At 44.3% G+C, this 461,373-nt stretch carries 379 protein-coding genes, 1 tRNA gene, 3 rRNA genes, 6 pseudogenes and 1 riboswitch (2 of these 390 cut by a window edge); of the genes and pseudogenes, 233 read left to right on the plus strand and 156 right to left on the minus strand.

Features of this window, described 5'->3' with window-relative positions; all coding sequences use genetic code 11:
- The 4 genes from adk to SPEA_RS08090 all read left to right on the plus strand — a co-directional run.
- Positions 1-268, plus strand: the end of a protein-coding gene (gene adk, locus SPEA_RS08075) for an adenylate kinase (RefSeq protein ID WP_041410885.1). It extends 377 nt beyond the left edge of the window; the window shows 268 of its 645 coding nt (coding positions 378-645); the start codon falls outside the window, past its left edge; the stop codon is at positions 266-268.
- Positions 269-438: 170 nt separating this feature from the next.
- Positions 439-1,434, plus strand: a complete 996-nt coding sequence (hemH, locus tag SPEA_RS08080; protein WP_012154778.1) for a ferrochelatase — start codon at positions 439-441, stop codon at positions 1,432-1,434.
- Positions 1,435-1,697: 263 nt separating this feature from the next.
- Positions 1,698-3,002 (plus strand): inosine/guanosine kinase, encoded by a 1,305-nt coding sequence (locus tag SPEA_RS08085; protein ID WP_041410886.1) that lies wholly within the window; start codon positions 1,698-1,700, stop codon positions 3,000-3,002.
- A gap of 108 nt (positions 3,003-3,110) precedes the next feature.
- Positions 3,111-3,665, plus strand: coding sequence for a sugar O-acetyltransferase (locus tag SPEA_RS08090; protein ID WP_012154780.1), 555 nt, complete (start codon positions 3,111-3,113; stop codon positions 3,663-3,665).
- A 114-nt stretch (positions 3,666-3,779) separates the two neighbouring features.
- Here SPEA_RS08090 and SPEA_RS08095 read toward each other — a convergent pair whose 3' ends face one another.
- Positions 3,780-5,108: a dicarboxylate/amino acid:cation symporter gene (locus SPEA_RS08095; protein ID WP_012154781.1), complete on the minus strand. Its 1,329-nt coding sequence runs from the start codon at positions 5,106-5,108 to the stop codon at positions 3,780-3,782.
- 217 nt (positions 5,109-5,325) lie between these two features.
- Between SPEA_RS08095 and SPEA_RS08100 the strand changes: the two genes are divergently transcribed.
- Positions 5,326-7,749, plus strand: coding sequence for an Ig-like domain-containing protein (locus SPEA_RS08100; protein ID WP_012154782.1), 2,424 nt, complete (start codon positions 5,326-5,328; stop codon positions 7,747-7,749).
- A 231-nt stretch (positions 7,750-7,980) separates the two neighbouring features.
- Here SPEA_RS08100 and astB read toward each other — a convergent pair whose 3' ends face one another.
- Entirely contained in the window at positions 7,981-9,318 is a 1,338-nt protein-coding gene (gene astB, locus SPEA_RS08105; protein ID WP_012154783.1) for an N-succinylarginine dihydrolase, read from the minus strand.
- A 336-nt stretch (positions 9,319-9,654) separates the two neighbouring features.
- On the opposite strand from astB, the gene topA reads away from it, so the two are divergent.
- The gene (gene topA / locus SPEA_RS08110) at positions 9,655-12,345 is read left to right on the plus strand and encodes a type I DNA topoisomerase (protein WP_012154784.1); all 2,691 of its coding nucleotides are present in this window, start codon (positions 9,655-9,657) and stop codon (positions 12,343-12,345) included.
- A gap of 160 nt (positions 12,346-12,505) precedes the next feature.
- On the opposite strand, the gene SPEA_RS08115 is transcribed toward topA, so the two are convergent.
- A complete protein-coding gene (locus SPEA_RS08115) occupies positions 12,506-13,282 on the minus strand; it encodes a hypothetical protein (RefSeq protein WP_012154785.1) in 777 nt (258 codons plus the stop codon).
- Between the two features lie 228 nt (positions 13,283-13,510).
- Between SPEA_RS08115 and cysB the strand changes: the two genes are divergently transcribed.
- On the plus strand, positions 13,511-14,485 hold the full coding sequence (gene cysB / locus SPEA_RS08120) for an HTH-type transcriptional regulator CysB (RefSeq protein WP_012154786.1): 975 nt from the start codon (positions 13,511-13,513) through the stop codon (positions 14,483-14,485).
- 95 nt (positions 14,486-14,580) lie between these two features.
- Here cysB and SPEA_RS08125 read toward each other — a convergent pair whose 3' ends face one another.
- A complete protein-coding gene (locus tag SPEA_RS08125) occupies positions 14,581-15,957 on the minus strand; it encodes an L-serine ammonia-lyase (RefSeq protein ID WP_012154787.1) in 1,377 nt (458 codons plus the stop codon).
- Between the two features lie 391 nt (positions 15,958-16,348).
- Between SPEA_RS08125 and nagZ the strand changes: the two genes are divergently transcribed.
- The 3 genes from nagZ (at position 16,349) to SPEA_RS08140 (ending at position 18,549) form a co-directional block, all read left to right on the plus strand.
- Positions 16,349-17,356, plus strand: coding sequence for a beta-N-acetylhexosaminidase (nagZ, locus tag SPEA_RS08130; protein WP_041411349.1), 1,008 nt, complete (start codon positions 16,349-16,351; stop codon positions 17,354-17,356).
- A gap of 73 nt (positions 17,357-17,429) precedes the next feature.
- The gene (gene ycfP / locus SPEA_RS08135) at positions 17,430-17,969 is read left to right on the plus strand and encodes an alpha/beta hydrolase YcfP (protein WP_012154789.1); all 540 of its coding nucleotides are present in this window, start codon (positions 17,430-17,432) and stop codon (positions 17,967-17,969) included.
- A gap of 304 nt (positions 17,970-18,273) precedes the next feature.
- On the plus strand, positions 18,274-18,549 hold the full coding sequence (locus SPEA_RS08140) for an acylphosphatase (RefSeq protein ID WP_012154790.1): 276 nt from the start codon (positions 18,274-18,276) through the stop codon (positions 18,547-18,549).
- On the opposite strand, the gene SPEA_RS08145 is transcribed toward SPEA_RS08140, so the two are convergent.
- The 3 genes from SPEA_RS08145 to SPEA_RS08155 form a co-directional block, all read right to left on the minus strand.
- Entirely contained in the window at positions 18,546-19,553 is a 1,008-nt protein-coding gene (locus SPEA_RS08145; RefSeq protein ID WP_012154791.1) for a peptidoglycan binding protein CsiV, read from the minus strand. The two genes, SPEA_RS08140 and SPEA_RS08145, sit on opposite strands and share 4 nt — an antisense overlap.
- A gap of 2 nt (positions 19,554-19,555) precedes the next feature.
- Positions 19,556-23,029 (minus strand): transcription-repair coupling factor, encoded by a 3,474-nt coding sequence (mfd, locus tag SPEA_RS08150; protein ID WP_012154792.1) that lies wholly within the window; start codon positions 23,027-23,029, stop codon positions 19,556-19,558.
- Between the two features lie 90 nt (positions 23,030-23,119).
- Positions 23,120-23,704 (minus strand): hypothetical protein, encoded by a 585-nt coding sequence (locus SPEA_RS08155; protein ID WP_012154793.1) that lies wholly within the window; start codon positions 23,702-23,704, stop codon positions 23,120-23,122.
- A 218-nt stretch (positions 23,705-23,922) separates the two neighbouring features.
- On the opposite strand from SPEA_RS08155, the gene SPEA_RS08160 reads away from it, so the two are divergent.
- From SPEA_RS08160 to lolE, 3 genes are all read left to right on the plus strand, one after another.
- Positions 23,923-25,146: a lipoprotein-releasing ABC transporter permease subunit gene (locus SPEA_RS08160; RefSeq protein ID WP_012154794.1), complete on the plus strand. Its 1,224-nt coding sequence runs from the start codon at positions 23,923-23,925 to the stop codon at positions 25,144-25,146.
- 110 nt (positions 25,147-25,256) lie between these two features.
- Positions 25,257-25,955 carry a lipoprotein-releasing ABC transporter ATP-binding protein LolD gene (gene lolD, locus SPEA_RS08165; RefSeq protein ID WP_041411352.1) on the plus strand — a complete coding sequence of 233 codons (699 nt, stop codon included), beginning with the start codon at positions 25,257-25,259 and terminating at the stop codon, positions 25,953-25,955.
- Complete coding sequence (gene lolE, locus SPEA_RS08170) at positions 25,952-27,205, plus strand: lipoprotein-releasing ABC transporter permease subunit LolE (RefSeq protein WP_012154796.1); 1,254 nt, start codon at positions 25,952-25,954, stop codon at positions 27,203-27,205. Before lolD ends, lolE begins: the two co-directional genes overlap by 4 nt.
- Before the next feature lie 54 nt (positions 27,206-27,259).
- Here lolE and SPEA_RS08175 read toward each other — a convergent pair whose 3' ends face one another.
- Positions 27,260-27,640 carry a SpoIIAA family protein gene (locus SPEA_RS08175; RefSeq protein WP_012154797.1) on the minus strand — a complete coding sequence of 127 codons (381 nt, stop codon included), beginning with the start codon at positions 27,638-27,640 and terminating at the stop codon, positions 27,260-27,262.
- A gap of 339 nt (positions 27,641-27,979) precedes the next feature.
- Here SPEA_RS08175 and SPEA_RS08180 point away from each other — a divergent pair, with 339 nt between their 5' ends.
- From SPEA_RS08180 to SPEA_RS08205, 6 genes are all read left to right on the plus strand, one after another.
- Entirely contained in the window at positions 27,980-28,894 is a 915-nt protein-coding gene (locus SPEA_RS08180; RefSeq protein WP_012154798.1) for a M14 family metallopeptidase, read from the plus strand.
- 176 nt (positions 28,895-29,070) lie between these two features.
- Entirely contained in the window at positions 29,071-29,283 is a 213-nt protein-coding gene (locus tag SPEA_RS08185; RefSeq protein WP_041410887.1) for a hypothetical protein, read from the plus strand.
- Between the two features lie 262 nt (positions 29,284-29,545).
- A complete protein-coding gene (locus SPEA_RS08190; protein WP_012154800.1) occupies positions 29,546-29,785 on the plus strand; it encodes a hypothetical protein in 240 nt (79 codons plus the stop codon).
- 333 nt (positions 29,786-30,118) lie between these two features.
- On the plus strand, positions 30,119-31,168 hold the full coding sequence (locus SPEA_RS08195; RefSeq protein ID WP_012154801.1) for an HlyD family secretion protein: 1,050 nt from the start codon (positions 30,119-30,121) through the stop codon (positions 31,166-31,168).
- A 78-nt stretch (positions 31,169-31,246) separates the two neighbouring features.
- On the plus strand, positions 31,247-32,305 hold the full coding sequence (locus SPEA_RS08200; RefSeq protein ID WP_012154802.1) for a DUF2955 domain-containing protein: 1,059 nt from the start codon (positions 31,247-31,249) through the stop codon (positions 32,303-32,305).
- On the plus strand, positions 32,277-32,738 hold the full coding sequence (locus tag SPEA_RS08205) for a MarR family winged helix-turn-helix transcriptional regulator (protein WP_012154803.1): 462 nt from the start codon (positions 32,277-32,279) through the stop codon (positions 32,736-32,738). The genes SPEA_RS08200 and SPEA_RS08205 overlap by 29 nt, the downstream gene beginning before the upstream one ends.
- Positions 32,739-32,871: 133 nt before the next feature.
- Here the strand turns inward: SPEA_RS08205 and SPEA_RS08210 are convergent, their stop codons facing one another.
- Positions 32,872-33,432 (minus strand): VOC family protein, encoded by a 561-nt coding sequence (locus tag SPEA_RS08210; protein ID WP_150102214.1) that lies wholly within the window; start codon positions 33,430-33,432, stop codon positions 32,872-32,874.
- Positions 33,433-33,508: 76 nt separating this feature from the next.
- Positions 33,509-33,991, minus strand: a complete 483-nt coding sequence (locus SPEA_RS08215; RefSeq protein ID WP_086024358.1) for a L,D-transpeptidase family protein — start codon at positions 33,989-33,991, stop codon at positions 33,509-33,511.
- A 72-nt stretch (positions 33,992-34,063) separates the two neighbouring features.
- Here SPEA_RS08215 and SPEA_RS23430 point away from each other — a divergent pair, with 72 nt between their 5' ends.
- From SPEA_RS23430 to SPEA_RS08225, 3 genes are read left to right on the plus strand one after another with little or no spacing between them, the layout of a single operon-like run.
- On the plus strand, positions 34,064-34,192 hold the full coding sequence (locus SPEA_RS23430; RefSeq protein ID WP_263053341.1) for a hypothetical protein: 129 nt from the start codon (positions 34,064-34,066) through the stop codon (positions 34,190-34,192).
- Positions 34,193-34,237: 45 nt separating this feature from the next.
- Positions 34,238-35,071: an ion transporter gene (locus tag SPEA_RS08220; RefSeq protein ID WP_012154806.1), complete on the plus strand. Its 834-nt coding sequence runs from the start codon at positions 34,238-34,240 to the stop codon at positions 35,069-35,071.
- A gap of 27 nt (positions 35,072-35,098) precedes the next feature.
- Entirely contained in the window at positions 35,099-36,649 is a 1,551-nt protein-coding gene (locus SPEA_RS08225; RefSeq protein ID WP_012154807.1) for an MATE family efflux transporter, read from the plus strand.
- A 41-nt stretch (positions 36,650-36,690) separates the two neighbouring features.
- Here the strand turns inward: SPEA_RS08225 and SPEA_RS08230 are convergent, their stop codons facing one another.
- Entirely contained in the window at positions 36,691-36,924 is a 234-nt protein-coding gene (locus tag SPEA_RS08230; RefSeq protein ID WP_012154808.1) for a DUF2986 domain-containing protein, read from the minus strand.
- A 293-nt stretch (positions 36,925-37,217) separates the two neighbouring features.
- Here SPEA_RS08230 and yqfB (SPEA_RS08235) point away from each other — a divergent pair, with 293 nt between their 5' ends.
- The 4 genes from yqfB (SPEA_RS08235) (at position 37,218) to SPEA_RS08250 (ending at position 42,841) form a co-directional block, all read left to right on the plus strand.
- A complete protein-coding gene (yqfB, locus tag SPEA_RS08235; RefSeq protein ID WP_012154809.1) occupies positions 37,218-37,532 on the plus strand; it encodes a N(4)-acetylcytidine aminohydrolase in 315 nt (104 codons plus the stop codon).
- A 187-nt stretch (positions 37,533-37,719) separates the two neighbouring features.
- Entirely contained in the window at positions 37,720-38,364 is a 645-nt protein-coding gene (locus tag SPEA_RS08240) for a TetR/AcrR family transcriptional regulator (RefSeq protein ID WP_012154810.1), read from the plus strand.
- A complete protein-coding gene (locus tag SPEA_RS08245; protein WP_012154811.1) occupies positions 38,364-39,719 on the plus strand; it encodes an efflux RND transporter periplasmic adaptor subunit in 1,356 nt (451 codons plus the stop codon). Before SPEA_RS08240 ends, SPEA_RS08245 begins: the two co-directional genes overlap by 1 nt.
- Positions 39,716-42,841 (plus strand): efflux RND transporter permease subunit, encoded by a 3,126-nt coding sequence (locus SPEA_RS08250; protein WP_012154812.1) that lies wholly within the window; start codon positions 39,716-39,718, stop codon positions 42,839-42,841. Before SPEA_RS08245 ends, SPEA_RS08250 begins: the two co-directional genes overlap by 4 nt.
- Positions 42,842-43,345: 504 nt before the next feature.
- On the opposite strand, the gene SPEA_RS08255 is transcribed toward SPEA_RS08250, so the two are convergent.
- Positions 43,346-44,158: a 5'-methylthioadenosine/adenosylhomocysteine nucleosidase gene (locus tag SPEA_RS08255; protein ID WP_012154813.1), complete on the minus strand. Its 813-nt coding sequence runs from the start codon at positions 44,156-44,158 to the stop codon at positions 43,346-43,348.
- 330 nt (positions 44,159-44,488) lie between these two features.
- Between SPEA_RS08255 and SPEA_RS08260 the strand changes: the two genes are divergently transcribed.
- Complete coding sequence (locus tag SPEA_RS08260; protein WP_012154814.1) at positions 44,489-44,899, plus strand: hypothetical protein; 411 nt, start codon at positions 44,489-44,491, stop codon at positions 44,897-44,899.
- Positions 44,900-44,999: 100 nt separating this feature from the next.
- Here SPEA_RS08260 and SPEA_RS08265 read toward each other — a convergent pair whose 3' ends face one another.
- From SPEA_RS08265 to SPEA_RS08280, 4 genes are all read right to left on the minus strand, one after another.
- Entirely contained in the window at positions 45,000-45,962 is a 963-nt protein-coding gene (locus SPEA_RS08265; RefSeq protein ID WP_012154815.1) for a TerC/Alx family metal homeostasis membrane protein, read from the minus strand.
- Between the two features lie 415 nt (positions 45,963-46,377).
- Positions 46,378-46,803: a hypothetical protein gene (locus tag SPEA_RS08270; RefSeq protein ID WP_223296581.1), complete on the minus strand. Its 426-nt coding sequence runs from the start codon at positions 46,801-46,803 to the stop codon at positions 46,378-46,380.
- A 249-nt stretch (positions 46,804-47,052) separates the two neighbouring features.
- Positions 47,053-47,484, minus strand: coding sequence for a GFA family protein (locus tag SPEA_RS08275; RefSeq protein WP_041411354.1), 432 nt, complete (start codon positions 47,482-47,484; stop codon positions 47,053-47,055).
- Positions 47,485-47,822: 338 nt separating this feature from the next.
- On the minus strand, positions 47,823-48,266 hold the full coding sequence (locus tag SPEA_RS08280) for a universal stress protein (protein ID WP_012154818.1): 444 nt from the start codon (positions 48,264-48,266) through the stop codon (positions 47,823-47,825).
- A gap of 746 nt (positions 48,267-49,012) precedes the next feature.
- Here SPEA_RS08280 and SPEA_RS08285 point away from each other — a divergent pair.
- Positions 49,013-50,275 (plus strand): dicarboxylate/amino acid:cation symporter, encoded by a 1,263-nt coding sequence (locus SPEA_RS08285; RefSeq protein ID WP_012154819.1) that lies wholly within the window; start codon positions 49,013-49,015, stop codon positions 50,273-50,275.
- Between the two features lie 69 nt (positions 50,276-50,344).
- Here the strand turns inward: SPEA_RS08285 and SPEA_RS08290 are convergent, their stop codons facing one another.
- Positions 50,345-51,121 carry a slipin family protein gene (locus tag SPEA_RS08290; RefSeq protein WP_012154820.1) on the minus strand — a complete coding sequence of 259 codons (777 nt, stop codon included), beginning with the start codon at positions 51,119-51,121 and terminating at the stop codon, positions 50,345-50,347.
- Between the two features lie 10 nt (positions 51,122-51,131).
- Positions 51,132-52,628: an NfeD family protein gene (locus tag SPEA_RS08295; protein WP_012154821.1), complete on the minus strand. Its 1,497-nt coding sequence runs from the start codon at positions 52,626-52,628 to the stop codon at positions 51,132-51,134.
- A gap of 622 nt (positions 52,629-53,250) precedes the next feature.
- On the opposite strand from SPEA_RS08295, the gene SPEA_RS08300 reads away from it, so the two are divergent.
- The 10 genes from SPEA_RS08300 (at position 53,251) to SPEA_RS08340 (ending at position 65,711) form a co-directional block, all read left to right on the plus strand.
- Positions 53,251-54,612 (plus strand): Na(+)-translocating NADH-quinone reductase subunit A, encoded by a 1,362-nt coding sequence (locus SPEA_RS08300; protein ID WP_012154822.1) that lies wholly within the window; start codon positions 53,251-53,253, stop codon positions 54,610-54,612.
- On the plus strand, positions 54,612-55,826 hold the full coding sequence (locus SPEA_RS08305) for an NADH:ubiquinone reductase (Na(+)-transporting) subunit B (protein ID WP_012154823.1): 1,215 nt from the start codon (positions 54,612-54,614) through the stop codon (positions 55,824-55,826). Before SPEA_RS08300 ends, SPEA_RS08305 begins: the two co-directional genes overlap by 1 nt.
- Positions 55,816-55,974 carry a hypothetical protein gene (locus tag SPEA_RS23250; protein ID WP_190272097.1) on the plus strand — a complete coding sequence of 53 codons (159 nt, stop codon included), beginning with the start codon at positions 55,816-55,818 and terminating at the stop codon, positions 55,972-55,974. The genes SPEA_RS08305 and SPEA_RS23250 overlap by 11 nt, the downstream gene beginning before the upstream one ends.
- Positions 55,974-56,753: a Na(+)-translocating NADH-quinone reductase subunit C gene (locus SPEA_RS08310; RefSeq protein WP_012154824.1), complete on the plus strand. Its 780-nt coding sequence runs from the start codon at positions 55,974-55,976 to the stop codon at positions 56,751-56,753. The genes SPEA_RS23250 and SPEA_RS08310 overlap by 1 nt, the downstream gene beginning before the upstream one ends.
- A 3-nt stretch (positions 56,754-56,756) precedes the next feature.
- Positions 56,757-57,380 (plus strand): NADH:ubiquinone reductase (Na(+)-transporting) subunit D, encoded by a 624-nt coding sequence (locus tag SPEA_RS08315; protein ID WP_012154825.1) that lies wholly within the window; start codon positions 56,757-56,759, stop codon positions 57,378-57,380.
- Between the two features lie 8 nt (positions 57,381-57,388).
- Positions 57,389-57,997, plus strand: a complete 609-nt coding sequence (gene nqrE, locus SPEA_RS08320) for an NADH:ubiquinone reductase (Na(+)-transporting) subunit E (protein WP_012154826.1) — start codon at positions 57,389-57,391, stop codon at positions 57,995-57,997.
- A 55-nt stretch (positions 57,998-58,052) separates the two neighbouring features.
- Complete coding sequence (nqrF, locus tag SPEA_RS08325) at positions 58,053-59,270, plus strand: NADH:ubiquinone reductase (Na(+)-transporting) subunit F (RefSeq protein ID WP_012154827.1); 1,218 nt, start codon at positions 58,053-58,055, stop codon at positions 59,268-59,270.
- Between the two features lie 638 nt (positions 59,271-59,908).
- Positions 59,909-63,064, plus strand: coding sequence for an NAD(P)-binding protein (locus SPEA_RS08330; protein ID WP_012154831.1), 3,156 nt, complete (start codon positions 59,909-59,911; stop codon positions 63,062-63,064).
- 129 nt (positions 63,065-63,193) lie between these two features.
- Positions 63,194-63,493, plus strand: coding sequence for a hypothetical protein (locus SPEA_RS08335; RefSeq protein WP_041410890.1), 300 nt, complete (start codon positions 63,194-63,196; stop codon positions 63,491-63,493).
- A 412-nt stretch (positions 63,494-63,905) separates the two neighbouring features.
- Positions 63,906-65,711, plus strand: a complete 1,806-nt coding sequence (locus SPEA_RS08340; protein WP_012154833.1) for an aryl-sulfate sulfotransferase — start codon at positions 63,906-63,908, stop codon at positions 65,709-65,711.
- 156 nt (positions 65,712-65,867) lie between these two features.
- Here the strand turns inward: SPEA_RS08340 and trpA are convergent, their stop codons facing one another.
- The 6 genes from trpA to SPEA_RS08370 form a co-directional block, all read right to left on the minus strand.
- Complete coding sequence (gene trpA, locus SPEA_RS08345; protein ID WP_012154834.1) at positions 65,868-66,677, minus strand: tryptophan synthase subunit alpha; 810 nt, start codon at positions 66,675-66,677, stop codon at positions 65,868-65,870.
- A 10-nt stretch (positions 66,678-66,687) separates the two neighbouring features.
- A complete protein-coding gene (gene trpB, locus SPEA_RS08350; protein ID WP_012154835.1) occupies positions 66,688-67,917 on the minus strand; it encodes a tryptophan synthase subunit beta in 1,230 nt (409 codons plus the stop codon).
- Between the two features lie 96 nt (positions 67,918-68,013).
- Positions 68,014-69,441 carry a bifunctional indole-3-glycerol-phosphate synthase TrpC/phosphoribosylanthranilate isomerase TrpF gene (trpCF, locus tag SPEA_RS08355; protein WP_012154836.1) on the minus strand — a complete coding sequence of 476 codons (1,428 nt, stop codon included), beginning with the start codon at positions 69,439-69,441 and terminating at the stop codon, positions 68,014-68,016.
- Between the two features lies 1 nt (position 69,442).
- Positions 69,443-70,519 (minus strand): anthranilate phosphoribosyltransferase, encoded by a 1,077-nt coding sequence (gene trpD, locus SPEA_RS08360; RefSeq protein WP_012154837.1) that lies wholly within the window; start codon positions 70,517-70,519, stop codon positions 69,443-69,445.
- Position 70,520: 1 nt separating this feature from the next.
- Positions 70,521-71,135 carry an aminodeoxychorismate/anthranilate synthase component II gene (locus SPEA_RS08365; RefSeq protein WP_012154838.1) on the minus strand — a complete coding sequence of 205 codons (615 nt, stop codon included), beginning with the start codon at positions 71,133-71,135 and terminating at the stop codon, positions 70,521-70,523.
- Complete coding sequence (locus SPEA_RS08370; protein WP_012154839.1) at positions 71,132-72,715, minus strand: anthranilate synthase component 1; 1,584 nt, start codon at positions 72,713-72,715, stop codon at positions 71,132-71,134. The genes SPEA_RS08365 and SPEA_RS08370 overlap by 4 nt, the downstream gene beginning before the upstream one ends.
- A 697-nt stretch (positions 72,716-73,412) precedes the next feature.
- Between SPEA_RS08370 and SPEA_RS08375 the strand changes: the two genes are divergently transcribed.
- The 5 genes from SPEA_RS08375 to SPEA_RS08395 all read left to right on the plus strand — a co-directional run bounded on the left by SPEA_RS08375 (position 73,413) and on the right by SPEA_RS08395 (position 76,684).
- A complete protein-coding gene (locus tag SPEA_RS08375; RefSeq protein WP_012154840.1) occupies positions 73,413-74,147 on the plus strand; it encodes a DUF1538 domain-containing protein in 735 nt (244 codons plus the stop codon).
- Positions 74,147-74,932 carry a DUF1538 domain-containing protein gene (locus tag SPEA_RS08380; RefSeq protein WP_012154841.1) on the plus strand — a complete coding sequence of 262 codons (786 nt, stop codon included), beginning with the start codon at positions 74,147-74,149 and terminating at the stop codon, positions 74,930-74,932. Before SPEA_RS08375 ends, SPEA_RS08380 begins: the two co-directional genes overlap by 1 nt.
- Positions 74,922-75,272 (plus strand): P-II family nitrogen regulator, encoded by a 351-nt coding sequence (locus tag SPEA_RS08385; RefSeq protein ID WP_012154842.1) that lies wholly within the window; start codon positions 74,922-74,924, stop codon positions 75,270-75,272. The genes SPEA_RS08380 and SPEA_RS08385 overlap by 11 nt, the downstream gene beginning before the upstream one ends.
- Complete coding sequence (locus tag SPEA_RS08390; protein ID WP_012154843.1) at positions 75,269-75,676, plus strand: CBS domain-containing protein; 408 nt, start codon at positions 75,269-75,271, stop codon at positions 75,674-75,676. Before SPEA_RS08385 ends, SPEA_RS08390 begins: the two co-directional genes overlap by 4 nt.
- A gap of 198 nt (positions 75,677-75,874) precedes the next feature.
- Positions 75,875-76,684, plus strand: a complete 810-nt coding sequence (locus tag SPEA_RS08395) for a RecX family transcriptional regulator (RefSeq protein WP_012154844.1) — start codon at positions 75,875-75,877, stop codon at positions 76,682-76,684.
- Between the two features lie 33 nt (positions 76,685-76,717).
- On the opposite strand, the gene SPEA_RS08400 is transcribed toward SPEA_RS08395, so the two are convergent.
- The gene (locus SPEA_RS08400; RefSeq protein ID WP_012154845.1) at positions 76,718-77,302 is read right to left on the minus strand and encodes a hypothetical protein; all 585 of its coding nucleotides are present in this window, start codon (positions 77,300-77,302) and stop codon (positions 76,718-76,720) included.
- Positions 77,303-77,654: 352 nt separating this feature from the next.
- Between SPEA_RS08400 and SPEA_RS08405 the strand changes: the two genes are divergently transcribed.
- Positions 77,655-78,206, plus strand: coding sequence for a YbhB/YbcL family Raf kinase inhibitor-like protein (locus SPEA_RS08405; RefSeq protein WP_012154846.1), 552 nt, complete (start codon positions 77,655-77,657; stop codon positions 78,204-78,206).
- Between the two features lie 166 nt (positions 78,207-78,372).
- Here the strand turns inward: SPEA_RS08405 and SPEA_RS08410 are convergent, their stop codons facing one another.
- The 3 genes from SPEA_RS08410 to SPEA_RS08420 all read right to left on the minus strand — a co-directional run bounded on the left by SPEA_RS08410 (position 78,373) and on the right by SPEA_RS08420 (position 82,884).
- Positions 78,373-78,729, minus strand: coding sequence for a glutathione S-transferase N-terminal domain-containing protein (locus tag SPEA_RS08410; RefSeq protein WP_012154847.1), 357 nt, complete (start codon positions 78,727-78,729; stop codon positions 78,373-78,375).
- A gap of 88 nt (positions 78,730-78,817) precedes the next feature.
- Positions 78,818-79,474 (minus strand): Type 1 glutamine amidotransferase-like domain-containing protein, encoded by a 657-nt coding sequence (locus SPEA_RS08415; protein ID WP_012154848.1) that lies wholly within the window; start codon positions 79,472-79,474, stop codon positions 78,818-78,820.
- Between the two features lie 188 nt (positions 79,475-79,662).
- Complete coding sequence (locus tag SPEA_RS08420) at positions 79,663-82,884, minus strand: DUF748 domain-containing protein (protein ID WP_012154849.1); 3,222 nt, start codon at positions 82,882-82,884, stop codon at positions 79,663-79,665.
- A 365-nt stretch (positions 82,885-83,249) separates the two neighbouring features.
- On the opposite strand from SPEA_RS08420, the gene SPEA_RS08425 reads away from it, so the two are divergent.
- From SPEA_RS08425 to SPEA_RS08440, 4 genes are all read left to right on the plus strand, one after another.
- A complete protein-coding gene (locus tag SPEA_RS08425; RefSeq protein WP_012154850.1) occupies positions 83,250-83,957 on the plus strand; it encodes a DUF445 domain-containing protein in 708 nt (235 codons plus the stop codon).
- A 173-nt stretch (positions 83,958-84,130) separates the two neighbouring features.
- Positions 84,131-84,493: a VOC family protein gene (locus SPEA_RS08430; RefSeq protein WP_012154851.1), complete on the plus strand. Its 363-nt coding sequence runs from the start codon at positions 84,131-84,133 to the stop codon at positions 84,491-84,493.
- Positions 84,494-84,689: 196 nt separating this feature from the next.
- A complete protein-coding gene (locus tag SPEA_RS08435; protein ID WP_012154852.1) occupies positions 84,690-85,034 on the plus strand; it encodes a 5-carboxymethyl-2-hydroxymuconate Delta-isomerase in 345 nt (114 codons plus the stop codon).
- Positions 85,035-85,409: 375 nt separating this feature from the next.
- Positions 85,410-86,132, plus strand: coding sequence for a DUF3313 domain-containing protein (locus tag SPEA_RS08440; RefSeq protein WP_012154853.1), 723 nt, complete (start codon positions 85,410-85,412; stop codon positions 86,130-86,132).
- 94 nt (positions 86,133-86,226) lie between these two features.
- On the opposite strand, the gene mnmC1 is transcribed toward SPEA_RS08440, so the two are convergent.
- Positions 86,227-88,152 (minus strand): FAD-dependent 5-carboxymethylaminomethyl-2-thiouridine(34) oxidoreductase MnmC1, encoded by a 1,926-nt coding sequence (gene mnmC1 / locus SPEA_RS08445; protein ID WP_012154854.1) that lies wholly within the window; start codon positions 88,150-88,152, stop codon positions 86,227-86,229.
- A gap of 230 nt (positions 88,153-88,382) precedes the next feature.
- Here mnmC1 and fabB point away from each other — a divergent pair, with 230 nt between their 5' ends.
- Both fabB and SPEA_RS08455 read left to right on the plus strand, forming a co-directional pair.
- Complete coding sequence (fabB, locus tag SPEA_RS08450; RefSeq protein WP_041411358.1) at positions 88,383-89,594, plus strand: beta-ketoacyl-ACP synthase I; 1,212 nt, start codon at positions 88,383-88,385, stop codon at positions 89,592-89,594.
- Between the two features lie 138 nt (positions 89,595-89,732).
- Positions 89,733-90,092 (plus strand): nuclear transport factor 2 family protein, encoded by a 360-nt coding sequence (locus SPEA_RS08455; RefSeq protein WP_012154856.1) that lies wholly within the window; start codon positions 89,733-89,735, stop codon positions 90,090-90,092.
- Positions 90,093-90,238: 146 nt separating this feature from the next.
- On the opposite strand, the gene SPEA_RS08460 is transcribed toward SPEA_RS08455, so the two are convergent.
- Complete coding sequence (locus SPEA_RS08460; RefSeq protein WP_012154857.1) at positions 90,239-91,192, minus strand: LysR substrate-binding domain-containing protein; 954 nt, start codon at positions 91,190-91,192, stop codon at positions 90,239-90,241.
- 144 nt (positions 91,193-91,336) lie between these two features.
- Here SPEA_RS08460 and SPEA_RS08465 point away from each other — a divergent pair, with 144 nt between their 5' ends.
- Together SPEA_RS08465 and SPEA_RS08470 are read left to right on the plus strand one after the other, a co-directional pair.
- Entirely contained in the window at positions 91,337-92,503 is a 1,167-nt protein-coding gene (locus SPEA_RS08465; RefSeq protein ID WP_012154858.1) for a DSD1 family PLP-dependent enzyme, read from the plus strand.
- A gap of 1 nt (position 92,504) precedes the next feature.
- Entirely contained in the window at positions 92,505-93,446 is a 942-nt protein-coding gene (locus tag SPEA_RS08470; protein WP_012154859.1) for an ornithine cyclodeaminase family protein, read from the plus strand.
- A 220-nt stretch (positions 93,447-93,666) separates the two neighbouring features.
- Here the strand turns inward: SPEA_RS08470 and SPEA_RS08475 are convergent, their stop codons facing one another.
- Positions 93,667-94,098 carry a GNAT family N-acetyltransferase gene (locus SPEA_RS08475; RefSeq protein WP_012154860.1) on the minus strand — a complete coding sequence of 144 codons (432 nt, stop codon included), beginning with the start codon at positions 94,096-94,098 and terminating at the stop codon, positions 93,667-93,669.
- A 350-nt stretch (positions 94,099-94,448) separates the two neighbouring features.
- On the opposite strand from SPEA_RS08475, the gene SPEA_RS08485 reads away from it, so the two are divergent.
- Complete coding sequence (locus SPEA_RS08485; RefSeq protein WP_041410892.1) at positions 94,449-95,579, plus strand: 4-phosphoerythronate dehydrogenase; 1,131 nt, start codon at positions 94,449-94,451, stop codon at positions 95,577-95,579.
- 2 nt (positions 95,580-95,581) lie between these two features.
- Complete coding sequence (locus SPEA_RS08490) at positions 95,582-96,598, plus strand: aspartate-semialdehyde dehydrogenase (protein WP_012154862.1); 1,017 nt, start codon at positions 95,582-95,584, stop codon at positions 96,596-96,598.
- Positions 96,599-96,652: 54 nt separating this feature from the next.
- Here SPEA_RS08490 and SPEA_RS22730 read toward each other — a convergent pair.
- Positions 96,653-97,887, minus strand: a protein-coding gene (locus SPEA_RS22730; protein ID WP_086024287.1) for an IS3-like element ISSpe1 family transposase whose coding sequence is annotated in 2 segments (ribosomal slippage) — positions 96,653-97,530 and positions 97,530-97,887 — 1,236 coding nt in all. Because the reading frame shifts where the segments join, the coding sequence is not laid out codon by codon here.
- Between the two features lie 202 nt (positions 97,888-98,089).
- Between SPEA_RS22730 and SPEA_RS08505 the strand changes: the two genes are divergently transcribed.
- The 6 genes from SPEA_RS08505 (at position 98,090) to purF (ending at position 106,115) form a co-directional block, all read left to right on the plus strand.
- The gene (locus SPEA_RS08505; RefSeq protein ID WP_012154863.1) at positions 98,090-100,963 is read left to right on the plus strand and encodes a FimV/HubP family polar landmark protein; all 2,874 of its coding nucleotides are present in this window, start codon (positions 98,090-98,092) and stop codon (positions 100,961-100,963) included.
- A gap of 163 nt (positions 100,964-101,126) precedes the next feature.
- Entirely contained in the window at positions 101,127-101,912 is a 786-nt protein-coding gene (gene truA / locus SPEA_RS08510; protein ID WP_012154864.1) for a tRNA pseudouridine(38-40) synthase TruA, read from the plus strand.
- Positions 101,913-102,009: 97 nt separating this feature from the next.
- A complete protein-coding gene (gene folC / locus SPEA_RS08515) occupies positions 102,010-103,275 on the plus strand; it encodes a bifunctional tetrahydrofolate synthase/dihydrofolate synthase (RefSeq protein ID WP_012154865.1) in 1,266 nt (421 codons plus the stop codon).
- The gene (locus SPEA_RS08520) at positions 103,268-103,897 is read left to right on the plus strand and encodes an SPOR domain-containing protein (protein WP_012154866.1); all 630 of its coding nucleotides are present in this window, start codon (positions 103,268-103,270) and stop codon (positions 103,895-103,897) included. Before folC ends, SPEA_RS08520 begins: the two co-directional genes overlap by 8 nt.
- Before the next feature lie 115 nt (positions 103,898-104,012).
- Complete coding sequence (locus tag SPEA_RS08525) at positions 104,013-104,501, plus strand: CvpA family protein (protein ID WP_012154867.1); 489 nt, start codon at positions 104,013-104,015, stop codon at positions 104,499-104,501.
- A 99-nt stretch (positions 104,502-104,600) separates the two neighbouring features.
- On the plus strand, positions 104,601-106,115 hold the full coding sequence (purF, locus tag SPEA_RS08530) for an amidophosphoribosyltransferase (protein WP_012154868.1): 1,515 nt from the start codon (positions 104,601-104,603) through the stop codon (positions 106,113-106,115).
- Positions 106,116-106,152: 37 nt separating this feature from the next.
- Here the strand turns inward: purF and SPEA_RS08535 are convergent.
- Both SPEA_RS08535 and SPEA_RS08545 read right to left on the minus strand, forming a co-directional pair.
- Positions 106,153-107,381, minus strand: a protein-coding gene (locus tag SPEA_RS08535; RefSeq protein WP_086024290.1) for an IS3-like element ISSpe3 family transposase whose coding sequence is annotated in 2 segments (ribosomal slippage) — positions 106,153-107,030 and positions 107,030-107,381 — 1,230 coding nt in all. Because the reading frame shifts where the segments join, the coding sequence is not laid out codon by codon here.
- A gap of 152 nt (positions 107,382-107,533) precedes the next feature.
- Positions 107,534-107,803, minus strand: a complete 270-nt coding sequence (locus SPEA_RS08545; RefSeq protein WP_049767958.1) for a hypothetical protein — start codon at positions 107,801-107,803, stop codon at positions 107,534-107,536.
- Positions 107,804-107,993: 190 nt separating this feature from the next.
- On the opposite strand from SPEA_RS08545, the gene SPEA_RS08550 reads away from it, so the two are divergent.
- The 4 genes from SPEA_RS08550 to SPEA_RS08565 all read left to right on the plus strand — a co-directional run bounded on the left by SPEA_RS08550 (position 107,994) and on the right by SPEA_RS08565 (position 115,435).
- Positions 107,994-110,012, plus strand: coding sequence for a DNA topoisomerase III (locus SPEA_RS08550; RefSeq protein ID WP_012154870.1), 2,019 nt, complete (start codon positions 107,994-107,996; stop codon positions 110,010-110,012).
- 94 nt (positions 110,013-110,106) lie between these two features.
- On the plus strand, positions 110,107-110,985 hold the full coding sequence (locus SPEA_RS08555; protein ID WP_012154871.1) for a helix-turn-helix domain-containing protein: 879 nt from the start codon (positions 110,107-110,109) through the stop codon (positions 110,983-110,985).
- Positions 110,986-111,150: 165 nt separating this feature from the next.
- On the plus strand, positions 111,151-113,229 hold the full coding sequence (locus tag SPEA_RS08560; RefSeq protein WP_012154872.1) for a hypothetical protein: 2,079 nt from the start codon (positions 111,151-111,153) through the stop codon (positions 113,227-113,229).
- Positions 113,230-113,398: 169 nt separating this feature from the next.
- Positions 113,399-115,435: a glycoside hydrolase family 97 protein gene (locus tag SPEA_RS08565; protein WP_012154873.1), complete on the plus strand. Its 2,037-nt coding sequence runs from the start codon at positions 113,399-113,401 to the stop codon at positions 115,433-115,435.
- Positions 115,436-115,562: 127 nt separating this feature from the next.
- Here SPEA_RS08565 and SPEA_RS08570 read toward each other — a convergent pair whose 3' ends face one another.
- Positions 115,563-117,434, minus strand: coding sequence for a methyl-accepting chemotaxis protein (locus SPEA_RS08570; RefSeq protein ID WP_012154874.1), 1,872 nt, complete (start codon positions 117,432-117,434; stop codon positions 115,563-115,565).
- Positions 117,435-117,709: 275 nt separating this feature from the next.
- Positions 117,710-118,603: a LysR family transcriptional regulator gene (locus SPEA_RS08575; protein ID WP_012154875.1), complete on the minus strand. Its 894-nt coding sequence runs from the start codon at positions 118,601-118,603 to the stop codon at positions 117,710-117,712.
- Positions 118,604-118,848: 245 nt separating this feature from the next.
- On the opposite strand from SPEA_RS08575, the gene SPEA_RS08580 reads away from it, so the two are divergent.
- Positions 118,849-119,943, plus strand: a complete 1,095-nt coding sequence (locus SPEA_RS08580; RefSeq protein WP_012154876.1) for a UDP-glucose--hexose-1-phosphate uridylyltransferase — start codon at positions 118,849-118,851, stop codon at positions 119,941-119,943.
- Positions 119,943-121,127: a galactokinase gene (gene galK / locus SPEA_RS08585; RefSeq protein ID WP_012154877.1), complete on the plus strand. Its 1,185-nt coding sequence runs from the start codon at positions 119,943-119,945 to the stop codon at positions 121,125-121,127. The genes SPEA_RS08580 and galK overlap by 1 nt, the downstream gene beginning before the upstream one ends.
- Before the next feature lie 83 nt (positions 121,128-121,210).
- On the opposite strand, the gene SPEA_RS08590 is transcribed toward galK, so the two are convergent.
- Positions 121,211-121,405: a DUF4250 domain-containing protein gene (locus SPEA_RS08590; protein ID WP_012154878.1), complete on the minus strand. Its 195-nt coding sequence runs from the start codon at positions 121,403-121,405 to the stop codon at positions 121,211-121,213.
- 224 nt (positions 121,406-121,629) lie between these two features.
- Complete coding sequence (locus tag SPEA_RS08595) at positions 121,630-122,931, minus strand: alpha/beta fold hydrolase (RefSeq protein WP_012154879.1); 1,302 nt, start codon at positions 122,929-122,931, stop codon at positions 121,630-121,632.
- 304 nt (positions 122,932-123,235) lie between these two features.
- On the opposite strand from SPEA_RS08595, the gene SPEA_RS08600 reads away from it, so the two are divergent.
- From SPEA_RS08600 to SPEA_RS08610, 3 genes are all read left to right on the plus strand, one after another.
- The gene (locus SPEA_RS08600; RefSeq protein WP_012154880.1) at positions 123,236-123,880 is read left to right on the plus strand and encodes an MBL fold metallo-hydrolase; all 645 of its coding nucleotides are present in this window, start codon (positions 123,236-123,238) and stop codon (positions 123,878-123,880) included.
- Between the two features lie 427 nt (positions 123,881-124,307).
- Positions 124,308-124,796 carry a DUF1097 domain-containing protein gene (locus tag SPEA_RS08605; protein ID WP_012154881.1) on the plus strand — a complete coding sequence of 163 codons (489 nt, stop codon included), beginning with the start codon at positions 124,308-124,310 and terminating at the stop codon, positions 124,794-124,796.
- Between the two features lie 300 nt (positions 124,797-125,096).
- Positions 125,097-126,545, plus strand: coding sequence for a methyl-accepting chemotaxis protein (locus tag SPEA_RS08610; protein ID WP_012154882.1), 1,449 nt, complete (start codon positions 125,097-125,099; stop codon positions 126,543-126,545).
- Between the two features lie 165 nt (positions 126,546-126,710).
- Here SPEA_RS08610 and xthA read toward each other — a convergent pair whose 3' ends face one another.
- The 4 genes from xthA to SPEA_RS08630 form a co-directional block, all read right to left on the minus strand.
- The gene (gene xthA / locus SPEA_RS08615) at positions 126,711-127,517 is read right to left on the minus strand and encodes an exodeoxyribonuclease III (RefSeq protein ID WP_012154883.1); all 807 of its coding nucleotides are present in this window, start codon (positions 127,515-127,517) and stop codon (positions 126,711-126,713) included.
- 18 nt (positions 127,518-127,535) lie between these two features.
- Complete coding sequence (locus tag SPEA_RS08620) at positions 127,536-127,835, minus strand: YciI family protein (RefSeq protein ID WP_012154884.1); 300 nt, start codon at positions 127,833-127,835, stop codon at positions 127,536-127,538.
- Positions 127,835-128,380, minus strand: coding sequence for a septation protein A (locus SPEA_RS08625; protein ID WP_012154885.1), 546 nt, complete (start codon positions 128,378-128,380; stop codon positions 127,835-127,837). Before SPEA_RS08625 ends, SPEA_RS08620 begins: the two co-directional genes overlap by 1 nt.
- A gap of 155 nt (positions 128,381-128,535) precedes the next feature.
- Entirely contained in the window at positions 128,536-128,841 is a 306-nt protein-coding gene (locus tag SPEA_RS08630; RefSeq protein ID WP_012154886.1) for a hypothetical protein, read from the minus strand.
- Positions 128,842-129,064: 223 nt separating this feature from the next.
- Here SPEA_RS08630 and SPEA_RS08635 point away from each other — a divergent pair, with 223 nt between their 5' ends.
- Entirely contained in the window at positions 129,065-129,502 is a 438-nt protein-coding gene (locus tag SPEA_RS08635) for an energy transducer TonB (protein WP_012154887.1), read from the plus strand.
- 57 nt (positions 129,503-129,559) lie between these two features.
- Here SPEA_RS08635 and SPEA_RS08640 read toward each other — a convergent pair whose 3' ends face one another.
- The gene (locus tag SPEA_RS08640) at positions 129,560-130,963 is read right to left on the minus strand and encodes a multiheme c-type cytochrome (RefSeq protein WP_012154888.1); all 1,404 of its coding nucleotides are present in this window, start codon (positions 130,961-130,963) and stop codon (positions 129,560-129,562) included.
- Positions 130,964-131,395: 432 nt separating this feature from the next.
- Between SPEA_RS08640 and rnm the strand changes: the two genes are divergently transcribed.
- The 5 genes from rnm to rluB all read left to right on the plus strand — a co-directional run bounded on the left by rnm (position 131,396) and on the right by rluB (position 135,259).
- Positions 131,396-132,274 carry an RNase RNM gene (gene rnm, locus SPEA_RS08645; RefSeq protein WP_012154889.1) on the plus strand — a complete coding sequence of 293 codons (879 nt, stop codon included), beginning with the start codon at positions 131,396-131,398 and terminating at the stop codon, positions 132,272-132,274.
- On the plus strand, positions 132,271-132,891 hold the full coding sequence (locus SPEA_RS08650) for an L-threonylcarbamoyladenylate synthase (RefSeq protein ID WP_012154890.1): 621 nt from the start codon (positions 132,271-132,273) through the stop codon (positions 132,889-132,891). The genes rnm and SPEA_RS08650 overlap by 4 nt, the downstream gene beginning before the upstream one ends.
- A 117-nt stretch (positions 132,892-133,008) precedes the next feature.
- The gene (locus tag SPEA_RS08655) at positions 133,009-133,797 is read left to right on the plus strand and encodes a segregation and condensation protein A (protein WP_012154891.1); all 789 of its coding nucleotides are present in this window, start codon (positions 133,009-133,011) and stop codon (positions 133,795-133,797) included.
- Positions 133,798-134,394, plus strand: a complete 597-nt coding sequence (gene scpB / locus SPEA_RS08660) for an SMC-Scp complex subunit ScpB (RefSeq protein WP_012154892.1) — start codon at positions 133,798-133,800, stop codon at positions 134,392-134,394.
- On the plus strand, positions 134,387-135,259 hold the full coding sequence (gene rluB, locus SPEA_RS08665) for a 23S rRNA pseudouridine(2605) synthase RluB (protein WP_012154893.1): 873 nt from the start codon (positions 134,387-134,389) through the stop codon (positions 135,257-135,259). The genes scpB and rluB overlap by 8 nt, the downstream gene beginning before the upstream one ends.
- 119 nt (positions 135,260-135,378) lie before the next feature.
- Here the strand turns inward: rluB and SPEA_RS08670 are convergent, their stop codons facing one another.
- Positions 135,379-136,116, minus strand: a complete 738-nt coding sequence (locus SPEA_RS08670) for a YciK family oxidoreductase (RefSeq protein ID WP_012154894.1) — start codon at positions 136,114-136,116, stop codon at positions 135,379-135,381.
- A gap of 262 nt (positions 136,117-136,378) precedes the next feature.
- Here SPEA_RS08670 and SPEA_RS08675 point away from each other — a divergent pair, with 262 nt between their 5' ends.
- Together SPEA_RS08675 and sohB are read left to right on the plus strand one after the other, a co-directional pair.
- A complete protein-coding gene (locus tag SPEA_RS08675; RefSeq protein ID WP_012154895.1) occupies positions 136,379-138,877 on the plus strand; it encodes a VolA/Pla-1 family phospholipase in 2,499 nt (832 codons plus the stop codon).
- 150 nt (positions 138,878-139,027) lie between these two features.
- Positions 139,028-140,056: a protease SohB gene (gene sohB / locus SPEA_RS08680; RefSeq protein WP_012154896.1), complete on the plus strand. Its 1,029-nt coding sequence runs from the start codon at positions 139,028-139,030 to the stop codon at positions 140,054-140,056.
- A gap of 1,103 nt (positions 140,057-141,159) precedes the next feature.
- Here sohB and SPEA_RS08690 read toward each other — a convergent pair.
- On the minus strand, positions 141,160-141,492 hold the full coding sequence (locus tag SPEA_RS08690; protein ID WP_041410895.1) for a hypothetical protein: 333 nt from the start codon (positions 141,490-141,492) through the stop codon (positions 141,160-141,162).
- Positions 141,493-141,713: 221 nt separating this feature from the next.
- Entirely contained in the window at positions 141,714-142,025 is a 312-nt protein-coding gene (yqfB, locus tag SPEA_RS08695; RefSeq protein WP_012154897.1) for a N(4)-acetylcytidine aminohydrolase, read from the minus strand.
- A 442-nt stretch (positions 142,026-142,467) separates the two neighbouring features.
- On the opposite strand from yqfB (SPEA_RS08695), the gene SPEA_RS08700 reads away from it, so the two are divergent.
- The 4 genes from SPEA_RS08700 to SPEA_RS08715 all read left to right on the plus strand — a co-directional run bounded on the left by SPEA_RS08700 (position 142,468) and on the right by SPEA_RS08715 (position 148,626).
- Entirely contained in the window at positions 142,468-143,505 is a 1,038-nt protein-coding gene (locus SPEA_RS08700) for an IS110-like element ISSpe4 family transposase (protein WP_012154898.1), read from the plus strand.
- Positions 143,506-144,759: 1,254 nt separating this feature from the next.
- Positions 144,760-145,461, plus strand: a complete 702-nt coding sequence (locus SPEA_RS08705) for a hypothetical protein (RefSeq protein WP_012154899.1) — start codon at positions 144,760-144,762, stop codon at positions 145,459-145,461.
- 937 nt (positions 145,462-146,398) lie between these two features.
- Entirely contained in the window at positions 146,399-147,367 is a 969-nt protein-coding gene (locus SPEA_RS08710; protein WP_012154900.1) for a dihydrodipicolinate synthase family protein, read from the plus strand.
- 230 nt (positions 147,368-147,597) lie between these two features.
- Positions 147,598-148,626: a helix-turn-helix domain-containing protein gene (locus SPEA_RS08715; RefSeq protein ID WP_012154901.1), complete on the plus strand. Its 1,029-nt coding sequence runs from the start codon at positions 147,598-147,600 to the stop codon at positions 148,624-148,626.
- A gap of 17 nt (positions 148,627-148,643) precedes the next feature.
- Here SPEA_RS08715 and SPEA_RS08720 read toward each other — a convergent pair whose 3' ends face one another.
- The 5 genes from SPEA_RS08720 to SPEA_RS08735 form a co-directional block, all read right to left on the minus strand.
- Positions 148,644-149,831 (minus strand): SO2930 family diheme c-type cytochrome, encoded by a 1,188-nt coding sequence (locus tag SPEA_RS08720; RefSeq protein WP_012154902.1) that lies wholly within the window; start codon positions 149,829-149,831, stop codon positions 148,644-148,646.
- Between the two features lie 150 nt (positions 149,832-149,981).
- The gene (locus tag SPEA_RS08725; protein WP_012154903.1) at positions 149,982-152,636 is read right to left on the minus strand and encodes a parallel beta-helix domain-containing protein; all 2,655 of its coding nucleotides are present in this window, start codon (positions 152,634-152,636) and stop codon (positions 149,982-149,984) included.
- 346 nt (positions 152,637-152,982) lie between these two features.
- Positions 152,983-153,426 carry a DUF481 domain-containing protein gene (locus SPEA_RS23435; protein WP_263053342.1) on the minus strand — a complete coding sequence of 148 codons (444 nt, stop codon included), beginning with the start codon at positions 153,424-153,426 and terminating at the stop codon, positions 152,983-152,985.
- Positions 153,359-154,084: a DUF481 domain-containing protein gene (locus tag SPEA_RS23440; protein ID WP_263053343.1), complete on the minus strand. Its 726-nt coding sequence runs from the start codon at positions 154,082-154,084 to the stop codon at positions 153,359-153,361. Before SPEA_RS23440 ends, SPEA_RS23435 begins: the two co-directional genes overlap by 68 nt.
- Positions 154,085-154,220: 136 nt before the next feature.
- Positions 154,221-154,850 (minus strand): arylesterase, encoded by a 630-nt coding sequence (locus SPEA_RS08735; RefSeq protein ID WP_012154904.1) that lies wholly within the window; start codon positions 154,848-154,850, stop codon positions 154,221-154,223.
- Between SPEA_RS08735 and SPEA_RS08740 the strand changes: the two genes are divergently transcribed.
- A complete protein-coding gene (locus tag SPEA_RS08740; protein ID WP_012154905.1) occupies positions 154,831-155,574 on the plus strand; it encodes an ABC transporter ATP-binding protein in 744 nt (247 codons plus the stop codon). The two genes, SPEA_RS08735 and SPEA_RS08740, sit on opposite strands and share 20 nt — an antisense overlap.
- A complete protein-coding gene (locus SPEA_RS08745; protein ID WP_012154906.1) occupies positions 155,565-158,018 on the plus strand; it encodes an ABC transporter permease in 2,454 nt (817 codons plus the stop codon). Before SPEA_RS08740 ends, SPEA_RS08745 begins: the two co-directional genes overlap by 10 nt.
- Positions 158,019-158,106: 88 nt before the next feature.
- Here SPEA_RS08745 and SPEA_RS08750 read toward each other — a convergent pair whose 3' ends face one another.
- Both SPEA_RS08750 and folX read right to left on the minus strand, forming a co-directional pair.
- Positions 158,107-159,012: a TIGR01777 family oxidoreductase gene (locus SPEA_RS08750; protein ID WP_012154907.1), complete on the minus strand. Its 906-nt coding sequence runs from the start codon at positions 159,010-159,012 to the stop codon at positions 158,107-158,109.
- A 61-nt stretch (positions 159,013-159,073) separates the two neighbouring features.
- Entirely contained in the window at positions 159,074-159,445 is a 372-nt protein-coding gene (folX, locus tag SPEA_RS08755; RefSeq protein WP_012154908.1) for a dihydroneopterin triphosphate 2'-epimerase, read from the minus strand.
- Positions 159,446-159,534: 89 nt separating this feature from the next.
- Here folX and SPEA_RS08760 point away from each other — a divergent pair, with 89 nt between their 5' ends.
- Together SPEA_RS08760 and SPEA_RS08765 are read left to right on the plus strand one after the other, a co-directional pair.
- The gene (locus tag SPEA_RS08760; protein WP_012154909.1) at positions 159,535-160,683 is read left to right on the plus strand and encodes an AI-2E family transporter; all 1,149 of its coding nucleotides are present in this window, start codon (positions 159,535-159,537) and stop codon (positions 160,681-160,683) included.
- Positions 160,684-160,704: 21 nt separating this feature from the next.
- Positions 160,705-161,616 carry a class I SAM-dependent methyltransferase gene (locus SPEA_RS08765; protein WP_012154910.1) on the plus strand — a complete coding sequence of 304 codons (912 nt, stop codon included), beginning with the start codon at positions 160,705-160,707 and terminating at the stop codon, positions 161,614-161,616.
- Between the two features lie 566 nt (positions 161,617-162,182).
- Here the strand turns inward: SPEA_RS08765 and SPEA_RS08770 are convergent.
- From SPEA_RS08770 to ackA, 3 genes are all read right to left on the minus strand, one after another.
- A complete protein-coding gene (locus SPEA_RS08770) occupies positions 162,183-162,647 on the minus strand; it encodes a hypothetical protein (RefSeq protein ID WP_012154911.1) in 465 nt (154 codons plus the stop codon).
- Positions 162,648-163,276: 629 nt separating this feature from the next.
- A complete protein-coding gene (gene pta / locus SPEA_RS08775) occupies positions 163,277-165,424 on the minus strand; it encodes a phosphate acetyltransferase (protein WP_012154912.1) in 2,148 nt (715 codons plus the stop codon).
- Positions 165,425-165,526: 102 nt separating this feature from the next.
- Positions 165,527-166,723, minus strand: a complete 1,197-nt coding sequence (ackA, locus tag SPEA_RS08780; RefSeq protein WP_012154913.1) for an acetate kinase — start codon at positions 166,721-166,723, stop codon at positions 165,527-165,529.
- Between the two features lie 195 nt (positions 166,724-166,918).
- Between ackA and yfbV the strand changes: the two genes are divergently transcribed.
- Positions 166,919-167,362 (plus strand): terminus macrodomain insulation protein YfbV, encoded by a 444-nt coding sequence (gene yfbV, locus SPEA_RS08785; RefSeq protein WP_012154914.1) that lies wholly within the window; start codon positions 166,919-166,921, stop codon positions 167,360-167,362.
- 25 nt (positions 167,363-167,387) lie between these two features.
- Here yfbV and pflA read toward each other — a convergent pair whose 3' ends face one another.
- From pflA to SPEA_RS08800, 3 genes are all read right to left on the minus strand, one after another.
- A complete protein-coding gene (gene pflA, locus SPEA_RS08790) occupies positions 167,388-168,128 on the minus strand; it encodes a pyruvate formate lyase 1-activating protein (RefSeq protein ID WP_012154915.1) in 741 nt (246 codons plus the stop codon).
- Positions 168,129-168,192: 64 nt separating this feature from the next.
- Positions 168,193-170,475: a formate C-acetyltransferase gene (gene pflB, locus SPEA_RS08795; RefSeq protein ID WP_012154916.1), complete on the minus strand. Its 2,283-nt coding sequence runs from the start codon at positions 170,473-170,475 to the stop codon at positions 168,193-168,195.
- Positions 170,476-171,028: 553 nt separating this feature from the next.
- Positions 171,029-172,561, minus strand: a complete 1,533-nt coding sequence (locus SPEA_RS08800; protein WP_012154917.1) for a DUF3360 family protein — start codon at positions 172,559-172,561, stop codon at positions 171,029-171,031.
- Positions 172,562-173,470: 909 nt separating this feature from the next.
- Between SPEA_RS08800 and focA the strand changes: the two genes are divergently transcribed.
- Entirely contained in the window at positions 173,471-174,952 is a 1,482-nt protein-coding gene (gene focA, locus SPEA_RS08805; RefSeq protein WP_012154918.1) for a formate transporter FocA, read from the plus strand.
- A 51-nt stretch (positions 174,953-175,003) separates the two neighbouring features.
- On the opposite strand, the gene SPEA_RS08810 is transcribed toward focA, so the two are convergent.
- Positions 175,004-175,909: a LysR family transcriptional regulator gene (locus tag SPEA_RS08810; protein WP_012154919.1), complete on the minus strand. Its 906-nt coding sequence runs from the start codon at positions 175,907-175,909 to the stop codon at positions 175,004-175,006.
- Positions 175,910-176,324: 415 nt separating this feature from the next.
- Between SPEA_RS08810 and SPEA_RS22735 the strand changes: the two genes are divergently transcribed.
- From SPEA_RS22735 to yfcC, 3 genes are all read left to right on the plus strand, one after another.
- Positions 176,325-176,528 (plus strand): DUF997 family protein, encoded by a 204-nt coding sequence (locus SPEA_RS22735; protein ID WP_083766676.1) that lies wholly within the window; start codon positions 176,325-176,327, stop codon positions 176,526-176,528.
- Positions 176,521-177,954: a sodium/pantothenate symporter gene (gene panF / locus SPEA_RS08815; protein ID WP_041410896.1), complete on the plus strand. Its 1,434-nt coding sequence runs from the start codon at positions 176,521-176,523 to the stop codon at positions 177,952-177,954. Before SPEA_RS22735 ends, panF begins: the two co-directional genes overlap by 8 nt.
- 79 nt (positions 177,955-178,033) lie before the next feature.
- Positions 178,034-179,578, plus strand: coding sequence for a putative basic amino acid antiporter YfcC (yfcC, locus tag SPEA_RS08820; RefSeq protein ID WP_012154922.1), 1,545 nt, complete (start codon positions 178,034-178,036; stop codon positions 179,576-179,578).
- 162 nt (positions 179,579-179,740) lie between these two features.
- On the opposite strand, the gene SPEA_RS08825 is transcribed toward yfcC, so the two are convergent.
- Both SPEA_RS08825 and SPEA_RS08830 read right to left on the minus strand, forming a co-directional pair.
- On the minus strand, positions 179,741-180,733 hold the full coding sequence (locus SPEA_RS08825) for a TDT family transporter (protein ID WP_012154923.1): 993 nt from the start codon (positions 180,731-180,733) through the stop codon (positions 179,741-179,743).
- 175 nt (positions 180,734-180,908) lie between these two features.
- Positions 180,909-181,982, minus strand: coding sequence for a methyltransferase (locus SPEA_RS08830; protein WP_012154924.1), 1,074 nt, complete (start codon positions 181,980-181,982; stop codon positions 180,909-180,911).
- A 172-nt stretch (positions 181,983-182,154) separates the two neighbouring features.
- Here SPEA_RS08830 and SPEA_RS08835 point away from each other — a divergent pair, with 172 nt between their 5' ends.
- A complete protein-coding gene (locus SPEA_RS08835) occupies positions 182,155-182,832 on the plus strand; it encodes a TetR/AcrR family transcriptional regulator (protein WP_012154925.1) in 678 nt (225 codons plus the stop codon).
- Positions 182,833-182,863: 31 nt separating this feature from the next.
- On the opposite strand, the gene cysK is transcribed toward SPEA_RS08835, so the two are convergent.
- Positions 182,864-183,832, minus strand: coding sequence for a cysteine synthase A (cysK, locus tag SPEA_RS08840; protein WP_012154926.1), 969 nt, complete (start codon positions 183,830-183,832; stop codon positions 182,864-182,866).
- A 237-nt stretch (positions 183,833-184,069) separates the two neighbouring features.
- Here cysK and SPEA_RS08845 point away from each other — a divergent pair, with 237 nt between their 5' ends.
- Together SPEA_RS08845 and SPEA_RS08850 are read left to right on the plus strand one after the other, a co-directional pair.
- A complete protein-coding gene (locus SPEA_RS08845) occupies positions 184,070-185,344 on the plus strand; it encodes an RDD family protein (RefSeq protein ID WP_012154927.1) in 1,275 nt (424 codons plus the stop codon).
- Positions 185,345-185,542: 198 nt separating this feature from the next.
- Positions 185,543-186,745 (plus strand): response regulator, encoded by a 1,203-nt coding sequence (locus SPEA_RS08850; protein ID WP_012154928.1) that lies wholly within the window; start codon positions 185,543-185,545, stop codon positions 186,743-186,745.
- A gap of 124 nt (positions 186,746-186,869) precedes the next feature.
- Here SPEA_RS08850 and SPEA_RS08855 read toward each other — a convergent pair whose 3' ends face one another.
- Positions 186,870-189,206 (minus strand): carbohydrate binding family 9 domain-containing protein, encoded by a 2,337-nt coding sequence (locus SPEA_RS08855; protein ID WP_012154929.1) that lies wholly within the window; start codon positions 189,204-189,206, stop codon positions 186,870-186,872.
- Positions 189,207-189,417: 211 nt separating this feature from the next.
- The gene (gene cysZ / locus SPEA_RS08860) at positions 189,418-190,191 is read right to left on the minus strand and encodes a sulfate transporter CysZ (protein ID WP_012154930.1); all 774 of its coding nucleotides are present in this window, start codon (positions 190,189-190,191) and stop codon (positions 189,418-189,420) included.
- Positions 190,192-190,381: 190 nt separating this feature from the next.
- On the opposite strand from cysZ, the gene SPEA_RS08865 reads away from it, so the two are divergent.
- The 13 genes from SPEA_RS08865 (at position 190,382) to SPEA_RS08925 (ending at position 208,468) form a co-directional block, all read left to right on the plus strand.
- The gene (locus SPEA_RS08865) at positions 190,382-193,804 is read left to right on the plus strand and encodes a chromosome segregation protein SMC (RefSeq protein WP_012154931.1); all 3,423 of its coding nucleotides are present in this window, start codon (positions 190,382-190,384) and stop codon (positions 193,802-193,804) included.
- A 23-nt stretch (positions 193,805-193,827) separates the two neighbouring features.
- The gene (gene zipA, locus SPEA_RS08870) at positions 193,828-194,805 is read left to right on the plus strand and encodes a cell division protein ZipA (protein ID WP_012154932.1); all 978 of its coding nucleotides are present in this window, start codon (positions 193,828-193,830) and stop codon (positions 194,803-194,805) included.
- 78 nt (positions 194,806-194,883) lie between these two features.
- A complete protein-coding gene (gene ligA, locus SPEA_RS08875; RefSeq protein ID WP_012154933.1) occupies positions 194,884-196,890 on the plus strand; it encodes an NAD-dependent DNA ligase LigA in 2,007 nt (668 codons plus the stop codon).
- Positions 196,891-197,020: 130 nt separating this feature from the next.
- On the plus strand, positions 197,021-197,497 hold the full coding sequence (locus SPEA_RS08880) for a DUF2919 domain-containing protein (RefSeq protein ID WP_012154934.1): 477 nt from the start codon (positions 197,021-197,023) through the stop codon (positions 197,495-197,497).
- A 577-nt stretch (positions 197,498-198,074) separates the two neighbouring features.
- Positions 198,075-199,271 (plus strand): cyclic di-GMP phosphodiesterase, encoded by a 1,197-nt coding sequence (locus tag SPEA_RS08885; RefSeq protein ID WP_012154935.1) that lies wholly within the window; start codon positions 198,075-198,077, stop codon positions 199,269-199,271.
- A gap of 116 nt (positions 199,272-199,387) precedes the next feature.
- Entirely contained in the window at positions 199,388-200,272 is an 885-nt protein-coding gene (locus SPEA_RS08890; protein ID WP_012154936.1) for a Rossmann-fold NAD(P)-binding domain-containing protein, read from the plus strand.
- Between the two features lie 54 nt (positions 200,273-200,326).
- Positions 200,327-200,959, plus strand: a complete 633-nt coding sequence (locus SPEA_RS08895) for a thiol:disulfide interchange protein DsbA/DsbL (RefSeq protein WP_012154937.1) — start codon at positions 200,327-200,329, stop codon at positions 200,957-200,959.
- A 300-nt stretch (positions 200,960-201,259) separates the two neighbouring features.
- Entirely contained in the window at positions 201,260-202,153 is an 894-nt protein-coding gene (locus SPEA_RS08900) for a PP2C family protein-serine/threonine phosphatase (protein ID WP_049767959.1), read from the plus strand.
- Between the two features lie 403 nt (positions 202,154-202,556).
- Positions 202,557-202,823 carry a DUF4212 domain-containing protein gene (locus tag SPEA_RS08905; protein ID WP_012154939.1) on the plus strand — a complete coding sequence of 89 codons (267 nt, stop codon included), beginning with the start codon at positions 202,557-202,559 and terminating at the stop codon, positions 202,821-202,823.
- A 39-nt stretch (positions 202,824-202,862) separates the two neighbouring features.
- Positions 202,863-204,581, plus strand: coding sequence for a sodium:solute symporter family protein (locus tag SPEA_RS08910; RefSeq protein ID WP_012154940.1), 1,719 nt, complete (start codon positions 202,863-202,865; stop codon positions 204,579-204,581).
- 540 nt (positions 204,582-205,121) lie between these two features.
- On the plus strand, positions 205,122-206,969 hold the full coding sequence (locus tag SPEA_RS08915) for a DUF294 nucleotidyltransferase-like domain-containing protein (RefSeq protein ID WP_012154941.1): 1,848 nt from the start codon (positions 205,122-205,124) through the stop codon (positions 206,967-206,969).
- A 62-nt stretch (positions 206,970-207,031) separates the two neighbouring features.
- Positions 207,032-207,718 (plus strand): exonuclease domain-containing protein, encoded by a 687-nt coding sequence (locus SPEA_RS08920; RefSeq protein ID WP_012154942.1) that lies wholly within the window; start codon positions 207,032-207,034, stop codon positions 207,716-207,718.
- Positions 207,719-207,886: 168 nt separating this feature from the next.
- Positions 207,887-208,468, plus strand: a complete 582-nt coding sequence (locus SPEA_RS08925; protein WP_012154943.1) for a lecithin retinol acyltransferase family protein — start codon at positions 207,887-207,889, stop codon at positions 208,466-208,468.
- A 95-nt stretch (positions 208,469-208,563) separates the two neighbouring features.
- Here SPEA_RS08925 and SPEA_RS08930 read toward each other — a convergent pair whose 3' ends face one another.
- The 5 genes and pseudogenes from SPEA_RS08930 to SPEA_RS08950 all read right to left on the minus strand — a co-directional run.
- On the minus strand, positions 208,564-209,628 hold the full coding sequence (locus SPEA_RS08930) for a ketoacyl-ACP synthase III (protein ID WP_012154944.1): 1,065 nt from the start codon (positions 209,626-209,628) through the stop codon (positions 208,564-208,566).
- Positions 209,629-209,728: 100 nt separating this feature from the next.
- Positions 209,729-210,400, minus strand: a complete 672-nt coding sequence (locus SPEA_RS08935; RefSeq protein WP_012154945.1) for a GntR family transcriptional regulator — start codon at positions 210,398-210,400, stop codon at positions 209,729-209,731.
- Between the two features lie 107 nt (positions 210,401-210,507).
- Positions 210,508-212,073, minus strand: a complete 1,566-nt coding sequence (locus SPEA_RS08940) for an aldehyde dehydrogenase (NADP(+)) (RefSeq protein ID WP_012154946.1) — start codon at positions 212,071-212,073, stop codon at positions 210,508-210,510.
- 43 nt (positions 212,074-212,116) lie between these two features.
- A complete protein-coding gene (locus SPEA_RS08945; RefSeq protein ID WP_012154947.1) occupies positions 212,117-213,118 on the minus strand; it encodes a 4-hydroxyproline epimerase in 1,002 nt (333 codons plus the stop codon).
- A gap of 95 nt (positions 213,119-213,213) precedes the next feature.
- Positions 213,214-213,468: pseudogene (locus tag SPEA_RS08950) on the minus strand (dihydrodipicolinate synthase family protein); the annotation flags it as partial.
- A 200-nt stretch (positions 213,469-213,668) separates the two neighbouring features.
- Here SPEA_RS08950 and SPEA_RS08955 point away from each other — a divergent pair.
- Both SPEA_RS08955 and SPEA_RS08960 read left to right on the plus strand, forming a co-directional pair.
- Positions 213,669-214,709 carry a proline racemase family protein gene (locus tag SPEA_RS08955; protein ID WP_012154949.1) on the plus strand — a complete coding sequence of 347 codons (1,041 nt, stop codon included), beginning with the start codon at positions 213,669-213,671 and terminating at the stop codon, positions 214,707-214,709.
- Between the two features lie 34 nt (positions 214,710-214,743).
- Positions 214,744-216,006, plus strand: coding sequence for an NAD(P)/FAD-dependent oxidoreductase (locus tag SPEA_RS08960; protein WP_012154950.1), 1,263 nt, complete (start codon positions 214,744-214,746; stop codon positions 216,004-216,006).
- Positions 216,007-216,125: 119 nt separating this feature from the next.
- Here SPEA_RS08960 and SPEA_RS08965 read toward each other — a convergent pair whose 3' ends face one another.
- Both SPEA_RS08965 and SPEA_RS08970 read right to left on the minus strand, forming a co-directional pair.
- The gene (locus SPEA_RS08965) at positions 216,126-217,352 is read right to left on the minus strand and encodes an FAD-dependent oxidoreductase (protein WP_012154951.1); all 1,227 of its coding nucleotides are present in this window, start codon (positions 217,350-217,352) and stop codon (positions 216,126-216,128) included.
- Between the two features lie 43 nt (positions 217,353-217,395).
- Complete coding sequence (locus SPEA_RS08970; RefSeq protein WP_012154952.1) at positions 217,396-218,925, minus strand: phytoene desaturase family protein; 1,530 nt, start codon at positions 218,923-218,925, stop codon at positions 217,396-217,398.
- A 222-nt stretch (positions 218,926-219,147) separates the two neighbouring features.
- On the opposite strand from SPEA_RS08970, the gene SPEA_RS08975 reads away from it, so the two are divergent.
- Complete coding sequence (locus tag SPEA_RS08975) at positions 219,148-219,372, plus strand: hypothetical protein (RefSeq protein ID WP_012154953.1); 225 nt, start codon at positions 219,148-219,150, stop codon at positions 219,370-219,372.
- A 110-nt stretch (positions 219,373-219,482) separates the two neighbouring features.
- Here the strand turns inward: SPEA_RS08975 and SPEA_RS08980 are convergent, their stop codons facing one another.
- Both SPEA_RS08980 and SPEA_RS08985 read right to left on the minus strand, forming a co-directional pair.
- The gene (locus SPEA_RS08980; protein WP_041411372.1) at positions 219,483-220,679 is read right to left on the minus strand and encodes an APC family permease; all 1,197 of its coding nucleotides are present in this window, start codon (positions 220,677-220,679) and stop codon (positions 219,483-219,485) included.
- Positions 220,680-220,925: 246 nt separating this feature from the next.
- Positions 220,926-222,230, minus strand: coding sequence for an aminopeptidase P N-terminal domain-containing protein (locus tag SPEA_RS08985; protein ID WP_012154955.1), 1,305 nt, complete (start codon positions 222,228-222,230; stop codon positions 220,926-220,928).
- Between the two features lie 165 nt (positions 222,231-222,395).
- Between SPEA_RS08985 and gmhB the strand changes: the two genes are divergently transcribed.
- The 4 genes from gmhB to rrf all read left to right on the plus strand — a co-directional run bounded on the left by gmhB (position 222,396) and on the right by rrf (position 228,860).
- Positions 222,396-222,950, plus strand: coding sequence for a D-glycero-beta-D-manno-heptose 1,7-bisphosphate 7-phosphatase (gene gmhB, locus SPEA_RS08990; RefSeq protein ID WP_012154956.1), 555 nt, complete (start codon positions 222,396-222,398; stop codon positions 222,948-222,950).
- Between the two features lie 876 nt (positions 222,951-223,826).
- Positions 223,827-225,369: ribosomal RNA gene (locus SPEA_RS09000) — 16S ribosomal RNA — on the plus strand.
- Between the two features lie 348 nt (positions 225,370-225,717).
- Positions 225,718-228,612 (plus strand): 23S ribosomal RNA (locus SPEA_RS09005).
- A 132-nt stretch (positions 228,613-228,744) separates the two neighbouring features.
- Positions 228,745-228,860 (plus strand): 5S ribosomal RNA (gene rrf, locus SPEA_RS09010).
- The 16S, 23S and 5S rRNA genes sit together here, the layout of an rRNA operon.
- Positions 228,861-229,164: 304 nt before the next feature.
- Here the strand turns inward: rrf and SPEA_RS22740 are convergent.
- The 4 genes and pseudogenes from SPEA_RS22740 to xapA all read right to left on the minus strand — a co-directional run bounded on the left by SPEA_RS22740 (position 229,165) and on the right by xapA (position 233,265).
- A pseudogene (locus SPEA_RS22740) lies at positions 229,165-230,090 on the minus strand (IS630 family transposase).
- Positions 230,091-230,219: 129 nt separating this feature from the next.
- The gene (locus tag SPEA_RS09025) at positions 230,220-231,098 is read right to left on the minus strand and encodes a DMT family transporter (RefSeq protein WP_012154959.1); all 879 of its coding nucleotides are present in this window, start codon (positions 231,096-231,098) and stop codon (positions 230,220-230,222) included.
- Between the two features lie 59 nt (positions 231,099-231,157).
- Positions 231,158-232,420: a NupC/NupG family nucleoside CNT transporter gene (locus tag SPEA_RS09030; RefSeq protein WP_012154960.1), complete on the minus strand. Its 1,263-nt coding sequence runs from the start codon at positions 232,418-232,420 to the stop codon at positions 231,158-231,160.
- An 11-nt stretch (positions 232,421-232,431) separates the two neighbouring features.
- Entirely contained in the window at positions 232,432-233,265 is an 834-nt protein-coding gene (xapA, locus tag SPEA_RS09035; RefSeq protein WP_012154961.1) for a xanthosine phosphorylase, read from the minus strand.
- A gap of 204 nt (positions 233,266-233,469) precedes the next feature.
- Between xapA and SPEA_RS09040 the strand changes: the two genes are divergently transcribed.
- Positions 233,470-234,447, plus strand: a complete 978-nt coding sequence (locus SPEA_RS09040) for a LysR family transcriptional regulator (RefSeq protein WP_012154962.1) — start codon at positions 233,470-233,472, stop codon at positions 234,445-234,447.
- A 61-nt stretch (positions 234,448-234,508) separates the two neighbouring features.
- Here the strand turns inward: SPEA_RS09040 and SPEA_RS09045 are convergent, their stop codons facing one another.
- Positions 234,509-235,183 (minus strand): YccT family protein, encoded by a 675-nt coding sequence (locus tag SPEA_RS09045; protein ID WP_012154963.1) that lies wholly within the window; start codon positions 235,181-235,183, stop codon positions 234,509-234,511.
- 160 nt (positions 235,184-235,343) lie between these two features.
- Here SPEA_RS09045 and SPEA_RS09050 point away from each other — a divergent pair, with 160 nt between their 5' ends.
- Together SPEA_RS09050 and corA are read left to right on the plus strand one after the other, a co-directional pair.
- Positions 235,344-235,715 carry a hypothetical protein gene (locus tag SPEA_RS09050; RefSeq protein ID WP_223296608.1) on the plus strand — a complete coding sequence of 124 codons (372 nt, stop codon included), beginning with the start codon at positions 235,344-235,346 and terminating at the stop codon, positions 235,713-235,715.
- A gap of 110 nt (positions 235,716-235,825) precedes the next feature.
- Positions 235,826-236,773: a magnesium/cobalt transporter CorA gene (gene corA / locus SPEA_RS09055; RefSeq protein ID WP_012154965.1), complete on the plus strand. Its 948-nt coding sequence runs from the start codon at positions 235,826-235,828 to the stop codon at positions 236,771-236,773.
- A gap of 74 nt (positions 236,774-236,847) precedes the next feature.
- Here the strand turns inward: corA and SPEA_RS09060 are convergent, their stop codons facing one another.
- The 4 genes from SPEA_RS09060 to SPEA_RS09075 form a co-directional block, all read right to left on the minus strand.
- On the minus strand, positions 236,848-237,162 hold the full coding sequence (locus SPEA_RS09060; protein WP_041410900.1) for a DUF3135 domain-containing protein: 315 nt from the start codon (positions 237,160-237,162) through the stop codon (positions 236,848-236,850).
- A gap of 93 nt (positions 237,163-237,255) precedes the next feature.
- Complete coding sequence (locus SPEA_RS09065; RefSeq protein WP_012154967.1) at positions 237,256-238,515, minus strand: cyclic di-GMP phosphodiesterase; 1,260 nt, start codon at positions 238,513-238,515, stop codon at positions 237,256-237,258.
- Between the two features lie 365 nt (positions 238,516-238,880).
- Positions 238,881-239,654 (minus strand): hypothetical protein, encoded by a 774-nt coding sequence (locus SPEA_RS09070; protein ID WP_012154968.1) that lies wholly within the window; start codon positions 239,652-239,654, stop codon positions 238,881-238,883.
- A gap of 143 nt (positions 239,655-239,797) precedes the next feature.
- Positions 239,798-241,849: an alkyl/aryl-sulfatase gene (locus SPEA_RS09075; RefSeq protein WP_012154969.1), complete on the minus strand. Its 2,052-nt coding sequence runs from the start codon at positions 241,847-241,849 to the stop codon at positions 239,798-239,800.
- A gap of 220 nt (positions 241,850-242,069) precedes the next feature.
- On the opposite strand from SPEA_RS09075, the gene SPEA_RS09080 reads away from it, so the two are divergent.
- On the plus strand, positions 242,070-242,972 hold the full coding sequence (locus SPEA_RS09080) for a LysR family transcriptional regulator (protein WP_041410901.1): 903 nt from the start codon (positions 242,070-242,072) through the stop codon (positions 242,970-242,972).
- Positions 242,973-243,141: 169 nt separating this feature from the next.
- Here SPEA_RS09080 and SPEA_RS09085 read toward each other — a convergent pair whose 3' ends face one another.
- The 7 genes from SPEA_RS09085 to SPEA_RS09115 form a co-directional block, all read right to left on the minus strand.
- Positions 243,142-244,284 (minus strand): OmpP1/FadL family transporter, encoded by a 1,143-nt coding sequence (locus tag SPEA_RS09085; RefSeq protein WP_012154971.1) that lies wholly within the window; start codon positions 244,282-244,284, stop codon positions 243,142-243,144.
- Positions 244,285-244,351: 67 nt separating this feature from the next.
- Complete coding sequence (locus tag SPEA_RS09090; protein ID WP_012154972.1) at positions 244,352-247,477, minus strand: efflux RND transporter permease subunit; 3,126 nt, start codon at positions 247,475-247,477, stop codon at positions 244,352-244,354.
- Positions 247,477-248,583, minus strand: a complete 1,107-nt coding sequence (locus SPEA_RS09095) for an efflux RND transporter periplasmic adaptor subunit (RefSeq protein ID WP_012154973.1) — start codon at positions 248,581-248,583, stop codon at positions 247,477-247,479. Before SPEA_RS09095 ends, SPEA_RS09090 begins: the two co-directional genes overlap by 1 nt.
- A 57-nt stretch (positions 248,584-248,640) precedes the next feature.
- Positions 248,641-249,441, minus strand: coding sequence for a hypothetical protein (locus SPEA_RS09100; protein WP_012154974.1), 801 nt, complete (start codon positions 249,439-249,441; stop codon positions 248,641-248,643).
- A 326-nt stretch (positions 249,442-249,767) separates the two neighbouring features.
- Positions 249,768-250,949, minus strand: a complete 1,182-nt coding sequence (locus SPEA_RS09105; RefSeq protein ID WP_012154975.1) for an anaerobic sulfatase maturase — start codon at positions 250,947-250,949, stop codon at positions 249,768-249,770.
- A 78-nt stretch (positions 250,950-251,027) separates the two neighbouring features.
- Positions 251,028-251,660 carry a response regulator gene (locus SPEA_RS09110; RefSeq protein ID WP_012154976.1) on the minus strand — a complete coding sequence of 211 codons (633 nt, stop codon included), beginning with the start codon at positions 251,658-251,660 and terminating at the stop codon, positions 251,028-251,030.
- A gap of 106 nt (positions 251,661-251,766) precedes the next feature.
- Positions 251,767-252,960, minus strand: a complete 1,194-nt coding sequence (locus SPEA_RS09115) for a GAF domain-containing sensor histidine kinase (protein WP_012154977.1) — start codon at positions 252,958-252,960, stop codon at positions 251,767-251,769.
- 154 nt (positions 252,961-253,114) lie between these two features.
- On the opposite strand from SPEA_RS09115, the gene SPEA_RS09120 reads away from it, so the two are divergent.
- The 10 genes from SPEA_RS09120 to SPEA_RS09165 all read left to right on the plus strand — a co-directional run bounded on the left by SPEA_RS09120 (position 253,115) and on the right by SPEA_RS09165 (position 264,565).
- The gene (locus tag SPEA_RS09120; protein ID WP_012154978.1) at positions 253,115-254,641 is read left to right on the plus strand and encodes an arylsulfatase; all 1,527 of its coding nucleotides are present in this window, start codon (positions 253,115-253,117) and stop codon (positions 254,639-254,641) included.
- 101 nt (positions 254,642-254,742) lie between these two features.
- Entirely contained in the window at positions 254,743-255,705 is a 963-nt protein-coding gene (locus SPEA_RS09125; RefSeq protein ID WP_012154979.1) for an AAA family ATPase, read from the plus strand.
- 17 nt (positions 255,706-255,722) lie between these two features.
- The gene (locus tag SPEA_RS09130) at positions 255,723-256,643 is read left to right on the plus strand and encodes a DUF58 domain-containing protein (protein ID WP_012154980.1); all 921 of its coding nucleotides are present in this window, start codon (positions 255,723-255,725) and stop codon (positions 256,641-256,643) included.
- Position 256,644: 1 nt separating this feature from the next.
- Complete coding sequence (locus SPEA_RS09135; protein WP_041410902.1) at positions 256,645-257,130, plus strand: DUF4381 family protein; 486 nt, start codon at positions 256,645-256,647, stop codon at positions 257,128-257,130.
- A complete protein-coding gene (locus SPEA_RS09140; protein ID WP_012154982.1) occupies positions 257,124-258,110 on the plus strand; it encodes a VWA domain-containing protein in 987 nt (328 codons plus the stop codon). The genes SPEA_RS09135 and SPEA_RS09140 overlap by 7 nt, the downstream gene beginning before the upstream one ends.
- Positions 258,103-259,797, plus strand: coding sequence for a VWA domain-containing protein (locus tag SPEA_RS09145; RefSeq protein WP_012154983.1), 1,695 nt, complete (start codon positions 258,103-258,105; stop codon positions 259,795-259,797). Before SPEA_RS09140 ends, SPEA_RS09145 begins: the two co-directional genes overlap by 8 nt.
- Positions 259,797-261,035, plus strand: a complete 1,239-nt coding sequence (locus tag SPEA_RS09150) for a BatD family protein (RefSeq protein ID WP_012154984.1) — start codon at positions 259,797-259,799, stop codon at positions 261,033-261,035. The genes SPEA_RS09145 and SPEA_RS09150 overlap by 1 nt, the downstream gene beginning before the upstream one ends.
- Before the next feature lie 132 nt (positions 261,036-261,167).
- Complete coding sequence (locus tag SPEA_RS09155) at positions 261,168-261,575, plus strand: hypothetical protein (RefSeq protein WP_012154985.1); 408 nt, start codon at positions 261,168-261,170, stop codon at positions 261,573-261,575.
- 4 nt (positions 261,576-261,579) lie between these two features.
- Positions 261,580-263,313, plus strand: coding sequence for an alkaline phosphatase family protein (locus tag SPEA_RS09160; protein WP_012154986.1), 1,734 nt, complete (start codon positions 261,580-261,582; stop codon positions 263,311-263,313).
- 556 nt (positions 263,314-263,869) lie between these two features.
- Positions 263,870-264,565 carry a 2OG-Fe(II) oxygenase gene (locus tag SPEA_RS09165; protein WP_012154987.1) on the plus strand — a complete coding sequence of 232 codons (696 nt, stop codon included), beginning with the start codon at positions 263,870-263,872 and terminating at the stop codon, positions 264,563-264,565.
- An 87-nt stretch (positions 264,566-264,652) separates the two neighbouring features.
- Here the strand turns inward: SPEA_RS09165 and SPEA_RS09170 are convergent, their stop codons facing one another.
- Both SPEA_RS09170 and SPEA_RS09175 read right to left on the minus strand, forming a co-directional pair.
- On the minus strand, positions 264,653-266,005 hold the full coding sequence (locus SPEA_RS09170) for an ATP-binding protein (protein WP_012154988.1): 1,353 nt from the start codon (positions 266,003-266,005) through the stop codon (positions 264,653-264,655).
- A complete protein-coding gene (locus tag SPEA_RS09175) occupies positions 265,996-266,670 on the minus strand; it encodes a response regulator (RefSeq protein ID WP_012154989.1) in 675 nt (224 codons plus the stop codon). The genes SPEA_RS09170 and SPEA_RS09175 overlap by 10 nt, the downstream gene beginning before the upstream one ends.
- Before the next feature lie 284 nt (positions 266,671-266,954).
- Between SPEA_RS09175 and SPEA_RS09180 the strand changes: the two genes are divergently transcribed.
- From SPEA_RS09180 to SPEA_RS09190, 3 genes are read left to right on the plus strand one after another with little or no spacing between them, the layout of a single operon-like run.
- Positions 266,955-267,809 carry a putative selenate ABC transporter substrate-binding protein gene (locus SPEA_RS09180; protein WP_012154990.1) on the plus strand — a complete coding sequence of 285 codons (855 nt, stop codon included), beginning with the start codon at positions 266,955-266,957 and terminating at the stop codon, positions 267,807-267,809.
- A 48-nt stretch (positions 267,810-267,857) separates the two neighbouring features.
- Positions 267,858-268,661, plus strand: coding sequence for an ATP-binding cassette domain-containing protein (locus SPEA_RS09185; protein WP_049767998.1), 804 nt, complete (start codon positions 267,858-267,860; stop codon positions 268,659-268,661).
- A 22-nt stretch (positions 268,662-268,683) separates the two neighbouring features.
- On the plus strand, positions 268,684-270,213 hold the full coding sequence (locus SPEA_RS09190) for a PhnE/PtxC family ABC transporter permease (protein WP_012154992.1): 1,530 nt from the start codon (positions 268,684-268,686) through the stop codon (positions 270,211-270,213).
- Between the two features lie 87 nt (positions 270,214-270,300).
- On the opposite strand, the gene SPEA_RS09195 is transcribed toward SPEA_RS09190, so the two are convergent.
- Positions 270,301-270,645 (minus strand): hypothetical protein, encoded by a 345-nt coding sequence (locus tag SPEA_RS09195; RefSeq protein WP_012154993.1) that lies wholly within the window; start codon positions 270,643-270,645, stop codon positions 270,301-270,303.
- A 399-nt stretch (positions 270,646-271,044) separates the two neighbouring features.
- Positions 271,045-271,212 (minus strand): annotated as a pseudogene (locus SPEA_RS23500) (alpha-amylase family glycosyl hydrolase); the annotation flags it as partial.
- Between the two features lie 330 nt (positions 271,213-271,542).
- Between SPEA_RS23500 and SPEA_RS09200 the strand changes: the two are divergent.
- The 3 genes from SPEA_RS09200 (at position 271,543) to SPEA_RS09210 (ending at position 274,134) form a co-directional block, all read left to right on the plus strand.
- The gene (locus SPEA_RS09200) at positions 271,543-271,893 is read left to right on the plus strand and encodes a phasin family protein (RefSeq protein WP_012154994.1); all 351 of its coding nucleotides are present in this window, start codon (positions 271,543-271,545) and stop codon (positions 271,891-271,893) included.
- Positions 271,894-271,988: 95 nt separating this feature from the next.
- Positions 271,989-273,743: a class I poly(R)-hydroxyalkanoic acid synthase gene (phaC, locus tag SPEA_RS09205; protein ID WP_012154995.1), complete on the plus strand. Its 1,755-nt coding sequence runs from the start codon at positions 271,989-271,991 to the stop codon at positions 273,741-273,743.
- A complete protein-coding gene (locus SPEA_RS09210; protein WP_012154996.1) occupies positions 273,733-274,134 on the plus strand; it encodes a MaoC family dehydratase in 402 nt (133 codons plus the stop codon). The genes phaC and SPEA_RS09210 overlap by 11 nt, the downstream gene beginning before the upstream one ends.
- A 469-nt stretch (positions 274,135-274,603) precedes the next feature.
- Here SPEA_RS09210 and SPEA_RS09215 read toward each other — a convergent pair whose 3' ends face one another.
- Positions 274,604-275,371: a hypothetical protein gene (locus SPEA_RS09215; RefSeq protein WP_012154997.1), complete on the minus strand. Its 768-nt coding sequence runs from the start codon at positions 275,369-275,371 to the stop codon at positions 274,604-274,606.
- Between the two features lie 393 nt (positions 275,372-275,764).
- On the opposite strand from SPEA_RS09215, the gene SPEA_RS09220 reads away from it, so the two are divergent.
- Together SPEA_RS09220 and SPEA_RS09225 are read left to right on the plus strand one after the other, a co-directional pair.
- Positions 275,765-277,498 carry a sensor histidine kinase gene (locus tag SPEA_RS09220; RefSeq protein WP_012154998.1) on the plus strand — a complete coding sequence of 578 codons (1,734 nt, stop codon included), beginning with the start codon at positions 275,765-275,767 and terminating at the stop codon, positions 277,496-277,498.
- Entirely contained in the window at positions 277,495-278,847 is a 1,353-nt protein-coding gene (locus SPEA_RS09225; protein ID WP_012154999.1) for a sigma-54-dependent transcriptional regulator, read from the plus strand. The genes SPEA_RS09220 and SPEA_RS09225 overlap by 4 nt, the downstream gene beginning before the upstream one ends.
- Positions 278,848-278,903: 56 nt before the next feature.
- Here the strand turns inward: SPEA_RS09225 and SPEA_RS09230 are convergent, their stop codons facing one another.
- On the minus strand, positions 278,904-279,548 hold the full coding sequence (locus SPEA_RS09230; RefSeq protein WP_012155000.1) for a LysE family translocator: 645 nt from the start codon (positions 279,546-279,548) through the stop codon (positions 278,904-278,906).
- A 210-nt stretch (positions 279,549-279,758) separates the two neighbouring features.
- On the opposite strand from SPEA_RS09230, the gene nadE reads away from it, so the two are divergent.
- Entirely contained in the window at positions 279,759-280,589 is an 831-nt protein-coding gene (gene nadE / locus SPEA_RS09235) for an NAD(+) synthase (RefSeq protein WP_012155001.1), read from the plus strand.
- A gap of 116 nt (positions 280,590-280,705) precedes the next feature.
- Here nadE and SPEA_RS09240 read toward each other — a convergent pair whose 3' ends face one another.
- On the minus strand, positions 280,706-281,185 hold the full coding sequence (locus SPEA_RS09240; RefSeq protein ID WP_012155002.1) for a DUF6942 family protein: 480 nt from the start codon (positions 281,183-281,185) through the stop codon (positions 280,706-280,708).
- 86 nt (positions 281,186-281,271) lie between these two features.
- On the opposite strand from SPEA_RS09240, the gene SPEA_RS09245 reads away from it, so the two are divergent.
- Positions 281,272-282,711 (plus strand): alpha/beta hydrolase, encoded by a 1,440-nt coding sequence (locus SPEA_RS09245; protein WP_012155003.1) that lies wholly within the window; start codon positions 281,272-281,274, stop codon positions 282,709-282,711.
- A 124-nt stretch (positions 282,712-282,835) separates the two neighbouring features.
- Here the strand turns inward: SPEA_RS09245 and SPEA_RS09250 are convergent, their stop codons facing one another.
- Positions 282,836-284,998 (minus strand): sensor domain-containing diguanylate cyclase, encoded by a 2,163-nt coding sequence (locus SPEA_RS09250; protein WP_012155004.1) that lies wholly within the window; start codon positions 284,996-284,998, stop codon positions 282,836-282,838.
- A gap of 440 nt (positions 284,999-285,438) precedes the next feature.
- On the opposite strand from SPEA_RS09250, the gene SPEA_RS09255 reads away from it, so the two are divergent.
- Positions 285,439-285,663, plus strand: a complete 225-nt coding sequence (locus SPEA_RS09255) for a cytochrome c3 family protein (protein WP_012155005.1) — start codon at positions 285,439-285,441, stop codon at positions 285,661-285,663.
- Between the two features lie 136 nt (positions 285,664-285,799).
- Here the strand turns inward: SPEA_RS09255 and SPEA_RS09260 are convergent.
- The 3 genes from SPEA_RS09260 to SPEA_RS09270 form a co-directional block, all read right to left on the minus strand.
- A tRNA-Pro gene (locus tag SPEA_RS09260) sits at positions 285,800-285,876 on the minus strand.
- A 134-nt stretch (positions 285,877-286,010) separates the two neighbouring features.
- Positions 286,011-287,795, minus strand: a complete 1,785-nt coding sequence (locus SPEA_RS09265) for a DUF3413 domain-containing protein (RefSeq protein WP_012155006.1) — start codon at positions 287,793-287,795, stop codon at positions 286,011-286,013.
- 83 nt (positions 287,796-287,878) lie between these two features.
- Complete coding sequence (locus SPEA_RS09270; RefSeq protein ID WP_012155007.1) at positions 287,879-288,094, minus strand: YejL family protein; 216 nt, start codon at positions 288,092-288,094, stop codon at positions 287,879-287,881.
- Between the two features lie 464 nt (positions 288,095-288,558).
- Here SPEA_RS09270 and yejK point away from each other — a divergent pair, with 464 nt between their 5' ends.
- The 3 genes from yejK (at position 288,559) to SPEA_RS09285 (ending at position 291,627) form a co-directional block, all read left to right on the plus strand.
- The gene (gene yejK, locus SPEA_RS09275) at positions 288,559-289,587 is read left to right on the plus strand and encodes a nucleoid-associated protein YejK (protein ID WP_012155008.1); all 1,029 of its coding nucleotides are present in this window, start codon (positions 288,559-288,561) and stop codon (positions 289,585-289,587) included.
- A gap of 284 nt (positions 289,588-289,871) precedes the next feature.
- Positions 289,872-290,747 carry a 6-carboxytetrahydropterin synthase gene (locus SPEA_RS09280; protein ID WP_012155009.1) on the plus strand — a complete coding sequence of 292 codons (876 nt, stop codon included), beginning with the start codon at positions 289,872-289,874 and terminating at the stop codon, positions 290,745-290,747.
- Between the two features lie 82 nt (positions 290,748-290,829).
- On the plus strand, positions 290,830-291,627 hold the full coding sequence (locus SPEA_RS09285; protein WP_049767999.1) for a M23 family metallopeptidase: 798 nt from the start codon (positions 290,830-290,832) through the stop codon (positions 291,625-291,627).
- Between the two features lie 76 nt (positions 291,628-291,703).
- Here the strand turns inward: SPEA_RS09285 and SPEA_RS09290 are convergent, their stop codons facing one another.
- Positions 291,704-292,210, minus strand: coding sequence for a DUF2062 domain-containing protein (locus SPEA_RS09290; protein ID WP_012155011.1), 507 nt, complete (start codon positions 292,208-292,210; stop codon positions 291,704-291,706).
- Between the two features lie 31 nt (positions 292,211-292,241).
- On the opposite strand from SPEA_RS09290, the gene SPEA_RS09295 reads away from it, so the two are divergent.
- The 5 genes from SPEA_RS09295 (at position 292,242) to SPEA_RS09310 (ending at position 301,243) form a co-directional block, all read left to right on the plus strand.
- Positions 292,242-294,680, plus strand: coding sequence for a DNA internalization-related competence protein ComEC/Rec2 (locus SPEA_RS09295; protein ID WP_012155012.1), 2,439 nt, complete (start codon positions 292,242-292,244; stop codon positions 294,678-294,680).
- A gap of 32 nt (positions 294,681-294,712) precedes the next feature.
- A complete protein-coding gene (gene msbA, locus SPEA_RS09300) occupies positions 294,713-296,536 on the plus strand; it encodes a lipid A export permease/ATP-binding protein MsbA (RefSeq protein ID WP_012155013.1) in 1,824 nt (607 codons plus the stop codon).
- Positions 296,537-297,529 (plus strand): tetraacyldisaccharide 4'-kinase, encoded by a 993-nt coding sequence (lpxK, locus tag SPEA_RS09305; RefSeq protein ID WP_012155014.1) that lies wholly within the window; start codon positions 296,537-296,539, stop codon positions 297,527-297,529.
- An 11-nt stretch (positions 297,530-297,540) separates the two neighbouring features.
- Positions 297,541-297,714 (plus strand): Trm112 family protein, encoded by a 174-nt coding sequence (locus tag SPEA_RS22745; RefSeq protein ID WP_012155015.1) that lies wholly within the window; start codon positions 297,541-297,543, stop codon positions 297,712-297,714.
- A gap of 445 nt (positions 297,715-298,159) precedes the next feature.
- A complete protein-coding gene (locus tag SPEA_RS09310; RefSeq protein WP_012155016.1) occupies positions 298,160-301,243 on the plus strand; it encodes an Ig-like domain-containing protein in 3,084 nt (1,027 codons plus the stop codon).
- A gap of 139 nt (positions 301,244-301,382) precedes the next feature.
- Here SPEA_RS09310 and SPEA_RS09315 read toward each other — a convergent pair whose 3' ends face one another.
- From SPEA_RS09315 to SPEA_RS09355, 11 genes and pseudogenes are all read right to left on the minus strand, one after another.
- Positions 301,383-303,722: a hypothetical protein gene (locus tag SPEA_RS09315; RefSeq protein WP_190272099.1), complete on the minus strand. Its 2,340-nt coding sequence runs from the start codon at positions 303,720-303,722 to the stop codon at positions 301,383-301,385.
- An 850-nt stretch (positions 303,723-304,572) separates the two neighbouring features.
- Complete coding sequence (locus SPEA_RS09320) at positions 304,573-305,364, minus strand: thioredoxin domain-containing protein (RefSeq protein ID WP_012155018.1); 792 nt, start codon at positions 305,362-305,364, stop codon at positions 304,573-304,575.
- Positions 305,365-305,406: 42 nt separating this feature from the next.
- Positions 305,407-306,777, minus strand: coding sequence for a sigma-54 interaction domain-containing protein (locus tag SPEA_RS09325; RefSeq protein ID WP_012155019.1), 1,371 nt, complete (start codon positions 306,775-306,777; stop codon positions 305,407-305,409).
- Positions 306,778-307,035: 258 nt separating this feature from the next.
- Positions 307,036-309,351: a hypothetical protein gene (locus tag SPEA_RS09330; protein ID WP_012155020.1), complete on the minus strand. Its 2,316-nt coding sequence runs from the start codon at positions 309,349-309,351 to the stop codon at positions 307,036-307,038.
- 336 nt (positions 309,352-309,687) lie between these two features.
- Positions 309,688-311,127, minus strand: a complete 1,440-nt coding sequence (locus tag SPEA_RS09335; RefSeq protein WP_012155021.1) for a hypothetical protein — start codon at positions 311,125-311,127, stop codon at positions 309,688-309,690.
- A gap of 274 nt (positions 311,128-311,401) precedes the next feature.
- Positions 311,402-314,479: an efflux RND transporter permease subunit gene (locus SPEA_RS09340; RefSeq protein WP_012155022.1), complete on the minus strand. Its 3,078-nt coding sequence runs from the start codon at positions 314,477-314,479 to the stop codon at positions 311,402-311,404.
- Positions 314,476-317,784 carry an efflux RND transporter permease subunit gene (locus tag SPEA_RS09345; RefSeq protein WP_012155023.1) on the minus strand — a complete coding sequence of 1,103 codons (3,309 nt, stop codon included), beginning with the start codon at positions 317,782-317,784 and terminating at the stop codon, positions 314,476-314,478. Before SPEA_RS09345 ends, SPEA_RS09340 begins: the two co-directional genes overlap by 4 nt.
- 106 nt (positions 317,785-317,890) lie before the next feature.
- Positions 317,891-318,952, minus strand: a complete 1,062-nt coding sequence (locus tag SPEA_RS09350; protein ID WP_041410903.1) for an efflux RND transporter periplasmic adaptor subunit — start codon at positions 318,950-318,952, stop codon at positions 317,891-317,893.
- 461 nt (positions 318,953-319,413) lie between these two features.
- Positions 319,414-319,560 (minus strand): annotated as a pseudogene (gltA, locus tag SPEA_RS22950) (citrate (Si)-synthase); the annotation flags it as partial.
- Positions 319,561-319,713: 153 nt separating this feature from the next.
- Positions 319,714-319,859 (minus strand): annotated as a pseudogene (gltA, locus tag SPEA_RS23075) (citrate (Si)-synthase); the annotation flags it as partial.
- A 161-nt stretch (positions 319,860-320,020) separates the two neighbouring features.
- A complete protein-coding gene (locus SPEA_RS09355; protein ID WP_012155026.1) occupies positions 320,021-321,310 on the minus strand; it encodes a citrate synthase in 1,290 nt (429 codons plus the stop codon).
- A gap of 411 nt (positions 321,311-321,721) precedes the next feature.
- Between SPEA_RS09355 and sdhC the strand changes: the two genes are divergently transcribed.
- From sdhC to SPEA_RS09410, 10 genes are all read left to right on the plus strand, one after another.
- Positions 321,722-322,117, plus strand: a complete 396-nt coding sequence (gene sdhC, locus SPEA_RS09365) for a succinate dehydrogenase cytochrome b556 subunit (protein ID WP_086024305.1) — start codon at positions 321,722-321,724, stop codon at positions 322,115-322,117.
- Complete coding sequence (gene sdhD / locus SPEA_RS09370) at positions 322,111-322,458, plus strand: succinate dehydrogenase, hydrophobic membrane anchor protein (protein ID WP_041410905.1); 348 nt, start codon at positions 322,111-322,113, stop codon at positions 322,456-322,458. The genes sdhC and sdhD overlap by 7 nt, the downstream gene beginning before the upstream one ends.
- On the plus strand, positions 322,459-324,225 hold the full coding sequence (sdhA, locus tag SPEA_RS09375) for a succinate dehydrogenase flavoprotein subunit (RefSeq protein WP_012155029.1): 1,767 nt from the start codon (positions 322,459-322,461) through the stop codon (positions 324,223-324,225). It begins immediately after the preceding gene.
- A 12-nt stretch (positions 324,226-324,237) separates the two neighbouring features.
- Positions 324,238-324,945 (plus strand): succinate dehydrogenase iron-sulfur subunit, encoded by a 708-nt coding sequence (locus SPEA_RS09380; RefSeq protein ID WP_012155030.1) that lies wholly within the window; start codon positions 324,238-324,240, stop codon positions 324,943-324,945.
- Positions 324,946-325,152: 207 nt separating this feature from the next.
- Positions 325,153-327,975, plus strand: a complete 2,823-nt coding sequence (gene sucA, locus SPEA_RS09385; RefSeq protein WP_012155031.1) for a 2-oxoglutarate dehydrogenase E1 component — start codon at positions 325,153-325,155, stop codon at positions 327,973-327,975.
- A gap of 32 nt (positions 327,976-328,007) precedes the next feature.
- Positions 328,008-329,204 (plus strand): 2-oxoglutarate dehydrogenase complex dihydrolipoyllysine-residue succinyltransferase, encoded by a 1,197-nt coding sequence (gene odhB, locus SPEA_RS09390; protein ID WP_012155032.1) that lies wholly within the window; start codon positions 328,008-328,010, stop codon positions 329,202-329,204.
- Between the two features lie 78 nt (positions 329,205-329,282).
- Positions 329,283-330,449 (plus strand): ADP-forming succinate--CoA ligase subunit beta, encoded by a 1,167-nt coding sequence (gene sucC, locus SPEA_RS09395; protein WP_012155033.1) that lies wholly within the window; start codon positions 329,283-329,285, stop codon positions 330,447-330,449.
- Positions 330,449-331,321 carry a succinate--CoA ligase subunit alpha gene (sucD, locus tag SPEA_RS09400; RefSeq protein ID WP_012155034.1) on the plus strand — a complete coding sequence of 291 codons (873 nt, stop codon included), beginning with the start codon at positions 330,449-330,451 and terminating at the stop codon, positions 331,319-331,321. The genes sucC and sucD overlap by 1 nt, the downstream gene beginning before the upstream one ends.
- 255 nt (positions 331,322-331,576) lie before the next feature.
- A complete protein-coding gene (locus SPEA_RS09405) occupies positions 331,577-331,885 on the plus strand; it encodes a hypothetical protein (RefSeq protein WP_012155035.1) in 309 nt (102 codons plus the stop codon).
- Positions 331,886-332,277: 392 nt separating this feature from the next.
- Positions 332,278-333,198 carry an AEC family transporter gene (locus SPEA_RS09410; RefSeq protein ID WP_012155036.1) on the plus strand — a complete coding sequence of 307 codons (921 nt, stop codon included), beginning with the start codon at positions 332,278-332,280 and terminating at the stop codon, positions 333,196-333,198.
- Here the strand turns inward: SPEA_RS09410 and SPEA_RS09415 are convergent, their stop codons facing one another.
- The gene (locus SPEA_RS09415) at positions 333,199-334,851 is read right to left on the minus strand and encodes an FMN-binding glutamate synthase family protein (protein WP_012155037.1); all 1,653 of its coding nucleotides are present in this window, start codon (positions 334,849-334,851) and stop codon (positions 333,199-333,201) included.
- Between the two features lie 152 nt (positions 334,852-335,003).
- Between SPEA_RS09415 and SPEA_RS09420 the strand changes: the two genes are divergently transcribed.
- Positions 335,004-335,504 carry a GNAT family N-acetyltransferase gene (locus SPEA_RS09420; RefSeq protein ID WP_012155038.1) on the plus strand — a complete coding sequence of 167 codons (501 nt, stop codon included), beginning with the start codon at positions 335,004-335,006 and terminating at the stop codon, positions 335,502-335,504.
- 69 nt (positions 335,505-335,573) lie between these two features.
- On the opposite strand, the gene fur is transcribed toward SPEA_RS09420, so the two are convergent.
- Complete coding sequence (gene fur, locus SPEA_RS09425) at positions 335,574-336,005, minus strand: ferric iron uptake transcriptional regulator (protein ID WP_012155039.1); 432 nt, start codon at positions 336,003-336,005, stop codon at positions 335,574-335,576.
- 268 nt (positions 336,006-336,273) lie between these two features.
- Between fur and cobB the strand changes: the two genes are divergently transcribed.
- Both cobB and SPEA_RS09435 read left to right on the plus strand, forming a co-directional pair.
- Positions 336,274-336,999 (plus strand): Sir2 family NAD+-dependent deacetylase, encoded by a 726-nt coding sequence (gene cobB / locus SPEA_RS09430; RefSeq protein WP_012155040.1) that lies wholly within the window; start codon positions 336,274-336,276, stop codon positions 336,997-336,999.
- A 72-nt stretch (positions 337,000-337,071) separates the two neighbouring features.
- Positions 337,072-337,536, plus strand: a complete 465-nt coding sequence (locus tag SPEA_RS09435; protein ID WP_012155041.1) for an AAA family ATPase — start codon at positions 337,072-337,074, stop codon at positions 337,534-337,536.
- Positions 337,537-338,122: 586 nt separating this feature from the next.
- Here SPEA_RS09435 and fusA read toward each other — a convergent pair.
- Together fusA and bioA are read right to left on the minus strand one after the other, a co-directional pair.
- A complete protein-coding gene (gene fusA / locus SPEA_RS09440; RefSeq protein ID WP_012155042.1) occupies positions 338,123-340,207 on the minus strand; it encodes an elongation factor G in 2,085 nt (694 codons plus the stop codon).
- A gap of 412 nt (positions 340,208-340,619) precedes the next feature.
- A complete protein-coding gene (bioA, locus tag SPEA_RS09445; protein WP_012155043.1) occupies positions 340,620-341,960 on the minus strand; it encodes an adenosylmethionine--8-amino-7-oxononanoate transaminase in 1,341 nt (446 codons plus the stop codon).
- A gap of 249 nt (positions 341,961-342,209) precedes the next feature.
- On the opposite strand from bioA, the gene bioB reads away from it, so the two are divergent.
- The 22 genes from bioB (at position 342,210) to SPEA_RS09555 (ending at position 366,432) form a co-directional block, all read left to right on the plus strand.
- On the plus strand, positions 342,210-343,262 hold the full coding sequence (bioB, locus tag SPEA_RS09450) for a biotin synthase BioB (protein ID WP_012155044.1): 1,053 nt from the start codon (positions 342,210-342,212) through the stop codon (positions 343,260-343,262).
- Positions 343,263-343,538: 276 nt separating this feature from the next.
- Positions 343,539-344,732: an aminotransferase class I/II-fold pyridoxal phosphate-dependent enzyme gene (locus tag SPEA_RS09455; protein WP_012155045.1), complete on the plus strand. Its 1,194-nt coding sequence runs from the start codon at positions 343,539-343,541 to the stop codon at positions 344,730-344,732.
- 84 nt (positions 344,733-344,816) lie between these two features.
- Positions 344,817-345,587, plus strand: coding sequence for a methyltransferase domain-containing protein (locus tag SPEA_RS09460; protein WP_012155046.1), 771 nt, complete (start codon positions 344,817-344,819; stop codon positions 345,585-345,587).
- 27 nt (positions 345,588-345,614) lie between these two features.
- On the plus strand, positions 345,615-346,280 hold the full coding sequence (gene bioD, locus SPEA_RS09465; RefSeq protein WP_012155047.1) for a dethiobiotin synthase: 666 nt from the start codon (positions 345,615-345,617) through the stop codon (positions 346,278-346,280).
- 325 nt (positions 346,281-346,605) lie between these two features.
- Entirely contained in the window at positions 346,606-347,469 is an 864-nt protein-coding gene (htpX, locus tag SPEA_RS09470; RefSeq protein ID WP_012155048.1) for a protease HtpX, read from the plus strand.
- A 289-nt stretch (positions 347,470-347,758) separates the two neighbouring features.
- Complete coding sequence (gene cctA / locus SPEA_RS09475; RefSeq protein WP_041411402.1) at positions 347,759-348,106, plus strand: tetraheme c-type cytochrome CctA; 348 nt, start codon at positions 347,759-347,761, stop codon at positions 348,104-348,106.
- Between the two features lie 314 nt (positions 348,107-348,420).
- Complete coding sequence (locus SPEA_RS09480) at positions 348,421-351,336, plus strand: molybdopterin-dependent oxidoreductase (RefSeq protein WP_012155050.1); 2,916 nt, start codon at positions 348,421-348,423, stop codon at positions 351,334-351,336.
- On the plus strand, positions 351,311-352,285 hold the full coding sequence (gene cobA / locus SPEA_RS09485; protein ID WP_012155051.1) for a uroporphyrinogen-III C-methyltransferase: 975 nt from the start codon (positions 351,311-351,313) through the stop codon (positions 352,283-352,285). The genes SPEA_RS09480 and cobA overlap by 26 nt, the downstream gene beginning before the upstream one ends.
- Positions 352,278-353,600 (plus strand): hypothetical protein, encoded by a 1,323-nt coding sequence (locus tag SPEA_RS22395; protein ID WP_049767960.1) that lies wholly within the window; start codon positions 352,278-352,280, stop codon positions 353,598-353,600. Before cobA ends, SPEA_RS22395 begins: the two co-directional genes overlap by 8 nt.
- On the plus strand, positions 353,588-354,178 hold the full coding sequence (locus tag SPEA_RS09495; protein WP_012155053.1) for an ANTAR domain-containing response regulator: 591 nt from the start codon (positions 353,588-353,590) through the stop codon (positions 354,176-354,178). Before SPEA_RS22395 ends, SPEA_RS09495 begins: the two co-directional genes overlap by 13 nt.
- A gap of 377 nt (positions 354,179-354,555) precedes the next feature.
- Positions 354,556-357,225, plus strand: coding sequence for a nitrite reductase large subunit NirB (nirB, locus tag SPEA_RS09500; protein WP_012155054.1), 2,670 nt, complete (start codon positions 354,556-354,558; stop codon positions 357,223-357,225).
- Positions 357,222-357,602 (plus strand): nitrite reductase small subunit NirD, encoded by a 381-nt coding sequence (gene nirD, locus SPEA_RS09505; protein ID WP_012155055.1) that lies wholly within the window; start codon positions 357,222-357,224, stop codon positions 357,600-357,602. The genes nirB and nirD overlap by 4 nt, the downstream gene beginning before the upstream one ends.
- A 1-nt stretch (position 357,603) precedes the next feature.
- Positions 357,604-359,070, plus strand: coding sequence for a NarK family nitrate/nitrite MFS transporter (locus SPEA_RS09510; protein ID WP_012155056.1), 1,467 nt, complete (start codon positions 357,604-357,606; stop codon positions 359,068-359,070).
- 4 nt (positions 359,071-359,074) lie between these two features.
- Positions 359,075-360,865, plus strand: a complete 1,791-nt coding sequence (locus SPEA_RS09515; protein ID WP_012155057.1) for a bifunctional protein-serine/threonine kinase/phosphatase — start codon at positions 359,075-359,077, stop codon at positions 360,863-360,865.
- A 99-nt stretch (positions 360,866-360,964) separates the two neighbouring features.
- Complete coding sequence (locus SPEA_RS09520; RefSeq protein WP_012155058.1) at positions 360,965-362,107, plus strand: tetratricopeptide repeat protein; 1,143 nt, start codon at positions 360,965-360,967, stop codon at positions 362,105-362,107.
- 292 nt (positions 362,108-362,399) lie between these two features.
- Complete coding sequence (locus SPEA_RS09525; RefSeq protein ID WP_012155059.1) at positions 362,400-362,951, plus strand: curlin-associated protein; 552 nt, start codon at positions 362,400-362,402, stop codon at positions 362,949-362,951.
- 113 nt (positions 362,952-363,064) lie between these two features.
- Positions 363,065-363,700: a LuxR C-terminal-related transcriptional regulator gene (locus tag SPEA_RS09530; RefSeq protein WP_012155060.1), complete on the plus strand. Its 636-nt coding sequence runs from the start codon at positions 363,065-363,067 to the stop codon at positions 363,698-363,700.
- Positions 363,697-364,158: a curli production assembly/transport protein CsgE gene (locus SPEA_RS09535; protein WP_012155061.1), complete on the plus strand. Its 462-nt coding sequence runs from the start codon at positions 363,697-363,699 to the stop codon at positions 364,156-364,158. Before SPEA_RS09530 ends, SPEA_RS09535 begins: the two co-directional genes overlap by 4 nt.
- A 12-nt stretch (positions 364,159-364,170) precedes the next feature.
- On the plus strand, positions 364,171-364,578 hold the full coding sequence (locus SPEA_RS09540; RefSeq protein WP_012155062.1) for a curli assembly protein CsgF: 408 nt from the start codon (positions 364,171-364,173) through the stop codon (positions 364,576-364,578).
- A 2-nt stretch (positions 364,579-364,580) separates the two neighbouring features.
- Positions 364,581-365,429 (plus strand): CsgG/HfaB family protein, encoded by an 849-nt coding sequence (locus tag SPEA_RS09545; protein ID WP_012155063.1) that lies wholly within the window; start codon positions 364,581-364,583, stop codon positions 365,427-365,429.
- A 202-nt stretch (positions 365,430-365,631) separates the two neighbouring features.
- Positions 365,632-365,970, plus strand: coding sequence for a hypothetical protein (locus SPEA_RS09550; protein ID WP_012155064.1), 339 nt, complete (start codon positions 365,632-365,634; stop codon positions 365,968-365,970).
- 132 nt (positions 365,971-366,102) lie between these two features.
- Positions 366,103-366,432 carry a hypothetical protein gene (locus SPEA_RS09555; protein ID WP_150102218.1) on the plus strand — a complete coding sequence of 110 codons (330 nt, stop codon included), beginning with the start codon at positions 366,103-366,105 and terminating at the stop codon, positions 366,430-366,432.
- 67 nt (positions 366,433-366,499) lie between these two features.
- Here the strand turns inward: SPEA_RS09555 and SPEA_RS09560 are convergent, their stop codons facing one another.
- A complete protein-coding gene (locus SPEA_RS09560) occupies positions 366,500-366,913 on the minus strand; it encodes a helix-turn-helix domain-containing protein (protein ID WP_012155066.1) in 414 nt (137 codons plus the stop codon).
- 196 nt (positions 366,914-367,109) lie between these two features.
- On the opposite strand from SPEA_RS09560, the gene hinT reads away from it, so the two are divergent.
- The 23 genes from hinT (at position 367,110) to SPEA_RS09675 (ending at position 388,572) form a co-directional block, all read left to right on the plus strand.
- Complete coding sequence (gene hinT / locus SPEA_RS09565) at positions 367,110-367,466, plus strand: purine nucleoside phosphoramidase (RefSeq protein ID WP_012155067.1); 357 nt, start codon at positions 367,110-367,112, stop codon at positions 367,464-367,466.
- Positions 367,463-367,969 carry a PaaI family thioesterase gene (locus tag SPEA_RS09570; protein ID WP_012155068.1) on the plus strand — a complete coding sequence of 169 codons (507 nt, stop codon included), beginning with the start codon at positions 367,463-367,465 and terminating at the stop codon, positions 367,967-367,969. The genes hinT and SPEA_RS09570 overlap by 4 nt, the downstream gene beginning before the upstream one ends.
- On the plus strand, positions 367,962-368,462 hold the full coding sequence (locus tag SPEA_RS09575) for a PaaI family thioesterase (RefSeq protein ID WP_223296609.1): 501 nt from the start codon (positions 367,962-367,964) through the stop codon (positions 368,460-368,462). Before SPEA_RS09570 ends, SPEA_RS09575 begins: the two co-directional genes overlap by 8 nt.
- A gap of 56 nt (positions 368,463-368,518) precedes the next feature.
- Complete coding sequence (locus tag SPEA_RS09580; RefSeq protein WP_012155070.1) at positions 368,519-368,908, plus strand: YcfL family putative periplasmic lipoprotein; 390 nt, start codon at positions 368,519-368,521, stop codon at positions 368,906-368,908.
- Positions 368,909-369,033: 125 nt separating this feature from the next.
- A riboswitch (TPP riboswitch) is annotated at positions 369,034-369,164 on the plus strand.
- Positions 369,165-369,216: 52 nt separating this feature from the next.
- Positions 369,217-371,355 carry a TonB-dependent receptor gene (locus SPEA_RS09585; RefSeq protein ID WP_012155071.1) on the plus strand — a complete coding sequence of 713 codons (2,139 nt, stop codon included), beginning with the start codon at positions 369,217-369,219 and terminating at the stop codon, positions 371,353-371,355.
- A 60-nt stretch (positions 371,356-371,415) separates the two neighbouring features.
- Positions 371,416-371,676 (plus strand): YkoF family thiamine/hydroxymethylpyrimidine-binding protein, encoded by a 261-nt coding sequence (locus tag SPEA_RS09590; protein ID WP_012155072.1) that lies wholly within the window; start codon positions 371,416-371,418, stop codon positions 371,674-371,676.
- Between the two features lie 120 nt (positions 371,677-371,796).
- Positions 371,797-372,459: a nicotinamide riboside transporter PnuC gene (pnuC, locus tag SPEA_RS09595; RefSeq protein WP_012155073.1), complete on the plus strand. Its 663-nt coding sequence runs from the start codon at positions 371,797-371,799 to the stop codon at positions 372,457-372,459.
- A complete protein-coding gene (locus SPEA_RS09600; protein ID WP_012155074.1) occupies positions 372,460-373,521 on the plus strand; it encodes a phosphotransferase in 1,062 nt (353 codons plus the stop codon).
- Between the two features lie 320 nt (positions 373,522-373,841).
- Positions 373,842-374,435, plus strand: coding sequence for an HvfX family Cu-binding RiPP maturation protein (locus SPEA_RS09605; protein WP_012155075.1), 594 nt, complete (start codon positions 373,842-373,844; stop codon positions 374,433-374,435).
- Positions 374,436-374,657: 222 nt separating this feature from the next.
- Positions 374,658-375,206, plus strand: a complete 549-nt coding sequence (locus SPEA_RS09610; RefSeq protein WP_012155076.1) for an NAD(P)H nitroreductase — start codon at positions 374,658-374,660, stop codon at positions 375,204-375,206.
- Between the two features lie 123 nt (positions 375,207-375,329).
- Positions 375,330-375,929, plus strand: coding sequence for a GNAT family N-acetyltransferase (locus SPEA_RS09615; protein WP_012155077.1), 600 nt, complete (start codon positions 375,330-375,332; stop codon positions 375,927-375,929).
- A gap of 213 nt (positions 375,930-376,142) precedes the next feature.
- Positions 376,143-376,547: a hypothetical protein gene (locus SPEA_RS09620; RefSeq protein WP_012155078.1), complete on the plus strand. Its 405-nt coding sequence runs from the start codon at positions 376,143-376,145 to the stop codon at positions 376,545-376,547.
- Positions 376,548-376,819: 272 nt separating this feature from the next.
- Positions 376,820-377,209: a hypothetical protein gene (locus SPEA_RS09625; protein WP_012155079.1), complete on the plus strand. Its 390-nt coding sequence runs from the start codon at positions 376,820-376,822 to the stop codon at positions 377,207-377,209.
- 449 nt (positions 377,210-377,658) lie between these two features.
- Positions 377,659-378,345: an ABC transporter ATP-binding protein gene (locus SPEA_RS09630; protein WP_012155080.1), complete on the plus strand. Its 687-nt coding sequence runs from the start codon at positions 377,659-377,661 to the stop codon at positions 378,343-378,345.
- Positions 378,335-379,426, plus strand: coding sequence for an HlyD family secretion protein (locus SPEA_RS09635; RefSeq protein ID WP_012155081.1), 1,092 nt, complete (start codon positions 378,335-378,337; stop codon positions 379,424-379,426). The genes SPEA_RS09630 and SPEA_RS09635 overlap by 11 nt, the downstream gene beginning before the upstream one ends.
- Positions 379,423-380,589 carry an efflux RND transporter periplasmic adaptor subunit gene (locus SPEA_RS09640; protein WP_012155082.1) on the plus strand — a complete coding sequence of 389 codons (1,167 nt, stop codon included), beginning with the start codon at positions 379,423-379,425 and terminating at the stop codon, positions 380,587-380,589. The genes SPEA_RS09635 and SPEA_RS09640 overlap by 4 nt, the downstream gene beginning before the upstream one ends.
- Before the next feature lie 77 nt (positions 380,590-380,666).
- Positions 380,667-381,875, plus strand: a complete 1,209-nt coding sequence (locus SPEA_RS09645) for an efflux RND transporter periplasmic adaptor subunit (RefSeq protein ID WP_041411422.1) — start codon at positions 380,667-380,669, stop codon at positions 381,873-381,875.
- A gap of 50 nt (positions 381,876-381,925) precedes the next feature.
- Positions 381,926-383,185: an ABC transporter permease gene (locus SPEA_RS09650; RefSeq protein ID WP_041411424.1), complete on the plus strand. Its 1,260-nt coding sequence runs from the start codon at positions 381,926-381,928 to the stop codon at positions 383,183-383,185.
- A 231-nt stretch (positions 383,186-383,416) separates the two neighbouring features.
- Positions 383,417-384,085, plus strand: a complete 669-nt coding sequence (locus SPEA_RS09655) for a potassium channel family protein (protein WP_041410907.1) — start codon at positions 383,417-383,419, stop codon at positions 384,083-384,085.
- Between the two features lie 10 nt (positions 384,086-384,095).
- Positions 384,096-385,247 carry an AI-2E family transporter gene (locus SPEA_RS09660; RefSeq protein WP_012155086.1) on the plus strand — a complete coding sequence of 384 codons (1,152 nt, stop codon included), beginning with the start codon at positions 384,096-384,098 and terminating at the stop codon, positions 385,245-385,247.
- Positions 385,248-385,875: 628 nt separating this feature from the next.
- A complete protein-coding gene (locus SPEA_RS09665; protein ID WP_012155087.1) occupies positions 385,876-386,928 on the plus strand; it encodes a DUF2157 domain-containing protein in 1,053 nt (350 codons plus the stop codon).
- Positions 386,928-388,082 carry a DUF4401 domain-containing protein gene (locus SPEA_RS09670; protein WP_012155088.1) on the plus strand — a complete coding sequence of 385 codons (1,155 nt, stop codon included), beginning with the start codon at positions 386,928-386,930 and terminating at the stop codon, positions 388,080-388,082. The genes SPEA_RS09665 and SPEA_RS09670 overlap by 1 nt, the downstream gene beginning before the upstream one ends.
- A complete protein-coding gene (locus tag SPEA_RS09675) occupies positions 388,072-388,572 on the plus strand; it encodes a GDYXXLXY domain-containing protein (protein WP_012155089.1) in 501 nt (166 codons plus the stop codon). The genes SPEA_RS09670 and SPEA_RS09675 overlap by 11 nt, the downstream gene beginning before the upstream one ends.
- Before the next feature lie 582 nt (positions 388,573-389,154).
- Here SPEA_RS09675 and SPEA_RS09685 read toward each other — a convergent pair.
- From SPEA_RS09685 to SPEA_RS09705, 5 genes are all read right to left on the minus strand, one after another.
- Entirely contained in the window at positions 389,155-389,475 is a 321-nt protein-coding gene (locus tag SPEA_RS09685) for a YdbL family probable chaperone protein (RefSeq protein WP_012155090.1), read from the minus strand.
- Between the two features lie 24 nt (positions 389,476-389,499).
- Positions 389,500-389,700 carry a YnbE family lipoprotein gene (locus tag SPEA_RS09690; RefSeq protein ID WP_012155091.1) on the minus strand — a complete coding sequence of 67 codons (201 nt, stop codon included), beginning with the start codon at positions 389,698-389,700 and terminating at the stop codon, positions 389,500-389,502.
- 111 nt (positions 389,701-389,811) lie between these two features.
- Complete coding sequence (locus SPEA_RS09695) at positions 389,812-393,126, minus strand: intermembrane phospholipid transport YdbH family protein (RefSeq protein ID WP_012155092.1); 3,315 nt, start codon at positions 393,124-393,126, stop codon at positions 389,812-389,814.
- A 139-nt stretch (positions 393,127-393,265) separates the two neighbouring features.
- Positions 393,266-394,264, minus strand: coding sequence for an FUSC family protein (locus SPEA_RS09700; RefSeq protein WP_012155093.1), 999 nt, complete (start codon positions 394,262-394,264; stop codon positions 393,266-393,268).
- A 366-nt stretch (positions 394,265-394,630) separates the two neighbouring features.
- Positions 394,631-395,476 carry a D-hexose-6-phosphate mutarotase gene (locus SPEA_RS09705; protein WP_012155094.1) on the minus strand — a complete coding sequence of 282 codons (846 nt, stop codon included), beginning with the start codon at positions 395,474-395,476 and terminating at the stop codon, positions 394,631-394,633.
- Positions 395,477-395,694: 218 nt separating this feature from the next.
- On the opposite strand from SPEA_RS09705, the gene SPEA_RS09710 reads away from it, so the two are divergent.
- Together SPEA_RS09710 and yjjG are read left to right on the plus strand one after the other, a co-directional pair.
- Positions 395,695-397,485, plus strand: coding sequence for an acyl-CoA dehydrogenase C-terminal domain-containing protein (locus SPEA_RS09710; protein WP_012155095.1), 1,791 nt, complete (start codon positions 395,695-395,697; stop codon positions 397,483-397,485).
- Positions 397,486-397,808: 323 nt separating this feature from the next.
- On the plus strand, positions 397,809-398,501 hold the full coding sequence (gene yjjG, locus SPEA_RS09715) for a pyrimidine 5'-nucleotidase (RefSeq protein ID WP_012155096.1): 693 nt from the start codon (positions 397,809-397,811) through the stop codon (positions 398,499-398,501).
- Between the two features lie 24 nt (positions 398,502-398,525).
- Here the strand turns inward: yjjG and SPEA_RS09720 are convergent, their stop codons facing one another.
- The gene (locus SPEA_RS09720; RefSeq protein ID WP_012155097.1) at positions 398,526-399,137 is read right to left on the minus strand and encodes a DUF938 domain-containing protein; all 612 of its coding nucleotides are present in this window, start codon (positions 399,135-399,137) and stop codon (positions 398,526-398,528) included.
- Between the two features lie 131 nt (positions 399,138-399,268).
- On the opposite strand from SPEA_RS09720, the gene SPEA_RS09725 reads away from it, so the two are divergent.
- From SPEA_RS09725 to SPEA_RS09735, 3 genes are all read left to right on the plus strand, one after another.
- The gene (locus SPEA_RS09725) at positions 399,269-399,634 is read left to right on the plus strand and encodes a hypothetical protein (protein ID WP_012155098.1); all 366 of its coding nucleotides are present in this window, start codon (positions 399,269-399,271) and stop codon (positions 399,632-399,634) included.
- Positions 399,635-399,713: 79 nt separating this feature from the next.
- The gene (locus SPEA_RS09730; protein WP_012155099.1) at positions 399,714-400,010 is read left to right on the plus strand and encodes a hypothetical protein; all 297 of its coding nucleotides are present in this window, start codon (positions 399,714-399,716) and stop codon (positions 400,008-400,010) included.
- Positions 400,011-400,184: 174 nt separating this feature from the next.
- Positions 400,185-400,367 carry a hypothetical protein gene (locus SPEA_RS09735; protein WP_041410909.1) on the plus strand — a complete coding sequence of 61 codons (183 nt, stop codon included), beginning with the start codon at positions 400,185-400,187 and terminating at the stop codon, positions 400,365-400,367.
- A gap of 71 nt (positions 400,368-400,438) precedes the next feature.
- Here the strand turns inward: SPEA_RS09735 and SPEA_RS09740 are convergent, their stop codons facing one another.
- The 4 genes from SPEA_RS09740 to SPEA_RS23445 form a co-directional block, all read right to left on the minus strand.
- Positions 400,439-402,628: a M3 family metallopeptidase gene (locus SPEA_RS09740; RefSeq protein ID WP_012155100.1), complete on the minus strand. Its 2,190-nt coding sequence runs from the start codon at positions 402,626-402,628 to the stop codon at positions 400,439-400,441.
- Between the two features lie 459 nt (positions 402,629-403,087).
- The gene (locus SPEA_RS22400) at positions 403,088-404,527 is read right to left on the minus strand and encodes a YadA-like family protein (RefSeq protein ID WP_012155101.1); all 1,440 of its coding nucleotides are present in this window, start codon (positions 404,525-404,527) and stop codon (positions 403,088-403,090) included.
- A gap of 86 nt (positions 404,528-404,613) precedes the next feature.
- Entirely contained in the window at positions 404,614-404,925 is a 312-nt protein-coding gene (locus tag SPEA_RS09750; RefSeq protein WP_049767961.1) for a hypothetical protein, read from the minus strand.
- 183 nt (positions 404,926-405,108) lie between these two features.
- On the minus strand, positions 405,109-405,240 hold the full coding sequence (locus SPEA_RS23445) for a hypothetical protein (protein ID WP_263053344.1): 132 nt from the start codon (positions 405,238-405,240) through the stop codon (positions 405,109-405,111).
- Positions 405,241-405,809: 569 nt separating this feature from the next.
- On the opposite strand from SPEA_RS23445, the gene SPEA_RS22405 reads away from it, so the two are divergent.
- Together SPEA_RS22405 and SPEA_RS09760 are read left to right on the plus strand one after the other, a co-directional pair.
- Positions 405,810-406,427: a helix-turn-helix domain-containing protein gene (locus tag SPEA_RS22405; protein ID WP_190272100.1), complete on the plus strand. Its 618-nt coding sequence runs from the start codon at positions 405,810-405,812 to the stop codon at positions 406,425-406,427.
- 342 nt (positions 406,428-406,769) lie between these two features.
- Positions 406,770-408,344 carry a methyl-accepting chemotaxis protein gene (locus SPEA_RS09760; protein ID WP_012155103.1) on the plus strand — a complete coding sequence of 525 codons (1,575 nt, stop codon included), beginning with the start codon at positions 406,770-406,772 and terminating at the stop codon, positions 408,342-408,344.
- 257 nt (positions 408,345-408,601) lie between these two features.
- Here the strand turns inward: SPEA_RS09760 and rarD are convergent, their stop codons facing one another.
- A complete protein-coding gene (gene rarD / locus SPEA_RS09765; RefSeq protein WP_012155104.1) occupies positions 408,602-409,543 on the minus strand; it encodes an EamA family transporter RarD in 942 nt (313 codons plus the stop codon).
- A gap of 553 nt (positions 409,544-410,096) precedes the next feature.
- Positions 410,097-410,198, minus strand: a pseudogene (locus tag SPEA_RS23505) (alpha-amylase family glycosyl hydrolase); the annotation flags it as partial.
- A gap of 450 nt (positions 410,199-410,648) precedes the next feature.
- Here SPEA_RS23505 and SPEA_RS09770 point away from each other — a divergent pair.
- The gene (locus tag SPEA_RS09770; RefSeq protein WP_012155105.1) at positions 410,649-413,048 is read left to right on the plus strand and encodes a TonB-dependent receptor; all 2,400 of its coding nucleotides are present in this window, start codon (positions 410,649-410,651) and stop codon (positions 413,046-413,048) included.
- Between the two features lie 461 nt (positions 413,049-413,509).
- On the opposite strand, the gene rihA is transcribed toward SPEA_RS09770, so the two are convergent.
- Both rihA and ggt read right to left on the minus strand, forming a co-directional pair.
- Positions 413,510-414,478: a pyrimidine-specific ribonucleoside hydrolase RihA gene (gene rihA, locus SPEA_RS09775; RefSeq protein ID WP_012155106.1), complete on the minus strand. Its 969-nt coding sequence runs from the start codon at positions 414,476-414,478 to the stop codon at positions 413,510-413,512.
- Between the two features lie 253 nt (positions 414,479-414,731).
- Positions 414,732-416,438: a gamma-glutamyltransferase gene (ggt, locus tag SPEA_RS09780; RefSeq protein WP_049768002.1), complete on the minus strand. Its 1,707-nt coding sequence runs from the start codon at positions 416,436-416,438 to the stop codon at positions 414,732-414,734.
- A gap of 287 nt (positions 416,439-416,725) precedes the next feature.
- Between ggt and SPEA_RS09785 the strand changes: the two genes are divergently transcribed.
- Positions 416,726-417,946, plus strand: coding sequence for a GNAT family N-acetyltransferase (locus SPEA_RS09785; protein WP_012155108.1), 1,221 nt, complete (start codon positions 416,726-416,728; stop codon positions 417,944-417,946).
- A gap of 70 nt (positions 417,947-418,016) precedes the next feature.
- On the opposite strand, the gene SPEA_RS09790 is transcribed toward SPEA_RS09785, so the two are convergent.
- The 4 genes from SPEA_RS09790 to SPEA_RS09805 form a co-directional block, all read right to left on the minus strand.
- Entirely contained in the window at positions 418,017-418,304 is a 288-nt protein-coding gene (locus SPEA_RS09790; protein WP_150102219.1) for a hypothetical protein, read from the minus strand.
- A gap of 134 nt (positions 418,305-418,438) precedes the next feature.
- Entirely contained in the window at positions 418,439-418,774 is a 336-nt protein-coding gene (locus tag SPEA_RS09795; protein ID WP_012155110.1) for a hypothetical protein, read from the minus strand.
- Positions 418,775-419,032: 258 nt separating this feature from the next.
- The gene (locus SPEA_RS09800; RefSeq protein WP_012155111.1) at positions 419,033-419,410 is read right to left on the minus strand and encodes a hypothetical protein; all 378 of its coding nucleotides are present in this window, start codon (positions 419,408-419,410) and stop codon (positions 419,033-419,035) included.
- Between the two features lie 55 nt (positions 419,411-419,465).
- On the minus strand, positions 419,466-420,086 hold the full coding sequence (locus SPEA_RS09805) for a LysE family translocator (RefSeq protein ID WP_012155112.1): 621 nt from the start codon (positions 420,084-420,086) through the stop codon (positions 419,466-419,468).
- A 1,141-nt stretch (positions 420,087-421,227) separates the two neighbouring features.
- Here SPEA_RS09805 and SPEA_RS09815 point away from each other — a divergent pair.
- From SPEA_RS09815 to SPEA_RS09825, 3 genes are all read left to right on the plus strand, one after another.
- Positions 421,228-422,043, plus strand: a complete 816-nt coding sequence (locus tag SPEA_RS09815; RefSeq protein WP_012155113.1) for a restriction endonuclease — start codon at positions 421,228-421,230, stop codon at positions 422,041-422,043.
- Between the two features lie 171 nt (positions 422,044-422,214).
- Positions 422,215-423,867 (plus strand): ATP-binding protein, encoded by a 1,653-nt coding sequence (locus SPEA_RS09820; RefSeq protein ID WP_012155114.1) that lies wholly within the window; start codon positions 422,215-422,217, stop codon positions 423,865-423,867.
- The gene (locus SPEA_RS09825; protein WP_041410912.1) at positions 423,864-425,699 is read left to right on the plus strand and encodes an AAA family ATPase; all 1,836 of its coding nucleotides are present in this window, start codon (positions 423,864-423,866) and stop codon (positions 425,697-425,699) included. Before SPEA_RS09820 ends, SPEA_RS09825 begins: the two co-directional genes overlap by 4 nt.
- Before the next feature lie 807 nt (positions 425,700-426,506).
- On the opposite strand, the gene hppD is transcribed toward SPEA_RS09825, so the two are convergent.
- Entirely contained in the window at positions 426,507-427,547 is a 1,041-nt protein-coding gene (gene hppD, locus SPEA_RS09830; protein ID WP_012155116.1) for a 4-hydroxyphenylpyruvate dioxygenase, read from the minus strand.
- Between the two features lie 89 nt (positions 427,548-427,636).
- Positions 427,637-428,797 (minus strand): homogentisate 1,2-dioxygenase, encoded by a 1,161-nt coding sequence (locus SPEA_RS09835; protein ID WP_012155117.1) that lies wholly within the window; start codon positions 428,795-428,797, stop codon positions 427,637-427,639.
- A gap of 155 nt (positions 428,798-428,952) precedes the next feature.
- Between SPEA_RS09835 and SPEA_RS09840 the strand changes: the two genes are divergently transcribed.
- Entirely contained in the window at positions 428,953-429,852 is a 900-nt protein-coding gene (locus SPEA_RS09840; RefSeq protein WP_012155118.1) for a LysR family transcriptional regulator, read from the plus strand.
- A 401-nt stretch (positions 429,853-430,253) separates the two neighbouring features.
- Positions 430,254-430,613: a DUF6508 domain-containing protein gene (locus SPEA_RS09845; protein WP_012155119.1), complete on the plus strand. Its 360-nt coding sequence runs from the start codon at positions 430,254-430,256 to the stop codon at positions 430,611-430,613.
- A gap of 152 nt (positions 430,614-430,765) precedes the next feature.
- Here the strand turns inward: SPEA_RS09845 and SPEA_RS09850 are convergent, their stop codons facing one another.
- Together SPEA_RS09850 and SPEA_RS09855 are read right to left on the minus strand one after the other, a co-directional pair.
- Entirely contained in the window at positions 430,766-431,758 is a 993-nt protein-coding gene (locus tag SPEA_RS09850; protein WP_012155120.1) for a cytochrome-c peroxidase, read from the minus strand.
- Positions 431,759-432,011: 253 nt separating this feature from the next.
- The gene (locus SPEA_RS09855) at positions 432,012-432,242 is read right to left on the minus strand and encodes a PGPGW domain-containing protein (protein ID WP_012155121.1); all 231 of its coding nucleotides are present in this window, start codon (positions 432,240-432,242) and stop codon (positions 432,012-432,014) included.
- 337 nt (positions 432,243-432,579) lie between these two features.
- Between SPEA_RS09855 and SPEA_RS09860 the strand changes: the two genes are divergently transcribed.
- On the plus strand, positions 432,580-433,293 hold the full coding sequence (locus tag SPEA_RS09860; RefSeq protein WP_049767962.1) for a substrate-binding periplasmic protein: 714 nt from the start codon (positions 432,580-432,582) through the stop codon (positions 433,291-433,293).
- 147 nt (positions 433,294-433,440) lie between these two features.
- On the plus strand, positions 433,441-434,283 hold the full coding sequence (locus SPEA_RS09865) for an alpha/beta fold hydrolase (RefSeq protein ID WP_223296583.1): 843 nt from the start codon (positions 433,441-433,443) through the stop codon (positions 434,281-434,283).
- A gap of 9 nt (positions 434,284-434,292) precedes the next feature.
- On the opposite strand, the gene SPEA_RS09870 is transcribed toward SPEA_RS09865, so the two are convergent.
- The gene (locus tag SPEA_RS09870; RefSeq protein WP_012155124.1) at positions 434,293-434,700 is read right to left on the minus strand and encodes a YccF domain-containing protein; all 408 of its coding nucleotides are present in this window, start codon (positions 434,698-434,700) and stop codon (positions 434,293-434,295) included.
- 377 nt (positions 434,701-435,077) lie between these two features.
- Between SPEA_RS09870 and SPEA_RS09875 the strand changes: the two genes are divergently transcribed.
- The 3 genes from SPEA_RS09875 (at position 435,078) to SPEA_RS23080 (ending at position 436,522) form a co-directional block, all read left to right on the plus strand.
- Positions 435,078-435,995, plus strand: a complete 918-nt coding sequence (locus tag SPEA_RS09875; protein ID WP_012155125.1) for a pyridoxal-phosphate dependent enzyme — start codon at positions 435,078-435,080, stop codon at positions 435,993-435,995.
- Positions 435,996-436,016: 21 nt separating this feature from the next.
- Entirely contained in the window at positions 436,017-436,160 is a 144-nt protein-coding gene (locus SPEA_RS23255) for a hypothetical protein (protein WP_012155126.1), read from the plus strand.
- Positions 436,161-436,354: 194 nt separating this feature from the next.
- Positions 436,355-436,522, plus strand: coding sequence for a hypothetical protein (locus SPEA_RS23080; protein WP_190272101.1), 168 nt, complete (start codon positions 436,355-436,357; stop codon positions 436,520-436,522).
- A 207-nt stretch (positions 436,523-436,729) separates the two neighbouring features.
- On the opposite strand, the gene SPEA_RS22960 is transcribed toward SPEA_RS23080, so the two are convergent.
- Positions 436,730-436,903 carry a hypothetical protein gene (locus tag SPEA_RS22960; RefSeq protein WP_012155127.1) on the minus strand — a complete coding sequence of 58 codons (174 nt, stop codon included), beginning with the start codon at positions 436,901-436,903 and terminating at the stop codon, positions 436,730-436,732.
- A gap of 504 nt (positions 436,904-437,407) precedes the next feature.
- Between SPEA_RS22960 and SPEA_RS09880 the strand changes: the two genes are divergently transcribed.
- A complete protein-coding gene (locus tag SPEA_RS09880) occupies positions 437,408-438,298 on the plus strand; it encodes a hypothetical protein (RefSeq protein ID WP_012155128.1) in 891 nt (296 codons plus the stop codon).
- 367 nt (positions 438,299-438,665) lie between these two features.
- On the opposite strand, the gene SPEA_RS09885 is transcribed toward SPEA_RS09880, so the two are convergent.
- From SPEA_RS09885 to SPEA_RS09905, 5 genes are all read right to left on the minus strand, one after another.
- Entirely contained in the window at positions 438,666-439,178 is a 513-nt protein-coding gene (locus SPEA_RS09885) for a hypothetical protein (RefSeq protein ID WP_041411437.1), read from the minus strand.
- Positions 439,179-439,317: 139 nt separating this feature from the next.
- Complete coding sequence (locus tag SPEA_RS09890; protein ID WP_150102220.1) at positions 439,318-440,175, minus strand: phage exclusion protein Lit family protein; 858 nt, start codon at positions 440,173-440,175, stop codon at positions 439,318-439,320.
- 150 nt (positions 440,176-440,325) lie between these two features.
- Positions 440,326-441,108 (minus strand): hypothetical protein, encoded by a 783-nt coding sequence (locus SPEA_RS09895; protein WP_012155131.1) that lies wholly within the window; start codon positions 441,106-441,108, stop codon positions 440,326-440,328.
- Between the two features lie 166 nt (positions 441,109-441,274).
- Positions 441,275-441,637: a hypothetical protein gene (locus SPEA_RS09900; RefSeq protein ID WP_041410914.1), complete on the minus strand. Its 363-nt coding sequence runs from the start codon at positions 441,635-441,637 to the stop codon at positions 441,275-441,277.
- A 533-nt stretch (positions 441,638-442,170) separates the two neighbouring features.
- Positions 442,171-442,377 carry a helix-turn-helix domain-containing protein gene (locus SPEA_RS09905; RefSeq protein ID WP_012155133.1) on the minus strand — a complete coding sequence of 69 codons (207 nt, stop codon included), beginning with the start codon at positions 442,375-442,377 and terminating at the stop codon, positions 442,171-442,173.
- 128 nt (positions 442,378-442,505) lie between these two features.
- On the opposite strand from SPEA_RS09905, the gene SPEA_RS09910 reads away from it, so the two are divergent.
- Entirely contained in the window at positions 442,506-443,045 is a 540-nt protein-coding gene (locus SPEA_RS09910; RefSeq protein ID WP_012155134.1) for a VspR family transcription factor, read from the plus strand.
- A 5-nt stretch (positions 443,046-443,050) separates the two neighbouring features.
- Entirely contained in the window at positions 443,051-444,469 is a 1,419-nt protein-coding gene (locus SPEA_RS09915; protein WP_012155135.1) for a DEAD/DEAH box helicase, read from the plus strand.
- A 154-nt stretch (positions 444,470-444,623) separates the two neighbouring features.
- On the opposite strand, the gene SPEA_RS09920 is transcribed toward SPEA_RS09915, so the two are convergent.
- The 7 genes from SPEA_RS09920 to SPEA_RS09950 all read right to left on the minus strand — a co-directional run bounded on the left by SPEA_RS09920 (position 444,624) and on the right by SPEA_RS09950 (position 453,891).
- Positions 444,624-445,436 carry a hypothetical protein gene (locus tag SPEA_RS09920; protein ID WP_012155136.1) on the minus strand — a complete coding sequence of 271 codons (813 nt, stop codon included), beginning with the start codon at positions 445,434-445,436 and terminating at the stop codon, positions 444,624-444,626.
- A 339-nt stretch (positions 445,437-445,775) separates the two neighbouring features.
- On the minus strand, positions 445,776-446,201 hold the full coding sequence (locus tag SPEA_RS09925) for a hypothetical protein (protein ID WP_041410915.1): 426 nt from the start codon (positions 446,199-446,201) through the stop codon (positions 445,776-445,778).
- Between the two features lie 83 nt (positions 446,202-446,284).
- The gene (locus SPEA_RS09930; RefSeq protein ID WP_041410916.1) at positions 446,285-446,653 is read right to left on the minus strand and encodes a hypothetical protein; all 369 of its coding nucleotides are present in this window, start codon (positions 446,651-446,653) and stop codon (positions 446,285-446,287) included.
- A gap of 740 nt (positions 446,654-447,393) precedes the next feature.
- Positions 447,394-447,777 (minus strand): DUF6262 family protein, encoded by a 384-nt coding sequence (locus tag SPEA_RS09935; protein WP_012155138.1) that lies wholly within the window; start codon positions 447,775-447,777, stop codon positions 447,394-447,396.
- A 1-nt stretch (position 447,778) separates the two neighbouring features.
- Entirely contained in the window at positions 447,779-449,821 is a 2,043-nt protein-coding gene (locus SPEA_RS09940; RefSeq protein ID WP_012155139.1) for an integrase, read from the minus strand.
- On the minus strand, positions 449,821-452,511 hold the full coding sequence (locus SPEA_RS09945; protein WP_012155140.1) for a hypothetical protein: 2,691 nt from the start codon (positions 452,509-452,511) through the stop codon (positions 449,821-449,823). Before SPEA_RS09945 ends, SPEA_RS09940 begins: the two co-directional genes overlap by 1 nt.
- Positions 452,512-453,891 (minus strand): tyrosine-type recombinase/integrase, encoded by a 1,380-nt coding sequence (locus SPEA_RS09950; protein ID WP_012155141.1) that lies wholly within the window; start codon positions 453,889-453,891, stop codon positions 452,512-452,514. It lies immediately after the preceding gene.
- Between the two features lie 125 nt (positions 453,892-454,016).
- Between SPEA_RS09950 and SPEA_RS09955 the strand changes: the two genes are divergently transcribed.
- Entirely contained in the window at positions 454,017-454,739 is a 723-nt protein-coding gene (locus SPEA_RS09955) for a mechanosensitive ion channel family protein (RefSeq protein ID WP_012155142.1), read from the plus strand.
- Between the two features lie 89 nt (positions 454,740-454,828).
- Complete coding sequence (locus SPEA_RS09960) at positions 454,829-455,773, plus strand: chemotaxis protein CheV (protein ID WP_012155143.1); 945 nt, start codon at positions 454,829-454,831, stop codon at positions 455,771-455,773.
- 61 nt (positions 455,774-455,834) lie between these two features.
- On the opposite strand, the gene SPEA_RS09965 is transcribed toward SPEA_RS09960, so the two are convergent.
- Both SPEA_RS09965 and SPEA_RS09970 read right to left on the minus strand, forming a co-directional pair.
- Entirely contained in the window at positions 455,835-456,479 is a 645-nt protein-coding gene (locus SPEA_RS09965; protein WP_012155144.1) for a hypothetical protein, read from the minus strand.
- A gap of 86 nt (positions 456,480-456,565) precedes the next feature.
- The gene (locus tag SPEA_RS09970) at positions 456,566-456,925 is read right to left on the minus strand and encodes a DUF2750 domain-containing protein (RefSeq protein WP_012155145.1); all 360 of its coding nucleotides are present in this window, start codon (positions 456,923-456,925) and stop codon (positions 456,566-456,568) included.
- A gap of 364 nt (positions 456,926-457,289) precedes the next feature.
- Here SPEA_RS09970 and SPEA_RS09975 point away from each other — a divergent pair, with 364 nt between their 5' ends.
- From SPEA_RS09975 to ushA, 5 genes are all read left to right on the plus strand, one after another.
- On the plus strand, positions 457,290-458,480 hold the full coding sequence (locus SPEA_RS09975) for a lytic murein transglycosylase (RefSeq protein ID WP_012155146.1): 1,191 nt from the start codon (positions 457,290-457,292) through the stop codon (positions 458,478-458,480).
- A 128-nt stretch (positions 458,481-458,608) separates the two neighbouring features.
- Positions 458,609-459,091 carry an FKBP-type peptidyl-prolyl cis-trans isomerase gene (locus SPEA_RS09980; protein WP_012155147.1) on the plus strand — a complete coding sequence of 161 codons (483 nt, stop codon included), beginning with the start codon at positions 458,609-458,611 and terminating at the stop codon, positions 459,089-459,091.
- 73 nt (positions 459,092-459,164) lie between these two features.
- Positions 459,165-459,383: a DUF3389 family protein gene (locus SPEA_RS09985; RefSeq protein ID WP_012155148.1), complete on the plus strand. Its 219-nt coding sequence runs from the start codon at positions 459,165-459,167 to the stop codon at positions 459,381-459,383.
- Positions 459,384-459,495: 112 nt separating this feature from the next.
- Positions 459,496-460,176 carry an alpha/beta hydrolase gene (locus SPEA_RS09990; RefSeq protein WP_012155149.1) on the plus strand — a complete coding sequence of 227 codons (681 nt, stop codon included), beginning with the start codon at positions 459,496-459,498 and terminating at the stop codon, positions 460,174-460,176.
- A 370-nt stretch (positions 460,177-460,546) separates the two neighbouring features.
- On the plus strand, positions 460,547-461,373 hold the start of the coding sequence (gene ushA / locus SPEA_RS09995; protein WP_012155150.1) for a bifunctional UDP-sugar hydrolase/5'-nucleotidase UshA. 892 nt of this gene lie beyond the right edge of the window; only the first 827 of its 1,719 coding nucleotides appear in the window; its start codon is at positions 460,547-460,549; the stop codon falls past the right edge of the window.

A 461,373-nucleotide genomic window follows, 5' to 3' on the forward strand; every position in this document is an offset into this window, starting at 1 on the left:
CCCAGGTTCTGGCCGTGTTTACCACATCGTTTTCAACCAGCCTAAGGTTGAAGGTAAAGATGACGTGACTGGTGAAGACTTAGCAATCCGTCCAGATGATGAAGAGTCTACTGTACGTAAACGTCTTGATATCTACCATGAGCAAACTAAGCCACTAGTAGAATACTACGGCGCGGTTGCAGCTAAAGGCGATGTGACTTACAACAAGTTCGACGGTACAAAGTCTGTAGCAAGTGTAAGCGAAGAGATTGTTACAGTACTAAGCTAAATTAGTACTAAGCTATCTTTAAGTCGCTTGATACTTGGCTAAATAAAGCCTAAGTAACAATGTGTTTATGAGCTAGTTCTCATATTTTAAAAAGCCCATGTAAATGGGCTTTTTTTATGCTTTTTGCGGTGATAGCCTGACCTGAATATCTTGCCAAAAAGAGAATTCATGTGAGTGACTTAGCCCCGCCGTTTGGTGTGTTACTAGTAAACCTAGGTACCCCTGATTCACCTACCGCTCCAGATGTTAAAAAATTCCTTAAGCAGTTCTTGAGCGACCCCCGAGTGGTCGACCTTTCGCCTTGGATCTGGAAGCCGATTTTGAACGGTATCATTCTTAATACCCGTCCAGCCAAAGTCGCTAAACTCTATCAGTCTATCTGGTGGGATGAAGGTTCACCTTTGATGGTAATAAGCCAAAAACAGCGCGATAAACTTAAAACGTCATTACATGAGTCACTCGGACAAGCCATTCCAGTGGAACTTGGCATGAGCTATGGCAATCCGTCATTGCAATCGGGGCTCGACAGCTTAAAGTCTCAAGGGGCTGAAAAGATCTTCGTTCTGCCACTTTACGCACAATACTCATGCTCTACCGTTGCCCCAGTTTATGATGCAATTGCACAGCTTTTAAAGTCTGAACGCAACATCCCAGAAATGCGCATTAACAAGCAGTATTTTGATCATCCAGCCTACATTAAGGCGTTAGCTGAGTCGGTTAAGACCCATTGGCAACTCAAAGGTCAGGCTGATGTGCTGCTGATGTCGTTTCATGGTGTGCCGCTTAGATACATTACTGAGGGCGATCCTTATCAGGCTCAGTGTCAATCGACTGCTGAGCTGGTGGCAAAGGAGTTGGGGTTAACACCTGAGCAGTGGCGAGTCTGCTTCCAATCTCAGTTCGGTAAAGAGGAATGGATAAAGCCCGCTACTGATGAGTTGCTAGAGTCTTTGCCTAAACAAGGGGTTAAGTCAGTGGATATCATGTGTCCTGCATTTTCATCCGATTGCTTAGAAACCTTGGAGGAGATCTCTCAAGAGGGCAAAGCTGAGTTCTTATCGGCAGGGGGAGAGCGCTATGAATTTATTGATTGTCTCAACGATGCACCGGCTCACATTAAGCTATTAGCTAAGCTGGTTGAAGAGCAAACTAGAGGCTGGTATTAAATATTCTGACTTCTATAGTGATTTCAGCTAGCGAAAGAGGTGGGGTGTGGTAAAATCCCCCACCTTTTTTGGCATCTAGCCCTTTAAATTCACTATTTTGCTTAAGATGTGACTAAGCTAAAGAAATAGTGGGGGTAGAGTTTTTATTATGGCCAGTTGCTAGAAGTGCAGAGTTTGCTTGTTCGTATTGAATAAACAGCTTGAGATAACTTACCCGTTTTAATTTATATTTTGCATGGATGCCGAATGAAAGAGAGCTCAATATGAAGTTTCCAGGTCAGCGTAAGTCTAAACATTATTTTCCAGTTAAAAACCGCGATCCACTGCTTGCACAGTTGATCCAACAGCCTCTACCGATTTCAACCTACATCTCTGGTATCGATCAGACGCTTGTAGACATTGAGGCGAAAGTGGAAGATGAGTTATTGAGCCGCTACGAGCTGCCTAAAGGCAACTCAACCTTGATCGATGATGACAAGGCCCATGCACTTTATACTGAGCTTAAAAGCAATGAATTGATCAGCGACGAGTTTGCTGGTGGCACTATCGGTAACACAGTACATAACTACTCAATTCTAGCCGATGACCGCTCTGTGTTATTTGGCGTAATGAGCAAAAACATTGAGGTGGGGAGCTATGCATATCGCTACCTTTGTAATACTTCTTCTAAAGTTGATCTAAACTATTTGCAACCTGTAGCGGGTCCAATTGGTCGCTGTTTCACTCTTATTTCAGAATGCGGTGAGCGTACTTTTGCCATCAGTAAAGGCTCAATGGATCAGCTTACACCTGAATATATCGATAAAGAGGTGGTTCAAGGTGGATCGGCGCTCATTCTAACCGCCTACTTAATGCGCGCCAGTGGTGATGATCAGATAACTGAAGCTGCGATGACGGCAATCAGTTACGCTAAAGAAGCAGAGGTGCCTGTTGTTCTGACACTAGGTACGCGTTTCTTAATCGAAGAAGATCCAAAATGGTGGCAGGAGTTCATCAAAGAGCACGTGACTATTTTGGCGATGAATGAAGATGAAGGTGAAGCATTAACAGGCTTTAGTGATCCACTGCAAGCCAGTGAAGCTGCGCTTGAGTGGTGTGACATGGTATTGACTACAGCGGGTCCTTTAGGTCTTTACACTGCAGGTTACACAGAAGACTCAGAAAAGCGTGAAACTAGCCATACCTTGCTGCCAGGTTCAATTCCTGAGTTTAACCGCTACGAGTTCTCTCGTCCTAAATTAAAGGCTGATTGCGATTCACCTTTAAAGGTGTACGCGCATATCTCTCCTTATATGGGGGGGCCAGAGATTATTCGTAACACTAACGGTGCAGGCGATGGTGCATTAGCAGCTTTGCTGCACGACTTAGCGTCAAATACTTTCCATAAGACCAATGTTCCGGGTTCGAGCAAGCATAAGCGTGATGGTTTGTGTTACTCATCGTTCTCGCAAATTTGTAAGTATGCTAACCGCGTGGCTTATGAAGTGCTGGCTCAACATAGCCCACGACTCTCTCGAGGCCTACCAGAGCGTGAAGACAGCTTAGAAGAGTCATACTGGGAAAGATAACCCTAAGTAGCGCCTATAGGCGGCTATAAGCAATATAAAGGCATAACTTGGTGATCAGGTTATGCCTTTTTTGAATCTACTCTAACATAACAATAAAAAAGTGATGATATGACCGAATACGAAAAAATGCTCAATGGTAAAATCTTTGCCGGTGCGGATCCTGAAATTTCAGCTGTACGAGACAATGCCTATTTATTGCAAAAGCAAATCAACAATAGTCTAGGTTTTAGCGAAACCCTGTGCTTGATAAAGCAATTGCTCAACAGTATTGGTGAGGGCTCGATTGTACGAGAGCCGTTTAATTGTGAATTTGGCAAGCAGATTACGATTGGTAACGGTAGCTTCATTAATATGGGGGCTGTGATGCTCGATGGCGCGAAAATTACCATAGGTAATCAGGTTATGGTGGGACCAAGTTGTCAGTTTTACACCGCATCCCATGCTATAGATTATTTAAGTCGTCGCAGGTGGGAGACTTTTTGCTTACCGATCACCATTGAAGATGATGTCTGGATTGGTGGCAATGTGGTGATCAATCAAGGTGTGACTATTGGTGCACGTTCTATCGTTGCTGCTGGATCTGTTGTAAATAAAGATGTACCTGCAGACTGTATGGTCGGCGGTGTACCCGCAAGAATATTGAAGCAGCTTAATGTTGCTTAATAGATGATGCGATAAGCTAGCAGTTTGCCAGCGTAAAATGGCTGCCTTAACTAGCGAAAGTAAGTCATTAAAAAGGCGTCCAATTGGACGCCTTTTTAGATTGAACCTAGCTTTTTACTTGTTCAACTTCATTTCTTCAGCATGAACTTGAGCGTTGAAACCTGGAGCGACTTTACCCGCTTGAGTATCATTGAAGATCTCTTCGTTAAACTCATTTTCAGATTTAGCAATCACCACAGTTGCTACTGTATCACCGGTTACGTTAACCGCTGTACGCACCATATCCAGCAGTCTATCTACACCAATAATCAGCGCGATACCCTCAACAGGCAGACCGACTTGGTTCAGTACCATGGCAAGCATGATTAGACCCACACCAGGTACACCGGCAGTACCGATAGAGGCAAGCGTTGCTGTAACAACAACCATAGCGTAATCGGTAATTGTTAGCTCGATACCAAAGACTTGGGCAATAAAGACGGTCGCAACGCCTTGCATGATCGCGGTGCCATCCATGTTAATAGTCGCACCAAGTGGCAGGGTGAAAGAGGCAATCTTATTATCCACGCCCATACGGTGCTCTGCAGTCTCAATAGTCACAGGCAGCGTCGCGTTTGAACTCGCTGTACTAAATGCAAATAGCTGTACGTCACGGATTTTACGGATAAAGGTGAATGGGTTGAGCCCAGAGAACACTTTAAGCAGCACCGGGTACACCACGAATGCATGAACAAGTAACACACCTAGTACTACGAAGAAGTATTTAACGACACTGCCAAAGGTTTCCATCCCCAGTGTGAGCGCCAATTTTGCCATCAGGGCAAACACGCCGTAAGGAGCAAGTTGCATGATAAGTGTTACAACACGCATGATCACTTCGTTAAGGTCGTTAAACAGTGCTGCGACACGCGCACCACGTTCACCAATATGCGAGATAGCAAAACCAAAGATCACCGCAAAGATGATGATCTGCAGCATATTACCTTCACTCATCGCATGCAGTGGGTTGGTAGGCACAAGATTAATAAGTACATCAGAAAGGCTTGGGGCCTGCTTGACGTCAAACTGCATTCCTTCAGTCACCATACTGGCATTGCCAGGGTGGATAGCAATGGCAACTAGAATCGCCATTGAAAGGGCAATGGCTGTGGTGAATAGATAAAACGCGATGGTCTTGCCACCTAAGCGACCTACTTTAGAGGGTTCACTTAGCGAACAAGTACCACAGACTAATGAAACAAAGACAAGAGGAACAACAAGCATTTTCAAGCTTGAGATAAAGATAGTACCGATTACATTTAGCACACCCTCAGTGATGTACTCTTTGATAAAGTCACTCTCTGGAAACAGATTGCGTAGTAAGAGTCCGAGAATAATACCGGTAAACATACCGATAATTATCTTACTCGTGAGGCCGAGTTTTTTAGTTTTCGTAGCAGACATAGTGCTTCCTGTATAATTTTTATGCTTTTCAATTTGCGTTCTAAAGCCTAGCAAGAAAGTGACACCGAGGAAATGGGGTAAAAGTTAAGTTTTACCGGGTTCTCGCAAATAAATAGATGTTTATTGTGGAAAAGTTATGGGAAAATTGTGTAATGTAAGTTGCTAGGTGGCAGAAGTGTTGCCGAAAATAATAATCTGAGTAACAGGGAGTCTGACAATGAAGTCAGCTTATAGCATTTTTATTGCTTTTATATGGTCATTTATTCTCGTTGGTTGTAGTGGCGGAGGGAGTATTTCTGAAGACGATGATGGTGGAACGACTCCAGATCCAACAACTATTTCAATAGCGTTAAGTACGACAAATTCACTTATTTCGGTTGCAGAAAATGCACAGATTACAGCTAAGGTGACCGATTCAAATGGAGCAGCAGTTAGCACGTTAGTCTCATTTTCATTAAATAATGCAACCTACGGCTCTTTTGATCCTGCAACTGGTGAAGTCTCTACTGATAATGAAGGCAATGCAGTCGTTACCTTAAACACAGCTTCTATTAATACAGGAGCCACGGTTACAGCAACAACTTCTACTGGAGAAGCCGCCAGTATTAATGTCACTATGGTCGGTGATGGTGGTGATGCGGGTAATGGTGCATCGGTAGCCATCAGCTTAGTTGATGAAAATGATCAGCCTACATCAGGGATCAGTAGTCTATCTCCAGGTTTCTTGGTGGCGACAGTGACTGGGCTTTCTAAAGAGACGATTGTTACCTTTTCTACAAGCCGCGGTGAGATCCCTATTAATACCGCAGTAACCGAAAATGGGGTCGCTCGAGCACAAATACTCGCCGGAGCTGAACCTGGGGCAGCCAATGCTACAGTAACGATTTTAACTGGTGAAACAGCCAGTCTCCCCTTTACTATTGGAGCAACAAACGTCCTTATGGGAAGTGGTACGCCATTTGAGTCAGGTGTAGCTTCAATTAATCCAGTCAGTGTATCTGCTGGTGGTACCGCAAGTATTTCGGTTACCTTGCAAGACGATCAAGGCAAGTTGTTCACTGAACCCGCAGAAGTAATCTTTTCTTCTATCTGTTCAGCTAAAGCATCACCTGAAGCTGAAATTAGTTCACCTGTTATTGCCGTTAACGGTGTTGCGACCAGTACCTATCTTGCAAAAGGGTGTGTTGGAGAGGATAGTGTTAATGTTAGTGCCAATGTAGGTGGTAAAGCATTAACGGCTTCTGCTAAGTTGACAGTGCTGCCAGCCAGTATTGGTAGTATCTATTTCGTCGAGGCTCTGCCCGAGAATATTCGTTTAAAAGGCACTGGTGGTGCTGAAGCATCGACAGTTAAATTTAAAGTACTAGATAGTAACGGTAATCCAGTTAAAAACCAGCAAGTGAACTTTTCTCTAAATACAGAAGCTGGAGATATTGAAATTGATCCCGCTAATGCAACAACGGATGCAAATGGTATTGCACAGACAGTAGTGAATTCAGGTACGGTTGCAACATCTGTGAGAGTGACTGCCATTGTTGATGGTAAAACGCCTGAAATATCTAGTCAGTCAAACTTACTGGTGATTTCAACTGGTTTGCCAGATCAAGATAGTTTCTCTTTATCAGTTGATAATGCGAGTCCCGAAGGCTGGGATTACGATGGCACAGAAGTTAACGTTACTGCTAGGCTTGCCGATGCCTTTAATAACCCAGTACCAGATGGAACGGCAGTTTCGTTCACTACCGAAGGTGGTTCTATTGATCCTTCTTGTGTAACGTTAAATGGCACTTGTTCTGTAAAGTGGACCAGTCAAAACCCAAGACCAACTGGTGCGGTTCTCGATAGTGCTCCTTCGGAAACACCAAAGCTTGGGCAACCATATGGCGGGCGTGTCACTATTCTCGCAACCGCTATCGGTGAAGAATCCTTCCCTGATACGAACGGTAATGGTCGCTTTGATGCCTCCGAAGTTACTGATTTTAATAGCAAGCATGATGTATCAGGTAATAGCTATGATCTAACAGAAGCATTTGTCGATCATAACGAAGACACAGTCTATAACCCTGAAACAACTGGTGAAGACGGCGGTGATTTAGAAACATTCGCGGACTTTAACAATAATAGTGTTTTCGATGGTGCAGATGGTCTATATAACGGTAGTTTATGTGCACTTGATGTAAACGGTACAGCTCATTCTGGCTGTTCAACGACAAATAAATCATTAAACGTTAGAGCGAGTGCCGTGATCGTGATGGCAGGCAGTCACGCTTATTCATCGACTCCGGTTATCTCAGATAGCTGTATTGATAAACCTGGTGAAGTCGATGCTTGTGATGGCCTTAACGATAATAATACGCTAGATATTTTGGGTAAATCGACAGGTGGCGTATCGATTATAGTAAGTGATCTACACAACCAACCGTTACCTTCTGGTACCATTTTGACCTTCAAGCCATCAGTTGGCAGTTTGGCAAGTAATGGCACATTTACTATTCCTTCGACTAATAAAAATGGCGCCTTGCCGTACAGTGTTGTGATCAAAGGTGCTGATGACCCTGAGTCAGGTACGCTAGTTATTGAAGCTGTTACGCCAAATGGTGATTTAACACTGATTGCGACAATATCAATGACCATTCATTGATGCATAATAACTGCTACGTGTGAGTAATAAGCTTCACCTAAAAAGCCCTGCGATAGCAGGGCTTTTTTTCAGCTCAAACCATCTGTTTCAGTGGCAGCTATCAATTAGGTGTTGCTCGCTTCATATGGAAGTTGTTTGATACGCCGATGGAATGAACCGCTGTATAGCCACATATGAAAAAACCACCGTAATGGTGGTTTTTTTTATGTCTACTTAAGATCAGTAAAAAGCTTATCTCTGGAACTGATAAACACTGCCTAGCTTCATAATTTGTGTTAGCTCATCGAGCGCTGTTCGCGATTCTATGACTAACTGCGGGTCGGCTAAGTCCTCAACTAACAAACGATCACGGTAATGCTTATCTACCCACTGATTTAAGCGAGTGAACAGCGCGTCATTCATTAATGTATGTTGGTTAACCGCGGCAACTTCATCTTGGTTCATCGCTACACGTAAACGCAGGCAAGCTGGCCCACCACCATTTTGCATGCTCTGCTTCACATCGAAGTAGAGCACTTGCTTGATTGGGGTATCGAGTGTCACTAATTCATTTAGATAAGCAAAAACTGCTGGATTTTCTTGACAGTTTGTTGGCGCAATAATCGCCATTTCGCCTGAAGGTAAGGTCACTACCTGGGTATTAAATAGGTAACTCTTAACCGCATCTTGAATCGCCACCTGAGAGGTAGGCACTTCAACGAAGTGTAGGGCTGAGTCACCAAACTTGTTTTTGATTTCAGTCAGTTTTGCCTGTGTGTTTAAAAAAGCTTGCTCATGATAGAACAACACATTTTGGTTACCTACGGCAATCACATCGTTATGGAACACGCCTTGGTCAATCACATCGGGGTTCTGCTGAATATAAACCGTGCCGTTATCATCTAATTGATGCAGACGGGCAACCGCTTGTGATGCTTCGAGTGTCTGACGAGCTGGAAACTTTTGCGGCTTTGGCGCAGATGGATTGGTGGCCTCCTGACCATAGACAAATAGCTCAACACCAGCATGTCCATACTCACTGCATAAACGCGTATGGTTAGCCGCGCCTTCATCACCAAAGCTGGTATGTTCTGGAAGATGTTGGTGATGTTTGAAATAACGGCTATCGTTAAACGTAGCTTGAAGTATGTTACCTGTCGTCGTAGGTTCAATACTGCGGTGTAACTTGTCGACAAGATTGGCCGGGGTAAAGTGTAATTTACCGTCATGGGTATCAGCGCTAGGAGATACGGTGGCAGCGTTAGCGGTCCACATGCTTGATGCACTGCAGCATGCACGTAGAAGCGCAGGAGCTTCTTTCGCAGCTTTATTAAGGATTTCAGCATCTGTGCCAGAAAAACCAATTCTGCGTAGTGTGTGTAAGTCTGGGCGCTCTTGAGGGGCAAGCATTCCTTGAACTAAACCGAGATCGGCTAGCGCTTTTGCTTTTTTGAGTCCTTGTTTAGCAGCATCTTTTGGGCTTGAGGTTGCGGCGGCGTTATTTAATGAGGCGACGTTGCCAAATGATAAACCTGCGTAATTGTGCGTTGGCCCAACGAGTCCGTCGAAATTCGCTTCAAAATGCTTCATTCTTGTTTTCCTTAAGGGTAGCTCAGGTTGTAATATCTTTTCTGAGTTGTAATTATTACGGTCAGTATACTTAAGCGACAGTGCCGCACAAGCGAGTTTAAATTGACAAAAACACTGAATTTGAATTGAAATGCACACCGATGACTTGCTTGATGACTAATAATGAAATATTAGTTTTTAAATACGCACTATTTTTTTTCACATTTATTTCAAAAATGGTTAAAAATTGATACTCCAGTACAAATAAAAGAGGGATTAGCTTGAAACTCTGTACACAACCCTCTATATATGGAGCCAAATTTCCGATTTTTGAGACTCGTTGGCGCAAATTAATCTATGGGTAAATCGCTAGTAATCGTCGAATCACCGGCCAAAGCCAAGACTATTAATAAATATCTAGGCAAAGATTTCATCGTTAAGTCGAGTGTAGGTCACATCCGTGATCTGCCAACATCATCGAGTTCAGACGCTAAAGTTGTCAGTAAGACAGCTGCTGAAGTCAAAAAGATGTCTCCAGAGGAGAAGGCTGAGTATAAGAGTTTAAAAGCGAAGCAAGCTTTAGTTGCGCGCATGGGGGTCGATCCAGAAAAAGGCTGGAAAGCAAACTATCAAACCTTACCAGGCAAAGAAAAAGTCGTTAAGGAACTCCAAACTCTGGCAGCGTCTGCTGACCATATCTATCTCGCAACCGATTTGGATAGAGAGGGAGAGGCGATAGCTTGGCATCTACAGCAAGTGATTGGTGGAGATGAGTCACGTTATCAGCGAGTAGTTTTTAACGAAATTACCAAGACAGCGATTCAAGATGCATTTAGCCAGCCATCGGTGCTAGACACCAATATGGTTAATGCACAACAGGCGCGTCGCTTCTTAGACCGTGTTGTTGGCTTTATGGCTTCTCCACTATTATGGAAGAAGGTCGCCCGCGGTCTGTCTGCTGGGCGTGTACAGTCTGTTGCCGTCCGCCTTGTGGTTGAACGCGAAAGTGAGATTAAAGCCTTTGTGCCAGAAGAGTTCTGGGATGTTCATGCTGAACTCAATACCTTAACCGACGACCTGCTAAAAATGCAGGTGGTTAAATTCCAAGGTAAAGCATTCAGCCCTGTCAACGAAGTCGAAGCGCAAACTGCAGTTAGTCAGTTATCTCAGTCCAGCTTTGTGGTTGCCGCTCGTGAAGACAGAGCGACATCGAGCAAACCATCGGCACCTTATATTACATCGACGTTACAGCAAGCTGCGAGTACGCGCTTAGGCTTTGGTGTGAAGAAGACTATGATGATGGCACAACGCTTGTATGAAGCGGGCCACATCACTTATATGCGTACCGACTCGACTAACTTAAGCCAAGAAGCGCTCGATAACGTGCGTGACATGATTGGTAAAGAGTATGGCGACAACTACCTGCCTGAATCACCTATTCGTTATGGCAGCAAAGAAGGCGCACAAGAAGCCCACGAAGCGATTCGTCCTTCAAATGTAAAAGTGAGTGCAGCGTCGCTATCAGACATGGAGCGGGACGCACAGCGCCTATACGAGCTTATTTGGCGTCAGTTTGTGTCTTGTCAGATGACACCTGCAAAATATGATGCGACTCGCCTGACTGTAAAGGCAGGTGATTATGAGCTTAAAGCAACGGGTCGTACGCTTCGTTTCGATGGTTGGACGCGCGTTCAAACTGCCATTAAGAAGAAAAATGAAGAAGACAACACTTTGCCATACGTGGCACAAGGTGATGCCGTCACGCTAAAAGAGCTACTACCTAAGCAGCACTTTACTAAACCTGCACCACGTTACAGTGAAGCGTCTTTGGTTAAAGAGTTAGAAAAGCGTGGTATTGGTCGTCCATCTACTTACGCTACGATCATTTCAACTATCCAAGACCGTGGTTATGTGAAAGTTGATAACCGTCGCTTCTTTGCAGAAAAGATGGGTGAAATCGTTAGTGATAGCTTAGTGGGTAGCTTTGAAGATCTAATGAGCTACGACTTCACTGCTAGCATGGAGCAAACATTAGATGATGTTGCTCAAGGTAAGCTTGAGTGGAAAAAAGTACTCGATGGTTTCTATAAAGACTTCACTAAACAATTAGAAGTCGCTGAATTACCACCGGAAGAGGGCGGAATGCGCCCGAACGAAATGGTGATTACCGATAACATCAAGTGTCCAACCTGTGGCCGCCCTATGGGCATTCGTACCGGTACGACTGGTGTATTCCTAGGTTGCTCTGGTTATGCATTACCACCAAAAGAGCGCTGTAAAACAACGTTGAACTTAACGCCTGGTGAAGAGGCTGTGAGTAGCGGTGAAGACGCTGAAACTGAAGCTCTACGTGCTAAGCATCGCTGTGGGATCTGTGGCACAGCCATGGATAGTTACTTAATCGATGAAGCTCGTAAATTACACGTATGTGGTAACAACCCAACATGTAATGGTTATGAGGTAGAAGCGGGTCAGTTTAAGATTAAAGGTTACGAAGGGCCTATTATTGAGTGCGATCGTTGTGGCAACGATATGGAGCTTAAAAACGGTCGTTTCGGTAAGTATTTTGGTTGTACAAACACTGAGTGTAAGAACACGCGTAAGCTGCTTAGGAGCGGTGAGGCTGCGCCACCAAAAGAAGACCCTATTCACTTACCTGAACTTAAGTGTACTAAGTCTGATGCATATTTCGTGTTAAGAGATGGTGCGGCGGGGATCTTCCTTGCGGCGAGCACATTCCCTAAATCACGAGAGACTCGTGGCCCGTTAGTCGAAGAGCTAGTGAAGTACCGTGAGCTGTTATGGCCTAAGTACCAGTATCTTGCCGATGCGCCAGTGGCTGACGATGACGGTAATCTTGCATCTGTACGCTTTAGCCGTAAGACTAAAGAGCAGTACGTTGCAACAGATGTTGATGGTAAGGCGACTGGCTGGACATCAAAGTTTGTTGATGGCAAGTGGGTGACAGAGGCAAAAGCCAAGCCTAAGCCTAAGGCCAAAGCAAAACCTAAAGCCAAGCCAAAAGCTAAGGCGACCAAAGCCGAGTAATTGACTTAAAGTGCAACAAAAAGTCATAAAAAAGCCCCGATAATTCGGGGCTTTTTTTTGTGTTCATCTTTAGGCTAGTAATTGTTTCTAGTTACGGTTTATTAAAAATGTTTAGTATAATTATCAGTCAAGCTACTTAAATCAAACAGAAGCTTTTTGGTTACCATTTCTTCTTTGGCTGGAACAAGACATCGATATCATCGTCATCTTCTTTAGCTTTGATACGTATGGGCTGAGCCGACATCTGGGCGCCAGTGATCTCTTCAAGCATCGCCTTGGCTTCTTCTACTTTTAGACCGATAAACGGATCATTTGGGGTCTGTGCTTTAATCGTATGCAGGGTCGCTAAGGCCTTAGTGACCATCTGTTTGGCCGAGCCATACTGCTTCATAAAGCAGGCTGCTCGGCTTCTCCCTAGCATAGAGTCAACGTTGATACGTAGCTGCAAGCTATCGATACGCTGCTCCTCTTGACTAAAAACGCTCGGCTCAACTTTGCCCTTGTTATGTTCGGCACGAAGAATAGCTTTCATCTTTTTAAGCGTTTGTACCAGAGTCAGGATTTGGCGATCACTGTCAGGCAAGCGAAATAATTCGATAGCTGGCGCTGGCTTTGGTGCAGACTGCAGTGCTTGGATCTGGCCACGTAAATCAATTAAACGACGTTCGTAATCGCTAGTCTGGTTGCGAGCAAGCGGTAGTGCACTGGTCAATGCATCTTCAACTCTTCGGTACAGAACAAGAATGACACTCGAAGAGCAAGGGATGAGTCCAGTGTTGGATAACACTTCTTCAGTTTCATCTATTATTGCGCGATGACGTGCCAGTTCACTACGCCTTTCTGATTCGACACGCGCTTTATGTTGCTGAATGATGCTAATGCCGATCACCAAGAGTAATAAGGTGCCGAGTAAGATCAAGACTGACGCAAATATCATAGCAAAACCAATAAGTGTACAATTCGACTAATGCTACTATAAATCAATATTCTAGGGTAGTAATCTTCATCATGCATTATTCTATAATCTCTTCGCAGAGATTAACTATTGTGCTATATTCCATTTGATTTAATTATAGCGTTGTACTATAACCAATAATTATACTCGAATGGATCATAACTCATATATTTAGACAGGTTTTTAGCCTGCCCATCACAAGGATATAAGATGAAGTTGCAGCAACTTAGATATATTGCTGAGGTTGTAAATTACAATCTCAATGTTTCTGCTACTGCAGAAAATCTGTATACATCTCAGCCGGGTATAAGCAAGCAAGTAAGAATGCTTGAAGATGAACTTGGGATCCAGATTTTTGGCCGCAGTGGTAAACATTTAACCCATGTTACGCCTGCTGGCCAGCAAGTGATCAATATCGCCAACGACATCTTAGGAAAAGTTGAAAGTATTAAGAAAGTGGCTGAAGAGTATACTAAGCCAGATCAAGGCGAGCTCAACATCGCGACCACAGATACTCAAGCAAGATATGCTTTGCCGCATATCATCCAAGGTTTTATTGATCGCTATCCAAAAGTTAACTTGCACATGCATCAAGGCACGCCATCACAGATCAGTGAGTTGGCCGCGAGAGGTGACGCTGATTTTGCTATAGCGACTGAAGCTATGCACCTCTATAGTGACTTGATCATGTTGCCTTGTTATCACTGGAATCGTTCGATTGTGGTTACGCGTGATCATCCGCTGGCGGCGAGAAGCAATATTAGTATCGAAGATCTCGCACGCTTCCCATTGGTCACTTATGTATTTGGCTTTGACCGTGCTTCAGAAATCGAAAAGTCCTTTAATCGCGCTGGGCTAGAGCCAAGAGTGGTCTTCAGTGCGACCAGTGCCGATGTACTTAAAACCTATGTGAGACTTGGGTTAGGGGTGGGTGTGATCGCTTCTATGGCGATTGACGAGCATATGGATAAAGATTTAGTGGCAATTGATGCAAGCCATCTATTTGCCCATAGCACCACTAAGATTGGCTTCAGAAAGGGTAACTTCCTGCGTACTTATATGTATGACTTTATAGAACATTTTGCGCCACACTTGACTAGACCTGTAGTTGAGCAAGCCGTTGCACTGAGAGACGCACAGCAGATTGAAGCTATGTTTGAAGATATAGAACTTCCCGTTAGGTAGTTATACTGAGAGCTGTCACTGATAATAAAAAACCTCGCAATAGCGAGGTTTTTGTTTTTAAGTGCTTTGGTAAAAAGTGAGCCCAAAGACAGTAATTAGCACTCGACGATATTCACCGCAAGACCACCTTTGGCAGTCTCTTTATACTTACTACGCATATCTTTACCTGTATCCATCATGGTCTTAATCACCTTATCGAGTGAGACTTTATGGTTACCATCGCCGCGCATTGCCATACGTGAAGCGTTAATCGCTTTTACCGCCCCCATAGCATTACGTTCAATACAAGGAACTTGTACAAGGCCGCCTACAGGGTCACAAGTTAAGCCTAGGTTATGCTCCATGCCGATTTCAGCTGCATTCTCAACATGTTCAACAGTGCCGCCCATGATCTCAGTCAGAGCCGCTGCAGCCATAGAGCAAGCTACGCCAACTTCCCCCTGGCAACCCACTTCAGCGCCAGAGATAGAAGCATTCTTCTTATAAAGAATACCAATGGCAGCAGCCGTCAGTAGATAGCGATTGCAAACGTCTTGGTCAACTTCTTGAACGAACATGTCGTAATAACATAATACCGCAGGAATAATCCCTGCTGCGCCGTTAGTCGGTGCGGTAACAACACGATCGCCAGCGGCATTTTGCTCGTTAACTGATAGGGCAAATAGGTCGACCCAATCCATAGCGGTTAGCGGATCGACGCAGTTCTTGCCTTCGGCTTTTAAACGACGATGTAGCGAAGGTGCACGGCGTCTCAGTTTTAAGCCTCCAGGAAGGATGCCTTCCTTTTGGTAACCGCGCTCAACACAGGTCTTCATGGTTTGCCAGATTTGCCACAATTGATCATTGATCTCGTCGGCGTCGGCAATGCTAAGTTCATTCATCATCATAAGTGATGAAATGCTGAAACCATTTTCAGTACAGAGCTCAAGCAGTTGTTGCGCTGAATCAAAGTCAAAAGGGGCTGATTGAATCGGTGCTGCCGGGGATGCATCTTGTGCTTTGATTTCATCTTCATCGAGAATGAAGCCACCCCCTACAGAGTAATAGGTGCGATCATAGATGCACTCGCCGTCTTTATAGGCATATAAGGTCATGGCATTGGCATGAGCTGGCAGGCTTTTGCGCCTGTGGTAGGTGATACCGTCTGCGCGAGTAAAGAGTACTTTTCGTCCGCTTGCAAGTGTTAGCAGCCCGGTGTTTTTTACTTGCTCTAAAATGGCATCAATGCTGTCAGTATCTACTGATTCTGGCGCCTCTCCCATAAGCCCTAAAATGACGGCTTTGCCAGTGCCGTGACCTACCCCTGTTTGCCCTAAAGAGCCAAACAGCTCTGAACGTAATTCATCAACGCTATCGAGAATATTTAACTGCTGCAGTTGCTCAATAAAAACGTTGCCCGCTTTCATTGGACCTACAGTATGAGAACTTGACGGCCCGATGCCGATTTTGAACATGTCGAATACACTAATCATGCTAAACCTTTATTGCTCTAGTCGTTATAGTTATGACCAACTTCACTAAGAGATGAGGTAATGGAGGAATACCCATTATCTTGGTATATTTCACTTATTGAGCGTGAAAATACTATGCTTGATGTTAATCTTAGTAGCTTGAATTAATTGGTGTTAAAAAGTATCCCATACTTTAGGTTTTTCTCTATCATTAGTTTTTTGTATGCAATTTCTACACATTAGATAATCTAATTACATTTTGGTTGGTTTAATGCTGTTTTTTTGTTTTTAAATTTGTGCTAGCTGCTGTTTCACATGCATTTATTTAAGAATTTTGCGTTCAAGCGATAGAATGTGTTTTTTAAGTTTTGCTAGGTTAGATTTTCAAGAGATTAAAAATTTAGAGGGTTATATGAGTTATTTGATGTTAGATATCGAGTCAACGGAGCTGAGTGCTACGGAATCATCGCAGTTAACTCATCCCATGATAGGCGGCTTAATTTTGTTTAGTCGTAATTATGTCAGCAGGACTCAGTTAATCACCCTCATTAAGTCAATACGCGCTATTCGCCCTGATATTCTGATTGCAGTCGATCATGAAGGTGGCAGAGTGCAACGCTTTCGAGAAGGGTTTACTGTGTTACCTGCAATGGGAGATATTCTTCCTGCAGCCAAAGGAGATATGACGCAGGCCAAGAGCTGGGCTACCGAGCTAGGTTACTTGATGGCGATAGAACTGCTTGCTGTTGACATCGATTTAAGCTTCGCGCCGGTATTGGATTTAAACGGTGTTAGCCAAGTGATAGGCACTAGAAGTTTCAGCCCTGACAAGGGGGAGGTTGCCGAGCTTGCTAGTGCTTTTATTGATGGCATGGAGCAAGCGGGTATGTGTGCCGTGGGTAAGCATTTTCCAGGGCATGGTAGCGTTGAAGCCGACTCTCATATTGCTAAGCCGGTTGATGAACGTACTCAAGATGAGATTTTTGCCAATGATATGCAGCCGTTTAAAACCTTAATCGCTAAAGACCGTTTACAGGGCATCATGCCAGCGCATGTGATTTATCCTAAGGTGGATAGCCAGCCTGCAGGTTTTTCTCCATTTTGGCTACAAGAGGTACTGCGTAAGCAGCTAGCCTTCAACGGCGTCATTTTCTCCGATGACTTAGGTATGAAAGGAGCGGCAGTGGCCGGTGGTTACACGGCTAGAGCGCAGGCAGCACTCGATGCCGGTTGTAATATGATTCTAGTTTGTAACGATAGCCGCGGAGCGACTGAGGTGTTAGATGGCGTTAATTGGCCCTCTGAAGATCAAGGCTTGAGTGCTAGCCTGTTAAAACCAGATCAGAGCCGAGTGGCCAAGGCCTTAGAAGACAGCGCTCGCTGGGAGCGGGCTATGGCCATCGCTCAAAGTTTGATTTAGCGCAAAACACAAGTTAGTTTGGCTTGCTAGCTTAGCAGTTAATAATATACGTGAAATTTTTAGGAGGACGAGAATGATCCTTTATCTTCATGGGTTTGATGCAACAAGCCCTGGCAATCATGACAAAATGCGTCAGTTGCAGTTTATTGACGATGACGTGCGCTTGGTAAGTTATAGCACCTTACACCCTAAAAACGATATGCAGTACTTGCTGAATGAAGTCAGCAAGCAGATCGCCTCTTCAGAGGATAAGTCGCCTTTGATTATTGGAGTAGGCTTAGGGGGATATTGGGCCGAGCGTATCGGTTTTTTAAATGGCATTAAATCGGTTCTGATTAATCCTAATTTGCTGCCTCAAGATAATATGGTCGGTCAGATTGACCGTCCAGAAGAGTACGCAGATATTGCGAACAAGTGCGTTAAAGATTTTCGCGCCTTAAATTCCGGCAAAGCACTGTGCATCTTGGCACGTCAGGATGATGTTAATGACAACGCCAATGTTGAGTCCACACTTAAAGATTATTATTCGATAGAGTGGGATGAAGAGCAGCAGCATAAGTTTGTCTCGCTAGCGAGTCAGCTGCAATGTATTAAGGCATTTAAAGCGAACTAGTCTCAGTTTGAGTCTTGTTAGAGCCACCAATGGTCATTAGATTATTGGTGGTTTTTTATTTTCAGCCCTAAACTACCTACCTCAGAAGGTAGATTCTTTACATTGATAGCCTCAAAGGAGCTATTCATACTGTAGGCAATTCACTTTGAATACATCAGGGGGAGCTTATCTTTGCTCATTGGGGGGCTTTAGGCTATGTTATTTCTTATACAGATTGATATTCGATTGTTTTGAATCAGAAATTGCTGCTATTTACCAAGATTCGACTGCTAGTGTGTTGAGTTGGTCGTACAAGGAATGTGTTATGAAGCGTGTCATCATTAAAATTTACGGTAAGGTACAAGGGGTTTCTTATCGTGATAATGCACTTGTTCAAGCCAATACTCTCGGTGTGACGGGGTACGTGAGTAACCTAAGCGATGGTTCGGTGCAAATCTTAGCTCAAGGAGGTCATCCTGCTGTGGATAAGCTGATTAGTTGGTGTTATATCGGCGCCCCAGCATCTAGGGTTGACGAGGTGGTTGTAGAAGAGGACGAGGCAGATGAGATCTACCTCGATTTTTCAATTATCCAGCTCTAATATGTAGCCTGTGGCAAGGTCGCGATTTCATCTGTTGACTTGTCAGTCATTGCACTCGGATGTTCCATTTTTCGAATCTGAATGATCATGCCCATTTTGGGGTGATCAAAGTAGTGGACTTCATCACTACGCACTCTGCGGTTTTGCTGCATCTCAATGGCATAGAGATAAGGTTTCGTCACTTCTTGACCCACCGTTTCATCTACACCGCCTTCTTCACGAGCGCTCATTAACGGCTCATTTTGTGTCAGGGTTATCGTCTTACTGCCTTCTTCGCGTAAGGTGAAATTAGTTTCAATAAACAGGTAATGCTGCAAATAAATATTTACCGTCCCATCGAGCTTCCAGATCGGTGTTTTGGTATCGTTTGAGAATTGACTCTGCATAAAGTCGAAGTTGCCAAACTCTGAAGCGCTAGTGTTAACCTCAATTGGTTGCCCGTTAAACTCATATTGCTCTGAGTAGTCATGCCCCGAGTATAGTTTGACAGGGATCGCTTGGCTGCGAGGGAGCATTGATTGTTGCCATGTCATATGCAAAAGGCTAGACGTGCCTTTTTCGCGAGAAATGGTCGCGATAATATCTTTGAATTGGCTTTGACTTTCAGCGAGTAACACCGCGCCATCACCTAAATGCGCAACGGCAGGCTGTGGGGCCGCAATTTGCATCGGTACATCGGCTAAAGCCTTATGGTTCGCTTTGCTAAGTTGCTCATTACAGTTCACGCTATCGGTTGCCCAATCGCTTGAAGTACAACCGTTAAGTCCCATGCTAACGGCTGTTAAGTCGGTGCTGACCATTGGAGTAATAAAGTCGACAGTCTTACGTGTACGAGCCTGTGCGACTTTAGCTGGCCACTGTTCAACGCTCGGTGCATCGCGCTCAAAGAGATAGACTTCGACCTCAAACCAACGTTCTTCTGCAGCGTTAGCGCTCACAGATAAGCTGGATAAAAGGCTAACAGCTAAAGCTGCGCTTAGCTTGTTTTTAGATAGTCTTAACACGGTTATTCTCCAAGACGATGTTGAAACAACTGCTCAATTAACAGTTTAAGTAGTGCGAGCCTGTCTTTCGCTGTTTCAGAAGGCATTGCAAATTTTAGCTTATTGGGGCCGTCCATTCGATATACTTGGGGCTGGCTCTGTAGCAAACCGATGATGAAGGTTGGATCAACCTTATTGTTTTCACCGAACTCTATACTACCACCTTTAGCGTGCATTTCGATTTTTCTTAAGCCTAACTGTGTGGCCAAGTGCTTATAAAGTGTCATCTCCATAAGATTCTTAGTCGCATCGGGTAACATACCGAAGCGGTCAATCAATTCAACTTTCATTTCATCGAGCGCTTTTGCGGTTTCGCAGTTAGCAATTCGCTTATACAGAGATAGACGAATATTCACGTCACCCACATAATCTTCAGGCAGTAGCGCAGGAATTCGCAGCTCGACTTCACATTGATGACGCAGCATCTGGTTTAGCGACGGCTCTTTACCTTGCTTAAGTGATTTCACCGCATCTTCTAACATTTCCATGTAGAGGGTAAAACCAATCTTGGAGATATGACCACTTTGTTCATCGCCAAGCAGCTCGCCTGCGCCGCGAATTTCCAAGTCTTGGGTTGCAAGCATAAAGCCCGCACCGAGATCTTCTAATGCACCGATGGCTTCTAGACGCTTGCGGGCATCTTTGGTCATACTTTTTGGATGAGGCGTCATCAAATAAGCATAGGCTTGATGATGAGACCGTCCTACACGGCCACGTAACTGATGCAACTGAGCCAGACCAAAGTTATCGGCACGCTCAATCACTATGGTATTGGCCGATGGCACGTCGATACCGGTTTCAATGATGGTGGTACACACCAACACGTTAAAGCGTTGATGATAAAAATCTGACATTACTCGCTCAAGCTCACGCTCACGCATCTGACCGTGGGCTGTCACTACTCGCGCTTCAGGCAGGAGTTCGCTTATCTCAGCCGCGCGTTTTTCGATGGTTTCGACGCTATTGTGCAGGAAGTAGACTTGGCCACCCCTTAAGATCTCACGAAGCAAAGCTTCACGAATGGTGGCTTCATCGTATTCTCTAACGAAGGTTTTGACAGCGAGTCGTTTAGCCGGAGGAGTGGCTATAATCGACAGATCACGCATGCCCGACATTGCCATATTCAAGGTACGTGGGATTGGCGTGGCGGTTAAGGTTAAAATATCGACATTGGCTCTGAGCGCCTTAATCTTCTCTTTCTGTCTTACCCCAAAACGGTGTTCTTCATCGATGACTAGCAAGCCTAAGTTTTCAAACTTGGCCTCAGACTGCAGCAGTTTATGAGTACCGATCACGATATCGACTTTACCATCGAGCAGCTCTTTCATCACTTGAGTCTGCTCTTTCGCAGTCTTAAAGCGCGACATTACCTCAATCTTGAATGGCCAGTCGGCAAATCTGTCTTTAAAGTTCTCGTAATGCTGCTGAGCGAGTAGGGTAGTAGGCACTAAAATGGCGACCTGTTTACCATCGTTTACCGCGACGAAAGCGGCGCGCATGGCAACCTCGGTCTTACCAAAGCCCACATCACCACAAACCAGTCTGTCCATGGCTGTAGGTGAGCGCATATCTTCCAGAACAGCTTCGATGGCAGTCTCTTGGTCAACTGTCTCTTCATAGGGAAAGCTATTGGCAAACTGCGCGTACTCTTCTAGGTCGATTCGACAAGCTTCACCGGGTCTTGCTTGTCTGCGAGCGTAGACATCCAGTAGCTCGGCGGCGACATCGCGAATCTTCTCAACCGCTTTTTTCTTGGCCTTAGCCCAGCTTTCATTACCGAGTTTATTGAGCGTCGCCTCTTCATCGGGACCAACGCTATAACGGCTGATTAAATTAAGTGCTGCTACGGGCACATACAGCTTATCGCCACCTGAGTATTCAAGCACCAAATACTCGGCGACTAAGCCGCCAGTATCTAAGGTTTCTAAACCTTGATAGCGCGCTACACCATGATCTAAGTGAACAATAGGTTGACCCACTTTGAGCTCGGCCAAGTTTTTAACCAGAGCATCTGAGCTGATCTGACGCTGTTTATCACGGCGGCGACGCTGTGAGATCCGTTGACCAAATAGCTCAGTTTCACAAATTAAACTGAACTTGCCGCCGGTTTTCTTCTCAATGATGCAGCCTTGAGCAAGAGGAGACACTATCAGTCCTACTTTTGCCTTGCTGGCTACAAACTCGTCGAAGTGATTAAACAGCTTAGGCTTAATGTTGATCTTGCTAAGTAGCTCTAAAAGCGCTTCGCGGCGTCCCTCAGATTCGGCGCTAAATAACATTCTATCGCCAAGTGCTGCGTATTTTTCCAGCTCGGCTAACGGCTGTTTGAGTTTATGGTTTGCGCCAATTTCCGGTAACTTACTGGCTTTAGCATGGGCTGCCGTGCCTGTGTAGGCTTCATCTTTAAGCCCAAAGCGAGGATAGCCTTTAAAAGCTGAGAAGATCTGCTCGGTAAGCAAATATAACTCTTGTGGCGTCAGTAGCGGCCTTAATGGGTCGACACGCCTGTCTTCATAACGCACTTCGACTTCATGAAGGTGTGAGTGAGTCGCCGCTTCAATATCGCCTAGGGTGATCAGCTGAGTATTACTCGGCAGATAATCAAACAGAGTCGAGGTCTCATCAAAAAACAGTGGCAGATAGTTTTCAATACCGGCCGGCATGGTCTTCTTACTGACCATCTGATAAATCGAGCCAGGCTCTTTGACTAATACCTCGAAGCGGCGGCGGTATCTTTGTCTAAAGCCTTCAATCGCCGCGTCATCGGTAGGGAACTCTTTCGCCGGTAACAGACGAATTGCATTTATCTCTTTACTCGAGCGCTGAGTTTCTGGATCGAAATGTCGAATGGTTTCCACTTCATCGTCGAATAACTCGATTCTAAAGGGTTGGCTCGATCCCATAGGGAAAATATCGATGATAGAGCCACGCACGGCAAATTCGCCATGTTCATAAACTTGCTCAACCACATGATAGCCAGTGTTAATGAGCTGTTCACGAACATCCATTAGGCGGTATTTGTCACCTTTTTCCAGCATCAACACGTTACCTGTTAGGAACGATTGTGGCGGCAGGCGCACCATGAGTGTAGTGATCGGGACAATGACAACGGCGTGTTGCGCCTGAGGAATACGCGATAACGCTTCAAGTCGCTGTGAGACTAAGTCTTGGTGCGGTGAGAAGCTGTCGTAGGGAAGTGTTTCTCTATCGGGAAAAAGCCAGATCGGTATTGATTGCTCACTGAGCAGGTAGCTAAGCTCAGTTTCTAGGCTGATTGCGTTAGGCGTATCCGCGGTCACCACTAAGGTCACCCCTAGATGTTGCTTAGCAATATTCGCGATGGTTAGCGCTTGTGCCGCGCCGCCCAGTGTACACAGCGTTTGGGCCAGTTTGGCACTCTTGACCGCTGGTGGAGTCAATACAGAAAAAGAATTCATTAAGGCGAGGAAACAAGTCCAGATAGCAGTAAACTTGCTAAGTATTGTAGAGGCTTGTCTCAGCGCATGCCAGTGAAAATTCTTTTTAGGTTAGCGTGATAACTGTCGTAGCTTGAGTTGTTTTTGCTGCAAACTTAGGCTGGCTTTAACCAACTGTTCAACGTCGCTATCTTGGATCACACTAAAGCTTAGCTCCACTGCATATTGCGCCGTGTTAGGATCATCAGCGTTTTCGATCGGTGAGCAGCCATTGACTTTAGCTAAGCAGAGCAGGGCGACTAGCTCTTCTTTGATGTGTAGCGTCACCTGGTACTCTTGCCCGAGTACTAAAGGCGATGGGCTAATCAGCGTGATGCCGCTGCCACCAAATTGCTTGCCGATGTAATGGGTGCCTTGGTATTCCTCTTTCGCCATGATGTGTTGTAGCACCATGTCGATTTTACGCGATTGCAGCTTTAAAAATTCCACGACGGTTTTTGCATCGTCATCGAGATGACGCAGCTGTAATAGACAGTCTGATTCGAGAGCCTTCACGTCACTAATCAGCTGTAAGCTAGTCGGAAACATAAAGCTCAACTGCTCAGCTGATGGCAGCGGCTTGGCTTCGTCCCAAGGACACAAATAGACATCAAATGGGTGATTAATACTAAAATAGGCGCTAGAGTCAGTTAACAATGGGGTTGCCTCTTGTTTTTAGGGGGCTAATACCCCTATTATCGTGCGCATCTTTATGATTTAGCAAGGTTAGACATTCAAATGTCTGACTGTTTAAGCGAGTATTGGGACTTTTTTGTGAAGCCTTGAGTAATACTTGTCTCGTTTCAGTCGCCGTTAACACAAAGTTATAATGGCAATTGAGCTCTGCATCATTTGATTTTATTTAGGTTTTTTTAATGAATCTTTCATTATCGTTTTATATTGGTTATCGCTACTGGCGATCCCGTAAAGCCAACGCATTCGCATCATTTATTACTATTTTTTCTGTTTCTGGCATTTTACTCGGTGTAGCGGCATTGATTGTGGTCAGTTCGGTGATGAATGGCTTAGAGAACCAGCTTAAACAACGAATTTTAGGGGCTGTGCCGCAATTAACCGTGCACTCGCAAACGGCCATCGAGAATTGGCCAAGCCAAGTGGAGAAACTAAGCCAACTTCCGGGCGTTCAGGGCGCAACCCCAAGTATATCGACCCAAGCCATGGTGCAGTCGCCGAGTAATATAGGCGCCGCGCAGGTGTATGGCATCTATCCTGAGCAGGAAAAAACACTACTAAATACCACTAAGCGAGTTTACTCGGGAGATTTTGATGCCTTAGAGTCGGGGAAATACCGGGTTATTTTAGGCGCTGAGTTAGCCCGAACACTCGACGTTGCGCCTGGGGATAAAATTCGAATTCTTAGTGGTGATGGCGTTGTGTATACGCCATTGGGGCCGGTGCCGAGTCAACGTAAGTTCACCGTGGCGGGTGTTTTTGAAATGGGCTCACAAGTCGATGCGACTCTGGCCTATGTTCATCATGATGATGCTCAGCGACTGATGCGTCAAAAGGCGGGAGAGGTCAAGGAGCTGCGTCTATATCTCGATGATCCTTTCAATGCCGCCAAAATGGCGCCAGAGGTCGTTGCGCAATTTGCCACTCCCGTGACGACGACCGATTGGCGTGACACCTATGGACATCTGTTTGGGGCGGTGAAGATGGAAAAGAACATGATGTCTTTGATGCTTAGTCTCATTATTGCCGTTGCAGCCTTTAATATCGTTTCCGCCCTGGTGATGATGGTGGTGGATAAAACTACGGATGTTGCGGTACTCAAGACCCAAGGTCTGACGACGGCGAATGTGATGGGCATTTTTATGATCCAAGGCTCACTCAACGCGGTCATAGGTCTTATATCCGGCGTGGCAGTCGGCAGTTTATTAACCCTCAACCTCAACACCATAACTCAGGCTCTTGGGATCTCTATCTTGGGTGCAGGGCAGAATCTGCCTGTTCAACTTGAGTTGAGTCAATTGACTTGGATTGTTGTCGGCACCTTAGTGATGACATTGGTGGCCACTGTTTATCCTGCAATTAGAGCGGCTAATGTGCAGCCAGCGGCCGCACTCAGGTATGAGTAGCTTAGATACGAGCAGCGGGGATATGAGTAAGCGGCGATATGAATAAGCCAGAATACAAATTAGCGGTGATACGAGTCGGCCACGAATAAGATATGAATAGCGAGTTAAAAATGAATCAAGAATTACTGCTACAAGTTAGTCACGTTAGCAAACGTTATCAAGAAGGCTCAGTCGATACCCAGGTTTTACATGACGTTGAGCTACAAGTCTTTAAAGGCGAGCAATTAGCGATTGTGGGTAGCTCAGGCTCGGGCAAGAGTACCTTACTGCATATTATGGGGACCCTAGATAGCCCAACGAGTGGTAGCGTGACCATGTTAGGCGAAGACTTATATAAACTGTCGAGCCAGCGTCAAGCACAGATCCGCAACGAGAACCTTGGCTTTATCTATCAGTTCCACCATCTGTTACCGGAATTTACTGCTCTTGAAAATGTCTCAATGCCAGCGCTTATTCAAGGTAAGAGTCGAAAGCAAGTAGAGGCCAAGGCCAAATCCCTGCTTGAGCGAGTGGGGCTAGCCCATCGACTGAGTCATACTCCGGCCGAGATGTCGGGCGGTGAACGCCAACGAGTGGCGATAGCAAGAGCCTTGATTAATGATCCTAAGTTAGTTTTGGCCGATGAGCCGACAGGTAATTTAGATGCGAATAGTGGCGAAGCCGTTTATGAGCTGATCACCGAGCTTGCGGCGCAGCTTGGCACCGCATTTGTTGTGGTCACCCATGATCAAAGCTTAGCTGCCAGAATGGATAGACAGCTGCATATGAAAGATGGCCACCTAGTGCAAGCTGAGGAACTAACTGCATGAAAGCCTTGTTAGCGATGTGGGTGGGCTGGCGTTTTTACTTTGCCCGCCAATCGAATCGATTTATTAGCTTTATCTCTTTCGCCTCAACGGCAGGCATTGCTCTTGGAGTTGCTGTGCTGATTGTGGTGCTCTCGGCTATGAACGGCTTTGAAAAAGAGTTAGAGCAGCGTCTATTAGGCGTGGTGTCCCATGGTGAGCTAATTGGCGTTAACGAACCTATTCATCAATGGCAATCGATAGTCGAAGATGCTAACAAGATCCCCGGTATTGCCGCCGCAGCGCCGTTTGTGCGTATGCAGGGGCTCGTGCAGAAGGTTGGCGGCTTTCAAGGCCTGACCGTGCTAGGGGTCGATGTCGACACAGAGGCGAACGTTTCCAATATTAAGCAATTTATGTCACCTGAAAGCTGGCAGAGTCTTGCTCAGCAGGGCAGCAATAATATCGTCTTAGGTAAAGGCTTGGCTAAGAGTCTCGATTTAAAAGTTGGTCAGTCCCTTAGCTTGTATATGCCCAATATTAATAACCAGTCACAAAATAGGATCGGCGCGGCAAAGAGTCACCGTTTTGTGGTCTCGGGGATTTTTGAACTCGGTGGTGAGCTGGATATGACCACGGCTTATATTCCGATGCAGTATGCAGCTAAGACCTTAAAGCTTGGCGACAGTGTTTCTGGCGTGCGCATTAAAGTGGACGATGTGTTTGCCGCACCAAGGCTCATTCGCGATTTAGGTTATAGCCAACAGCAGTATGTGTATATTTCAGACTGGACTCGCACTCAAGGCCACCTGTATCAAGATATTCAGTTGGTGCGCATGGTGATGTACTTAGTGTTGGCGCTAGTGATAGCGGTGGCTTGTTTTAATATCGTGTCGACTTTAGTGATGGCGGTGCGTGACAAGCAGTCTGAAATTGCGATTTTACTTACCATGGGCATGAAGAAAGCCTCAATCATGCTGATTTTTATCGTTCAAGGGGCGTTTAATGGCATTTTAGGTTGCGCAATCGGCGGCGTGTTAGGGACGTTAATCGCGCTAAACTTAAGTGCAATAGCCCGTGGCATAGAGTCGTTATTCGGGATCCAACTGTTATCTGCCGATGTCTATTTTATTGACTTTTTACCCTCGCAGCTTAAAGGCGGCGATGTGGTGACGGTTATCGCACTAGCCTTTGTGATGAGCGTTATTGCGACTCTATATCCCGCATGGAAAGCCAGCCAGACCCCGCCAGCAAGAGCATTAGCGGGCCGTTAGAGGTAATTGATAAATACAGATAAAGCCAGCGGATGCTGGCTTTATTTCTAACTGCTATTGCTTAAGCCAGTCAAGGGCGTCGGATTCATTGTCAAAGTAGCGCGTCTCTCCCGCAATAAACCAGTTTCCTATTTTTGAGGCAAGCTCTTGCCAGCCCTTATTACCATAGAGCGCAATTTTAACGAATTGATTGCCATGCTTAAGTCCTAGCTTTAAATCATCCCAAGCGGCGCTCAGCTCCCAACCTTCAAGCTCTGTCGCATCAAAAAATGCCTTGATTTTCGGATGTTTCACTTCAGATAGTGCTGACTCTATTACCGGTGTCATAGCGAGGTAATCGCTATGGGTTAACTTGCCTTTGGCTTTGAGTGTGAGAAAAAACTCATCATTGATTCTCTCGATGCCGATGGAAAATCCGTGTCTTAGGGCTGTCATTGCTACTCTCCTTAGTTAGATTTCTGAGTTGTGTTCTTGATTAAATGTCAGGTTTGTTAATTCATTAGTTTGTATAAGCAAGATTCAAGTCGTTAGCGGCTAATCGCATTGCTATCAAATGGTATCGCGTTTATGCTTTCGGGCAGTTTAGTGACCCGTGTTAGAGCAAACCTGCTTTTGGGTGCGAGCTTAATATTTGAGCTTAATATTTGAGCTTAATATTGGAGCTTAGTATTAGAGCTTAGTATTCGGGCTTAAGGTTTGGGTTCGGGTTTGAGTTTGGGTTTGAGTTTAGGTATAGAAGAGCTTGGAGATAAAACCAAGTCAAAAGGAGTAATAATGGATCAGCAAGCATATGCAATCGGTGTGAAGGGACAGAAGTGGGGCGGGGCAGAGAAGGCTCAGTGGTTTAACGCCCAAAAAATTAAACGCTCATATCAAGAGGAAGTCGTGAGCAAAATCCTTGGGCTTAAGGACCGTTTTGAGCTTGCACAGTACGGCTCTCTTTCCTATGACGTAGAGCGCTATCCTTTGTTTGCTGTGAAGTCGTTAAACTGGGATATGAGCAAGCCAACCATATTAGTGACGGGTGGTGTCCACGGCTACGAAACCAGTGGTGTTCAAGGCGCTATTCGTTTTATCGAAACCCAAGCGGCAGATTACGCTAAGCACTTTAATATAGTTGTGGCGCCTTGTATCAGTCCTTGGGGTTATGAAACCATTAATCGCTGGAATCCAAACGCTGTCGATCCTAACCGTTCTTTCTATCAAGATAGCCCTGCAGAAGAGTCTGCGGCCTTGATGACGCTTTTAGCGGGACTCGGAGCTGAGGTTTTTGCCCATATCGATCTACACGAAACCACAGATACCGATAACAGCGAATTTAGACCCGCATTGGCAGCGCGTGATGCCGTAGAGCACACAAACTGGAATATACCAGATGGCTTTTACTTAGTCGGTGACACCATTAATCCACAAGATGCATTTCAAACGGCAATGATCAAATCGGTCGAGCAGGTGACGCATATCGCGCCTGCCGATGAAAGCGGCAAATTAATCGGTGTTGAACTCGCTCAGTTTGGCGTTATTAACTACGCGACGAAAGCGTTAGGATTATGCGCGGGCGTGACTGATGCAAAATATGTCACTACAACAGAGGTCTATCCTGATAGTCCGCTTGCCGATGATGAGAACTGCATTCTGGCACAGGTTGCTGCGATAACGGGTGGGCTGGACTACTTGTTAACGCTGTAATTTCGAGTTTGAATATTAGTTTTTAAAGCCCTATTACCAAGGCCTCGTCATTTAGACGAGGCTTTTTTGTCTATATCTTGGCTGGTTGTTATGCAATACATTTGAAATCAAAGACCATTTTCAGTTAACCTGTTTGCAACAATAATTAGAAATATCAAGCAAAAGGAAATTTGCAAATGAGTATCAATGCAAGCCTATTAGGTGAATTTATCTTCCAGATCCTGTTAATCGCAATGTTAGTTATTGGCGGGATAAGCTTCTACCTAGGCAAACGTAAAACAACGACTCCTACACTTGTCGCGATAATCGGCACCATGCTGTCAATCATTCCCCCGCTAGGATTGATTTATGTCGCTGCTCTAGCGTTTAAAAAAGACATTCAAGCTTAGTGAAAATAATAAAAGCCTCTCAGGGGAGTTGATCCTATGTTTCTTATTTGCAGCTTTCATTTAATTTGTGGCTGATTTAAAGGAGTGGTCATGAGCATGGTTCTAGCTACAGCAGCTTTTGCGTTATCTCTTTCTGTACTTGCTCCCTTAATCCACAATAAACAACAAGCAAACCAAGAGATAGTCACTTGGTTTAAGCAATATCTATAACTTAAAACGAGCATTAAGTGGATCATTAACAGAAATGAGCAAGGAAAGCGCGATGAGAGTATTCTACGAGCTCTGGTTTTGGTTTGGCTTAATCATTTGCCCAATCATTTTTATTGCGAGTGTCTTCAATACTGGTCGATTACTCGGTCATTTGATTTATCGCTCTGAACCATTATTACAAGCATTGAGTACTGAGCCTCTTGAGTTAGTGGCGAGCTTAAGTCTTGTTATTTGCACTGGGTCTGAGTTTTATCGGGCATTTAATCGTGCAAAAGAGAGGAGCACTGCCTAAATTGCGAATAACAATCTGCCTGTTAGTGGCGAGATCGGCTAAGCAGGGCTTGGTTTTGGCAATATCCTAGACGGTAACAGCCTTTAATCAGTTAATAATTCTTAAAAGCGCAGCTTAGATAGTTGCGTTTTTTTTTGGCTTAAATTTAGGTGAACACAGCTTTGTTGCATAGGCAACAAAATGGGTGTATGCTTATTAATGTTGCATGCACAACAAAGCTCGTTACTAAGATAAGAGCTAAGGAAAGAGCTAAGGAAAGAGCGAGCAAGATTAAGTCTAGGCTGCAGTGAAACAGGCTAAAGATGCTAGAGCAGCGATATTTGCGGAGAGAAGATGAAAGATAAAATATACCAATATATTAGCTATGCAGTACTGGGTTTAGCCGTACTGTTTTCGCTGTTTTTGGTCACAACAGACAATATCGCTCCCTTCACGACACAGGCTGCTGTGCAAAAGAACGTGGCGACAATTGCCGCCGAAGTTGAGGGCGTTGTGACTCAGGTTTATGTCAAAAATGGCCAGCAAGTGAGTAAAGGGCAAGCATTATTTTCAATCGATCAAAGCCGATACCTTATTGCGGTAAAACAAGCACAGGCTGAGCTTGACCAAGCACTGGAGTCCAATTCTGCAAAAGGACAAGAGCTGGTCTCGGCTGAGCAGCTTACCTCCCAACGAGCCTTAGAGAAATTGAATGCCAGCCGTAAGATGAAGCGATATGAGTCATTATTGAAGCAGGGTACGGTTACTCAGCAAGAGTTAGAAGATACACAGCTGGCTTATAAAGTATCTGTCAGCACTGAGTCAGCGGCCAAAGCCGAAGTGAAGCGTATTCAGGTTGAGCTGGCAACAGAGCAAGATAATGCAGCGATTGAACTCGCTAAGGCTAAGCTGGCTCAGGCTCAACTCGATCTTGAACATACCGTCATTAAAGCCAAGCTTGCGGGTTCAGTGAGCAATTTGCAGCTGCAAACGGGAAGCTACTTAGCTGCAGGGGCCAGTGCAATGTTTGTAGTCAGTGATCAAGACACTTGGCTCAGTGCGGACTTCAATGAAAAAGGCATTGCTCACCTTAAAGCTGGCGCCCGAGTAGCTGTGGTTTTCGATGCACTGCCGGGCAAAGTGTTTCAGGGAAAAATACTTAATCAAGACAGTGCAATTTATGATGCATCGAGTCAGCTCGGTCAGCTAGCCGATGTGACTAACAGTGATCGCTGGATCAGAGAACAGCAGAAAATTCGCACTCGCATCAGCGTCAATGAGCAAAACCCGCAACTGATTTCGGGTTCTAGAGCCAGTGTGATGGTAGAAAATGGTAATTGGCTGGTGGATACTTGCGCCAAGCTCTGGATGCACTTAGTGAGCTATTTTCACTATATATATTGAGGCTAGCTAATTGCCCATTTATTAAACTTTAGTGGGGAGCCCTAATGTATTCATCAAAGAACATCTGTGGATTTGAGAATGTTTGAGCCTATAGCAAACAGTATAAAGGCCTGTTTTAAATCAAGCTCTGCTTTTGGTTTAAATGAGAGAAATGAAGCGATTAGAGTCACTCTAGTTATTACATTTTGCATGTTGGTTGGCAAAGTTTTTAATTTTGATTCTAGCGTTTACCTTGCGCTGTATCCAACCATCGTCATGACCAAAGTAAAAGACTACTGCTGGAGCAACCTAGTTCGCACTTTCGCTCCCACATTAGTGTGTGCCTGCGTGGCGTTGTTAGTTGTTGAACTGTTTCAGTCTCATCCTTTTGTTGTTTGGAGCATAAGTTTAATCTTTATTGATTGGATGCGTAAAAAAGCCGATACCCCCGCTAAGCGTGGAGGAATGATCATGCCGGTTTTTAACTGGATCTTGATTGTCATTTTTGCGCAATTTAGTAGCCAGAGCATGCCCGATAGAATCGGCGAAATTCTATTGTCTATGGTGATCACCGTGTGTGTAGCAAAGGCTGCCGTGTGGCTGTTCCCGGTAAACAGCAAGATAAGCCCTATGGCACTTAAGCCGCAAAGAGTGACCTATCAGCAAAGGCTTGTCACTATAGGCCTGATTGGCGCAGGAATAGCGTTATTAATGAATATCAATCTGCTGTCGGCAACTTTCTGTATGGTGCCAGTGATTGCGGCGGCAACCCAGAGTGATCGCCGTGCCTATAAAGAGGTGGTGTCACGCCGATTTATCACCCAAATTGGCGGCTGCGCCGTTGCTGTGTTAGTGAGTGTTTTACTGGCGGGTCATCAAGCGATTATAGGTTATTACGCGCTGATTGTTGCTGGTGCCATTTTTGCAATTGCTGCGATGATGGTTACAGGGCAAAATGCTCAGCGAGACATTCACGCTGATGCGCTTTTAGCCACAGTGCTGCCAATTCAACTCTATATCGCTACTATGAGTATGGGGTTAGAGAGTATCTTTCTCAGAGCGTGGGAATTGGCGGTAACCTTGGCGATATTATTTCTATTATTTCAGTTGTCGAACAAAAGAGAACACAATGTTACAAACAAGCCAGATAGTGCCTGAACTCGAAGCAAGTGCGTCATTTATGATGGGATTAGCCTATAAGCAATTTAGAACTCTGGCTAACCAAGCCTTATTGGCCAAACTTGGGATCAGCTTGGAGATGTTAGGGGCGTTAAAGGTGTTAGCCCATGGCGGTGAGATGCCTCAGCAAGGACTTGCTGAGGGGTTACTGCGTGAACGTTCTGCCACTAAGCGTTTAGTGGATAATTGTATAAAGCGCGAATTGGTGACTAGCTTTAAAAGTGAAACCAATAAAAAAGCTAAATATTTAATGATCACCGATAAAGGTTTACTGATAAAAGATCAGGCCGGCGCAATATTGTCCGAGATTATTGAACAGTTTTATGAGCCCCTAAGCACCCAAGAGCGAGATACCTTATTAGTGCTTTGCCGTAAGTTGATTAAAGACGATATTTATTTGGGCAATGATTAATGTTATCGGCAAAATTTTGGAGGACCTAGGACCTAGGACCTAGGACCTAGGACCTAAAAGCTGTTAGCACTCGAGTCTAGAGCCTAAAATCTATAACGTCTTATTCAGCCTAGAACCTAAAATCTACAACGTCTTATTCCGCTTCAGAAGCGATAACCGCTTTAATGCCCTGAGAGTGAACTTTGACGCAAATGCCATCTCTCTTAAAGGCGATAGTCGGATTCGCTAATCGCTCTTTATCACCTTTAGGTGAACTCATTTTCACCTTAATCTCGGTTTCCCCCGATAAAACAGCGGCAAGTTGCGGTGCATGAGCCAATAACGCTTGGCTCAGTGTGTCGCAATCTTTAGCGCCGCAGTCGAGCACCAACTCAATATGCTCCCAACCTTCGACAGGATAGACTTTGTCACTTGGGTAGGGCAGCTCGACACATTCAATCGCACTATCACCCATAATTAAAGGTGTATTTAGCTCAATGATTAGAATTGGGCGGCCGTTTATCATATTGTCTGAAATGATGTTACCGACCTTGGCAAACTCATGGCGCAGTTCATCTGCGGCCTCAGCGCTATTAACGCGAAGTGCGCTATGGTCACATTCAAGTTTGAGTGAGTCTAGGCCTAACTCTTGAGTAAATGCTTGTATGCGCTGGCTAAATGTCGGCCAGCTGCTAATTAATTCTTGGTAAGTCATAGGGTGTGCCTTAACGAAAATGGGCATGGAATAAAAAGTGGAAAAATAGCTGTTAATGGGAACAGTGACTGGCTCTTTAAGGCCAGATCTCAATTGGGGTGCCGGGCTCAATCGCTCGCCAAAGCTCGTCCATTTCGGCATTGGTGATCGCGATACAGCCATCGGTCCAATTATACATCTGGGCTTCTTCTGGAGTTAGGCTGGAATTTGGGTTTTCACCGTGGATCATGATCTGTCCGCCAGGGCTAATACCGAGCGCGTCAGCACGTAATTTGTCTTCATCATTTGGGTAGGAGATATGGATAGCGCGGTAGTAAGCACTATCCGACTTCTTATAATCCAGTATATAACGGCCTTCAGGGGTGCGTTGATCGCCCTCGGTCAGCTTGTGACCCACAGGATTATCCCCCATGGCGATGCGGTATTTCTTGAGCACCTTGCCTTGGCGAAGTATTGCCATGCTTGCTTCAGACTTGGTCACCACCACTAAGTCGGCTTTACCACTGGCCATAGCACTCGCAAATGTGGCGCTTGAAAAAAGGGTGCTTGAAATTAGCATCAGCAAACTGAGCGATAAAACAATAAAACGCATGAAAAACCTTGAGCGAAACGGCTAAAAAACGATGAGTGAATGGCTTCATATTACCTTAAAATCGCACTGGTGTTGATGGTAAAGGCTAAGATTATTTTTGAGCTCACCGAGTATGCGTGTCACACTATTCATATCACCAATCTTAAATGCCTTGATAAGTCAGATTAAACTGACCAAATCATCGCTAAATTTTTGCAAGGATTTGTTGTAAAAATGGCAACAGAGAAAGATCCAGAAAGTTCGTTAAAGCTTAAATTACGCCGGGTAATTTTCGGTACCGATACCCCTGCAGGGCGTTATTTTGATATCAGTTTAATGGTTTGTATCGTGATGAGTGTGCTGCTCGTCTTTCTTGATACCGTCGCCTCGGTTCATGAGCGTTATGGCGATATGATTGTCATTATGGAGTGGGGCTTTACCTTTATTTTTACCATAGAGTACATATTAAGACTCTACTGCTCGGCCAAGCCACTCAGTTACGCCAGAAGTTTCTATGGCGTGGTCGATCTGTTATCGGTATTACCGACTTATTTAGCCCTGTTCTTCCCTGGGGCAAGCTTCACCATGGTCATTAGGATCCTACGTCTATTTAGGATTTTTAGGGTGTTGAAACTGCTACGCTATTTAAGTGAAGGTAACCTGCTACTGCGTGCCATGATGCAGTCTAGCCGTAAGGTGTTTATCTTCTTTTTCTCGGTGAGTCTCATCGTTGTGGTGCTCAGCGCGGTGATGTACGTGGTTGAAGGACCTAACAATGGTTTTACCTCGATTCCTAAGTCGATTTACTGGACCATTGTGACCATCACCACCGTAGGTTATGGTGACATTACTCCGGGCACGCCGCTGGGACAGGCGATTGCGGCATTTACTATGTTGCTGGGTTACTCGATTATAGCTATCCCGACGGGTATTTTAACCGCCGAGATTTCACAAGAGATTGGCCGTACGCGAGATTTAAGACGCTGCAGTAACTGCCTGAAAGTTGGTCATGAAAATAATGCGCTCTACTGCGATCATTGCGGCAGTGAATTAGAGAGTGAGCTGTAAAAATACAATTAAAGGATTAGAGGTGTTATGGCTGTAGCCAAGTTTGTACAGGGATCGATTCTGCGCCATATTTTTGTGATGAGTTCCACCGCGGCTATCGGTATTTCGGCGCTGTTTGTGGTCGACTTATTGGATATATTCTTCCTCAGTTTACTGGGGGAGCAGGAGCTTGCCGCGGCAGTTGGCTACGCTGGCACCATCTCATTCTTTACCACTTCAATAGGCATCGGCCTCTCTATTGCTCTTGGGGCTTTGGTGTCGCGCTCAATTGGCGCTAAAGAGAGTGAAAAGGCTAAGCGATTACTATTAAACAGTCTCGTTGTGACCTTGTTAATGAGCCTGTTTGTCGCATTTAGCGTGTATATGTTTATTCCAGAGCTGTTGAGACTGGTGGGCGCGACAGGCAGAACCGCCGAGCTTGCCGAGAGTTATCTTAATATTCTGGTGCCTTCCTTGCCGCTTATCTGTCTAGCGATGGCGCTCGGTAGTGCCTTGAGGGCGGTGGGCGATGCCAAGTTGTCTATGGTGTCGACCTTAGTCGGTGGTGGCGTAAATGCGGTTTTTGACCCGATATTTATCTTCATGTTTGCCATGGGAATTGAAGGTGCAGCCGTAGCTTCAGTAATGGCTCGTTTTGCCGTGTTTGCGGTTGCGGCAAGGGGCGTTGTGGTCAAGCACAACCTATTGGGTCGCTTTAATTTTGATCACTTTGTTGAAGATTTATCTCCTATCTTTGCTATCGCAGGTCCCGCTATGCTCACTAACGTGGCCACCCCTATCGGTAATGCGGTGGTGACTCGCGCCATCGCAGATTTTGGTGATAGTTATGTGGCTGGCTGGGCAGTGCTTGGGCGCCTCATTCCGGTGTCGTTTGGTATGATCTTCGCCTTATCCGGGGCCATCGGGCCGATTGTTGGCCAGAACTATGGCGCGTTGCAGTTTGAGCGGGTGAAAGAGTCGCTCACCCGAGCGATCCAATTTTGCGCCGTCTATGTATTGGCTGTGTCGCTGCTATTGTTTTTAACACGCCATCAAATAGTAAGTGTGTTTGATATGAAAGGTGATGCGGCGGATTTGATCTTGTTCTTCTGCTCGTTTATCGCGGTGTTCTTTATCTTCTCAGGTGTTTTATTCGTCGCCAATGCCTCATTTAATAACTTAGGCAAGGCCAAGTATTCGACTCTGTTTAATGTGGGTAAGGCAACATTAGGCACCATTCCATTCGTTTATTTTGGTGCTAAGTGGGGCGGGGTTTACGGCGTGTTGATTGGTCAGGCGGTAGGCTCGATTATTTTCGGTATCGCGGGTGTGCTTGTGGCGTACCGATTGGTTGAACGGGTTAAGGCGGCAGCTGTTGTAACTGTTGCTGATGACGTCGCTGATTTCGCGAAGGACACGGCTAAAGATAAGACGAAAGATAAGAGCGAGTTTGATGAGGAGCTAAGCTTGAGTGGTCAAAGTCCACTTTCTTCCTCTTGTGCCAACATGGCAATAGTCAATGAGGAGCAAGACTGTGTGGGAAGTAATGAAGTAGCTGAGCTTATTGGCGTTAAAGAGGAGAGTACTCCTAGCAAATAAGCTCAATCAAACGAGAAACATTGCGCGGGTTTTGCCGATATTTAGTTAGCTGACGCCGCTTTTTCTTCGTTTGCTTCTACTGGCGCGTCATTTGTCGCATCAGTTGTCTCTTGTGCTGTAGTCGCTTGCTCTGCTGCTTCTGCTTCAAGTTTTGCTTGTTGCTCTGCACGCTCTGCTTTAGACACGTATTTTTTGATCGTAGGCGCAGTGTGCTTATTAAGGCGAGCCTTAGCACGTTTTGCAGTCTTTTTGATCATCTTCTGTTTTCTGTTCATGAGTTCTCTACGATATGCCTATTAATAACGTCTATATGATGACTATTGTGACACATTCTGCGCCAAGCTAGAAATCGGAGCCGAATTTTACCTTAAACAAGGCACAACCGCCACTGCAGTATTGTGATTAACAATATTGGCAACTTGTTTTGGCTTACCTTAGGTTGAACTAAAAATGGGCGAGACTCGGCATGGACTAAAAATGATGTACCAAATTTTGCGATAGGATTAAAATGGCGCAAAGCATCAATAGTGGTGCACGATAAAGCATAAAGATGAGTAATAAAACCAGCATGAATCCACCGAATAAGATCACTTTTTTCAGCCGCTTCGAAGCCGATATTCTTGCGGGCAAGAAAACCATTACTCTGCGCGATGAGTCCGAGTCTTTCTATCAGGCAGGCCAGCGGGTGAGTGTGTCAAACTTAGAAGATGGCCGCTGTTATGGTGAGCTCGATATTCTGTCGGTTGAACAAGTGGCTTATGACGACTTAGATGACACACATGCAGAACAAGAGAATATGAGTCTTGCAGAGCTTAAGACATTAATCCGCCAGATTTATCCTGGGATCACCTCTATGTATTTGATCCGCTTCTCATTAGTCTAATCATAACGGCTCGTGAGTGGAGCAAGTTCGTTAGCTTTAGTTCAATAATATTTTACAAACTCACTCGTTAATTTAACGTAGTGTGCAGTTATTCAAAACTCTGGTTTTTGAATAACGATACTTCATGCAAAAAAACATGGTAGACAGTAGACTTGCGCTATTCGAGTGAATAGTGCGATCTGGTGTCATGTCTGAGAAAACTCCCCCAAAAGGCATTGCTGAACAAGCGACGGAAAAAGCCGCCGAACAAAATGTTCGAGTAGCGCTTATCCGTGCTGCTAACCAATGCTTTACCGCTTCAGATTATGATAGCGTCAGCATTAGGAAAATTGCGCAGCAGGCTGGCGTTAACATGGCGATGATCCGTTATTACTTTGGTAATAAGTTAGGACTATTTGAAGCCATGGTGACTGAGCAGATCCATCCTATCCATCAAAGGGCTAAGACGCTGCAAAAGCATCAAGCTAAGCCTACGATCGCAGATCTGATCAATGAGTTTTACCAAACCATGATCCCTAATCCAGATTTCCCCCGTTTTTTATTTCGCTTAATGAACTCAGATGGCTCAAGTGAGGCTAAAGAGGTTATTTTTAAACTCTTTACGCCTATTGTTGAGCTGACGCCTATGCCCAAAGCGTTACTCGAAGAGTGCGGTGACTTCGACCCTATGATGGTGAAGATGTCGTTACTCAGCCTTATGATTTTTCCCTTTGTCATGCCGTTATCAATGGCAAAACTGCACGGTTATCAACTTAATGATGAATTTTATACTCAATTGGCCAAACACAATATTGCACTTATCCAGCACGGACTCTTTGGAGGTCAGCAATAATGTCGGCATTTAAGGGGAAGCGATGGTATTTCTTTCCTGCGGTCGCCGTGGGTTTTGTGGTGTTGGTGTTAGTGGTCAAGTTGCGTAGCCACCCACCATTAGAGTTGCAGGCAGAGCCGAGTAAGTTGGTCGAGGTGATCTCTCTAGAGAAAAGCCCTGTGGTGGTACAAGTCGATGCCTTTGGCCGTGTAAGTCCTAAAATTCAATGGCAGTTACTGCCTGAAGTCGGTGGCCGCGTGGTGTACAAGCACCCAGATCTTGCCGTGGGGAAAATCCTTGCCAAAGATACCTTACTGCTGGCTATCGATCCGCTGGATTATCAAATTCGTCTGGCTCAAGCTCAGGCTGATCGTAAGGCCCTAGAGGGTCAGATAGAAGGTAAGAAGCTACAACTTGAAAACCTTAAGTTATCGCTTGAGATTGAAAATAATCGCTATGACTTAGTCAAATCTGACTTAAAGCGTAAAGAGACACTGCGTAAGCAAAATCTTATCTCTCAGTCTGAACTCGATGGCGAGCGGCAGAACCTACTGGCTCAGCAGCAAAAGCTACAAGAGTTAGATAATAGTCTGAACTTGATGCCAAACGAGACGCAAATTCTTCAAGCTCAACTGCTGCAAGCGATTGCTCGTGAGCAGGAAGCACAGAGTCAGTTAACCAAGACGGAGATTCGCCTGCCATTTGAAGGCCGTGTGGCCGAGGTCAATGTTGAAGGTAGTCAGGTGGTATCGCCGCAGCAGGTGCTTGCACGCATCAATGGCATCGAGGTGATGGAGGTCGAGGCGCAGGTGTCGCTAGGTGATGTGATGACACTGATGAAAACAGTTAACAGGCCACAAGGGCAAGATAAGCAATTACCCCGAGCTGAAGCCTTGGGCTTAACCGCCGAGATCACCCTAAAAGGTGCGACTTACTCCTTTAGTTGGCCGGCTGAAATTACCCGTATAGGTGAAACGGTCGATCCTACCTTGGCCACGGTAAATATTGTGCTACAGGTAGAGCAGCAGTACCGCGAGCTTAAAATTGGTCAGTCACCACCATTGGTGAATGGCATGTTTGTTAGTGCCCGAATTAAAGGCGGCGAGCGTGACTACTGGATGGTACCCGAGCGAGCACTACACGGTGAAAAACTCTATATCAAGGATCAAGACAATCGCCTCGAACTTGTGGATGTTCAGGTGCTGTTCCGTCAAGAGGGGCAAGCGGCGGTGCAGGGCAATCTCGTTGAGGGCATGCAGTTAGTATTAACTGACCTTATTCCAGCGGTTAACGGCATGGCGCTACGCATTCGAGCAGATGACGCGACAGGAGCTGACCTGAGTACTGAACAAGCGGCTGGGGAGATGCTGCCGTGATTGGATTTTTCGTTCGTCACCCCACGGCGACGTCTTTGTTGATGTTGGCCTTTATCGTACTGGGTATTAAAGCGCTGCCAGAGCTTAAGCGCGAGACATTTCCTGAGTTTTCCAAGAGCTATATTACCGCTCAGGTGGTTCTCCCAGGCGCATCGCCACAAGATGTGGAGGAGAACCTTTGCCTAAGAATGGAAGATGCCGTCGACAGTCTTGGTAGTATTATCGAGACCAAGTGTGACGCATTAGAGGGCGTGGCGCGTATGACGCTCAAGCTCGATGATAAGGCAGATTTGAGTCGCAGCCTAGTGGATGTGCAAACCAAGATCTCCGCTATCAAGGACTTCCCAGCCGAAATTGAGCCGCCAATTGTCGAAGAGTTAGACTTTAACGAGCGCATTATCGATATCGCGGTATCGGCATCGACCAGTAAGCCTGAGCTTAAAGCTTATGCAGAGGACTTAAAGCGCCGTTTAAAACTCGATACCAGCATTAGTCAGGTTGAGATCTCGGGTTTTTCATCCCACCAGTTACTGGTGGAGGTGTCGCTCGGTGCTATTAAGCGTTTAGGCATGAGTGTTGCCGATGTGGCTAAACAGATAGAGCAGCAAAACGTGCAGTTGCCAAGCGGTACGGTTGAGACCCCAAGCAAGAATATTCTCATTCGCTTCGATCAGCGCGAGGTTGAGCCAGAGCGTCTTGCTAATATCGTCATTCGCTCTGATGCGCAGGGCGGAGTGGTGCGTCTTCGTGATATCGCCACCATCACCGACAGATTCGAGCTTGATGAAGAGAGTATTCGTTTCGATGGTGAGCAAGCGGCGATTCTGACTGTGTTTAAGAACAAATCACAAGACTCACTGCGCCTTAAAGAGGAGATCATCGGCTTCTTAGACGCCGAGAAGCTGCGTACGCCTAACGGCATCACCATTAGCACCTCTAACGATTTGAGCTCACTGCTGTGGGACCGCCTAACCATGCTGGTTAAGAATGGTTGGCAAGGTGTGGTACTGGTATTCTTGTGTATGTGGCTGTTCTTCAGCCTGCGTTACTCATTCTGGGTGGCCATGGGGTTGCCAGTCGCCTTTATGGGCAGCCTGTTCTTTATGGCGCAGCTGGGTTTAACCATTAACATCATGACGCTGGTGGCGTTTTTGATGGCTATTGGCATTATGATGGACGATGCCATCGTCATCGCCGAGTCGATAGCGGCTCATATTGAACGTGGCATGAACAAGGCCGACGCAGTTATTCAAGGCGTTAAGCGAGTGCTTCCGGGCGTGGTGTCATCCTTCTTAACCACGGTATTTATCTTCTCCAGCATCGCCTTTATGGAAGGTGATATGGGCAAGGTGCTTAGGGTTATTCCGCAAACCTTGCTGCTGATCTTAACCGTCAGCTTAGTCGAAGCCTTCTTAATTTTACCGAATCACTTGGCCCATGCAGCGAAAGGGAAAGAGCGTAAAACCAGCCGCTTTAAGCAAGCCTTCAATCAAAAGTTTGAATATTTTAGAACCGTGCAGTTAGTGGCGGCGGTAGAGTGGGTGATCAACTGGCGCTACGTGTTTATGGGCTCAATGGTAAGCCTGCTGTTTATCTCTATATCGTTAGCCGCGGGCGGCGCGATTAAGTTTGTCGGCTTTCCTGAGCTCGATGGCGATGTTGCCGAGGCGCGAATTATCTTGCCGCCGGGCTCAACGCTTGAGCAAACTGAGCTGGTGGTGAATCGTATTGTCAGTGTGGCTAAGGCGTTAGATGCTAAATACAGTGACAAAGAGGACGGTCAGCGTCTTGTTCAGCACATCACCGAGCGCTTTAACTTTAACGCCGATGCGGGGGAAAGTGGCGCTCATGTGGCCACGGTAAAAATCGATTTGTTGAGCGCGGAGGTGCGTCAAACTCTGATGAGCACCTTTATTCGCGAGTGGCAGCAAGGCGTGGGTGAGATGGTTGACCCGATTGCGATCGTATTTAAGCAGCCCAAGATGGGGCCTGCGGGGCGCGCAATTGAAATTCGTGTGCGTGGGGATAATTTAGATCAGCTTAAATCCGCCTCAATTGAGGTGCAACAATACTTGCAAGGCTTCAACGGCGTATCTGGTGTGATGGACAGTATGAGACCGGGTAAAGCGGAAATACTGATGACACTTAAACCCGGTGCCGAGGCATTCGGCGTTAACGGTATGATGCTTGCCAGTCAGCTTCGCGGTGCTTATTTCCACCAAACTGCCGATAATATTCAGGTGGGGCCAGAGAGCATTCAAATCGATGTGCAGCTTGATAAAGCCGATGCCGCTAAACTTGAGAACCTAGCTAACTTTCCTATTAGCATAGGAAGTGCTGGTGAGCAGGTTCCCTTATCGGCAGTCGCTAATTTTGAGTGGCAGCGAGGCTATGTGAAGATCTCCCGTCTCGACGGAATGCGTTTTGTCACCATCACCGGCGAAGTGGATACTCACTTAGCGAACGCCAGTGAAATCAATAATGCATTCAAAGATGAGCTATTACCCGAACTTAAGCAGCGCTACCCTGGGATCAGGGTAAGCTACGAGGGCGAAGTGAAAGAAAGCAAGACCACGCAAAACTCCATGGCAAGTGGTTTTATCGTTGGCTTACTCGCAGTTTTTGCCATCTTAAGCCTGCAGTTTAAGAGCTACATCGAGCCATTAGTGGTGATGGCGGTCATTCCACTCGGTTTGATTGGGGTGTTATGGGGCCATCTGTTACTGGGTTACTCCATGAGTATGCCGTCAATATTAGGCTTTGTGGCACTGGCGGGCGTTGTCGTCAACGATTCCATCTTGCTGGTGCAATATATTCGCTACCACGTAGAAGAGGGGCAATCGGTGCATCAAGCGGTAGTAAGTGCTAGCAAAGAGCGTTTTAGAGCGGTGTTTATTACGTCCTTAACCACTGCTGCGGGTATGTTGCCTCTGCTACTTGAGACCAGTATTCAGGCGCAGGTACTGCAGCCATTAGTGGTGTCTATGGTGTTTGGTATCTTCGCTTCAACTGCGCTGGTACTGTTTATGGTGCCAGCTTGTTACGCGATTTTAGAGGACTTTGGTAAGGTTAGCTTTAGTCAGGCCTGCAGGACTAAAAATACTAAGGCATTAGAGGCTTAATCTAGTCTCTGAACAGATAACAAAAAGGCGTTAACCGTTATGGATAGCGCCTTTTTAATTTTCAGCCCTAAACCACCTACTTCAGTAGGTGGTTATCATCAATTAGGCTTTGCCTGAAATATCTTCAATGAATTCGGGGAGTAAGGCTATGTTTAACGACTTATTCGCACGCTGACTTTTGTTGAAAGAAAAAGGGCCCATGGAGGCTCGCTTATCGCATCCCTGCGATACACGGCTTATAAGTTCATTTAAACATAGCTTGTTAGCTCAAGTGATGTATGAGCTTTGCTAATAGTGGGGTGCAAGCTTCTAAATCAGGGAAGATTTAGTAGAGCCTATAGGGATATATTTACGGCGTCTTGCTAACGCACGGTAGGAAAGCTCCCTTTTAGGGAGTCTTATTTGGAACAGATAGCAAAGCCACCTTCTTCAGAAGGTGGATTCTTTGCAAGCGAGTTCAGAATAAGCCTGATATAAATAAACGAACTAGTTGCTTACTGCTTATTACATCTGACTAAGCATATTTAGTGTGATTGCGACCGAGTTATCGGCGGTGACTTGCTTAGCTTCTTCATAGACTAAGTGCGCCGAGCCATCGGCTTTGTCAGAGATAGTGCGAATGACAACTAGCGGAATATCAAACATATCGGTCACCTGAGCCACTGCGGCGCCTTCCATCTCGACGGCGATAGCGCTGAACTCTTTAAGTAACATGCTCACCACGGCTTTATCGGCAATAAACTGATCGCCAGTAGCGATAATGCCTGTGTGTACGCGAGCCTTACCTACCGACTCCACTGCCGCATTAAGGGCTAGTGCTTGTAGTTTTTTATCAGCATAGAAGAGGCGGTCGTCATAACCATCGAGCAGCCCTTTTGGCGCGCCAAAGGCGGTTAAGTCGACGTCGTGCTGCACAAGTGCAGTCGAAATCACCACATCGGCAACATTGAGGTCCGGCCCTGCTGCGCCAGCAATACCGGTGAAAATAATACTGTTTACGTCAAAATGATTAATCAATACATAAGTGGTGATAGCCGCATTAACTTTACCTACGCCTGAGCGAGCAACCACTACAGGTTTACCTTGGATAACACCCGTGTAGTAAGTATTCTTGGCAATGGTGTGGGTTTGACGCTGCTTTATCTCAGGCAGTAGCTTTTCAATTTCTGCATCCATAGCGCCTAAAATAGCGATAGTTTGCGATTTTATTTCGGTTGGGGTTTTTGAAACGGGTTTAACATCAGAATTAGTATTTGCAAATGCATTGATAGAGAACAGTGGGTAGAGTAATGCGAAAATAGCAAGAGTGGTGCGCATCTTAGCGGCATTCCAATAGTCATAGATGCGCGCATCATAATGAGATCCGCAAATGGAGTAAATGGATTTTTTACGTATCTTTTTCTAACATGAACTTAATAAGGCGGTAGCCAATTTGGCTGTTGGGACGTTGTATTTTCGCTCTTGTAGTGGCAGATAGTATTCAGAGTCGCTCGATTGATAACGATAATTTGAACTGTTCATCTATAAAGTACGATGGATATAATTAAGCTGTTGTGTTGCAAAGTCTGACTCGCTATTGAAGTTGAGTTTGAAATTTTTGCACTTAGGTATATTAACGATTCAGCTGCAGTGATGTGAATACAAAATATGAAGTTATTTTTGAAGAAATTAATGTTACTGGCGGGCTGGATTCTATTAAGTTTTAATCTGGGGGCCGATGCCGGCGATAGCGCTGTTTACGGCTCATTAATGCCTTTTGGGCCATCATTTATGGCTGGAGAGTACGTTAGCTTTGGCTTTTGGTCTAATGACATTGAACTTTATATGATGCTTTTTTGGTTTTTAGGCTTAATTACCTTCCTATTGAATCGTAAATTATTAGTTCTCTATATTTCAGCGTTAATTTTTACTCAAATAATATTTATAAAAACGGTTAATGATGAGTTATTAACATTGACTGGTTACGCGTTACTTATTCCAATAGAAGTGTGCTATTTAATTACCTGTTTTTTATTACTGAAAAAGCATCCAGTCGAGAGTATAGACAGCTATGTTTAACCGCTTATATGTGGCCTCTCAGCTCTCGTACCACTATGCGATGGGCGGTCACTGTAGTATCAGTAACTGCCCATCATTTTTCCTATTTAGCCTATAGCCTTTATTGATTTACTTTTTTCAATTGGTGTTGCTTCCAAATAGAGGCTCCAATACCTGCTGTCAGCGAAGCTAAAATAACCCCTAGAGAGACAGGGGTTGCAATAGCAAACGGCGTATCAATCAGCAGCATCTTGGTACCAATAAAGCAAAGCATGAATGCTAATGTATGATGTAAATAAGCAAATTTGGTCAACATTCCGCCGAGAACAAAGTACAGCGATCGTAGACCTAATAAGGCAAAGACGTTCGCAGCAAGTACCAAGTACGCCTCCTGTGTTACCGCAAAGATAGCTGGGATTGAGTCGAGGGCAAACATTATATCTGTCATTGCTATGACCGTGACGACCACTAGCATCGGCGTGGCTAATATGCCGATGCCGTCTCGGATAAAGAGCTTATTCCCATGGTAGTCAGGGCTGATCCGCATAAATTTCTTCACCAAACGGACGGCGAAACTATCTGAAAACGATGAGTTGTCTTGATCATGCTGACGCCACATTTGCACACCAGTCCAAATCAAGAAGAAGCCGAACAGATAAAGTATCATGTGGAACTGTGCAATAAGCGGAGCGCCGACGGAAATCATGATGCCGCGTAATACTAAAGCACCCACGATACCTAACATCAAAATCCTCGGGACGTTTTTATCGGGTACGTTGAATTGAGTAAAGATGAGTGCGAAAACAAATAGATTATCGACACTCAGAGATTTTTCAAGAAGATAACCAGTAATAAATGCCGTGCTAGCTTCGCTTGAAGAAAGCTGACTAGTTGGCGACATTTCTGGCCAAAAAAGGTAAATAGCGCCAGCAAACAGAAAAGCCAGCGAAAACCAGAATACACTCCAAACGGCAGCAGAACGAAAACTGATCTTACCTCTTGTGAGCAATAAATCGATGCCAAGCATCAACAGAGTAAGTATGACTAGGCCTTGATAACCTGAAAAGAGTTCACTTAAGAACATGATACCTCCGACTGGCGGATGGTACAGGAAAGTTGGATACACCTGACCAACCGCATAGCTAAAATAATAAAAGCAAATACGCGTTGTTGGTCTTGTCAAAACACATTATTTAACGTGTTCTCGCGGGCCGGAAGCTAAAGCAACGGAATGACGACTGCGCGACAGAATGACTACTCCCCAAAACGCAGGCATCTTAGTCCTTTTCAGTTAAAGAGAAAACTAAAAAATGGTAAATGAAGGGTAAATAATAAAGGGCCGATTAATTAGGAGTCGCTATTCATTTCAACGCGAGTTGGTTGGCTCTATAAAAATGGAGACTTCAGAGATCTATACTGATAGCAATAAAGAAACCACCAACTGAAGTAGATGGTTTAGGGTTGAAAGTAACGGTTTGATCACATGTTTAATAGAAGTATTAAGAATCAAACTTGGCCAGATCCGCTTCATCGGCGCCATCATTACACTCTCCGCGTATGGTACCGCGGTCCGCTTGAATGCTGCGATAAAGCTCGATATAGCCATCGCGGCAATAGCCGTTCATCTTGATGGTTTGTTGCAAACCATGCTCAATCTGCGCCGTCCAGACACTTAAGTCTGGCCCTTGGTATCGTTTGTTAGAGCGAGAGCGCTTCTTCTGGTTTGAGCGTACCTCGTGGGGCAGAGCTTGGCTTTGTGGTGATTCCATGGTGAGAATCGCGCGATAGGTAAATAGCTTTAAGCCATTACTTTTGATATCGGTTCTAAAGGAGTCGGATACTTGTCCTGCAAACTCTTCAGGATTGATCTCGGGCTGACTGCTGCAAGCACTGAGTAAGCTACTGAGTGCCACAATTAAAGACAAAGTCGTAAGCCGTGATGTTAAGCGCATAGGTGTTTATTGTTCTAGTTTTTAATTTATACGCGCCAGCATAACGTATATTTAAGTCAGTTAGCAGTGAGATTACAGGATTTTACAGTTCATGGTCTTATAAGGCACTAGGAACGAGGGCATTCGCAGGCTCACTGCTAGGGCGCTGCGCTTCTAGAACCGAAGAAAAGATAAACCTAGTATCAGTTTAGATGCTGATTTATTTTGCCTAAGCTAGAACTTTTAGCCTCTGTTTTGACTATACCTTGGGCATTCATCTTGAATGTTAAGCCATTCAAGTTGGCTGTCGGTGTAGATATGGTAATTAGGCTTGATGATATTCGGCTTATCGAGAGTACTAATACTCAAGGTGAAATATTGCGGGTAACGAAGATCACGAAAGCTCACCTGACTGCCGCAATGCTGGCAAAATCCTCGCCTCACATGTTCTGATGAGGCGTATTCTTTCGGTAGCTCGGTTAACCAGGTAACTTGTTCGCGTTTAAAATCCATCCATGCACCGACCACTGAACCTGTGCTTTGTTGGCAGTGACGGCAATGGCAAAAGTCGGCATCGAAAGGCATGCCAGTCACGTGATATTGTAGCTTGTTGCATAGGCAGCCTCCTTTGAGGTGCTCTGTTGCCTTATTTTTTAAATTGCAATTACTAGCCATTTTAGCCACACGAACGATATTAGTAGAATATCGATAGCTAAACATAACGGTGGTTTAGATGCTAGAGCGGACTTCGTCCTGTTAGGAACTAGGGCGTTCGCAAGCTCACAGCGAGGACGCTCCGCTTCTAGGAAGTGCTAAGGTCGGACCCCAAATCACTCACTCCTTTGCAATTAAAGCTAGCTAAGCATTTATTGCTGAGAGATACAAAGTTGGGATTTTTGTCCATCAAAGGGGACTTTTTGTGTCAAGCTTAACCTTTTTTTGTTTCCCTTGAGCGAAGCTTCGTCTTAGCTTTTGCTAGAACCTAGAACCTAGAACCTAGAACCTTGTTTAAATCACTTAACCACCAACACAGGGCACTTAGCCTTGTTGGCCAGCTTTTCGGAGACGTTAGGATTGAGCATATGAGAAAGACCTGTATGGCCATGGCTGGCGATCACGATCATGCCAACGTCACTCTCGATACTGTCCTCTAAGATCTGTGCAAAGGTATCTCCACTTCTAACGGCGGTTTTGACTTGGAGCGTGCTAGTTAATTGTGGTTCAATTTCTTTTACTAGAGCATCGAGTTTTTCGTTTGAATAGGCTTCAAGTTGAGTTTCCAGTTCTGCAACGCTTTCTACTACTATGTCGTAATGGTGTTCGCCGTAAGGTTTACTCATGACATGTAATAAACGAATATTCACTTGATACAAGTTTGCCATCTCAATGGCGTAGCCTAGGGCGTGGGAGGCCGTTTCAGAAAAGTCTGTTGGGCATAAGATCTGGCGAGTACGCATAAAAATACCCTCTGTAAAAATAAGGAGTAAAGTCTCATGAATAGTCACTTTATACTCTTTTATGGAGGGAGGACAAAGCGACTAAGTGCATAGTTAATAATAGTCAGGATGTAGGCTGTTAGCCTCAGAGATGGTCGGAAATAATGCTAGTTGTTAGTGGTGGCTCTGTTATTGATAGATTCGTCATTAATAGGGTTTCTGTGCTAATGGTTGGCTGTGTCACTGATACTATCTATCGGTTCAATTCCACCTGTTTAATTTGATCAGTTAAATTCTATTTGTTTACGCTTAACCCGCATCCAGGCAGCGCAATCGAAGTGGTCGTTTTTTCCACTGCTAGGACACCTTTGACGACTAGAACCCCTTTGACGAGTAGGACACCTGTGACGGCGAATAAAAAAATAGCAACTTTACCGGCCTTGGGCTTAAATAAATTTGGGTTAATTTGATGACGAGTTAAGGCATTGCTAGTTATTGTGTTATTTATCTGTGTGCAAAGTTGCTCTGTAGTTGTTATGACTCTATATTTTGTAACACTGAATTTTGATTAATGAATTTTCTGTTTTTTATAGCTGATTTTTTTGAGGATTATTCAATCTAGGTCGAATATATTTTGCTAATTATCGAATTTGGTTATAACTCGTTAGTGAATCACATTAATTGCCAATTCAGCGTGATACTTTGTTACTAAATAATCAAAGGGGTATTTATGCCTCTTAATAAAATATGTCTGTGATGGAGCTAGGGTGTTGAACACAAAGAAAAAGTTTTATAAGAACATTGGATTCCAAGTGGTTGTCGCCATGGTGCTGGGTGCGCTCGTGGGTGTGATGATGGGAGAAGATGCTTCTATCTTCGCTCCGCTAGGAACATTTTTTATCCATTTGATTAAGATGTTGGTGATCCCGTTAGTTGCCGTTTCGATTATTGCCGGTGCTGCGAGTTTAGGTGCGGGTCCGTCGGCGGGTAAAGTCGGTATCGGTACTATCAGTTTCTTCATGGCAACTTCAGCATTGGCTGTGACCTTAGCACTTGTTATGGGTGAGTTTTTCCAGCCTGGTGTTGGCATGGACTTCTCACAGCACAGTGTTGGCCTCGCTGCGGTCACTGCAGAGCAGGGCGCTTTGCCTGGTGTGGCTGATACCATTATTGGTATGATCCCTACTAACGTGTTTGAAGCGCTTACTGGCGGTAATATCTTACAGATCTTAGTGTTCTGTATCTTCTTTGGTATCGCACTGACTAAAGTGAATCAAGAGGCTGCTAAGCCGATTACTTCAGCACTTAATACCATAGTTGAAGCCTTTATTTGGATGATTAACATTGTGATGTTGATTGCTCCAATCGGCGTATTTGGTCTAATGGCAGATTCAGTGGGTACCTTCGGCTTCCAGTCATTGACTGTTGTGTTGAACCTATTCCTAGTTTATGTCGCGGCTATCTTGATCTACGGCTTTATCTTCTTCCCACTGATGGTTAAGTTCTTCTCAAATGTTCCGGTTGGCAAGTTCCTATCGGCAATGAAGAAGCCTCAAGCATTGGCTATGTCTACTGCTTCATCTATGGCGGCGTTGCCAGTTAACATCGAAGTGTGTGAGAAAGAGCTTGGCGTATCTAAGTCTACAGCTGCATTTGTACTGCCTTTAGGTGCAACCATTAACATGAGCGGTAACGCGATCTATTACGGTCTAGTTGCGGTATTCTTCGCTCAGATGTTCAATGTTGAGCTAGGTCTTGCGGCTTATGTAGCGATTATCTTCACCTCTACACTGGGCGCCATTGGCCAAGCGGGTGTACCGGGTCCATCGTTCCTAGTGATTGCGGTATTAGTTGCGGCAGGTATTCCAATTGAAGGTCTACCATTATTGTTTGCACTTGACCGCGTGTTTGACATGATCAGAACCACGTTAAACATTACTGGCGATGCGGTTTGTGCTGTGGTTATCGATAAATTTAACCCAGAAACAGAGATTGTAGCTGAGCCTGCTCAAGTAAAAGTTAACAGCTAACGCTTCACCTTTTACCGCTAAAAGCCCTCGATTATCTAGTGATAGTTGAGGGCTTTGTTGTATCTAGAGTTAGGGCTTTTTGTCTTGTTTGCCTAGCACGCCCTTCAGCAGGTCCATAGGCAGGGGAAACAGTATGGTAGAGTTTTTCTCCCCTGCAATCTCGGTAAGGGTTTGCAGATAACGCAGCAATATGGCGTTAGGCTCGGTTGATAGTTTTTCCGCGGCTTCGACTAATTTTGCCGAGGCTTCCATCTCACCGGATGCATGGATCACTTTTGCTCGGCGAGTACGCTCGGCTTCGGCTTGTCTCGCGATAGCGCGGATCATGGTTTCGTTCAGATCCACATGTTTGATCTCGACGTTGGAAACTTTAATGCCCCAACCATCGGTTCGGGTATCGAGAATGGCCTGAATATCGGTATTGAGCATCTCTCGATTGGCCAGCATCTCATCGAGTTCATGTTGACCGAGCACCGAACGTAAGGTGGTTTGTGCCAGCTGTGAGGTGGCCTGTAAGTAATCCTCGACATTGATAATGGCTTTTTGAGCATCGATCACCCTAAAGTAGATCACCGCATTGACCCGTACAGAGACGTTATCGCGACTGATCACGTCCTGAGTTGGCACATCCATCACCACGGTTCGTAAGTCGACTCGCACCATCTGTTGAACAATAGGGATCACTATGATGAGTCCTGGCCCTTTCACCTGATAAAAACGGCCTAAAAGGAAGATCACGCCACGCTCATACTCCCTTAAGATCTTAAACATACTGACGAGCAAGCCAACGAGTAGGAAGGTCAATATGCCTATAAAAATGCTGCCATTACTGACGATGGGTTCCATATTCGGTTCCTTAGCTATTTAGTGCTTCTTGATTAGAAACTGGAGTCAGTTCGACCTCCAATGAAAGGTCGTGACGTACAATAACCGTCACTTGCTGCGCTTTTTTAAGTGCTGAGTCTGAGCTTGCCGCCCAGACTTCTCCATGGAGCAACACAAAGCCGTTATGACTAAGGTGTCGGTCGTTAAAAGCGCTGCTCATTAGCACCTTCACCTCTTCAGTTGAGGGCGTAAAGTCATCGACTACAATTGCAGTTTGGCCCACTATCTGACCATCACCACTGACGATGGGCGATTTTCGATTTCGCCATAATGTGCCAAGCACTAATAACGACATTAAGGCGACAGCGACCGATACCGCGGCGACGAGTGGCAGAGAAAGGGCAAAGTGATCGGTTTCGGTATCGAGTAAAAACAGCGAGCCGATGGCAAAGGCAGCAATACCTCCAATGCCGAATATGCCAAAGCTGGGGGCAAAAGATTCGATAGTGATCAACGCCAGTCCCAGCAGTAAAAGCCCCAGCCCTGCATAGCTAACCGGCAACATCTGAAACGCATATAAAGCAACCAGTAAGCTAATGGCACCTGTGATCCCTGCAATTCCAATACCTGGGCTATAGAACTCCAGTAAGATGCCGTAAATTCCGATTAACATTAAAATGTAAGCCACATTGGGGTTGGTTATGGTGGAGATAATACGGTTACGCCAATCGGGTTTTAAATAATGTAGTTCTGCATTGTCTAATGCCAATGTCAGTTGTCGATTTTCTATCTCAACTTGCCAGCCTGTAAGCTCGGCGACTAGCCGCGGCGCATCAGGGCTGATGAGATTAATGACATTCATTTCGAGGGCCTCTTTTGCGGTGAGGGTCGCCGCTTCTTTTACGGCGAGTTCCGCCCATTGCTCATTACGGCCGCGAAGCTGTGCAAGTGCACGTATATAGGCGATTGCATCGTTGAGGATTTTCTTCTCCATGGCACTGGGTGTGGCGGGAGCTGGCTCTTCATCATCTTTTTGATCTGGTTTTGGTGCCGGTGTTGGGGCACTTCCAGGGCCAATGCTGACGGGCGTTGCCGCGCCTAAGGTGGTGGCATCTGCCATGGCAGCGATATGACATGCGTATAGAATATAGGTGCCCGCGCTCGCGGCTCTTGCGCCGGGAGGCGCGACTAAACAGGCGATGGGAATAGAGGAGTTTAAAATGGTTTGATTGATATCTCTTAGGCTGGAAACAAGGCCACCAGGCGTATCCATCACGATAACAATGAGTTCTATTTCGCCATTTCCTAGTGCTGCGCTTGCGTTTGCCTGCTCGATACCGTGGGTTAAGTATTCGCTGGTTGCAGGGCCTATGGCCCCCTCAAACTCCAAGACCAATACTTGCGGCCGAGTTTCAATGCTTGGCTCTTGAGCTGTACTGGCGTAGCTTTCGGCGCAACAAAATAGCAGTTGCAGTAAAGCTGTAACCAAGAGTAATGATATATAGGCGGGCAGTCTGTTTGATAGCAAAATAAGTAACCAATATTCAGCCTTATGGTTAAGTTTAGTGCAGCTTTAGCTGCATTGATGCTGAGATTGTCGTTTAGATTGAATTGTTGAACTACTTGGCACTTTAAAGTGACTCAATAATGCAAGTCATGATTGATTTAAAACTGGGGGGAGTAGTTAGTCGTTACGACAACAAAGTGCCAAATTTTGTAAATTTGATTGGGAAAGGATCATGAATTTTTATCTTGATAATGGCTATGGTTCACGTTTCTGTTTGTGTTTTTTTATTTGTGTAATATTACAAGTTGTTGGTTTGGTTGTTAACTTGTTTTAATTGCCTTTAGACTTGGGCATCTTTGGTTCTTTGGTTTCAAGTGTTTAATTTTAATAGGCTTTAATTTTGACTGACTGTTGCCCTGGTGTTGAGGGTTGGAGGGCGCGGCAAAAGTCATTTACGTGATAAAACTACATAAATGCTTATTTACGCTATGATTTTGAATCTGCATCACGAAATATAGCCGTATGTTGGTGTTTTTTGTAGGTAACTTACAACTTTGGCAGGAAAGTGTGAACTCAAACTCGGAATATTAGTTAACAAACATTTACTATTGAGCATCCAAAATTTTAACGGTTGATTTTAGTGATGGCAGGTTACTCAAACCAAGTGATAACGATAAAAAAGGGCCTAGATGTGCCCATAGCCGGTGAGCCTTCTCAAGTGATCCATGATGGACCTAAAACGTCTCATGTTGCTTTGCTCGGAGAGGAATATGTTGGCTTAAAACCAACTATGTTGGTTGAGGTGGGAGAGTGTGTTCAAAAGGGCCAAGCGCTTTTTGAAGATAAGAAGACTCCTGGTGTCATCTATACTGCTCCCGCGAGCGGTAAAGTTATTGCTATTAACCGAGGCGAACGCAGACTTTTCCAATCAATCGTTATTGAATGTAATGGTGCCGAAGCAAAGCATTTCACGCCATGCAAAGATATCGCGTCTTTAAATCGTCAAGCCGTACAAGATAAACTCGTAGAGAGTGGTTTGTGGACCGCACTGCGCACCCGTCCTTTCTCGAAAGTTCCTCAATTAGATAGCAGCCCAGCCGGTATTTTCGTTAGCGCAATGGATAGTAATCCATTGGCCGCAGAACCTAGACTGGTGATTGCTGAACAGACTGAAGCCTTTGCGGCCGGTTTACAGGTATTGAGTCTGCTTACCGATGGCAAGGTTCACCTATGCCAAGAGCAAGGCGAGCCACTACCTGGTAACGACTTACCTAAAGTCAGTAATCACTACTTTGCCGGTGTGCATCCTGCTGGCATAGTTGGAACTCACATCCATTTCGTTTTACCTGCAAGCCTTGAGCGCCCTGTGTGGCACCTTGGTTATCAAGACGTAATCGCCTACGGCAAGCTATTCCTAACGGGCGAGATTTATAGCGACCGTATCGTGGCACTGGCTGGCCCTGATGTGGTTAATCCGCGTCTTGTGCGTATTCAAGCAGGTTCAAAGCTATCAGAAGTGACCGTTGGCGAGCTAAAAGAAGGCTTCTCTCGGGTCGTTTCGGGCTCTTTGTTGTCTGGTCATACAGCAACTGGACCGCTTGATTTCCTTGGTCGTTTCCATAATCAAATCAGCGTATTGCAAGAAGATGCTAAGCATCATCTATTACCTTGGGTACGTGGCGGCTCAAAGAAATTCTCCATTACCCGCGCGGTAACGTCTCGTTTAAAAGATGCTAAACAGCTATTTGATTTCACCACTCACACTGGTGGTTCAGCGCGCGCCATGATGGCATTTGGTCAGCTCGACCGCGTGATGCCACTGGACATCTTACCGACTCTCTTAGTCAGAGACTTAGTGGTACGTGACACTGATGAAGCGCAGCAGCTCGGTGCGTTAGAGCTTGATGAAGAAGATTTAGCATTGTGTACATTCGTGTGCCCTGGCAAGTACGATTTCGGTAAAGAACTACGTGCTTGTTTAGAGATTATTGAGAGGGAAGGGTAATGAGTCAGCAAGATAAAAAGCCTGATATCCAAGAGGATTATTATGCGCCGGGTAATTCAGTTAAGGGCTATTTAAGTTCTCTACTGATTGCTCACGGACGCAGTACCCAAGGCAAAGTTCATATTCGTGATGCGATCGATGTAAAACGTACCATGACAATTGTGGGCTTGTGTTTATTGCCTGCGATTTTATTTGGTATGTACAACATTGGTCTACAAGCGCAGATAGCAGTGGCTTCAGGCCTAGCAACGGCAGATGTTTGGCAATTAGCCATTTTTAACTTTGTCTTTGGCGGCCTTAGTGATCAAACAGGCTTTATTGGCTTATTCCTTTATGGTCTGAGCTTTTATGCACCTATCTACCTAACGGCATTAGCTGTTAGTTTATTTTGGGAAATGGTGTTTGCCAAAGTGCGTGGCCAGGAGCTTCATGAGGGCTTCTTCGTTACTGCGTTACTGTTTACCTTGATTTTGCCAGTGTCTACTCCACTTTGGTTAGTGGCTATGGGTATCACCTTTGGCGTGATCATGGCGAAAGAAGTCTTCGGTGGCATGGGCTACAACTTCTTAAACCCTGCGCTTGCTGGCTTGGCGTTTATCTATTTTGCCTATCCATCGCAAGTCACCGCGGTAAGTCAGCTGGTAGCGGTTGACGGTTTCTCTGGTGCAACCACCCTGATGCAGACTGCAGCGGGTAAGCTGAGCTTTGCTGATTATGCTTGGTTTGATGCCTTTAGCGACCCTAACTGGTGGAATGCCTTCTTTGGTTTTACCGTTGGCGCAATTGGTGAAACTAGCACTCTGGCATTATTGATTGGTGGTGGCTTCCTTATTCTGACTCGTTTGGCAGATTGGCGTATCGTGGCTGGCGTGCTTTTTGGCATGATCTTAACCGCTACCATGTTCAACGTTATCGGTTCAAGCAAGAATGAATTATTTGCTATGCCTTGGACATGGCACTTGGTCACAGGTGGTTTTGCCCTAGGTATGATGTTTATGGCCACCGATCCGGTGACCACCTCATACACCCGCAAAGGTAAAGTGGCTTACGGTCTGCTGATTGGCTTTATGACTGTGCTTATTCGTGTGGTTAACCCGAAAATGCCAGAAGGCATCATGCTTGCTATCTTGTTCGCTAACCTTTGGGCACCCATTTTCGACTATCTGGTAGCCAAGGCAAACATCAAGAGGAGGCTTAAACGTCATGGACTTTAGAGCTAATTCGATGCATAGAGGCAGCGCTTCATTTTCAGCATTGCCAGTGATGTTAATTGCCAATATTTGGGAAGCGATATTTGAGTACATCATCTATCGAACGCCAAAGTGTGCGAGTCGTCAGGTCAATACGGAGAAGAAAGCGTAATGGCACTTAAGAAAGATTCTTTTATGGGCACCATGATTTTTACTGTGACCCTATGTCTACTGTGCTCATTTATGATCACAGGTACGGCTGAAGTACTCAAAGAGCGCAAGTTAGTGAAGAAGCGCGATGAGTTGATGCGCAATGTGTTAATCGCGGCGGATGTCGATCTAAGCGGCGATAAAGACTTCAGAGCCTTGTTTGCTAAAGACGTTAAGCCACTGTTGGTGTCACTCGATAGTGGTGACGTTGATACTAGCGGTGTCAATGTGATGGACTATGACCCACGTATGGCGTCTATCAATCCTGAAACATCGATTAAGCTTGAGAAGAAGCAAGACAAAGCCAAGATCAAAACCCGCGCGAATCAAGTTCGTGTGTTTAAAGTCTTTGATGACAGCGGCAAGTTAACCAGTGTTGTGTTGCCGATTTATGGCAAAGGTTTGTGGTCGATGGTTTATGGTTTTATCGCGGTTAAGCCTGATCTAAATACCATCGAAAATGTGGTGTTTTATGAACATGGTGAAACGCCAGGGATCGGTGACTTCCTTAACGATACTGAGTGGACAAACCAATGGCGTAACAAGCAGATCTTCGATGAGAAGGGTAAAGTCTCTTTCAAAGTCGTTAAAGGCGGCGCAAAAGAGGGCGATGTTCACGGTATTGATGCGGTGAGCGGCGCAACCATGACAGGGCGCGGCGTACAAAGGTCGATTCAGTTCTGGTTTGGTAGCGAAGGTTTCGAAGCTTTCTTTAAAAAATTAAAAGCGTCGGAGGTATAAAGGATGAGTACTCAATCTATTTCGACTCGTGAAATGTTAATTGGGCCAATTTTCACTAATAACCCAGTGGCCATGCAAGTTTTGGGTGTCTGCTCAGCGTTAGCGGTCAGTAACTCGATGCAGACTGCATTGGTGATGACGTTAGCCGTGACTTTTGTATTGGTGTTTTCAAACCTGATTATCTCAAGTATACGTTCACTCATTCCAAACAGCGTACGTATTATCGCTCAGATGACGGTGATTGCATCTTTGGTGATAGTGGTGGATATGGTGTTGCAAGACGTGGCCTATGAACTGTCGCGTCAGTTATCAGTATTTGTCGGTCTGATCATCACCAACTGTATCATCATGGGCCGTGCAGAAGCCTTTGCCATGAAGAATCCGCCGCACTTAGCAGTGGTGGATGCGTTTGGTAATGCCATTGGATATGGCGTGATCTTACTGGGCGTGGCATTTGTTCGTGAGTTATTGGGTAGCGGCACACTGTTTGGCCATGAGATCTTACAGACTGTGGAAAATGGCGGTTGGTACTTAACGAACGAGATGTTCAAGTTACCACCGAGTGCGTTCTTCTTAATTGGCCTGATGATCTGGTCAATTAACGTCATTCAACGCAAGCGAGGTTAAGAGGCTTTATGGAACACTATATAAATCTGTTTATACAAGCTGCGTTTATCGACAACATGGCACTGTCATTCTTTATGGGCATGTGTACCTTCTTGGCTGTATCTAAAAAGGTCTCGACTTCTTTTGGCCTAGGTATTGCCGTGATCGTGGTCATGACCTTAGCGGTGCCTCTTAACCAGTTGATCTATGCCAATGTGTTAGCGCCTGGTGCACTTGCTTGGGCTGGGTATCCTGCGCTGGATCTAAGCTATTTGCAGCTCATCACCTTTATCGGTGTTATTGCTGCGTTAGTGCAGATATTAGAGATGTTCTTAGACAAGTACATCCCAGCTCTATATGACTCGTTAGGTATTTTCCTACCGCTGCTAACGGTCAACTGTGCGATTTTCGCTGGGGTTATCTTTATGGCGAACCGTGATTACAACCTTGCCGAATCAACGGTATTTGCTATGGGATCAGGTTTTGGTTGGGCAATGGCGATTGTGATGCTAGCGGGTCTGCGCGAGCGCATGAAGTTCCATGCAATTCCACAAGGTTTGCAAGGTATAGGTATTGTGTTTATTACCACAGGCTTGATGGCGTTAGGCTTTATGGCTTTCTCCGGAATTTCTATTTAAGGGCGATTTCGCATAAACCCCTTAATGAAAACGAATTAAACAAAAGGTAGATTCGATGGAAATGGCAATTGGTATCGGTATGTTCACCTTCGTGGTCAGCATATTGGTTATGGTGATTTTATTCGCCAAGAGCAAACTGGTTTCTACGGGTGACGTTAATATTCGTATTAACGACGATCCAGATAAGAGTATTTCGACCCAAGCGGGTGATAAATTATTAGGCGCGTTAGCGGGCAAGAATATCTTTATCCCATCGGCCTGTGGTGGCGGTGGTACATGTGGTCAATGCCGCGTAAAAGTTAAATCTGGCGGCGGTGAAATTTTAGCCACAGAACGTGACCATATTAATAAGAAAGAAGCCAAAGAAGGTTGTCGCTTAGCGTGTCAGGTATCGGTTAAAACCGATATGGAACTGGAAGTTGAAGAAGAGATCTTCGGCGTAAAGAAATGGCAGTGTGAGGTTATTTCAAATAATAACCAAGCGACTTTTATTAAAGAGTTACTGCTTAAATTGCCTGAAGGCGAAGACGTGCTGTTTAAAGCGGGCGGCTATATTCAAATTGAAGCACCGGCTCACGAAGTGAAGTATGCGGATTTTGATATCCCAGCCGAGTATCGTGATGACTGGGAAAAATACGACCTATTCAAGCTAGTGTCAAAAGTTGACGAAGATGTGCTGCGCGCATACTCAATGGCGAACTACCCAGATGAGAAAGGCCGCATCATGCTTAACGTGCGTATTGCTACGCCGCCAAGCGACAATATCGCTCCAGGTAAGATGTCATCGTACATTTTCAATCTAAAAGCGGGTGATAAAGTCACTATCTCTGGTCCATTTGGTGAGTTCTTCGTTAAAGAAACTGACGCTGAAATGGTATTTATTGGTGGTGGTGCGGGTATGGCGCCAATGCGCTCACATATCTTCAATCAGCTTAAAGGTGTTAAAACCAAGCGTAAGATGAGCTTCTGGTATGGCGCGCGCTCAACCCGTGAAGTCTTCTATCAAGATGATTTCGATACCTTAGCGGCAGAGAACGATAATTTTGTTTGGCATGTGGCATTGTCAGATCCATTACCAGAAGATAACTGGACGGGTTACACGGGCTTTATCCATAACGTGCTTTATGAGAATTATCTTAAAAATCACAAAGCACCGGAAGATTGTGAGTTCTATATGTGTGGCCCTCCAATCATGAACTCGTCAGTTATTGCGATGCTCGAAAGCCTTGGAGTAGAGCCAGAGAACATATTACTAGATGACTTTGGTGACTAGCCTTTAGCATGACTGGATAATACAGATGTAGGGTTATATCAATGTGCGGCCCTACATCAATGATGAACTCGTCAGTTATTGCGATGCTCGAAAGCCTTGGTGTAGAGCCAGAGAACATCCTATTAGATGACTTTGGTGACTAGTATTACTGAATGATAGGGAAATGATGTAGGGCTATATCAATGTGCGGCCCTACATCAATGATGAACTCGTCGGTTATCGCCTTGCTAGAAAGCTTAGGCGTCGAGCCAGAGAACATTTTACTCGATGACTTTGGTGACTAGCCTTAGCATGACTGGATAATACTGATGTAAGCCTATATCAATGTGCGGCCCTACATCAATGATGAACTCGTCAGTTATCGCTATGCTCGAAAGTCTAGGTGTTGAGCCAGAGAACATTTTACTAGATGACTCTGGTGACTAGCCTTAGGTTCGAATGAGAGCCCCATAAAACGCAGCCTACAGGCTGCGTTTTTTTTATGTGTTTTTTTACTCTCAAGCTTTTTCTGACAACTTTTCAGCGAAAAAAAATGATGGTGTGTTGATTCTTTATCCATGTTTTAATTGCTTATTATATGCCCCACACATTTTTAACATGCGTTTTAGATATGTTTTGGAATTTACAGGAAGTAAGCAATGGAAGCACTGCACCCCAATTTTATTTATCCACCAGGTTCTATGTTAATGCACTCACCGTTAGTGCTCAGTAAAGCCGATATGTATGGCTTTTTCTTAAAAGGAAAGCTGGAAAACTTACAAAGATCCATTGATACCTGCCTTAATCAAGTCGCAGGAAGCTCTATGTATTTTAAGGTGTTATCACCTTATGTATTGACCAGTTTTACTCGGGTCGATAAGGCCTATTCCGAAAATCCACAAGATAGAGCCAAAGGCTGGATCCAAGAAACGGATATTGTCACTTGGGTGATGGTAGGGCAGCAAAATAGCAGTGACAGTGATGATATTAGTCATGTGTATTTTCATCCACTGCATATCTTCGTCAATGACGCTATGGCATTAATCAATGGCCGAGAGCTGTTTGGTTACCCTAAATACATGTGTGAGTATGAGATGCCAGAGGCGGGAGAGCCACTAACGAAGTTGAGCCTATCAGCCAAAAGTTTTAAGCATTTCTCCCCTGAAACAGAGTTAGCTATGCATCCTCTATTAACTGTGGATTGTAACGCTAAAGATGAACAGCAATTGTCAACGATAGAGGCGATTACTCAGACTGGGCAACTCTTTAAAGAGCAGACAGACTTTATCCCTGAACTGGACAAACTCGGCGAGGAACAGCTCTATAGTCTGCTATTTAAGCCTGCAATCGATCAAGTATTTTTAAAGCAACTTCCCGATGGATCGGGAGACAAAGCCGTATATCAGGCGATAACGGCTTCACCTGCAAAAATTAATAAAGTGCACTCAGTGTCACTGCTTGAAAATGATTTGCTGGCAACGATTTTCGATAACGACTCTTTCCCTTTCAAAGAGTCGTTAGGGGTTGAGTTAGGCGAGCAAAATGTCTTGCTACCCTATCATGTGAATTTTGACTTTGAGGTGCCTCAGGGCGAGGTACTGGTCGATAACTCAATAGTTAAAAAAGAGAAGATTGCCATTTTGGGCGGCGGCGTCTCGGCCATCACCGCCGCGATGTGCCTGACTGAGCAGCCCGGTTGGCAAAACCGCTACGAAATCGATATTTACCAAATGGGCTGGCGCATAGGAGGCAAAGGTGCAAGTGGTCGAAATGCCGAAATTGGTCAGCGGATCGAGGAGCACGGACTGCATATCTGGTTTGGTTTCTATCAAAATGCCTTTAGCTTGATGCGCCAAGCCTATGAAGAGCTAGGCCGACCGAAAGGCGCCCCTTTGGCCACATTCCTTGATGCCTTTAAACCCCATAATTTTATTGTGTTACAAGAGAATGTTGGTGGTGATTCTGATAGCTGGCCAATTCAATTTCCTGAGCGCAGTGGCTTGCCGGGAGATAGCACCCAAGTGTTAACGCTTTGGAAAGTGGTGAAAGCGGCATTTAGCTGGATCCGTCATTGGTTGACTGAGATGGACGATCTACTCGATGCCATCGATAACGAGGCCAAAGAGTCGGCTCGTCCCGTGCATTGGTTTAGTAAAGAGTGGTTCGCCGAGCTTAACGACAAGATTGAAGACTCAATCGACGATGCAAAAGAAAGTGTAACTGCACTGGCAGACAAGTTGGAGTGTCACTTTAATCAGATGATTGGCCGCGATTGCTTGGAGCATCATCACGATACTGAGGATGAAGGTGGCTTTGTCGAATCCGCTGTCGATGCATTTAGAGCGCGTCTAGAGGAACGTTTTGTCGACAGGCTCGAAAGCAATGATGAGCTTAGACGCTTGTATATTGCAGCAGATCTAGGTTTGACCATACTCAAAGGTATGTTTGCCGATGATGTGTTTAAGCACGGCTTCGATGTAATCAATGACTATGATTACCGCGAATGGCTAACCAAGCATGGCGCAAATCAAGATTTCACTGTCGACTCCGCGCCGGTACGCGGTTTTTATGATTTAGTTTTTGCCTACGAGCAGGGCAACTTCGATAAGCCTAACCTCGAGGCGGGTACCATTATTCGGTCCATGTTACGTATTGCTTTTTGTTACCAAGGAGGCGTGATGTGGGAGATGCAAGCCGGGATGGGGGATACGGTATTTACGCCTTACTATGAGGTACTGAAACGCCGTGGGGTTAACTTCCACTTCTTTAATAAAGTAGACAAGCTTGTCTGCAATAATTCAAGCATTGAAGCGATTGAAATTACGGAGCAAGTTGCCTTAAAACCAGAGTGCCAAGACTATAACCCTTTTGTCGATGTCAAAGGCTTAGATTGCTGGCCAAGTGTGCCTAACTATGAGCAGCTTGATCCACAGCAGGCTCAGCTTCTACAAGATAATAATATTAATCTAGAGCATTTTTGGTGTAATTGGGATGATGTATATCAGCAGCATTTCAATCAGCCTTTGCCACAGAAACGTTTAGTAAAAGGGCAAGATTTCGATAAAGTAATTTTCGGTTTATCCATTGGTTCCGTGCCCCATGTTGCCAGTGAAGTCATGGCGCAAAGTGAGGCGTTATCGCAAAGTGTCGATAAGGTCAAAACGGTTGCCACTCAGGCGTATCAATTATGGATGGATCAAGATTTAACTGGGATAGGTTGGCCGCTTCGCCCAGACAATGGAGAAGAGCCAGTGCTTTCAGGCTTTACCGAGCCTTTCGATACATGGGCGTCTTTGACTCACTTGATTGATAAAGAGGACTGGCAGGGCGCTCAGCCCAAAAACGCCAGTTATTTCTGCTCGGCCTTACCCGTCGATAATTATCCGCCAGCAACCGAGTTTGGGTTCCAAGGGCAAAAAACCTTAGAAGCTAAACTGGGAGCGATTTCTCAGCTAGAAAATGAAATCCATAAATTGTGGGATAACGTGCCTTCACCTGAGGGGGAATCGAGCTCGGATTTTCCATGGCAATGGCTACATGATGACAGTGAGGCACAAGGCAAGGCTAGGTTTGATAGTCAATATTGGCGCGCTAATGTCGACCCGTCTGAGCGTTATGTGATGTCGGTTAAGGGTAGCACTCAATACCGAATCGACACTGACGGTACCGGCATAGATAATTTGTTCGTTACAGGTGACTGGATCAAAACAGGGATTAACGCAGGCTGCGTTGAAGCAGCTACCATGGCGGGCATGCAAACATCTAAAGCGATTTGTGGTTATCCAGAGATCATAAAAGGTGAAAAGGACTTTTAATCATTGTTAATCATCTTTGGTAATAGCCATTGTTAATAGTCATGCGCAGCTCAAGCGTGTGACTATTTAAAAGCTGGTGATAGCAGGCTTATCTGCTATCACTAGATCAATTTGGAGTGAGTGATAGCTATGGCAGAAATGTCGATAATAGGCTTAGTGTTGGTGGTTGTCTTACTGGGATATTTATCTATTTATCCTAAGCTTGCTGGCAATGATTTCAACAAGATTTCATTGTGTGATATCGCAAGCTCAAGCTTTGTGATGATACTGGTTGGGCTTAAGTATTGGGGCTCTGGATATGAATTCAGTTTACTCTTGTTTAGTGCGAATTGGTTCTGGTTTACATTGATTGTGTACGCGGTAATTGAAGTGCCAGTTGCGGTTTGGTATTTCAAAAAGCATGCTGTTGTCATAGACATTAAAAAGTAACGTCAATTCACTATCAGCAAACTTTTTACAGAAGCTTCGAACAGAAGCTTTTAACTGGAGCGTTTAAACTGGAACTTTGTACTGGAGATTTTAACTAGGGAGGACAGGTTTGCCGATAAGTATAGTGGTGCTTTTAGGGGAAAAGCGCCATCGGCGAAAACATATTGAGCAACAAGGTTTAAAATGCTTTTATAAGTCGTGAAAAACGACTTTCGATAGTGATTAACTAGAGGCGTGTTATTGATGCTTCAATATCGTAAAAGTTGCATCTAAATCAAACTAAAAATACAAACCGTGATCGCTAATCCAAACTCGAAATATACTCGCTATAGTGTTAATCAGACGGCAGTTTTTATTGTACTTGCTGATTATAATCTGCCTCAGTTTTTGACTCGCTGAGAATATCAATTAAATGTCTAAACCCTCGTTAATTCTATCGGCAATAGCCCTATCTCTTAGTCTTTGTAGCAGCCAAGTTTTTGCTTCTATCGATGGCATGAAACCTAAGCCTGTTGAAGGGGCTCCTTTAGGTTATATCATTCATAACCCATATGAAAATGCGCCACTCACCGCTTTGGTGACCCTAGCTGGTCATACCATTTCTGGCGTTGAAGTGACTGTACATGCCAATGATGCTGATGGCGTGAGTTTGACATACCAAGTTGATGATATGCGGGTGATGGACGAGGGTGGAGTACCCATTTTTGGCCTTTACCCTGCATTTATGAACACCTTTACCGTGAAGTGGACGGAAAATGGTGAACAAAAGTCTCATGATTATAAGATGCTAACGCCTGATATCGATATGGGATTTTCTGAAAGCCAGTGGGCGAAAGCACCACTTGTTGAAGTTGAGCATGTTGATGCAGACTTTAAAGACAGACTGTACTTTGTAAACTGGACCAATGCCGACGGCAAAGCCGCGCCACTGATGCACAACAATTCAGATGCACCAGGGGCATTTTCTTGGGATGGCAAACCGGGTTTCTTTATTATCGATACAGCGGGTGATATTCGCTGGTATATGAACCCTTACACGACTCATGATGCCAAAACCTATGACAATGCGGGCTATGCCATGGGGATGAACGTCACTAAAGACGGCAACATGGTATGGGTACAAGGTCAGGGCTGGAAGAAAATGTCGATCATGGGGCGGATGATCTCTGAGCATAGTCTTCCGGGTAACTTTATTGACGCCTCTCATGAGGGAATTGAAGGCGCGAACGGTAATATATTTATTCGTGCAGCAGCCAAAGATTACCGCACAGCAGATGGCCGTTTGGTCAATACTATTCGCGACCAAATTATCGAAGTTGACAACACAGGCAAGCTGGTGGATTACTGGGACTTAAATACTATTTTAGATCCTATGCGTGATGCGGCTCTGCTATCGCTCGATGCGGGCGCGGTTTGTTTAAACATCAACCTTGACGATGCCGGTCACCAAACCACAGAAGAAGATTTAGCCAAAGCGCCTTACGGTGATATACACGGTGTGGCAACTGGTCGTAACTGGGCCCATGTTAACTCTATTGAGTATGATCCAACTGACGACAGCATCATTATCAGCTCACGCCATCAATCGGCTGTAATTAAGATCGGCCGCGACAAGCAAGTAAAGTGGATCTTAAGTGCCAGCAAAGGCTGGAGTGAGAAGTTTCAAGATAAGCTACTTAAACCTATTACAGCTGATGGCAAGCCAATTTGGTGTAACGAGAAGGGCGCATGTCAGGACAAGGATTTTGATTTTAGTTGGACTTCACACACTGCCTATTTAGTCCCAGAAAAAGGCACATTAACAGTGTTTGATAACGGCGATGGCCGTGATTTAGGTCAGCCGATGTTTGCTAACGAAAAGTACTCTCGCTCTGTAGAGTACAAGATTGATGAGCAAAACATGACGGTTCAGCAAGTATGGGAATACGGTAAAGATGAGCTAGGTTATGCAGGTTACTCACCAGTGACTTCTATCGTTAAATACCAAGCAGATAAAGACAGTATGATGAGCTACTTTGCTTCTGCAGGTTTATTTGGTTTAGGTGGTGGTTACGGCAACCTGAAGATGGATGACACTACAGGTAAGGTGCAATCGATTCTGGTTGAACACAGATATGGCGAAACAAAGCCAGCGGTGCGCATCAATATCGATAGCCATGATATGTTTGCTACGGGCTATCGCGCTCAGGTTATTCGCGCTAATGAAATGTTGAAATAAGAGTGAGATGTTAAAATAAGAGCGAGATGCTTAAATAACAGTGAGATACTGAAGTAACCGGTTATTAAATCGAGCACACAAACAAAAATAGCGCCTTAAGGCGCTATTTTTATATCTGTAACTCTTAGCTAAAGCAGAGCAAGATGCAGCGGTGCTTTAACGAGCGGTTGCCGCTTTCATATTGCGAGTAAATTCAGCAAGGGCGCTTAACAGTGCCGCTTCATTGTCTTTATTCGCCTCGATAATTTTGACTACCGCAGAGCCTGAAATCGCGCCCGCGGCTCCAGCATCGATAGCGGCTTTGACCTGACTCGGCTCGGCAATACCAAAACCTAGTAGTGGCGGCGCACCATTAAACTCTTTTAGACGATTTAGAATATCACTGATTGGCATACCGGCCTTTGACTCCGTACCCGTCACACCAGCGCGAGATAACAGGTAGGTATAACCTTCACCTTTTTCACTTACCTGTTTTAATGTTTCGCTGTCGGCATTTGGCGGCGCGATAAAGATTGGGCACACGCCGTGGGCTTTTGCCGATTCGATAAATGGTGCTGCTTCCTCTACTGGCACATCGGCAATCAGTACCGAGTCAACGCCAGCGGCTTGGCATTTGGCGTAGAAGGTATCGATGCCATTGGCGAACACTAAATTGGCGTACAGTAGTAGGCCAATCGGTAAGTCAGGATATTTAGCTCGAATAGCCGTGAGCATTTCAAAGCACTGAGTCGGTGTAGTGCCAGCAGCTAAAGAGCGTAGGTTAGCGCCTTGAATAACCGGGCCATCGGCGAGCGGATCTGAAAACGGGAAGCCGAGCTCTAGGGCGTCGGCACCGTTTTCAACTAAGGTGTCGATGATTTTAAGTGATAGCTCAGGCGATGGATCGCCTAAGGTCACGAATGGCACAAATGCGCCTTGCTGTTTCTCATTTAGGGCGGCAAAGGCTGCCTGGTAACGTTGACTCATTGCCACTCTCCTAGTTGTTCTGATTGTTAGTTTGTTGCTGTTCAGCTTCTTGTTGCTCAACTTTTTGTTGCTCAAGAATGTCCGCAACCGTGAAGATATCTTTGTCGCCGCGGCCAGACAGGTTAACCACTAAAATGGTCTCTTTGGTGGCTTCTTTTGCAAGTTTTACCGCATAAGCTAGGGCGTGAGCCGACTCAAGTGCGGGGATGATCCCTTCTGATCGTGCCAGTAATTGGAAAGCTTCTAACGCTTCATCATCGGTGGCTGACTCGTAAGTTGCGCGGCCGGTTGCGGCAAGGTGTGCATGCTGCGGCCCAACAGATGGGAAATCCAGACCGGCGGATACAGAGTAAGACTCTTCAATTTGCCCTTCGCTGTCTTGCATAAGTGGCGCTTTCATACCAAAGAAAATACCAGTTTTACCATGCTTTAGTGGCGCGCCGTGCATTGGAGTATCGATGCCTTTTCCTGCAGGCTCAACACCAATTAGTGCCACCTCTTCTTCGTCAATAAAGTCGGCAAACATACCAATCGCGTTAGAACCACCGCCGACACAGGCAATAACCGCATCAGGTAGGCGGCCTTCACGCTCAAGAATTTGACTCTTAGTTTCTTCGCCAATCATACGTTGGAATTCACGTACAATTGTTGGGAATGGGTGCGGACCTGCTGCAGTGCCCAGTAGGTAGTGGGCTTTATCATAACTACCAGACCAGTCACGCATCGCTTCGTTACAGGCATCTTTCAAAGTGGCCGAGCCAGAGGTCACTGGGATAACTTCTGCGCCCATTAGCTTCATTCTAAATACGTTTGGTGATTGACGTTCAACGTCTTTCGCGCCCATATACACCTTACACTTAAGGCCTAGCAATGCGCAGGCAAGGGCTGTTGCCACACCGTGTTGACCCGCGCCAGTTTCAGCGATGATCTCTTTTTTACCCATACGTTTAGCCAGTAATGCCTGACCTAATACTTGGTTAGTCTTGTGGGCGCCGCCGTGTAGCAAATCTTCACGTTTTAGATAGATCTTAGTCAGCGGATTAGGGCTTAAGTTGCGCGTTAAGGTCAACGCCGTTGGACGACCGGCATAGTTCTTTAAAAGCTCGGTAAACTCCTGCTGAAAGCTCTCGTCTTCTTGGGCTTCAATAAAAGCGGTTTCTAGTTGCTTAAGCGCTGGCATTAAAATTTGCGGTACGTACATACCACCGTATTCCCCAAAGTATGGGTTTAACTTGCTCATATTCTTGTCCTTTATGACTAATTTTTTACCACAGGCCGATTTTGCATGTGGGGATAATAGGGTTTAGAAACTAGCTTTTTACAGCTGCTAATAAAATCAGTACTGGCGCAACTGGTTAAATGCCGCTGCTACTTTGCTTGGGTCTTTAATACCAGGACTTTGCTCAAGGCCAGAGTTAAAATCTAAGCCGTAGAAACCTTGGCTTGCTGCATCAATGGCATTCTCTGGGCTTAAACCACCGGCAAGTAATGCAGACTCTTTGTTTGGTAGCATCTTTTGCCAATCAAAAGCTTGGCCCGTACCGCCAAATTGACCATCTGATTTACTGTCAAACACCACGCGATCAACGCCTGCAGGAATAACTAATTCATTGTCACTTGCCACATCTACCGCAACCGCTTTCCAAATTTGAGTCTGGCTATTGTTTGTGGTCAATATTGCTTTTAATGCATCAATTTCGAGTGCGGTTTCTTTACCGTGTAACTGCACGGCAAACAGGTTTAGTTCAGTAGCGAGCTTGGCGATCACATCGGCCGCTTCATTAACAAACACGCCAACTAAATTGAGTTTAGTGCCGCTTTGCTTTAACTGCGCAACCAGCTTATTAGCCTGCTCAGGCGTTACCGCGCGTGGTGATTTTTGAGCAAAGATAAGGCCGCCATAAATGGCACCAGCCTTTGCGGCTGCTATCATGTCTTCCATGCGGGTTAGGCCGCAGACTTTGTTATGGCCAAAGGTCAGTGTTCGGCAGGCAAGGTCTAAATCATCTTCTGCCATTAACGAGCTGCCGACTAAGAAACCATCCACTAGCGGGCTTAAACGGCGAACTTGAGCTTGGTTATAAATACCAGATTCGCTGATCACCACTCTGTCGGATGGAATATGCGGCGCCAGCGCCTCTGTGGTTGCAAGGTCGGTAGACAAGTCGCGCAGATTACGGTTATTAATGCCGATAATCTTGGCATTAAGCGCAATGGCGCGCGTGAGTTCTGCTTCATTACTCACTTCGGTCAAGATATCGAGTTGATATTTCGCCGCTTCGGTGGCTAGGGCTTGATAACGGCCGTCATCGAGTACCGATAGCATTAACAAGATTGCGTCAGCGCCTTGGTGAGCGGCCAATTTGACTTGGTACTCATCGACGAAAAAGTCTTTACACAAAATCGGCTGGCTAACGCGAGCACGAACCCTTGGAATATAGTCCATGTCGCCTTGGAAGAACTGCTCGTCGGTTAATACTGAAATACCTGCGGCGTAGCGGTTATAAACATCAGCTATAGCATCAACATCAAACACATCCCGAATTAAGCCTTTTGATGGGCTGGCTTTTTTACACTCTAGAATAAAACCTGCATTTGGCGCTTTAAGTGCATCAAATAAACTTCTGTCAGACACTTTTGGCGATAAGTCCTTTTCAGGAAATCGCTGCTTGAGTGAGGCGATATGTGCCGCCTTAGTATCGACAATTTTAGTCAGTACATTGCTTTCTTTTATTGCTGGTTCTTCTCTTAAATCCGTGCTCACATTAGGCTCCTTTGCCAGCTTGGCTAGCGTTAGCCAGCTGGGTCAATAATTTGTAGGCTTTGCCGCTGTTAATGGTCTCGAGTGCTAACGCTGTGCCAGATTTGATGTCAGTGCAAATGCCTGCCACATAGAGGGCGCAGCCTGCATTGATAGCAACCGCATTCATATGGGCAGCTTTTCCTTTGCCTTGCAATATGGCGCGGGTGTAATCAGCATTTTCTTCAGGTGCGCCGCCTTCTAAATCAGTAAGCTTAGCCTCTGGTACGCCAAGCATGGCTGGAGTAATACGGTACTCGCTGATAGCGCCATCTTTAAGCTCATGCACTAAGGTATCGCCGTGAAGCGCGACTTCATCGAGGCCGCTACCGTGCACCACCATGGCGCGTTTAATACCGAGTGCTTTTACGACTTGTGCGATGGGGGCTACCAGCTCTGGGCTATACACACCAAGCAGCATAAAGTCTGGGCGAGACGGGTTAATGAGCGGCCCCAACACATTAAATAGAGTACGGGTTTTTAGTGCCTGACGCACAGGCACCGCGTGGGCCACGCCGCCATGATAGTGTGGCGCAAACAAGAAGCACAGTCCTAGCTCGTCTAAGCAGTCACGTGCCGTTTCTGGTGCCATGGTTAAATCGATACCAAATTGCGCCAGTAAGTCTGATGAACCCGATTTGCTCGATACGCTGCGGTTACCGTGTTTAGCCACCTTAGCTCCAGCCGCCGCGGCAACAAACGCCGCCGTGGTAGAGATATTGATAGTGTTGTGACCATCGCCACCAGTGCCTACAATATCGACAATGCCTTGACTGACGGTCGATTCACTCGGCGTCGGAAAGGATTTTGCAGCCGTACGAAGTGCATCGGCCGCACCCGATATTTCATCGATGGTTTCGCCGCGCATTTTCATGGCGACTAACATTCCTGCCATGGTGACTTCATTCATCTCACCTTGAATGATACGGCTAAATAACGTTTTTGCATCAGTGCGGTTTAGGCTTTCACCGCGATAAAGGGATTCGATTAACGTTTCAGAGCTTTTAATTTCAAGCTGCTTGATTTCGGTTTGAGTCATCATCTTATCCTTTGATGTTGTCTTGGCTATCTTGTGCTAAAGCACTGGCGAGGTAATCTAAGCTCTGTACCAATAACTGGCTGCCTAAAGTGGTTAAAATTGATTCCGGATGGAACTGAAAACCCACCGCTATATCTTCGCGGTGAATAACCGCCATTGGCATCTCTTCTGTAGTGGCGATAACGTCTAAGCAATCCGGCACTTTGGTTGCCACAAGGCTGTGATAACGGGCAACGGGAAGCGGCGAGGGTAAACCGCTAAAGATATCTTGGCCGTTATGAAATGTCGGACTCGCTTTGCCGTGTACCACTTGAGCTGCACGCTCAACTTTACCGCCGTAATGCTCAACTAAGGCTTGGTGCCCAAGGCAAATACCCAGCATTGGTACTTTGCCTGCAACACACTCAATCAGAGCCATTAATGAGCCTGCTTCGTGAGGTGCTCCGGGACCTGGCGACAGTACAAGTGCGGCGGGTGTTGTTTCGTTTAATAGTTTACTGGCGATAAAGTCAGCGTCGACGTCGTTACGATAAATGACTACTTCATAGCCTAAGCTTCTAAACTGATCCACTAAGTTGTAGGTGAATGAGTCGAAGTTATCGAGTAGATAGATTTTCATAGTCCACCTCCCATTTTTATAGCTGAAATAACGGCTTGTGCCTTTTGGCGCGTTTCATCGGCTTCGGCTTGTGGGTCTGAGTCGTACACCACGCCAGCGCCTGCTTGAATAAAGGCTGTGCCATCTTTGACAAAGGCAGAGCGGATAACAATGCAGGTATCCATGTCACCTAGGCCATTTAAGTAGCCGACAGCGCCACCGTAGCTGCCGCGACGGGTTTTCTCTGCACCGCGAATAAGCTGCGCCGCGCTCACTTTTGGGGCGCCAGTTAAAGTGCCCATATTCATGCAAGCTTGGTAGGCATGCAGTGCATCTAAATCGGTTCTAAGCTGGCCAGTGACTCGGCTAACGAGATGCATAACATGGCTGTATCTATCGACTTTTAATAACTCTGGCACTTTGCGGGTACCACTTTGGCTGATGCGGGCGATATCGTTACGAGCCAAGTCTACAAGCATGATATGTTCGGACAACTCTTTCTTGTCTAAGCGAAGCTCAAGCTCGTTACGGCTATCGAGATCGAAATCGATTTCACCGCTGGCAGTTTTGCCGCGCTTTCGCGTTCCGGCAATCGGGTAGATCTCGACTTGGTTGCTTGCGGCCTCATACTTGAGCGCGCTCTCTGGTGAGGCGCCAAACAGGGTGAAGTCATCGCCGCGAAAGTAGAACATGTAAGGGCTTGGGTTGGTCAGTCTTAATGCGCGGTAGGCGCCTAATGTATTGGGGCAAGGCAGGCTAAAACTGCGTGATGGCACTACCTGGAAAATATCACCTGCGATGATGTGCTCTTTAAGGCCATTGACTGTGTCTTTAAAGTCGCTGTCTGAGATATTCACTTGCGTTTCAGCTTCAACGGCTTGTAACTCGGCAATGGGAGCCAATGACTGGCAAGCTTGCTGTAGCTCAGTCATACGCTGAGCGAGTGAGTTTGTAATGCAATCGACAGCGCTTTGGACTGGCTGAACAAATTGGTGAGTGACGATTTCAGCGCTTTGCTGCTGATGATCCACTAGGATTAACGTTTCGGCGAGATAAAACAGGTAATCAGGGCAGGTGTTATCACCTTCAGGCACGCTTGGCAGTGGCTCAACGGTATCAATCAAATCATAAGAGAGCACGCCGCCTAAAAACAGATCTTCAAACTCGGGGCTTTCATCGCAGCGGATATGCTTAACCAACATTCTTAAGCCATCAAGCGGAGAGGTTGACTTTAAACGCGCATCCTCATCGAGTTGGTTAGACTCTTTTTGCAGGGTAAGGCTTAAGCTTGACTCATCACAGTGGTTTATTTCCGTGGTCGGAAAATCTTTTTCGAAGAAGGACTTTATTGGTGAGAGCAGAGTCTTACCATTATCTGTTAATGCGTTAAATTGAAGTTGGTAACCGTCACAGCGGATCTGCATGGCTGCGTGAGTCAGCACGATACTCTTTAAGTGGTCCTTGCTATCAATTTCAGCAGATTCCAGCAGCATAGTGTGAGGGGCGTTCTGGGTCACATGCTGGTATAAGCTAAGCGGATCTTCATGATACGCCAACGCCTCTTTTTGAGTGACGACTTTAGCGATAGTGTCGGTTGTCATGCTTATGCTCCTGCCTTGTAGGGTAACGCATTATTCATTATTTTATCTCACTTTATCTTTAAGCCTGCTGCTCTGGGTTTTCTCTCTTCTTGCCGATTTATTTTCGCTTAGATACAAGAAAGCCCGCAGTGTATGCGGGCTTTCTTGTTGAATCTTGTCTCAGTTTTCTGAGCACACAGTTCCACACCACCCGCTAATTTGGGAAGTGCCACCACCAATTAATGTTTTGGAAAGTTGTTAACTGTGTCATTTAAAATTCATCTTGTTTGTTTCAATGACTATATAAAAACATTTGCGGGTGAAAGCTGTCAATCGAATATTTCTACTTTTGAATGATTTTCACTAATTGAGTGATTATTTTCCTTGGATTTTATCTTTATGGAGAAGTTTTAGTGTTTTTTGAGTGGATTTTGCTAAAAACTGGCTTTATAGACTTTGAGCGTTTGTGTCTATTTGACGGTTAAATGATTGGCTCGTGCGTTAATTAGACACTCTTGAGGAAGCGGGCCAGTTCTTAATGTATGTATAGTTGATCATAATGTAAGCATTTGTATGCTTTTACTGCCTAACAGTTTAACGATTGCGACGATATAGGTGATATTTGATCCAGCTCAAACTTGTTGTGGTGATTGTTAGTTATTTGTTGTGATCCATGCTGATTTTGGCACACTAAAAATGTGGCCCAAAAGGAATGAGTATGGCTTCAATCAATCAGCTGTTAAAAGCACTGTTCAATAGTTTCAAGGATCTGATCCCTATTATATTAGTGGTCTGCTTTTTCGAAATATTCGTCCTACAGCAAGCGCCGGAGAATCTGTTTTCGATTCTAATTGGCCTTGTCTTCATCGTAGTCGGTTTAACCTTTTTTGTTTTCGGTCTCGAAATGGGATTGTTTCCTATCGGTGAGTCGCTTGCTCAAGCGTTGGCTCGTAAAGGCAGCGTTTTCTGGTTGGTGGTTTTTTCATTTTCATTGGGCTTTGGCACGACATTAGCCGAACCCGCTTTAACCGCTGTTGCTAATGAGGCTGCAGAAGTGGCGGCTGAGGCTGGAGCAATAAAAACCTCAGAGGAAGCGATGGATAGCTACGCCATGGGGCTAAGGTTAACTGTGGCGTTATCGGTTGGCCTCGCTATTTTGCTCGGGGTGGTGCGGATCTTAAAAGGTTGGCCCATCCACTATCTCATTATCTCGGGTTACATCATCGTCATGGTGCTGACCTCATTTGCTCCTGAAAATATTATCGGTATTGCCTATGACTCAGGCGGGGTGACGACATCGACGATTACCGTGCCACTAGTGACAGCGCTCGGTGTAGGTTTAGCCTCTGTGATTAAGGGGCGCAATCCTATGCTTGATGGTTTTGGCTTAATTGCCTTTACCAGCTTAATGCCGATGATTTTTGTACTAATTTACGGAATGGTGGTGCTCTGATGGAACTGCTTGAGCAAGTGCTTGATACTCTACTGGTAACCATACGTGATGTGGTACCCATTGCGATTATCTTATTTGGCTTTCAGCTCGGGGTGCTTAAAAGGCCCGTGGCGAATTGGCGCCGGGTTGCCGCTGGCTTTGTTTATGTGATTTTAGGGCTCAGCTTCTTCTTAGTAGGCCTTGAGATGGCCCTGTTTCCCATCGGTGAGAGTATGGCTGAGCAACTGACCTCCCATGAGTTTATCCATGAAGGGGATTTGCAAAATACCGTCAACGCTTGGCAGGACTATTATTGGGTTTATATCTTCGCCGCGGCGATAGGCTTTAGTACCACGATTGCAGAGCCATCACTTATCGCGGTTGCGATAAAGGCTAACCAAGTATCCGGTGGCACCATAGGCATTCAAGGCTTGCGTATATCAGTGGCAATTGGGGTTGCCTTCGGTATTGCGCTAGGGTGTTTCCGTATTGTGGTGGGGGATCCTATTCATTACTACATTATGGCTGGTTATGTGCTGGTGGTGATCCAGACCTTTTATGCCCCCAAAATGATTGTCCCGCTTGCCTATGATTCGGGCGGTGTGACCACCTCTACCGTAACCGTGCCGTTAGTGGCTGCGTTAGGCTTAGGTTTAGCAACCAATGTCGAGGGACGAAACCCGCTTATTGATGGCTTTGGCCTGATAGCCTTTGCTAGTTTGTTTCCAATGATCACTGTGATGGGCTATGCCCAGTTAGTGGAATTTAAGAACAGAACCCAAAAGGAGCGAGATAATGCGCTTTAAATTGATTCTAGTGTTTATTGATGATGCCTGTACCGATGCGATCTTAGATGCGGCTCGTAGTAAAGGCGCTACTGGCGCCACAGTGATTAACCATGCTCGTGGTGAAGGTCTTAAGCAGCAAAAGACATTCATGGGTTTGTCGTTAGATGTTCAGCGAGATGTAGTGTTGCTGCTGGTTGAAGAGCATCTATGCCGAACTATTTTAGAAACGGTCAGTGAAGTCGGTGAGTTTGATCGTGACTCGGGCAAAGGCATCGCCATTCAAATTGATGTGGAGGACGCCGTCGGAGTCGCTCATCAGGTACAAAAGCTAAGCCATGATATTGAGGATCAAATATGAAGAACGAAAAGCTAGTCAGAAATCATGATGTCATGAGTCAAGATTATGCCATGATCGATGGGTTGCAAACCGTGGCTGAAGCGATTGAACACGCGGTGAAAAACAAGGTTAACGTGTTATTCGTGAACAAGCGCCATGATGATGACGAGTATGGCATGGTACTAATGAGTGACATTGCCAAAAAAGTATTGGCACAAGACAGATCGCCTGAGCGAGTCAATGTCTATGAGATCATGGTTAAGCCCGTGCTATGTGTGCCAGGGAGTATGGATGTACGATACAGTGCGCGCTTATTTGATAGGTTCGGTATTACAAAGGCGCCAGTGGTTGAAGAGGGGAGAATTGCAGGACTGGTGAGTTATCACGAAATCGTGCTCAAAGGCATGATTAATAAGACAAGCTAAGCTCACTATCGTCGAGTATAACCGAGCAGGCTATCCACTCGGTTTACCGGCTTTAGCTTTTTAGGCCCGATCTGAAAGTGCTTGAGGCGCTCGCATATAGCTGCTAACTCGGCTTACCACTTCTAACCTGGGCTCCTCAAGAATGCAGGCTTCTGCTACACTGGCTTTGGTCACTTTTTAATTTAAGTTCAATTCGTTATGCAGCGCCCACCATTACGTCAAGCCAAAACCATCGATAATGTGTTTAATAGTGCTTATTGGCATTTGAGCCAGCAGGATTTCACTATTAATGAAATTCGCACCAAACTCGAACGTAAAACCGAAAACCAAGAATGGATCGATACCGTCCTTGCTAGACTCATCGAGGGGGGCTACCTAAAAAATGATTTTGACTTTGCCGTGCGTTATTGCGAGCTAGCTTTTAGTCATGAACTCGGTGCTGGGGCAATAAGGCGCAAACTACAACAGCGAGGCGTATCCCTTACAGATATTGATAGCGCAATAGAGCGGGTAACTGATGAGCAAAATGTCGATGGTTATGAGATGGCAACATCTAGGCTGCTCAGCAGATTTGATAACTTTTATGGCACCAATAAAGAGAAGGTGTATGCACAAATGACGGCAAAAGGCTTTTCTCGAGTAGAAATTGATCACGCATTAGCAGCGCATCCGATGCGTGAAACTTTGCGCAGTAAAATGGCCGTTAAAGCTGACAAAGCGGACTTAAGCACCGAAATTATTAAGTTATATAGCAAGGGAAAAGGTCAAACCCTTATTCAACAGGAGCTTAAGCAGCGACTGATTGATTTAAGCGATTTTGAAGACACCCTGTACCAATTGACGCTTGCTGGAGATGTTGATTTTTATCAAAGCTGTAAAGTTGAACTAGCTAAGAAGCGCTATGACTTATCGGATTATAAAGATAAGTCGAAAGCCTATGCCTATTTATCACGTAAGGGCTTCAACAGTGATGAAATCAAAGAGGCGATGAGGCTGGATGATGAGTAATCTACTCAAAATAACTTGTTGTAGGTAAAGTTTCTATATTGAGTAGTCGCTATGTTGGTTCAGCCATAATTTACTCATATGGCGTAGTAGTTTGTTGATGCGCTCGGCTTGGTATTTATCATTTAACTTGGTATTTAGCGCAGGGATCGGCACGCTTCGGTCTGTAAGGCGGTGGAAGATTGTTGAAAAAAGCTCTGTCATGCAGATTTCATATTCATTGCTGGCGTATAACCGATCCCACTCTATGCCTGCCTTAGTGGAAAAGATTAGAGTCAACAATTCAATGTCTTGGGAGAACTTTTTAATTTGTTCTGTACCCATACAGTGTTCCTTTATTAAATCTAAGAATAGATCGAGACATTCTCCTCTGGGAATAACATCAAATAGATCGCCTATGCGACGGGCTTTATGTTTTTTTTCTGAAATGACTTCAACAATTTGAGTATAGTAATCTTCAAATTTATGGACGATAAGGCGATCGAGTACTCGTTCTCTCGTGGGCGGTACATTGGTAAAATGTCGATGAACATGGTCACAGAAGTTGGCCGCATCTAAGTTTTCGATGAGTGTTGAGGAAATTTTTGAGCCGATATCATTAGGTAAGGCGTTGGCTTCCATTACCTTTTCTATACCTAAGGATATATAGGAGTCGAATTGTCGAGGAAGTCTGCTATTGCAGGGATACGGGCAGAAATCTTTTTTTGAACATTTCAAATTGATTACTCCATCCTTGAGTATCTAGATTCATCCTACCTAAAGCTATAATACACAGACTTATTCCCGTCAAATAATAACTATTTTGTGCACCTAGTATCAGAAGCATCACCATATTTATCAGTTTACTCTGAAATCTAAGTATCTAAAGCCGAAAATCTAAGTCACGGCATCTGAACTTAAAATAGTCAGATTTTCGACTATGCTTATTGAGCTGTGAACTAGTCATATCAAATTGATAAAGGTAGGTAAATCTATGAGGCTCAATCAAACCCTGTTACTGGCACTGTTTTGCTTGCTGGTATTCCCAAGCCAGGCCATAGAGCTTAACAGTATTGATATCAGCGAAGGCAAGACGCTCAAGAAAGCCCAGATATTTAATCAATGGGGCTGTAGCGGGGAAAATAGTTCTCCTGAACTCAGTTGGAGTGAGATCCCTATAGGCTCGAAAAGTTTTGCTGTGACCATGTACGACCCAGATGCACCAACAGGCAGTGGCTGGTGGCATTGGCTGGTTGTTAATTTACCCGCTAACACCCAAGGCTTGCCTGCAAACTCGGGGGTAAAAGGAGGGGCGAATCTTCCAGAGGGGGCGAGTATGGTCAATAATGATTTTGGCTTTAAGGGATTTGGCGGCGCCTGTCCGCCAGCAGGTTCTGCGCCACACAATTATCAGATCACCGTTTATGCACTGGATGTCGCTCATATTGAGTTGCCAGATAACGCAACGGCGGCATTGGCGGGATACAATATCTATCAACATCTTCTCGGTAAGGCTACATTGACTGCGCCAACTAATGCTAGATAGGCTTTGTGCTTATTAATTAAAGCTGTTAGCGCAGAAGTAGGCTGAGCGAGATAGCGAGAAATTGATATGAAAAAGGCAGCATATATATGCTGCCTTTTGCTTTTAGCTCACTGTCCTTTCTTGAGAACTGTTGACACCGATTAGGACAAGATATGAGGTTTACTGGTTAAGCAAATTTCTTATCGAGAAAGCTGATGATCTCTGATGACTCATACATCCAAGTCGACTGACCATTTTCTTCAATCTTCATGCAAGGAACCTGTAGCTTTCCACCTTCGTTTAGCAAAGTGGTCTTGTGTGGCTCTTGCTTGGCATCGAGCGTGACGATATTTAAGCCTTGGCGACGCAGTGAGCGGCGAACTTTGACGCAAAATGGGCAAGCCTTATATTCGTAAATAGTCATGCTGCTGGTTGCGCTGTCGATTTTTTGTTGTTCTTCTTGTGGACGCTTTAGTTTTTTAGGCGCAAAAACAAAGTTTAAAAACAAAATGATACGGCCTAATACCCAACGAATGATAAACATTAACTACCTCTGATATATTGATACTCGCGCAGATTTTAACTCAAGCGTTACAGGGTTGAAAGTATTGATTAAAAAATGAGTTTCATTTTCACAGCAAGTGCCAATGACATTGACCCAGTTGCTTTAGTTCCTTGTCTATAGACAAGAGTGCTGCATCGTCTGGACATAGGCAGATCTGCTGGCTAAATCTTGCAAGCTGCTGTTGAAAAGGCTCGCTCAGTGGCTGCTCTTGGCTAACGTGAAGCTCAATGTGAGGGGCAAATAAAAAATCCACTAAATTAAGTGCGTTTAAGTCTTCGAGTTCGCAGTTATTGATATCGCCGCAAAGGCTGGCGCTGGCTATCGATGGTGTCATTATCATCGCGCCAGCACTCACGCCGACTAGAGCGCCACCATTTATGGCATATTGGCGCAAAACCGGCAGTAGCTTTCTGGATTTTAGTGCTTTTAAGAAACGGTAGGTGTCGCCCCCAGACAGCTGAATGGCGTCACAGTCTAGCAACTGGTCTAGCGCATGTTGTGAAAAGCCAGCTTCCAATTCGAGGTAGACGCTGAGCTCTGCACCACACGTTTTATATAGCATTTTGGTCTGTTGAAAGTATTCTCTTTGCGGATCCGGTTGTGATGCGATATAGCCAACTTTTAGCGGAGACTGGCTTTTGATACTAACGAGTGATTGGAGTAGTGCATTGATCGCCGCTTGGCCATTTTCAGTATTGGGATCACTCAGTAGAGCGAGTTTCATATATTCAGTCCTTTGAGCGTTTGTGGCTGTATGACAAATGATTTTTGTGTGTATCGAGAGCAATGCTTAACTCGTACATTGACCTTAACGGATCCATGTTTATTAAAGCGAAAGCTAAATTCATCGTTGAAGCTGAGCTCGATAGGCACACTAAAATGAGTGTGCCTAATCAAGATTGGATTTCAGTTTTACTTGGCAGATAAGCTTAATAATGCTTGGCTTGCTCCGGTGTTGAGTTCCACTCGGCTATCGAGCAGAAATATTCTTTCTGGTGCGATATTCCTGTTCTCAATTAAGTAGGTTTTGACTGCCGTGGCACGTGTTTGTGCAAGCTCTCCGAGAGTTTCTTCGGCTACACGTTGTGCTCCTAAGGTAAAGTTATAAAGGGCAATGTGCCAGCGCTGAGATAGTTGCTCATCATTAAGCTTGTCTTCACCTTGATGCTCAGCCTCTATCTTGTCTTTCACCGCTTGAGCCGAGCTACCCAGTTCAGTTTCATAGAGTTTAATGAGTGCATCAGATAGCGGCCCAGATGTTGGAAAGCTGCTTGGCGAAAGATCCGCTGGGACACTTGTGATATCAAGCTTGGCTGTTTGAGCGAGTTTACTCTTAAGTTGCTGCTCACTGAGGGCTTGACTGTCTTCAAGCATATTAACGCCGCCTTCAACATTGAGGGTTAGCATAGGTCTGTCACTCAGTCCTTTAGCTAATTTATCTAAGGTTTCTTGCTCTTTTGCATCCAGAGACGCAATACCCGGCGCAAAATTGATCTTGTCTAATTCGCCTTCATCGGCGCCAAGTAAATTAGCGAGCAGGGTAAACGGAGCGGTTACCACCTTGGTGATCACGTTGGTAAAGGCTGTCATCACTATGCTGCCGATGCTAAAGCTTGGGTCGTCAATATCGCCAGAGACCTGCAGACCTAAATCAATCACGCCATGTCTGTCTTGCAATAGAGCAATGGCTAAGGTGACAGGTAAGGTGGTGGCTAGGCTGCTGTCGCTAGGTTTACCCAGTTTTAGCTGGTCGACGATTAAATGGTTATCACCAACAAGTTGGTTGTTATCGAGTTTATAGTTGAGATCTAACGATAATAGGCCTTTATCTATGTAATAACCTGCGTAGGTGCCTGAATAAGGATTAACAGATGTGAGCTCGACATGTTTAAAGCTAAGGGCTAAGTCTAAGTAAGGCTGCTCCAGCAAGGGATTGATATCGCCTTTTAGGGTGACAGGCGCGTAGCGATCGATTTTACCCTTAAGATCCACCGATGCAGTTTGGTTACTGCTTGAAGATAGTTTGCTTACCTTACCGTCTAAATGCTCGATACTGGCGGCAAAATTAGGTGTTAATGAGTTATCAGCGAAGAAGGTTGAGCCATCATTAAAGCTAATTTGATTGATGGTTAACGCCAAAGATTTCTCCGTTGTTTTGTCTGCTTGTTGAGTCGACACGCTGGCCGTGACCGCAGCTTTTTGTTGCCCCTGTTTGGTGGCCGCTTTTGTGTTAGCCCTGTTTTTGTCAGAAGTCGCTTGTACCACAATTAAATCACCGATGTTGGTGCTCTTATCTTTGGCGATAATGATACGACCATAGGGCTTGTTAAGGGTAACTAGGTCGATATCGAGGCGGTTATCCTGCTTATCAAATTCTAGGTGATTGACTTCCAGTGCTTTCCATTTGAGTAACTCTTTTTTCTGCACAGTATCTTTAATCAGTAGATCGTTAACGCTTAAGTTACCGATATAGCTTAACTGCTCGGTTTTAGCATTGATAACCAGTTCGCCTTGAGTATTGAAATCACCTTGCTGGAGCTGGATATTCACATAAGGTTTCAGGTAACTCTGTATTTGCGGCAGGGCAAACTCGGTTACCGAGACTTTGGCATTCACTAACTGCTTTAATGCATCTATGCTGCCGCTAGATTGAACTATCCCCTCTTGGTTGACGTTAAGCGACAGTTGATAGTCGATGGGGTTGGCAAGGCTAGCGTCGATTGCGCCAGTGGTTAAGTCAATATCATCTATCTGCCAAAGGGTGTTTTTAGTCACCAATTGCTCTGTCAGGTTGACTTGATAATCCTTAAGTTTGATAGCCTTAAGCACAGCAGTCCAACTTTGCTTGGCCGTTTTCGCAGTATCGTTATTGGCTTGTTTAGCAATATTGGTATCAACTCTAGTATCAGCTGGTTCTATTGACTCTGAGCTCGTTGCCTCAGAGCTATTTTTCTCAGACTTAGTTATTTCTGGCTTAGTTATCTTAGGCTTAGGAGCCTGTGCCTGGGTGAACACAGGTTTTTCATTGATTGGCGTAAAGAGCTTGCTAAGGTCGATGCCGTCTTTATTTATTTTGGTGTTAAGCACTAAACCGTGAGTATCTAAGGTTTCAGCTGTGACCGTTTGCTGCTGAAGATCGAAAGCTATTCCTTTAAGGGCGGTCATAGGCAGGTTAATAATCGACTGTTCTTGATAGTCAAAATTAAGCTCGTCGAGTTTTACTAGACCAAGGTCGGTAGTGACTTCGAATTTATCATTTTGGATCTGTAGCTGATAATTGCTCGATAGACTCAAACGCCCAGAGGTCAACACTGGCGCAAACTGCTCAGAGATGAACGACCAAAATTGTGGCAGTTGAATGTTAGTGAGTTGCACATCGCCGACAATATTAAGGGGAGACAGTTGCACTAGGCCCTGAGTAGCTATTTCTCCGCCATTACGCCCGACCACATGAATTGCATAGTGGTTAGTTTGCTGCTTGTCACCTAAGTTTTCCAGTGTCGATTTGATGACATGATTCGAGTCGAAAAATTTTACATTGAGGTTAAGCTCTGGATAGTGCAATTGACTATTGGTCACGTGATCAATAAAACTCAAATCGGCGTTTACAATCGCTAAGTTAGTGACGATAAAATGAGGAAGTCGACTGGACTCGGTTGACTGCTCACTTTGTTCTGTTTTAGGGCGATTTGCTAATGTGTCGATAATATCTGAAAAATTAAAGCGTAAGCTTTGAGGTGCTTTTATTCGCTCAACGTTTATCGAAGGCGCCGCTAAGGTGACGTCTGCAACACTAAATGCTGTATTGAATAGCGAGTTCCAAAATTGGTACTCAAAACTGAGTTGCTTAAAGCCGACAAAGGGCTGGTTGTTCGTTTCGTGAAGCTCGAAGTTATCAACGGCAACCTCAAGAGTGAATGGGTTAATTTTCACTCTTTCTAATGTTACCGGTCGCTGCAGTAATTCTGATAATTGCTTAGGTGCCTGCTTAACAATAATGTAGGGAACCAAAAGGCCTAAAACGGCGGTAAAGCTCAAGTAAATGGCAGAGACTATGAGCAGCAGGCGCTGGTATCTAGGGCGTTGTCGATAGCCGTTGAGTACAGGTTTAAGAAATTTTGAGATAAAAGACATACTGACCTTCGTCGAATTAAATGTGGCAGAGTGTTTGTTGCTTGGACAGTAAGGCTTGCCTCAAGCTTGATACACCTATTTTAATTTTAGGTTCATTATCATGGAAATGAAGCTGGTATTATATTCTTTCTGGTGTTTTTAGTGAAAATATTTGTTACTTCGCTATGTGGAGGGGCTAGTAGGCTCTAGGGCTGGGCTGTTGTTAATCTGAGACTTTAGCTCTAGCGGATAATCATTTTGCGATAATGCTGGCGTTAACCGTCGCTATTCGGATCAAGCCTATAAGTGAAGTGACAAGTCTATTGCTTCCACTCTTTCTTGATTGGTACCATAGCGCGTTTTCAATCTTGCTTTGGGGAATTAGCTTGAATAAGAGTGTTATTACTAATCTGCTTGCGGCCATTCTTGTTGCTGTAGGTTACTTGTTTGCCTTACCAATCGTACTGACCGTCGGACTCTTTGCACTATCTGGGGCGGTGACTAACTGGTTAGCTATTCATATGTTGTTTGAGAAGGTGCCAGGTTTATATGGCTCAGGTGTTATCCCATCTCGATTCGAAGAGTTTAAACAAGCTATCGCGAACTTGATGATGAAACAGTTCTTTACTGAAGAAAATATTGACCGGTTTTTATCGGGTGAAGGTGGTATTGAAAAGCAACTAAACTTACAACCGGTTATCGATAATATTGATTTATCGCCCGCATTTGATGCCTTGGTGACGACCGTTGAGCAATCCTCATTCGGCGGGATGTTAGCTATGTTTGGTGGCTCTGACGCCATAACGCCGCTACGTGAACCTTTTATTGAGAAAATGAAGAGCTCTTTGAGTGAAATCGCCCAAAGTGAAGACTTTTATGAGTTACTAAAAGCCGAACTAGAGCAACCCAATATGATTGCGGATATGCGCGCAAAAGTGGAAGAGATTGTGACTCAAAGACTCGATGAGTTAACACCGCAACTTGTTAAAGAAATCGTGCAAGAGATGATCCGTGAACACCTTGGTTGGTTAGTGGTGTGGGGCGGTGTCTTTGGTGGCTTAATAGGCCTAGCTGCGGCGCTTATTCAGGGGTAATGTTCGCCTGAAATTTAGGTGTTAACACTGATAAAATTAAAGAGAGCTTCGGCTCTCTTTTTTGTTGCTGTCATTGACACGTATTCGCTACAAACTCTGGGGCTGTTATCTAAAGCAGAATATGTTTTAATCAATAGCGAGTTGGAATGACCCCATGATCACAGGAGTGACAGATGCAGCAACAGCAAAACCAACACCATAGCATTAACTACCTTGAGATCCCGGTGAAGGATATTGATAAGACGAAGACTTTTTTTAATCAAGTTTTCGGTTGGGAGTTTATCGATTACGGCCCAGATTATAGCTGCTTTGTCGATGTGGGCATCACGGGGGGCTTCTTTGCCAGCGACAAGTCTTTTACATCTGCCTCTGGTAGCCCTTTGATTGTGATCTACTCTGGTCATTTAGAAGAGTCACAGGCCAAAGTGGTAGAGGGAGGAGGTCAGATTTCTCAAGCAATTTTCTCGTTTCCCGGTGGACGTCGATTCCATTTTCTCGACCTCAATGGCAATGAATACGCCGTTTGGTCTGAGTGAGTCGCTATCACGCCTAACGATGGATTCCCAGTAGCGACTAACATAGGTTCTAGCAGCAGGCTTTTATTCACTGAGTGCTAGCAACTGATTTTTAGGATCAGTTTTTAGACGACTTAGTTTTTTAAATTAGCTTTTAGAATTAGCTTTTAGAATTAGTTTATTAGCAAAAGATGACCAGTAAAGAGAAGAGCAGCATATGCCACATTGTACGATTGAATATTCCGCCCCACTAGCCGAAGTGCTATCGATTGAAGCGCTAGTCAGTGCAATTCACCGAGGCCTGAGTGAAACTGAGTTATTTGAACCGCAAACGATAAAGACGCGGGCCCTTCGTTGTGATTTCTTTCAGGTTGGCGAAGAGGAGGGCGCTCAATTCATTCATCTTAATATTGCTATCATGCCTGGGCGCAGCGATGAGCAGAAAGCTATGCTGCTTGAGCGAGTCTATGATGCTATCGCCCTAATAACCTCAACGGTGAATAGTGTGACTTTAGAAGTAGTGGATATTAAACAGCAGCACTATTTTAAGGCACTAAATTAACCGCGAGTGTTTAAGGTCTTATCAATACTGCGTCATTACCGCAGTCATCGCGACAATAAAAGTCACTCAAATGAGTGGCTTTTTATATATTGAGTGTCTGTCCCGTCCTGAGATAAGTTGACACTTTGTAGACTTTATTATGACAACTCAAATCCCTACCCGCATTAAGCGAACACAAGGTGATCATTGCTTAGGTTTAAAATTGTAGGTGCCGTTGAACAAGGCGATATACATTTTCCATAACCAATTGATTGTTTTAGTGGCTTCATTGACTCCCGCTGTATTTCTATCCATATTTAATGCTAACTAAATTAGTGGCTAATTGTTCAACAGGTGCTTGAAGCTAACGGATTAAATATTAAGGGATGAATGAAAATGATTCGAATGACAAATGTGTGTAAGGGCGGCGGATTTTTAAAGGCAGTCATAGTTATGGGCATACTAGGGTTAACAGCCTGCAGCTCTGAGCCCGCAAGCCTACAACAAGGGCCCGATGCAGAGATGACCAAAGAGGGTTTAGTCAGAGTCGACCATTCTAAGTTGGACCTCTCTTATGCTCGGCCCGATGTCAACTGGGCTAACTACACTAAGCTCTATTTTGAGCCAGTTAAAGTCACCAATGATCATCCTGCCGATTACCAACCACCTAAGATAGATAAAAGAGCCGATGGCCTCAATGCAACTTATGAGTTGCCTCAAGAAGCACTGGCTAAAATGTCAGAGCAGTTTAGCCTAACGGTAAAAGAAGTGTTTAACAGTGAGCAACCATTTGAGCTGGTGGCCCAACCGGGCCCTAACACCTTAGTCATTGAAGCGGCGGTTACTGACATTCGCCTCAGTGCACCTCTAGAGTCCAGTCGAAGAAGCTTCAGCTCGATGGGGCGTACGTATACAGAGAATTCAGGCTCTATGATGTTACTCGCGGTGATTAAAGATGGAGAAACCGGTGAGGTGTTAGCCAAGGCTGCGGACAGAGGGCAAGGGTTTAATCAGTGGAGTCAAAATACTCAAGTGTTTAACTGGGGCGATGTCAAAACCGTTTACCGCAGTTGGGTGAATGATTTTAAGAACGCTCTTATGAATGCAGGAGCCGAATAGAACTCGTAAGGGAAAAACAAAGCGCCAATTAGGCGCTTTTGGGGTTTATAACTCGGGTTTATAGACTTGAGTGTGAAGGCAGACAAGCTGTGATCTAAACCTCGACACCCACCTCTAGCGCTTTGCCTTTGAGTAGTTTTCGCATCCACATTCTATTAGGGTTGAGTAGTGCCACAAAATCACGACTAATAGGCATTAAATCGCCACAAATCTGCGCTGCGAGCGATTCTGCGGCGAGTGGCCCAGAGCTTAAGCCTCGCGAGCCTAATCCTCCCAGCACATACAGACCTTGATGAACTGGCGCATTATGGCTTTGCCAGTATTTACGGCTCTGCGGTGTTAACTGATGATCTTGATATAGAGTCATAATTGAGTCGATATCGGGGGCGGGACCCATCATAGGAGCATGATCGCGGGTTACCATACGTACGCCAACACGAGCGCTATGGCCAGATACATCAATGTCTTCCACCCACTCTTGGCCAACATAACTATGTTGAATTTTATGTAAGTTTTCGACCTGCTCATTCGGGCAATAATCAGTATTTGGCGCATTTTTAACGTAGCTTGCGCCTAGGCAATGTAATGTATTGTTGCTCGGTGTCATATAGCCATGGGCGCACAAAACACTGCTAAGTTTTGAAAGTTTAGCTCGAGAAGGCACATGACTGACTTGACCTCTAAATCCCGTAGCCTGTAGGTATTGGGTTTGCGGGAATTGAGTTATCGACTTACCGTTAGCAAGGATAAGCGCCTTAAAGGAGCCAAAGCGTTCGGTGTTACTAGTTAGCTCCCAGCCACCATCCTTGTAGTGAATATCGGTTATTTGTGTATTGAGTTTAAGTGATGCACCAGCAATCGCCTTAGCCTGATTAAATGCCGCTCGGGTAAAGTCTTGTGGAGACACCCAGCCACCCATAGGGTAGAAAATACCTCCATCATCAATCTTCAATCCAGCAATGCTAGAGGCCTGCTCGGCTGTAATTGCCCGGGCGATGCTCGGCTGCCAGTTTTGACCATTAATAATCTTAGCCACTCGCTTGCGGCTGCGTTCATCATGCCCGGTGTGCACTACGCCGCACAGGTCAAAATCAATTGGGTGTCCTTGCGCTGCTAGGCTCTTGAGTCTTTGTAAGCTAAACAGGTAGGCCTGCTGAAAATACTGGCTTAAGGTGTTGTTATCTGGCGTGAGTAACGGATAGATCGCCCCTTGCTTGTTGCCAGAGGCGGCTTGCGCTAGGGCATGGTCTTCACAAAAAAGTGTGACTTGCTGTCCTCGCTCGGCTAAGGATAAAGCCAAACACGCGCTGGCGACGCCGCCGCCAATAATGGCGATGCCTAGGTTGCTGCATGTTGCATGGGTTGTAACAGCAGCAGAACAGATTGGGTAGGGGGCTTGCAACGCTCGGCTCTGCGCACGCATCGCGGCTCGTTCTTGAAAACAGATCTCATCGCCGCTCTGTATATTTCCTGGAATGTTGTCAGCATAGCGATAAAGCCCCACTTGCTCGGCCTGAGTATAGAGTTCTAGCTGAGAAACTTCGGTAAATGTATCATCAAGGCTGAACTGGGCATCATTTTTACTTAATTTTGCTAGCTGCCAAAACAGTATTTGCCTTAACTGAGTTTGGTCTGCATCACTTGTAACGTGCCAGCCGTCGACAAAACCATCGTTAACCATAGGCAAAGCCTGCAGTTGGGTGAGGTATTGGCCGAGATAAAAATCGATAGTGAGTTTGCAATTACTAACGATGACTCGCTGACAGCCTTCTATTGCGGTTAAAGAAATGCTCCCCTGAGGACATAGCAGTGTCGTTAACTCTTCATTAGCAAGTAAGATACCTGAGGTATCGCTTATATCGACAAACAACTTCAGCGTAAGCTGCTTGTCTTTATGGTGAGCGAGTAGAGTTATCAGCTGTTTAAGTTTGGTAATGCTACCTAAACCTAACTGGCCAATGACCACATTTTTAGTGGTTTGACTGTCGATGATCTGCTTGAGAATTTTACTTACTGTCATGGTTACGTCTTTAATGTTAAATTAAGCACTCACAAATATGCTTTATAATCGGTTTTACTTGCGGAAATTGTACATTTTTATGGGCATATTTTGGCAAAGATTATACGTAAGGTCTCATAATGAGCATTATTTTTGTGTTCCTTATGGAAAGCTGACCACTTAAATGGATGAAAAGCGATACCATTGGTGCAGCAAAATTGGTACTAGATGTACAAAATGGAAAGTTAATAATGAAAAGAGTCGTGATCACTGGACTTGGTGTCGTATCAAGTATCGGTAACAACAAGCAAGAAGTCACTGAATCATTAAAAGCGGGTCGTAGTGGTATTACCCACTCTGATCAGTTTGAAGAAATGAAGCTGCGTAGTCATGTTTGGGGCGACATTAAGATTGACCCATCAGAATATATTGACCGTAAAGCACTGCGCTTTATGGGTAATGCAGCAGCTTACGCACATATCGCAATGCAAGAAGCGATTAAAGATGCAGGTTTAGTTGAAGAGCAGTATTCAGACCCTCGTGTCGGTATTATCGTAGGCTCGGGCGGCGCATCTTCAGCAAATCAGGTTCAAGCTGCTGACACGTTACGTGAAAAAGGCGTTAAGCGCGTTGGTCCATATATTGTGCCGCGTATTATGTCGAGCACAGCAAGCGCATGTTTGGCTACGCCATTTAAGATTAAAGGCATGAACTACTCAATCAGTTCTGCTTGTGCAACTAGCGCACACTGTATCGGCCACGCGGCTGAACTTATCCAGATGGGTAAGCAAGATATGGTATTTGCTGGTGGTGCAGAAGAAGTGGATTGGACGCTTACCATGGGCTTCGATGCTATGGGCGCACTATCGACTAAGTTTAATGATGATCCCACTAAAGCATCTCGTACCTATGATGCAGACCGTGATGGTTTTGTTATCTCTGGTGGCGGCGGAATCGTGGTTGTTGAAGAGCTAGAACACGCTCTTGCACGTGGCGCAAAAATCTACGCTGAGATCATCGGTTATGGCGCATCATCAGACGGCTATGACATGGTTGCTCCATCAGGTGAAGGTGCGGTTCGCTGTATGCAGATGGCTCTTGCCGATGTAGACACACCAATCGATTACATCAATACTCACGGTACATCAACACCTGTGGGTGATATGCGTGAGCTTGAAGCACTACGTGAAACCTTTGGTGATAACCTACCAGCTATCGCATCGACTAAGTCTCTAACGGGTCATGCACTGGGCGCGGCGGGTGCACACGAAGCGATTTATAGCTTGATCATGATGGAAAGTAGTTTCATCGCACCAAGCATCAACATTGATACTGTCGATGAAAAAGCCGAAGGCATGCCAATTGTGACTAAAATGACTGAAAAAGAGCTCAATACTGTGATGAGCAACAGTTTTGGTTTTGGTGGCACAAACGCAACTTTGGTTATGCGTAAGTACAAGTAAACTGTACTTATACTCAGCAAAGATAGATTGAAAAGGAAGCCTAGGCTTCCTTTTTTTGTGTCTTGTTTTGCTGTCCAGCCCCAATTGACAGGATCCCTTCTATAGTTAGTTTGTAATAAATTATATAGGAGAGAGCAAATGCATTTAGCAGATATAGTGCAACGTGGCTGGCAAGCCGTCGGTGCCGGAGATTTTGACACCTTGGTGGCTGACTACGTTGAGAATATGTCATTCATCATGCCGGGGCAAAACGATGTACTTGAGGGGCGACAGGCTTTTCGTAGTGCGCTGGACTCTCTTGGTCAAATTCTTCCCCCTGGTTTTGAAATTACACAGCTTCATCAGATAGAAGGAGAGAATGAAGTGGTTTCAATCCTTGAGTGGAAATCCAATAAAATAGCGGGATCTCAACTGTGTGTTTTGTTTAAGTTCGAAGCGAGTAAAATCTACGAAGAAAGGTGGTTCGTAGACACTGAGCAGTGGAAGAATGCTTTCTAAAACAGTCAAAAATGTGCGCTAAAATCAAGTTAAAACAAGAATTAATCAAAAGTGCTGATGCTCAGTTATCGCCGTCTGTTGTATTAGTTTCGTTGTATTAGCTCTACTTTATTTGGCGGCTTTAGTCGTTCAAATGTATCGATTGCTTACTTCCAAGGAAGCGGGGTTAGTCGCTGTTTGAGGAGCTGAATAAAGCCAGAAATACGAGCCGAACGTTCTTTCTCTGGACTACTTAATAACGCAACTATATTGGCGTTCGGTAGTGAATAATCGGCTAATATACGCACAAGTTCACCGTTGTTGATCTGCGGCTGCACATCCCACTCAGATCGCATAATGACGCCTAACCCTGCCATAGCCCAATCTTTAATGACGCGGCCCTCGTTGCTTGCCAGTGTCGGCGTGATCCTGATCATTTCAAGTTTGTCATCGGTTGGCTTGTCGTTGGAAAGCTTGTCATGTGACAATTTCTCATGTAACAGCTTGGTAAACGGCCACAAGGTCACATCTTCGTTGTTTTCCCTTAATGCGATGCATCGATGTTTGAGTAGCTCTTGAGGCTCCTTTGGTTCTCCCATTTGCTCAAGGTATTTTGGGGAGGCACAGACAAATCTTTGGTTTTTAGCCAAAGTTATCATTTTCAATGAGGAATCATTGAGCGCACCTATATAGATAATGATGTCCCATTTATGATGACTAGACCAATTGGGGTTATCGGATAACTCAAGTTCGATATCTAGCTGAGGATGTAGGAGCTTGTATTCGCCAAGCAAGGGCGCGATATAATCATTACCAAAACCTAAGGGGGCTAATACTCTCAGCTTGCCACAAACATGCTCCTTAAGCTCATCCAGCTGTTCTTGTAGTTCATCGAGTCCACGCAGAATAGGCAAGCCTTTATCCAGTAAAAGTTGTCCTTCTTCCGTTAGGCTCACGACTCTTGAGGGGCGCTGAATAAGTTTGATCGACAGTTTTTTTTCAATATGTTGCAATCTAAGCGTTACCGACGGCGGAGTAATATTTAACGTCCTAGCCGCATCGGCTAGGGTTTTATGGCTGGCGATTGTGGTGATGAATCTTAGATCTTCTGTGGTGATCATTTAGTTTTAACCTAATCTATACCTTAATAAGTATTAATGTAAAACAAAACAAACTTCTTGGATACTCTTGTTCTACACGCTGGTTTGATATTGCTCACGTGCATCAATCCAGATATGACCTATTGATGGATCAGGAAAATGATCATGTTAGCTAATGAAAGCCAAAACCCAGAATTATTGAGAAAGTACCAGAGTCTTGATACGCCTTTCTTGTCGGTTGATAAACAAATCGTGCTAAAAAACTTAGCTAGATTGCGTAATAAGATAGATGGGTTAGGAGCTGAATTAAGACCTCATTTTAAAACGGTAAGAGCAATTGAAGCTGTTGAGCATTTATTACCGCAAAAAATATCCCCAATTACGGTGTCGACGGTAAAAGAAGCCGAGGCGCTGGTAGAAGAGGGCTATAGCAATATCGTTTATGCGGTGGGTATTTCAGAGGGGAAATTACCTAGAATTTCTCAGCTTATTGCGAAAGGTGCAAAAGTACGAGTATTGCTAGACACCCTAGAGCAAGCTCAGTTTGTGAGCCAATATAGTGAACAGCACTGCTGCGTTATTCCAGCAATGATTGAAGTTGATTGTGACGGACACCGAGGCGGCATTCATCCTGATGACCCTCTGCTAATCGAAATCGCCAATATATTGCATCAAGGCGTAGCGAGCTTTCATGGCGTACTTGCTCATGCCGGTGAGTCATATCTTTGTTTCGATCCAAAGTCATTAGCAGAAGCTGCCAATAATGAAGTTAACATGACGCTAAAAGCGGCTAATAACCTTCGCGCGGCAGGGATCCCTTGTGACATAGTGAGTATAGGATCAACGCCTACCGCTCATAGTTATCAAGACTTAAATGGCATCACCGAAGTGAGGGCCGGGGTGTATGGTTTCTTCGACTTAGTCATGGCCGGAATAGGCGTCTGTCAGCTAAAGGATATCGCTGCTAGCGTAGTGACCACCGTCATCGGCCATAACAGAGAAAAGGGCTGGATATTTATCGATGCAGGCTGGATGGCACTGTCTTTAGATCGCGGCACAGCGGGTCAACCCAAAGATTGCGGTTATGGTTTGGTTACCGACTGCAATGGAGCAGTGCTTGATGGACTACAGGTTATTTCTGTTAATCAGGAGCACGGCATTATAGGTGCGGTTGATAATAGTGACTTGAGCCTAGATAACTTCCCTGTAGGTAGTCGATTACATATTTTACCTAATCATGGCTGCGCCACAGCCTCCATGCATCAGCACTACCATGTGTTTGATACAGCGAATGAAACCTATGAGATCTGGAATCGAATTCAAGGCTGGTAACATGCAATATTTAAATGAAGCGCAAACCGCAAAACTGATCACTCATCAACTGGCCTACTCAGCTGTTAAAGAAGCGTTTATAGCAGCCACCACAGATGAAGCAACTTTGTTTCCTGTGGTCAATGCATCAGGCCCTCAAACCGACTCGATGTTTTCAATGAAGTCAGCGTCAACGGCGACACTAGTTGGTTGGAAAACGGGGAGTTACTGGCCGGGTAATCAGGCTAAAAACATACCCTGCCACGGCACCAATGTGTTCTTATTAAGCCCTGAAACCGGTGAGCTGGTTGCTGTAGTTGCAGCCACGCAAGTCAATGCTTATCGCACAGCGGCAGCAGACGCAGTTGCAGTCGATTACCTAGCGCGAAAAGAGGCGACTGTATTGACGGTATTTGGCAGTGGGCACCAAGCAGAGTACGAAGTATTAGCCATCGCGGCAGTGCGTGATATTACTAAGGTGATTGTTGTTGGCCGAGATAACGATCGCTGCCAAGCATTCATTAAGCGTCTAGTTGATAAAGGCTTACAAGCAGACTGTACCGTTGCCAGCGCCCAATACGGTTGCGAAAATGCAGACATTATCGTGACCGCTACCACTGCCACTGCGCCGCTATTTAAGGCTAGCTGGGTTAAAGAGGGCACCCATATCTCCGCCATGGGGGCTGATAAAGTCGGTAAACAGGAGTTACCAGTGGAGCTTTATCAAGGCGCCAGTTTATTTTGTGACTACCGAGCGCAGTCGGTGGTTATTGGCGAATTTCAGCACTCAGAAAATGGGCAAGTGACAGAGATGGGCCACGTCATAACTAGCCATTCAGCAGGGCGTATTGATAGCGCTGAGATTACTATTTTTGATAGCTCTGGCATCGCTATTCAAGACCTGTTTGTTGCCGCGAAACTGCTACAGCTGAGTGAAGAGCTAACTGAACGAGTGTTCGATTAATATTAAGGTCAAAGGGCCAGTAGCAATTGCTGCTGGCCTTTATTGTTCATGAATCCTCCGAAAGCTAACATGGAAGAGACTAACTCCCACATTGATACTCTCCTTTATCTGGTTACACCTGACTACAATGATTAAGCCTAGATTAATGAGCAAAAATTACTGCTTAAAATGATTGACGCAGGAGTAAAAGTGAACTGTTTTGGCCTGATTTATTTACTTGCTATACGCAATTAAGAGCTAATTCTTTTTTTAGCCAACAACGACTATGCTCTTTAGGGTAGTTTTCAAGTTTGCCAAAAATTTCATAACCTTGTTTTATATAAAAATCAGCCGCTTGGTAACTAAAGCTTGTTAAATGAGAATTTTTACAGCCATTCTCTGCAGCAGCGCCTTCTATTTTGTTTAGTAACTGTATTCCAAACCCTTGGCCTCTTACGCTTTGTGATATCCATAATGAATCAATCCAAAGCCAACCAAAATTATCGTAATTCCCCTGTATTCCTCCTACAAGTTCGCCCTTTTCATTATGTAATAAAAAACATAATTCATGACGACCCGTATCACCAACGATAGGCTGTGTGAAACTTTCAATTCCATCCCAAAGAGCATGTTGCTCTTCATCTGATAATTTATTCTTACGAACTATGTTCAACTTCAATTTCCTAGACCTTTTTTTGATAACTTTTATTGATAGCTTTTGCTTATAACAGCGCTTTAGCGCTAATTCCGATAAAACGCTCGCTAGATATAGCGTGCGAGTAAAACTTATTGTGTTATCACAATTGCTTAACAACTTATCATTGGACGCTTAGGTGAACAACTTAAAGCTTATGCGGATAAACTAAGAATTTATTGATTACATGCCAAAAGTGAGCTGGATATTTTCTGGGTATATACAAATAGACAGGATGAAAGCCTTTATTTTCAATCCTTGTTTCTAATAAATAGCCCATCTTGCTAGAATGCAGCCCATACTCATTCAGCACACTTTTGGAAACCATGATGAAGATCCTTGCCGATGAAAATATGCCTTATGTTCAACAGTTATTTGGTGACTTAGGCACGATTGAAACCGTAAACGGTAGGGAGCTAACGCCTGAGCAAGTTAACGATGCCGATGTGTTACTCGTTCGCTCTGTGACTAAGGTGAATCAAGCCTTATTGGCAGAGAATAACCAACTTAAGTTTGTTGGCAGTGCCACCATAGGCACAGATCATATCGATGTTGAATACCTTGCAAGTCGCAATATTCCCTTCTCTAATGCGCCGGGCTGTAACGCCACCGCTGTGGGGGAGTTTGCCTTTATCGCCATGCTTGAGCTTGCACAGCGCTTTAATAGCCCGCTAAAAGGCAAGGTGGTTGGTATTGTTGGTGCTGGCAACACTGGCACAGCGGTAGCTAAATGCCTTGAGGCTTATGGCATTGAAGTTCTGCTTAATGACCCATTGTTAGAAGAGAGTGGCGATCCTCGTAGCTTTGTATCACTCGATACCTTAATCGAAAAGTGCGATGTGATTAGCTTGCATGTACCGATAACTAAAACCGGTGAGCATAAAACTTGGTATCTGTTCGATGAGTCGAGACTTAATAAGCTAGCTGAAAACTGCTGGCTGCTTAATTGCTGCCGGGGCGAGGTGATTGATAACTGCGCCTTGATTAACTTCAAGCAACAGCGAGATGATGTAAAAGTGGTGCTTGATGTGTGGGAAGGTGAGCCTAATCCTATGCCAGAGTTGGTGCCTTATGTGGAGTTTTGTACGCCCCATATCGCTGGCTACTCGTTAGAGGGCAAAGCGCGCGGCACCTATATGCTCTATCAAAAGTTAGCTGAGGTGCTGAAGATTGAGGCCGACAAACAGATGGACTCGTTACTGCCGCCGCTCTGGAGTGAGCAGGTTAACGTACAAGAAATCAGCGATGAAAGAGCACTTTTGCAGCTCGCGAGATTTGTATACAATTTGCGCGATGATGACGAATTATTTCGAAAAATGTTTCTAAATAAGCAGGGGTTTGATCATATGAGAAAAAATCACACCCATCGCCGCGAATTTAGTGCATTAAAGGTAGGCAACACGGGGCAAACTAATGTAAATTGGTTATCCAATTTAGGGTTTTCAGGAGTCGAGCTGTAATTATGTCGCAGGAATTTAATGTTGTCGTATTAGGTGCATCGGGCGCAGTGGGTCAAACAATGATTGAGATCCTCGAAGAGCGTAACTTTCCGGTTGCTAATTTATTTCCATTAGCCAGCAGTCGCAGCGCCGGTAATACGGTCAGCTTCCACGGTAAACAGGTCGAAATTTTAGATGTAGACACCTTTGACTGGTCACAGGCCCAAATCGGTTTCTTCTCTGCAGGTGGTGACGTATCAGCTAAATGGGCTCCCATTGCTGCTGAAAACGGTTGTGTTGTTATCGATAACACCTCTCACTTCAGATATGACATCGACGTGCCATTGGTGATCCCAGAGGTAAACCCTGAAGCGATTGCCGATTTCAGAAACCGTAACATCATTGCTAACCCTAACTGTTCAACCATTCAGATGTTGGTTGCGCTTAAGCCTATTTATGATGCATACGGTATTTCGCGTATTAACGTGGCGACTTACCAGTCTGTATCGGGATCGGGTAAGCAAGCTATTGAAGAGTTAGCAGGCCAGTGCGCTAAGCTTTTACAAGGTTTACCTGTAGAGCCTAAGACTTATCCTAAGCAAATTGCGTTTAACGTATTGCCACAAATCGATAAGTTTATGGATAACGGCTACACCAAAGAAGAGATGAAAATGGTGTGGGAAACGCAGAAGATCTTTGGTGATGACAACATCGTTGTGAACCCAACGGCTGTGCGTGTACCAGTATTTTACGGTCACTCAGAAGCTATTCACCTAGAGACATTACAACCTGCTGATGCCGAAGACATTAAATCCGTATTACGTGGTGCCGACGGTGTAGAACTATTCGAAGGTGATGAAGATTACCCAACTGCGATAACAGAAGGCGCAGGTACCGATCCTGTTTATGTTGGTCGTGTGAGAAAAGATATCTCCCATGAGAATGGCATAAACCTTTGGGTTGTATCAGATAACATTCGTAAAGGCGCAGCACTTAACAGTGTGCAAATCGCTGAAGTTTTGATTAGAGATTATTATTAATTTCTAGTTCGAACCGACTAAGTGTCCCGTCCTGAAATAGGTTGACGGTTTTTACTAGACCAGTAGCTTCTGCTGCTGGTCTTTTTTATGCACTTGATTAGGTGTTTTCATACCCAAGCTTAAGTGCGGTCTCAGCTCATTGTATATAAAAATTGACTCCTCAACGAGTTGCTTTAACTCATTAAGGTTGCAGCAAGGAGATAATAGAAACTCTTGCTTTAATATCCCATTTATACGTTCTGCTAGTGCGTTTTGGTAGCAGTCATATCCATCGGTCATTGATGCGCGGATGTCACTTCTTTGCAACGCTAACTGATAAACGGCAGAGCAATACTGTAACCCTCTGTCTGAGTGATGCACTGCTCGATGTTGATACTGCCGATTACTTATCGTCATTTCTAACGCTTTGACTACGTCTGTAGCTTTCATTTCATTACTTAATTCATATCCCATTATTTTACGACTGAACGCGTCAGTTACCAATGATAGATAATGTATGCCTTGCTCTGATTGCACATATGTTATATCACTAACAAACACCTCTTCAGGTGCTGTTGGCACTAACTCTTTCAGTAAATTTGGATGTTTCTTCATCCAATGTTTACTGTTAGTCGTCTTGGTATAATTACGCTTAGGTTTGACTAACAAGCCTTCACTTTTCAAGTAACTAAAGAAGTTATCGCGCCCAAGTTTAATCCCTTTCTCGATGAACTTAGGTTTAAGTAAAAAGTAGAGTTTCTTGCCACCAATCCGAGGCATAAACCGACGGATATCTAGTATCATCGCTCTTACAGGGGCTAACTCCATTGCTCTACAATTCGCTCTTCGTTCTCTTTGATAGATAGCTTGTCTTGTTATACCCAGAAGCTTACAAGCGCGATTTAAGCTCGTTACTTTCTGTTTTTGAAGACTTCTCGCTCCCTGGCTAAGTACTTTTTTCTAAGGCCAGCTCCATATTCTGCATCAATAATATCAACGGCTTCATTGAGTAATAGATTACGTAAGTGCTCATCTTCCAGCTCTTTTTCAAGGCGCTTAATCTTTTGAGCTGGGGTTTCTTTAGCTTTAGTTGTTTTTGGCATAGTCATTCTCACTGGTTGAGTCCAGTCCATCTTACCGTGCTTTCTAAGCCAAGTAAGTACCGTGGAGCGACCTTGGATGCCATAGGTTGTTTGAGCTTGTTTATAAGTCATATCGCCTTTTTCTACGGCAGCTACAACTTGTAATTTAAAGCCTAACGAATAATCTCGCTGTGTTCGCTTAACGCGGGCTGGTATTGGTGTAGTCATTATAAAGTCCTAAATGTGTAAACACATTTCAGGACAAGACAAAGAAAACATAAAAAGCCCGCTAATTGCGGGCTTTTTATGTTTTAAAGATGTGAACAGTAGCAGGGCAACAGAATCTAGTTTATAGTAATCTCAATAAATACAATTGCCTAAAGCTCGTCACCAGGGTGGTGACTCCAGAGTGCTTTAAAGGGAAGGATTGATGAACTTTCGCACATCGCATCTTGTCGGCTTAATAGCCACGGGGTTAGTGGCTATTGCTGCCCCTTCGATTAACCCGGTTGCTGCTGAGCCATTAAAAATTACAGGGCCAGATGGCCAAGTAAGACTCAATGAGCAGAATAGTCAAAGCATTCGTCAATACGGTCCGACAACCTCGGCAGATACTTTCTGGAGTATTGCGCAGGCCGTAAAGCCTGATAATAGTGTCACCGTTTACCAAGTGATGACGGCACTATATGACGCCAATCCCCACGCATTTTCAAGTAAAAACTATAACAGCCTAGAACGCGGCATGATTTTGTTGGTGCCGACTAAAGCTGTAATGCAGCAGACCTCTCAAATTGACGCCAAAGCACGCGCCGAGCGTAACGATCGTAACTGGTCAACAGCTGTCGCTAAATCGAGTGTGGCTCCTAAAACCGTCGTTCAAAAAACTGTGCCTCCAGAGGCTGTTGCTGCAAAGATTGAAGCGCAAAAAGTGACAGTTGCTAAACCCTCCGTTGGCGTAAAGTCAAATCCAGTGATTGCAGAGTTATCGGCAGAAGTTGATGCCCTAACTAAACAGATGGAAGAGATCCAAGCACTAAACCTCGAGCTAACTGATGAGCTTGCAAGGGCAAGCGATGAAATAGTGGTTGGCTCAACGGATACCGAGGCGTTTCAGCAACAAATCACCCAGCTTAAAGAAGAAAATGCGCTGCTAAAGCAGGCACTACAAGATACTAAATCTGAGAATGAAGCTTTAAATCAACAATTACAGCTTAAGCAGCAACAGCTTGCCGCATCAAGTGCACCTGAGCAGGAGCCAACGTCGGATCTTTGGCGAACCTTAATGGATAACCCATTGCTATTGATGCTTGGTGCGGCATTACCCGCTTTAATCGTAGTGGCGCTGTTTTGGTTGTTTATTCGCCGCAGAAGTGATGCGAATTCTGAGCAGCAGGAGAGTGGAGGCGCTGCTGAGAACGAACTAAGTGGCATGAAAGATGACACTGCCATCGAAGATAAGTCTGACGATGCCGACGGATTAGCGGTTCATTTAGATACTGACGACGCTGCAGTGCAGGCTCCATTGCAGGAGCTTGCGGTCGTAGGTGCTGTAACTCAGGCAGAGCAAGAAGAGCAAGATATTGTTGTTGAAGACTCTCATGATGAAGGCCAGTCATTAGACGATCTGTGGGCCGAGGCGATGGGTGAGCAAGAGCAAGATGGAGCCAATGATTTTGATGCGTTTCAAAAGCAATCTAAGTCGCCAGAAGAAGAGGACTTGGACTCATTGCTTGCAGGTTTCGATGAACCTGCAGAGCAAGCTGACGAAGACCTATCTCTGAATGAGAAGCCTTTTGTTGCTGAAGACGATGATTTAGATGCACTGTTAGCAGGGTTCGATGAACCGGCAGAGCAAGCTGACGATAATGAGCAGTCTTTTGTTGCTCAAGGTGTTGCTCAGGGCAGTAGTCAAGAAAGCGCTCAAGACGATACTCAAAATGACGATTTAGATGCGTTGCTAGCAAGCTTCGATGAACCTGCAGAGCAGGCTGTTGGCACTCAAGAAGATGATATCGATGCTTTGCTTGCCGATTTTGATTCTGAAAATCAGCAGCTAGAGGAGGCTCATGAGCCAGAAGTTAAGGTCGCCGAGGATGACTTAGATGCGTTGTTAGCAGAGCTTGATGATAAACCTCATGACGAATACAACGCCGACGCGCTTTCAGATGAGATGGCCGCCGAACTCGAGCTTGGTTTCGAGATAGCTGCAGAGCTTGATTTATCAGAGGATGACGCACAGCAAGCTAAGCCTGATAGTGAGCTAGACAGTGAACTTGATGCGCTGCTTGCAGAGTTTGACTCTCCGGCAGATGTTAGTGATATCGAGCAGGAACAAGAGCTACAACAGGCTAGTGAAACTGAGCTTGCTATAACTGAGCCTGCAATTGATGAGACGCCAGTTGAGATAAAAGAGGCGTCAGCGGCAATCACTAAGGATTCAAGTAGCTTAGATTTCGACTTGAGTGATTTTGAGCCAAGTAGCCTGACAGCAAATACTGATAGCCGTGATGCTGAGCCTAGCAATAATCACGATGAGGAGTTGCTAGAGTTTACTCTGCCAGAACCAGAACCAGAACCAGAACCAGAACCAGAACCAGAACTATCTTCGGAGTTAGATCCTCAAGTAATCGAAAAGACCGATAAAGAGAGTGGTTTCTTCGATGATCTTAAAGGCAATAAGAAAACTGAGGAAAACAGTTTAGATTGGGAAAGTATTGCCGCTCAGAGTGGTAATGATGATCCAGCTGAACTTGGCGCAGAATTAGCTTTTGCAGCAACTGAAAAAGTTGAAGTGTCTGATGATGAGCTGTTAAGCGGGTTAGTCTCGAAAGGTGCAGCGCAAGATACAGCGCTTGAGCTTGACGCCGATGAGACATTCTCACTCGACGATGATAGTAAGATGACCGTTGACGAGGCGCTAGCCGCTCTGGATGCTGAAGAATTAGGTGCCAAAGAACTGAGCAAGAGCGCGGTTGCTATGCACGACTTAACTAGCTTCCAGAAAGATAATGGCTTTATTGATATCGATAGATTGTTGAGCGAAGCCGATGAAGATAGCGGCGAAATCGATCTTTATAAGGAACTTGATGTCGACATGGGCGAGTTAGATTCGCTAAAGGGCAGTACTCCTATGGTCGATGTCGATGATGAAGAAAACTCGGTTAACGCTAAGTTGGATTTAGCCCGCGCCTATATTGAGATCGATGACAGTGACAGTGCGCGAGCACTACTAAAAGAGGTCGAACTCGATGGTAATGATCGCCAACAGGCCGAAGCCTTAGGTTTACTCAAAGAGTTAGTGTAAATTCCTCAACTAAAATCGGCGCCTTTGGCGCCTTTTTTATACTTATCGTTTGCCTTGAGTATGCTAGAATCGCCGGCTATTAAAAGATTTTGTCTATCCGACTGCATTGCCTTGAAAACACAGGCAGTCGAATAACAGTTTAACTGAGTTATAGAGGTGTGGAATGCGGGTTGCGCTAGGTATAGAGTACGATGGTAGTCAATATTTCGGATGGCAACGTCAGGCGGAAGTTGACACAGTGCAAGAGCGATTAGAAAAAGCGCTTTCTATTGTTGCCAACGAACCTATTGCAGTGCACTGTGCTGGCCGAACTGATGCGGGCGTCCACGCGACAGGTCAAGTGGTTCACTTTGAAACCAATGCGATTAGAAAAGAGACGGCTTGGACACTAGGCGTCAATGTTAACCTGCCTGACAATATTGCTGTGCGCTGGGTTAAAGTCGTTGATGATGAATTTCACGCACGTTTTACTGCTACGGCAAGACGTTATCGCTATATGATTTACAATCACCAGCTTCGTCCAGGCATTTTGCGTAGCGGTGTCAGTCATTACCCAGGTGATATCGACGAGTCTAAGATGCATCAAGCCGCGCAGTACCTTCTCGGTGAGCAGGATTTTACTAGTTTTAGAGCTGTTCATTGTCAGTCTAATACGCCGTTTCGCTGCGTGCATGAAGTTAACGTGACGCGTCAAGGGATGTATATCTGTGTCGATATTAAGGCTAATGCTTTCTTACATCACATGGTGCGCAATATTGTAGGCTCTCTGTTGGAAGTCGGTTTAGGTAATCAGTCTGTCGAGTGGATTGAACAGCTACTGGCGCTTAAAGACAGAAATAAAGCCGCAGCAACTGCCAAGCCTAACGGCTTGTATTTAGTGGACGTGACTTACCCTGAAAGCTACCAATTGCCTAAGTTGTCACTTGGCCCATTATTTATGTTGGACTAAGGCATGTTTAATGAGAGTTAAGGATAATCTTAACGGTAAAGGTTTGGGCCTTTACGTTTTAAATGGATAAAAGTTTGTGATTGAACAAGACACATTAATGCCAGTAGCACCAAAGTCAGGTGCTACGTTAAACCGCTGGTTAGATTTCTTATTGGCAATTCACCCAACTGAAATTGATATGGGACTTGCACGGGTATCAACTGTCGCTACTAGAATGGAATTGAACCATTTAGGCGAAACCAAAATAGTCACTGTTGCAGGCACTAATGGTAAAGGCACTACCTGCGCCATGATCGAAGCTGCGTTACAGCTATCAGGGAAAACGGTAGGCGTATACAGTTCACCGCATTTACTGAACTACAATGAGCGCGTGCGGATTAATGGTATTGATGCTACTGATACAGCTTTAGTCGGTGCCTTCGAAGCCATTGAAGCTGCTCGAGCCGAGATCTCATTAACCTTCTTTGAGTACGCAACGCTAGCTGGTCTTTATCTCTTTAAAGCTGCCAAGCTTGATGTGGTATTACTCGAGGTAGGTTTAGGTGGTCGCTTAGACGCAACCAACTTAATCGATGCAGATATTGCAGTCGTGACTTCTATCGATCTTGACCATCAAGAGTACCTTGGTGATACGCGAGAGTTGGTTGGCGCAGAAAAAGCAGGAATATTTAGACAAGGGCGCCCTGCAATTGTAGGTGAGCCTGATTGTCCACAATCGGTACTTGATGCGGCCAATCGAGTCGGTGCATCGCTTTATCGAGTTAATAGTGAGTTTAGCTACCAGTGCACTAACGAGGATTGGCATTTCAAAGGTCAGCATTTCGATTTATCGCATTTGCCACTGCCATATTTGCCTCAACCTAATGCCGCCACAGTTATTGCGGTACTAGAGCACCTTTTTCCAACTATTTCCGCCGAAATTATTGCTAAAGCCGTCGGTAACACTCAGCTCGCTGGACGTTTAGAAACTCTTAATCCGTCACCTAAAGTTATAGTCGATGTCGCCCATAATCCTCACGCTGCACGTTATTTAAAATCACGTTTAGCTGCGATGGTAAAAGGGCGTTTATTTGCACTTTGTGGCATGTTAAAAGATAAAGATGCTCGCTCGGTACTACTTGAGCTATCAAGTGATGTTGATAAGTGGTTTTTATGCGACTTATCGGTCCCACGTGGCGCATCGGCAGCAGAGTTAAACGCACTAATGCCGCAAGATGTAGACGCTGCCACTTATCAGCAGATGAGCGATGCTTGGCAAGCGATCAAAGCGCAATTGCACAGCGATGATATCGTTATTGTATTTGGCTCATTTTACACTGTTGCGGGTTTTAAAGAGTTGTTTAAGGGAGAGAAACTTGTCTAGTCAATTTCAAAACCGTCTTGTTGGTGTCATCGTGATTGTGGCATTAGGGGTGATTTTTTTACCCGATATATTAGATGGTAAAAAGCAGCGAGAAGAAGAGCAGTTTGCTGAAATACCTTTGAGACCCGAGATCCAAGAGAGCACCTTGCCAGCTCAGAAAATTGAAACGGTCGATCTTGCTGTGAACGATGGTTCAAACGCTGATGGCGCTTCATTGGATAACGCCACTCATTCTGGCGATGAGGAACGTTCCGGTAATGGCGATCGTTCCGGTGATGCCTCTTGGCACATAGCCGAAGAGGGCGGGCAGCCAACAAAGCCGCAACAGTCAAAGCCTGCAGTTAAGTCGGTAACTAAACCGGCACTTGAATTAAAGAACGCTTGGACGATTCAACTTGGCAGCTTTAATAATGCAGCCAACGTTAGAGGGTTAGTTAAACGCCTTCGCGATAATGGATTTACCGCCTATACCTTGCCGACTAAACCCGTCGATGGTCAGTTAACTAAGGTATTTGTTGGGCCTAACGTTTCTAAAGATAAGTTGAGCCGTATGCAGAATGATATTGAAAAGCTGACGCAGCTAAAAGGTCGTGTAGTTACTTATAGCCCTGTCGAAAAATAATAAATCGTGATTGTCTTTGTTTGAGAAAAAGTTATTTCGCCGTGAAAGCGTGAGAAATAACTCTGTCTCTGTTAGAATCGCGCCGTCTTAAACCCTATGCTGGATTATCTCTTAAATGGTTTGGATTGATTACGCCATCATTATCGTTATCGGACTATCAACTTTGATCAGTTTGGTCCGTGGTTTTGTAAAAGAAGCCATGTCTCTCGTTGTTTGGTTCGCCGCTTTTTTTATTGCCAGCCAGTTTTACCTCAAACTCGCCTTGCATCTTACCCAGATGCAAGATGAAATGGTTCGAAATGGGGTCGCAATTGCCATTTTGTTCGTTTCAACGCTTATTCTAGGCGCTCTCGTTAATTACCTAATAGGTCAATTGGTTTCTAAAACAGGATTGTCAGGCACTGATAGAGTGCTCGGCTTGTGTTTTGGTGCCCTTAGAGGCGCATTAATCGTAAGCGCGTTACTGTTTTTTATGGATGCTTTTACCGGAGCACCCAACACAGATTGGTGGCAGGATTCTACACTCGTGCCCGAATTTGGAGTTGTGATCCAGTGGTTCTTTGACTACTTGGAAAACACCTCGAGCTTTGTACCCAAAATATAAAATGCACTAAAGCATTACTTGGTTTTAGGTAGAGACGTCAGTCTCACCTAAAGCAAAAATATTAAATAATAGAACATCTTACAATGAGGAAGCTTACCCATGTGTGGTATTGTCGGAATAGTTGGCCAGTCATCGGTTAATCAAACCATTTATGATGCACTGACTGTGCTCCAGCATCGTGGACAGGATGCTGCTGGCATTGTGACCGTCGATGGCAGCGCGTTTAGATTGCGTAAAGCCAATGGTTTGGTGAAAGACGTTTTTGAACCAAAGCATATGCAGCGTCTACAAGGCAATGCAGGCATAGGTCACGTTCGTTACCCTACGGCAGGAAGCTCTAGCGCTTCTGAAGCTCAGCCGTTTTATGTTAACTCTCCTTTTGGTATTTCATTGGCGCACAATGGTAACTTGACCAATACGGTTGAGCTGCATGAGCGTTTATTGAAGCAGCGCCGTCATGTTAATACCACATCAGACTCTGAAGTGTTACTTAACTTACTCGCCGATGAACTTCAGCAATCTACAACAGATGATCTTAGCGCTGAAGATGTGTTTAATGCTGTTGCCAAGGTGCATGATATTACTCGTGGTGCCTATGCGGTAGCTGCCATGATTATCGGCCAAGGGCTAGTTGCTTTTAGAGATCCATTTGGTATTCGTCCGTTAGTGCTAGGTAAGCATGAAACGGCGTCAGGCACCGAATACATGATCGCATCTGAAAGCGTTGCGTTAGATGCGGTGGGTTTTGAGTTTATGCGTGACGTAGCGCCTGGTGAGGCGGTTTATATTACCCTTGATGGTGAGCTATATACTCGCCAATGCGCACACTCGCCAAGCTACTCTCCTTGTATCTTTGAATTCGTATATTTTGCTCGTCCTGACTCAACCATTGATAACATTTCTGTTTATAGCAGCCGTGTTAATATGGGCACCATGTTGGGCGAAAAAATTAAGAGAGAGTGGGAAGATCATGATATCGATGTAGTTATCCCGATCCCTGAAACCTCTTGCGATATCGCACTCGAAATTGCACGTCATATGGATCTGCCATACCGTCAGGGCTTCGTTAAAAATCGCTATATCGGCCGTACTTTTATCATGCCAGGTCAGCAAGAGCGTAAGAAGTCTGTACGCCGTAAGCTCAACGCGATTGGTGCAGAGTTTAAAGGCAAGAACGTATTACTTGTTGATGACTCTATTGTGCGTGGTACCACGTCTGAGCAGATCATCGAGATGGCACGTGATGCTGGCGCTAATAAAGTGTATTTCGCGTCAGCAGCACCAGAAATTCGTTTCCCGAATGTGTACGGTATCGATATGCCAACCACAAATGAACTCATTGCCCATGGACGCGATGTTGAAGAGATCAATAACTTAATCGGCGCCGACGGCATGATTTTCCAATCGCTACCGGATTTAATTGAAGCGGTACGTAAAGAAAATCCAAGTATTAAGCGTTTTGAAACCTCTGTATTTGACGGTAAGTACGTCACCAATGACGTAAATCAAGAGTACTTAGATTACATTACACAATTGCGTAACGATGATGCTAAGGCAAATCGTAGCAAAGATATTGGCACTAACTTAGAGATGCATAACGTCTGTCATCCTTAAGCAAGTGTCTAGTCCTAAAATAGGTTGACGGTTTTTATTAAGCCAGTTGGAACTCCCGACTGGCTTTTTTATGTACTTCATTAGGGGTTTTCATCCCTAAACTAAGATGCGGCCTTAAATGGTTATAAGTCTCTATCGACTCTTTGATTAACATATCGAGCTCCTTCATCGTACGGCAGCGATAAAGCAAAAACTCGTGCTTCAAAATCCCATTAACCCGCTCTGCAAGTGCATTTTGGTAGCAGTCATATCCATCTGTCATGGACGGAGTAATACCATTTGCCGCTAACGTCTCCTGGTACTCAGCTGAGCAGTACTGCATCCCTCTATCTGAGTGGTGAATGGCATCGCCTGTTGTCTGACGATTCTTTATCGTCATATTCAATGCTTTGACCACGTCACAAGCTTTCATTTCATGGCTTAACTCATATCCCATTATCTTTCTTGAGTACGCATCTGTTACCAGAGACAAATAGTGCGTCCCCTCATCTGATTTCACGTAGGTGATATCGCTAACGAGCACCTCTTCAACACGCTTGACCGCTCTGTCTTTTAGTAAGTTGGGATACTTTCTTAGCCAGTGATGGCTATTGGTCGTTTTAGTGTAATTTTTTCTGGGTTTTACCAGCATATTTTGTTGCTTCAAATACTGAAATAACCCATCTCTACCGAGCTTTATCCCTTGTTCTATCAGTTGTGGCTTGATGAGCTGGTAGAGCTTGCGCGTCCCCACTCTAGGCATAAACTGGCGCCAATACATGACCATCTTCATCACAGGTTTAAGCGTTTCAGCTTTTGCCGTTCTGCGTTGTTTCCATTGATAAATTGCTTGTCTAGATAAGTTGAACTGCCGACTCGCTGTGGCTAACTTTATGGTGCCTTTTACTTTGGCGAACCAGAGCGTTCGGCTAAGTACTTTTTTTCTAAATCGATGCCGTATTCGTTTTTAAGCAACTCGACCATATCGCCATAAATCATGTTTTTCATTTCTAGATTAGAGACTTGCTTCTCCAATCGCTTAATTTTCTGGGCTGGCGTTTCTTTAGATTTAGACATAGGAGAGTGCTCAATAGGCTGGGACCAGTCTAATCTACCATGCTTTCGTAACCATGTAAGGACGGTACTTCTTCCTTGGATACCATAGTGGTCTTGAGCTTGCTTATAGGTCAGCTCGCCTTTTTCTACTTGGCTGACGACGGCTAATTTAAAGCCTAATGTGTAATCACGCTGAGTACGTTTATTGCTGATAGAACCTGAAGGTTTCATAGATAAGTCTCCAATGTGTCAACTTATCTCAGGACGGGACAAAGTTGTTATGTTTAAAAGCCGAGCATCTGCTCGGCTTTTTTGTTTTCAGTCTAAAACACCGGCTTCATATCGATCAACTTCTTATACTGATTGGTATTATTACCTAACGCTTAAATCAGCTGGGTTAACCAGACTAGCATCCAGCTAGCAAATAAAAAACTATACGACTTCTTGTTAAAGCCGTGACCTAATTTTAGACCGAATAAGATACTGATACAGGTTAGAGGGACTAATGCGCTGCTGAGTAACACTGGAACCTGGTTAACTGTTGAGTGAAAAAATGGAGCGATAATTAACAGCCATGATGTGACAAGTAGTAAGTGGAAAAGCATAAGTTTATCGAGTCTAATTCCTCGGTGACTTAAGGTTGCTAGCATCATTATTTCTCCATAGTTAAGATGAGAGAATTAAAACACTTAATGAGAACTGTTCTCAACAAGATTTACATTGGCTGAGCAAAACTTACTCATGCAGCGAATAATGCCTTTTGAGGGACGGCTTTCATTTGCACCATTTAGCGCTTCGATGTACAGTTACTGTTAATTTATACAGTAATCCTAATTTTTCTAAATGATCTTATATATTGCTGAAAAACCCAGCCTTGGTAGAGCTATTGCCGATGTGTTGCCTAAACCCTTAAAGAAAGGTGATGGCTTTATTCGCGCCGCAAATGGCGATTGTGTCTCTTGGTGTGTCGGTCATTTACTCGAACAGGCTGAACCAGATGCATACTCACCAGAGTACAAGTCATGGAAGTTCGAGCATCTGCCAATCGTGCCAGAGACCTGGAAGATGAAGCCTAAATATAAGATGCGCGGCCAGATAGCGGTGCTGCGAGGCTTAGTCAAAGAGGCGAGCCAGCTCGTAAATGCCGGCGACCCGGATAGAGAAGGGCAGCTATTGGTCGATGAGATCATTGCCCACTTAGGCGTAAAAGGCCCAAAATTGCAAAACGCGCAGCGTCTACTCATCAGTGACTTGAATCCACAAGCGGTGAAAAGGGCATTAGGGCAGTTACGCTCTAACCGCGAGTTTATTCCTCTGTCGACCTCAGCCTTAGCGCGCTCTCGCGCCGATTGGCTCTATGGCATGAATATGACCCGGGCTTACACCATTCAAGGGCGCAAAGTCGGCTATCAAGGCGTGCTGTCTGTTGGGCGGGTGCAAACTCCTGTGCTGGGCTTAGTGGTTCGCCGCGACGCCGAAATTGCCGAGTTTATCTCTAAACCTTTCTATGAGGTGTTGGCGCATTTAGCGACCGATAATCAGCAGCGATTTAGTGCAAAATGGCAACCAAGTGAGGCCTGCCAGCCTTATATGGATGAAGAGGGGCGAGTACTCTCAAAAGGGTTAGCGCAAAACGTAGTCGGGCGTATAAATGGCCAAAACGGCACCGTAGAAAAGGTAACAGCACAAGATAAGAAACAAAATGCACCTTTGCCTTATAGCTTATCGGCACTGCAGATTGATGCGGCTAAACGCTTCGGTATGAGTGCAAAGTCAGTACTCGATACCTGCCAGTCTTTATATGAAAAACATAAGCTTATCACCTATCCCCGTTCAGATAGCCGTTATCTACCTGCTGAACAACATGCTTTGGCTCCGAGCGTCATAGGTGCCGTACTGAATGGTGCCAGTGAGTTAGTGTCAGGCATAGAGCAACCTAATAGCAAGCTTAAATCTAAGGCGTGGAATGATAAAAAGGTTGAGGCTCACCACGCGATAGTGCCGACCGAGAAGACCGCTAATTTACAAAACTTAAATCAGGCTGAGAAGCAGTTGTATCTACAGGTTGCTCGTCAGTATTTGATGCAATTTTATCCTGCGTATCTTTATAAAGAGACTCAAGTTGAGATAATCATTGCAGGTGGCTTATTTAAAACCAAGGCCAAACAAGAGGTGGCATTGGGTTGGAAGCAACTGCTTAAGCAAAATAAAGAGAAGAGCCAAAGCGAAAAGCAACAAACTGATGATGACGAGTATCTAGCCAACATTCCCGCCCTAAAAAAGGGCCAAATTCTGTTATGTGAGCGCGGTGAGTTACTGGAGAAACAGACTCAGCCACCAAAGCACTTTAGCGATGCCACTTTACTGGGCGCGATGACAGGGATCAGCCGTTATGTGACCGACAGTGAGATCCGCAAAATATTAAAGGAGACTGATGGGCTCGGTACCGAGGCGACTCGCGCTGGGATCATCGAGTTGTTGTTTAAGCGAAACTACCTAACGCGTCAAGGTAAGTCTATTTTAGCGACAGAGGTAGGCAAGGGTTTGATAAACAGCTTACCCCTGAGTGCGACCACACCGGACATGACGGCACTTTGGGAAAATAATCTCGATGCTATTAGTCGTAAAGAGGCTAAATATCAAAGCTTTATGGCGCCTTTATTAATATCACTGCAGCAGCTTATCGAGCAGGCTGGGGCGCAGTTACCCACCTCGTTGCAGGGCGTTAAATCTCCTGATAGCGGCTTTAAAAAGCGTCGTTACTCGGGCAATAAGAGTGCGGCTACGACAAAATCGGCTACAGCTAAGAAAGCGTCAGCTAAAAGAGTGAGTACGACTAAGGCTAAGAGAGCGACCTCCTAAATCATCAGCTTGAGTTCTTGTTTAGTAACTTTCAATTGTTTAACAAAGGCCTATGGGGTAGCTTGGTATCTAAAGCAACTATGGAGTGAGACAGATGTTTGAATGGGTTGAGAAGATCTCCTTTAACGAAGCCAGTCCATTAGCAGTGCAAGCTCAAGATACTCAATTTGGCTTACATCGTAAAAAACCCGCTGTAATGCCCCATAGTCATTGGCATGGCCATATAGAGATCAATTACCTGTTTGATTGCTCAGCCGATTATCTGATTAATGGCCAAGAGATCACTGTGCCTGAGGGGCGGATGATCATCTTTTGGGCCTCTTTCCCCCATCAAATGGTCGCTTCTCGTGGCGACGGCGAGCTAGTCAATATCTATATCCCGTTGCAATCCTTTTTGACATGGATGCTGCCAAGTAGCTTTGTGAGTCAGTTGCTGCACGGCGAGGTTATCGTGTCTGACAGCTTATATGCTTGCGATAAAGAGCTGACGCAGATCTGGGAAACCGATATTAAACGAAATGCCCCTTTACTAACCAGCCAGGTGATTAACGAGATCCGCGGCCGAATTCGACGCATGTCGATAGAGGACTACAGCACCTTCGAGCTAGCGAATCGAGTGGCGAAACAGGAAGATAAACCCGTGTTTGGTGGCTTAAACCATATCCAAACCATGTTGCGTTATATTGCCGACAATTACGATCAAAAAATTACAATTGAAAATGTTTCAACCTCTACTGGCTTACATAAAAACTATGCCATGAAGTTGTTTAATCGGGTGATGAAAGTGTCGATTAAGCAATACATTAACCAGCTTAGGCTACAGCATGCCCAGGCGCTCCTTATCGATACCCAAAGTCCTGTGCTCAATATTGCACTGGAAGCGGGCTTTGGCTCAGTTAGTCGCTTCTATGATATTTTTCAGCGAGAATTTGGCATGTCGCCACTTGAATTCAGACGAAAAGTAAATTGCTGAAGTGATTTTCTAGGAAGGCTTTAGGGCTTTCTAGTAAGAGCACTCGTGACGGTTCGTGCTTCAATCAGTTTCAATAAATATATTAGTTTTAATAACCTGTACCGCCCCGTCAGGATTATTGGCTAAGAAGCTGACTCGAATCACGTCAAAAATAACGAGAGATCTATGAGAAATCTATTTATCACCTCTGCTTGTGCCATCGCCATATTATCTGCCTGCTCCAATGACTCCCAATCAGTTGCTCAAGCCGAGCAAGAGCAACTCATAGCTGAACAGCTCAAGGCAGAGCAAGCTAAGGTGTATCTAAATGGCTTAGCCGATACCTTGACCGACCGCTGGCAGCAAACTGATGATGGTCTAGTGTGGAATGTGAAAGATAGCCATGAAGATCATATTGAAATGAGTGGCGAACAAACCTCTGCCATTATCTATTATGGCAGTGATGCCGATGGTGCTCTGACCCTGAGTCGTAAGCTCGTGTGGCCTATGCTACGCACCATCCCAAATGATACCCACGCTAGCCTTATTCATGATTTCCCACTCTCCGTTTCTCCTAGTATTGCCGTTAATGGTCTGGCGGTCGTTCAAGAGTTGTTAACCCAGGCAAGAATCGATGGCCGACTCTCACTTACCAGTCAAATTGCTGAAGGGGTTGAACTGATGCGCCTGTTATCGCCAAGCACCACGCAACCAGTGATGATTGAAGCATTAAGCTTTAAAAATAGCGGTGTCGATGATGTTGAGTTGGCGCTAGGGGAGTTAGATTATCAAATCGACACCCCTAAAGAGCAGGGGGTATACGGTAGCTATAAAATCCAGGCCACAAGCGACAGAGCTGGGATATTTAAATTAGCTCCGAATGAGGCCGTTACGGTTTATCTCGAGTTTAAAGCCACCAAAGCGGGACAAACTACCGAGTTTGATGCGGTCAAAGAGCTTGAGCTACGTAAAGACTATGTGGCGAGCCTGAATAATAATCTGCAGTTGGTCACACCCGATGAGAACATCAACAAGATGTTTGAATTTGCAAAAATTCGTAGTGCGGAATCGATCTTTAGAACTAAGGGCGGCTTGATGCATGCACCTGGTGGCGGACGCTATTACGCCGCTATTTGGGCTAACGATCAGGCTGAATATATCAATCCCTTCTTTCCATTTTTAGGCAATGATGTGGGTAATGAGTCGGCAATCAACAGCTTTGAGCATTTTGCCCGCTTCATGAATGATGAAGGCAAAGCCATTCCGTCTTCAATTATCGCCGAAGGGGATGATATTTGGAACGGCGCGGGCGATAGAGGCGACTGCGCCATGATAGCCTACGGCGCCAGCCGTTTCGCATTGGCTTACGGTGATGAGGAGCAGGCGAAAGCCTTGCTGCCTTTAATCGATTGGTGTATCGATTATAGTTACGCTAAGCAAACAGCAGACGGCGTGATTGCATCCGACAGTGATGAACTCGAAGGGCGATTCCCCGCAGGTGACGTTAACTTAAGCACCAATATGTTGACCTACGGCGCTTTGGTGTCATCGAGTCATTTGAATAATGAGCTAGGGCGAACTGCACTTGCGGCAGATTATCAACAGCGTGCGGTTAAGCTTGCAACAGATATCGAGGGTTACTTTGGAGCCAATGTTCAAGGCTTCGATACTTACCAATACTATCAAGGCAATGACAAGCTAAGAGCCTGGATTGCGCTGCCATTCTCTTTCGGTGTTTTTGACCGCAAAGATCAGACCCTTGCAGCAGTTTTGTCTGAGCATTTATGGAGTGCCGATGGGATCTACAGTGAAGCGGGCAACAAAACCTTTTGGGACAGAGCGACACTCTATGCGTTTAGAGGCATTTTTGCGGCTCAAGAGACGGATACCGCAATGCGCTACTTTAAGTACTACTCACGTAAGCGTCTACTTGGTGAGCACGTACCCTACGCGGTGGAAGCTTGGCCAGAAGGCGACCAACGCCATCTATCGGCTGAGAGTGCACTTTATGCCCGAGTGGTTACAGAAGGTATTTTTGGTATTGAGCCGACAGGCTTTAAACGCTTTGACGTTGCGCCATATTTGCCTACAGGCTGGGATAATATGTGCCTGAAGCATATTCGCGCGTTCGAGAGTAACTTTGATGTCTGTGTGAGTCGTGCTGAAGATGCCGATAAAGGTTTTAATGTCACGATTGAGCAGAAGCAAGGTGAGTTGCAGCAGATCAATTGGGACGGGCAATCTCCTATCAGCGTTAGTCTATAAAGGTACTATCAAGATTAGCCTATAAAGATGCTAAGCAGAGTAGGTTAAGTCGCAATGGCTTAACCTACTCGGTCTAAAGCTTTGACGCTTATCTTTGACACTGACCTTCGATACTCTCCTTTAATACTTACCTTAGATGTATTGACTCATGCTTACTTAAGAGAAGCCTATGAATACCCAACTCCTTAAATTATCGGCACAATTGTGCTCCATTATCTGTTTGGCCCTTGTGCTGTGTGTGCCGGCTCATGCGGCTAATCTGGCTGATATAGCAGATAAGACGGCGCCATACACCTTAGCCTCACCTAATGGGCAGTTACAGTTAAGTGTCACTAGAACGGCCGCTCAAGGCGTCAATTACTCGCTGCGCGTGTCAGGTAAACAGGTTTTACAAGATGCGGTAGCCGACATCACGCTTCAAGGCATGAAAACGAGTCTGACAAAGGCAAAACTTATCGATATTACTCGCCAGAGTATTGATCGAGAATTAGAGCCCCATGTGCAGCAAAAGTCAGAGCGAATTCGTGAGCACTATAACCAGCTAACATTACGCTTTGATAATAAACTGACTCTGGCTTTTCGACTCTTCGATCAAGGTTTAGCCTATCGCTTTATCACTGAGCAAAGCGGAGAGTTAGTGGTAGAAGCTGAAACCGTGGCGGTAAATTTTGCTGGCGATCACTCGGTGTTGTTTCCAGAGGAAACCAGCTTTATTAGCCATAATGAACGGCTCTATTTGCCTAAGAAGCTTTCCGAGATCAGCTCGAAGCAGTTTGCTAGCTTGCCACTATTAGTCGATGTGGATGGTATTAAGCTGGTTATTACCGAAACGGGGCTAAGGGACTATCCAGGGCTTTGGCTTGAGGGCAGTGACAAGCAGGGCTTTAATGCCCGCTTCCCAGCGGTTGTGCTGGGCAGTGAGCTTAAACAAGATTCTGACAGAAACGAGAATATCCTCAAACGTGCAGACTTTATCGCTCAGAGGCAGGCGATAGACGTCGCATCGCAATCGGGTCAGTTTCCATGGCGCGTGTTTGCCATTGCTCAAAATGATGCAGAGTTACTCACTAATGAGCTGTCTTATTTGTTGGCCGATGAGCTGGCTATCGATGCGTCTTGGGTAAAACCTGGGCAAGTGGCGTGGGATTGGTGGAACGCTAATAATGTGTTTGGAGTCGACTTTGAGGCCGGCATTAATACGCAAACCTATAAGTACTATATCGACTTTGCGGCTAAATACGGTATCGAATACATAGTATTAGATGAGGGCTGGCACCATTTAGACAGTGTGCTTAATGTTGTCGATGACATCGATGTGCAAGAGATTATTGCCTACGGCAAGAGTAAGAATGTCGACGTGATCCTCTGGGTGATCTGGAAGACACTCGATAATGAGCGAGAGCAAGCCTTAGCGCAATTCGAAGCCTGGGGCGCCGCGGGGATAAAGGTCGACTTTATGCAAAGAGACGATCAAGCAATGGTTAACTATTACTGGAAGATCGCCGAGCAAGCGGCTAAGCACAAGCTGCTGGTGGATTTTCATGGCTCATATAAGCCTGCAGGCCTGCGACGCGCTTATCCTAACGTGATCACTCGAGAAGGCGTGCGTGGCCTTGAGCACAATAAATGGGCAGATTACATCACTGCAGAGCATAACTTAACGCTACCGTTTATTCGCCAGTTAGCAGGCCCAATGGATTATACCCCTGGCGCTATGGTTAACGCTCAGCCTGAAAACTTTAAGATTAACTTCAATCGTCCTATGAGCAAGACGACAAGAGTACATCAATTAGCCATGTATCTGGTGTTTGAAAGTCCATTGCAGATGCTTGCCGATACGCCATCACACTATCTTCGCGAGCATGAAAGCACCGAATTTATCACGAGTGTGCCAACGGTTTGGGATGAAACTCTAGTGTTATCGGCCAAAATTGGTGACCACATTATTATTGCGAGGCGCTCCGCTGACAAATGGTTTATTGGCGTGATGGGCAATTCACAAGCTCGTGAGTTTACGCTTGATTTGAGTTTTCTTGCTGATAGCGCAAGTCAGGTATATCAAATGAATAGTTTTGCCGATGGCCTTAATGCCGATAAATATGCCAGTGACTATCTGAGTAAAAGTGAGCAGGTGACAGCTAAGGATAAAGTAAAGATAACCCTTGCACCAAGTGGTGGTTGGGTAGCGAGCTTAACGCCACAGTAACAGTAATAGTGACAGTAATAGTAACAGAAAAGAACTGAAGCTTTAGAACCATAACAAAAAGGGAAGCCTTAGCTGTGTTCACAGTCTAGGCTTCCCTTTTTTTATTTATTGCTGGTTGTCTTGTCTTTTACAAGATAAAGGTATCGACCTTTGAATTTAGATTATCGGCTCTATCTTTTAACGCTTGGGCTTGATTCAGATGCTCAAGCGCCGACTCGGTAATGTCATCTGTGACATCCTTAATCGCGACGGTGTTTTGGGTGATCTCATTGGTCACCTGAGTTTGCTCCTCGGCCGCAGTCGCTATTTGACTTGCCATATCTGAGATCACATTGACCGCCTGAGTGATCTCTTCAAGTGCTTTGCTGGCGGCGTTGACATCGGTGACACTGTCGCTCGCCAAGCCTTGGCTACTTTGCATCAAGAGTACCGCTTTTTTAGTGGTGCTTTGCAAGGTCTCGATAGTGGTGTAGATCTCTTGAGTTGAGTCCTGAGTACGGCGTGATAAGACTCTGACTTCATCGGCAACAACCGCAAAGCCACGGCCTTGCTCGCCGGCGCGGGCCGCTTCAATCGCAGCGTTTAATGCTAATAGGTTAGTTTGCTCTGCAATGCCTTGAATGGTAGTTAAAATACCAGAGATGGCTTGAGCATGTAGATTGAGCTCACCAATAACATCCGTAGCTTCACCTACTTCATTTGCCAGCGAGTTAATTGTGCTACGAGTCTTATCGACTAAGCCTTTGCCTTCTTCACTACTTGTTGCCGACTGCTGAGCTGCGGTAGCAGTATTCTCCGCATTAGCGGCGATTTCATGGGTGGCACTGGCCATTTCGGTTACGGCTGTTGCAACCATAGCCACTTCTTGCTGCTGGCGTTGTAACTCATCTACTGTCGTTTGATTGGTCGCCAAGCTGTGCTGGGCATCGCTATCTAACTCACCAGCTAGCTGTCGAATATGACTAATTAGTTGGTGTTGGCTTGCCACAAACCGGTTAAAGCTTGCAGCTAGTACAGCCACTTCATCCTGAGTATCTACTTCGATGCGTTGAGTCAGATCGCCATTACCGTCAGCAATATGGGCTAAGGCTTGTGATACTCGGCCAAGTGGCGCGAGTAAAATGGTTAAGAACCATGAGATAGCTAGGACGCTAAAGACGAGAGCAAGTGCTGACAAGCCAAGTTGGGTCAGCAGTAATTTACTTAACGGCGCTTCTAAGGTTTCTTTATCGAGAACAAAGATAAGTTCCCAGTCAGTATTTGGGATCTCAGAGCCCCACACTAGCTTGTCACGCCCTTCACTTTCAAAATAAAGCGGTAATAAGCTATCTGTTTGGCGGCTTTTAGAAGGGAGTTGAGCGTTAAGCTGACGGTCGATATTCTGTATTGGCCCCATTGATTTAGCATGGTCTTTATACGCGATAACGGTGCCATCTTTATGCATCATAATGGCGTAGCCCTTCGCAGGTAACTGCATATTGTTAACGCTATCCACTAGGCTAGCAATCGACAAGTCGCTGCCAACCACACCACCTTTAGCGGGTTGTGCCATAGTGACGACGAGAATATTGTAGGCAACATCGATATAAGGTTTGGTTAGAATTGAAGTTTGCTTGGCGATGGCTTGTTGATACCAGCCGCGGCTGCGAGGATCGTAACCGCTACGATCAATGCTAGGATCTGAATCTAACATTTGGCCTGATTGAGAACCGAAATAGGACAATTGAAAAGGGCCTGATAGTTGAGCCTGTTGCAGAACATTTAGGCTATCGCCATCAACTTTTTCAGCAATTGCGGCTACGATTCTTTTACGATCGGCTAGCCACTCTTGGATCTGTTTTGCTTGTTGCTCACCAAGTTGGCGCACTTGATCGGCACTGCTTTTCATTAACAGTTGCTTTTGGCTCGAATAACTTTGCCATGATAGCAGTCCTATTACGACGGAAAAGGCTAGCACAACTGATAGAAGGATCTTTGTCTTGAGCGAATATGAGTTCATTTCAGGTCTAATTTTGGCTTGAGGTGAAAAGTAGGCTTGTAAGCTATAAGGCGACTGAAGTAGTGGGAAACTGAAAGTTAACCACTCAACTTTACTATTTTCGCATACTTAGGCAGTGAGTAAATAGTGTATCAGGCCTAATTTTGTAAATAAATTACATAGTTGGACTTATTTAACGCTTCTCGTACTGAATCAAGTAAAGATCAAACCTAACCAATTACCATCTTTAACAATACATAATGCCTACGCTAAGAATATAAGATTAGCCTGAGTTGTTATGGTATTGAGTGACTCGCTTTTAAAATGTTTTTCACGGCAAGATAACGCGCAGCTAGCTCACGATTTCGTTTAGAGACTAAATACAGTGACTCAGTAACGGCTGTATCTGGGCTATGTACATGCAGCTGATCTCTATCGGCAAAACTGTCTAATGCACTTTTTGGGAGTACGGTAAAACCTAGTCCTTGGGAGATTGGCAACAAGATCTGACTGAGCTGATTAACATAACTGGTCATGGGGAGTTGGTTGATATTCACCTGTGCAAGCTCTGGATTTGCGCATAGTTCGAAGTAGCGTGATAAGTAGTGCGCAGCATCAGGGTGATTAACAACTCCACATTGCATTAGGCATTGAGGATCAATCACTCTATTTTGATACTGCTTTGGCATGATAAGACAAAGTGGTTCAAGACCTATGGCTTCAAAGTTGAACTCACCTAAGTTTGGGAGTTGGGTGACTACGCCGATGTCGATTGTTCCTTCGGTAATATCTTTTAGTATTCTATAGTTTGGTGCCGCCTCTAAATGCATAGCCAGCGCCGGATGTTCCTGCTGCAGTTTGAGTAACTTTGGGTAATACAGAAGTGCTAAAGCGCCTGAACAAGATAAACGGCATTGGCCCGAGTAAGGATCATCAAAGGCTAGATTTTCTATTAGTTCAATTTCTTGCTGCGCCATCCGTTGAGCGTGCTCGTAGACCAGCCTGCCTTGCTCAGTAATTTCAAACTGCTTATTCACTCTTTTAATCAGAGAGTAGCCACAGGCCTGCTCAAGCTTTTTAATCTGTTGGCTGACTCCGGGTTGGGTCATAAACAGCTTTTCTGCGGTTTGAGTGAAATGGCCTGTCTCGATAAGGGTTGTAAAAGTCTTTAACCAAATAGGGTTGAGCATAGGGTTCTCCGAGCTTACAGCCGTCTTGCTAAGCATACAGTCCAAAATCAATGATAACAAAAAATTATCAAAATAAGAGAATAGGATAACCCTATATTTATGTTGGTGTTTTTTGATTTAATATACTCATCATTGCTTGAGTCGCTAAGGTGAGAGTTTTATAGGAGTTAAAAGCACCTTTTCGGGAATGACTCTTAGGCTCAACTAGCTGAGCATACGGGGTATTCATACTCAGCCTATCAATCATGGTCATGACGCAAATAACTGATGTAAATTTTGATCCCAGTGAGCACTCTCATCGACGCTATAACCCATTAACGTCAGAGTGGGTATTACTCGCTCCCCATAGAGCAAAGCGTCCTTGGCAGGGACAGGTAGAAGCACCAGATACCTCTTCATCACCTAGCCATGATAGCGGCTGCTTTTTATGTGCCGGTAACACTCGGGTAAACGGCGAGACCAATCCGAATTATCAATCCACCTTCGTATTTAAAAATGACTTCTCAGCTTTAGTGCCCGATACGCCAGAGTCAAGTGATGATGATCCGCTGTTTCGATTTAGCACCGAGAGAGGTGAGAGCCGAGTGATCTGTTTTTCCCCGGATCACTCTAAGACCTTACCTCTACTCTCAGTGGCTGAGTTAGAGTCGGTGATCAGTACGTGGCGTGAACAGAGTGCTGAACTTGGACGCGATTACTCTTGGGTGCAAATTTTTGAGAACAAAGGTGCTGCCATGGGATGCTCTAATCCCCACCCTCATGGGCAAGTATGGGCGCAGCAACAACTCCCAAGCCTAGTGCAGAGTAAGCAGCGCAATTTATTGGATTATGCCCAAACCCATGGCAGTAACTTACTCGCAGATTACGTGGATAAAGAACTGGAGCGTCAAGAGCGAATCGTTGTTTGTAATGATGACTGGCTGGTGGTGGTGCCTTACTGGGCTGCCTGGCCCTTTGAAACCTTGCTGTTACCACGCTTTGATATCCAACGTATGACGGATTTAAATCAATCGACTCAAACCTCGTTAGCGGAGATCATAAAGCAGCTAACGACCTGTTATGACAATTTATTTCAGTGTTCATTTCCTTACTCTATGGGGTGGCAAGGGGCGCCATATGATGGATTAAAACACAATGAGTGGCGCTTACATGCTCATTTCTACCCACCTTTACTGCGCAGTGCTAGCGTTAAAAAGTTTATGGTTGGCTATGAAATGCTCGCTGAAACCCAGCGCGATATTACGCCTGAGCAGGCCGCGTCACGCCTACGGGGTGCCCGTGGTATTCATTACAAATTGAAGCCATACAAATTGAAGCCATGCAAATTGGAGCAAGAGTAATGGATGAACTTACAATACGCGATAGGTTCAAGCAGCTCTACCAAGTCGAGGCCGACATAGTCGCCTATGCACCTGGGCGGGTTAATATTATTGGCGATCATACCGATTATAACGATGGCTTTGTATTGCCTGCCGCCATTGATATGGGGACCTATGTTGCGGCGCAAAAGCGTGATGATCTTGGTATTAATGTGATAGCAAATGATCTTAATGGCGTGAGAGTTAGCTTTAGTCTGGATGCGATTAGCTTTGACGAGCAAGTAGGCTGGGGTCATTACGTTAAAGGTGTAATACAAGCCTTATTAAGCCATTTTGATTCACTCGATAGCCCCTTTAGTAAACCTATTGATAGAACTGGAACGATGCAAGGTTGCAACCTCTTGATCAGCGGCAACATTCCACAGGGAGCAGGGTTAAGCTCGTCGGCTTCTCTCGAAATCGCACTGATCAAAGCCATTACTCAGCTATATGACCTTCCTATGGACGGTATTGGTGCTGCATTGATTGGTCAGCAAGCCGAAAATGTTTATGTGGGTTGTAACTGCGGCATCATGGATCAGCTTATTTCGGCATTGGGACAAGATCATCAAGCCATGCTGCTCGACTGTAATGACTTAAGTTATCGTTACGTCACCATTGATGAATCGTTGCAAGTGCTGGTGATTAACTCCAATGTCCAGCGCCAGCTCGTGGGAAGCGAATACAACGATAGGCGAGAACAGTGCAATCAAGTCGCGCAATTTTTTAATCAGTCTTCGTTACGCCATATCAGTATACAAGAGTTAGAGGCGGCAGAAGGGGATCTTCCTGAGCTGTTATTTAAGCGTGCACGGCACGTGATCCTAGAAAGCAGTCGAACCTTACAGGCATTTGAGGCGCTAGCCTTAGGTGATATTGCTAAGATGAGTCAGTTAATGCAAGACTCGCATGCTTCCCTGAGAGAAGATTTTGAGGTGACCACTGCAGAGGTCGATTACCTGGTTAACTGTGTTTCTGAGGTTATTGGCAGTCATGGCGGCGTGAGAATGACAGGTGGGGGCTTTGGAGGCTGTGTTATTGCTCTAGTGCCCCATGGTCTGGTCGATGCTGTTACAGCTGTGATTGAGCGTGATTACCACAGAGAAACCGGTCTCAAGGCCGATATATATAGCTGCTCGGCTAAAGCGGGCGCCTTTAGCGCTTAAGGGGGAGCGCTTAATGGATAGTTCTTAAGGGGTGGTTCTTAAGAGAGAGTGTCTCAGGATTTAATTAGTTAAATGTTGTTGTATCAACGAGGCTTATATTGGTTGCAGCCTGGGTCATACTCAAATCCGCTAGCGGCCAATTTTTGCTCTAACAGTTCACTCGATATATCAAGATCATAAAACAGCGCCTGCTGATCTTTACAGTTTAAACGCAGGTGCTCATTGGCAATGCCGACTAAAATCTCGGCGGGTAAGGTGTCGAGTCGGTTATTCTTCATAAATATCTCCTCAAGGTGATAATGTGCCGTAGGAATGGCTAGATTTTCGCGGTCATTCCTTCAAAGCTATTATCAAAAGTATGGGTAAAAATGGTGGAATTTCCAATGCGGCTAAGAAGGGCGAATTTTGAGGCAAAAAAAAGCAAGCCTTGATAAGGCTTGCGAAAGTGATACAGGTGAGGAACAGATTACATAATGTCCCATTAAGCTTAAGAGTTTATTAATTAACGCAGCTTTTCCCCGCGATTAATTGCAATTAATCTATCAAGAATATGCTCGCCATCCATGCGGATCCCGTTGTGTTCATATTCAGAGGTTAGCCAATATTTGAGCTTACCGACTTGTGCCGTCGTTTCTAGGCTGTACTGCATCTCAACGAACATATCTTCACTGTATATCGCGGCGGCAACAGGCACCTGATTATCGGCAAGTTTGTCGACTTGATATAGGTTCGGCCAGTCCTGTTTCTCGGCCAGTTTCTTCGCTGCTTGCTGTAGCGGCTTGAGATTATTGAATTGCTCGAACATCCACGGATAGACCATTTCGCCGGTAAACAGGAATGGCTTATCGGTTTGATAATTAAATTCAGGATACTGCTGCCTAACGCGATGCGCCGCCCAGTTAGACGCCGATTGTTGGCAATAGATAGATTCATGCAACAGGGCAAATATGGGGTTAGTGTTGAAATCGAGTAGTTGGCAGAAGTGCGCCAAGAAAAGAGGATTAACTTGTGTCCCAGTCGCCGTTTCGATTAACGCTTGTTCTAGTAGGTAATAGACGCTTTCAGGACCTTGCTCCATACCGATATTGATCCCAAGCAATTGCAACATCTCAACCGTTAGACGTTCGCCAGTGGCAAGGAAAACTTCGTTGTCTTGGATATGGCTTGCTAGTGCTTTAACCAAATCCTGAGCATCGCTAAAACGGTTAAAAAAGTCTTGGTTTTTTGCCTGTACGCGCTTGTAAGTTGCTTGATATACCTCATCTGCGCTGCGGGTTAGTGACGGAATACCACCGGTTATATAGGCTTCCGCTAATCCTTCGGGTGCATCATTTAAGTATTTGAGTACGCAAAAACCACCAAAACTTTGTCCGAGAATCGTCCACTTTTCGTCATTGGTGAGCTGTTTTCGAATAGTCTCTGCATCACGAATGATATTGTCGGCTCTAAAATGGCTTAGGTACTCGGCTTGCTCGCTGGCAGGTAAGTGCGCCAAACTAGCAAAACTCACCGGTGTCGACAGTCCAGTGCCGCGTTGATCGAGTAGCAATACACGGTACTCTTTGAGGGCTCGCTTTATCCAGCCGCCGTTTGCCGCAGGACGGACCGCTCCAAACCCAGGGCCGCCTTGAAAGAACACAATAAAAGGTAGGGCTTTATCTTGATTTTCAGGGCTTGAGATCTCGCGGACAAATATTGAAATTTGCTCGCCATCAGGATTTTGATAATCAAGAGGTAAACTAAATTGGTGTTTACGGGCAATCATGCCAGAAAAAGTAAGTGATGCAGAAAATTCAGAAGTCATAGAGTCGACCTTTTATTAGGAGTTCTTGTTAGGTTGCAACTTAAGGTTGCGGCATCAGTCGGACAATCACTTGCCCCAATGACAGCGAACGAATAACAACGATTCTATATCAATTTTTGTAGGCAATGCAGTGTTTATGCTGATGGAAAGCAATCGCTACAAACCGAGATTGGATTAGGCAAAAATTTAATGCAGATTTTGTGAGCGTTAGATCAAATTATCCTAATTATAGATAGTCGAAGCGGCCAACATGGCGTAATCTTTATCCATTCACAGCGAAACATAGAGCCTTAGGTGATTTTCGATGAAGTATCAGTTAATACCCGTCACCCCATTTCAGCAAAATTGTAGTTTAATCTGGTGCGACCAAACCATGAAAGCGGCGGTAGTCGACCCAGGTGGTAATATCGAGCGTATTCTAGAAGAAGCAGCCAAAAATAAGGTGGTGGTGGAAAAAGTATTACTGACTCACGGCCATATAGATCATGTTGGCGCGGCGAAATCATTAGCCGAACAACTCAATGTGCCCATTATTGGTCCTCATAAAGCCGATGAATACTGGCTAGATAGCTTACCGAAACAGAGTCAGCATTTTGGTTTTGTGCATTGTGACGCTTTTGCGCCAACGCAATATCTCGAAGATGGCGACGACGTCACTGTAGGTAATCAAGTCTTGAAGGTACTGCATTGCCCAGGTCATACACCCGGCCACGTGGTGTTTTTTGCCCAATCGGCAAAGTTAGCCTGGGTCGGTGATGTGCTGTTCAGAGGCTCCATCGGTCGAACAGATTTCCCGTTATCGAATCATCAAGATTTGATTGATTCGATCACCCAAAAACTGTGGTCATTAGGCAGTGACGTCCAGTTTATTCCTGGTCACGGTCCACTATCGACTTTTGGCGATGAGCGAGTACAAAACCCCTTTGTAGCCGATCAATTATTCAGCTAGTCGCGAGTTGAGTCGCTTAATTTTGGCTTGTTGTAAAAAAATCGCGTAACAAAGTTTTGAAACGCTAAATACCGTTAACAGCCCCTCGTAAAGCGAGGGGGCTGTTTTATATCAGGACTTCTCTTTCCTCAAAGCTGCTTGACGTTTTAATCCATCAACCCCACCAAGCTAAATTTGAATCGCAATCACTGCCAGCTAATAAGTTTTACTTTTGTGTTTTCACTTTTTGTTAGCGATAAATTAGTTTTTTTACTACATATTTGGCATTTTTGTGCGATTTATCGGCAGTTGAGGTGGATAGTTGGGGCTAGATCGTGTTTTTTTACATATAAAAAAGGTAATTTAGCTCACCTGATACTAATCGACTCAATGTTAGTGGATTGTTTGAGTGGATTGGTCGAGTGGATTTAATGTAAAGAGGTTAGCTATGGAAAATCGTTGGCAGATTGCTATTTCAGCTGGGTTACTCGCAGCAGTGTGGGCCGGTGTAGCCGATGCACTTCATCTTGTGACATGGATAGGTTTTCTAAGCTGCAGCACTTTCTTTGCTCAAACCCATTCAGGTATAAAGGGCATGCTGATGGCGATGACGACTAACATGTCAGGTGTTTTCTGGGGTTGGTTAATCATATCGGGTAGCAGCTTCTTCGTATCGCCTTTGGTGGGGTATACCTTTACCGGGATAGCAACTGCGGCGATGTGCTTACAAGCGAGTTACCAAAAGCTGGCATTTATTCCAGGCGCCTTTATCGGTTGTTGTATTACCTTTGCTATGGGCGGTGATGTCGCTGCGATTCTTCCGCCACTGTTACTTGGGGCTGTGCTGGGTTATAGCATGAGTTTACTCACGGGGCAGCTGATTAACCTTACTCAGAAAATGCAGGGCAATGTAGGTGCAGAGGTTGAAGAATCATAGCGAGTATTGTTGCTGTGAGTTTTACTCAGTCAGATTTAAATTTAGTGTGTGAATAATTATAATAATAGTTACGTATGCCTCTTACCTCGCTCCATTTTAGTCAGGACTAACTCAGGGCTAAGTCAGGGATTAAGTCAGGGACTAAGTCAGGATTAAGTCAGGATTAAGTCAGGATTAAGTCAGGATTAAGTCAGGATTAAGTCAGGATTAAGTCAGGATTAAGTCAGGATTAAGTCAGGACTAAATTAGGGCTAAGTGAGATTTAAGCGCTATACGTAAGGCTAAGCCAAGGAAATCATAATGAAACAGATTAGTTTTCGTAAAGTCGATGCTGTACTAATCAAACTTAGCTTGAACGGAAAATTTTGGGCGATTTGTACCATGGTGGCAATGATCACCGCAGCAATCGCCACGCTCAATTACAACAATACCCAATCGTTAATTGAATCCTCTTCTTTAAACCGTGCTCAGTCGAGTGTTGATGCCTATGCGGCAATCGCAAAATCTCAAGCGCTGACAGGAAGCGCTCTGGCCGAATTTGCTCAACAAGCAGGCCTCAAAATCTCTGGCAGTTCAATTACCCAGCGACGCAATGACTTGCTGACCGTCAGTGCTCAAGTCGACGATAAGGCGTTAACGGCTCAAGTTGACGTAACGAGCTGGGAGCAAGAGGCACTAGCTCATGCTAATAAGATGCTGCTGTTAGCCTTTGCAGGGTTATTACCGCTGTTTTTGGTCAGTTATTGGGTGTCGACTTCACTCGGTGGCGGCTTATGGGATATGTACATGGCCATCAAACGTTTGGCCGACGGTGATTTAAGTCAAAGACTTAATTTCTTTGGTAAAGATGATTTTAGCCTTATTGCCCGTGAGATTGACCGAAGCGCCGATAATATGAGTGAGATGGTGCAGGCAATTTCACGCAATGCACAGACCCTTAATGAGGCGGCTGATGAGTTTACTCAGCAAGCGGGACATAGCGTAGAACTAACCGATTATCAGCATCAGTTTCTCGATACAGTTGCCGTCGCCATGGCCCAGATGACGGCAGCGGTGGAAGAAGTTTCACACAGTGCTTCTAATACCTCAGATCAGACTCAGCAAAATGCGGCGCAGGCTGCCAATAGTCAGACATTAATTACAGAAGCGGTTGCGCGTATTGCCGTGCTAAGCACAAAAATCTCAGAAGCTTCTGTATCGGTACAAGATCTGTCTCAAGCGGCGTCAGATATTGGCGCGGTTGTGACAACGATCAACAGTATTTCAGAGCAGACTAATCTGTTAGCACTTAACGCTGCTATCGAAGCGGCGCGGGCTGGTGAGCAGGGCAGAGGCTTTGCCGTTGTCGCCGATGAGGTGAGAACGCTTGCGAGCCGAACCCAGCAAGCGACGGTTGAGATCCAATCTATGATTGAAGGATTACAAACGGGCACCGGCAAGCTTTCAAATATTACCAATGATATCGTATCGCAGGCAGATAAGGGCAGGGCGGCCATAGAGTCAGTAGGCCAAGATGTGGATAGTATGGCTGAGTCTATCAGCATAGTATTTGATATGAGCTCGCAGATAGCGGCATCATCAGAGGAACAAAGCGCGGCTTCACGTGAAATTGCAACTCAGTTAAATGATATTCGCGCCCAGGCTGAAACGATTAAGCAAACGGCTCAGAGTTCGGTGGATCTGGCGACTAATTTGACGGATTCATCCAGAGGCTTAGAGCAGATTTTAGGCCAATATAAGATCAGCTAAGGCTTATTTGCTTTGTAGTAATCGCTATTGTTGATAAATAAGATTGATGAACAAGTCTAATTGTTAAGCTTTTGAATATGTTAAAAAAATGCCAGCTATTGCTGGCATTTTTTATGTTGATCAGATTTGAATGAGCTAGCTTATAGCAATCAGCTTAAAGCTTAATTAACTAAAAGTGCTCCAAATCGGCGCATGATCAGATGGCTTGTCGATGCCGCGTAGATCGTAATCAACATCCGACTCAGTGAGGCGCTCAGCCAATGTCTTGGTAGCCAAGACAACGTCGATGCGTAGGCCGCGATTATCGACAAAGCCTTTACTGCGATAGTCAAACCAAGAGTAACGTTCACTACGCTCTGGGTGGAGTTCACGGAAGGTATCGACTAAACCCCAATCCATCAAGGTTTTTAGCCACTCACGCTCTTCCGGTTGGAAGCTACACTTGCCAGTTTTAAGCCAGCGTTTAGCGTTAGGCTCGCCAATACCGATATCTAAGTCCACAGGAGAGATGTTGATGTCGCCAATAATAGCGATATCTTCGTCACTGCTGTGATATTCATTCAGATAAAGCATTAAGTCTTTGTAGAACTTACGCTTAGCCGGGTACTTGGTTTCATGGCTGATGTTATCGCCTTGAGGGAAGTAACCATTGAGTACGGTTAATGGACGGCCGTTTTCTTGGGTAAAGGTGCCCATGATCATCCGGCGCTGTGCATCCTCTTCATCGGTCGGAAAGCCTTTCTGTACCTTTATAGGCTCAAGCTTAGACAGCATGGCAACGCCATAATGGGCCTTACCGCCATGGTAATGCACCTTGTAGCCCATGGCTTCAACGTCAGCGAAAGGAAACGCTTCGTCATGCACCTTAGTCTCTTGCAGGCCGATAATGTCTGGTTGATGGCTATCAATCAGCGCTTGAAGTTGGTGCAGTCTTGCTCGCAATCCATTGATATTAAATGAAACAATCTTCACTTTATGGTCCTTTTAAATTTACGGTAGCACAAGTTTGTAAGGCTTAACGATAACGCTTTCATATACGCCTGCAGCGATATAAGGGTCGGCATCGGCCCAGCGCTGTGCATCTTCGAGTGAAGCAAAATCAGCAACAACAAGAGAACCGGTAAAGCCTGCTTCACCAGGATTTTCACTGTCAATCGCTGGGTGAGGTCCGGCAATCAGTAGACGCCCTTCGTCAGCTAAAAGCTGTAGGCGCGCCAAGTGATCGGCACGAACTGATAAACGTTTCTCTAGGCTATTTTCAATATCTTGCGATGAAATCATGTACCACATTATTTAAGTTCCTTACGATCTTCTTCAGACATGTTTTTAAACAGGTAGACGACGGTTAACACGGTATTGATAAGCGTCAGTGCGGTTAAACCAAATACCTTGAAGTTAACCCAAGTTTCTTGAGATAAGCTAAAGGCAACATAGATATTTACTAGGCCACAGACTACGAAAAAGCTGACCCAGTACCAAGTCACGCGAGCCCATATTTTATCTTCGACGATAAGTTCTTTACCAAGCATGCTCTTGAGCAGTGGCTTGTTCATTATCTGGCTAACACCTAAGGCGATGGCAAACAGGGCGTAGACTATGGTGACCTTCCATTTAATGAAAGAGTCGTCGTGCAATATGAGCGTGAGTGAGCCAAATACCGTCACCATCACAAACGTAATAAGGTGCATTTTCTCAAGCTTCTTATATAGCAGGTAGCTGATGACAAGTTGCAGTGCGGTTGCCGCGATTAACGCGCCGCTGGCAATATAGATATCGAAAAATTTATAGACGGCGAAGAAAATGACAAGAGGTAAAAAGTCGAGCAACTGCTTCATAGGCTTGTATCAGTTTAAGATTCAAAAAGTGAGGCTGAGTGTAGCATGCAAGTAGGCGGGGAAAAAGTGAAAGCCGATAGCATCGGCTTGGATTAGAGCGGACGTTATTAGCTTTGTTGTTTCGTTAAGCTAAAGTTTTGATGCGTGATATCTGATTACTCTGCTAACCAATCATCAACCAGCTTTCGTTTCTTCTTTTTTAGATCATGTGAAGCCTTGTCTTCAATTTTTTGTAACTGATTCTCAGCATAGTCGCCCTTTTTTACGGTATTGATATTCGCTTGTACCTTATCCAGTTTACGTTCAGCTTTTTTTACCTGCTTCTTATACTGTTTTTTGGTTTTATTGATGTCTCTATTTAGATGCACCGCTTGCTTGACAATATTTTGGGCAAAAACAGGTGTTGTTGTGGTGACCAGCGTCGAGAGTAGGCTCAGGGTAATAATGAAGATTTTATACATAAGATTATTCAGTTATGGGAGTGATAGGAGTGATGGGCATTATCTAAGCTGCAGCAGAAAGTTTGAATACTGCAATAAGCATAGTGGTTATAAGCAGCGGTAATTAAACGAATAGGTTTATTGTGTTATTGCCATAAGTGCAAAATTAGTTTTGCTTAAGCACTTGATTTAAACGGTTTAGGCCATTAGGTTGGCGAGTGCAATAATAAACAAAGGAATGTATATGAAAGTGATAGGTTTAGCGATTTCTGCGCTGCTCTTCGTACCGCAAGTGAGTCAGGCTAAAAACATTTACGGTGAAGTTTTACTGACTGATGTCGAACCGAAAACACAAAAGGTTTGGCACAGAGAAGGCAATAAATCGCCCCACTATCCCGTTGCACTTGCTCAAGCAAAGTTGCAAGGATGCACCGTATTGTCTTTTGATATTTCAGAAGAGGGATACACTGAAAATGTAGAAGTTGTAAGTTCCATTCCGAATAAACACTTGGGCAAGTACACTAAAAAAGAGATTAAAGGTTGGCGTTGGCAGCAGTTAGATCCACTGCAAAGCGCGATGTCTGAAAAGAGAACTCTTAGATTTGATTATTGTCTAGGGCTAGAGTCAGCTGAACAGTCATTAGCGCAATGTCAGCAGCAAACGCAATTAAATTGCGGCTAGTCTAAAGTACTCACTCTTGTCACCCCAAACATTGATTTGAGGTGACAAGCTCAATGATTACTTAAGTGTAACCCCTTGGTAAGTTTGGCTTAAGTTTGCCATTTCAACCGATGGAACAATCACTTTATCTTCGAGTAACAGATCGGCAACGCTCTGATCGAATGAACGATAATGTAGCTTGGTCTCTACGCTGTAGTCCGTAGTCCCTGCTGGCAAAGTGAACGGATACTTAACCGTTTTCGAGCCTTTTGCTGGGATGGTGTTTTGCACAGAGAAACTCGCGACTCGCCATGGTTTGTGCTCAGGTTTGCCGTGAACATCAACCGCGGTATCTTGGAAAATGACCGTACCTTCTGGCAAAGCGTTATCGGCAGTTAATGAGCCTGAACGCAAGATCTCTTTACCCGCATTATCACGGATAATGACCTCAAGCCAGATCTGGCGAATAAAGGTTAAGCTCGTAGGTAAGTCATGGCCCGCACGGCGGTTAAATACGGTAACTTCAAGTACTGGCGCAGTGCTAGTTCCTGATACCTTGGTTTCTAAAGCTGCAGCGGTTTTGAGGCGTTTAATGGCCTCATCGGCATGAGCCTGACCATTCTCCACACCGAGTAGTGGAGCAATCACAGCATTACCACCCACAAACCCATGGTCGTGTACTAGGCCACGAGTTTTTCCTCCTAAAGCAGCCTTACCACCTAAGCCATGCTCTTTGAGTTGTTTAGCCGGTAGCATTTCATCAGCTACGCGAACAGCAGTTTCTACTGGCACCATATGGCAATCTTGACATTGAATATCAGCGGCTGCGTAAGGTGATTTTTTCCATTCTTCATAAGTATGCTCTAAAGCAAAGTTATCGTGAACTGGATTAAACACGTTATGACAGTTTGCACAAAATTCAGACTTGGTATGCAGCTCTGAATACTCGGCTTTGTGGCCGCGGGGCTTAGCATCATCAAACGGTCCGCGCTTAATTTTATCATTGGCAATAACCAGTGATGCGTTGCCATGCTCCGCTGTGGCGGTGTGCGTTGCGTTAGTGTCAACAACGCTATGGCATACTTCACAAGATACGCCCTGATTAGCGATAGCTTGAGTGGTAAAGCCGCCAAATTTTCCTGATTCAGACTTGAATTCCACGGTTTGGGTTACTGTGCCGAGTACGGTATGACAACCACCACAGAGATTTTTTGCTGCGCCATTAGTTTCCTTTTCACCCATTGCCCATTCCGCCTGGAATACTGGGTCGATAAATGCGATGGAGTGCATTGAGCCCTGCCAGCCTTGCCATTGGCGAGGGTGGCAGCCCTTACAGCTTTTTGCATCTCGCCATTGTTTTAATTCGGGCTGTTTTTCTCCCTCCATACTCAAGTAGGAAGGAGCGAATGCCATCTCTTTTTCGGCATGTGCTAGCAAAGGCATAGCGCCTATTAGAACTAATGCTAGGTATGTCTTTTTCATTTTATTTTTTACTCGGTAACAAAGGGGGAACTCTTAATAGCCCAACTGCGTAATAAGCGATTATTCGCGAGGCTTGATATATGCCATTTTGGCGAACGCATAGTAAGCAATTCTTTGTAATCAATCTGCCGTCTAACCGGCATAAACCCATTGAATTATCATGAATTTGTTGCGTTTGCTCAAGAAATTGAATAAATGAAATGTCTTAATTAGCGAGGAGGGATGCAGGTTTTAACTGAATGCAGAAAGATTATGTTAAAAGCAGGTTTGTTTAGGGGGATATTGAAAATCTTATATGAAGTAATAGTTTATTTATCACTTTCTAGTGAGTTGTTACTCCTTGGGGGCCAATATCGCTTTGGATAGTTAGCTAAGAGTAAATTACTAAAAACCGGATTAAAATCACCTTTCATCGACAAACTCAAGTATCATATGCCCATGAACGATGAAAATATCACAGACTTTAAATTGGTTGATTTACATAGCCACACGACCGCATCAGATGGTCAATTAACCCCGTCACAACTCATTGAGCGCGCAATAAGTAAAGGCGTGCACATGTTTGCCATTACCGATCATGACACCACTGATGGCTTGATAGAGGCTCATGAGTTTAATCGAGCCCATGAGACCCCACTAGAACTGATTAATGGCGTTGAGATCTCTACTCGATGGAACAATTTCGATATTCATATCGTTGGGCTTAATCTTGATATCGATAATGTCGAGTTGGCCGCATTTTTAGTGAATCAACGTGAGTTACGATCGAGTCGAGCCAAACAAATTGGCGAGCGACTTGCGAAGGCTGACATCAAGGGCGCCTATGAAGGGGCTAAAAGCTTCGCTGGCGATGCCGCTATTAGCCGAGGACACTATGCTCGTTGGTTAGCCGAACAAGGCTACGCGACCACTACGGCCAATGTGTTTAAGAAGTATTTGGCTCGAGGTAAGACGGGTTATGTGCCTAACAATTGGCAGGACATGGCTAGCGCCATTGAGATAATTCATCAAGCGGGTGGGGTGGCAGTGTTAGCGCATCCTAGCGGTTATAAGCTATCTGCAAAATGGCTCAAGCGTTTAGTTCGTGAGTTTAAAGAGTCGGGCGGCGATGCGATGGAAGTCGTACTCGGTCAACAAACAATAGACGATCGCAACAACCTGATCGCGCTGAGCATCAAAAATGGCCTGACATGCTCGTTAGGTAGCGATTTTCATTTCCCAAGTAGCTGGATTGAGATCGGTAAAAATATGTTCCAACCCCAAGGAGTGGATTGGGTTTGGCAGTCAGATAAATGGAAGGTAGTACAATGAGTCAGTTTTTTTATATGCATGAGGAAAATCCTCAAGCACGCTTAATTAGTCAAGCCGTAAACGTGATTAAAACGGGGGGGGTGATTGTTTACCCGACCGATTCGGGGTATGCATTAGGCTGTTTGATTGGCGATAAAGATGCGATGAGTAAAATTGCTCGTATTAGACAGATCGACAATGACCATAACTTCTCGCTTATGTGCCGTGATCAGTCTGAGCTTGCTACTTACGCCCGTGTCGATAATCAAGCCTATCGTTTGCTTAAGCAAAATACACCGGGACCTTACACGTTTATTTTTATGGCATCGAAAGAGGTGCCTAAACGTCTGCAGAACCCGAAGAAGAAGACTATCGGTATTCGTGTCCCAGACAACGTGATTGCGTTGGCACTGTTAGAAGCTCTAGGCGAGCCTTTGATGTCTACCAGTCTTATTTTGCCAGGCAAAGAGTTTACCGAGTCTGATCCTGAGCACATTCGTGACATTCTAGAGCATCAAGTCGACTTGATTATTCATGGTGGTTATTTAGGCGAGAAGCCAACTACCGTTATCGACCTATCGGATGGTGAAATAGAAGTCATTCGTGAAGGTGCAGGCGACGTCACGCCATTCCTCTAGAATTATCGCCGTTGTTAGTATTAGCGCTTGTTAAAATCAAATGGCAACGGCAATTGCTTTAATCAAATAGCATTTACAGGTATAATCGCGCGTTTGCGAAAATAGAGGGTGTTACGGATGGAGGGCGTTCAGCAAAAATTGCCTTTAGCCGTTGTTCGAGGTGAGCCGTTTAAGGTGATGCCGAAAGACCTTTTTATTCCTCCAGAAGCGCTGGAGGTTTTTCTAGAGTCTTTTGAAGGACCATTAGATCTTCTCCTTTATTTAATCCGCAAACAGAAGCTTGATGTTGTTGATTTGCCAATTTTTTCTGTGACGCAACAGTACCTAGAATACGTGAATTTACTTCAAGGTGCGCGTGTTGAGCTTGCAGCTGATTATCTGGTTATGGCTGCAACCTTAGCTGAGATTAAATCTCGCTTGTTACTGCCTAGACCCGAGATTGAGCTTGAAGATGAGGAAGATCCTCGGGCACAGCTAATCCGTCAGTTAAAAGCTTATGAGGTGATTAAAGAAGCGCAGGAAAAGTTAGATGAGTTGCCTAGGATGGAGCGAGACCTGTTTCAGGCCAAAGCCATTCCTGCTGACAACATTAAACCTGAGCTACTGCCTCCTGAGGTATCGCTTACCGAGATTGCTAGAGCATTTTCATCAGTATTAAAGCGTATTGAAGCAACTGAAAATCATCATGTGGTGCGGGAAGTCTTATCGACTCGTGAGCGTATGACGCAGATTTTGGCTAAGCTCAACGCCGAAACTTACTTGCCATTTGAGGCCCTATTTGAATTTGAAGAGGGGCGAAGTGGTGTGGTAGTAAGCTTCTTAGCATTGATGGAGCTGGTTAAGGAATTGCTGGTTGAGCTTGTACAAGCTGAGCCATTTTCAACTATACATGTTAGGGCGTACTGATTGTCTCAGATAAATCCAGATCAGCTTAAACAGTTAATTGAGGCTAGCCTATTTGTGCTGGCCAAGCCGATGACGATAAAAGCATTAAAAGAGACGGTATTGTCTAGTTTTAATGTGTCGCGGGCTAAAATTAAGGCATGTATCGAAGAGTTACAGCTCGATTATGAAAATCGAGGTGTACAATTAGTAAAGGTTGCGGGAGGGTATCGATTTCAGACATTGGCTGAATTGAGTCCTTTTTTACAGCCGCTATGGCAAGAGAAAGCACCGAAGTATTCGCGTGCAACCTTAGAAACCCTGGCGGTGATTGCCTACCGTCAACCTGTCACACGAGGTGACATAGAATTTGTTCGTGGGGTTGCGATTAGCAGCCACATTATCAAGAGTTTAAACGATAGAAATTGGATAAAAGTAGTTGGCCATAAAGAGGTTCCGGGTAGACCGGCACTTTATGCAACCACCACCGAGTTTCTAGCTTATTTTGGCATTGACAGTATTGCGGATCTACCGCCTCTGTCAGATGCCAAATCATTGGACGCGCTGTTCCATGTTGAGAGCGGCGTGACCGAAAAAACAGAAGAGTCTACTAATGAGTGAAAAATTGCAGAAAGTCTTGGCCCGTGCAGGCCATGGCTCCCGTCGTGAGATGGAGGCATGGATTGCTGCAGGTCGAGTTAGTGTTGACGGCGAAATTGCAAGCCTAGGTGATCGCGTTGAATCTGACGCAAAGATCCGTATCGATGGCCGTACAGTTTCAATTCGTTCTGAAGAAGATGTGGTTTGTCGTGTTATTGCATACCACAAACCTGAAGGTGAAATCTGTAGTCGTAAAGACCCAGAAGGACGCCCAACGGTATTTGACCGTCTACCAAAAACTCGCGATTCACGCTGGGTTGCTGTAGGACGCTTGGATATCAACACATCAGGTTTATTGTTGTTTACCTCTGATGGTGAACTAGCAAACCGCCTAATGCACCCATCAAATGAAGTGGAGCGTGAATACGCTGTACGTACGTTTGGTGAAGTGAATGACGCTTGTATCCAACGTTTACGCATGGGCGTAACGTTAGAAGATGGCCCAGCAAACTTTGACAAAGTTAAAGCTGCTGGTGGCGAAGGCATGAACAAGTGGTGGCATGTCAGCTTAGCTGAAGGCCGTAACCGTGAAGTTCGTCGTCTATGGGAATCTCAAGAGGTTCAGGTAAGTCGTCTTATCCGTATTCGTTACGGTATGATTGAACTGCCTAAAGCTCTGCCACGTGGTGGTTGGATTGAGTTGCCAATTGAAGAAGTTAACTACTTACGTAAAACAGCGGGTATGGAAGAGGAAACTCGTACATTGCTGGGCACTGATAAACACAGTGTTGCACGTAATAAAGTACGTAGCGCAAAAATCAAGCGCGCTGTACATAAGCATAAAGTTGCTACAGGTAAGCCAAAGCCAACGCGTCAGCGTAGCTAATTGCTAACCAGCCTATCGACTAGAGATAGTCGAACAAAACGCATTTAAAAGGCCGCTATTTTAGCGGCCTTTTTGTATATAATGTCTTGTCCTGAAATGTGTTTACAGTAAAGAGCAGTTTATTGCGCGTTTAACTGCTGACCATTTATATCTTTTGAGTCTTCACCCATTAGATACAGGTAAGTTGCCATGATCTCATCTGGTGCTTTTAGCGTTTGCGGATTCTCAGCCGGGTAGGCATTTGCGCGCATGCCAGTGCGTGTGGCGCCCGGGTTGATGCTATTAACGCGTACATTGGTATCTTCATATTCGTGAGCAAGAGATTGCATCATGCCTTCGGTGGCGAACTTAGAGATAGCGTACTCGCCCCAGTATGCACGTCCCTGACGGCCCACACTACTTGAGGTAAAGAGTAGCGAAGCACTTGGAGACTTACGCATCACAGGTAGCAGAGCCTTAGTCAGCATGATCTCTGCAATGACATTAACCTGCATAACTTCATTTACCGTGCTCATTGTCATGTGCTCAAACGGACCCAATACACCTAATACGCTGGCGTTATGTAATAGACCGTCTAGCTGACCAAACTGCTCTTCTATGGTGTCGGCCATATCTTTATAGTTCTGTTCAGTCGCACCCTTAAGATCAAGAGGAACAATCGCAGGAGTAGGGTAACCCGCTTGTTCAATTTGGTCATACACAGCTTCTAATTTCTTAACTGTCTTGCCTAACAAGATAACTGTTGCACCATGTTTTGCAAAAGCGATAGCCGCGGCCTTACCTATGCCGTCTCCTGCGCCAGTGACTAAAATGGTCTTGTCTTTTAATAGATCTTTTGCTGCTTGATATTCCAACATGAGTTAATACTTCCTCAGAGCGCAAACGCCCGTCACTTCTAGAGTCGCTGATATGATAAACAGCTGTTTTAAACAAACGATTAATCTTTGCTCGCTCAATTACCGATTGGATGTAACAAAAATGTAGCTAAGTCAATAATTTTACGTTAACTTGAACTCAGTTAAGGACTAACAATAAGTCCTCTTGGTCATACTCTGCTGACTATTGTGACCAATTTCTAAGTGAAAACAAAATTATTACAACAAGATTTGGGGAAAAAAGATGAAAAAACTCTTTTTGGGCGTAGCAATCACCTCTGCATTAGGTTTAACCGCTTGTAGTGAAGACAGTTATAATGAATTAGTGGATAAAACTGAGCCTTTGGTTCCTCAGTCAGTTATCGTTTTTGATCCGGGAAATGGTGAGTTACCACTACCCAATGATATTCTCTTTAGCGGCACGACCGATGGCACTATTAACATTCCTAAAAGTGATGATCCCACAGCGCCAAGTGAAGAGAACGGCGATTATACTGATCCGAGTATCGCACTCGGTGCGCTAGATGGTTGGTCGACAACGGCGCCAATCAGTATTGAAGTCGCCCCAGCCATGGATAACGATGGCGCTATGCTGACGCTAAGTAAAGCATCGGTTGAGCAGCCTGGCGCAGTCAAGATGTTTGAAGCCACGGTTGGTGGCGCCTTATCATCGGATCCAGAGTGTAAAGCACTGCCAGATATTACAGCCTGTAAGGTTGGCGCAGAGCTGCAGTTTGGTGTGGACTTTGTGAGCACCACTTCTGGTAATACCATCGTCATCGTTCCATTAAAGCCGCTTAAATCTAATCAATCTTATGTTTATGCTACAACCGGTCTTATCCAAGACTCTGCGGGTCGATCTATTTCTCCGTCTTCAACATATGGCTTATTAAAGCTTGATATCGAAACCAAGCCACTACAGACTCCCGAGCAACTCGCGCTGCAAGCGGCAGTAAACAGTTATGAAAAAGGTATGGCTGGAGCGGGAGTTGACTCTGAATCAATAAGTTATTCAGGCCTGTTCACCACTCAGTCAGTCGCCGATGTGTATGAAGTATCAAAACTACTGATCGCAGGTGACCCTGACTATATGCCAGAGTTTGTACAGATGCCAACAGACAGTGGCTATACATTAGCACAAGCTTTGATGATGCCAGAACAGCACCCAGCATATGAAGGTGCAAGTAAGGTCAATGTTTGGTCTGCTGCAATTAAACTACCTGTTTACGGTGATTGTTCATCTACTGAATGTCTAGATGCTGAAGGTAATCCAACGATTAATGGTATCTGGTCTGCGGCTTATGACAGCCCGGTCTCAGTGTTAAAAGCCCTTGAAAGCGGCACCTTGAGTCAAGAGAGCTATTTCACTCAAGCCATTGAGAATGGAATAGAGGATCCAATTGCTGCGCTGAGCGATCCTGCTCAACTGGCGGGTAAGCATTGGATGTTAGATGATGGCACTGCCGTTGATAAAGCAAGACACCTAACTAAGTTTAACCCCATTCCAGAGGTTAAAAATTACGAAGTAGTACCAGTGCAAATGACAGTGCCAAACTATGCGCCTGCTCCAGCAACTGGCTGGCCAGTGACAATTGCCATGCATGGTTTAGGTGGCGGTAAAGAGATGGCGTTTGCTTTCGCGGGCACTTATGGTGAACTTGGCGTAGCCACAATCGCAATTGATATGCCACTTCACGGCGCTCGCTCATTTGGTAAGGGCTTACTGGTTCCTGGTGCTTATACTGTTTCGGCAACGGATCCTGCCTATGGTGCAGTTATTGGTGACGATGTTCTTTTCTCAATGGGTGACCCGTTAGCTTTCATTAATATCGGTAGTACATTGACTGTGCGTGATAACTTCCGTCAGGCGACATTTGATCATTTAGCCCTTCGCGCCGCGTTTACCGGTTATGCTGGCAAGCTAATGGAGTTACAAGCGCCTCAATTATTTGATATTAATAAATTTAGTGCTCAAGGCTTGAGTCTAGGTGCTATCGTTGGCACTAACTTTGCCACTTACGCTAGCACAGGCCTGACTCATCCATCTGGAGCTGATTTAAGCCACGTTTATAAACTTAATGCTACGTCACTCGTCGCCCCATCGGGTGGATTTGCTGGAACCTTTATCGGCTCAGCGACATTTGGTCCTATGCTGTTTGAAAACATAGTGGCGACAGAAGCATTTATGGCGTTAGTCGATGAAGCGAACAAAGATTTAGGTTATCTACCTGATACGCCTGAATACGATGCGTTAGTTAAGTCCGTGTATGATGCATTTTTACCGACATTTGCTTTTGCGGTTCAAACGGCTGTTGATAGTGCAGATCCGATTAACCACGCAGCTATGCTTAAGTCTACTGGACTTCCACTTCACTTAATTGAAGTTGTCGGTGATGGAGCAAACAGTCTTCCTGATCAGACACTACCTAATAGTGTTGCAGGTTTCCCTACTTCAGGTACAGAACCTTTGATTGCAAACCTAGGGCTTGCATGTATTGATAGCACAACTGTTGGCTCAGGAGCTGTACGTTTCTCTAAAGGCCATCACAGCTCGCTAGTTGACCCATCGCCAGTTGATGGAGTTACAGATGGTTTTGAAGATATTGCAACGGTAGAGATGCAAACTCAGGCCGCTTTCTTCTCACACAGTGCAGGGATCCCTACAGCCGATAGCCCGACTATTTATCTAGGTCTAGTCACAGAGGAAGCTGCACAATATGTTGTGGCACCCTGTGCCCAGTAATTTACATAAAATTACGCACAGTAAAACCTAGAATTGTGTAAAAAAAGACCCAGCGAAAGCTGGGTTTTTTATTGCCATGTTTTATTGGTAAATAGACTGCTAGAATAGCTCCAAATTGAAGAGAGTGAATTGGTCTAGCTGGAGAGTATTTTGGAATTCCTGTACGAATATGGTTTATTTTTGGCCAAAGCGGTCACTATCGTCGCTGCGATTATTGCGGTAGTGATTGTTGTCTTAGCGTCTTCTATGAAGCAGAAAGCTGAAAAGGGCGAGCTTAAGTTAACCAACCTAAGCGAAAACCTAGCATTATTGAAGCATGACTTAAAAGAAGAGTTATTATCTAAAAAAGCATTCAAGGCCTATGAGAAGCAATTAAAGGCTGACGAGAAAGCCAAAGAGAAAGAGCAAAAAGATCAGGTTGAAGAAGCTGAGCCTAAAGTGTTTGTTGTCGACTTTAAAGGTAGCATTGATGCTGGCGAAGTGGCATCACTGCGTGAAGAGATCAGCGCTATCTTAGCTATCGCAGATAAGGGCGATGAAGTTATTGTTAATGTTGAGAGTGGCGGTGGCATGGTTCACGGTTACGGTTTGGCATCTAGCCAGCTTGACCGTTTAAGACAGGCTGAGATCCCTCTGACTATCTGCGTTGACAAAGTGGCCGCCAGTGGCGGTTATATGATGGCCTGTGTTGCCAACAAAATTTATTCAGCTCCTTTTGCTATCGTAGGTTCTATCGGCGTGGTGGCTCAGGTACCTAACTTTAATCGTTTATTGAAGAAGCACGATATCGATTATGAGCAACACACAGCAGGTGACTTTAAGCGTACTCTGACTATCTTTGGTGAAAATACCGATGAAGGGCGTGAGAAGTTCCAAAAAGAGTTGGAAGAGACTCATGTGCTGTTTAAAGCGTTCATTGCCAAGTACCGTCCTGATTTAGATCTTGATAAAGTGGCGACAGGTGAGCATTGGTATGGCCAACAAGCAATTGAGCTTGGCCTTGTCGATGAAATCGCCACAAGTGATGATGTCATCATGAAGCTTGCTAATGAGCGTACCGTGATTAAGGTGCAGTATCAGCTTAAGAAAACATTATCAGATAAAATTGCCCATGGTGCATCACTATCTTTTAATTCTATTTTCAATAAATTTGCTGAGAAGAACCAGCCACTCAAGTAATTGAGACTCGGTTTACCACCAGAAAAAACCTGCACTTTGCAGGTTTTTTTATGCTTAGAATTAAGTGGGTTAATTAGCTATGCCATTACACTAGAACCATAATTCGTTATTGGACAAAAGTGACTTAAAGTTTTTAGTTCGAAAACCTCTAAAGCGTTTTAAGCAATCAAGCGGTGCTTGATAAAAGTCGTGGCGCTTCGCCCACACCCGAGCAAGGAGGACTGCTCGTCCTTATCCTCCTTGCATCCACCATGACGCCCCGACGAAGTTACATGCATTAGATACGAGCCTTATACTTATTCGAAATAGTCTAACGCTTCCGATGGGGCATCCTGCCCCGCGAAAGCTATGCCCACATCCATGTGGGCATTACGACTATTTCTTCAACGTATTTCGGCAACTTCGATGGGGAAAGGGTGTTTTCTGCAGGCCTAAATGCGCTATTAGGGTTTTGAGTTATGACTATAGCCCTAGCTCGTTTTTGGACAAAAGTGAGCTAGGAATTTGATTTTAAGCATGTCAATTAGATGTGCACTAACGCCCTTATAATAAGTGAACCAAGCGCTGGCGGGCGATTAGCACAGCAAACGGCATGACAGCCTTGAGTGAGTCTTGATTTATAAGCTTGTTAGCCATCTCTGACTATTTCAGATATATTAAGTAATGAAGAACCAAACAGCCCCAAATACCAACCAACTAATAGCCAGCATTCGTAATATCACTGTGTAATATGTGCTAAATTTAAAACTGAATGATATATGATTTAATAACAACATTATTGGTATTATTAGAATATCATAATTGCCATACCTGTACGGATTCGAAGAATCAAGACTTATACTTAACGTCCAAAAAAGGTATAACAATAGAATAGTGAGAAAGCCAAATTTATATATTTTATTTTCTGCAATCAGTCCTTTAGGTTTTTCCGTAAAAATAGCGATTAGTTTCTTCAACTCTTAGTCCCTCTAGATTCAATCTTAAATGGAAATTAAAACGAATTCACAATAGTGGCTAACGCCCACGTTAAGGGGCTTTTTATTAGTTTGCTAAAGTTGTGTAACGAAGCGAAACCGAGCAAACTGTAAAAAGCCCCGCTTTAGTTACTTGTTAGGTGCCTTATGCGATATTGCATTGATAATTAGTGCTTTATCGTTAATTAACACCTCAACAACTTCTGCTGAAAGAAGGTTTTTGTCTTTTTCTTTTTGTGTCATTTCAGTCTCAAAACCATTTTCTAAATATTTAATAGTGTTGATATTTTTAATGTTGAGATTATTTGAATTAAAGTGATTTACGATTAAAGCACTTAACGAATCAATTTTTAGCTCTTTCATTGAAGCTTCAGAATATTTTGTAACTCCTTCAACGGATCCGCTAGCTTGTATGTTAAAGCTAATACATAATAAAAATAAACTAATAATAATTGCTTTCATTTTGATTTCCTTTTCTTTTCAGTTATAGCATTGCCAGAATTAGCAACACCCGTTGACACCTAACGCCGTGTTAAGGGGCGAAATACACTACGCCCCAGAACTAAAACTTTGTGATTAAACACTTAATTCAAATTTGACGCAAAATCGCCAAGCGTTTTGAGTCCCTCTTAAACACTTTGTTATGTGCGAAATATTATGACCGACTCGGCTGCACCAAAAATTTAGCGAATCACCTTAAACCTAATAAAATACAAGCTATTTTCGGTGGGGTAAATCTTGCGCAATATCCACTTGAGCATAAACACAAACGGTAAGTTCTCTGCTTTAGCATGCTCTCGGTTTAACTCTGCGAATTTTACAGGTTCTACGCCTAGAATCTCGATATCGCAGATTTTTCTACCTTCTTCATGAGTGCTCGCTTCAAGAAGTTGTCCGACATAATAGTGACTCTCCGTTTTATCACGAATCGTAGCTACCTTTTTACCCGAGGTTATCTGTCGTTCCATACGTTCGAAAAAAGTTATTTTATCCAATAAGTTACCCTACTATCTCAAAACGCGCTTCTAGCACATAACAGCTTATTATCCAGCGCCTCGGATAAATCCCTGCACTTTATTAATTTACATCAAAGCTAGCAGCGTAACTCGTTGATGTAAAGAAGTTAACCCTCTGGAATTAACAAAATTACAACTTACCATCCCGCAAAGTAATGCAGAACATTTATCGGGTCTCTTGTTAGATTAAATCGGAAACCTAGCTGTATGATAAGTAACTGTTATTTCAAATGTTAAAAAATTATCGATGCAACTATTTCACTTTCTAGCATCGATAAATCTGTCTCATTCATCAAGGTCATTATACCTGTACAAAATTACCTTAAATAAGCGCACGAACTATCCCGTGTAGATAATTGGACTCCCCACTCTTTAATTCGTTACGGTATAAGTCAATTCTCACGAGATTTCGGAGTTTAAAATGAAAGGTACGATTGTTGGCGTTGATCTGGCTAAAAATGTAATTCAAGTTTGTGTCTTCACAAATAACAAGGTGCACTCAAATACTGAAATGACACCGAATGAATTTATCGACTGGCTGGCTAACTTTGCCACCGTAACCATCGTGTTCGAAGCTTGTGGAATGTCTAATTACTGGAAACAAAAAGCAATGACGTTTGGCCATGAGGCTAAGTTAATTTCAGCAAAGTTAGTCTCAGCTGTCAGGCAAAATCAAAAAACAGACAAAAATGATGCTTTAGCGATTGTTCAGGCGGCACTCTTGCCCGAGGTCAACTTCATCACGGGTAAATCAGTCGAGCAGCAGCAACTGCAATCTATTATGAGACTACGAGAGCTGGCTATTAAACAAAAAACGGCGATGACTAACCAGCTCACTTCATTATTAGCAGAGTTTAATCTGATGACGTCAACCAAACATGGCGGCTTACGCGGTGTGATTGAATCAACGTTAGAAGACGCTGAAAATGATTTTTCTTCTGAGTTTCGTAACGCTCTTGCGGCGGCCTGGCAACAGTATTTAGCTGTCGTCACATCTATAGCAACTTATGACCAGTGCTTGGAAAAGTCACTTAACACTCATCCTGAGGCTAAAAAACTATTAAAAATTGAAGGGGTGGGTACTCTCAATGCTATTAATCTTTATATCGCATTAGGTTGCGCTGATATTGGTGTTGTTTCCACAGGAAAAGATGCATCTGCCTGTATTGGATTAACGCCGATTCAATATTCTTCAGGTGGAAAGGCCAAACTGGGGTCCATAGGAAAACACGTTAAGAATAGCATTCTCAGAAGCCAGTTAATCACAGGTGCGTTGTCAGCGGTTAGTCAAATGGTCAAAAGAGAACCCAAAACGACGAAGGAGCGCTGGGTTCAGGCTTTGGTTGAGCGACGGGGTAAGAAATGCGCCGCGGTGGCGTTAGCCAATAAGACGGTCAGAACTGCCTATGCCATGCTTACACAGGGTACAGAATATAAAGCAGAGTTAATTTCAGCGTAAAAGCGTTCAAACAACAAAAATGCACAATCGAAGATTAAAATCAGCCAGTTAAGGTAGCCCGTATCAAAGAGTCTTGAACTCGTCGTGTAGAATTATCAACTGGTTCGCGTAAATATCATAGAGCCTGAGTTCGCTACTCAATTGAGAGCTCGTACATAAGTTCGCATTTATTCTTTAAGAGTGCCTGTTTGTTGTTGACACAGGGGAGTCCACATAAGATACGGCTGCGGGCTTCGATTTCAGGGTGAGTGATAACGAAGTTATCAAGCTTTCGAACGAGAGGCTGGATGCCGAACTGGCCTTTAAACACGGATATTGTTTGTCATCGCAGAGTTTACAGGGAACCTTTCCGTTATAAAGAAGTGCAGCGTCTCGCAGAAGTGACTGCACATACCTCGCTGGAGGCGATTGATAACCATGAAGCGAAAATGTAGAACACACTCCCCCGTAGCAACAAGCACAAAGATAAATGTAATCAGCCTTCATTCGAAGGCTAACCAACTTTGGGGCAAAAGCTATTCACCACAGAGGACACGGAGATCACGGAGAAGATCAACATCGAGGCCTGTAAAGCTCTTCATCTTTACCTCCGTGAACTTGGTGAAAGCACAGCACTCCGTGGTGAGATTAGTGCTTTGTAAAAAATGAAGTTAACGTTAAATTTAAGCGTTAGCTAAACACACTTTGGGGCATTTCCAATTTAGCAATAGAACCAGTATGTCTAAGCTAAAACACCAATTACGCACGCGGGCTTCGATGATAGAGCCGTGCAATGACATCCACGTCACTACGGAATTTATGAATCAGTTCACATCAGATTTCATTCCAGAGCTTACTGGAGTTATTCTTTCATGAACCAAAGCAACGTCTGCACATGCCCGGTGGAGGCGAGTGATAGCTATTAAGCTAGCAAGCAGAAATAGCTTCATCGTAGCCCAAGGAAAAAATAACCTACCTTCATCGAAGGCTAACTAACTTTGGATGTGCGATTTGTTAGGCCTCAATCAACGCCAATCTATATAATTATCGTCAATTGTTGAAGCACCGAAAGAACGTAATTTTTATGCAAAAAAACTGAAGCTAAAACATAACTTAACTCAGCATATAGCCTCGGCTTCCCCCATGAATTCTCAGAAGCTAATAAACTCCACCCAACCACTTATTGTCGACATTATAGTGGGAATTCATAGTATTTATGTGACAAAAAGGCTAGCCCAACGTAAGGTTGTCGACAAAACAACAAAAGGGAACTTTATGAATTTATACAGCACGCTTGGTTTTTTGAACACAATCTTTATACTCATTAGCTTAATCGGTGTATTTTCTCAACTACAAAAAATATGGAAGAGAAAGAAGGATCTAGAAACAAAAGATAATAGTTCTGAACTACTATCTTTAAATCAATTCTCGGTAAGTTTTTTGGCCTACTTTTCGTTTTTCATCTACGGGTATAGTATCGAACCATTTAACCATTATATCGTTTGGCCTCGGCTTATAGCATCATTACTAGTGGGTCTTATATTATTTGAAATTTGGCAAGACCGAAAAAATAAGTCATCTACAGCTTGTTTATCAGTTGCTATAGCGATCTTCATTCTAGGTAGTTTAGGGCTTAGCTTTGGTAACATTTATACCGACGAAAGCAAATTAATTTCAAGTAGCCTAATTGTTGTTGTCACCTTGCTAATTGCTCAAGGCTATTATCACCAGATTATGTTGATTGCTCGCTCAGGACAAACAGGAGCTGTCGATCTAAGAATGAGTCAATTCATTCTAATGATGGATATCTCAACTATAGCTTTTGCTCTCAGCATGGGATTGAGCGATGGTTGGCCGTTATTCGTTCTTGCAACAGTCAGTGGAATTACTAAACTGAACATCATGTTCTTATTTCGCTGGGTTAGGCTAAGTAAAACCGCTCAGCAACGTAGAAATGCATATTTAGCATTAACTTAACAACAGCATATTGCGGCTTTGTTTCCTAAATTGAATTAACGAACAAAGCCCTCAAATATTCGATCTCTTAACAGCTAAGTAAGTTTCAGACGAGTGTGAAAAGGTGAAAAGCGGGTATTTATGCCTAACCAAAAATAATCAGCAATTGTCATTTATCGATTAGTAAAAGTAGGTCAACTGCCTTTTTACTTATCAGTAGTACTTATCGCCAGTAACACGTAATGGGGGCATTTCCGTGTTAGGTACCAGACAATACAAATCCAAATAAGTACACCAATTACCTAGTGTAGATACAGCTGAAGCCGTCGAAAACAGGGTGAGAGATAACGAAGTTATCAAGCTTTCGAACGAGAGGCAGGATGCCGAACTGGCCTTTAAACACGGATGTTGTTTGTTTTCGTTGAGCCTACAAGGCCAGTTCAGTTCCATACTGAATTTGGCATTCCCTCCGTCCATGGAGGTTAGACGTACTAGCGGCGTGCTTCAGAAGTGTCTGCACATCCCCCGCTGGAGGCGATTAGCAACCATGAAGCGAAAATGTAGAACACACTTCCCCGTAGCCACAGCTCAGAAAAAATGTAATCAGCCTTCATTCGAAGGCTAACTCACCTTGTTGTACTTAGTGAAAGTCTAGCGCTTCGTGGTAGAGTTAGCCTGTAGCTGAATATGTAAACAATTCAGTGGCTAAGAAATTAGGGCTTACCTGTGGGTAAAGTGAAGCCTTATGTTAGGAACGAGAAGCATGGAAACTCGGACATGACGAAACAACATCCATGTTTAAAGCCCTGTTCGGCATCGAATGAAGGAACATATTCGCATATTGTTTGTTACCAATAAGGCCCTAGGTTTGCCGAAGGGGTTTAACTTATGCGGTTTATTTGGTATATTTTATACAATGAGTTCTATGTGATGTAATTTTTAATAAAAAGGTAATATGATGGAAACAAATAACACAGATTGGCGCTATACGGTTATGCCGGCCGTGTTTACATGGCTAAAAGAGTCAGAATCCGGTGCCGTTGAAATAGACCTTGAAGCAACCCAAAAATACGCTGCAGATATTTTAAACGTGCAAGGCAAGGGCGGAAGCAGAATGGGGGGGCTTGTTGGCTCTGGCACTCTAGGTGAGAATAGCTACCTAAGCTCTGATCAGCGTCTTTCTTTACTTAAAGCCCTTTCTGATGTTGCTAAACAATATAATGTTCCATTAATCAGTGGCGCTGCGGCAGAAACTAAAGAAGATCTTGCCAAAATCGTTACAGAACTTGCGACGGTTGGCGTGGATACCGTGATGGTGATGCCACCAAAAACTAAGGAAGCTCCTTCTGATGAAGACATGTACGCGTACTATGAGCTTTCTGCAATAGCTGCAAAAGAGGCTGGCATAACAATTATGCCTTATAACAACCCTGATGCAGCCGGATATCATGCGCTTTCAACAGATATTCTTAGAAAACTTGCTGCTCTACCTGAAGTTACGGCTCTTAAAATATCGACGACAGATGTTTCAACTATTGAAACGCTGATGTTAGAGAACAAAGATTTAAAAATTCTGGCAGGTGTTGACACTGTAACTGTACATGCAGGACTTGCTGGAGCATGCGGTGGCATTACAGGCGTAGGTTGTGTATTCCCAAAAGCCAGTGTATCTATGCAAGAGTATGTTAATAATGGAGAATGGGCTGAGGCAAACAAAATTTCTCAGGCTATGAATTCTATATCCTATCTTGATGCTCAGCCATTGCTTATGGAATATCTTAAGTTTGCTTTTGGAATTCACCACAATGACGCTGATGGCGGTCTTCGTACCCTTGGTAAGAAGTTAACTCAAGAGCAAATTGATGATGTCCGCGCAAGATATCTTCTAGCGAAAGAAAGACTTGAAGTTCTGGGTTTAGCTGACTAATCCTTTCAAATCTTCAAAAAGAGAAAGCTCCGTTTTACGGGGCTTTTTTGTTTGCCTTCGGAATTTAAAAGCGTGCTTAATTTAGAGTGGCTTTCAAGATATTCCTTTTTAATTCTTCTAGCCTTCATTCGAAGGTAAGCATGTTTTTTAAGCTTAATTTCATAAAAGGCTATTAATTCTTATTTAGATCCGCTAAAAATATTGTCACCTTTCAACTGTTATTGAGTGTAATGCAACAAGCCTGTAGCTATAAACCGCATATGAGAGTCGGCGACCAATCCTATCCAGCCTATGAACTGAAAAACCTCATAGGTTACCTTAAGTTGTATTTTTCTCATGAGCTTGTTGAGCAGCTTTATACTGATATTGGAATCGGTGAAGCAGAGCTCATGCTGAGTCAACATGTGTATGTGTGGCAGGTTGATTATGCCATGAGTTACATTCGTAACTTAACTCAAGATGCTGAAGTGGCGGCCAAGGCCGCATCGGCTTATAAGGTTAACGATCTCGAACCCTTGTTGCCCCATTTAGCCCAATTTAAGACGTTAGGTGAATGTTTGCAGTTTGCCGTTTCTCACCCAGAATTGGTTGGCAGTTTTTCTGATACCCTACTTAGAAATAATGATGGCTGTTTGCACGTCAGATGGTTAAACACCAATCGTGTCGATATCGAGCGATACAGCTGCCAATTTCAGCATAGTGTCTGTTCACTGTTAGCCTTTGCTAAGGAGCTGACAGGTGAGGCGATAAGCGTCTCACATCTCGCCCTTGCTGAGCCTTATCGTGAAGCTAAATTTTTAACGGCGCAGTCGGGAACTGAGATCGTATTTGATGCGGAATTTTTCGAGTGGTCGATTGAACACCGCTACCTAGCGCTACCCATTACCTTTGAGTTTGTTGCTGAGCAGGGCGAGCGTTGTATTGATAACTCACGCTCCTATATTGCAGAGCTATTGGCGATTCTACGACAGCAAGCCCCTGCATTACCAAACATGGAGGAGATGGCTGGCTTGCAAAATATTAGCGCTAGAACCTTAAGGCGTAGATTGGCCGCTGCCAACACCAGCTACCAGAAACTGGTGGACCAAGTGCGCTGTCAGATGGCGATTGACTTGATTCTAACTAGCGACTATTCAATCGATGAAATTTCCGATCTCATGGGGTTTGGCGATGTTAGCCATTTTAGACAGAGCTTTAAGCATTGGATTGGTCATCCCCCCGGACACTTTCATAGGCTTAATCGCCCTTTAACGAATTAAAGGGCGCAGTCATTACTTTATTGCTGACAATTACCAAGCTCAGGCGCCATTTCATCAATCCACAGCTCTATGAGTGCTACAGCGTCTGTATGAGCTATGCTACGGCCTATTGGCGGCATTCTATCTTTAGGCTCATTGAGCTCTTGCCTGTAAACCACAATAGAGTGTTCACCATCTGCGGGAATAATGTCATAGGACAAACCCTTTGCGCCGCCATCCCACCCCGGCGGCTGCTTACAAATACCATACTCGAAGCTGGTATGGTCCACGTAAAATCCCAGCCTTAATCCTGAAATGCTGGCAAAACCTTGTGGGTTATGGCAATGGGCGCAGTTAATATCTAAATATCCTTTTGCCCTGATTGTTAATGGTGCAGACTCATCAAATATATCATAGGCTTTGCCAACTTGTGCAAGCTCAGGCAGGTCCGTGAGCAGACCGAGTTGTTGCCATAACATTAGCTGATTAATCTCACTGCCTCGATAAGACACAGGTCTATTGAGTAGGTGAGCCTTTAAGCCAATGGGATCAATACTACTGCTATTATCACCACCCGTTTGATGACAGAGCTTACATTCGGCTCGACTCGGAACATGGTAAGCAAAACTTTGGCTCTCGCCTTTGTGGTTAAGGGTATGAGCTATATCCATACCAGCTTGTTGAAGAGTCGCTTCGCCGTCTTGCCAGATGTAAGGCAGCGTCGTCCAGCCTGCCTCTCGGTGGATCAGTAGTCGTGTTTCAATTAATACTTCATTACCAGCACCCGTTACCTGTGTATCGAAAGGCAGGGAAAAGGTTTTGACTAATACCGTCCCCACTGGCATATCGAACGTCTCTGTGGCGTTATAGCTAAGGCTTTTGCCTTCAGGCACATAGATGAAGCGGTGTTTACTGGCGTAGTTAGAGAAGAGTTGAGTCGATAATTGATACGGGACTCCAGGTAAAATGGGAGAGCTAGTTGGAATGCTTGAGTCGACAAACAGACCATACTGGGCCAATGACTCACAATCCTCATTCATTAAGGCGTCCCAGTTTACCTCGCTGGTGCTCGCTTCGCAGGCGGAGCTCGGATCGGGTGTTGGGTCAGGAGTGGGATCAGGAGTCACGCTCGGCACTTCGCCTTGAACAGCTGTGTCAGCTTGTTCATCTGAGCCACCACAGCTAATTAACGACATAAGTAGCATAAGTAGAGTTAGTTTACGCATACATCACCTACGGCTGTTATACCAATTTGAATTGATTCTAGAGTTAGAAAAAGGCCGGGAGTCCCCGGCCTTTTTATCGATAAGAGCGTTTATGGCTCTTAGTTTTTGATACTAGCTGTGCAAATTAGCAGTGCAAATTAGCTTTGCATGCTAGTTAGAGCAGCTTGCTTGAGGTAGGCGCTTAATCCACTCGTTGATAAGGGCGACACCCTCTGCGTGAGATAAGCTACGACCAATCTCTGGCATTCTGTCACCTGGATCATTTGTCTCCATTCTAAAGTGCAGAATCGACTCCTCAGGCTTACCCGGTACGATATCGTAGCCAAGTGATCCACCGCCATAAGCGACGGGAGACTTACAGGTACCGTGAGATAGACCCGCATCTTCATCGTAGGCTCTCCAGTACTCAAGTTTCAAACCTGTGTTAGAGGCATTACCTTCAGGACGGTGACAATGGGCACAGTTGATGTCTAAGTATCCCTTAGCCGTGTTCATCAGTTCAGTGTCAGACATTGCGGCAAGGTTGATCTCATCGCCATCGTTATAGGCTGGTACTGCATCAACATTTGCTAGCTCTGGTACGCCTTGCAATATGCCAGCTGCTTGCCACTTTAGTAGCTGGTTCATGGTGCCATCACTATAGGTGTAATCCTTATTGAGGTTACGAGCCTTAGTGCCGATAGGGGCGAACTTAGCAGGGCTGTCAGCATCGGCTTTCAACTGATGGCACTGTTTACACTGGTTCATGCTTGGTACGACATAGTCAAACTCCATGTCTGTGCCATTGTGCATGACGCTTTTACCTTGGATAGCTCCAGCTTTAGCTAGTACAGCGTCAGATTTTTCGGCATTCCAGACATAGGGGAGGGCAGTCCATCCGGTTTCACGCTTGATCAATAGGCGAGTTTCAACCAGTTCTTCGTTCGCAATGCCACGTTTGTTGGTGTCAGCTGGTAGAGCGAAAGACTTGACGATAACGCTACCTACAGGGAACTCGAATGACTCGTGCTCTGAGTAGCTGGCTTTTTGACCTTCAGGTACAAATACATAGCGATACTTACTCGAATAATCGGTAAATAGCTGGGTATTCATATCGTAAGGCATACCGCCCGAGTTGGGCGCATCCGCAGGGTTCTTCATGTCAGCGAATAGATTGTAGTCAGACAGGTTAGGGCAGTTGGCTTTTAGTAATGCGTCCCAAGAGGCATTAGAGCCCTCGGCCATACACAGACTAAGATCGCCATCACCATCTAGGCCACCTTCGTTTTCGCCGATGCTGCCACCGCCGCCAACTTGATTACCGCCATCACAGCCTTCGGTTTCGTCATCGACGCCACAACCGAAGATTTGCTCTCCAAAGGTCACGGTATGTACAGGCAGACTCACCTGCTGGCAATCCATGATGTCGCTTTGGGTTTTCTCAAATAGAAATTCAGGGCTGGCCATATCGGTATTGTCATTTGCGTATAAACGTCCAAACGAGACATCACCATTATTGCTGGCACAGATATTATCGCTACCATCTGCTGCAAATGGCAGTTCTTTAAGCCCTAAATAAGCCGCAGTACCATTGTTAGAAAGTAGTTCACCTAAGCCATCGTAAAGTACTCCAGGGAACTGACCGTGGGTAAACAGGTAGCCTTTGATAATATCATCGATAAGATAACCGTTTGGCTTTTGGCCATAGCCTTCAATCACATTATCGTGAATATAGATATTGCGTGGGGTTGGACGCCAGCCATCTTCGATGGGTTGACCTGGCTGGCCATAGTTGGCGACAAAGGTTGAGATATCAGGTTCGGCGATGAAGAAACTTGAGATAGTTACACCCATGGTATCGTGGTTGGTTATCTCGTTGTTGAAGATCTCCACGTCATCGGTCGAGAGGATAATCATACCGGTTCCGGGCGGAACAATATGAACCCCAGCTGGGTTGGCTGAAGCGTTAGCAAAGTTTTTAGTATTGTTGTCAAAGATCTTGTTATTGAATATACGTACGCTCGAGCCGTATCTGTGGTTACCAATAGGTAAATCGAATACCAAAATACCACCGGTATTGCCCATGGCTTCGTTGTCATAGACATCGGCGTATTTTGAGTTTTCAATCTCAATACCAGCAACGTTTTCTTTAGCGATATTGCGACGCACCACAATATATTCGGATTGACCCACGTAAATACCTGCATCGGCACTACCACGAACATAGGTGTCTTCGATAAGAATGTTTTCACATTCTACCGGGTAGAGGCCGTATGCACCGTTGCCTTCATCCAGCTCACCTTCCCAAACAGTCGCTAGGCGGCGAAGGATGATGCCGTTGGTGTTTTTAAGCTTAATGCCGTTGTTCTTGGCTTCATTTACCGACAGGTCTTGAATGATAATGTTGAGCGCGTTCTGAACAAAAATACCGTCGCCCGAGTTAGCTTTAGAGAAGTCTAGAACCGTCTCTTCCATGCCGTAGCCCATGATAGTCACGTTTTTTGCGTAACTGCCGTCGCCGTCTACATCGCCATCAAATAGGAGTGTCGATGCAATTTCAAAGTTACCTTTTGGCAGCACAATGACATCGTCACTCTGTGCGTTGATCAAGGCTTCTTGAATACGTATGGTTAAGTTTTCACCCGCTTCAATCATGATGGCACCATCAGGGAAGGTAGGGCCGGGTTCTGGCGTCGGTGCGACAACAGCAGTGTCATCTTCGACTACGTTGGGTTCGTCATCGTCTGATGAACAAGCTCCTAGGCTTATTGCTACAGCACTGGCTATCAAGGTAGGCATAAGCCATGAAGGTTTCTTGTTGAGCATAGCGTCTCCAAAATTATTTTTATTATGCGACTACTAGATTGCACTGGCGTACAAGATAAGCAATGTGAAATGTGGACAACAATTCATTAACATTGTGTTATCAATTGTTTTTTTTGGACGGATTAAACGAAGTGGAATGGCTTAACTACTGAAAAATAATGTGAACAAAGTCACATTAAAACGCGCGTATGGAAATGTAGAGAACTAAAAAATCACTTCAACAATTTACCGACTAGTGACTGGTATAGTGGGCAAAAAAAAATCCCTGCCATGGCTCATAGCAGGGATCTTGTTTGACGTTTAAGCTTTGCTTACCTGTGTTTAAACTTAAGGTGAAGCAACGAAATTATAGATCGATACCAAAACCGACTATAAACTGATAATCGTCTTGCTTAGGCATAAAGCCGCTAGAGTCTGGCTGTGGATTATTGATGCGGTCCCAAACTACAGAAAGGTCTAGGTCAAACATGCTGGTTAACTCTATCTCTAGCGTTGCAATAGCATGATGAGTGTAGCCACCCGATTTTTCATTACCATACTGGATACGGTATAGGGTGTTGAAATCGATATCGCTGGTGATCTCGGTATCATAAACCGTTTCAATTACCATGGCGGCACTACCATCATCAATTTTCTCGCCCTCAGCTACTTCATCAAAACGCGTGTAGGTATATGCAGGACCGCCACTGATACTCCATTCGGTTTTGGAGTTATCTATGATGTTATAACCGAGAACCGAGTGTGGTTCGATAATCGATGTTTGAGAAGGGATCTTTATAGATCTCAGCAAACACAGGTCTTAGGTAGAATTGCTTTGAAATAAACCAGTCAAAGTTAGTGTTGATACGGTGATTATTGATGCGGTTTTCGCCATCGGTCTTAGAGTAGTTACCGATATAATCTAGGTTAAAACGCGACTCTGTGGTGCGGCGAATGGTTTTGGCCAGTGCGCTATAATCGATTTGATCTGTATTACCACTGCGAAAATTGGCACCTAAAGTTATCTTACTCGACCAATAGTTGGCTTCCGATTGATCGCCGGCAATAATCGTCATGATTTGTGAGTTATCGAACTCTTCACCATTAATATACGACTTACCATTTTCTACCAGAAGGCGGCCTGTTTTAGTACTAAGATCGGTGAAACCTATGCTGACTAGTCGGCTACTCTGTAGTACTTTTACGTCTTCCCAGTCGATATAGAGAGTATCGAGTTCATCACTTTCAAACTCTAACTTATCATCATAAAGGTTTTTAATTTCGCCTTTTAAGAGTTCCAGTGAAGTCAGTTGTAACCAATCGTATTTTACATCTGCCGGTGGATAAAGATCCGCCGGTGTTACTGACTGCTGAGGAGTGACTTGTGTGGTTGTGATGTCTTCTGCAGAAAATGCAGAACTAGAGTAAATAGCCGCAAGGCAGGTCGCGGTGATAAGTGTATAGCGCATCTGTTATTCCATTAAATCGTCCTGAATTACAACTGTCCTATGGCTGACTTTATTATGTTGAGATCAGCTTTGAATAAGATACGAACTTGCGTGTCAGGTTAAGTATTAAACAATTGGTACAATGATTTAATGATGATTATAAAGCCTGCTCAAACCATGGCAACATAAACTCGGCAATTGCTGGTTGCGCTTTTTGATTAGGATGGATGCCATCTCTTTGCATTAAAGTTGAATCCGTGACGATTTGCTCCATGAAAAATGGCATCAGGGTAACCCCATGCTCTTCTGCAAGTTCTTTATAAACAGTACTAATTTGCGATGCGTATCTTGGGCCATAGTTAGGTGGCACCATAATTTCGCTCAGCAAAATTGTGATCTGCTGAGCTTTGGCAAGCTCAATAATTTTTGTAAGATTGTTTTTCAATTGCTTCGGGGGAAAACCACGCAAACCATCGTTGCCGCCGAGTTCGACTAATAGCAGCTTAGGCTGCGCAGAATCAAGCAGTGCGGGTAGTCTACGCAAACCGCCAGCCGATGTTTCACCGCTCACCGAACCATTTATGATGCTGTGTTCGGGCATTTTTTCTCGTAATAGTTGTACCCAACCTTGATCTTCAGGCATGCCATAACTTGCACTTAGGCTATCACCTAGGATTAATATAGGGGCAGCATTCAGCCCAAAACTGCTGAAAACCAATAATAAGAGCAAACCGCCGAGTCGGTTTTTGAAGTCGAAGAAGGATCCTATGTCTGAAAATAGTGCCATAACCGTAAGTCACCTAGTTAAATCAGTTGTTACTCAAGAGGGAGAACTGACTATCCTCAACGGCATTAATATGGATGTCAAGCATGGCGAGAGTGTGGCTATCCTTGGACCTTCCGGTTCAGGTAAATCGACCTTGCTCGGATTGCTTGCAGCACTCGACTCACCATCGAGTGGTTCAATAAAGCTCGATGGTGTCGCGTTAGAACAGTTAAACGAAGAGTCGAAGGCTGCACTGCGAAAGCAAAAAGTGAGCTTTATTTTTCAGTCTTTTATGTTGGTCGATACATTAAATGCGCTTGAGAACGTGATGCTGCCAGCCGAGCTCGCTGGTGTGGCTAAGGCGAAAGAAAAGGCCGAGGCCATGCTAGAGCGGGTGGGCTTAAGTCATCGACTGACTCATTTTCCGAATCAGTTATCTGGCGGTGAGCAGCAAAGAGTGGCGATTGCCAGAGCCTTTATTTGCGAGCCTAAGGTGCTGTTTGCCGATGAGCCGACAGGGAATCTAGACTCGGCCAATAGCGATAAGATTGCCGACATGCTGTTTGAGCTGAATCGAGAGAGTGATACGACTTTAGTACTCGTCACTCATGATATGGAGCTTGCGAGCCGCTGTCAGCGCCAATTCATCATGGATTCAGGCCGCTTGAATGAAAAACTTACTGAGCAGCCGCTTAACCTGAAAACGGCTACAGAGGTAACAGAAGAGGCTAGCGCATGGAGTTAAGTTTAGCTTGGCGATTGTTTAAGAGGGAACTATCTCAGGGGCAACTGTTGTTGATCATTCTTGCTATTACCTTGGCGGTATTATCGGTGACAGGCCTTGCGAGTGTCAGCGAGCGTTTGCAGTTAGCAATTAATGGTCAGGCGTCTAAGTTTATTGCAGCCGACCGCATTATCGATTCGCCCAATGAGATAAACCCTCAAGTGCTGCAGTTAGCAGACAAAAATGGTCTCTCTCGCGTTGGCAGCATGCAGTTCAACTCTATGGTTTATGCTGGCGATGCATTCCAATTGGTCACAGTAAGAGCGGTTGAGCAAGGATACCCACTCAAGGGGGATATTGAGCTAAGTGGCGGTAAAGCTCAGGGCTTACCTAAGGCCAATACCATTTGGTTTGAAACTCGCTTAGGCGGGCTATTAGGTTACCCCGAGCAGATTGAACTCGGTAATGCTAACTTTGCTCTATCTCAGGAGATCATTCGCCTTCCTGATGCGGGCTTTAATCCGTTTGCGTCATCTCCCGTGGTGTTGATGCGTATCGAAGATGTGGCGCAAACTCAAGTGATCCAGCCTGGAAGCCGCGTCACCTATCGATACCAGTTTACCGGTGATAGCCAGCAGCTAACGGCATTTGAGCAACAAGCAAAGCCGCTGCTGAACACTAGTCAGCGCTGGGTCGATGTGCAATCTGGGGACTCGCCAATTGCAGGGGCTGTAAAACGTGCAGAGCGATTCTTATTGTTAGCCAGTCTGTTAGGTATTGCGCTTGCCTGTGCGGCCATAGGTATTGCAGCGCAAAGATACTGTCAGCGCCATTATGACGTGGTGGCCATGCTGAAAACCTTTGGCGCTTCGGCGAAGCAGATACGAGTGCTATTTGGTACGCATCTGCTGCTGGTTACCGCCGTTGGCGTGGTGCTTGGCTTGTTAGGAGGTTTTGCCCTTGATAGGGGGATCACTGCATTCTTACCGGCAGAGATAGCTTCATATTCGCCACCGATTATGCGGCCAATTATGCTTGGTTTAGGCACTGGCTTTATCAGCGCCTTTATGTTCTCGGCATACCCACTAATGCGCTTGTTGGCAATTCCGCCTCTAAGGGTGTTACAACGTCAGCTAGAGGGGCTGCAATTAGGCATGTGGTTGCATCTTATTTTAAGCCTGAGTGCTATGGCACTACTGGGTTACCTCTATTCACAAAGCTTGGCATTAACCTTAACCGTTGTTGCAGCGGTATTGCTGCTTGGCGTGTTATTGAGTGTATTGGGCTTTTTCATGATCCGTTTGGGCCATAGTGTCGGCATGAAAACCACTAATCCTTTGCAGCTGGCGCTCGCAGGCCTTAGACGCCGAGCCAAACAAAATGCGGTACAACTGGTCGGATTTAGTAGTGCCTTAGTATTGCTGCTGACGATTTTGGCGCTAAGGCAAGACTTGTTACAGGAGTGGCAAAAGCAGCTACCTGAAAACTCGCCAAATTATTTCTTGGTTAATATTGCGCCAGAAGAAACGCAAACAATTTCAGACTTCTTGGCGCCTCACCTGAAATCATCACCGATTATTTATCCTGTCATTCGCGGTCGTTTAACCGAGATAAATGGTGAGGAGTTGATCTCTAGCGCGCAAAAGCAAGATGGGCTAGAGGGGAGAGTCGGGATTTCCCGTGAGCTTAACCTAACCTATCAAGAAAGCTTACCGCCCAATAACGAGATCTTAGAGGGCAGCTTTAATCAAGATAAGTTTGATGTCTCGGTAGAGTCTGGCGTGGCAGAAAGGCTTGGCTTATCGATAGGCGACAACTTAACTTACACCATAGATAACCAATCGCTAACGGTTAAGGTTGCCAGTATTCGCGCGGTGCACTGGGAAACATTGCAACCCAATTTCTTTATGATTTTTACAAAAGAGGCGTTAGCATCCTTTGCCTATACCTCGATGTCGAGTTTTCACTTAGATGACTCTCAACGAGGGCTTATTCTGGATTTGATCAAGCAGTTTCCGACTGTATCTATCATTGATGTCGGCGCGATGGTGAGTCAGCTCAGGCAAATAATCGATCAAGTCTCACTGTCATTGTCTCTGGTGTTGGTCTTAGTGTTGCTGGCGAGTGCGCTCGTGATGATAGCGCAAACAGAAGCGGGCATGGCGACAAGACAAAGAGAGCTTGCGGTATTGCGTACCTTTGGCGCATCTGGATGGCTGCTGCGCGCTGCTACAGGGCTTGAGTTTGCTTTGTTAGGGACCATAGCGGGTATTTTAGCGGTGGTTGTCGCGGAGTTCACTCTATACCTGTTAAAGACTCAGGTGTTTGAGCTTAATGTATACATGCATTGGCCGTGGTGGGGGATAGCTCCGTTATGTGGCGGTTTGGTGGTTGCTTTGCTGGGAATATGGCGTTGTAGGCAACTATTAAATAAGTCCTGTGGTGAGTTACTTAAAGCGCACTAATATAATGTTAACTTGTCATCAAAAAGGGATAGCTTAGCTATCCCTTTTTGATTTTTAATCTGTCAGCCGTTTATTTAGCAGGGTAATATTAACTGAATAACTGTTTGAATGCGGCCTCAAGCTCTGGGTACTTAAACTCGAATCCCGATGCCAAGGTGCGTTTAGGCAAGACATATTGCCCTTCAATTAATAGGCTCGACATCTCACCTAGAATGAGTTTTAAGGCAAATGCCGGCACCGGAATAAAAGCCGGTCGATTGAGTGCCTGGCCAAGGGCTTGGGTAAACAGACTGTTGCTAATTGGATTGGGGGCGCAGCCGTTATATACGCCCTCACAATCAGGGTGATTGAGTAGGTGGATGAACAGGTTAACCAGATCGGTTTGATGGATCCAACTCATGCCTTGCATCCCATCGGCAATTGGGCCGCCAAGACCTAATTTAAATGCCGGGAGCATCTTAGCCAAAGCGCCACCATGAGTGCCAAGTACCAGTCCAATACGAATAATACATACTCGGGTCTGCTCACTCTTTGCCTTTAGTGCGCCATCTTCCCAGCGATGACAAACTTGATGGGTAAATTCAGATCTATTAGTACGACTGGGCTGATAGCTCTCATCGACACTGTTTTGCTCTTGATTACCATAATAACCTACGGCAGAGGCGCTTATCAGGGTATGAGGTGGTGTGGCGCTTTTTAGGATCAGTGAAGAGAGTTGCTCGGTGATCGACCAACGACTTTCGCAGATAGCAAGCCGTTGCTTTCCGGTCCAGCGTTTTGAGGCGATGGGCTCTCCGGCCAAATTAATAACCGAATCGAAGGTATCTAAGTCGTTGAGTTCATCCAATGAATTTAAATAACGATGCTTAGCGCCCAGTTTAATGGACGCATGCAACGGATCACGGCTGAGAATGGTTAATTGATGTAGAGGTGCTAGGGCGCTGACCAGTTGTGTACCGATAAATCCACTGGCGCCAGTCATTAATATATTCATAGGCTCAAATAGATACAATGTAAGTTAAAGGTCTTGCTGTCAGCACGCTAGATTGTGACTGTTAAAGCGGTGCTTTTTGATAGCACAGCTCTAGTGAGACAGAATCTGCAAACCGCAGCGCGTATGGCTTGTCAATTTCGACCTTGGCAAAATCAACCCACGGATGTTCACTTGCGATCTCCAATACTTGGCCTGTCAGGTTTTCAAGTAAAGAAAAGCGGTTGTTTTCAACTAAAGCAATGATCTTTTTCGTAATCGTGCGATAATTCAGAGCATCATCCATATTGTCACTGTTTCTGGCCTTATCTGCACAGTAATGAATAACAGTATTTATGGTGACATCTTGCTTATTTTGTATTTCGTCTTCTTTGATCCCAATGTAGGTGCGTAGCCTTAGGTTTTTTATACGGATCACGGCGATTTCTGGTTTCATATAAAACGATGTCCCTATTGCAGTGTATGTTAGAAGCAGTTTATATAACCCTATCAATATTATAGTGAATCAAGAAGGATTTTATTGTAATGAGACGATTTGAGAGTCAAGGCGTAGCCTTTAAAGGCTTCGCTATTTCAGCGTTTATTGTTGTTATTTTAGCGGGTATTAAAGCCGCGAGCCCGATTGTTGTGCCTTTTGTACTGTCAGTGTTTATCGCAGTGATCTGTAATCCAATGATCAGTTGGATGACGCGTCACCGTGCACCCCGTGGTCTGGCCGTGCTGTTGCTGATGGTTTTTATCGTGTTGATGGGGTTATGGCTAGCCTCGGTGGTGGGGACTTCGATTAATGAATTTTCGAAACAACTGCCATTGTATCGCGATCAATTAATTGAGCAGTTTTCCTGGGTTGTAGAGAAACTAGCGGCGTTTAATATTCAAATCTCAAAAGAACAGATTTTGGCTTATTTTGACCCCGGCGTAGCCCTGTCGATGACCACTAACATGTTGTCAGGCGTGGGTAGTGTGATGGCAAACTTGTTCTTAATTATTTTGACCGTAGTCTTTATCCTATTTGAGTCGAATGGATTCTCGACCAAGATGCACCTAGCGTTAGACGATCCAGATATGCGCTTAAAGCAGGTTGACCGATTCTTAAATTCTGTTAATCAATATATGGTGATTAAGACGTTAGTCAGCTTAGCTACGGGCCTTATTATTGGTGTTGGTCTTTACTTTATCGGTGTCGACTATGCCTTGTTGTGGGGCGTTATCGCATTCCTGTTTAACTATATTCCAAATATTGGTTCTATTATTGCTGCAATTCCATCGGTACTGTTGGCGTTTATCCAATTAGGCCCTGGAGCTGCTGGTGGGGTTGCGTTGTTGTACTTAGGTACAAATATGGTGATGGGCAATGCGGTTGAACCACGATATATGGGTAAAGGCTTAGGCCTGTCTACCTTAGTGGTATTTCTATCATTAATCTTCTGGGGCTGGTTATTAGGATCAGTTGGCATGTTGTTATCGGTGCCATTGACCATGATTGTTAAAATCGCCTTAGAATCTAGCTCAGGTGGCCGTTGGTTAGCAGTATTACTTGGAGACGATGTATCTGAAGAACAGTTACAAGTAGCGAAAGTTATCGCTAATGCTCCAGTGGAGAGTAAGCAGCTAGAAAACTCTCAATTAGAGCAATCTCGAGTAGAGAGCGAGCAGCAAGACAGTAATTCGTAAAAATAGTGAAAAGTGAGTTTGATGCAGTTATTTATTGAAGCAGTAAAGCAGGTTGATTTTCCTGAAGACGTGACTCGTTTATTTCATGGGCGAGGAGGGCGTTTTTCTGGCTGTGAACACTTGTGTTTGGATTGGTATTCACCTGTGGTGCTATTGACCAGTTTTAAGGTATTAGAAAGTGCAGAGCGTGATGCGTTATGTGCGGCTATTGAGCAGCGTTGGTTTGAGCTTAGAGGCGATGAGCCGCTCAATCTGGTTTTTCAATATCGTCGTGGCGGTGAAACTCACACCGAAATACTTAAAGGTGAAGTCCCAGTAAAGCATATCGTAACTGAAAATGGTGCTTGTTTTCAGGTGCATTTGTTACGCGGTCAAAACCACGGCTTATTTCTAGATATGGCAAACGGTCGTCAATGGGTACGTGAACACAGTGCCCAGAAGAAAGTACTGAACCTATTTGCCTATACTTGTGGTTTTTCAGTTGCAGCACTGCAAGGTAAAGCTGATGAAGTTGTGAATATCGACATGAGTAAAGGGGCGCTGTCTATTGGAAAGCAAAACCATATACTCAACGATTTCAAAGCTGGTGCACGCTTTCTTGGTCATGACATATTTAAATCATGGGGTAAGCTGACAAAGTTAGGGCCTTATGATTTGATTATTGCCGATCCACCAAGCAATCAAAAAGGCAGCTTTGTTGCGACTAAAGATTATGCTCGTTTGCTCAAGAGACTTCCTGAGTTGTTAAGTGATGACGGCGATATGCTGCTTTGCTTAAATGCGCCAGAGTTGAGTATCGAGTTCTTAATGGATCAGGTAAAAGAGTACAGCCCAAGCCTAGTGTTTTGTGAGCAGCTTGAAAATCCAGCTGTGTTTGCAGACGTGGATCCTAACAAAGCCCTTAAAGTGCTGCGATATCGAAAGCAGTGCTAGCTAGTTAAAGTGAGTTTCTTGAAGGCCAAACATGATGTTTGGCCTTTTTTATGGCTTATCTTGTTGGTATATTTTTTCGACGTTAAAAAGCCCCTGTTAAGTATTTTTTTGAATTAAAAACTGAAAGTCTTTCATCTTGCATGACGTTTTGACTGGTTATTTCATGGTTTTATGTGAGTTTTAGCTGTTTTTTGTATCGCATTCTGAAAGTTTTTTGTAAGTCGGTTGGCAAAGCTGTTATAATCGCCATTAAAGACAATGCATAATTGGCATGTTTTAAAAAAAGGCAAAATGTCACACTATTGATGACATGCCTTTGTCCCCTACACCTTAATCAAAGATCCGGAGTCATTATGGAAATTCAGGAATATGAAGGCGCATATTACCAACTACAAGATGAGATGTTAGAGTCTCTACCAGTTGAGATGGATGAAGAAGCATTTTTAGATTAAGGAAAATCGCTTAAAGCCAGTAGATACTGGTTTTAATACTAAAATAGCAACCACTTGGGTTGCTATTTTTTGTTAGGGGCTTGAAAGCGTCACTGCAGAGTATACCTGTTGGTATTAACCGTTCACCTGACGTTTCTCAGGCATGATCTCGACTATTATCCATTTATCATTGCGTTTATGTAGGCGTATAGTCCGATCATCAATCCAATCCTGGCCACCGCGTAGTCCTTTAATTTTTACTATGACAGTCACATCGTCGGTAAACTTACGAAAGAAATCGATATCAACTTCATCAACTTCAAGCTGTACATCTGTCATCGATAGGTTTAATACATAGCGCTGTACCGATGAGGCAATATAATAGTGGCCTAAGATCTCTTTGAGCGAGTCATTGACATAGAGTTTGGCTTTTTCTACATCCCTATCAACGTAAATGGCGTTTAAAAAGCCCAGAGAGCTTAACTCGGGTGAACGAAGTGATACCTTATCTGAACTGTGTGTATCATCGCTATGCTGTTCTGAGGGGCTACAAGCGGCTAGCGTTAAAAGCACTGCTGCAAAAAGTACAGATTTAATCATAATATCGAAGATAATGAATTTTATGCAGTATCACGATTATTGTAGATTAACGCAAGATTTTCATTTTGATCGAGTGAAAAGCTTGACCTCGAGAAAGATCTAAGGCATATCTGTATGAATAACTTATTTAGGTTATCCACAGAATCTGTGGACAAGTATGTTGACGACTATTTTTAACTTGGGTAAGTTGCTGATATATAAAAAGTAAATCTGCTGGTTATTTTTTGTCACATTTCTGCGTAATGCTGTTTCCCCTTAAATTTGTCTCCCATAGCCCTTCGATATTACGCCCGGTAAAGATCTAGCGATCATTTAGCGTACACTCTCTGCTAGTGCTCTTGTGTCTTGGATATTACTGCTTTCGATAGTTTGGTTTTGTTATAGCAGTTAACCCTTTATTTCTGTTGTTACTAAATTTCTGCTAGATCTGTTTGAATCGATTAGCTGTGTGAGTATTTATAGCAATCAGTATAAGAAGAGACTGTGGCGTCAATAGCTAAAAGAATGGTTGTTCCCTTGTGAAGCTATTCAACGCAGAAGTCGTTATCGCTAACTAAAGGCGTAGTCGTCAGATACAAAAAAGCCTGCGTCAGCAGGCTTTTTTTCAAGGATTAAAACAAACGGGCTAATTAAGCTTGTTCGTTTTGTGCCGCTTGAATCGCAGTTAGAGCGATAGTGTAGACGATATCGTCTACTAGCGCGCCGCGTGATAGATCGTTCACTGGCTTACGCATACCTTGAAGCATAGGACCAATAGAGATCAAATCAGCACTACGCTGTACCGCTTTGTATGTTGTGTTACCCGTGTTTAGATCTGGGAATACAAATACTGTCGCTTGACCAGCTACAGGGCTGTTAGGCGCTTTAGAGCGAGCAACGTTTGGCATCACTGCCGCATCGTACTGTAGTGGACCGTCGATCATTAGATCTGGACGTCTTTCTTGAGCAATACGAGTCGCTTCACGTACTTTATCTACGTCAGAACCTGTACCTGAACTACCTGTAGAGTAACTGATCATTGCAACACGTGGCTCAATACCGAATGCAATTGCAGATTCTGCAGATTGAATCGCGATATCGGCTAACTGCTCAGCGCTTGGATCTGGGTTAATCGCACAGTCACCGTAAATGTATACTTGATCAGGCATTAGCATGAAGAAGATAGAAGATACTAAGTTTGAACCTGGTGCAGTTTTGATTAACTGTAGTGGTGGACGAATTGTGTTAGCTGTAGTGTTAACCGCACCAGAAACAATACCGTCTACTTCACCTTGAGCAAGCATCATAGTACCTAGTACCATGTTGTCTTCTAATTGCTCTTTAGCAACAACTTCAGTTAGGCCTTTACCACGACGTAGCTCAAGCATAGCTTCAACGTAACGGCTACGAGATGCTTCAGGATCAACGATTTCAACGCCGTCGCCTAATACAACACCTTGCTGGCTTGCAATACGTTCGATCTCTTCGCGGTTACCTAAAAGCACGCAACGGGCAATACCACGTTCAGCACAAATAGCTGCAGCTTCGATAGTTCTTGGCTCGTCACCTTCAGGTAGTACAACTGTCTTACGCGCAGCACGAGCAAGTTCAGTTAACTTGTAACGGAATGCTGGTGGCGATAAACGGTGTTCACGTGGTGAGTTCTTAGTGATGCTTTCAACCCAGTTTTGGTCGATATGGCTAGCAACAAACTCTTGTACTTGTTCAATACGTACAGCGTCATCTACAGGCACTTCGTGATCGAAACGCTGGATATTTAAAGCTGTCTGCCAAGTGTTAGTATCGATTAAGAATACAGGTAGACCAGTTTCGAAAGCTTGTTCACAAAGCTCCATGATCTGTGGCTCAGGCTCATAACCACCAGTTAGTAGCAATGCGCCGACTTTAACGCCGTTCATTGATGCTAAACATGCTGATACGATAACGTCTGAGCGATCGCCTGAAGTCACTAGTAGTGAGTCAGTTTTAATATGAGTAACCATATTAGGGATGCTACGTGCACAGAAAGTCACTTTACGCATACGGCGAGTGTTCATCTCACCAGCGTTGATGATTTTAGCGCTTAAGTGCTTAGCTAGATCTGATGCACGAGGTGCAACAAGGTCTAGGTTGTAAGGCACGCTACCTAAAATACGTAGTGGGCTCTTACCTGGCAGCTGGAACATGCTTGCCGAATCAGGGCGTGGCATTTCGTCGTGATCAAATACTTCAGATAAATCAGGACGTGCACGGCCTTCGTCATCTACTGGCGCGCCAATTTTGTTGACGATAGCACCAATTAGACGTTTGTTTTCAGAGCCACCCCAAGAGTTATGAGAAATCTCTAGGCGGTTCATTAATGCTGTTGCACTTTCGTTGCCAGGTGTAGCAACAAAAATGATGTCTGCATCAAGTGCTTTAGCGATTGCATGGTTAACATCGCTAGAGAAAGGATGGTTACGAGTTTGAACCAAACCTTCAACGATCAAAGTTTCTGTATCATCAGCACATTCAGTAGCGCGAGCAATAATCTGCTCCATCAACACGTCAGTTTGATCAGCACGAATTAGCTTTTCTGCGTGTTCCATCTCGAATGGCTCAAGTGGATTAACGGTTGGAGACTTGCTCAAAATTGTCGTAGAGCGCTCTGGACCATTGTCGTTTGGACGTTGTTGGGCGATTGGCTTGAAAAAGCGTACTTTAACGCCATGGCGCTCAAGTGCACGAACCATACCTAGGCTGATGGAAGTTAAACCAACGCCAGTACCCACTGGAATGAGCATAATGTTACGAGACATATTGACCTCTTGAAACTCGGTGATGCCATACAAAGTATGACTAAAATCTTTACTGCGCTAACTGCAGCTAATACTGAGTATTAGCTGCATTTTCTTGCATTATTACTTGATTAGCTCGATTGCGTCTTGCGCAATAACCCACTCTTCATTAGTAGGGATAACCATAGCAACAGTACCTTCGTCGGTAGTGATCTGGCCACCGTTACCGAAACGAGCTGCAGCGTTACGCTCTTTATCAACGTTGAAGTTGAAGATCGCTAGAGAGTTAAGTACTTTCTCACGGATTAGGTCAGAGTTTTCACCGATACCGCCAGTGAACACTACAGCGTCAAGACGCTCTAAAGGTACAGTGTAAGAAGCGATGTACTTAGCTAGACGGTAGCAGAAGATTTCTAGTGCTAGCGTAGCGCCTTTATGACCACTTCCGAAACCTTCTTCGATGCCACGGCAATCGTTAGTAAGCTCAGAAATACCTAGCAGACCACTTTGCTTGTTCAGTACAGATTCAACTTCATCTAGTGTGTAACCTAAACGGTTAACTAGGTGGAAGATAACTGAAGGGTCAAGGTCACCACAACGTGTACCCATTACCAAACCTTCTAGTGGAGTTAGACCCATAGAAGTATCAACACTCTTACCGCCTTTAATAGCAGTAACTGATGCGCCGTTACCTAGGTGAGCACAAATGATGTTTGTGTCAGCTTCGTCTTTACCTAGTGCAGCAGCTGCTTCGCGGCTGATGAATAGGTGGCTAGTACCGTGCATGCCATAGCGACGGATCGCGTTTTCGCGGTATAGCTTGTATGGAAGTGCGTAGATGTATGCTTTTTCTGGCATAGTCTGGTGGAACGCAGTATCAAACACGGCTACTTGTGGTAGGGCAGGGAATGAAGCTTGCGCAGCACGAATACCGATTAGGTGAGCTGGGTTGTGAAGAGGTGCTAAAGTTGCACAATCTTCAATACCGTGAATAACTGATTCGTCAATAATTACTGAGCGAGTGAACTTCTCACCGCCGTGTACAACACGGTGACCAATTGCTTGGATCTCTGCTGCGATTTCTGGGTGAGCACCTAGAATGTCGTTAACAATGTATTCAACTGCTTCTCTGTGAGCAGTGAAAGCACCTAGGCTCGCTTCACTCTTTTGGCCGTTAACTTTCCACTTGATTCTAGAATCTTCTAGACCAAAACACTCAGCTAGACCTGAAATTTGGTCATCGCCAGTAAGCGCATCAATAACGGCAAACTTTAGAGATGAACTACCACAGTTAAGCACCAATACTAGTTTGTGTGACATGTTTAAACCTTTCGCAATAAATGGTGAAGTCGTCTGACTCACCGAATAACAAAACTTCATATGGCAACTATAGCCGAAGTCGTAAAGTATGCTCTTTTAAGGAGCAAAATTTGTGTCTTACTCAGTGCTAGCCCTTGGGACAAGCTGAGTGTTTATGCTAAAGTTAGGCTGTATTATTATTTATAGGTGCCATCTTTGAGCATTCAAGTTCTCAAAACCTTAGGTGTAGGTCGTCGTTATATGAAGACCTGGCCTATGGTTCGACAACTCAGTTATTACTTTCCTGAGTATCGCGTTATGCGAGCCACTAAACTTGCATTGCCGTTAATGCCATTTTTGGCTTTATTAGCGGCAGCAAGCCAGTTATACCTACATGGCTGGAGTTATTTACCCCAAGCGATAACGATTGCATTGTTCTTTATCAGTTTACCTATACAAGGCTTACTCTGGTTAGGTTGGCGTTCTCGCCACCCTTTACCGTTATCTTTACTCGACTGGGGCAACCAGTTATCAACTAAGTTAATGCAAATGGGCATTCACTGTCAGCCGCTTGGTGCTAAGGCGTGTTATTTCGATATGGCGCTAATTCTAAAAGCGGCCTTCGAACGCCTAGATGCCAGCTATTGGGAAGAGCTCTAGCTGATTGTTCTAATATTTTACGCGGTTAATAAACCGCGTTCATTCCCATATCGGTAAAGACTTTCTTAATTTGTTCCATGGTTTCAGTACTTGGCGGTGAGATATTATTAAGCTCATAATCCATACCCATGGCTTCCCATTTATGCTTGCCTAGCTCGTGGTAAGGGAGTAACTCGACCTTTTCCACGTTTTTCATTGGTTGAATAAATTCAGCTAAGGCTTGTGCTGATGGGATATCGTCGGTGTAACCACCAACAACCACATATCGAATCCATGCTTTTTGCCCACGCTTGTGCAAGTGTTCTGCAAACTGCAGCGTACGCTGGTTACTGACATTAGTGAGATCAATATGCTTTGCATCATCAATCTGTTTAATATCGAGCATCACCAAATCTGTGTTATCGAGTAGTTCATCGATAATCGGTGTGTGTTTACGAACAAAGCCGTTGGTATCGAGACAGGTATGGATACCTTCTTTCTTACAGGCTTTGAAAAGTTCAGCTACGAAATCAGCTTGGATAATCGCTTCTCCGCCGCTTGCGGTCACACCACCGCCACTGGCTTCAAGAAAAGGTCGATAACTAATGATTTGACTCATTAAGTCATCGACTTTCATTTCTTTACCACCGTGTAAGTCCCAAGTGTCGCGGTTATGGCAGTATAGGCAGCGCATTAAGCAGCCTTGCATAAAGGTGATAAACCGAATGCCAGGACCATCTACTGTTCCAAAAGATTCTATTGAATGAATCCGACCGATAACTGCCATTTAAACTCCTGTTTAGCTGATGCTTGCTTAAGCTAGCATCAGCTCAATCGACACTTAATTAAACTTACAGACCTTTAGTGAAGGTACGGGTAATAACGTCTTGCTGCTGTTCTGGTGTTAGAGAGTTAAAGCGTACTGCGTAGCCAGAAACACGGATAGTTAGCTGTGGATACATATCTGGATTAACCACTGCATCTTCAAGCATTTCGCGGTTCATAACGTTAACGTTTAAGTGTTGACCACCTTCACGGTTCTCGTTGTGAGCGAAGTAACCATCCATAAGCGCTGCAAGGTTTGTCTTACGTGCATCATCATCTTTACCTAGTGCGTTAGGTACGATTGAGAATGTGTAAGAAATACCGTCTTGAGCGTGAGCAAATGGTAGTTTAGCTACAGATGTTAAAGAAGCGATAGCGCCTTTTTCATCACGACCGTGCATTGGGTTAGCACCTGGAGCAAATGGTGCACCAGAGCGGCGACCGTCAGGTGTGTTACCTGTCTTCTTACCGTAAACCACGTTAGAGGTAATGGTTAAGATAGACTGAGTTGGGATCGCGTTACGGTACATCTTCATGTTACGGATCTTCGCCATGAAGCGCTCAACCAATTCAGTAGCGATATCATCAACACGTGAGTCGTTGTTACCGAACTTTGGATAGTCGCCTTCGATGTCGAAGTCTACAGCAATACCGTTTTCATCACGGATTGGCTTAACAGTTGCGTACTTAATCGCTGCTAGTGAGTCAGCAGTGATAGAAAGACCTGCGATACCACAAGCCATAGTACGACGTACGTCTCTGTCATGAAGAGCCATTAGTGCTGATTCATAAGAGTACTTGTCGTGCATGAAGTGGATAGCGTTTAGTGCAGACACATATTGTGTAGCTAACCAGTCCATCATAGTGTCTAAACGACCCATAACGTCATCATAGTTCAATACTTCGTCTGTGATTGGCGCAGACTTAGGACCGATTTGAGCGTTAAGCTTTTCGTCAACACCGCCGTTGATAGCGTAAAGCATAGTCTTGGCAAGGTTTGCACGCGCGCCGAAGAACTGCATGTGTTTACCAACAACCATTGGGCTTACACAACAAGCGATAGCGTAATCGTCAGATTCGAAATCTGGACGCATTAGGTCATCGTTTTCGTACTGGATAGAGCTAGTATCGATAGATACTTTAGACGCGTACTTCTTGAAGTTTAGCGGTAGTTGCTCTGACCATAGAACCGTGATGTTTGGCTCTGGGCTAGGACCCATGTTGTACAATGTGTGTAGGAAACGGAAGCTAGACTTAGTAACCAATGTACGGCCGTCTAGACCCATACCAGCGATAGACTCAGTAGCCCAGATTGGGTCGCCAGAGAATAACTCATCGTATTCTGGAGTACGTAGGAAACGAACCATACGTAGCTTCATTACGAAATGGTCAACCATTTCCTGAGCTTGTTGCTCAGTGATCACGCCATTCTTGATGTCGCGTTCAATGAAGATATCTAGGAAGCTAGAAGTACGACCTAAAGACATAGCCGCGCCGTTCTGGCTCTTAACTGCAGCTAGGTAGCCGAAGTAAGTCCACTGGATAGCTTCTTGAGCGCTAGTCGCAGGTAGAGAGATGTCGAAGCCGTAGCTTGCTGCCATCTTCTTCATTTGACCTAGTGCTTTGTGCTGCTCAGCAATTTCTTCACGAAGTTGCATAGTGTAAGACAAGTTTTCGCCAGTTTCGAAATCAGACTGAAGAGAAGTGAACTGAGCAAACTTGTCCGCCATTAGGAAATCAATACCGTATAGCGCTACACGACGGTAGTCACCAATGATACGACCACGGCCGTATGCATCTGGTAAACCAGTCAATACGCCAGACTTACGACAACGCATGATTTCTGGAGTGTAGATATCAAACACACCTTGGTTGTGTGTCTTACGTAGCTCTGAGTATACGTATTTTACGTCAGCGTCTAGTTCACGGCCGTATGCAGCGCAAGAACTTTCAACCATACGAATACCACCGTTTGGCAACATAGCGCGCTTAAGCGGAGCTTCTGTTTGCAGACCAACGATAGTTTCTAGATCTTTAGTAATGTAACCAGCTTCGTGAGAAGTGATTGTTGATACGCGAGATGTATCAAAATCTACAGGAGCGTGAGTGCGGTTCTCTTCCTTAACGCCAACCATAACTTTGTCCCAAAGTTCGGTTGTTGCTTCAGTAGCACCAGCAAGGAAAGACTCGTCGCCTTCATAAGGAGTGTAGTTAGCTTGAATAAAGTCACGCACATTGACTTCAGTTTTCCAATCGCCAGCGGTGAAACCTTCCCACGCGGTTGCAAACTGTTCAGTTTTTTCGGTCATCGTACTATTACCTTCTGTTTGAGATAAGGTTATTGGGTATCGATATAGGCTCAAAACGAGGCGTGCGATACACCAATAGTTAAGTCTTAAACGCCCCAACAGGCCAAAGGCCTCATAACGCTTGGTGCGTTTTCGAAGTGAATTCACTTCATATAATCTGTTTGGTTTGTAAGTCTTTCATTCCTCAGCACTCATCTCTGGCTGAAGGCTAAAATTGGTAAGACCAATTAACCATGAGTATATTAACATAAGCAGAGATAAGCTGCATCTTAATACGGTTAGTTTGGCCTGCAATTTTTAAAAACTGTCGTCCATGCATCAGTTTTTAACCAAAACGGTATTTGGTTCTAACACTAATGTCTGTTGCAAGAACAGTGATAGCTAAATAAGTTATCAACAATTAAACATTTGGCCAAAATCACCAACAATCACACTTTAAGGTGTTTGCTAGCCGTTTGATGACAAAGTGTTTTAATATGTTCTGCTACCTATTATCGGTAACATTGATGATAGTGTTAGGAAGCGAGAAGAGTCACTCTTCTCGCTATCTATTTTATAAAAGAGCTGGGATACCAGTGATCATACCCACTGCAAGCATAGCCGCTAAACAGATCACAAAAGCAAGACCTGGAATAACGATACGGTCAACCACAGATAGTGATTTAGCACGCTCTTTGTCACCGATCAGTCCGTTATTGTCTAGGAACATAGTTAATGCCCAAGCCAGAACTGGGTTTGCAACAAACGCGGCAAAAATACAGATACCGGCAGATTGGCTGCTCTTAGTGTCCTTCACCATCTGCATACCCGCTTCAAGTAGAGGCAAGAATACGCCAACAAGTAGTGCGATAGACATTACTGGTTGCCATACTGCGATATCCATAGGGTAACCAATAATAGCGACGATGATACACAGGGTACCCAGTAAGATTGCACCAGCAGGAATTGGACGTTTTGCCGTTGCTGCAGGGATCATATAAGTTCCCCAAGATGAAGTAATGTTACCACCACCTACAGCTGTACCAACGATTTGACGCAGTGAACAGGTAGTCATAGTGTCATCAACGTCCATTAATACCTTCTCTGCGCCTTTAGGGTAGTTAAGCTCTTGGAAAATACGGTGCCCTAAGAAGTCTGGAGACCACATAGCAACGGCCAAGATTGCAAAAGGTAGAGAAGCAATGAAATGTTGTAGGTTAGGTAAGCCTAACTGCCAACCATGTTCCGTAGAACCCCACCAGTACACAGGGTTTAGGTTCGGAATCCCAGGCTCAGTCACAAATTGTAGATCTAGGCCTGCACCTAAGCCGAATGCCATCGCTACTGCAGCAATAGAACACAGTGGAATTGCTAGCCAACGCTTACCAATCTTTGCTAAAACGGCATATAAGACCACATTGGCAAGTAAGATAAAGAAGGCTACATAACCTAAGCTGTAATCCAGGTTATGTTTAGACTGTAGGTTACTAGCCCAATCAAATAGAGAACTAATTTGACCTTCAGCGCCCATAAAGCCAAGGAAGACTAATAGGCCGCCTGCAACCCCGCTGCTGGTCAGGTTGACTAAGCGAGAACCACCTTTTACATAGCTTAATATGAGACCAAACACGCCCAGTAAGATCGCCAGAGCTAATGGATGTGCGCCAGCCAAGGCAATCGCACCGATAAGAGGGATCATCGGGCCATGGTTACCAGCTAAGTTAGCTTTTGGGTTAAAAAAGCCTGAGCTGAGGATACAGAATAGTAGCGCTGGAATAAGCATTTCAACACGAACAACCTGAGTCGCAAATTCTGCGCCTAGGTTAATATGATCCCATCTTTCGCTAAGACCCGCAGCCCAAGCTGCCATAACGGCCGAGTACATAACGGTAATACCAATAGTACCTGCAATAGCTGGGACAAAATCTTCCCATTCAAAACGGAAATCACGACCTGGAAGGTTTAGACCCCAACGTCTAGGCTTCATGATTTTCAGCTCATTGTCTAAGTACTCTTCACGAGTTTCAAACTCAGACGCTGGACGGTGAAGCTCGCGATAAGATTTCGTCGAGTCTTCCATTTGTTCGTTTTTCACTGTTTCTGACATAATTTCTCATTCTCCGAGAAGAACATAGTGATTCATCTAATGCGATGACAACTTTTAGTGGTCCTTGAGTATTAACTTTAGTATTAGGCGCTCGCTTAGCTGCACCATTTACTGAGTTAACTTACCTGCACAATGTGACAAAAACAGGAAACCTGATTTTGTCGGCTATACAGTTGTGTTCCCTTACAATTTTAATTTAATTGGTAAGACCAATTTACCTTATAAATATTAACACATAGGGCGACCGTCTTCATTAAGTATCAATATTATTGAATTAGGTGTTTAAGCTATTTGAGATCCAGTTAACAACTTATATAGGGATCGCTAAACAAATAAGGAGGCGGCATATATATTGCAAAGGCTTGCTGTCGCGGTTTTGCATGCATCTGCGATACATGGTCGAAAATGGGTTGCTTTTGCGTGCCTAATCACACCCTTGCCTGTGTGTGCGATCCGGCCTGGTGTTGTGGTGCCGCGGTGTGTGCCCCTGGTCACACTTATTCGTTTTTGGCACTTAATAGTTTAGATAGCTAACTTGGTTTTTCCATCTTTAGTCCTGCAGTCATTAAACTTCAAAAATGCTTATACGATCACGAAGTTTGCTGTTATCAAGCTCGACACATCCAAAATGCTTTCATTGTGTTAACCCGTTGTTAATTTTTGGGTGGGTGCAACCTGCGCCTAAGTCGCTGTAAAATAAGACTTTGCCGTCTTCCTCCCTCATATGTGTGAAACCTTAAATTAACCGCAGGTATCAAGAAGTTTGATACCAATCATGATTATTATCAAATTTTATCGGTTGGTATTTCTAAATATACTTGTGAGCACCAAATAACGGTTAGTTGATATAAAGGAGGAATAGAGTAATGAAAATAACAGACTTCTACGTTTCTAGTTGGAGTGGAATAAATGGCGTCTAATCAAGTGGTTAAAGAACAGGTGCTAGTAAACCCTTTACAGCAAAGAGCTGAGAGCCCCAGAGCCGAACTACTAAGTCTATACCAACATGCCGAGTATTATGGCAAGGCAAAGGTGATTAAATCGGCATGGCAGTCCTTTGGTTTAGCTGCATTTGCTGGTGCTTTTATTGCCTTGGCGTTTGTTTTTTATATCACAGTGACAACGGGAAGTGATGGGTCGTGGGGCTTAGTGCGTCTAGCGGGGGGACTCGCATTTAGTTTAGGTCTGATGTTAGTGGTTATCTGTGGCGGCGAGCTTTTTACCAGTACCGTTCTGAGTAGCGTTGCCTGGGCTCAAAAGCTTGTTACAACACGAGACCTTATTAAATGTTGGGCTCGAGTATACCTAGGTAACCTCATCGGCGCCGTGATCATGTTGAGTTTGATTATGTCTGCTCGAATGTACGAACTCGACGGGGGCCAGTGGGGGATCAATGCACTAAAAATAGCACAGCATAAGCTGCACCATAGCTGGGGGCAGGCCTTCGCTCTCGGTGTGTTGTGCAATATGTTGGTTTGCTTGGGCGTGTGGATGACTTTTTCGAGTCGTGACGCACTTACCAAGGCGATCTTACTTATGCTTCCCGTAGCTATGTTTGTCAGTAGTGGTTTCGAGCACAGCATTGCGAACCTGTTTATGGTGCCTCTTGGGATCACCATCCATCAGTTTGCCGATCCCGCCTGGTTTGAAGCGCTAAACATTAGTCGCGATACGTTTGCGGATCTGACTCTTAGCAATTTTATTTTTAGTAATCTTATTCCTGTGACCTTAGGAAATATCGTCGGTGGTGGCGTTTTTGTTGGCTTAGGCTACTGGCTTATCGAAAAGTCAGATCAAAGCGCGAATGCTTCTTTTACTCATCGTGTACCAAAACTTGAAACATCGGCTCAAATACATCAAATACCAACTTCTGGAGTACTCATCAAAATGCCTAAAACAATAAAAAAACTATCAGTAAAAGATCTTATGGATCCAACGCCACTGACTCTCTCTTCTGAGCTGTCTGTCTATGCTGCGTTGAGCTTACTTGCAGAAAATGAGTGTCGTAGTGCACCAGTCCTCGACGAAAAAAAGCGTTTGCTTGGTTTTATCTCACAGCAAGATCTACTTCGTAGCCTTTGGTCTGAAGAGTTTGCCAGAGGTGTTTCATGTAAGGTTAGTGATCTGATGCAAACGGAGGTGATGACGTTATCGCCACAGGACTCAGTTGCTGAGCTGATAGAGTTAATGGTTGTCGATAGAAGTAAGTTATTCCCGGTGAACGAGCAGGGGATCTTAACAGGGAATACTTTTAAAAGTTATGAGGAGCGACTACGCAGTGCGTCGCCAAATAAGCCTAGTGTTTTTCCTGTTTTAGATAATGGCCTACTGTGTGGGGTGATCACGCGTGAGGCGATAGCCAAAAAAGTGTGCGACATTTATAGAGTCTAAATCTTTAGGCTAAAAAGATAAAACGGGACGATGATTATCGTCCCGTTTTTTTTACTTCTTTATCTGCCGATTACGGCACAATCTTTTTGCCTCTGTGATAAGACAGTCCCGTAAAGGGTTTTCACCTGAGTCTGCCCGCCAGATGAAGGAAAGGTGACGCTGCATGTTAATTTGGGGGGTAGGCAGGATAACCAACTCACCGCTAGCAACTTCCTTCTCAACATCCAGATAGGGTAGGCTGCTAATATATTGTCCATTTTTAACTAAAGCCTTTAAGACCGGAACCTGTTCGTATTCCTTCCACACATTAAGCTTTTCGATAATACCGTGAATAGCCCCTTCGAATATTCTTCTTGTTCCGGCACCTTGCTCTCGTAAAACCCATTTTGCTTGCTCTAGTTGAGATAAACTAGCGCTTGCATGTTTGGCATAGGGGTGATTGGGTGATGAAATGACTACTAGGTGATCATCAATCCACTTCTCTTTATGTAATCTAGAGTCGTCATTTCTCCCCTCAATAATCCCGAGATCGAACTCATAGTTGAGTAAGCCTTCAATCACATTTTCGGTGTTTTCTACCGAAAGTTCTATTCTTAGCTCAGGAAAATCAGTATCAATTCTACTGATGAGTTCTGGGATCAAATGTTCAGCAGCGGTTTGGCTTGAGCACAACCTGAATTGACCGCTAATAAGGTGCTGTTCATGAAGACCTAATTCGATATGTTGGGCCTCTTGCAGTAAGCGTCTCGCTTTGGGACGTAACCAGTTTCCCCAATGGCTTAATGTTAGCCGATTTCCTTGGCGGATAAACAGTGGACGCCCTAGCAGATTTTCCAATTGTCCAAGCGACATACTGACTGCCGATTGGGTCATCGATAATTTTCTTGCTGCAGCACTGACACTTTCTAGGCTCGCTACGGCGTCAAAAACGGTGATTTGCTTGAGTGAATACTTCATCTGTATACCTACGGCTTCCCTATATGAAAATAACGACAATTGAAACTATCAATAAAATTGATGGTTCAGGCGTCGATTTTAAAGTGTGTATAGAGGTGTAACAAGTAGAGTCAGGCTTGCTATAGTAGAAGTTAGAGCAACCTCACCCTTTTTAGGTAGATAGCAGATGACTTAAGTTTGTATTAAAGTTTTTTCTCGGTTTATCTGTGGGTTACGTATTTCGTATTTTTAGATTACGGAAGTGGATAAGCGGGCTTTTTGCATTTTTACTGTGAGTTGATGCAATTATCTTGGTACTCTTTTGACTCCTTATCATGTTTCTGATTTTTGCTTTCAAGCTGTGTCTAGCATCTTATGCCATTATTGATTAAAATTACCCGCTTGAAAATCCATTCTTAGCTGTGACCTTCCACTTATGAGTTTGCTGACCAAAATCTCATTAATACTAACTTTTAGCTACTTTGCCTTCTGGTGTTTTGGCCCCCTCTGGCTCAATGAACTGGGCAATTGGTTTGGCTTACCCCTGTGGTTTTGGTTTTCCTGTATCTGCGCGCCGCTTCTATTGATAGTGAGTCTTAGCTTTTTGCTCAGCAAAGTTGTAGAGAATGACGATGACTAGTCTGTTGCCTGTGTTAATTTATCTGGTTTTAAGCTTGGTTATCACTCGAGTCTGGAGTGCGCGTCAATCTCAGCAGCTCTGTGACGATAAAGCTCAGCGCTTCTTCATTGGTGGTGCTTTTCTTAGCGGCCCATTATTAGCATTAACTCTGGTAGCAACCTATACCAGTGCTGGTTCGTTTATTGGTGGTCCAGGAGCGGCTTATAAATTCGGTTTGGGGTGGGTTTGGCTAGCCGTGATCCAGGTGCCAGTGGTTATTCTTACCTTGGGTGTGTTAGGGCCTAAGTTTCTCGCGCAAAAAAAACAATACAGCACCATTATTGAATGGCTAGACCACCGTTTTCAAAACAACTGGTTAAGTGCTATTGCCATGTTGAGCTTGGTCGTTGGTTTTGTGGCGATGATCTCGGTGCAGTTTATTGGCGGCGCACGATTACTCTCTGGCGTCACTGGGATCAGCTATGAATTAGGTTTAGGGGTATTCGTGCTTACGGTCTTAGCCTATACCTTAACCGGTGGTTTCAGGGCGGTCGTACTCACTGACGCTTTGCAAGGCATGGTGATGCTATTGGGATTAATCATCCTATTGCTCGTCATTCTTACTCAGCCCGACCTAAGCGCTCAACTTGCTCAGCAGACCGCTAAAACGCCGCAGTTATTAAGCCCTCATGGTGTTGATGACTTTTTAGGCTGGCCTATGATGTTGTCATTTTGGGTGTTAATTTGCTTCGGCACTATGGGATTGCCGCATACGATTGTTAGGCTGCTGGCGGTTAAAGATCGCCAGTCATTAAAAAAAGGCATGCTTTGGGGCACCATAATCTGCTTTTTGATGACACTGCTTCCGCATTTGTGTGGCTTCCTCGGTCGGGCGCTGTTTCCTGACTTAACGGTACCCGATCAGATAATGCCGACCCTAATCGCTCAGCTCATGAGCCCATTTTGGGCGGGTATTTTACTCGCCGCACCGATAGCCGCAGTTATGTCATCAGTTGACTCTATGTTGTTACAGTCGGCAGTGAGCATTGTGCGTGATGGCATGGTCAAAGCTAGACCACAGATGGGGGCAACTATACAGGTGCGTTTGACCCAAGTGGTGATGCTGCTTATTACGGCATTAGCCTGCTTCTGGGCTGTAAAGCCTCCGGATATGATTGTATGGATTAACCTAGCTGCCTTTGGTGCCCTGCAAGCGGTATTTTTATGGCCTATCATAGCGGGATTATTCTGGCCAAGTGTTAATGGGCATACGGCTCTAGTTGCTATGTGCAGCGGTATGGTTAGCTATTTAACTCTTCAGTTGCAGACACCACTGATTTTCAACATACATCCGATTGTTCCCGCATTGCTATTTTCGTTACTGATGTTGGTTACTAGTCACTTAATTAGCAAATCCTTTGTTAAGGGTTCTATTGAAACTCGTTAAAATTGATGGCAGCCTTGGCTAGCCAAGGGCCAGCCATTGGTTTATATTTGCCGCCATATAATAATAAAATGGTGGCGAAATGGACCCTGTTAACTCTTTTAATACGCTTGAGGATCAGCCTGTTACTGCAAAAGTAACGTGGAAAATGCCTGATACCTTAGTCATTATCTTCTTCGTTGCCATTGCTGCGGCCCTTCTGACTTACTTTGTACCTATTGGTTCTTTTCAAACTCAAGATGTTACTTACGTTGTGGATGGAGTGGAAAAGAGCCGTAGTGTGATAGATCCCGATTCCTTCGCCTACGAGATCAACGATAGCGGCGAGCCTATACTACAACCCGTTGCGTTTTTTGAAGGACACGGTGGAGTAGGCTTCTTTAACTTTGCCTTCGAAGGACTGGTGTCAGGCTCTAAATGGGGCAGCGCCATTGGCGTCATCATGTTTATGCTCGTTATTGGTGGTGCCTTTGGCATAGTGATGGCAACGGGCACCATAGATAACGGTATTTTAAAGCTTATCGATCGCACCCGCGGCAACGAAGCGCTGTTTATTCCAGTGATTTTCACTCTATTCTCTCTTGGCGGGGCCGTATTTGGTATGGGGGAGGAGGCTATCGCGTTTGCGATTATTATCTGCCCGCTGATGATCCGCTTAGGTTACGATGGCATTACTACAGTGATGGTGACCTATGTTGCAACTCAGATAGGTTTCGCTTCGTCTTGGATGAATCCCTTCAGTGTCGCTATCGCCCAAGGGATCGCTGGCGTACCTGTGTTATCGGGTTCTGGTATGCGTTTTGTTATGTGGGCCAGTTTTACCCTGATGGGGCTTATCTTTACCATGCGCTATGCCGCTAAAGTTAAAGCGACTCCTACGCATTCTTTTAGTTTCCAGAGTGATAGCTACTTTAGAGAAAATCTAAAAGATTCCAAACTGGAAAGCCGTTTTAACTTCGGTGATATCTTGGTATTGCTCACCATTTTCGCAACGGTTGCGTGGATCATCTGGGGTGTGATTGCCAAGGCTTGGTTTATCCCCGAGATTGCCAGTCAATTTTTCACCATGGGAATTATTGTCGGCATTATTGGCGTTGTTTTTAAGCTTAACAATATGGATATTAATACCGTGGCGAGTAGCTTTAAGCTGGGCGCCGCGACTATGCTTGAACCTGCCGTTTTGGTGGGGTGTGCGTCGGGGATCTTGTTGTTGCTTGGGGGCGGTGATGCCTCAACTCCCAGTGTGCTTAATACCATACTCAGTAAAGCGGGGGAGTTTATCGGTCAGCTACCAAGCGTGATGTCTGCTTGGTTTATGTACGTGTTCCAATCGGTGTTTAACTTCTTTGTGACTTCAGGCTCAGGGCAGGCGGCACTCACCATGCCATTAATGGCACCCCTTGCCGACTTGGTTGGCGTGACTCGCCAAGTGGCAGTGTTGGCATTCCAATTAGGCGATGGCTTTACTAACATATTGGTACCGACATCGGCATCCTTGATGGCAACATTAGGCGTGTGTCGTGTTGACTGGGGGCAGTGGCTTAAGTTTATCTGGCGCTTTATGCTGACACTGTTTGTGGTTTCAAGTGCAATCGTGATCGGCGCGCACTACATGGGCTTTAGTTAACTATTAGATTTAGTTAATAGTATTCAGTTAGTAATGGTATTCAGTTAGTCCCAATTCTAGAACAGCAGTGTTTAAATCATAAAAAACGGCATCCTTGGATGCCGTTTTTATTCTCATAATTGAAGGCCGATAATTTTACCTTCAACAAGCAGTTTAATACCGTTAACTCTTAATCATTGCTGTGCTGGCAAGAATACTCGATTTGTAATGGACCAAATATCTGAACGCTACATAGCCAACCACAAGTGTCGCTATGATTAACTCAACTTTTGCCGTGATCAGTAGGTCAAAAGATAAGGTGCTCATACCGTATGTGGCGACAAGCCAATGTACAGTCTTAAACAAAGCGGTTGCACCAATAACCATTGGGAAGGTGAAAGCCGCATATCCTGGTGAAAATGGCAGTCTGAGTAAGTGAAAGAAAGCCAGATAGATAACGCTGGTCATCAAGAGTGCGAGAGTAAGCAATACCCCTACGACAATGATTGATGGCTCACTGGATATGGTTAAGTATCCTGCTAAAGATAAGCTCGCTGGTGCGGCTAGAATCGCGATAGTGGGTTTTGCTGCATCGGCAATTGGCTCACAGAAAATCAATCGATAAAGCATAACGGGTAGCATCACCAGATAACTCACCATACCAAACGTGAGAATTGCATCGGCTAGCCATTGATATTGCATTTCAGAACCGTGAGGGAATGAGACTGCTGCAACGATGATCCCGATAGGCGGTACGAACCAACTTGGTACCATATGATCAAGCTTAAAGTCGATGGCGCGGTAATAGACAAACATAGATAAGAACACAATATGAATGGCGATAGCGACCAGCCATAATCCCACTGCCACGGCGTGATTAAATTGCCCAAGAGCTGCCGATACCACCATCAGTCCCATTGCAAAGGTGGGAATAACGCTGCCAACGACGGGATGAGTGAGTTCTTCAATGAGCACTCTTGGGTGAAGCACAAATTTCATCACTAACATAAGTAGCATCACAGCAGCGATTGATGCGCCGACTAATTGGCCATTACCATCCATGCTAGGCACCATACTTTCCCATGCCCAGCCTAAGCTACCGATAGCTAAAGCCAGTCCTGCCATAGGACTTGGTAGGCGTGACACTCTGTGTCTTAGTTTATTGTTAGTCGTCATTACGTTTTCCTCGAACCAATCTTTATGCCGCTATACTATTCCGTTCGCTTGATAATTAAAATTGAAGTTAAATTAAGCTTAGCTTCAATTTAATTTAACCTTGAAATACAAACGTTAAATTTTAGCCCGAGTGCTAGTGATTGAGCTCTAGTGATTGAGCTCTAGTGATTGAGTTTCAAGGTTTGAGCTTGCAACGTAGCAAGGTATGGCCAAGGCCGATATTGTCGATATCTTCATCGACGAACAGTCCTGCTTGACTGATCAGCTTGAGCAAGGTTTTACTGTGATACATGCGGCTGTTGCCATTGGCGATAGCAGTAAAATATAGCGAGGTCGCGTTGACGCAATAGGCGCCAGCTTCAAAGGGTTGACGATCCCAAAACGTTTCTAAGATACAAAGCTCACTGCTAGATGTCATAACCGATGCGGCGCGTTTTAAAATGCTGAGGATTTCAGACTCTGAGAAGCAGTCTAAGAACTGACTCATCCAGTAGAGATCACCATTTTCACAAAATGCCTTAGTTTCATCGAGTAGATCGGTAACGAAAGGTTTAATTCTCTCAGAGACTCCAGCTTTTTGAGCATTTTCCATAGCAACATGCAGTTGTCCTGGCAGGTCCATGATGGTCACTTGAACCTGACTGTCAAAGCCTGTGCAGGCGAGAGCCCATTTACCGGTATTGCCACCTACATCGACAATTTGTTTAGGCTTAGATTGAAAGATAAGTGGCAACAAAGACTCAAATGCATGATCTGAGTAGTAGTGATCGAATTCAAACCAGCTCTTTTTTATTTCATCGGGTAATTGGCTCAATCCAGGGTAGATGGTTTGCCAATCGCCTAGGCTAGCTAATCCTTTTGGTTTGCCTTCAATAAGCGATGCCTCTAACTCAAATAGGCCCTGATAACAGACATCATGAGTGAAGTTAAGGTTGGTCTTTGCCATATCATCATGTAGCAGAAAGTGGCCAATCTTATCGAGCACGTATTTGTCATCATTGAGATACAGTAGCCCCATACTTAGGCCCATATCCACAAGTACTCCTACGGCATATTCAGATAGCTTTGATTGCTGGGCTAATTGGCTAAGGCTACTGCCGGCGTTACCGCTGTCAGAGATAAACTGCAGTAAGTTAAATTTTAATAAGCAGCGTGCAACCTGAAAACTTATGGGAGCAAAAGCGATTTTTTGTGCTTCAAATTTTGCGTCAAATGCACTGATCGAGAGGGGAGAGCGATAAAAAGACATAAGTTAAACCAAGGTAAGCTTAGAGAGTATTAGTGGAGACAAATTTTACATGTTACAGTTTGTTAATTGTTTGAACTTGATCCGACTTCACGCGGTTAAATGTGACTTTAATCGCCTCTAAGTGGGGTTAGACCATATTATCTGGATATTTATTAGTCTAAAGGGAAGCGTTATGTTTGTACCTCTGACCTATGTCGGACATCAGTCAAACCGTAGCGATGGCCAAGCACGCCGTATTGAAATATTAGAAGCAACATTACGCTTAATCGTAAAAGAGGGGATCCGCGGGGTTCGTCATCGCGCGGTCGCTACCGAAGCTAATGTGCCATTGTCGTCAACAACTTACTACTTTAATGACATTAAAGATCTCATCAGTGATTCGTTAACCTACTTTGCCGAAAAGACGCTGTGGATGAATAAGGCGTTAGAACATAAGAGTTACGCCTTGGTTGAGAGTGTGAGGCTAGAACAACAGACGGCGGATGAGTCGCAGATGAAGGCGTTTATTATCGACAATCTCAGTCAATTTATCTGTGAGCATATTAAAGATCAGTTAGCTCATCGAGACGACAGGATTTTGGAGGTCGCGTTTCATGAAGAGGCGTTACGTAACCCGCAATTGGCAGCGGCAATCACTGCATTAGATAAAACCTTTCTAGATAGTATTAAACATTTTTTTGCTGATATGGGGTCAATTTCGGCTAATGCTGACGCACATCAGGTGTTAGCTATAATTAAACTGCTCGAGTACCAGTACCTTATTCGAACAAATATCGATGATCATGCTTTGCTAGAGATAGTCAGCTCAACGGTCTCGCATATTGTGATGGCAATAAAAAACCCAAGCTAAGGCTTGGGTTTTTTATTAAACATGGCGCAAATTATTGAACGTTTTCAGCGTCGCTAAATTCACCTTGAAACAGTACTGAAGATAAGTAGCGTTCTGCAGCAGAAGGTAAAATAACCACAATGTTTTGCCCTTCAAATTCAGGCAATGCAGCGATACGGTTAGCTGCCACAACGGCGGCGCCTGAAGAAATACCCACAAGGAACCCTTCTTCTTTCATTAAGCGCTGAGCCATCTCGATAGACTCTTCATTGGTTACGGCTTCAACACGATCGACAAGATTAAGATCTAAATTGCCAGGAATAAAACCAGCGCCAATACCTTGGATTTTGTGTGGTCCAGGTTGTACAGTTTGGCCCGCAAGCGTCTGCGCAATAACTGGTGAGTCTGTTGGCTCAACCGCAACCGAAGTGATCGCCTTGCCTTGAGTGTTCTTAATGTAACGGCTAACACCGGTAATGGTGCCACCTGTACCTACACCGGCAACAACAACATCGACTGCACCGTCGGTATCATTCCAGATCTCTGGGCCGGTCGTTTTCTCATGAATTTCTGGGTTAGCAGGGTTGTTGAACTGCTGCAGTAAGACGTACTTTTCTGGGGCAGTCTGTCTGATCTCTTCAGCCTTATCAATCGCGCCTTTCATACCTTTAGCGCCATCGGTGAGTACAAGATTTGCACCAAGGGCTTTGAGTAACTTTCTACGCTCTAAACTCATGGTGTTTGGCATAGTGAGGGTTAACTTATATCCGCGAGCAGCGGCAACATAAGCGAGTGCGATACCCGTGTTACCCGATGTCGGCTCAATGAGCTCTTGCTCCTGAGTGAGAATGCCTTTTTTCTCAGCATCCCAGATCATATTGGCACCGATACGGCACTTAACGCTGAAGCTTGGGTTACGCGCTTCTACTTTTGCAAGCACTCTACCATTACTTACGCGGTTTAGGCGGACAAGAGGGGTGTTACCAATTGTTTGTGAATTATCTTCGAAAATTTTGCTCATGGGTTGCTTGCTCCTTTAAATGCACAGCTAAATCATAATAGGCTTTGGCAGCAATAGAAGTGATAGTTTGTTCTTCGTTATTCTATTTAGTTATTAAAGGGTTTGCTGTTATTCATAAAGGGCGGGTTCGCTGGGGATATGCCGTGTTAACATAATGTTACTTAACTAAGCTGCCCCGATTTTATTTCCTTTGCAAGTGGGTTTTAGGCGGGGAAATGCAGATAAAGAGAAGAATAGATGAGCCAACAGCAGATAACTAAACATGACGATCCTAAGACATGGGTAACGCCTTTTGCCTTCGATCTTGATCCTAATATTCTTTATATGCCATTAGCAAGTCCATCCAAACGCGGCTTAGCCATGTTGATTGATGGCCTCTTAGTCGCAGTCTTAGCCGAAAGTGCCGGCTGGATCTTTATCCTACTGGTGCTCGGTACTCTTTTGATCCAAAAGCAGAGTAAAGCAGTGGGTAAGTTGTTTAAGTGGGGGTTGTACTTGCTGATGCTAATCGGCTTGATTTCGGCGTTAGTAGGCTACTTTGGTGACGTCACCTCAAACTTGAAAACAAGTAACGCAGATAGTGATAGCAATATAGTGCTACCAGAAAACGACAAAGGTGGTTTGGCTACTCTGGCTGAAATAGCGGGTTACGTGCCCGCAGTTATTGTCGCGAGTCAATGTGAAGATTTTGCCTGCGCACAAATCAATATAGAGAAGGTAGAGACTGCATTATCGTACTCAAGCCTCAATGCTGAAGAGCAGAGCAACATTATTAATGAGTTAGTGGTTGAACTGCCATTAACCGCAGCAGAAAAGCAGCAACTTTATGTAACAAAAGAGCCGCTCGCTGCCGTTTCTGTAGAAACTGACATCGAAGCGAGTGCAGATATAAGCTCTGATCCGCGTACGGTTCCAAACAGCGATAAAAATAATGATACAAGCAGTCAGTCACTCGACTTCAGCAGTAAGGTGGAGCCTGCGCTTAGCACTAGTCCTGTTGTTGCAGCATTAGAAACTCGAGTGCATGAGCTTGAACAAATAGCGGCGAAGTTAGAGCAAGATATAGAAGAGAAAAATGCCGCCAAAGAGGGGGAGATCTTTACTAACAGCGAAGAGACGACTAGTCCGTTGGCATGGTTAAATGGATTACTTAATGATCTCGGCTTGGGTTTTGGCTGGGCAGCTTTCTATTTTACCGTGTTTACAGCATGGTTCGACGGTCAAACTCTAGGCAAGAAACTGTTTGGCATCCGTGTCATCCAACTCGATGGCGTTAAAATTTCACTCTGGGCTGCATTTGGTCGCTATGGTGGTTATGCCGCAGGGTTTACTACGGGACTGTTGGGCTTCTTTCAAATCTATTGGGATGCCAATAGGCAGGCTATTCAAGACAAGATCTCTGCAACGGTAGTAATCGATGTACGCAAGAGTAAGCATGAAGCAGCGCAGGAACATGCACCTATTGATAACATCTCTAATAACTTATCAATCGAAAGTAGTGCAAACATTTGACATTAGCTATACCGTTTTTTATCAGTAAGCATTAAGCTTGTCACCAATAAGAAGCGCATAAAACAATATGCGACGGGATCAATTTCCTATTTCAACATGCAAACTTAGCTCAATTAACTCCGGTTATTTGTTATCGAGAGTCTGATAAGTGGCTCGCGAAGTGAGGTGGAGAAACTATATAGGAACAAGGAGAAAAGTTTGCGGATTCTAGTGGTCGAAGATAGCAAAACGGTTTCGCGGGTGATGCGCCATTTGCTTACTCAAGAGCTGAGTTGTGAGGTGGATGTTGCGCCAGATATGGGCAGCGCAAAAGAGTTGCTGGCCCAAAATGAGTACTTTGTCGCGATTACAGATCTGAACTTACCAGATGCTCAAGAGGGAGAGATTGTTAAGTTTGTATTGGCAAAACAGATCCCCTGCATAGTGTTAACCGGAAGCTGGGATGCCGAGCAACGAGAGCGTTTACTTCAGCTGGGTATCGTTGATTATGTCTTTAAAGAAAATCGTTTTAGCTATGAATATACTGCCAAGCTGGTTAAGCGTTTACGCCGCAATCAAAGCGTAAAGGTACTGGTTGCCGATGACTCGCTTGTGAGCCGTAAATTTATCCGAAGTTTATTGGAGCAGCACCTTTTTCAAGTCATCGAGGCTGACGATGGTATTTCAGCGTTAGAAACCCTTAATGATAATCCAGATATCAAACTACTTATCACAGATTACAATATGCCTGGCCTAGATGGATTCGGGCTTATTATTAAAGTTCGTGAACAGTTTAGTCGTGAAGAGTTAGTGATTATTGGCTTATCGAGTGACAGTGATGAAAGCCTCTCTGCCCGTTTTATCAAAAATGGCGCAAATGATTTTCTACAGAAGCCTTTTGTCCACGAAGAGTTTCACTGCCGGGTGTTGAACACGTTAGATGCACTGGACATGGTGACACGGCTTTGGGAGCAGGCAAACCTAGATTATCTGACTAATGTTTATAATCGCCGTTATTTCTTTAATTTATACCAAGAAAAGCTAACGGAAATTGCGCAGAAACAGGGGACACTGTCTCTGGCATTATTGGATATCGACTTTTTCAAGAAGGTAAACGATAGCTATGGTCATGACGTGGGTGATGAAGTCTTGATTGAGTTTTCCAATCGATTACAGCAATCTTTCTCACAGCACTTTAACGTTGCACGTATTGGCGGCGAAGAGTTTGTGGTCGGATTTAAAGGCCTTAACGTCGAAAAGGCTTATGCGCTATTAGATAGTTTTCGTATGCAGCTCGAAGCCAACCCCATTGAAACCTCTAAGGGCATGCTGAATATTAGCGTGAGTAGTGGAGTGGCGGAGTTTACCCATACAGAAAATGTTGATGAGCTGCTTAATCGTGCCGACATAGGCTTACTATGAGGCTAAATCGGCTGGACGTAACCTAGTCTGTATTGCTGAGTGTTAATTGGTTTCTGTGCTAGATAAAGAAGATAAAAGCAGCCAAATGGCTGCTTTTTTCATTATGACGGAACTCACTGGAGCGCTAGAGTAACCAGGCGTAGCTGACTTTCATAAAGTAGGTTTCTTCAGTCTTCATCAATGAGTCGATGGCGTCATCGGCTTTTATACCATCGGAGTAACCTAAATAAAATACACTTTGTGGGTTGAGTTTATAGCCGTAGAGGATCTCATTACCTAATTGCTGATAGTGCTCATTTGGCGTGCTGTATCGATACAAGCTGGGATCGCGTTCGATATCGGTGTAGACACTCGAAATGCGAATAAAGTTGTGAATATCGATATACCAGCTAAGGCGTAGGTCACTTAAGTTTGCAGTAAATAAGCGGCCGTCATCCACGTCCATTGTGCGGTACACATGGGATAGATCCAGTGCAATAGAATCGGTGACTTTCCAGTTGATACCTGGGTTAAACATCACCTTTGTGCCTAGCTGATCATTGGCAAAATCGATGTCATCGCCATAGTTGATATCCAGCTCTAAAAACAGTGTTCGGCTGGGCTTAATATTGGAGTAGAACCAGCCCATGGTCTCGCTGAACATCTGCGTGTTACCGTCAATGGCGAGTGAGGCACCGTTGTGACGCCTACCAACTCGGTCGCGATTAACTAGACCAAAGGCGGTGTAGCTTTGCCACTGGCCTTGAAATTCCATTTTAGCTTCGGCCTCTTGCTCTAACTTTTCACCGGCTTGGTTATGGCTAATATCCCAATCGCCACGCAGCTCTACTTGGTTAAAGAATCCTGATTGCGGATACCAGGTGTAGCCACCGCCGGCAACAAATTTTGTAAAATCCACATTCTCTACGAAACCGAGATCGGCCCGAAAGTCTTCGCCAACTGATAGGTATTGAGCGAACACGTCCCAGCTACGAGTTTCGTGTTGATATTTAAGTAGATACATATCATCACCGAAGGCACCTTGTTTGTTAGTGCGTAGCACGCGCTCATTAATGCCACAATTGTCAAGATCACAGTTGTTCTGCGGTAAACAATCATCGTTGCTGCAAAACGCTTTATAAAGATCGCTGGGGTACTCTGTATCCGATAGTACATACTGGGCAGCGAAGGTATCATGTTCCGTTGGCTGGTATTTAGCATCGAGACTGGTGACATAGTTATGGTAATCATCACTCTTCTTGGCCGTCACTAACGCGCCAATTGACAGCGGTTTACCCAGATCTAAGCGATAACGACCTGCGAAATTTTGGCTCTTGTTATCGATACTCGCGATGTCAGAACTTAAGTTACCTGGCACCAAAAAGTTGGTGTTGGTGTCATCAGTGATTAATGTCGCAAATGTATGGTCGCCGACTTTACTGGTCAGTTTGAGACCGTAATCTGGCGCGACAATATTACGGGTATGCAGCAAATTTAGCTGAGTATCGAAGTAGTCTTTATTATCGAGAAAAAAGGCGCGTTTCTCTGGATAAAATAGCGCGAAGGTCGAGTTAATATCTAACTGGCCCGCATCGGCTTCGACTTGAGAAAAGTCAGGGTTAATCGTGGCGCTGAGTAGGGTACTGGGGGTGATCCCCCAACGCACGTCTAAGCTAGGCTCAATGTTATTCTCACTATCCCAATCACTGTTCTCTTTATGGGGGCGTCTACTATTACGATTAACCACGAAGGAGGGGGTAATTTGTAAGTCGTTACCCTGTTGGATATTGGCAAGGCCAGTTGCGACTCCTAACTGGCAGAGTTGACAGTTATTATCTCTATCTATCTGATGGCTTGAAATGCGATGTTCTTCGTTTCTAGGGTAGAAACGAATAAACTCTACTCCCCATTTTTGCTCGCTCTTAGGAGCAAAGTTAAGCAGTCTTAAGGGGAGCTCTATCTCTACTTGGTAGCCTGTGTCGGTTCGCTTGGCTGCGCTGTACCAAATACCATCCCAAGCATCGCTCTCACTACCTGTTAGCTCGTTTTCTATCGAGTCCATTTGTACACCATAGGCGTTGACAAAAAACTGATAGGCTAATCTGGCATCATTGAAGGTATCGAGCTTTATACCAACAAGATCATCCCCCCAGACGCTGTCTCTGTCACTTAAGTTAGCGCGAATATGTTCAGGGTTGGGATCTTGTGCGCTAAAGGCCAAGAATAGGCTCGATTCGGTGGCATAGACTTTAACCTCAGTTTGCACTGGCGCGGCAATGTTTTCGCCGGGGCGAGTCTCAAACTGTAAATTTGTCGTCGCGGCTTGCTGCCATTGAGGCTCGTTAAATTCGCCATCGACTTGAATTGCACCCTCAAGGGTAGGGATATGAATATTGAATTGAGATGTTTGCCCGGCATGGCTTGCACTCGAGCTAAAAGCACTAAAGAGGAGTGCTAAGGGTAAAAAGCATTTTTTTATCATTTGTTGTAATTGTTATTGTGCTGTTATTTGTTGCGATTGTGCCAGATTTAAGCCTCTGTTTGGACAGTAATTGCTAGAGGATATTGTTACAAAGCTTGTCGTGGTAACCATTTAGCGACATTACTTATATCGGATAAGACGCGTTCAGATACAAAAAAGCCATGTCGAGACATGGCTTGGTTATTTAAATGAAGATGCTTCGCTTTAAGCGTTATTCAGGCGCTATCGCATCGTTCTTATAGGCGGTGCGATATTTATCAACCCACATGGCAGTTGCGCCACAAATAGCCACAGGCATCACTACAAAGTTAACGATAGGGATCATAGAGAACAGCGTTACCGCCGCGCCAAAGCTAAAACTGCTGCCCTTGGTCTGATTGAGGGCGAACTTCATATCGGGAAAGGGAACCTTATGGTTATCAAATGGGTAATCACAATATTGAATAGCCATCATCCAAGCGCTGAATAGGAACCACAAAATAGGCGCGACAGTTTGGCCGATAAAAGGGATCCAAAACAGCAGTAAAAACACGATGGCGCGTGGCAGATAGTATTTAAGCTTTATCCACTCTCGTCCCATTATCCGCGGAAGATCTTTAATCAGATCGATGCCGCCACCTGTGTTAAGAGGCTTACCGGTTAGTTGTTGCTCGACCTTCTCGGCTAGCAGGCCATTAAAAGGCGCGGCGAGCCAATTCATTACCGAGCTAAAGACAAATGACAGCACGAACAGTAATGTAATGACAGCGAGTGGCCAGAGTATAAAGTTGAGCCAGCTTAAATAGTCAGGCAGTTGAGTAGAAAGCCAGTTGAACACGTTATCTAATTGGCTTATGGCAAAATAGATCAGTCCAGAAAATAACAATAAATTGATTGAAAGCGGAATAAAGACGAATCTTCTAAGCCCTGGTTGTTTAATGAGGCTGAAACCATCGAAGAAATAATTAACACCGCTTTTTTTTTGTACGTGTTTGGTTTTATTCATAGATATATTAGGTTGTTAAAATTACGCATTAGTACGATTGTGAGTCAGTCGGTATTTAATCACAAGTTAAAAGCGCTTAATCAGCGATAAAAGCGTTACAAAATACAGTGAGCTTTGGTAAAGTTAAGCTATATAAATCCCCTCAAACTCAGTCGCTATTTACTTAGCGAGGAAATGACCAAACGGCACCATGAGACTTAAACAGATTAAACTTGCCGGATTCAAGTCATTCGTCGATCCAACTAAAATACCTTTACTTAATCCTTTAAGCGCCATTATTGGGCCGAACGGCTGCGGCAAATCGAATGTTATCGATGCGGTGCGCTGGGTATTGGGTGAAAGCTCTGCTAAGCATCTGCGTGGTGATTCCATGGCCGATGTTATTTTTAATGGCTCAACGGCCAGACGCCCAGTATCGGTTGCCAGTGTCGAGCTGTTATTTGACAACCAAGATGGCCGTCTAGCTGGGCAGTACTCCAGCTATCAAGAGATTGCCGTCAAGCGTCAAGTCAGCCGTGATGGCGACTCAAATTATTTTCTCAATAACCAAAAGTGTCGCCGTAAAGATATTACCGATCTGTTTATGGGCACAGGCCTTGGTCCTCGCAGTTACGCGATTATTGAGCAGGGTACGATTTCAAGATTAATCGAATCTAAACCGCAAGAGCTGCGTGTCTTTATCGAGGAGGCCGCAGGGATCTCTCGCTACAAAGAGCGTCGCCGCGAGACTGAAAACCGTATTCGACACACACGTGAAAACTTAGCCAGACTCGGTGATATTCGTTCAGAATTGAGTAAGCAGCTAGAGAAGTTAGCCGAACAAGCCGAAACGGCCAAAAAATACCGCGAGTTAAAGCAAGCGGAGCGTAAATACGATGCCGAGTTATCGGTATCGCGTTTCGATGAGTTGCAGCAACAAACCGCGAAATTAGACGAGCAATTAAGTAAGCTTGAACTGCAACAAACCGAGCTTTTAGCTAAGAAACAAACTCTTGAATTAAGCCTAACTGAGCTTAATTTGAAGTTAAGCGAGTTAGATACTCAAGAAGCACATCAAGTAGAAGATTTCTATCTCACCAAGACCCATATTGCCAAGCTTGAGCAATCGCTTAAGCATCGTCAGCAGCAAGATGAAAGCCTGACGCAACGACTGCAGGAGCTATCTGAGCAAGTCAGTGCTTACCGTGCAAAGTTAACCGAAGATCAAGCTAAACAGACCCTACTGACAGAGCAACAAGCGCTTGCGTTACCCGATGCCACGCTTATACGCCAGCAGTTGGCAAAACATGATGCCGAGTTGATATTGGCTAATGAGTATTTTGACAAGGTAAGTGAGCAATTACACGACTTAAACGAAGCCTATAGCCAAGCTCATCACGCATTTGAGATGAATCGTAATCAGCTGAGCCATAATGAGGCCGATATCGGCAACAAGCAAAGGCTGGTGGCTCGCCTAGAGGAACAAGTGCTTACCACTTCGTCTGAGCTTGAGAAAATCAACGCTCAAGACTTCGCTGCGCAGGTAAGCGAGTTAACTGGAGTTATCGAGCAAGAGCAAGAAGTGCTCGACGAGTTGAATTTTGAGTTACAAACCAAGCAATTAACCGAGCAAGATTTATCTGCCGAGCAAGACTCGCTTAAGGTAAAGCTCGCCGATGAGCAGGGCCGTTTATCGGTTGTGACTCAACTATTGCCAGCCGATAAAGCGGGCGATACCGATGAGCTTTGGCAAGTCATCGAGGTGACTCCTGGCTGGGAAGCCGCCGTGGATATGCTGCTATCAGGACTGCTAAATACTCAAGTATTGTCTGAAGTGAGTGATATAAGCGACCCAGAACAAACAGGCTTTGAGACTGGCGTTACCGAATTAAGTGTGATTAAAGCTCCGGTCAACCTCGCGCCTTGGCTACAACATGTGACTTGGCTAGCGAGCAAAGAGCAGGCTATCGGCCAAAGATCGTCACTGAAACCGGATGAACTGATCGCTACCGCAGACGGTTATCTTGTCGGCGTCGATTTTGTTATCGAGAAGACTCAGGCGGCGGGCTCTATTGTCGAGCTCAAAAACGAGCAGATAGCCCTGCAGGAAAGTGTTGATTTGAACCAGTCAGCTCTGGTGAAGCTAAGTGAGACCTTGGTTAGTTTAAAGGGGGACATGGCCCCCTTGGTTAGTCAAATTCAGCAAAAGCTGCAGTTTATTCAAACTCAGCAGATCCAACTTGCGGCGCTGAGCTCTCAGCTGCGCTCGCAGCAGCAGTCGGTGACACAAACTGTGTCAAGACTGGCTAAAGTTGAACAAGAGCTCAATGAAGCACAACAAGAATTGCAGGCGTTGCAGCTCAGTGTTGAGCTGCGAGTGCAGCAGCAACAGCACTTTAGTGAGGCACTCGAAAAAGCACAAGCAGCTAAAACGGATGGGCAAGCACTTAAAGCCCAAGCCTTGGAAAAAGTCACTCAGCTTAAACCGCTGCGTCAACAGTTAGATGCCCAAGTGGCGCAGACGGCTGCGAGTGAGCAGAGTTTGCACACACAGATGATGCTGATTGAGCAACAGGTTAATCAGCACCAGCAGCGATTGCTGGAGCTAGAACAAAGCCAAACTGTGCTAAAGCTGCAACTCGAGGCTAAAGATAACGCGTTGCAGGAAGGGGAGTCACAACCTCTTAAAGATCAGCTTGAACAAGCCCTGCAGGCACAGCAGCTAAAGCAAGATGCACTGACGGCCTTAAGACTGGAACAAGCAGAGCTGCAGGAACTGTGCGATAGTGCAGGAACGAATAAAAAACAACAGCTTGCGAAGCTAGAAGACTTGACTCAATCCTCTGGCACGTTAAAGTTACGCCGTGAAGGATTGAAAGGGCAGATTGACAGTCAGCAACGAGTATTAATTGAACAAGATGTTGATGTTAAACAGGTATTATCCTCATTAGATGGAAGTAAAACCTTAGTTTGGCGTCAAAAAGAGCTAGAGCGATTACGGGCACAGATAGAGCATTTAGGTGCGATAAACTTAGCGGCAATTGAAGAGTTTGATTTACAAAATCAACGCAAGTTATATTTAGACAGCCAAGATGAGGACCTTAATGCCGCACTATCGAGCCTAGAAGAAGCGATTCGTAAGATAGATAAAGATACTAAAATTCGATTTAAAGATACGTTTGATAAAGTGAATGCAGATCTCGGCGTGCTGTTTCCAAAAGTATTCGGTGGTGGCAGTGCATATCTAGCCTTAACCGGTGATGACCTGTTAGAAACGGGAGTCAGCATCATGGCGAGGCCACCGGGCAAGAAGAATAGCACTATTCACCTTCTTTCTGGTGGAGAAAAAGCGCTAACCGCTTTATCATTGGTATTTGCTATTTTTAGATTAAATCCAGCACCTTTTTGTATGTTGGATGAAGTTGATGCGCCTTTGGATGATGCCAATGTCGAACGTTTTTGTCGTTTGGTAAAAGAGATGTCCCAAAGCGTACAATTTATATATATTAGTCACAACAAGATCACCATGGAATTGGCCGATCAACTTATTGGTGTGACAATGCATGAGCCCGGTGTTTCTCGCATTGTGGCTGTCGATATTGATGAAGCGGTGGCATTAGCTGACGCAGGATGAACATAAGAAATACAGGGTAACTAATGGAAAATTTTCAACTGGTATTGCTTCTTATAGGTGTGATAGCCATTATCGGCGTGCTTGTACACGGTTTTTGGTCCATTAGAAAACAGCAACCTAAGGAATATAAGCAAAGCCCCATGGCGGATATAAGTCGTGAGCGTCGAGATGCTCAAGGCTTCGATAACGATGGCATTGGTGCGGTGAGAGTTGTTAAAAATACCCAGCAAGATGATGAGCCTGAAACGATAGATGATGAACAGCGTGATCCTCTGGCAACTGAAACGGTTACTGATGCATTCGAGTTAAGTGGAACTCCGGCCACCAAAGTGAATAAGACACGTGTAGAACCTTCTCTTATACCTCAAGAGTCGGTATTCGCCACTGACATGCCTGTTCAAGAATCTTTGTTTGGTGCAGATGAGATTAGTGTTGCCGCTCCTGTTATCACCGAGCAAGCAGTGAGAACAGAGCCAGAGCCCCGGTTACAACCAGTATTTAAACCAGAGCCACAATTAGAGCCTGTTGAACTTAAACCTGATCCTATTGTTGAGCCAGCGCCGAAGCAGGAACAGACTGAAGAATTGGGTGAACCACGCGATGTATTAGTATTGCATGTGGTCGCTAAAGAGGGCGAAGAGCTTAGCGGAGCAGAACTGTTACCTTGTTTGTTGACCTTGAACTTCAAGTTTGGCGAAATGAATATTTTCCATCGTCATGAAGATAATGCCGGTACAGGTAAGGTATTATTCTCTATGGCTAATATGGTAAAACCTGGGGTATTTGACCCAGACAATATGGAGCAGTTTAGCACTCAAGGTGTGGTGTTATTTATGACGCTGCCTTGTTATGGCGAAGCGTTAATGAACTTCTCTATCATGCTAAACTCTGCTCATCAGATCGCAGATGATTTAGGCGGTGTTGTTCTCGATGGTGGCCGAGATGAATGGCTAGAGAGCACCAAGCAAAACTATATCCAGCGGATCAGGGCTCAGGCCTGATACGAAAGATAGGTTTTTGAAACGTAAACAGATTTGAAAGGCCGCAGCAGCGGCCTTTGTTATTATTCGGATAATATAATGCCAGCTATTCAAAACGAAATTGCTCAGCTAACTGCTGAACTCAATCAACATAACTATCGCTATTATGTCGATGACAGTCCTTCTATTCCCGATGCCGAGTACGACCGTTTATTGAATAGGCTTAAAGCCTTAGAGACTGAGCATCCAGAGTTTTGTCGACCTGACTCGCCAACACAAAGAGTTGGAGGCGAGGCATTAGCTAAATTCGAGCAAATTAAACACTTAAAGCCAATGTTGAGCTTAGATAACGTGTTTGATGAGCAAGAGTTCACTGCATTCAATCAACGGATCGTCGATAAAACAGGCAAAGACTTAAGCTACTGCTGTGAGCCTAAGCTTGATGGACTCGCGGTGAGTATCGTCTATCGTGATGGCGTATTTGAGCGAGCCGCTACCCGCGGCGATGGCCAAACTGGCGAAGACATTACTGAGAACGTTCGCACCATTAAATCGATCCCGTTAACACTACGTGGTGATAACTTCCCGCCATTGGTTGAGGTGCGCGGTGAGGTGATTATGCCTCATAAAGCATTCGATGCTCTCAACGAGCGCGCTCGAGTAAAAGGGGATAAGCTATTTGTTAACCCTCGCAATGCTGCCGCTGGTAGTTTACGCCAGCTCGATAGTAAGATCACCGCCAGTCGCGCCCTTGGTTTCTATGCCTACGCCTTAGGTGTGGTAGAGCCTGAAACATGGGAGCTTGCTGATAGTCATTATGGTCAACTTGAGCAGCTGCGATCATGGGGCGTTCCTGTGAGCCAAGAGGTTAGGGGGTGTGAGACCGTTGCCGAGGTGATGGCTTATTATTACGATATTCAACAGCGCCGTAGCAGCCTTGAGTTTGAAATCGATGGTGTGGTCGTAAAAGTCAATCAAATAGCCCATCAGCTCAGCCTAGGTTTCGTGGCCAAGGCGCCGCGCTGGGCGACAGCGTTTAAATTTCCGGCCCAAGAAGAGATGACCCTACTAGAAGGTGTCGATTTTCAAGTGGGGCGTACAGGCGCCGTCACACCTGTGGCTAGGCTGAAACCTGTGTTTGTCGGTGGCGTTACCGTATCGAATGCAACACTCCATAATGCCGATGAAATTGCACGACTCGGCGTTAAGGTCGGTGACACCATCATCATCCGCCGCGCCGGTGACGTGATCCCACAAATTGTTGCCGTAGTGGCAGAAAAGCGTCCAGATGATGCTAAAGATATTGTTTTCCCTGCTCATTGTCCTGTGTGCGACAGCGAAGTTGAGCGTGTAGAAGGCGAAGCCGTGACTCGTTGCACGGGGGGATTATTCTGTGAAGCCCAGCGTAAGGAAGCTATTAAGCACTTTGCTTCACGTAAGGCGCTGGATATCGATGGTATGGGCGATAAAGTTGTCGAGCAACTTATCGATAAAGAGTTAGTTGAGAGCCCTGCAGATCTTTTTAGACTCACTGCATCGGCCATGACTATGCTTGAGCGTATGGGAATGAAGTCGGCAACTAAGTTAGTGGCCGCGATAGAAGTGGCAAAACAGACGACGTTTGCACGATTCCTTTATGCATTGGGTATTCGCGAAGTGGGTGAGGCAACCGCAGCTAATCTTGCTGCCTACTTTAAGACATTAGAAGCCCTTAAGGCGGCCAGTGCAGAAGAGTTCATCAAAGTCGATGATGTTGGCACTATTGTGGCGGCGCACCTAGCGCACTTCTTAGCTCAGCCGCATAACCTTGAGGTTATCGACAAGCTAGTTGAGGCCGGGATCCATTGGCCTGCTGTTGAAGAGGTTGCTGAAGAAGACCTCTCGCTTAAAGGGCAGACTTGGGTATTAACAGGCACCTTGACCCAGCTAAACCGTAATGATGCTAAGGCTAAATTGCAGGCATTAGGGGCAAAAGTGGCAGGGAGTGTGTCGAAAAATACCGACTGTCTAGTCGCTGGCGCTGCAGCGGGTTCTAAGTTGACTAAGGCACAAGAGCTTGGCGTCAAGGTTATCGATGAAGAAGCCTTGATTGCAATTCTCTCATAACTGCTCGACTAAATTAAAAAAGCTCCTTAGGGAGCTTTTTTAGTGAATGCTTGAAAATCTTTGATTTGTCGCCATATCTAGTTTACTCCCGATCGATATTAGTCGAAATCAGTTAATCAAAGGAAATGGTTTGAATTTTAGTAATATCACCTGGCTTGACGACAAAGGTCATGTAAAGCCGCCTTTAATGCTCTATCTATTGTTGGTGTTTATCGCACGAGGTTGGTGTGTGTTCGTCGCCTCTTTAACTCAGGCCAGTGATAGAGCCGCATTAGTTGAGCTGTTTTATCCGCAAAAGAGCGATTTCTTAATGGCGTTGGCGGCAGGCTTTGGGGCTGTCATTGTTTATGCTGCGGTGATTGCTGAAAGAAAACGTTCTCCTAACTGGGTCAGACCACTCTTTCCCTATATGAGATGGGCGCTAGTATTACTCTTGATCATAGATGGTGGCTTGCTGACTCAGCGCATTTTACACTCCTATTATATGTATAGCTGGAGCATAGGTTTAGATGCACTGGTACTATTTTGGAGTAGTTTGTATTTGTACCAGTCGAAGCGCTTGAAGCTCTATTTTAGTGACTGGAAAGAGAACGACGGTAAGAAATAAGCTAAAAAAAAGACGCTGCAAGCAGCGTCAAAAGAACCTTTAATTCAGAGAGTCACTCTGTATTGGTGATCCGTAGATTTACGATAAAAACCTTCTAAAGCTAAGCAACAATCATACTGCGATTACGACTTAAACTGTTAAAGGACAATTGACAGTATTGCTTCCTAAACATCATCTTCGGGGCGACCGATCTTAAGAAACAGTTTCAGTATAGGTGTGTTGGATATTGTATGCAATTTTTAAGTTTGATAATTTGACTTAAAAAGAGACAAATAACGAATATCTTATTCTAAATCGTCTATATTAAAATCACACTAACGCGTTTAATGACTTGTTTATGTATTTTAGCGTGTCATTTTTCTCTCTTTTGTCATAAAGTTGACGCTACCAAGTCAGATTAGTACTCAATAAGGATATTTGATGTACTACTGAGTCGAACATTTTTTTATCGATCAGCAAGCGTTGCTAGGGCCACTGAACCGAAAATTAATTTTGTAAGACAAGGGCGTAGGAAGCTCAATGCCTAACTTGACTAGCGGTAAACCATAAGCTTAAAACGAATGTTGGAGTGACATAGATGTCAAAGGCTGCACAGATGCAAATTCCTTTGTCAGAGTTGAAAGTGGGTATGACAGTGAAGTTACCACTTTCATGGACGGATCATCCTTTTCTATTCAATCAAATTGAAATAGAGAAAACGGCGCATATTGAGTTAATTAAGACATTAGATGTGTCTTTTGTTTACCTTATTGCTGGCTGTGAACTGTTAACCCCCCAGGCGTCCCCCAAAGTCGAAGTGACTCAAGTGATGCCTGAGCAGCTAGCTGCCGATTCCCAAATTTTAGTCAGAAAATCCATTCGCCTTGGTCAACAAAGATTTACTAAGGGGGCCAGCGACTGCCGCGCGACATTTTCAAAGATAGGTTCAGATCCTCAAGGCGCATATCGTAGTGCTGCAACTCTAGTCGAAGACTTGATGGACCATCTAAAAGAAACCGACTGTCCCCACTTAGCACTGGTTAACCCAGGTGAAGATATCTCTGTTAATCAGCATGGAGTGTCGATAGCGGTTTTATCTATGATGATAGGCCAAGCATTGTCCATGAACCATTCACAGTTACGTGATATTGCCATGGGCGCGCTGTTTCACGATATTGGTAAGCAGAAGGTGCCAGATGTGATCCGGCGTAAGAAAGGTCTGCTCACGGAACATGAAATTAACTTTTTAAATATGCACCCGAAATATGGCTACGATATGCTTGATAAGTCAGGGCTATTTCCTAGTGAGGTATTAGACATAATTTTGCATCACCATGAATGGGTCGATGGTAGTGGTTATCCTGATGGCCTAAAAGGCAAGCAGATCCCATTAACGACTCAGGTGGTGAGCTTAGTTAATGACTTTGACCACATACTAAGATCGGAGGAGGGACTAGCTCCTCAGGTCGCACTGGGTTACTTGTTTAAAAATCGTACGGGTAAACACGAAGCACAGTTGATTTCAACCTTAGTCAAAGTTTTAGGGATCTATCCTCCTGGTACTATGGTGCAGCTTAGTGATGGTGATATTGCCAAAGTCATGTTAACCACTTCCCAAGTGCAAAAGCCGGTAGTATGGAGTTGCTCCATTGACGGGCAGAAGGCAAGGTTACGCTTTTTAGCTGAAGAGCCTCATGAGATCATAGGCGTACTAAAGGTTGATGAGCTATCAACTTCTGCAGTTAAAACTCTCGATGGCAATGCAACAGTCAGTTTTTATTTTAGTAGTTTGTAGCCAAAGACTCGTAGCTAAAGACAAATTTAGCTAACAAACCGAGTTTACTTCTGCGTACATGCACTTCACTATGTTGCATATCTAAATCAAAAATTAACGATCTAAAGAGTAAGAGCATGATTAATTCTGTCTGTATTGTTGGCTGTGGCTGGTTCGGTTTACCTCTGGCTAAAGCCCTCAACGATCGTGGTGTAAAAGTGTATGGCAGTAAACGCGTTCAGTCCGAGGCGTTATTGTTAAAAGAGCAAGGAATTGAAGGTTTTAGGCTCGACTTAGATAATGATGAACAGTTAATACAAGATAAAACCGAGATATGCGAAGCCTTAAAAGCAGATTGTCTGGTTATTAATATCCCACCTGGACTAAGAAAAGATCCCCAAGCTTACCTACAGCGACTGACCAAACTCAAGCAGCTAATTACTGTTCATAACTACAAGAAACTCATCTTTGTGAGTACTACAGGTGTTTATCCGCAAGTTGATAAAGTACTTGCTGAACGCGATGCCATCGCTCACTCAGAGATAAGCGATAAGCTGTTACAGGCAGAAGCTATGTTCGCAGACTTAGATAATAGCATTATTGTTCGTTTTGCAGGTCTTGTAGGTCCTAAGCGCCATCCAGGGCGTTTCCTTGCTGGAAAAGTAGACCTTCCAAGTGCCAGCGGCGCGGTTAATTTAGTTCACTTAAATGACTGCATCCTTGCGGTTTCCGCACTATTGTTTAATGGGGGGGCGAGCGACGTTTATAATGTCTGCGCACCAGTGCACCCAACACGGCAAGCATTTTATACTCACGCCGCGAAAACGTTAGGTTTATCTGAACCACAATTTCTAGACGATGGTCTGATAACGGGTAATAACGCTGAAGTTGCTCTTGATAATGGCAGTCTTAATCACGGAACACAGATCAGCGGCAAACAGATCAGTAGTGAGAGACTGTGCTCTGAGCTAGATTTTGAGTTCCAATTTAGTGACCCTATAGATATGCTGTTAGCATGCTAACCAGTTAAGCTCGTTTATAACTCCAGAATTAATCGAATGAACGAAAGGATCGATATGAAGTTTTTCAAACAATCACTTAGTCGCACTTTTATTGTCTTTGCTCTGTTGCTAGCTCCTCTGCACAGTGCATGGGCGGCGCAATATAAAGAGGGCGTTGATTACGTCAAAATAGCAGGGATCCCAGAGAGTCATAAACCTGTGGTTAGAGAATTTTTCTCATATAACTGTGGCTTTTGCTATCGCCAAGATCCTTTCTTCGAGCAAACGGCACACCTCTTAGAAGGTGACATTCAATTTGAGCGAACCCCTGTTGGTGCGGGACGTTCAAGCTGGATATTAAGCCAAGAAGCCTACTATCTCGCGCAAAAATTCAATGTAACTAAGCAGGTGCACGGGAATATCTTCACCCGTATCCATGAAAAAGAGGGCGCCTTTACCCGTTCAGATCAGTTAAAGGACTTTTTTGTTAGCCAAGGGCTTAATGAGGCCGAGGTGGAAGCGGCGATGAACTCTACCGATGCTAAACTTGCTCTGATGAACTATGACACTCAGGCTCAACTTGCCGAAATTCGTGGCGTTCCTTCGCTTGTGGTTAATGGTCAATACCTTATTAAGGAGCAAGGAAAGACTCCGGAGGATCTAGCCGAGCTAGTTCGTTACTTAAGCTCGCTCGAGCAGCCTAAGTAGTTAATAGATGAGTCTGATGTAAATGGAGCTTATATAAAAGCACGTATAAAAGTCGCTAAGATATAAGACATCCGAATGTAAGATCAAAGTTACTTTGTTCCAATTAAACAGCCCACTTAAATGTGGGCTTTTTGTTTTCAGCCCTTTTTGTACCACTGCAAGTTGCTTAGTCTCGGTAGCTGTTTCAGCATCTGTCTTAGTGAATGCGGCGGATAATGGGCATTGATATACCATAAAGTAGGTGGTTACGTTATATTGACAGCATTGGACTCATCAAGAGTTTTATTGAAAGAGAATGCTATGCAACTAGAGACGATAAAAGAGCATATCCAGCTATGGCTATCCCGCACCGTTGGTATTGGCGCGGTAAATGAACTGTTCGAATCTTCAATCGCCATGAGCTGTGATATCGGCAATATCAGGCCAGAAAATCAAGATCGTGTGGTATGTGTGCAGGTACAAGTAACTGCATCAGACTCTTTTGTTATCGGAGTCTTGTGTGACGGCATGGGGGGCATGGCTTCTGGTGCTAATTGTGCCAGTCTCAGTATTGCTTCATTTGTCGGTAGCTGCATCAACAATCTGCAACTGCCTGTGGCGGAGCGATTGTTAAAGGCTGTAGAAGAGGCAAATTCCGATGTTTATTCATTATATAACAGTAATGGCGGTGCGACCTTATCGGCTTTTCTTTACGATAGCGACGGACACTTTGAAGCCGTAAATGTTGGTGACAGTCGTATATATGCTAATTTCGCCCACGGTATTAAGCAGTATTCTAAAGATGATACTTTTGCTGGCCAATCTGCAGATGCAGCAGGCGTCCATTTAAGTAAAGGCTTGTTGCAATATGTTGGAGTCGGACCAGATCTAAAAGCACAAATTGTAAGGCTTCCAAAGTACCGCAATATTAAGCGACTAATTTTGACATCTGATGGTGCTCACTACATTGAAGCTAATACGTTTAAGCAAATACTTAATCAGAAGTTATCAGCATCTAAGCTTTGTAGCAGACTCATTCAAGTGTCTAAATGGTGTGGTGGCTATGACAATACTTCAGTGTTAATTGCCAATGATTTACTAAACATTTTTTCTGAGCCAGATAAAACATCGTTACCAGTAGGGACGGTTAAGCTTTGGGACCCGTTTGGCGAAATACAATTCATCGGAGCGATAGCACTAGCTAACAAAGACTAACAGTCGGAAATCCATAAAGCCTAATAGGCTATTTATAAATGGCTATATGTGTTTTGTGCTGACGCTGGCTGTTTTCTGAATTCTATTGCGCTTTTTTCCTCCATTTTATTTTCCTTCTGACTCGAACCTCTCTATTGGCAAACGAAGCGAATCTGTTTGCCCAAACCTCTTCATTCGCTACACGTTTTTGCTTTTTCTATTACTACCTTGGTCTAAGGTTTTGTTTGAAATACACTCAGGGTTTACGTTAGCGTTAACATGTAACTGTCTGTTAATAGGGTGTTTTTACGTTTCGCCTGTTTAGGCTTCCGTTGGCGTTAGACTAAGGTCGCGATTGTTGTTCCCTCTGTGCTTGTTAGATTAACTCATGACTTAATATAAAAATCAGCACATGGGAGTCACTATGAGTTTTGAAAACAATGAGAAGGCAGAGGGATATTGGCGTGAGAATTTGCGTCTAGTACTTGGCTTACTAGCCATCTGGGCGGCAGTGTCATTTGGCTGCGGTATTTTATTAGTAGATGTGCTCAATGAGATCCATTTCATGGGGTTTAAGTTGGGATTCTGGTTTGCACAACAGGGTGCTATGTATGTGTTTGTGGCATTAATTTTTGTCTATGTCGCTAAAGTAAATGCATTAGACAAAAAATACGATGTTCACGAAGACTAAATCCAAACCGGCCCAACCTATACAATAAGGAATCATGAGATGGATGTACAAACACTAACATATCTGATTGTCGGGTTTACATTTGCCCTATATATCGGAATCGCGATCTGGTCTAGAGCCGGATCAACTAAAGAATTTTATGTTGCAGGTGGTGGTGTTCACCCTGTAATGAACGGCATGGCAACGGCAGCTGATTGGATGTCTGCTGCGTCATTTATCTCGCTAGCAGGTATTGTTTCTTTCGTCGGTTACGACGGCTCTGTTTACTTAATGGGTTGGACGGGAGGCTATGTACTATTAGCCCTCTGTATGGCCCCATATCTACGTAAGTTTGGTAAGTTTACCGTACCTGACTTTATCGGTGATCGTTATTACTCTCAGGCTGCACGTACTGTAGCAGTCGTATGTGCCATCTTTATCTGCTTTACTTATATCGCAGGTCAGATGCGTGGTGTGGGCGTAGTATTCTCAAGATTCCTCGAGGTCGATGTTGATACCGGTGTTTATATCGGTATGGCGGTTGTATTCTTCTACGCTGTTTTAGGCGGCATGAAAGGGATTACTTATACACAGGTTGCGCAGTACTGTGTACTTATTTTCGCATTCATGGTACCAGCAATCTTCATCTCAGTGATGATGACGGGTCATATCATTCCACAAATTGGTTTTGGTGCAGAGCTAATTGATGCAGCGGGTAATGGTACGGGGGAATATCTGTTAGATAAACTCGATGGATTGTCGACAGATCTCGGTTTCTCGCAGTATACCGAAGGCTCTAAGAGCATGATTGATGTGTTCTTTATTACGGGGGCTTTGATGTTCGGTACAGCGGGTCTACCACACGTTATCGTACGCTTCTTCACTGTACCTAAAGTGAAAGATGCTCGTGTATCAGCAGGTTGGGCGCTAGTGTTTATTGCTATTATGTACACTACAATTCCAGCGCTTTCAGCTTTCTCTCGTGTAAATATGATTGAAACCATTAATGGTCCAGAGTCTACAGGTGTCGCTTATGAAACTGCACCAGATTGGATTAAGAACTGGGAGAAGACAGGTCTAATTACTTGGGATGATAAGAACGAAGACGGCAAGATTTATTACGCAAAGGGCCCTGAAAGCGAGATGAAGATTGACCGCGATATCATGGTTCTTGCAACTCCAGAAATTGCTAACCTTCCTGCATGGGTGATTGCATTGGTCGCTGCTGGTGGTCTTGCTGCTGCGTTATCAACTTCAGCAGGTCTATTACTGGTGATTTCAACTTCGGTATCTCATGACCTATTGAAGAAAAACTTTATGCCTGATATCTCCGATAAGAAGGAGCTAATGTATGCCCGTATTGCTGCTGCGGCTGGTATTGTGATGGCAGGTTACTTCGGGATTAATCCTCCAGGCTTTGTTGCGGCGGTAGTTGCGATTGCATTCGGTTTAGCTGCGTCGTCACTGTTCCCTGCAATTATCATGGGTATTTTCTCTAAGACTGTGAATAAAGAAGGTGCTATCTCAGGCATGATTTCTGGTCTGCTATTTACTGCGTCTTACATCGTTTACTTCAAGTTTGTAAATCCAAGTGCTAACACGGCTGATAACTGGTTATTTGGCATTTCACCTGAAGGTATCGGTCTAATGGGGATGGTGATTAACTTTGCTGTGGCATTTGCTGTAAGTAAAGTGACTGCAGCTGTACCACAAGACGTTGTTGATATGGTTGAGTCAATCCGTTTCCCTAAAGGGTCGGGTGAGGCGCAAGATCATTAATTCGAGCTAGTAACATAGCAATGTAAAAGGGCGCTTCGGCGCCCTTTTTGTTTTCAGTCCTAAACCACCTACTTCAGTAGGTGGATTTCATCAATTAGGCTCTGCCTGAAGTACGTTCAATGGCATTGCGGAGTAAGGCAATGTTTAAGGACTTATAAGCACGCCGACTTTTGTTTGAAAAGAAAGTGTCCATGGAGGCTCGCTTATCGCATCCATGCGATACACGGCTTATAAGTTCATTTAAACATAGCTTATTAACTCAAGTGATACGTGAGCTTTGCTAGTGGTGCGGTACAAGCTTCTAAATCAGGGATGATTTAGTAGAGCCTATAGGGATATATTTACGGCGTCTTGTTAACGCACGGTAGGAAAGCTCCCTTTTAGGGAGTCTGCTTTATAACAGATGGGCAAAGCCACCTTCTTCAGAAGGTGGATCTTTTACTTTTTTACTCATAAACAATCTGGCCTTTAGTCGAATAGAGTAGGCAGGTAAAACCGCGATATAGTGACTTATTACCGTTTAATTGTGGGAGTGGCTTAATGGATGCCAGTGAATTACAGCCTATTTTACAGTTCTTACAACAAAGAGTGCCGTTTGATTCTCTAAATGCTGGGGCGTTATCACGCTGCTGTCATGGCTTGACTATAGGTTATTACAGTAAAGCCTCCAGTTTTGTTCCGCTAGATCCCGCTAACCCTCAGCTTTATATTGTCCGTAGTGGTGCATTTGAGGTTCGTGACAGAAATGGCGAGCTACTCGATAGGTTAGGAGAAGGCGACTATTTCGGATTTCCATCGCTTTTGTCTGGCGAAGAGGCCAGTAATCGGGTCGCTATCTTAGAAGATGGTCTGGTGTATCACCTGCCACCGGTTATATTTGATTTTTTGCGTCAGGAGAGCCGCGAATTTGATCGGTTCTTTAATCGTGCCTTTGCCAAGAGACTGCGTCATCAGGGACGATTTAAGGCTAAAGAGCTCACCACGACGAGCAGAGTCTCGACGCTTATGTCTAAGTCGCCGCAGACCATAGACATGAAGGCCAGTGTGGCGCAGGCTAGTCGATTAATGCGTACCTCTCGAGTCTCATCTGTGTTAGTTATTGATAATAACAAGCTGGTGGGGATCTTAACCGATAGGGATTTGCGTAACCGTGTATTGGCCGAAAACCACGATGGTAGCCTACCCGTACATCAGGCTATGACGACCACACCTGTGTCGATAGAGTCGAACTCATTGGTGTTCGAGGCCATGTTATTGATGAGCGAGCACAATATTCATCATCTCCCCGTCGTCGATAATGGCGTGACAACGGGGGTGGTAACCAGCACCGATATTCTACGAGGCCAGAGTTCTCAACCTTTATTGCTAATTGGAGAGATAGAGCGGCAAAAAGATCTACAAAGCCTCATTCAAGTCAGTAAGCAAATTCCCCTGCTGCTACAAAACTTAATTAGCGCAGATGCCAGAGCCGAGGAGATAGGAAGGGTGTTAACTTCAGTCACCGATGCCCTGACAAGGCGTTTAATCGTACTCAATCAACAAATTCTTGGTGAAGCGCCTATGGCTTTTTGTTGGTTAGCTTTTGGTTCGCAAGGAAGGCAAGATCAAGCCGCTTGCTCAGATCAAGACAACGGATTACTGCTTGCCCATGAGCCTGATGAAGCGGCTGAAGGCTACTTTGACGCCTTGTCGCACGCCGTATGTAAAGGCCTAGATGAGTGCGGTTATATCTATTGTCCAGGTGACATCATGGCGCAAAATCCTAAATGGCGCATGTCTCTGGATAAGTGGAAGCAAGTCTTCGAACGCTGGGTCAATACCCCAGAACCTATGGCCTTGATGCATGCCAGTATCTTCTTTGATATGCGCAGTGTCTATGGCCCGCAAACGCTATTTGATGGCTTACAAGATGCTGTGCTGAGTAACACCAAAGACAATGATATCTTTCTTGCTGGATTAACTGGGAACTCCCTGACAAGCTCACCACCATTAGGATTTTTTAGGAAATTTGTACTAGAAAGAGACGGCAGTGAAGTGAAAGGCATCGATTTAAAACATAAAGGTAATGCGTTGATAACCGATATTGCGCGAGTGTATGCGCTTTCTGCTGGGATTAAAGAGGTCAATACTGCCAAACGCATCCGGGCCTTAATGGACCAAAGTATCATTAATCGTAAAGATGCGCTTAATTTGGCCGATGCCCATGAGTTTATTGCGCATATGCGCTTGTCTAACCAAGGCTACCAATATACTCAATCTTTACCTGTGACTAACTACTTGATGCCTCAGAATCTTTCTTCCTTGGTTAGGCATCAACTAAGGGATGCATTTAAAGTGGTTCACGACGGCCAAGTTGGACTAAAGCTTAAAATGATGCGCAGTTATTAATGGTTAAGAGGTTTATCCATGTAACAAGATTGGGACTATTAATTTAGGTTGTTACTTTGAGAATGGAAAATTTGAGAAATTTATACTTAAAAACACGACTACAGTTTAATGCCTTGCTATCTCAAGATACCGTGATTAGTGGTTATCATCGCGCATTAGTGACACAGATCTCTAAGCCTTTATCGCAACTGCCCTTGATGGCAGTGGATCTGGAGATGACAGGGTTAAATAGCCAGTTCGATCAGATCTTGAGTATCGGTCTGATACCCATTCGCAACGGTTTACTGCAAGTATCCCACTCGAAGCATCTGTTGGTGAGCATAGATGGCAGCGTCGGTGACAGCGCGGTGATCCATGGAATTGTAGATAACCAATTAACCCAAGCTGTTAGCCCTAAACTGGCCATGGCGTGGTTTTTAGAGCAGACCCAGGGCCATGTGCTCGTAGCTCATCATGCACCGTTAGATCTTTGCTTCTTAAAAGCCGAAATTCAGCGCTGTTACGGTCAGACGATTCAGTTTGTTGCTATCGATACCATGGCTGTTGAGAAGAGGCGTCTGCTGATGCAGATTGATGTCATCAAAGAGGGGAGTTTAAGGCTCGATGCCTGTCGTCAACGCTATGGGCTACCTGTTTACGCAGCGCATAATGCGGCTATAGATGCGCTTGCCTGTGGAGAATTATTGCTGGCGCAGATAGCAGCAATTGCGGGAAACGATGAATTAAGTTTATTTGACTTATTAAATTAACGCTCATCTCATCAGATTACGTAAACCTCTACTTAGCTAACTACTGTCTTATTTACAGACATCATCTCTTAATCATGGTTTTAGTTACATTTTTAGTATTTTTCTTCGACAGACACTCAGATAAGTTATCTATAGTTAATTCATGCACGCCCTTAACTGGAGGATTAAATGGCATTTCCATTAATTTGGTTAGGCGCCGCAGCGGTTGGTGCGGCAATTATTGCCGAAGAGCGAGATAAGCAAAAAAAAATTGCGATGAAGCGTAAGCAAGGAAAGGCAAAAAGTGAGCATCTACAGGGGCAATCGGCAGAGCTTGCTCCTAGCATCTGGAAAACTGGCGACAAGATGGTTGCACCTGAGCCTGGCGGGATTGTTTGTTGTTTCGTATTTGGCGTGATTGAGCATACAGGTATTTGGCTTGGTGATAATACGCTGGTGGAACTTCATGGCAGTGGTTTGGTACGCGCAGTATCGATAAAGCGTTTCTTAGCAGGACGCACCGGAAGCCGTATCTATCAAGCTTGCAATCATCAGCATCAAGCCTTAATTGGTGCTCAAGTGCTCGATAGAGCAAAGCAGTCAATTTTTAGTTATCGAGACTATGACTTGTTTGATAATAACTGCCACCGTTTTGTCTGGTATTGTTTAAGTGGTGAAGAGCAACCTTTATCAAGCTTTAGTAAGCTTAACGATAAAATCGGCAACCACTTTTCTGAAGCGGTTTACTGGGATGAAGTGGATTTATACTGATTGGCATTAAATTACATTAAGTCAGCGTTAAACGCCCATAAAAAAACACCGATATGACTCGGTGTTTTTTTATTAATGCAATGCAAACTATAACGTTAGCCGCAGAAATGCTTAACCGCTTTCGCGACGAGCTCAATACCTGTTTTATCACAAGGAGGTAGCTCTGCATCGCTAGTATTAATTGGTGTGACTCTGTCACCCCATTTAATCAATGCCGCAGCAGACGTTAGACCTGCACCAAATGCACAAGATAGAATAGTTTGGTTAGGTTGAATTTTACCTTGCTCTAGGGCGTCACAGATTGCAATCGGAATGGTCGCTGCAGAGGTGTTACCGTAGTTGGCTATGTTCACAACCGCTTTCTCTTTCGGGATCTTCATGCGGCTAATTAACGTATCGATAATACGCTCGTTCGCCTGATGAGGAATAACCCAATCGATCTCTTCTTTATCGATACCGCACTTTTCGATAACTTTAGCGCTTAACTTACCCATGCCTGCGATAGCGCGTTTAAAGATCTCTTGACCGTTAAATTCTATGTAGAAATCTAAAGATGAAGCTTCAAATCTATCCATAGCCGTACCAAATCCAGCTTTAAGGATATCACGGCCATCTGGGTCGTTATTTAGCTCATAACCCAATACACCAATCGCTTCGTCAGTTGCTTCTAGCACGACAGCGCCAGCGCCATCACCGAAAAGTACGGCAGTGTCGCGACGAGACCAGTCTAAGAAAAATGAAAGACGCTCGGCACCGATCACAAGTACTTTCTTACACTGACCGCTCTTGATCTGTGAACTACCTAAGCCTAGGCCATATAAAAAGCCACTACAGGCGGCGTTGATATCAAAAGCTGCACAGGTTGCACCCACTTCAGCCTGTACGGTAGAAGCAATATTCGGGATCAGGGTATCTGGGGTCGCCGTGGCAAGAATAATCATATCTAGTTCACTACCATCGATCCCCGCTGCTGCGAGTGCTCGTTTGGCGGCAACAGAGGCCAAAGCCGACGTATCAACGTGGCTAATGTGTCTTTGGCTAATGCCTGTGCGCGGTTTGATCCACTCGTCTGAGGTTTCAATAAAAGTGGCAAGATCATGGTTTGTTAGGGTGGCAGGCGGAACACACTTTCCCCAACCAGTAATAGTGGCGTACTGCATCTAGGTATTCTCTATCAATTAAAAAGGCAGAACCTGAGCTCTGCCTTATGGGATCTGTATAAGTGAAGTTTAGCAAAAATCATGCTAATCAAACTGTGAGTTAGTCGTCTTGTTGGCTAACTAATACGCGGATCGCTTCGGCAGCGTGTATGATATGTGCGCGTAATATCTCGACAGCTTTTTCAACATCTTTCTTCTTACAATATTCAAGTATTTCACGGTGATCTTGTTGAGCCTTAGGTACACCGCTTGCAAGAAATAGTTGTAATCGAACGTAACGGTCACAACTCGTATTTAATCCTTGAACAACTTCAAGCGTGTGGGGACGATTCGCCGCACTGTAAAGGCAAGTATGGAATTGTGAGTTTAACCCACTCCAGTTTTCAACTTGATCTTTATCTTGGAAAGCTGCATCCATTTCTTGCAGAATACTCTCGGCTTGATTGAGATCTTCTTCACTTAAGTTAGGTATCGACTTCGCGAGCAAGTCGCCTTCGATCAGTGCTCGTAATTCAAAAAGTTCGGTAACATGCTCAACAGACAAGAGTGTTGCTGTTGCGCCTTTATGGGCTTCAAATTTCACTAAGCCTTCGGCTTCCAGTTGCAATAAGGCTTCTCTTACCGGAATTCGGCTAACATTTAGTTCATCAGCTAAGGCGCTTTGACGTAACGGTTTTCCCGCCGCAATTTCACCGGAAAGGATTTTTTCCCTAAGCACCACAACCACAATTTGTGTGCGAGTTTTATGGACGATAGGTGTTGTTCTGCTCATAGTTCCCGATTTTTTTGTTATTTATACAAGTTGATCCGTCCTAGGTTACCGCTAATGCCATTATAATGAAAGGGAAACCATAGGTTTCCCTTTCACATTTGACATACTTAAAACGTGATGACGCCAGTTTGGCCTTCAATAACGCGAGTCGGTAATAGCGCTTTTGGCATATTCTGATAACAAATAGCTCGCTCGAATCGTGCCATTGCAGCTGAACCGACTGAGGTTGTACGGCTATCGGTACTGGCTGGGTATGGGCCACCGTGGTTCATTGTGTGGCACACCTCAACGCCTGTAGGCATCTGGTTGAAAATTAAACGGCCAACATTGAAGGCTATAGCTTCAATTAGGGTTCTATTTTCTGTGATTTCAGACTCTAAACCGTGTACTGACGCGGTAAGCTGCCCTTCAAGTTGTTCGGCAATAGACTGCATCTGTGCGCGATCATCACACTCAACTAGCACTGCACATGGACCGAACACTTCCTGCTGAATGTCATTTGATGCGATAAAATCTGCAGCTGTCACTTTTAATGCAGTTGGGCGGGTAAAGTGGTTAGCTGGCGAAGACTCACCTTGAGCGATAAGCTCTACTTTTGGATTGGCTACTAGCGCTTCAATTTGCGCTTGATATGTGCTGGCGATTCCAGCTGTCAGCATGCTAGCCGCGCTTTGAGATGCGATATCTTGTGCCAGAGTTGCCTTGTAGCGGTTAAGTGCTTCACCTTTTACAGCGACTATCACTCCAGGGCTAGTACAGAACTGCCCGTGTCCCATCAACATAGATTGAACTTGAGTCGATGCTAAGCTTTCAGCTTGCTCTTCTAAGATCTCAGCTAAGATAAATTGCGGGTTGATTGAACCTAACTCGCCATAAAATGGGATAGGTTCAGCACGTGCGGCACATAGATCAGATAAGATGCGGCCTACCTTGAGTGAACCAGTAAAGCCTACAGCCTTGATGGCAGGATCTTTGACCAGTGTAGTTGACACCTCAGGTGCAAAACCTTGTACCAGATTAAATACGCCGTTTGGCATATCGCACTTAACTGCAGCACGCTCGATTGCGCGGCTGACTAATTCACTGGTTGCGGCGTGTGCAGGATGGCCTTTAACTACAATCGTACAGCCAGCAGCGAGGGCCGATGCTGTGTCGCCACCCGCAGTTGAAAATGCAAGTGGGAAGTTAGATGCACCAAAAACAGCAACAGGGCCTAGTGGAAGGGTTGTCAGTCTTGTATCTGGCTTTGGTAGTGGCTGTCTTTCTGGGTTAGCCAGATCCACATAGCGGTTATCAATTGGGTTTCTAAGGTTGCCAGCGAATAATCTTAGTTGACCACAAGTACGCCCTGTCTCGCCTTGAAGACGCGCCATTGGTAGACCGGTTTCCAAGTGAGCCGTCTCGGTAATTGCTGCTATGTCAGCTTGAATTTCATCGGCAATCGCTTCAAGAAATTCTGCGCGACGAGTCGGCGCTAGGCTACGGTATTGAACAAAAGCTTTCTTAGCCGCAGCCGTTGCACTTTCAACCACAGCCTGGCTTGCGTTTGCAAAGCGCCATGTGAGTGCTTCGTTGGTCACAGGATTAGTACTGTTAAAGTCGGTTGATTCGTTAGTCCATGCACCATTGATAAAATGTTGGCCTGAAATTGCAACTTGGGTTAAATCTGTCATGTTTGCTCCTGAGTGTTAAAGCTCAATTAGAAATTCTATAGGGTTACACTACCTGGAAACCGAATGCATATGGGTCGTTATCATCTACAGTAATGGCATTCTTGCCGATGATCCGTGCCCAGCCTTTGATACTTGGCATTATCGCCTTGTGATCGCCGACTGTCGTTTCAGCTTCGATACGGCCGACAAATTGGCTGCCGATAATGCTTTCATGGGTGTATTCATCGCCAACGCTCAACAGACCTTTGGTATAAAGCTGTGCAAGACGCGCGCTGGTGCCTGTTCCGCAAGGCGAACGGTCGATAGCTTTATCGCCGTAGAAAACGGCATTAGCACCGTCGGAACCATCGCTGATGGTATCTCCAGTCCAAAGCACGTGGCTAACGCCGTTCACGGTTGGGTCATCTGGGTGTATGCAGCTCAATTGTTGCTGCGCCACTTCTCTAACTATCGGACTCCACTTTAAAATATCACCTGCACTCCAGTGACGAAGGCCCGGAAAGTTTGCTTGGGGATCGACGATAACGTAATAGTTACCACCGTATGACACATCGACCTTGAGCGTGCCGAGTCCTGGAATGTCTAGGATTTGATCTTGATGAGCTAAGTAAGCAGCAACATTATAAATTTTCACCCAATCAACTTTTTCACCTGTTTGTTGGTAGTCGATTTTTATCTGTCCTGCTGGAACATCGATAATCAATTGCCCAGGTGTCTTTGCTGTAAGTAAGCCCGACTCAATAGCGGCCGTGATAGTGCCTATGGTGCCATGACCGCACATAGGTAAGCAGCCACTGGTTTCGATAAAAAGGATTGAGGCGTCGGCGCTGTCTGAACAAGGAGGGTAAAGAAAAGCACCTGACATCATGTCGTGGCCGCGAGGTTCAAACATCAAGGCTTTACGGATCCAATCATACTCACGAAGAAAATGTTGGCGTTTATCGCTCATGTTATCGCCGAGAAGGTGAGGATGGCCGCTGGTAACTAATCTGACTGGGTTGCCACAGGTATGAGCATCAACGCAAAAAAACGTGCCTTTTAGCATGTAAAACACTCCATTGTTATCGTTATTGATAAAGTGATCAAAGCCAGTCGTTTAATTTGCATTAAACGGCTGGCTTTATAAACATCAAACTTTAATTAGTCGATGTTGTACGTGTCTAAATCGATGCGAGCCTCAAGTGCATGAGCAATCACTTGCTGAACTTATGCACGCTCTTCACCGATAAGTGTAAGACGAGGTAGACGTACGTTTTCGCTACCTCGGCCAACGATTTGCTCTGCAAACTTGATACATTGAACTAGCGTCGGGATAGTATCTAGACGTAGTAGTGGCATAAACCAAGGGTAGATTTCACGCGCTTCTTCAATACGACCAGCGCGAGCTAGCTTGTAACACCTTGGCAATTCACTTTTATATTAAGCCTCTATTACTGCTATGCAGCGTTTGGAGTTAGGCGTTGATTGGTATATTGTATACGCATGTGTTCAAATTGAAACCCTTTTGTTTAGGGAATGTATCTGAATTTTTACTACTAAAATCACAAGAATTATTGTATACAATATCCAAATGTTAACTCTGGAGCAATAAAAATATGCAGTCGATCACTATAACCCCTGATTTATCGAGCAATTTCAAAGATTTTGTCACCATAGATGCTCACACCGAAGGGGAGCCGTTGAGGGTTATTATTTCGGGATATCCAGAGATCAAAGGTTCAACCATCTTAGAGAAGCGCCAATATGTGCAGCAAAATCTTGATACTTATCGCAAATTGTTAATGCATGAGCCAAGAGGTCATGCAGATATGTACGGTGCACTTATTACTGAAGCTGTTACCGAAGAGGCCGATTTTGGTGTGCTTTTCCTGCACAATGAAGGTTATAGCAGCATGTGCGGACACGGAATTTTGGCCTTAGTTAAGGTGATGTGCCAAACCGATTCTATCGATTTAGGGCTAGAGCCACGCACCATTAAAATCGATTCACCAGCGGGTTTGATTACCGCCAAGGCTTATCGAGATAGCCAAGGGAAAATTCAAGCCAGCTTTAAAAATGTCGACTCTTGGGCCGATGCATTAAATTGCAGTGTTAACGTCGAAGGCTTTGGCGAGGTTAACTATGATATAGGCTTTGGTGGAGCGTATTATGCGTATGTCGACGCTGACGAGCATGGTATAAGCTGTGGTCAAGATAATGTTGCACAGCTTATCGATGTAGGAAGGCGAATTAAGCATGCTGTGATGGCATCACATACGTTAGTGCATCCGCTTGAAGAGGACTTGAGCTTTTTATATGGCACCATCTTTACCTCTAAGAAGGTGACCAATCCTGAGGCGCACTCCCGCCATGTGTGTATTTTTGCTGATGGGGAGGTGGATCGTTCACCTACAGGTACAGGGGTTTCTGCTCGGGTGGCGCTACTATACGCTAAAGGCGAGGTAGCCTTAAATACACCGATAATGATTGAAAGCATTGTGGATGGCAGAATGATTGTTAGTGCATCGGCTGAGTCAGAGTTTCACGGCAAGCAAGGGGTGATCCCTGAGGTTTCTGGTCGCTCTTTTATTACCGGTAAGCACCAGTTCTTTATCGATCCTGACGATGTGTTCCAAAATGGCTTTATGTTGCGTTAATCGTGTCAAAGATAATTGAGTGGAGAAAAAGCTTATGAATAATGCTCAACCTGACACACTGACCGTTGTAGGTGCTGGAATTGTGGGATTAGCCGCCGCAATTGAATTACAGCGGGCAGGTTTTAACGTTACAGTGGTGGATAAAGAGGGGGCCGGCACGGGAGCCTCTAAGGGCAATGCGGGTCATTTTGCAACCGAACAAGTATTCCCTTTAGCTGATCCGGCCATGTTACCTAAACTACCGGGCATGCTGCTGGACCCACTAGGGCCGTTTCGCATTCAACCTAGATACTTTTTAAAGGCGTTACCTTGGTTTTTGCGTTTTTTACACAATATGCTGCCTTCACGAAGAGTTCAGAATAGCCGAGCGATTAAAGCACTTAATCAAGATTCAATCGCTGCGATGAAGTCCCTTACTGCGTTTTGTGGCTGTGAAGAGCTGCTCACCTTGAACGGTAGCTTGCTGGTATTTGAAGGTACTCCGTTGCAGGAAGTACAGAAAGAGTTTCGCGCTTATGCCGATGCAGGGGTGGAACTGCAGTTACTTTCTGGAGACGAAGTCAGAGCGCTAGAGCCATCCTTGACGACTAACATCACCAATGCCCTGTACTTTACTCATGTTGGTCATACAGAAGATCCCTATCGTTTATGTTTGGCACTTGAATCCAAATTTAAAGAGATGGGCGGGAAGGTTGTTACCGAAGAGCTAGTTAAGATCAATACCTCTAATACAGATCCGAGCATTACCTTAGAGACTAACTCGGGTAGCCATAAAACCGAATGCCTGATAATCGCATCGGGGGCTTGGTCGAAACCTTTTGCTAAGCAGCTGGGGTACTCGGTACCTTTGGAATCAGAGCGGGGCTACCATTTGATGATGCCACAGCTTAGCCGTTTGTCACGTCCGGTAGCTTCTTATAACCGTAAGTTCATCATCACTCCTATGCGTGATGGCACTCGGCTAGCGGGCACCGTTGAGTTTGGTGGATTAAAAGCACCATTAGTCGAGGCGAGAGCAAATTGTTTGTTTCCTCATGCTAAAGCACTGCTGCCAGAGCTGTTTGCTGATGCGACAGTTGAGGACGGTGTGCGTTGGATGGGCTTTAGACCTTCTATGCCTGATAGCCTGCCAGTTCTAGGGCGTAGTCAAAAGCAATCTAATGTGTTCTTCTCATTCGGTCATCAACACTTAGGGCTGACTTGGTCGGCGATTACGGCAAAGTTATTGGCCCAAGAGGTGCTAGGTAAACAAGCCGATATTGACTTAAGCCCCTATAGAATCGATAGGTTTAGTTAGAGCCTGCTATATGCTGTTTTGTAGACGTTGATTTAAAAATGGAGTTTTAAATGAATAAGTTTTAAAAGTTAATCTTTATCGAGAGTAAGCAGAACAACTAGCATATTTCTAATCGATGTTTAGTAGCTAATTTTTTGCACCAATTCAGCCACTTTTTTGGCGGATAGCACAGCACCTTCGTGAAGGCCGTCATAGAGGTAGGCGCCGACATGGTAGGTGTGATTGTCACCATTGTTATCGATTATGTTACGGCGATGACGAAATGCATCGACAGTATAAAGTGGCGTGTGGTGCTCAAATGTTTGAATGATTTTTTCTTTCGCGATCAGAGCGTCAATATTGAAAGCCAGACTATATTGTTGCTGTGGCGCTAAGTTACAGATCCGATTAAGGCTAGCGTTATAACCCCAGCCAGCCTGAGTTTGGAAAAAATCGAATTCTGACGGATGCGTTATCCCAAAACGCTGGTATACCCGAGGGTCATTGTGGAGCACGGTTTTGGCCGTGTTTTTCTTCCAGGGAGAGAAGTAAACAAGTTCAGCTGCACTTGGATCGGATAGAAGTGTAAGTACCAGATCTGGGGGAACGGCTAAGACTAGCTTGTCGAAATGCTCACGGGAGTCATCGTTAAATAGCAGTGTGACGCAATTATTAGAGCGATTCACTGATTTTATATTCGCATTTACAATAGCTTCTCCGTTTATGCGTTGTTCAATTTTCTCTATATAACTGTAGACTCCGCCATCTATACGTTTCCAGTTGGCCCAAAAATATCGCCTAAAAATATTAAATGCTAACTCCGCAGGCACTTTCATGGTGGCTTTATAGGGGATAGAGAAACAGTACATAGTAAATAACTTTAACCAGGTATTGTTGACCTGATGTTGACTGACAAAATCGGCTAAAGGCTTATTTTTAAGTGATGACAGTGGCTTGAAGTGTGTTTGCAATAATAGCCTGTTGGCAGAGAGGTAAACGCAAATAAGTTTGAAGAACTCAACTATAAGTGACAAGCCCTTGGTATTTCCAGTGATCATAGTGGGTGAGAGAAAGCGTTTCTTATTGCGCTTAAACAGAGCCGACCCCACAGTTAAGGGCTTAAGTTCAACGTCGAGCTCATCCATTAGAGATATGAAATGTTTAAAGTTACTCGAGAACTCCACCACACCGCCTTCAAGAGTTAACTCAGGGGCCATGTTTGCGACTTTTACATTCTTATTTACCGTGCGTATATGCCCGCCCAGTATGGATTGCTTCTCATATACGGTTACATGGTGCCCTTGCTTGCTCAGGTAGTAGGCGGTAATCATACCGCTGGCCCCGCCACCTATAATCGCAAACTTCATTATTTTCCCCCATATTCGTAAGTGCGGTGTGGTTATCGTTAAATTATAGAATACGCTCTCCGCTCAGGTGCTGGTATAGCTTAGCTCCGGTCCAAAATGTACCTGCAAAGCCTGCGTATCCTGATGAGGCGTTACAAAAGTAGAGCCCTTTAAGCGAGCTGTTATGATTTAAACGCCATAGATTGAAATTACTGGGAGTCATCGCTGAACCATATGAGTTACCTTCTGGGCACCAGCAGAAGTCTTCATTTGTCGTCGGGCTACCCGTGCTCTTATAGGTTAAGTGTTCCCGAAAGTTTGGAACGTAATGCTCCTCTACAGTATTCACAATAGCATCTAATATTGCTCTTTTCTTCTGTCTATAGGCCCTCGGATCCCGCGACTTTAACGCCTTAAAATACTGGTAATCTGCGACAGTAACGAACTCGATGATCTGATGACCCTCTGGTCTATCGGAAGAATCTTGGGTTAAAAATCCGGGGGTGGACATTGCAAAACTTGGGGCAGAGTAATCATGTTGGTTATACATGGCATCGAAGGCTAGATTGAGATCCTTATGATTAGAGTGAAAAATATTCCATCTGCCAAAGCCGTAGTCCTCAAGATTAATATCTTTAACGGCGCAGTAGGCCATAAAGTTAGAAGCTGAATAGTCATAGTCCAATTGTCTTCTAAGTTTTAAAGAGAACTTTTCTATGCCGATTAGGTGGGCAGCTTTTTTAGGATCCATATTACAAATAGTGCACTTTGCGTCATAGCGCAGCGTGATATTGGTTGTCAGATCTGTCGCTTCAACTGCCACTACTCGATCATTCTCCAAAACAAAATTGTCGACCTGAGTTTGGTAGATGATCTGTCCGTCGTTAGCTTCAATAGTGTCGACTAAGCTTGTTATCACATGTTCGAAATGATGAGTGGGGTAATAAGCTCCCCTCTGATAACCGGTAAACAGTAGCACCCAGGCACAAAATGAAAGCTGATTAGGGGGAAGTAAAAAATCTGGCCACTGCAATGCTAGTAATGTTTGTGCTTCCAGTGGCAGCTTATGTTTGTCAAACATCTGCTGCAGAGTAAACTTGATATTCCGGTATGCGGTTGCGGCTTGTTCTAGATTTTTAAGGATATTTTTAAATCGCTCGTCACCGGACAGCACGCCGAGTCCATTTGCCGTTCGCCTGACCTCATTGATGAAGGTGGTGCATTGCTTAGAATGTTTAGGAAACAGCTCCTTAAGCCTTGAAAGCAGTAGATCGGAGTCATAGGGAATATCGAGTTGATACTCAGGCATACGCATATGATCGAAGCCTTGAGGATCGAATGATTCGAAAGTGACCTGTTCCTCTAATTGCAGCTTTTTAAGAACGTTGTTGACTGTATCACCTTCACCACAATTCCAGACGTAGTGAAGCTGGGCATTGAATTTGTAATGCTTTGCGATAGGGAAAGTATGGCCAAATCCGCCGGGGTATTCATGTGCCTCTAGTATCACGACCTTCTTACCAGACTTTGCACTCAGCGCGGCGAACACTAATGCGGATAGTCCACTACCGACTATTAAATAGTCTGTATCCATTATCGACTCCATCTGCTGGTGGCGAGATTCGTTAGTTTCACTTTTTGGGACTAGAAAACACAGTGCCTTTAATTGTAGTTTGCGAGTTGATAGCCAGCAAATACGAGTATGATTTTAAGAGTGGGTTATGAGTTTGATTAGAATTTAAGTAAATATAGATTTTCGTCTCTTGAGCTTGTGTATTCTACAATGGCTATATTGTCGTTGGTATTAAGGTTACTCATGGATAAAATTGCAATGGATAGGTCTCAAGAGGTTCTCCTTCAAATTACAAAAATAGTCGAAACAGAATGCAGTCAGGATGCGAGTGCGTTACTAGATGAGGGTTTTGTTTTGCTCGCTGTAAATACCAACGTGTTTGAAGATAGTGAGAATCGCTTTGTCTATGCTTTAGGCTTTCCCAAACCGTTAGATAAACTCAGTGATTGGGCCAAGTCGAACTTTTAGCCACTATTTACTAGATAGGGATATATAAACGGATGATGTTGAGACTGAACCTGTTATTGATGTCTAATGCTTGCATTAAATTTGCATTAAATTTGCATTATTAGCCTGATTTATGTGAAAACATAGCTAACAATCTGAACGGATAATAGAAAAAGGCACAACAAAGTACCAGTAATAGGCCAGCCTCGTCGGTTAATCGTCTTGTCTGTAGCGGTTTGGCGCTGAACACGCCAAAGTGACAGATTAACTAAAGCGAAAATAATTAGAATAATAAAGCTGGTGGTTTTGGCCAGTGTGACTAGGGGAAGCCAAAGTGCGAAAAAGCACACTATTGCGGTAATGATAATGGTGGCGTTGATTGGAGTTTGGGTTTTGCTGTTCACCTTAGCGAAAAAAGCGGGTGAGCGTCCTTGGCGAGCCATACCGTAAAGAACACGAGCTGCCATGATTATCTGAACGAGTATGCCGTTTAGAATTGCAAATAGACTGATGATGCCGATTAAGGTACCCGCCATGGGATGGTGGGGGAGCAGGATATCTTTAAGTGGAGCATCTGAGGCCGCAAGTTGATCTAAGGGAAGAGAGAAGACTGCGACTAGTGCAACAATGACATAGAGTAAGCTAGCACTAATGAATGCCAGTATTATTCCCCTTGGCATGGTTTTGCTTGGAGACTTAACCTCTTCAACAATGTTGACCATATCTTCAAAGCCGATAAAGGCATAAAAAGCGAGAAAAGCGCCGCTGAGGACACCTCCTAAAACGAGTGAGCTTTCTGGAATAAAAGCTTGCTGTATATCTATGGAGGCCGGAAGCGCGCTGCCTGCAATTGTAATGACCAGCAAAAGCCCGAATACTTCAATGACAGTTAACAACGCTGTGAGCCAGAGTGATTCAGCAATACCCCATATCGCAATGAGTCCGAGTAATAGCAGCATAACTGAAATGCTGACATGGCGAGGGATCTCGACAAAATGGGCTAAGTAGCCGACAAAACCATTTATGAGTGTTGCGGATGAGACTATGCCAGTAAACACCACAAGGTAACCAACAATGATGCCGTAATAACGGCGGTGAAAGCCCTGCTCAACATAACAGGCTTCACCAGCGCTTTGAGGAAAGCGAGATACTAGCTCACAGTAACTGAGCGCAGTAACATAGGCAATGATAGCGGCAACAATAAAGGAGAGCGGGGCGAGCATACCTGCATTGGCTGCTACTTTTCCGACTAATACGTAAACCCCTGCGCCGAGCATGGTACCTAAGCCATAAAGTGTCAGCAGGGGCAGGCCTATCTTTCGCGCCAATGGGCTATCAGTGGCAGAAGAGGAGCGGGGTGTTCTCAGTTGAGATTTGTGAGCTTGCATGAGAATGGATATTCGCTGATTAACAAGTACTACTTTTAGTCTAGTACATCGCGTCCATTGTTTTGGGCGCTATAGGGTGCTAAACAAGGGGGGAGAGCTAAGCGCAATAAAATGAACTGTCACTCTCATTGCACCTAACTCTAACTCTAACTTTAATTCTAACTTTATTGCTGGAACTGGATTGCTTTAGGCTCCCATACAGTCTTCAATCTCTTCTATCGTTCTTGGTACATGGACTGACAGGTTCTCAAAGCCTGTTTCGGTGACCAAAATATCATCTTCGATACGGATCCCCATACCGCGATACGCTTCTGGTATATCTATGGCATCTTTCGGAAAATAAATACCTGGCTCAATGGTAAACACCATGTCAGCTTCGAGTGTGCGCCAGTGACCTTCATTGTCATGATAGGGGCCAACATCATGAACATCCATGCCTAACCAATGGCCAGTCTTATGTACGGTAAAGCGCTTATAACTCTCACTTGCCATGATCTCCTCAATAGTACCTTCTAGGAGACCAAGCTCTTTAAGCCCCTCAGCCATCACTTGCATGCATGTTTCATAAAGAGTATTCCAAGCTGCTCCTGGACGTACTTTTTCGATGGCTTGATCTAACGCATTTAGCACTAATTGATAGATAGCTTTTTGCTCCGGAGTAAAGCGGCCATTAACCGGGTAACTGCGGGTAATATCTGCGGCGTAATGTTTGAATTCACCGCCAGCATCGATAAGCAGCATCTGTCCGTCAGATAATTCGCAGCAGTTCTCTTCATAATGCAGACAACAGGCGTTATTGCCGCCGGCGACAATACTAGGGTAGGCGACATCGTTACAGCCATGCTTTGCGATAGTAAAGTCAAATAATGATGAGAGCTCTCGTTCATTAACGCCAGGTTTACAAGCCTGCATGACCGCCTTATGGCCAAAGGTGGATGCGGCAACTGCCGAGCGTATTCTAGCGAGTTCGTCATTGGATTTAATCACCCGCTTAGTGTGTAACAGCTCTGCCAAAGGTTTTATCGAGGTGAAGTGCTTAGGTGTATCAAAAGAGCAATGATGTCGTTGATGGTTAGCCCAGCTAATGAGTTGCGACGAGAAGCGCCCCAGTTCATCACTTACATAGATAGTGTTAATACCTTGCAGAAGTGGCAGCAGGGTGTGTTCGAACTCAGCAACGCTGTACGCCTTATTAGCACCGTGCATTTCTACAGCGCCTTCAATTCCCGCTCGCGCACCAAAGCTAACCTCTTGAGCAGGGTCTTTTGGCCGACAAAATAAAATGTACTGGTTAACATCTCCTTTAATAAGTAATGCAATGGCATCGGGTTCATCGAAACCCGTTAAGTAGAGAAAGTCGTTATCTTGTCTAAAATGGTATTTGATATTTTTGCTACGCACTTTCTGTTGATAGCCTGCAATAAGCACTAAACTGTTATTTGGTAACTGCTCGAGCAGTTCGGAGCGTCTTTGATGGTAGATATTAGACATCTTATTATTCCATAGCGGTTAATTGAATCTGCTGCAGTCTATAAAATTTAAGACTGTATATTTTATTCATTACACGTTATTAGCTGCTTTATAGCAAGTTCACGGTGCATTTTGTTGTAATGAGTGAAATAATAATAGTCATTGCATATATAGAGAGAATGTATTGTGAATCGAGCGGTATTTTTAGACAGAGATGGCGTTATCAATCTAGACCATGGTTATGTACACCAAGTTGACGATTTTGAATATATAGACGGTGTGTTTGACGCGTGTGCATCTCTTAAAGAGATGGGATATTTGCTTGCTGTTGTTACCAACCAATCAGGGATTGCTCGAGGAATGTACAGTGAAGAACAGTTTCATTCATTGACAGAGTGGATGGATTGGAACTTTGTCGATAAAGGCGTTGAGCTAGACGGCATATATTACTGTCCTCATCATGCTGAAAAGGGCGTTGGCGAATATAAGATTGATTGTGATTGCCGCAAACCAAAACCTGGCATGCTTAACTCAGCTGCACAATTCTTAAAAATCGATTTATCACAGTCTGTCATGGTCGGTGATAAGCGTGACGATATGTTGGCTGCTGAGGCCGCAGGTATACCGACACGAATTCTTGTTAGAACAGGTAAATCTGTTACCGATGACGCGATTGCTGCTGCGACTGTCGTTTTAGATTCAATTGCAGATGTCCCCGCATATCTTTCGAGTCAAGCTTAGCTCGTAAAGAATAGCTGTAAAGAGTTATCGACGAGGATTAGACTTCGAATGTATACGCCTCTAGCTCTAGGGGCGTTATTGTTTCTAGCCCAGAACATCGACTTTAGGTTCTGGAGTCTTCCATTTATAGCTCATCTCTTAATAAAGAAAATATTCTATATCAACGGTCAGCCTACAAACCCGGCCGTTAATTCGGCTGTCATGCTGTTTAAAACAGCGTATCGTGCAAATGCTATTCATTTGATTCGAATATTCTAATTATATTAAGAAAGCCCCTTGTGCTTTAGCATAGCATCCCTATAATGCGCATCCACTGACACGGCACAGCAGGCCTAGTGTGCTTAGCAAAAGCTAAGTAGAACAGGACTTGCAGCTAAATCAGACACTCTTATTAAGTAAGAGTTAGAGGTTCAAAAATCGAAAGAAATTTGAACTTGGTGAAGAGCAGTTTAAGAGCTAATCGCAGCGATGGATATTCACGTTAGTGTATAAGGCATCAGAGCTTTGAAACTTCTTAAAATAAACGCTTGACGCCATCAACGGGAAGTGTAGAATACACAGCCCAAGCCAACGACCTAGCGTCCTAGGCTGCTAACTGAGAGACTTCTTCGTAACAGAATGGGTTCTCAATAGGATTAGCATCGCTCTTTAACAATATGACAAGCAAATCTGTGTGGACACTCACAGAGATTAAGTTATTCGAAATTGCCTCTTCTTTCTAGTAAAGAGTGAGACAATCAAAAATTACTTAATGAATGAGTGTTCATAGCAATATGAAAAAGTTTGATTCTACTTTTTAAAGTGGAAACAAATCACAGAATTCGTTGAGCCGCTGATTTAGCCTTACTTGTAAGGTGGAAGAAGCAAAAAAAACTTTAATTGAAGAGTTTGATCATGGCTCAGATTGAACGCTGGCGGCAGGCCTAACACATGCAAGTCGAGCGGTAACACAAGGGAGCTTGCTCCTGAGGTGACGAGCGGCGGACGGGTGAGTAATGCCTAGGTATCTGCCCAGTCGAGGGGGATAACAGTTGGAAACGACTGCTAATACCGCATACGCCCTACGGGGGAAAGGAGGGGACCTTCGGGCCTTCCGCGATTGGATGAACCTAGGTGGGATTAGCTAGTTGGTGAGGTAATGGCTCACCAAGGCGACGATCCCTAGCTGGTCTGAGAGGATGATCAGCCACACTGGAACTGAGACACGGTCCAGACTCCTACGGGAGGCAGCAGTGGGGAATATTGCACAATGGGCGAAAGCCTGATGCAGCCATGCCGCGTGTGTGAAGAAGGCCTTCGGGTTGTAAAGCACTTTCAGCGAGGAGGAAAGCTCAAGCGTTAATAGCGTTTGGGTGTGACGTTACTCGCAGAAGAAGCACCGGCTAACTTCGTGCCAGCAGCCGCGGTAATACGAGGGGTGCAAGCGTTAATCGGAATTACTGGGCGTAAAGCGTACGCAGGCGGTTTGTTAAGCAAGATGTGAAAGCCCCGGGCTCAACCTGGGAACTGCATTTTGAACTGGCAAACTAGAGTCTTGTAGAGGGGGGTAGAATTTCAGGTGTAGCGGTGAAATGCGTAGAGATCTGAAGGAATACCGGTGGCGAAGGCGGCCCCCTGGACAAAGACTGACGCTCAGGTACGAAAGCGTGGGGAGCAAACAGGATTAGATACCCTGGTAGTCCACGCCGTAAACGATGTCTACTCGGAGTTTGGTGTCTTGAACACTGGGCTCTCAAGCTAACGCATTAAGTAGACCGCCTGGGGAGTACGGCCGCAAGGTTAAAACTCAAATGAATTGACGGGGGCCCGCACAAGCGGTGGAGCATGTGGTTTAATTCGATGCAACGCGAAGAACCTTACCTACTCTTGACATCCAGAGAATTCGCTAGAGATAGCTTAGTGCCTTCGGGAACTCTGAGACAGGTGCTGCATGGCTGTCGTCAGCTCGTGTTGTGAAATGTTGGGTTAAGTCCCGCAACGAGCGCAACCCTTATCCTTATTTGCCAGCACGTAATGGTGGGAACTTTAGGGAGACTGCCGGTGATAAACCGGAGGAAGGTGGGGACGACGTCAAGTCATCATGGCCCTTACGAGTAGGGCTACACACGTGCTACAATGGTCGGTACAGAGGGTTGCGAAGCCGCGAGGTGGAGCTAATCTCACAAAGCCGGTCGTAGTCCGGATCGGAGTCTGCAACTCGACTCCGTGAAGTCGGAATCGCTAGTAATCGTAGATCAGAATGCTACGGTGAATACGTTCCCGGGCCTTGTACACACCGCCCGTCACACCATGGGAGTGGGCTGCACCAGAAGTAGATAGCTTAACCTTCGGGAGGGCGTTTACCACGGTGTGGTTCATGACTGGGGTGAAGTCGTAACAAGGTAGCCCTAGGGGAACCTGGGGCTGGATCACCTCCTTACCTATACGACTAACTTAATAGTTGTTGAGTGTTCACACAGATTGCTTGTTTGTCTCTACTTTGTAGGGATGAGCGACGAAATATCCTACTTCACGTAGTTGATATCGTTCTTTAAAAATTTGGAAAGCTGATAGTAATAATCGAAAGATTATTGCGAAATTAAAAAATTGAGTTCTAAAAACACTTAACATTAAGTGTCTTAGCTCGTTATTTAACATTAACTTGTTGGATGATGAGATAAAAATTCTAATTTTGGCGAAAGTAGAAACCATTAGTTACGATACGGCTGTTGTGAGCTTACCCGCTCAGAACAACGGATAACCTCATAGAGACTTATTTGGGTTGTATGGTTAAGTGACTAAGCGTATATGGTGGATGCCTTGGCAGTCAGAGGCGATGAAGGACGTAGTAACTTGCGAAAAGCGTTGGCGAGCTAGTAACAAGCATTTGAGCTAACGATGTCCGAATGGGGAAACCCACATGCATAAGCATGTATCACTACATGAATACATAGTGTAGTGAGGCGAACCCGGGGAACTGAAACATCTAAGTACCCGGAGGAAAAGAAATCAACCGAGATTCCCCTAGTAGCGGCGAGCGAACGGGGATTAGCCCTTAAGCGTAGAGGGTGTTAGTGGAATGTGTTGGAAAGCACAGCGGCACAGGGTGATAGCCCCGTACATGAAAACTAACTTTACGTGAAAACGAGTAGGACGGGACACGTGACATCCTGTTTGAACATGGGGGGACCATCCTCCAAGGCTAAATACTCCTGACTGACCGATAGTGAACCAGTACCGTGAGGGAAAGGCGAAAAGAACCCCTGTGAGGGGAGTGAAATAGAACCTGAAACCGTATACGTACAAGCAGTGGGAGCGGTTCTTGAGACCGTGACTGCGTACCTTTTGTATAATGGGTCAGCGACTTACATTTTGTAGCAAGGTTAAGCGAATAGCGGAGCCGTAGGGAAACCGAGTGTTAACTGCGCGTTTAGTTGCAAGGTGTAGACCCGAAACCGAGTGATCTAGCCATGGGCAGGTTGAAGATTGAGTAACATCAATTGGAGGACCGAACACACGTATGTTGAAAAATGCGGTGATGACTTGTGGCTGGGGGTGAAAGGCCAATCAAACTCGGAGATATCTGGTTCTCCTCGAAAGCTATTTAGGTAGCGCCTCGTACGAATACCATTGGGGGTAGAGCACTGTTAAGGCTAGGGGGTCATCCCGACTTACCAACCCTTTGCAAACTCCGAATACCAATGAGTACTATACGGGAGACACACGGCGGGTGCTAACGTCCGTCGTGAAAAGGGAAACAACCCAGACCATCAGCTAAGGTCCCAAAGTTATTGCTAAGTGGGAAACGATGTGGGAAGGCTTAGACAGCTAGGATGTTGGCTTAGAAGCAGCCATCATTTAAAGAAAGCGTAATAGCTCACTAGTCGAGTCGGCCTGCGCGGAAGATTTAACGGGGCTAAGCAATACACCGAAGCTATGGGTACTAGTGTTTACACTGGTGCGGTAGAGGAGCGTTCTGTAAGCCGTTGAAGGTGAAGGGGTAACCCACACTGGAGGTATCAGAAGTGCGAATGCTGACATGAGTAACGATAAAGGGGGTGAAAAACCCCCTCGCCGAAAGACCAAGGGTTCCTGTCCAACGTTAATCGGGGCAGGGTGAGTCGACCCCTAAGGCGAGGCCGAAAGGCGTAGTCGATGGGAAACGGGTTAATATTCCCGTACTTCTGCTAACTGCGATGGAGAGACGGAGAAGGCTAGGCTAGCGCGGCGTTGGTTGTCCGCGTTTAAGGTTGTAGGCTGTACACTTAGGCAAATCCGGGTGTACTTAAGGCTGAGAGCTGATGACGAGGTCCTAAGGGACTGAAGTAGTTGATGCCATGCTTCCAGGAAAATCTTCTAAGCTTCAGGTTAGCAGGAATCGTACCCCAAACCGACACAGGTGGTCGGGTAGAGAATACTAAGGCGCTTGAGAGAACTCGGCTGAAGGAACTAGGCAAAATGGTACCGTAACTTCGGGAGAAGGTACGCTCCTAGCGGTGATGAGACTTGCTCTCTAAGCTGCCGGGAGTCGCAGATACCAGGTGGCTGCAACTGTTTATCAAAAACACAGTACTGTGCAAACTCGCAAGAGGAAGTATACGGTATGACGCCTGCCCGGTGCCGGAAGGTTAATTGATTGGGTTATCTTCGGAGAAGCTCATGATCGAAGCCCCGGTAAACGGCGGCCGTAACTATAACGGTCCTAAGGTAGCGAAATTCCTTGTCGGGTAAGTTCCGACCTGCACGAATGGCGTAATGATGGCCACGCTGTCTCCAGCCGAGACTCAGTGAAGTTGAAATTGCGGTGAAGATGCCGTATACCCGCGGCTAGACGGAAAGACCCCGTGAACCTTTACTATAGCTTGGCACTGAACATTGAACCTACATGTGTAGGATAGGTGGGAGACTTTGAAGCTTCGTCGCTAGATGGAGTGGAGTCAATCTTGAAATACCACCCTTGTAGTTTTGATGTTCTAACCGCGGCCCCTGAATCGGGGTTCGGGACAGTGCCTGGTGGGTAGTTTGACTGGGGCGGTCTCCTCCCAAAGAGTAACGGAGGAGCACGAAGGTTGGCTAAGTACGGTCGGACATCGTACGGTTAGTGCAATGGCATAAGCCAGCTTAACTGCGAGACATACACGTCGAGCAGGTACGAAAGTAGGTCATAGTGATCCGGTGGTTCTGTATGGAAGGGCCATCGCTCAACGGATAAAAGGTACTCCGGGGATAACAGGCTGATACCGCCCAAGAGTTCATATCGACGGCGGTGTTTGGCACCTCGATGTCGGCTCATCACATCCTGGGGCTGAAGTCGGTCCCAAGGGTATGGCTGTTCGCCATTTAAAGTGGTACGCGAGCTGGGTTCAGAACGTCGTGAGACAGTTCGGTCCCTATCTGCCGTGGGCGTTGGATGATTGAAGGAAGCTGCTCCTAGTACGAGAGGACCGGAGTGGACGAACCGCTGGTGTTCGGGTTGTTATGCCAATAGCATTGCCCGGTAGCTACGTTCGGAATCGATAACCGCTGAAAGCATCTAAGCGGGAAGCGAGTCCTAAGATGAGTCATCCCTAGGAATTTAATTCCTCTAAAGAGCCGTTCGAGACTAGGACGTTGATAGGCAAGGTGTGTAAGCGTTGTGAGGCGTTGAGCTAACTTGTACTAATGACTCGTGAGGCTTAACCATACAACCCTGATGGGTTTTATGAGTTAACTATGTTTCTTATAGAAACCAGAATTAGAAAACACTTAATGTAGTGTGAACCCAATTTATTAAGACTTGCATAGCGAGTCCAGCTTTCTAAATTTACCAAATTTGTCTGGAAACCATAGAGTTGTGGCACCACCTGAATCCATTCCGAACTCAGAAGTGAAACGCAATATCGCCGATGGTAGTGTGGGGTCTCCCCATGTGAGAGTAGGTCATTTCCAGGCGCTAAATTAAGTAGAGAAGCCACCTTGTTAAGGTGGCTTTTTTGCGTTTGGAGCTTTTTAAAATAGCACTATATTGCTTATAACTGCTTCTTATCCTTTAAGGTGGCTCATCCACTTAAGTAGGCATAAATGCCTACTCCCGACGTCATCCCGCCGCTGAGTGGGTTCTCCAGCTTCGTAACAAGTTACTCGCGCTTCAAAGCCCTTGAATGCGTTGCATCCAAAGCAGGGTTTCTTAGCCCCCATGTGTTCGCTGCGCGAACCGATATGGTCATTACCAGGCGCCTATTTATACCATTCCATCTTAACAATTAGTCATTCTTGTCCAGTCTCTTTGGCATAACGACATCACTCTTTTTGTATCACTGATGAAGTTATTCCAAGCAATCGAACAGGCACTCACTATATCCTCGTAACATTTGAAACTCCTATTAGCAAGATGGTGTTGTCGTAACCAACTTCATACTTGCTCTATCGGATTGAGCTCCGGTGAGTATGGAGGTAACTTGATGATACTGAGGTTGGTAAATTCATCTGCGATATCAGTTGTATGCCAACCTGCGCCATCCATTACCACCACAGCGTGTCGACCAGGTTTTGTCCTTTGTGCAATTTGAGATAGATGCTGACGGATGATGTCTTTACTTAAGAAAGGAACAATTAACGCTTCAGTTCCTCCGGTTTCCGGACAGACTGCACCGAAGAAATGTGCATATTCAAACTGTTGTTAGCGTATCGCTCTTGGACGTGTGCCTTTTCTAGCCCATAAACGTGTTGTTGTGTTCTGCTGACCAAAGCGAGCCTCATCTTGAAACCATGATTTTTGATAAACCTGCCGACTCGCTCAAGTGCCACGCTGCTGGGAGTGTTAAGGATCGTTTCCAACTGGAACTTTTTTAAAAGTCGCTTGGACTCCAGTAGATTGTTTGGGGTGTTTCGGCGACTCGTTACCCAGCTAAAACCTAATTGCTCTAGCAGCTTGTAAATCGCATTAGGATGGTAATCAACATTAAACTGTTGTTGGATATATTTAAGGATAGCGTCACCAGTAAGTCTGCCACCAGAGCTACTTTTGCACAGCTCTTCTATATAGGCACTGAGTCGCTGCTTTTGAATTGAGCTCAAGTAGCTATCACGACCTCTATTCTTTTTGGCATCCAATCCCTTGAGAGTGCTCGAAAGATACTTAGTTATTTCCCTTAAGAAAAGCGCAATGGCAACTAATCGCATGCGCTTACGTGGTTCTTTTTCGGGTCTTGACAAAGCCAGGATTTTTCAGCGCTGTAATTTTTCGAGTGAGGATTAGAGTTATTTGTGAGGCCTTTATTAGATCACAACTTATACTAATCGGTATTATTGTTAATCTGACGGCTTTCGCATCAGTAAAATCATCGCGAAGGTGACGGCTAAGAGTGCGGGTATGGCATAGCCCCAGCTTATTTCAATAGTGTCTGCAGTGAGTAATACAAATACGGGAATTAAAAATATGTAGGCGGAAATTTGTTCTGGGGCTAACTTCACACTGGCTTTTTGAAACAGGAAAAAGCTAATCGCCGTGGCAAAAATAGCTAGGTATAAAGTTGCTAACCATGAATTAGCCGAAACTTGCTTCCAGTCATAGGCCACAATATCAGGCAATAATGACACGGATAAAATTAAGCTTGCTGCTATTAAGCTCCAGCCGGTGAAGACCATAAAGTTTTCTTGTCGATAACAGGCTTTGATGACTAATGGGTTCGCTGCCATAGCAACGCAGCCAATCATGAAAAGGCTGTAGCCCGAGTTCCAGGTTATATCAACACTTGAACTGCCTGCTTGTTGCATGACTAAAGCTAACGCACCAGCAAAACCTAATCCCAACGCCGCCCAGTTAGTTAACTTACCCATGTTCCTGTTAACTATAACCACAATTATGGCTGTAATGAGTGGTACGCATGTGTACAAGGCACTGGTTGCAAACGCGGTCGTTTGAGTCAGAGCACTGAACATCGCCGTAAAGTACATTAGTGAAGGTAAACTTACTAAGATGTAGCGCAGTAAACTTTTTTTACTTGGTAATTTTAGTTGGCGAGTTAGCGCCAGCAAAAAAGTAAAAAGTATCGCCGCGATGACATATCTAAGCCAGGTTGCGATCATTGGCGGAACTTCTAGCATCAGCTGCTTGCCGATAGGGAAGGTCATAGCGATCACAAAGGTGAAGATTAACATCTGTAGGTGTGGCAAAGCGGACTTAAACATTTTTAAACCTTCAATAAAAAAGGGCGGAATTCCGCCCTTAACTTACATTAGCCTATGGCTTAATTGGCTAAAGAGAAGAATATACCTGCAATCGCAGCACTCATTAAGTTAGAGCAAGTCGCAGCAACTACGGTGCGTAAGCCGTACTTGGCGATGAAGTCTGTTCTTGATGGACACAATGTACCTAGTCCGCCAATTAAGATCCCCATAGAAGCTAAGTTTGCAAAGCCACACAGTGCAAAGCTAATAATAACTTTACTCTTTTCTTGAAGTACTTGCAGTCCTGCTGCAGTCACTTCTGTTGAGTCTTTTAGGTATGGAGCAAGATCACTGTAGGCAACAAACTCGTTGACGATAAGCTTCTTTCCAATCATAGATCCAGCAATGGCCATATCGGCAGCTGGAACACCTAGTAAAAAGGCTAACGGTGCAAAGATCCAGCCTAAGATCCCTTCAAGAGACAGTTGTAGGCCGACCATGTCACCAAAACCGCCTAGTAGGTTATTCACCAGAGTAACCAGACCAATCATAGCGATTAACATCGCACCGATAGCCGCCGCAAGTTTAAGACCACTCGCTGCGCCTTCGCCTGCTGCCGCTAATACGTTTACCGGAGGCTTCTCATCAAATTGAATCTTGCTATCCATTGTGTAGGTCGGAGTGCTAGTTTCAGGAAGGATTAACTTAGCAAACAGAACACCACCAGGAGCTGCCATAAATGATGCAGCAAGTAGGTATTCCATATCAACGCCCATCATGGCGTAGCCAGCAAGTACAGTGCCTGAAACGGATGCCATACCACCGCACATAACAGCGAAGAACTCAGAGTCGCTCATCTTCGCCATATAAGGCTTAATTACGAGTGGTGCTTCACTTTGACCGACGAAAATATTAGACACTGCAGACATAGACTCAGGCTGTGAGGTGCCTAGAAGTTTAGCCATGCCACCACCAATGATACGGATGATAAACTGCATAATGCCAAGATAGTAAAGCACAGCAATTAGGGCTGAGAAGAACACTACTAATGGCAGCACGTTAAGTGCAAATACAAAGCCTATCCCTTCAACCGAGAAGTTAACTAGATTGCCAAATAGGAAGCGAATACCCGCTTTACCGCTATCAAGCACCACATGCACGCCGTGAGACATAGATTCAAGTGCTTGGCGACCAACTGGTACATAGAGTACAAACGCACCAATTAACACTTGTAAGCCTAGTGCCGCACCAACTGTACGTAGTTTAATTGAACGTCGACTAACTGAGCACGCGAAGCCTATGCCTAAAAGCACTAGCATGCCGATAAATCCCATGAACATCATAGTCCTATCCTCTACGCTTTCTTAACGCTATCGACGAATGCATTGATTAGCTGTAAGAAGTCACTTTCAGCCAGTTTTGCACACTTAAGAGTTTGCTCATGTGATAGCTTCACATCACCTAAGCCTTCAGCCATGTTGGTGATCGCACAGATAGCAAGTACGGGTAGATCGCAATGCGCTGCAGAGATAACTTCTGGTACGACTGACATGCCTACTACATCTCCACCGATGATTTGCATCATGCGAATTTCAGCAGCGGTTTCGAAACAGGGACCTGGGTAAGAAACAAAAATGCCTTGGTTGAGTACGATATTTTGTGTTTTAGCTATGCCTAAAGCTTGCTCGCGTAAATCTTTGTCATAGGCATTGGCAAGACTGAAGAAACGTGGACCGTACTTGTCGTCATTAGGTCCTGTCATTGGGGTGCTTGGCATGGTGTTTATGTGATCTGAGAACACAACGAGAGAGCCAACATCGATGCGATCTGGACGTAAAGAGCCCGCAGCATTGGTAACTAATAACATCTCGCAACCCAGCGTCTTGAAAGTGCGCACGGGTGTCGTCATGACTTTCATTGACTCATGTTCATAGAAGTGACCACGGCCCTTCATACAAGCAACAGGTACGCCGTTTAGGTAACCAAGTACCAACTCACCACTGTGACCTTCAACGGTGCTAACAGGGAAACCATCAAGCTCTTGATAACCGATGCTAACTTTATCTTCGAGTTTATCGGCAAGCACTCCTAGACCAGAGCCTAAGATCATCGCAATCTGTGGCTTAAAACCTGGTTTGTACTTTTCGATGGTAGCAATAGCGTTCGGGACTGGATCGTACAGAGACATTTTTATTCCTAATTGGATTTGTTATTGGGCTCACGATATTCCCAAGCTATTTTGATTAAAATCGCTAAAATCGACTCTAATGTGCTGATTTTCGGCACAATAACTGGCTCGGCAATTTTAGGAGTGAAATTGGTTATTTAAAGCATTGAATATTGCTTTATCGCGCAGTTATTACGCCAAAGTAGTGCTATTTACTGTAATGAAATGGATACAAAATTTGTGAACAATGACCATAGCGTAATACCGCTAGATTTAAAGAGTCTTTATTGGGCTGAGCGTATTAGCATGAAAATGCTGAGGTATTTTTATGTGGCCAGCCATAGTAAAACCTTAACTCAAGCCGCGCAGCGGCTACACATATCAAAGTCTCCCTTGAGTGCTCAGATGCGAGAACTTGAAGCGATTCTAGGAGTGAAGTTATTTAACCGTGAACAAAGAAGTATTCAACTGACATCGACAGGGTTGATGTTGCGCCATGAGTGTCAGTCGATTTTTAGCGTGATGGAAACCTCAGTAAATAAAGTGACCCAATACGCGAGAGAAACCCAAGGGCATCTACGTTTGGGGATTGTGAGTTCAGTATTTTGGGCCGGGTTTGGCTATGCCTGTCAGCAGTTGAAAACTCAATATCCAAGTATTCAATTTGAGTTTTTGGAATTATCGCCACAAGAGCAGAAAGTCGCACTGTTTAATAATGAAATTGATATCGGCTTTGTTCGCTACGCGGATACGTTGGATATCACGCCGTTAGAGTCCTGCAATTTATATTGTGAGTCGATGGTGATTGCGTTATCGGATAAGCATGAGCTTAGTAAAAGAGCCCAACTTTGTTTGTCTGAACTTGCCACTGAAAAGTTTGTCATTATGAGTCAGAAAAACTCAGCATCTGCGCAATTAGTGGTTAATCACTGCATCAAGGAAGGCTTTTTACCGCAGATAACTCAAGAGGTGGTAGAGCCGATGACATTAATGAATGTGATTGAAAGTCATGCTGGGATCTCCGTTGTTCCCCACAGTTTTAGTCGTCAGAGCTGGAAGCATGTTCGCTTCGTATCGCTTGAGCAGGAGATCATTGCCAATATTTGCGCTGTGTACAACCCGCAAAAAATGACCGCAGAAAAGCAGGCGCTTATTCAGTCGCTACATCAGTTTATGAACCTAGAGGCCTCCAAACAAGTCTAATGAAGAGACTAATAAAAAAGCCCACTTTCATGTAGTGGGCTTAAGTTCATATTGAGATCGATTACTTGTCTTCAATTCGCTTTTTAAAGGCTTTTCGCGTTTCTTCATCGGCCTGTTGGTACCAGAAATCGAGCATCTGGCCAACATTTATCTGCTCGCTTTTTTTACTTTGTTTAGTCGCTGTTGCTGCACTCACACTCACTGCAGTGGCAACAGGAATAGCTGTTTGCGGCGTTGAAATTGTTGCTGGCTTAATGTTTAGCGACGCTTTTTGATCTGTAACGTTATAGGCTGCCATCTCAACTTCATAGTCTCGACCTAGTTGCAGACCTTTTTTTATCAGCATCCCCAATTCAAAGGCTACCGCATTGCTGTTTTGGTCTTCCAGTGTCACTTCTGGGGACTGATTAAACTTGTTAGCTGCGCTGTTGGAGCGAACTCGTGGCATAGATAGATAGAGTTGAGCATCACTTTCATCGAACTTGATGACAATTACATCTGATTGGAACTGGTTTTGAGAGCCTTGCTGTTGGTAACGCCCAAGATATCTAAATGCAATCTGGTTGAGACCATTATTCAGGCTTAGTTTTTCACGTCCGTTAGCATCGACCCCGTTTACTAGTACGAGTTCTGAGTTTGAAGGCATTGTGAGGGTGACTTCAGCTAACGCCGATGTGGTAACCAATAGAAGAGCACTACTCAAGGCACTACTTAAGACAAGACCATAACGCTTCATTCGGGATCCTAATTTCAATTAAAGTCCTCTTTATAGCAGAAGGACGCTGAATTTGCATCGCAAGATAATTTTATTACAAACTTGTATGCAAATGCTTGGATATTAATAACAGTTTATCCATTTTTTTATGGGTATAATTATTACAAATGCCGTAGAGGGAATGTCTGTGCTAACTAAAATCTTGATCACCCTACTTATTATCGTTGGGGCCATGGTTTATATGCGTAAACCGAGAGAAAAGGGTGTCCGAGCCAGTACCAAAGAGCTAGGTAAGAATATAAAGCTTCGTATCGCAGCCTATGTGTTGATCAGCTTATCACTCACTGCAACTGCAGCATATTGGTACTGGGACTGGAGTGATGGCAATAAAGTTGTCAGTGTGACCATAGTGTCACCAATGAGTAATGAGTCGGTTGTTTACCAAGTAAGGAAGAAAGATATTGCTAGCAATGAGATAACAACTATTAACGGTATTCGCATTAGATTGTCCAATCAGGAGCGAATTATTGTCGCGAACACGGTAAATAAGTAATCCTCATGGGTTTTCTTTTAGTGATCCCTTTGCAATACCACATTATAAGGTAGAATGGCCCACGTTTTTTTGTCCTAACGATTTGCTATATGTGTTTATAAGGAGGAGCTATGATAACAGCCTATGCCTATGAGGATCGTAAACTTACGATTATCGAATTGAGCATGAAGGACAACATCCCTCCCGGTATCATCTGGCTGGACTTATATAAACCTGACGAGCAGGAAAGAGAGTGGTTAAGTGGCTTTTCTGTTGAAGATGTGCAGGATGAAGAGGACATCAATGAGATTGAGGCTTCAGCCCGTTTTTACCAGAATAAAGATGGACTGCACATCAACTCTTTGTTCCCGCAACGTGCGGGGCAAGATGTCAAAGGGGTCAATGTCTCCTTTAATCTACGTAAAAACTTTCTGCTAACCATTCGTGAGGAAGACGTAGGCCTGATCCGACTGCTGCGAAATTACCTAAGACTTGGTAAAATTGAAGCGAGTACACCTGAAACCCTATTATTAGAATTGTTTAATCTTAAAGTGGACTACCTCTCTGACTTAATTGAGGATGTATATACCGTTCTTGAGAATGTGAGCGAAGAGGTGTTTAAGAATGAAGAGCTTGATAATGTATTTAAGCTTATCACTCGACAGGAAGATTCAAACGGTAAAATTCGTTTAAGTCTGCTTGATACCCAACGTTCATTAAGGTTTATGCAGAAGTATTACCGTGCTCAACTATCTGATGATGAGCTTAAAGATCTGCGTGAAATGCTTTCAGATATCGAGTCTTTAATGCCTCATAGCCAGTTTATTTTCGATAAGCTGAACTTCTTACTCGATGCAGCTATGGGTTTTAGTGGATTACAACAGAATAAAATCATTAAAATTTTCTCAGTTGCGGCAGTTGTCTTTTTACCGCCAACGGTGATCGCAAGCTCTTACGGCATGAACTTTGTGAATATGCCTGAACTCGATTGGAGATTTGGTTACCCTATGGCTATTGCTATGATGTTCGGTAGTGCGGCGGGAACCTACTTGTTCTTCAAGCGTAAAGGTTGGCTATAATACCAATTCAATCATCATTGGATTAAAAAAGCTCGCGACTGCGAGCTTTTTGCTATTACAGCAATAACCAAGTCTTATTTAGTCCTTTTTCGTAAGGGCACTACTTCAGCTTTATTTTGAAGAAACTGCTCCGGTTGGCAGTAAGCTTGATTCAACAAGGTTAACTTTTGAAACATTAAGCTACTAACAAGATGGCAACGTTGGTAGGGGGTTTTACACAGGCCTAGGCGTTTGTTTAAGTGGTCGAGTAGCGAGGTTAGATTTGCTCTATTATGCTCACGGCTTAGTGCAATAGCCTCTTTACTCAATTTTGTTTGTAGAGCATCCAATTTCTCTGGGGTATTTTCTGCCATCCATAACAGTCTGTCAAAGCTTGGTAGTTCAGTCATAAATACCGCTCCCGACATAAAAGCTAGTAGAATTAACTTTAGTCAGTCGGGAGGAGTTCAGCAAGAAATGGGCTGACTTGCTCTATTGGCTGCTTACTTCTCGGCTCCAAAGAAGTAGCTGATCTTTTCTCTTGGGTTGAGGTATTTCAGCACTTTCTCTGGCAGCGCAGCTAAGGGTAAACATCTAATAATAGTCAGCCCTTCACTCGCTAAGTCTACAATCGGCGCTTGTTCCTTCGGAACGTTAGGGTCGTAAACTAGCACTCTTGGTAACAGAAGTTTGCTTAAATTAACCGACATCACCATAGCAAATTGTCCCGACGATAGCTCAACCACGCTGCCTGGAGGGTAAACTCCTAGCATTTTGACTAAACGATTTATTACTTGCTGATTAAGCCGACTCTGATAGTTTTTATACAGATAGCCAAGTGCAGAGTATGGTGTTCTGGCTTTCCTGCTCCTGTCGGAATGGCATAGGTTGTCGTAGGTATTAATCGCACAGACTAATTGGCTTAACTTATCTAAATCTTTTTCTAACAGCCCCTTAGGTGTGCCTGAACCATCTAGAAATTCATGGTGGTTTAAGATGATAGGCAGCGCTTGTTGGGGGAAATTATCTGTAATATTAATAAGCTCTGCCCCCATTGCTGGATGCTGGTTAAAATATATCTGTTCAGAGTGAGTAAACGGGGTCGTTTTACGCAGTAACTGGGTTGGGATCTTAAGCTTGCCTATGTCGTGAAATAGCGCACCCATGCCGACCAATTCAATTTCTTTACGACTCCAGCCAAGTTCTTTGGCAATTAGCATAGAAAGTACTGCGACGTTAAGAGAATGGTAATAAATTCCTTCATCACTCTTGGCATCGGCCATAAGATGAAGCACTAACTTGTCATCGGTGAGTAGTTGATTACAAACGCCATGAATGAGTTCTTTGGCTTCATTAACGGCATCGAGTGGTCGGTTACGTAATTTACTGGTGAGATTACGCATCATGGCAACATTACGAATGAAGTGCTTCTCGGTTTTTTGTAAGCGACGTCTTAAGGATTGCTGTGCATCAATGCTTTTGGCTTTTTGCTGGTTTAATTCACCAGATAGTTGTTCGAGGTTGTTATCTATAATTTGTGGTTTTTGCTGTTTCGCTTCGATGCTTGAAAGCGGCTGAGTATCGCTACGCTCTGGACGGACGTAGACAAACTCGATCCCGAGATTCTTTATCAGTTCAATTTGAGTCTGCTGCTTAATTTTGAAGCTATTGAATATGAATGGATGGTCTTTCCATGCTATGGGTAACCTAACAAAGTTCCCAACTTGCAGCTGTCCTACAGCGACTTTACAACTATTTGTCATGGGTATTATTTTTAACTTTTTCTGATTTGCTATTTTAACTCAAGCTATATGATTTACAATCACTTAACTGATAAATTTACAGATGTTGCAAACCCGTTAACCTAAAAATGTTCCCATAGAAATATATCCAGAGAGGATACTAATCAAACGCCGCTATAGGTTTGGAATAGACCCTCTGCAAGCTAGTTTGAGGGGGAGCTGTGTGGGGGATTTTGTTTTCTGCCTTAAACCACAAATATCAGTAGGTAGATCCTTTACTTTCTGCATCCGCTGGACTCTATAAAAGAGCCGTCATACTCCACAGGTAGCTGTGGAGCACACAATAACAGGGCTACTCTCTGCTCATATTGCTCTTCATTTGCAAATTAAAACTGGTGATTGAACTCAATTCGCCAATCGACATTTTTATCGGCATTGAACTCAGTTGCGGCGTAGTTAGCGAAGAGGCGAATATTTTGCTTTGGGTTTATCTGATAACTAGCAACAACTTCGTGATAGAGGCCATCCATCATGTCCGACATATATTCGTTGCTGTTCAAGGTGGTCATATACATGGGGTTGTAGTTAAGCCAGATTTTATCTGTGAGGGTAATTTTTGCGTAGGTACCGACAACGGCAAAGCTTGATGGGATAGCGTATCCCACACTGCCAATCTCAGTCTCGTCACCACGAATTACTGCTGTATCTGTCACTGTGATACCAATACCAGCGAGTGGGAATAGCTGCACAGGACCCAGTGCAGGCAGGGCTTGAATAAAGCTGTAGGATGCATTACCTACATTGTTATTAAAGTCCCAGTTCACATCAATCTGTGCGCCACGACCATTGGTCATATCTAGATTGAAATTACGATAACGAAGCTGGTTGATAGAGTCATTGCCATCAAGGCCAAGACTGTCTCCTGCAATGCCCTTTAGCTCAACGATATTCATCGCCATGGTATCTGGATTACCAGTGTCATAGGAGTTGCCAAGTTTTAGGTTGCTCCCCTTATTGGTAACGCCAGCTCCTGCTTGGGTATATACCGCTAGAGGGTCAGACATATCTTGCACTTCATCTTGCTGGGCAAAAGACAGAGACGTAAAACTAAGTGGTGCGATCAGGCTAAATACACTGATTAAAGGTAACTTTTTCATCATAGACTCGCTGGAAGGGAGGGGGGCGAAGCCCCCAGCCGGGAAGAGGGGAAGCCACTGTTAGTGACAATTTCATATCAGCTAAATGATGCTGTTTTCATCATCTATGTACTGAAGGTAGGGGGGCATAGCCCCCTGCAGTGAGGTTATTTGTTATCTGCTATTGGCAGGATTTCAAACAGCGGGCTGAAGCTGTCTAGGTTTGGCATGAGCTGTTGGATAAAATCTTGCTGGCCTTTAATCCCAGCTTGCTTGCTCTTAAGTAACTCAGGAAGTGTTGTTTGGCCCGTCATCACCTTAGCGAGATCCGCTCGGTTGATGTAGAAGGTGGCATCAGCGCCTTTTACCTTATTTGTGGTGATCACACTTGCCATATTGCCGTTGGAGATCTCTGAGTAGAAATGTTCATTAGTGTCTGGGTGTACCAAGTTAAAGCTTAAAGTCAGGTTAGCTTCAACCGCTTTTGGCGCATTCAGGCGAACCGCAACATAATCTAAAATGTTGAGTGTTGGACTGTTAGCCACAATATCGGCTGAGTTCTGCTTGATTGACTCGTGGATCACATTGGTACGTAGCTCGTAAGCACCCGATAGGTAGGAGTTACGCCACGCCATGGTTTCAGACTGATAACCCTGCTGCTCGAAAGAGTCGGCTAACAGGTCACGTGCTATTTGGTTATTGGGATCACAGAGCACTACATCGTTAGCAAGTTGAGAAGCCGCTTGGTACTCGCCCTTTTCAAACTGTGCCCGTGCGCCCTTCATCAGGGTATCTACGCCAGCAGCTTCCACATAGACACAAGACTTATCCTGGCTAGTCAGCGGGTTAGTGTTAACAGGGTTTAGATCATGGTAACCCAAGTAAAGGTTAACAACGGCGCGGGCATTGTGTGAGTATGAGCCGTGGTAGCCATTGGTGTGCCAAGTATCAAATTGCGCCTGAGGAATAATCTTGTCGATCTCACGTCCTACATCATTGATAGTGGTGCCGTGGTTGGCTAAACGAAGGGCTTGGTTATGGATAAAGCCGTAATTATCACGTTGCAGTGTGATGTACTCATTAATATCGGCGGTATCCCAAACTGGCGCCGAGTGAGAAGAGGTTAACGCTTCAATACGGTCACCATAGGCAAGCTTCATATCGGTTAGGTACTTACTCCATGCAAGGGCATCACGCACTTTTGCACCACGGAAGGTGTAGATATTATGCATGCCGTGATAGGTCAGCTCACCGGTAAATAGGGTTTTGTACTTCTCTACCCAAGTGATGATCTCAACTGGGGCTTCGGCGCCTGGTACGTTGGTAAATTCAAACTCAACGCCATCGATAACATGCTTCTCAATCTTATCGGTAATATCAAGGGTTGGGGTAATTAGGGTTAAGCCGCCAACAATACCGGGTGTGAGTCCGATAGCGTTATCAACAGTACCGTGGGCATCTTTACCTAGAGTGACACCATATTGGTAGTTTGAGCGACGCGACATCGCATTACCCGCTAGCATATTCTCATCAGCGAGTGCTTGCACAAAACCATCTGGAGCAATAATTTTCACATCATCGGCAAAATCATCACTGAGACCACGAACGCCACCGAAGTGATCGCCATGGGGATGTGAGTAGATCACGGCATGAATTGTGTGGGGAGCTGGAAGGTGTTGCTTGGCAAACTCCCATGCAAGTTTTGTGGTCTCGTCGAGAAACCCCGGATCGTTTATTACATAGCCGTTGTCTGTTTTAAAGACGGTAAGGTTAGCGATATCGTTACCACGGATCTGGTACACACCATCAACCACCTCATATAAGCCTTCTGCCTGGTAGTTCATCAAGCCTTGGCGGAAGATAGAGGGATTTACGGTATTAGGAAAATCTGTGGGGTCGATATCTTGCATCATATCGCTAAACTGCAGACGTGCTTTACCAGCTTGATGATCACCAAATGCGGCGATTAGTCCGCGATTTTGCTGCTCAAAGGCTGTCATATCTGAAAATGGTAAGCGCTCTGCAAGGGCTTTGTTTGCAGCTATGGTGTGTTTAGTTGCCGCTTTACCCGCGTAAGATGCCATCTCGCCTGCATTGATATGTTCATGCTCGTGGTTATGCTTTTCTGCCTCATCATGAGAGTGGGCAATAGCATTAAATGAGATCAGGCTAATAATAGCGGCAGCTAAGCTTGTTCTTTTGATTATTTGATTTTGCATATGGGTCACCTTCGAGTCTAAGTCTATGAACATTATGGATCTTCTTGGGAGAAGCCATTGGTTGCTAAGTGTTTTTATCTTGGTGATAGAGTAGGCTTTTCAGATGAATGAACCAATAAACTCAGCTTTAGTTGATACATAACTATTTCGTATGTATTGGCGTTATTATGTATAATTAATGCTTCTGTATTAGCGGTGAGAGAATTGCGTGGGCAACAATATGGATAAAAGATTCGATTTCAATTTGTTAGTGATTTTTTTAGAGGTTTACCAGCTTAGATCTATTACTCTAGCTGCTGACTCCTTAGGTTTAACTCAGCCGGGCGTCAGTGCGGCATTAAAACGCCTACAAGCTACACTCGGAGTAGAGCTTTTTGTTCGTGAAGGTCGTGGTATTTCACCAACCAACGCGGCGATTCAGCTAGCGAGTCAAGTCTCACCGGCCTACAACACGGTTAACAGTGCACTGAGCAATGTGGCAGGTTTTGACAAGCAGACACCGCGCTCGTTTCTAGTCTATGTCGATGAACCTATGATGAATCTGCTGCAACCTTTAGCTGAACAAGATAGCGATATGGGCAACTGTGAGATTATGTTTCAACTGCCCCCGATTGAAGAGGAACGACTGCTACAGCAGTTGAGTTTGCAAAAGGCTGACTTAGCGATAGACGTTGGACAGTTGCCTAGCCTTTCTTACTCTAATCAACTTTTTTACCGTGAAAGCGTCACCATGATTTGCCGTAAGGGTCATCCGCGTATTAATGGCAAGATAGGCAAAATTCAGTTTTACCAAGAGAAACATATTACTTTGCAGATCCGCCGCGCGACGCTAACTGCACTGGATTTTTTCACCGAGGAAGTGATCGGTGAACGTAAGGTTAGCTGTGAGTGTCACTCATTACTCTCTATGATGGCGCTGGTTTCTGAAAGTGATTGTATTGCTATCACCTCAAGGAGTATCGCTGATAAGTATGCAGATAAATTTGGTCTTCAAAGTATCGAGCCGCCCTTTAACACTAAGCCTGTGCTACATAATATGATGTGGCACAAACGTAATGAGTTTAACCCTGCACATACTTGGCTTAGGGAAAAGCTAAACCAATTGGTGAAGCAATGGAATTAGTTATATAGCTTATAATTCGTTAGCTTATTCCGCTAATCTTAGAGCCGTAAAATGGACTTCATAGAAATATACTAAGAGCTATTTTTTAGTGATGTAATCAAAAAATAGCTCTTAGCCGCTTATTTACTCGGGTGATGTGGCATGGTTTTAAGCCGAAGGGGGATTAAATTTAAAAACTTAATGAAACTGTGATGAAGTGAATGCGGTTTTCGCTGTAGAAACCTTGTGGTTGAATTGGGTTTAAGCTGCCATTAGTAGTTCCATCAATATGGCCATCACCGAGTGATTGATACTGGTAGGCGATACCGAGTACCGAGCCACTATCTAGCGTCTTTAACGCTCCTAAACCGAATCGCCACTGCTTATCCAGTGGAAGAACCACATCTCTATCTGCTGAGTCTAGCGGGCTGGAGTCAAAGCTTAAACCTGATTGTAGCGTCCACTCATTTAGCTGGTAACTCAGAGCCATTCCTGCGCCCCACGTATCAGTGTATTTGTCGTTATAACGGCTCCACTGCTGCCAGTTAGCACTCATCATCAGGGTTAGATCGCTTGTCAATTGGTGCTCGATCCCAAGATCAACACTCTGAGGCCAATTAACATCCATACTCTGAGGTTCGGGCAGGTGTGTGGCGAGAGCAAGTTCATGCTTACCGCCATAGTTATAGGTCAAACCTAAGTTAGTGCTATCGGATAACTGGTACATGGCGCCTAGCGCAAATGAGGGAGTCCAGTTATTGCCCGCTATGGTGTTTGCCTGCTCGGTTCCCTGAAATAAATCAATCTGAAGATCGGCATATTGAGCAATCACAGAGGCACCTAAAGAGAGCTTGTCATTGAGCTGATATGACGCCGATGCGGTGATATTTACAATGGCGATATTGTTCTCATTGATGATATTAGCTGGACCACCCGCGACGCCATTATCATAGCTCATCCCCAATCCACCAGGAGAGTGCATCGCAATACCTGCAACCCAGTCATCATTGAGTCTTTTGGCGTAGGATAGATGAGGCATAAACTGCCCCGCGGTGCCCGTTGTCCCTTCACCCATCGCCTCACGTTCAAACTCAGACTTTACATCTAAATATTGCACGCCAATTACCGTGCTGCTATCGGTGATCCCCGACAGCGCAGCAGGGTTGGTTACCACTGCCGATGCATCACGGTTGTTGGTCACGTTGGCAGCACCTGCTGTGGCAACACTTTCTGCCGTACCTATTTGTGAAAGACCTAAGCCAGCAGCGCTAACTGAGGTTGCAATAAGGCTGCCGCCTAAAGTTAACGCCAGAGTTAGTTTGTTTAAGTTCATTATTTCAATTCCAAAAAAGGGGAAAGTTCAGCAGAGCATAGGGTCATGCTCTGCTGATATGTGTTGATTAGCAGCGGGACTCGTCACAGCTAGGTACACGATGGATCATGGTGTACATCACAGGGATAACGATAAGGGTTAAGATGGTGGCAAAGGTTAGACCCGCCATCATGGCGACCGCCATCGCTTGGAAGAAACCATCGGTGATGAGTGGGATCATGCCAAGCACAGTGGTGACCGCCGCCATGCTCACAGGGCGCACCCTAGAGACTGACGCATCGATAACGGCTGCGTAATCTTCTTTGCCCTCCTTGATCTGCAGTTTTATCTCCTCAACCAATACAATGGCATTTTTAATCAACATACCGGTTAAGCTCATGGTGCCTAGCAGCGCTAGGAAGGTGAATGGCATATTGGCGCTGTAGAGGCCGACAACTACACCAATAATGGCAAAGGGCACCACGGTCCAGATCACCGCTGCATCTTTAAATGAGCTAAACAGTAAAATGGTAATTAAAATCATCACCAGATAACCGCCAGATAGCTTCTCTCCAAGTGCCACCAGTGCATCTACTGAGGTTTCATGTTTGCCGCCCCAGGGCATGGTGTAGCCCTCTGGCAGCTCAATGGATTCAACTTCTGCTTTAAAAGATTGCAGCACGGCGGCGGTAGTGAGATCACCCATCTGATCTTCATCAGTCATCACCATTACGGTACGTTTTCTATCACGACGCATAATGATGGGATCTTCAAACTCCACATCGAAGCTATGGACTACTTGAGAAAGGCTGACATAACTTTGTAGTTGGTGACTCCAGACTTGGATCTCCATGATGCCATTGATATCAGTACGCTCAGCCTCGGGAGGCTGCACTATGATAGGCATCAGGTCTGAGCCTTCTCGATAGAGGCCAACGCTACGACCGGAGAAGTTAGCGAGTAGGGCGCTATCGACTTGAGACTTGCTGATCCCTAAGTTGCGGGCCGCTTCTACATTAAAGTCTGGTCGGATAACTTTTGTACGCTCACGCCAGTCATCACGTACAGCGGTCGCTCCCTCATGGCGAGCCATAATCGCTTTAGCTTGATTGGATAGATCGCGCAGCACTTCAGGATCTGGACCTTGGAATCTCGCTTCAATGCGACCATCAGGAGCTGGGCCCATCTCGAAGCGTTTGAAGTTGTAGTTAGCACCAGCAAAGTTATCTTCAAGCAGGGCTCTAACGTCAGTCATCACATCGGTGAGCTTGTCCATATCCTTGATGGTGACCATTAGGTTGCCGTAGTTGTTGTACATCTTCTCCGGCTTGTAGGCGAGCATGAAGCGTACATGTCCGCCACCCACACTTGATGCAACTTGGGTGACTTCGGGATGGGAGAGTACCAGCTGCTCCATCGCTTGGATCTCCTCTGCCGTGGCGCGAATATCTGTGCTGTATGGCAGCCAAGTATCTACCATAAACTTAGGTAGGTTCATCGGTGGGAAGAACTCATTTTTGAGCATCCCAAAACCTTTTACCGAACCAAGTAGCAGGACAAGCAGCACTAGCATGGTTGTTTTTCTGCGGCGGATACAGATCTTCAAGAACTTGCGATAGCTGGTAAAGATAACGCCCTTGTAAGGGTCAACCTCTTCACCCTCTGTGGCAGGTTTTGTATTCTTGAAGAAGATAGCGGCTAAAAATGGGGTCGTGGTGATGGCGGTGATCCAGCTTAGGGTTAGCGAGATCAAGACTACCCAGAATAGGCTACCGACGAGCTCTCCAGAGATATCTTCAGACAGGCCAATAGGCGCAAAGGCGGTTACGGCGATAACAGTTGCACCTAGCAGTGGCCACTTGGTTTGTTCGACAATATCGATAGCGGCGCGAAAGCGTGATTTGCCCCGCTGCATCCCTATCAATATCCCCTCGACCACCACGATGGCGTTATCGACCAGCATACCCAGCGCGATAATCAAGGCACCCAGCGAAATTCGCTGCAGATCTATGCCCATTTGCTCCATGAAGATAAAGGTACCGGTTACCGAGAGGATCAGTACGATACCGATAATGATGCCGCTCTTAAGGCCCATGGTCAGAAGGAGTACGCCGATCACAATGGCGACCGCTTCAATTAAGCTCCAGACAAAGCCATCAACGGCTTTTTCTACTTGGGTAGGTTGATTATAGATATTCTCCATCTCAATACCCACAGGCTGCTTATTAAGCATGCTGTCGATATGGGCTTGAACTCGAGCGCCTACCTCTATTACGTTTTCGCCCGGCATAAATGAGACGCCAAATTCAAGTGCAGGTAGGCCATTCATCGACATCAGCTTAGTGGGAACCTCCACATAGCCTCGGCGGATTTCGGCGACATCACCAAGCAATATTCGTGCAGAAGCGCCTACTGGGCTGATCACTAGATCTCTTAACTCTGAGATATCTTGAAATTCACCGGTAGGGAAGAGCCTGACGGTATCATCTTGAATACGTACTCGTCCGGCGTTGGACACAGTGTTTTGCTGTTGCAGTAGCGCAGTTATGTGATCGATGGGAATATTAAGCGCGGCAATCTTACTATTGGAGATCTCAACAAACACTTGCTGCTGCTGAATACCGCCAATCATCACCTTGCTGACCCCCTCTAAGGTGACCACATCACGTCTGAGTTGATCGGCAAACTGTTCAAGTTCTGCCATCTCATAGCCGTCACCGGTAATGCCCCAGATCATGCCGTAGACATCACCAAAATCATCGTTAACAATCGGTTTTGACGCGCCTGGTGGTAGGGTGCGTAGATCGCCAATTTTGCGCCTGACCTCATCCCAAATTTGCGGCAGATGTAAGCTGGTGTACTCAGACTCCATCATCACATCGACCTGTGACAGTCCAGCGGTACTCACCGATTTAATCCATTTGACTGAAGGAAGTTGCTGCAGGGCACTTTCGATAAGCAGTGTGACCTCTTCCTCAACCTGCTCAGGCGAGGCGCCCGGATAAGCGGTGACAATTAGCGCAGAGCGGGGGGTAAACTCAGGATCCTCTAATCTGCCTAAATCGTTAAAGGCCAGTATGCCACCAATGGCCAGTACCATGATGATAAGCCAGCTAACCACAGAGTTACGCATCGAGTAACCGGCGATGCCCCCGCCCTCGCACTCGGCATTGATATCATCAGGTTTCTCGGTTGTTTGTGTGTGATTAGCCATTATAAGCCTCGCTCACGTTGCAGTTCTTTGACCTGCTGGTTAGAGACGATATGGTTGGTGCCTGCAGCGATGACCCTGTCACCGACCTCTAGGCCGGAATTGATTATCGCCCCCGATGTCAGCAGACGGGTGACGTTGACCTCTCTAAGGTGAGTTCTGTTTTCACTATCGAGTACCCAGACAAACTCCTTGCCGTCACTGAGGCTGCTGGTCTCTTGGCTGAAGATTGCCCCGACTGGTGCAATAACAAGTTCGCTATTGCCCAGTTGATCGCCAGCAAGTACTGTTTGAACCTTCGCGCTCATCCCCGGTAGCACTCGCATACCGTCTTTGGCCATGACTGAGAGCGTGACTCTAAAACTCAAGGCGCCTGAGCTGGTGGATTTGCGCATCTCTTTAAACGTGGCGGTGAGCGGTTTTTCTGGGTAGCTATCTAAGATGACCTGGGTGGAGAGTTCACTAAACTTATCTGGATCAAACTGCTTTAGTAGCTTTTCTGGCAGATCGAATTGGATATCACTAACCTTGTCATTTTGAAACTCAACGATAGGTTGAGTTGCCGCAACATGGTCGTGATCTTCACTGTGAATTTGTGCAACGACGCCATCATAGGGAGCGTAGATCTTTGTGTACTTAAGGTTCTGGCTGGCTCTATCAAGGTTGGCTTTAGCCATCAACATCTCGGCGCGAGAGGTATCGAATTCGGCCTTTGTTGCTAGCCCCTTAGGCACTAATGTTGTATTACGATCATGCTGAGCCACAGCGAGTTCGTGCTTAGCACGGGCATCATCGAGATGGATATTGAAATCGGTGGGATCGAGTTCTGCAATGAGCGTACCTGCTTCAACACGTTTTCCTTCGGTCACATAACGCTTAGTGATCTGTCCTGGCACTCTAAATGCCAAAGAGGTACTGGCGTTGGCCGATACCTGAGCGGGAAAACTACGCTGTACACTGCCAGCTGCGCTAACTACAGTGGCTATTTTTGCCGGTCTGACAACATCGTTTTTGGCTTCCTCTTCCGGCTCGTTGCCACAGCCAAAGAGAACGGGTGTCGTTAATACTAGTGTCGTGGTTAATAACCAAGGTTTAGAAAGGTGTTTCATAGATACTCCACAAGCTTTTATTAGGGGGAGGGCATAAGTTACGCGTAGTCGTATTGTCTAAAACTGCTGGTTGTACTCTAGACGGAAGTCGCCATCAGCAAATTGGTTTTGGCTGGCGTTATACCAGAGGCGGAAGTTTTGAGTTGGAGTCATCTGCCAGCTCAGAATAAACTCATGAGTTAATCCATTGCTGCCTTTTAGGTTTTCTGTGTAGTGAACATCACCAAAAACGGCTTGAGTATAGATGGGGTTGTAGTTTGCCCAGATGGTGTCTGTTAACTGGAACTTGTTATAAAGAGTGAAGCTTGCGAAGACAAAGTCGGAATGGAGTCCAGATGCTTCATTGGTGGCTGAATGCTTTGAACCATCATTGTATTCAACACCTGCCGCAATAATGGGAAATGCTTGCCAAATTCCCACCTTGGGGAGCGCCTGTATCATTCCTAAAGATGCAGTGCCGGAGTTCGTATCGAAGTTATGAATAACATCCATCGATATGCCGCGACCATTAGTCATATCGACATCAAACTTTCGAAAGCGAAGCTCAGATATTCCATTGTTGGCACTTTCTGGTGTTAGGGAACTAGAGCCTTGATGCTTCATGTGTTCGCCATAGATCCCCTTGACCTCAAAAAGGAACATTGACATATCTGTAGCAGAGCCGGTGTCTAAGGTCTTACCCAGCTTTAAATTGATGCCATTAGTACCGTATGAAACGCCAAGCTGTGTGTAAACCGCAAGAGGATCTGACATATCTTGTGTTTCTGTATCATCTGCGGCGATAGCCTGTGAGATCGTTGCTATCGTTGCTATCGAGGCTAGGGCTAACCCTTTAGCCAGAGTGGGAATATGTTTCATTGCTCACCAAAGTTATTTAATGAATTGTTACGGACTATTTTATTGATAAGAGGCTGAGGCAAATACTAGGAAAATTGCTAATTGGAATAGAACTGGGATTTGGGTGTTACATATTTTGAATGCTAGGTAGGCCGTTTTATTTCCCCCACAAACAACCTACTTCAGTAGGGGCCGTTATCATCAATTAGGCTCTGCAATTATTGAAATGAAGACTGATGAAGACTGATGCAGTCAGAGCCGTGGGGAGACGCGGAATAATAGAGCTGAGCTTGGATTACGAAACCACGAAGGTCGTTAATGACCTTCGTTATCAGTTGTCGATGCTGCTAGCTTCTTTGAAGATACATAGGGTATAGGTTTGCAGGGTAGCCATTATTAATGGTTTCTAACATTGCGCCAAGGTAGGGCATAGAATGCATGAAGAATTGTTTATAGCCGCGACATAGGTGATGTAAACCTGGCTCCAAGTCTGCTGTGATTGCCGTTCGCTCTTTTGGACATCCGCCGTTGCAAAAAGGTCTAAAGTCACACTCTCGGCACTGTTTCGTTAGTGAGTGCCATTTAGCTAAACCAAACTGTGACTGGTTTTCACCACTGGCCATTTTGCCAAGATCGACGATATCGATATTGCCCAGTTTATAGTCATCATAACTATAGTGGTCGCATGAGTAGACACTTCCATCATGTTCAAGCATGAGTTGCTGCCCGCACGCTTCAGAATGAAAGCACATTTGACTCGGCTGCCCTGCTAAAATAGCGAGTGTATTTTCAAACAATTGTATAAAGACCTTACCAACATCCTCTTTTTTCCACTCGTCGAAGACATCACATAAAAACTTGCCCCATTGTTGTGGGGATAAAGACCAATCTTTGCTAGCTCTTCTATCGCGGTCATGTTCAACGCAGGGCTGAAATTGAATGACTGTGGAGCCTAATTCTTTTAATTTATTGTAGGTTTGTTTACCTAGGTGGGCATTATCACAATGTACAACGGTTAGGGTATTAAAATTGACATTATGTTCCTTTAGTAGTGCGAGTCCTCGCATTACCTTGGGGTAGCTATTGTTGCCTTTTAAGTCTGGTCGACCGTTGCCATGATTAAGCTCATCGCCATCTATGCTCAAACCGATTAAAAAGTTATTTTTCTTGAAGAACTTCGCCCAGCGTTCGTTGATTAGCGTACCGTTACTTTGAAAGGTATTGGAGATCTGCATACCAGGGCGAGCATACTGTTTTTGTAACTCGACTGCTCGTTCAAAAAAAGCGAGCCCACGCAGTGCCGGTTCACCACCTTGCCAGCTAAAATCAACACTGTTTATATGAGACGGCTGAGTTGCAATGTACTGAGAAATATAGCTTTCCAGCAACTCTTCAGACATCTGCATCGTCGCATTAGGCTCGTATCGTTCCTCTTTACGTAGGTAATAGCAGTAATGGCAATCGAGATTACACTTAGCACCAACCGGTTTAACCAGAAGGTGAAATGGGTATGTAGCTTGTGATGACATATAGAAACTCCTCTATTGGGTCCCATTATCTCTTCAAGCTAGCAAGGGATCGACTAGGAAGTCTCCTAATGTCTGAGGCTAAATTAGATTTCGGCTATGAGCGTAGGCCACAAGCGATGAGGCATTGTCTAAATCTAACTGCTCAATCATCTTATATTTATGGTACTCAACGGTTTTGGCGGAAATATTGAGTGAGAGTGCAATTTTCTTTGCAGACATGCCTTTTGCCAAAAGCTTCAAAATATCCAACTGTCTTGCTGTTAGCACTGTTTTTTGGTTGAACTTTTCCTGTAATTCTGCGGAGACATATTGCTTTCCAGCCAGTACGGTTTCGAGTGCCTGTAGTAGCTCAAAACCCGCTTGATGTTTCACTATGTAGCCATCAGCACCATATTCGAATGCAGCCTGTAGGATTTCAGCTTCATCGTGCATGGTGAGGCAGATGATCTTTGCTTCTTTACATGTACGTTTTAGCAAGCCAAGTGTTTGGTTTAGCTGCATACCTGGCATTGAAATATCTGTGATGATGATATCGGGTTGAAATTGTTTAGCAGCTTGAATTAACTCTTCTGCATTGGTGGTAATTGATTGAACCTGATAGTTTTTTTCAACAAGCCTTGCGATGCCTTCACTGACTATCTGGTGATCATCTGCAATGATAATGGTGGGCATAATTAATTGTTCATCCTTCTCGAACTGTACATGATTCATCCTATCACTCTTATTAATATCACTCTTATTTAAATCATTCTTATTAAAATCATTCTTATTAAAATCATTCTTATTAAAATCAATTATATATTTAGTATGCTTGCTATTAGTTAATCATATCTTCTGGAATGGGCCAAACGAGTTTTACCGAAAATCCACATTGATGATGACCGACAGTAAAATCGATTGTGCCACCAATAAGCGCCGCCCGCTCGAGCATAGACTCAATCCCTAATGACGAGGAGTTTGCAAGCGCATCCTGAGCCATGCCCTTACCGTTATCTTCAATAGTCAGTTTAGCAAACTTGCCCTCACGATTTAGGCAGATGGACAATGCCGTTGCATGGGAGTGTCGCATCACATTAGCAAGCGCTTCTTGGCTGATGCGATAGATATGTAGCTTTTGTCCCTCACTGTACAAGATCTCTTTACTGAGATTGAGTGACAGAAGAATATTCTTATGCAAGGTCATTTTTTTTGCTTCAGCCTCAATGGCGGCATACAGACCGACCTTGTCTATTATCGCGGGATGAAGATGGCGAGATAGATGCTGAAGATCTCGGGTAATATCAGACAGCTTTGCTGCTACATCATACAGTGCTTTTTGAGATTCATTATCTAATTGGGTATTAATAAATCCCAATTCAAGGTTGAGTGAAGCGAGACGCTGGCCAAAGTCATCGTGTAGATCTCTAGCGATAACTTTTAGCTGTTTCTCTCTGTCTTCTATCAGGCGTTTATTTAATGCGACAACTTTCTCTTTTTGATGAGATAACTCTTGGTAATGTCGTAGCCGCTCAATACTTGAAGCCATAATATTCCCCAAAATAGTCGAGCAGCGAATAAAGTGTTCATCAAACGCCTTATGAGTAACAAAGTTTGCCGCAGCCAAGGCCCCCCATGGCTTACCCATCGCTTGGATCGGGATCAAAATATGATTGAGTGGCTTTTGTTGCTGCAGTTGACAGGCAAGCTCGAGTAGTTGCAGATCATCATCGCTATTGAAAACTTCACTGGAATGGATCATCGCTTGATATCGCGCTTTAATTTCGTAGCTAAGGTTGGGCCTTACATGAGGAATATTTTTTCCTGAAACGGCATAAAACGACCATTCCTGAGCAATATATTTGGTGTTAGGCAAACAAGATATTCTGTCGACACCAAGCAGTTCTCTACACTCGTCGAGAACTGAATTCATCACCTCCGCTAACGAGCTTGTTGGAGTATCCAGAAGCTGGGTAGATATAGAGAGTAGGGTTTGATTAAATTGTGCGAAATCGTAATCGTCTTGATTTTTCATAGCTATTTTCTCACCACAATTATCCGTTTTGAATTTCTTTATACCTGTAAAAGCACAAATAATACTAACTGTAATGACTGCTTTAGGAATAGTCCTAGTTCGATTTTGTTTGAGTAGCCTTGATACTAGCTCCATCTAAAATGAGGAGTGAACAATGAAAACATTCACCAAAACGATGTTATCAAAAGCGGTACTAGGCATGGCAGTGGTCTCTACTGCTGTCGCGGCCCCAGCTATGGCTAAAAATGAATCTGAAAAGCCGAATATTCTAGTCATCATGGCAGACGATATTGGTTGGTCAAATACTTCTGCATATAACATGGGAATGATGGGATATAAAACACCTAACATTGACCGTATCGCCAAAGAGGGGATGTTATTCACCGACCACTATGGCCAGCCTAGCTCAACCGCAGGGCGTGCTGCTTTTTTAACGGGTCAGCTACCAATCCGTACCGGACTACTTACTGTCGGAATGCCGGGTTCGCCAATCGGGATCTCAAAAGAGGATCCCACCCTTGCCGAGGTGATGAAAGATCAAGGTTATATGACGGTGCAACTAGGTAAAAACCACTTAGGCGACCAGGAGCATATGCTACCTCATCGTCGTGGTTTTGATTATTTCTACGGCAATCTTTATCACCTAAATGCAGAGGAGGAGCCTGAGAATGAGGATTACCCGAAAGACCCTGAATTCTTAGAGCGTTTCGGACCTCGCGGTATTGTTGAGGGGCACGCAGATGGTGAAACTGGCTCTGGCGGACCATTAACGAAGAAGCGTATGGAAACCATCGACCGTGAGTTAACGGATATGGCGGTAGATTACATTGAAGAGAGTGCCAAGAAAGATGAGCCATTCTTCATGTGGTATAACCCTTCACGTATGCATGTATGGACTCACTTAAGTGAAAAGTGGAAAGGAAAGACAGGTTACGGTCTATATGCTGACGGTATGGCTGAGCTAGATAGTTATGTCGGTGAGATTTTAGAAACTCTAGAGAAGACTGGCCAGCGTGATAACACCATTATTATCTTCACGACCGATAACGGTGCTGAGAAGATGAGTTGGCCAGATGGGGGCAACACGCCATTTAAAGGTGAGAAGGGCTTGACGACCGAAGGTGGCGTCCGCGTACCATTTATGGTGAGCTGGCCAGGTAAGATCCCTGCTGGTAGCGTCAATAACGGTATTCAGTCCCATGAAGACTTGTTTACGACCTTAGCAACCTTTGCCGGAGAAAAAGACATTCAGGAAAGCTTTAAGAAGAAGCACGATGTCTATATCGATGGTTATGATCACACCCAAGCTTGGCTAACCAATGAAGATACTCCCCGTAACGAGATCTTCTATTTTGCTGAAACGGGTAACCTTGAAGCGGTGCGAGTCGGTAAGATTAAGGCGACCTTTATTCAGCCTCTAGAGGAGAGCTGGTTTGCTCCACGCTTAGCAACTCAGTGGCCACAGCTTGTTGACCTTCGTGCAGACCCTTATGAAGAAGCACCTGAGCACTCAGGCATGTACCTAAAGTGGTTTGCTGAGCGTATGTACAACTTTGTCCCCGTACAAGTTGAGGTCGCTAAACTACTTGGCACTTTCCAAGAGTTCCCATTAAGACAGGAGCCTGCTTCGTTTAACTTAGAAAGAGTTATTGAGCAACTTCCATACCGAGAGAACCGTTAGACCTCTCTTACCTGAGGGCGCATTAGGCGCCCTCTGTTCCCTGCAAATACAAAAACAGTAAACGCACTTTCCCGTACATAATCGAGTCCAAAGGTGAGCTAATGCATGCATTCACAAGCAAATTTGAGGCGCTGCAAGATAGAATCAATCAACAGATATTGGGCCAAGAGCAGGTGGTCAAGCAGCTGGTTATAGCCTTACTTGCTAATGGACATGTGTTAATTCAAGGACTACCAGGCCTTGCTAAAACCCGTGCTGTTAATGAGATGGCCAATGAGGTTAACGCTAAACTAAACCGAATTCAATTTACCCCTGATATGTTACCTGCAGATATTACCGGCAGCGAAGTTTATAGTAATCAAACACAAAGTATCAGCTTTAAACCGGGCCCTGTATTTAGCCATTTTCTGCTCGCAGATGAGATCAATCGCGCCCCGGCAAAGGTGCAGTCAGCATTACTCGAGTCTATGGCTGAGGGGCAAGTCTCAGTTGCAGGGATATCGCACCCTCTACCTGAGCTATTTATGGTGTTGGCGACTCAAAATCCTATTGAGCAGGAGGGGACCTATCCGCTACCCGAAGCTCAGATGGACCGCTTTTTGATGCAGATCCTCATTGATTACCCTGATAAAGATGCTGAAATGAGCATGTTGAAATTGCTCAGAAACCAGCAGAGCAGTGAAGCGAGCACGCGAGCTGCAACATTAACGGTCGAAGAGGTGCTCTGTGCACGTAAACAGGTGGATGAGGTTTTTGTTAATGACAATATCGATCAATATATTGTCGATCTTGTTGATGCGACCCGTCAGCCCAAAAAGTATAGCGATGAACTCGGAACATTCATTGAGTTAGGGGCCAGCCCAAGAGCGTCAATTGCATTAGATAGATGTGCTCGTGCCTACGCTTGGTTATCTGGACGTGATTTTGTCGCACCTGAGGATGTTAAGGCTGTCTGTCATGGTGTGCTGCGCCATAGAATCGTGCTCTCTTTTAGCTGTATCAACCAAAATATCAGCACAGATGCGGTGATCGATAAGTTACTCGATTGCGTAGCACACGTATAGATAATATAGGGGGGGCTATGAGCAGTGATGAGCGTATATATACCAATTTCTCTCGATTAAGCTTACTGGCTAAAAAGGGTAGAGGCCTCAGTTGGCGCCCCCCCTATAGCAAAATCTCGCCACTTAGCGGTCTGCAGAAGAGTAGTCAGCGTGGTCGTGGCCTAGATTTCGTTGAGCTGCGTCACTACTTTGATGGCGATGATGTTCGCTGTATCGACTGGCGCGTGACTCAGCGTACTGGACAGGCCTTTATCCGTCTCTATAGCGAGGAGAAAGACAAGAGTGCCGTGCTGTTGATTGACCTTCGTAGCAGTATGTTTTTTGCAAGTGACGGAGTGATGAAGTCAGTTTTAGCCTCTGAACTCGCGGCGATTATTGCGGGTCGTATTCAGGTCGAGGGTGACAGGATCGGTGCGCTTATGCTCACAGATACCCATATCGAATCCCATAGCGCCATGCGCGGCGAAAAATCTCTTTTGAGCTTATTGGAAAAAGTGACCCAGTTAGGTGGCCGTTTACCCGCTCAAGGGCAAATAGAACCCCCGAGCTTAGATGATGCACTCCACCTGCTTTGTCAGCAAAAAATTAAAGAGAGCCAAATCTTTATTATCAGTGATTTCGTTGATTTCATTGATAAAACCAGTCGCGCACTACTATCTCAACTCGCGAGACACAATAATATTATCGGCTTGAGAGTGAGTGACCCTCTGGAGGATGAGCTACCCAATAGTAACGTTTTGATGGGCGATGGTCTGCTACAGCTGGAGATCAATGGTGATAACGGTCAGCTTCGTCAGCGATATAATCGATTTACCATCGAGCATAATCAAGGGGTAGAGAACGGCTTCTTATCAATCGGCCAGCCTTACTTAGCATTAACGACTCACAAAGAGAGTTGGCAGCAGCTGTTTTCTATGTCGTCTGCTAGGAGGCGCTAATATGAGTGAACGGATGCAATCAAGTGGGCAGTTGGCAGAATTTGGCTCGCACCTAATTAAAAAGGCGCAGTGGCAAACGCCTCCCGAAGCGATATCTTGGTGGCCTAACACGCCAGCGTGGAATGTTGTTTTTATCTTGCTTAGCTTGTCGTTGGTTATTTTTGTTATCAGGCAGGGATATCACTGGTTACAGCGCCAATATGTGCGGGAAGCAAAAATACTTTTCGTTAAATTGGATGCCAACAATGATCTGCCTGCGATGGCAAGTTTGCTGCGCCAGTTTTGTCATCAGCACTGGCCTAATGAAAGCCTAGCCACATTTCCGGTTAAGGCGTTTTCAAATCGAGTTGTGGAGCTTACCCAAAGTAGTGACACCACAGCTGAAGCGATGGCAGCGCTGCTAGTTTGTAACTATCAAGCTAAGGCGAGCCTAACCGATGAATATCGCCTCGCGCTTACGTGCTGGGTTAAGGAGCATGTATGTTAACGCTAACTTATCCTTGGCTCGCTATCTTGATCCTACTGCCTCTATTGGCCGTTTTACTTCCTAAGCACCGTACCGCTTTACCTGCTATACGCTTCTCAAAATTTAAACTGTTGGTGAGCTTAAGTCAGCGCAGGCCAAGTGAAGGGGCTGTGGTGCTTCGCCGACTGTTTTGGCAGCGCCTATTGGCGACGCTGACCTACCTTGCATTAGTCTGCGCCGCTGTGCGTCCGGTTTGGCTTGGGGAGCCGATTCAAATAGAGCAGGTTGGACGGGAGATGATGATTGCTGTCGATCTGTCAGGCTCAATGGAGGCGAGGGATTTTGTCGATCCCCAAGGCGAAATACTGCGCCGGGTCGATGGAGTTAAAGCGTTACTGCAATCATTTCTACTCAAGCGAGACTCAGATCGTATCGGCTTAATCGCTTTTGGTGAGAATGCTTATCTGCAGGCTCCATTTACGCAAGATAAACAGATATTAAGCCAATTACTGCAGCAGATGGACGTGCGTATGGCGGGGGCTGGCACGGCAATTGGTGATGCGATAGGTGTTGCGGTTAATCACTTTGAGCAGTCAGAGGTTGAAAACAAGGTGTTACTGCTGCTCACCGATGGCAATGACACTAGTAGTGAGTTTCCACCACTGGATGCGGCCCATTACGCTGGGGAGCAGGGTGTCGTTATCTATCCCATCGCGATTGGAGACCCCAAAAATGTGGGAGAGGATAGCCTTGATATCGCAACACTAGAGCGCATTGCCGATTTAACGCAGGGAAGAGTATTTGAGGCCGATGACGGTCAATCTCTTATTGAGGTTTATAAGGTGTTAGAGCAGCTGCAGCCGCAACTGTTTGACAGCTACACAATTCGTCCTGAAAAAGATCTCTACTTCTGGCCGATCTTATTCATGTTGTGCATTAACCTGTCGATGTTGATGCTGGTTAGCTTTCGAAGAAAGCCGCAGGGGACCAAGTATGAGTGAGTTTCATTTTATCAGACCATGGGCACTGCTTGCGCTTGCGCCTTATCTATATTGGCTATGGGGAAATTACCGTACTCAGCAGAAACTTGACGCTAAGTTACCTCTCGCGGCGCATTTAGTGCCTCACCTGAGAACGGATATCGCCTCCAATTTCTGGTTATCACCAAAAGCAATGCTGCCTTTTTTGATCGGACTATTGATCATCATAGTGAGCGGCCCCACTTGGCAACCCCAAGAGGGGAGTTTAAGTAAAAACCGTTCACCGCTTATTTTTGTTATCGACCTATCAAGCTCAATGGCGGAGTCAGATATTGCTCCTAGCCGTATAGAAAGCGCCAAATATAAGCTGGCTACCCTTTTGGAAGAAAAACCTGATGGTCTACTCGGTGCTTGGGTATACGCTGGCAGTGGTCATCAACTATTGCCAGCAACAGAGGATCGCGACGTTTTAGCCCTCTACCTCTCAAGTTTAAATACCCAGCTGGTTCCTCGTCAGGGGAAGAACCTTGCCACTGTATTAGAGCAACTAAGAGCTTTAGAACAGCTAAGGACTTTGGATCAAAGTCGGCTACAGCAGGGGGAGCCGTCACTGCCAGCGAGCATCGTTGTGATTAGTGACGCTATCGACAATCAAGCCCGTGAGGCGTTAATCGCACATCAAGATAATACACAAGATCAGCTACTGTTTTGGAAATTCGGCTTTGCTTCATCTATGTCAACGCCTAGCGGAGTTCAACAACTGCAGATGAGCAGCGACGATGCCGATATAGATGCAATTATTGACTGGAGTAATAGCGTTAACTTCTTTGATCCTACAGACAAGGATATTGTCTGGCAGGAGGTGGGCTACTGGTTGGTATTCCCAACGCTATTGTTAAGCTTGCTCTGGTTTAGGCGGGGCTGGAGTATTCGTTGGGTAGCAAGCTTAATATTTATCCCTTGGCTAACCCTTTCACCAGTCACTGAAGTCTATGCTACAGAGTTTGCTGAAAGGAGCGTCAGTAGTGAGCAGTGTGACAACTTAGTTATGCGGCTTTTTTTAAGTCCAGATCAACAAGGGCTGTGGTTCTACCAGCGACAAAATTACCGCTGCGCAGCCAACAGTTTTGTCGATCCCCAGTGGAAGGTCGAAGCCTTGATGCGCAGTGAGCAGTGGGAGTGGGCATTAACAATGCTAAATACTCAACCAGACTCTATCGAGCGGAGCTTCAATATCGCACTGAGTTATATGCATCTAGCAAGGTTTCGCTCTTCACAGCGCTGGTTTATGCAGGTGTTAGCGCTTGACCCTGAGCATAAACAAGCGCAAGCAAATCTGGTAGTGCTTGAGGAGATATTTGCACTGATGGAGCTGCGCGCCGAGGGGCAGGGCACAGCAGGTGAGGATATGACAGCTGATGTGATTGACTCGCTGCAGGAGGATATGCAGATTGATGAGCCAGAAGATAAGATTGATGAAATAAACAGCGCCGATCTGATGGCAGAAGAGCACCTGACCAAGATCTGGTTAGAGCAGGTGAAGCATAATCCTGCCGTGTTTTTACGCAATAAATTTACCATTCAGCTGCAGCAGCTTGAGCAAGCGCCAAATCTTGATCCAAAACTGAGTATTGATTTAAAACAGAGTCTTGGAGCAAAACAGAGTCAGACGGATGCTGTTAGGGCGACAGAGCAAGGAGATCACTAATGGCGAGTTTTTCCCGCTTGTTATATGCGAGTTTTGTAACGGTTTTGAGCTTGCTGCCATTATCTTCCCAAGCAGAAACAGCGCATTTCTCGGCGCAATGGTTAGTGGATGATGTCGTGCTTGCAGAGCGTGTACAAAACACCGTTTGGCTGGCCATCATCAGTGACGAGGCCATCGCCGCGAATGTATCTATACAGGAGGTCAAAGTTAAGCAGCTATTTATCGAATCTGCCGATGCACCTATCTATACCACTCGGATGATAGAGGGGAAGCGAAAGCACGTCGCCCAATTTAAATATGATATCTACCCAGCTCAGTTTGGTGAGTTTGTCTTGCCTAAAACTGAGATAACGCTCGGTCGAGGTGACAAAGCTCAAGTGGTAACCTCTTCAAGTAAGCGTGTTGACATTGCGCAGCAAGTCGATGCTTCAAGGGGGATGCTCATAACACCCAAGCTAACCCTTGAGCAGAAGCTATCAGCCAGTGAGTTTGTTGCAGGTGGAGCCGTGAGCCGAGAGATCACCATGGCGGTGGATAACCTGCCTGGCTATTTAATTGCGGAGCTCTCTCTATCACTCGATAGTCGGGATGCTGATCTGCGAGTCACGGCAAATGCGACCCAATCCCGTGCCTATCGCGGTACGCTTACAGGTAAGAGAGTAACAGAGCTACAATATCGCTTTTCACGTGTCGGTGAGTATCGATTACCTGAGATTAAGGTTAGCTGGTGGCATCCAGCGCAAGCAGTGGTGAAGCATAGCATTATTCCTGCAATCGATATCGTCGTCACTCCTCCACCTCCTTTACCCTTAAAGCAGCGAGTCGCTATATGGCAGGCGCAGCTCAGTGATTTTCTCGTGCAGTACCAGTTAGCACTAATGTTAGTTTTTATCTGTCTGCTTATTGTTTGGTGGCAGCGTCAGCTTATTTTCCAAAAGCTAGGCTACTGTTATGTAGCTGCATTAACAAAGTTAAGCACTCCTTTGCTTATGGCATGTCTTATTACATTAAGGGCAGTATTTACCCCTAAAAAACTGATGCCTAGCCTGCTCAGTCGCTGGCTACAATGTATTGAGCAACCTTTTCAGAGCGCGGCAAAATCTATATTCCTTAGCCTCGAGTACCAAGCCGACGGTAGGGTTAAGCTTGATAGAGTGGCACTAATAAAAACCATGTGCAGCATTGTTTGGCGTCAATATTGTCAGCCATTTTCCTTACAGCCGTTAAATCCAAACTAACTAAGCTGCCTAATAAGCTGATTTAAGTTGCTGGGTTAGGCTTGAGATTAGTAAATCTCCCAGTTCTCACAGCAAGCTTCATTGAGGTAAAGTTTTTATCATTGATGAAAGGTTGATACTGAGAGGACTTTTATGGCAACAGGTATTACGGCTGTTAAGTGGCTATATTTGACTGGGTTGATAGCGGGGATATTCGCTGTTAGCGCTTTTTCGGCGCTTGCAGCGCAGGAGGAGAGCAAAGCAGACCAAACTAAGACACTGCCATTGCTATTTAAGGGGGAGTCTATTCAAGCGATTAGCGAGAATCATTTTCGAGTAAAAGTGAGTTATTCAGAAGCGGTTAAAGCTCGCTGTATCGGCTTTGCTGGAAAAGAGCCTGTAGCCATTGATTCAGTCGTCGTGATCCCGCCCTATGGGGTCGCCAATATGATCATCAAAGATGATGATCAGCCTGTCGATTCGGCTCAATGCTGGATCACCAGCACGCGAGAGCAAGATCTTAACAATGATTATATTAAGCACGATAATATAGAGGGCTAATATTTTGCAATTAAACTCACCGCATCCCCAACTGAAACGCTCTGTAGCAAAGCGGCTAACACTCGCCGTGACCCTAGCGACTGTGTTTTCATCTCCCCTATATGCAGCAGAGCAACCTAAATTAGTCCTACAGATAACGGTTGATGCCTTAAGGGGTGATCTGCCAATGCGTTATCTTGAAAATATGCAAGAGGGTGGCTTTCGCTATTTATTAAATGAAGGTATTCATTACACCAATGCCCACTTTGAGCATGCAAATACTGAAACCATAGTTGGCCACGTAGCGTTAGCGACAGGTGCGCCACCGTCAGTGAATGGTATGGTAGGAAATGTCTGGTATGACCGGGGCGTTAATCGCTTGGTATACAACATCGAAGATCCCAATTATAGCCTGTTAACCCAAGGTGGTGGGGTGGATGCGGATACTGAAGTGGATACGACCCAGAAAGCAGCCGCTACCGATGGGCGTTCTCCGCTGAATATAAAGGGGTCTACATTTTCAGATGAGTTGGTAAAGAGTAATAATGGCCAATCTCGCGCATTTTCAGTCTCATTTAAAGACCGTGGTGCTGTGTCTATGGGCGGAGAGCTGGGTAAGGCATTTTGGTATTCGAAAGCCTCGGCGGGTTTTGTGACCAGTGACTACTACTATCAGCAGTATCCTGCCTGGGTTGAACAGTGGAATGATAAAAAACTGCACCTTAACTATAACAACCAAGCTTGGCAGTTAATGCTCGATGATGAGAAGTACCTGTTTCATCAGGAAGCAGAAGAGAGTGATAAAACGGATTTAGCTGGTTTCGGTAAGCAGTTTCCCCATCAATATGGAGCCGCTGATTCGCGTTACTTTACCACTAAACTGAGTATCAGTCCGGTTGCTGATGAGCTGGTTGCAGATTTTGCTAAAACGGTTATCGACAAGGAGCAGCTTGGTGCTGGTGATGTGACCGATTATCTATCTGTGAGTTTATCTGCGACAGACTACGTTATTCATATGTTTGGCCCGTCGAGTAAGGAAGCTGAAGATAATCTACTTCGACTAGACAGAACCTTAGCGGAACTATTTAGCTATATCGATAAAAAGGTGGGGTTAGATAACACCTTAATTGTATTGTCTGCGGATCATGGCGCACCAGACATACCCAGTTATATTCACCATCACGGTGGTCACAAGGCTGACTACTTTGGAGTGGAGTCGATTACGGCGTCAGGCATATTTGACAGGTTAAAACAGCGTTTTGGCTTAGATGAGCAAGTTATTTTGCAGTACGCCGATCCCTATCTCTACCTAAATCATGAACTGATTGAAGCTAAGGGGATTTCACTTGCCCAGATACAAACATTTCTGGCTAATGAGCTTACGACGATTGCAGGGATCGAGCAGGTCTATACCGCCAGTGATATAACAACAGGTAAGCTAGACAGTAGCAGAATTGCTAAGTTGGTTGCGCAAAATCATCACCATCAGCGCTCAGGGGATCTCTATTTAATTTATGACCCGAGTGTTTATATTAATGATTTTGATGGGTTAAAAGTTGCATCTGTGCACGGCTCCCCCTGGCGGTATGACACACATGTTCCGGTGATATTCGCAGGCATGGGACTCGAGGGCAAAAAGCTTGCAGATAAGATTACGCCTTATGCCATTGCGCCGACACTATCATCCCTGCTTAAGATCAGCTTTCCAACAGGTAGCACGGGTAAAGTACTTGAACAGGTTGAGCTTGAGCCCGAATAGACCACAGGAGGGTGATATTTTGTATTTATCGTTACTGATTGATACTAGGTAGTTGTCTCCGTGGCCTCGCTAATAACAAAGTCGCGGCGATAAGTGTCTGTATTTATCATTTAATATCTTTTCGTCAACGCAAATGTGGAGGTCACTCACGAAAAATACAGAGGTACAATATATTGCATGCTTCCCGGCGACCCTACATATATTTAGCACCTTTGCTCTCTACTTCAAGCCGCTGTATTGCCTGACTTCTACTGTCGGGTTAGGTAGCGGTTTGCGGGAGAGACGCCTATCTTGCAATAGAGACAGCCTTACCTAATTCACCGCTTTTCATTTACTCGGCGTATATGCCACACCAACCTGTCCAGCTTGTCGTTTTCTACTCTTTAAACGCAAACTGGCTACGCAGTGAGAGCCTTAAACTATGTCGGCGCTTGACGCCAACATTGAGAACAACAGACAAGCTGTTAGCGCTACATTGCTATTTCTCCTCAAGTTATATAGTTTACAATTCGTTAACCAATCTGTTTTCAAATGCCGCTAACCAGAGAGCCTTAAAATGGACTTCATAGAGATATACCCAAATGCAATCCCTGATGAATTTTGTGATGAGTTGATTAGCCGCTTTGAACGTCACTCTGGCGTCAGTGCAGGCTGTACCGGCAGTGGCGTCGATGAGTCGAAAAAGCGCAGCTTAGATTTGATGTTAGACTCCCATGAAGATCTCACTGGGCTTAAGAACAGACTGCTGGGTTATACGTTATCCCATGCGACTCAATATTTTGATAAGTATGCGATGGCGTTGATGGGCGCGGTAGCGGTTAATGTGGCTGATGAACAGGGTCAATCTGTAACGCTAACACCTGAGAACTATGAGCGCTATGGCAAGGGGCGAGCCGAAGCCATCGTTAAATACCTTTACCGTAGTGGTAGTATCAATATCCAAAAGTACCTACAAGCCAAGGGCGGTTATCCTCACTGGCATTCGGAGCAATTTCCTCAGGCCGGTCATAGCGAAGCGTTGCACCGAGTTGTTTTATATATGTTTTATCTTAACGATGTGGAAGAGGGCGGTGAGACGGAGTTCTACTATCAAAACAAATTGATCAAACCCAAAAAGGGCACCATGGTGATAGCGCCAGCGAGTTTTACTCACTCCCATCGGGGCAATGTACCAACAAGTGGCAACAAGTATATTGCCACCTCTTGGATCATGTTTAATCGCGCCGAGCAGTTATATGGGGCTGCTAAATAATATTAAGGCAATTGAAGCAGGGAGAACACGCATTCAGTGCCGATGTTATCCCCGTGTGTTAAGTGAATGCTGAGACTCGAGTCCGATTTAAATCGGAATGGAGATCCTAAAGCAGGCGCCTTCAAGCTCGGAAGTTTCGATACTGAGTCGTCCGCCATAACTGATGACAATCTCATTACAGACCGCGAGGCCAATGCCCTGACCGGCTTTTTGAGTGTCGGCGCGTACACCTCGCTCAATGATGTTTTGGCGAATGCTTTCTTCTACACCCGGACCATCATCTTCAACTAGAAGTTCAAACTCTCCGGCATCGTTATAGTATGACGACACTCTGACTGTTGAAATACACAGCTTAAAGGCATTTTCCATCAAGTTGCCGCAAAGTTCCATCAAGTCGCCTTTATCACCCGGGAACACATGCTCTTTAGGGATCACGGCTTCAAATTGAACTTGTTTGTCACGATAAACTTTGAATAACATCTGCGCCAGTTGATCGACCAAAGGTGCAATTTGGGTTTGCTCCTGCTTTAGACCTTTACGGCCTAACATGGCGCGCTTCAATTGGTATTTCACCAATTGATCCATCTGGCTTACTTGCTCCATGATTTTCTCGCTGCAGGCATCTTTATCAAGCGTTCTGTCATCGGTAATCGCATGTACCGCCGCTAGGCGTGTTTTAAGGCTGTGAGCCAAATCATTCATTGCGTTTTGATAGCGTTGCTGCTGAGCACTGGATTGATTCAGTAGTTGGTTGAGTGCCTGAGTCACCCCTTCTAGCTCAACTGGGTAGCCATCAGAAAGTGATTTGGCTTTACCATTGTTGACCGATTGGAGTTCGTTTTTAAGTCGTACCAAGGGTCTCATTCCCCAATAGGCGGCACTGATTAAAAGCACTAGAGCCAAGGCTAGAACGAAGGCTAAACGTATATAGGTTAGGCGACTGAACTTACTGTATTCTTCTTCGAGTTTCTCAGCATCTTTCAATACCAGTAGATTGTACTTATTACTGGCGATATCTAACGATAACAGATAGATGAAGTAGCCTTTGTTGTCCGCCAGTGACAGGTAGTAAGGAGGAGAGCTATTTCTTATCTCGTTAAAGCGTTCGCAGGTGTCGAATAAACCACGGTCTACCGCTAAGGATGAGGTCCAGACTTGATTAAAGGTGTTATCACAGCTGGCGATGATATAACGCTGGGCGGCATTATTCTCTTCTAGCCATTCATCACTGGTGTCGGGAATAAGATCGTGTTCCCTAAGCTCGGCTGCTACTTTTGGGATCTCAGAGATAAGTTCAGCTGTCTCTTCGTTATAGCTATTTTGGGCGTGGAGAATATTAACCATCCACGCTAAGCCAAAGCCTACGAGAGCAATAATGGATAAAGAGGTGAGAAACATCCGCGTTAGCAGACGCTTCTTAGGCTTAAATTTTAATTGCATGGCAGATTGAATTTATACCCTTGGCCTCGAATGGTTACAATAGGGTTTTCGATACCGCCTTTGGTGAGTTTCTTACGTAGGCGGCTGACCATGACTTCGATAGTATTGGGGTCACCTTCCTTATCGCCATAGATCACATCCAGCAGGCGCTGTTTAGCCACTACCTCATGGCAGTGTCGCATCAGGTACTCAAGAATCAAATATTCAAATGCTGTCACTTCCATAGGTTGCTCGTTGAGGCTGACTTGCTTGGCTGCAAGATCAAGCTCAAGTGCACCGCTGGTGATTTGGGGTTTTACAAAGCCAGCACTACGACGCACGAGGGCATCTAAGCGAGCGACTAACTCTTCTTTCTGGAAAGGTTTAACTAGGTAGTCATCGGCGCCAGCATTCAGTCCTTCTACCTTATCTTGCCAATTAACCCGAGCGGTTAAGATCAATACCGGGGCTTTTAAACCCTCGTCACGAAGACTTTGAATTAGGCTTATACCGTCTTGGTCTGGAAGGCCTAAGTCGACGATAGCCACATCGATAGGATAGTTAGTGGCTTGATAAAATCCCTCTTTCGCTGTTAGCGCAACTTGAACTTGATTGCCTAATTCGCTGAGTTGCACTTTTAGGTGGTGAGATAGAATCGGGTCATCTTCAACAACTAATATTCGCATAGTCACAATATCCTTGAATTCAATACAGATTAGTTTACGCAGAATTAACACTCCTGCCAACTAAGTGTTTCTAAATAGAGGAAGTTTACGCTCAAGAAACTTAACCTTGGCTGAACTTTACTCCCTATCGTTCATTTTTGCTGCTAGTTGGAACTAAATCATGATATTTGGCTATAAAGTTCACGATTTATTCAGTTAGACGTTATTTCGTACCGTTATCTCTGGGTTTATTGCTGCTTTTTCGTTAAGATTCCGTAAATTTTTTTAAGCTGAAGGATTAAGGTATGTCGTTTGTTAGGCTACTTACTGGGTTAGCACTGCTTTTACTCGCACCGAGTGTAATGGCCACAACGTTTACGTTTACTGCAATTCCCGATGAAGATGAGAGTCAATTAAGAACGCGATTCGATAAAGTTGCTGTCTACCTAGAGGAAAAGCTTGGGGTTGAGGTTAAGTATGTTCCGGTTAAATCATACTCTGCAGCCGTTACTGCTTTTCGTAATAACCAAGTCCAATTAGCCTGGTTTGGCGGTCTATCTGGCGTACAGGCACGTCGTTTGGTGCCAGGTTCAGAGGCCATAGCACAAGGCTATGAAGATCAGTTTTTCAAGAGCTACTTTATTGCCCACTCCTCAGCGGAGATCATCCCAAGTGATAGTTTTCCTAATTTAAACGGTTATACCTTTACTTATGGCTCTAAAAATTCAACTTCCGGTCGCCTGATGCCGCAGTTCTTTATCGAGCGAAATCTAGGTAAGAACAGTAAGGATATCTTTAAACGCATAGGTTATTCCGGTGACCATAGCCGTACCATTGCTCAGGTACAGGCGGGGGTCTATCAAGTCGGTGCGGTTAATTACAAGGTATGGGAAACTGCCCTATCAAACGGCAAAGTGGATCTCAATAAGGTCAGTGTTATTTGGGAAACCCCAGCGTACCCCGATTATCAGTGGACCATACGTGGTGATATTGACGGCAAATTTGGTGCAGGTTTTAGCGAAAAAGTGACAGCAGCACTCATCGGTATGAAAGATCCTGAGCTGTTAGAGAGCTTTCCTCGCCAGTCATTTGTCCCCGCTGATAACCGAGACTATGAAGCGATTGAAGACGTTGCTAAAGCAATTGGCCTAATTGACTAGGCTACCTTGGGTAAATTTAGCTTGGGCAAGCCTAAGTTGGCTAAGCAGATGTCGATTCACTCCAAATTGGCTCATTCAGAGTTGAATCGGCCTATGTTGACCTTAAACCAGCTAGTCATTCAGTTTGAAGACAAGACAGCCGTCAGTATCGATAAGCTGTCTTTTCACCATGGTGAAAAAACGGCCATTATTGGTCGCTCTGGTTGCGGTAAATCAACCTTAATCAATCATGTTTTTGAACAGCTTAAGCCAACAGCTGCATTGTGCTCTCAACGGCAGGGATTGGTTGAGAATTTAAGTGTATTTCATAATATTTTTATGGGGGCGCTAAATCAGCATAGTTGGATATACAACCTTGCTAACCTTGTATCTCCATTTAAAGGGCCTCGGCAAGCCATACAGCAAATTGCAGATTCACTAGAACTCGATTGCCCTCTGTCTCAGCCCGTGTCTTCGCTTTCGGGGGGCCAAAGGCAGCGTGTAGCGCTTGGGCGCGCCCTTTATCAGCGTCAGGCTCTGTTTATTGGCGATGAAGCTTTCTCGGCACTCGATCCTGTGATGGGACAGCGCCTATTAACTCAGGTTTTGGCTAGCCATGAAACTGTTATCATGGTTTTACATGATATGGACATGGCATTGACTCATTTTGACAGGGTTATCGGCCTACGAGAGGGCAAAAAAGTCCTCGATATCGATGCCAAGTATCTCGATCTTAATACTCTCGAGGCCTTCTATCAAAATAGCTCTGATACAGACACTGCTGGTGGCGTCAATGTGGGCGACAAGCGTGTTAATGAAAAGTCTGAATCTCCCCAAATAGAGCCACTTAACAGCGTCGTTAAGCGTTATTAGTTTGCCAATACACCCCCCCGTAATGCCACGCCTATTTCCTTTTGTAGGTTACTGGAAAAAAGTGACCTTAGCGCTGTGGGCTGTTTCGCTGCTGTGTTTTTATTTTGCCGATACCGAGGTGATAGCACTCGATCCATGGAGTGAATTGTTACTGATAGGCAAAGGCTTTATTGCGCCCGATTTTTTTGCTACCGAATACCTGATTGAAGCGCTGTGGCAAACCGTGAGTTTTGCACTATTGGGAGTGATTATCGCATTGGTGTGTGGGGCGCCACTGGCTTTGGTGTATCACAAACCCTTTATCGCTGCGATGTGTTCGTTTATTCGCTCAATTCATGAGATCTTCTGGGCGTTACTTTTTCTACAGATCTTTGGCTTGTCACCACTTACTGGGATCTTAGCTATCGCACTGCCTTATGGCGCGACGTTTGCGCGAGTATTCAGTGATATCTTGCAGCAAGCGCCTACAACAACATTGCAAACTTTACCTTATCGAACCGACCGAATTAGCCGTTATCTCTATGGAAGACTGGCCCATGTGTTGGTGCCCGTACGCGCCTATGTGCGCTATCGGTTTGAGTGCGCATTAAGAAGCAGTGCTGTGCTGGGCTTTGTGGGGATGCCAACCTTAGGTTTTTATTTAGAGACGGCTTTTCGCCAAGGCCATTATCACCAAGGCGCAGCGCTGCTGATGCTGTTTATCGCCTTAATTGGTACCATCCCTTATTGGTGTAGAGTCAAGGCGTTACCGGTTTATTTTGTACTGGCAATATGGGCGCTGCCTGAGATGCCAAATATCGATGGCGCATTGATTTGGCGTTTCTTAAGCCAAGATATTTTACCGCCAATGTTTCAAAACCAAATGTTCCAAAGCGAGATGTTGCAAGCCAGTACAATGAGTAGCAGCGAGGTGTTTAGCCAGTTCTTTGATTGGTTAAGCAAGCTACTAACAGATCAAGCGCTACCAGGAATTATTGCGACCTTATTGTTAGCGCTAGCGGCTCTCGGGTTGAGTCATGTTTTAGCCCTAATTGGCAGTGCCATTAGTGACAAGCGTCTGAGTGGTGGCGTGGTAGCGAGCGTAAATCGTTTGTTGTTACTTATTTTAAGGTCGGTGCCTGAGTATATCTTGGCCTTCGTGTTTATGTTGCTGCTCGGTCCGTCGATGTTACCAGCCATATTGGCATTAGCCATCCATAATGGCGCGCTGATAGCGTATCTCAGCATTAGGCATGCCGATAACGTGGCTTTCTCAGCACATTTTACTCATCGAATCGACGGATATGGATTCGAAGTTATGCCAGCCATATATCCGAATATGATGGCACTGCTGTTTTATCGCTTTGAGGTGATTTTAAGAGAGACTGCTATTTTGGGGATGCTTGGCATTGCCACTCTGGGATTTTATATCGACAGTAATTTTGCGGAAATTCGTTTTAACGGCGCCTTAGTGCTGATGTGTGTTACCGCTTTAGTGAATATATTGGTCGACATTTTGAGTCGGCGGTTACTGTATTCAAAAGACAAAAGCCAGCTAGGCTGCGCACATTAGTCACGTCAGCCACAGATTCATTATCTCGCTTTCGAAGCACACGAACCGCTTTATGAAGCGCAAACGGTGTCCATTTAAGAAGACTGACTAGCTAAAAATTCTACGCTGATTACGTTTTTTAATGATGCCGTTGCCGCACCAAGCTGCAATTAGTGTAAAGGCGATAACACCCGCCATAATCGCACTCAAGCGATACCAAGGCGCCTCAGCAATAATTCTCATCTGTACATATTCAAAGCTACTCACGCCCCACACTAGAACTGCAGAAATGATAAGGCCTAGTTGCAGTAGTCGAGTCGCCCAGCTGGCTTTAATAAACAATAGCAAGGGGCTAAGGGCAAAAGCGACACAAGCCGCGTTTTGGCCAAAACGTAAAAAGTGTGCGCCAATAAGAAGATAGGCTAAACAGATGAGCAGAATTCGCCACCACATAACAAGTTACCTTATTTATTTTTTATAGTGGATAGAGCTTACGTGAAAGCATAAGGGGTATTCTATAGGCGGCTTCACAATAATGAGAATTAGCCTGTTAGGAAAACTTGAGCTGTGACATTAGAGTAGGGCAGAGCTGGACTGATTAGCTTGGCGTACTTGTGTAATTTCTTTGCAATAATTAGCGCTTTGGAAAGCGTCAACCTTACCCCAATATGCTCAGCGTAAGCTACATCGTTTCTGGATAAAAACCATTTAGAGTGCAAGTTCTAATCACGCCGCGTTGATTAGAATAAGTTTCATGGTTTATTCTGCCCTCTAATTGGAACCGACTTTTCTATCTCTTTTAGCCTCAGTGATTTAGGGCTATGGGGGCAGTGCATGGCTATAGGATTTAACTTTACACCCATCTTCGCGATTAGCCCTGCGGGCAATATCTTCATTGAGGCATCTCAACTTCCCATTAAATCAATAGCAAGAGATACTCGATAAACGCTCATTCTATTCTGCAAGTAAACTCTCGAGGAGCATACGTTCACCTTCAATCAAGATGTTGCCATTCAAATATAGTCACCCCTTCATGCCCCCGATGTTTTTCAAGATAGTTAGCAGACTCCTCAGAGTAATGGTTTCGCGGTTAGTCAGTTACTTAGCTTTATCAATGTCAATGATGAGTCGCAACTACCGGAATATACATTAACTTTTGTTTGATATTTGAATAGCTCATCCAAACGGACCATTTATTGAACATAAATACCTGTATGTTAATTAGGCACTCCTGGTTGGAATTCCAACAGGGCGGCAGGGGCTGTAATCAGTGTTTAACAAACAGTGGCACAAAGCTACTGCCACAAGGCGTTACTTAATTCGGAACTAAACCAACACAAGGGAATTTACATGTCTAGTCAAGAAACGTTCAAAGCATTTACTTCACAAGTTGAATCTGTCGTTAACCCATTTTACAGCTTCAATCAATTGGTCAGCAAAAACATAGAAACGCTTTCAAAGATCCAGCTAGAAAGTGTTCAAGCTTACAGTACGCTTGGAAATGAGACTCTGCAAAGCTTAGCGAATATTAAGCAGCCTCAAGATCTTGCATCACATAGTACAAAACAGATGGAAGTGATGAGCAAGTTCAGTCAACAGTTGCTTAAAGATGGACAAAAGCTGTCTCAGCTCAGCCAAGACTTCAAAACAGCTGCTGACGAATTGGCTGCATCTTCTATTCCTGCGACAAAAAGTGCGTAAAGGGTAATAGTGTGGCGTGCTGCTTGGCTAAGAACTGCACGAGCAAAAGTGCGTCACCTTTTTATTAGTTTTAATTTGCCACTAAGGACGCCATCATGGAAAGTAAATCGCCCTTTCAAGACGCGATCGACAATGCAATGCAATTTGGCCAAGCATGGATGGATAGCTTCGGGCAGTCGGCTCAATCCTCTATCGTAGAAACACAAGCGGAAGATTGGGCACAATGGATGCGCTCATCGGTTGAACACCCTGTTAACTCTATTGAACAACAAATGGATTGGTGGGGGCAACAAGTCAATCTATTTAACGATTGCATTATGAGCAGTCCCGCAGAAAAAGAGACAGATCGACGATTTAAAGACCCTGCGTGGAATGAACAGGCACTTTATAAATACATCAAAGAAAGTTATAAGTTGGCTTGTAATAATATTCAAGCATCAATCAATAACACCGAAGGGCTAGATGACGAAACTCGTCAGCGATTATCCTTTTTTTCTCGCCAGTATCTTAATGCTATGTCACCGAGCAATTTTGTTGCCACCAACCCTGAAATAATGAAGCTAACCATTGAGAGTAAAGGCCAAAACCTAATTAAAGGGCTAGAGCAACTTCAGCAAGATTTAGAGCAAAGCGTCGATACCTTGAATATTCGCATGACAGATAAAACGGCTTTCACTGTAGGAAAAAATATTGCCACAACTCCTGGTAAGGTTGTCTTTAAAAACGATCTGTTTGAACTTATTCAATATCAAGCCACAACGGAGCAAGTGTACAAACGACCTCTGCTTGTTGTACCGCCATTTGTGAACAAATTTTATATCATGGATCTAAGCCCTGAGCGTTCTTACACGCAATGGCTAGTGAGCCAAGGGCATACAGTATTTATGATCTCTTGGGTTAACCCCAATGCCGAGATGGCAGCAACTGATTTTGGTGACTACGTTACTCAGGGGGTTATCCTTGCGTTAGATGCAATAGAAGCTGAAACCGGTGAACGTGAAGTCAACGGTATTGGTTATTGTATCGGTGGGACACTGTTAACTGCAGCAATGGCTTATTTAGCCGGCAAACGCCGCAAGCAAAGAGTCAAATCAGCAACCTTACTCACCACCATTCTAGACTTTGGCCAACCTGGCGAACTTGGTGTGTTCATCAACGACCCACTGATTAGCAGTATCGAAGCGCAGAATAATGCTCGTGGCTACATGGATGGACGACAGATGGCTGTGTCATTTAGCCTGTTAAGGGAAAATAGCCTGTATTGGAATTACTATGTGACCAACTACCTTAAAGGCGAAAGTCCAGTGGCGTTCGATCTACTTCATTGGAATTGTGACAATACCAACATAACTGCTGCGACACACAATCAGATATTACGCCAAATGTACCTTGAAAATAAGCTGAAGGAACCTGGTGGCATCACAGTTGATGGCGTTAAAGTCGACCTGAGTAAAGTTAAGTCTCCGTGCTATTTCCTCTCCGCTATTGAAGATCATATTGCAGTCTGGGAAGGCACTTTTCGTGGTACAGAGTTACTCAATGGCGATAACACCTTTGTGCTGGCCGAAAGTGGCCATATTGCAGGACCCATGAACCCGCCAAGTTCTAATAAATATGGTTTTTGGACCAATAGCGATAATGCGCAGAGCCCGGCGAAATGGCTGGCTGAGGCGGATAATCATTCTGGTTCTTGGTGGCCCCACTGGCAATCTTGGGTCGATGAACGAAATTTCTCTGACAAAATAGCAGCACGTTCATTAACTGGGAAGTTAGATGCTCCGGGGGAGTACGTAAAACAACGAATCGAAGATGTGATAGCACCAAAAGAGGAGGTACGCCATGACACTTAAAGTGGGCCAGAGCTCGATGATTGAAAAATGCTTAGATCAACAATCTGTAGTACAGTTTGCATCGTTAGCTGAGGATTATAACCCTGTGCATTTGGATGCCAACTTTGCTGCCAGCACACCGTTTGAACGTCCAATCGTTCACGGTATGTTAGCATCCAGCCTTCTCTCAGGATTACTTGCATCAGAACTACCTGGCTCAGGCACCATTTACCTTGGTCAGACACTAAAGTTCGTTTGTCCTATCTTTGTTGGTGAAACCATTACCGCTAAAGTAGAGGTGAAACATATCCGCGAAGATAAACCCATCGCCACCCTAACAACTCAGGTCTTCAATCAAGACGGTAAGCTTGCCGTCGATGGCGAAGCAACTGTCAGATATATCGTTGGCTAATATAGATTAACAGCGACATCCACAATTGTTAGCTACTTCAGTATTTGGGCTTTAACCCAGCAAGAACTGAAGACATTCAACATAAATGGCACTATTAATTTTTATTATGACAAATAACTTAGCGAGCAATAAGTCGCCAAAATTTTTGAAAGAGCAGGATTGCTGATTTTACAAATTTTGGCGTTGCTCGCTCTCTATTTCAGATAAGGTTCAATAGGGCAAAATTAGAGGGGGGCACAAGCGGTTCACTACGAAGGACACTGAAGGCACGAAGAACTCAAACTACTCAAGCCGTTTGAGTTTTTTATCTTCACCTTGGTGCTCATCGTGAAAGCATAGCGCTTCGTGGTGAGCTTCACGCTTTGTGAGTAGCCACTCTAGCCCCATTTGTAAGTGGTAAGCAAAGCCGCTTTGGGACCTTACAAAGTTAAAACGCGAAGCATTAAATCTAAAACTAGAGTCGACCCGATCACTTCTGCGCTAATGCTTCACTCAATTTTTGCTTATCTTCATCGCTCAATTCAGCCCGTTCAATTAGGTCGAGAATATCTGAGCTATTCGGTTTACCTTGGCCTTGAATGATAAGTACCCGCGAGGCTTCGCCATTGAGTCCGTGGCGCTCTAATTCCAGTTCGGTTATTTGCTCGGTGAGCACTTCGATATCATCACCAAGATTGTCTATATGGACCTCAAACTCGCCTTCATTTTGTTCAAAAATCACTTCCAGCTCGCGAGCTTTCTCTTCTAACTCTATAGCCTTAGATTCAAGTTTCATAGCATGAACTTCAATTGCAGCTTCTTTACTGCTTAACTGCTGATGCAGCTTCTCAAGCTTTATTTTAATGGCTTGCTCAACTCTAGGGTCTAGTGGTTGCCTCGGATTTGCTGCATGTCGTTGGACTCGTTCAAGCATCTTCGCAACGGGCTTTTGTACCTCTTTAGGCAGTTCACTGATTTTCTGTTGAACGTTCTCCTTATTACTGAGCTCTTGAGTTGTAAATGACATTTCATAGGGAGTGCCATCTTCGCCATCGACAACAACTGTGACATGGGTGATATCGTTTTCATCGGTATTAATCTTGGTGATCAAGCTGTGGCTATTTTTGTCAATAACTTGGGTTTTATCGATAGCCTGAGTTTTATCAATAGCCTCGATATCGGTGGGGGCGCTAGAGGCCAGTTGAGATAGGGTTAAGCAGCCTGCTACTACAGCGATGGCGATTGGTTTTAAGTTCATATTGTTCCCCTTTTAATGGTATTCGTCGTGATTGACTTGCCAAGATTTTCACTTTCAAGAAGTGCGAAGATTGTGCCAACTCTTTGAAATTCAGTCTTGTAGGGCTTTGGAGTTGATTAGGATTATCGGTCTAGCAAGCTGTTGTAAATAATATTACGGATATGGGAAGGTCACTTCCTGATATGAGGATATTGATTCGATTTATGTTAGGTTTATCCATGATTAGCTTGAGTCGGTTATGAGTTTTTGAGAATGAAAGCCGCTTTTTTGCACAGGACAGCATAAGATTGGGCGGCCTAGAGTTTTGGTATCAATCTTGTATAAACAAACGGGTTAAGAGTCTTGTACATATAAGATATGCTCGAATTGAAATAGGGAAATAAAATAAGAATTATGTCGATAAAACGCTACGTGTTTATGCTATTTGGTGCGTTAATCCTATTGCTGGCGATGAGCCAGCTATTTGTGGCGCAGTATTTTAAGACTCAACTACAGGCAGAGCTTGAGCAAAGCTCAAAAAGTTTATCAAAGAGCTTAGTCAGCGTGGTAATTGAGAACGCTGCAGAGCTTGAACGCATGGAGTTTTCATTTCCACAGACGCCAGCTAGGGTCGCTGAGCTCATGCCCAAAGCTGAGGTGGATAGCATCGATTGGGTTGAGAGCAGTGAGCTGATAAACGAAAGGTTTGAGCATGAGGTTGAACGGTTGACTGACGAGGCTGAGCAGGAGATTGATATCCAGCTAGATAGCTTAAATAGTGAAATCGATCAGCTCGCGTTTGAGCTTGCTAAAGGTGTGTCCGAGGGAGGGAAGTCACAACTTAAAAGCGATGCATTTAAGACAAAGCAGAAAGCATTGAAAGAGAAAGTGCAAGCCTTGTTAGAAAAAGAACGGGTGCTATTGGAAAGCAATCGCGAGAATATGCAGCAACTGCGCAAGCAAGCGGCGCGAGAATATCAGCAACGAGTAGAGCGGAGTCTAGAGAGTATTGAGATCCATACCGATGAGTGGCTTAAAGAGGGGCGAGTCCTCATTGTTGAGGGGCAGCACAGTAATGGCGGATCCATTGAGCAGAATGAAGAGCGCAGTGTTGACTTACCCAGTGGTGGTACAAATCATCTTTTAGAACGCTTTAGCGAATCGGTTTTGCTAGCCATTCTTATCACGAGTGTGATGGCTCTACTACTGGCCTACTGGCTTAGCCACCATGTGACAGGGCCCTTGAGTGAGCTGGCTGGTGGTCATCAAAAATTGGCAAAGGGCGAATTTGGTGTGCAACTTAAAGAGCAAGGGGTTAAAGAGTTAAAGCAGATCTTAACGGGTTTTAATCGCATGAGTCTGGCATTAGCGAACTTGAGTAAGAAAGAGCAACAGATGTCGCAGCAGCAACACTTGGCCGATCTTGGTCAAATTACCCGGGGTATTGCCCACAGCTTGAGAAACCCGTTACATACTTTGGGATTACTCTCAGAGCAGAGCACTTGCAGTGAAACCTTGGCCGAGCGCGAGAAACTTAATAATAAGATGCAGCAGAAAATTGCCTTGATGGATAAAAGCATTCAGTCGCTGTTGACGCTTTCGAGCCATGAGGTGGCACGTGACAAAGCCATCCCGTTAAACGCCATCATTCAAGATGTACTTTTGGAGTTATCGATCACCGGGATTAAACCGAAAGTCATGTTTGACCCACAAAGCATTAAGCTTTTCGTCAATGGAGCAGAGTCTGAGCTTAGAAGTATCTTACATGCGGTGATGATTAACGCGGTAGAAGCCGATCCGGATGCTAAGCAGATAAAAATCGAGTTGACTCAAGATGTGAATGCCAAGAAAGTCATCATTACCGATTGGGGCAAAGGGATTGATCCTTTGGTTAAGACGCAGATGTTTAAGCCTCATGTTACCACTAAAACAGAAGGCTCGGGCATGGGGATCTATATCGCGAAGCGCTTAATCGAGAGCCACTATGATGGCGAAATCCAGTTTGATGACAACCCCCAAGGAGGCACCATCGTGACGCTTATCTTTTGTCGTGGTGAACCAGGGCCTGACTCAAGCGCCAAATCAAACATAGACTCAAACTCTGACTCAAACAGAAAGCCTTCGTATCAAGGTAAGGTGAAACCATGAATAAAGCGCCGTTACAGATCTTAGTGGTGGAAGACGAGCCCGATCAACGAGAGTTAATTTGTCAAATACTTGCCTCGAATCAATATCAGATCACCAGCGCTGAAAGCGTTGAAGAGGCGATTTTATCAATAAAGTCGAGTGTACCGGATCTGGTTTTTTCTGATTGGAAGCTTGGACAGTTAACAGGGATGGATCTGCTGACATACGTAAGACGAGAGCACCCCGATATGGGATTTATTATCGCCACGGCTTACGGCACTATTACCCACGCGGTGGACGCCATGCAAGCAGGGGCAGATGATTACCTGTCAAAACCTTATCAACGTCAGTCGTTACTGATGGCTATAGATAAGGTCGCTAAATCGTTAACGTTAAAACAGCAAAATCGACGTCTAGCATCAGAGCTATCTCAGCAACAGGAGCTCGTGGGGCTAGTGGGTAAGGCGCCGTGTATGCAGAAGGTTTATGCTCGAGTACAAAGAGTGAGTGCCACCGACGCAACGGTGCTAATTGGCGGCGAGAGTGGCACAGGTAAAGAGCTAGCGGCTCGGGCCTTATATCAATTATCGAGTCGTCAACATAAGCCGTTTGTCGCTATCAATTGCGGCGCCATTCCCGAAACTCTTGCGGAATCAGAGCTCTTTGGCGCAGAGAAAGGGGCATTTACTGGTGCCAATACGCTGAAAATCGGTAAGCTTGAGGCGGCTAATGGCGGTACTATCTTTCTCGATGAAATAGGCGAGTTACCTCTGTTACAGCAGACAAAGTTGCTCAGGTTTTTACAAGAAGGCGTGATTTCTAGGCTAGGGCAAAACGGTGAAATTAAGTTGGATGTTAGGGTCATTGCCGCGACCCACCGCAACCTTAAAGAGGAAGTCGAGAAGGGCAACTTTAGAGAAGATCTATTCTATAGGCTCAACGTGGTCCCCATCGATATGCCACCACTGAGAGAGCGCAAAGAAGATATTGGCCGGCTCATAGAGCATTTCTTAAAAATTCATGCAGGTCAGTATGGCGTCGAGGCAGTTAAGTTAAGTGCGGAAACCATGAAGTCTCTGCTCGATTATCCTTGGCCGGGCAATGTGCGAGAACTCTCTAATCGAGTTGAACGTTTCGTATTACTGGCAGATGAGCAAGAGCTGGTGGCCGAACTGGCGTCAGGACTGGTCGCGATTAATCCGAGTCAGTTTGTGCTTCCTGAGGCGGGATTTGAGTGGGAAGCGTTTGAGAAAGACTGCTTACAGCAAGCGATGTCGCGCCATGAGGGGAATCGAACCCAAGCGGCAAAGCAGCTAGGCTTGAGTTATAAAGCGTTTTTGTATCGCTTAGAGAAGTATCAACTAGTGTAACCTTTAGGTATGAGCCGCTTATCATAGCGGCTTGTACTAAAAGTTAGTGCTAAAGGTTAGTGCGATGTCACGAGGCCAGAGATAATCATCAGGGCCACCCCTATAAACACCAACCCAGTGACGAGATTAATTAGCGGACTGACCTTTTTCATTTTAAGCTGAACTCTGGGCTTCGACAGCACTATTGCAATAAAACTGAACCAGATAAAGGATAAGGAAAACAGCAAGAAAGCCGCCATGCTCTTGGTGGAAAAGCTAACCTGAGGTGTAATAAGGGTTGAAAATAGGGTGATAAAAAACACTAAGGCTTTGGGATTCAAAATATTGGTATAGAGCCCCTGCATAAAGCCTTTATAAGCGGTTACTCCTTCCCCTTGTACACATGTCTCAATCGATACTGGATCTTGCCAGTGTAGCCATGCCGATTTTATTGCGCCAACGCCCATCAAGGCTAAATAACTGGCACCAGCTAACTGAACGATGGTGAATAAAACATCTGAGCTTTGAATGATAAGACTAACCCCAGTTAAACTAAGCAGGGTGTGCCCAAGAATCGCTACTGCTATGCCAAATGCTGAGGCAACGGCTGCCACGCGAGACTCTTGAGTCGCGAGGCGAACCACTAAAGCAAAATCTGGCCCAGGGCTGGCTAGAGCAATAAGGTGTATCATGGACAGTGATATAAGTAATTGAAATTCCATCTGAGACCTAGTTGTTTAATTTGCTACTGATTAATTGCGGAGTGACTAAAAGTTCGAGCAGCTTTAGTGCAGAATTTAGTGCAGTGAGGTTTTATTTAACGCTGCTTTTAGAAATTAACACGATTGCTATCATTCAGCCCGTGAATTGTCGCAAGAATTCACCCATAATATAAACCGATTTTTCTGCCAACTACCATCGGAGTGTAGAACGTGAAAGGACAGATCCTAAGAGAAATGAAGGTGCTTAACGCTATTGACCCTGGTTTCGAAGTTCAAAGGCGCGTCGCATTTATTAAGTCAAAGCTTAAGCAATCAAGTACCTCCACTTTAGTCTTGGGTATTAGTGGTGGTGTAGACTCTTCTTTAGCGGGACGCTTGTGTCAACTAGCCGTTGATGAGCTCAATAGCGACGCCAGCGGTAACCATTACCAATTTATCGCGGTTCGTTTACCTTACGATGTGCAAAAGGATGAAGATGAAGCTCAGTTGGCTTGTCAGTTTATCCAACCTTCAAAGCAAGTCACTGTGAATGTGAAGCAGGGGGTGGATGGTGTTCATTGTGAAACACTAGCGGCTGTTGAAGCTGCGGGTATCGCGTTACCCGAGGCCGATAAAATCGACTTTGTTAAAGGCAACGTAAAGGCAAGAATGCGTATGGTTGCCCAATATGAGATTGCGGGTCTAGTTGCAGGTTTGGTGGTGGGAACCGACCATAGTGCCGAAAATATTACCGGTTTTTATACCAAGTGGGGCGATGGCGCCTGTGATTTAGCGCCTTTGTTCGGTCTTAATAAGCGTCAGGTTCGCCAGCTTGCCGCATTCTTAGGTGCGCCAGATAAGTTGGTTATCAAGGCGCCTACAGCAGATTTAGAAGAGAACAAGCCTCAGTTAGAAGATGAGGTTGCCCTGGGGTTAACCTACGAGCAGATTGATGACTTTTTAGAGGGTAAAGAGGTCAGCGAATTTGTTAATGACAAACTGGTTGGGATCTACCGCGCCACTCAGCATAAGCGTGAGCCAATTCCAACGATTTACGATTAACATTTCCTACTTCTACAATAAATGGCGCTTCGGCGCCTTTTTCATTTTCAGCCATAAACGCCTTTTTGCAGTAGGTGGATGCTTACTTTTAGCCTTTACTGGTTTGTATTTTAGGATCAATTCAGTGGCGGAAGATTTAATGCGGCTCTTAGTATATTAATCTGTAGGTTTGGAAATTGACGGTAGTCTAAGTAAGGACAAAGGTAGATTTCTTGGTGTGTGTGCTTGCTAACATAATTTGAGTTTAGGGCTATTGGCTTGAAAAGCTCTGAGTTTAGACTTAACTTCAGAGCGCTTTGTTGACCACAAATAATGTGTAAACTGGCATTGGGGTTTAGCTTATTGCCATTAATACTGATACATTCATCTTGTTTTAGTAGTAGGTGATCGCGGTAATACTTCCAGTTTTTATCGGTAACAGACAATTTTGCCATGATGGTTAAAATTTTTCGCCAGTGATTGCCGTTTGCCTCAATAAAGTGCTGTACTGCATTGGGGGCTGTATGACTCCAATTGTCGGGAAGAATAGGTGGTGTCGGTAGGTAGAAGCAGGTTTTTGCGCCATCGAAACCAATTATCTGTTTATTTTTATTCAATTTTCAGCCTATCTTTACCGTTTCGGCGTAAGAGTGTGTAATTTATCTTATATTACATTGCTTGTTTAGGGAGAAACGCAACGATTATGAAAACCATTATTATTGGGTCGACAAAACACCTAGCTTTTGCCCTATTTTACGCCTCTTTAGGAACCTTTATTGCATTAATTGCGATGGCTGTTTGGTTTCTTAATTCACGCCCCGATCTGTCGATTTGGCACACAACCAAATTAACCTCTGAATACCGCGCACAAAGTGAAGTTAGCACTTTTTCTGACTATATGAAGCTTGAAGATAAGCTGTTCACTGAGCTAGAGACTAAGGTTTATCTTGAACCATCAGAGCCTCAGCCTTTCGATATTCTAAACCGTTATGTGCATGGCAGCTATTCTGATCCTGGTCATTGGACACAGGATTGGAATCGCAGTTATGAATGGCCAACAGATAATGCTGAATTCGGGGTACTTTTACTCCATGGCATGTCTGACTCTCCCTATGCCTTGTCGCATTTCGCTAACCACTATAAAGACAGGGCGCATATTTTAGGACTTAGGCTACCGGGGCATGGCACCTTACCATCGGCGTTAACGAATATCGATTGGCAAGATATGGCGGGAGCAGTGGCTCTGGCTACAAGGCATATGAAGCAAGTGTTAGGTGAAAAGCCTTTGTATTTAATTGGTTTCTCTACGGGGGCGGCATTGGCTCTTAATCATGAACTTGAGCGCATAGCTGCCAATAAGGACGCTGATTACTCGGCCATGGTGCTGATCTCTCCAGCCATAGGCTTACCAGCTGTTGCCGCTGGAGCTAGGTGGCAAGCAAGACTTGGGATTGTACTGGGTTTAGATAAGCTGAGTTGGAATAGCATTCAAGCGGAATACGACCCTTTTAAGTATGGCTCTTTTGCCGTCAATGCTGGAGATGTGGTTTATCAACTTTCTATGCGTAACCATGATCTAATCCTGCGACAGGGGCGGGAGCGACTCAAGGGGTTACCACCAATATTGACGTTTCAGTCACTTACCGATGATACCGTTGATACCAGTGCCGTGATCAGTGCGCTATATGGTCAGTTACCCGATGCGGGCCACGAGTTAGTGTTATTTGATATCAACAGGACGAAGGTGAATTTGAGTCTTATCTTGAATGATCCCTTGAAGCCGTATCGAGAGATGATGACACAAGGGGAATTTAACTATGAGTTCACCTTAGTTGAAAACGAGAGCCTTGAGAGTCGGGATATTCAGGCTCGCCGATTAAATGACAATAGTACAAGCTCTCTTGGGCTCAGCTGGCCAAAACAGATCTACTCCTTATCACATGTTGCGTTGCCATTTCCGAAAAGCGATGCGTTGTATGGCCCTATTTGGAATAGCGATAAACCTCATATCCAGATAGGCACGGGAGCATCCCGGGGGGAGCGAGGCGTGATAAGTGTATCTGCTAGTGAGATCTTAAGACAAAAGTGGAACCCATTTCATCCTTACATGCTAAGCAAAATGGATGAAGTGATAGTTCCTTAATTGTGGTACTTGTTTGGCTAACAAGCCTGATTAACGGTTAAAGATTAAAATGTGCGCTTTCGTAGTGGCTTCGCTACATTTTGCTTGGCAGACCCATTTAGAGCTTTAGTTTTTACTTTGTCGATTAACCTTCTAAGGTCGTGAACACCAGTTTATTTCGCCCAGCCTTTTTGGCTTGATATAGATTAATATCGGCTTGTTTAACCCACTGTTCCAGTGAGTCGCTATAAGTCCCGTTGCCAATCACAGCCCCTATGCTGGTCGTCACCTTAAATTGCTGCTTATCCTGCTGACTTTCGATGACAATATTATCGAGTTTTTTTCTAAAGCTTTCCAAATGATTCTCAATTTTTAAGGCATTACACAGCGGCATGATGAGTAAAAACTCTTCGCCGCCATATCGTACTATGATGTCTGAATCGCGCTTAAACTCTTGGCTTAGAAGCTCGGCGACTCGCTTAAGAGTGAGATCGCCGCCATCATGACCGTAGGTATCATTAATGAACTTGAACTTATCAAGATCCAGCAGCGCAATTGCAATAATCTCATCGCTTCTTTTACATAGCTGCTGAATTCCAGGAAACTTATCTTCGGCATAACGGCGATTATATAACCCTGTAAGAGGGTCTTTTTCTGCCAGAGCTTTTAATTGACTGTTAGCGTGCTCAAGCTCCAAGGTCCGCACGGCGACTTTCTCTTCAAGCTCCAACTGATAACCAATAAGCTGGCTTTTACTTTGCTTTAGGCGCTGAAAGAGGGTGTAAATTTCCTCCGGTGACTCTTCATCTACGGCATAATTCACATAGTTATTATCTGATTGAGTGCTGAATTTGTTGGCGATATTCTCAAGCGGCAGTGTGAGGCGGCGGCTAATAACACGTGAGATATAGATGGTGACAGACAATGCGACAAATAGAATGGCAAATGTTGCTAGGTACATACTTTCAACCAAATCAACTAGAGGCCGAAAAGGATTGAGTACAAATAGTTGCCAATCATTTTCTAATGTCACGCTTGCATAGACGTACTCTGGCGCCATCGTATCGCTATGGGAAATATTGAGCATTGGAAAGGGCGTTATATAATTTTTACTGGGTAGCGAGTAATTAAACTCAGATAGTGGAGTAATACCAAGGTTGTCAGTGGCGTATATGACTCTGCCATTTTTATCTATAAGCACAATGGACTGATTATTCTGATTGGTTTTGATGTTATCTATCACCTTGAACTCTTTTAAATCTAACGAGCCTTCAATGATCCCTATTGGCTGGTGGGGCGTATCTGCTCGGTAAATGGGAGCACTTATTGCGACAATCGGATCTTGGCCAAAGCCTTTGCCAAGAAATGCTGGAGAGATAAAGTTACGCTGGTTAATAAAGGCTTGTACAAAGTAATCCCTATCACGGATTGAGAGTTCTTTCCTTTGTGACTCGAGGCTTGAAAGTAACGACGCTGGACTTGCGCCTATGACAACACCTTGGCTATCGGCAAGGAGCATGGTGATAAACCCAGGATAATTTTCATGTAAATGAGACAATAAAATTTGCTCTTCTGTCTCAGAGTGCTGATTTAAGCTGAGCCATGCTGCAGCGTTCTTAATCGCTTGGGTGTGTGAGTCAATATAGGCTTGAGTCGAGAGCCCTAAATGCGCTGCTGAGCTTTCTATATTGTGATAGAGCAAGGCCTGTTGGCGTTCGATAAATTGATTATTGAACAATAATGCTGCCAAAAGCAGGGCGACGGTTATCACTAATGTAAAAGTGTAAGTCAGCTGGCCATTGAAAGTACGTCTCTGTCGGTCTTTTATCTTACTTTTGAAGTGCCAAAAAGAGGGCGTTAAGGTAATCATCAGCGAGCCTATGCAGGCATAGACCAAACCATTAATCCCTTGCTTTAGGATGATAAAGGCGATGTGACTGCTGGGGAGATCGGTAAATAGAAAGATATAAAGATAAAAAAGTGGCATACCGATAAACAGCCAAAAACCAAAGCTTGCGTATAACGCGTAAATATCTTTTTTTCTGGCTAAACCTAAGAAGAGGGCTTCTACGCCGAATAAGAAGTAAACATGCGGGCTGTCCCAGGCGACCATTAGGCCCGTAACGGTAATCATAGCAGTATAGAGTGCATACCAAGGGCCAAGCAATACAGCGGCAATAACGTAGGAAACGTTGCCGAGGATCAGCTGTATGTTAGCAAATAGGTGTATAGGATAAAGGTTTACCAGTAAACCAATTAAGCCTAACACTGAGGCTAACAGGAGTTTATTCTTTTCTATTCTCTCCAAATGAGCACGCCTTTGTTGCGGTGGACGTTATTATTTTTTTATCTCGGCAGAGATTAGTTACAATTTATTAACTTTATTGAGATAGATCAACTTTTAATGATATATCTGATTCTGGATGTGCAAAAAAACGGCGGATTTTGAGACTGTTTAATCTCAGAACTTAAGGTTTTAATTTGTGACCAGTGAAAGAAAAATGTGTAAATTTGATGATATGTCAGACCTTGCTCACATCCTTTGCAAGTCATCGAGTCCTTGTTCAGCTTTTGTTCAACTATCTGGAGGGATTTAAGTTTCAATTAAGGTTAAGTCATATCATGGTACTCAAGAGCTGCCGAGACGATAAGTCTTTCATTTATTAGGCAGCATAAACAAAAATAAGCCTTAACAGTTCTGTGACAACACAACATTAAGTGCGATAACTCCGATATTAAGGAATGCATATGAAATATTTAACTTTGGTTGCTGCGTTAGCATTTTCTGCTTCAGCTATGGCTGTAAACTGTACTGACTGTCATGAGACAATTAATGTTGAAGAGCATACAGAAATGGAAGCAACCATTGCTACTTGTAATGATTGTCACGATATGGGAAGTGCTCACGAGTTAGATAAAGAAATCCATACTCCAGAACTAACTATGAAAGAGTGTGCTGACTGTCACGAGTAAATACTCTGGCAAGATTAAAAGCGCTGCATGTCAGCGCTTTTTTTATTTATAAGCATTTATAACTTATAGATAGCGCATTTATAAATCGTGCAGTAACAAAAAAGCCAGCTTATTAGCTGGCTTTTTTGTATTTATTTGGTCGGGATAACAGGATTTGAACCTGTGATCTCTTGTCCCCCAGACAAGCGCCTTACCGGACTAGGCCATATCCCGAGATATTCAACAGAACAAGTTATAAAAACTTATAACGAAGGGGGAATTCTGAAGAGCCAGCACTTTATCAAGTCAATTTTGATTGCGCAAGCTCTTCGTACGTTCAAGCGATTCATTTGCTTAGTTTATAATCTTTAATGGTTATAGAGTCTACGTCCTTCACGCATCACTTCAACAAGCTCTGGGGCGCTTAATTTCTTCTTCAAGCGCTTATGGTACTCACTGTCGTAAATACGATACTTGCCGTGACGATCAATCACAGTGATTTCTGACTCTTGATAGATAGCAAATATGCGATGGTCACCAACATATACCCATGTCTTGTCGCTTGGTTGCATAAGACTCTGATCCGAACTGTAGTCAGATGCGGGGTTAGTACATCCTAAAGTTTGAGTTAAAATAGCAGGTACTAGGCCATTGTGTGTGGTGCGATACTTTATCTGTTTAGCTGACTCTTCGTTGGGCCAGTGAATGATCATTGGCACACGGACACTGTCTGGAGACAGGTTAACGCGTTCCTCGTCAGAGTTACTGGTAAACATTTTACCGTTAACGCCCGTAATCACCACCATAGTGCCTTTAGGCAGATTATTAACAACCGATTCAATCTGTTTATCAATAAAGTTAAGCGATTGGCGGTATTGGTTAAATAGCACTTTTTGAGCAGGCTTTAACTTAGAGGAAGACTGAACTGTTTTGATCCCTAGAAAGCCAATCGGCGTATCATAACTATCGGGAGATTTGAGATTGAGTAAACTAAACCAAGGTTGGCTCGCCGAGCCAGTCCATTGCTGCCAGTTAGCGATAGATTGCAGATCCGATATTGCATAGCTATTGATGTGCTCGGCGTCGACTCGCTCGAAATCATCAAATATGGCCAGAGGCGCAGGGAGTGTATCTTGGGTGGTAAATAGGCCTAAGTCATAACCTTTAGCGGCTAGCTCCTGGGTTAATACCGGGCTTTGATAATGTAGATCGACTGCATTGGAGTAGCTGCCTTGCAGTGCATAAAGTAGGCTAAACATACCACTGTTAAACTGATTTCCACCACTGAGATGCTTAGTGAAATTCATGTTTTGTTGCGCGTAGGACGACAGAAATGGCATCGTAGACTCATCGACAAGATCGGCACGCAAGCTATCTACCGCAATGACTAAAATATTTGGCAGGCTATCGGCAGTGCACTGCATAGGTGACAAGGGATACTGCAGGCTAGCCTTAGGAGGCGTCTGACTTCTATGGTCCCGACTACCTTCAATACCGTAGCTTTCCATTAAGCTTTTTGCCGTTGCAGGATAAGACAGTGGGTAAGCGTCATCGAAATGGGTAATTTCGGTCACATCGGCAGCGTCACCCCAGATATGAATAAGGTGACTGGCGACAAAGCAGATCCCCACTAAAACAACGACCTTGTTGCCAACGTTGCGCTTACGGATCTTCTCGACACGCTTCCATAGGAAGTTAGCCAGCGTTAGCTCTATCACCAAAATGGCAAGAGGCGTAATAATGTATGAGGTGCCTCGGAGTAGGGCATTTAAGTCAGCCCAGGCGAGGTCAAAAACAAAAGGACTTAGGTGAAGGCCGTAATCGTCATAAATTACCGTGTCATAGAGCAGTAAGCATAGGCTCAGTGTTGCGACCGTGGCGGCATAACCTCTAAGGATCCTTGAGTAAGGCAGTAACAGGGTTATTGGGAAAATAAACACCAAATAGACCATAAAAGCCAGGAAGCTAAAATGGCCTATTGTGCTGATCACTAAATAGCCCCAGCCAATAAATGATTCGGGAAGCCCAATGGTGTCGAGATAGCGATAGCCAACGATAATGGCAAGTAGGCCATTAATAAAGGCAAACCAATGTCCCCAGCTTACTAGGCGGGAAACGCGATCACGTCCAATCTGTTTTTGTCGCTCGACCATGTTGTTCCATTTATTGTTTAGGCTTTTTACAGGCTAATTGTTATCCATTAGCCTTAACGAGTTCAGCTTAATTTGTATCTTAGTTAGCTTTTTACTGAGCGTGACAAAGCTTTAGCAAATTGCTCTGCAACTACTTCACGTGCTTCAGCTGGTACTTTCTTCTGTAAAAGATGGGTCACGCAATTACCTAGTGCCATTAAGCTTAGGTCTGTTGGAGATTGGTGTTTCTCTAAAACTGCAAGTAATTCAGCAATAATTGACTCGACTTGAGCGTTAGAATATTTAGATTGAATAGCCATAATGATAAAGGTTCGCTTTAAAACTTAATTAACGGCATATAATAACGGATTTTTTGCAGAAGCTCCGCACTTTTTGTTCTCCTTTTTGGGATGACAGCTTAATTGCAGTAGATTATTCGCTAATTAAGGCGTTGCTTTTCCCTGCCTCGGCTGTTTACTCAGTGTGTACATCAAATTCACTATAAAATCGTTTTATTGAAAGCTGAGGCGCTTTTAGTGGAGGATTTATACTTTTTAAACCTTGATGTAGGAACGATTCTTAGCGGTTGGAGCGTAATTATTACGCTAGCTTCGTCATTCAAGATATATAGATTTTTAGCGCCTCTCTGGTATGATATCCGTCGCTAGGTTGTGAGTGGCTGAAGCGTTAAGAAATGCTCCTATTTCGGCTGCAAAAAACAATCATTTTATATTTTTGAGCGCAGGCCATTCGCTTCGCTCCTTGCCAAACTTATCGAGGCTCAATGAGTATTAACGTCGAACAAGCCATTATCCACTCCATTTCTCAAGATGGTGAAGGTCAACTTAGTTGTCGATTACGTCCACAACCTTTGCTAAATAGCCAAGCAGTTGAGGCGATGCTAGAAGAGTTGCATCAAACCTACACCACCAAAGCGGGAAAAGGGTTTGGTCACTTTGGCATTAATGGAGAAGATGGCGAAGCAAACACTAAGTTTGAAGAAGCGCTAACTACCTACCGTAGTGGTGAGCTTGGATTCGTCGAGTTTTCGGGCATAGCCGGCAAGTTATTACAAGAGGAGCTGGCTAAATATGACTTTAGCACTGGCGGCTTCCTATTGCTGTCTTGCTATACCTACATGACTAGCGATTATCTATTTGTGTCTTTGCTCAATGCAAAATCGTCAATGACAGTACTCGATGATATGGAGCTGTCGCAAAACACTCATTTAGACCTTAATAATGTGCAATTGGCTGCACGTATTGATCTGACTGAGTGGCAAGCCGATCCTGAGTCGAAAAAGTACATCTCTTTTATCCGTGGTCGTGCGGGTCGTAAAGTGGCCGACTTTTTCCTCGACTTTATGGGCTGTGTCGAAGGTGTTAATACTAAGGCGCAGAATAAGTCGCTGATGAATGCGGTTGAAGATTTTGTCGGTAACAGTGAGCTGACTAAAGATGAGCGTCAGCAAGCCCGTGAGCGTGTATTCGATTATTGTACCGAGCGTTGCGATGAAGGCGCGTCGATTCAGATTAAAGACCTGGCCGATGAGTTAGCTGATCAAGGCATGGACTCTTTCTATGACTTCGCCCAAGGGGGCAATTATGAGTTAGAAGAGGAGTTCCCTGGTGATAAGCCAACATTAAGACAGTTGAAGAAATTCTCAGGCACTGGCGGCGGGGTAACATTAAGTTTTGACGGTCAGCACCTTGGTGAAAGAGTGATCTATGATCCTGTATCAGATACCATCATCATTAAAGGTGTGCCTGCCAACCTTAAAGATCAGCTAGATCGTCGTCTGAAAGGGGAATAATTGCCTTAGCCGTCCTCAGTGGCGATTAACGTAATGAACCAGAGAACCGAGCCATAAGTGCTCGGTTTTTTTTCGGACATAATTTTTAGTGCCATTCGATTGGGGGAAATGGACTCTTGAGAGAGTAAATCAACACTTAATTGTCGAATGTTATCTCTGTTCATTGTAAGCTACAGCTATTATTCGAGGAGTCATTTTATTTGACTCAACTTAAGTACGATTATCCTGCGGCCATTGCTGTTTGGACTTAGGAAGGTAGACTGTTTTTCTACCTAGGAGCACAAATGCAACTGTTTGTTAAAGATTTAACTGTTATCGATTTCTCATATCTTTGTCCTATTCGTGGCATGGTAGGAGAAAGCTGGATTGTCGACGTTCTGCTTGATGGTGGGTTAGATGAGCAAAATATGGTGCTCGATTTCGCTAAAGTGAAACGTACCATTAAAAGCACCATAGATAATGTGGCCGATCACCGCCTGTTGATCCCAACTGCCTGCAGTGAAGTGCGCTGGCAGCAACAAGGTGACAGAGTCTGGATGGATTTCAATAGTCAACAAGGCGACATCCACTTAGCGTGTCCTTCAGAGGCTTTTGCACTCATTCCTAGTGAATTGATAGACTTTGAAAGCGTGAATAAATTTCTGCAGCAAGCACTAAAACAAGCATTGCCAGCCAATGTTGAAGGCATTTCGCTGACATTAAGAAATGAGATCCACGAGGCGCCTTACTACCATTACAGTCATGGTTTGAAAAAGCATGATGGTAATTGCCAGCGAATTGCACACGGACACCGTAGTCCGGTCACCGTATTTGAAAATGGTGTCGCCGCACCTAAATGGGATGAGTATTGGGCCAAACGCTGGCAGGATATTTACCTAGCCACCGTAGAAGATGTGGTGTCAGTAAGCTCATTAAGCCTATCGCCTCAAGCAAGCATCAATGATGGCAGCCATTACGGGTTTCACTATCAGGCACCACAGGGTGACTTTCAGTTAGCCATGCCTAAGGGGCGCTGCGATATTCTTCCACACGATACAACGGTGGAGTTATTAGCGGATTATATGGCGCAAACATTGTTTGAAAAAGTGCCGAGTAGCGATTTTAAGGTAATTGCCTATGAAGGCGTAGGTAAAGGGGCGATTGCTAGCCGAAATGCCTAGCAAGCCCACTCGTTCATAAAGTATCTAAGGAGTGGCTTTGAGACCATTTACTCGTATCATCTTTAGTAGTGTGTTGACCAGTATGGCCTTTCAGGTTAGCGCGGGTGTTGAGCTAAACGGCGAGTTATCCCAAGGGGCGCTCGTACGAGCAAAGGTACAACCCGGTACACAGGTATTTTTAAATGATGAAGCCGTTAAGGTGAATGAGTTCGGTCAGTTTGCCTTTGGCTTTGCCCGTGAAGCCGAGCTTGAGCAGATGCTTAAATTAGTTTATCCCGATGGTTTGACCGAGCTTAAGCCATTAAAACTGAAACAGCGTCAGTATAAAATCCAACAAGTAAATGGGATCAGTAAAAAGATCATGAAGCCCGATCCTAAGGCACAAGAGCGTGCAGCCAAGGATTCAAAGCAAGTTAAGGCGGCTAGGGCGCAGTTTACTGAGAACGATGCCTTTAACCAAAATTTTATCTGGCCGTTAACAGGCAGGATCTCTGGGGTTTATGGTAGTCAGCGTGTCTATAACGGTAAGCCGGGGACGCCTCACTACGGAGTCGATGTTGCTGCCAAAACTGGCACTGTGGTTGTGGCTCCTGCTGATGGGGTGATCTCGCTTTCAGTACCCGATATGTTTTACTCCGGCGGTACTATGATCATCGACCATGGCTATGGGGTGAGCTCCAGTTTCTTACACTTGAGTAAGTTGTACGTCAAACAAGGTCAGCTTGTTAAGCAGGGTGATAAAGTGGCTGAAGTGGGTTCGACAGGCCGCTCCACCGGCCCGCATCTTGACTGGCGAGTAAACTGGTATCAGGTGCGACTGGATCCAACTACAGTCGTTCCTTCGATGAAGAGTGTACTGGCTAAAGAAAATGCTAAGTAAGATCTTCTAAGCAATGCGTTCGACCCAATAAAAAAGCAGTCATTAGACTGCTTTTTTATTGGGTCGAACGACAGCGTTACTTATAACGCTTCTTCCATTTAAACAGTACCGAATATTTCCAAAGGTTCTTAATTATAAAATAACCGACTAGGCCGAAAATGCCTGCCAAAACAAAACATCCCAATAAGAATGGCGGGCCAATTGTTTCGAGCGATGCTTGAATCCAGTGCCAGCTAGCTTCAAAGTTAAACGCTTGTGGTTCATGGCCTAGCAGTTTTGCCCCTAGAAGATAAGCGACATAAAACATAAAAGGCATAGTGATGGGGTTGGTGACCCACACCAGCGCGACAGCAAGAGGCAAGTTTACGTTGAATAAGATTGCTAGGGCTGCAGCTAATACCATTTGAAACGGCATCGGGATCCACGCCACAAATAAGCCTACTGCAAACGCACCGGGTGCTGAGCGGCGATTTAATGACCATAAATTGGGTTTTAGTAGTAGATCGCCAAACATGCGCAGGTGCTTATGTTCACGCAATGTTTCAGGCTTGGGCATAAATTTTTCAATTAATTTTTTTGGCATAACTTCAATTTGCTGTCTTAACTTATTCACTATGAATCGATTTATGTGCGGTTACTGCGTCACCATTGTTTCAACGATGCTTTGGCCCGCTCTGGCTAATCTTTATTTGCTACCTTTACTAATAGTAGTGGTTATTACCGCCTGTAAGCGTGTGCCATTCATTGCCGGAGGCTTATTTGCAATCTGCTGGATTAGCCTTTTTTATGCGTTATTAATGGGCTGGGACACAGATGAACGAGTCGATACACTGAATGTTGAGGGCGAGATAGTATCACTTGTTCATACAAACGGCGACTGGATTAGTATGGATATTGTGCTGATTGATTCAATTTCCCCCCATTTGTTTAGTCGAAAGCTTAGATTGACTTGGAAGGAACCTCCGTCGCTAACCCCCGGCCAGCATTGGCTGTTAACCATAAAACCTAGGCCCATCACCAGCACCTTAAATCAGGGGAGTTATAACCAGCAAAAGAACTTGTTGGCTAAACACATTATAGGAAAAGGTAGAGTCGTTAGTGGGAAGTTATTAAGCCATGAGCCAAATTATCGCACTCAGTTAATCGCTGAACTCAAGCATACACTTAAGACCCATGCCAGTGGTGACCTGTTACTTGCGCTGGTGGCGGGAGACAGGACTATGATCTCAGCAGAGCGCTGGCAACAGCTGAGAAACACTGGAGCTGGCCATCTCTTTGCCATATCAGGGTTACACCTTTCAGTGGTTTCACTTTGGCTATTAATTGGCGCCCGTTTTTTGTTATACCGATATAGCGCAGTAAATAGCCGCAGAAATTGGCTGCTGTGCCTGACGTTGTCGGCAGTGGGGGCCGTTGCCTACGCATATCTAGCCGGTTTTTCTGTGTCGACACAGCGGGCGATGATCATGCTGCTCGCATTTATCTGTTTTAGTGTATTGCAAAGGCACTCTTCCAGTTGGGAGCGGTTGCTGTATGCGCTTTTTGTGGTGCTACTCATGGACCCATTGAGTATGTTAAGCGCCAGCTTCTGGTTATCCTTTAGCGCCTTGGGAATTATTCTCCTTACGGTGACGAGGCATACTTTTACACCAAAAAACCTAAGTGCCAGTCTCGATAGTGGGGCAATGGCGCAAGCTAACCTGAGTGAGCATGCAACTTTATGGCTTAAGTTTCGCAACGCTTGTGTGGCATTTTGGGCTGTGCAGTGGCGGTTAACCCTTGGCTTGTGTTTGGTTCAGGCGATATTTTTTTCAGGAACATCGCTAGTGAGTCTAGCGGTTAATTTACTGCTGGTCCCATGGTTTACGCTGCTTGTTATTCCTCTGTGCTTGTTGTCGCTGTTGGTCTTTATATTTGCAACGAGCTTGGGGTTGTCAGCTGCGGGAATATTTTGGGTTGCGGCAAAGTCAATGGTGCCGGTGACAGCCATTTTGAACTACAGCAGTCAATTCGAATTTGTCTGGCTTGCACTATCCGATCAAGTTATTGCTGCCTTGATGGTCGCGTTCATTGGCCTCTACCTGACGATAAACGTAAAGGATATTCTCTGGCGGCTGGTACTATCAGTGATGTTAATGCCTCTGCTATTAATGAATCTGTTTATGTTTGCACCCATTGAAGATAAGCGCTGGCAAGTGCATCTGCTCGATGTTGGCCAAGGTCTTTCCTTGGTGATAGAGAAGGGTAATCGGGCCATAATCTATGATACGGGGGCGCGATATGGTGATAGTTTTAGCTATGCCGAGCGTGTGGTGTTGCCTTTCCTTATTAGTCAAGGCATAGAACAGCTTGATTATCTGGTTGTGAGTCATGGCGATAATGACCATGCCGGTGGAGCTGAAATTATTATTCAGCGTTACCCTAAAACTCTGCTTATTTCAGATCTTGATATGGGGGGGGAGTCAGCACTTGCATCTGAATTTGATCATAAATTTGCTCATGAAATCGCTTTAGCACAGCAATACAGTTGCAGACCCAAGATACTCAAATGGCAAAATCTCACCCTTGAAGTGCTAGCTCCTAGTGAAGCGAGAGAGGGCAACAACGGTTCGTGTGTGATCAGAGTGAACGATGCCAGTAACTCTGTGCTATTAAGCGGAGATATCGAAAAACTCGCTGAGCGGGCACTGCTTGGTATGATTGAGGAAAAGGGTAAGGCTGATGGTGAGAATAATCTAAACTTACAGAGTCGATTGCTAATAGCGCCTCATCATGGCAGTAAAACGTCATCGACAGAGGCTTTTATCGATGCAGTATCCCCTGAGCTAGTTTTATTCCCCGCAGGCTTTAAAAACCGCTATCGATTTCCAAATTCTGAGGTGGTTTTACGCTACCATCAGCGGGGTATTGCCACCTTAACCAGTGGAGAACAAGGACAGATAAGTATTATATTTAATCAACAAACAATGAAAATTCGTACATATCGGTCGGATTTCGCACCATTTTGGTATAACCAAGTGTTTAGGTTTGGTCAGATTAACAATCCGGAGTAGAATGCTTCTTTTGCCAATATGTTAATCTCTCAATGACAACATCTCCTAAAAATGAAGTCTGGACTGTATTTAAGCGTCTGCTGGGCTATTTAAAGCCTCTTAAAGCAGTATTAGCTTTTGCCATCATTGGTCTAATGATGTACGCCCTTGTCGATGCCACTTTTATCGCGGTGATCAAACCATTTATCGATGAGGGATTTGGCGGCCAGGCTGGTCAAGCAGCGCAAGCTGCTGGCGGTATTACAAGTGTTGATTTTGGCACCAGCGGCGGATTTAACTCAAGCAATGATGTATTGTTAATGGCGCCGTTTGTGGTAATCGCCTTATTCTCGCTACGCGGTCTAGCAAACTTCCTATCGACCTACTGTATCTCTTACATGAGTGCGCGGGTGATTATGGATATGCGCCAAGAAGTGTTCGAACATTACTTGACCCTACCCGTCAGCTATATGGACCAAGAAAATACCGGTAATTTGATCTCACGTGTCACTTACGACACTGAACAGATTGCCCGTGCATCGGGTAGTGCACTTATCACCATAGTACGTGACAGTATTACTGTGATCGGCATGATCGCCATCATGTTCTACTTCTCATGGAAATTATCATTAGTTATCTTAGTTATCGGCCCAATCATCGGGCTGGTTATCGCAGTAGTTAGTCGTCGTTTCAGAAAGGTCTCTAAACAAATTCAAACTGCTATGGGTGGGGTCACTGCAGCCACTGAACAGATGATTAAGGGCCATAAGAATGTGCTGTCTTTTGGTGGCCAAGAAACAGAGGCAAAACGCTTTGCTAAAGTAAACGACCAAAATCGTTATCAAACTATGAAGCTGGCAACGGCTCAGGCTATCAGTCAGCCATTGGTGATGATTATCGGCTCGTTTGCGTTGGCATTTGTACTTTATGCCGCCAGCATTGATAGTATGAAGGCCGAGCTAACAGCGGGTACGTTTGCTACCATCCTAGGTGCGATGCTTGCCATGTTACAGCCGATTAAAAACTTAACCCGTGTTAATGCTGAGTTCCAGCGCGGTATCGCCGCCTGTACAACGGTTTTTGAGCTGTTAGACACCAAGCCTGAAAGTGACACGGGTACTCTAGATGTAGAGCGTGTTAAGGGGGAGCTTGCCTTCAATCACGTGAACTTTAGCTACCCTGGTCATGAGAAGTTGGCGCTTAACGATATTGACTTTAAAGTTGAGCAAGGCCAAACCTTAGCCTTAGTCGGTCGTTCAGGATCTGGGAAATCAACGATTGCGAGCCTAGTTACTCGTTTCTATACTGGCCTTAAAGCGGGCGATATCACCCTAGATGGGCAAAACATCGATGACTATAAGCTTAAAACCTTACGAAGTCAGGTTGCGTTAGTCTCACAGCAAGTGACACTGTTTAATGACAGCATCGCCAATAATATCGCCTATGCGTATCCCGGTGTTGCGACTCGTGAACAGATCATCGAAGCGGCAACCTTAGCCCATGCGATGGAGTTTATCGAGCCAATGGAGTTGGGATTAGATACCCAAATTGGTGAGAATGGCGTAATGCTTTCTGGCGGTCAAAGGCAACGTATCGCGATTGCACGTGCGATATTGCGTAATGCGCCAGTGTTAATTCTTGATGAGGCCACATCCGCGCTCGATACCGAGTCTGAGAAGGCTATTCAACAGGGACTTGATAATCTACGTCAAAACAGAACTTCAATCGTGATTGCACATCGCTTATCGACCATTGAAAGTGCCGATCAAATTTTAGTGGTTGATCAAGGTAAGATTGTCGAGCGTGGCACCCATGAGTCGCTGCTTGCCAAAGGCGGCGTTTACGCTAACCTGTATCAGATGCAGTTTGGTAGCTAGATGCAGTCTTGGGTTAATAAACTATGGTATCAGAGCCATCCGCTTAGATTTGCGCTATGGCCTCTGACCCTGCTATTTGGTGCTGTCAGTTGGCTAAGACGGTTGCTCTTTAGCTTAGGGCTCAAAAAAGCGACTAAATTACCCGTTCCCGTTATTATCGTGGGAAATATTACCGTTGGTGGCAGTGGTAAAACTCCCACTGTGATCTATCTTATCGAGTTACTCAGAAGTCACGGCTTTAAGCCAGGCGTGATAAGCCGTGGTTACGGCGTCGAAATCGAGGGCGTAAGATCGGTATTGCCTGAAGACAAGCCTGCCAGCGTAGGCGATGAGCCTGCGATGATAGTGTCGCGCACCGCAGTGCCCATGGTCGTTGGTGCTAAGCGAGTCGATGCGGCTAAACATCTGTTGGCAGAATTTGATGTCGATATTATTATCAGTGACGATGGGCTGCAGCATTACCAATTGGCTCGAGATATCGAGCTTATTATTCTTGATGGAGAGCGGCGGTTAGGCAATGGCATGTTACTACCAGCAGGACCGCTGCGCGAAGCGGCTTGGCGGTTAAAAAGCGTCGATCAGGTTATCGTTAATGGAGGTATTGCCCAGAGCGGCGAGCAAGCGATGCTGCTTGAGCCTTCGAAATGGCTACCGGTTTCACCTGTGCATAATGGCAGTTTGCCACCGAGTCAGTCACAGCCTTTAGTGGCTATGGCAGGTATTGGTAACCCACAGCGCTTCTTTGATACGCTACAAGCACTGGGCTATTGCGTCGAACAAGCGCAAGCATTTGACGATCATAGCGCTTATAGTGAAACAGCGCTTAATGAACTGGCAAATGGTCGTTTGTTGGCGATGACAGAAAAAGATGCGGTGAAATGTCGCGATTTTGCAAAAGATAACTGGTGGTCTCTCGCGGTAGATGCGAAGCTATCTCCCTCATTTGATAAACAACTACTGGCCAAAATTGATAGGTTGGTAGCAGATAAGTAAAGGCATTCGAAATGGCATTTGATAAAAAATTACTCGAAATCGTTGCGTGTCCAGTGTGTAAAGGCAAACTTGAATTCAACAAAGAAGCCCAACAGCTGATCTGTAAAGCCGATAAGCTGGCTTATCCAATCAATGACGGTATTCCGGTATTGCTAGAGAATAAAGCAGAGCCATTGGCCGAATAAGTTTTGAGACCTAATAAAAAAGCGCCTTTTGGCGCTTTTTTATATTTCATATCAATAGACATGAATTATCGCGTCACCGTTTTCCAGTTTTTAAGATAGCAGCACCATTACCTCATCTTTAAGACCATCTGAAAAATCCAGAACCACTCTCCGTACCATTCTTCATAAATTCGCATTTTTTACTCAATAAATCGTTTCAATTACTTAGAAGTGGAAATGATTAAAAAATGCACGATCGATCAAAAAATGATCAACTACTGTTTGTAATTTAATCTCGCACTTTGGTAGTATGCCGCCAAGTTGCTCTGGCTATCCCAGAGCCTGCGTGGGCTACGGCTCCTTGAATATGATCTTGTCATCATTTTCATACTTGTAATTCCAAAATATAAAATTTGTCATTAGACAGGTTTAATTAAGTTCGTTCGACTCTTAGGGGTAATGATATTTGAATAACGAAAATGTCACATTGGCATCGCATTCGGCTGCCAGTCTTTTGAAGCTATCAGCCACAACATTATTGGCTTTTTCAGCCTTCACCTTTTCTACATTTTCTATTGCCGCTCCTGTAAGTGATGCTAGTTTTTCTAGCAGCCTGAGGAATAATAGCTCGGCCAGTCATGCCCATGGCTATGCTCAAGGTCATGCTAATGGCCGAAAAGCAAATCCTCATAAGCAACAAGCTGAAGAGCAGACCTTAGCTCTTGCCAGTCGTATGGCTGAGTTTCGTCAAGCGAGTAAATCAAACAAGCAGCAGCTTAAACAAGAGCTGATGTCACAAGCTAGAGCGCGTCAGTCTCTGCTGGCTGAGCTGGTTAAAACCGATCCTGAAGCAGCTGTTCGTGCGGTATTACCTGAGTCAGCTAGAGCGGGTATGCCAAAAGATGTTTTGGCTATGCTAACGCAAAAGCGTGAGCTTACTGGTGAACTTGAACTGTCATATGTCGATTATGAGGATGCTAGTCAGAGTAAGCTGCGTCACTCGTTAATGACCGATAATGGCTCTGTAGAGCTACATCTTCCTGAGGGAGTAAAGTTTGAACAACTTAAAACAGGCTCTCGCATCAAAGCTAAAGGCTGGATGTTTAAAGGGGCTAGTGCTGAGAAAACTCGATCCAGTGCGTTAGTGCTTAACGATGAGAGTGATAGTTTAGCGCTTCTTGCTAGTACAAATACAATGAGCGTTTCAGCATCTAGCTTGCCTAATACAATAGGTGAGCAACGCACATTGGTCGTGCTGATTAACTTCCAAAACAATACCAATCAGCCTTGGACTGTAGAGGAAGCGAAAGAGCTCGTCTTCGGTACAGTCAATGACTTTTATCAAGAGGCCTCATATGGGCAAACTTGGCTAAGCGGTGATGTGCTAGGTTATTTGACTTTACCGATTGATGCGACATGTAGAACTAATGATATAGATAATTATGGTCGTCAGGCGGTAATCGATAGTGGCATTGACGTTTCTGACTATGACCGCTGGGTTTACATCTATCCTGAAAATACGGATTGTGGCTGGACTGGGCAAGGGACAATCGGTGGCAGTCCATCGCGCGCCTTCATTAATGGCTCAATGACGTTACGTACCGTTGGCCATGAACTAGGGCATAACTTTGGTTTGCATCATGCGAAGGATTATGACTGTTCAGAAGGTGTATTAACGGGCCGCTGCATGTCATTTGAGTATGGCGACACCATGGACATTATGGGGAAATCCGAGGTAACGGGTCATTTCAATGCGTTTAGCAAGCAGCAACTTGGCTGGATCACCTCATCAGCAGGTGAAGTTATCACTGCTGAAAATGATGGAAGTTATCAACTTGAGCCTTATGAAACTTTACCAGCAGGTAAAGCGAAAGGAATAAAAGTAAGGCGTGGAACCGATTCCGATACCGGCTTACCTCTGTGGTATTACCTTGAGTATCGTCAGGCGATAGGCTTCGATGATTTTCTTGCGGGTAAAAATGGTATTACCGACGGTGTGGTATTGCACCTTGCAACGGAAAACGATATGCAGAGCAATCTGCTCATCGATATGACACCAAACAGCGGTATTTATGATTTCGATGATGCTGCTTTACTGGCGGGAACTAGCTATACCGATCCTGATGCAGGTGTAACTATCACCACTGAATGGGCCGATGCTTCGGGGGCGAGTATCAATGTTAGCTATTCAGGTTTGAGCTGTGTTAAGGCTAACCCTAGCTTGTCATTATTACCTAATGAAAGTGCATGGGTAGAGGCGGGGGAGACTGTTAGCTACCAAGCGACAGTAACCAACAACGACAGTGAGGGCTGTGCAACATCGGGGTATGAGCTTACAGCACTGGTACCTAGTGGCTGGGCAGCGACACAAGACAATCTCAGCTTGGCGCCAGGGGCGAGCAGTACAGTAAGCTTGAATGTGACCTCGGCTGATACCGCTACGGATGGTTTCTACGATATCGCCATAACTGCGGTTGACACTAGCGACAGCGAGTACGCTCAGACAGGCATCGTCAGCTATGTTGTTGACTCGCCAGCGGAGGCCTGCGTAATGGCAAGCCCAAGATTTGTCTTGTCGGTCGATAACAGTGGTGAACTGGCTGCGGGAGAGGTTGCAACTTATAGTGGAACCCTAACTAGCCAAGATAGCAGTAGCTGTTCAAGCAGTAATTTTGATGTGACTGCGAATGTACCTGCTGGTTGGAGTGCTGATACCCTTGGCGTGAGTTTAGCCCCGGGTCAGAGCCAAGTTATTAGCTTAAATGTAGAGTCATCTATTGATGCACAGGATGGCACCTATGATTTCGACCTTAATGCCCAGAATCGTGCCGATAGCCGTTATATGGGTCATGATATCGCAAGTTATAGGGTTAAGAGTCCACTACCTACTTGTACATTAGCCGCACCTTCGATTGTGATTTCTAATCCTCAGGGGGCTGAAGTTATCGCTGGGACGCAGGTGAGTTACAGTGCGACAGTGACTAGCCAAGATAGTGAGGCGTGTTCAGAGGCTGTATTTGATGTGTTTGCCGATGTGCCGAGTGGTTGGAGCGCGAGTCGGGCACAGGTGACGTTAGCACCGGGAGCTAGTACTAAAGTCAATATTAGTGTGACATCGGATACAGAAGCCGAGGCTGGATCATTTAACATTGGCATTAATGCTCAAAATGCGAGTGAAACTGCGTATTTAGGTAAAACCAGTGTGAGCTATACGGTTAAGTCTGCTCCTAATACGGCGCCTGTGGCGGTAAATGATAGCGTGACTATGTCATCTAAAACATCTGTGGTTATCGATGTGCTAGCAAATGACAGGGATGCTGAGAATGATGAACTGACCATTGTTTCTGTGAGTCAGGGGGCAAAAGGAAGCGTACAGATAAACGGAAATGGCCAAGTGGTATATTCACCAGCCAAAAGTTTTAAAAGCAGCGATAGCTTCAGTTACACCATTAGTGACGGTGATAAGACCGCTACTGCAACGGTTAGTCTAAGCTTAAGTGGCTCAGGTGGCGGCGGAAATGGTAACGGCCATGGTAACGGTAAAAAATAGCCTGTGATATGGCTTTGGTATTGAGTTTATCTCTCCTAGCGAATGATAAATAAAGAGGGCGACGGTATATACCGTCGCCCTCTTGCTAAGTTAAATATTAACACTGACCTGAGTTCTAGTTAATTTCCTTTGTTAACTGTTACTCAACTGTATTAACTTCAACAGCCACGCCATTGACAATCGGCGTACCTTCATCATCTTCTACCACAGCGACAACTCCGTCGACTCCAGCAGATAGGAAGGATATTGGGTCTGTGTTTTCCACACCAGGTGTGAGCTCAATCGTAAAGGCACAGGTATAGTTTTCACTACCTGAACCGCTATAACCAAGTACCGTACCTATAACACAAGGTGAGTATGCCACGCCTGCATGCTCTCCACTGGCCGCATTGAGGATCATAAACTCAGCGTGTGGATTGTTATGGGCAACTGTTACACCCTTCACAGTGAGTTCTGTTAAGGTCACATTCTCGACACCGGCATTAGTTAGCTCTAACACCACTAGCATACTGGTTGCGAACGCCATATCGGTATCAGGGGCTTGCGGTGTAAAGGTCACAGTTGCATCATTGGATGCATCGACATTTTGGCCGTCTTCATCGACACCTCTAATGGTGGCGATATTGGTATGAGTATCACCCGCATTACCCTGTAATCCTTTGGTGATATCACAGCTTGCGTACTCGCCAGGCTCTAATATAAAGCCGTTAAGTGCAGTCGGAGAGATAGGATTACCATTTTTACTGTCGACCGTACATTGGCCTGTAAGAATGCCGAATTTATCATCGGTCAGAGTGGTGAAGCTTACATCATCGACACCGGACGAATTGACGCTAAAGGTAAAGTTATAACTAACATTACTGTAGTTAGTTGGATCGTCACCGGTCTCTAGCACCTCTGTTGGAGTTGCAGTCTTAACTAGTGTGATTGACGATGGTACATCACGGATATCGACCATTGCCGAGTCATTACCTGTGGCCTGATCATTTTCATCATCGATCGCAGTCGCGGACACTGTATTGGAGTGCAGATCGCCAGCATCACCAGCAATAAACTTAGTGAACTTACAGGTATAAGTGCCACCGAGCGCGATACTTGTAGAAATACCTGTACACTCATCGGTGAGGAGATTACCAAAGTCGGTATCATTTAGCACTGTGAGAGCTAGAGGTGAGTCCCAGAACGCCGCATCATTGTCGACCGTAACGGTAAACTCAACATTTGCTCCAGGCTCTAATACTTCCGTAGGGTTTGCCGTCTTGGTCACGGTAATAGCGGGTGGTAGGTTAGTGATCTGCACTGTGATCTCGTTACTACAGTGATCGCCTGCAATACTATTAACGGCCGCACAGCTATCACCATCAACGACAGCATCACCGTTCTTATCTATTAGTGCTAGCTTGACGAGGTCATCATAAAACTGCGGACTCTGATCATTAGGCAAGTCTCTGTCAACAATATGTACCGTGAAGGCACAACTGTAGGAGCCGCTTGGTAATATCTCACCACCGTTAGCAGGCATTGAACAGTTTGTCGCGGTCATGTACACGCCATCTACATTAGGGTTAACAGCGACAGGACTGCCCCAAAGATTGATAGAGGTATCGAAACCACCTTCTCCGCCGATATCAATCTCATCACTTAGTGACGTGATAAACAGTGAGGTTTGTGGATTGGGGTTGGTAAAGCTTACGGTATAGCTAAATGTTCCACCGGGCTCACTACGTGAGGATTGGCTGGTTAGGGCTTTTACCACGGTAGGCGGGGTAGGCTTGATAAATACATCAATATTAAAGGTGTCACAGTTACATTTTGATTTGTTATTAGGGATCTGACCCGCGTAAGGGTCTTCTTCATAGGTACAATTGCTGCGTTCGATATTATCCCAGGCCGCACAGTAGGTGAAGTCGGCTTGATTGTTGCCATCGGCGTCAGTACACAACATGGTGATTGGCTCGTTGGTGAGCACATATTCATCAGGGCCTAAGGCCTTAGTGATATCACCACATTGGTCGCCGTCTAGCTGAACATCGGCTGTCTGAGTGCTGTCACCTGGGATAGGTAAGATCATGCTACAGTTACGAAGACCTTGACCTTGTACAACCTGTGGGCTTTGCTCGGTCAAAGGCAGATAGAAAGTGGTGTCCCAACGTTCATTCGCGTTAGTTCGCACTGTCACATCGGCATTGAAGGTGAACACTTGTCCTAGGTTACACTCGGCGTTAGGGTCAGTAGGAGTAACTCTCGTGATCTCGACGTCATTCGCGGTACAGTTTAATGCGTCCTGAGCAAGTTTATTACCCGCTTTCATCAGGTAGGCGTCGGCCATACAGAATTTCGTGGGGTCTTCGCTCATGCCGAGCCAGTCATAGGCCGCAGCATTTGCTGTGCTTAGACTCGTCACCCCATAGAGGGTCGTTGAGCTTATGAGCGCAATACCTAGTGCGCCAATAAGTTGTTTGCATTTAAATCGTTTCATAATATTTACCATCATAATTAAGTGAATATGGATAAAACGTGCTTGGTTTTGGTCAATTATTTCCAATAAAAACATTACTTTTTGTGTGTCAAAGTTTGACGTAACACCATCGTCACGTCACAGTCGGAGCTTTGCCGATAAGACTGATTACCTAACTGAATAGAGCGCTAGCTATTTACTTCAGAAAGGGCGAATTCAAACTTATGCTAAGAGAGTAAGCAAGCCCTAAGCCATAACCGTATGTTAATGAATTCATTGGTAAATACTTGGGTTTTCATTGTTTTCTTGGAAGGATATGTTTCAGGGGTGAAACAGGAATAATTAGGGCGTGGGTTTAACTGATTGTTTGTATGAGAGTTCTTTTGTAATAGTGTTCAACTTGAGGCTGTAACGCCTGTTACACTTGGTGCAACTCTTTACTGAACTCTGAACTCTGAACTCTGAACTCTGAACTTAGTACTCGGCCTCTAAGAATAAGTGTGTTTAATAATGGAAAACCAGATCTAAATATTGCTTAGCAAATCATAAGTTGAACTTACTAACTGATTTAATTTAATAAGCTGTTTCCAGCAAGTAATGGCAAGATATATTGCGGTAAAACAGGTGTTTAAATACAGGATTTAAAGATGGGCAGTTAAAGATGGGCAGTTAAAGGGGGATAGTTAAAGGGGGATAGTTAAAGATGGCATTTAAAGCCCTTGTCTAGCCAAAGGGGCTATCACGGGGAAGGAGTTATTATCAGAAAGGAGCTGTGGCTCCATACTGGTATCATGAGTTCTAAGCTGGAGTTGTAGAGTCTCGCGATGTATTCACGGACTTTTCACGGACTATTCATGGGCTATATAGCTTATTAGTCACTTTTCTGGGGATTTGCGAGTAGCTCATCGATCAATAACGCGAAAGTTTGATAGCTCTGAGCGCCGACAACCAGTTTGGGTGAGATTAATTGACCGTTTTCGACCCTACCAATCACGAAACTTGGCGTTCCTCGGATCCCTAAAGAGGATCCATAGGCCACATCTTGATCAACCTTACTGGAGACTGTTTCATCGATAAGGCAATCTGCAAACATAGTCATGTCTAGCGATAAGTTACTGGCCGTTTGTTGATACAGTGCATCATCGAGTTGCTGCATATTCTTGAACAGTGAGTCACGCATCGGCCAGTATGCATTTTGTTGTAGGCTGCAGTTTGCGGCAATGGCGGCGCCTTTAGCTTTAGGGTGGAAGCCCAGTGGAAAGTCGCGAGTGAGATACTGAATCTTGCCTGTATCAATATAATTTGATTTTAACTTGGTGAATGTTTGATCGATAAAACGTTTGCAGTAAGGGCACTGGTAGTCTGAAAACTCGATAATTGCCAGTTGAGCTGCGGTGTCACCCAGCAAGGGCAGTCTTCCATCGTCATTAAAGTTTGTTTGGGTGGGGAGGGTTTTATACTGCGGCTTTTGAGATCTCATCGCAATGGTATGAATATCTTTAACTTGGTTCCCAATCGTAACCATATCGCTTTTCAGCTGTGTGATCTCCTGCTTGAGGGAGGTTATCTCTTGTTGTAACTGGGCATCATTTTGTGGCTGACAGCCTGTGATAAACAGTGGTGTCAGCATTAACGCTATAAACAGGCGCTTATATATTAACATTGTGGGGTCCTCGACTATTCAAGTGGATTCGAACAGCCATCGCTAGAGTTTAATTTTGCATTTCTTGATCAGACGATAGAAGGTGGTTCTGGAGATCTTGAGCTCGCGCGCCGCAGCCGAAATATTGTGGTTATTGCGTTTGATGGCATCGAGTAGTAGCTCGGTATCGATCACCACCCTATGCTGAGCTAAGTCAACCACATCGTGTTCATCCGGGTTAATATTGGTGATTTTGATCCCTAAATCCGCTGCAGTTAATTGATCGCTACTCGCCATGATAATGGCTCTATGTATGCGGTTCTTGAGTTCCCTCACATTGCCAGGCCATTCATAATCGAGCATGGTATCCAGTGCTTTTGGGGTCAGGGTGTATTTGTGATGTTCGGGACTGAACAGATTAAGGTACTCATTCGCGAGCAGCGGAATGTCCTCTTTATGCTGCCTAAGACTCGGTGCGTGTAGGTGCAGTATATTGATGCGATAATAGAGATCTTCACGAAAGCGCCCCTCTTCGACAGCGGTTTCAAGATTAACATGGGAAGCGAAGATTATTCGACAATCAATGGCTATGTTCCTGCTGCCGCCGAGGCGCTCGATAATATGCTCTTCGAGAAATTGTAGCAGGTTCACTTGAGACTCTAATGTAAGATCACCTATCTCATCTAAAAACAGGGTACCTTTATTGGCTCTTTCTATATGGCCTATGTATTGTTTGTCGGCGCCAGTAAAGGCGCCTTTTTCGTGGCCAAAGAGTTCAGAGTGGATCAAGCTTTGAGGTAAGGCTCCACAGTTGATAGTGATGAAGGGACCAATTTTTCGCCTTGACTGATTATGAATTAAATGTGCACACAGTCCTTTACCCGTACCGGTTTCGCCACTGATCAGCACGGCCTCATCTGATGTGGCTACTTTGGTTATGTTGCTTCTTAAATTGTTGATGGAACGAGAGTCACCCAATAATGGTGTTTTTTGGCCGAACTCAGTGCAACCCTTTTGCTCTTTCTGTTTTAACAGTGCCATGCCATAAGCATGCCCAAGAGTCTGGTTAAGATGGTTCCAGTCGACGGGAAGGTGGTGATAGTCGGTAAAATAGTAGGGTAGGCGAGAAGTGAACTTTACATCTACTGCGTCGATATCGATTAATACGGCTACCCAGATAATGTTCTGTTGACGCTGATTGAGCTCATTGATACAACTTAGAACCTGATGCTGAATTCCTTTGGATATGACTGCTACAGCAACCTGAAAATTGTATGCTTGCGCTGCCTTTTTCGCACAGGAAAGTGTATCGGCGACAATGCAGTGCCAACGAAACGGTTTGAGTTCTTTATCATAGCCAAAAAACTCACCAGCAAGGTCAAGCACAAGGAGTTCTCTACAAGCAATGGGCCTCTTATTTTTAAATTTATTCACGGTTCTCCTTTAGAGAAACTCTGTGTCGGCGCCCTCAATGGCTAACTATCGATGTTTAAATTTTAGGTAGGATCTGGCGGAACGCAAGTCGAAAGGTAGGTAAAAATGTCGTATTGTTGACGTTTGGTGATATTTTGACGTTGCGTGTGTCGATGTTGGCTTTGAATCAGATTTTATCTTAGTTCCACCAGATTTAAGCTGAGGTAGAAGTGAAGCTCATCCCTGAGCTAGGTTTAGGTATTTTACCAATTGCTGGTATTAATATGCGACGGGCAGTGCTGGGCACTGACTAGGATTGCTTGGTACGTACTTAACTCCGTTTCCATCGGCAACTTTCATGTTATTAAAGGTATCTAACAAGGTTTTGTAGTGATTTTGCGCTGCGGCATCTGTACCTTGCCACGCAGCGATTGCAGCAGAAACGATATCTGCGGTAGACATAGTGCCTCCACCTGGCATCATTAACACGGCGTCACCACCGAGGCGATACTCAATATTGAACAAAAATGCCAGTAATTGCTGAGCGAGCTGCTCTCTTGGATCGCCGCCGCCATTGCTATCAATCAAGAAATGAGACACCTCGGCCTTGACCGTACCGGCACCTGCAGAGATCCCGTCAGTGACTTTGTCATTCTTGTAAGCGGGATCGACTAAAGTACCATTAGTGAACATGCCATCAAATGGCTCATCACCTTTACCGAAATAGCTAGTCTCACTGTCATAAGGATCTAATGTATTGATATAACTTGTGACAAAGGCTGTCTCCATTTCGCCTAAGCCATTCTTGTTATGCCAATAACCTTTAGTACCGAAACTCGCTTCGTTGAAGCAGATATTGGTGAATACCACATCACCGAGAGGGTCGCTGCTATTGTCTAGATAGGCATTACCCATAATAGGTGGTTGCCTACCATCGGGGCCGCTGGCCTCGGAGCGCACATCAAACTCAATGGTGATACTTGATGTCGCCATCCAGCCTTGCGCTGTTGCTTCCTCTACTTGATAGTAGTCTGATGGATACTGAGTAAGCGGTGCATCACCATAACCGTTTGGTAATAGTACGCCAAAGGTCATCTCACCGTTGGCATCGGTCATTCGATTTGCATAACCGTTTTCTAGGATCGGGTCTGCAGTGAGTCCAAAACGTGCAACCACTTCGGCATACACATCACTATTTACTGTGCTACTAATTGTATCGGGGACTGGTCCACCATTGGATTCCAACAAACTTGGGGCATATTTTAATCTAACAGGCCAGTTGGCTAGCCCAACTTCGTTACCATCTTGGATACCGTTATTGTTAGTATCGAAGATTTTTTTCACTTTAATATTGGCAAAACCCACCTGACTTAAGGTGATAGTAATTTGCGGGTCACTACTGACCAAAGGCTCAACACCTAAGGCTGCAGGTATAAAGTCAGAGAACTCATTACTGGTATGAGGCGCTAAACCATCATCAAACAGGTCTGGACAAGGCATTTCCATGACAAAGCGCTGAATAAAGTCATTAGCGTCGTCGCCATCCCAAAGATTAGGGTCCTCGGGGCCGGTATTGAGTGAACTGAAAGCCTGGTAGTCATGAACATAGCCAGAAGTGGTGAAATACTGACTGTTAAGGTTTTTGTCTTGATCTTCGGTCCATCTGAAGTGGTCTAAAGACCAGATATCATTTAACTGGCCTAGAGCTTCTTTGAGCAAAATAGTGGTTGGATCGCCACTTGACTCATCATTGGTATTATCGGCATTACGGACATTTAAACCATCTTCGATACCATATTGCCATTGCCAGATAAACTTCTCGCCTAGGTCTAAACGGCAGTTTAAGTTGGCGTCGTGATAGTTACGTAGTGCAATAATACCAAACTGCGGTTTTTTCTCTTTTACCTTAAAATTATCGGTCTTGGCGAAACGAGGAATAAAGCCGTGGAAGTTTCCTGCTTGATAACCCTCTTGGTTAGGCTGATTCGCAGCTCCCATACCGCCACCGTCATCAAACTCATTAATGGGATCATAATCACCAACAGGTGTTATCCATGCTTTATAAACGCCACCATTATTGGGTGTATCGTCATAGGGGTAGAGTTGAATAACCATGGCATGCAGGGGATCGCCGCCGTGATCTATATCGGAATTAAATTCGTGAACCGCCATGGTTTTGTTACCATTGGTCGGGTATTCAGTACAGGAAACTGCTTGCCAAACGCCTTTTTGTTTGACGTAGTTTGTTCCGCCCGCACCTGGGTACTCGGTGATGACACCATTTTCGATTTTAATCTCACGGCAACTAATATGGTCTCTAGAGAGTAGATCTTTACCGCTGGGATCGGTAACTTGGAAGTAGTAATTGCCATCAGGAAGTGCTGCGGCAGAAGCCGGAGCATTCATTCTCGGTCCACCATCAAGATAGACTTCGAGTTTACTGCCATATCTCACATTCTCATTAACTATGCCACCGTCGTCAGTGGTCGTGAAAATTGCACCCGATAGAGCGTTAGCCCCTATCGGCAGCCCTGCAAGGACAAGCGCTGCGAACATAGGTAAGACTGAGAATCGAGGTTTACTGCGAATATTCATAATAGACACCTCATTCATCGCATTGTTTGTACAGATTTAATACATATATGGTGCCAATAATTTATTTGATATTATTCAAATGGTTATGTTTTTCTTGGATGAGGGAGTGTAACAGGTAGAAGTTGTTTTGATTTATCTTGATTTTTTTCAGTTACTTAAACTGTTTCATAAGTGGAACAGTTTAAGTAACTAAGAGGTATTTGGATTTTGATGTTAGCAAAGTACAGGGTAAGTGATGTGGTATTATATTCATGATTATAGGGTGAAACAGCCTTAAATATTCATAAATAGCCATGTGCTCTTACTGTATGTTGCAATGGCGAGTTAACTTCTGTGTCAGTAATAAAAAACGGCTAATTCATAAAGTTCAGCGTTATCGTCATATGATTCATACTTTGCTTGTATAGTGAACTTCTCTGTCTCAATATCAACCTGTTCAAAATTATCTATCGCATCACTGAAATAGGCTAGCATTCCTTGCTTATCAAGAGGGAGTTTCATGGCATTTATTGACTTGATAAAGGCACTTTCACTAGCATTTGCGAATAGAGGCTCTGTTAACTTTATTTCTTCAAGCTGCTGATGATTAAATCTCAATAAAATATGATTCCCGACTAACCACCAAGCGTTATCGTCACTGGCAATATTGATTTTAATGGCTAGAGGAACTTGGCTTGTTAGCTCATCTAATGTGAGAAGAGAGGGGGCGCTAAGTGATAGGCGTTTAAATAGCCATTCTTGTTGTGATGCAGTCAAACTTGCGGGCTTATCGACCTTAAATGAGGTGTTTATTTGGCTTAGTGTGAAATGCGTTAGCAAGTGTTCTGGCTCAGACGCCATCTCAGGATGAAATGTTTCAAACTCAAGAAGTAAGTTTTGTTGATTATCTTTAACAAGCAGCTGATTCCTCTTTGCGTTAACTTGTTTTGATGCGAGTGCCAATTTTACTTGGTTAATATCGCTTTTTTGAGCTGATACTCCCTCAATTCTCCAATGAGTATCATCAAAGCCTTCTCTGAACCCAATAGTGTTAAGTCCCGTGCTGTTTAACAAATCAAGTTTGGTGCTGACTATTTCCAGTTTATTTTGGGTAAATAAGTACCAAAGGTTTCTGCCGTAGCCAAGAACAAGCTGGTTCCGCTCTAATTTGATTTCAATACTAGCAGGGCCAAGTGTCTTAACGACATCTTGTATAGTGCTTCCAAGCTTTAGGCTGTAAACAGCTTCAGAAACAGAGACATTTGCTGGTGGAAGCGCAATTTTTTGAGCCAGTTGGTAAGGGGAGGGAGACGATAATTCATCTACATCGAATGTATACTCGTATGAAAGCTTGTGTACCTTGTAGCCTTCAGCGTTATAAGGTGCAGCTATCGTTGAAAGGGCCTTATTGTCTACACACATTTTAAAAGCTTGAGCTTGGATATGAGTGTTGAGCGTTTTGCGTACGTATTCATCTGATGCCGGTTTAAATCTGCTGCTATAGTTTGTCACCCTATGGTTAACATGAGTGATAATAACCGCATCAGCTCCATTCCCAATAGCCTTTTGACTAAGTTGTGCCACAGCGAGCGATAAGGACTTCTCCTGCGGGTTACCCTCTTGGTCTAACATTTCAAGATCTTCTGTTTTTAGGCTAATGACACCTAAATCTTTTTCGATACAGCTGGGTTTATGATTAAAAATAACTTTATTAGGTACTGCATTTGCTTGTGTTAATGGTAGGAGTAAGCCGCCAAAAATTATAGTGCTTAACTTGGTTATTAATTGCATTTCCATATGCTGAGTTGTTCCTTTTAATTACTCTACTTCAATATCAAAGAGTTAGAAATTACTTAGTAGATTGTATATAGCCCCCACTTCTAAATGGTATTCAAATAGAGAGCAACCTGCGCTAGTCATATCAGTTAAGGTCTTTGTTTATGTCTATGAAGTCAAATGAGAATTTCGATAGTTTGTATTTATGGTATCGATCTAAATAAAAAAGGCTGAATGAACAGCCTTTTTAGTTTTTCAAGTGTGAGTTTTATCTAGGTGTTGCTCTGCTCCAATTTTAGCTCATCCAAGGTAACAACTTTCTAGAGAAACTGTCTGCTTGTCCGAGGCGAATCGCGCTGCGATGGCGCATTCTATAAAGCGCCTGGTAACATAGCGGAACCAAATACAGGCTAGTCACGGTTGAGAAGGTGAGGCCACCGATAATGGCAATCGCCATCGGTGAATATGACGGGCCGCCGCCTCCGAGTTGGGTATCTCCCATGGCAAGTGGCACTAGACCAAGTACAGTCGTACCTACTGTCATCAGCACCGGACGCAATCGGGTATAACACACGGCGCTGATGGTGTCAGATAGCTTGTCTAGCTCGGGTGAAAGCTGATTTATCTGATCAACCAATACAATGCCGTTATTGACCACAATTCCCATCAAAATCAAAATACCTATCATCGCCATAATTGACATAGGTGTGCCGGTAAACAGCAGTGCCCAGAACACGCCGGTAATAGAGAACAGAATCGAGGTGATAATCGCCGTTGGTAATAGTAGTGACTCAAACAGCGCCGCCATGACGATATAGATCATCGCAATGGCCAATATCATATTGGTTGCCATCACCGCTTCATCTTCGTCTTGCTTTTGAAAACCGCCTCTAAGTGAGTAACCATAACCGGCTGGGAAGTTAATGTTTTCCATCACTTGGGTGATTTTGTCCTGAGCTTCCTCTGTTGTCAGCTCGTCTAAGTTGGCCCCAATCGATAATGCGGTTTGTCTGTCGTAATGCCTAATGGTGTCAAATCTTGGCAAAATTTCGATTTTGGCTAAGCTGTCTAAGGTATAAACGCGGTTATCAATTCTGATCACTGGTAGCTGCTTTAACTTTTCAAGTGACAGTCGCCACTGTTGCTCAAAGGCCATCTCGATGCGCAGCTCTCCACTGGGATCGTGACGAAATGAGCGTAAGGGGCTACCTCTAAGGGCCATAGAGATGCTTGAGGCGATTTCATTGAGTTTTAAGTCCAGTCTGGCCGCCATCTGGCGGTCGATACGGATCACCACCTCTTGCTGCGCACCATTTAGCTCTGAGCGTACATCGGTAAGGCCATCAATATTGCTCAGCAGAGGGATAACTTGCTCACTAAGGTGAATTAACTCTGTAGTCGAGCGTCCGGTAAGCGACACCCGTACCCCATTGTTTTCCCCACCCCAACCAAATTGCGGCTTAGCAATGGCAAATTTGGGGAAGCCTTCACGTATGGTTTTCTTAAGTGCCTTCATATCGACTTCGGTATCTTCTTTTAAAATCAGAGTCGATTGACCTCTATCGGCAGCAAAATAGCTGTATACCGAGTCAATTTGGAACTCGTCCTTATTGGCATAAAGGTAGGTTTCCATGCGAGTTATCATCGCCTCGGTAACATCTAAGCTATGGCGGCCCTCGACTTGGTAGTTGATATACAAGCGGTTATTGCCTTCACCGTCGGACTGATCTTGCTTCACCATGCTCAGTGGTAGCGCCGTCGAAGCTAGAATAACAATGGCTAGTACGCCTGAAATACGCGGGTGCGCCAATATCCAGTTGAGGCTAGTTTGGTATCTCGCTTGAAGCTGACTCTTTTTAGGCGCCTTCTTTTGGCTAAAGCTCATCCTACTGAGCATTAACGGCAATAGGGTCTTAGCGACCAACAAAGAGGCGGCAAGGGAGATACAGATGGCGATGGCCACATGTTCTAAGAAGATGGTCAGCTCGACTTTTACACCAAAGATATTGGGCAAAAACACAATGGCAGTCGTTAGTGTGCCAGCAAGCACGGCAAGCGAGACTTTATCGACGCCGCGAAGAATGGCGCTGCTATTTATCTTGGCCACTCCCACTTCTTGTACTGAGCCATCTGCTATTTGAGCCTGTTTCTGCTGCAGCACGCTTTCGGTGACCACCACGGCATTATCAATTAGCATACCGACGGCTAGCAATAGTCCCATCATCGACAAGATATTAAGGCTATAACCTAAAAAGTACATGGCGGCCAGAGTCATACAGATGGCGATAGGCACTGATGAGACGATAACTAAGGTCATCTTCAGATCCCGCAGGAACAGATATAAGACCACAAACGAGAGCAGGGCACCGATAAGTCCGGCTGTGAGCAAGTCGCGCAGCGAAGAAGTTACGCCGTAGGCCTGATCTTCCATAACAAACAGCTTAATGCCTTCAAACTGTGAGTCACGCTTAGCCTCATCAATGACCTTCATCACCCGCTGTGAAACATCGACAAGGTTGGCCCCAGACTCCTTAAACACATCTAAGCCAACTGCGTAGTTTTGATCTAAGTGACGGCCATCTAATCGTTCAGGCAGTGAAAAACTGACATTAGCGATATCACCTAAGGTGATCCCTGGAGCTAAGACCAATGCGGTAATATCATCTAGGTTTCTAAATTCGCCCTTCGGTGATACTTGATAGACGCGAGAGTCAGTTTTAAGCACACCCGCATTGATGACAAAGTTTTCTTGTTGCAGTCGTCTGTTTAGCGATTGTACTGAAATATTGCTGGCAGAAAGCTTGTCTGCATTAATGCGGATCTCTATCTGCTTCTGCTCAACGCCATAAAGGGTGACTTGCGATACACCTTCCACACGCTCAAGCGGCTTTTTGAGCTGTTTATCTAGCAAATCAAAAGCGCTTGAAAGCTCACGGTCGCTTGAAATTCGTAAATTGAGCACTGGCATATCAGCTGTGCTGAATTGGCGGATGAATACTCGCTCCACATCCTTAGGTAGTAAGTGGCGCACCGCATCGATTTTCTCTCGTGCTTCTAGGCTTTTAGTGGCAACGTTTTGTCCCCACTTCATCCTTAAATCGATTTCGGCGCCATTTTGCGAGGAACTCGAACGCAGCTCCTCGATGCCGCCCATAGTGGCTAGCGACTCCTCCAATACGTTGGTAATGTCACGCTCCACCTCTGCAGGTGTTGAGCCCTTATAGGGCACCTCTACAATCACCTGAGGAATATCGATGCCAGGAAACATCTCTAGTGGCAATAATCTACTCGAGGCGAGGCCAAATAGTAGTATTGCCACAAAGAACATGGTGGTGGTAACGGGTCTTGCTAAGGCAAAGCGGGTGATATTCATGCTTGGCCTCCTTCAAGAGTTGGCTTGTTGATTAAAGAGGTTTCACTGATATTTTTATCTGATTGTTTTCTCTCAAATTCTTTTCTATCAAAGAGGGCATAAAGTACTGGGATCACCACCAGTGTTAGCAAAGTAGATAATGACAGCCCGAATATGACGGTTATCGCCATTGGGGCTCTGACTTCACTACCGTCGCCGAGCCCTAGAGCCATAGGAGACAGGCCAAGCGCCGTGGTCATGGTGGTCATGATTATCGGACGTAGACGGGATTTCGCCGCATTTGAGATAGCGGTGATTTTCTCTTCGCCGTCTTGACGAAGTTGGTTAATTCTATCTACTAATACAATGGCGTTGTTCACCACGATTCCTGCCAGCATGATGAGGCCGATAAACACCACCACACTCAGGTGTGTTTGAGTGATGAACAGGCCTAAAATACTACCACCGACCGCCATAGGCACGGCGATTAAAATAAGCAGTGGGTGCAGCAAGGATTCAAACTGGCTGGCCATCACTAGATACACGAGGAACACCGCAAGTACTAAGGCAATTTGTAGTGACTTAAAGGAGTGCTCCATTTCCTCGTTTTGACCACCGAAGCGGGCTTGAATTGAGGTCGGCAGAGTTTGATTAGCCAAGATCTCGCGGGCGTTGAGTACGGCATCATTCAGATCACCGTATGCCAAGTTTGCAGACACAATTGCCACGCGTTGCTGGCTAATACGGTTAATCGCCGATGGACCGAGCTTTAAACTCACGTCTGCCACCGCACTGAGTGATATTGGATGGCTACTATTTGGGTTAATGATCATCGAGTCGATATCACTAATTTGATTACGCTCATCGAGCTCACTGCGAACTAAGATATCAATCTTACGGTCGCGAACCGTGTATTGGCTAGCAATGGTGCCACCAATGCGCTGGGCGATACGATTGGCAACTGTTGGTGCATCCATACCAAGCGCTGCTAATCGTTCATGGTCAAAGCGAATACTCAGCTCTGGTTGACCATCTCTTAGGCTGGTATTGATATCGGCGAAGCGATCGGAATCAGACAGGGCATCGACTAAGTTGTCAGCAGTTTGTTTAAGCTGGGCCAAATCGTAACCAACAAGTTCAATTTCAAGCGGCGTTTTAAAGCTAAACAGCTCAGGGTGCTGCACTTTTGCTTCGAGCTCTGGAATGCGCATGGCGGTGGCTCGTAGCTTATCGGCTACAGCATCAAAGGCGTTATGGTCCTGAAGAACCACTTGCAAGCGGCCCCAGTTTTCGCCGCCTCTAGAGGTGTCGGACGTCATAAGGCCACCACTACCAGCTTGGCTATAAGCATGTTTTACATCTGTGCGATCTTTAATCGATAGCGCAAGGGTTCGTAGCACTCGGTCTGTTTCAGACACTTCGGTTCCAGGTGGCAGTAATACTTCTACATAAAACTCACCTTGATTCATTGGGGGAATCAGCTCCATACCTAAACGGGGAACCAGCAATGCGGCACTAGCCGTTACCATCAGCGCTATTGCTAGAGTGAGCACGCGAAACTTAAGTGCAGCCGCTAATAGCTTATGATAGAAGCGCTCTAGTTTGTGATAACCCCAGTTAAAAGCGCTGCTTATCGGGCGCATAACAAGGCCTGCCAACCAAGACAGGGTGCGGCCGAGAATAAGCACTAAGGTTAATAGTGCACTGGGTAGGTAGTTAAATAGCAATACAAATGGAAACGAGAACACAGTGGCGCTGTAATGCTTTAACTTGGCCAGTTTTGTTTCCGGCTTGGGCTTAGCTGTTTTCTCTAAAAGTGGTGGCAGCGCTTTAAAGCCTTCACGAGACGCAAGCATTGGAATGGTCGTTAGCGCCACAAGCAAGGAGGCGAGTAAGGCGAAGGTCACGGTTAATGCTTGGTCTGAAAACAGTGCGCCAGCCACGCCGTCAACAAATACTAAGGGGACAAATACCGCAAGTGTGGTGAGCGTTGACGCGAAGATGGCGCCAGACACCTCTTTGGTGCCAGTAACTGCCGCTTCAAGCCTATTCATACCAAGGGATTTACAGCGGTCTATGTTCTCTAATACCACGATGGCGTTATCGACCAAGAGCCCTACGGCTAAAGCTATGCCCCCGAGTGACATGATATTAAGGCTGATATCGGCAAAGTACATCATGTTAAAGGTGGCGATAACCGAAAATGGAATCGAGATTGAGATAATCAGGGTCGGAATAATGTCTCTGAGGAACAGGTAGATCACTAACATAGACAGCAAGCTACCGATCAGAGCCGCACTGGTGACTTCATTAACCGCGCTTTCGATAAACTCCGACTGATCGTAGATGACCTTAAGCTCGGCTTTAGGGTTATGCTGATTAAGTTTATTTAGCTCATCAGTCACTTTGCGAGCCACAGCAACGGTATTGGCATCACCTTCTTTATAGATTGCGAGCTCAATAGATTCTTTATCGCCAATGCGAGTGATGTCATTACGTTCTTTGAAGGCATCGACGATTTGTGCAACTTCAAACAGGCGTACTAAGGTTTGCTCGTCACGGAAGATCACGATTTGGCCGAGTTCATCGAGAGAGTTAAATTGATTAAGGGTACGAACTAAATACTCCTTATCACCTTGAATCACTTTACCTGCAGAGAGGTTAATGTTCTCTTCGGCGATACGGCTACGAATAAGATCGGCACTTAAATTCAGCTGAGTGAGCTTTTGCTGATTAAGCTGAATATGCACCTCTTGCTGTAATCCCCCGGAAAGCCTAACTGCAGCAACGCCGGTTAACGATTCTAGTTGGCGCTTTAGCTCCTCTTCGGCGTAGGTACGCATCTGCTTTAACTCGGTTTCGCTCATTGTTTCAGACGTACTACCGCTGGTTTCAGGAACCGAGAGGGCTAGGCGTACGATTGGGTCGAGGTTTGGATTGAAGCGCAGTAAAAGCGGCTTCTTTACATCTAGGGGCAGTTCAATGGTATCGAGTTTTTCTCGTACATCAAGACTTGCCATATCCATATCTGTGCCCCATTCAAACTCAAGCACCACATCAGACATACCTGAGCGTGAGATTGAGCTGATTTTTCTAAGGCCTTTGACTATGCCGGCAGCCTCTTCAATCGGCTTTGAGACTAGCTGTTCAACCTCTACAGGCGCCGCACCGATATATTGAGTACGAATGGTGATGGTTGGATAGCTTAAGTCGGGTAAAAGCTTAACGGCTAGGCGGGAGAATCCCACCATGCCAAAAAGAATCACCGCAAACATAAACATCCATACTGTTACCGGTCGATTAACCGCAGTTTTTATAATAGACATAGGGTGTTCCCCATTTTTTTAGTTAGCGCTAGATCTGAAAAAGTACTTAGTTCAATGGCTGATATAGCGTCGATATCTTTGATAGTAGACATGGTGAGAGCCTTATCTATTTAGCTGACGCTATGTCGACAGAATTGATCACTTCAACTAATGATTTATCTTTTAGGTTTTGCTGACCGCGGATCACAATCTGCTCACCCGGTTCGATCCCCGCGACGACTTCAACGGTATCGGCTTCACGATAGCCAAGAGAGACGCTGCGTCGATTAGCGTTGTCACCATCAATAACGTAGAGGGCAAACTCATTGTCTTGATTGATCACTGCGTTATAAGGCACGGTAATGACATTGTTGTGGGTATCGTACTTAAGCTCTACACGGGTAAACATGCCGGCTTTTAATGTCGCGTTTTGATTAGGGACTGAAAGGGTAACTTTAAAGGTGCCACTTTGTGAGTCAACAATCGGGCTGATGCGTAATACGCTGGCGTGTGTAGTTTGTTGGATATGTTTATTAGCGTAGATCTCGGCGTCTTGTCCTAGACGCAGGTGCTGAAGTTGCTGCTCTGGCAGATGCACAATGCCGTAGAGCTCGTCTTGATTGACCACATAAAATAGCTCATCAAACTCTTTGGCCATATTGCCAGACTTCACAAAGCGGGTAGCCACTATGCCGTCGATAGGCGAGCGGATCATGCTTTCTTGGACATATAATGCGGCTAAATCGCGTTTTGCCATGGCAGCCTGTAGGTTGTATTCAAGCTTTGCCATCGAGTCGGCACTGAAAAACTCTTTATTACTAATTTTCTTAAGGCGATTTAATTCTTGCTCAATGATTTCGACTTCGGCTTGAGAGCGGTCTAAATCAAATTTCTGCCTTTTTGAGTCAATTACAGCCAATAGCTGACCTTTTTTAACTCTGTCACCTTCTTCAACCTCAATTGATCGGATGAGCCCTGCGACGCGGGTAACGACTTTGGCTTCTTGAGGGGCTTCAAGTGTGGCTGTGGTGCTATAGAAAGAGGACACATCACCTTGTATTACAGTGGCTGTTTCTACGGGGACGGCATACTTCTCTTCCTCTTTGGCTTGTTCTTCTTCGCTACAGGCTGTTAATAGTGTTGCTAGCAGTATAGATAGGATGATGACTTTCTTATTTAACGCTTCCATGTAAGCAGACCTTAAATCAATTTTCCGATAGGCCTGATAAAGCATTAACTGTGCCAACCTTTAAAGGTTATGAAATTCAACAGCTTAGTTCTACTGGTGTTTTTGCGTATGTATTATTTGTGATAAATGTAGCGAAAAGGTACAAATGTTGGTTTTTTTAACAAAGGTCACGAATGCTGTCGTTAATGCATAGATAATTTTGTAAAAAGGTTAGGCTTGTAGTTTGGGCTTTATGAAGTTTGAGTGTTTTTCATTATGAATTTTATTCGGGTGTGAAACTTGAGTCATGATTGGCATCAATTCAAGTTAGAAGCTTGTGGGCATAAAAAAAGCACTCAGTTGAGTGCTTTTTACAAATTGTTTCAGCTCAGTTAAGCTCATTGGGCTCAGCTCTAAGTGACGAGCTTAGGTTGAGCCGTATTAGCTCGACTTAACTCTAGCTGACATAACTCTAGCTTGAGTTAATCCCGTTTAGCTAAGTCAACAAAGTCACGCTTCGCATCACCGGTATAAAGCTGGCGAGGACGGCTGATCTTATGACCTGGTTGATCAAGCATCTCTTTCCAGTGTGCAATCCAGCTGACAGTACGCGCTAACGCGAACCATATTGGCGTGAACAGGCCGGAATATTCGATAGGGTAGACTCAATAAAAAAGGCACTCAATGAGTGCCTTTTAGTTCTGCTTTATTTCGCTTTGCTAAGTGAGTTTATTCACGTCTTAATTTAAGTGACGAGTTTAAATTAGAGTATCAACAAGCGATTAATCCCGTTTAGCTAAGTCAACAAAATCACGCTTCGCATCACCGGTATAAAGCTGACGAGGACGGCTGATCTTATGACCGGCTGAGCAAGCATCTCTTTCCAGTGTGCAATCCAGCCGACAGTACGCGCTAACGCGAACCATATTGGCGTGAACAGGCCTGAATATTCGATTAGATAGACTCAATAAAAAAGGCACTCAATGAGTGCCTTTAAGCTTTACTTAACTTTGTTTAATCTAGCTCTGTTAAGTCAAATATTCATGTCTTAATTTAAGTGACGAGTTTAAATTAGACATCAACAAGCGATTAATCCCGTTTAGCTAAGTCAACAAAGTCACGCTTCGCATCACCGGTATAAAGCTGGCGAGGACGGCTGATCTTATGACCTGGCTGATCTAGCATCTCTTTCCAGTGAGCAATCCAGCCGACAGTACGCGCTAACGCGAACAGCACGGTGAACATACTTGTCGGAATGCCAATCGCCTTCATGATGATCCCTGAGTAGAAATCAACATTTGGATAAAGCTTCTTAGACACGAAATACTCGTCTTCTAGTGCAATACGCTCAAGTTCCATTGCCACATCTAGAAGCGGATCGTTCACTTTAAGTTCGGCAAGGACTTCATGACACGTTTCACGCATGACTTTAGCGCGAGGGTCGAAGTTCTTGTAAACACGGTGACCGAAGCCCATTAGACGGAATGGATCTTCTTTGTCTTTAGCACGTGCAATGAACTCTGGAATACGATCGACAGTGCCAATCTCTTCCAGCATATTCAGACATGCTTCGTTAGCGCCGCCGTGAGCCGGTCCCCATAGTGATGCGATACCCGCAGCAATACATGCAAATGGGTTAGCACCTGAAGAGCCTGCTAGACGAACGGTAGAAGTCGATGCATTTTGCTCGTGATCCGCGTGTAGGATAAAGATACGATCCATTGCGCGTTCTACGATTGGGTTAACCTTGTATTCTTCACATGGTACAGCAAACATCATGCTTAAGAAGTTACCCGCATAGCTTAAGTCGTTGCGTGGGTATACAAACGGTTGACCGATTGAATACTTGTAACACATTGCTGCAATCGTTGGCATTTTTGACACCAAACGATAGGCCGCAATCTCACGGTGACGCTCGTCATTTACATCCAAAGAGTCTTGGTAAAATGCCGATAAAGCACCTGTTACACCACATAGCATTGCCATAGGATGAGCATCAGGTCTGAAACCTGCAAAGAAAGCAGACAACTGCTCATTCACCATGGTGTGCGTTTTTACTGTGTATACGAATTCGTCGTATTGTGCTTTATTTGGAAGCTCACCATAAAGCAATAAATAACATAAATCTAAGTAATTAGATTCTACTGCCAACTGGTCGATAGGGTAACCACGGTGTAGCAGTATTCCTTGCTCTCCGTCGATATAAGTAATTGCAGATTCACAAGATCCGGTCGCTAGAAATCCTGGATCGAAAGTAAAGTAACCTTTGCTACCTAGCTTACTGATGTCGATTACATCAAATCCTGCCGTACCTTCTTTAATAGGCAGTTCGATTGAATCATTCCCTGGTAGTTCTAATGTGGCTATATTATCAGCCATACCCCATTCTCCTTACTTCATTCTTATTGAGTGCGGCTTATCAAACGTGAATACTTTACAGTGAATCTAGATCACATTTCAATTTAAATAAGCGTTTAAATTTGTTAGACCATGGTCTTAAACTGGCTAAAGTGCTTGTGCTAGCAATGGCTTGGCAGATTTTTTTACCAAAAAAACAAAATTTGCATAATGTGATGTTTGTATTTGACATTTCACCCACGTATACTTGCCGCAGCTCAGAAGAGCTGCATACATTAGCGAGTAGTTATCACTTTTTTGCATGCTTAATTAGTGGTTGCTAAAACTGTTAAATGTTTGTTTCAAGTTTTCTTTTGCAAAAGTTCCAAACCGTGATCTGGATCACTGATTGGAATTTAAGCAAAAGCGGTTCATATAACAAAAAATAGCTCAATTGAGCAGAGTGAGCAGAACGTGAAAAAGCAAAGACCTGTCCATTTAGATCTGCAGACCATACGCTTCCCTGCAACGGCGATCGCGTCCATTCTTCACCGTGTATCGGGTGTCATCATGCTGTTTGCCGTCGGTATCCTTATCTGGTTGCTTAATGAATCATTAGCATCAGCCGACAGTTTCGCAGGTGTCCAATCTCTCTTTGATAGCTTTATCGTTAAGTTTATCGTCTGGGGAATTCTTACCGCGCTGGGTTATCACTTGATAGTGGGTATTCGCCACTTAGTGATGGATGCTGGCTACTGGGAAGAACTCTCTTCTGGTATAACTTCGGCTAAAGTCGCTATTGCATTGTCAGTAGTGTTTTCAATCATTGCGGGGATTTGGGTATGGTAACTAACGCAGCAAGTCTTGGCCGCAGTGGTGTCCATGACTTTATTCTTATACGTGCAAGTGCTGTAGTCCTAGCCTGTTATACCATTTTTTTGGTTGGGTTTATCGCATGTAGCTCTCCACTAACTTATGACGTATGGCATGGCTTATTTAGCACCTTGCCGATGAAAGTCTTTACACTACTCGCGCTAGTAGCGGTTTTAGTTCATGCCTGGATTGGAATTTGGCAGGTGCTAACCGATTACGTTAAGTGCGTTGCACTACGTGGTGTACTTCAGTTTGTTTTTGTCATCGCCGCATTCAGCTATTTAGCTGCAGGCATTTTGATTGTGTGGGGTGTTTAAGTGGGTATTCCAGTTCGCGAATTTGACGCGGTTGTAATCGGAGCCGGTGGCGCGGGTATGCGTGCCGCTCTACAGATTTCAAAAGAAGGTAAGAGCTGCGCGCTCTTATCTAAAGTTTTCCCAACTCGTTCTCATACCGTATCTGCACAGGGTGGTATTACCGTAGCACTGGGTAATGCACACGAAGATCACTGGGAACAGCACATGTACGATACCGTGAAAGGTTCCGATTTTATCGGTGACCAAGAAGCGATTGAGTTTATGTGTAAGACAGGGCCTGAAGCGGTAATCGAGCTTGAGCACATGGGTCTACCATTCTCACGTTTCGAAAACGGCAAGATTTACCAGCGTCCTTTCGGTGGTCAGTCTAAAAACTTCGGTGGTGAGCAAGCGGCGCGTACAGCGGCTGCTGCCGACCGTACAGGTCACGCACTACTACATTGTCTATATCAGCAAAACGTTAAACATAAGACTGAAGTCTTTTCTGAGTGGTATGCACTCGACTTAGTCAAAAATGAAGACGGCGTGATTGTGGGTTGTACGGCAATCGAAATTGAAACCGGCGAAATTGTTTATTTCAAAGCGAAAGCAACAATCTTGGCAACCGGTGGCGCAGGGCGCATCTACGCTTCAACCACTAACGCTCACATTAACACTGGCGACGGTGTTGGTATGGCGATGCGTGCCGGCGTTCAGATGCAAGACATGGAAATGTGGCAGTTCCACCCAACGGGTATCGCTGGCGCAGGTGTTTTGGTGACTGAAGGTTGTCGTGGTGAAGGTGGTTACCTGCTAAACAAAGATGGCGAACGCTTTATGGAGCGCTATGCACCGAATGCGAAAGACTTGGCATCTCGTGATGTAGTCGCACGTTCTATGATGACTGAAATTCGCGAAGGTCGTGGTCTCGATGGTCCATTAGGTCCGCACTGTCTTCTTAAGCTAGATCACTTAGGTAAAGAAACCCTAGAAGCGCGCCTTCCAGGTGTTTGTGAATTGTCGCGTACATTCGCGCATATCGATCCCGCCGATGGTCCAATCCCAGTTCTTCCAACTTGTCACTACATGATGGGTGGTCTACCTGCAAAAGTGAGTGGTCAGGTTGTACGTCAAAATACAGATGGCAGTGAAGAAGAAATTACCGGTCTATTTGCAGTTGGTGAAATTGCGTGCGTTTCGGTACACGGAGCGAACCGATTGGGTGGTAACTCATTGTTAGATCTTGTAGTATTTGGTCGAGCAGCGGGTCAACATTTAGGTAAAGCGTTAGATGAAACGCCTACACCAAAAGAAGCTAGCCAGGCTGATATCGATGCTTCTCTTGCGCGTTTGAACCGCTGGGAAAGCAACAAAGATGGCGAAGACCCTGCAGTGATCCGTAAAGACCTACAGCTTTGTATGCAGCTGAACTTCTCAGTATTTAGAAGTGGCGATGCGATGGCTGAAGGCCTTAAAGAGCTTAAGGTGATCCGTGAACGTTTGGCTAACGCCAAGCTTTCAGATAACTCAACAGAATTTAATACTCAGCGTATTGAGTGTTTAGAGTTAGATAACTTGATGGCAACCGCAATTGCAACAGCTACGGCGGCCAATTTCCGTACCGAAAGTCGTGGTGCTCACTCTCGTGAAGATTACCTTGAGCGAGATGATGAAAACTGGCTATGTCATAGTATCTATGACCCAGTAACCGAGCTAATGACTAAGCGTGATGTGAACATGCAGCCTAAGCTTCGTGACGCATTCCCGCCTATCAAACGTACTTACTAAGGAGAAGCCCCGATGAAATTGGAATTTGCAGTTTATCGCTACAATCCTGATGTAGATACGAAGCCGTATATGAAGGATTACAGCTTAGAAGTGGATGAAGGTACTGACATGATGGTACTGGATGCACTTTTAAAGCTTAAAGAGCTAGATCCAACACTGGCGTTTAGACGTTCATGCCGTGAAGGTGTATGTGGCAGTGATGGTATCAACATGAATGGTAAAAATGGACTCGCGTGTATCACGCCTGTTTCTACCTTCACTGGAAAGAAGATCGAAATCCGTCCGCTACCAGGCATGCCTGTTGTACGTGATTTGATTGTCGACCTGACTCAGTTCTATACCCAGTATGAAAAGATAAAGCCTTTCTTGATTAACGATGAAAAAACGCCTGCGCGTGAGCATCTGCAGTCACCGGAAGATCGTGAGCACTTAGATGGACTCTATGAGTGTATTATGTGCGCATGTTGTTCTACGGCTTGTCCTTCGTTCTGGTGGAACCCAGATAAGTTCATCGGTCCAAGTGGTTTGCTGCATGCTTACCGTTTCTTGATCGATAGCCGTGATACGGCGACTGAAGAGCGTTTATCTGGACTCGATGATGCTTACAGCGTGTTCCGCTGCCACGGCATCATGAACTGTGTTGACGTTTGTCCTAAAGGGCTTAATCCGACAAAAGCAATTGGACATATCAAGTCTATGCTTCTGAAGAGAGCCGTTTAAATGCAGTACCAAGAGCCGATATTGATATAGCTCTATACGAGTCACTTTCCCTGTGGAGAGTGACTCTTTTTTGTGTCATGGAAGACGAATATAACGATAATCTGGAACTCTAGGGGCTACAGAGATTACAGAGAATTTGGGTTAGCTCAAACTATCTGTATTTATGACTTTGGCTAAGCACGTGTATACAGTTTGAAAGGAATAGAAATGCACCAAGGCATCATGAAAGCCTGGCTCGAATCGTCTCATCTCAATGGTGCGAACTCGACCTATGTAGAAGAGATGTATGAAGCCTATCAAGAAGACCCGCTGTCGGTAACAGAAGACTGGCGTGTCGTGTTTGATAACCTCCCTCTAGTTAATGGCGCATCGGCTGATGCACCAGAAGCTGCCCACTCTAAAGTACGTGACTATTTTCGTAGTCTTGCATTAGAAGGACGTCAGAAAGGTTCACCTAAGGTGACCGACCATGAAGTCGATGCAAAACAAGTTAAAGTCCTACAGTTAATTAACGCTCACCGTTTCCGCGGTCATCAGAATGCCAATTTAGATCCGCTTGATATTTGGAAGCGTGACAAGGTATCTGAGTTAGACCCAGCATTTCATGGCTTAGATAGCGATGATATGCAGCGTCAATTTAACACGGGTTCATTTGCTCATGGTGGCGAAACCATGAAGCTGGTGGACTTAGTTAAAGCACTTAAGGCCACTTACTGTGGTTCTATCGGTGCAGAGTATATGCACATTACTGATACCGATGAGAAACGCTGGCTCCAGCAACGTCTCGAACCTTCTCTCGGTGCTGCAAATTACTCAAAAGAAGATAAGACTCGAATTCTTGAAGGACTCAACGCCGCTGAAGGTATGGAAAAATACCTAGGTGCTAAGTTCCCAGGGGCAAAGCGCTTCTCATTAGAAGGCGGCGATGCACTCGTTCCTATGATGCGCGAAATCATTTATCGCGCTGGCGATGCGGGTACCAAAGAAGTGGTTATTGGTATGGCGCACCGTGGTCGTTTGAACGTACTGGTAAATATTCTTGGTAAGAAGCCATCAGAATTGTTTGACGAATTCGCTGGTAAGCACAGCGACGAGCTAAATGGCTCGGGTGACGTTAAGTATCACCAAGGATTTTCGTCAGATTTTGAAACACCAGGTGGCAACGTTCACCTTGCACTGGCCTTTAACCCATCTCATCTAGAAATTGTTAATCCTGTGGTTATTGGCTCTGTTCGTGCTCGACTTGACCGTCGTGGTTGCGATACGGGTTTGCAAGTGATGCCAATCACTATTCACGGTGACTCTGCTATTACAGGTCAGGGTATTGTGCAAGAAACCTTTAACATGTCACAAACCCGTGGCTTTAAGGTTGGCGGTAGTATCCGCATCGTAGTCAATAACCAAGTGGGTTTCACCACGAACTTAACTGAAGACGTACGTTCTACTGAGTACTGCACCGATATCGCTAAAATGGTTCAGGCACCGATTTTCCACGTTAATGCCGATGACCCTGAAGCCGTCGCGTTTGTTTCGCAACTTGCGGTTGATTATCGTAACGAGTTCAAGCGTGATGTGGTTATCGATCTGGTTTGTTATCGCCGTCATGGCCATAACGAAGCCGATGAGCCAAGTGCCACTCAGCCATTGATGTACGCCAAGATCAAGAAACATCCAACACCAAGAAAGATTTATGCCGACAGACTGATTGCTGAAAATGCGCTTGGTAGCGATGAAGTCACATCTATGGTGAACGATTACCGTGATGCACTCGATGGCGGTGATTGTGTCGTTAAAGAATGGCGACCAATGACCTTACACTCGGTCGACTGGAGCCCTTATATTGGGGCCGATTGGAATGATGCATACGATGCACAGATGTCAATTGAGCGCATCAAAAATCTGGCTGATAAAATCAGTTATGTGCCTGAAAGCCATAAGCTGCAATCACGCGTTGCAAAAATCTACAAAGATCGTCTCGCGATGGCATCTGGCGAGAAACTGCTAGATTGGGGCTTTGCCGAGACATTGGCTTATGCATCGATTCTTGAAGACAAGAAGCGCATTCGTATAACCGGTCAAGACTCAGGCCGTGGTACTTTCTTCCATCGCCACGCTGTGCTGCATAACCAAAATGATGCAACGGCTTATATGCCGCTGCGTAATATTGCAGATGAGCAAGGACCAATAGATATTACCGACTCGGTATTATCTGAAGCGTCGGTACTGGCATTTGAATATGGCTATGCGACTGCTGAACCAGGCGGCTTAACGCTTTGGGAAGCGCAGTTTGGTGATTTTGCTAACTGTGCCCAAGTGGTTATTGACCAGTTCCTATCATCCGGTGAGCAGAAGTGGGGCCGTTTATGTGGTCTAACTATGTTGCTACCACATGGTTATGAAGGCCAAGGTCCAGAGCACTCGAGTGCCCGTTTAGAACGCTTCCTACAGCTTTGTGCTAATCACAACATGCAAGTGTGTGTACCATCGACTCCAGCTCAGGTTTACCACATGTTGCGTCGCCAGGTTGTGCGCCCAATGCGCCGCCCGCTTGTGGTTATGTCACCTAAGTCTTTACTGCGTCATCCATTAGCCGTATCAAGTCTGGAGGAGCTCGCTGAAGGCTCGTTCCAGAATATCATCGGCGAGATTGATGAATTAAATGCAAGTAAAGTCGATAGAGTCGTATTCTGTAGCGGAAAGGTTTATTTTGAGCTACTCGAGCGTCGCCGTAAAGAAGGCTTAGACAATGTTGCGCTAATTCGTGTTGAACAGCTGTACCCGTTCCCACACGAAGAAGCGGCAGCCGTTCTTGCCGAATATAGCCATGTTAAAGATTTCGTTTGGTGCCAAGAAGAGCCGCAAAACCAAGGTGCTTGGTATTGCAGTCAGCACCATTTCTGGAGCGTCATCCCGCAAGGAGCTCAATTGAGCTACGCCGGTCGTGAAGCGTCAGCTGCGCCAGCATGTGGTTATCCTGCATTGCATGCTCAGCAACAAGAATCATTAATCAGCAGTGCGTTGAAACTGTAGTAATAGACATTATATAAAAAGGATCGTAATCCATGAGTATCGAAATTAAGGTACCCGTTCTGCCAGAATCAGTTGCAGATGCAACCATTGCTACTTGGCATGTTCAAGCTGGCGAGCAAGTTTCTCGTGATCAAATCCTTGTTGATATTGAAACTGATAAAGTCGTACTTGAAGTTGTTGCACCAGAAGATGGACAAGTTGCTGAGTTTCTAGCTCAGGAAGGTGACACAGTTCTTGGTGAAGCAGTGATTGCTAGCTTTATTGCTGGCGCAGTTGCAGGTCAAGAAGTCACTAAAGCCCAAGCGGAAGCGGCAACGCCTGCAAGCGATGCATCTGACGAGTCAAACGACGCACTAAGCCCTTCAGTTCGCCGTCTTATCGCAGAGCATAATGTTGATGCCAATGCGATTAATGGCACGGGTGTTGGCGGACGCATCACTAAAGAAGACGTTGAAGCGTTCGTTAAGAACAAGCCTGCAGCAGCGCCAGCAAGTGCTTCAGCACCTGCTGCAGTGGCGCCATTAGCCGAGCGTAGCGAAAAGCGTGTGCCTATGACACGTCTTCGTAAAACGATTGCTAATCGTCTGCTTGAAGCAAAAAACTCTACGGCTATGCTAACAACGTTTAACGAAGTTAACATGAAGCCAATTATGGATATCCGTAAGCAATATCAAGAGGTTTTTGAGAAGCGCCACGGTATTCGTCTAGGTTTCATGTCTTTCTATGTTAAGGCTGTTACTGAAGCGCTTAAGCGTTTCCCTGAAGTGAATGCATCAATCGATGGTGATGACATTGTTTATCACAACTACTTTGATATCAGCATCGCAGTGTCGACTCCTCGTGGCCTAGTGACACCAGTTTTGCGTGACACTGACAAGATGAGCCTTGCCGATATCGAGCGTAATGTTCGTGAACTAGCCATTAAAGGTCGTGACGGTAAGTTAACTGTTGATGACATGACTGGCGGTAACTTCACCGTGACTAACGGTGGTGTATTTGGCTCATTGATGTCAACGCCAATTTTGAATTTGCCACAGAGTGCGATCTTAGGCATGCATGCCATCAAAGATCGCCCTATGGCAGTAAATGGTCAGGTTGAAATCCTGCCTATGATGTACCTCGCACTTTCTTACGATCACCGTATTGTAGATGGACGTGAATCAGTTGGTTACTTGGTTGCTATTAAAGACTTCCTTGAAGATCCAACTCGTCTGCTTCTTGACCTATAAGTCAAGACAGACAATACCCTAGCTGCGGGCCCGTTTGGGCCTGCTGAAATACATAAGAAGTATAATGGATAGATCATCATGAATTTGCATGAATATCAGGCAAAAGCCCTATTTGCCGAATATGGTTTACCAGTGTCAGAAGGTTTTGCATGTGATACTGCCCAAGAAGCAGTTGAAGCAGCAGGCCATATTGGCGGTGATATGTGGGTTGTTAAGTGTCAAGTACACGCTGGCGGCCGTGGTAAAGCGGGTGGCGTTAAAGTCACTGGCGACAAAGAAGAGATCAGAGCATTTGCTGAGCATTGGTTAGGTAAGAACCTTGTTACTTATCAGACTGATGAGAAAGGTCAGCCAGTTGCTAAAATTTTAGTAGAAAGCTGTACTGATATCGCAAATGAATTGTACCTAGGTGCAGTAGTCGATCGCTCAACACGTCGCGTTGTGTTTATGGCATCGACTGAAGGCGGTGTGGAAATTGAAACTGTGGCCGAAGAAACGCCAGAGTTGATCCACAAAGCTATCATCGATCCGCTTACAGGCCCTCAGCCATACCAAGCTCGCGATCTTGGCTTCAAGTTAGGTCTTAACCCAACACAAATGAAGCAATTCACTAAAGTCTTTATGGGCTTAGCGAAAATGTTTGAAGATCATGATTTTGCTCTACTTGAAATCAACCCACTTGTTATCACTGACGAAGGCAACATTCACTGTCTTGATGGCAAGATTGGTATCGATGGCAACGCTTTATTCCGTCAGCCTAAGATCCGTGATATGCACGATCCATCACAAGATGATGCTCGTGAAGCGCACGCGGCTAAGTTCGAGCTTAACTATGTAGCACTAGACGGAAACGTTGGCTGCATGGTGAATGGTGCAGGCCTAGCGATGGGCACTATGGATATCGTTAACCTACACGGTGGCAAGCCAGCTAACTTCTTAGACGTTGGTGGTGGAGCAACTAAAGAGCGAGTAGCTGAAGCATTCAAGATCATCTTGTCTGATTCAAACGTTAAAGCGGTTCTTGTGAACATCTTTGGTGGCATCGTTCGTTGTGACATGATTGCTGAAGGTATCATCGGTGCAGTTAAAGAAGTGGGTGTTGAAGTACCAGTTGTTGTTCGTCTTGAAGGTACTAACGCCGACCTAGGTCGTGAAGTTCTAGCTAACTCTGACCTTGATATCATCGCTGCTACAAGTCTAACTGACGCGGCTGAGCAAGTAGTTAAAGCTGCGGAGGGCAAATAATGTCTGTATTAATTAACAAAGATACCAAAGTTATCTGTCAAGGTTTCACTGGCGGTCAAGGTACGTTCCACTCTGAGCAAGCTATCGCTTATGGCACAAAGATGGTCGGTGGTGTGTCTCCAGGAAAAGGCGGTCAAATCCACTTAGGTCTTCCAGTATTCAATACTGTTAAAGACGCTGTGGAAGTGACAGGTGCAACGGCTTCAGTTATCTACGTTCCAGCACCTTTCTGTAAAGATGCAATCCTAGAAGCAATCGACGGTGGCATCGAGCTAATCGTTTGTATTACTGAAGGGATCCCAACGTTAGATATGCTTCAAGTTAAAGTTAAGCTTGAAGAAACTGGCGTTCGCATGATTGGTCCAAACTGCCCAGGTGTTATTACTCCTGGTGAGTGTAAGATTGGTATCATGCCTGGTCACATCCACAAGCCAGGTAAAGTCGGCATTGTTTCTCGCTCTGGTACATTAACCTACGAAGCGGTTAAGCAAACTACTGATGAAGGTTTTGGCCAATCAACTTGTGTCGGTATTGGTGGAGACCCAATTCCAGGTACTAACTTCATCGACGTATTGGAAATGTTCCAAAACGATCCACTTACTGAAGCAATCGTGATGATTGGTGAAATTGGTGGTACTGCTGAAGAAGAAGCGGCTGAATACATCAAGGCTAACGTCACTAAGCCTGTAGTTTCATACATTGCCGGTGTGACTGCACCAGAAGGCAAGCGTATGGGTCATGCTGGCGCAATTATCGCTGGCGGTAAGGGTACGGCAGAAGACAAGTTTGCAGCTCTTGAAGCTGCAGGCGTTACGACAGTACGTTCACTTGCTGACATCGGTAAGGCATTACGCACTAAGACTGGTTGGTAAACACTAATTAGTTATTAAAAGGCGCCTAGAGCGCCTTTTTTATTGCCTAAAAAGAAGGTGTTCCTACGTATTTAATCATACTGGTATAAGTCTATTTTTGAGATTTTGGAGATCTGTTTTTAGAGTTTAATTTGGTGTATTTTTAGTTTTCTAGAACTTTTGGTGATAAAAACGCAATATTTGGTCAAAAAAATGGCGGACTTAAGCCAATCTGTTATACCTAATTTATCTATTGGGAGCTTGCAGGTAACATTTATGTCTATGGTCAGTGCAAAAGAGTTTTCCGATTGGTTAAGGCTGAGATTTGGCAGTCTTAAAGAGGGCGTTTCCCTTACGCGTAGTGACATTAACCAGTTAACTGGTCGGCAAAATTTCTCATCTGACTTTGTGAATGATATTCACTTTGAGCTAATGCGCCACGGTTTAGCGTTCGTCACAGATACCTCTAGAGAAGAGTTTTACTTGGTGCCGATCAACAAGCAGTCTTGGCGTGAGCAGTTAGAGCAGCAATTCGAAAAAGAAATTTTCTGCAATATTATCCCACTTAATATCTCCAGTAAGTAAGGGCTCGTGGAGCCCCTATCCATTTCGCATTTCCGCGAAATGGATGGCTAATCGAAAAAATCGGCTACCCGAAAGACTTTGCTTTGGCATTGATTTATACCAATCAGTATAAAGATTTGCTCGCCATTCTGGAGCGTTTTTGGCTGCCTACTTCTGCGTTGAACAACTTCACAAGGGATCAACCATTCTTTCAGTTTTTCGCCTTGAATTAGTTTGCCAAAAAACGTTCTGAGTAGATCAACTTCTCATACTAATTGGTATTATTGTATCAATAACATATCTACACGCGGTAAAAGCCCATTGTTAACAAACATTTTTCAACTCTGTTATCATGCGCTCGTTGTAATGAACGCGTTTGATTTCTTTTTGCCAAAGAGCAGGTACTTGACTTAATGTCGACGATTTCGATTATTTTTCCGTTACTTTTTATGGCGAGTCTAGGTTATCTATTAACCGCTAAAGGCCCATTTACAAAAGAGCATATTGCTGGGATCAGTCTTTTTACATTTTATATCTGTATTCCCGCCTTTTTGTTTATCAATATGTATCAGGCAGACTTGGAAAGCAGCTTTGATATATTCAGTCTAAGTAGTTTTTACCTACCCGTTATCGCGACTTTTGGCTTAAGCGCAGGGCTATATTACTGTTTCAGCCCTAAGGGAGCTCCTAGGAAAGCAAAGAGTGCCGTTTATGCGTTAGGTTGTAGCTACTCAAATACAATATTGGTTGGATTGCCGATTATCGTAGGGGCACTAGGGGAGCAGATGATGGGGAAGGTGTTTGCAGTGATCACCTTTCATAGTGCCTTACTGTTTTCATTAACTTTTATTTTGAGTGCTAAGCAGAGTCATGCTGGAGCTTGGAAATTTAGTAAAGGGATCATACTAAACCCGATTGTATTGAGTATCTCTGCTGGCCTCATCTTAAACCTACTGCAGGTGCCTATAGAGAACAATCTAGTCAATGGCTTGAGCTTACTCAGCGAGCCCGCTCTCGCTTGTGCACTCTTTGTCCTAGGCGCAAATCTATCATTCTATAAGATTGCAAAAGATTGGCATTTGGCATTGATTGCATCGGTGATTAAATTACTGGTTTTGCCATTGTGTGTATATGGCATTGGTCGCTTTGTGTTTTCTATTGAGGGAGATTCGTTAGCGCTGCTGGTGTTGCTCAGTGCTTCGCCTTTAGGAGTCAATGCGTATCTAGTTGCTATGCAGCTACAAGCTCAACAGGCTGTTATAGCCAGTACCGTAGTCATGTCTACGGTACTGTCAGTGTTTACAATGAGTTTGTGGCTTAGCCTGTTAGTTTGATTAACCTTGCTTATGAGTTCGTGAAAGCTCTGCTGGACTGAGAATGTAGACATCCTCTGAATAGAAGTCTTCAGTCTGAGCCATGCTCCACCAATGGTTCCATGGACCAGAAATTTGATTTTCACTAGTTAAATCGTTCTCTTTTAGGGGCTCAATCAAACTACCTACAGACATCAATAAACCATAAGGCGTGCGGCGTTTTAGCATATGTGGTTGCAGTTTCTCTGGGCTATCTAGCCCCATGCTTCCAACTAGCTCAAAGAAACTATTGAGAGTATTTTTGTGGTAGTTTTTAACTCGCTCACTCTTGTCGCTAACATTGATAGCTTTACTCCTAGCTGGATCTTGAGTCGCGATACCCGTTGGGCACATATTGGTGTTGCAGTGCCTTGACTGGATACAGCCTAACGACATCATCATGGTTCTAGCCGCATTTACCGTATCTGCGCCCATGGCTATTTTAGCCAAGAGGTCGAAACTTGATGCGGTCTTTCCCGATGCAATGATTTTAATCTTATCTCTTAGTCCTGCCCCGACTAAGGCATTATGGACGAAATATACTGCCTCTAGGCACATCATGCCTAAGCGGTTGGTAAATTCTACTGGCGCAGCACCTGTGCCGCCTTCTGCACCGTCGACAGTAATAAAGTCTGGTGTGATCCCGGTTTCAATCATGGCTTTACACAGGCCAAGGAACTCGACAGGGTTACCCACACAAAGTTTAAAACCAATGGGTTTACCTTCGCTGAGCTCTCTAAGTTTCTTAACGAAATTCAGTAACGCTTTTGGCGTAGTGCATTCTGGGTTTACGGCAGGTGATACGCAATCTCTGTCTTTTGGAACATGGCGAATCGCTGCAATTTCATCGGTTATTTTAGCTTTAGGTAGTACGCCTCCATGTCCAGGCTTTGCACCTTGAGACAGTTTTATTTCAATCATTTTTATCTGAGGCCGTGTTGCCATAGCGCGAAAGGTGTCTGGATTAAAGTTTCCATCCTCATCACGACAGCCAAAAAGCCCCGAACCTAGTTGCCATACGATATCGCCTTGGTGCTTCAGATGATAAGGGCTAACGCCTCCCTCGCCAGTGTTGTGATAGCAACCCGCTTTTAGTGCCCCAAGGTTGAGGGATTCGATTGCATTTGCGCTAAGGGAGCCGAAGCTCATTGCTGATATATTGAAATAGGAAGCTTGATAAGGCTTTAAACAATCGGGTCCGCCGATTTGCACTCTTTTAGCAGTGTCTTGGATTTCCTTAGGATGCAGGGACTGCCAAAGGCTAAGATAATTATCTTCTAGCAGATCTCTTTGAGTGCCGAAGGCGATAGTATCTCTGACATTCTTCGCTCTTTGATAAACTAGGGAGCGTTGTTCTCGATTAAATGGTGTCTCCTCAGTGTCATTAGCAATAAAATATTGCTGAATTTCGACACGATAAGATTCCAAAAAGTATCTTAGATAGGCGACGACAGGATAGAGGCGATTTAGCGTATGTCGGCTATGGAATATGTCGAAATAACCAATGACGGTGTAGAAAAGGGTAAACATCAGTACTAAGCTAGGGAACAGCCCAGTATTATTGAGCATATAATTGATGGCGATTAGGTTCCCTAAGGTTGCAATAACCCAATAGACCTTCTGCATAATAGTCATAAAGCATTCCTTTGTTGCTGACTTCACTGCGGTATGAACTCATTGAACGCTATCGGTGACGTTTAAGCAAACATGTTTTAATACTTTCTAAACTAAACAAAATACGCGTATATTAGTTCAGTTATTAGGAAGGGGAATAAAAGGAGTTTATTGTGATTATAACTGAGACAGACAGGCTGATCTTGCGTCATTTCGAGGCTAAAGATACCAGAGCTATCTTTTTGTTGAACAGTATTCCTGAAGTCTTAACTTTTATTCCTGGCGAGCCAATGACGTCAATATCTCAGGCTGAGCAGATTTTTGAAAATGTAATCACTAAAAGCTATCAAGAACGGGGTTATGGCCGCTGGGCAGTTGAGCATAAAGCCGACGGTAAAGTCATTGGTTTTTGTGGACCGACTTTTATTACAGAGTTTAATGAAGTTGAGCTTGGTTACCGTTATTTACCTCAATACTGGGGACAAGGCATAGGTTGTGAGGCTGGATTGGCTGCACTCGATCGTTTTAAGGATTACGATATCAATGAAGCAATTGCACTGATTTTACTTGGGAATAAAGGCTCGGAAGGCGTTGCGCGTAAAATAGGCATGAAGGAACGAAACCGTGCTAAGTTTATGGGCCATAAAGTGAATGTATTCCATAAAGTGCTTTAGCCAGATAAAGGCTAATAAATAGATACAAAAAAACCAGCCTTAGCTGGTCTTTTATGGCGGACGCTGCAGTTAAGCTACGCCGTGGTCACACTCATCGTTAGTGCAAACACCATAAAGGTATAAACTGTGGTTTGTCAGTTTAATGTTGTGCTTCATCGCGATTTCATCTTGACGGCGTTCAATCATTTCATCTGAGAATTCGATGACTTTGCCACATGACAAACAAACTAAGTGATCGTGGTGATGCTGTGATGCAAGTTCGAAAACGGCTTTTCCGCTTTCGAAGTGATGACGAGTCACAATGCCCGCATCATCGAATTGGTTAAGAACACGATATACAGTAGCAAGACCTATCTCTTCCCCCAAGTCGAGTAATTTCTTATAGAGATCCTCAGCACTGATGTGTTGATTTTCCGGCGCTTGCATCAATTCTAAAATTTTGACTCGTGGTAAGGTCACTTTCAAACCCGCTTTCTTTAGTGCTTGATTTCCATCTGTCATTATTGGTCTCTTGATTGCAGAACGATTAGCTATAAGTTAATCCGTTCATTTGTGGGTATTCAATCCATTATATGTGTACCAGTTGAAAACTTAAACCTTTGATCTTGCAATAAAGCACCTTAAGTAAATAAAAGCCATTAACTAGATATAAAACAAGCAATTTAAGCATACATTTTGTATTGTTATTGGCCATTTATACTAACGCCTAATGTCATGTGAGCCCACAAGCAGGCAAAATCATTATAAAGACAAATAAAAAGGACAGTAGATGTACCAGCAGATTGTAATTTTGACCGGGGCAGGGATCTCAGCAGAATCTGGGTTACGTACCTTTAGAGATCAAGACGGCCTGTGGGAGGAGCATAAAATTGAAGAGGTGGCGACACCAGAAGGGTATGCTAATAACCCTTTATTGGTCGAGCGCTTCTATAACGATCGTTGGCAGCAGTTTCATAATGGTTCAATTGAACCCAATGCGGGCCATACTGCACTGGCGAAGCTTGAGCAAGAATTTGATGGGAAGCTCTTGGTTGTCACTCAGAACATTGATGACTTACATGAAAGAGCGGGCTCTAGGCGCCTGTTGCACATGCATGGTGAGTTATCAAAAGGCCGTTGCCCACGTTCACAGCAAACATTTCTTCTGCGAGAAGCTTTTGGACCTAAGCATACTTGTACATGTTGTATCCCAGCACAAAGATTAAGGCCTCACGTTGTATGGTTTGGAGAAATGCCTTTCGGTTTAGATAGAATTCAGCATGCGCTGGATACTTGCGATCTGTTCATTGCCATAGGCACATCTGGTACCGTCAATCCTGCAGCAGGCTTTGTCGATACTGCAAATCATCACGGGGCTCAAACGGTTGAGGTTAATTTGATGCCAGCGGATCGGCACAGTCAGTTCCAATACCATTTAGAGGGAAGGGCGAGTGAAGTCGTGCCAAAACTGGTAGATGATATTCTTAACGGAAAAATCGTCAATAACATAGGATAATGGCTGGGGAGTCGTTGCGAGGAATAAGGACACAGCTTACTAATAACGAGTCAGATTTAGGGGATTAAACAGATGAAACACCAGTCAAATTATAATGGTACGGCTATTATAATGCGCGGTCTACCTGGTAGTGGTAAGAGCTACTGGGTAGAGGAGTACGTTAATGCTTTACCAAAACGTGATTGTGACAGTGAGCATTTTAAGGTTTGCTCAACCGATGAGTTTTTCTATCAAGATGGTAAGTACTGTTTTAATGCGAAAGATTTAGCTAAATTTCACCAGTTGAACTTAACGCGGTTTATTCATGCAATAGCAAATAAAACTCCCTTGGTTATTTGTGACAATACCAATATGGCGCAATGGGAATTTGAGGATTATTGTGCAGCGGCTAAGGCTGAAGGGTATCGCGTACAGATCCAGCAGATCGGTGAGCCAAAAGATAAACAGCATCAGCTTCTCTGTGCAGATAGAAATAAGCATCGAGTGCCACTAAAAAGTATTATCAGGATGGCTAATGTTTTTGAGCCCCATGGTTAGGGCGATTAAACGTGAGTTTGTTTATTTTGTCACAGTTAATTCAGCTAACTTAGCGAATTGAATTGGTTAAGGAAATAAGTTCTCATTTATCATCATAAGTTGATGCCGGCACACTTTTACTTACCAATTAACGCCTTATACCAATCAGTATAAGAAGTTGAGCTACTCAGAAGGTTTTTTGGCAAACTAATTCAAGGCGAATAATTGAAAGAATGGTTGCTCCCTTGTGAAGTTGTTCAACGCAGAAGTAGGCAGCCAAAAACGCTCTAGAATGGCGAGCTTTAGCGGTTCTGATACTGTGACTCTTAAGGAACAAAAGGGAGCTTAAACCTAGTTTCACTATGCTCTTTACTCGTTGCCTTGCCTCAGAACCGCTAACCCGCTCTCTGAGGGACCAAGTCTTTATACTGATTGGCATCATGCACCGTTACTAAATCAATTTTCAGCATGACTAATCCCTCATTCATAGATTCAGTTATTCGCCTCAGCTAAGATGAATTTTAAGTAATAAAAAAGCCTATAGATTTACATCTATAGGCTTTTTATTAAAGTTTAAAACTCTAAAGAGTCATAACTAAATTAATAGTTACTTCTTAGCGTTTCTTTCTTTAACGTCAGCGATAACTTTTTCAGAAACACTGTTTGGACACTGTGAGTAGTGAGCGAATTCCATAGAGAATTGGCCACGACCAGAAGTCATAGTACGTAGTGAACCGATGTAACCGAACATTTCTGAAAGCGGTACGTCAGCCTTAATACGAACACCAGTTACACCAGCGTTTTGGTCTTTGATCATACCACGACGACGGTTAAGGTCACCAATTACGTCACCAACGTTGTCATCTGGGCTGAATACGTCAACGTTCATGATAGGCTCAAGAAGTTGTGCACCGGCTTTTGGCATAGATTGACGGAAAGCACCTTTAGCAGCGATTTCGAACGCGATAGCTGATGAGTCAACTGCGTGGAAAGCACCATCTTTAAGTTCGAATTCAACGTCTAACACAGGGAAACCAGCAACAGTACCGGTGTTCATCATGCTAGCGAAACCTTTCTCAACTGCTGGCCAGAATTCCTTAGGAACGTTACCACCAACAACTGAAGATTTGAACGTTAAGCCTGTGTTAGCTTCGCCTGGACGGATAACGTAGTCGATCTTACCGAACTGACCAGAACCACCAGATTGCTTCTTGTGAGTGTAGCTATCTTCGATTTCACGAGTGATAGTTTCACGGTAAGCAACTTGAGGCTCACCTACAATTAGCTCAACGCCGTAAGTACGCTTAAGGATGTCTACCTTAATGTCTAGGTGAAGTTCACCCATACCTTTAAGGATAGTTTCGCCTGAGTCTTCGTCAGTTTCTACGCGGAAAGATGGATCTTCTGCAATCATTTTACCGATAGCGATACCCATTTTCTCAGAACCGCCTTTATCTTTTGGCGCTACTGCGATAGAGATAACTGGCTCTGGGAATACCATTGCTTCAAGAGTACAAGGGTGCTTAACATCACATAAAGTGTGACCAGTTTGCACGTTCTTCATACCAACGATCGCGATGATGTCACCAGCTTGTGCGTAATCAAGTTCGTTACGCTCATCAGCTTGCATTTCACACATACGGCCGATACGCTCAGTCTTACCAGTTGCACTGTTAAGAATCGTGTCGCCTTTACGTAGCTGACCAGAGTAGATACGTACGAATGTAAGTGCACCGAAACGGTCATCCATGATTTTGAATGCTAGTGCTTTTAGTGGCTCGTCGATAGAAACTAAAGCGAACTCACCGTTTTCGTTACCTTCTTCGTCAGTTAGAGGCTGTGGATCAACTTCAACTGGGTTTGGTAGGTAATCAACAACAGCATCAAGAAGAAGCTGCATACCTTTGTTCTTGAAAGCAGAACCACAGTATGTTGGGAAGAAAGTCATGTCACGAGTACCAGCACGGATACAACGCTTAATGTCTTCCATAGCTGGCTCTTCGCCTTCCATGTAAGATTCCATTAGGTCGTCGTCCATCTCAACAGCTGTCTCGATTAGCATTTCACGGTATTCTTCAACTTGGTCAACCATGTCAGCTGGAACGTCAGTTACTGTGTAGTTTTCAGCTTCACCAGTATCATCCCATACGTATGCTTTACGAGAAAGTAGGTCAACAACACCACTGAACTCATCTTCGATACCGATTGGAAGTACCATAACTAGTGGGTTAGCAGCTAGTACGTCTTTAGTTTGCTTAACAACACGTAAGAAGTCAGCACCCATACGGTCTAACTTGTTTACGAAGATGATACGAGCAACTTCAGATTCGTTAGCATAACGCCAGTTAGTTTCTGATTGTGGCTCAACACCACCAGAACCACAGAATACACCGATACCGCCATCAAGAACTTTAAGAGAACGGTAAACTTCTACTGTAAAGTCAACGTGACCAGGGGTGTCGATAACGTTGAAACGGTGATCTTTCCAGAAACAACTAACAGCAGCAGACTGAATGGTAATACCACGCTCAGCTTCCTGTTCCATGAAGTCAGTTGTTGATTCGCCGTCATGCACTTCACCTAGCTTATGGATTTTACCAGTAAGCTTTAGGATACGCTCAGTTGTAGTAGTCTTACCCGCGTCAACGTGAGCAAAGATACCAATGTTTCTGTACTTTGATAAATCAGTCATTTTTCTACTCTATTGGAGTTACGTTCTAAAATTCCGCGCAAGTATAGCAATACTTTTCAATTTATTTTATCGATTTTTATCATTCAGGGCTAAATTAAACGAAATATCATAAAAAAATCACATTTTATAGCCAAATCTAAGGTGGGGAATTAATCGATAAGCCCTACCTCTCACTAGGTGACGGCATTTTTGGCCTAAATTTCCCCCAAGTGGTACCACTTAATAATTAATTTTCAGTAAAGTGAGTGGGGGATAGTAGGGACTTAAATTGGGTGAACATTAGCCGAGAGAGAATATAGAGTCATGAGCTGAGTGCGAATTGCTTCATTAGGCAAGGCTGCCCGACCTAGGTAAGTTTTACCGTCATTGGCCGGGCAGAGAATTAAAGTACAGAAAGGAATGTCTTTACCAGTTAACCATGACTGATAAAAGCACTGGTATCATTGGGTAAACTGATCTGTTTTGCCACAGTTTTCATTGCATGGGTTAATTTGCTTAGCTGAGATGAACTTATGCAATATGGCGGCATGATATAGATAAGGTTAGAAAATGGTCTTATCCAAACGCCTAGATCGACGAACTGCTGCTGTAGCTCAGCGGTGTTGAGGGTAGCATTCATTTCGAGCACACCAATGCTGCCTAATACACGAACATCTTTTACATTTGGGTAGTCTATCGCGTCGGCTAATTCCTGCTTGAGCTGAGATTCAATAGCGCGAACCTGTCCTTGCCAACGATTTTCTTTAAGCAGCTCTAAACTGGCGATAGCAGCAGAGCAGGCGAGTGGATTACCCATAAAGGTAGGACCATGCATAAACACTCCTGCTGGCGAGTCACTCACTCCTTGGGCTACTTCGTTGCTACATATGGTTGCGGCCAGAGAGATATAGCCACCGGTTAATGCCTTACCTAAGCATAAAATATCAGCTTCAATCCCGCTGTGTTCATAGGCGAACAATTTACCTGTTCGGCCAAAGCCGGTGGCAATTTCATCGAGAATAAGCAGCACGTCATATTTATCACACAGTTTACGTAGCGAGCGTAAGTATTCTGGATGATAGAAACGCATACCGCCAGCGCCTTGCATAATAGGCTCAATGAGCAATGCGGCGATCTGTTGGTGATTATCTTCAAATAGGTTGTCAATCTCGCTGAGTTCTTTTGGGTTAAAGTCGTCATCGAAACGAGATTGAGGCGCAGGGGCAAACAGCTGTTTAGTCACTAACTCACCGAACATGGTGTGCATGCCGCCTTCAGGATCGCATACACTCATGGCGGCAAAAGTATCGCCATGGTAGCCATTCTTAACAGTCAGGATCTTCTGTTTATTAGGTTTAGCCTTACCTTGCCAGTATTGCAGCGCCATCTTCATCGCGACTTCAACCGCAATTGAACCAGAGTCGGCTAAAAAAACCTTAGTCAGCCTAGGGCTTGTCATTTCGATAAGTAGACGCGCAAGTTCAACGGCAGGGCGGTGAGTTATTCCGCCAAACATCACATGACTCAATTGCGCAGTCTGTTGTTGCATAGCAGCAACGATTTTTGGGTGACTATAACCATGAACACAAGCCCACCATGAACTGGTACCGTCAATGAGCTTTGTGCCGTCTTCTAGCTGGAGTTCAACACCTTCTGCAGATACAACGCCATAGGTGGGAAGCGCATTGGCCATTGAAGTGTAGGGATGCCATAGGTGGTCTCTATCAAATTGAAGATCGATACCTGTTGTTGTAGATTGATTATCGCTGCTCATATATTGACCGTTAGTAAACCTTTTGATTCATGTGACATTGACAGGTTACGGCTTGCAGGTATCCTAGGCAAGATAAATATTTGCAAAACCAATTAGCTGAAATCAGTTAATTCTATGTTTTTAAAATAAATTTACTAAGCAGCCTCTGAGGAGTACAAACTAATTAAGCATGTGGATTGTTAATTAGGTTTGTGACTGCGTGATAATATACAGTATTTAGATGAATGTGTGAGTTAACAAGGGAACAAAATGCCTGAAGTACAGCTAAGAAATAACTGGAAACGTGAAGAGATAGAAGCCTTATTTGCACTGCCGATGAACGACCTTCTTTTTCAGGCGCATAGCATTCATCGCCAAGAGTTTGATCCTAACGAAGTTCAGGTCAGTCGTTTACTGTCGATTAAAACCGGAGCTTGTCCTGAAGACTGTAAATATTGTCCACAGAGTGCACGCTATGATACAGGTCTTGAGAAAGAGCGCTTACTCGCGATGGAAACGGTATTAACCGAAGCGCGCAGTGCAAAAGCTGCGGGGGCATCACGTTTCTGCATGGGAGCCGCTTGGCGCAATCCAAAAGAACGTGACATGCCATATCTGAAAACCATGGTTGAAGAAGTAAAAGCGCTTGGTATGGAAACCTGTATGACCTTAGGCATGTTGTCAGCTGAACAAGCCAATACGCTTGCAGACGCAGGTTTAGATTATTACAACCATAACTTAGATACCTCGCCTGAATATTATGGCGATGTCATCACTACCCGTACCTATCAGAGCCGCCTTGATACCTTAACTAACGTACGAGCTTCAGGCATGAAAGTTTGCTCTGGTGGTATCGTAGGAATGGGCGAGAAGGCCACCGACAGAGCGGGACTTATCCAGCAACTCGCTAACTTAGAGCAACATCCCGATTCTGTACCAATTAATATGTTGGTGAAAGTTGAAGGTACGCCTTTTGAGAAACTTGATGATCTCGACCCATTAGAGTTTGTGCGCACGATTGCAGTAGCTCGAATTACTATGCCTAAATCACGAGTTCGTTTATCTGCCGGTCGTGAAAACATGAGCGATGAGTTACAGGCTATGTGTTTCTTTGCTGGCGCTAACTCAATCTTTTACGGATGTAAGTTACTGACGACACCAAATCCAGAAGAGAATGATGATATGAGTCTGTTCAAACGTCTCGGTTTACATCCTGAGCAGGGTATTGCTGCGACAAAAGAGCAAGATGAAGCCATGCTAGCTAAAGCAGCGGCACATCAGGATAAAAAGTCAGCTGCATTTTATGATGCTGGTGCGCTCTAAGAATCGATATCAATTGCTTTCGTAACAGTTAGGGCATTGAATAGTTCTATTATTAAAAAATAACGGAATTACACCATTAGCCATTATGAAAACTATTCACTATAAATCTATCCGCTATAAAGCTTTCCATAATGAAGCTAACTATTAGAAACTGAGAGTGTCTTCCAAGTTTATCATCACATGTACGCCCCATGTGATGATGAACGAGAACAAGATGACCCGCTTTAAATTGAGGCGGGTTTATTAGGTAAATTATTCTAAAATCGAGCAAGCTTAATGTCAGAAACTTCCGTTAATCACCCAGCCAAAGAGTCATTGACCGCGCGAGTGGTTACAAAAAATCGCTCATTGGATGAGCAAGGGCTGCTAAGGCAGCGAATAAACCTTGTTTTAGATCCTAGTCAGTCAAACTACTTCGAAGTCGACGCGCTCCCTTACGTCAACTTCAGTAGTAATGACTATTTGGGACTAAGCACTTCGGCCACCATCGCTGATGCTCTTTATCAGGGAGCAAAAGATTATGGTGTAGGTAGCGCCGCATCGCCTTTAGTGGTTGGATACAGCCAAGCACATCTGCAGCTTGAACAGGCCTTATGTGAAGCTACGGGACATGAGGCCGCAATATTATTTTGCTCAGGATTTAGCGCTAATACGGCACTGATGAAGACGCTGTTTAATGAAACCGACACAGTGCTAGCCGATAAGCTTATCCATGCTTCGGTTATTGATGGCGTACAAGATAGCGGCGCTAAGCTTAAGCGGTTTGCGCATAATGATATCGAAAGCGCTAAAACAGATTTAGAACGCTTTACCCCTAGTGCCTTAATTACCGAGAGCGTGTTTAGTATGGACGGTGATATAGCACCGTTAGCCGAACTTTCAGCGCTTTGTCAGCAGCATAACAGCTGGCTAATCGTAGATGATGCTCATGGCTTCGGAGTCATAGGTGAAAATGGTCTCGGGGCTTCTAATTTATCCGCTGAGATCAAAATTGATGTGCAATTGGTGACTTTCGGTAAAGCCATGGGCGGCCAAGGTGCAGCCATTCTAGGCAGTCAAGATTTGATAGATTTCTTAGTGGCTAATGCCCGTCAGTATATCTATTCGACGGCTTTATCACCAGCAAGCGCAGCAGCGGCTTATGCGGCGATAAAAATGATAAGAGAACAGCCTGAACTCCGAGAAAAGCTCACTGAGAACATTTTGTGTTTTAGGGAGGCTTGTGCTGCTAATACTATCGCTCTGACTGAGTCACAAACCGCCATTCAGCCCATAATTCTTGGGGGCGCGGCAAAGACGATGGCGGTTGCAAAAAGATTGAAAGAACATGGTTTTTGGCTAGGAGCCATCCGACCTCCAACTGTTGCGAAGGATAGCGCAAGACTAAGGTTGACGTTGAATGCTAACCATTGCCAGCGAGATATTTTGGCGCTAGTGGATGTGTTGGCGACCATATTGAACGATGATTAATGTGAGTGGGCATTCAGCCTTAACTCATTTTTAAAATTTAAACTAGAAACTATCAAAGTAATTGATTGTTTAGGATCCAATGCAGTGAATACAGGATCAGAAAATCTTAGCCTAGAGGTCGCAGAGCGTTTCTCTGCAGCCGCTGCACATTATCACAGTTATGATGTGCTCCAGCAGCAGACGGCTAAGCGTTTGCTGGCGCAGATGACGCCAGGTACTCGCTTGCTTGATATCGGTGCAGGCCCTGGTACGGACTTTTCCCAGTTTGAACATGTCAATCAAGTGTTCTGCCTCGATATTGCCGACGGCATGCTGAGAACACTGAGCAGCAGCTTTCCCGAGCATGCGCCAATCTGTGGCGATGCCCAAAACCTACCGATTGCTGACGGTGTCATAGACAGTATTTACTCGAATGTCGCCTTACAATGGTGCCAAGATCTGCCACAAGCCGTGAGTGAAGCCAATAGAGTGCTCACTCAAGGTGGTGAGTTCAATATGAGCATAGTCGCAAAAGATAGCCTGAAACAGTTAGTCGATTTGGGCTTTAAGGTGAATTCCTTTATCGATGAGCAGGAGTTACTCGCTTGTTTTAACGATGATAATTGGCAGCTCGAGGTATGTAAAACCCTTGACGTTACGGTTTACTTTAGCGACTTAAGGGCATTGCTACAGTCGATAAAAGGTGTTGGTGCATCAATTGTTAAGCAACAACAGAGTGCTAATCAGCCCCAAGTCACATTGAGAGGACGTAAAGATTGGCAAGCATTGCAGCTTAAGGCAGAGTTAAATCGAGCCCCAGAGGGCCTACCTTTAACTTATAACATTAGCTTTATAAAGGCGCGTAAGAAGCGCTAAACGCAGCTGAGTCAACTTGGAGTAGACATGACATTTTTTGTAACGGGTACAGATACCGACTGTGGTAAGACGTTGATCTCTTCTGCATTGTTAGCAGCAGCAAAAGGCGAGACAGTAGGCTTTAAGCCAATAGCTTCTGGTTGCGAACAAACCGAGAATGGTCTTAGAAACAGCGATGCGCTTGCATTGATGGCAGCATCGAGTATTAAGCTACCTTACGAGGATATCAATCCTTTTGCTTTTGAGCCTGCGATTGCGCCGCACTTAGCTGCAGCTGAGAAAGGTGTAAATTTGGCGCCTAATCGTATCGAAGCCCAGTTAAAAATGGCTGAATATGTGGGGGCAGATTTTTGCTTAATTGAAGGCGCTGGTGGTTGGCGTCTACCGTTAGGAGAAGGGCATTTCCTTTCTGATGTGGTCCAGTCGATGCAGTTACCGGTAATTTTAGTTGTCGGCATGAAATTGGGTTGTTTGAACCATGCGCTATTAACGGCACAAGCGATAAAAGCCGATGGCTTAAACATTGTAGGCTGGGTAGCTAATCAAGTGGATAAAGATATGGCCTATCAAGAGCAAAACCTAGAGAGCTTAAAAGCTTTATTGCCAGCGCCTTGTTTAGGCTATGTTCCTTATCTTGCCGAGGCAACAGCCGAAGCTGCGGCTAGCCATTTAGATCTAACATTATTAGCCTAATTTCTTTAGCCTTAGTGTAAGCAATTTTATTCGATAAAAAGCAGCCTAATTCAACGGGATATTTTCTGAGTGAATTAGGCTTATCTTTTTGTTAACAAAGATTAATCCCAGTTCAATATTATTCTCATTCTTTGCGGAATAAATTAATCTTGTTTTAATGAAATAGACCTAGACTCACATCAATTGATATAAAAGTGGAGTTGGAGTGTCTATTATTAAAGCTATGATAGATTATTTTCGTTCTCTCCCCTTGAATTCTTGTTTTTTGGACATATTATGTCTCCAAGAGTGTATATCAGGTACTTTGTATCCTACAGGAGCTTAAATGAAGCGTATATTTTTACTGATTGCCACTAACATGGCGATCTTATTGGTGGCATCGATTGTGATGTCAATTTTAGGTGTTAACACCTCAACCATGGGCGGCTTACTTGTGTTTGCTGCAATATTTGGTTTCGGTGGTGCATTTATCAGCTTGGCAATCTCAAAGTGGATGGCTAAGAAGACCATGGGTTGTGAGGTTATTACTACGCCACGTGATAACACCGAGCGTTGGTTAGTTGAGACGGTTGCCCGTCAAGCTGAGCAAGCTGGGATTAAGATGCCAGAAGTCGCGATTTACCAATCGCCAGAACTGAACGCATTTGCAACGGGTCCAAGCAAGGACAACTCGTTAGTCGCTGTGAGTAGCGGTTTACTTTATGGCATGAATCAAGATGAGATTGAAGCGGTACTTGCTCACGAAGTTAGTCACGTTGCCAACGGTGATATGGTGACGCTGACGCTTATTCAAGGCGTGGTGAACACCTTCGTTATTTTCGCAGCACGTGTTGTTGCGGGTATCATTGATAACTTTGTTTCAAGCAATGATGAAGAGGGCGAAGGCCTAGGCATGTTCGCTTATATGGCAGTCGTGTTCGTACTAGATATGCTATTCGGTATCTTAGCCTCAATGATTGTTGCTTACTTCTCTCGTATTCGCGAATACAGAGCCGATGAAGGCGCTGCAAAACTTGCTGGTAAAGAGAAGATGATTGCTGCGCTGGATAGATTACGTCAAGGCCCTGAAACAGGTGCGATGCCTGCATCTATGTCAGCATTGGGTATTAACGGTAAGAAATCTATGGCGGAATTGATGATGAGTCATCCACCATTAGAAAAGCGTATCGAAGCGTTAAGAGCTCACTAAATTATCTTACTTGCAAGTAAAGCGGTTTGGGACTAAAAGTCTCAAACCGCTTTTTTATTGCTCAAAATCAAAGTGATAAATAGTGAAAACAAGCATGTTCCCAGAATTAATTTGATGGAGCGCACGTTTTGTGGATAGCCACAATGATATGATCTTTCAGCTAAATTAGTTGCGGATTAGTTAATGCTTAGCTAAATTAACTTAAGTCGTGCTAAAAATATGGTTTGCAAGATGAAAACCACCTGACATATAGGTTTTCACTATGCGAACATCAAATGAGGATACAATTGTGAGCAATAAACTACTAAGTGCAATTTTTGGTGCGGCTTTCGCAGCACTCGCTTTATCACCAGCAGCTTTCGCAGAAGGCCAAGAGCTGGCAGAAATGCATGCCGAGATGGATGGCTGTGAAGCGTGTCACGCTGATGGGGAACCATCTGCAGACGGTGAGTACGAATTCGAACAGTGCCAATCTTGTCACGGTACATTGGCGGAAATGGACGCAGTTCACCAACCACACGACGGCATGCTAATGTGTGCTGACTGTCATGCTCCACATGAAATGAACGTAGGTGATAAGCCTACTTGTGATAGCTGTCATGATGACGGCCGTACTGCAGATTCAGTACTTAAGTAATTTGAGTTAACTCAAATTACTGAAATGAGCCAGCCAATGTGCTGGCTTTTTTGTGTTTTAAAAGCCCAGTTTGCATAAAAGTTTAGCAATCAGTGGTTAGCATTCAGCATGAGTTTTTAGCTATAAATTTCCTGTCTATTCATCCTATTCTTAAGCAACAATTTGCTTGATTATAGTGCAAATATTTGCACTCCTCTTGGGCATTTTCAAATCTTTTATTCTTAATTAGTCACTATAAGTTCCGTTAATACAACATGTTAAGATGTGGCTTGGTATTTGCTTTATGACCTCTATTGTAATTTATAGGGGCAATTATGTCTGAATGTAGAACGACCTGTGCTTATTGTGGAGTAGGTTGTGGTGTACAAATCACGACTGATGCTAGCAGTCATGGCGAGATGACATTAGCGGGCGATCCCGAACATACGGCTAATCGAGGAGACTTGTGCGCTAAGGGCCTAAGCTTGCTTGAAGGAATAAACTTGCCTAATAAGCTGTTATATCCACGGGTGAAAGGTAATGAAGTACAGGCATACAGCCGAGTTAGTTGGCCTGCAGCGATAGAAGAGATAAGTGAAAAATTTGCAGACGTCATCGAGAAATATGGTCCAGATTCCGTAGCATTTTATTTATCAGGTCAGTTACTTACTGAAGACTATTATATTGCGAATAAGTTAGCAAAAGGCTTTATCGGTACAGCTAATATTGATACCAATTCCCGTCTTTGTATGTCCTCTGCCGTGAGCGCTCATATACGTGCATTTGGCGAAGATGTTATGCCTGGCTGTTACCAAGACTTTGAACTCGCAGATGTTGTGGTGTTGGTCGGAGCGAATACCGCTTGGACCCATCCAGTGTTATATAAACGTATCCTCGCAGCGCAAAAACAAAGGGGTACTAAGTTAGTGGTTATCGATCCTAGGCAAACAGCAACGGCATCTTTTGCCGATCTTCATTTGCAGTTGAAGCCAGGTTCTGATCTTGCGTTGTTTAATGGTTTGTTTTGTCATTTGGCTCGCTCAAGTCGTGCCGATCACGCCTTTATTGCCGAGTACACCCAAGGCTTTGATTCGACACTTGAGAAAATAAGTTGCGATTCTAGCTTAGCTGAAACCGCTGCAAAGACCGGGCTAACAGTGAGTCAGCTTATTGATTTTTATAACTTGTATATCACGTCAAGTCTTGAGTTGTCGCAGCCAACTTCACCAGAATCGATAGCTAAGCCAAAAGTTGTGACAGCAAGTGGTCAAGGGGTAAATCAATCGACTATAGGTACAGACACAAGTAATGCCATCATTAATTGCCATTTGGCGATGGGTGATATTGGTAAGCCTGGATGCGGGCCGTTTTCTTTAACGGGGCAACCCAATGCCATGGGCGGGCGTGAAGTGGGCGGTATGGCTACCCAGCTAGCGGCACATATGGGCTTCTCTTCCCCAGAAAAACAGCTTCTACAAACGTTTTGGCAAGCACCGACTATGGCACAGCAAAAAGGCCATACCGCTACAGAGCTTTTTACCAAAATGGCGCAAGGGGAGATAAAAGCGGTGTGGATCTTAGGTACTAATCCACTGGTATCTTTACCCAATAGCGCAGAGGTAAAAAGGGCGCTAAAGCGCTGCGAAGTCGTAGTCGTTTCAGATGTGACCGCAGACACAGATACTGCGCAGCATGCCGATATCTTACTGCCCGCACTGGGGTGGTCTGAAAAGTCAGGTACAGTAACAAATAGCGAACGTACAATTAGCCGTCAGCGTGGATTTATTAAGCCTCAAGGTGACGCCATGCCGGATTGGTGGGCATTATGTGAAGTTGCAAAGGCGCTTGGATTTAACCAAGGGTTTAACTTTGATGGTAGCGAACAGATATTTACCGAATACGCCATGTTAACGGCAAAAGTTTCGGCTGGATTTAAAAGAAAAAAGTTGGATCTTTCAGGGCTGCAGCAGTTAACAAAATCTGAGTATGACAATCTCAATCCGACTCAATGGCCGTTAACCAGCTCTTCGCAAATCGGTCAGAAAAATCAGCGGTTATTCGCTGATGGTGTTTTTTCTACTGCAGACGGTAAGGCTAATTTTGTGCCGTCAAAACCGAGCTCACAAGGGTTACAAACTACAGCAGGAATTTGGCTTAACTCCGGTCGCCATCGAGATCAATGGCACACGATGACAAGAACCGGTCACATCGCGAGTTTGACTGCAAGCCACTACCAGCCTGAGCTTTTGCTAAATCAATCGAGTATAGAACAATACCGATTAACAGAAGGCGGTTTCGCGAAGCTATCTTCACCGACAACAGACGAGGCAATGTTGGCTAGGGTCGTTGTTGATGACTCAATGCAAGATGAGAGTGGCTTTATCTCTATGCATTGGTCGCGGCAATATAATCGCTGTGGCGGTGTTAATCATCTGCTGCAAAGCGTTTGTGATCCGCACTCGCTACAACCCGGTTTTAAACATCAAAAAGTGCAGCTTAACCCTTTTGAGGTTGCATTAAATGGCATTGAATGGGGCCAATCCTGTATTAATTCAAACACACTTTGCTGGCAAGTGACGCAAACATTGGTTGATGGAAAATGTAACCGCTTTGCGGCAGAGCGCCCTTGGTTCGAGGTTATTAATTCGGCGAAACATAATGAGCCAGTAGCCAAACATCTTGCAGAAAGTTCGAAAACTCAAAAATCACAAAGTTTAAGTTGGCTTTTTTTATCCCATCAGATCCACTGCTCCATTTCAGAGGGCAAACTCATTGGTTTGTGTATTACTTATGTTGATGAAGTTCAAATTGACGTCAACGCAGTGCAGCAACTATTAGGTAAAGTGTTTGCTCAAAATGCAGTGAAGTTATTACATCAATTGCTTATGGCAGGCAGCAGCCCTGTGGTGTGCGCTTGTACTGGTGTTACTCAAAAGAGTATTTCGGAAACGATGCAGCGGTATATCGAACAAAGCATTGACGTTAAGTCCAGTGCAGCGCATCAGCCGTTAAATTCATTCTATCAACAAGCACTGGTGACAGACGTGCAATCGAGGTTGAAATGCAGCTCAGTTTGCGGCAGCTGTCTCAATCAAGTAAACGACATTGCCTGCACAGTGTTATCACAACATTCTGCTTTTGAACCCCCAAGTGATTTCGAAACCCAAGCTGCTGTTGATGAGCAAACTACTTTTGATACACAAGCAAAAAAAGAAGAGGTGCGTAATGCAGAAAAAACAGATTGTCTCTGAAAAAATCACAACTGCAGTTAACACCCTGAGAGTTTGTCGCAGTATTACTCAGGTTAATGATTTTCCCTTGTCGCAGTTAAGCCACAATAGGGGAGTTAACACACCTGATAGGGCTCTGCATCAAACGGTAAAAATTGTCGGAGCAGGTTGTGGAGACATTGATTTGCTGACCATAAAAGCGGCGCAGGCGATTATGGATGCCGATGAAGTGGTGTATGACAATTTAGTCAGCGAAGATATTTTGAGTTTAGCCAGTGATAGTTGTGGCCTGCATTACATGGGGAAACGCTGTAACCAGAAAAGTAGCTCACAGAGCGCAATCAATAATAAACTTTATCAATTGGCGATGACTGGCGCTAACGTAGTGCGGTTAAAAGGTGGGGATCCTAATGTTTTTGGCCGTGGCAGCGAAGAAGCACTTTTCCTTGCCAAACATGGCGTTAAAAGTGAGTTTATTGCCGGGGTCACCGCAGCTTTGGGCTGCGCGGCTAGCGCAGGTGTTCCGCTGACTCACAGAGAGGTGGCCCGCAGCGTTACGTTTGTTACTGGTAGAACCTGCGATGATTCGGCCCAGCATTGGCAACGCTTGTTAGCGGCGCAGAGCACCTTGGTATTTTACATGGGTAAAGAAAGAGCTGCAGATATATCCACTAGCTTGTTAAAGGCTGGAGCAGAGTCTTCCACCCCCGTGGCTTTTATCAGCGAAGGTGCACGGGCTACCCAATCGACTATTTATGGTGAAATCGAGTGCATGGCAAGCCTTGCAGCTAATATTACCGCTCAAGGCCCCACTTTAATCGTTATAGGCGATGTGGTTAATATTGCTCAAGAGATAGCCCATTCACTCGCCCAAACACTGGCTCTGGAACCAAGAAGAGAATTTCCCTTTACTAATGACAACTCGGTTATTCAGCACTTAACGGATCATGCAGAGTGTGTCTATGGATAAAATAAAAGCGATAGAAGAGCCGTTTGTGCCAATAAGCCAAAATTTAAGTGCTGACTCCTCTAACGTTAGCGTCTCTCAAATTGGGAGTATGGACGCAGTTGGCTATAAGAAGCTTATCCAAACCTTAGCGAGGGGCAAAAAAGGCGCAGCGACTCTAACCGTTGAGCAAAGCTATCAGCTTATTAGGGGCTACGAGCTGGGTTACGGTAGCACTTCGCAATTAAGCGCCGCATTAATGTTGATGCGAGTCAGAGGAGAAACCGCTGCCGAGATTGCCGGTGTAGTGTTAGCCATTGCCGATTCCATTGATACTGAGTGGTCGGCGATTGGTGTAACCCTTGACTGGCCTTGTTATGCCGGTAAACGTAATCAATTACCTTATTTACTGTTATGCGCCAAAGTGTTGGCCAAACAGGGGCATAGGATCTTACTTCACGGGGACAACCGGCAATTAACTCATCGTTATCATATAGGCGATATGCTCGGCGAAATAGGTATTACACAAGCAAGTAGCCCTAGAGAGGCAAAAGCTGCTCTTGATAAACAAGGTGTGTGTTACGTGAATGTGGACAGCTTATCTCCATTAGCCGATGTTTTTAATGGTATTCAGCAGCAAATGGGCGTGCGTAGCCTTTATCAAACGGCGATTCGCTGTGTTAATCCCGCGAGGGCTAATCTTTGTATTCGCAGTTACTTTCATTCAGGGCTAGATACACTGCATAGGGCCGTTGCTGAACTGTTAAATCATCACTTATTTCCAAGCACGACATTGATTTTTAAAGGCTATCAAGGAGAGAGCGAACTTAACCCCCGCTGTGAAACCTTGCTTACTATCACTGAACCGACTATTAATCGTCGAATAGATAATCAACAAACAAATCATCGTCAAATAAACCATCGACAAATAGCTCTACCAACCCGTTTATCTATGCTTGTAGGTAAGCTTCCGAGCCCTGCACAATTAGCCCCGTCGTGGTTAAACTATATTGAGCAAGCAATTGAACCTAATAGAGATTGTAATGAATCGGTACGTGCCCAGTATGCGATCGTAACGACATTGACTGCTATTTTGTTGCTGCAGTCATCGAGGCTTTCTGTCTGTGAGGCAATGGAAAAAGCCGATAGCCTGTGGCGTCGCTATCAACACTCTCAATTAAACAGTCAATCTCAGCTAAACAGCCAGTCTAAATTAAACTGCCAGTCTCAATTAAACGACCAAGCCGGTGCTGGTGTAATGCCTGATATATACGTTAGAGCATTGGTTAATGATAAGGAGCAATCAAGTGCTCAATTGGAGGTCAAATGCGGATCTTAATGGTTGCACCACACGTTGCGGTAAATGAGCAGAATAAAGACGAAATGAAATTGGTGCCAGGGAAAGTGAAGGCGCTAGAGCTGGCAGTCAATTCCGTTGGCCATCAATTCTTACAGCTCACTGATTTGTCACGCCTTGAAACCATAGCACTGGACTCAGAATCAGATCTGTTGTTGCTCAGTGTTGAGAGATTTAATGAGGTTCACTTGCGTTTTATCATTCGCCTTATGGCATTTTCAGCTATCCCAGTCATTGTGACTGCAGAGCAAATTAATCAGCAAACATTAGCGACACTCATAGCTTGTGGACGTATTACTTATGCACCCAAGTGTATATCCCCTGAAAGAGTAAATGCGATCATTGAACTTGCCGTGACTCGCTTTGAGTGTGCGAACAAAATACAGTTAACACTACAAGAATTGCAAACTGAATTAGCTGACCAGCAGCTGATCCAGCTTGCGAAAAGTAATCTGCAACAGACAGGACTCTCAGAGTTACAGGCTCATAAAAAACTGCAACAACTGGCCATGGAGCATGGACGTAGCCTTGTTGCTACCGCAAAAGCACTATGTGGATAATTTTTACAATGTCTGAATTATTAGAAGCTTTGCTACTTTTTGCACTCAAATTGCACGCCTGCTGATCATTTAAGTGCAGCTATAGCTAGCCAGGCTGTCGTTCAAAAATCTTAGTTATAGGGTATGGTTTTTAAATGCTTTAAATACAATCTGTTAGCTTGATTGTTCGGTTGTGGTAAAGCTGGCATAGGCTTTGCGATGTTAATGAATACCTGAAGGTATTAAAAAGTAACAGCAACAAACTCAGGAACAGGCTCAAGGGTAAAATAAACAATTTGATTTGAACCTAGGCAAAGGCGCCATCTTCTTTAGGGAAGAGGGCGCCTTTTTGTTTGCCAAAACGTTAAGTCAAACAAGGGACTGGATAAGGGCTATGTATGAATAAGCTAGAGCAAGAAACAAAGAAAAAAACTATACCCAATCAAGACGTAAAGCAGAAACTCGTGATTGTGGGTAACGGCATGGTTGGTCACTACTTTATAGAGCAATTGTGCGAACAAAAATTAACTGAACATTTTGATATTCAGGTATTGGGCGAAGAGCACATTGCTGCCTACGACCGTGTTCAACTCTCTAAGTATTTTGAAACGGGCAATGTTAAAAGTTTGATGTTGGCAAGCGAGCAGGCTTATGCCGAGCAAGGAGTCAGTTTACTCTTAGGCCATAAGGTAACCCAGATAGATATCGACAATAATCTATTGCATACAGAGCAGGGCTGTTTTGCCTATGACAAACTGGTTTTAGCAACGGGTTCTTACCCCTTTGTGCCACCTATTCCTGGTAAGGATAGGCAAGGTTGCTTGGTGTATCGCACCATAGATGATCTTGAAGCGATTTCGCAAGCAGCAACCGGTGCCAAATCCGGTGTTGTTATTGGAGGCGGACTACTTGGACTTGAAGCGGCGAATGCCCTTAAATCATTAAACTTGGACACCCATGTAGTTGAATTTGCACCACAGCTGATGTCTGTACAATTGAATGATAAAGCGGGCTTGTTACTAAAGCAGAAAATCGAAGCTTTAGGCGTAACAGTGCATGTCAGCAAGGCAACCACAGAGATTGTCGATGGCGAGACTGCTAAGCATAGAATGAATTTCAGTGATGGCAGCTACCTTGAAGCCGATATGTTGGTATTTTCAGCAGGGATCCGTCCCCAAGATGAGCTAGCAAGAAGTGGTGGAATAGACATAGGGACGCGGGGTGGCATAGTGATTGATAACCACTGTCAAACTTCGGTGGATAACATCTATGCCATTGGGGAATGCGCATTGTGGCAGCAGAAAATATTCGGCCTAGTCGCTCCCGGTTACCAGATGGCAAATGTTGTTGTATCTGCATTGCAAGAAGACTATCACATTAGTAAGACCTCAATAACACAGAGCCAGAAGCAGTTTACTGGGGCAGATATGAGCACCAAACTCAAATTATTAGGTGTTGATGTGGCAGCGATTGGTGAAAGCCGAGGTTTTGAAGGTGCTCAATATGTCGAATTAAACGATGAGCAGTCTGGCGTTTACAAAAAACTTTGGTTAGACGAAACGGGGATGTACTTAAAAGGCGCAGTCTTGGTGGGGGATGTTGAAGAATACAGTGCCCTGCTTAATATCTATTTATCCGCAGAGCCTTTACTCGCACCCGCTGTAACGCTTCTCGTTGCTGATAATGAAATGCCGCAAGTGCTCAACGATAAGGCGATTGTTTGCTCGTGTCACCAAGTCACTAAGGCTGAGATTGTTGCGCAAGTTGTCGATGGTAAACATACGATAGCAGATATTAAGGTTTGCACTAAAGCCGCTTCAGGCTGTGGCGGTTGTGCCAGCCTAGTGCAGCAAGTAATAGATGAAACCCTGTTAGAGCAAGGGCAGGAGGTTGAAAAGGGGATTTGTTGCCATTTTGAATATGACAGGCAATCTTTGTTTCATTTGTGCCAGGTTGAGAGCATAAAAGATTTTAATGAGCTCTACCAAAGGCACGCGAGATCTGGTGCTTCCTCCCTCGCGATAGGCTGCGAGATCTGTAAACCTCTGGCGGCGTCCATTTTTGCCACATTAGAAAATGAATATGTACTTTTAGAGCAACATGTGGCGCTACAAGATACCAATGATGCCTACTTAGGCAACCTGCAAAAAGATGGTAGTTACTCTGTCGTGCCACGCATAGCAGGTGGAGAGATCACCCCTGATAAACTTATCGCAATTGGCCATATTGCTAAACGCTATGATCTTTACACCAAAATCACCGGCGGGCAGCGTATCGATATGTTTGGTGCTCAGTTGTCGAGCTTACCTCAGATCTGGACCGATTTGATTGATGCGGGTTTTGAAACGGGCCACGCCTATGGTAAATCCCTTCGCACGGTAAAGTCCTGTGTTGGCAGTACCTGGTGCCGTTATGGTGTGCAAGATTCAGTAAGTTTAGCGATTGCCCTTGAAAACCGATACAAGGGGTTACGTGCCCCCCATAAAATTAAGATGGCAGTATCGGGCTGCACCAGAGAGTGCGCTGAAGCACAGAGCAAAGATATCGGTGTTATCGCCTCAGATAAAGGCTGGAACCTTTATGTTTGTGGCAATGGCGGCATGCGGCCTCGCCATGGCGAGCTGTTTGCAACCGATTTGAGCACAGAGCAGTTAGTCAGTTATATCGATCGAATATTGATGTTTTACAGCAAAACCGCAGCACGTTTACAGCGAACTTCAGTGTGGATTGAGTCATTAGCCGGCGGACTTGAATACCTACAAGCGGTGGTGATTGACGATAGTTTGGATATTGTCGATGAGCTTGAAACACAGATGCAAAAAATCGTTAGCCACTACCAGTGTGAGTGGAAAACTAGTTTGACTGACGAGCAATTTTTAAGTCGCTTTAATGAATACGTTAACCCCGAAGCGGCTCCTGAAAGTGAAGAGCGCAGCTATCAATATCAGCGTGAGCAGAAGTTTCCAATCCAATCCCAAGTCGATACATTTCATGCGATTTCTAAGCCTCAGTATGGCGCTGGGGATATCGCAATCAATATTATTGATGAGCAGGAGGTCATGGTATGAGCTGGGTAGCATTATGTGATGAAGCTAAGTTGCCTAAGGGGCAAGGTGTAGCTGCTTGGCTTGATAATCGAAAGATCGCTTTGTTTAATTTGGGCGAGAAAGGCATATTTGCCCTCGATAATATTGACCCCGCAACTGGCGTTGCGGTGCTTTCACGGGGACTCGTTTGTGAACTTAACGATGAACTGTATGTAGCGTCACCTATTCATAAACAGCATTATCATCTTTCCACAGGTCAGTGTTTAGAGAACGATGGATTATCGGTTATCTGCTATGAGTTAAAAAAAGAGCAAGGTAGGGTCCTCGCAAAATTGCCTTTTCAAGCTGCATGCGCGTCAGGCAGTGCTCTGTCCACCCCAGTAAAAGGAGCAAGGTAACATGAGTTCTCAAGCATTCAATCTTTTCTCCTTTAGCGGAAAAATGAAAGTCATGCACTTAAGCTGGATGGCATTTTTTATCACCTTTATGGTCTGGTTTAATGCCGCTCCCTTGATGAGTGTGATAGCGGCTAGCTTAGGCTTAACCCACTCACAAATTAAAACCTTGTTGATTCTCAATGTGGCATTGACGATCCCAGCAAGGGTGATAATAGGAATGCTAACTGACCGCTATGGGCCAAGAAAAGTCTATTCTCTGCTGCTGGGCTTGTGTGCGATCCCCTGCTTTATGTTTGCCCTTGGAACCAGCTTTGAACAGCTTGCCTTAGCACGGTTTTTATTGGGGTTTATTGGTGCAGGTTTTGTGGTTGGGATCCGTATGGTGAGTGAATGGTTTCCAGCAAAAGAGCTCGGGGTTGCAGAGGGGGTTTACGCTGGTTGGGGGAATTTTGGCTCCGCAGCGGCGGCATTTACCTTACCAGCGGTGGCGTTGGCATTTGGTGGTGATGATGGCTGGCGCTATGCCGTCGGGTTAACGGGGGCTATTAGCCTTGTGTTTGCGTTTATCTATTATGCCAATGTTACAGACACGCCAAAGGGAGCTACCTATTTTAAGCCTAAAAAAGCTGGCGCACTGGAAGTCACCAGCAAAAAAGACTTGCTGTTGCTGGTGGTGATGAAACTACCTATGTATGCAACTTTGGCTTTACTGGCCTGGAAACTTTCTCCCTCCGGTGTAGCTCTGTTATCTGACAATACAGAAAAGGGGATTTACTTATTATTGACAGTGATTTTAGCTGCGGATCTATTGCAGACTTTTAATGTCAACAAAGCGGTTTTTAACGGCAGTATCCCTGAGTTTGAACGCTATGAATTTAAGCAAGTCGCGGTGTTAAATGTGCTTTATTTTACAACCTTCGGTTCTGAACTCGCAGTGGTGTCTATGCTACCGCTCTATTTCGCAGAAACATTCGAATTAGGTATGACACAGGCTGGCATGGTGGCGTCGTCTTACGCTTTTATGAACTTAATGTCTCGACCAGGAGGCGGTTGGTTAAGTGATCGTTTTGGCCGTAAATCAACGCTATTAATCCTGACTGCCGGGCTGGCATTAGGTTATTTGGGAGTGGCACAAATAGACAGCAGTTGGGCATTACCGTTGGCGATAATTATGGTGATGCTGTGTTCATTCTTCGTTCAAAGTGGAGAAGGCGCAGTCTTTGCGGCAGTGCCGTTAATTAAGCGCCGCTTAACGGGCCAGATAGCGGGAATGACTGGTGCTTATGGTAATGTTGGTGCGGTGTTTTTCTTAACCGTGTACTCGATGGTGGCGACTCAAACATTCTTTTATGTTATTGCGGCTAGTGCACTATTTGGTTTTTTGACCCTGTTTTTATTGACTGAGCCAAAGGGACACATCGCCGAGGTTAATGAGGACGGAGAAGTCACATTAATTAGTGTGAGCTGAGCTTATGTCGACAATCCAGCCCTTTGATGAACAGCAAATTGCCAGTGTTGGCACTTCTGTGCTGGCACTATGTGTCGGTCAACACACTGATAAAGGACGAAAGCCTTTGAACGAAGATGCCATTGGGAGCCGTATTCCCAATGGGCATCTGTTGAGTACTAAAGGCGCTGTGGTCGCAATGAGTGATGGCGTTAGTCTCGCGGAGCAGGGCGCAGCGGCATCAGCAATCAGTGTGAGCAATTTTTTAGCCGATTATTATTCAACGCCGGACCTTTGGTCTGTAAAACAATCCAGTCAAAAGGTACTGACTGCGCTCAATCGTTGGCTCTATGGCTTAGGTCAAGATTATCGTGATGCTCGGCGTGGTTATGTATGTACCTTTAGTGCGCTGATTTTTAAATCATGTCATGTGCATCAATTGCATCTTGGTGATGGGCGGATCTATCGCTATCGGAATCATGGTTTACAGAAGCTAACGACGGATCACACCAGTGTGGTGGCTAATCGCAGTAAATACCTAACCCGGGCTTTAGGCTTAGGCATTAACATTGATGTGGATTACGCTGTTTCTGAAACAGAAAGCGGTGACATCTATCTGTTGACCACTGACGGTGTACATGACGTGCTATCAGATGACATCTTTGCCGAAAGACTCAAGCGCTTAGCTGACAATAAAGAGATAACGGATAAACAGTGTCAGTTGCTGACCCAAGAGCTTATCAATGATGCAATAGCAAAAGGGTCGACTGATAATGTCAGCTGCCAATGTATTGCGGTTAGAGCACTACCAGAGCCTTCTATTGACGATATCTATCGAAGTCTAACTCAGCTTCCATTTTTGCCGCCATTAGCTGTGGGTATGAAGCTTGATGGTTATATCGTACTCGACACCCTATATCAGAGCCAGCGTAGCCAAGTTTACTTAGTTAAAGATAGTCATGAGCAACGCTATTGCTTAAAAACCCCATCATTAAATTATCAAGACGATTTGGCTTATATTGAACGTTTCTTACTTGAGAGTTGGGTCGGATCGCGAATAAAAAACCCAAATGTAGTAGCTGTGTGTGAGCGCAAAGCTAACAAATCTGCGATGTATTACTTAACTGAGTATATCGACGGGGTGACATTAACTGAGTGGATGAGATTAAACCCCAAGCCAGAGATCCAGCAGGTACTGCGGATTTTGAGTCAAGTAGTGGTAGGGCTAAGGGCATTTCACCGTAAAGAAACCCTACACCAAGATGTAAAGCCGGATAACATCCTTATCGATAAAAATGGCCAGGTGAAAATTGTTGATTTTGGTGCCTGTTTTATTAAAGGTATCGCGGAAATCTCAACGCCATTTATACGGGATATTCCGTTAGGTACCGCCGACTATTCGGCTCCAGAAACGCTATTGCGTTATCCCGTTAATGCAAAAGCAGATCTCTACTCTTTGGCAACAATAGCCTATGAGATGTTAACTGGAGAACTGCCTTTTAACGGCAAACAAGCTCAATGTAAAATTGATAAAGATTTCAAAAAATTAAATTATACCCCAAGCTTTGTGTGCAATCCTTTGGCTCCAATTTGGATGGATAACGCCATTAGAAAGGGGCTTAATTTCGATGCCAGCATGCGCCAAGCAGATATTAGTGAGTGGATGCATGAGATGAACTCTCCAGTTGAATATTGGTATCGCCCAGCAGAGAAAAAGACGCTTATAACGCGAGACCCTCTAGTTTTCTGGCAAGGATTAACAGCCATACTGGGTCTTATCATCATTCTTATACTGTTGTTTTTACCATCAAGTTAACTTAGATTGGTCACTAATATTGGAATTATGCACTCGACTCATATTTGAGGAGCTGTTCGTTTGGCAGTTGCAGTGAGGCGTTTTTAGAAAGGAATCGATATGCGGTTAATCATTATCTGTTTGCTCACCATAATGCTCCAAGGCTGCCAAAGTCGAGCCTCAACACAAGGGCCAACATTGCCACGAATTGACTATCAAGTTAACGCTGCAAAATACTCCATTCCAACACCTGAAGACTTTTATCAATTAACTGATGCGCAAGTGAAGTCAATAAGATCTTTTATTGAACAAGAAAAATTTGCCGAACTTAGCCCCCATAGAAAGGTTTATGCGTTATTAGAATCAAAGTTAGATAATTTTGATTTTCGTGGTGAAAATTTATATGCCAGTGATTCTCTTGACAGTAATAGCGGCAATTGCATGGCATTAGCTATGCTGACTTATGCGATAGCTAAGGAGCTAGATGTTGAGATTAGTTTTCAGGTTATGCATACCATTCCTGTGTTACTTGGAGTGTCAGGCAATATTTCGGTAACTTCAGACCATGTGCGTAGTTTTCTTCATGAACAAGGCCAAGATAAAGATAGTTTTTTAGGACAAACTAACCGGATCCGCATCGATTATTTTCCAGATAAATATGATCGGGGCGGAATGATGATCGATAGTGATGAGTTTTTTGCGATGTTTTATCGTAACCTAGCTGCAGATGCCATTTTGGACAAGCAATTAGAGTTGGCTTATTTACTACTAAATGAAGCGCTTAAATTTAATGATCAATATGGGCCCGCGATCAATATGCAGGCGGTTGTATTACGTCAGCTTGGTGAGCTGGACTCGGCGGAGCAACTGTATCTATATGGCCTTGTTGTGGCGGATGAGAAAATTGATCTACTGAGTAATTATCATTTTTTATTAGTGCATAGTGAGCGTTATCAAGAAGCAGAAAAAATTAAAGCTCAGTTACTCGCATTCGATCATCACAGCCCTTATAAATGGTACTTTCAAGCCCGAGATGCCATGCTTGCTAAAGATTACTCAAGCGCCAAAACTTATCTAAACAAGTTTCTGAAAAATACTCATTATTACCATAAAGCTTATTTTGATCTTGCTCGGGTGGAATATCAGCTAGGCGACACTTTTGCTGCAAAAAAATCCCTTAATAAAGCATTAGCGCTGAGTGCAGAAGCAAAAGATAACGACTTGTATCAAGCAAAGTTAAATTGGCTATCTAAAACAGACTGACCAAAGTATATCTAGTTTGGCCATTTAGTATGATAGTTAATGCTGCACTCAATAGCTCTTTATTACACTTATGATTTGTTTTGGCTTAGTTATTAGTGAATTAAGTGTTTTACCGCTGTTTTGTGTAGATGATAAATACCCGCTAACTTTCTAGTAGTAAAGTCTAGCTGATATGGCTTTTATAGCTATTTGGTTGCTATTTCTTTAATACTTAGGATTGATGCTGAACTTTGGGATTAGCTACATAATGGCCGCGTAATTTTACAAGCTCAGTAACAGGCGGTTGTTAGTCATGGATAGATTAAAGTGTTGGGGCAGGGTTGCGACTCTTCGAGTTAAGCCTTTATTAACCCGAACTGGATTGTTAGCCGCACTAGTTTTTTCTCCATCTATTTTACATGCTCAAGACTTAAGCCAGTTTGATGAGCTTAATAGTTATGACAATCACGCGGTTATATCTCAATACGGAAATAGCTTAAACGCGTCAATCAGTCAGCAGGGGCTTTCTAACCGAGCCATTGTGAGCCAAACAGGATTCTCCACGCAAATCGACGTTAATCAGATTGGTAGCAGTAATCGAGTCACCGCCTTTCAAAGCGGTGCAGAAATAGAAGCGGCTATTCTTCAAAGTGGGTTTAATAATGTTGTCGTCTCTTCTCAGCAAGGTTCCTACCTTAATCTTGATATAGAACAACAGGGGAATGATAACTTAGCCTCTGTCTTGCAAGTGGGTAATGAAAGCTCTGTAACCATTTACCAAAACGGCACAGGCCATGGTGTTTCTGTAATTCAATATGGTCAAGGTCAATCGGCTCAAGTCACGCAGGGTTACATTTCGAACTAGGCTGTTGCCTGTGCGTTGTGTTTGTGTGAATATTTTGATGTTTCTTTCTCGATTAAATATATTACAATAACGGTCACACGGATGGTGATATAGAACAAACACGGAGTGAGTTTATGTTTAAAGTGATACATTGGGTCGTCGTTACCCGTTCGCATCTGTTTGCGGATCTTCTCAATACTCGATGGCCACAAGAGTTTTTGGTCAAACTTCATCGGATCTCTCCTGAACACTTTAATGGTGATCTATTAGAGAGTCGCATTACGATTATTTTAATCGATCTTGCAACTGTCGATGTTCAAACCGCCTATCAGATCCAAAAACGGGTTGAAAAAGGTAGCAACATTGCACGAGTGGTATTTGTGCACTTCCCTAAGCAAGTTGATGCCAAGTTTTTAGTGCAGTCATCTATTACTGCTGGTGTGTTTTATTCTGACGCTTCACTAGAAGCCATTGGAGAAGGCATGGCAGAGATAGTAAAAGGTAAAGTTGTTATTCCTCAGGCCATTATTGAAGCTAACACCAATAAAGATCCTGCCTTAGATAATGTCGATACCCTCACTATCCGTGAGCGAGAAGTGCTACAGGTGCTGCGTAATGGTAGTACCAATATCGATATCGCTAATAGGTTATTTGTCAGCGAAAGCACCATCAAAACCCATCTTTATAGAGCCTTTAGAAAGATTGGAGTCTCTAGCCGAGGACAAGCAATTGCCTGGGCGCAGACTAACCTACATGAAGTGACTCAGTGAAGCGCTTGTATCTAAGCTTACTACTCTTTTTGCAACCCGCAGCAGCAGAGGAGATTGTATTAGATAAGCAGTCTCCTCCTGCAGCTAAAAATACCAGCGATATTCCCCCGAAAGTCGAAACTGACCTGATTGATGGGCTGATCCTTAATAGAGCCATGACCCGTTTTGGCCACAGATTTTACCGTGAGTTTGTCGCGGCTTATCGAGATATCGGAGGCGTAGTTGAGCATTCAGGCCTGACGATAGTTGAGCAAGCCACTGCAAGAAGTGGCAGTAAAATTAGTATATTACATAATAGAAAGCCTATTTATATTACGGTTGTATCACCTGCAAGTCGTAATATTGACGACCAAGCTTTAGCAGCCGCTAGTCGCGTTAATCAAAAATTGAAACAAAATCAGAGGCAAGCAAGCTGGAGCCAATTCCTCGATCCAGATTTAGCTCCAGACGAGTTTTAACAAGGAATGTTCATGAAAATAATAAAAAATGTCGTTATAGGACTAGCTGTTACAGCAGGTGGCGCCCAGGCAACTCAATTGACTTATACCCCCGTCAACCCAAACTTTGGCGGTAGTTACCTCAATGGTTCTTATCTATTATCTAACGCATCGGCGCAAAATAAGCACTCAGGTGGTTCTAGCTATGTTCCGCCTTCGGCACTCGATCGTCTTGCCAGCTCTCTCGAGTCACGCCTGATGAGTCAACTATTTAATGATGCAGCAAATGGCGGTGAAGGATATCTAAGAACCGATGATTTCGAGATCCAAGTCGTGAATGAAGATGGTGCGTTATTGGTACATATTACCGATGTTTTAACCGGTGAAACGACGATTATTGAAGTCGGCGGTATTGTTGATAACAGCACTGGAGAAGGCTAGTCATGAAAAAGCTAATTCCACTTGTATTGTTAACTCTGGTGAGTGCCTGCTCGACCATGAGTGAAATTGAACAGATTACGCCTTCATCTAGTTTGATGCCTAAAAGCGAGACCTACTATGACCTTATCGGTTTACCTGCCCCGCAAGGAAGCATGGTTGCGGCGGTTTATGACTTCAGAGATCAGACGGGTCAGTATAAACCAATTCCTTCTAGTAACTTCTCGACTGCTGTGCCTCAAAGCGGTACTGCATTTTTAGCTCAGGCGCTTAATGACTCTAGCTGGTTTACTCCTGTGGAACGCGAGGGACTACAGAACCTGCTGACAGAACGCAAGATTGTTCGAGCGGGCTTAAAAGGTGATGCGGCGAGTTTGAGTCAGTTAAATTCGGCACAAATTCTGATGGAAGGCGGCATTGTTGCATACGATACCAATATTCGAACGGGTGGGGCTGGTGCACGTTATTTAGGAATTGGTGCATCGGGCCAATTTCGGGTCGACAGCATTACCGTTAACCTCAGAGCGGTCGACATTAGAACTGGCAGGTTACTTAGCAGTGTTACCACGACAAAGTCGGTATTATCTAAGGAGCTGACCGCTGGTGTGTTTAAGTTTATCGATGCTCAAGAGTTATTAGAGTCAGAGATCGGCTATACCTCTAATGAACCTGTCAGCCTGTGTGTTGCACAAGCGATTGAAAGTGCTGTGGTGCATATGATTGCCGATGGGATCTGGAAGCGAGCTTGGAACCTTGCCGATAGCCAAACCGGACTCGAAAATCCTATTTTAAAGAAATATTGGCTAGAAGCGCACTCTGTTGAGCGAGTTCAAGCAAGGTTAGAGCAAGGTTAATATCAACGTACATAGTCGGTTTGTTAGATATTTCATAAGGCACCAATTTGGTGCCTTTGTTATTTCTATCCTAAACCACTTACTTCAGAAAGTGGATTGTATACTATCACTTTAATATTCTGCTACACTATGCGCTAGACAGGTGTCTTTTGCTGGGTTATGATCTGCTTTGATTTAGACACAACTGAGAAGAGAGCTGTTTATGAAATTGATATCGTGTACTGCCATGTTATTTGTATTAAGTGTATTTTCGACTCAGGCGGCCACAGTCGGCTGTGAGCGGGTTGGTGGCATTAAATGCCAGAAAGTGGGTAAATCTTATGGCCGCACTAAGGTGATAGTCGTACCCAAAAATCATCGTCATTATCATGCTTATCACTCTCCTCTGCTAACCGCAATGGGGATGGCTATTATATTAGATGCTGCGGGTAATGCCGTCACAGATAAAGGCAACAAAGTCGTTGTGTTAGGCGAGGGCAATGAAGTAAAGCAGGTTTATGAGAAAGATGGTGTTGTTTATCTTATCAAAGAATTAGGCTGAAACATGACCAGTCAGCGAGTGTTTGAACGACAAATCCCTATAATTGACAGGGGCTTAACTGTTTTAGCTGCAATTATTTGTTTATCGGGCATTGTCTTTATTATCAAAATGGGGGCTTCAGAGCTGAGTGTTATGAACATGATAGTTAGTATGGTCATTGCGCTCACTATCTATTTATTCAAAGTGCTAGTCATTGGTTTGTGCCGGAGTTTATTGACTCTGTCTGAAGATGGGCGAATAACACCAAAGCCTACTATGCCTGCTTCGCAGATAAAGCTTACGCAGAAGAAAGTCTCTAATTTTGGCTTATGTACTTTTTGTAATCAGTTTGAAACTAAAAATACCCTGTCAGGTCGTTATGTCTGCTCTGATTGCTATCAGATCTTTTTAAAAGTTAAGCAGTCATCGAGCCTAATATCTGCAGTACCTCAGGCGATGTCTGGGGGGAAAAAGTGCTCATAATGGCAAAAAAATAGTCGGTATAGACCGACTACTTTCATTCATACAATCGCTACGCACTACTTGTAAACTACTTGTTCATTTCTCGTTCTTTATTCAAGAATTCGAAACCACTCTTTAAGAAGTTGAAGCGCTCTTCATCGGGGAGCGAGCGTACTTGAGTTAGCATCAGACCGAAGGCCGAGTCGATCATTAATCTGTCTGATAACTTTAAGTAACGATAGACGACAGGTCTGAGCACTACCGAAAAATTGCCAGTGAAATCATCAAAGCGCTGCTCTTCGATAGCCAGAGTGTTGTTCACTAGTTCGCGCATACACAGTGCCGCAAGAAGTGCATTTTTATCACTAAATGACTGGTACTGAGCGGCACGAGAGTATCCGGCTCGCTTGTGAACATCTGACATATTCAGTGCGATCATGCCTTTTTCTTGTACTAGTTCTGTGGCCGCATCGAGTAATGCGGTTTCTTTTTCCGTAAGCATTGCAAAATTCCTGCAAATTTTTTTTCATTAGATGTTGTTATCAAGCTAAAGTCAATCACATTGTATAGACAGTTGTTTAAATTTTGTATAGATGGCTTCAAGGCAATTGAATGATTTGCATCGGGTAATCACCATCGCCATCGCTAAATTTTCGAGTATACTATGGCTAGTAATTTCCTTTATTGAGGGCAGAAAAGTGGCCGAAGAAACCATATTTAGCAAAATTATTCGACGTGAAATTCCAGCGGATATCCTGTATCAAGACGATCTTGTTACCGCTTTTAGAGATATCACACCTAAAGCGCCAACCCATGTATTAATTATTCCTAATCATTTGATCCCAACTACAAACGATATCAAGGCATCTGATGAAAAAGCATTAGGGCGTATGATGTCTGTGGCAGCTAAATTGGCACAAGAAGCGGGCATAGCTGAAGATGGCTATCGCTTGATCATGAACTGTAATCAGCACGCTGGACAGGAAGTGTTCCATATCCACATGCATTTACTCGGTGGTCAGCCATTAGGCCCAATGCTGAGCCCTGGTGCATGAGTTTAACTAGTGAGCAGGGCTCATTAACAGGCATGGCGAGCCGGTTCGTTGAGCAGTTGACCCAATGCCGTAAACTTAAACTCAAAGTATTAGAAGCGAGTGGCAAAAAGGTGTTGATGGAGTTGCCTTATGACGCACAACTTGTCGGCTATCCTGATACTGGCGTGATCCATGGTGGGGTGATCACCACCTTAATGGACACTGCAAGTGGTTGCGCCGTGGTGTGCTCTATTTTTGATAAGTTTCAATTATTAGAGATTTCTCCGACACTGGATCTACGTGTCGACTATATGAAGCCAGCCGAGCCCCACAAGCCTGTTTATGGTTTTGCCGAGTGTTATAAATTGTCTTCAAGTGTCGCCTTTACTCGCGCAATTGCTTATCAAGACTCCATTGATAATCCTATTGCTCATGCAGTTGGCTCGTTTATGCGGATCAGTCCTGAGATGGTCGGTGAAGAGTTTCGATTGGCGTTAATGGGAGAAGCTGATGACAATGCATGATGAGCCAAAATCTGCGGTGGGTATAGAGCAAGATGACTCTGCTCATGATGAAACCGGTAAGCTAGATGTAAAAAGCATCGTCAAAAAGGCAAAAGAGCTTAATGACTTCGGCCATTTGCTTGAGCACGTACCCTATGCCAAGTTTATCGGTATGGCGGTGGAGCGTTTTGGCGACGAATTGGTATTTAAGCTGCCAGCCAAAGATGACAACATAGGTAACCCAATATTACCTGCACTTCATGGTGGGGTGATTGCCGGCTTTATGGAGATGTCTGCAATTGTGCAATTAATGGTGTTTATGCAGACGAGCAAGGTACCTAAGGTAGTGGATTTTTCTATCGATTACTTAAGAGCGGGTTACCACAAAGACAGCTTTGCCGAGTGTAAAATTACTCGTCAGGGGCGCCGAGTCGCTAATGTGAATATTAATTGTTGGCAAACCAATCGCAAACATCTTATTGCAACTGCGAGGGCACACTTTTTAATCGATTAATCAAATGTTTAATTGTATAACTCGTATTAGCTATTAGCTCAAAATAGGGGACAATCATGAAAAAGCTTTTATTGGGACTCGTTACCGCTGTGATGATTACGGCGTGCGCTCCACATACTGCTGGCGTTATGGCGGGGTCGAATGGGGAGGTGCGTGTAGATAACAACAGTTTTGGCAAAGAGGTACAAGTTAGCAATATCATGGCGCGTCCCGAAGGTGGTTTTTTACGTGGTACAGGCACCATTGCCAGTCAAGTATCAACCGACTTAAGATTGCAGTATAAGTTTACCTGGTTTGATCTCAATGGCATGACTATTGACGATGAAGGAGTCAGCTGGAAGTCGATTAAGTTACACGGTAAACAGCAGATGCAGGTGAGCGCCGTCGCGCCTAATGCTACAGCCACTCGTTTCGAACTTTATGTTCGCAAAGCATTTTCTAATTAAGATAATGTCAGTGTTAACTTAAGTCACCAACGTAAAAAAACGTCAGCTAAGCTGACGTTTTTTTATGCATAGCGTTCATATTTCTTAAGAAGACTGTCACTGAGTTGTAAATTTCATGTATAATCGCGCTCGCCAAGGGGTGTTAAAGTCTATAAACCGAAAGTTGGATTTATAGATTTTGACTGAGATGTTGAAAAACGAACCCTTTGAACCTGATCCGGCTAATACCGGCGTAGGAATGGGCCACAATTCATTTTCCGATCGCTTCTTTACGTTGCCGGATCTCAAATTTTTAATTTTGAGGTCCTATGTTAACTCTAAAAACTTATTCGCCAGTCGCCCTCGCGATTATTGCTGCTATTTCCTCTCCCAATGCACTTGCTAATGAGCTGGGTTCACCTGTGAGCGATGACATCGAAGTCATGGTGGTCACTTCCGACTTTCGCGGCAGCGCACTCGAAAAAATGCCATCGAGTGTCACAGTTATCGATCAGCAGCAAATTGAAGATGAGGGAGCGCAGCACTTCGAAGATATCCTCAATAATATCGCCAACTTTAACTGGTCTGGTGGTAGCTCTCGGCCTAAGTATTTCCAAATTCGTGGTGTCGGCGAGCAGGAAGAGTACCAAGGCGCACCAAATTCTTCAGTAGGCTTTGTGGTTGATGATATCGATCTGTCTGGTTTAGGCATGGTGTCTAGCATGTATGACTTGCAACAAGTTGAAGTGCTACGAGGGCCTCAGGGGACACGTTATGGGGCTAATGCACTAGCGGGTCTTATCTATCTGAAGAGCAATGATCCAACGGATGTTTTTGAAAATGGGGCAGAGGTGTCATTGGGTGATGACAATCTACAAACCTTCAGTGGTTTCAGCTCTGGTCCGTTAACCGATTCTGGCAATCTGCTTTATCGTGTCTCACTGCAGCAACATCAACAAGATGGCTACCGAGACAATCTTTATCTTGACCGTAGCGACACCAATAACCGCGATGAATTTACCGGCCGCGCAAAACTTCGTTGGTACGCAACCGATGACTTAGCAATTGATTTAACCTTGCTGCATGCCAACTACGACAATGGTTATGACGCCTGGACATTAGACAATAATGGCTTCGATACCTTAACCGATGCTCCGGGTGAGGATAAACAGCGCACTACGGGCTCTTCACTTAAGTTTACCTATACAGGTGCACAGAATTTCGAGCTGACCTCTCTCACATCATTTGCAAATTCTGATACTCGTCATAATTACGATGGTGACTGGGCAAATCCTGATTATTGGGAAAGTCGAGATTGCGGTGGTGTGCCTTGTGAATATGAATATAACTGGGATAAGAAAGGCGAAAGAAAGACTGTAACTCAAGAGTTTAGATTATCTTCTACCGAATCGGGTCGCATTTTTGCCGATAGTACCGACTGGCTAATTGGCGTTTATGGCATGGATCTGCAAGAGGATAACGAAACCATAGACAGTTACAGTCAGTTATCCGCCGAGTATGAGGCGCGAAATTACGCCGTGTTTGCTCAATTAGACTCTGATTTAGGCGCAAGTTATGCACTTTCCGTCGGTCTGCGTGCCGAGCGTAGAGACAGTGATTATAGTGACTCAGCAGGCGACAGTTTTGATCCAAGTGAAACCATGTGGGGCGGCCATATTGCCCTTAGCAAGGCGTTAGCTGAAAACCATGAGTCATACATACGTGTGGCACGTGGCTATAAAGCCGGTGGCTTTAACATGTCGCTACCGATTGAGTTAGCTGACAAGAAAGAATACGACACAGAGATCCTTTACAACTATGAGATAGGTTTGAAGTCTACTTGGCTAGATGGTCAGGCAAGCACTAACTTAGCGCTATTCTATATGGATAGACAAGATCAGCAGGTGGCGGCGTCACAGCAATCAACTGTGCCGGGTGAAGAGGGTAACTTTATTCTGTTTACCGAAAATGCAGGTAGCTCACATAACTATGGGGCTGAATTAGAGGGTAATTGGTACGCGACCGATAACCTGAATTTATACGGCAGTGTCGGCTGGCTTGAAACCGAATATGGTGATTACCAGTACGAAGATAAGTATGGCACCCTGGTTGATCTATCTGGTCGAGAACTTGCGCACTCACCTAACTTTACCTTCAGCCTAGGGGCAACTTACCGTAGTGACAACGGCTGGTTTGCAAACCTTAACACTAGCGGTAAGAGTGATTTTTACTACTCAGACAGTAATGAATCTAAATCTGATGCGTATCAGATTTTTAATGCCAAATTGGGTTACGAGGCTGACATCTGGTCTGTTTACCTGTGGGGGCGTAATTTATTTGATGAAAAATACGGTGTTCGCGGTTTCTACTTCGGTAATGAACCCGATTTAGATTGGGCCGATAAGCAATATATACGTTATGGCGATCCGCGCCAGATTGGTATGACGTTTAACGTTAAGTTTTTGTAAGACAGGATATTTAATCTAAACAACATTGAGCCGCACCCGAGTGCGGCTGAGGTCAATAAAATGAAATTAACAGCAGAAATTAGTTGCTACCCACTACAAGATAACTATTTAGACCCTATTAAGTGGTTTATCGCTCGTGTCGATTCTTACGAGAATATTCAACGTGTTACCAATGCAATGGCCACTCAAGTCGTTGGTGAATACAGCGACGTGATGTCAATGCTCGCTATTGAGATGCAAGCGGCGCATGAAAAGTTTGGTAAAGCTGTGTTCGTATGTAAGTTTATTGGTGGTGAACTAAATTTAAGTCATAGCGAATAACTAATAAGTAAGTGCCAATGAAATGACCATGGATATTCAGTTGGATCTGTGGTCATTTTTATTTTTTGATCGACAACCCTTTTAGGCAAGCCTTTATTGTGCTGAGCAGAGGACATTTCTATGTCAGAATTTTGGCTAACATTAGCCAATAGCGTTACGGCCGCTTTTGGTGAGGCTCAAGCGCTAACGGCGTGGGAGGCGGTGGCAGTATTATTAGCCATGGCTTATCTTATACTGGCAATGAAAGGCAACATCTGGTGTTGGGCTGCAGCCTTTATCAGTACCGCCATCTATACGGTATTATTTTGGAAAGTGTCATTGCTAATGGAGTCTGTCCTTAATGTCTACTATATGGCAATGGCCATATATGGCTATTGGATGTGGAAGCGAGGAGGTAAGGAACATGATGGGGTCAACATCGTTTCATGGAGGCTATCCACTCACCTTAAATTAATCGCTGTGACGACTATAATCGCACTGCTTATTGGTCACTTTATGGCGACGCAAACTCAGGCGGCTTTTCCCTATCTCGACGCCGCGACAACTTGTTTTGCTGTGATGACCACCTATCTGGTTGCTAAGAAAGTCTTAGAAAATTGGATTTACTGGTTTGTTATCGATGCCGTTTCTATCTATTTGTACATCAGTAAAGGCTTGATGTTAACCGCGATTCTTTTTGTGCTCTATATCGGTATGGTGGTGTTTGGCTATATGATGTGGCGCAGTAAGATGAAAGATCAGCAAGCGGCCGATGAGATATCACTCTCTGCAGGCGCGGTATAAATGCATTTCCCTTTAGCAAGCATATTGTCAGCATATCTTGAGCAAGCACAGCTTTCACAAGTCAGTTTGATCGCACCTTTAACCCAAGGGCTGAGTAATCAAAATTACTATATTCGAGGCTTACACCCAAGTAAGCCTCGCGCCGCAGAGTGGGTATTAAGAATTAACAGCTGGGCAAGCTCGCAGATCTGTAATCGTCAGCATGAGGTGCTTAATTGGCAACTGGCGAGTCAGGCTAAACTCGCTCCTCAACTTGTTTATGTTAGTCCTGACAAGCAGTTCTACCTCAGTGAATTTTTTGCTCAAAACGAGCAGCGCTGCTGGAGCGATTTGATTACCGCCAATGCATCACACCCTATAGTCACGATGCAAGAGCTGTGGCCGGGAGCTGAGTACAAGTTGCTAGAGTTACTCAATGGCCTGAAGAAGCTTCCAGCTCCTAACAATGTGATGGGGTTTGATGAGCAGTGGCAGGTTTACCAACGTAGACTTGAGCTGATGCAACAGCAGTTGAGAACACATAAGCTCAAGTCCCTAGAAGTTGAGTCTTGGCTAGATTTACATAGTCAGCTAGTGGCACTAAAACAGCAAGTTGGAGACATGTTAGCAAGGTTAGCCGGTTGTCTGGTTAATCTGCAGTTTAGCCATAGGGACCTGAACCCATATAATATTTTAGTCGTTGAAGATAAGCTCAAATGCATCGATTTCGAATATGCCTGTAGTTCCCACCCCTTGTCTGATTTAGCCTCGGTTATTGCCAGTCATTCGCTGTCGTCAGAGCAGCGCCGCTGGTTAATTGAAAACTACTTAAGTGAGCATCCAAACCTGAATTCAAAGGCGGGTAATGCAGTGCCGGCGGCGGTAGATCTCTATTGGGTCTTCGCTGTGTGCTGGGCACTGCAAATGGCATTCGATTGCTTGGATGGTGATAGTTTAAATAGTAATAGTTTGAATAATGACGGGCTACCCCCTGATGAAGCTATCGCTGTAAGCCGCCCCTCGTGCGCCGATTACTTAACCTATGGGAAGCAGTATCGAGATTTAATCGCCAGCTGCGTTTAATCACTAGCAGAGCGCATTCCTCCATAGCTTTTTTCTTTAAGCACTCCTTTGCTACAACGCAATTTATTTCTAGTAGCGAATAGAAATAGCACATAGAAATAGTACATTAAAAATGCGGCATTGAATTGTCGCTTAGTGCGAATATCTAGCGATGTTCTATGCTAGATAATAGCTTTGCTGTAGAAAGCAGAGTGGCTAAACAATGCGGCCCAAGTTTCAACTCACTGAAAGATAGTTACCCTTTAGAGGGTCTGTATAAACAAGTGCTCTTAAGCATCGCCTTTTAGCTACTTAAGTGATTAATTTGAAGAGGGAATCAAATGCAATTTGTTAATTTATATCAAAAGTTTTTAAGCACGTTAAAGTATGGTGAAGGACTTGCGCCACTTGCGCTACGTCTGTATTTAGCCCCTGTATTGATGCAAGCCGGATATAATAAACTTTCCCACTTTAGTGACTCCGCAGCTTGGTTTGGTAACCCAGACTGGGGACTTGGACTACCGTTTCCAGAGGTGATGGTTGCACTTGCCGCTGGTACAGAGTTTTTTGGTGGTGCCTTGCTGGTGGTAGGTTTGGCGACTCGACTCGTCTCAATTCCTTTAGCCTTCACCATGTTAGTCGCAGCTTTTAGTGTACATATTGAAAATGGCTGGCTGGCGATTGCTGACTCAAGCTCTTGGCTGGCAAATGAGAATGTTCTCGCCTCGGCCGAGAAGTTGCAGCAGGCTAAACAAATTCTACAAGACAATGGTAACTACGAATGGTTAACCAGCTCAGGTAACTTGGTGATCTTAAATAATGGTATTGAGTTTGCCATTACGTATTTGTTTATGCTTTTAGCTCTAGTGTTTATGGGGGGAGGACGTTACACCAGCCTTGATTACTATATCGCTAGGCGCAATGATATTGCCTAGGTGTCACACTAGCGGCTTATGATACTAACGAGATCCCACTGAGTAAGTGGGATTTTTTGTATTATCGGCTCTGGGTTTGCTATTTTTGGTAAATTTAACCTTTGTAAAGTGGTTAAATTTCATAAATATGGGTGGAATATTTTTACCCACTTGATATTCTCGAACACGAATTGTGACCTAAGTCATTCTTTTCTCCTCTGAACGTTTATTAAGGATAATCCGTTGGACGCATTAGAATTATTGTTAACTCGCCAATCTACCCCAAGACTCATCGCACCAGCACCTAATCCACAGCAACTGCAAACTATCTTAGACGCAGCAACTCGTGCACCAGATCATGCGGGTCTGACACCTTGGGAATTTATTATTGCCGAGGAGGATGGCCTAGCTCGACTTGGGGAGGTTTTTGTCAAAGCATTGCAGGCGAAAGGAGCCGATGAAGACTTAATTGCTAAGGCAAAGAATATGCCCCTAAGGGCGCCAATGGTGATTACTGTTGTGGCTAAGGTAATTGAACACCCAAAAGTTCCCGCGCTAGAGCAACAACTTGCAGCAGGATGCGCTGTGATGGCAATGCAACAAGCGGCCTTTGCTCAAGGCTTAGGCGGTATATGGCGTACAGGAGAGTTGGCCTTCGATGCTAACGTGTATCAATTACTTGGGTTACAAAGTACCGATCAAATTGTAGGGTTTCTCTACCTAGGCACTCCAGCGATAAAAGCCCCGACCAAAACACTTAAAGATGGCAAGAGCTTCGCTCGATATTTATAGCGCTTTATCCCGGTTATTGTGATAAAGATAATGGCTAGACGTTGAACTAATTTCATCAAGAATTTGGTTAAAATGAGTCTGTTACCATGCTAGCGTAGAAGAATTATAATTCAGGAGGTTGTGGTGAACGAAGAAGCAAGAGAAACCAGTTTAGTAGGTGAGCATATCGTCCTAGAGCCTTTATCTCTGGAGCATCAAGCTGCGTTAAGTATTGCCGTTGCTGATGGTAATTTATGGGAACTTTGGTACACATCTGCGCCTCATCCAGACGATATGAAGGCCTATATCGAAACGGCGTTAGCGACCGAAACCAGAGGAGAAGCGCTGGCTTTTGCTGTACGTGATCGCTACTCGGGTGAGATTGTGGGCTGCACTCGGATCTGTAACTGGCAGCAGCAACATCGTCGACTAGAAATCGGTTACACTTGGTATTCAAAGAGTGCACAGCGCTCGGCGGTCAACACCGAGGCCAAATTACTGCTGCTGAGTTACGCTTTCGAAACGTTAGATGTAATGGCCGTTGAGTTTAGAACCCATGTTCAGAATCAAGTATCTCGTCAAGCGATATGTCGCTTAGGCGCCAATCAAGACGGTATCCTACGCAACCATCAAATATTAAAAAATGGCACCATCAGAGACACTGTGGTGTATTCAATCATAGATTCTGAATGGCCTGATATAAAGCTGGGGTTAAAAGATAAGTTATCTGCTTATCAGGAATAGCCAATGGTATGGAGCTGTAGCGCAAGAGCTGCCACTGATTCTCTGTATTAAGGACGATTAGTTACAATGGAATGTCATTAAAAAGATGACCAATTCTTCAGCTTTGCACTTGATATTAATTAAAAGCTAAAGTAGAAATGTATGCTGGAAGCTAAATTCAGCATTAACTATTAGCAATTATCAAAGCAACTAAAAAGAAAAGGATAACCTTCAATGTTTGCAAAGATTAACTTAGCACTGATTGTACTGGGTGCCAGCACGCTCGCTTTTAATAGCCAAGCGGGGGAGGCGGAAGACGCCTTTGTTAGTGAGCTTGCCGATTGTGCAGCCTATTACCATATCGCGTCTGATGCGATTTCTGCGATGGATGCTCCCCAAATGGCGGCAGTGGTGGATAGGTTAACACTTTCGGGCGAACAGGCGTCGCAATTGGCGAAGCAATATCAAACTGAAGAGCAGGTCTCAGCCGCGATTATCGCAGCCGAAAAGAAGCACCAATCGACTATGCCTAACGGTAAAAGCTTAGGTCCATTGATGGGTAAATATAAAGAGACTTGTAAGAGTATTCTTGCCCAGCCAGAAAAGCGTCTCGATTATTGGACCATGGTCACCATGTAATACTTTTGGGATGAACGCTTTCCTTGAGCTTCCCTCGAACTGACTTAAGCCAGTTAGTCTAAGTGCTTACTGCAAATGTGAATAGAGTCGCCAAACATCTCGGCTGACTCTATTTTTAACTTAAGTATGATTTTTATACTCACCTTTTAAATCATGGCTTTTAAATGGCATGACTTGTAATAATTCCAGCCAATCCCCTGTCTACTCGCTTAGTTCTAGCTTGCAAGCTATGACTTTTTGAAATCCCATAACCTAGCGCACAGGAGTAACCCATGAACATCTATTTGTTGATCGCAGGACTTCTCGCAGTGCTGACCTCTATTGGTCATTTTACCTATGGTAGAACGCACTTTCTGTTGCCAATGAATGCAGCAGACTTTGACCCAGAAGCCAAGGCCGTTATGCACTGTGTATTTCACTATGTATCGGTATTTCTTGTACTCTCGACTTTGGTTCTGCTCTGCTGCGCTTTCGAAGCCATCTCTCAGATGCAGAGTTTTGGTATTTTGCTGTTTATCGCGCTTAATTTTGGATTATTTGCCATCTGGCAGCTTTATATAGGTTTTATGAGCAGTCTTGAAGCGCCATTTAAGCGATTATTTCAATGGGTATTTTTTGCGCTTGTGGCAGGGTTTACCTTAGCCGGGACTCTGCTGAGTTAGCTAAAACTTTTGGTAGATTAATACCAATTAGAATAAACCACGTAGAGTCCTTCGCCATTTAAATAGTATTGTACAAACAGTGGTTTAAAGCTTTAACTGTAATACATTCACATGAATATTGCTCATGTTAAGATTGGATTACAGGGTAACAACTTGTCTTTTACTGAGCAGCTAGGTAAGTTGAGCAGCCTATTCCAAAAGGATTGGAATTCCCCAAACAAGGACGAGAAGATGCACCGCACCATTATGTTGCCCCTAGACGTTTACTGTATCAGGATTTGATGCCTATTTACTTGTTCCTTTCGAACATTTAATAACAATCGTTGTCCGATAGTTATAATGACGATAATTTACAAATTTTTGCGGATTAACCAGATAGCTATAGCGTTCTTCTCTGTATGATAAGAGCTTGTCTATGATGTTTGCCAATCCAGCCATATGAGCATTTTATGATTAAAGTTCATCAATTAAAAAAAGAATATCCCATGGGAGACAGCTGCGTGAAAGCGCTCAATGGGGTAAGCTTCTCTATCGCGAGAAATGAGTTTGTTGCCATCATGGGGCCATCTGGGTCAGGGAAGTCAACATTAATGAACATCATTGGCTGTCTAGACAAGCCGACGTCGGGTAGCTATAGCCTGAACGAACAAGCGGTGGCCGAGTTAGATGATGATGCCTTGTCTGCTGTACGTAACAAGGAGATTGGTTTTGTGTTTCAAAGCTTCCACTTGTTACCCCGTTTATCTGCTTTGCAAAATGTGTTGTTGCCCTTAAGGTTCTCAGCTTCACCTGTTCAAGATACCGATTATGCCCATGAGTTACTCAAGCGAGTCGGTCTCGATACTCGCCATGATCATAGACCCAATCAGTTATCGGGTGGACAAAGACAGCGTGTGGCCATTGCTCGCTCTTTAGTGAATCGACCTGCAATCCTATTAGCCGATGAGCCCACTGGCGCGCTAGACAGTAAAACCTCGGTCGAGATCATGGCGCTGTTTACTGAGTTACATAAAGCCGGACAAACCATCATCTTAGTGACTCATGAAGAAGAGGTTGCCGCTTATGCCCAGCGTATTATTCGTATGCGCGATGGTGACATCGTCGAGATAGAAGAAAGAGGTGAAAATGCCGCTTAATGTTATAAACACCCCAAAGGTTAAATTTAAGCGGGGCAATAAGTACTTCAATTTCGCGCTTGGCTTTTCCATCGTCTTATTGACCAGTTCAAGTGTCGTAACAGAGGCCGTCGCCAGCACTGAGTCTCAGAGCGTTGCTGCTTTGGCAAATCATGGTTATGCACCAAATGAAGGTGAACTCATGCCTTTACTGCTCACAGGCCAAGTCGCTTCAGTAGTTTCCCAAGCTTTTATTGTACCTAAGGCTGGCGATACCTGGCTTTACCAAATTCAATGGATGGCACCTGAAGGTAGTCTGGTAAAACCTGGTGAAGTGGTGCTTATCTTCGATAAAAGTGAAATTGACAGTCGTATCGAGCAGTTGGAAGGAAGTTTATTAAGGGTGAAAGCCCAGGAGCAAAGCCAATCTATTGAGCTAAATGCACAGTTATTACAAGCAGAGTTTGAGTTGAAACAAGCTAAATTAGAGCTTGAGAAGGCCGTACTCGATGCCTCTGTTCCCGCCGATTTCATTGCCGCTAAAGATTATGCCGATTTTCAGTTTAATAAATTGAAAGCCGAGTCTGAATTGTCAAAGAAGCATCAAGCATTAGCCGAAATTCAAGATAAGCGTAAGGCGTCATTGTCACAGCTCTCAATCGATAAACAGCGTGCAGAGCTAGAGCTTGCTCAGGCGCTATTAGGGCTTGAGCAACTAGAAATTCGCGCCGATATTGCCGGGCCAGTACTTTATTCAAGAGATCCATGGACAGATAAGAAATATGCCGTAGGAGACAATGCCAGAATAGGCAGGCAAGTGGTGACGATCCCTGCGTTAAACAATCTCGAAATTATCGCTTGGGTAAATGAGGTGGATGTAGATCGTATTAAACTGGGAGAACCTGTACGCCTAAGGCTTGATTCTCAAACTCAAGTTACGCTCAGTGGTAATGTTGCCGACGTTAGCCGTCAGGCTAAGAAGCAGCCTGCATGGGGGAACAGCAACTGGTTTAGAGTATCGATAAAATTTAAGGTCGACAAGCGAGTGGAGATTATTCCAGGTATGAGCGTGTTAGTTGAAGCAGGAGTGACCCCCTCATGAAGTTGACCCTAATTAGTGGATTCGTGTTTGGCGCACTATTAACCGGTTGCTCAGACACGGTTACCACCCAAGTCGAGTCAGGTATTCTAGAACAGCAGATTGAAGTAACAGGAGAGTTGGTTTCGGCTAATACCGTGAACCTAAAGCCGCCAGCTCTGCGCCGCGTCTGGCAATATCAAGTGAAGATGTTGGCTCCAGAAGGCAGTGAGGTTAACAAGGGGGATAGAGTCGCGCAGCTAGATACCTCTAACTTGAGCCAAAGGCTATCGGTCAAGGCGGCTGAATTAGAGACAACGATTCAGGATATCGAAACCTCGAAGCTTAGAAATGCTAAGAAACTTGAGGAGCTCAAACTTGAGCTGGCCGAAGCTAAGATGAATCAAGAGAAGAGTCAGATGAAAGTCGACATTTCAGATGAAACCGTTTCGGCTATCGATGAACAGAAATACTTAAGAGATGCCGTTATCGCCAAAGATCGCGTCAAACTCATTAATCAAAAAATTGAGCTTGAGCTCAAAGGTGCCGAACAGCGAATGAAAATGCTGGCAGGCGACCAACAAAAGTTTGCCGCCGAAGTGTCCACTCTAGAGAAAGGGATTAAGTCGATGACACTTATTGCGCCCCGAGCTGGCATGGTGGTTTACGGCAACGACCAGCAGGGCAACAAGGTGGCCGAAGGCCAAAATATCTTTGTTGGTGACTCTGTATTAAGTATTCCGGATCTGCAACATATGCAGGTCAATATGACCATTCCTGAGGTAGAAGCTGGGCGGGTTAAGATTGGTCAAAAACTCAAAATTCGTCTCGATGCTAACCCAGAGAAGAGCTTTAATGGTGAAATCACCGAACTTGGCGCCGTATTTAGGGTGAAGAATCAAGATGTGCCCTTGGTGATTTTTGATGCTGTCGCTAGCATTAGCGAGCCTGATACCGAGCTGATGCGCCCAGGGATGACGGCGAAAATTAGCATAGATATTGCCAATAACAGTCCTGAATTATTATTGGCTCTCGATGCCGTGCATTATGAGCGCGGTAAGGCTTATGTCTTACTCCCGGGGATATTTAATGACACTAAGCAGTACGTCGGCCTTGGTTCTATGGGCAAGGAGCGTGTAGCGATTACCTCCGGATTAAAAGAGGGTGAGGAGGTATTACTGCCATGATAACAACACAGAGCAAAACTACTAGTGAATTAAAAAGCCGAACAGATTTCACGATAACGGAGCAAAAGCCTAACCTGGTGCGCACTGTACTGTTAACCAGTGTATTGGCCGCCGCTGCGCTCGGCCTAACTGCTTGTGGTGATTCAGGGAGTGCTGGCGTATTAACCGTTGAAGTGAATCGATCTGATTTTAAGGTGGATATCCCTGCATCGGGCGAGCTAGAGGCCAGTAATTCGACCACCATCAATGTGCCTACAGGCCTTCGTGGACCACAATCTCTCGCCTGGATTATCGATAATTTCAGTGACGTTAAAGCGGGGGATGTCGTCGCTAAAATGGATTCGACCCGAGAGAGTTTTCGTTTGGAGATGGAACAGCTCGATTACGACCGTTTAGGTTTAGATAGCCAAATCCAAACGCAAAAAGACAAGACTATAGATAAGAGTTTAAACACAGACACTAAAGTGACTGCACAGGAACAAGATTTAGCCGATCGCTTTTTCAGTGAAGATGAACGGGTTTATACCAGAATCGATATTATCGATCAGATGCGAAACCAAGATTATCTCGAAGCTAAGATGGAGTTCTATGATTGGGGCTTAAGCCAGCATGGCTCTCAAGCGCAAGCGGAGCAAGAGCTGATAAAGCTGAAGCAGAAAGGTCATAAGGCTAAGATGAATCGCTACTCCAATAATTTAAAACAGATGGAGATAGTTGCGCCCCATGACGGTTTATTTGTGTCGCAAGCGGGTTGGAATGGCGCCTTGCCTGTTGCGGGAGACATGATGTGGTCGGGGGTGACCATTGGCTTACTCCCCGATACTTCAAAGATGCAGGCCAAACTGTATGTTCTAGAATCTGAGGCCCTAGGTTTAGCCATTGATAAGCCCGTTACCTTATATCTCGATGCTTATCCAGAATTGCCGATAACAGGCACGCTGACTCAACTCGATGCACTGGCAAAAGCGAAAGAGCAAGACAGTCCAGTTAACTATTTCCAGATCACGGTAACGCTCGATAAAACCTTAGAAGAGATCATGCAGCCTGGGCGGCAAGTTAATGCAATGGTGCATGCTTTGGATCTTAATGATGTGATTACTGTGCCTAATCAGGCGTTATTTCAAAAGTCTGGAGAGTATTGGGTCTACATCAAGACATCAGCAGGCTTTGCTAAGCGTAGCGTTAAATTAGGTAACCGCAGCTTAAATAGAACGGTTGTTACTGAAGGATTAGAGCAAGGCGATACCATCGCGCTGACCACACCGCCGAAGAGGAATCGAGTATGACCGCCAATAGAGCGCCGGTGAAGCTAGAAGCACAGTTCAACAAGGGCTCAATGAGTCCGTCTCGTCTACCTACCTCAGTATATTGGGAAGGAATTAAGCAAGCTTTTGACGAGATGCGGCATCATAAACTCCGTACGTCATTAACCTTACTGGGGATGATATTCGGCGTAGGCGCAGTTATTGCTATGCTTAGTGTGGGTGAGGGGGCTGAGCGTGAAGCGCTTAAGATGATTGAATCTATGGGAGTGAAAAACCTAGTCGTCAATGCTCGCAGCGCCGAAGGCGATGCACTTAAGTCGATACGAGAGCACAGCATCGGTCTCAGTATTAGAGACGTAGAAAGTGCTCGTGATACCTTGCCATTTATAGACAATTGGAGCGCTGAGAAAAACGTAAAAGTGTTCAGCTTGTTTAGCTTAAAAGGCCGCAGCGACGCACAAGTCGTAGGTGTGACGCCAAGTTATTTTGACTTGAGTTCTTTACCTTTGGGAGAGGGACGAACGTTCAATGACAAGGATGAAGACTATTATCAACAAGTCGCGGTACTCGGCCCTGAGGCTGCTAGGAGCTTATTCCCTCAAGGCAGTGCCATTGGTAATTTGGTTAAGGTTAATCATCAGTGGTTTACCGTTGTTGGCGTGTTGTCAGAAAAAGAGAGCAGCAAGTCTAGCATTCAAGGAGTAAAGCTTGGCGGCGAGCGTAATCAAGTGTTTATTCCTTTGACCACAGCGCTCAAAAAAATGCAGTTTAACAGTTTAGAGAGTGAGCTCGATGCATTTAAATTGGCATTGGCCGACGGTGTAGAGCCCTCGCTTGCAGCAAAAAGCTTACAGCATCTGCTAAATCGACGTCATGGCGGTGAAAAAGACTTTGATGTGGTGGTGCCTGCCGACTTACTGGCCCAGCACCAAAAAACCCAGCAGATCTTCAACATTGTAATGGCCTGTGTCGCTGGGATTTCATTATTGGTTGGCGGGATCGGCATCATGAACATCATGTTAGCGACGATTTTAGAACGTACCGGTGAAATTGGTTTGCTCAGGGCTCTGGGGGCAAAGCGTAAGGATATTGCCCGTCAATTCTTGATTGAGAGCATCGCGATATCGGCCACAGGTGGCATCATAGGTATTGGTGTCGGATTGCTATTGGCCTTGATTATCTCCTCAGCTGCAGGCTGGCCTGTAGCATGGTCACCCTTTGCCATCTTGTTGGCCCTTGGAGTTTGTATGACAATCGGTGTGGGATTTGGTCTGTATCCTGCCAACAAAGCCGCCAAACTTGACCCGATAGTGGCTCTGCAACGGGACTAGTGGTTGCGTACTATTAAAATAACCCGCGATAACCTCGCGGGTTATTTTTTGTCTTTTTTGAGTAATCTTCTTTTGAAAAAGGCTGACGAAGTTGTTTAGTATTTAGTTGGTTGTAAACATGTTAAAACGGTGAGCGTAAAATGCTAAACTAAGCTATTGTATTAGAAGCATTCGCTAAACCACTTCGCTCAATTTATTGCTGAGTAAAGATAACGGCTAAGGAATTGCCAGTTGACTGATAAAAGAATTAATAAACAGAATAATTTTTACTATATGACCAGTGCACTGGTGGTGCTGTTATTGAGTGCCTCCTTGGTTAGATCTGTGGCTGACGGAATATTGGAGTCCTTTCTTGAGGGGATCATAACCCTCACTTTTTTAGTTTGTATTGTTAGCTTAAAGGTCGATACAAACTGGAAGCGCTTCATGTCAGGCCTTATCTTTGTCTGGCTGTTGACGGCTATCGTAAAGCGGTTTGTTACCATTCCCCATATCGACCTCTTTATGCTGGCCTTAATGTTCGCTTTTTTTTGGGGCACCTTTAACTCTATCGCTCGGCAAATACTTTTCACGGGTTCAGTTAACGGTAACAAAGTCGTTGGCTCGATAGCACTTTTTCTGCTTCTTGGACTCATGTGGTCCTTGGTTTATCTGTTGATTTTAGCGTTATCGCCGGGAGCATTTTCAGGTATCGAACATAGCGCGTGGGGGCAAAATTTTTCGCAAATGGCGTATTTTAGCTTCGTCACGTTGACGACATTAGGTTACGGCGATATCAGTCCTAATACGCCTTTTGCCCAAGTCGCAGTATATATGGAGGCCATTGCCGGAGTGTTTTACATGGCAATTGTCGTTGCAAGTTTGGTGAGCGCAGGATTGGCTCAAAAAGACACCCAATAGGAACGTTAATATGGAAAACCCAATGCAACATACTCAAAGTAAATTGTTCGTCAATAATATGATGGAATCGGCGATTCGAATAGGCTTGCTGTTTATGCTGCTTGTTTGGACCTTCGATATCATCAAACCCTTCGTGATCCCAGTGCTTTGGGGGGCGATTATTGCCGTTGCATTGATGCCGATGACTCAAAAACTTGAGCGGGCGCTTAAAGGGCGCAGAGGGCTTGCTGCTACCATACTGGCCTTAGCAGGGATTATCTTACTTATCGCACCATTCTGGATTGTTTCAAGTTCAATCTTCGATGGGGTCTCTCATATAGTCGCAGTGATGCAGGCTGGCGATATTAAAATCCCTGGACCGACTCAAAGAGTGGCTGATATTCCATTAATTGGCGATAAACTCTTTGACGCATGGGCATTGTTTGCCACTAACCTTGAAAAAGCTGTGCTGCATTTTCTACCGCAAATTAAGACCGGAGTTAGCGCGGCGGCAGGAATGCTCGGTAGTAGTCTAGGTACCTTAGTGATGTTTATTATTTCACTGGCTATCGCGGGGGGCTTTATGGCTCATGCCGAGAAGTCATCGGCAGCTGTGAGCACAGTAGCAGTGAGAGTGGTCGGTAAAAATGGAGAGGAATGGACCAGTTTGACCGCGGCAACCATTCGCAGCGTGTTGCTCGGTGTTGTCGGGGTGGCATTCATTCAATCTTTGTTGATAGGCTCAGCGTTATTTACTTTTAGTATTCCAGCTGCTGGTATATTTACCTTTATCGTGTTTATTCTGGGGATTGCTCAACTGCCGCCATTATTGGTGGTATTACCGATTATCTTCTATGTGTTCTCGACTCAAGACTCAACGCCAGCCACTATATTTACCGTATGGGTATTGATCGCAGGCGTTTCAGACAGTTTCTTAAAGCCTATGCTGATGGGGCGCGGAGTCGATGTGCCAATGCCTGTCATTCTTATCGGTGCGATAGGAGGCATGATTGCCGCGGGCATTATCGGTTTATTCTTAGGCGCAGTGATATTGGCGATTTGGTATGAGCTATTTACGACTTGGCTAAATATGGAAGAGGCGCAATTGGCGAGTGCTAAAGAGGCCGACGGGGCGGAAGATAAGCATGTTACTGCGCCAGAGCAGAGCGGAAAAGATGCTTAATTAATTTAATCGTTAGCTACTTTCAATGAAAATAGGCGCCACAGAGCGCCCATTTCATTTTTAGCCCTAAACCACCTACTTCAGTAGGTGGTTATCATCAATTAGGCTTTGCCTGAAATATAACAAATGAAAGTTATGGAGTAGGCTATGTTTAATGGCTTATTAGCACGCCGACTTTTGTTTAAAGAAAAAGTGTCCATGGAGGCTCACTTATCGCATTCCTGCTATACACGGTTTATAAGCTTATTTAAACATATCCACGTTAGATTCAGTGATAAAGTTAAGCTTTGCTAGAAGTGCAGTGCAAGCTTCTAAATCAGGGCCACAAATGTTCCCTACATTTGTTGGCATTTCCGCCAATCCATGGCAGTCAGTGATTTAGCAGAGCCTATAGGGATATATTTACGGCTTTTTTTGCTAAAGCACGATTGGAAAGCTTCCTTTTGGGGAGTCTTATTTGCAACAGATGGCAAAGCCACCTTCTTCAGAAGGTGGCTTCTTTACTGGCTATTGTTACGACGCTCAAATCATTGAGCAAAAACAGTTTAGTGCTTAAAATTAACCAGATATTGATTGGATACTAAAATGTAGCGACATCAAGAATTTCTAGAACATTTAGGAACAGCGAGTGAATAATCTAAAATCCGCAGTCTGGTATTGGTTCAAGCAAGAGAAGATAAGCTCGGAGTCACTGCCTGATACTTTATCCTGGGTCTGTGATAATGCTAAAAACCGACCGAGTGCCAAACAGTGGCGTGCCTTGAGTGACTTATTACTCACCTGGCTTGCAGCCCTATTTATCGGCTCTGGTTTGGTATTCTTTGTGGCGGCAAATTGGCAAACCATGAGCCAGTTTGCTCGGTTTGCTCTAGTCGAGTCTGCTGTTGTGTTAGCTATGTTTCTATACGTATTTTTACGCTGGCGCGCCCTTAAGAAGGGGGACAAGTTAGGCTTGGGTTATACCTCAGCTAATGCAGTGTTGCTGGCGCTTGCCATCCTCATCGGCAGTTTGTTAGCTCTTGTCGGTCAGACCTATCAGACTGGCGCAGATCCTTGGCAGTTGTTTACCCTTTGGGCACTATTCACCCTTCCGCTTGCTTTAGTTGCAGGCTCAGAGCTTTTATGGCTGCTCTTGGGTCTGTTATTGAATCTTGCCACTGTGCTTTATTATCAAACCTTTCCCGGTTTGTTTGGCCGGCTATTATTGTTCGATCTCGCCTTAGAGGCGTTATTTATACTGAATCTGTTAGTTCACATCTTGAGTCTGCTACTCAGTGGCAATCTAGGTTCATCCATTAATAGACCGTCCAATCGTCACCTTAGATTTTCAGCGCCTTTACTACAACAGCTCACCATTACAATCGCTGTTGTCTGTGTAACACTGCTGGCAATTGAAGAGATCTTCGATTGGAATTCGGGTGTTTGGTTATGGGTTTACTGCGCACTTATCGCAGCGGGTTACTGGCTTTATAACCTTAAATTGAAGCAGATATTTGTACTCGCCATCGGTGGTTTTAGCCTAGTCGCAGTCTTTAATAGTCTATTGACTCGTATGGTACTAGAGGGAAACGAGCCCATTGGTTTGTTACTGGTGCTAGGCCTGTGCATTATCGGAACGACCAGTTTGCTGACCCTATGGCTTCGCCAACGTCATCGGGTATTTCGTAAAGGAGGCAATTGATGAAAAATCAAATGCGTATAGCAAAATATTTTTCATCATCAGAGTCTGAGCTTAACCAACTCTGGACTAGTTTGCTTAATCGAAATCTAACCACACAGGATGATTTTCCTGAGATAGAAGATAGCAGCCCTTGGTATATCCAGCTTATGCAATCAGTTGCCGCTTGGGTAGCATCACTGTTTATCCTTGCCTTTAGCATCAGCTTTTTTAATCTCTTCTTTGATGATTTAGACACAGGTTTTGCGACGGCTGTGGGGGGATTTTATAGCGTATTCGCGCTGGTTATCTATCGAAGCATATCTGATAAGCAGCTGTTTTTAAATCAGATGGCCTTTGCCTTGAGTTTATGTGGGCTGCTGTCCCTTGGCTACGGCATGACAGATTGGTTTAGTCTGGTTCATAACAAGGAGATTGGCTTAGCATGGTATGTCACTTTTGGGGCTATCTTATTACTTCAATGGTATTTAATTGAGCACACTAGCCATCAATACGCGATGAGCTTTGGCATAATTAGCTGTCTAATTGGTGCAAGTTATGAGCTAGGACTGCTGGAGCTTATGCCAACCCTTATTATGATATTGTTTGCTGGAGTCTGGTTGAATCATAGTAAAACAGGTAAGCACTTTGCCGCTATGGGGGCATTTGGCTATATGCTTGCAATATGGCTGGTGCTAATTCAGCTGCCGTTGCTGATCAATCAATCGGACTTCTTTGGTCGAGATGAGTTTCCACTCGTCGCAGAATGGGCCAATGTGCTATCTGTTATTTCAACCTTTATTATCTCGGTTGTGTTATTAAGAAAGATCTTACAACCTCTATCCGTTTCTCTAACCAGTAAACTGGGCTTGAGTATCAGTGTTGCCATGCTTGTATTAGCAGGGCTTTCTATGGTGATGACTGGCTTGTCGGCTTCTCTGCTGGTCTTGCTTATCGGCTTTTACGTTAGGGAGAGGCTGATTACTGCATTAGGGCTTATGGGGATCCTCAGCTTTATTGCCTGGTATTACTACAATTTGCAACTGCCGCTACTCGACAAGTCCATTTGGTTAGCCGCGCTAGGTGTATTGCTGCTTTTGGCGAAGTTATTGCTGAATAAATTGCAGCCAGCCAAAATACAACAGAGCGAGCAGGGGAAGGATCGTGATGAAGTTTAAATTACCCGTTTCGACCTATATTCTGATGGCGACTGTTTTTGCGATTTTGGCGATTGTTAATTGGGACATCTATCAAAAAGAACAGCAGTTAGCTCATGGTCAAGTTGTGCGCTTGACCCTTGCACCAGTGGATCCTCGCTCCTTAATACAGGGAGATTATATGGCACTAAACTATGCCATTGCAGCCGAACTTAGAGGCTTAATTGACATGGAGACGGCTGATGGTTTATTGCAGGTCAAACTGGATGTCAACCAAGTGGCGCAATTAGTGTCTGTCGATAACGGCTCTGGGGCAGAAGAGGGCAACGATATCATAGGTATTCAATATCGAGTCCGCCATCAGCAAATCAAGTTTGCTAGCAACGCCTACTTTTTCGAAGAAGGGCAAGCTGAGCAATATGAAGCGGCGAAATATGGCCAGTTTAGGGTCAATCAACAGGGAGCTTTGTTATTAGAGTCCATGTTAGATAAGGACTTTAATGAGCTTTAGCTTGAGGGCTGTAGAAATGGCTGTGACATTCAAGAGCTTATGCAGGCTTAGTTGATAGGGTTATTTAACCTGCTGAGCTTTATGTCGCTTAAAGGCAATTAATACAATGTCTATTAGCGTAACAAGGAGTATTGCAGAGCAAACAAAATTGACTGAGTTGGTTTGGAACTGAGATAAGTTAAGGTCAATATTGTTTACAATGAAAAGGGCTGTTAACGGAGCGATTAGTGTAATTAGTGTCGTAATGGTTGTCAGATATTTTACATTCATAAACTAGCCTTTTAATTTCATGACTCAAATAACTCAAATAACTCAAATAACTCAAATAACTCAAATAACTCAAATAACTCAAATAACTCAAATAACTCAAATAACTCAATTAACTCAATTAACTCAATTAACTCAGTTAGTATTAGTCGTATGTGCCATTTCTGTCTAGTTTTTATTCAAACCTATTTGTTAAAACTACAGATAGGGATTAAATCATCAAGAGGTGATGAGGACAAGTTATTGGAGTAATAGGGCACATAGGGATAACACTTTAGGCCGCTAGAGCATAGCGGCCAATAATGCTTACGGGCACTACTTCTTAACCCATTTTCCAGATTTATTTTGAATGTAGTGACCCTTCTTCGTTGCCTGAATTGCTTTCTCAGCAGCGAGTTTGGCAACATCGCTTACCGTGATGCTATTTTTCTTGGCGATTTTCTCGTAGTGAGCCTTGCGCTTGGCATTGACAGAGCTAACAACCGATTTGGCTTCGGCTGAGCTCTTGACCACACCTAGATAGCCATTAAGCTGTTCACCGACTAGTCCTTGAGCTTTAGCATCTTGCAGTGAAATTGCAAAGGCATTAAAGCTAAGCAATAGAGCTGCAAAAAGGACAAGTAATTTTGATTTCATCATGATCTCCTTTAATTCTTTTGCTTAAAACAGTTCGTCATCGGATAAGAGTTGATCTAACTCTTTGTCGACTTTGATTTTTATCTCGTGCTCAATCTTCACATTGAGATTAATCACTATCGGTTTATCAGGTGGCTCAATCTTAACGGTTGGACTGCAACCGACTAGCGCATAACACGCAAGCATTACACTGAGTAGTACTTTTGAATTGTGCAATGTTTTCATTGGGTTATCCTTTCCTTATCGGGTTAGGCTAAATTGAGTTATTAATCGTTTTATCTGTGGTGAAACTCACAAATATTAATAACGCTTTGGCTCTATGGATGCGATAGCTGCTTAGTTTACCGCTCGCTCTATCTGATCCTGTAAATTATCGCCTATCTGTAAACTTCTAAGTAACTGTAACATGTTCTCCTCTTGAGAGTAGTTGAAGTGAATAGGTCGTTCAATACCTCGGCTGCGTCCTTTTACATTAACCTTTAATACAGCATCGCCCTGAGCATCCATATCAAAACTACTTGAAAGTTCTGAATAGTTTAAATGTTCCAGAGCGGAGAAAGCGAATTCTAGATAAGGTTGGCTCTGGCGCATCTGTTCAACGGCAGGGTTGTTACCTATGGCGATTAGGCCGCCAGGGGCTCGCGCTGCGAGCCGACCTCCTGTGATACTGGCTTTGCCTTTTTCTATATTAACCGGCAGTACGCCATCGAAAATACCATCGGCGTAGATCCCCACTTGGGGTTGGATTGCTAGCAGCTGTTCTAGATCAATTTGCTGTAGTACAAAATAAGCCGATGAGGGGTTTTTAAGGTTTAGCTGAAACTGTGGAATTAATAACTGGCCACCCAACAAATTGCCTTGGGCTGTTAATCCAATAGATGCCTGTTTTATGCCTAGCAGCTGTTGCGCTAAAGCCAAGTTCTGCGCTTCTTTATCCTTATTAGTTAACTCAATCTCTTGCTCATTCACTAGCTCATTATTCGCTTCTGAGGCGGACTGGGTGGCGAAAGATATTGCGGCTTCTGCGTTGATATCGGTGATCAGTACGCCAGGGTTAAAGGCTTTTAAAGAAAGGCTGATATTGTCGCAGTTAAATGCGCTCTCGCGCTTATTGGCGCTATCTTGCAGCCAGTCAAATTGGCACTGGGTGTCCATATTGCCACCATCGAAGGGCAGGTTGTTAAGGCTACCTTGAATATCACTAACCTTTGGATCCAGTGTTAAATTGAACGCCAGCTTTTGGTCTCTATTAAGTTGGTAATGCATGGTTAAGTCGGCATTCCCCTTAATATCCAGTGAGTCAGGCAAACTGTCGGTTTGGCTTAAAAACGCCAAGATTGGCGCAAATTCACTACTAAACTGCCAGTCCCCCGTTAATTTAAAGCGGCTCAAGTCATCGAATCGATTATTGAGCTCAGGCGCGAATTGATGCTGGCTGCTGAGGAAGAGATCATTGATCTTCCAATTTTCATCACTGTTAATGCGCTGCTGTTTAAGCTGGAGTTTTTGATTTAAGTCTATGGACTCAAACTGAGCCAGCTTTTGCTTGATCAGGCGCCTCTTGTGTTTACTGACTCTAGTATCGGCTTTAGCGCTGCTCGATTGGCTAGCTCGGTTATATCCTGATTTGTCTAGGGTCAATTGTGCAAGGCTGATATGAATCTCATTGCTAAGTGTGTGGTTGAGAAGCTGTGACACAAATGATGAGTCGGCATTAGCGCTATCTTTTCCTTTTGAATCAAATATTAACGGGATAGCCTGCTTAAGCTTGATGTCAGCGTTATCGAGCCACAGTTTATAGTTTTCTTCAAGGGCGTTATGCAGCTGTAAATTGCCATCGACGCCGGTGACTTGATAGCTAAGGGCTGGGATGGTGAGCAGAGTTTGCCCTTGCAGGAACTGGTACTCAATAGGAGAGTCGATAGAGAGCTCTGTCTGGCCGATTTCACTTTCTAGGTGTGAGGGGGCGATAGTCGTGCTGGCAGCTTGTACTTGGCTACTGATCTTGATGCCTTCGGCTTGCTGCGAGGCGCCACTTGCGATTGAGATGCTATAGCTTGTTTGCTGTTGTGTCTGGTTAAAGGCGAGCTTTCCCTCAATGTTTAATGAGGCTTTATCTATCTCAATAAGGTAAGGCAGCTCAGCTAACTTAGGCCACAAACGGTTGAGGGTTATAGATTGTTGATGTGCCGCCTTGAGCTGCCAGTTGGCGTTTAGCTGGTAATAGTTAGCTACTTGCTTGTGTATTTGGCTGTTAGTTTGTGCTTGCGGTGATCCATCTGCCGTAAAGGTTTGATAGCTTAGTGACGAAACTAATAGTTTGGCTTCGAGTTTACTGTTTAGTAATGCCAGTGACAGTTTGGGTATAGACAGTGCCTCCTGGTCGATTTGATAGCTTAAGCCCTCATCGAAGCTAAGTAATAGGCTTGGTTTTTGTTGCGTCTGTTTTTCTTTGGTTTTACCTCTGGGATTAACTGTAGCTGTAACTTTGCCGCTAGTGAGGCTTAGCTGCTCATATAGTTGGCTCAGCGCTTGCTCGAACGGTTTGTCATCGACTAACGAGAGTAGCCGTGTAAGTTGCTTATCGCTGTTTATACTTGAATTTAAGTTAGCGTCAGCATTGAGGTTATTCTCTAAGGCGACTGGCAACTCGAAGGGTAAAACCGTTAACTTTGGCGTGGCAAGATGGCCGTTGACCTCGAAATCTAGCCTGCCTAATGGCTGTACACTGTCGCTAAGGCTAATGGGCTGCAAGATAAGTTTGGCATAATCATTTAACACTAAGCGGGTGCCTTGCAAATTATGGTGAGAGGTCAGTTCTGCGGTTTTTAAGTCGAGTGTCGCCGCCGAGTCGAGTGTGGCATCGAGCAGGACGTGCTTATCATCTAACATCTGAGTCAATCGATATAGCGGCGCCAATAGGCTCATATTTGAATCGATGGCATTAGCAGACTGATTGGCATCGAGGCTTTGCTCTACTGCGGCTAATCGACGACTAAAAGATTGCAACAAAGTTAAGTCAATCTTAGTTGATGTATGCCATTGTTTTTGATTGAGCTCAGCCGATAAATCGAGCAGAGGCTTGTGATCAACCTTAAGCAGGCTTTTTAGCTCACCGAGCCTGTTTAAACTTAGCTGTTCAAGCTCAAGCGTTGGCGCGCTATCTTCAAGACCTTTAATGGCTATACGGATGTTATCGAGCCTGATCTCGGGGAATGCATCAAAGTTGAGGCCGATAGTCGGGCCAGTTTCATTGCTATTTTGGCTCGATGCTTTTAATGCACTGGGCGCCAGTTTTACCTCTATATTTGCCACAGACAACGCGAGGAGATCGCTAACCTGAAACGCCCAAGGTTTAGTATTTTCATCGAATAAGAGATTGAGTCCAGAGATTGTAATATCAGTGTCGTGTATCGTTAATTCAGCTTGTGAAACTTGCCACTGACTTAGCCTGATAGGCTTAAATTTGAGGGAGTGAATTTGAGTCTGATAAGGCACTAGAAATTGATTGGCGAAATGGATAGTGAGTCGCTCATAATGCCAAAGCGCTATGCCTGCAACCACAGTCACAAGAGCAATCAAGCCAAGGCATGAGAATAATATAAAGCGCGGGGCTTTTTGTCTCCAGTTTCTGTTTACTGCCTGTGACACTTGCAAGATCCCATCTGTAGTTGGTTAAGGAGCGGGTTGCTTCTCGCTTTCAGTATAGTCAGAGGATTCTAACACCTTAACTAATGAATTGAATAGGTGAGCAACGTGTAAGGCGTTTTTTGTACAGATGAATCACTTGTTATTTTATCTTTGGTTTATTGGGCCACCATTTCTTCCCTATATGGAGTAATAGCAGGCTTACTGCAACCCAAGCACAGCCTATTAGCGTATCAATAAAGCGCCAGCGGATCAGAAATACATCCCCTCCCTGTTGTTGCATTGCTAAGTCAACAATAAGCAAAATTATCAGGGTAATGAGTCCACTGAATAGCATATAGTTTTGGCGTAAACAGGTCGGTATAAAAAGAGCGGCTAACATGACCACTAAAGGTAGACCCCAAATGGGTAAGTAAACGATTGTGCCATAAGCACAGATTACCCCCAACAAGGTACCAGTTATTCGCATTTTGACTTTTTCCCATGCATTTTGTTCATCAATATGCATAACAAAAAGAACAGTTAGGCCGACCCAAGAGGCATGTTGAACATTTAGCCAATCAGCAGTTAACATTGCAGCTAGGATAGTGATGGGTAGCGTAAAGCCATAAAGTGGGCCATTTAGGTGGCCAGTCCTTAGTTCACGCCATTCATTCCATGGTGACCAACTTTTTGCTTGGGTCGGCAAAAAGCGTGTCTGTATAACAGTAAGTAAAAATGCCAGTGTAGCGCCTACAAAGTAGGCTAACGCAGTATTCAATGTGGCTGAGAACCCCATTTCGTCAAGCATTAAGGCTGCAGCGACAAACTTGCTTAGTAAACTAAAGTAGCTTTGTTCGGGCTTAGGTTGACCTGCTATATAGCTTAAAATCAACAGAGCAGTAATCGCCAGCTCTCTGTGTCCTAGTAAGAGTTTTCCAAGCATGGCAGAAAGGATCATCAGTAACATTCCCCCCATCATTGCCATAGCTTGTTGTTTTGGCTTGCAACGCGGATCGAGTCGTAATGTAAACATAGCGCCAAGGGCGATAAAGGCTGATGTTTGTGCAGAAAGCCAAGGCTGTAATAAAAATGGAGTTCCCATGGCGATGGTGTAGAGGCAACCGCGGATCCAATCATCATTGTTAGGCATTACGAACATTTGAGGGCCCAAATTTTAGTCTGATAGAGATTACTAACATATCAGAAGGTAATACCGTCTGTTTTATTGGTACATTTACTAGATCTTCAATGTAGCTGATTAGAAAAAGTGTTAGGGCTTCGACGATACGATTACTTTATCCTAGTTCATTTATGATTATTTGGATTGCTTGATGCTAGTGCTAGTTTTGGCTGTAGGTTTTTGGGGCTGAAATCAATAATATCATCAACATCAACTAGTGAATCGATGTCTAAAAATGAGAACAAGTAATATCTTTGCTGTGGTTCCCTTTGCCTCATCGATATGAGCTACGGGGATTCTTGATTGCGCTAGAAGAGATCTACGATTGTAGACCTCTTGCTATGATTATTTCCAACGAATAGTAGTCGTTAAAGTATGACTCTCGTTTGGCGCGAGTGTTAGCTTATCTTCTAAAACATTAGCAGCCTCTAGGCAGACCATGGTCTGATAGTCATCGCTATTGAATCGAGATAAACGAGTCGATTTTTCTATCCAAGGGTTCCAAAGCACGGCGCTGCTGCTGTTTTCACGGCGTACTTCTATCACACCATCTGGGGTATGTAATTCTTGGCATTCGCCTAAGTCGGTATAGACGCGGTCAGTTTCACGGGTGAAATCGACGCTATCTCCCTCTTGCTGGAACGGCCCTTTAGCAAATTCAATATACTTAGATGTTTCAAAGCCTGTTGCGGTTAACTGATGAATATCATTAATTGGGAAATAGCTGTGTAGCGCCTGTGTTAGGCTGACATCGTAATCACAGTGATTGGTGTTGACCAAACTCACTGACAGCGTGTCGCTTAGGCTGAACAGTAACTCAACACTGGTATCGTGGGGCCAGTATTGCTTATCTTCTTCGCTTATCTTAAGGGTAAATTTCAGATCAACAACTTGATTACGCATTTTCACTGACTCCAGTGACCAAATGCGGGTACGTGCAAAGCCATGCTGTGGGAAGTCAGGGTTATCACTCATGCCAAACCAAGGCCAACAAACAGGGATGCCACCACGAATACCACTGCCTGGCTGATAATCATCGGCGCTGGATACCCAAAGTAATGGTTTTTTCCCTACAGGCTCAAAATAATCAATTTGTGCCCCTTGCATAAAAATTCTGGCCTTACACAAAGGAGTATTGACGTCGACATATTCTAACCCGTTAGCATGTTTACTGGTGGTGACCGAACCCATTTGGAGTTGTCCTTTCATAGCGTTAGCACGAATAATTGAATTAGCTTACCCGTTTTTCAAGATCTAGATAAGCATTCTTTCGACTGTATTTACGGTAATGCTGTTCTCTTGTACAAACAAACACATTTTATTGCTGAGTTTTTGCTCAAACTTGGTTAAGGTGGTCAGAGCACTGACCATAACTATCACACTAATAAGAAATTGAAAGGGACGACACCATGCCGATTTACCAAGCGCCTATCCGCGATTATCAGTTTGTACTAGGTGAACTACTCAATATTTATCAGCAAGATAACCTAAGTGGTTTTGACGAATTCGATCCAGAGTTGATTGATGCAGTGCTTCAGGGCGTCGCCGATTTTACAACCGACATTATGTTGCCGTTAAATGGTAGTGGCGATGTAGAGGGGTGTCGTTTGGTAGAGGGAAAGGTGATCACCCCTCAAGGCTTCATCGATGCTTATCAGCAGTACGTTGATAATGGCTGGGCAACCTTAACCTGCGATCCCGAATATGGTGGGCAAGGGTTGCCGGAAGTGGTGGGTATTTTTGCCACCGAGATGAAAACGGCGACCAATATGGCGTTCGCCATGTACCCCGGCCTGACTCATGGTGCCTACGCTGCAATTCACGCTCACGGCAGTGAAGCATTGAAAGCCAAGTATTTAGACAAGCTGGTTAGCGGCGAGTGGACCGGTACCATGAATTTAACAGAGTCCCATGCGGGCACCGACTTAGCTTTACTGCGTACCAAAGCTATCCCAACTGGTGACGGCAATTACAGCATCACTGGAGAGAAGATATTTATCTCTTCTGGCGATCATGACTTAACCGATAACATTGCCCATTTAGTGTTAGCCAGACTGCCCGATGCCCCAGAAGGCGTAAAAGGGATCTCTCTGTTTGTGGTACCTAAAATCTTAATTAATGACGATGGCAGCTTAGGCGAATCAAATAGTCTTTATGCGGCCAGTCTAGAGCATAAAATGGGGATCCACGGTAACTCTACCTGTGTGATGAATTTTGACGCTGCAATAGGTGAGCTAGTGGGCGAGGCGCACCAAGGTCTAAGAGCCATGTTCACCATGATGAACCAGGCAAGACTAGGGGTTGGAGTACAGGGGCTAGGTGTGTCTGAAATTGCTTACCAAAATGCCGTCGCTTACGCCAAAGACCGCATTCAAGGTCGTGCTTTAAGTGGCGTGAAGCAACCTGAGCAAGCGGCCGATTCAATATTAGTTCATGGTGATGTACGTCGTATGTTGCTATCACAAAAGGCCTTTAACCAAGGTACGCGTGCATTAATGGGGCAGCAAGCGCTTTGGCTTGATCAGGCACAAAGGGATTGCTCCCCCGAGCAAGCTAAGGCCGCATCTAAACTGGCCGCACTGTTTACACCGATTGTGAAAGGCTTCGTGACAGATCAAGGTTTTAAAGCCTGCGTCGATGCCCAACAAGTATTTGGTGGCCATGGTTATATCCATGAATGGGGCATGGAGCAATTTGTGCGTGATAGTCGTATTGCGATGATCTATGAGGGAACCAATGGGGTACAGGCATTGGATCTTGTAGGACGAAAAATATTGTCAGATAAAGGTGCGACGTTGCAAGCATGGTCTGGGCAAGTAAAACAACTTATCCAAAGTAATATAGCCAATGAGGCTATGAAACCTTACCTTGACGGGCTGATGGATGCGGCCGGCGATCTTGAAAAGGCCACTGGTTATATTGCTACTAATGCAAGTAAGAACCCAGATCTTATCGGCGCTGCATCAATGCCTTATATGCAGATCTTAGGGATCACGGCATTAGCGTGGATGTGGACGCGCAGCGCCGAAACTGCGCTAGCGGCTTTGGCCAATGGCAGCGATGAAGTGGCGTTTTACCAAGATAAGTTAAACACGGCGCAGTTTTACATGAACTATTGGGCGGTACAGACCCGTAGTTTGCGTAAACAGATCCAAGCGGCAAGCGAAGGGATCATGGCATTTGATGACAGTGCCTTTTAAAGCATAGCGGCGGCTTTACCTAAAGCCGCTTTTTACGAGCAATGGTGGTAAGTTAAGCTCAAACCGATTTAAAACGAAAAATGTAAAACGAAAAACTAAGAACCCAGTATAAACTGGGTTCTTTGCGTTAAAAGCTATCAATCAGGAAGCGCTCACTTTGTTTGCTACGACAAGGATGCGAAGAAAAGAAAAATTTCGGGCTGGTTTTATATCTGCTAAATCAAGATGGTTAATAGCAAAAATGCATCTCAGTCTTGGACAATAAAAAGCACTTAAGATAACCTTGGCCAACTTTTATTGTGGTAATTTTTAATAGGATTGAGATGCAGTATAAATGGGTACTTTTTGACGCCGATGAAACCTTGTTTCACTTCGATGCATTTCAAGGGTTACAGCTGATGTTCTCCCGTTTTGATGTGGATTTTACTCGTCAAGACTTCATGCAATATCAAACGGTTAACCAGCCACTTTGGGTAGACTATCAAGATGGCAAACTGACCGCCAAAGAACTACAAAATATTCGTTTCGAATCTTGGGCGCAGAAACTGGCAGTTTCAACCCAGAGGCTTAATAGTGACTTTTTAAAGGCCATGGCGGAGATCTGTCAGTTACTACCCGGGGCACAAGAACTGATTGATAGCCTTTCTGGTCGGGTCAATATGGGGATCATTACCAATGGCTTTACCGAGTTGCAAACGGTACGACTCGAGAAGGTCGGCTTAGCTCAGCATTTCTCGCCCCTAGTGATCTCTGAAGAGGTCGGAATGGCTAAGCCAGATATCGGCATTTTTAACCACGCCTTTGCTATGATGGGCCACCCAGCTAAAGAGTCGGTGTTAATGGTGGGCGATAACCCTCATTCTGATATTCTAGGTGGGTTAAATGCTGGTATTCACACCTGCTGGCTTAATAGTCATGGAGCCGAAAAACCCCATGATATCGACCCTCACTATCAGGTGAGTTCGTTATGCGAATTAAGACTATTACTCACCGATAAGACCATTAATCCGAGTTAAGATGGTGGCTAAATGCTTTAGCTTTTAGCGTTTTTTCTCGAAATGAAGCAAGCGGTTATTGGCAGGCATGGGGTGATCTTCGATTAACTCCAAGCCTTGCGTCGCAGCAAGCTCACTTATCCATTCGATATCACGGATGGCACTTTGTGGGTTTTGCTGCAGTAACCATTGGTCGAAATTACGATTGCTATCGCTAGTATATTCCCCATTATAGTTAAATGGGCCATAGACGCAGAAATGGCCGCCCTTAGCTAAGTGTTTTCCAATCCCTGCAAAGAAAGCCTCGACCATCCCTTTCGACATGATATGTAAAGTATTAGCACTAAAAATACCATCAACAACTGCAGGTTCGAACTGTGTTATCGGCCATGGCTTAGTGACATCAAGTACCAGCGGCGCACGTAAATTAGTGCTGGGCTCTGCGGCTATCCAAGCATTGATCCCATCATGGTAGTCGAGTTGATCGCTGGTTTGCCAGATAAGGTGTGGTAGCAACTTGGCAAAGTGTACCGCATGCTGACCCGTACCACTGCCAACCTCTAGCACATGTCTGACTTGGGCAAAGCTGCGCTCTAACACGGCGGCGATGGCAGTTCTGTTATTTTCACAAGATTGAGAGTAGGGTAATGAGCTCAAAATAGCGTCTTCATTTTTGGGTTAAGCCACTGTTTTACCGCGTCTACTGAATGAATTCAACCCTTGCTAGGTGTTGCCGACAAAAGGCGCTACTATCTAGGCTCAAATAAGCAGTTAATTAAGGCAAGACTTTGGCTATAGAACAAACTGAGATTGTTGCACTGTTAAGTGAACTTGAGTGCAGAACCAATTTTTCAATCAAGAAAGTAACCGAATACATGCTGCCTAAGTTAAAGGATCCTTTCTACCTGTATGTCGATGGCAAACAGGCGCAATTGGTGATCCGCCCAGCCTATGAAGTATTTAAAGCCGATTTAGCGGCACTCGAAGGGGTAAATGCCAAAGAGCAGTACTGCCATTATTCAGAGATGACACGATTCCCTAAACGCGTGCAAAAGAGCGTTAATGGCATTCATTATGGTTTAGCATTTAGCTTCGATAGCGCCGATGGATTAAAAGGTTTTATCAAGCAGTTGATCACTATCAACCAAGGCTGATACTAAGATAAAGCTGAAGAAAACCTCGACATGAAAAGCTGAAGAAAAAAGTCTGTATAAAAGGTAGCGATAAAACCTGATGAGAAAAACCGATAAGAAGATTGATAATGCCATCCGTCTAGCCTTAACTCAGGTTTGTGAAGCGCTGAAAGATGAGGTTGAAGGCTTTATTTGGCTGACTCATAGCGTCAATTTTTCACAGGGATTAGACTCTTTAGTGATCACCTTTATGTTTGAGTCGCAAGCCTTACTCGATAAGGCTAATTCAGAACAACAGACACTGCAGATGATAGCCTTGGCTCAGGCGAGTCTAGAAATGGAGAACATCTGTTTAGCGAACCCTAAGAAACAGTGCCGCTTTAAGGTAAACGATTAAGCTCATCTACTTATTTACTCAGCTACTAAGGCTATTGAATCAGGCAAAAGTTGCTGAGAAATGCAGGTGTAAGCTTGTTGAAACATTCTTATACTAAAATCTATAACAGTACGCGGCTAAAGATGGTTTAAACTGTTAGTAAGATATTAATATGGATTAAGAGAGTGATGTGACATGGAGTCAAATAAACTTACTTCTGATGAACAAGTTCATGAAGCAGAAATTGCAGCGCTTCTGTCTGATCTCAATCGTAAAAGGCTCAAGTCTTTTGCTTTAGTGTTAGGTGTTGTAGCAGGTCTGCCTGCCGGCTTCTATGGTGCACGATTGATTTATCAGTGGTTAGCTCCTGTGAGTTAACCTCATCAGTTAATAGATAAAAAGGCTCCTTTTAGGAGCCTTTTCGCGTTTGTAACTCAGTTTTAGCAATACTACTTAGCCAATAAGCCACGGCTGCGAAGTAGCGGGTCAATACCGGCTTCTTTACCGCGGAATTGCTTGTAAAGTTGCATCGGATCCTCGCTGCCGCCTTGAGACAGAATGTTGTTTCTAAAGGCATCGGCAGTGGCTTTATCGAAAATACCATTCTCTTTAAAGGCTTCAAATGCATCGGCGCCTAAAATATCAGACCAGATGTAGCTGTAGTAGCCTGCAGAGTATCCACCCGAGAAGATATGTGAGAAATAAGTACTGCGATAACGCGGCGCGATCTCAGAGATAAGCCCCATCTTGTTCAGCGACTCGGCTTCAAACTTAGCCGCATCTTTTGGCATAAAGTCGGTGACTGTGTGCCAGTCAAGATCCAGCTTAGTTGCCGCCATATATTCAACCGTTGCAAAACCTTGGTTGAACTTACTTGCCGCTTGGATTTTCTTAACCAGCTCTTGAGGGATCACTTCGCCGGTTTTGTAGTGCTTGGCAAATTGCGCTAACACCTCAGGTTGTGTCATCCAGTTTTCCATCACTTGAGATGGAAACTCAACGTAGTCACGTGGTACAGATGTCCCCGCCTGTGAGCGATACTCAACATCAGACAACATACCATGCAGTGCATGACCAAACTCATGGAACAGTGTACTTGCTTCGTCAAATGTCAGCAGTGCTGGCTCATCACCCACAGGGCGAGGGTAGTTAAGTACGTTAACAATAATAGGCTTAGAATCGACACCATCCATGTTGTACTGCTGGCGATAAGAGTTCATCCAAGCGCCGCCACGCTTGCTGTCGCGGACGAAGTAATCTCCTAAGAAGATGGCCATTAGCTCACCATTCTTGTCGTAAACTTCCCAAGTACGTACTTCTTCATTGTACTTAGGTAAGTCGGTTCGCTCTTTGACGGTAATACCAAACAGGCGATTAGCCGTGTAGAACACACCTTGAAGGGTGTTTTCTAGTGAAAAGTAAGGGCGTGTTTGCTGCTCATTAAAGCTGTACTTAGCGACACGAATTTTATCTGAGTAATACCACCAATCCCAGCCAGCAAGTTTGAACTCCCCGCCTTCTTGGTTGATAAGCGTCTGCATATCGGCAACTTCAGATTCCGCTTGTGCTAGTGCTGCAGGCCATACTTTGTTGAGTAACTCATATACATTTTCAGGGGTTTGAGCTGTACGCTCTTCGAGTACGAAATGCGCGTGAGTTTTGTAACCCATCAGCTGTGCGCGCTCAGCACGTAGCGCAGCCATTTTAGCTAAGATTTTCTTGTTGTCGTTGGCATTGTCATTGTTACCGCGCTCAACGTAGCCCTTGTACAGGACTTCACGCAGATCGCGATTATCTGCATAGGTCAAAAATGGCGTAATCGATGGGCGAGAGGTGGTGAACACCCATTTGCCTTCATGGCCACGTTTAACTGCTGTTTGCGCCGCAGTGTTAATTACGTCTTCAGGCAGACCCGCTAAGTCAGCTTTGCTATCGATTACTAGCTCAAATGCGTTAGTTTCAGCCAGCAGGTTGTCACCAAACTCCAGGCTAAGCTTACCAATTTGTTCATTCAAGCCACGTAGCTTGGTTTTGTCCGCTTCGCTTAAGTTGGCACCGCCGCGGGTAAATGATTTATAGGTGTCTTCGAGCAGCTTTGCCTGAGCAACGTTAAGAGATAGCGAATCGCGATGGTTATAAACCGCTTTCACTTTTTGGAAAAGAGCATCGTTCAACAAAATGTCATCGTTGGCAGAAGAGAGCATAGGTGCCACTTTTTTAGAGATAACTTGTAGCTGCTCGTTAGTGTCAGCACCCGTTAGGTTATAAAACACGCTGGCGACTTTGGTGGTTAAGTTACCCGAGTACTCCATCGCTTCTATGGTATTAGCGAAAGTAGGTGCATCAGGGTTATCGATAATGGCTTGAATTTCAGCTTTATGCTGAGCAATACCGGCTTTGAAAGCGGGTAGGTAGTGTTCAGGTTTGATTTTGGCAAAATCAGGAATACCAAAGTAGGTATCGTAAGGCTTGAAGAAAGGGTTGCTGGCATTGTTGTCGATGATTTGCTGGGCAACGACCTTGGGTGCGATTTGTGTTTCAGTACTGGTATCTTTGCTTATATTTGAAGCACCACATGCACTAAGAGCTAATGCTAAAGCGACTGCTGATACGATTGGTTTGAGGGTTAATCCCTTCATATTTATATCCCCGATTATGCTTGTTTTAATTCTCGTCAATTTAATTACACTAACGTTAACCTCTTTAAGTACCACGCATAAAGGTATCAAATCTATTAAAAAACGGTGTTATTTGTAACAAATGGTGCGGCTAGCCATTTTTTATACATTTAACAGCCTCGTTTATGGCTGGAGTCTGGTAGCATTCACTATTTCGAATGCGCCAGTTAATCTGGCGTAGAGTCAACCCAAGTTACTCGACTTTTAACGGGGATAATTTGTTAGCCAAGTGCCGCAGTACGCCTGTTCTAGGCAGGTTAATCTTGATAGCCAATGACTGGCGAAGTTAAAAGATAAAGCCTGTACTCACCAACAGATGCAGTATCCTTTTGAATCTAATGGGCAAGTATTGAACTCTTCGCTGATGAAAATGTTTCAAATATGGCTCTCGTAAGAGCCATAGGCTGAACTATTCTCTAGTTAGAAAATGTACTGAACACCCGCACCACCTGACACATCAGTCTGTGTACCCGTTGTGACGTTGAATGTCGCTGACATTGACCAGTTAGCATCGAATGAGTGGGCGACTCCCATGGCTGCTGAACCTTCACTGCCCGCGAAACCGTAACCAAAGCCAATGGCTGTTTGACCAGCACCTTGTAGCAGGGGACGCGCGTTGGTGATTGCGTGCATCGAAGCCTGTACACCATCGATACGAGTATCTAAGCGGTCAACGTGGCCATATAGGTCGTTAATACTTAGCGTGTTGAAGTCAATCTGCTCCTTGTTAGCCGCGATGGCAGAGGTGTTTTTGCCAATGTTGCTGGTGTTCTCGCCGATTGCATCTGTGTTGTCGCCAATCAGGCCAGTGTTCTTATCGATAGCATCTGTGTTGTCGCCAATCAGACCAGTGTTCTTATCTATAACGTCGGTGTTGTCACCGATAGCATCTGTGTTGTCGTCGATTCCTTGGTTCACTTCTTCGAAGCCGTCGCGAACGTCATCGACTACTTTGTCGATAGGCTGCTTGATTGGGTCAGCATGAGCGAAGTCATCTTCTAGTGGTGGTAACTCGCCCTCGATTGGGCGCACCTGCATGTCATCTTCAATTGGACGCACTTGCATGTCATCTTCAATCGGTCGTACCTGCATGTCATCTTCGACAGGGTCAACTGTAATTGGATCTTCAACTGGTAAACCATTGTCTGGCTGGATTGGTCGAACCTGCATGTCGTCATCAGGGTTAGTAATGTCGTCAAAGATTGGATCAACACCCATTTCGTTATCAACAGGGTCAGTACCCATATCATCAGATGGCAGTGGGCGAACTGTCATGTCATCTTCAACAGGGTCAGTGCTCATGTCATCTTCAACAGGGTCTAGACCGTCGAAGATTGGGTCAACACCAATTGGTGACTCAACAGGTAAGCCCACAACTGGCTCCAGGGGACGCACGCTCATGTCATCATCAACAGGATGCAGGTCGAAAACATCTTCAACGATTGGGTCTAAGTCACCGTCGTTGTCTTCAAATGATGGCATCTCAGGTACTAAGTTCTCACCATGATCACCAACAGGGTTGAGGCCAATTGGCAACTGGTCAACAGGGTTTAGGCCAATGTCACCCTCAAGAACTGGGCGGCCTTGCATGTCGTCAGGTAATGGACGCACTTGCATGTCATCCGGCAGTGGACGAACTTGCATTTCATCTGGCTGCGGGCGAACCTGCATGTCATCTTCGATTGGGTTAAGCCCATTGAAAACTGGGTCAATAGTGATGTCACTCACTGGCTCTAGGCCAATCTCACCTACTGGGTTGGTGCTCATGCCGCCTTTTACTGGCTCTAGGCCAATCTGCTCTGCCATTGCTGGTACTGATAGTAGTGCTGCTACTGATACTGCTAAAATTGTCTTTTTCATTGCTATGTTCCATCTATTAATGTCGGCATTATGCCGTGGGTTCCCCGCAGGGGAGTTCTGTTAAAGTCATTCGTTAAAGTCGTTCGCTATAGTCGGTCAGCTAAACGTCTGCACTTGCTTATTGTCATCTTGTGACGGTAGCGCTGCTTACGGTCCTCTTTGTAGACGAGGAAGCCATCACCAATGTGGTCACGTGTTACTTCTCGTGTTTCACGTTCCAACTTGAGCGCGCGTAGTGGCATGCTTGCAATGCGTAGCTTGGTCGCACACACTGTGTACTTAGCTGCGAAGTCAGCGGCTACCCGTTCGTCTAAACCAGCATTTGCTCGTTCACACGCCATGATTGAAATTCCGCCTAGTACCAGGATTAGTACTGCTGGATTGAATCGTTTTGACATCACTCGTCCTCTTCATCTGTTTCGAATTGTTTCGCGTCTTCGCCGCCAGTCTCGATGTTTGTTAGTGTCGTTGCTGATACCGCCAAAATAAGCGTCACTGTTAATAGTTTCTTCATGGAACTTACTCTCTGTTTGTGTTTATTGGGCTGTCTACGCCCGAGAGGAACCTTACTGTCTGTCTTTTTAGGCCAGCGCTATTTGCGTAGCAGGCACAGTGTACTTGTCTGCGTTAGTGTCGTTAGCTACAGTTGCTAGCATTTGAGCTAATACACCTGTAATTAGTGCCGCTGTTATTTCGTGTCGTGAAATCGCCATGTTTCGACCTCTGTTATTGGTACTTGTTCTGCTTTGAATTATGCGTTCGGGCGTATTTATAGGACAACACCATCATCGCCGTCTTGGTTCTCAAAGTTAAGCATTTGTAACTTATGAATTATCACCAAAGCACCTTTGCTAATCACTGCGCAAACAGTAACACTGTATTTGCGAGGAAAGCAAATAAAAAATCGAGTATTGCGAAATTCGACGTTTTGTACTCTTTGTGCCCACTTTGGAAGAAAGTGCACCTACATGCCGTGTCCAAAAGGATGCAAGCCTTTGCTACATGCCGCTTGCAACATGCGACACTCTCAAAAGATAGGGCATAGAGTGTCTAAGATAGTCGCGGTACCTAGCTCTTTTAGAGGCTGGATTTGCACACAACATGTACAGACTGGACTCCTTTGCTCAGTGCCAATGGGTGGCTGAGGTTGCTATCCTACGACCAAATCGCAAGCAAAATATTACTGACCTGTACATGAGTACATATAGCTGCGCATTAATTTGACACATAAACAGTGTCCCTGTTACAGTGAGTAATAGAGTTAATAATCATGGCGAAACAAATGGCGTACAATGAGGAGACACAGAAGGCGGTTCGACGGGTTTGGGATGAGTTCAAGAGTGAGACAGGGACGAGCCAAGCAAAAGCGGCCAAAGCCCTCGGCATTAACCAGTCGGCGTTAAGTCAGTACCTAAGAGGGGAGATCCCCCTTAATACAGACTTCTTGGCTAAGTTTGCAAAACTAACAAAGTCCGACTTAGACTCCTTGGGAATAACTCCCGCCACCGTAGGGGCGATGCCGCTAGAACTAAGGTACACGCTGTCAGGGCGTAGGCTACGTGACACCAGTGCGCTGGTACCCTCGCCGACCTCATTTGAGGGCTGTTTCGGGATAGTAGTCGATTACGATGACTTCGCCCTACCAAGAGACAGCATTATGATTGTCGATGAGACAACAACAATCAAAGAATATGACTCGGTTATCCTAGTCTCACGTGATGACCGAATGATCAACGGCACCATCAGGTACACCCCAGATGGATGGGAGGTTCTTGAGCCTCACGCAAGAGGGGCGCGGCGCTTCGTTGTGAGAGGAGACGACACTATTTACAGATTAGGGGGCGCGTTCCTACCCGAAAGGCATGGGCGGACTTTCGAGCAAAAACCTGCACGGGGTTAGTACTCCGTTTTTTGGGTTAGCGTTTAAGTGGTAATCCTGCTAGTGGTGCTAGTCCTTATACTATCATCTCTGTTGCCTATCAAAACGAAATATGAATAAATGGCGCTAGCAAAAGTTAGTGTCATTTTCTTTTTAGCTATAAACTGCCTGCTTCAGTAGATGGAACCACTATATTTCTACTCCTTATCGCTTCAACCTTCTTTTTCACCTTCATTATCTATTCTCGGGTTATAGAGTCTGCTGATTTTAGCCTAACTGCATTTTCGTGATAGTAATCAATACTTTCTTTGTTAATATCTGTAAGAATGACGTACGTTATTTTACGCGATAAGACTGATAACAATGCGAAACAACCAACCCGTGACTCAAACGGAAAAGACTCTAACCGATAATTGTATTTTACTGTCGACCACCAATCTTGACGGTAATATTAAGTATGCCAATGAGAGCTTTACCAAGGTTAGTGGCTACAGTTTTGATGAGTTACAAGGTCAACCTCACAACATGGTGCGGCACCCTGATATGCCAGAGGCTGCCTTTCAGTCACTTTGGGAGCGTATTAAACAAGGGAAACCTTGGGTTGGTATTGTTAAGAATCGCACCAAGTCAGGCGATCACTACTGGGTTAATGCATATATAGCCCCTGTGTATGAAAATGGCAAAATCCACGAGTATCAGTCGGTACGCCGTAAGGCTACACCGGAGCAAATCCTGCGCGCAGAAGCGATTTACCAGCAGGTAAAAGCGGGAAAGCAACCTAAGGCGCTACGCAACCCGCTACTAGGTTTTGGGGCAAAGTTGTATGCTTGGCTGCTGTCGATGTTAGTGATGGCGGTTATTTTAGCGAGTTATTCACCGATAGCTGCAGTGATACTACTTAGCCTAGTTGGCGCGATTGGCTTGCACCGTATCTTGAAGCCATTCAACCAATTAGTGACACAAGCTAAAAATACTGTCGATGATCCTCTCGCTAAAGGTGTATTTACCGGCCGGCAAGATGAATTAGGCACAATAAGCTTTGCGCTGCAGTTCTTACTTACAGAAACTGGCGGCGTGATAGGCCGAATGGCGGATTCAGCAGGCTCAATCGAGTCCCTTAGCGCGAGTTTAAACGATACCATTCACAATACCCGACAACGTGCCGACAGCCAGAGTATGCAAACCAGCCAAGCGGCCACCGCGATGGAAGAGATGAGCGCTAGCTTTGCTGAAGTGAATAATAATATTCACAGCGCGGCGAGAGAGATGTCGGTGAGTAACCTTTCTGCAGAAAAGGGTCATCAACTGCTTGAACGGGTGATTGAGTCCATTACACAACTCAAAGATGAGGTGGGTAACTTTGCTTCAGTCGTCGCGTCAATCGAACAAGATAGCCAAGATATCAATAAGGTATTGGAGGTGATCCGTGGCATTGCAGAGCAAACAAATCTGTTAGCACTTAACGCTGCGATTGAAGCGGCGAGGGCGGGAGAGTCGGGTCGAGGCTTTGCAGTGGTTGCCGATGAAGTGCGTCAACTTTCTAGCCGTACCAGTGAATCTACCTCTCATATCGAAGCCATTGTTGCTAAGTTCCGCGAAAGTACCGTTATGGCAGCTAAGACCATGGAGGCCGGTCAACGCAGTGCTGAGCAATCGGTAGACTTGGCAAAACAGGTTGATGAGTCATTTGAGGCACTACGTCACTCGATTATTAAGATGAATACTATGAGTGATGAAAATGCTTGTGCTATGACACAGCAAACGACTGTCGCCAACGATATCAGCCACTCAATTCAAGTGATCAGTGAGCTCGCAATTGAGAGTCTTGAACAGACACAAGATGCGGCAGAGCGTGGTCAGCAAGTGTCTCGCCTATCGACTAAAACCCATAGTTTATCTAAGCAGTTCTGGGAGCAGAGCGTACAGAGAAAGATTTGATTTAAAGAAGATTTATTAAAGAAGGTTCTAGGGAAGGCAAAGAAAGGTTCTAGGACCTAGGAAAAGCTGAGACGGTACAAGCAAAGACGGAAAAGCGGTGTTTGTTGTAGGTCGGGCTTTAGCCCGTCACGCTTTGCTGTTCCTAGCAGGGCGTAGCCCGTCCTCGCAGCGAAGCGCCCTAGGATCTAGCCCCTTCTTAGACCGGAAGCTGAGGTGAACCGTAGCACTAATGGCTACGGTTCTCTGGGTATGGATTACTAACTAGGATGTCGGCTTGCTCGATACTTGTGTCTTAGTGCGGGCAGCGCTTCTAATGAACATAACAGTAGTCCGGTCCAGATCAAGGCGAAGCTTACCGCTTTTACTTGATCAAACACTTCATTAAATACAATCACAGCCAGCAAGAATTGCAAACTAGGCTCGATATATTGCATTAGCCCTATCATAGATAAGCTTGTCGCCCTGATGGCCAGCGCAAAGAAGACCAAAGGCATTAAGGTCACAGGCGCTGAGCCAATATAGAGCAGCAATACCGATGTCTGCCCTGATAGTGCAGCCGATATCGCCACGCTTTGATCTGAGCTCCACAGCCACAGTAAATAGACTGCAGCAACAGGCATCAATAAAAGCGCCTCTACTGTTACTGAGGTGAGCGAGTCGAAGCGGATAAACTTTTTACAAAGGCCGTAGAGTGCAAAAAAGCTGCCCATGCTGAGTGCAAGCCAAGGCAGTTCACCATAGCTATAAACCATGTAACTTATGCCACAGGTGCCCAATACCACTGCCATTTTTTGTGCTGCACTGAGCTTATCACCAAGAAATAACACGCCTAAACCAATAGCAAACAGTGGGTTAATGAAAAAGCCTAAGCTAGCCGCAAGCACTTGTCCATGAGTGATAGCCCAGGTAAAGCTGTACCAAGACACGCACATGATAAGCGAGGCTAGCCCGCATAGCAGCACAGATCTCTTGTCGGCTTTAAGAGTCGCAATTGAGGGAAAACGGCGTCCCATCAGCACAAACACCAGTGCCATAAAAGGCACAGAGAACAGGATCCTAAATGCTAGTAACTCATTGATATTGGCATTCGGCAAAAAATGATAGTAGAGCGGCATCAAGCCCCATAATAGAAACGAGAAAGCAGCAAGTGCGTTGCCCTTAAATGAAGAGGCAGCGTTTTGGGATGTTGTGGATTGCATATGAGTTTAGCTGGAACAGGTTAGGCTATTAAAGGCGGTATTTTCTCATTAGCTGGGCATAAAGAGTGTGACTTGAATCACCTTGTGCTAGTGATTTTAATAAGGATTCTGCTGAAGATAATGATTTAGCTTAGTCGCACTATTTAGTGCTTAGGTTATCGCTTAATCGCTCTGAGTTTATGGTATCACTCCAAGCATTGACCTGCTCATATCGACTCTTAGTGCTACATGCAAGTGATTAGGGAACACTGCATAGGCCGCGATATCTATGGCAAAAAGTTCGGCAATAATGCGGGTAGCCATGATATTTAAATTAAAGTAATTAGCTTAATTGGGTGTTCAGGTGTACTGTTAGGTATCAAGCTGTGTAAGAAGGTAATTAAAAGAGGATACTTTCATCTTAAGTCCTTTTTAAAGGGGAAGAAAATTATATCAAGTATACACCTTCAACTTTGAACAAGGGTCTTTTAAAAAAGTATAGGTGGTGCACTTCTAGGTTGAACGTGGCTTTACTGCGACACAGCCAAAATATATGGCTGTCCTATCTTTTCTATACGCAAGCTAACAGAGCTTGCTCATCAAGTAGCGCCTGAGATTTAAAACGTCCCTCCCAGAAAGCACCTTTACAGTCATCTTCGCGATTAGCCCTGTGAGCTTATCTTCAACACAGAGGTAAGCTCCTCGTACACAAAGGTTTATGATGTGCAAGAAAGGCGTTGCTTCAGCATCGATTAGGGTTCTTCTTGCAGAGTCATGAGCAACATCCTTCACTAAGCAGTTCAAATCAAACAACTAAAAGCCTAGTAGAGGATGGTTTAAAGCATAAAAAGATATGGCTGTCCTATCTTCCTGTTTGTCCTATTTTCCTCTTCGTTTAAAGCACAAAAAATTATGGCTGTCGTATCTTCAGCATTCTTGACTCTTGGTGTTAGTCCATTTGAAGGTTGTTGCCAATATGTAGCAATGGTTTGATCGGTTAAGTTTTGCTCGATGTGACAGCCAAACTAATAACATGCCTGGAGGCTGCTAATTTTGTCTAGCTATGCGAGGTGTATCTCCTCGTAATTAGCTCTTAATGACAATTAATAATGAACAAGGATAGATTATGACGCTTAGATCTCGCCGTTGCACAAAACCTCGCTTTAGTTCTGTATGGACACTTCTACTCCCCATTTTTACAGTGCCAACGGCTATTGCCCAGAGCGAAACTGAGGTCCCTAAACCCAGTAGTAAAGGGACAATTGAGGTGATTGAGGTTACGGCCCGTCGTTCGGTTGAGAGCCTGCAGGCCACTCCTATTTCGCTAACGGCGCTGGACACTGAGGCTATTGAGCAAAAAGGGATCCGCTCGGTGGTGGATCTAACGGGTTACGTGCCTACATTACAAATTCAAGCCAATGCATCTGGTTCAAATGACGTCACATTATCTATGCGTGGCTTGCGAGTTTCAGACTCTGTATCAACGGCAGAATCTCCCATCGGCGTGTACCTCGACGGCGCTATTTTGCCGCGGATATCTGGTGCCATGATGGATCTACTAGAGCTCGAGCGAGTAGAGGTGCTGCGCGGCCCTCAAGGCTCACTCTATGGTCGCAACTCGACGGGAGGGGCAATTAATATGATCAGTAAAAAGCCCTATCTTGATTTTGGCTTAACCCAAGACTTTACTGTTGGCAGTGAGTCTTTGTTTATTACTCAGACCCGAATCGACTCGGGAGAACTCGGTGAGAGTGGTCTGACTGCAGCATTCTCCTTTCGTAGCGCTAACCGAGATGGTCATATCGATATTATCGACACACCGAACGACAGAGATGGCGGCGCATATGATGATAAAGCCTATCGATTAGCAATAAACTGGCTGGCCAATGACTATTTCGAAGTTGATTACAGCTATAACCGTATTGAATCTGAAGGAACCAAGACTCCTTCACACCTAGCTGCTGTTAGTTACGAGGCTGGTGAAGTGGCTCAAGTTAATGGTGAACCATTAGAGCTGCAAGCGAGCCGTGCCGATTCCCTTAACTTGAACAATAATGGCTATGGCACCAGCAATACCACACTGCACACCTTGGCAATTAACTGGGACATGAGTGATAACTATAGTCTAAGGGCGGTGACAGGAATTCGTGACTGGCAGGGAGAAGAGTTCGGTAATGATTTAGATGGTAATGGTCTGTTGCAGGCCAATGTTATTAACCCAGTTACGTTCGAAACCTCGATACAAGCCTTTCCAGGATTATTCTATTCACCACTCAATAAGCGTAAACAACAGCATTTCTCCCAAGAGTTACAGCTGCTTGGCACAATTACTGATGATTTGGACTTTGTATTTGGCCTGTTCTATTTCGACGAGGACTTTGACGAGTACAATCCAACCAACTTCTATCTTCCTCGCGCCGTTATTGGCCCAATGTTTGGTAACCCTAATGCTGATTTCGGCATGCTGGCCGCCAATATTATGGATTTTAATGGGAGTTCTAAATCAAAGGCCGCATTTAGTCAGTTTAATTGGAGGCTCAATCAAGACTTGCGCCTAACTGCAGGGATTCGCTATACCCAAGATGAAAAGTACTTATATCAAACCGTGGTCGACTTTAACGACCCATCGGGTTTTGTCAGTGGCGGTGATAGCCGTGATTACAGTAACTTTAACTGGAATATCAGCGCCGATTATCAATTTAGCGAGACAAGTTTTGGTTATGCTAGAGTCGCTACTGGCTATAAGTCTGGTGGCTTAACTGCCCGCAGTGCCGGAACTGGAAATCTGTTTTTGGACGATTTTGATGAGGAGACCTTAATAGGTTATGAGGTTGGCATAAAGAACGATTTATTTGATAAGCGCTTACGACTTAATACCAATGTTTTCTATACCCAATATGATGATTTTCAAATCGATTCATTTCTATTTGGTAGCGGCGGCGCAACCTCACTTATCGAAAATGCCGGTGATGCCGATCAATTGGGCGTAGAAGTTGAATTTGTTATCGCAGCGACTGAAGATCTTCGTATCGATGGCAATATCGCCTGGTTAGATATGGATTTTCAAAAATATGAAGTGTTAAACCGTAAAACCAATCAACTGGTCGATGTGGCTGAAGAAGCTGAGTTCCCCTATGTTTCAGAGATCACTGCGGCGCTGGGTGTTCAATACTTATTGGCCGAGTTATGGGGCGGAGAGTTGTCACTGCGCGCCGATGCGCGTTATATTGGCAAGCGAGTATTTACTCAGGTAGAGGTTGTTCCCGGACCGACTCCTGATTTAGACGATTATCATAGCCCATTTATGCATGACATTGCCGCTGATGCTTATACCTTAGTTGACCTGCGAGCTAGCTTAGATGGCGTCGATACAGGCTTTGGCGAATTGAGGCTATCAGCCTGGATGCGCAATACACTAGATGAAGAGTACATTACTCAGGGCATTGACTTTGGTAGCTTAGGTATAGGCAATGTTATTTACGGCGACCCCAGAACTATTGGCTTAGATATGCGATTACAATTCTAAACGAGCCGCGCATAAGCGAGTACTACAGTGTAGTACTCGCATCTTTGAAAACTTATCTAAGCCTTAAGACAAAATTAAAATCTAGTCTTTAACAATCAATAACATATCCCGATGCGTACCTTCTTTCAATACTAGATTTCTTGATATAGCAGAACGCTTCTACTTTGAACAACGGAATGGTCTAAATTACAAAAATTTGGTTGACCTGACAGTCTTTGGGAAATTCCCATGTTTGGCATAAACTCGCATCGTTTAAGTCGAACAAGGAATTACTCTTCATCCAGCAACAGCTAGGGACGATTTGCTTCAACATTAAAGGTGAAAATGTACCGGGTAAGTAATGGGAAAAACATGTAACAGGGTGAATATAGTTACACTATTTCACCCTGTATTGAAGCGGTTAGCCATGTATTGAAACAATTCGCTATGAATAGCTCATGATACATTGTTAGTTTTAAGTGTTAGTTATAAGCCTCTAAACACTCAACGATCAAGTCGACAAAGCCTTGTCTATCAAGCTTGCACAATACTTGAGTATTGTGTGGATTATTAGTTAGCTGATAACGGTCAACCACTGTCATCCCTTGGGTGTATTCGCCTTTTGTTTCAACACCCACCCAGCAATCGTACGAGGTAAATAGCTCAGGCTTAAGTAACCAAGCTATTGTGCAAGGGTCGTGCAGTGGCGCGCCTTCAAAGCCCCACTTTGGGTCTCTGTGGTAGATCATAAAGAAATCCAGTAACTCGGCCACGCACTTGGCGACAGGGTTGTTGATAACACGAATACGCTCGATATCTTCGTCCATGATCTGCGCTTGATGAGTAATATCAAGGCCACACATGGTGATAGGAATACCTGACTTAAACACCATATCAGCCGCTTCTGGGTCAACAAAAATATTGAACTCAGCCGCCGGTGTCCAGTTACCGGCCTCTGCTGCGCCGCCCATCAGCACGATACGCTCAATCTTGCTATGTAGCTCTGGGTAGGTCGCTATAAATAGCGCGATATTGGTCAGTGGGCCAGATGGCACAAGGGTGACAGCTTCATCACTTTCTCGCACCTTTTGCGCCATTAACTCGATGGCGGAAATCGTTAGCGGCGCAAAAGCGGGGTCGGGCAGTTTAGGACCGTCTAGACCACTCTCACCATGGACATTGTCGGCAATAATCAGCTCTCGGGCTAAAGGCTTAGGTGCGCCAGCTGCGACAGGAATATCGTGGCGCTCGAGCAAGGTTAAAATGCGCAGCGCATTGTTTAAGGTCTTATCGGGGGTTTGATTACCGGCACTAGTGGTGACCGCTAATGGCTTAAGTGCCTTACTGCTCATGGCTAGGATTAATGAAATTGCGTCATCATGGCCGGGATCGCAGTCGAGAATAATAGGAGTAACTTTTTGTGATTGCTGCTTTGCTTGAGTAGGGCTCATTGTTTGGCTCCGCAAAATATGTGTCTATTAAAATAGGTTTGTAGGTTGTTTAACATCCTAGAGCCTAATGCCTGCAAATTCTGTGACTGAGTAATCGCTTTTAAGCTATTGAATCTACTGTTTGTTTATCTACAGTTCGTTTATCTATAGCCAGGCGACGCGTTTGTATAAAAACAAAATCGCCCTTAGGCAAAACCTAAGGGCGAGGGCTTATAGAAGATATCCAATTGCAGTTGTTTATTTGCTGAAGCGGCTAGTAACCCGCTGTTTCACTGCCCGCACGGCGCGGATCGCTGGCGCCAAATATGCCTTGCTCAGTCACCATAATCGATTGAGTCGATCCCATGGCATTATTGACTTTCACCTCGTGACCTTTGGCTTTGAGTAAGCTTTGGGTGTCACGGTTGAGGGTATGCTCAACGCGCAGTACGTCCGGTAACCACTGATGGTGAACACGTGGTGCATAAGTGGCTTCGGCAATGTTTAAGTCGTGGTCGATGACATTCATGATGATCTGCATGGTAGTGGTGATGATGCGCGAACCGCCTGGACTACCTGTCACAATATAGGGCTTGGAGTCCTTCATCACTATGGTTGGGCTCATTGAGCTTAGTGGCCGCTTATTGGCCTCAACAGCATTGGCTTCGCCGCCGACTAAACCATAACCGTTCGGGGTGCCGGGTTTGGCTGAAAAGTCATCCATCTCATTGTTGAGTAAAATACCTGTGCCTTTTGCTACAAGTCCTGAACCATAGCTGAAGTTGAGGGTATAAGTGTTAGATACGGCGTTACCCCATTTATCAACCACAGAGTAATGGGTGGTTTGATTGCTCTCATAAGGGGCGAGCTTACCTGGCTTAATTTCACTGCTTGGGGTCGCCTTATCTGGAGCGATCTGTTTAGCAAGTTGCTTGGCATACTCTTTACTGAGCAGCGAGTTGACAGGTACATCAAAAAAGTCTGGATCGCCCAAATATTCGCTGCGATCGGCGTAGGCGCGTTTCATCGCTTCCGTCATTAAGTGCAGTGTGGCTGCGGTATTAAGGCCTAGCTCCTTAATTGGATAGCCTTCTAGAATATTGAGCATCTCGATAATATGTATCCCGCCCGATGATGGCGGCGGCATAGAGACCACTTGATAACCCCGATATTCGCCGACAACAGGCTCACGCTCAACGACCTTATAGTTTTTAAGATCGGCCAAGGTCATGATGCCGCCGGCATCTTGAATGGCATTGACCAGCTTTTCTGCGGTTTCGCCCTGATAGAAGCCTTTGCTACCGTGCTTGGCAATAAGTGATAGTGAATGGGCGAGTTCAGGCTGTTTCAGCAACTCACCACTTTGGTAGTCACTGCCATCGGCTTTATAAAATATTTCGGCAGAGCTTGGCCATTGGGCGATACGTCTCTTAAGTCCTGATAATGAGGCTTGCAGATCCGGAGTCACGACAATGCCGTCTTTCGCCATCTTGATAGCGGCATCGGTTACTTGCTTCATGGTCATGGTGCCGTACTTTTCTAATGCCAATTCCATGCCCATTACCGTGCCAGGCACGCCGACGGCTAATCCGTGTTCGCGGCTTAGTTTATTAACGGGGTTGCCATCCTCATCGAGAAAAATATCACGATGGGCTTTGGCTGGCGCCATTTCACGGTAATCGATAGCGATAGTTTTATTGGGCTCACTTAGGTGAACCAGCATAAATCCACCGCCACCAATATTACCTGCTCTTGGTAGGGTAACGGCCAAACTAAAGCCGACTGCAACCGCGGCATCGACCGCGTTGCCGCCTTGTTTTAGGATCTCAACTCCTGCTTGTGTAGCGAGCGCTTCTTGGCTAGACACCATACCGTATTTAGCCCAGATAGGTTGGGCCGTAGCAATATGGCTGTAAATAGAGGTTTCTTTAGCGGTTGCGGTAAGCGGAGTTATGGCCGAAAGCGTTAGGGGAATAGCCATTGAAATGGCGAAGGCCAAAGCTTTAAACGAATAAGGCTTAAGCGAATGAGACCTAGACCTAGAATTAGACAAGGGTGTCTTAAAAGCGCGCATTTTACATCCTTCATGATTATTGTTTTAGTTTGACTGTTATAGCATGAGGCTAAATGGTTATAGTATTGTGACTGTTTAGCTATGTGCAATGTGACGTTTATTCGCTGCAAATGCAAGTTGAGGCGCTAGTGCGGCTTAGCTGTGAATGACTTAGCCAATCAACCACAAAGATTAACTTAACGAGGGAGTGCGCCTTGGGCAACGAACCTGACGCTCGTTTTTGCATTGCTGTCGACGAAAGCCTTTATCAAGTGGAGTTTATCGCCGCCATTAGTCAGTTTTCTAAAGAGAACTGGAATAGGTTAATGCGTGATAGTAACCCATTTAATAGATATGAATATTTGGCGGCACTTGAGTCCAGTGGTTGTGTCTGTACAAAGACAGGATGGACCCCAATGCATATGCTGGTGCGCAAGGTTAATGGCGATGAAATTGATGACGTTATTGCGGTGATGCCGCTTTATATTAAAGCGCACTCCTACGGCGAATATATTTTTGATTGGGCATGGGCAGATGCCTATGAGCGCCATCAAATACCTTATTACCCTAAGCTTCTTGCAGCTATTCCATTTACTCCTGTTACAGGCATGCGGCTTGGGAGCATATTTGAACACACTTCTTTGCAGCAACAAGCGTTGTGGCAGGTGGTTAATCAGGCACTAACTCGCTGCCTAGCTGATTATGGTTTTTCCAGTTGGCACTGTCTGTTTTTACCGAGATCTCAATTTACTCAGTTATCTAAGCAACAAAACCTTCAACGTTTAAGTACTCAGTTTCATTGGTTTAACCGTAATTATGCTGATTTTAATCACTTTCTTGATTCTCTTACTTCCAGAAAGCGTAAAGATATTAAAAAGGAAAGGCAGAAAGTCAGTAGGGTGGGCTTAACCTTTGAGTTTGTTGAAGGCGATGCCGTGACAACAGAGTTATGGCAACACTTTTATGCATGCTACCAAAGCACCTACGCGAAACGCTCAGGGCATTATGGTTATCTTAACTTGGAATTCTTTGAGGCTATTGGAAGCACGTTGAGTGAACAGATTGTGTTACTGCTAGTGAGAGATCCACAAAGGCAGATAATCGCATCAGCATTGTATTTTAAATCTGCAACTCATCTGTATGGTCGCTATTGGGGGGCATTAGTGGATGTTGATGGATTGCACTTCGAAGCCTGCTATTACCAAGGTATTGAATACTGCATTGCAAATAAATTACAGGTGTTTGATGCGGGGGCACAAGGAGAGCATAAGGTTTCTAGAGGGTTCCAGCCTGTTGAAACCTATTCCAATCATGAGGTGGCTCATGGTGAATTTAGGTCAGCGATAGAGAGTTTCACCCAACAAGAGGCACAAAATATTAAGATTTATATGCAACAATTGAAAGCTAAGCTGCCTTATAAACACCAAAGCTGTTAGATCATTTTCACTTTATTGTAATCATGCTTAAAAGTCATACTCGAGCCGCTGACTGACACCGTTATCTGAGTTATCTGACAATGGCTCGAACAATAACAGCAGCTGTCGCCTTGATGAAGCTGGTGTCGGCATAATTACCCGTGCAAAGTGTATCGTACAGGCTTGCATCCTCAGCTTTGTCTTTATGTGTTGCTGCAGCCAGTGCTGCTCTAGCTGCAGCGACTTGTGCGATGGCATTATTTAGCGAGTGGTCTAATAAACGATCGAACCAGTTCAAAGTTTGTTGCCGCTCCTCGGCTAAACGTTGCTTGTTTAATGCACTTGCTAGGTTTGCTTTAAGGATAATAATGCTATTCATATGCAGGCCTTGATGCTTATACCTGTGGTTATCAGACATATCAGTGCCGGAGTAACCGCTTTGGGTTTTAACGCGTTATAACAATGGCTTGCCTAGCCATTTCTTTATGGTTTAACTGAGGTCCAGCTAAGGTTCTACTTTGGCTTAGATAGGGCCTTTAGTTTTGCCGATTCAGATCTCGCTTGTTGTAATCCTTTAATCAGCTTATCCACTTGTGCATCGTTAAGGCAGTATAGAGAAACGATATCGACGGCATATTCGCCAATGGCAGTTAGGTTTACGCCACCATTTGAACAAAGTACCGGAGCCATGTAAGCCGAGACATAGACAGTTGAACGATTAGCGCTGACTGATACTTTCTTACCTTCAATCGTCATTGCACTCGCTGCTGTGGAGCTTAGTAAGCCACTTATAAGGGTTAAAGCTGCGATGATGGTGTGAATGATTTTCGAGTTTGTCTTTTTGAGCATCTAGCGCCTCTCTGTGAATATCTAATTAGGTGATTATACATGTGTACACTGCGTGAGCTCAAGACAGTTGCCTAGCTTGTTGTTTATTTTTTATTGTTTGTAGGATTGGAGGGGGAGAAGATAGAAGAGTGAATAATGAACTTGCGAAAGAAAGCGGAAGTTATAGGAGTTAATGGAGGTAAAGGAGTGATATCGCGGAGAGAAAGCAATAAAAATGCCAAGGCTATAGCAGCATTGGCATTTTAAAAGTGAAGCGACTTATAGCTTGGTATTAAGTTGCTGCTGTATCGAAGCCGATAACTTATAGACCCACTTGTTGTAATTTCGGTGAACTTCACCGTCTTTATAATCTAAGTTAGTGCTATCGACATAATTGATATTGTAAAAGTTGTCATCATAACTGATACGAACATGAGCTTTATGGGATCTTACCGTGATATAGGCGTCAATCGTGTTGTTGTCGGCCTTAATCGGTGTCCAGCCTTTTGCTTTGCATCCTTGTATAATTGCCTGCTCAATGGATTGGGCACTATTTTGTGGGACTGGCTCATTGGCTAAGTTGACTAATTTTACAGAGGTACAACCCGATATAAATAGGGCGGCTAATAGTAAAAAAACCTTCTTGAATGGCTTCATCAGATCTACCTTTTTAAGTTTAGTTCTATAACGTTCATATCTACAAAGAGGTACTTTAGCCCATTGCTAGCCAGAATCCTACACCTAGCATTAGGCTGCCAGCAATACGGTTCATCCACTTGATATTATCGCCACGGCTTAAGAATATTCTCAGACTCTTACCACCAGCGGCATAAGCCATCATACTGATGAACTCGGTGAAAAGAATGATACTGACAAGGGTGATAAGCTGTGGAGCCACATCACGCTCAACGCTAATAAATGGCGGCAATAAAGAGACCATAAACGCCCACCCCTTAGGATTGGCGATTGCTGTGAAAAAACCTTGAGAGATAAGTTCAAGGTTACTGACGCGAGATATTTGCTGACCTTCGACAATGGCCATTTTGCCTTTCGAACGCCACATATTGACACCGATATAGCATAAGTAGATCCCGCCTACCCATTTGAGCACGGAAAACAGTTCCGGGTAATTTAGCATGATGCTAGCAACCCCCATCACCGCAGCGACCGCCACTAAGGCAACACCTACAAGCTCGCCCAGCATCATCCACAGGGTGCGGCGAAATCCAATACTCATGCCTAGCGTCATCGCTAACGTCATGCACATGCCTGGCGTGATAGAGACAAAAAAGAAGGTCGGAAGAAATACAGCTAATAAAGTTAAATCTGGCATTTTTATATAAGTGAAACAGGTAAACAGGAAAAGGCGCACAGTGTAGAGAAGAAGTGACAGCTAGGATAGGGGGGCAAGAAAAGAAAAACCAGCCTGACGGCGGCTTTACACCAAAATGAGTTGGCCTTCGAATGAAGGCTGGTTACATTTTTCTTTGTATCGTTGCTATGGGATAGCCCGTTTGAACTTGTAGCTAAGTAGCTATTAATCGCCTCCAGCGGGGAATGTGCAGATACTTCTGCGAGACGCTGCAAGTACAACCCTGTAGCTCTGCGATGACATCCCTGTCATCGAAGCCCGCAGCTGTATCTACACTTGATAATTGGAGTAATCATTAGGTTGTAGAGTTTGAGTTTCTAACTAGGAAATGCCCCAAAGTTGGTTAGCCTTCGAATGAAAGCTTATTACATTTTCTCTGAGCTGTGGCTATGGGTAAGTGTGTTCTGCCTTGATGCTTCATGGTTATCAATCGCCTGCAGCGGGCGTATGTGCAGACACTGCTGCGAGACGCTGTGAATATGTCCCTATACGCTCTGCGGTTTCATCCATGAAACCGAAGCCCGCAGCCGTATCTGCACAGGATAATTGGTGCCCTTTTTTAGCTTCGTTATTTTGGTTCTAACTTGGAAATGCCCCAAAGTTGGTTAGCCTTGGAATGAAGGCTGATTACATTTATTTTTGGATTGGTGTTACTAAGTAGTGCGTTTGAACCTTTAAGTTCATGGTTATTAATCGCCTCCAGCGGGGTATGTGCAGATACTGCCGTGACACGCAGCAAGTCCGTCCCTGGAAGCTCGGCCATGACGTCCATGTCATGGACGGTCACGGCCGCATCTACACTGGATAATTGGAGCCTTCTTTTGGTCGTGGTGGTTCAATTTCTAAATTGAAAATGCCCCTTTGTGTGTTACTGGCGATAAGCAGTAATGATAAGTAGCAAGCCAGTTGACCTACTTTTGCTAATCGATATGTGACTGTTACTGACTACTTTAGATAAGACATCAATATCAATGCTCACTTTCATTTTTTTGTGCTCGTTTATTCAGCGCGCCTCTGATAGAGTTCTTGTAAATCAATAGCTTTCCTTTAGCAAGGCTTAAGTAGTAGGTTTGTTAAATATCATGTTCATTAGGAGGTTAATTTGGAACTTTGTGAAACTTCAAAAGATTATGAGTTACTAACCCAAAAGATATATAAAGCTATATTGGAGTCAGAAGGCGTCGAAAATCTTGAAGTAAAGCATGATGAGAAAGTTCGAGGTAAGTCTGGAGTAGAGCATCAAATTGATGTTTTTTGGGAGTATAAGTATGCAGGAGTGAGCCATAAGGTACTTATTGAATGTAAGTATTATTCTAAAGCGGTCTCTCTTATTCATGCTAGAAATATGCTCGGGCTATTAAATGACATTCCAAATAGTCAAGGCTTACTGGTAACGACCCAAGGATTTCAATCTGGCGTTATCGACTTCTGCAACCACTATGAAATAAAATTGAAGCGAATTAGACCACCTAAAGGTTCTGATTGGGATGGCTGCATTCAAATTGTGAATGTCAATGGTGTATTATATCAAAATCAATATTTGAACTTAGGTTTTTCCTTTGATGCTAGAGATGAGGGAACGAAGGCTTTCGTTGAGAACAACGGGAAGGAAATATCATTTAATGCATATGATGTGACCGTTGAAGACGAAGGTGAAAAATATTTTATTGGTAAGTGGTTAGATAAAAAAATTGTTTCTAATCTCGCTGAATTGGGCACACAAAGAGAGGAAGTAATCGAACCTGAGGACGCACATGTCATTTTATCTTCCGGTGATAAATTAAAACTACGTAATGTAAAAGTTCTTTGGGAACTAACAAAGCAAGATTTATCCTTATCAGTCGACGCTATGGATTTCGTACATGCTGTTTTAGAAGATTTTGGTTCAGGTGAAGTGGAATACACTTTAAACAAATAAACATAGCAAAAAAACACTGGGTTGGTACGTTTCACTCTACAGTTTTGGTATGGATTTCCATGCACTTTGTAGTTAATCGTATCGCAACTTATATAGGCGTTAAATGACCTTGCGCAACGTCACTTCACTCTAGTATAAAATACTCTGATAAATCAATAAGGAAGTTATAAATTGACAACAACATTAAGAGAACAAGCTTTAAAATTCGGTAGAATTAAAGAAGTTGACGGTAGCTCAATTATTCTTCACGCTGAGTTTTTAGAACGTGAATTTGAAGCTGTAAAACATTGTGCTGAGGTTGGTGCTTATGTTAATTGTGGCGGTGCGCACGGCAATACAATTTGTACTATCAGTAAGGTGCAAATCACAGAGGTTGAAAAAACGAAAAGAGCCACTGATGGCTTCGAGATCGTTAGAGAAGAAAGAAAAGTTGTAACCCTTTCAATTTTAGGGTGTGCAGTAGCAGGTAAATTCAGTAGAGGTGTTAAACGCCTCCCTACGATCAATTGTGAAACATATTTTCTAAGCAGCAATCAAGTAAACCAATTGATCGGTATAGACATAGAAGAAGACCAAGAGCACTTTTGTGTCACGGATGAAAGCGATGACAATCAGACGTACTTAAATCTCGATAAACTCATGGGGCGTCATACTGCAATTCTGGGTACAACAGGAAGCGGAAAAAGTTGTACAGTTGCATCTATAGTCCAATCTATTTTGTCTAGTTATGAATGTCCTCGTATGCTTTTTTTTGATATTCACAATGAATATCCATCAGCATTTGGCTACAACGAAGACACACCGAATACAAATTTTAAAAATAGGACAAATGCTATTCCTTGGAACGATTTTACACTCCCGTATTGGTTTTTAGATTTAGAAGAGTTTATTGGCGTTTATAATCTCGATTTAGGATCTAATCAGAAAGCTATTATAAAGAAACTAATCACTAAATTAAAAGTCGCTGAAGTAAAAAAGCAGGATATTAAAAAGATTGTTGTTTCGGCGGATACACCTGTGTTCTTTAATATTGACACACTGGTAAGTGAGATAGATGAAGAGAAAGAATCACAATCTACAGCCGCAAAGAAAGCTCCATATGAAAGTTTAACTTTGAAACTACAAGCTATTCGTCAAGATACAAGATATTCATTCCTACACAGTAAAATTGACTCTGAAACTTCAATAGCTGAGTATTTTGAATTTATTTTAGGGTTAGCAAAAAATGAAAGTTATCTTAATATACTTGATTTAAGTGGCTTACCAGCTGAAGTAAGAGCTGTGTGTGTAGGGGTTATATCAAGACTATGTTTTGATTTCAAATATTGGGATTTAGATCCTGAAAATATCCCTCTAAACTTAATCTTAGAAGAAGCACACACCTATATCCCAGAAGATAGTGATTTAAAGTTCAATATTTCAAAAGAGCGGGTTGAAAGAATTGCTAAAGAAGGCAGAAAATATGGTATTGGTTTGACGGTCGTAACTCAACGACCATCCAATGTTTCTACTACAGTATTATCTCAATGTGGTACGTACATAGCACTCCGACTTACCAATGACCTTGACCAAAATAAGATTAAGAGATTATTGCCTGATACATTGGCTGGTCAAGTAGATTTCTTACCCAGCCTTCGAGATGGTGAGGCATTCGTTTCTGGGGATTCAATTAATTTACCAAGAAAAGTTCAATTTCGAGTTCCTAACCCAATGCCTAGAAGTAATGATGTTAGGTACCATAAATCTTGGACGATAGGAAAGCCTAGCAATTTTTCACTAAAGGAATTAGTTGACTCTTGGCATAAACAGGATAAATCTAAGTGAAAATTGATTCTATAAAGCTTTGTGGCTGGCGCTCATATGACTTAAATGGTATCCATATAGAGGGTTTGAAGTCAATGAACCTAATAATTGGGCCAAATAACTCTGGGAAATCTAATTTAGCCAAATATTTTTATTACTTAAAAAGTATAGCGTCGGAAGAATTATCTAAAGGTGGGGCCATTTCAGTGGCAACTGAACTTGATGAAAGTCAGACATGGAGTTGGAAAAAAGAAAAAATAGCCTGCGAGATTTTACTTTCAAGCGATAATGCATTTATAGATGAATCTAAGGCTTCATATAAAGTAAGTGAGCATCAGATTGCTCTTTCTTGTTGTCATGATGTTATCGCAAACACATCAGTTTTAAACATGAAGGTTGGAGGGAAACCAATTTTCAATGACAGTAATTTAATTTGTTCTGATCTAGAGAGCGAAAAGTGGGTTGACCCAACCGACGACATAGCAGGGTTTAACGATAACAATTTTTATTGGAATCATTTCTTAAACTCAATGGTATTTGTTGATCCAATTCGTCACCACTCTAGAAATTCAGATAATTCTCAAAGCTACTATTTTGATGGTGCCTTAATCATTAAGGAGCTTAACAAGCTAAGAGTTGATAAAGCAAACCCGTCATATTGGGCTGGTTATAAAAAACAAATTAAAGATTGGTTAACCGACATACTATCTGAAGTGGTAATTAATATCGACATTGTTGAAAATGAATTACGTCTTGAGTTTCAATCAGGCTTAACCTTTTCACTCGATGAGTTAGGAACAGGTGTTTCTCAAATTGTAATGTTGCTTTCACACCTTTGGATCAATAAAGATGTTCATTTAAATGTCTTTTTAGAAGAACCAGAAGCTAACTTGCATCCTGAATCAGTGGTTAAACTTGTCAATATATTCGAAAAAGAATTAGTGAACCATAGGTTTTTTATCACTACTCACTCACCTTCGCTAATTGACTGTATTAATGATAACTGGGCTGTGTACAGAACTTTAAAATCACAAAATGGGGCAAGTTCAATTACCCCAAATGACAATATAATCAAACACTACGAAACATTAGATGCGTTGGGAGTAAAAGCATCTCAAATCCTTCAAGCCAATACCGTACTCTGGGTTGAAGGACCCAGTGACAGAATTTATTTGAAAAAGTTGATTGATATATTTTCAGATGGTGAATTGCAAGAGGGGAAAGACTATTCCTTCTTATATTTTGGAGGTACAAACCTAGCATCTTTCACTGTTCTTGATGATTTGGATCAGAATCTGATCAATATTTTAAGCACAAGCAGAAAAGCTTATTTGATAACTGATTCTGATTGTTCTTCACAAACAAGCCGAGATAGCGAGACTTTTAAAACTTATTTAAGCTCTATGCTAGGTAGAGTTCAAGCTGCTAATGCTGACAATACAGGTTTAGATTCATCTGTAGAAGATTATGTAAAAGTTTGGATTACGGAAGGTCGTGAAATTGAAAATTATATCTGTAAGGACTTGTTATTTGGGGTTTTAACGGAGCAAGGATTCAAACGTGAGTCGATCGGTAAAGGTGAAGAACGAAAGGAGCTGGAATTAACTATTACTCAATCATCTGATTTTATTTTTGAAAAGTTTAATTCATTCGACAAAGCTATTTCCGATTATTATCAATATCAAGATCAAACTCTGCTTGATGAATCGACAATTAAAAACATCGCTTTAAGTTATGCAAATAAGAAAGTTCCGATTGCGAAAGCAATAGTTAAAAAATTAACAAAGACTCATTGCTCAATACTTGATCTAGAAAGTCAGATGGAACATTTGGTTGCGTTTATTAATAAATAACATAATCGGTATAGGCCATTTAATCAGGTAGTCGGAGGTATCTAGCCTCCTCACCACAGGGCGGTCCATTTAGAACACCTAACTAAACTTTCTGGTTAGCTTCTTATTTCGAGAGTGAGCTGCGCTCAATTAATTAGTGAACATAATCCCGCTTTCTTAAGATAGTCATTACTTATGATGATGTGAAGCGTAAGTTTTAGAGCTTAAGCACTAATCCGTTTATGTCCAAAAGTGAGTTAAGAGAGCTTTACACCTTTAGTCATCAACTGAAAAGCTAGTAGATCATACTAGGCTAACAGAAAACACCTATTCCCCATCGAAGTTGCCGAAGGTATTGAAGTCAATCGCGTGAGCGAGGCAGGATGCCGAGGTAGCCTTAGTAGAGCCATGGACGGCGATTCTGAGGCGATAGCGATTGTCGAAAATAATTGAGGCTCGTATCTAATGCATGTAACTTCGTCGGGGCGTCATGGTGGATGCAAGGAGGATAAGGACGAGCAGTCCTCCTTCTGGGGTGTGGGCGAAGCGCCACGACTTTTATCAAGCACCCTTGATTGCTTAAAACGCTTTAGAGGTTTTCGAACTAAAAGCTTTAAGTCACTTTTGCCCAGAAACAAGTCAGCTAATGCAGAATGTATCGTATAAGCATAACTTTTTAAAAAGCTCGAATCTCACCTCGAAGGTCGACGCTTTCACGAAGAACAAGAAGAACACAAAGAATGCCAAGGTAAAGAGTCTACTAGACCTTGGTTGTTGCTTTTCTCCGTGAGCTTCGTGTCCTCTGTGGTGAATTGCTTTATCTACTATTTAAAGCACGCCACGGCGCTTTTGATCACGCTCAATCGACTCAAACAGTGCGGTAAAGTTACCTTCACCGAAGCCGAGATTATTTTTACGCTGGATGATCTCGATAAAAATTGGCCCAAAAAGATTCTTAGTAAAGATCTGCAGTAGGTAACCATCTTCATCGCCGTCGACCAGAATTTGGTGATGCTTAATGCGGTCACGATCTTCGGTTACCTGTGGCAACTTGTCGAAAATGGTGTCGTAATACTCAGGAATAATATCTAAGGTTTGAATCGATGTGCCTTCCATCGCATCGAGTGAACCAACAATATCGCGGCTTCTAAAGGCAAGGTGCTGTACACCTGGACCGTCGTATTCACGTAAGTATTCATCAATCTGATTTTTGTCGTTGCCTTTACCTTCGTTGATCGGAATACAGAAGCTGCCATCGGGTGAGCGCAGCGCGTAAGAGATAAGCGCGGTTTGCGAGCCTTTAATGTCAAAGTAACGCACTTCGGTAAAGCCAAAGATATCTTTATAGAAATTTGACCAGTACTCCATGGTGCCTTTGTAGACATTGTTGGTAAGGTGGTCGACTTCGATAAAGCCTTTCTCCTCAACAATAACTTGCTCGTCTAGATCGTCAAAATCTGTGGCATAGATATTATCGTTTTCGCCGAAGGTATCGATAAAGTAAATTAAGCTATCGCCAATGCCATAAATTGCAGGGTAAGGCATATCTTTTGCTGCATCATCTGCAGGTTTTGCACCACGAGCAACGGCATTTTCGAACGCAAATTGGGCGTCTTCTACACGCCAGCCCATTGAACATATTGCCGGACCATGGCTCTTGGCAAACTCTGCTGAAAACCCTTTACGTTCGGTATTCAATAGAAAGTTAATATCGTTTTGTTTGTAGTACAAAATCTCTTTGGACTTTGACTTTTTCAACAATGAAAAGCCGAAATCAATAAAGACCTGATGCATAAAGTCTTGTTCGGGTGTTGCAAACTCAGTGAATTCGATACCGAGTAGACCCAGTGGGTTTTGTTCGCTTGCCATTGTTATATCCTCTGTCAATTTGTTGCTACATACCAGCCACTCTGTCGATGGCTTCTGATGATGGCTTAAAGTCTTGAAAAATCGTTTTGTTAGCTTTCAATCCAAGAGCGGTTGTAGTCGTTACTCATGCAATGCTTTACATGTTCCGTTAGTTTCAGTGGGGCGAAGGTATCGACCATCACTGCGTATTCGTAAGTTTCTGTTTTGCCAATTGAGGCCTCCGTGCGGCCCGGTTGCGGCCCGTGAGGCACACCTTTTTGGTGTAGGGTCATGAAGCCTGCTTCTATGCCCGTACGGCTCATAAAGTCACCGTCGACGTAATACAGCACTTCGTCACTGTCGATATTGCTGTGATAGTAAGGTGCGGGTATCGATTCTGGATGGAAGTCATAGGGGCGCGGCACAAAGTTACAGATCACAAAGTTGTGAGCGCTAAACACTATGTGGTCAGACGGCGGTAGGTGGATTTTGCCTACCTTAGGTGCGTACTCTTGAATATTGAAGGCCCAAGGGTACACACAGCCGTCCCAGCCCACTAAATCATATGGGTGCCACTCAAGTGATGTCAGTTGATACTTATCGCCAAATTTGCAGATAAGCGGGAAGTCGCCTTTCTCTACGATGGCGTCTTCTAGCTCAGGTGTACGAATGTCACGTTCGCAATAAGGAGCTGATTCAAGCATCTGGCCATATTCATTACGAAAATGCTTTGGTACTTCCACCATGGATGAAGACTCGATAACAAATAATCTGACATTGCTATAGTCATCAAATTTTAGCTGGTAAGTGGTGCCGCGAGGGATCACTAAGTAGTCCCACTTTTTCACTGCAAGTGCACCGTATTCACTGTAAAGGGTGCCTTGGCCCTCGTGAACGAACACTACTTCATCTGCGTAGGCGTTACGGTAGAATTCATCACACTCTTCGCTGACCTTTGCCGTGTACATGGCGACATCATTATTAAAGAATATCTTGTTACGGCTACTAAAAAAGTTGCCACCGCAATCAGCTTGCTTGGTATCTAACTTATAGTTTTGTACTAATGAGTCTTGCCAGTCTTCGCCATGAGACAAGCTATAGGGGCTCACTGCTAATGCCTTGGTTGGCATGTTGTGATGGTACTTATTGGAATAGATGTTGGAAAAGCCATGGGTGGAGAATAGCTCTTCACGGTAGAGCTCTCCATTGTCTTTTTTAAAGGTGATATGGCGCTTAGCGGGCACAATACCTTGCTTCACATAAGATGGCATATTCGCTTTCCTTCGGCGCTCAAGCGCACGCATTAAAATAATAATGTGATCTAGGTTCAATTTAGTTGCTTGAATGAACAAAAAAAAGAATAATAATTAGCCTAACTTAATCATATTTTTAGATGGTAATTTATTGTTTACGTCGGAGGGGCTAAATGCGTATTGATGTTGATGCTTTTAAAGTGCTGCAAGTGTTAGTTGAAGAAGGCAGCTTTGCTAAGGCAGCCGAGCGCCTTCACAAGGCACAATCAGCGGTGAGCTACCAAGTTAAAAAGCTTGAGCAGCATCTAGGTGTAAACCTTTTTTGTCGGGATCAGTATCGAGCAGAGTTAACCCCTGAGGGAAAAGTTATCTTGGCCGAGGGACAAAGGTTACTGCAGTATCTGGCAAATATTGAACATCTAGCCAGCCGATTTAGCGAAGGCTGGGAGCCTAAGCTTGAAATTATCATCGACGGGGCATTGCCGATGAAACCTATTATGAGAGCATTGAAGCGACTTTCTGAGCAACAGATCCCTACTAAAGTGCAGCTTAATATGGAGTTTCTTGGAGGCGTTCAAGATAGGTTCGAGCGAGACAGTGCCGATCTTATGTTGGTAAAAGACTATCGTACTGGCCCAAGTTACCGTCCTCAGGCTTTACCGCCGATCACCAGTGTTTTAGTCGTCAGCGCAGAGCATCCGCTTGCTCAAGAAAAGCGGCTCAGTTTATTTGAGTTACAGCAACATGTGGAGCTAACCATTGAAGACTCATCGCCTGATAAACACTACCGTGACGAGTTACAGTTTGGTGGCGATAAGGTGTTCTACCTTTCAGGTTTTATCATGAAGAAGAATGCACTTTTGATGGGGCTAGGTTTTGGCTGGATGCCAGACTTTCTAATCGAAAAAGAGCTTAGTAGTGGCGAATTAGTCGAAGTGGACTTTAGCGGAGGTAATCGCTATAGCTTCACTCCTCAACTGGTTTCAACCATGGAGCGGCCTCTTGGGCGAGCGGGACGTTTGTTCACTGAATTGGTAATGGAAGAGTGTAGGAGTGAGACTAACTTAGTTTAACTTAACCTTAGTTTAGTTTAGTTTAGTTTAGTTTAGTTTAGTTTAGTTTAGTTTAGTTTAGTTTAGTTTAGTTTAGTTTAGCGAGCCATTGCAGATTGCATGGAGAAATGCGATACGGTTTTTATTTTGCAATGTATTCTGACAGGAGTTTGAGCCACCAGCCCCTGTAATTCACTTCTGTTTATCTCTGCTCAACTATAGCCAAGATCATTTAAGAGTATTAACTCACTGAGATTACGCTTTATAGGGCGCATCTGTTTGTTAAGTTTGGGTTCAGTCTCCTTCAATTAGAATGAGCTTATCAAAACTTGGTACAGCAAATGCAACCTTAACAGTATGGCCCATAGGGCTGCAATTGAAGTTAAAGGCACTCAGGTACCAAGGTTAGCTGGAGGTTTAAGATGAATAACTCTACTTTACAAGGTTACGTGGCGAGCCTATACACTCAGTACGCGAAGGATCTTAAATTAGGTGAGCATTATGTTTCAGATAAGCGCTTGCAAGAGTTTGTTAGCGAGCTAGAAATTAGCGGTATTTTGTTAGCACAGTTTAACTGGGATGAATGGTATCAAAATAGCCATTTAGTGGACCGCCCTGAGTATATCGCCGATGCATCATTCTATGAATGTCAGTTACTGTTAACGGCAATGGCGCGCCTCGATAGGTTCAGTCCTGGCATATTAAGTAATATGCGATGCCAAGGGGTATTAATTGCCATTCTAGAGCGCTTTCAAACCCTTTATTATAAGCAAGCCGTTTGAAAAGATAATGTTATGTGATGCTATAAATTGAAAGCAGCTAAACTGATTAGCTTAGGCAGAAGAGCTTAAACAAAAGAGCTTAGACACAAGAACTTAAACAGAAAGAGCCGCATTTAGCGGCTCTTTCTGTTTACTGATGATACAAGCTTGATTTAGTCCTCGAAAGGAACAGGGCGGGGCGTGTTCTTGTTCGATGGCGGTAGGATAGGCAGCACGATTTGTGGTTGCTCACCAGTTAGAGAGTTGAGGAATGCCACCATCTCTTTCACTTCTTTATCCGACAGTTTTTGCCCAAGCTGAATGTCAGCCATGGTGTTAACCGCTTCTTCGAGATCCCAAACACTGCCGTCGTGGAAGTACGGATAGGTCAGCTCGATGTTACGTAGCGTAGGCACTTTGAATACAAACTTATCGGCTTCCTTACCTGTCACGCCTTTTCTGCCAGTCGCTGGATTATTTGTATGGAATGGCTTAACCAGTCCCATCTTCATATACATGGTGCCGCCCACTGCTGGGCCGTTATGACAGCTCACGCAGCCTTTGTCTTTAAACAATTGATAACCGGCCTTAGCTTGGTCGCTAATCGCAGCTTTGTCACCTTGAAGATACAGATCGAATGGTGCATTCGGAGTGACTAAGGTTTTTTCAAACTCAGCAATCGCATCGGTGATCATATCGATGCTGACTTCTTTCGAGTCATAGACTTTTTCGAAGCGTGCTTGATACGCAGGCATAGAGCGTACGGTATCGACAGCTAACTCATGACTAAAGCCCATCTCTTTCGGGTTGGCAATCGGCCCACCTGCTTGTTCTTTAAGATCTTTAGCTCGGCCATCCCAGAACTGTGCTAGGCCATATTCGGCATTTAGCACGGTTGGAGAGTTAATAGGGCCTTCTTGCCAGTTATGACCAATAGATGTTGGCAGTGCATCCACGCCACCGGTAGATAAGTTGTGGCAAGAGTTACAAGAAATGAAGCCTGATTTTGATAATCTTGGTTCAAAGAATAACATCTTTCCAAGTTCTACTTTCTCATGGTTAGTGATAACCGCCGCAGGGATGATTTCAATAGGTTCGTTAGCGGCATTTACACCGACAGATAATGTCGAAAGTAGCGCGATGGACAGTAAACTAAGCTTATTCATAATGGCCTCAAGTAAACATTGCAGTTTGTAGGGTTAATTTATGAGGCAATAATAATGAGCTTTTGAATAATAATATAACGCTTTGTTTCGATTAAGACTATCGTGGATTTGGATTGATTTTTTGCGATAAAGATCGCAGACAGCCTACCTAATGATAGGTAGGTTGGGCTTAGGGTAAAGTTCTACTGCTTGTCTTAATTGATATAAGCGTTCAATCGAGATAAAGAACGGTTAACATGATCCAAGTAGCTAACTATTTTCTACTCAATCTACGAAGTAAAATCTTTCTATCTATCCAGCGAGCGGTTTTACTCATATGAGCTTGGCTTTTTTTAAGCCAACGGCGTGCCCATGAATACTCTAAGCTGAGAACTGCTAGCCCGATAGGGAGTAATAACCAAGCGGGACCTGGAAGGACAAGTAATAATGCGCCTGCCAGTGTTAGGCTGGCACCAACAAGTGTAATAACTGCTTTTTTTATCATTTTGTTACCTTTTTCCTCGTTAGCGATTATTTCGACCTCTTATCAGTGTAAACCAAAGCAAAAGTAATCATTTGTGTTAATTGTAACAAAGACTCCTGCTCAATCATCTCGCTTAGATAGCGCAGACACCACGACAGATCTAGCTTGTAGGTTTGGTGTTATCACAGGTTTTGACTAAAATCTTGGGTAGGTTAAGTTAAAACTCTTACTGAGCGGCAAATATTCATTATCGGCTTTAGCAGTAAGTAAAAGGCGGTATGTGATCTCGGGTATAAGGCTGTTAAAGAAGTGCAGAGCAGTTTCAGTTAGCTTTTGTAGAAGGCTAGCAAGAGTTATCTTGTGCCTGTTTTTTATCCTCTTCTCTTGCAATATACATGCAGATACCCTGTATTTAACTTCATTGCATTGGCCGCCTTTCGCTGGAGAGCGGCTACAAAATCAGGGGGCTTGTATTGCTGTCACTAAGGCGGCACTCGAGGCTACTGGGCATACTGTTGTCGTTGACTTCTTTCCTTGGAGCCGTGCAGTAAGAATGGCGTCACGAAACGATTCTAAATACTTAGGTTACCTTCCAGAATATAGCTACCCCACAGATAAGTTTGTTTTCTCCCAGCCTATGGGGCGAAGTGTTTTAGGTCTGGTCGAACAAAAATCCTATCCTGTTAGCTGGACTCAGCAAAGTGATTTGAATCATTACACCATTGGCGTGGTTCAAGGGTACGTTAATACCCATGAGCTTGATGAGATGATGACTCAAGGAAGCCAGCCATATGAGGCCGTTGCATCAGATCTACATAACCTGAATAAGGTCGCTACGGGGCGAATCGATGCGGCGGTTATTGATGAGCATGTGCTGAAATATCTGCTCGCCCAGCCCAATATGGCGCATGTTAGGAATAAATTGCAGTTTAATAAGAAGTTATTAACTTACAAAGAGCTATTCGTTGCGTTTAAAAATAACAAAGAGGGACGCATGTGGCGAGACCGCTTCAATCAAGGATTGGCTCAAATAGACGTGCAACAGATCTTAGAACAAAATATGCAACGCTAGGTTGAACGAGTATGACTGGCAATGCTATTTGAGTAAATTGTTTCTCACTCAAGAATTTTGGACTGGTGAATTGTGAACTAAATTGTGGACTTAATTGTGAACTAATGGATTTCGCAGTCACTCCTCTCACAGAATGATATCGGAGTTATGATGGCTACTGTGGTGTTAATTCGAGGCTTGATGCGCGATAAACGTCACTGGCATAATTTTGCTGAGTTGCTGCAAAAAAGTCTATCTGACAGACATAGTGTTATTGCGTTAGATACCTTAGGTAATGGGGATTTGGTTAACAGCCTCAGTCCGTTAACCATCGATGAGTATGCCCGGGAGCTACTAGAGCGCTTAAACTACGATAGCAGTTACAATAACAGTAGCGATAACAGCGACGATAAGTATAACAACTGTTATTTGGTTGGGTTATCTATGGGGGGCATGATAGCGCTGCAGATGGCCAGCTTGCAGGAGCGAGCTTTAGGCTTAGCAAGTGATAAAAGTGATAAAAGTGATAAAAGTCATAACAGAATAAAATCTGTGGCGGTGATTAATGCTAGCGCCGCCAATCTATCTCCTTGGCATGAACGTTTTAGGTTTGGCGCTTTATTCACGGCGTTTAAACGTAGAATGAAAGGAGCAAACATCAGTGCTGTAGAGGCTTGTATTATTGCCTTAACCAGCTCAACTCAGCGGCAAAATATCAAGCTGGTCCTTAGCTGGAGTCAATATCGCGCTGTAGCATGCACGAGCTTATTCAATGGACTACGTCAGCTATGGGCTTGTAGACAGTTTATGAGCCCTGTAGCGCTATCTGTGCCAATCACTGTGCTATGTGGGAGAGAAGATAAACTGGTCAGCCCTGATTGCAGCAAAAAGCTTGCTCGATACTATCAAAGCAAGCTTATTGAATTTAACTTTGCTGGTCATGACTTAAGTTTAGATAGCCCTGAAAAGCTCTGTCAGGAGCTTATCGAGAGCTTCTCACTTAAACCTTAAACGTAAAAATTAAGCTTTTGCAACGACCGTTTGTCCGATAGGCGTTAGGCTCAAAATGGCTAACTTAAGGTGCTGTAGGGCAAATGGGATACCGATAATAGTCACTGCACAGGCTAATGCATGGGCGATATGACCGATTGCTAACCAAATACCAAAAAACAGGAACCAGATAATATTACCTAGCATACCAAAGCTGCCGGTTCCTATGTCTTCATTACCGGTCAATGTGCGCCTGTTGATAGAGTCTTGCCCGAAAGGCCAGAATGTCATTTCGCCTATGACAAAGCAGGCTCTGCCAAATGGGATCCCTATGATACTGATAAAGCAGAGTAGCCCTGCAAACCACCATGCGAGTCCCATCACAAATCCACCTAAAACAAACCAAGCAATATTAAACACTAAACGAAGAACTGCCATTAATGGCTCCTTATAATTTTCCATACAGGCTCTTAGCCTATTAGGTATAAGCTATTTTCGTGCCAATGTGTAACTCGTTGTATTTACAGTAATATGTTGTTTTAAACTTGTGTAAGGTAAGGTTTTTGACTAACAGTTAGTGATTTCAACACGATTATTAGTATTTTACATCCAAATCTGATCCTCACTTTCACTCTGTTGCGGCTAGGAACTTGCTGTCAGTCTCTTAATTGAATCAAATGATTACACTGAAAAAGGCTAAGGGTTTAGAATAGCGATATTGAAACTGATAGATAAATTATCGTTTAGCCAGTATTACAGAAACAGAAAATGAGTACGTAAAATTGAAACTAGACAAACATTTGAGTGAGTAGCCCGTGTTAGTGAATACCCCTGTAGAAAGCATCAATTTTAATGGCTGTCAGATCTATGTGAAGCGGGACGATCTATTAAGCGAAGCGTTTTCCGGCAACAAGGCGCGTAAATTTGCGTATTTTCTCGATAATGATGTTACCGGAAAGCGTGTATTAGTCGGTCATGGCTCACCTGTAGCAAATTCTCTTTACTCTATGTCTGCACTCGCAAAACTTAAAGGCTTACAGCTGGATTTCTATGTCGACCATATTGCTGAGCAAGTCTTGCTATCGACAGTGGGCAACTATGCCGCGGCGATTGCTAATGGTGCTAATGTTATCGATCTCTCGAAGGCTTCAGATAGACAAGAGTTAAGCTGCATTGAGTATATCGAGCAAAAAGTACTGCCACTGCGTGATGACTTGTTATTTGTGCCTGAAGGCGGGCGCTGTGAATATGCAAGATACGGTGTGCATAAGCTGGCGCAAGAAATTATAAACTGGGTTAGCGATGAAGAGCTAAGTGAGCTGCGAGTCTTTTTACCCTCAGGCACTGGCACGACAGCAGTGTTTCTCAGTGAATACCTTGTCTTACATGCACCTCATATCCAAGTGTTTACCTGCGCCTGTGTTGGGGACTCTGACTACCTTAAGCAGCAATTTACTTACCTAGTAGCAGATGACAGTTTTCATCCACAGATTGTTGAATTAGACAAGAAATACCATTTTGGTAAGTTGTATAAGCCTTTTTTCGATATGTATAAAAAGATCTGTGCTTCAGGTATTGAATTTGAACTGCTTTATGATCCCCTTGGATGGATGTGTGTCGAGAAGTTGCTAAACAGCGAGGCGAACGTACCTATGCTGTATATACATCAGGGCGGCTTACTGGGTAACGCGACTATGTTACCAAGATACCAACGTAAATATGGTAAAGAGTGAGCGGAGCAGGTTGATTTAACGTTGAAGTTTCCACTTGGCTGGATGTGCGTCGAGAAGTTGCTAACCAGCGATGCGAACGTCCCCATGCTGTATATACATCAAAGCGGCTTACCGGCTAACGCAACTATGCTACCTAGATACCAACGTAAATACGGTAAAGAGTGAGCAGAACTGGGTGATTTAACTTTGAAGTTTCCACTTGGCTGGATGTGCGTCGAGAAGTTGCTAACCAGCGATGCGAACGTCCCCATGCTGTATATACATTAAAGCGGCTTACTGGGTAGTGCGACAATGATACCAAGCTACCAATATACCAACGTAAATACGGTAAAGAGTGAGCAGAACAGGGTGATTTAACTTTGAAGTTTCCACTTGGCTGGATGTGCGTCGAGAAGTTGCTAAATAGCGAAGCGAAAAAACCTATGCTTTATATACATCTGGGTGGCTTACTGGGTAATACGGCAATGATACCAAGCTATCAAGCTATCAAGCTATCAAGATACCAATATACCAATATACCAAAGTAAATACGGTTACGAGTGAGCATAATAGAATGATTTAACGGTGAAGTTTCCATTTGGTTAGGCTTAATACCTTTAGTGGTACTGCCTAACTCAAATGAATTGACTAAATAGCTGAGTAGATGTTTCAGTCCTATTCGTTTGTCTATAGAAGACAAACATTCGATACGAGTGAGAGGAGGTGTATCGAAGAGTCAGTTTTACTTTTATAGCTTATTTATTACCAGACAATAACCACTTCATAAATGATAGCGCTTCGGTACGCTTAGAAAATGTCTGTTTATTTTTGCCTCGACTGTCAGTAAAGGCGATTGATGTTTTGTTGACTGAAATTGAGTCTACTGGAAAGTTTACGGTAATTTCATGTCCATTTACTAGGTATGACATATGGTCACACTCCTTATATTTTTAGCCACCCATTATAGGTAGTGTTTTTTAACAATAAGATATCCTTAGCATTTTTGCGAAAGATGAATTTTAAGTTCCATGTGAGATTACTCATCTTTTTATGCTTATACAAGTCGCTTGTGTTCAATAAACGATGTAAATATGTATGCGACGTCGCAAAATTTACATAAAATCAAGCTATTTAAGTTAAGCATAAAGTTATGACAGTGAGATTACTGCCAATAAAGATGGTTGAACCTGTTGAGATAACGCTTATGTGGGGGATCAAACGACGAATCGTGGATTTTACCAAAAGGCGGAAATGACTATCTAAAAGGGTCTATCTTAAAAACTGCGCGAATTATATTCAGTAATAAATCAATGTCAATAGATTTTTGCTTATTATTATCTCAATAATTAGTTTAGTTTTGCGTTAGCAGTTTGTTAAAGTGTAGGCGGTGCAAGCCGTAACCCTAAGGGGACGTACTTTTGAATGGAGTCTTTATGCCGCGAATTTTCTATTTCTTCCTGCTACTAATCATGTTTTCTACCTCATTCTCATCCTATGCAACGGGGATAATATCGGTAGCGACTAAAACGCAGCAAACGACTGAAGAGTCGGAACCCCAGTTACCAAAGCAGGAGAGTTTTGACTATAAAGACAGTCTATTTCGAGATACTCCAAGAGGCACCCTTGCGGGGCTTTTTGAGGCTGCGTTTGAGCAAGACTATGACAAAGCCGCTAAGTATTTAGATCTACGATATCTCCCAGAAAGCATGGATGCAGAGCTTGGTCCTGAATACGCCAAACAGTTGATTGCAATTATTGAGCGTAATATTTGGGTTAATTTACAAGAGGTCGATGATACGCCGAGTGGCCGCAGTAATGACCAACTGCCAAATTATCGGGATGCCTTTGGTCGAGTCGAAGTCAAAGGTAGTGAAATCACCTTATTGCTGCAAAAGGTACCCAATAAAGAGTTAGGCTCTATTTGGAAGATCTCTAATGCAACCATTGCAAAAGTACCTCTGTTATACAGTGAATTGGGCTATGGGCCCGTAGTCGAATGGTTCGTACAGCACATTCCTCAAGGGCATTTATTCAAGTTAAATCTCTGGGAATGGGCGTTATTGGTTTGCTATCTAATATTGGCTTTGCTGGTGGTCATTCCTATTACTTGGGTGGCTAAGAAGCTGATATTGCGCAGTGATTATCAGTATAAAGAAGACGTTGCTCACCTTGTGATTGGACCCGCTCGTCTGCTTATAGCCTTGTTACTCGTAAAAGGTTGGATGGCGCATACCACGTTATCGGCAAACGTGATTGAAGTGGTTAATACTGGCGTTTTATTGTTAATCGCGGTGATTTGGTTTATCTGGTCTCTGGCAATCTAATCACATCTATCAAATCTCAATTAATGTTACACGTGTTGCCAGTAAAGGGTTTTACTGGTGTAACAAAAATATGACTTAAACTCATTGTCTCTCCATTCATATAACACCAATAAGTTAACTTTGTTACTAACTGTCGACTAACAATACAGTTTGATCAGATATGTACCTCTTTTAAGTTTCCCATAACGATATAAGCTTTAAAGTTTAATAATGTTGAGGCTCATTGATACTAACAAGGCTGCAACAAATGAATAAAGATTGATCAATCTCAGAAACGTGTTTGGACAGAAATTAGTTCGTGATAAAGCAGTCAAGATTATGAGTCTCATTAGGGAAAGTGGATATACGGTAACGCCTTGTTATGCGTTCACTCCCCAAGCACCCAATTTACTACGTTGTTTTGGTAATCCTTACTTGACTGTTGAAGCAAAGGCTCCTTGTTGAGCAGTGACAAAATTACAGAAATAGTGTAATCACCAGCAGCAACCTCTTGAATAAGTTGGATCACCTGAGATTTAAAGTTGCTCTCATCAATTTTTGTATCCAAGCACCCAGTTAAACCAATAGTTAAACTATGAGCTATTTCATTTCTCGCTTCTCTCGCAGCATGGAGGATATCTTTTACGGCATCAGCTATCGGAAGTGATTCAATATTTTTATATAGAACTCGGAATTTACCTATCAATTCTGTCGCATAAGCCTCGAATTCCTGTCTATCAACGACCATTACAAACGAGTTTTTTAGTTCAAGATATTTCGATGTATGATCGCACAAGTAATCAAAACGAGTTGCAACTATCAAACAACGTCCAAGTATTGCCTGTAGTTCTTCCGTATTTTCTGTAATTTCAAAATCATCTAAAAAGATATCTGGACTCACAATTTGCCCCTGACGCCGCATTAAGGTGTGAGCAACGCAACCACTGAACTTAACCATACCACTTTAAACACGAAACCCAACGATGGAATTAAAAATGCCAAGCTTTGGGAGTCACTCTTAAATGCTTGTTAGCTGAATTTTAACGCTTATTTACATTTATTTGATACAAAGCTTCTCCTAACATATCTGAGAAGTTCAGGTCGCTCATAGGAGCTATGTCTATTTTAGTCATAGATTGTAACGTCACGATACTCATTGCTTGACTGATTTCATCACCTATTTCAGAGTGTTGTGATAAGTTATCAAAAATACGATTACTCGCATCAGGATGAGTACCTTTAAAGCAAGATTTAGAATCTAGCTCTAAGCTCTGAATTGCTAACAATGCGATAGTTATACCAACAATACGTTTTTTTGATTCTGCTGCTATAGTAGAAGAACTTAGTATCCAATTGGTACTATATAAGTCAGCATCTTTTTCTTCTTGTATTGACAAGGTATTAATTTCTAGAGAACTATGACCTAACTCAATATGTGCAATTTCATGCCAAATAATCCATCCTAAAGCACAAAGGAATATTTCCGTTGCTACCTCCTGATCAATTTCCTCAACACTTATTAAAGCGCTAAAGTTTTTATTTGGGTCATAACTTTCCGCATATAGACTTTCTTTCAAATATTCAGTTAACTGACTTGTTCCAGCATAACCATTAATAGTTTCCAAGTCTAAGTTTTGTTCACCATTCAATTGTGCCTGAGCGTATGCTTGATAAAGTAACCAAGCTTTCAAACTAAACGTCCATAAATACTCCAAGCCGCCATAAGGGATCTTTATAACCTTTGTTTTTGTGTTAACACGAAAAGTAAAGCCTGACTCTTTCAAAAAAAGTAGCGAAAAGTCATGCTTGTTAGATAACTCCACTAGCTTACTTTCATTCTCAGGTGCAACTCGCGATGCAACTGCTGACATTAATTCAAAATGCTCTCTTGTAAACAATGTATTGCTTCCTCTGAACTATGCTAATTCTGCTAACGCCGCGTTAAGGTGTGAGCAAGCCACCACTTAACCTAACTATGCCACCTTAAATACGAAACCCAACGTGGAATGAAAAATACCATGCGTTGGGAATCTGTCTTAAACGCTTTGTTAAGTGCGATTACGAAGCTTGTCGAAAAGCTCTTTATCACGTTCTGTAAATTCTTTTCTTATTGAAACTGCGATCTTTTCAGCATCATTAGCGAAAGTATCAAGCTCTGTTTTAGTCATGACGGTTACTGAGGTCGAAACTCTTTCAGGATGATAAGAACTAAAATTGAAACAACTACGCTGTACTTCCTGAAGTTCCAACTCACCTGAGTCATTGAGAGAACATTCAAACAATGGAGAATCCACAACAATAACTGGAAAACAGTAGCACAACCTATCAGGCAAATCGTGAGTACGGTCTTGGATATAACCCAAACATGCTTTTATCACTCCAACAGCTGCACTATAGGCAGGATCATGATCACCTCCCATCGCTTGCCGAAAATCGTAGCCAGCATATTTTGACGTCTCTGTATAATCACGGATATGTTCCAACCCATGATCCATCAATTTGTCCACAAAAGCTTCTCTTCCTTTATCTGAAGCAATACAAAATGAATTTAGTCTGTGGTAACTATCTGACAATACTTCACCTTTGAGTACAACCCACGGTTTTTTAGAAGCTTTACATTCCATGACAAAAGAAACATCGGTTATGCCTGTGCTATTTTGGTCAATATGTATTGCCAATACATCGATTTCTCTGCCTTTGTCGCTATCATAATCTTTGTAACAATGAGATTGATACACATCAAAACTATGCTTTCTGAAACTAAGAGCTGTTTTCATTTCTAGCGGAAAGCCTGTCTTATTCATCCAGTCTAGAACTTTATTCGACAACATTTAATTATTTCCTCTTAGCAACTAACGCCCTCTTTGGGTATGAGTAACGCAATACCGCTACTTCCGCATACAACCTTAAACACTAAACACAACGCATAGTAAAAATTCCACGTATTGCGAATCCCTCTTGAACGGTTTGTTATGAACGTATTCAACTCATGCGATATTACTCATCGAGCTTTGTTGGCAAATCGACCGGTATTTCAAATTGAACACGATGAGCTGTATGAGATTCATCATGGCTTTTAGCCCCGCCCCCGATTGAAAGGACAGCTAGCTTCGCCTTAGCGCTAGTATCCACACCTGAGCTTTCTTTAACCTGTAGTGCGATATCGAATTTGATTGTTTGTTTATCAGGCCTTATCTTAAATTTTTGTGAGCTAATATGACTGCCATTACATGCTTGATATTCAGTATCAACACTCGCTGGATTAACTATACCGCCAAGAGTTTCTACTTCCTCGGAAGCATCTTTAACACCTTTGGCAATCTGCACTAAGGTTTCTTTTATGTATTCATCTAACTGCATTTTCACTCCGAGTTCATAACAACTTATTAGTGCGCATGCGCGTATGTTTGGCAAAACACGCATGCATATTTAACAACCTATCATTTAAGACCTGCCAAATTAAAGACTTTGATTTATAAGAACTATATCAGAGTGATGCTGGATAAACGAGCATAAGAATTTGCAGGGTGAGTATTGATATTAAGGTTGAATCGAAAGCTATAAATGACTGCTATTTATTGATGAGCATAAGTAGGTAAATAAGCTCGTCACTACTCTGAACAGCTTATTGCCTGTAACTAATAAAGAGGCAATAGAAGTTAGATATCAAACCTCTATTGCCTAAAGTCGTACAACAATTTTCGGTGTAGATATGGCAGCGGGCTTCGATGAAAAGGATGTCATCTCAGCGTTTCAAGGCTGTATCTGCATATACTCCAGCTACTGCGATTTCTAGCATCAATAAACCTGTCTGATTCATCAAGTTCATTATACCTGTAAAGAGTTACAGTTATTTAGGTTTTTATAGGAAGATTCTTTTCGGCCTTATCAGCTTATGGAAGTAACTCTCTGACGTCACATTCTAATACCTCAGCGAGCTGATAAGCTTTTTCTAACGTGATATTGACTTCTCCGCGCTCGATTCTCCCCCCATAACTGCGATCTATTTCAGCTAAAAGCGCCAATTTATCTTGAGACATTCCCAACTCTTTGCGTTTTTTTCGTAAATTGAAGCCAAATTGGATTGCTAAGTCTTTCATTTTTCATCTCGTTAAAGATAAAGACTATCCAAAGTTGCGGCTTATAAAGCCACGGATTATAATCCGCATTTAGTTTGTAATGTTTTTCTACTCCCTAGAGCTAGTGATTAACACCTTGTGAGAAAGTCATGCCAAAAGTTTCAATCAAAATATGCGCTACGTTGCATACTATTCTCCAGGATGAGAGCTTCAATAATTTCCAGGTCGTGCAGTTACGCGATAGATTTTTGTCTGCATTAAGTAGCAACCAAAGTGTTAGTGAAGCCTATAAATTTATTTATAGGCAGGTCTGTCGACTCGTTAAGAAGAAAGCCTTACGAAAAGTTAATAAGGAGAGCTCGAAAACGGTCACTTATCAAAAGACAGAGTTATTTGATCAAATCAACTTCGTCATAAATGACTCCATTGAGACTAGTAAGCCCTCGCAAAAATTACTAGATAAGACTGAACTCGCAGTTATTCAACAACTTCAAGAGCGCCTTAAACAAACAGAAGTCGATCTACTTACTAGCATTGGAGAGTCTGAAGAATATATGCGGCTATACAAATCTTTCCCAGAGATGAAGGAACACCTTGAGTCGCAGTACATGCTAGCTAGAGAAAGTAGCTCGAAGTTACTTGGTCAAATTAAAGCGATTAAATCGGTACTCTCGCACCAACAGAAGTAACTCAAATGCAATTAAGACAATGGCAATTAGAGTGCGTCAATCGCGCTCTAGAGCATTTTAATGCCAACCAAAGACACTTTCTCTGCTTAGCAACTCCAGGGGCTGGAAAGACGATTATGGCAGCAGAGGTTGCAGCTGAGTTATTCGAACAAGATCTTATTGATTTTGTATTATGCTTTTCGCCTTCTGTAAATATCTCGAAAGGCATTCAGAAAACATTCTCACATCGATTAGAGTGTCGCTTTGATGGAGTAATAGGTGCAGTAGGTTGTTCTTACACATATCAAGGAATGCTATCTTTTAAAGAAGACTTTTGGCAGCTACTAAAAAGGAATCGGGTATTGGTGATCTTTGATGAGATCCATCATTGTTCTGGCAGTACTCTTGAGGATGCGAATGCTTGGGGAGAGGAGATCTTACTAAATATACAAGATCAAGCACAATACACCTTGGCATTGACTGGGACGCCTTGGCGCTCTGATCAAGCCCCCATTGTTTTATCTCGATATCTAGACCCTGATAACGAAATTCAGTGTGATTATGTTTACGGCTTAAAAGAAGCTGTGAGAGATGGTGTTTGTCGGAATCCTAAAATAGTATTAATTGATAACGAAGAGCTTTCAGTTAAAAATCAGTATAATGAAATCCAAACTTTCAGCAGTTTTAATGAGCTTTTTAAAGGTTCATCAATTCCGTATCAATTAGTCATCAAAAATGATTTAGCTATTCATCATGTTTTGAGCTTAGCAATTGATAAGCTAGGTAGCATTAGGCAATTGAACCCCGATGCAGCTGGTTTAGTGGTCGCATCTTCAATCGAACATGCGTGCTTTATCTTAGAAATCCTCAAAAATACATTCAAACAAACAGCAACAATCGTAACTTATCAAGAAATTGCCCCGTCGGATACAATTAACAAGTTTCGGCATGATGATACACAATGGATTGTTAGTGTAGGAATGATTAGCGAAGGTACTGATATTCCGAGGTTACAGGTTTGCTGCCATTTAAGTAGAGTAAAAACCGAATTATATTTTCGGCAAATACTAGGTCGTATTTTACGAACAACTAAAGCACATGATCAACAAGCTTGGCTCTTCACTTTTGCAGAGCCCAAACTAACCGATTTTGCATATCGAATAGCGATTGAACTACCAGAAGGCTCAACTGTAATTAGAGAGAAGAAACCTAGAGGAAGTATGAAGTTAACAATATCGAATAATTGTAAAATAACTAATGAACCTCCGAGCCTGCCAAGTTGTTTTACACTTAGTATGGGTGATGCTATAGGTAGGAAACAGATTAATTCATTACCAAGTCAGGCAATTAATGATGCTCACTTAATCAGTTCAATGAACCCATCAATGCTGCTACTAGGCAGGTTTAGGGAGAAGGTCATTTCGACTTTTGATTCTCCATTTTAATACTTATTTATGGTGCATATACAAATAAGAATCAGTGTAATGGCCAGCTAAAACTGGCCACGGCTATATAGCATTTCTGAGTTAGGAATTATACTGATTTAGCAGTATCGCGGATGACCAAATGTATAGTACATTTAGCCCCTAAGCTTTCGGGTTAATCTTCTTTACAAAGCCGTTTATATTTCCGCTTTGCATTTCTTACTTGTAGATCATCGACTAGCTTATCAAATGGAATATCAAAAGCGACATTCGCAAAAGCAGCAATGGCTTGGTTCGATAATTCAAAATCATCAGGTATTTTAAAGTTGCAATAGTCTCCATCATTTTCTTTAGAAAACTGCACAGTTCTTAATATTGCCCTGATTTGATCTGCACTAGATGAGCGCTCAGTTCTTGTGAGAATCAGATCTAGTTCTGAACTAGTCTCAATTGAAGAATTTTGAGCATCAATCCCAAGTTGAGTAACTATTTGACTAATGGATGGGTAATACCTTAAGCCATACGGGCCAACAGTATTTCTCAACGGTTCTTTTAAATAACTCTCAAACATGTAATTTGATTGTCCAGCATCTTCTATAAGTTTGAATAGAGCATAGTGAGTATTGCTTGTAAATGAAGTACTTTCATGTAGTTGAGTTCTCTTATCCAGTTGTTCAGCTAGTTCAAATGCAAGCTTGTAAATTTTGTCATTAATCGCTTTCAACTCTTTGGGGACTGCTCTTACTTCCCCTACTTCACTCTCATTTCCGAATGCCACGGCGTCGATTACAAGGCCAATGAAACGATTCATTTGAGGAATTGTTAGGGCTTTGGACATCAGCTTTACATGTAGCTCAAGCTCTGAATACCGTTCTATAAGCCTCTTAATTACCGCATAGTCAGAACGGTGCCTTTTTCCCTCAGCGGCCTCCTTTAACTGCCCCTCCAAATACTCAAATGCATTAAGGTCTATAAATTCACCCATCATACTATTCTCCGGTCTTGTTAACTGGTGCTGTGCAAAGCTAATAGATCCCGAACCCAAAGTACCAATCTGAGTTAAATATTTTTTTGACGAACTGAGATTGGAAACCTCAATCTGAATCGCTACAATTGCTCTGGGACTGTAAAAGCTTGCTCAGGTGGTTTTATCAAAGTTTGGGGCATAAGTGAGTCAGCGCTGACTCGAAAATGGACAAAAGTTTGTTAGAGTTAAAGTTCTGGAAGTAATAATTGGTATTAGGGAAAGTATGGCAATCAAGTATGCGGTAATGCCGCACACAACCGTGGAGTAGTTGTCGGTTTGCTTGGTCTTGTTATGTTCCTGCTACTTACTGAATTTAAACGGTTTTACTTCCTGCAACGCATACACGGAACTTAGAGCACCTGCAGGATTAGGTGAAAAGCTATAGGTCTTACGGTAAAATTCACCGTATAGTCTCACTGTTTTGTGATTCCACTTAACATGAAAATCTTGTTGTATGTCCTCAGAAAAACTCACCGTTAATTCTATCGCCTCAGACACAATGAAATGCTCTGCTGAATAATTATTAGGGAAGAGGTACACTCTATAACCAGGCTGAGGATACCCTGCATCGGTAACCACTATTACTCCTGTTAAGCTCACCAAATTTGAATCAAACTCCTCGGGAAAGGTTATGAGCTGATACATCGAAATAGATATCCCTCTATCGGTGGCAGCAAATGCTGTCGTTTGCGATAAGATGAGGAGAAAAAATATAAAAAGTTTCACTGAACTCCCTTTGAAACATAACTCTGCGTTATGCGGTGAGTAATTGTTGGCTAAAATGTGAAGCGAAACCGAGCCAACTGTTATTAATCCGACTTTAAGGCCTTGTTAGCACTCAATTGCTTGTACCAATTCATAGCCCAATTACCCATTACAATTAGAAAGCCAACACTTAAATAACCTAAAAACAGTACAAAAGTGGTAGGAGTTATTTTTAAATCAAATCCAGATGCTATAAGCAATAATATGTTTGCAAGAATACTAGAAACAAAAATCATTATGCTTACAGAATTTACATTTTTAAGACGCTCAGCGGAAGCTTGGAGTGACATTAAGGCTACAACAAACCAGTGATGATTTGTATAAACTTCTTCCTTTGCAATAAGAATATAAATCATAGTAAAAATAAAACCGAGCATAGGTAACAAGGCAACCGAATTTAAAAATTTACTCATAACTCCCTCTTGAGTGTTAACATTTGTATAGTGCGCATGCGCTTATTAAACCTGTTATTTAAATCAAAACAGCATAAGACATTGATATTATAGCACAAACCTTCCTCCCTCAAGTATAGATGAGTATAATTCACACAACATTTCCCTAGAAAAACGAGCAAAGCAGATAATACTGTGTAAAGAAACTGTTTAAGAGTAACTTCCCATGACAGCTAAAAAAGCCCTTTTTTGGCTCAAGTTAGACATCAAGCAACACCAACCTAAATGAGTGCACCAATTACCCTGTGTAGATACGGCCGTGACCGTCCATGACAAGGTGAGAGATAACGAAGTTATCAAGCTTTCGAACTAGAGGCAGGATGTCGAACTAGCTTTTTAGCTGGGATGCTATTCGTCATGACCGAGCTTCCAAGGACCTTTCCGTTATTGAGAAGTACTGCGTGTCGCGAAAGTGTCTGCACATGCGTCCGCTGCAGGTGATTGATAGCTATGAAACTACAAGTTCAAACACTCAAGTTGGTATCACTCATCCAAAAAAAATGTAATCACCCTTCATTCAAAGGCTAACTCACTTTGGGGCATAAATGTTTTAGCTTGTCTGTCCCATACCTTCTGACACTGCTCAAAAGCAATCAAACTTTATTGGGTTCGTTCAGACTATATTGTTAGCCAACACTAACAGAGATGTTGGCAGTGATACTTGTAAAACATCGTGCTTTATTTCTTAAATTAGCAGTTAATTAGCTTTCCAATTCAAGAATACGTTGAGCAAAAGCGTTACGCTCCTCCAATAAAGAGTCATACATAGAGTAAAGCTCATGTATGTGTGCCATTAGCATGGCTATAGTTTCCTTATCGTCCTTCCCCTTTGCTTCAGCAAGCTTGCGCTCAAGGTTTTCGTTTCGTTTAAGTAGCTTCTTTGTTTGGTCTTTTTGCTGATCAACTAACGCTTGTTCTTTTTGTTTTTTCTTGAGGTTGTTGATCATCTCCTTGATGTCAGGGTGACGGTTGTAAATGAGCGAATGCGATAAACCACATTTGTGAGCAACTTTGCTTATGGTGATCGATTCACTGTTTTGTTCAAACTCTCTTACACAAGATAATAATTGCTCTCTGGTGTCCATATTAGCTCTCTACGGTTGTTTGCTCGTTAATTGGTGTGGTGGAAGTAAGGTTATTTATGATTTCATTAGCAGCGTTAAGGTTGTCTTCTAAGCCTGTTAAGAAGGACTGGTAGCGCGAAGTGTCAGGTAAGGTATTAATACGCGCTATCTTTTGCTCACAGCTATACTTAATCGCTTTCCAATAGGGCAAGTGTTTGGGGGTGGCATAGTATGTATCACAATACAAACAATGTGAGGGATCAGACGCATTCTTTATTTTACACCCTGCGCCTTTAGTGCAATAGCCATGCGGCAAACCTCTCACACTATCACTGTGGCGAGTGGCAAAATCAATTAACTCCTGAGTGCTATTGAAATGTGGTTGTTGGGCCGTTGTATAAATGACCTGTGATTGATTAACGTTTAACTTAGCAAGGAACTTGGAAAGCCTATCACCACCTCCTCCTGCTACCTGTTTTTGTTTGGCAGACTCTACAATGTCTTCAATGGCCTGTTTGTTGGTTAGCTCCTCAAAGTATTCAATGCACGTTCTAAGCTCACTAAGGGATTCATAACCACGCTCAGAATAAACAAACGTCATTACAGAGTTAAGGTGCTTAAACTGGTATTTAATGTCATCTAAATCACCTAATCGGTTGGCGATAATAAACCAAGCAAAAGTATGTCTAAATTGATGCGATGTTAAGTTAAATAAATCACCAACTTTATATTTTAAGCCTCGTTTGCCACTCAGCTGGCTAACTGATTGGTAGTTGCAGTTCATTTTTTCAAGCTGCTCGATGTCAATAGCTGTCACCTGAAATGAATGTTTGCTCATAGAGATACCACTGTTAGCGTCCGACGCTCTGGAAGCCTGCACAAATCTGGCGGTATTTTTAGTGTGTTGTATGCCAAACAACCGGTTGTCTTTAAGTCCTTTTTCATATCGGTCTAAATGACCTTTAGGCATCTTGTGCATATGGTGCTCAAGCATCAATCTAGCGCGCTCCCTGTAAATCTCGTTAACCTTACTCAGTAAGTCTACCGCTTCAAACACGATTTCATTTGCAACCCAATCCAGCTCAATCGTTCCCTCGGTAGTTTTTGATAGTTGACTTTTGATGGTGAATACGGTTTCGCCAGTTTCTACTCGTTGCGAGTGGCTGTTGTTTTTTAGCGCATAGACTTCGTTATCACGCATACCAGTAAACGCTAATACCAATGTGTAGACATGGAGGTTTAGGTCTCGTACTAAGTTGTAGCCTAAACCTAGTTCATTATCAAAATTACGGCAGGACGCCGCAATGATACTGCCAGGATTGCTGCAATTATTTCCTTCAATTCTTTTGTTGGCTTTTGTATGTGGTTCTATGAATAAGCCAATGTTGGACTTAACGTTGTTTATGTAGTCGGTTGATGACTCAATCACTGACTTCATCACCCCTGTTGGAATGATGGAATGCTTTAAACGGTGTTGTTCTTCATGTTTCGTGATTTTAGAAATGGTGAGTTCATCGACCAATGGAGCCAGTAGTGAGCTATTTACCAAACCATATGTATACAGAAAGGTTAATCCCTCACGGACGGTCTTAGCAGCTGAGGTGTGCTTCCCCTGCTCCATACCACCTTTTGATTTAGGAGCGTTCAAAAAGTCCGTGATTAAATTCCGAAGTTTCAACTCTGGTGACTTGTTTAACTCTCTAAAAGACTTGTAACCTTTTGTCTGCAAGAAAGAGCAAAAAGATTTTAATGTGCGAACCCGACTGACAACTGTCTTCCATTTATACGGTGTGCCGCCTTTTACTGTTCCAAGGTGTAATGCTGCAATCATCATTGTCTTAAGTTCGTAGTCGAACATTAGTGAGCTTGTATCAATTACAAGTCCTTTCTCCTTGGTTGACTGTCTAAAGTAGTTTCCACCAAATGTCATCGGCTTTTCGTCTGGTGTTTTGTCCCACAATACAAGCCGAGATAGTTCGTTAATATCACTGGTAGATAATTCCTTTACCACGATATCGTTGCTGACATTTATGATGGTTGAGATTATTTTATTGAGATCGGACATTAAGACTCTCCATTAACAATCGAAAAGGATGGGGTGGCGAATTCCCAGTCTGGATGAATGCCATGTTGCTTAAAGAGCGCAAAACCATCCTCTACTGCTTTACAGTTTCTCTCTCGTAGGTTCTCAATAATGTCATCTACGCGTTGTTTTAGAATATTGATATTGGTGATCTGATTGTCGGTATTGTCAAAGTCAATAACTGACATTTCCATATCTTGTAATATGTAGTTCTTATAACTGAGTAGCTTCCATACATGCTCGGCATCCACGACAACACGGAAATACTTACACCAAACGCAGCTAAGAAAATCTGCACACATTTTCTGATTACTGTCTTCATTAATTTGATGTAGTTTTCGATGCTCTCTAGCGTAGCGTTCTGCTTCTTCGTTTTGACCTTTCGCTGCACAAGTACCGGTAGGAACTATTTGATGCTGATTAGCGCTCATGTCTGTAATGATGTGAATGTCAGATGATACTTCCTTGCCAGCAAAGTAGTCAGACATTATTTTAGTTGCTTGGTTGAGAGAGTAGCGAGATTGTTCAGGGTTGATCCGCAAATAGTTAGACTCAAACACATCAAAAGAATGTTTGACCGTATCGGTGTACTTCTTGATGCTTTTATTAACTTTTCGATAGATATGATTCACACCACCTTTGCGGATTTTTTTAGCCACAAATGGAACACTGCATCCTGCTTTCTTTAGTATGCTGCTCAGGTGTTTTACTGTTGAGTATTCAAGTTTTAACACTTCATCATTGCGCGGGTAGATAAACAGGTAATTACTGAACTTTGTTTGTGCCCTAAGCTCAGTGGTGAGTTCATCGCGAATAATTAACAAATCTGATATTGCACTTTTCAGGGTATCTGATTTTAACTCTGATTTGTCAAAGGTATATGTGTCGCTTCTATAGCCAGCTCTGGCTTTTTGAAGAACAACGGCATATTCGGTTTTATTGGTGATTGGAGATACAACCTCAGCAATGTCGTCACATTCTAACTTAAGTAACGGACTAATGTTCCATCCAGTTTTCAGTATTACCTTACCAAAGGTAAGTAAGATCCTGTGATATAGGCTTGTACTGCCATCGCGTAATAGTTTTTCAATATAAAAGGCCAACTCTCGACACTGTAGCTCTGTGTAGAAGTCATCAGTATTAAGGCGCTGTTTATGTTTGACGGTTTTAGTATTCTTGATTGGGTAAATATTGTTAAACGGAATGTCAAACTCCCGCAAGAACCATGACAAGCTGCTTCTATATATTCTGGCAGTTGTCCTATTGAATGAAGCGTTGTTCACGCTTGATTGTAGTTCAGCTAAGAGGTGATTTTGAGTAAGTCCTCCATCTATACCAAACCCATTAATACCATGTTGTCTAAGGATACCTAGGTGTTGGTGGTTCAGTGTTCCGCTGTACTTATTCAGGAGCGATTTTAGTTGTTGGTAGTTGTGATAAACTGTGACCATAGAGTAATCCCTCAGGTCGATATCTACCTTGCATAACTCAAGAAAATTGGCTAAGTCTGTGTAAAGAGTATCAGAAATGGCTTTAATGGTTGAAAAGTCAGACAGTAGTTCACGATTGTTATCTATGTTAGGAAATGAAAACAAGTTATCTCGAAACGAATTTAGCTCAGGAGTGTTATCAGGGTAAATACAGGTGCAGATTTCATGTATTAAGAGAAACATCCAACTTGGTAAATTGGGGGAGTCATGAAGGCGCTTAAGTGTTTCATCGCTATTTAATAACGCCTTCAATCCTTCAGCTAGCATTGCCGAGTTTAAACTATCAGAGAGCTCTGCCTGTATAATCGGTAACGCTCTTTTGAATCCAAAAAGCTTGTCACGGACACTTGCTGGTTTAAGGTGTGAACTTATGGAGTGACCAATAATTTTTGAATACTGTTCAATATCGTTAAACAGAGATTGAGAGGTGCGGTATAACTCAGTAAAACTAACCTCATACTTGTCTTTCGCGACTACCGACTTTTGTATAAATGTTTCACAGTCGTAGTGCGACAACATAAGCTGAAAGTGAATGGAATTGTAACTATCCACTTTAGCTGCATCAGCCAGAATGTCAGTGTTGTTCACAAATGCGCCTAAGCCATATTTTGCTAACAGTTCTCGATAGCTGTCCTTTTTCATCAGTTGGGTAAGGGTGGCGTGAGTACTAGCCTTGATGTCCCTTAGCTGTTTTTGCGGTCTGTCGGTATCCAATACGTGAAACATAAAGTCGCGGTATTGGTTAAAAAGAAGATCGGAAGCACCATAAAGTTTCGCTAAATCGGTCACGTATCCCTTTAGGTCTATTCTACTTGGCGGCTTCAAGTCAATATCGTCATTGAACAGCCTAACCAGTGTTATAAATGCGTTCTTAATCCCTTTGCCTGTTCTTAGGGCTGCATACTCAAGGAGATCCCACACGGTATTGCTTTTAAGAGCCGATAATCCTTGTTCTAGCAATGCCTTTAATGATTCAGGGTTAAGTATGTCTATTAGTTTTTCAAATTTAGAGCAGATGTAGCGAATCTGTAATGCAATAGTCACCTCTGTCTTGTTCCATTTGGCTTTGTTAGCCATATAACGCTTGTGACAAAACTCAATATCATTAGCTAGTTGTTCGCTGTGGACTAATATCCTATCGAGTCGGATGTTGAGGTTTGGATTACTAAATGCAAGATACATCTATCGAACTCCTATCTCTAGCTCAGTTACTTCAACGCTTAACTCTTGCTCTAAACCTCCAAACACATCCTCAACCCAAGATTTCATGCGCTTGTCATAAGTAATGGTTCGTGCCAGATCGATGTATTTCTCAGTAGTCGAAAACTTAGAGTGACCCAATAAAGTCATAAGCCTGTATTGGATGAATCCAAGGGGTAAATCTTTCTCCAACAAAAAACGCGCTAATGAGGTAGCAAAAGTTGAGCGCAGATCATGAAACGACCTATAAAACTCAATTTTACTGGTGAGTAATTCTTTCGCAGCGTTGGACGTAATATTAGTGATCGACCCTTCATTTAGGATATTGCCAGAACGGTTAATGAAAAGAGGTTTGTCTATTTCTGCATTCTGGTTTGCCCCCCATTTGGCAGAGCGCTTTAGTCTTTCTGGTGAGTTCCTGTAGTTCCAGAGTCTCGACATCAAAGAACGTGGTACAAGTATCTGTCTATGCTTATTAAACTTGCCAAGTACATCAACGCTGTAAACTTTGGTATCGTCCAAGGCTGTATCAACAATTTCAGACTCCTTTAAAAGTACCACTTCAAAAGCTCGTAACCCACACAACAACGCTAAATCTGCCCATAGTCTGCGGGACTCTGATTGCATGTGGTTTGTAGAGTAGAAATCCTTTAACTCTTTTTGGCTATACGGGGAAAGTCCATCGTTCAACACCATTTTCTTTTGTCGATGCTTTTTAGGAATAGTTAAGTCATTAGTTTGAACTACCATCCCTCTGTCATAACTAAAGGATGCGAATATCAAATCAAACTCTGAGTTAGAGCGTTTTTTCCTAATCACCTTGTCGGTATATTTAAATGGCAGTTTTTCAATTCGACGTGTTCGCCAAGCCCATTCATACAATTGTCTAACATGAGATATGTACAAATTTGCGGTATCGAGCGATAGCTCATTATTCTTGATTCGGTCAATCAAGTGGGTGCGAAAGCGATAAGGCAGTAACCACTCTTTTGCTTTCTCTGATGCTGAGACAGCATATAGGTCTTTCCACTCTAATCCTGCGGCCTCTAGCCACACCAGAAAAACTTTAAGCGAGTTGGCAATGCTTTTAATTGTTTTTACCGTTACACCTCCTAAGAGGTTCTTATGACCTCCTCTAGAGGGGCGAAGAAACTTGCCTTTGTAACGATACTCAAGGAACAGGTTTATTTCTAAACAATCTTTTAATCGTGTATCACTGAATAGTAATGGGAATTTATCGACCTCATGGTGGCGTTGGTGGTTAATATTTCGGATCTGATACTCGCCTGCAATATCCAGTAACTCCCCATCAAACGATGGCAGTGAGCCTAAGTTAAGCTTTGTTTGAATAATAGAGATCATAGATAGTGTCCTGCCATATATAAACCACACGAGATTTAGTCTTCATTTTTAATCATGAAGTAACATAATTGCACATAAATATAGATGGGGTTAGTAACTAAGTAAAGAAGGTGTAACTAACCGATGTGATCCAAAATAGCTTACGTTTGCGTTGGATCAAGCGTGGTAATAGCCAGAGCGCATCTTTATTAAGGCCGCTTGCTAACTTTACCCGAGTGATGCTGGTGGCTTTAGCGGTACTCATTTGGCTAGAACATTTAGGCTTTGATGCCTCAACTATCCTCGCGGGATTAGGCATTGGTGGTATAGCGGTCGCTTTGGCTTCAAAACAGTCGATAGAAAATTTTATTGGTACCATCACTCTCTATTCATCGGCTCCGATTAAGGTGGGTAATATTGGTCGCTTTGGCAGTATAACTGGCACTGTGGAGGAGATAGGGCTTCGTTGTACCCGTATTAGAACCATCGACCGTTCGGTAATCAATGTGCCAAATGCGAGGCTATCAGAGATGGATATTGAAAATATTTCTGAGCGAGAAAAGATCCGTTTGAAAACAGATATTCGCCTCGATTACCAGACCAGTACTGAGCAAATTCACCATATCATCGATGACATACGCTGCTTGCTAGAGCAGCACGATAAGGTCGAGGAAAGCCCTCTCAGAGTAACTTTTAAGGGTTTTGGTTTATATGGCTTACAACTTAATGTGTTTGCCTATATTGGCACAACAGATTTTGCAGAGTTTCAGTTGGTATCGGAAGAGTTACATTTTGGCATTATGAATGTGGTGAGTAAGCATGGCTCACGTATCGTTCCCGTGGTACCAGTTGCTGCAACACAAGCTTAGCTAAAAAGCTAATTTGTGGCATAGATTAATGATTTAACGTGATAAATCACTATAATCTAGGGAATTAATAAAATATTAAAGGAACTCACATGGCTCAAATGTTGGAAAGCGTTGATCAACGTACCAAGCTCGTTGGTGAAAACCGACTTGAGCTATTACTGTTTAGGATTAGCGCCACTCAGCTTTTTGCGATTAATGTTTTTAAGGTCAAAGAAGTGGTCAAGGTTCCGGCATTAAGCGCAATGCCAGGTAGCCACAGTAGTATCATCGGGGTGGCTAATTTACGAGGAAGCTCCATACCTGTTATCGATCTACGTAAGGCGATAGGGTTTAGACCGTCAGTCATTCAACCAGAGAGTAACCTGATTGTGACTGAATATAACCGTTCAGTACAAGGTTTCTTAGTCGATAAAGTGGAGCATATCGTTAACTTAACCTGGGGCGATATTATGCCTCCACCAAAAACGGTGGGCCGGGATAATTACCTAACCGCAATTACTCGCATCGAATACCAAGATAAACAGGAGTTGGTATCAATTATCGATGTGGAAAAAGTGCTCGCCGAGATCATACATTACGATATTAGGTTGTCAGATGGGGTGCTAGACGAGCGGCTCTTACCTTTGATGCTTGGACGTAAGGTGTTAATTGTCGATGATTCGGCGACCGCTAGACGCCAAGTGCGTGAAACCCTTGAGCAGCTAGGATTAGAGGTCGTAGAAGCCACCGATGGGCTTATGGCATTGAATCAGCTCAAGCGATGGTGTGATGAAGGTAAAGTGATAACCGATCACATTTTAATGCTGATCACCGATGCTGAGATGCCTGAGATGGACGGGTATAAGCTTACACATGAGATACGTAGCGATAAACGTATGTCAGATCTGTTTATTACCTTAAACACTTCATTAAGCGGCAGCTTCAATAACGCTATGGTTGAAAAGGTAGGTTGTGATCGTTTTATCTCTAAATTTCAGCCAGATTTACTAGTCGAAGTGGTGCAAGATAAATTAAGAGAAACGCTAACCAGTTAGCCCCTCTCTTAATAAGCATCTTTATAAATAAGAGGCTTAACAACAAGAGCACTGAGTTGACTTAATCTTGGTGTTCTTCTCTTAGCTCGTTTAGGACCTGCTTTTTTAGCTCTGGCACTGCGGCAATATTAATCTGTGCGATACGAATGGCAAAGCCAAATCTATCCTTACCGACGATGGCAATAACATCTTCTAGAAAACGTTTATCTAAGGTGAATTGCTTAGCATAGAATGCTATTGCTTGGCTGACCGAACGGTAATTAACACCATCAAAGCTAAATGAAGCGTCGTAGCCATAGTCATCAATAACAACACCATTAAGACTCAAAGGCCAGCCGCTATAATTAACTCGATCGCGGGCAATCTCATACATCATCCAGCCACTCTTTTTAAAGCCACCAAATACCTTGTCTTCAAATTCAGACTCTTCTAATTCTTGCTTGGTCCAATTAACACCGATTGCTAAATGCTTTTCGTAGATCCGCATTAGCTCGTCTTTGACTGCCATCTTACAGTCCCAAATTGAAGTAAGCTTATGTTGTTTAGCCAGTTTTAAACATTCTTTGCAGCAAGGCACTGTTAAAGAAGGATGAGGAGTATAGGTTTCCTTTAGATAACTCCATTGCTGATCGCTGGGTTCGCCGCAAAACCAGCAACAATGTCTACGATCAAATGGGATGTCAATTAACGGGGCTAGCTGTAACACAGAAACATTTCCTTTTAAAAAAACAAAGCGCACAATCTATGAGATTGTGCGCTTTGTTTGATACTTCGCAATGACTAATTTAGCGATTATTCTTTTTCAACACCCACTAGTGACGTTGCTAGTACGATAGGGTCTACTTCTTGACAGTCTTGATCGGCAACCCAATCTACGCCAATCAGTACGCCATCATCGTTAAGATCGCTAACCCAGAACTCTAGAAACTCTTCTAGAGTGATAGCAATCGCCTGGTAACCGTCCCACTCATCGGTGCAATGGCTCTTAGCTTGTGCTTCTTCAGACCACAAAGGCATTACATCGGTAGCCTCAAACTCAGAAGAGTCGCAGACAACCCAGCCTTCACCAGTCTCATCTTGAAGACCCCAAACAACTTGGGATTGTTTTACGTTGTTGATGAAACTTTCTAATGTAGGAGTCATTTCAGTCATGATTAATCTCTTGTTTGGTTAGATATCGATTAGCTATCGAAAAGACGAGCTTTAATGAGTATTAGTCTGCAACTGGCTTGTGATTTTAGCAAGTTATTTAAGGTATTTCTCTCTGAGAAAAAATGCTCTTATGGCAGAGGTATGCGGCATTTGTTCGGAAATTAGGCGCTTGCAACACAAACATCATTTGGTCGTAATATTTAAGTGAATTTAGTCTATATTATGCAGCGAACATAGTATGATATTTTACAATGGTTTGATGAAACAACGTACATGACTCAGGTTAGATTTAGTGAGTTTAAGGAAAGTTTAATCAAACCGCGTCATTTTATACGTTACAGTCATTCATTTTGGGAGTCTTCAATTGTTAAAATCAATCCCCCTGGCTACAGCGCTAATCCTATCTACTTCTGCTGCTTATGCGGCAGACGAGCAGCCTAATTGGGCTAGCTGCGTGGCCGAGCTACAACAAACGGCAAAAGCAGAAGGTCTATCTCAACAGACCATAGAGACCACGTTGGCCAATGTTAAGTACGTGCCGAGAGTGATTGAACTCGATCAAAAACAACCTGAATTTAGCACGTCTTTTGAAAATTATTTTAGTAAGCGGGTAACAGATTGGCGAGTGGAGCAGGGGCGTAAGCTCTATAGTGAGCACAAAGTATTGTTACAAAAACTGGCAAAAGAATATGGCGTGCCGCCTCAGTACCTGCTTGCATTCTGGGGACTAGAAACTAATTTTGGCTCTTATAAGGGCAAGATGTCGGTATTAGATTCATTGGCAACCTTGGCTTGCGATCCAAGGCGCAGTCGTTATTTCACCACTGAGTTGATGCAAGCATTAAAGCTTAAAGAGCGATACAACTTTGATGAAGCTGATATGGTCGGGTCTTGGGCTGGTGCCATGGGACACACTCAATTTATGCCGTCGGCCTATGCAAAATACGCTGTGGATGGCAATGGTGATGGTAAAGCAGACCTGTGGAACAGTACCGAAGATGCTTTAACCTCTGCGGCTAACTTCTTACAAAATCTAGGTTGGAAACGCAATGAACGTTGGGGGCGAGAAGTCACCTTACCGGAAAACTTCTCATACGCGCACTTAGGCAAAGCCGAGTCTCAGCCGCTTACTCGTTGGGCAGAGCTGGGGATCACACAAACCAATGGTGCACCGTTAAGTACGCCAGATATGCAAGCTGCACTTTACCTGCCGTCGGGTCATACGGGCCCCGCATTTTTAGGTTATGACAACTTTGATGTGATCATGCGCTGGAATCGCTCAACCTTTTACGCCATCGCAGTAGGTCACCTTGCCGACAGAATCAATGGCGCTGTAGCGCTAAAAGTGACACCACCTAAGATGCCAAACTTGAGTCGTGCTCGAGTTAAAGAGCTGCAAAACCAGCTGAACCATTTAGGTTATGATGTGGGTAAGGCCGATGGCATTTTGGGCTCAAAGTCGGTTAAAGGCTTACAGAGCTTCCAAAAGAGTCAGGGGCTTGTTGCCGACGGCTACCCGGATGAAGCGACGTTTAAGGCGCTAAAGGTTAAGTAAACTAATTACAGACAAGCAAGCTTAAAGTGAGTGATATAATTTTGACTCATTAGATAACACTAGAGGGTTCAGGCGAGTTTTGTTAAGCTGCGGCCACTAAATTAGAGCGAACAGTGTTAAGGAATACCATGAGCATTAAAGATGATTCAGTTGTGCAGTTTAACTACACATTACGTGATGAGCAGGGCGAAGTTTTAGAAACCAATGACGGTTTAGAGCCAATCGCCTACCTTCATGGCCATGACAACATGATGCATGGTGTTGAAGATGCACTTACCGGTAAAGACGTTGGTGCTAAATTCTCTGTAACTTTGCCAGCGAGCCAAACTTATGGTGAGCGTAATGAAGACGCCGAACAACGCGTTTCGGTAAAGCATCTTCAAGGTGCTAGTGTATGGAAACCTGGTATGCGCGCATTGATCAACACAGATCAAGGTCAGCGCCAAGTCACTATCGTAAAGATGGGGAAGTTTATGGCAACTGTGGATGTTAACCATCCACTGGCAGGCCGTGAATTAACCTTCGATCTTGAAGTGATGGACGTCCGTGATGCGACTAGTGAAGAGATTGCCCATGGTCATGCCCACGGTAAAGGTGGACACCAACACTAAGCTGGCTTTGTCAGTTGACTAAAGCCCAACAGTGTTGGGCTTTTTTATTGCATCTTAGAGATATTAACTCGTTATGATTGTTCAATTTTCTGCTGGAAAACTCATTGTTACTCCATTTGAAGTACAGGTACGTCTGGATAATGGTTGCCAATTATATGCCATGGTAGATGACATCAAGTTTCATCTAGATGCGCTTATGTTAGTGGCCGATGCTGGCGCAGTGCGCTGGAATATTAGGCTCGACTCGATAGAGCAGTTACAAGATATCAAAGATGAACTGGGTATTGCTTAAATAGCGGCTCTTATCCTAAACATTGCAGCTAGTACTGCTTTCTCATCATGTGACAAATTTCAATTGGCTATTATTTCAGCTTTTGTGACAATACTAAATATAAAGGAACTTTATGTCTGCCATTCAATTAGAACGTATTACCATTGAGCCCACTCAAGAGGCTAAAGCCTGTGTTATTTGGCTTCATGGTCTAGGTGACTCCGGCGCAGGCTTTGCTCCTGTAGTGCCAGCATTAGGCTTAGGTTCAGATCATGGCATCCGCTTTATATTCCCTCATGCGCCAGAGCAAGCGGTGACCATTAATGGTGGCTATGTCATGCGTGCTTGGTACGACATCAAGAGTATGGATCTACATGATCGAGCAGACAAAAAAGGTGTAGAGCAGAGCGAGAAGCAGATCATCGCACTGATTGAAGAGCAAGTAGCGCTTGGGATCCCAACAGAAAATATCGTATTAGCAGGTTTTAGCCAAGGTGGTGTGATGAGCCTCTATACTGGGCTTAGACTGCCATACAAACTTGCAGGGATCATGGCGCTGTCTTGTTACCTTCCAAGCGGTGACTCATTACCTAATGGGCTTTCAGATGTGAATCGTGACACGCCGATTTTACAGCATCACGGCATTGATGATGATGTAGTTCCGGTTGATGCAGGTAAAATGGCTTACGAGTTACTGCAAGGCGCAGGGTTTAATACCCAATGGAAAACTTACAATATGCCTCACAGTGTTTTGCCTCAGCAGCTACAAGATATCTCTGCTTGGTTACAGCAAGTACTGGCAAACGGTAAGTAGAGACTGTTTGCTTGTTTTTTGAACAGGCAAGGGCATTGATTTTTTGCCTCGCTTGTTCTCAATTGAGGATAATCCGTTAGCTATCGTTACAGATATAAGCTAATGTTTTGGCGGTTATTATTTTGAATTCCGCTCTGGAATTCATAACTCTTTTTTATTTTTATTACTTTTTACTCCCATCTTGTTTTTTCTTGTGAATTATCTGTTGCGTAAATATCAATCAAAAGAGCTGCTTGAGTTGTCATCCGCAACAAAAGCGCCACAAATCATGTATATGATTTGCTAAGATGGGGCGCGGCTAAAGCAAGTTATGCTTTTGCTAGATAACGAAAAGTTACAGCATATTAAAATAATCAAGGGGTTGATTGTAATGAATAAGATTTTACTAAAAGGACTCGTCACTACGGCTGTTGTCACTGCATTAACGGCTTGTGGTAGCGATAATAATGATAGTGATGGTTCTATAAGCACATTACCTATGACATGTGTTGAAGCGGGTGATGCTTGTACTAAGTTTACTGTATTACACACTAATGATAACCATGGCCGTTTTTTTGAAAACAAATATGGCGAATACGGCATGGCAGCTCGTAAGACACTGATCGAACAGATCCGTGCTGAAGTTGAAGCAAATGGTGGCGAGTCAATCTTACTGTCTGGCGGTGATGTTAACACTGGCGTTCCAGAATCTGATTTACAAGATGCGCGTCCAGATTTTATTGGTATGAATTTGATTGGTTATGATGCTATGGCTGTCGGTAATCATGAATTTGATAATCCCTTATCAATAGTTAATATGCAGCGCGAACTTGCCGAATTCCCAATGCTAGCTGCAAACATATATGACAAGGTATCCGGTGAGCGCTATTTTGATGCCTATAAAGTGTTTGATGTTAATGGGATCCGTATTGCAGTTGTCGGTTTAACAACTGAAGATACAGCTAAGATTGCTAACCCAGAGTTTGTAAGTGGGCTTGAGTTTACCGATCCAAAAGAAGAGTTGAAGAAGGTAATTAAAGAGATCAATGATGCTGATAAAGCTGACTTGATTTTCGCAACGACCCATATGGGGCACTACGCTGATGGTGCTAACGGAAATAATGCGCCAGGTGATGTTGCACTTGCTCGTGCAATGGCAGCGGGAGAGTTAGCAGCCGTCATTGGTGGACACTCGCAAAACCCTGTATGTATGGAAGG

This window comes from Shewanella pealeana ATCC 700345, assembly GCF_000018285.1.
Taxonomy (GTDB): Bacteria; Pseudomonadota; Gammaproteobacteria; order Enterobacterales; family Shewanellaceae; genus Shewanella; species Shewanella pealeana.

Bases quoted from the DNA above. Each gene is read 5' to 3' on its own strand.
- galK (WP_012154877.1), top strand. From the start codon at position 119,943: ATGGATGAACTTACAATACGCGATAGGTTCAAGCAGCTCTACCAAGTC.
- yqfB (WP_012154809.1), top strand. From the start codon at position 37,218: ATGAATCCACCGAATAAGATCACTTTTTTCAGCCGCTTCGAAGCCGAT.
- SPEA_RS09805 (WP_012155112.1), bottom strand. From the start codon at position 420,086: ATGCCAGATTTAACTTTATTAGCTGTATTTCTTCCGACCTTCTTTTTT.
- cysB (WP_012154786.1), top strand. From the start codon at position 13,511: ATGAAGTTGCAGCAACTTAGATATATTGCTGAGGTTGTAAATTACAAT.
- SPEA_RS09105 (WP_012154975.1), bottom strand. From the start codon at position 250,949: ATGTCATCACAAGCTACATACCCATTTCACCTTCTGGTTAAACCGGTT.
- rihA (WP_012155106.1), bottom strand. From the start codon at position 414,478: ATGAGCCCTACTCAAGCAAAGCAGCAATCACAAAAAGTTACTCCTATT.
- SPEA_RS09255 (WP_012155005.1), top strand. From the start codon at position 285,439: ATGAAATATTTAACTTTGGTTGCTGCGTTAGCATTTTCTGCTTCAGCT.
- SPEA_RS08240 (WP_012154810.1), top strand. From the start codon at position 37,720: ATGTCTGAGAAAACTCCCCCAAAAGGCATTGCTGAACAAGCGACGGAA.
- SPEA_RS09315 (WP_190272099.1), bottom strand. From the start codon at position 303,722: ATGAAACGATTTAAATGCAAACAACTTATTGGCGCACTAGGTATTGCG.
- SPEA_RS09585 (WP_012155071.1), top strand. From the start codon at position 369,217: ATGTTAACTCTAAAAACTTATTCGCCAGTCGCCCTCGCGATTATTGCT.
- SPEA_RS08140 (WP_012154790.1), top strand. From the start codon at position 18,274: ATGAAGCGTGTCATCATTAAAATTTACGGTAAGGTACAAGGGGTTTCT.
- SPEA_RS09210 (WP_012154996.1), top strand. From the start codon at position 273,733: ATGACACTTAAAGTGGGCCAGAGCTCGATGATTGAAAAATGCTTAGAT.
- SPEA_RS09330 (WP_012155020.1), bottom strand. From the start codon at position 309,351: ATGAATATTCGCAGTAAACCTCGATTCTCAGTCTTACCTATGTTCGCA.
- SPEA_RS08230 (WP_012154808.1), bottom strand. From the start codon at position 36,924: ATGAACAGAAAACAGAAGATGATCAAAAAGACTGCAAAACGTGCTAAG.
- SPEA_RS09130 (WP_012154980.1), top strand. From the start codon at position 255,723: ATGAGCAGTGATGAGCGTATATATACCAATTTCTCTCGATTAAGCTTA.
- folC (WP_012154865.1), top strand. From the start codon at position 102,010: ATGCCAGTAGCACCAAAGTCAGGTGCTACGTTAAACCGCTGGTTAGAT.
- SPEA_RS08375 (WP_012154840.1), top strand. From the start codon at position 73,413: ATGGCTTCAATCAATCAGCTGTTAAAAGCACTGTTCAATAGTTTCAAG.
- SPEA_RS09840 (WP_012155118.1), top strand. From the start codon at position 428,953: ATGCGTATTGATGTTGATGCTTTTAAAGTGCTGCAAGTGTTAGTTGAA.
- SPEA_RS09530 (WP_012155060.1), top strand. From the start codon at position 363,065: ATGTTTAAAGTGATACATTGGGTCGTCGTTACCCGTTCGCATCTGTTT.
- SPEA_RS08935 (WP_012154945.1), bottom strand. From the start codon at position 210,400: ATGAGCAGAACAACACCTATCGTCCATAAAACTCGCACACAAATTGTG.
- ligA (WP_012154933.1), top strand. From the start codon at position 194,884: ATGCCAGCTATTCAAAACGAAATTGCTCAGCTAACTGCTGAACTCAAT.
- SPEA_RS09085 (WP_012154971.1), bottom strand. From the start codon at position 244,284: ATGAACTTAAACAAACTAACTCTGGCGTTAACTTTAGGCGGCAGCCTT.
- SPEA_RS08595 (WP_012154879.1), bottom strand. From the start codon at position 122,931: ATGACTTCTGAATTTTCTGCATCACTTACTTTTTCTGGCATGATTGCC.
- SPEA_RS09750 (WP_049767961.1), bottom strand. From the start codon at position 404,925: ATGTCAAAACGATTCAATCCAGCAGTACTAATCCTGGTACTAGGCGGA.
- SPEA_RS08430 (WP_012154851.1), top strand. From the start codon at position 84,131: ATGCAGCAACAGCAAAACCAACACCATAGCATTAACTACCTTGAGATC.
- SPEA_RS22960 (WP_012155127.1), bottom strand. From the start codon at position 436,903: ATGTCATACCTAGTAAATGGACATGAAATTACCGTAAACTTTCCAGTA.
- SPEA_RS09345 (WP_012155023.1), bottom strand. From the start codon at position 317,784: ATGTCTATTATAAAAACTGCGGTTAATCGACCGGTAACAGTATGGATG.
- SPEA_RS08760 (WP_012154909.1), top strand. From the start codon at position 159,535: ATGAGACGATTTGAGAGTCAAGGCGTAGCCTTTAAAGGCTTCGCTATT.
- SPEA_RS08975 (WP_012154953.1), top strand. From the start codon at position 219,148: ATGGATAAAATTGCAATGGATAGGTCTCAAGAGGTTCTCCTTCAAATT.
- SPEA_RS08100 (WP_012154782.1), top strand. From the start codon at position 5,326: ATGAAGTCAGCTTATAGCATTTTTATTGCTTTTATATGGTCATTTATT.
- SPEA_RS08550 (WP_012154870.1), top strand. From the start codon at position 107,994: ATGATCTTATATATTGCTGAAAAACCCAGCCTTGGTAGAGCTATTGCC.
- SPEA_RS08160 (WP_012154794.1), top strand. From the start codon at position 23,923: ATGAATCTTTCATTATCGTTTTATATTGGTTATCGCTACTGGCGATCC.
- sucC (WP_012155033.1), top strand. From the start codon at position 329,283: ATGAATTTGCATGAATATCAGGCAAAAGCCCTATTTGCCGAATATGGT.
- SPEA_RS09640 (WP_012155082.1), top strand. From the start codon at position 379,423: ATGAAGTTGACCCTAATTAGTGGATTCGTGTTTGGCGCACTATTAACC.
- SPEA_RS09280 (WP_012155009.1), top strand. From the start codon at position 289,872: ATGCAACTGTTTGTTAAAGATTTAACTGTTATCGATTTCTCATATCTT.
- SPEA_RS09075 (WP_012154969.1), bottom strand. From the start codon at position 241,849: ATGCAAAATCAAATAATCAAAAGAACAAGCTTAGCTGCCGCTATTATT.
- SPEA_RS08190 (WP_012154800.1), top strand. From the start codon at position 29,546: ATGAGAGTATTCTACGAGCTCTGGTTTTGGTTTGGCTTAATCATTTGC.
- SPEA_RS08865 (WP_012154931.1), top strand. From the start codon at position 190,382: ATGAGACTTAAACAGATTAAACTTGCCGGATTCAAGTCATTCGTCGAT.
- mfd (WP_012154792.1), bottom strand. From the start codon at position 23,029: ATGAATTCTTTTTCTGTATTGACTCCACCAGCGGTCAAGAGTGCCAAA.
- rarD (WP_012155104.1), bottom strand. From the start codon at position 409,543: ATGCAATCCACAACATCCCAAAACGCTGCCTCTTCATTTAAGGGCAAC.
- SPEA_RS08300 (WP_012154822.1), top strand. From the start codon at position 53,251: ATGGCAGGTTACTCAAACCAAGTGATAACGATAAAAAAGGGCCTAGAT.
- SPEA_RS08985 (WP_012154955.1), bottom strand. From the start codon at position 222,230: ATGTCTAATATCTACCATCAAAGACGCTCCGAACTGCTCGAGCAGTTA.
- odhB (WP_012155032.1), top strand. From the start codon at position 328,008: ATGAGTATCGAAATTAAGGTACCCGTTCTGCCAGAATCAGTTGCAGAT.
- SPEA_RS09110 (WP_012154976.1), bottom strand. From the start codon at position 251,660: ATGAATCATGTACAGTTCGAGAAGGATGAACAATTAATTATGCCCACC.
- SPEA_RS09335 (WP_012155021.1), bottom strand. From the start codon at position 311,127: ATGGAAATGCAATTAATAACCAAGTTAAGCACTATAATTTTTGGCGGC.
- SPEA_RS09760 (WP_012155103.1), top strand. From the start codon at position 406,770: ATGCGAAACAACCAACCCGTGACTCAAACGGAAAAGACTCTAACCGAT.
- SPEA_RS22400 (WP_012155101.1), bottom strand. From the start codon at position 404,527: ATGAAAAAGACAATTTTAGCAGTATCAGTAGCAGCACTACTATCAGTA.
- SPEA_RS08655 (WP_012154891.1), top strand. From the start codon at position 133,009: ATGGAGGGCGTTCAGCAAAAATTGCCTTTAGCCGTTGTTCGAGGTGAG.
- SPEA_RS08970 (WP_012154952.1), bottom strand. From the start codon at position 218,925: ATGGATACAGACTATTTAATAGTCGGTAGTGGACTATCCGCATTAGTG.
- SPEA_RS09690 (WP_012155091.1), bottom strand. From the start codon at position 389,700: ATGAAAACATTGCACAATTCAAAAGTACTACTCAGTGTAATGCTTGCG.
- SPEA_RS09545 (WP_012155063.1), top strand. From the start codon at position 364,581: ATGAAAAAGCTAATTCCACTTGTATTGTTAACTCTGGTGAGTGCCTGC.
- SPEA_RS08275 (WP_041411354.1), bottom strand. From the start codon at position 47,484: ATGGCTAGTAATTGCAATTTAAAAAATAAGGCAACAGAGCACCTCAAA.
- SPEA_RS08735 (WP_012154904.1), bottom strand. From the start codon at position 154,850: ATGGCACTATTTTCAGACATAGGATCCTTCTTCGACTTCAAAAACCGA.
- SPEA_RS08955 (WP_012154949.1), top strand. From the start codon at position 213,669: ATGCAGTCGATCACTATAACCCCTGATTTATCGAGCAATTTCAAAGAT.
- nirB (WP_012155054.1), top strand. From the start codon at position 354,556: ATGAATAAGCTAGAGCAAGAAACAAAGAAAAAAACTATACCCAATCAA.
- SPEA_RS09670 (WP_012155088.1), top strand. From the start codon at position 386,928: ATGAAAAATCAAATGCGTATAGCAAAATATTTTTCATCATCAGAGTCT.
- SPEA_RS09140 (WP_012154982.1), top strand. From the start codon at position 257,124: ATGTTAACGCTAACTTATCCTTGGCTCGCTATCTTGATCCTACTGCCT.
- SPEA_RS08725 (WP_012154903.1), bottom strand. From the start codon at position 152,636: ATGCTCAACAAGAAACCTTCATGGCTTATGCCTACCTTGATAGCCAGT.
- pnuC (WP_012155073.1), top strand. From the start codon at position 371,797: ATGTCAGAATTTTGGCTAACATTAGCCAATAGCGTTACGGCCGCTTTT.
- SPEA_RS08245 (WP_012154811.1), top strand. From the start codon at position 38,364: ATGTCGGCATTTAAGGGGAAGCGATGGTATTTCTTTCCTGCGGTCGCC.
- SPEA_RS09135 (WP_041410902.1), top strand. From the start codon at position 256,645: ATGAGTGAACGGATGCAATCAAGTGGGCAGTTGGCAGAATTTGGCTCG.
- SPEA_RS08885 (WP_012154935.1), top strand. From the start codon at position 198,075: ATGTCAAAGGCTGCACAGATGCAAATTCCTTTGTCAGAGTTGAAAGTG.
- SPEA_RS08920 (WP_012154942.1), top strand. From the start codon at position 207,032: ATGGAAAATTTGAGAAATTTATACTTAAAAACACGACTACAGTTTAAT.
- trpB (WP_012154835.1), bottom strand. From the start codon at position 67,917: ATGAGCAAGTTAAACCCATACTTTGGGGAATACGGTGGTATGTACGTA.
- SPEA_RS09215 (WP_012154997.1), bottom strand. From the start codon at position 275,371: ATGAACTTAAAACCAATCGCCATCGCTGTAGTAGCAGGCTGCTTAACC.
- SPEA_RS09705 (WP_012155094.1), bottom strand. From the start codon at position 395,476: ATGGGTTCGGTCACCACCAGTAAACATGCTAACGGGTTAGAATATGTC.
- pflB (WP_012154916.1), bottom strand. From the start codon at position 170,475: ATGACCGAAAAAACTGAACAGTTTGCAACCGCGTGGGAAGGTTTCACC.
- SPEA_RS08925 (WP_012154943.1), top strand. From the start codon at position 207,887: ATGGCATTTCCATTAATTTGGTTAGGCGCCGCAGCGGTTGGTGCGGCA.
- SPEA_RS08690 (WP_041410895.1), bottom strand. From the start codon at position 141,492: ATGAAAGCAATTATTATTAGTTTATTTTTATTATGTATTAGCTTTAAC.
- SPEA_RS08260 (WP_012154814.1), top strand. From the start codon at position 44,489: ATGAAGTTATTTTTGAAGAAATTAATGTTACTGGCGGGCTGGATTCTA.
- SPEA_RS09200 (WP_012154994.1), top strand. From the start codon at position 271,543: ATGTCTAGTCAAGAAACGTTCAAAGCATTTACTTCACAAGTTGAATCT.
- SPEA_RS08485 (WP_041410892.1), top strand. From the start codon at position 94,449: ATGAAGATCCTTGCCGATGAAAATATGCCTTATGTTCAACAGTTATTT.
- SPEA_RS08215 (WP_086024358.1), bottom strand. From the start codon at position 33,991: ATGCTAATTTCAAGCACCCTTTTTTCAAGCGCCACATTTGCGAGTGCT.
- SPEA_RS09100 (WP_012154974.1), bottom strand. From the start codon at position 249,441: ATGAAACATATTCCCACTCTGGCTAAAGGGTTAGCCCTAGCCTCGATA.
- SPEA_RS09170 (WP_012154988.1), bottom strand. From the start codon at position 266,005: ATGCAATTAAAATTTAAGCCTAAGAAGCGTCTGCTAACGCGGATGTTT.
- nirD (WP_012155055.1), top strand. From the start codon at position 357,222: ATGAGCTGGGTAGCATTATGTGATGAAGCTAAGTTGCCTAAGGGGCAA.
- fusA (WP_012155042.1), bottom strand. From the start codon at position 340,207: ATGACTGATTTATCAAAGTACAGAAACATTGGTATCTTTGCTCACGTT.
- yfcC (WP_012154922.1), top strand. From the start codon at position 178,034: ATGGACCCTGTTAACTCTTTTAATACGCTTGAGGATCAGCCTGTTACT.
- SPEA_RS08395 (WP_012154844.1), top strand. From the start codon at position 75,875: ATGCAGCGCCCACCATTACGTCAAGCCAAAACCATCGATAATGTGTTT.
- SPEA_RS08945 (WP_012154947.1), bottom strand. From the start codon at position 213,118: ATGCTAAAAGGCACGTTTTTTTGCGTTGATGCTCATACCTGTGGCAAC.
- SPEA_RS08570 (WP_012154874.1), bottom strand. From the start codon at position 117,434: ATGAACTCATATTCGCTCAAGACAAAGATCCTTCTATCAGTTGTGCTA.
- SPEA_RS08740 (WP_012154905.1), top strand. From the start codon at position 154,831: ATGTCTGAAAATAGTGCCATAACCGTAAGTCACCTAGTTAAATCAGTT.
- SPEA_RS09730 (WP_012155099.1), top strand. From the start codon at position 399,714: ATGAGAAAAACCGATAAGAAGATTGATAATGCCATCCGTCTAGCCTTA.
- SPEA_RS09795 (WP_012155110.1), bottom strand. From the start codon at position 418,774: ATGCTCAAAAAGACAAACTCGAAAATCATTCACACCATCATCGCAGCT.
- SPEA_RS09045 (WP_012154963.1), bottom strand. From the start codon at position 235,183: ATGAAGCGTTATGGTCTTGTCTTAAGTAGTGCCTTGAGTAGTGCTCTT.
- SPEA_RS09265 (WP_012155006.1), bottom strand. From the start codon at position 287,795: ATGGTCGAGCGACAAAAACAGATTGGACGTGATCGCGTTTCCCGCCTA.
- SPEA_RS08435 (WP_012154852.1), top strand. From the start codon at position 84,690: ATGCCACATTGTACGATTGAATATTCCGCCCCACTAGCCGAAGTGCTA.
- SPEA_RS09960 (WP_012155143.1), top strand. From the start codon at position 454,829: ATGGCTCAAATGTTGGAAAGCGTTGATCAACGTACCAAGCTCGTTGGT.
- SPEA_RS09410 (WP_012155036.1), top strand. From the start codon at position 332,278: ATGTCGACGATTTCGATTATTTTTCCGTTACTTTTTATGGCGAGTCTA.
- SPEA_RS08745 (WP_012154906.1), top strand. From the start codon at position 155,565: ATGGAGTTAAGTTTAGCTTGGCGATTGTTTAAGAGGGAACTATCTCAG.
- SPEA_RS09095 (WP_012154973.1), bottom strand. From the start codon at position 248,583: ATGAAACACCTTTCTAAACCTTGGTTATTAACCACGACACTAGTATTA.
- SPEA_RS08855 (WP_012154929.1), bottom strand. From the start codon at position 189,206: ATGATAAAAAAATGCTTTTTACCCTTAGCACTCCTCTTTAGTGCTTTT.
- SPEA_RS08380 (WP_012154841.1), top strand. From the start codon at position 74,147: ATGGAACTGCTTGAGCAAGTGCTTGATACTCTACTGGTAACCATACGT.
- astB (WP_012154783.1), bottom strand. From the start codon at position 9,318: ATGAAGCATTTTGAAGCGAATTTCGACGGACTCGTTGGGCCAACGCAC.
- SPEA_RS09660 (WP_012155086.1), top strand. From the start codon at position 384,096: ATGGAAAACCCAATGCAACATACTCAAAGTAAATTGTTCGTCAATAAT.
- SPEA_RS09340 (WP_012155022.1), bottom strand. From the start codon at position 314,479: ATGAATATCACCCGCTTTGCCTTAGCAAGACCCGTTACCACCACCATG.
- SPEA_RS08560 (WP_012154872.1), top strand. From the start codon at position 111,151: ATGAGAAATCTATTTATCACCTCTGCTTGTGCCATCGCCATATTATCT.
- SPEA_RS08280 (WP_012154818.1), bottom strand. From the start codon at position 48,266: ATGCGTACTCGCCAGATCTTATGCCCAACAGACTTTTCTGAAACGGCC.
- trpD (WP_012154837.1), bottom strand. From the start codon at position 70,519: ATGATGACTCAAACCGAAATCAAGCAGCTTGAAATTAAAAGCTCTGAA.
- SPEA_RS09650 (WP_041411424.1), top strand. From the start codon at position 381,926: ATGAGTCCGTCTCGTCTACCTACCTCAGTATATTGGGAAGGAATTAAG.
- SPEA_RS08960 (WP_012154950.1), top strand. From the start codon at position 214,744: ATGAATAATGCTCAACCTGACACACTGACCGTTGTAGGTGCTGGAATT.
- SPEA_RS09495 (WP_012155053.1), top strand. From the start codon at position 353,588: ATGCGGATCTTAATGGTTGCACCACACGTTGCGGTAAATGAGCAGAAT.
- SPEA_RS08810 (WP_012154919.1), bottom strand. From the start codon at position 175,909: ATGAAGTATTCACTCAAGCAAATCACCGTTTTTGACGCCGTAGCGAGC.
- SPEA_RS08625 (WP_012154885.1), bottom strand. From the start codon at position 128,380: ATGAAGCAGTTGCTCGACTTTTTACCTCTTGTCATTTTCTTCGCCGTC.
- SPEA_RS09900 (WP_041410914.1), bottom strand. From the start codon at position 441,637: ATGCAGTTAGATGAATACATAAAAGAAACCTTAGTGCAGATTGCCAAA.
- SPEA_RS09220 (WP_012154998.1), top strand. From the start codon at position 275,765: ATGTCGATAAAACGCTACGTGTTTATGCTATTTGGTGCGTTAATCCTA.
- zipA (WP_012154932.1), top strand. From the start codon at position 193,828: ATGGAAAATTTTCAACTGGTATTGCTTCTTATAGGTGTGATAGCCATT.
- SPEA_RS09040 (WP_012154962.1), top strand. From the start codon at position 233,470: ATGGATACAAAATTTGTGAACAATGACCATAGCGTAATACCGCTAGAT.
- SPEA_RS09630 (WP_012155080.1), top strand. From the start codon at position 377,659: ATGATTAAAGTTCATCAATTAAAAAAAGAATATCCCATGGGAGACAGC.
- SPEA_RS08090 (WP_012154780.1), top strand. From the start codon at position 3,111: ATGACCGAATACGAAAAAATGCTCAATGGTAAAATCTTTGCCGGTGCG.
- SPEA_RS08315 (WP_012154825.1), top strand. From the start codon at position 56,757: ATGAGTACTCAATCTATTTCGACTCGTGAAATGTTAATTGGGCCAATT.
- pflA (WP_012154915.1), bottom strand. From the start codon at position 168,128: ATGGCAGTTATCGGTCGGATTCATTCAATAGAATCTTTTGGAACAGTA.
- panF (WP_041410896.1), top strand. From the start codon at position 176,521: ATGACTAGTCTGTTGCCTGTGTTAATTTATCTGGTTTTAAGCTTGGTT.
- SPEA_RS08700 (WP_012154898.1), top strand. From the start codon at position 142,468: ATGAAAGGTACGATTGTTGGCGTTGATCTGGCTAAAAATGTAATTCAA.
- focA (WP_012154918.1), top strand. From the start codon at position 173,471: ATGGCGTCTAATCAAGTGGTTAAAGAACAGGTGCTAGTAAACCCTTTA.
- truA (WP_012154864.1), top strand. From the start codon at position 101,127: ATGCGGGTTGCGCTAGGTATAGAGTACGATGGTAGTCAATATTTCGGA.
- htpX (WP_012155048.1), top strand. From the start codon at position 346,606: ATGAAGCGTATATTTTTACTGATTGCCACTAACATGGCGATCTTATTG.
- SPEA_RS08580 (WP_012154876.1), top strand. From the start codon at position 118,849: ATGGTCATGACGCAAATAACTGATGTAAATTTTGATCCCAGTGAGCAC.
- SPEA_RS08710 (WP_012154900.1), top strand. From the start codon at position 146,399: ATGGAAACAAATAACACAGATTGGCGCTATACGGTTATGCCGGCCGTG.
- SPEA_RS09930 (WP_041410916.1), bottom strand. From the start codon at position 446,653: ATGAGTAAATTTTTAAATTCGGTTGCCTTGTTACCTATGCTCGGTTTT.
- msbA (WP_012155013.1), top strand. From the start codon at position 294,713: ATGACAACATCTCCTAAAAATGAAGTCTGGACTGTATTTAAGCGTCTG.
- SPEA_RS08675 (WP_012154895.1), top strand. From the start codon at position 136,379: ATGAAAAAACTCTTTTTGGGCGTAGCAATCACCTCTGCATTAGGTTTA.
- SPEA_RS09845 (WP_012155119.1), top strand. From the start codon at position 430,254: ATGAATAACTCTACTTTACAAGGTTACGTGGCGAGCCTATACACTCAG.
- SPEA_RS08290 (WP_012154820.1), bottom strand. From the start codon at position 51,121: ATGGAACCCATCGTCAGTAATGGCAGCATTTTTATAGGCATATTGACC.
- SPEA_RS08765 (WP_012154910.1), top strand. From the start codon at position 160,705: ATGCAGTTATTTATTGAAGCAGTAAAGCAGGTTGATTTTCCTGAAGAC.
- SPEA_RS09295 (WP_012155012.1), top strand. From the start codon at position 292,242: ATGAATCGATTTATGTGCGGTTACTGCGTCACCATTGTTTCAACGATG.
- SPEA_RS08600 (WP_012154880.1), top strand. From the start codon at position 123,236: ATGAAGTATCAGTTAATACCCGTCACCCCATTTCAGCAAAATTGTAGT.
- SPEA_RS08305 (WP_012154823.1), top strand. From the start codon at position 54,612: ATGAGTCAGCAAGATAAAAAGCCTGATATCCAAGAGGATTATTATGCG.
- SPEA_RS08715 (WP_012154901.1), top strand. From the start codon at position 147,598: ATGCAACAAGCCTGTAGCTATAAACCGCATATGAGAGTCGGCGACCAA.
- SPEA_RS09050 (WP_223296608.1), top strand. From the start codon at position 235,344: ATGTCTGTGCTAACTAAAATCTTGATCACCCTACTTATTATCGTTGGG.
- sdhD (WP_041410905.1), top strand. From the start codon at position 322,111: ATGGTAACTAACGCAGCAAGTCTTGGCCGCAGTGGTGTCCATGACTTT.
- SPEA_RS08845 (WP_012154927.1), top strand. From the start codon at position 184,070: ATGAGCCAACAGCAGATAACTAAACATGACGATCCTAAGACATGGGTA.
- SPEA_RS08205 (WP_012154803.1), top strand. From the start codon at position 32,277: ATGTTACAAACAAGCCAGATAGTGCCTGAACTCGAAGCAAGTGCGTCA.
- xapA (WP_012154961.1), bottom strand. From the start codon at position 233,265: ATGTCTCTGTACGATCCAGTCCCGAACGCTATTGCTACCATCGAAAAG.
- SPEA_RS08750 (WP_012154907.1), bottom strand. From the start codon at position 159,012: ATGAATATATTAATGACTGGCGCCAGTGGATTTATCGGTACACAACTG.
- SPEA_RS08460 (WP_012154857.1), bottom strand. From the start codon at position 91,192: ATGATCACCACAGAAGATCTAAGATTCATCACCACAATCGCCAGCCAT.
- SPEA_RS08310 (WP_012154824.1), top strand. From the start codon at position 55,974: ATGGCACTTAAGAAAGATTCTTTTATGGGCACCATGATTTTTACTGTG.
- SPEA_RS08195 (WP_012154801.1), top strand. From the start codon at position 30,119: ATGAAAGATAAAATATACCAATATATTAGCTATGCAGTACTGGGTTTA.
- SPEA_RS22405 (WP_190272100.1), top strand. From the start codon at position 405,810: ATGGCGTACAATGAGGAGACACAGAAGGCGGTTCGACGGGTTTGGGAT.
- SPEA_RS09165 (WP_012154987.1), top strand. From the start codon at position 263,870: ATGGACTTCATAGAGATATACCCAAATGCAATCCCTGATGAATTTTGT.
- SPEA_RS09985 (WP_012155148.1), top strand. From the start codon at position 459,165: ATGATTGTTCAATTTTCTGCTGGAAAACTCATTGTTACTCCATTTGAA.
- SPEA_RS09540 (WP_012155062.1), top strand. From the start codon at position 364,171: ATGAAAATAATAAAAAATGTCGTTATAGGACTAGCTGTTACAGCAGGT.
- SPEA_RS09740 (WP_012155100.1), bottom strand. From the start codon at position 402,628: ATGAAGGGATTAACCCTCAAACCAATCGTATCAGCAGTCGCTTTAGCA.
- SPEA_RS09245 (WP_012155003.1), top strand. From the start codon at position 281,272: ATGAAAACCATTATTATTGGGTCGACAAAACACCTAGCTTTTGCCCTA.
- SPEA_RS09185 (WP_049767998.1), top strand. From the start codon at position 267,858: ATGTCGATTCACTCCAAATTGGCTCATTCAGAGTTGAATCGGCCTATG.
- SPEA_RS08650 (WP_012154890.1), top strand. From the start codon at position 132,271: ATGAGTCAGTTTTTTTATATGCATGAGGAAAATCCTCAAGCACGCTTA.
- SPEA_RS08890 (WP_012154936.1), top strand. From the start codon at position 199,388: ATGATTAATTCTGTCTGTATTGTTGGCTGTGGCTGGTTCGGTTTACCT.
- SPEA_RS22745 (WP_012155015.1), top strand. From the start codon at position 297,541: ATGGCATTTGATAAAAAATTACTCGAAATCGTTGCGTGTCCAGTGTGT.
- SPEA_RS08635 (WP_012154887.1), top strand. From the start codon at position 129,065: ATGAAAGTGATAGGTTTAGCGATTTCTGCGCTGCTCTTCGTACCGCAA.
- SPEA_RS09800 (WP_012155111.1), bottom strand. From the start codon at position 419,410: ATGAAGCCATTCAAGAAGGTTTTTTTACTATTAGCCGCCCTATTTATA.
- SPEA_RS09580 (WP_012155070.1), top strand. From the start codon at position 368,519: ATGAAAAAGCTTTTATTGGGACTCGTTACCGCTGTGATGATTACGGCG.
- nqrF (WP_012154827.1), top strand. From the start codon at position 58,053: ATGGAAATGGCAATTGGTATCGGTATGTTCACCTTCGTGGTCAGCATA.
- SPEA_RS08610 (WP_012154882.1), top strand. From the start codon at position 125,097: ATGAAACAGATTAGTTTTCGTAAAGTCGATGCTGTACTAATCAAACTT.
- SPEA_RS09175 (WP_012154989.1), bottom strand. From the start codon at position 266,670: ATGCGAATATTAGTTGTTGAAGATGACCCGATTCTATCTCACCACCTA.
- cobA (WP_012155051.1), top strand. From the start codon at position 351,311: ATGCAGAAAAAACAGATTGTCTCTGAAAAAATCACAACTGCAGTTAAC.
- SPEA_RS09675 (WP_012155089.1), top strand. From the start codon at position 388,072: ATGAAGTTTAAATTACCCGTTTCGACCTATATTCTGATGGCGACTGTT.
- mnmC1 (WP_012154854.1), bottom strand. From the start codon at position 88,152: ATGACAGTAAGTAAAATTCTCAAGCAGATCATCGACAGTCAAACCACT.
- SPEA_RS08440 (WP_012154853.1), top strand. From the start codon at position 85,410: ATGATTCGAATGACAAATGTGTGTAAGGGCGGCGGATTTTTAAAGGCA.
- bioD (WP_012155047.1), top strand. From the start codon at position 345,615: ATGACATTTTTTGTAACGGGTACAGATACCGACTGTGGTAAGACGTTG.
- SPEA_RS09865 (WP_223296583.1), top strand. From the start codon at position 433,441: ATGATGGCTACTGTGGTGTTAATTCGAGGCTTGATGCGCGATAAACGT.
- SPEA_RS09980 (WP_012155147.1), top strand. From the start codon at position 458,609: ATGAGCATTAAAGATGATTCAGTTGTGCAGTTTAACTACACATTACGT.
- SPEA_RS09710 (WP_012155095.1), top strand. From the start codon at position 395,695: ATGCCGATTTACCAAGCGCCTATCCGCGATTATCAGTTTGTACTAGGT.
- SPEA_RS09290 (WP_012155011.1), bottom strand. From the start codon at position 292,210: ATGCCAAAAAAATTAATTGAAAAATTTATGCCCAAGCCTGAAACATTG.
- bioA (WP_012155043.1), bottom strand. From the start codon at position 341,960: ATGAGCAGCGATAATCAATCTACAACAACAGGTATCGATCTTCAATTT.
- SPEA_RS08180 (WP_012154798.1), top strand. From the start codon at position 27,980: ATGGATCAGCAAGCATATGCAATCGGTGTGAAGGGACAGAAGTGGGGC.
- SPEA_RS09195 (WP_012154993.1), bottom strand. From the start codon at position 270,645: ATGTGGTGGCGAATTCTGCTCATCTGTTTAGCCTATCTTCTTATTGGC.
- SPEA_RS08185 (WP_041410887.1), top strand. From the start codon at position 29,071: ATGAGTATCAATGCAAGCCTATTAGGTGAATTTATCTTCCAGATCCTG.
- SPEA_RS08830 (WP_012154924.1), bottom strand. From the start codon at position 181,982: ATGTCTTTTTATCGCTCTCCCCTCTCGATCAGTGCATTTGACGCAAAA.
- yjjG (WP_012155096.1), top strand. From the start codon at position 397,809: ATGCAGTATAAATGGGTACTTTTTGACGCCGATGAAACCTTGTTTCAC.
- bioB (WP_012155044.1), top strand. From the start codon at position 342,210: ATGCCTGAAGTACAGCTAAGAAATAACTGGAAACGTGAAGAGATAGAA.
- SPEA_RS22395 (WP_049767960.1), top strand. From the start codon at position 352,278: ATGGATAAAATAAAAGCGATAGAAGAGCCGTTTGTGCCAATAAGCCAA.
- SPEA_RS09790 (WP_150102219.1), bottom strand. From the start codon at position 418,304: ATGAATAGCATTATTATCCTTAAAGCAAACCTAGCAAGTGCATTAAAC.
- SPEA_RS08705 (WP_012154899.1), top strand. From the start codon at position 144,760: ATGAATTTATACAGCACGCTTGGTTTTTTGAACACAATCTTTATACTC.
- SPEA_RS09120 (WP_012154978.1), top strand. From the start codon at position 253,115: ATGAAAACATTCACCAAAACGATGTTATCAAAAGCGGTACTAGGCATG.
- SPEA_RS09405 (WP_012155035.1), top strand. From the start codon at position 331,577: ATGTCTATGGTCAGTGCAAAAGAGTTTTCCGATTGGTTAAGGCTGAGA.
- SPEA_RS09060 (WP_041410900.1), bottom strand. From the start codon at position 237,162: ATGACTGAACTACCAAGCTTTGACAGACTGTTATGGATGGCAGAAAAT.
- SPEA_RS22735 (WP_083766676.1), top strand. From the start codon at position 176,325: ATGAGTTTGCTGACCAAAATCTCATTAATACTAACTTTTAGCTACTTT.
- yejK (WP_012155008.1), top strand. From the start codon at position 288,559: ATGAGTATTAACGTCGAACAAGCCATTATCCACTCCATTTCTCAAGAT.
- SPEA_RS09190 (WP_012154992.1), top strand. From the start codon at position 268,684: ATGCCACGCCTATTTCCTTTTGTAGGTTACTGGAAAAAAGTGACCTTA.
- sucD (WP_012155034.1), top strand. From the start codon at position 330,449: ATGTCTGTATTAATTAACAAAGATACCAAAGTTATCTGTCAAGGTTTC.
- rluB (WP_012154893.1), top strand. From the start codon at position 134,387: ATGAGTGAAAAATTGCAGAAAGTCTTGGCCCGTGCAGGCCATGGCTCC.
- folX (WP_012154908.1), bottom strand. From the start codon at position 159,445: ATGAAACCAGAAATCGCCGTGATCCGTATAAAAAACCTAAGGCTACGC.
- SPEA_RS08220 (WP_012154806.1), top strand. From the start codon at position 34,238: ATGGCAACAGAGAAAGATCCAGAAAGTTCGTTAAAGCTTAAATTACGC.
- ycfP (WP_012154789.1), top strand. From the start codon at position 17,430: ATGATCCTTTATCTTCATGGGTTTGATGCAACAAGCCCTGGCAATCAT.
- SPEA_RS08455 (WP_012154856.1), top strand. From the start codon at position 89,733: ATGCATTTAGCAGATATAGTGCAACGTGGCTGGCAAGCCGTCGGTGCC.
- SPEA_RS08620 (WP_012154884.1), bottom strand. From the start codon at position 127,835: ATGTGGTACATGATTTCATCGCAAGATATTGAAAATAGCCTAGAGAAA.
- SPEA_RS09480 (WP_012155050.1), top strand. From the start codon at position 348,421: ATGTCTGAATGTAGAACGACCTGTGCTTATTGTGGAGTAGGTTGTGGT.
- SPEA_RS09435 (WP_012155041.1), top strand. From the start codon at position 337,072: ATGAAACACCAGTCAAATTATAATGGTACGGCTATTATAATGCGCGGT.
- SPEA_RS09090 (WP_012154972.1), bottom strand. From the start codon at position 247,477: ATGGCTAATCACACACAAACAACCGAGAAACCTGATGATATCAATGCC.
- topA (WP_012154784.1), top strand. From the start codon at position 9,655: ATGGGTAAATCGCTAGTAATCGTCGAATCACCGGCCAAAGCCAAGACT.
- SPEA_RS09770 (WP_012155105.1), top strand. From the start codon at position 410,649: ATGACGCTTAGATCTCGCCGTTGCACAAAACCTCGCTTTAGTTCTGTA.
- SPEA_RS08895 (WP_012154937.1), top strand. From the start codon at position 200,327: ATGAAGTTTTTCAAACAATCACTTAGTCGCACTTTTATTGTCTTTGCT.
- SPEA_RS09970 (WP_012155145.1), bottom strand. From the start codon at position 456,925: ATGACTGAAATGACTCCTACATTAGAAAGTTTCATCAACAACGTAAAA.
- SPEA_RS09620 (WP_012155078.1), top strand. From the start codon at position 376,143: ATGTTTGCAAAGATTAACTTAGCACTGATTGTACTGGGTGCCAGCACG.
- ackA (WP_012154913.1), bottom strand. From the start codon at position 166,723: ATGTCACACAAACTAGTATTGGTGCTTAACTGTGGTAGTTCATCTCTA.
- SPEA_RS08365 (WP_012154838.1), bottom strand. From the start codon at position 71,135: ATGAAAATCTATCTACTCGATAACTTCGACTCATTCACCTACAACTTA.
- SPEA_RS08720 (WP_012154902.1), bottom strand. From the start codon at position 149,831: ATGCGTAAACTAACTCTACTTATGCTACTTATGTCGTTAATTAGCTGT.
- SPEA_RS09355 (WP_012155026.1), bottom strand. From the start codon at position 321,310: ATGGCTGATAATATAGCCACATTAGAACTACCAGGGAATGATTCAATC.
- SPEA_RS09350 (WP_041410903.1), bottom strand. From the start codon at position 318,952: ATGGAAGCGTTAAATAAGAAAGTCATCATCCTATCTATACTGCTAGCA.
- SPEA_RS08825 (WP_012154923.1), bottom strand. From the start codon at position 180,733: ATGACGACTAACAATAAACTAAGACACAGAGTGTCACGCCTACCAAGT.
- corA (WP_012154965.1), top strand. From the start codon at position 235,826: ATGATAACAGCCTATGCCTATGAGGATCGTAAACTTACGATTATCGAA.
- SPEA_RS08670 (WP_012154894.1), bottom strand. From the start codon at position 136,116: ATGTTGGAATATCAAGCAGCAAAAGATCTATTAAAAGACAAGACCATT.
- SPEA_RS09910 (WP_012155134.1), top strand. From the start codon at position 442,506: ATGCCAAAAGTTTCAATCAAAATATGCGCTACGTTGCATACTATTCTC.
- SPEA_RS09285 (WP_049767999.1), top strand. From the start codon at position 290,830: ATGGCCTTTCAGGTTAGCGCGGGTGTTGAGCTAAACGGCGAGTTATCC.
- SPEA_RS08115 (WP_012154785.1), bottom strand. From the start codon at position 13,282: ATGATATTTGCGTCAGTCTTGATCTTACTCGGCACCTTATTACTCTTG.
- SPEA_RS08915 (WP_012154941.1), top strand. From the start codon at position 205,122: ATGGATGCCAGTGAATTACAGCCTATTTTACAGTTCTTACAACAAAGA.
- SPEA_RS08225 (WP_012154807.1), top strand. From the start codon at position 35,099: ATGGCTGTAGCCAAGTTTGTACAGGGATCGATTCTGCGCCATATTTTT.
- lpxK (WP_012155014.1), top strand. From the start codon at position 296,537: ATGCAGTCTTGGGTTAATAAACTATGGTATCAGAGCCATCCGCTTAGA.
- hppD (WP_012155116.1), bottom strand. From the start codon at position 427,547: ATGGCAAGCGAACAAAACCCACTGGGTCTACTCGGTATCGAATTCACT.
- SPEA_RS09145 (WP_012154983.1), top strand. From the start codon at position 258,103: ATGAGTGAGTTTCATTTTATCAGACCATGGGCACTGCTTGCGCTTGCG.
- SPEA_RS09855 (WP_012155121.1), bottom strand. From the start codon at position 432,242: ATGATAAAAAAAGCAGTTATTACACTTGTTGGTGCCAGCCTAACACTG.
- SPEA_RS08640 (WP_012154888.1), bottom strand. From the start codon at position 130,963: ATGAAAAAGACATACCTAGCATTAGTTCTAATAGGCGCTATGCCTTTG.
- SPEA_RS09880 (WP_012155128.1), top strand. From the start codon at position 437,408: ATGCCGCGAATTTTCTATTTCTTCCTGCTACTAATCATGTTTTCTACC.
- SPEA_RS23440 (WP_263053343.1), bottom strand. From the start codon at position 154,084: ATGCGCTATACACTTATCACCGCGACCTGCCTTGCGGCTATTTACTCT.
- SPEA_RS09550 (WP_012155064.1), top strand. From the start codon at position 365,632: ATGAAATTGATATCGTGTACTGCCATGTTATTTGTATTAAGTGTATTT.
- SPEA_RS09070 (WP_012154968.1), bottom strand. From the start codon at position 239,654: ATGATGAAAAAGTTACCTTTAATCAGTGTATTTAGCCTGATCGCACCA.
- sucA (WP_012155031.1), top strand. From the start codon at position 325,153: ATGCACCAAGGCATCATGAAAGCCTGGCTCGAATCGTCTCATCTCAAT.
- SPEA_RS08255 (WP_012154813.1), bottom strand. From the start codon at position 44,158: ATGCGCACCACTCTTGCTATTTTCGCATTACTCTACCCACTGTTCTCT.
- lolD (WP_041411352.1), top strand. From the start codon at position 25,257: ATGAATCAAGAATTACTGCTACAAGTTAGTCACGTTAGCAAACGTTAT.
- SPEA_RS08340 (WP_012154833.1), top strand. From the start codon at position 63,906: ATGTCTAAACCCTCGTTAATTCTATCGGCAATAGCCCTATCTCTTAGT.
- SPEA_RS08410 (WP_012154847.1), bottom strand. From the start codon at position 78,729: ATGTTTATCATTCGTTGGGTATTAGGCCGTATCATTTTGTTTTTAAAC.
- SPEA_RS09125 (WP_012154979.1), top strand. From the start codon at position 254,743: ATGCATGCATTCACAAGCAAATTTGAGGCGCTGCAAGATAGAATCAAT.
- ggt (WP_049768002.1), bottom strand. From the start codon at position 416,438: ATGGCTATTCCCCTAACGCTTTCGGCCATAACTCCGCTTACCGCAACC.
- SPEA_RS09520 (WP_012155058.1), top strand. From the start codon at position 360,965: ATGCGGTTAATCATTATCTGTTTGCTCACCATAATGCTCCAAGGCTGC.
- SPEA_RS23250 (WP_190272097.1), top strand. From the start codon at position 55,816: ATGGACTTTAGAGCTAATTCGATGCATAGAGGCAGCGCTTCATTTTCA.
- SPEA_RS08565 (WP_012154873.1), top strand. From the start codon at position 113,399: ATGAATACCCAACTCCTTAAATTATCGGCACAATTGTGCTCCATTATC.
- SPEA_RS09835 (WP_012155117.1), bottom strand. From the start codon at position 428,797: ATGCCATCTTATGTGAAGCAAGGTATTGTGCCCGCTAAGCGCCATATC.
- SPEA_RS09380 (WP_012155030.1), top strand. From the start codon at position 324,238: ATGAAATTGGAATTTGCAGTTTATCGCTACAATCCTGATGTAGATACG.
- trpA (WP_012154834.1), bottom strand. From the start codon at position 66,677: ATGAGTCAACGTTACCAGGCAGCCTTTGCCGCCCTAAATGAGAAACAG.
- rnm (WP_012154889.1), top strand. From the start codon at position 131,396: ATGCCCATGAACGATGAAAATATCACAGACTTTAAATTGGTTGATTTA.
- SPEA_RS09025 (WP_012154959.1), bottom strand. From the start codon at position 231,098: ATGTTTAAGTCCGCTTTGCCACACCTACAGATGTTAATCTTCACCTTT.
- SPEA_RS09990 (WP_012155149.1), top strand. From the start codon at position 459,496: ATGTCTGCCATTCAATTAGAACGTATTACCATTGAGCCCACTCAAGAG.
- pta (WP_012154912.1), bottom strand. From the start codon at position 165,424: ATGTCTCGTAACATTATGCTCATTCCAGTGGGTACTGGCGTTGGTTTA.
- SPEA_RS08465 (WP_012154858.1), top strand. From the start codon at position 91,337: ATGTTAGCTAATGAAAGCCAAAACCCAGAATTATTGAGAAAGTACCAG.
- SPEA_RS08400 (WP_012154845.1), bottom strand. From the start codon at position 77,302: ATGGAAGCCAACGCCTTACCTAATGATATCGGCTCAAAAATTTCCTCA.
- SPEA_RS09905 (WP_012155133.1), bottom strand. From the start codon at position 442,377: ATGAAAGACTTAGCAATCCAATTTGGCTTCAATTTACGAAAAAAACGC.
- cysZ (WP_012154930.1), bottom strand. From the start codon at position 190,191: ATGAATAAAACCAAACACGTACAAAAAAAAAGCGGTGTTAATTATTTC.
- fur (WP_012155039.1), bottom strand. From the start codon at position 336,005: ATGACAGATGGAAATCAAGCACTAAAGAAAGCGGGTTTGAAAGTGACC.
- SPEA_RS08335 (WP_041410890.1), top strand. From the start codon at position 63,194: ATGGCAGAAATGTCGATAATAGGCTTAGTGTTGGTGGTTGTCTTACTG.
- cysK (WP_012154926.1), bottom strand. From the start codon at position 183,832: ATGAGCAAAATTTTCGAAGATAATTCACAAACAATTGGTAACACCCCT.
- SPEA_RS09940 (WP_012155139.1), bottom strand. From the start codon at position 449,821: ATGTCCGATCTCAATAAAATAATCTCAACCATCATAAATGTCAGCAAC.
- SPEA_RS09030 (WP_012154960.1), bottom strand. From the start codon at position 232,420: ATGATGTTCATGGGATTTATCGGCATGCTAGTGCTTTTAGGCATAGGC.
- nagZ (WP_041411349.1), top strand. From the start codon at position 16,349: ATGAGTTATTTGATGTTAGATATCGAGTCAACGGAGCTGAGTGCTACG.
- SPEA_RS08420 (WP_012154849.1), bottom strand. From the start codon at position 82,884: ATGTCTTTTATCTCAAAATTTCTTAAACCTGTACTCAACGGCTATCGA.
- SPEA_RS08555 (WP_012154871.1), top strand. From the start codon at position 110,107: ATGTTTGAATGGGTTGAGAAGATCTCCTTTAACGAAGCCAGTCCATTA.
- SPEA_RS09555 (WP_150102218.1), top strand. From the start codon at position 366,103: ATGAACATGATAGTTAGTATGGTCATTGCGCTCACTATCTATTTATTC.
- SPEA_RS08390 (WP_012154843.1), top strand. From the start codon at position 75,269: ATGAAGAACGAAAAGCTAGTCAGAAATCATGATGTCATGAGTCAAGAT.
- SPEA_RS09635 (WP_012155081.1), top strand. From the start codon at position 378,335: ATGCCGCTTAATGTTATAAACACCCCAAAGGTTAAATTTAAGCGGGGC.
- SPEA_RS08265 (WP_012154815.1), bottom strand. From the start codon at position 45,962: ATGTTCTTAAGTGAACTCTTTTCAGGTTATCAAGGCCTAGTCATACTT.
- SPEA_RS09590 (WP_012155072.1), top strand. From the start codon at position 371,416: ATGAAATTAACAGCAGAAATTAGTTGCTACCCACTACAAGATAACTAT.
- SPEA_RS09920 (WP_012155136.1), bottom strand. From the start codon at position 445,436: ATGATGGGTGAATTTATAGACCTTAATGCATTTGAGTATTTGGAGGGG.
- SPEA_RS09270 (WP_012155007.1), bottom strand. From the start codon at position 288,094: ATGGCTATTCAATCTAAATATTCTAACGCTCAAGTCGAGTCAATTATT.
- SPEA_RS09065 (WP_012154967.1), bottom strand. From the start codon at position 238,515: ATGACAAATAGTTGTAAAGTCGCTGTAGGACAGCTGCAAGTTGGGAAC.
- SPEA_RS08175 (WP_012154797.1), bottom strand. From the start codon at position 27,640: ATGACAGCCCTAAGACACGGATTTTCCATCGGCATCGAGAGAATCAAT.
- SPEA_RS09560 (WP_012155066.1), bottom strand. From the start codon at position 366,913: ATGCTTACGGAAAAAGAAACCGCATTACTCGATGCGGCCACAGAACTA.
- SPEA_RS09080 (WP_041410901.1), top strand. From the start codon at position 242,070: ATGGATAAAAGATTCGATTTCAATTTGTTAGTGATTTTTTTAGAGGTT.
- SPEA_RS08125 (WP_012154787.1), bottom strand. From the start codon at position 15,957: ATGATTAGTGTATTCGACATGTTCAAAATCGGCATCGGGCCGTCAAGT.
- SPEA_RS08630 (WP_012154886.1), bottom strand. From the start codon at position 128,841: ATGTATAAAATCTTCATTATTACCCTGAGCCTACTCTCGACGCTGGTC.
- nqrE (WP_012154826.1), top strand. From the start codon at position 57,389: ATGGAACACTATATAAATCTGTTTATACAAGCTGCGTTTATCGACAAC.
- SPEA_RS09415 (WP_012155037.1), bottom strand. From the start codon at position 334,851: ATGACTATTATGCAGAAGGTCTATTGGGTTATTGCAACCTTAGGGAAC.
- SPEA_RS08085 (WP_041410886.1), top strand. From the start codon at position 1,698: ATGAAGTTTCCAGGTCAGCGTAAGTCTAAACATTATTTTCCAGTTAAA.
- SPEA_RS08835 (WP_012154925.1), top strand. From the start codon at position 182,155: ATGTTTGTACCTCTGACCTATGTCGGACATCAGTCAAACCGTAGCGAT.
- SPEA_RS09525 (WP_012155059.1), top strand. From the start codon at position 362,400: ATGGATAGATTAAAGTGTTGGGGCAGGGTTGCGACTCTTCGAGTTAAG.
- SPEA_RS08800 (WP_012154917.1), bottom strand. From the start codon at position 172,561: ATGTCAGAAACAGTGAAAAACGAACAAATGGAAGACTCGACGAAATCT.
- SPEA_RS08575 (WP_012154875.1), bottom strand. From the start codon at position 118,603: ATGCTCAACCCTATTTGGTTAAAGACTTTTACAACCCTTATCGAGACA.
- SPEA_RS08405 (WP_012154846.1), top strand. From the start codon at position 77,655: ATGAGGCTCAATCAAACCCTGTTACTGGCACTGTTTTGCTTGCTGGTA.
- SPEA_RS08590 (WP_012154878.1), bottom strand. From the start codon at position 121,405: ATGAAGAATAACCGACTCGACACCTTACCCGCCGAGATTTTAGTCGGC.
- purF (WP_012154868.1), top strand. From the start codon at position 104,601: ATGTGTGGTATTGTCGGAATAGTTGGCCAGTCATCGGTTAATCAAACC.
- SPEA_RS08095 (WP_012154781.1), bottom strand. From the start codon at position 5,108: ATGTCTGCTACGAAAACTAAAAAACTCGGCCTCACGAGTAAGATAATT.
- SPEA_RS08940 (WP_012154946.1), bottom strand. From the start codon at position 212,073: ATGACAGATTTAACCCAAGTTGCAATTTCAGGCCAACATTTTATCAAT.
- SPEA_RS09850 (WP_012155120.1), bottom strand. From the start codon at position 431,758: ATGAATAAGCTTAGTTTACTGTCCATCGCGCTACTTTCGACATTATCT.
- SPEA_RS08415 (WP_012154848.1), bottom strand. From the start codon at position 79,474: ATGAAACTCGCTCTACTGAGTGATCCCAATACTGAAAATGGCCAAGCG.
- SPEA_RS08605 (WP_012154881.1), top strand. From the start codon at position 124,308: ATGGAAAATCGTTGGCAGATTGCTATTTCAGCTGGGTTACTCGCAGCA.
- SPEA_RS09685 (WP_012155090.1), bottom strand. From the start codon at position 389,475: ATGAAATCAAAATTACTTGTCCTTTTTGCAGCTCTATTGCTTAGCTTT.
- lolE (WP_012154796.1), top strand. From the start codon at position 25,952: ATGAAAGCCTTGTTAGCGATGTGGGTGGGCTGGCGTTTTTACTTTGCC.
- SPEA_RS09605 (WP_012155075.1), top strand. From the start codon at position 373,842: ATGCAATTTGTTAATTTATATCAAAAGTTTTTAAGCACGTTAAAGTAT.
- SPEA_RS08330 (WP_012154831.1), top strand. From the start codon at position 59,909: ATGGAAGCACTGCACCCCAATTTTATTTATCCACCAGGTTCTATGTTA.
- SPEA_RS09455 (WP_012155045.1), top strand. From the start codon at position 343,539: ATGTCAGAAACTTCCGTTAATCACCCAGCCAAAGAGTCATTGACCGCG.
- SPEA_RS09570 (WP_012155068.1), top strand. From the start codon at position 367,463: ATGAGTTTAACTAGTGAGCAGGGCTCATTAACAGGCATGGCGAGCCGG.
- SPEA_RS09155 (WP_012154985.1), top strand. From the start codon at position 261,168: ATGGCAACAGGTATTACGGCTGTTAAGTGGCTATATTTGACTGGGTTG.
- SPEA_RS09945 (WP_012155140.1), bottom strand. From the start codon at position 452,511: ATGTATCTTGCATTTAGTAATCCAAACCTCAACATCCGACTCGATAGG.
- SPEA_RS08930 (WP_012154944.1), bottom strand. From the start codon at position 209,628: ATGCAGTACGCCACTATTACTGGTTGGGGAAAGTGTGTTCCGCCTGCC.
- SPEA_RS08965 (WP_012154951.1), bottom strand. From the start codon at position 217,352: ATGAAGTTTGCGATTATAGGTGGCGGGGCCAGCGGTATGATTACCGCC.
- SPEA_RS09115 (WP_012154977.1), bottom strand. From the start codon at position 252,960: ATGAAAAATCAAGACGATTACGATTTCGCACAATTTAATCAAACCCTA.
- SPEA_RS08385 (WP_012154842.1), top strand. From the start codon at position 74,922: ATGCGCTTTAAATTGATTCTAGTGTTTATTGATGATGCCTGTACCGAT.
- SPEA_RS09625 (WP_012155079.1), top strand. From the start codon at position 376,820: ATGAACATCTATTTGTTGATCGCAGGACTTCTCGCAGTGCTGACCTCT.
- SPEA_RS09575 (WP_223296609.1), top strand. From the start codon at position 367,962: ATGCATGATGAGCCAAAATCTGCGGTGGGTATAGAGCAAGATGACTCT.
- SPEA_RS08370 (WP_012154839.1), bottom strand. From the start codon at position 72,715: ATGACAACCGACACTATCGCTAAAGTCGTCACTCAAAAAGAGGCGTTG.
- SPEA_RS08210 (WP_150102214.1), bottom strand. From the start codon at position 33,432: ATGACTTACCAAGAATTAATTAGCAGCTGGCCGACATTTAGCCAGCGC.
- SPEA_RS09180 (WP_012154990.1), top strand. From the start codon at position 266,955: ATGTCGTTTGTTAGGCTACTTACTGGGTTAGCACTGCTTTTACTCGCA.
- SPEA_RS09935 (WP_012155138.1), bottom strand. From the start codon at position 447,777: ATGGACACCAGAGAGCAATTATTATCTTGTGTAAGAGAGTTTGAACAA.
- phaC (WP_012154995.1), top strand. From the start codon at position 271,989: ATGGAAAGTAAATCGCCCTTTCAAGACGCGATCGACAATGCAATGCAA.
- SPEA_RS08200 (WP_012154802.1), top strand. From the start codon at position 31,247: ATGTTTGAGCCTATAGCAAACAGTATAAAGGCCTGTTTTAAATCAAGC.
- SPEA_RS09150 (WP_012154984.1), top strand. From the start codon at position 259,797: ATGGCGAGTTTTTCCCGCTTGTTATATGCGAGTTTTGTAACGGTTTTG.
- SPEA_RS08910 (WP_012154940.1), top strand. From the start codon at position 202,863: ATGGATGTACAAACACTAACATATCTGATTGTCGGGTTTACATTTGCC.
- SPEA_RS09320 (WP_012155018.1), bottom strand. From the start codon at position 305,364: ATGTTAATATATAAGCGCCTGTTTATAGCGTTAATGCTGACACCACTG.
- SPEA_RS09950 (WP_012155141.1), bottom strand. From the start codon at position 453,891: ATGATCTCTATTATTCAAACAAAGCTTAACTTAGGCTCACTGCCATCG.
- SPEA_RS09735 (WP_041410909.1), top strand. From the start codon at position 400,185: ATGGAGTCAAATAAACTTACTTCTGATGAACAAGTTCATGAAGCAGAA.
- SPEA_RS09600 (WP_012155074.1), top strand. From the start codon at position 372,460: ATGCATTTCCCTTTAGCAAGCATATTGTCAGCATATCTTGAGCAAGCA.
- cobB (WP_012155040.1), top strand. From the start codon at position 336,274: ATGTACCAGCAGATTGTAATTTTGACCGGGGCAGGGATCTCAGCAGAA.
- SPEA_RS09895 (WP_012155131.1), bottom strand. From the start codon at position 441,108: ATGTTGTCGAATAAAGTTCTAGACTGGATGAATAAGACAGGCTTTCCG.
- SPEA_RS09915 (WP_012155135.1), top strand. From the start codon at position 443,051: ATGCAATTAAGACAATGGCAATTAGAGTGCGTCAATCGCGCTCTAGAG.
- SPEA_RS09510 (WP_012155056.1), top strand. From the start codon at position 357,604: ATGAGTTCTCAAGCATTCAATCTTTTCTCCTTTAGCGGAAAAATGAAA.
- SPEA_RS08470 (WP_012154859.1), top strand. From the start codon at position 92,505: ATGCAATATTTAAATGAAGCGCAAACCGCAAAACTGATCACTCATCAA.
- SPEA_RS08490 (WP_012154862.1), top strand. From the start codon at position 95,582: ATGTCGCAGGAATTTAATGTTGTCGTATTAGGTGCATCGGGCGCAGTG.
- SPEA_RS09230 (WP_012155000.1), bottom strand. From the start codon at position 279,548: ATGGAATTTCAATTACTTATATCACTGTCCATGATACACCTTATTGCT.
- fabB (WP_041411358.1), top strand. From the start codon at position 88,383: ATGAAAAGAGTCGTGATCACTGGACTTGGTGTCGTATCAAGTATCGGT.
- SPEA_RS08545 (WP_049767958.1), bottom strand. From the start codon at position 107,803: ATGATGCTAGCAACCTTAAGTCACCGAGGAATTAGACTCGATAAACTT.
- SPEA_RS08905 (WP_012154939.1), top strand. From the start codon at position 202,557: ATGAGTTTTGAAAACAATGAGAAGGCAGAGGGATATTGGCGTGAGAAT.
- SPEA_RS08505 (WP_012154863.1), top strand. From the start codon at position 98,090: ATGAACTTTCGCACATCGCATCTTGTCGGCTTAATAGCCACGGGGTTA.
- SPEA_RS09225 (WP_012154999.1), top strand. From the start codon at position 277,495: ATGAATAAAGCGCCGTTACAGATCTTAGTGGTGGAAGACGAGCCCGAT.
- SPEA_RS09700 (WP_012155093.1), bottom strand. From the start codon at position 394,264: ATGTTCGTAATGCCTAACAATGATGATTGGATCCGCGGTTGCCTCTAC.
- SPEA_RS08900 (WP_049767959.1), top strand. From the start codon at position 201,260: ATGCAACTAGAGACGATAAAAGAGCATATCCAGCTATGGCTATCCCGC.
- SPEA_RS09870 (WP_012155124.1), bottom strand. From the start codon at position 434,700: ATGGCAGTTCTTCGTTTAGTGTTTAATATTGCTTGGTTTGTTTTAGGT.
- SPEA_RS23430 (WP_263053341.1), top strand. From the start codon at position 34,064: ATGGCTTCATATTACCTTAAAATCGCACTGGTGTTGATGGTAAAGGCT.
- SPEA_RS23445 (WP_263053344.1), bottom strand. From the start codon at position 405,240: ATGGCGATTTCACGACACGAAATAACAGCGGCACTAATTACAGGTGTA.
- SPEA_RS08770 (WP_012154911.1), bottom strand. From the start codon at position 162,647: ATGATTAAATCTGTACTTTTTGCAGCAGTGCTTTTAACGCTAGCCGCT.
- SPEA_RS08525 (WP_012154867.1), top strand. From the start codon at position 104,013: ATGGTTTGGATTGATTACGCCATCATTATCGTTATCGGACTATCAACT.
- SPEA_RS09515 (WP_012155057.1), top strand. From the start codon at position 359,075: ATGTCGACAATCCAGCCCTTTGATGAACAGCAAATTGCCAGTGTTGGC.